Source organism: Tsukamurella paurometabola (assembly GCF_900631615.1).
In the GTDB taxonomy this organism is placed as follows: Bacteria; Actinomycetota; Actinomycetes; order Mycobacteriales; family Mycobacteriaceae; genus Tsukamurella; species Tsukamurella paurometabola_A.
The window spans coordinates 1,511,771-1,958,515 of sequence record NZ_LR131273.1 but is presented as its reverse complement, the minus strand read 5'-3'; the positions used below and the strand labels follow the sequence as shown (position 1 = coordinate 1,958,515).

At 70.4% G+C, this 446,745-nt stretch carries 452 protein-coding genes, 6 tRNA genes, 1 other RNA gene and 4 pseudogenes (2 of these 463 only partly in view); 211 read left to right on the top strand and 252 right to left on the bottom strand.

Annotation, left to right across the window (positions count from 1 at the left end; all coding sequences use genetic code 11):
• Positions 1-6,754 carry the 3' portion of a hypothetical protein gene (locus ELY19_RS09790; RefSeq protein ID WP_126196028.1) on the top strand. Its footprint begins 266 nt before the window's first position, so only the last 6,754 of its 7,020 coding nucleotides appear in the window; the start codon falls outside the window, past its left edge; its stop codon occupies positions 6,752-6,754.
• Positions 6,755-6,892: 138 nt separating this feature from the next.
• Here ELY19_RS09790 and ELY19_RS09785 read toward each other — a convergent pair whose 3' ends face one another.
• On the bottom strand, positions 6,893-8,212 hold the full coding sequence (locus ELY19_RS09785; RefSeq protein WP_126196027.1) for an MFS transporter: 1,320 nt from the start codon (positions 8,210-8,212) through the stop codon (positions 6,893-6,895).
• Between the two features lie 79 nt (positions 8,213-8,291).
• On the opposite strand from ELY19_RS09785, the gene nhaA reads away from it, so the two are divergent.
• From nhaA to ELY19_RS09770, 3 genes are all read left to right on the top strand, one after another.
• On the top strand, positions 8,292-9,506 hold the full coding sequence (nhaA, locus tag ELY19_RS09780; protein ID WP_126196026.1) for a Na+/H+ antiporter NhaA: 1,215 nt from the start codon (positions 8,292-8,294) through the stop codon (positions 9,504-9,506).
• A 97-nt stretch (positions 9,507-9,603) separates the two neighbouring features.
• Positions 9,604-10,113, top strand: coding sequence for a phage holin family protein (locus ELY19_RS09775; protein ID WP_126196025.1), 510 nt, complete (start codon positions 9,604-9,606; stop codon positions 10,111-10,113).
• A 24-nt stretch (positions 10,114-10,137) separates the two neighbouring features.
• On the top strand, positions 10,138-11,103 hold the full coding sequence (locus ELY19_RS09770; RefSeq protein WP_126196024.1) for an alpha/beta fold hydrolase: 966 nt from the start codon (positions 10,138-10,140) through the stop codon (positions 11,101-11,103).
• Positions 11,104-11,157: 54 nt separating this feature from the next.
• Here the strand turns inward: ELY19_RS09770 and ELY19_RS09765 are convergent, their stop codons facing one another.
• The 4 genes from ELY19_RS09765 to nth are packed head-to-tail and all read right to left on the bottom strand — an operon-like array spanning position 11,158 to position 14,523.
• Positions 11,158-12,357: a MarP family serine protease gene (locus tag ELY19_RS09765; RefSeq protein WP_126196023.1), complete on the bottom strand. Its 1,200-nt coding sequence runs from the start codon at positions 12,355-12,357 to the stop codon at positions 11,158-11,160.
• Positions 12,354-13,064: an NUDIX hydrolase gene (locus tag ELY19_RS09760; protein WP_126196022.1), complete on the bottom strand. Its 711-nt coding sequence runs from the start codon at positions 13,062-13,064 to the stop codon at positions 12,354-12,356. The genes ELY19_RS09765 and ELY19_RS09760 overlap by 4 nt, the downstream gene beginning before the upstream one ends.
• Entirely contained in the window at positions 13,061-13,756 is a 696-nt protein-coding gene (locus ELY19_RS09755) for a TlpA family protein disulfide reductase (RefSeq protein WP_126196021.1), read from the bottom strand. The genes ELY19_RS09760 and ELY19_RS09755 overlap by 4 nt, the downstream gene beginning before the upstream one ends.
• A complete protein-coding gene (nth, locus tag ELY19_RS09750) occupies positions 13,753-14,523 on the bottom strand; it encodes an endonuclease III (protein WP_126196020.1) in 771 nt (256 codons plus the stop codon). The genes ELY19_RS09755 and nth overlap by 4 nt, the downstream gene beginning before the upstream one ends.
• Before the next feature lie 75 nt (positions 14,524-14,598).
• Between nth and ELY19_RS09745 the strand changes: the two genes are divergently transcribed.
• The gene (locus ELY19_RS09745) at positions 14,599-14,814 is read left to right on the top strand and encodes a hypothetical protein (RefSeq protein ID WP_068626517.1); all 216 of its coding nucleotides are present in this window, start codon (positions 14,599-14,601) and stop codon (positions 14,812-14,814) included.
• Positions 14,815-15,001: 187 nt separating this feature from the next.
• Positions 15,002-15,676, top strand: coding sequence for a Crp/Fnr family transcriptional regulator (locus tag ELY19_RS09740; protein ID WP_126196019.1), 675 nt, complete (start codon positions 15,002-15,004; stop codon positions 15,674-15,676).
• Between the two features lie 102 nt (positions 15,677-15,778).
• On the opposite strand, the gene ELY19_RS09735 is transcribed toward ELY19_RS09740, so the two are convergent.
• The 4 genes from ELY19_RS09735 to sp36 are packed head-to-tail and all read right to left on the bottom strand — an operon-like array spanning position 15,779 to position 18,395.
• Positions 15,779-16,945 (bottom strand): PrpF domain-containing protein, encoded by a 1,167-nt coding sequence (locus ELY19_RS09735; protein ID WP_126196018.1) that lies wholly within the window; start codon positions 16,943-16,945, stop codon positions 15,779-15,781.
• Positions 16,946-16,954: 9 nt separating this feature from the next.
• Positions 16,955-17,773 carry an MBL fold metallo-hydrolase gene (locus ELY19_RS09730; RefSeq protein ID WP_126196017.1) on the bottom strand — a complete coding sequence of 273 codons (819 nt, stop codon included), beginning with the start codon at positions 17,771-17,773 and terminating at the stop codon, positions 16,955-16,957.
• Positions 17,770-18,234 (bottom strand): RidA family protein, encoded by a 465-nt coding sequence (locus tag ELY19_RS09725; protein ID WP_126196016.1) that lies wholly within the window; start codon positions 18,232-18,234, stop codon positions 17,770-17,772. The genes ELY19_RS09730 and ELY19_RS09725 overlap by 4 nt, the downstream gene beginning before the upstream one ends.
• The gene (gene sp36 / locus ELY19_RS09720) at positions 18,231-18,395 is read right to left on the bottom strand and encodes a Sp36 family protein (protein WP_126196015.1); all 165 of its coding nucleotides are present in this window, start codon (positions 18,393-18,395) and stop codon (positions 18,231-18,233) included. Before sp36 ends, ELY19_RS09725 begins: the two co-directional genes overlap by 4 nt.
• Before the next feature lie 139 nt (positions 18,396-18,534).
• Here sp36 and bagA point away from each other — a divergent pair, with 139 nt between their 5' ends.
• Together bagA and bagB are read left to right on the top strand one after the other, a co-directional pair.
• Positions 18,535-19,575, top strand: a complete 1,041-nt coding sequence (bagA, locus tag ELY19_RS09715) for an ATPase BagA (RefSeq protein ID WP_374101505.1) — start codon at positions 18,535-18,537, stop codon at positions 19,573-19,575.
• The gene (gene bagB / locus ELY19_RS09710) at positions 19,572-20,672 is read left to right on the top strand and encodes an ArsA family ATPase (RefSeq protein WP_126196014.1); all 1,101 of its coding nucleotides are present in this window, start codon (positions 19,572-19,574) and stop codon (positions 20,670-20,672) included. The genes bagA and bagB overlap by 4 nt, the downstream gene beginning before the upstream one ends.
• Positions 20,673-20,851: 179 nt before the next feature.
• On the opposite strand, the gene ELY19_RS09705 is transcribed toward bagB, so the two are convergent.
• Positions 20,852-21,166 (bottom strand): WhiB family transcriptional regulator, encoded by a 315-nt coding sequence (locus ELY19_RS09705; protein WP_126196013.1) that lies wholly within the window; start codon positions 21,164-21,166, stop codon positions 20,852-20,854.
• A 246-nt stretch (positions 21,167-21,412) separates the two neighbouring features.
• On the opposite strand from ELY19_RS09705, the gene ELY19_RS09700 reads away from it, so the two are divergent.
• Both ELY19_RS09700 and ELY19_RS09695 read left to right on the top strand, forming a co-directional pair.
• On the top strand, positions 21,413-23,938 hold the full coding sequence (locus tag ELY19_RS09700) for a penicillin-binding protein (RefSeq protein WP_126196012.1): 2,526 nt from the start codon (positions 21,413-21,415) through the stop codon (positions 23,936-23,938).
• 2 nt (positions 23,939-23,940) lie between these two features.
• Positions 23,941-24,741 (top strand): hypothetical protein, encoded by an 801-nt coding sequence (locus ELY19_RS09695; RefSeq protein ID WP_126196011.1) that lies wholly within the window; start codon positions 23,941-23,943, stop codon positions 24,739-24,741.
• Here ELY19_RS09695 and ELY19_RS09690 read toward each other — a convergent pair whose 3' ends face one another.
• Positions 24,742-26,391 carry an acyl-CoA dehydrogenase family protein gene (locus ELY19_RS09690; RefSeq protein ID WP_164711573.1) on the bottom strand — a complete coding sequence of 550 codons (1,650 nt, stop codon included), beginning with the start codon at positions 26,389-26,391 and terminating at the stop codon, positions 24,742-24,744.
• Between the two features lie 188 nt (positions 26,392-26,579).
• On the opposite strand from ELY19_RS09690, the gene ELY19_RS09685 reads away from it, so the two are divergent.
• Positions 26,580-27,299, top strand: coding sequence for a PaaX family transcriptional regulator (locus ELY19_RS09685; protein ID WP_126196010.1), 720 nt, complete (start codon positions 26,580-26,582; stop codon positions 27,297-27,299).
• On the opposite strand, the gene ELY19_RS09680 is transcribed toward ELY19_RS09685, so the two are convergent.
• The 3 genes from ELY19_RS09680 to ELY19_RS09670 all read right to left on the bottom strand — a co-directional run bounded on the left by ELY19_RS09680 (position 27,300) and on the right by ELY19_RS09670 (position 29,218).
• Positions 27,300-27,530, bottom strand: coding sequence for a hypothetical protein (locus tag ELY19_RS09680; protein WP_126196009.1), 231 nt, complete (start codon positions 27,528-27,530; stop codon positions 27,300-27,302).
• 132 nt (positions 27,531-27,662) lie between these two features.
• Entirely contained in the window at positions 27,663-28,430 is a 768-nt protein-coding gene (locus ELY19_RS09675; RefSeq protein ID WP_126196008.1) for a crotonase/enoyl-CoA hydratase family protein, read from the bottom strand.
• Positions 28,427-29,218 (bottom strand): acyl-CoA thioesterase domain-containing protein, encoded by a 792-nt coding sequence (locus tag ELY19_RS09670; RefSeq protein ID WP_126196007.1) that lies wholly within the window; start codon positions 29,216-29,218, stop codon positions 28,427-28,429. Before ELY19_RS09670 ends, ELY19_RS09675 begins: the two co-directional genes overlap by 4 nt.
• 90 nt (positions 29,219-29,308) lie before the next feature.
• On the opposite strand from ELY19_RS09670, the gene ELY19_RS09665 reads away from it, so the two are divergent.
• Positions 29,309-29,917 (top strand): class I SAM-dependent methyltransferase, encoded by a 609-nt coding sequence (locus ELY19_RS09665; RefSeq protein WP_126196006.1) that lies wholly within the window; start codon positions 29,309-29,311, stop codon positions 29,915-29,917.
• Positions 29,918-29,951: 34 nt separating this feature from the next.
• Here the strand turns inward: ELY19_RS09665 and ELY19_RS09660 are convergent, their stop codons facing one another.
• From ELY19_RS09660 to ELY19_RS09625, 8 genes are all read right to left on the bottom strand, one after another.
• Complete coding sequence (locus ELY19_RS09660; protein ID WP_126196005.1) at positions 29,952-31,319, bottom strand: MFS transporter; 1,368 nt, start codon at positions 31,317-31,319, stop codon at positions 29,952-29,954.
• Positions 31,320-31,346: 27 nt separating this feature from the next.
• A complete protein-coding gene (locus ELY19_RS09655; protein ID WP_126196004.1) occupies positions 31,347-32,210 on the bottom strand; it encodes a DUF8832 domain-containing protein in 864 nt (287 codons plus the stop codon).
• A gap of 153 nt (positions 32,211-32,363) precedes the next feature.
• Positions 32,364-32,594: a hypothetical protein gene (locus ELY19_RS09650; protein ID WP_126196003.1), complete on the bottom strand. Its 231-nt coding sequence runs from the start codon at positions 32,592-32,594 to the stop codon at positions 32,364-32,366.
• Between the two features lie 295 nt (positions 32,595-32,889).
• Entirely contained in the window at positions 32,890-33,276 is a 387-nt protein-coding gene (locus ELY19_RS09645) for a hypothetical protein (protein WP_126196002.1), read from the bottom strand.
• Positions 33,277-33,356: 80 nt separating this feature from the next.
• Entirely contained in the window at positions 33,357-33,953 is a 597-nt protein-coding gene (locus ELY19_RS09640) for a hypothetical protein (RefSeq protein ID WP_126196001.1), read from the bottom strand.
• Positions 33,954-33,974: 21 nt separating this feature from the next.
• Positions 33,975-34,565 carry a hypothetical protein gene (locus ELY19_RS09635; RefSeq protein WP_126196000.1) on the bottom strand — a complete coding sequence of 197 codons (591 nt, stop codon included), beginning with the start codon at positions 34,563-34,565 and terminating at the stop codon, positions 33,975-33,977.
• A 2-nt stretch (positions 34,566-34,567) separates the two neighbouring features.
• Positions 34,568-34,882 carry a hypothetical protein gene (locus ELY19_RS09630; protein ID WP_126195999.1) on the bottom strand — a complete coding sequence of 105 codons (315 nt, stop codon included), beginning with the start codon at positions 34,880-34,882 and terminating at the stop codon, positions 34,568-34,570.
• Positions 34,879-35,451 carry a recombinase family protein gene (locus ELY19_RS09625; RefSeq protein ID WP_126195998.1) on the bottom strand — a complete coding sequence of 191 codons (573 nt, stop codon included), beginning with the start codon at positions 35,449-35,451 and terminating at the stop codon, positions 34,879-34,881. Before ELY19_RS09625 ends, ELY19_RS09630 begins: the two co-directional genes overlap by 4 nt.
• 923 nt (positions 35,452-36,374) lie before the next feature.
• Here ELY19_RS09625 and ELY19_RS09620 point away from each other — a divergent pair.
• Both ELY19_RS09620 and ELY19_RS24120 read left to right on the top strand, forming a co-directional pair.
• Positions 36,375-37,286, top strand: coding sequence for a DNA-processing protein DprA (locus ELY19_RS09620; RefSeq protein WP_126195997.1), 912 nt, complete (start codon positions 36,375-36,377; stop codon positions 37,284-37,286).
• Positions 37,287-37,531: 245 nt separating this feature from the next.
• Positions 37,532-38,107, top strand: a complete 576-nt coding sequence (locus tag ELY19_RS24120; RefSeq protein WP_322745649.1) for a phosphoribosyltransferase — start codon at positions 37,532-37,534, stop codon at positions 38,105-38,107.
• A 33-nt stretch (positions 38,108-38,140) separates the two neighbouring features.
• On the opposite strand, the gene ELY19_RS09610 is transcribed toward ELY19_RS24120, so the two are convergent.
• The 15 genes from ELY19_RS09610 to ELY19_RS09545 all read right to left on the bottom strand — a co-directional run bounded on the left by ELY19_RS09610 (position 38,141) and on the right by ELY19_RS09545 (position 44,960).
• Positions 38,141-38,761, bottom strand: coding sequence for a 2OG-Fe(II) oxygenase (locus tag ELY19_RS09610; RefSeq protein WP_126195995.1), 621 nt, complete (start codon positions 38,759-38,761; stop codon positions 38,141-38,143).
• Positions 38,758-39,258 carry a hypothetical protein gene (locus tag ELY19_RS09605; RefSeq protein ID WP_126195994.1) on the bottom strand — a complete coding sequence of 167 codons (501 nt, stop codon included), beginning with the start codon at positions 39,256-39,258 and terminating at the stop codon, positions 38,758-38,760. Before ELY19_RS09605 ends, ELY19_RS09610 begins: the two co-directional genes overlap by 4 nt.
• Complete coding sequence (locus ELY19_RS09600) at positions 39,239-39,781, bottom strand: hypothetical protein (protein ID WP_126195993.1); 543 nt, start codon at positions 39,779-39,781, stop codon at positions 39,239-39,241. The genes ELY19_RS09605 and ELY19_RS09600 overlap by 20 nt, the downstream gene beginning before the upstream one ends.
• The gene (locus tag ELY19_RS09595) at positions 39,778-40,044 is read right to left on the bottom strand and encodes a hypothetical protein (protein WP_126195992.1); all 267 of its coding nucleotides are present in this window, start codon (positions 40,042-40,044) and stop codon (positions 39,778-39,780) included. Before ELY19_RS09595 ends, ELY19_RS09600 begins: the two co-directional genes overlap by 4 nt.
• Positions 40,041-41,918, bottom strand: a complete 1,878-nt coding sequence (locus tag ELY19_RS09590) for an AAA family ATPase (RefSeq protein WP_126195991.1) — start codon at positions 41,916-41,918, stop codon at positions 40,041-40,043. The genes ELY19_RS09595 and ELY19_RS09590 overlap by 4 nt, the downstream gene beginning before the upstream one ends.
• A complete protein-coding gene (locus ELY19_RS09585; RefSeq protein ID WP_126195990.1) occupies positions 41,915-42,253 on the bottom strand; it encodes a hypothetical protein in 339 nt (112 codons plus the stop codon). Before ELY19_RS09585 ends, ELY19_RS09590 begins: the two co-directional genes overlap by 4 nt.
• 260 nt (positions 42,254-42,513) lie before the next feature.
• Entirely contained in the window at positions 42,514-42,774 is a 261-nt protein-coding gene (locus ELY19_RS09580) for a hypothetical protein (RefSeq protein ID WP_126195989.1), read from the bottom strand.
• Positions 42,771-43,139, bottom strand: a complete 369-nt coding sequence (locus tag ELY19_RS09575; RefSeq protein ID WP_126195988.1) for a DUF6907 domain-containing protein — start codon at positions 43,137-43,139, stop codon at positions 42,771-42,773. The genes ELY19_RS09580 and ELY19_RS09575 overlap by 4 nt, the downstream gene beginning before the upstream one ends.
• The gene (locus ELY19_RS09570; RefSeq protein WP_126195987.1) at positions 43,136-43,396 is read right to left on the bottom strand and encodes a hypothetical protein; all 261 of its coding nucleotides are present in this window, start codon (positions 43,394-43,396) and stop codon (positions 43,136-43,138) included. Before ELY19_RS09570 ends, ELY19_RS09575 begins: the two co-directional genes overlap by 4 nt.
• Positions 43,396-43,674: a hypothetical protein gene (locus tag ELY19_RS09565; protein ID WP_126195986.1), complete on the bottom strand. Its 279-nt coding sequence runs from the start codon at positions 43,672-43,674 to the stop codon at positions 43,396-43,398. The genes ELY19_RS09570 and ELY19_RS09565 overlap by 1 nt, the downstream gene beginning before the upstream one ends.
• Complete coding sequence (locus ELY19_RS09560; RefSeq protein ID WP_126195985.1) at positions 43,671-43,862, bottom strand: hypothetical protein; 192 nt, start codon at positions 43,860-43,862, stop codon at positions 43,671-43,673. The genes ELY19_RS09565 and ELY19_RS09560 overlap by 4 nt, the downstream gene beginning before the upstream one ends.
• Before the next feature lie 198 nt (positions 43,863-44,060).
• Positions 44,061-44,423, bottom strand: coding sequence for a hypothetical protein (locus ELY19_RS09555; RefSeq protein ID WP_126195984.1), 363 nt, complete (start codon positions 44,421-44,423; stop codon positions 44,061-44,063).
• Complete coding sequence (locus ELY19_RS09550) at positions 44,420-44,620, bottom strand: hypothetical protein (protein WP_126195983.1); 201 nt, start codon at positions 44,618-44,620, stop codon at positions 44,420-44,422. Before ELY19_RS09550 ends, ELY19_RS09555 begins: the two co-directional genes overlap by 4 nt.
• Positions 44,617-44,769 carry a hypothetical protein gene (locus ELY19_RS23460; RefSeq protein ID WP_164711572.1) on the bottom strand — a complete coding sequence of 51 codons (153 nt, stop codon included), beginning with the start codon at positions 44,767-44,769 and terminating at the stop codon, positions 44,617-44,619. Before ELY19_RS23460 ends, ELY19_RS09550 begins: the two co-directional genes overlap by 4 nt.
• Positions 44,766-44,960 carry a helix-turn-helix transcriptional regulator gene (locus ELY19_RS09545; RefSeq protein ID WP_126195982.1) on the bottom strand — a complete coding sequence of 65 codons (195 nt, stop codon included), beginning with the start codon at positions 44,958-44,960 and terminating at the stop codon, positions 44,766-44,768. Before ELY19_RS09545 ends, ELY19_RS23460 begins: the two co-directional genes overlap by 4 nt.
• A gap of 136 nt (positions 44,961-45,096) precedes the next feature.
• On the opposite strand from ELY19_RS09545, the gene ELY19_RS09540 reads away from it, so the two are divergent.
• Both ELY19_RS09540 and ELY19_RS09535 read left to right on the top strand, forming a co-directional pair.
• Positions 45,097-45,723: a helix-turn-helix domain-containing protein gene (locus ELY19_RS09540; RefSeq protein ID WP_126195981.1), complete on the top strand. Its 627-nt coding sequence runs from the start codon at positions 45,097-45,099 to the stop codon at positions 45,721-45,723.
• On the top strand, positions 45,701-46,951 hold the full coding sequence (locus tag ELY19_RS09535) for a tyrosine-type recombinase/integrase (protein WP_126195980.1): 1,251 nt from the start codon (positions 45,701-45,703) through the stop codon (positions 46,949-46,951). Before ELY19_RS09540 ends, ELY19_RS09535 begins: the two co-directional genes overlap by 23 nt.
• Positions 46,952-47,008: 57 nt before the next feature.
• Here the strand turns inward: ELY19_RS09535 and ELY19_RS09530 are convergent.
• Positions 47,009-47,082: transfer RNA gene (locus ELY19_RS09530), tRNA-Pro, on the bottom strand.
• A gap of 58 nt (positions 47,083-47,140) precedes the next feature.
• Positions 47,141-48,091, bottom strand: a complete 951-nt coding sequence (locus ELY19_RS09525; protein WP_126195979.1) for a metallophosphoesterase — start codon at positions 48,089-48,091, stop codon at positions 47,141-47,143.
• 53 nt (positions 48,092-48,144) lie between these two features.
• Here ELY19_RS09525 and ELY19_RS09520 point away from each other — a divergent pair, with 53 nt between their 5' ends.
• Both ELY19_RS09520 and ELY19_RS09515 read left to right on the top strand, forming a co-directional pair.
• The gene (locus ELY19_RS09520; protein WP_126195978.1) at positions 48,145-48,609 is read left to right on the top strand and encodes a GatB/YqeY domain-containing protein; all 465 of its coding nucleotides are present in this window, start codon (positions 48,145-48,147) and stop codon (positions 48,607-48,609) included.
• Complete coding sequence (locus tag ELY19_RS09515) at positions 48,609-49,109, top strand: hypothetical protein (RefSeq protein ID WP_126195977.1); 501 nt, start codon at positions 48,609-48,611, stop codon at positions 49,107-49,109. Before ELY19_RS09520 ends, ELY19_RS09515 begins: the two co-directional genes overlap by 1 nt.
• 1 nt (position 49,110) lies before the next feature.
• On the opposite strand, the gene ELY19_RS09510 is transcribed toward ELY19_RS09515, so the two are convergent.
• The 9 genes from ELY19_RS09510 to ELY19_RS09470 form a co-directional block, all read right to left on the bottom strand.
• Entirely contained in the window at positions 49,111-49,464 is a 354-nt protein-coding gene (locus ELY19_RS09510) for a fluoride efflux transporter FluC (RefSeq protein WP_126195976.1), read from the bottom strand.
• Entirely contained in the window at positions 49,461-49,757 is a 297-nt protein-coding gene (locus tag ELY19_RS09505; RefSeq protein ID WP_232015607.1) for a fluoride efflux transporter FluC, read from the bottom strand. Before ELY19_RS09505 ends, ELY19_RS09510 begins: the two co-directional genes overlap by 4 nt.
• Before the next feature lie 85 nt (positions 49,758-49,842).
• Positions 49,843-50,268, bottom strand: a complete 426-nt coding sequence (locus ELY19_RS09500; protein WP_068525953.1) for an organic hydroperoxide resistance protein — start codon at positions 50,266-50,268, stop codon at positions 49,843-49,845.
• A 115-nt stretch (positions 50,269-50,383) separates the two neighbouring features.
• The gene (locus ELY19_RS09495; protein WP_126195974.1) at positions 50,384-50,803 is read right to left on the bottom strand and encodes a Fur family transcriptional regulator; all 420 of its coding nucleotides are present in this window, start codon (positions 50,801-50,803) and stop codon (positions 50,384-50,386) included.
• Between the two features lie 39 nt (positions 50,804-50,842).
• Positions 50,843-51,736: a poly(3-hydroxyalkanoate) depolymerase gene (gene phaZ, locus ELY19_RS09490; protein WP_126195973.1), complete on the bottom strand. Its 894-nt coding sequence runs from the start codon at positions 51,734-51,736 to the stop codon at positions 50,843-50,845.
• Complete coding sequence (locus ELY19_RS09485) at positions 51,733-52,185, bottom strand: MaoC family dehydratase (protein WP_126195972.1); 453 nt, start codon at positions 52,183-52,185, stop codon at positions 51,733-51,735. The genes phaZ and ELY19_RS09485 overlap by 4 nt, the downstream gene beginning before the upstream one ends.
• 7 nt (positions 52,186-52,192) lie before the next feature.
• Positions 52,193-53,896 carry a PHA/PHB synthase family protein gene (locus ELY19_RS09480; protein ID WP_126195971.1) on the bottom strand — a complete coding sequence of 568 codons (1,704 nt, stop codon included), beginning with the start codon at positions 53,894-53,896 and terminating at the stop codon, positions 52,193-52,195.
• A gap of 32 nt (positions 53,897-53,928) precedes the next feature.
• On the bottom strand, positions 53,929-55,431 hold the full coding sequence (locus tag ELY19_RS09475; RefSeq protein ID WP_126195970.1) for a long-chain-fatty-acid--CoA ligase: 1,503 nt from the start codon (positions 55,429-55,431) through the stop codon (positions 53,929-53,931).
• A 147-nt stretch (positions 55,432-55,578) separates the two neighbouring features.
• A complete protein-coding gene (locus tag ELY19_RS09470) occupies positions 55,579-56,778 on the bottom strand; it encodes a PucR family transcriptional regulator (RefSeq protein WP_227966697.1) in 1,200 nt (399 codons plus the stop codon).
• Positions 56,779-56,841: 63 nt separating this feature from the next.
• On the opposite strand from ELY19_RS09470, the gene ELY19_RS23610 reads away from it, so the two are divergent.
• The 10 genes from ELY19_RS23610 to ELY19_RS09420 all read left to right on the top strand — a co-directional run bounded on the left by ELY19_RS23610 (position 56,842) and on the right by ELY19_RS09420 (position 66,670).
• Positions 56,842-57,687, top strand: coding sequence for a LysR family transcriptional regulator (locus tag ELY19_RS23610; protein ID WP_126195969.1), 846 nt, complete (start codon positions 56,842-56,844; stop codon positions 57,685-57,687).
• Entirely contained in the window at positions 57,669-58,574 is a 906-nt protein-coding gene (locus ELY19_RS09460) for a serine hydrolase (RefSeq protein WP_227966689.1), read from the top strand. The genes ELY19_RS23610 and ELY19_RS09460 overlap by 19 nt, the downstream gene beginning before the upstream one ends.
• Positions 58,575-58,645: 71 nt before the next feature.
• Positions 58,646-60,448 carry a penicillin-binding transpeptidase domain-containing protein gene (locus ELY19_RS09455; RefSeq protein ID WP_126195968.1) on the top strand — a complete coding sequence of 601 codons (1,803 nt, stop codon included), beginning with the start codon at positions 58,646-58,648 and terminating at the stop codon, positions 60,446-60,448.
• Positions 60,449-60,513: 65 nt separating this feature from the next.
• Positions 60,514-60,804: a hypothetical protein gene (locus tag ELY19_RS09450; RefSeq protein ID WP_126195967.1), complete on the top strand. Its 291-nt coding sequence runs from the start codon at positions 60,514-60,516 to the stop codon at positions 60,802-60,804.
• A 14-nt stretch (positions 60,805-60,818) separates the two neighbouring features.
• Entirely contained in the window at positions 60,819-61,409 is a 591-nt protein-coding gene (locus ELY19_RS09445; RefSeq protein ID WP_126195966.1) for a phosphoribosylanthranilate isomerase, read from the top strand.
• 39 nt (positions 61,410-61,448) lie between these two features.
• Positions 61,449-62,138, top strand: a complete 690-nt coding sequence (locus ELY19_RS09440; protein WP_126195965.1) for a hypothetical protein — start codon at positions 61,449-61,451, stop codon at positions 62,136-62,138.
• 88 nt (positions 62,139-62,226) lie between these two features.
• Positions 62,227-63,687: a PepSY-associated TM helix domain-containing protein gene (locus ELY19_RS09435; protein WP_126195964.1), complete on the top strand. Its 1,461-nt coding sequence runs from the start codon at positions 62,227-62,229 to the stop codon at positions 63,685-63,687.
• A gap of 63 nt (positions 63,688-63,750) precedes the next feature.
• On the top strand, positions 63,751-64,254 hold the full coding sequence (locus tag ELY19_RS09430; RefSeq protein ID WP_126195963.1) for a ferritin: 504 nt from the start codon (positions 63,751-63,753) through the stop codon (positions 64,252-64,254).
• Positions 64,255-64,497: 243 nt separating this feature from the next.
• Positions 64,498-65,166 (top strand): TetR/AcrR family transcriptional regulator, encoded by a 669-nt coding sequence (locus ELY19_RS09425; protein ID WP_126195962.1) that lies wholly within the window; start codon positions 64,498-64,500, stop codon positions 65,164-65,166.
• On the top strand, positions 65,159-66,670 hold the full coding sequence (locus ELY19_RS09420; RefSeq protein ID WP_126195961.1) for an ArnT family glycosyltransferase: 1,512 nt from the start codon (positions 65,159-65,161) through the stop codon (positions 66,668-66,670). Before ELY19_RS09425 ends, ELY19_RS09420 begins: the two co-directional genes overlap by 8 nt.
• Positions 66,671-66,700: 30 nt before the next feature.
• Here ELY19_RS09420 and ELY19_RS09415 read toward each other — a convergent pair whose 3' ends face one another.
• Positions 66,701-67,210 (bottom strand): Lrp/AsnC family transcriptional regulator, encoded by a 510-nt coding sequence (locus ELY19_RS09415; protein WP_126195960.1) that lies wholly within the window; start codon positions 67,208-67,210, stop codon positions 66,701-66,703.
• Positions 67,211-67,365: 155 nt separating this feature from the next.
• On the opposite strand from ELY19_RS09415, the gene hppD reads away from it, so the two are divergent.
• Genes hppD through fahA form a run of 4 tightly spaced genes read left to right on the top strand, consistent with a single transcriptional unit; the run spans position 67,366 to position 71,869 of the window.
• A complete protein-coding gene (gene hppD, locus ELY19_RS09410) occupies positions 67,366-68,610 on the top strand; it encodes a 4-hydroxyphenylpyruvate dioxygenase (RefSeq protein ID WP_126195959.1) in 1,245 nt (414 codons plus the stop codon).
• 27 nt (positions 68,611-68,637) lie between these two features.
• On the top strand, positions 68,638-69,834 hold the full coding sequence (locus ELY19_RS09405) for a homogentisate 1,2-dioxygenase (protein WP_126195958.1): 1,197 nt from the start codon (positions 68,638-68,640) through the stop codon (positions 69,832-69,834).
• Positions 69,831-70,676 (top strand): hypothetical protein, encoded by an 846-nt coding sequence (locus ELY19_RS09400; RefSeq protein WP_164711571.1) that lies wholly within the window; start codon positions 69,831-69,833, stop codon positions 70,674-70,676. The genes ELY19_RS09405 and ELY19_RS09400 overlap by 4 nt, the downstream gene beginning before the upstream one ends.
• A complete protein-coding gene (gene fahA / locus ELY19_RS09395) occupies positions 70,673-71,869 on the top strand; it encodes a fumarylacetoacetase (protein ID WP_197716007.1) in 1,197 nt (398 codons plus the stop codon). The genes ELY19_RS09400 and fahA overlap by 4 nt, the downstream gene beginning before the upstream one ends.
• 75 nt (positions 71,870-71,944) lie before the next feature.
• Here fahA and ELY19_RS09390 read toward each other — a convergent pair whose 3' ends face one another.
• Both ELY19_RS09390 and ELY19_RS09385 read right to left on the bottom strand, forming a co-directional pair.
• On the bottom strand, positions 71,945-72,970 hold the full coding sequence (locus ELY19_RS09390) for an aspartate-semialdehyde dehydrogenase (RefSeq protein ID WP_126195955.1): 1,026 nt from the start codon (positions 72,968-72,970) through the stop codon (positions 71,945-71,947).
• A gap of 3 nt (positions 72,971-72,973) precedes the next feature.
• Entirely contained in the window at positions 72,974-74,239 is a 1,266-nt protein-coding gene (locus tag ELY19_RS09385) for an aspartate kinase (protein ID WP_126195954.1), read from the bottom strand.
• Between the two features lie 151 nt (positions 74,240-74,390).
• Here ELY19_RS09385 and ELY19_RS09380 point away from each other — a divergent pair, with 151 nt between their 5' ends.
• Positions 74,391-75,188 carry a hypothetical protein gene (locus ELY19_RS09380; RefSeq protein WP_126195953.1) on the top strand — a complete coding sequence of 266 codons (798 nt, stop codon included), beginning with the start codon at positions 74,391-74,393 and terminating at the stop codon, positions 75,186-75,188.
• Between the two features lie 47 nt (positions 75,189-75,235).
• Positions 75,236-76,456 carry a mannosyltransferase family protein gene (locus ELY19_RS09375; RefSeq protein WP_126195952.1) on the top strand — a complete coding sequence of 407 codons (1,221 nt, stop codon included), beginning with the start codon at positions 75,236-75,238 and terminating at the stop codon, positions 76,454-76,456.
• 63 nt (positions 76,457-76,519) lie between these two features.
• Here the strand turns inward: ELY19_RS09375 and ELY19_RS09370 are convergent, their stop codons facing one another.
• The 3 genes from ELY19_RS09370 to ELY19_RS09360 are packed head-to-tail and all read right to left on the bottom strand — an operon-like array spanning position 76,520 to position 88,867.
• A complete protein-coding gene (locus tag ELY19_RS09370; RefSeq protein ID WP_126195951.1) occupies positions 76,520-76,723 on the bottom strand; it encodes an MbtH family protein in 204 nt (67 codons plus the stop codon).
• Between the two features lie 49 nt (positions 76,724-76,772).
• The gene (locus ELY19_RS09365) at positions 76,773-77,612 is read right to left on the bottom strand and encodes an ABC transporter permease (protein WP_126195950.1); all 840 of its coding nucleotides are present in this window, start codon (positions 77,610-77,612) and stop codon (positions 76,773-76,775) included.
• Positions 77,609-88,867: a non-ribosomal peptide synthetase gene (locus ELY19_RS09360; RefSeq protein WP_164711570.1), complete on the bottom strand. Its 11,259-nt coding sequence runs from the start codon at positions 88,865-88,867 to the stop codon at positions 77,609-77,611. Before ELY19_RS09360 ends, ELY19_RS09365 begins: the two co-directional genes overlap by 4 nt.
• A 554-nt stretch (positions 88,868-89,421) precedes the next feature.
• Here ELY19_RS09360 and leuA point away from each other — a divergent pair.
• Positions 89,422-91,290, top strand: a complete 1,869-nt coding sequence (gene leuA / locus ELY19_RS09355) for a 2-isopropylmalate synthase (RefSeq protein WP_126195948.1) — start codon at positions 89,422-89,424, stop codon at positions 91,288-91,290.
• 47 nt (positions 91,291-91,337) lie between these two features.
• Positions 91,338-92,021: a polysaccharide deacetylase family protein gene (locus ELY19_RS09350; protein ID WP_232015606.1), complete on the top strand. Its 684-nt coding sequence runs from the start codon at positions 91,338-91,340 to the stop codon at positions 92,019-92,021.
• On the opposite strand, the gene ELY19_RS09345 is transcribed toward ELY19_RS09350, so the two are convergent.
• A complete protein-coding gene (locus ELY19_RS09345) occupies positions 91,979-92,914 on the bottom strand; it encodes a DMT family transporter (RefSeq protein WP_416222736.1) in 936 nt (311 codons plus the stop codon). The two genes, ELY19_RS09350 and ELY19_RS09345, sit on opposite strands and share 43 nt — an antisense overlap.
• 40 nt (positions 92,915-92,954) lie before the next feature.
• Between ELY19_RS09345 and ELY19_RS09340 the strand changes: the two genes are divergently transcribed.
• Positions 92,955-94,367, top strand: a complete 1,413-nt coding sequence (locus tag ELY19_RS09340; protein WP_126195945.1) for an aminotransferase-like domain-containing protein — start codon at positions 92,955-92,957, stop codon at positions 94,365-94,367.
• On the opposite strand, the gene ELY19_RS09335 is transcribed toward ELY19_RS09340, so the two are convergent.
• The 3 genes from ELY19_RS09335 to ELY19_RS09325 form a co-directional block, all read right to left on the bottom strand.
• Positions 94,351-95,517 carry a globin domain-containing protein gene (locus tag ELY19_RS09335; protein WP_126195944.1) on the bottom strand — a complete coding sequence of 389 codons (1,167 nt, stop codon included), beginning with the start codon at positions 95,515-95,517 and terminating at the stop codon, positions 94,351-94,353. The two genes, ELY19_RS09340 and ELY19_RS09335, sit on opposite strands and share 17 nt — an antisense overlap.
• A 97-nt stretch (positions 95,518-95,614) precedes the next feature.
• Positions 95,615-96,421 (bottom strand): SDR family oxidoreductase, encoded by an 807-nt coding sequence (locus ELY19_RS09330; RefSeq protein ID WP_126195943.1) that lies wholly within the window; start codon positions 96,419-96,421, stop codon positions 95,615-95,617.
• The gene (locus ELY19_RS09325) at positions 96,418-98,133 is read right to left on the bottom strand and encodes an FAD-binding dehydrogenase (protein ID WP_227966687.1); all 1,716 of its coding nucleotides are present in this window, start codon (positions 98,131-98,133) and stop codon (positions 96,418-96,420) included. The genes ELY19_RS09330 and ELY19_RS09325 overlap by 4 nt, the downstream gene beginning before the upstream one ends.
• Before the next feature lie 88 nt (positions 98,134-98,221).
• Here ELY19_RS09325 and ELY19_RS09320 point away from each other — a divergent pair, with 88 nt between their 5' ends.
• Entirely contained in the window at positions 98,222-98,803 is a 582-nt protein-coding gene (locus tag ELY19_RS09320; RefSeq protein WP_126195942.1) for a TetR/AcrR family transcriptional regulator, read from the top strand.
• Here ELY19_RS09320 and ELY19_RS09315 read toward each other — a convergent pair.
• Both ELY19_RS09315 and ELY19_RS09310 read right to left on the bottom strand, forming a co-directional pair.
• Positions 98,762-100,036, bottom strand: a complete 1,275-nt coding sequence (locus ELY19_RS09315) for an MFS transporter (RefSeq protein ID WP_164711569.1) — start codon at positions 100,034-100,036, stop codon at positions 98,762-98,764. The two genes, ELY19_RS09320 and ELY19_RS09315, sit on opposite strands and share 42 nt — an antisense overlap.
• A gap of 33 nt (positions 100,037-100,069) precedes the next feature.
• Entirely contained in the window at positions 100,070-100,960 is an 891-nt protein-coding gene (locus ELY19_RS09310) for a LysR family transcriptional regulator (protein WP_126195940.1), read from the bottom strand.
• 72 nt (positions 100,961-101,032) lie between these two features.
• Between ELY19_RS09310 and ELY19_RS09305 the strand changes: the two genes are divergently transcribed.
• Positions 101,033-102,028 (top strand): EamA family transporter, encoded by a 996-nt coding sequence (locus ELY19_RS09305; protein ID WP_126195939.1) that lies wholly within the window; start codon positions 101,033-101,035, stop codon positions 102,026-102,028.
• Here ELY19_RS09305 and ELY19_RS09300 read toward each other — a convergent pair.
• The gene (locus ELY19_RS09300; RefSeq protein ID WP_126195938.1) at positions 101,915-102,661 is read right to left on the bottom strand and encodes a class I SAM-dependent methyltransferase; all 747 of its coding nucleotides are present in this window, start codon (positions 102,659-102,661) and stop codon (positions 101,915-101,917) included. The two genes, ELY19_RS09305 and ELY19_RS09300, sit on opposite strands and share 114 nt — an antisense overlap.
• A 38-nt stretch (positions 102,662-102,699) precedes the next feature.
• Here ELY19_RS09300 and ELY19_RS09295 point away from each other — a divergent pair, with 38 nt between their 5' ends.
• From ELY19_RS09295 to ELY19_RS09280, 4 genes are all read left to right on the top strand, one after another.
• On the top strand, positions 102,700-103,947 hold the full coding sequence (locus tag ELY19_RS09295) for a Mur ligase family protein (RefSeq protein ID WP_126195937.1): 1,248 nt from the start codon (positions 102,700-102,702) through the stop codon (positions 103,945-103,947).
• A 26-nt stretch (positions 103,948-103,973) separates the two neighbouring features.
• Entirely contained in the window at positions 103,974-104,681 is a 708-nt protein-coding gene (locus tag ELY19_RS09290) for a type 1 glutamine amidotransferase (RefSeq protein WP_126198768.1), read from the top strand.
• 361 nt (positions 104,682-105,042) lie between these two features.
• Complete coding sequence (locus tag ELY19_RS09285) at positions 105,043-105,324, top strand: type II toxin-antitoxin system Phd/YefM family antitoxin (RefSeq protein WP_126195936.1); 282 nt, start codon at positions 105,043-105,045, stop codon at positions 105,322-105,324.
• Between the two features lie 5 nt (positions 105,325-105,329).
• Positions 105,330-105,728: a type II toxin-antitoxin system VapC family toxin gene (locus ELY19_RS09280; RefSeq protein ID WP_164711568.1), complete on the top strand. Its 399-nt coding sequence runs from the start codon at positions 105,330-105,332 to the stop codon at positions 105,726-105,728.
• On the opposite strand, the gene ELY19_RS09275 is transcribed toward ELY19_RS09280, so the two are convergent.
• The 6 genes from ELY19_RS09275 to ELY19_RS09250 are packed head-to-tail and all read right to left on the bottom strand — an operon-like array spanning position 105,729 to position 108,888.
• Positions 105,729-106,253: a methylated-DNA--[protein]-cysteine S-methyltransferase gene (locus tag ELY19_RS09275; RefSeq protein ID WP_126195934.1), complete on the bottom strand. Its 525-nt coding sequence runs from the start codon at positions 106,251-106,253 to the stop codon at positions 105,729-105,731.
• Between the two features lies 1 nt (position 106,254).
• Positions 106,255-106,743: an SRPBCC family protein gene (locus tag ELY19_RS09270; RefSeq protein WP_126195933.1), complete on the bottom strand. Its 489-nt coding sequence runs from the start codon at positions 106,741-106,743 to the stop codon at positions 106,255-106,257.
• Positions 106,744-106,752: 9 nt separating this feature from the next.
• Positions 106,753-107,349 carry a DinB family protein gene (locus ELY19_RS09265; protein WP_227966685.1) on the bottom strand — a complete coding sequence of 199 codons (597 nt, stop codon included), beginning with the start codon at positions 107,347-107,349 and terminating at the stop codon, positions 106,753-106,755.
• Between the two features lie 32 nt (positions 107,350-107,381).
• Positions 107,382-107,930: a uridine kinase family protein gene (locus ELY19_RS09260; RefSeq protein WP_126195932.1), complete on the bottom strand. Its 549-nt coding sequence runs from the start codon at positions 107,928-107,930 to the stop codon at positions 107,382-107,384.
• Between the two features lie 3 nt (positions 107,931-107,933).
• Positions 107,934-108,587 (bottom strand): recombination mediator RecR, encoded by a 654-nt coding sequence (gene recR, locus ELY19_RS09255; RefSeq protein ID WP_126195931.1) that lies wholly within the window; start codon positions 108,585-108,587, stop codon positions 107,934-107,936.
• A gap of 10 nt (positions 108,588-108,597) precedes the next feature.
• Positions 108,598-108,888, bottom strand: coding sequence for a YbaB/EbfC family nucleoid-associated protein (locus ELY19_RS09250; RefSeq protein ID WP_227967301.1), 291 nt, complete (start codon positions 108,886-108,888; stop codon positions 108,598-108,600).
• A gap of 111 nt (positions 108,889-108,999) precedes the next feature.
• Between ELY19_RS09250 and ELY19_RS09245 the strand changes: the two genes are divergently transcribed.
• On the top strand, positions 109,000-109,824 hold the full coding sequence (locus tag ELY19_RS09245) for an Rv3717 family N-acetylmuramoyl-L-alanine amidase (RefSeq protein ID WP_126195929.1): 825 nt from the start codon (positions 109,000-109,002) through the stop codon (positions 109,822-109,824).
• A 25-nt stretch (positions 109,825-109,849) separates the two neighbouring features.
• On the opposite strand, the gene ELY19_RS09240 is transcribed toward ELY19_RS09245, so the two are convergent.
• Positions 109,850-110,800, bottom strand: coding sequence for a pseudouridine synthase (locus ELY19_RS09240; protein WP_126195928.1), 951 nt, complete (start codon positions 110,798-110,800; stop codon positions 109,850-109,852).
• Between the two features lie 34 nt (positions 110,801-110,834).
• Positions 110,835-111,284 (bottom strand): SRPBCC family protein, encoded by a 450-nt coding sequence (locus ELY19_RS09235; RefSeq protein WP_126195927.1) that lies wholly within the window; start codon positions 111,282-111,284, stop codon positions 110,835-110,837.
• A gap of 135 nt (positions 111,285-111,419) precedes the next feature.
• On the opposite strand from ELY19_RS09235, the gene ELY19_RS09230 reads away from it, so the two are divergent.
• Complete coding sequence (locus tag ELY19_RS09230) at positions 111,420-112,871, top strand: FAD-binding oxidoreductase (protein WP_126195926.1); 1,452 nt, start codon at positions 111,420-111,422, stop codon at positions 112,869-112,871.
• 1 nt (position 112,872) lies between these two features.
• Entirely contained in the window at positions 112,873-114,174 is a 1,302-nt protein-coding gene (locus ELY19_RS09225; RefSeq protein WP_126195925.1) for a class I SAM-dependent methyltransferase, read from the top strand.
• A 5-nt stretch (positions 114,175-114,179) separates the two neighbouring features.
• On the opposite strand, the gene ELY19_RS09220 is transcribed toward ELY19_RS09225, so the two are convergent.
• Genes ELY19_RS09220 through ELY19_RS09210 form a run of 3 tightly spaced genes read right to left on the bottom strand, consistent with a single transcriptional unit; the run spans position 114,180 to position 118,034 of the window.
• Positions 114,180-114,626: a hypothetical protein gene (locus tag ELY19_RS09220; protein WP_126195924.1), complete on the bottom strand. Its 447-nt coding sequence runs from the start codon at positions 114,624-114,626 to the stop codon at positions 114,180-114,182.
• A 16-nt stretch (positions 114,627-114,642) separates the two neighbouring features.
• The gene (locus tag ELY19_RS09215) at positions 114,643-116,889 is read right to left on the bottom strand and encodes a DNA polymerase III subunit gamma and tau (RefSeq protein WP_126195923.1); all 2,247 of its coding nucleotides are present in this window, start codon (positions 116,887-116,889) and stop codon (positions 114,643-114,645) included.
• A gap of 38 nt (positions 116,890-116,927) precedes the next feature.
• On the bottom strand, positions 116,928-118,034 hold the full coding sequence (locus ELY19_RS09210; protein ID WP_164711567.1) for an ROK family transcriptional regulator: 1,107 nt from the start codon (positions 118,032-118,034) through the stop codon (positions 116,928-116,930).
• 266 nt (positions 118,035-118,300) lie between these two features.
• On the opposite strand from ELY19_RS09210, the gene ELY19_RS09205 reads away from it, so the two are divergent.
• The 3 genes from ELY19_RS09205 to ELY19_RS09195 are packed head-to-tail and all read left to right on the top strand — an operon-like array spanning position 118,301 to position 121,502.
• Complete coding sequence (locus tag ELY19_RS09205; RefSeq protein ID WP_126195921.1) at positions 118,301-119,416, top strand: sugar ABC transporter substrate-binding protein; 1,116 nt, start codon at positions 118,301-118,303, stop codon at positions 119,414-119,416.
• Positions 119,416-120,243, top strand: coding sequence for an ATP-binding cassette domain-containing protein (locus ELY19_RS09200; protein WP_126195920.1), 828 nt, complete (start codon positions 119,416-119,418; stop codon positions 120,241-120,243). The genes ELY19_RS09205 and ELY19_RS09200 overlap by 1 nt, the downstream gene beginning before the upstream one ends.
• On the top strand, positions 120,240-121,502 hold the full coding sequence (locus ELY19_RS09195; RefSeq protein WP_126195919.1) for a sugar ABC transporter permease: 1,263 nt from the start codon (positions 120,240-120,242) through the stop codon (positions 121,500-121,502). Before ELY19_RS09200 ends, ELY19_RS09195 begins: the two co-directional genes overlap by 4 nt.
• A gap of 10 nt (positions 121,503-121,512) precedes the next feature.
• Here the strand turns inward: ELY19_RS09195 and ELY19_RS09190 are convergent, their stop codons facing one another.
• The 6 genes from ELY19_RS09190 to ffs form a co-directional block, all read right to left on the bottom strand.
• Positions 121,513-122,139: a hypothetical protein gene (locus ELY19_RS09190; protein ID WP_126195918.1), complete on the bottom strand. Its 627-nt coding sequence runs from the start codon at positions 122,137-122,139 to the stop codon at positions 121,513-121,515.
• Positions 122,140-122,294: 155 nt separating this feature from the next.
• Positions 122,295-123,764, bottom strand: coding sequence for an alkaline phosphatase (gene phoA, locus ELY19_RS09185; protein ID WP_126195917.1), 1,470 nt, complete (start codon positions 123,762-123,764; stop codon positions 122,295-122,297).
• Between the two features lie 65 nt (positions 123,765-123,829).
• The gene (locus ELY19_RS09180; protein WP_227966683.1) at positions 123,830-125,053 is read right to left on the bottom strand and encodes a threonine/serine exporter family protein; all 1,224 of its coding nucleotides are present in this window, start codon (positions 125,051-125,053) and stop codon (positions 123,830-123,832) included.
• The gene (locus ELY19_RS09175; RefSeq protein WP_126195916.1) at positions 125,043-126,347 is read right to left on the bottom strand and encodes a glycosyltransferase 87 family protein; all 1,305 of its coding nucleotides are present in this window, start codon (positions 126,345-126,347) and stop codon (positions 125,043-125,045) included. The genes ELY19_RS09180 and ELY19_RS09175 overlap by 11 nt, the downstream gene beginning before the upstream one ends.
• 28 nt (positions 126,348-126,375) lie before the next feature.
• Complete coding sequence (locus tag ELY19_RS09170) at positions 126,376-127,662, bottom strand: aspartate aminotransferase type Ic (RefSeq protein ID WP_126195915.1); 1,287 nt, start codon at positions 127,660-127,662, stop codon at positions 126,376-126,378.
• A gap of 35 nt (positions 127,663-127,697) precedes the next feature.
• An RNA gene (ffs, locus tag ELY19_RS09165) (signal recognition particle sRNA small type) lies at positions 127,698-127,792 on the bottom strand.
• Positions 127,793-127,854: 62 nt separating this feature from the next.
• On the opposite strand from ffs, the gene ELY19_RS09160 reads away from it, so the two are divergent.
• From ELY19_RS09160 to ELY19_RS09145, 4 genes are all read left to right on the top strand, one after another.
• Positions 127,855-127,940, top strand: a tRNA-Ser gene (locus tag ELY19_RS09160).
• A 267-nt stretch (positions 127,941-128,207) separates the two neighbouring features.
• Entirely contained in the window at positions 128,208-128,678 is a 471-nt protein-coding gene (locus tag ELY19_RS09155; protein ID WP_126195914.1) for an ImmA/IrrE family metallo-endopeptidase, read from the top strand.
• 7 nt (positions 128,679-128,685) lie between these two features.
• Positions 128,686-129,840, top strand: a complete 1,155-nt coding sequence (locus tag ELY19_RS09150; RefSeq protein WP_126195913.1) for an MAB_1171c family putative transporter — start codon at positions 128,686-128,688, stop codon at positions 129,838-129,840.
• 138 nt (positions 129,841-129,978) lie between these two features.
• A complete protein-coding gene (locus ELY19_RS09145; RefSeq protein WP_164711565.1) occupies positions 129,979-130,821 on the top strand; it encodes an alpha/beta fold hydrolase in 843 nt (280 codons plus the stop codon).
• A 41-nt stretch (positions 130,822-130,862) separates the two neighbouring features.
• Here the strand turns inward: ELY19_RS09145 and ELY19_RS09140 are convergent, their stop codons facing one another.
• Positions 130,863-131,312 (bottom strand): helix-turn-helix domain-containing protein, encoded by a 450-nt coding sequence (locus tag ELY19_RS09140; protein WP_126195911.1) that lies wholly within the window; start codon positions 131,310-131,312, stop codon positions 130,863-130,865.
• 125 nt (positions 131,313-131,437) lie between these two features.
• The gene (locus ELY19_RS09135) at positions 131,438-132,295 is read right to left on the bottom strand and encodes a sulfite exporter TauE/SafE family protein (RefSeq protein ID WP_126195910.1); all 858 of its coding nucleotides are present in this window, start codon (positions 132,293-132,295) and stop codon (positions 131,438-131,440) included.
• 94 nt (positions 132,296-132,389) lie between these two features.
• Between ELY19_RS09135 and ELY19_RS09130 the strand changes: the two genes are divergently transcribed.
• Both ELY19_RS09130 and ELY19_RS09125 read left to right on the top strand, forming a co-directional pair.
• Positions 132,390-133,304, top strand: a complete 915-nt coding sequence (locus ELY19_RS09130) for a LysR family transcriptional regulator (protein WP_164711564.1) — start codon at positions 132,390-132,392, stop codon at positions 133,302-133,304.
• A 118-nt stretch (positions 133,305-133,422) separates the two neighbouring features.
• Positions 133,423-134,967 carry a PE-PPE domain-containing protein gene (locus tag ELY19_RS09125; protein WP_126195908.1) on the top strand — a complete coding sequence of 515 codons (1,545 nt, stop codon included), beginning with the start codon at positions 133,423-133,425 and terminating at the stop codon, positions 134,965-134,967.
• A 4-nt stretch (positions 134,968-134,971) separates the two neighbouring features.
• Here the strand turns inward: ELY19_RS09125 and ELY19_RS09120 are convergent, their stop codons facing one another.
• The 9 genes from ELY19_RS09120 to ELY19_RS09080 all read right to left on the bottom strand — a co-directional run bounded on the left by ELY19_RS09120 (position 134,972) and on the right by ELY19_RS09080 (position 142,935).
• Entirely contained in the window at positions 134,972-135,613 is a 642-nt protein-coding gene (locus ELY19_RS09120; RefSeq protein ID WP_126195907.1) for an SRPBCC family protein, read from the bottom strand.
• Positions 135,610-135,960, bottom strand: a complete 351-nt coding sequence (locus ELY19_RS09115) for an ArsR/SmtB family transcription factor (RefSeq protein WP_068526018.1) — start codon at positions 135,958-135,960, stop codon at positions 135,610-135,612. Before ELY19_RS09115 ends, ELY19_RS09120 begins: the two co-directional genes overlap by 4 nt.
• Positions 135,961-136,067: 107 nt before the next feature.
• Positions 136,068-137,591, bottom strand: coding sequence for an esterase-like activity of phytase family protein (locus ELY19_RS09110; protein ID WP_126195906.1), 1,524 nt, complete (start codon positions 137,589-137,591; stop codon positions 136,068-136,070).
• A 48-nt stretch (positions 137,592-137,639) separates the two neighbouring features.
• Positions 137,640-138,530: an oxygenase MpaB family protein gene (locus ELY19_RS09105; protein ID WP_227966681.1), complete on the bottom strand. Its 891-nt coding sequence runs from the start codon at positions 138,528-138,530 to the stop codon at positions 137,640-137,642.
• Positions 138,527-139,198, bottom strand: a complete 672-nt coding sequence (locus ELY19_RS09100) for a TetR/AcrR family transcriptional regulator (RefSeq protein ID WP_164711563.1) — start codon at positions 139,196-139,198, stop codon at positions 138,527-138,529. The genes ELY19_RS09105 and ELY19_RS09100 overlap by 4 nt, the downstream gene beginning before the upstream one ends.
• The gene (locus tag ELY19_RS09095) at positions 139,195-140,112 is read right to left on the bottom strand and encodes an oxygenase MpaB family protein (RefSeq protein WP_126195904.1); all 918 of its coding nucleotides are present in this window, start codon (positions 140,110-140,112) and stop codon (positions 139,195-139,197) included. Before ELY19_RS09095 ends, ELY19_RS09100 begins: the two co-directional genes overlap by 4 nt.
• A 92-nt stretch (positions 140,113-140,204) precedes the next feature.
• Complete coding sequence (locus ELY19_RS09090; protein WP_126195903.1) at positions 140,205-141,296, bottom strand: DNA polymerase domain-containing protein; 1,092 nt, start codon at positions 141,294-141,296, stop codon at positions 140,205-140,207.
• Complete coding sequence (locus ELY19_RS09085) at positions 141,296-142,324, bottom strand: ATP-dependent DNA ligase (RefSeq protein WP_126195902.1); 1,029 nt, start codon at positions 142,322-142,324, stop codon at positions 141,296-141,298. Before ELY19_RS09085 ends, ELY19_RS09090 begins: the two co-directional genes overlap by 1 nt.
• A gap of 80 nt (positions 142,325-142,404) precedes the next feature.
• Positions 142,405-142,935 carry a DinB family protein gene (locus tag ELY19_RS09080; protein ID WP_126195901.1) on the bottom strand — a complete coding sequence of 177 codons (531 nt, stop codon included), beginning with the start codon at positions 142,933-142,935 and terminating at the stop codon, positions 142,405-142,407.
• Positions 142,936-142,998: 63 nt separating this feature from the next.
• On the opposite strand from ELY19_RS09080, the gene ELY19_RS09075 reads away from it, so the two are divergent.
• Together ELY19_RS09075 and gluQRS are read left to right on the top strand one after the other, a co-directional pair.
• Entirely contained in the window at positions 142,999-143,949 is a 951-nt protein-coding gene (locus tag ELY19_RS09075; RefSeq protein ID WP_126195900.1) for a helix-turn-helix transcriptional regulator, read from the top strand.
• A 9-nt stretch (positions 143,950-143,958) separates the two neighbouring features.
• Complete coding sequence (gluQRS, locus tag ELY19_RS09070) at positions 143,959-144,855, top strand: tRNA glutamyl-Q(34) synthetase GluQRS (protein WP_126195899.1); 897 nt, start codon at positions 143,959-143,961, stop codon at positions 144,853-144,855.
• Here gluQRS and ELY19_RS09065 read toward each other — a convergent pair.
• From ELY19_RS09065 to ELY19_RS09050, 4 genes and pseudogenes are all read right to left on the bottom strand, one after another.
• The gene (locus tag ELY19_RS09065) at positions 144,844-145,050 is read right to left on the bottom strand and encodes a hypothetical protein (protein ID WP_126195898.1); all 207 of its coding nucleotides are present in this window, start codon (positions 145,048-145,050) and stop codon (positions 144,844-144,846) included. The two genes, gluQRS and ELY19_RS09065, sit on opposite strands and share 12 nt — an antisense overlap.
• A 57-nt stretch (positions 145,051-145,107) precedes the next feature.
• Entirely contained in the window at positions 145,108-146,097 is a 990-nt protein-coding gene (locus ELY19_RS09060) for a GlxA family transcriptional regulator (RefSeq protein WP_126195897.1), read from the bottom strand.
• Positions 146,098-146,131: 34 nt separating this feature from the next.
• Complete coding sequence (tgt, locus tag ELY19_RS09055) at positions 146,132-147,436, bottom strand: tRNA guanosine(34) transglycosylase Tgt (protein WP_126198764.1); 1,305 nt, start codon at positions 147,434-147,436, stop codon at positions 146,132-146,134.
• Positions 147,437-147,988: 552 nt separating this feature from the next.
• Positions 147,989-150,196 (bottom strand): annotated as a pseudogene (locus ELY19_RS09050) (MMPL family transporter); the annotation flags it as partial.
• A gap of 230 nt (positions 150,197-150,426) precedes the next feature.
• Between ELY19_RS09050 and ELY19_RS09045 the strand changes: the two are divergent.
• Entirely contained in the window at positions 150,427-150,822 is a 396-nt protein-coding gene (locus tag ELY19_RS09045) for a hypothetical protein (protein ID WP_126195896.1), read from the top strand.
• On the opposite strand, the gene ELY19_RS09040 is transcribed toward ELY19_RS09045, so the two are convergent.
• Positions 150,809-151,645, bottom strand: a complete 837-nt coding sequence (locus ELY19_RS09040) for an arylamine N-acetyltransferase family protein (RefSeq protein ID WP_126195895.1) — start codon at positions 151,643-151,645, stop codon at positions 150,809-150,811. The two genes, ELY19_RS09045 and ELY19_RS09040, sit on opposite strands and share 14 nt — an antisense overlap.
• Positions 151,646-151,755: 110 nt before the next feature.
• Here ELY19_RS09040 and ELY19_RS09035 point away from each other — a divergent pair, with 110 nt between their 5' ends.
• Complete coding sequence (locus ELY19_RS09035; RefSeq protein WP_126195894.1) at positions 151,756-152,439, top strand: DUF2306 domain-containing protein; 684 nt, start codon at positions 151,756-151,758, stop codon at positions 152,437-152,439.
• On the opposite strand, the gene ELY19_RS09030 is transcribed toward ELY19_RS09035, so the two are convergent.
• From ELY19_RS09030 to ELY19_RS09020, 3 genes are all read right to left on the bottom strand, one after another.
• Positions 152,421-152,508, bottom strand: a tRNA-Ser gene (locus ELY19_RS09030). The genes ELY19_RS09035 and ELY19_RS09030 overlap by 19 nt on opposite strands.
• Before the next feature lie 46 nt (positions 152,509-152,554).
• On the bottom strand, positions 152,555-152,989 hold the full coding sequence (locus ELY19_RS09025) for a nucleoside deaminase (RefSeq protein WP_126198763.1): 435 nt from the start codon (positions 152,987-152,989) through the stop codon (positions 152,555-152,557).
• Between the two features lie 29 nt (positions 152,990-153,018).
• Complete coding sequence (locus ELY19_RS09020; RefSeq protein ID WP_126195893.1) at positions 153,019-153,537, bottom strand: tRNA adenosine deaminase-associated protein; 519 nt, start codon at positions 153,535-153,537, stop codon at positions 153,019-153,021.
• 79 nt (positions 153,538-153,616) lie between these two features.
• Between ELY19_RS09020 and ELY19_RS09015 the strand changes: the two genes are divergently transcribed.
• Positions 153,617-154,576 (top strand): prephenate dehydrogenase, encoded by a 960-nt coding sequence (locus ELY19_RS09015; protein ID WP_126195892.1) that lies wholly within the window; start codon positions 153,617-153,619, stop codon positions 154,574-154,576.
• On the opposite strand, the gene ELY19_RS09010 is transcribed toward ELY19_RS09015, so the two are convergent.
• The 3 genes from ELY19_RS09010 to ELY19_RS09000 all read right to left on the bottom strand — a co-directional run bounded on the left by ELY19_RS09010 (position 154,577) and on the right by ELY19_RS09000 (position 156,137).
• A complete protein-coding gene (locus ELY19_RS09010; protein WP_227966679.1) occupies positions 154,577-155,191 on the bottom strand; it encodes a putative glycolipid-binding domain-containing protein in 615 nt (204 codons plus the stop codon).
• Between the two features lie 110 nt (positions 155,192-155,301).
• Positions 155,302-155,694, bottom strand: a complete 393-nt coding sequence (locus tag ELY19_RS09005; protein ID WP_126195891.1) for a RidA family protein — start codon at positions 155,692-155,694, stop codon at positions 155,302-155,304.
• Between the two features lie 2 nt (positions 155,695-155,696).
• Complete coding sequence (locus tag ELY19_RS09000) at positions 155,697-156,137, bottom strand: DUF6918 family protein (protein WP_126195890.1); 441 nt, start codon at positions 156,135-156,137, stop codon at positions 155,697-155,699.
• Between the two features lie 200 nt (positions 156,138-156,337).
• Here ELY19_RS09000 and ELY19_RS08995 point away from each other — a divergent pair, with 200 nt between their 5' ends.
• From ELY19_RS08995 to exaC, 3 genes are all read left to right on the top strand, one after another.
• On the top strand, positions 156,338-158,365 hold the full coding sequence (locus ELY19_RS08995; protein ID WP_126195889.1) for a CocE/NonD family hydrolase: 2,028 nt from the start codon (positions 156,338-156,340) through the stop codon (positions 158,363-158,365).
• Positions 158,366-158,396: 31 nt separating this feature from the next.
• The gene (locus tag ELY19_RS08990) at positions 158,397-159,632 is read left to right on the top strand and encodes a helix-turn-helix domain-containing protein (protein WP_126195888.1); all 1,236 of its coding nucleotides are present in this window, start codon (positions 158,397-158,399) and stop codon (positions 159,630-159,632) included.
• A 119-nt stretch (positions 159,633-159,751) separates the two neighbouring features.
• Positions 159,752-161,275, top strand: a complete 1,524-nt coding sequence (gene exaC, locus ELY19_RS08985) for an acetaldehyde dehydrogenase ExaC (protein WP_126195887.1) — start codon at positions 159,752-159,754, stop codon at positions 161,273-161,275.
• A 355-nt stretch (positions 161,276-161,630) separates the two neighbouring features.
• On the opposite strand, the gene ELY19_RS08980 is transcribed toward exaC, so the two are convergent.
• Complete coding sequence (locus tag ELY19_RS08980) at positions 161,631-162,038, bottom strand: PIN domain-containing protein (protein WP_126195886.1); 408 nt, start codon at positions 162,036-162,038, stop codon at positions 161,631-161,633.
• Complete coding sequence (locus tag ELY19_RS08975) at positions 162,035-162,280, bottom strand: AbrB/MazE/SpoVT family DNA-binding domain-containing protein (RefSeq protein ID WP_126195885.1); 246 nt, start codon at positions 162,278-162,280, stop codon at positions 162,035-162,037. The genes ELY19_RS08980 and ELY19_RS08975 overlap by 4 nt, the downstream gene beginning before the upstream one ends.
• Before the next feature lie 155 nt (positions 162,281-162,435).
• On the opposite strand from ELY19_RS08975, the gene ELY19_RS08970 reads away from it, so the two are divergent.
• Positions 162,436-162,900 carry an immunity protein CdiI family protein gene (locus ELY19_RS08970; protein ID WP_126195884.1) on the top strand — a complete coding sequence of 155 codons (465 nt, stop codon included), beginning with the start codon at positions 162,436-162,438 and terminating at the stop codon, positions 162,898-162,900.
• 1 nt (position 162,901) lies between these two features.
• Here the strand turns inward: ELY19_RS08970 and ELY19_RS08965 are convergent, their stop codons facing one another.
• From ELY19_RS08965 to ELY19_RS08935, 7 genes are all read right to left on the bottom strand, one after another.
• Positions 162,902-163,600: a hypothetical protein gene (locus tag ELY19_RS08965; protein WP_126195883.1), complete on the bottom strand. Its 699-nt coding sequence runs from the start codon at positions 163,598-163,600 to the stop codon at positions 162,902-162,904.
• Positions 163,601-163,714: 114 nt separating this feature from the next.
• The gene (locus tag ELY19_RS08960) at positions 163,715-164,125 is read right to left on the bottom strand and encodes a carboxymuconolactone decarboxylase family protein (protein WP_126195882.1); all 411 of its coding nucleotides are present in this window, start codon (positions 164,123-164,125) and stop codon (positions 163,715-163,717) included.
• Positions 164,126-164,202: 77 nt separating this feature from the next.
• Entirely contained in the window at positions 164,203-164,580 is a 378-nt protein-coding gene (locus ELY19_RS08955; RefSeq protein ID WP_126195881.1) for a DUF779 domain-containing protein, read from the bottom strand.
• An 86-nt stretch (positions 164,581-164,666) separates the two neighbouring features.
• Positions 164,667-164,739, bottom strand: a tRNA-Arg gene (locus tag ELY19_RS08950).
• A gap of 38 nt (positions 164,740-164,777) precedes the next feature.
• A tRNA-Ser gene (locus tag ELY19_RS08945) sits at positions 164,778-164,869 on the bottom strand.
• 132 nt (positions 164,870-165,001) lie between these two features.
• Positions 165,002-165,523: a hypothetical protein gene (locus ELY19_RS08940; RefSeq protein WP_126195880.1), complete on the bottom strand. Its 522-nt coding sequence runs from the start codon at positions 165,521-165,523 to the stop codon at positions 165,002-165,004.
• 71 nt (positions 165,524-165,594) lie between these two features.
• Entirely contained in the window at positions 165,595-166,155 is a 561-nt protein-coding gene (locus tag ELY19_RS08935; RefSeq protein WP_126195879.1) for an RNA polymerase sigma factor, read from the bottom strand.
• A gap of 116 nt (positions 166,156-166,271) precedes the next feature.
• Here ELY19_RS08935 and ELY19_RS08930 point away from each other — a divergent pair, with 116 nt between their 5' ends.
• The 9 genes from ELY19_RS08930 to ELY19_RS08890 all read left to right on the top strand — a co-directional run bounded on the left by ELY19_RS08930 (position 166,272) and on the right by ELY19_RS08890 (position 170,741).
• Positions 166,272-166,745: an Asp23/Gls24 family envelope stress response protein gene (locus tag ELY19_RS08930; protein WP_126195878.1), complete on the top strand. Its 474-nt coding sequence runs from the start codon at positions 166,272-166,274 to the stop codon at positions 166,743-166,745.
• Positions 166,742-167,068 carry a hypothetical protein gene (locus ELY19_RS08925; protein ID WP_126195877.1) on the top strand — a complete coding sequence of 109 codons (327 nt, stop codon included), beginning with the start codon at positions 166,742-166,744 and terminating at the stop codon, positions 167,066-167,068. The genes ELY19_RS08930 and ELY19_RS08925 overlap by 4 nt, the downstream gene beginning before the upstream one ends.
• A complete protein-coding gene (locus ELY19_RS08920) occupies positions 167,065-167,250 on the top strand; it encodes a DUF2273 domain-containing protein (RefSeq protein ID WP_126195876.1) in 186 nt (61 codons plus the stop codon). The genes ELY19_RS08925 and ELY19_RS08920 overlap by 4 nt, the downstream gene beginning before the upstream one ends.
• A gap of 2 nt (positions 167,251-167,252) precedes the next feature.
• Positions 167,253-168,032, top strand: coding sequence for a hypothetical protein (locus ELY19_RS08915; RefSeq protein WP_126195875.1), 780 nt, complete (start codon positions 167,253-167,255; stop codon positions 168,030-168,032).
• A complete protein-coding gene (locus tag ELY19_RS08910; protein ID WP_197716006.1) occupies positions 168,029-168,619 on the top strand; it encodes an alkaline shock response membrane anchor protein AmaP in 591 nt (196 codons plus the stop codon). Before ELY19_RS08915 ends, ELY19_RS08910 begins: the two co-directional genes overlap by 4 nt.
• A 2-nt stretch (positions 168,620-168,621) precedes the next feature.
• The gene (locus ELY19_RS08905; RefSeq protein WP_126195874.1) at positions 168,622-168,831 is read left to right on the top strand and encodes a CsbD family protein; all 210 of its coding nucleotides are present in this window, start codon (positions 168,622-168,624) and stop codon (positions 168,829-168,831) included.
• Positions 168,832-168,952: 121 nt separating this feature from the next.
• Positions 168,953-169,138 carry a CsbD family protein gene (locus ELY19_RS08900; protein WP_126195873.1) on the top strand — a complete coding sequence of 62 codons (186 nt, stop codon included), beginning with the start codon at positions 168,953-168,955 and terminating at the stop codon, positions 169,136-169,138.
• A 113-nt stretch (positions 169,139-169,251) separates the two neighbouring features.
• On the top strand, positions 169,252-170,310 hold the full coding sequence (gene hisC, locus ELY19_RS08895; protein ID WP_126198761.1) for a histidinol-phosphate transaminase: 1,059 nt from the start codon (positions 169,252-169,254) through the stop codon (positions 170,308-170,310).
• Between the two features lie 56 nt (positions 170,311-170,366).
• Entirely contained in the window at positions 170,367-170,741 is a 375-nt protein-coding gene (locus ELY19_RS08890) for an acyl-CoA thioesterase (protein ID WP_249337921.1), read from the top strand.
• Here ELY19_RS08890 and ELY19_RS08885 read toward each other — a convergent pair.
• From ELY19_RS08885 to ELY19_RS08875, 3 genes are all read right to left on the bottom strand, one after another.
• Positions 170,714-171,955, bottom strand: a complete 1,242-nt coding sequence (locus ELY19_RS08885; RefSeq protein WP_126195871.1) for a hypothetical protein — start codon at positions 171,953-171,955, stop codon at positions 170,714-170,716. The genes ELY19_RS08890 and ELY19_RS08885 overlap by 28 nt on opposite strands.
• Positions 171,936-173,078: an acyltransferase family protein gene (locus tag ELY19_RS08880; RefSeq protein ID WP_126195870.1), complete on the bottom strand. Its 1,143-nt coding sequence runs from the start codon at positions 173,076-173,078 to the stop codon at positions 171,936-171,938. The genes ELY19_RS08885 and ELY19_RS08880 overlap by 20 nt, the downstream gene beginning before the upstream one ends.
• 77 nt (positions 173,079-173,155) lie before the next feature.
• On the bottom strand, positions 173,156-174,121 hold the full coding sequence (locus tag ELY19_RS08875) for a GlxA family transcriptional regulator (protein WP_126195869.1): 966 nt from the start codon (positions 174,119-174,121) through the stop codon (positions 173,156-173,158).
• Positions 174,122-174,149: 28 nt separating this feature from the next.
• On the opposite strand from ELY19_RS08875, the gene ELY19_RS08870 reads away from it, so the two are divergent.
• A complete protein-coding gene (locus tag ELY19_RS08870; RefSeq protein WP_197716005.1) occupies positions 174,150-175,475 on the top strand; it encodes an MFS transporter in 1,326 nt (441 codons plus the stop codon).
• A 10-nt stretch (positions 175,476-175,485) separates the two neighbouring features.
• On the opposite strand, the gene ELY19_RS08865 is transcribed toward ELY19_RS08870, so the two are convergent.
• The 3 genes from ELY19_RS08865 to ELY19_RS08855 all read right to left on the bottom strand — a co-directional run bounded on the left by ELY19_RS08865 (position 175,486) and on the right by ELY19_RS08855 (position 177,860).
• Positions 175,486-176,043 (bottom strand): DUF6578 domain-containing protein, encoded by a 558-nt coding sequence (locus tag ELY19_RS08865; protein WP_164711561.1) that lies wholly within the window; start codon positions 176,041-176,043, stop codon positions 175,486-175,488.
• 187 nt (positions 176,044-176,230) lie between these two features.
• Complete coding sequence (locus ELY19_RS08860; protein WP_126195867.1) at positions 176,231-177,055, bottom strand: DUF6578 domain-containing protein; 825 nt, start codon at positions 177,053-177,055, stop codon at positions 176,231-176,233.
• Between the two features lie 97 nt (positions 177,056-177,152).
• The gene (locus ELY19_RS08855; protein WP_227966678.1) at positions 177,153-177,860 is read right to left on the bottom strand and encodes a hypothetical protein; all 708 of its coding nucleotides are present in this window, start codon (positions 177,858-177,860) and stop codon (positions 177,153-177,155) included.
• Positions 177,861-178,014: 154 nt separating this feature from the next.
• Here ELY19_RS08855 and ELY19_RS08850 point away from each other — a divergent pair, with 154 nt between their 5' ends.
• Complete coding sequence (locus ELY19_RS08850; RefSeq protein ID WP_126195866.1) at positions 178,015-178,575, top strand: MaoC family dehydratase N-terminal domain-containing protein; 561 nt, start codon at positions 178,015-178,017, stop codon at positions 178,573-178,575.
• A gap of 14 nt (positions 178,576-178,589) precedes the next feature.
• Here the strand turns inward: ELY19_RS08850 and ELY19_RS08845 are convergent, their stop codons facing one another.
• Positions 178,590-179,375, bottom strand: a complete 786-nt coding sequence (locus ELY19_RS08845) for a sulfite exporter TauE/SafE family protein (protein ID WP_126195865.1) — start codon at positions 179,373-179,375, stop codon at positions 178,590-178,592.
• 25 nt (positions 179,376-179,400) lie between these two features.
• On the opposite strand from ELY19_RS08845, the gene ELY19_RS08840 reads away from it, so the two are divergent.
• Complete coding sequence (locus ELY19_RS08840) at positions 179,401-179,910, top strand: CGNR zinc finger domain-containing protein (RefSeq protein ID WP_126195864.1); 510 nt, start codon at positions 179,401-179,403, stop codon at positions 179,908-179,910.
• Between the two features lie 72 nt (positions 179,911-179,982).
• Entirely contained in the window at positions 179,983-180,612 is a 630-nt protein-coding gene (locus ELY19_RS08835; protein ID WP_126195863.1) for an LppU/SCO3897 family protein, read from the top strand.
• Here the strand turns inward: ELY19_RS08835 and ELY19_RS08830 are convergent.
• Together ELY19_RS08830 and ELY19_RS08825 are read right to left on the bottom strand one after the other, a co-directional pair.
• On the bottom strand, positions 180,599-181,591 hold the full coding sequence (locus ELY19_RS08830; RefSeq protein ID WP_126195862.1) for a bile acid:sodium symporter family protein: 993 nt from the start codon (positions 181,589-181,591) through the stop codon (positions 180,599-180,601). The genes ELY19_RS08835 and ELY19_RS08830 overlap by 14 nt on opposite strands.
• 17 nt (positions 181,592-181,608) lie before the next feature.
• Positions 181,609-183,558, bottom strand: a complete 1,950-nt coding sequence (locus ELY19_RS08825; RefSeq protein ID WP_126195861.1) for a heavy metal translocating P-type ATPase — start codon at positions 183,556-183,558, stop codon at positions 181,609-181,611.
• A 101-nt stretch (positions 183,559-183,659) separates the two neighbouring features.
• Here ELY19_RS08825 and ELY19_RS08820 point away from each other — a divergent pair, with 101 nt between their 5' ends.
• The 3 genes from ELY19_RS08820 to ELY19_RS24115 all read left to right on the top strand — a co-directional run bounded on the left by ELY19_RS08820 (position 183,660) and on the right by ELY19_RS24115 (position 185,669).
• Positions 183,660-184,028: an ArsR/SmtB family transcription factor gene (locus tag ELY19_RS08820; RefSeq protein ID WP_126195860.1), complete on the top strand. Its 369-nt coding sequence runs from the start codon at positions 183,660-183,662 to the stop codon at positions 184,026-184,028.
• 186 nt (positions 184,029-184,214) lie between these two features.
• On the top strand, positions 184,215-185,225 hold the full coding sequence (locus ELY19_RS08815; protein WP_126195859.1) for an acyl-ACP desaturase: 1,011 nt from the start codon (positions 184,215-184,217) through the stop codon (positions 185,223-185,225).
• A gap of 129 nt (positions 185,226-185,354) precedes the next feature.
• Entirely contained in the window at positions 185,355-185,669 is a 315-nt protein-coding gene (locus ELY19_RS24115) for a DUF5994 family protein (protein ID WP_227967298.1), read from the top strand.
• A gap of 35 nt (positions 185,670-185,704) precedes the next feature.
• Here the strand turns inward: ELY19_RS24115 and ELY19_RS24110 are convergent.
• The 3 genes and pseudogenes from ELY19_RS24110 to ELY19_RS24175 all read right to left on the bottom strand — a co-directional run bounded on the left by ELY19_RS24110 (position 185,705) and on the right by ELY19_RS24175 (position 187,029).
• Positions 185,705-186,082: pseudogene (locus ELY19_RS24110) on the bottom strand (DUF6226 family protein).
• Positions 186,025-186,297: a DUF6226 family protein gene (locus tag ELY19_RS08810; RefSeq protein WP_126195858.1), complete on the bottom strand. Its 273-nt coding sequence runs from the start codon at positions 186,295-186,297 to the stop codon at positions 186,025-186,027. The pseudogene ELY19_RS24110 and the gene ELY19_RS08810 overlap by 58 nt, the downstream one beginning before the upstream one ends.
• Positions 186,298-186,519: 222 nt before the next feature.
• Positions 186,520-187,029: a DUF1272 domain-containing protein gene (locus ELY19_RS24175; protein WP_518166003.1), complete on the bottom strand. Its 510-nt coding sequence runs from the start codon at positions 187,027-187,029 to the stop codon at positions 186,520-186,522.
• 51 nt (positions 187,030-187,080) lie between these two features.
• Here ELY19_RS24175 and ELY19_RS08800 point away from each other — a divergent pair, with 51 nt between their 5' ends.
• Both ELY19_RS08800 and ELY19_RS08795 read left to right on the top strand, forming a co-directional pair.
• Positions 187,081-187,470 (top strand): hypothetical protein, encoded by a 390-nt coding sequence (locus ELY19_RS08800; protein WP_126195857.1) that lies wholly within the window; start codon positions 187,081-187,083, stop codon positions 187,468-187,470.
• A gap of 465 nt (positions 187,471-187,935) precedes the next feature.
• A complete protein-coding gene (locus ELY19_RS08795) occupies positions 187,936-188,133 on the top strand; it encodes a helix-turn-helix domain-containing protein (protein ID WP_126195856.1) in 198 nt (65 codons plus the stop codon).
• A 68-nt stretch (positions 188,134-188,201) separates the two neighbouring features.
• On the opposite strand, the gene ELY19_RS08790 is transcribed toward ELY19_RS08795, so the two are convergent.
• The 4 genes from ELY19_RS08790 to ELY19_RS08780 all read right to left on the bottom strand — a co-directional run bounded on the left by ELY19_RS08790 (position 188,202) and on the right by ELY19_RS08780 (position 189,786).
• Entirely contained in the window at positions 188,202-188,522 is a 321-nt protein-coding gene (locus ELY19_RS08790; protein WP_126195855.1) for a hypothetical protein, read from the bottom strand.
• The gene (locus tag ELY19_RS08785) at positions 188,519-188,938 is read right to left on the bottom strand and encodes a hypothetical protein (protein ID WP_126195854.1); all 420 of its coding nucleotides are present in this window, start codon (positions 188,936-188,938) and stop codon (positions 188,519-188,521) included. Before ELY19_RS08785 ends, ELY19_RS08790 begins: the two co-directional genes overlap by 4 nt.
• Complete coding sequence (locus tag ELY19_RS23990; RefSeq protein WP_265582783.1) at positions 188,935-189,066, bottom strand: hypothetical protein; 132 nt, start codon at positions 189,064-189,066, stop codon at positions 188,935-188,937. Before ELY19_RS23990 ends, ELY19_RS08785 begins: the two co-directional genes overlap by 4 nt.
• Before the next feature lie 156 nt (positions 189,067-189,222).
• The gene (locus ELY19_RS08780; RefSeq protein ID WP_126195853.1) at positions 189,223-189,786 is read right to left on the bottom strand and encodes a hypothetical protein; all 564 of its coding nucleotides are present in this window, start codon (positions 189,784-189,786) and stop codon (positions 189,223-189,225) included.
• A gap of 100 nt (positions 189,787-189,886) precedes the next feature.
• Here ELY19_RS08780 and ELY19_RS08775 point away from each other — a divergent pair, with 100 nt between their 5' ends.
• The 4 genes from ELY19_RS08775 to ELY19_RS08760 all read left to right on the top strand — a co-directional run bounded on the left by ELY19_RS08775 (position 189,887) and on the right by ELY19_RS08760 (position 191,740).
• Positions 189,887-190,174, top strand: a complete 288-nt coding sequence (locus ELY19_RS08775) for a hypothetical protein (protein ID WP_126195852.1) — start codon at positions 189,887-189,889, stop codon at positions 190,172-190,174.
• The gene (locus tag ELY19_RS08770; RefSeq protein ID WP_126195851.1) at positions 190,164-190,565 is read left to right on the top strand and encodes a VOC family protein; all 402 of its coding nucleotides are present in this window, start codon (positions 190,164-190,166) and stop codon (positions 190,563-190,565) included. The genes ELY19_RS08775 and ELY19_RS08770 overlap by 11 nt, the downstream gene beginning before the upstream one ends.
• Positions 190,558-191,031, top strand: coding sequence for a hypothetical protein (locus ELY19_RS08765; protein WP_126195850.1), 474 nt, complete (start codon positions 190,558-190,560; stop codon positions 191,029-191,031). Before ELY19_RS08770 ends, ELY19_RS08765 begins: the two co-directional genes overlap by 8 nt.
• Positions 191,032-191,230: 199 nt before the next feature.
• The gene (locus ELY19_RS08760; protein WP_126195849.1) at positions 191,231-191,740 is read left to right on the top strand and encodes a hypothetical protein; all 510 of its coding nucleotides are present in this window, start codon (positions 191,231-191,233) and stop codon (positions 191,738-191,740) included.
• Between the two features lie 33 nt (positions 191,741-191,773).
• On the opposite strand, the gene ELY19_RS08755 is transcribed toward ELY19_RS08760, so the two are convergent.
• Both ELY19_RS08755 and ELY19_RS08750 read right to left on the bottom strand, forming a co-directional pair.
• A complete protein-coding gene (locus ELY19_RS08755; RefSeq protein ID WP_126195848.1) occupies positions 191,774-192,466 on the bottom strand; it encodes a hypothetical protein in 693 nt (230 codons plus the stop codon).
• Complete coding sequence (locus tag ELY19_RS08750) at positions 192,463-192,654, bottom strand: hypothetical protein (RefSeq protein ID WP_126195847.1); 192 nt, start codon at positions 192,652-192,654, stop codon at positions 192,463-192,465. The genes ELY19_RS08755 and ELY19_RS08750 overlap by 4 nt, the downstream gene beginning before the upstream one ends.
• Before the next feature lie 275 nt (positions 192,655-192,929).
• On the opposite strand from ELY19_RS08750, the gene ELY19_RS08745 reads away from it, so the two are divergent.
• The 3 genes from ELY19_RS08745 (at position 192,930) to ELY19_RS08735 (ending at position 195,152) form a co-directional block, all read left to right on the top strand.
• A complete protein-coding gene (locus ELY19_RS08745) occupies positions 192,930-193,658 on the top strand; it encodes a S1 family peptidase (protein WP_126198758.1) in 729 nt (242 codons plus the stop codon).
• Positions 193,659-193,794: 136 nt separating this feature from the next.
• Positions 193,795-194,154 (top strand): hypothetical protein, encoded by a 360-nt coding sequence (locus ELY19_RS08740; protein WP_126195846.1) that lies wholly within the window; start codon positions 193,795-193,797, stop codon positions 194,152-194,154.
• A gap of 221 nt (positions 194,155-194,375) precedes the next feature.
• Entirely contained in the window at positions 194,376-195,152 is a 777-nt protein-coding gene (locus ELY19_RS08735; protein WP_126195845.1) for a DUF3592 domain-containing protein, read from the top strand.
• A gap of 66 nt (positions 195,153-195,218) precedes the next feature.
• Here ELY19_RS08735 and ELY19_RS23450 read toward each other — a convergent pair whose 3' ends face one another.
• A complete protein-coding gene (locus ELY19_RS23450) occupies positions 195,219-195,362 on the bottom strand; it encodes a hypothetical protein (RefSeq protein ID WP_164711560.1) in 144 nt (47 codons plus the stop codon).
• A 204-nt stretch (positions 195,363-195,566) separates the two neighbouring features.
• Here ELY19_RS23450 and ELY19_RS08730 point away from each other — a divergent pair, with 204 nt between their 5' ends.
• Entirely contained in the window at positions 195,567-195,932 is a 366-nt protein-coding gene (locus ELY19_RS08730; RefSeq protein WP_126195844.1) for an immunity protein CdiI family protein, read from the top strand.
• A gap of 74 nt (positions 195,933-196,006) precedes the next feature.
• On the top strand, positions 196,007-196,429 hold the full coding sequence (locus ELY19_RS08725) for a hypothetical protein (protein WP_227966677.1): 423 nt from the start codon (positions 196,007-196,009) through the stop codon (positions 196,427-196,429).
• A gap of 29 nt (positions 196,430-196,458) precedes the next feature.
• Here the strand turns inward: ELY19_RS08725 and ELY19_RS08720 are convergent, their stop codons facing one another.
• The 4 genes from ELY19_RS08720 to ELY19_RS08705 form a co-directional block, all read right to left on the bottom strand.
• Complete coding sequence (locus ELY19_RS08720; RefSeq protein WP_197716002.1) at positions 196,459-196,791, bottom strand: nuclear transport factor 2 family protein; 333 nt, start codon at positions 196,789-196,791, stop codon at positions 196,459-196,461.
• Between the two features lie 106 nt (positions 196,792-196,897).
• A complete protein-coding gene (locus tag ELY19_RS08715; protein WP_126195841.1) occupies positions 196,898-197,278 on the bottom strand; it encodes a hypothetical protein in 381 nt (126 codons plus the stop codon).
• 78 nt (positions 197,279-197,356) lie between these two features.
• A complete protein-coding gene (locus ELY19_RS08710) occupies positions 197,357-197,653 on the bottom strand; it encodes a hypothetical protein (RefSeq protein WP_197716001.1) in 297 nt (98 codons plus the stop codon).
• Positions 197,654-197,844: 191 nt separating this feature from the next.
• Positions 197,845-198,318 carry a hypothetical protein gene (locus ELY19_RS08705; RefSeq protein ID WP_126195840.1) on the bottom strand — a complete coding sequence of 158 codons (474 nt, stop codon included), beginning with the start codon at positions 198,316-198,318 and terminating at the stop codon, positions 197,845-197,847.
• A 552-nt stretch (positions 198,319-198,870) separates the two neighbouring features.
• On the opposite strand from ELY19_RS08705, the gene ELY19_RS08700 reads away from it, so the two are divergent.
• Complete coding sequence (locus tag ELY19_RS08700; protein ID WP_126195839.1) at positions 198,871-199,284, top strand: hypothetical protein; 414 nt, start codon at positions 198,871-198,873, stop codon at positions 199,282-199,284.
• Positions 199,285-199,320: 36 nt separating this feature from the next.
• On the opposite strand, the gene ELY19_RS24100 is transcribed toward ELY19_RS08700, so the two are convergent.
• Complete coding sequence (locus ELY19_RS24100; protein WP_416222735.1) at positions 199,321-199,593, bottom strand: AAC(3) family N-acetyltransferase; 273 nt, start codon at positions 199,591-199,593, stop codon at positions 199,321-199,323.
• 684 nt (positions 199,594-200,277) lie between these two features.
• On the opposite strand from ELY19_RS24100, the gene ELY19_RS08690 reads away from it, so the two are divergent.
• The gene (locus ELY19_RS08690; protein ID WP_126195838.1) at positions 200,278-200,700 is read left to right on the top strand and encodes a hypothetical protein; all 423 of its coding nucleotides are present in this window, start codon (positions 200,278-200,280) and stop codon (positions 200,698-200,700) included.
• On the opposite strand, the gene ELY19_RS08685 is transcribed toward ELY19_RS08690, so the two are convergent.
• Complete coding sequence (locus ELY19_RS08685) at positions 200,697-201,440, bottom strand: MspA family porin (RefSeq protein ID WP_164711559.1); 744 nt, start codon at positions 201,438-201,440, stop codon at positions 200,697-200,699. The genes ELY19_RS08690 and ELY19_RS08685 overlap by 4 nt on opposite strands.
• Positions 201,441-202,029: 589 nt before the next feature.
• Between ELY19_RS08685 and ELY19_RS08675 the strand changes: the two genes are divergently transcribed.
• The 4 genes from ELY19_RS08675 to ELY19_RS08660 all read left to right on the top strand — a co-directional run bounded on the left by ELY19_RS08675 (position 202,030) and on the right by ELY19_RS08660 (position 207,103).
• Positions 202,030-202,389 (top strand): hypothetical protein, encoded by a 360-nt coding sequence (locus tag ELY19_RS08675; RefSeq protein ID WP_126195835.1) that lies wholly within the window; start codon positions 202,030-202,032, stop codon positions 202,387-202,389.
• The gene (locus ELY19_RS08670) at positions 202,386-203,354 is read left to right on the top strand and encodes an nSTAND1 domain-containing NTPase (protein ID WP_126195834.1); all 969 of its coding nucleotides are present in this window, start codon (positions 202,386-202,388) and stop codon (positions 203,352-203,354) included. Before ELY19_RS08675 ends, ELY19_RS08670 begins: the two co-directional genes overlap by 4 nt.
• Positions 203,355-203,740: 386 nt before the next feature.
• Positions 203,741-206,275, top strand: a complete 2,535-nt coding sequence (locus tag ELY19_RS08665) for a hypothetical protein (protein ID WP_126195833.1) — start codon at positions 203,741-203,743, stop codon at positions 206,273-206,275.
• A 48-nt stretch (positions 206,276-206,323) separates the two neighbouring features.
• Positions 206,324-207,103 carry a hypothetical protein gene (locus ELY19_RS08660; RefSeq protein ID WP_126195832.1) on the top strand — a complete coding sequence of 260 codons (780 nt, stop codon included), beginning with the start codon at positions 206,324-206,326 and terminating at the stop codon, positions 207,101-207,103.
• Between the two features lie 112 nt (positions 207,104-207,215).
• Here ELY19_RS08660 and ELY19_RS08655 read toward each other — a convergent pair.
• Positions 207,216-207,801: pseudogene (locus ELY19_RS08655) on the bottom strand (recombinase family protein).
• 254 nt (positions 207,802-208,055) lie between these two features.
• Here ELY19_RS08655 and ELY19_RS08650 point away from each other — a divergent pair.
• The 6 genes from ELY19_RS08650 to ELY19_RS23445 all read left to right on the top strand — a co-directional run bounded on the left by ELY19_RS08650 (position 208,056) and on the right by ELY19_RS23445 (position 211,992).
• Positions 208,056-208,643: a recombinase family protein gene (locus ELY19_RS08650; protein WP_126195831.1), complete on the top strand. Its 588-nt coding sequence runs from the start codon at positions 208,056-208,058 to the stop codon at positions 208,641-208,643.
• Between the two features lie 123 nt (positions 208,644-208,766).
• Positions 208,767-209,708 (top strand): hypothetical protein, encoded by a 942-nt coding sequence (locus tag ELY19_RS08645; protein ID WP_126195830.1) that lies wholly within the window; start codon positions 208,767-208,769, stop codon positions 209,706-209,708.
• A gap of 135 nt (positions 209,709-209,843) precedes the next feature.
• Entirely contained in the window at positions 209,844-210,323 is a 480-nt protein-coding gene (locus tag ELY19_RS08640; protein ID WP_227966676.1) for a DUF4926 domain-containing protein, read from the top strand.
• Between the two features lie 37 nt (positions 210,324-210,360).
• Positions 210,361-210,813: a hypothetical protein gene (locus ELY19_RS08635; protein ID WP_126195829.1), complete on the top strand. Its 453-nt coding sequence runs from the start codon at positions 210,361-210,363 to the stop codon at positions 210,811-210,813.
• 43 nt (positions 210,814-210,856) lie between these two features.
• A complete protein-coding gene (locus ELY19_RS08630) occupies positions 210,857-211,183 on the top strand; it encodes a hypothetical protein (protein ID WP_126195828.1) in 327 nt (108 codons plus the stop codon).
• 221 nt (positions 211,184-211,404) lie between these two features.
• On the top strand, positions 211,405-211,992 hold the full coding sequence (locus ELY19_RS23445; RefSeq protein ID WP_164711558.1) for a hypothetical protein: 588 nt from the start codon (positions 211,405-211,407) through the stop codon (positions 211,990-211,992).
• 93 nt (positions 211,993-212,085) lie between these two features.
• Here the strand turns inward: ELY19_RS23445 and mihF are convergent, their stop codons facing one another.
• From mihF to ELY19_RS08585, 10 genes are all read right to left on the bottom strand, one after another.
• Positions 212,086-212,397 (bottom strand): integration host factor, actinobacterial type, encoded by a 312-nt coding sequence (mihF, locus tag ELY19_RS08625; protein ID WP_126195827.1) that lies wholly within the window; start codon positions 212,395-212,397, stop codon positions 212,086-212,088.
• Between the two features lie 90 nt (positions 212,398-212,487).
• The gene (locus tag ELY19_RS08620; protein ID WP_126195826.1) at positions 212,488-212,748 is read right to left on the bottom strand and encodes a hypothetical protein; all 261 of its coding nucleotides are present in this window, start codon (positions 212,746-212,748) and stop codon (positions 212,488-212,490) included.
• Positions 212,749-212,960: 212 nt separating this feature from the next.
• The gene (locus ELY19_RS08615) at positions 212,961-213,488 is read right to left on the bottom strand and encodes a DUF2637 domain-containing protein (protein WP_164711557.1); all 528 of its coding nucleotides are present in this window, start codon (positions 213,486-213,488) and stop codon (positions 212,961-212,963) included.
• On the bottom strand, positions 213,485-213,733 hold the full coding sequence (locus tag ELY19_RS23440; protein WP_164711556.1) for a hypothetical protein: 249 nt from the start codon (positions 213,731-213,733) through the stop codon (positions 213,485-213,487). The genes ELY19_RS08615 and ELY19_RS23440 overlap by 4 nt, the downstream gene beginning before the upstream one ends.
• Positions 213,733-214,251, bottom strand: a complete 519-nt coding sequence (locus tag ELY19_RS08610) for a hypothetical protein (protein ID WP_126195824.1) — start codon at positions 214,249-214,251, stop codon at positions 213,733-213,735. Before ELY19_RS08610 ends, ELY19_RS23440 begins: the two co-directional genes overlap by 1 nt.
• 101 nt (positions 214,252-214,352) lie before the next feature.
• Positions 214,353-214,736: a hypothetical protein gene (locus ELY19_RS08605; RefSeq protein WP_126195823.1), complete on the bottom strand. Its 384-nt coding sequence runs from the start codon at positions 214,734-214,736 to the stop codon at positions 214,353-214,355.
• A 97-nt stretch (positions 214,737-214,833) separates the two neighbouring features.
• Positions 214,834-215,154: a helix-turn-helix domain-containing protein gene (locus ELY19_RS08600; protein ID WP_197716000.1), complete on the bottom strand. Its 321-nt coding sequence runs from the start codon at positions 215,152-215,154 to the stop codon at positions 214,834-214,836.
• Between the two features lie 73 nt (positions 215,155-215,227).
• A complete protein-coding gene (locus tag ELY19_RS08595) occupies positions 215,228-216,469 on the bottom strand; it encodes a site-specific integrase (RefSeq protein WP_126195822.1) in 1,242 nt (413 codons plus the stop codon).
• 146 nt (positions 216,470-216,615) lie between these two features.
• Positions 216,616-216,700, bottom strand: a tRNA-Ser gene (locus tag ELY19_RS08590).
• Between the two features lie 40 nt (positions 216,701-216,740).
• Positions 216,741-217,916, bottom strand: a complete 1,176-nt coding sequence (locus tag ELY19_RS08585) for a thiolase family protein (protein WP_126195821.1) — start codon at positions 217,914-217,916, stop codon at positions 216,741-216,743.
• Between the two features lie 258 nt (positions 217,917-218,174).
• Between ELY19_RS08585 and ELY19_RS08580 the strand changes: the two genes are divergently transcribed.
• Complete coding sequence (locus tag ELY19_RS08580) at positions 218,175-219,140, top strand: NAD(P)H-quinone oxidoreductase (protein ID WP_126195820.1); 966 nt, start codon at positions 218,175-218,177, stop codon at positions 219,138-219,140.
• Positions 219,137-220,126, top strand: a complete 990-nt coding sequence (locus ELY19_RS08575) for a hypothetical protein (RefSeq protein WP_126195819.1) — start codon at positions 219,137-219,139, stop codon at positions 220,124-220,126. The genes ELY19_RS08580 and ELY19_RS08575 overlap by 4 nt, the downstream gene beginning before the upstream one ends.
• 5 nt (positions 220,127-220,131) lie before the next feature.
• On the opposite strand, the gene ELY19_RS08570 is transcribed toward ELY19_RS08575, so the two are convergent.
• Positions 220,132-220,773: a LysE family translocator gene (locus tag ELY19_RS08570; protein ID WP_126195818.1), complete on the bottom strand. Its 642-nt coding sequence runs from the start codon at positions 220,771-220,773 to the stop codon at positions 220,132-220,134.
• Positions 220,774-220,776: 3 nt separating this feature from the next.
• The gene (locus ELY19_RS08565) at positions 220,777-221,931 is read right to left on the bottom strand and encodes a cysteine desulfurase-like protein (protein ID WP_232015623.1); all 1,155 of its coding nucleotides are present in this window, start codon (positions 221,929-221,931) and stop codon (positions 220,777-220,779) included.
• Between the two features lie 172 nt (positions 221,932-222,103).
• On the opposite strand from ELY19_RS08565, the gene ELY19_RS08560 reads away from it, so the two are divergent.
• The 5 genes from ELY19_RS08560 (at position 222,104) to ELY19_RS08540 (ending at position 227,014) form a co-directional block, all read left to right on the top strand.
• A complete protein-coding gene (locus ELY19_RS08560; protein ID WP_126195816.1) occupies positions 222,104-222,613 on the top strand; it encodes a bacterial proteasome activator family protein in 510 nt (169 codons plus the stop codon).
• Between the two features lie 102 nt (positions 222,614-222,715).
• Positions 222,716-223,573 carry a galactan export ABC transporter permease subunit Wzm/RfbD gene (wzm, locus tag ELY19_RS08555; protein WP_126195815.1) on the top strand — a complete coding sequence of 286 codons (858 nt, stop codon included), beginning with the start codon at positions 222,716-222,718 and terminating at the stop codon, positions 223,571-223,573.
• 1 nt (position 223,574) lies between these two features.
• Complete coding sequence (gene wzt, locus ELY19_RS08550) at positions 223,575-224,369, top strand: galactan export ABC transporter ATP-binding subunit Wzt/RfbE (RefSeq protein ID WP_126195814.1); 795 nt, start codon at positions 223,575-223,577, stop codon at positions 224,367-224,369.
• Positions 224,362-225,309, top strand: a complete 948-nt coding sequence (gene glfT1, locus ELY19_RS08545; RefSeq protein ID WP_126195813.1) for a galactofuranosyltransferase GlfT1 — start codon at positions 224,362-224,364, stop codon at positions 225,307-225,309. The genes wzt and glfT1 overlap by 8 nt, the downstream gene beginning before the upstream one ends.
• A 70-nt stretch (positions 225,310-225,379) precedes the next feature.
• On the top strand, positions 225,380-227,014 hold the full coding sequence (locus ELY19_RS08540) for an acyl-CoA synthetase (protein WP_126195812.1): 1,635 nt from the start codon (positions 225,380-225,382) through the stop codon (positions 227,012-227,014).
• A 68-nt stretch (positions 227,015-227,082) separates the two neighbouring features.
• Here the strand turns inward: ELY19_RS08540 and ELY19_RS08535 are convergent, their stop codons facing one another.
• From ELY19_RS08535 to ELY19_RS08505, 7 genes are all read right to left on the bottom strand, one after another.
• Complete coding sequence (locus tag ELY19_RS08535) at positions 227,083-227,499, bottom strand: DoxX family membrane protein (RefSeq protein WP_126195811.1); 417 nt, start codon at positions 227,497-227,499, stop codon at positions 227,083-227,085.
• A gap of 98 nt (positions 227,500-227,597) precedes the next feature.
• Positions 227,598-228,767, bottom strand: coding sequence for an MFS transporter (locus ELY19_RS08530; protein WP_126195810.1), 1,170 nt, complete (start codon positions 228,765-228,767; stop codon positions 227,598-227,600).
• Between the two features lie 34 nt (positions 228,768-228,801).
• Entirely contained in the window at positions 228,802-230,310 is a 1,509-nt protein-coding gene (locus ELY19_RS08525) for an FAD/NAD(P)-binding protein (RefSeq protein ID WP_126195809.1), read from the bottom strand.
• Positions 230,311-230,457: 147 nt separating this feature from the next.
• Positions 230,458-232,152: a glycosyltransferase family 39 protein gene (locus ELY19_RS08520; protein WP_126195808.1), complete on the bottom strand. Its 1,695-nt coding sequence runs from the start codon at positions 232,150-232,152 to the stop codon at positions 230,458-230,460.
• Positions 232,152-232,589 (bottom strand): GtrA family protein, encoded by a 438-nt coding sequence (locus tag ELY19_RS08515; protein ID WP_126195807.1) that lies wholly within the window; start codon positions 232,587-232,589, stop codon positions 232,152-232,154. Before ELY19_RS08515 ends, ELY19_RS08520 begins: the two co-directional genes overlap by 1 nt.
• Positions 232,590-232,618: 29 nt before the next feature.
• Entirely contained in the window at positions 232,619-233,110 is a 492-nt protein-coding gene (locus tag ELY19_RS08510; RefSeq protein ID WP_126195806.1) for a hypothetical protein, read from the bottom strand.
• On the bottom strand, positions 233,100-233,318 hold the full coding sequence (locus tag ELY19_RS08505) for a helix-turn-helix transcriptional regulator (protein ID WP_227966674.1): 219 nt from the start codon (positions 233,316-233,318) through the stop codon (positions 233,100-233,102). The genes ELY19_RS08510 and ELY19_RS08505 overlap by 11 nt, the downstream gene beginning before the upstream one ends.
• Positions 233,319-233,467: 149 nt before the next feature.
• Here ELY19_RS08505 and ELY19_RS08500 point away from each other — a divergent pair, with 149 nt between their 5' ends.
• On the top strand, positions 233,468-233,728 hold the full coding sequence (locus ELY19_RS08500) for a hypothetical protein (RefSeq protein WP_227966671.1): 261 nt from the start codon (positions 233,468-233,470) through the stop codon (positions 233,726-233,728).
• Between the two features lie 13 nt (positions 233,729-233,741).
• The gene (glmS, locus tag ELY19_RS08495) at positions 233,742-235,562 is read left to right on the top strand and encodes a glutamine--fructose-6-phosphate transaminase (isomerizing) (RefSeq protein ID WP_126195804.1); all 1,821 of its coding nucleotides are present in this window, start codon (positions 233,742-233,744) and stop codon (positions 235,560-235,562) included.
• Here the strand turns inward: glmS and ELY19_RS08490 are convergent.
• From ELY19_RS08490 to doeB2, 6 genes are all read right to left on the bottom strand, one after another.
• On the bottom strand, positions 235,479-236,279 hold the full coding sequence (locus ELY19_RS08490; RefSeq protein ID WP_126195803.1) for a nitroreductase family protein: 801 nt from the start codon (positions 236,277-236,279) through the stop codon (positions 235,479-235,481). The two genes, glmS and ELY19_RS08490, sit on opposite strands and share 84 nt — an antisense overlap.
• Before the next feature lie 79 nt (positions 236,280-236,358).
• Positions 236,359-236,808 (bottom strand): winged helix-turn-helix transcriptional regulator, encoded by a 450-nt coding sequence (locus tag ELY19_RS08485; RefSeq protein WP_126195802.1) that lies wholly within the window; start codon positions 236,806-236,808, stop codon positions 236,359-236,361.
• A gap of 51 nt (positions 236,809-236,859) precedes the next feature.
• The gene (locus ELY19_RS08480; protein WP_126195801.1) at positions 236,860-238,239 is read right to left on the bottom strand and encodes an aldehyde dehydrogenase family protein; all 1,380 of its coding nucleotides are present in this window, start codon (positions 238,237-238,239) and stop codon (positions 236,860-236,862) included.
• Entirely contained in the window at positions 238,236-239,489 is a 1,254-nt protein-coding gene (gene doeA / locus ELY19_RS08475; RefSeq protein ID WP_126195800.1) for an ectoine hydrolase, read from the bottom strand. Before doeA ends, ELY19_RS08480 begins: the two co-directional genes overlap by 4 nt.
• On the bottom strand, positions 239,486-240,739 hold the full coding sequence (locus ELY19_RS08470; protein WP_126195799.1) for an aspartate aminotransferase family protein: 1,254 nt from the start codon (positions 240,737-240,739) through the stop codon (positions 239,486-239,488). The genes doeA and ELY19_RS08470 overlap by 4 nt, the downstream gene beginning before the upstream one ends.
• A gap of 35 nt (positions 240,740-240,774) precedes the next feature.
• On the bottom strand, positions 240,775-241,923 hold the full coding sequence (doeB2, locus tag ELY19_RS08465) for a N(2)-acetyl-L-2,4-diaminobutanoate deacetylase DoeB2 (RefSeq protein ID WP_126195798.1): 1,149 nt from the start codon (positions 241,921-241,923) through the stop codon (positions 240,775-240,777).
• A 124-nt stretch (positions 241,924-242,047) separates the two neighbouring features.
• Between doeB2 and ELY19_RS08460 the strand changes: the two genes are divergently transcribed.
• Positions 242,048-242,239, top strand: a complete 192-nt coding sequence (locus ELY19_RS08460) for a sigma factor-like helix-turn-helix DNA-binding protein (protein ID WP_126195797.1) — start codon at positions 242,048-242,050, stop codon at positions 242,237-242,239.
• Between the two features lie 32 nt (positions 242,240-242,271).
• On the opposite strand, the gene ELY19_RS08455 is transcribed toward ELY19_RS08460, so the two are convergent.
• Entirely contained in the window at positions 242,272-243,432 is a 1,161-nt protein-coding gene (locus ELY19_RS08455; protein WP_126195796.1) for an acyl-CoA dehydrogenase family protein, read from the bottom strand.
• 98 nt (positions 243,433-243,530) lie between these two features.
• On the opposite strand from ELY19_RS08455, the gene ELY19_RS08450 reads away from it, so the two are divergent.
• From ELY19_RS08450 to ELY19_RS08420, 7 genes are all read left to right on the top strand, one after another.
• Positions 243,531-244,157 (top strand): TetR/AcrR family transcriptional regulator, encoded by a 627-nt coding sequence (locus ELY19_RS08450; RefSeq protein ID WP_126195795.1) that lies wholly within the window; start codon positions 243,531-243,533, stop codon positions 244,155-244,157.
• Positions 244,158-244,225: 68 nt separating this feature from the next.
• Positions 244,226-245,656: a decaprenylphosphoryl-beta-D-ribose oxidase gene (dprE1, locus tag ELY19_RS08445; RefSeq protein ID WP_126195794.1), complete on the top strand. Its 1,431-nt coding sequence runs from the start codon at positions 244,226-244,228 to the stop codon at positions 245,654-245,656.
• Positions 245,657-245,677: 21 nt separating this feature from the next.
• On the top strand, positions 245,678-246,439 hold the full coding sequence (dprE2, locus tag ELY19_RS08440; protein WP_126195793.1) for a decaprenylphospho-beta-D-erythro-pentofuranosid-2-ulose 2-reductase: 762 nt from the start codon (positions 245,678-245,680) through the stop codon (positions 246,437-246,439).
• A 43-nt stretch (positions 246,440-246,482) separates the two neighbouring features.
• Positions 246,483-248,378, top strand: coding sequence for a galactan 5-O-arabinofuranosyltransferase (locus ELY19_RS08435; protein ID WP_126195792.1), 1,896 nt, complete (start codon positions 246,483-246,485; stop codon positions 248,376-248,378).
• 2 nt (positions 248,379-248,380) lie between these two features.
• Complete coding sequence (locus tag ELY19_RS08430; RefSeq protein WP_126195791.1) at positions 248,381-249,208, top strand: SDR family NAD(P)-dependent oxidoreductase; 828 nt, start codon at positions 248,381-248,383, stop codon at positions 249,206-249,208.
• A gap of 82 nt (positions 249,209-249,290) precedes the next feature.
• Positions 249,291-250,313: an ABC transporter substrate-binding protein gene (locus tag ELY19_RS08425; RefSeq protein WP_126198753.1), complete on the top strand. Its 1,023-nt coding sequence runs from the start codon at positions 249,291-249,293 to the stop codon at positions 250,311-250,313.
• A 197-nt stretch (positions 250,314-250,510) separates the two neighbouring features.
• Positions 250,511-252,175 carry a TIGR03767 family metallophosphoesterase gene (locus ELY19_RS08420; protein ID WP_126195790.1) on the top strand — a complete coding sequence of 555 codons (1,665 nt, stop codon included), beginning with the start codon at positions 250,511-250,513 and terminating at the stop codon, positions 252,173-252,175.
• 26 nt (positions 252,176-252,201) lie between these two features.
• On the opposite strand, the gene ELY19_RS08415 is transcribed toward ELY19_RS08420, so the two are convergent.
• Genes ELY19_RS08415 through ELY19_RS08405 form a run of 3 tightly spaced genes read right to left on the bottom strand, consistent with a single transcriptional unit; the run spans position 252,202 to position 254,023 of the window.
• On the bottom strand, positions 252,202-252,777 hold the full coding sequence (locus tag ELY19_RS08415; protein ID WP_126195789.1) for an energy-coupling factor transporter transmembrane component T family protein: 576 nt from the start codon (positions 252,775-252,777) through the stop codon (positions 252,202-252,204).
• Positions 252,777-253,460: an energy-coupling factor ABC transporter ATP-binding protein gene (locus ELY19_RS08410; protein ID WP_126195788.1), complete on the bottom strand. Its 684-nt coding sequence runs from the start codon at positions 253,458-253,460 to the stop codon at positions 252,777-252,779. The genes ELY19_RS08415 and ELY19_RS08410 overlap by 1 nt, the downstream gene beginning before the upstream one ends.
• Positions 253,457-254,023 carry a biotin transporter BioY gene (locus tag ELY19_RS08405; protein WP_197715999.1) on the bottom strand — a complete coding sequence of 189 codons (567 nt, stop codon included), beginning with the start codon at positions 254,021-254,023 and terminating at the stop codon, positions 253,457-253,459. The genes ELY19_RS08410 and ELY19_RS08405 overlap by 4 nt, the downstream gene beginning before the upstream one ends.
• A gap of 40 nt (positions 254,024-254,063) precedes the next feature.
• Here ELY19_RS08405 and ELY19_RS08400 point away from each other — a divergent pair, with 40 nt between their 5' ends.
• Positions 254,064-254,642, top strand: a complete 579-nt coding sequence (locus tag ELY19_RS08400; protein WP_164711555.1) for a TetR/AcrR family transcriptional regulator C-terminal domain-containing protein — start codon at positions 254,064-254,066, stop codon at positions 254,640-254,642.
• 4 nt (positions 254,643-254,646) lie between these two features.
• Here ELY19_RS08400 and aroQ read toward each other — a convergent pair whose 3' ends face one another.
• On the bottom strand, positions 254,647-255,087 hold the full coding sequence (gene aroQ / locus ELY19_RS08395) for a type II 3-dehydroquinate dehydratase (RefSeq protein WP_126195785.1): 441 nt from the start codon (positions 255,085-255,087) through the stop codon (positions 254,647-254,649).
• Positions 255,088-255,204: 117 nt separating this feature from the next.
• Here aroQ and ELY19_RS08390 point away from each other — a divergent pair, with 117 nt between their 5' ends.
• Positions 255,205-255,606 (top strand): transcriptional regulator, encoded by a 402-nt coding sequence (locus ELY19_RS08390; protein WP_126195784.1) that lies wholly within the window; start codon positions 255,205-255,207, stop codon positions 255,604-255,606.
• Between the two features lie 58 nt (positions 255,607-255,664).
• On the opposite strand, the gene ELY19_RS08385 is transcribed toward ELY19_RS08390, so the two are convergent.
• Both ELY19_RS08385 and ELY19_RS08380 read right to left on the bottom strand, forming a co-directional pair.
• Positions 255,665-256,717: a hypothetical protein gene (locus ELY19_RS08385; protein ID WP_126195783.1), complete on the bottom strand. Its 1,053-nt coding sequence runs from the start codon at positions 256,715-256,717 to the stop codon at positions 255,665-255,667.
• Entirely contained in the window at positions 256,714-257,139 is a 426-nt protein-coding gene (locus ELY19_RS08380; RefSeq protein ID WP_126195782.1) for an ImmA/IrrE family metallo-endopeptidase, read from the bottom strand. The genes ELY19_RS08385 and ELY19_RS08380 overlap by 4 nt, the downstream gene beginning before the upstream one ends.
• A gap of 101 nt (positions 257,140-257,240) precedes the next feature.
• Here ELY19_RS08380 and ELY19_RS08375 point away from each other — a divergent pair, with 101 nt between their 5' ends.
• The 4 genes from ELY19_RS08375 to ELY19_RS08360 all read left to right on the top strand — a co-directional run bounded on the left by ELY19_RS08375 (position 257,241) and on the right by ELY19_RS08360 (position 267,917).
• Positions 257,241-260,492, top strand: coding sequence for an arabinosyltransferase domain-containing protein (locus ELY19_RS08375; protein ID WP_126195781.1), 3,252 nt, complete (start codon positions 257,241-257,243; stop codon positions 260,490-260,492).
• A gap of 110 nt (positions 260,493-260,602) precedes the next feature.
• Positions 260,603-264,028, top strand: coding sequence for an arabinosyltransferase domain-containing protein (locus ELY19_RS08370; protein WP_227966668.1), 3,426 nt, complete (start codon positions 260,603-260,605; stop codon positions 264,026-264,028).
• Between the two features lie 9 nt (positions 264,029-264,037).
• A complete protein-coding gene (locus ELY19_RS08365; protein ID WP_164711554.1) occupies positions 264,038-267,274 on the top strand; it encodes an arabinosyltransferase domain-containing protein in 3,237 nt (1,078 codons plus the stop codon).
• A gap of 58 nt (positions 267,275-267,332) precedes the next feature.
• On the top strand, positions 267,333-267,917 hold the full coding sequence (locus ELY19_RS08360; RefSeq protein WP_227966667.1) for an N-acetyltransferase: 585 nt from the start codon (positions 267,333-267,335) through the stop codon (positions 267,915-267,917).
• A gap of 21 nt (positions 267,918-267,938) precedes the next feature.
• Here ELY19_RS08360 and ELY19_RS08355 read toward each other — a convergent pair whose 3' ends face one another.
• The 4 genes from ELY19_RS08355 to ELY19_RS08340 form a co-directional block, all read right to left on the bottom strand.
• Positions 267,939-269,432, bottom strand: a complete 1,494-nt coding sequence (locus ELY19_RS08355) for a carboxylesterase/lipase family protein (protein ID WP_126195779.1) — start codon at positions 269,430-269,432, stop codon at positions 267,939-267,941.
• Positions 269,433-269,442: 10 nt separating this feature from the next.
• Positions 269,443-271,209: a BCCT family transporter gene (locus ELY19_RS08350; RefSeq protein ID WP_126195778.1), complete on the bottom strand. Its 1,767-nt coding sequence runs from the start codon at positions 271,207-271,209 to the stop codon at positions 269,443-269,445.
• Positions 271,210-271,331: 122 nt separating this feature from the next.
• On the bottom strand, positions 271,332-272,012 hold the full coding sequence (locus ELY19_RS08345) for a TIGR00266 family protein (protein ID WP_126195777.1): 681 nt from the start codon (positions 272,010-272,012) through the stop codon (positions 271,332-271,334).
• A gap of 24 nt (positions 272,013-272,036) precedes the next feature.
• Positions 272,037-272,981, bottom strand: a complete 945-nt coding sequence (locus tag ELY19_RS08340; protein ID WP_126195776.1) for an acyl-ACP desaturase — start codon at positions 272,979-272,981, stop codon at positions 272,037-272,039.
• A 195-nt stretch (positions 272,982-273,176) separates the two neighbouring features.
• Between ELY19_RS08340 and ELY19_RS08335 the strand changes: the two genes are divergently transcribed.
• Complete coding sequence (locus ELY19_RS08335; protein ID WP_126195775.1) at positions 273,177-273,824, top strand: response regulator transcription factor; 648 nt, start codon at positions 273,177-273,179, stop codon at positions 273,822-273,824.
• 5 nt (positions 273,825-273,829) lie between these two features.
• On the opposite strand, the gene ELY19_RS08330 is transcribed toward ELY19_RS08335, so the two are convergent.
• Positions 273,830-274,078 (bottom strand): hypothetical protein, encoded by a 249-nt coding sequence (locus ELY19_RS08330; protein ID WP_126195774.1) that lies wholly within the window; start codon positions 274,076-274,078, stop codon positions 273,830-273,832.
• Positions 274,079-274,161: 83 nt separating this feature from the next.
• Between ELY19_RS08330 and ELY19_RS08325 the strand changes: the two genes are divergently transcribed.
• The gene (locus tag ELY19_RS08325) at positions 274,162-275,328 is read left to right on the top strand and encodes a GAF domain-containing sensor histidine kinase (protein ID WP_126195773.1); all 1,167 of its coding nucleotides are present in this window, start codon (positions 274,162-274,164) and stop codon (positions 275,326-275,328) included.
• Here the strand turns inward: ELY19_RS08325 and ELY19_RS23780 are convergent.
• The 6 genes and pseudogenes from ELY19_RS23780 to ELY19_RS08300 all read right to left on the bottom strand — a co-directional run bounded on the left by ELY19_RS23780 (position 275,325) and on the right by ELY19_RS08300 (position 279,883).
• The gene (locus tag ELY19_RS23780) at positions 275,325-275,603 is read right to left on the bottom strand and encodes a rhodanese-like domain-containing protein (protein WP_232015622.1); all 279 of its coding nucleotides are present in this window, start codon (positions 275,601-275,603) and stop codon (positions 275,325-275,327) included. The two genes, ELY19_RS08325 and ELY19_RS23780, sit on opposite strands and share 4 nt — an antisense overlap.
• 105 nt (positions 275,604-275,708) lie before the next feature.
• A pseudogene (locus ELY19_RS23775) lies at positions 275,709-276,206 on the bottom strand (cupin domain-containing protein); the annotation flags it as partial.
• Between the two features lie 83 nt (positions 276,207-276,289).
• Positions 276,290-277,279, bottom strand: coding sequence for a glycine betaine ABC transporter substrate-binding protein (locus ELY19_RS08315; protein ID WP_126195772.1), 990 nt, complete (start codon positions 277,277-277,279; stop codon positions 276,290-276,292).
• Positions 277,276-278,073, bottom strand: a complete 798-nt coding sequence (locus ELY19_RS08310) for an ABC transporter permease (protein WP_126195771.1) — start codon at positions 278,071-278,073, stop codon at positions 277,276-277,278. The genes ELY19_RS08315 and ELY19_RS08310 overlap by 4 nt, the downstream gene beginning before the upstream one ends.
• A complete protein-coding gene (locus ELY19_RS08305; protein ID WP_126195770.1) occupies positions 278,070-279,242 on the bottom strand; it encodes an ABC transporter ATP-binding protein in 1,173 nt (390 codons plus the stop codon). The genes ELY19_RS08310 and ELY19_RS08305 overlap by 4 nt, the downstream gene beginning before the upstream one ends.
• Positions 279,239-279,883 (bottom strand): ABC transporter permease, encoded by a 645-nt coding sequence (locus ELY19_RS08300; RefSeq protein ID WP_126195769.1) that lies wholly within the window; start codon positions 279,881-279,883, stop codon positions 279,239-279,241. The genes ELY19_RS08305 and ELY19_RS08300 overlap by 4 nt, the downstream gene beginning before the upstream one ends.
• Positions 279,884-280,091: 208 nt before the next feature.
• On the opposite strand from ELY19_RS08300, the gene helR reads away from it, so the two are divergent.
• Entirely contained in the window at positions 280,092-282,275 is a 2,184-nt protein-coding gene (helR, locus tag ELY19_RS08295; protein WP_126195768.1) for an RNA polymerase recycling motor ATPase HelR, read from the top strand.
• 15 nt (positions 282,276-282,290) lie between these two features.
• On the opposite strand, the gene ELY19_RS08290 is transcribed toward helR, so the two are convergent.
• Positions 282,291-282,905 (bottom strand): DUF1345 domain-containing protein, encoded by a 615-nt coding sequence (locus ELY19_RS08290; RefSeq protein WP_126195767.1) that lies wholly within the window; start codon positions 282,903-282,905, stop codon positions 282,291-282,293.
• Positions 282,906-282,953: 48 nt separating this feature from the next.
• Between ELY19_RS08290 and ELY19_RS08285 the strand changes: the two genes are divergently transcribed.
• The gene (locus ELY19_RS08285) at positions 282,954-283,523 is read left to right on the top strand and encodes a TetR/AcrR family transcriptional regulator (RefSeq protein ID WP_126195766.1); all 570 of its coding nucleotides are present in this window, start codon (positions 282,954-282,956) and stop codon (positions 283,521-283,523) included.
• A gap of 15 nt (positions 283,524-283,538) precedes the next feature.
• Here the strand turns inward: ELY19_RS08285 and ELY19_RS08280 are convergent, their stop codons facing one another.
• The gene (locus ELY19_RS08280; RefSeq protein WP_126195765.1) at positions 283,539-284,888 is read right to left on the bottom strand and encodes a purine-cytosine permease family protein; all 1,350 of its coding nucleotides are present in this window, start codon (positions 284,886-284,888) and stop codon (positions 283,539-283,541) included.
• Positions 284,888-285,283 carry a YybH family protein gene (locus ELY19_RS08275; protein WP_126195764.1) on the bottom strand — a complete coding sequence of 132 codons (396 nt, stop codon included), beginning with the start codon at positions 285,281-285,283 and terminating at the stop codon, positions 284,888-284,890. The genes ELY19_RS08280 and ELY19_RS08275 overlap by 1 nt, the downstream gene beginning before the upstream one ends.
• 222 nt (positions 285,284-285,505) lie before the next feature.
• Here ELY19_RS08275 and ELY19_RS08270 point away from each other — a divergent pair, with 222 nt between their 5' ends.
• Entirely contained in the window at positions 285,506-286,396 is an 891-nt protein-coding gene (locus tag ELY19_RS08270) for an Lrp/AsnC family transcriptional regulator (protein WP_126195763.1), read from the top strand.
• 27 nt (positions 286,397-286,423) lie between these two features.
• Here the strand turns inward: ELY19_RS08270 and ELY19_RS08265 are convergent, their stop codons facing one another.
• Together ELY19_RS08265 and ELY19_RS08260 are read right to left on the bottom strand one after the other, a co-directional pair.
• Positions 286,424-287,149 carry a DinB family protein gene (locus ELY19_RS08265; protein WP_126195762.1) on the bottom strand — a complete coding sequence of 242 codons (726 nt, stop codon included), beginning with the start codon at positions 287,147-287,149 and terminating at the stop codon, positions 286,424-286,426.
• Between the two features lie 198 nt (positions 287,150-287,347).
• Positions 287,348-288,838, bottom strand: coding sequence for an NlpC/P60 family protein (locus ELY19_RS08260; RefSeq protein ID WP_126195761.1), 1,491 nt, complete (start codon positions 288,836-288,838; stop codon positions 287,348-287,350).
• 319 nt (positions 288,839-289,157) lie between these two features.
• Here ELY19_RS08260 and ELY19_RS08255 point away from each other — a divergent pair, with 319 nt between their 5' ends.
• Both ELY19_RS08255 and ELY19_RS08250 read left to right on the top strand, forming a co-directional pair.
• The gene (locus ELY19_RS08255) at positions 289,158-289,487 is read left to right on the top strand and encodes a BlaI/MecI/CopY family transcriptional regulator (protein WP_019201639.1); all 330 of its coding nucleotides are present in this window, start codon (positions 289,158-289,160) and stop codon (positions 289,485-289,487) included.
• A gap of 57 nt (positions 289,488-289,544) precedes the next feature.
• Entirely contained in the window at positions 289,545-290,516 is a 972-nt protein-coding gene (locus ELY19_RS08250) for a M56 family metallopeptidase (protein ID WP_019201638.1), read from the top strand.
• A 195-nt stretch (positions 290,517-290,711) separates the two neighbouring features.
• Here ELY19_RS08250 and ELY19_RS08245 read toward each other — a convergent pair whose 3' ends face one another.
• Complete coding sequence (locus tag ELY19_RS08245; protein WP_019201637.1) at positions 290,712-291,248, bottom strand: hypothetical protein; 537 nt, start codon at positions 291,246-291,248, stop codon at positions 290,712-290,714.
• Between the two features lie 221 nt (positions 291,249-291,469).
• Between ELY19_RS08245 and ELY19_RS08240 the strand changes: the two genes are divergently transcribed.
• Positions 291,470-292,588: a prolipoprotein diacylglyceryl transferase family protein gene (locus ELY19_RS08240; protein ID WP_158635062.1), complete on the top strand. Its 1,119-nt coding sequence runs from the start codon at positions 291,470-291,472 to the stop codon at positions 292,586-292,588.
• 67 nt (positions 292,589-292,655) lie between these two features.
• Here ELY19_RS08240 and ELY19_RS08235 read toward each other — a convergent pair whose 3' ends face one another.
• Together ELY19_RS08235 and ELY19_RS23770 are read right to left on the bottom strand one after the other, a co-directional pair.
• Positions 292,656-293,912, bottom strand: a complete 1,257-nt coding sequence (locus ELY19_RS08235) for a L,D-transpeptidase (protein ID WP_019201635.1) — start codon at positions 293,910-293,912, stop codon at positions 292,656-292,658.
• 185 nt (positions 293,913-294,097) lie between these two features.
• On the bottom strand, positions 294,098-294,805 hold the full coding sequence (locus ELY19_RS23770) for a TlpA family protein disulfide reductase (protein WP_126195760.1): 708 nt from the start codon (positions 294,803-294,805) through the stop codon (positions 294,098-294,100).
• Between the two features lie 325 nt (positions 294,806-295,130).
• Between ELY19_RS23770 and ELY19_RS08225 the strand changes: the two genes are divergently transcribed.
• Positions 295,131-295,382, top strand: a complete 252-nt coding sequence (locus ELY19_RS08225) for a hypothetical protein (protein ID WP_126195759.1) — start codon at positions 295,131-295,133, stop codon at positions 295,380-295,382.
• On the opposite strand, the gene istB is transcribed toward ELY19_RS08225, so the two are convergent.
• The 8 genes from istB to ELY19_RS08185 all read right to left on the bottom strand — a co-directional run bounded on the left by istB (position 295,379) and on the right by ELY19_RS08185 (position 304,993).
• Positions 295,379-296,206 carry an IS21-like element helper ATPase IstB gene (istB, locus tag ELY19_RS08220; protein WP_068526535.1) on the bottom strand — a complete coding sequence of 276 codons (828 nt, stop codon included), beginning with the start codon at positions 296,204-296,206 and terminating at the stop codon, positions 295,379-295,381. The genes ELY19_RS08225 and istB overlap by 4 nt on opposite strands.
• Positions 296,203-297,960 (bottom strand): IS21 family transposase, encoded by a 1,758-nt coding sequence (gene istA, locus ELY19_RS08215; protein WP_227967292.1) that lies wholly within the window; start codon positions 297,958-297,960, stop codon positions 296,203-296,205. Before istA ends, istB begins: the two co-directional genes overlap by 4 nt.
• A gap of 140 nt (positions 297,961-298,100) precedes the next feature.
• Positions 298,101-299,390, bottom strand: coding sequence for an apolipoprotein N-acyltransferase (gene lnt / locus ELY19_RS08210; protein ID WP_126195758.1), 1,290 nt, complete (start codon positions 299,388-299,390; stop codon positions 298,101-298,103).
• A gap of 222 nt (positions 299,391-299,612) precedes the next feature.
• Positions 299,613-300,410, bottom strand: coding sequence for a cytochrome c biogenesis CcdA family protein (locus tag ELY19_RS08205; RefSeq protein WP_019201632.1), 798 nt, complete (start codon positions 300,408-300,410; stop codon positions 299,613-299,615).
• Positions 300,410-300,973 carry a TlpA disulfide reductase family protein gene (locus tag ELY19_RS08200; protein WP_019201631.1) on the bottom strand — a complete coding sequence of 188 codons (564 nt, stop codon included), beginning with the start codon at positions 300,971-300,973 and terminating at the stop codon, positions 300,410-300,412. The genes ELY19_RS08205 and ELY19_RS08200 overlap by 1 nt, the downstream gene beginning before the upstream one ends.
• A gap of 198 nt (positions 300,974-301,171) precedes the next feature.
• Complete coding sequence (locus tag ELY19_RS08195; protein ID WP_019201630.1) at positions 301,172-302,665, bottom strand: multicopper oxidase family protein; 1,494 nt, start codon at positions 302,663-302,665, stop codon at positions 301,172-301,174.
• 310 nt (positions 302,666-302,975) lie between these two features.
• A complete protein-coding gene (locus ELY19_RS08190; RefSeq protein WP_019201628.1) occupies positions 302,976-304,226 on the bottom strand; it encodes a sensor histidine kinase in 1,251 nt (416 codons plus the stop codon).
• Complete coding sequence (locus tag ELY19_RS08185; RefSeq protein ID WP_051158842.1) at positions 304,223-304,993, bottom strand: response regulator transcription factor; 771 nt, start codon at positions 304,991-304,993, stop codon at positions 304,223-304,225. The genes ELY19_RS08190 and ELY19_RS08185 overlap by 4 nt, the downstream gene beginning before the upstream one ends.
• Positions 304,994-305,341: 348 nt before the next feature.
• On the opposite strand from ELY19_RS08185, the gene ELY19_RS08180 reads away from it, so the two are divergent.
• Both ELY19_RS08180 and ELY19_RS08175 read left to right on the top strand, forming a co-directional pair.
• On the top strand, positions 305,342-306,421 hold the full coding sequence (locus ELY19_RS08180) for a PLP-dependent cysteine synthase family protein (RefSeq protein WP_051158972.1): 1,080 nt from the start codon (positions 305,342-305,344) through the stop codon (positions 306,419-306,421).
• Between the two features lie 8 nt (positions 306,422-306,429).
• Positions 306,430-307,722, top strand: coding sequence for an MFS transporter (locus tag ELY19_RS08175; RefSeq protein WP_175546284.1), 1,293 nt, complete (start codon positions 306,430-306,432; stop codon positions 307,720-307,722).
• A 90-nt stretch (positions 307,723-307,812) separates the two neighbouring features.
• Here the strand turns inward: ELY19_RS08175 and ELY19_RS08170 are convergent, their stop codons facing one another.
• The 3 genes from ELY19_RS08170 to ELY19_RS08165 all read right to left on the bottom strand — a co-directional run bounded on the left by ELY19_RS08170 (position 307,813) and on the right by ELY19_RS08165 (position 310,544).
• Complete coding sequence (locus ELY19_RS08170; RefSeq protein WP_019201624.1) at positions 307,813-310,026, bottom strand: heavy metal translocating P-type ATPase; 2,214 nt, start codon at positions 310,024-310,026, stop codon at positions 307,813-307,815.
• A gap of 117 nt (positions 310,027-310,143) precedes the next feature.
• Positions 310,144-310,326 carry a hypothetical protein gene (locus ELY19_RS23425; protein WP_139057781.1) on the bottom strand — a complete coding sequence of 61 codons (183 nt, stop codon included), beginning with the start codon at positions 310,324-310,326 and terminating at the stop codon, positions 310,144-310,146.
• Positions 310,327-310,331: 5 nt separating this feature from the next.
• Positions 310,332-310,544 (bottom strand): heavy-metal-associated domain-containing protein, encoded by a 213-nt coding sequence (locus ELY19_RS08165; protein WP_019201623.1) that lies wholly within the window; start codon positions 310,542-310,544, stop codon positions 310,332-310,334.
• A 271-nt stretch (positions 310,545-310,815) separates the two neighbouring features.
• On the opposite strand from ELY19_RS08165, the gene ELY19_RS08160 reads away from it, so the two are divergent.
• From ELY19_RS08160 to ELY19_RS08140, 5 genes are all read left to right on the top strand, one after another.
• Positions 310,816-311,091: a YHS domain-containing protein gene (locus ELY19_RS08160; RefSeq protein ID WP_019201622.1), complete on the top strand. Its 276-nt coding sequence runs from the start codon at positions 310,816-310,818 to the stop codon at positions 311,089-311,091.
• Positions 311,088-311,423, top strand: a complete 336-nt coding sequence (locus tag ELY19_RS08155; protein WP_019201621.1) for a metal-sensitive transcriptional regulator — start codon at positions 311,088-311,090, stop codon at positions 311,421-311,423. Before ELY19_RS08160 ends, ELY19_RS08155 begins: the two co-directional genes overlap by 4 nt.
• Before the next feature lie 52 nt (positions 311,424-311,475).
• On the top strand, positions 311,476-312,294 hold the full coding sequence (locus ELY19_RS08150) for a DUF8832 domain-containing protein (RefSeq protein ID WP_040765953.1): 819 nt from the start codon (positions 311,476-311,478) through the stop codon (positions 312,292-312,294).
• Positions 312,295-312,379: 85 nt separating this feature from the next.
• Positions 312,380-313,717, top strand: coding sequence for an MFS transporter (locus ELY19_RS08145; protein ID WP_223120329.1), 1,338 nt, complete (start codon positions 312,380-312,382; stop codon positions 313,715-313,717).
• Between the two features lie 342 nt (positions 313,718-314,059).
• Positions 314,060-314,341 (top strand): hypothetical protein, encoded by a 282-nt coding sequence (locus tag ELY19_RS08140; RefSeq protein ID WP_019201618.1) that lies wholly within the window; start codon positions 314,060-314,062, stop codon positions 314,339-314,341.
• Between the two features lie 19 nt (positions 314,342-314,360).
• On the opposite strand, the gene ELY19_RS08135 is transcribed toward ELY19_RS08140, so the two are convergent.
• On the bottom strand, positions 314,361-314,771 hold the full coding sequence (locus ELY19_RS08135) for a hypothetical protein (protein WP_019201617.1): 411 nt from the start codon (positions 314,769-314,771) through the stop codon (positions 314,361-314,363).
• An 87-nt stretch (positions 314,772-314,858) separates the two neighbouring features.
• Here ELY19_RS08135 and ELY19_RS08130 point away from each other — a divergent pair, with 87 nt between their 5' ends.
• Positions 314,859-315,149 carry a hypothetical protein gene (locus tag ELY19_RS08130; RefSeq protein WP_126195757.1) on the top strand — a complete coding sequence of 97 codons (291 nt, stop codon included), beginning with the start codon at positions 314,859-314,861 and terminating at the stop codon, positions 315,147-315,149.
• Positions 315,150-315,233: 84 nt separating this feature from the next.
• On the opposite strand, the gene ELY19_RS08125 is transcribed toward ELY19_RS08130, so the two are convergent.
• The 4 genes from ELY19_RS08125 to ELY19_RS08110 all read right to left on the bottom strand — a co-directional run bounded on the left by ELY19_RS08125 (position 315,234) and on the right by ELY19_RS08110 (position 317,770).
• Positions 315,234-315,620: a hypothetical protein gene (locus ELY19_RS08125; RefSeq protein WP_126195756.1), complete on the bottom strand. Its 387-nt coding sequence runs from the start codon at positions 315,618-315,620 to the stop codon at positions 315,234-315,236.
• Positions 315,621-315,777: 157 nt separating this feature from the next.
• A complete protein-coding gene (locus ELY19_RS08120) occupies positions 315,778-316,395 on the bottom strand; it encodes a cadmium resistance transporter (RefSeq protein ID WP_068526155.1) in 618 nt (205 codons plus the stop codon).
• Positions 316,392-317,174, bottom strand: coding sequence for an adenylate/guanylate cyclase domain-containing protein (locus ELY19_RS08115; RefSeq protein ID WP_068537260.1), 783 nt, complete (start codon positions 317,172-317,174; stop codon positions 316,392-316,394). The genes ELY19_RS08120 and ELY19_RS08115 overlap by 4 nt, the downstream gene beginning before the upstream one ends.
• Positions 317,171-317,770, bottom strand: coding sequence for a class I SAM-dependent methyltransferase (locus ELY19_RS08110; RefSeq protein WP_040765948.1), 600 nt, complete (start codon positions 317,768-317,770; stop codon positions 317,171-317,173). Before ELY19_RS08110 ends, ELY19_RS08115 begins: the two co-directional genes overlap by 4 nt.
• Before the next feature lie 95 nt (positions 317,771-317,865).
• On the opposite strand from ELY19_RS08110, the gene ELY19_RS08105 reads away from it, so the two are divergent.
• The 4 genes from ELY19_RS08105 to ELY19_RS08090 all read left to right on the top strand — a co-directional run bounded on the left by ELY19_RS08105 (position 317,866) and on the right by ELY19_RS08090 (position 321,914).
• Complete coding sequence (locus ELY19_RS08105; RefSeq protein ID WP_051158840.1) at positions 317,866-318,285, top strand: ArsR/SmtB family transcription factor; 420 nt, start codon at positions 317,866-317,868, stop codon at positions 318,283-318,285.
• The gene (locus ELY19_RS08100; protein WP_126195755.1) at positions 318,282-320,297 is read left to right on the top strand and encodes a heavy metal translocating P-type ATPase; all 2,016 of its coding nucleotides are present in this window, start codon (positions 318,282-318,284) and stop codon (positions 320,295-320,297) included. The genes ELY19_RS08105 and ELY19_RS08100 overlap by 4 nt, the downstream gene beginning before the upstream one ends.
• A gap of 393 nt (positions 320,298-320,690) precedes the next feature.
• Entirely contained in the window at positions 320,691-321,392 is a 702-nt protein-coding gene (locus ELY19_RS08095; RefSeq protein ID WP_019201609.1) for a hypothetical protein, read from the top strand.
• Between the two features lie 129 nt (positions 321,393-321,521).
• Complete coding sequence (locus tag ELY19_RS08090; protein WP_019201608.1) at positions 321,522-321,914, top strand: hypothetical protein; 393 nt, start codon at positions 321,522-321,524, stop codon at positions 321,912-321,914.
• 22 nt (positions 321,915-321,936) lie between these two features.
• Here the strand turns inward: ELY19_RS08090 and ELY19_RS08085 are convergent, their stop codons facing one another.
• From ELY19_RS08085 to ELY19_RS08055, 7 genes are all read right to left on the bottom strand, one after another.
• Complete coding sequence (locus ELY19_RS08085; protein WP_225536086.1) at positions 321,937-322,350, bottom strand: GNAT family N-acetyltransferase; 414 nt, start codon at positions 322,348-322,350, stop codon at positions 321,937-321,939.
• A 110-nt stretch (positions 322,351-322,460) separates the two neighbouring features.
• A complete protein-coding gene (locus tag ELY19_RS08080; protein ID WP_068526158.1) occupies positions 322,461-323,882 on the bottom strand; it encodes an FAD-dependent oxidoreductase in 1,422 nt (473 codons plus the stop codon).
• A 105-nt stretch (positions 323,883-323,987) separates the two neighbouring features.
• Positions 323,988-324,653, bottom strand: coding sequence for an arsenate reductase/protein-tyrosine-phosphatase family protein (locus ELY19_RS08075; RefSeq protein ID WP_068526159.1), 666 nt, complete (start codon positions 324,651-324,653; stop codon positions 323,988-323,990).
• 43 nt (positions 324,654-324,696) lie between these two features.
• Positions 324,697-325,140, bottom strand: coding sequence for an arsenate-mycothiol transferase ArsC (locus ELY19_RS08070; RefSeq protein WP_068526160.1), 444 nt, complete (start codon positions 325,138-325,140; stop codon positions 324,697-324,699).
• Positions 325,140-326,255, bottom strand: a complete 1,116-nt coding sequence (gene arsB / locus ELY19_RS08065) for an ACR3 family arsenite efflux transporter (protein ID WP_068526161.1) — start codon at positions 326,253-326,255, stop codon at positions 325,140-325,142. Before arsB ends, ELY19_RS08070 begins: the two co-directional genes overlap by 1 nt.
• On the bottom strand, positions 326,252-326,626 hold the full coding sequence (locus tag ELY19_RS08060; protein WP_068526162.1) for an ArsR/SmtB family transcription factor: 375 nt from the start codon (positions 326,624-326,626) through the stop codon (positions 326,252-326,254). The genes arsB and ELY19_RS08060 overlap by 4 nt, the downstream gene beginning before the upstream one ends.
• 46 nt (positions 326,627-326,672) lie before the next feature.
• Positions 326,673-327,062: a heavy metal-responsive transcriptional regulator gene (locus ELY19_RS08055; RefSeq protein ID WP_068526163.1), complete on the bottom strand. Its 390-nt coding sequence runs from the start codon at positions 327,060-327,062 to the stop codon at positions 326,673-326,675.
• A 65-nt stretch (positions 327,063-327,127) separates the two neighbouring features.
• Here ELY19_RS08055 and merA point away from each other — a divergent pair, with 65 nt between their 5' ends.
• From merA to ELY19_RS08040, 3 genes are read left to right on the top strand one after another with little or no spacing between them, the layout of a single operon-like run.
• On the top strand, positions 327,128-328,552 hold the full coding sequence (merA, locus tag ELY19_RS08050) for a mercury(II) reductase (RefSeq protein WP_068526164.1): 1,425 nt from the start codon (positions 327,128-327,130) through the stop codon (positions 328,550-328,552).
• Positions 328,553-328,590: 38 nt separating this feature from the next.
• Positions 328,591-329,253: an organomercurial lyase MerB gene (gene merB, locus ELY19_RS08045; protein ID WP_074850279.1), complete on the top strand. Its 663-nt coding sequence runs from the start codon at positions 328,591-328,593 to the stop codon at positions 329,251-329,253.
• Positions 329,250-329,705, top strand: a complete 456-nt coding sequence (locus ELY19_RS08040) for a hypothetical protein (protein WP_126195754.1) — start codon at positions 329,250-329,252, stop codon at positions 329,703-329,705. Before merB ends, ELY19_RS08040 begins: the two co-directional genes overlap by 4 nt.
• Before the next feature lie 168 nt (positions 329,706-329,873).
• Here ELY19_RS08040 and ELY19_RS08035 read toward each other — a convergent pair whose 3' ends face one another.
• Entirely contained in the window at positions 329,874-330,335 is a 462-nt protein-coding gene (locus tag ELY19_RS08035) for an ArsI/CadI family heavy metal resistance metalloenzyme (protein WP_068526166.1), read from the bottom strand.
• Between the two features lie 95 nt (positions 330,336-330,430).
• On the opposite strand from ELY19_RS08035, the gene ELY19_RS08030 reads away from it, so the two are divergent.
• From ELY19_RS08030 to ELY19_RS08020, 3 genes are all read left to right on the top strand, one after another.
• On the top strand, positions 330,431-330,784 hold the full coding sequence (locus ELY19_RS08030) for an Rv2640c family ArsR-like transcriptional regulator (protein WP_068526167.1): 354 nt from the start codon (positions 330,431-330,433) through the stop codon (positions 330,782-330,784).
• A 364-nt stretch (positions 330,785-331,148) separates the two neighbouring features.
• Positions 331,149-331,460, top strand: a complete 312-nt coding sequence (locus tag ELY19_RS08025) for an AbrB/MazE/SpoVT family DNA-binding domain-containing protein (RefSeq protein ID WP_126195753.1) — start codon at positions 331,149-331,151, stop codon at positions 331,458-331,460.
• Positions 331,457-332,080 (top strand): hypothetical protein, encoded by a 624-nt coding sequence (locus ELY19_RS08020; RefSeq protein WP_068526169.1) that lies wholly within the window; start codon positions 331,457-331,459, stop codon positions 332,078-332,080. Before ELY19_RS08025 ends, ELY19_RS08020 begins: the two co-directional genes overlap by 4 nt.
• On the opposite strand, the gene ELY19_RS08015 is transcribed toward ELY19_RS08020, so the two are convergent.
• From ELY19_RS08015 to dnaB, 6 genes are all read right to left on the bottom strand, one after another.
• Positions 332,055-333,212, bottom strand: coding sequence for a hypothetical protein (locus ELY19_RS08015; protein WP_126195752.1), 1,158 nt, complete (start codon positions 333,210-333,212; stop codon positions 332,055-332,057). The two genes, ELY19_RS08020 and ELY19_RS08015, sit on opposite strands and share 26 nt — an antisense overlap.
• Before the next feature lie 379 nt (positions 333,213-333,591).
• The gene (locus ELY19_RS08010; protein WP_158635063.1) at positions 333,592-336,147 is read right to left on the bottom strand and encodes a TniQ family protein; all 2,556 of its coding nucleotides are present in this window, start codon (positions 336,145-336,147) and stop codon (positions 333,592-333,594) included.
• Between the two features lie 35 nt (positions 336,148-336,182).
• A complete protein-coding gene (locus tag ELY19_RS08005) occupies positions 336,183-337,286 on the bottom strand; it encodes an AAA family ATPase (RefSeq protein WP_019201592.1) in 1,104 nt (367 codons plus the stop codon).
• Positions 337,283-339,391, bottom strand: a complete 2,109-nt coding sequence (locus ELY19_RS08000; RefSeq protein ID WP_068526171.1) for a TnsB C-terminal domain-containing protein — start codon at positions 339,389-339,391, stop codon at positions 337,283-337,285. The genes ELY19_RS08005 and ELY19_RS08000 overlap by 4 nt, the downstream gene beginning before the upstream one ends.
• A gap of 35 nt (positions 339,392-339,426) precedes the next feature.
• Complete coding sequence (locus ELY19_RS07995) at positions 339,427-340,161, bottom strand: TnsA-like heteromeric transposase endonuclease subunit (RefSeq protein ID WP_225536084.1); 735 nt, start codon at positions 340,159-340,161, stop codon at positions 339,427-339,429.
• Between the two features lie 137 nt (positions 340,162-340,298).
• Positions 340,299-341,705 (bottom strand): replicative DNA helicase, encoded by a 1,407-nt coding sequence (dnaB, locus tag ELY19_RS07990; protein ID WP_374101486.1) that lies wholly within the window; start codon positions 341,703-341,705, stop codon positions 340,299-340,301.
• Positions 341,706-342,247: 542 nt separating this feature from the next.
• On the opposite strand from dnaB, the gene ELY19_RS07985 reads away from it, so the two are divergent.
• The gene (locus tag ELY19_RS07985; RefSeq protein ID WP_126195751.1) at positions 342,248-342,742 is read left to right on the top strand and encodes a hypothetical protein; all 495 of its coding nucleotides are present in this window, start codon (positions 342,248-342,250) and stop codon (positions 342,740-342,742) included.
• Positions 342,743-342,808: 66 nt separating this feature from the next.
• On the opposite strand, the gene rplI is transcribed toward ELY19_RS07985, so the two are convergent.
• From rplI to rpsF, 4 genes are all read right to left on the bottom strand, one after another.
• The gene (gene rplI / locus ELY19_RS07980; protein ID WP_126195750.1) at positions 342,809-343,261 is read right to left on the bottom strand and encodes a 50S ribosomal protein L9; all 453 of its coding nucleotides are present in this window, start codon (positions 343,259-343,261) and stop codon (positions 342,809-342,811) included.
• A gap of 14 nt (positions 343,262-343,275) precedes the next feature.
• Entirely contained in the window at positions 343,276-343,533 is a 258-nt protein-coding gene (gene rpsR, locus ELY19_RS07975; RefSeq protein ID WP_068526176.1) for a 30S ribosomal protein S18, read from the bottom strand.
• Positions 343,534-343,610: 77 nt separating this feature from the next.
• A complete protein-coding gene (locus tag ELY19_RS07970; RefSeq protein ID WP_126195749.1) occupies positions 343,611-344,144 on the bottom strand; it encodes a single-stranded DNA-binding protein in 534 nt (177 codons plus the stop codon).
• 27 nt (positions 344,145-344,171) lie between these two features.
• Positions 344,172-344,456, bottom strand: coding sequence for a 30S ribosomal protein S6 (rpsF, locus tag ELY19_RS07965; RefSeq protein WP_068526178.1), 285 nt, complete (start codon positions 344,454-344,456; stop codon positions 344,172-344,174).
• A gap of 202 nt (positions 344,457-344,658) precedes the next feature.
• Between rpsF and ELY19_RS07960 the strand changes: the two genes are divergently transcribed.
• The 12 genes from ELY19_RS07960 to ELY19_RS07905 are packed head-to-tail and all read left to right on the top strand — an operon-like array spanning position 344,659 to position 354,959.
• Positions 344,659-345,513, top strand: coding sequence for an MlaE family ABC transporter permease (locus tag ELY19_RS07960; RefSeq protein ID WP_126195748.1), 855 nt, complete (start codon positions 344,659-344,661; stop codon positions 345,511-345,513).
• Between the two features lie 3 nt (positions 345,514-345,516).
• Complete coding sequence (locus ELY19_RS07955) at positions 345,517-346,374, top strand: ABC transporter permease (protein ID WP_227966664.1); 858 nt, start codon at positions 345,517-345,519, stop codon at positions 346,372-346,374.
• Between the two features lie 4 nt (positions 346,375-346,378).
• Positions 346,379-347,554 carry an MlaD family protein gene (locus tag ELY19_RS07950; protein WP_126195747.1) on the top strand — a complete coding sequence of 392 codons (1,176 nt, stop codon included), beginning with the start codon at positions 346,379-346,381 and terminating at the stop codon, positions 347,552-347,554.
• A gap of 1 nt (position 347,555) precedes the next feature.
• The gene (locus ELY19_RS07945; protein WP_126195746.1) at positions 347,556-348,575 is read left to right on the top strand and encodes an MlaD family protein; all 1,020 of its coding nucleotides are present in this window, start codon (positions 347,556-347,558) and stop codon (positions 348,573-348,575) included.
• Positions 348,563-349,627: an MlaD family protein gene (locus tag ELY19_RS07940; RefSeq protein ID WP_126195745.1), complete on the top strand. Its 1,065-nt coding sequence runs from the start codon at positions 348,563-348,565 to the stop codon at positions 349,625-349,627. The genes ELY19_RS07945 and ELY19_RS07940 overlap by 13 nt, the downstream gene beginning before the upstream one ends.
• A complete protein-coding gene (locus ELY19_RS07935) occupies positions 349,627-350,736 on the top strand; it encodes an MlaD family protein (RefSeq protein WP_126195744.1) in 1,110 nt (369 codons plus the stop codon). The genes ELY19_RS07940 and ELY19_RS07935 overlap by 1 nt, the downstream gene beginning before the upstream one ends.
• On the top strand, positions 350,733-351,776 hold the full coding sequence (locus ELY19_RS07930; protein WP_126195743.1) for an MlaD family protein: 1,044 nt from the start codon (positions 350,733-350,735) through the stop codon (positions 351,774-351,776). The genes ELY19_RS07935 and ELY19_RS07930 overlap by 4 nt, the downstream gene beginning before the upstream one ends.
• On the top strand, positions 351,773-352,732 hold the full coding sequence (locus ELY19_RS07925; protein ID WP_126195742.1) for an MlaD family protein: 960 nt from the start codon (positions 351,773-351,775) through the stop codon (positions 352,730-352,732). Before ELY19_RS07930 ends, ELY19_RS07925 begins: the two co-directional genes overlap by 4 nt.
• Before the next feature lie 19 nt (positions 352,733-352,751).
• Complete coding sequence (locus tag ELY19_RS07920; protein WP_126195741.1) at positions 352,752-353,603, top strand: hypothetical protein; 852 nt, start codon at positions 352,752-352,754, stop codon at positions 353,601-353,603.
• Positions 353,604-353,624: 21 nt separating this feature from the next.
• The gene (locus ELY19_RS07915) at positions 353,625-353,840 is read left to right on the top strand and encodes a hypothetical protein (RefSeq protein ID WP_126195740.1); all 216 of its coding nucleotides are present in this window, start codon (positions 353,625-353,627) and stop codon (positions 353,838-353,840) included.
• On the top strand, positions 353,840-354,034 hold the full coding sequence (locus ELY19_RS07910) for a hypothetical protein (protein WP_227966662.1): 195 nt from the start codon (positions 353,840-353,842) through the stop codon (positions 354,032-354,034). The genes ELY19_RS07915 and ELY19_RS07910 overlap by 1 nt, the downstream gene beginning before the upstream one ends.
• A gap of 10 nt (positions 354,035-354,044) precedes the next feature.
• Positions 354,045-354,959 carry an oxygenase MpaB family protein gene (locus ELY19_RS07905; RefSeq protein ID WP_126195738.1) on the top strand — a complete coding sequence of 305 codons (915 nt, stop codon included), beginning with the start codon at positions 354,045-354,047 and terminating at the stop codon, positions 354,957-354,959.
• A 55-nt stretch (positions 354,960-355,014) separates the two neighbouring features.
• Here the strand turns inward: ELY19_RS07905 and ELY19_RS07900 are convergent, their stop codons facing one another.
• The gene (locus ELY19_RS07900; RefSeq protein WP_126195737.1) at positions 355,015-356,199 is read right to left on the bottom strand and encodes a TetR/AcrR family transcriptional regulator; all 1,185 of its coding nucleotides are present in this window, start codon (positions 356,197-356,199) and stop codon (positions 355,015-355,017) included.
• Between the two features lie 128 nt (positions 356,200-356,327).
• Between ELY19_RS07900 and ELY19_RS07895 the strand changes: the two genes are divergently transcribed.
• Entirely contained in the window at positions 356,328-357,272 is a 945-nt protein-coding gene (locus tag ELY19_RS07895; protein ID WP_126195736.1) for an oxygenase MpaB family protein, read from the top strand.
• 38 nt (positions 357,273-357,310) lie between these two features.
• Here the strand turns inward: ELY19_RS07895 and ELY19_RS07890 are convergent, their stop codons facing one another.
• Positions 357,311-357,880, bottom strand: coding sequence for an SMI1/KNR4 family protein (locus tag ELY19_RS07890; protein WP_126195735.1), 570 nt, complete (start codon positions 357,878-357,880; stop codon positions 357,311-357,313).
• A 55-nt stretch (positions 357,881-357,935) separates the two neighbouring features.
• Complete coding sequence (locus tag ELY19_RS07885; RefSeq protein ID WP_126195734.1) at positions 357,936-359,519, bottom strand: long-chain-fatty-acid--CoA ligase; 1,584 nt, start codon at positions 359,517-359,519, stop codon at positions 357,936-357,938.
• A 110-nt stretch (positions 359,520-359,629) separates the two neighbouring features.
• On the opposite strand from ELY19_RS07885, the gene ELY19_RS07880 reads away from it, so the two are divergent.
• The gene (locus ELY19_RS07880; protein ID WP_126195733.1) at positions 359,630-360,841 is read left to right on the top strand and encodes an acetyl-CoA C-acetyltransferase; all 1,212 of its coding nucleotides are present in this window, start codon (positions 359,630-359,632) and stop codon (positions 360,839-360,841) included.
• Between the two features lie 33 nt (positions 360,842-360,874).
• Positions 360,875-363,046 carry a 3-hydroxyacyl-CoA dehydrogenase NAD-binding domain-containing protein gene (locus ELY19_RS07875; RefSeq protein WP_126195732.1) on the top strand — a complete coding sequence of 724 codons (2,172 nt, stop codon included), beginning with the start codon at positions 360,875-360,877 and terminating at the stop codon, positions 363,044-363,046.
• 109 nt (positions 363,047-363,155) lie between these two features.
• Here ELY19_RS07875 and ELY19_RS07870 read toward each other — a convergent pair whose 3' ends face one another.
• The 3 genes from ELY19_RS07870 to ELY19_RS07860 form a co-directional block, all read right to left on the bottom strand.
• Positions 363,156-363,620 carry a DUF805 domain-containing protein gene (locus ELY19_RS07870; protein WP_126195731.1) on the bottom strand — a complete coding sequence of 155 codons (465 nt, stop codon included), beginning with the start codon at positions 363,618-363,620 and terminating at the stop codon, positions 363,156-363,158.
• 108 nt (positions 363,621-363,728) lie between these two features.
• Positions 363,729-364,175 carry a hypothetical protein gene (locus ELY19_RS07865; RefSeq protein ID WP_126195730.1) on the bottom strand — a complete coding sequence of 149 codons (447 nt, stop codon included), beginning with the start codon at positions 364,173-364,175 and terminating at the stop codon, positions 363,729-363,731.
• Between the two features lie 41 nt (positions 364,176-364,216).
• The gene (locus ELY19_RS07860) at positions 364,217-365,800 is read right to left on the bottom strand and encodes an AF_0692 family protein (protein WP_126195729.1); all 1,584 of its coding nucleotides are present in this window, start codon (positions 365,798-365,800) and stop codon (positions 364,217-364,219) included.
• A gap of 198 nt (positions 365,801-365,998) precedes the next feature.
• On the opposite strand from ELY19_RS07860, the gene ELY19_RS07855 reads away from it, so the two are divergent.
• The gene (locus ELY19_RS07855; protein WP_164711551.1) at positions 365,999-367,087 is read left to right on the top strand and encodes a sensor histidine kinase; all 1,089 of its coding nucleotides are present in this window, start codon (positions 365,999-366,001) and stop codon (positions 367,085-367,087) included.
• Positions 367,084-367,752 carry a response regulator gene (locus tag ELY19_RS07850; protein ID WP_126195727.1) on the top strand — a complete coding sequence of 223 codons (669 nt, stop codon included), beginning with the start codon at positions 367,084-367,086 and terminating at the stop codon, positions 367,750-367,752. Before ELY19_RS07855 ends, ELY19_RS07850 begins: the two co-directional genes overlap by 4 nt.
• Here ELY19_RS07850 and ELY19_RS07845 read toward each other — a convergent pair.
• The 3 genes from ELY19_RS07845 to ELY19_RS07835 all read right to left on the bottom strand — a co-directional run bounded on the left by ELY19_RS07845 (position 367,716) and on the right by ELY19_RS07835 (position 370,111).
• Positions 367,716-368,210 carry a DUF3995 domain-containing protein gene (locus tag ELY19_RS07845; protein WP_126195726.1) on the bottom strand — a complete coding sequence of 165 codons (495 nt, stop codon included), beginning with the start codon at positions 368,208-368,210 and terminating at the stop codon, positions 367,716-367,718. The two genes, ELY19_RS07850 and ELY19_RS07845, sit on opposite strands and share 37 nt — an antisense overlap.
• A gap of 153 nt (positions 368,211-368,363) precedes the next feature.
• Positions 368,364-369,125: an enoyl-CoA hydratase-related protein gene (locus ELY19_RS07840; RefSeq protein WP_126195725.1), complete on the bottom strand. Its 762-nt coding sequence runs from the start codon at positions 369,123-369,125 to the stop codon at positions 368,364-368,366.
• The gene (locus ELY19_RS07835) at positions 369,122-370,111 is read right to left on the bottom strand and encodes an NAD(P)H-dependent flavin oxidoreductase (protein ID WP_126195724.1); all 990 of its coding nucleotides are present in this window, start codon (positions 370,109-370,111) and stop codon (positions 369,122-369,124) included. Before ELY19_RS07835 ends, ELY19_RS07840 begins: the two co-directional genes overlap by 4 nt.
• Positions 370,112-370,188: 77 nt before the next feature.
• Between ELY19_RS07835 and ELY19_RS07830 the strand changes: the two genes are divergently transcribed.
• The gene (locus ELY19_RS07830) at positions 370,189-371,679 is read left to right on the top strand and encodes an aldehyde dehydrogenase family protein (protein WP_126195723.1); all 1,491 of its coding nucleotides are present in this window, start codon (positions 370,189-370,191) and stop codon (positions 371,677-371,679) included.
• Positions 371,680-371,781: 102 nt separating this feature from the next.
• Positions 371,782-372,621, top strand: coding sequence for a CPBP family intramembrane glutamic endopeptidase (locus ELY19_RS07825; protein ID WP_126195722.1), 840 nt, complete (start codon positions 371,782-371,784; stop codon positions 372,619-372,621).
• Positions 372,622-373,904: 1,283 nt separating this feature from the next.
• On the opposite strand, the gene ELY19_RS07820 is transcribed toward ELY19_RS07825, so the two are convergent.
• From ELY19_RS07820 to ELY19_RS07810, 3 genes are all read right to left on the bottom strand, one after another.
• Positions 373,905-375,506 carry a glycosyltransferase family 87 protein gene (locus tag ELY19_RS07820; RefSeq protein ID WP_126198748.1) on the bottom strand — a complete coding sequence of 534 codons (1,602 nt, stop codon included), beginning with the start codon at positions 375,504-375,506 and terminating at the stop codon, positions 373,905-373,907.
• A gap of 89 nt (positions 375,507-375,595) precedes the next feature.
• Positions 375,596-378,328 carry a transglycosylase domain-containing protein gene (locus ELY19_RS07815; RefSeq protein WP_126195721.1) on the bottom strand — a complete coding sequence of 911 codons (2,733 nt, stop codon included), beginning with the start codon at positions 378,326-378,328 and terminating at the stop codon, positions 375,596-375,598.
• Positions 378,329-378,401: 73 nt separating this feature from the next.
• The gene (locus tag ELY19_RS07810; protein ID WP_126195720.1) at positions 378,402-378,800 is read right to left on the bottom strand and encodes a DUF5318 family protein; all 399 of its coding nucleotides are present in this window, start codon (positions 378,798-378,800) and stop codon (positions 378,402-378,404) included.
• A gap of 236 nt (positions 378,801-379,036) precedes the next feature.
• Between ELY19_RS07810 and ELY19_RS07805 the strand changes: the two genes are divergently transcribed.
• The 3 genes from ELY19_RS07805 (at position 379,037) to ELY19_RS07795 (ending at position 381,580) form a co-directional block, all read left to right on the top strand.
• Positions 379,037-379,591, top strand: coding sequence for a PadR family transcriptional regulator (locus tag ELY19_RS07805; RefSeq protein ID WP_126195719.1), 555 nt, complete (start codon positions 379,037-379,039; stop codon positions 379,589-379,591).
• Entirely contained in the window at positions 379,584-380,681 is a 1,098-nt protein-coding gene (locus tag ELY19_RS07800; protein ID WP_126195718.1) for an inositol-3-phosphate synthase, read from the top strand. The genes ELY19_RS07805 and ELY19_RS07800 overlap by 8 nt, the downstream gene beginning before the upstream one ends.
• Positions 380,682-380,833: 152 nt before the next feature.
• Positions 380,834-381,580, top strand: a complete 747-nt coding sequence (locus tag ELY19_RS07795) for a DUF1542 domain-containing protein (RefSeq protein ID WP_126195717.1) — start codon at positions 380,834-380,836, stop codon at positions 381,578-381,580.
• An 11-nt stretch (positions 381,581-381,591) separates the two neighbouring features.
• Here the strand turns inward: ELY19_RS07795 and ELY19_RS07790 are convergent, their stop codons facing one another.
• From ELY19_RS07790 to ELY19_RS07775, 4 genes are read right to left on the bottom strand one after another with little or no spacing between them, the layout of a single operon-like run.
• Complete coding sequence (locus tag ELY19_RS07790; protein WP_126195716.1) at positions 381,592-382,359, bottom strand: AIM24 family protein; 768 nt, start codon at positions 382,357-382,359, stop codon at positions 381,592-381,594.
• On the bottom strand, positions 382,356-383,048 hold the full coding sequence (locus tag ELY19_RS07785) for an AIM24 family protein (RefSeq protein WP_126195715.1): 693 nt from the start codon (positions 383,046-383,048) through the stop codon (positions 382,356-382,358). The genes ELY19_RS07790 and ELY19_RS07785 overlap by 4 nt, the downstream gene beginning before the upstream one ends.
• 5 nt (positions 383,049-383,053) lie before the next feature.
• Complete coding sequence (locus ELY19_RS07780) at positions 383,054-383,674, bottom strand: AIM24 family protein (protein ID WP_126195714.1); 621 nt, start codon at positions 383,672-383,674, stop codon at positions 383,054-383,056.
• A 38-nt stretch (positions 383,675-383,712) separates the two neighbouring features.
• Positions 383,713-384,990, bottom strand: a complete 1,278-nt coding sequence (locus tag ELY19_RS07775) for a TerD family protein (RefSeq protein ID WP_126195713.1) — start codon at positions 384,988-384,990, stop codon at positions 383,713-383,715.
• Positions 384,991-385,176: 186 nt separating this feature from the next.
• Here ELY19_RS07775 and ELY19_RS07770 point away from each other — a divergent pair, with 186 nt between their 5' ends.
• From ELY19_RS07770 to ELY19_RS07730, 9 genes are all read left to right on the top strand, one after another.
• Entirely contained in the window at positions 385,177-385,752 is a 576-nt protein-coding gene (locus ELY19_RS07770) for a TerD family protein (RefSeq protein WP_068526211.1), read from the top strand.
• 102 nt (positions 385,753-385,854) lie between these two features.
• The gene (locus ELY19_RS07765) at positions 385,855-386,430 is read left to right on the top strand and encodes a TerD family protein (RefSeq protein ID WP_126195712.1); all 576 of its coding nucleotides are present in this window, start codon (positions 385,855-385,857) and stop codon (positions 386,428-386,430) included.
• 93 nt (positions 386,431-386,523) lie between these two features.
• A complete protein-coding gene (locus tag ELY19_RS07760) occupies positions 386,524-387,672 on the top strand; it encodes a DUF475 domain-containing protein (protein ID WP_126195711.1) in 1,149 nt (382 codons plus the stop codon).
• 13 nt (positions 387,673-387,685) lie between these two features.
• The gene (locus ELY19_RS07755) at positions 387,686-388,885 is read left to right on the top strand and encodes a hypothetical protein (RefSeq protein ID WP_126195710.1); all 1,200 of its coding nucleotides are present in this window, start codon (positions 387,686-387,688) and stop codon (positions 388,883-388,885) included.
• Positions 388,886-388,893: 8 nt separating this feature from the next.
• Positions 388,894-390,048 (top strand): HpcH/HpaI aldolase/citrate lyase family protein, encoded by a 1,155-nt coding sequence (locus ELY19_RS07750; RefSeq protein WP_126198747.1) that lies wholly within the window; start codon positions 388,894-388,896, stop codon positions 390,046-390,048.
• The gene (locus ELY19_RS07745; protein ID WP_420031197.1) at positions 390,045-391,328 is read left to right on the top strand and encodes a phosphoribosyltransferase family protein; all 1,284 of its coding nucleotides are present in this window, start codon (positions 390,045-390,047) and stop codon (positions 391,326-391,328) included. Before ELY19_RS07750 ends, ELY19_RS07745 begins: the two co-directional genes overlap by 4 nt.
• Entirely contained in the window at positions 391,325-392,449 is a 1,125-nt protein-coding gene (locus ELY19_RS07740; protein ID WP_126195709.1) for a cysteine protease StiP family protein, read from the top strand. Before ELY19_RS07745 ends, ELY19_RS07740 begins: the two co-directional genes overlap by 4 nt.
• Positions 392,446-393,297, top strand: a complete 852-nt coding sequence (locus ELY19_RS07735; RefSeq protein WP_126195708.1) for an HAD family hydrolase — start codon at positions 392,446-392,448, stop codon at positions 393,295-393,297. The genes ELY19_RS07740 and ELY19_RS07735 overlap by 4 nt, the downstream gene beginning before the upstream one ends.
• Positions 393,294-394,673, top strand: a complete 1,380-nt coding sequence (locus ELY19_RS07730; protein ID WP_126195707.1) for a TerD family protein — start codon at positions 393,294-393,296, stop codon at positions 394,671-394,673. The genes ELY19_RS07735 and ELY19_RS07730 overlap by 4 nt, the downstream gene beginning before the upstream one ends.
• A gap of 63 nt (positions 394,674-394,736) precedes the next feature.
• Here the strand turns inward: ELY19_RS07730 and ELY19_RS07725 are convergent, their stop codons facing one another.
• Positions 394,737-396,719 carry an OPT family oligopeptide transporter gene (locus ELY19_RS07725; RefSeq protein ID WP_126195706.1) on the bottom strand — a complete coding sequence of 661 codons (1,983 nt, stop codon included), beginning with the start codon at positions 396,717-396,719 and terminating at the stop codon, positions 394,737-394,739.
• 127 nt (positions 396,720-396,846) lie between these two features.
• On the opposite strand from ELY19_RS07725, the gene ELY19_RS07720 reads away from it, so the two are divergent.
• The gene (locus ELY19_RS07720) at positions 396,847-397,722 is read left to right on the top strand and encodes an LLM class flavin-dependent oxidoreductase (RefSeq protein ID WP_126195705.1); all 876 of its coding nucleotides are present in this window, start codon (positions 396,847-396,849) and stop codon (positions 397,720-397,722) included.
• Between the two features lie 81 nt (positions 397,723-397,803).
• On the opposite strand, the gene ELY19_RS07715 is transcribed toward ELY19_RS07720, so the two are convergent.
• Both ELY19_RS07715 and ELY19_RS07710 read right to left on the bottom strand, forming a co-directional pair.
• Entirely contained in the window at positions 397,804-398,823 is a 1,020-nt protein-coding gene (locus ELY19_RS07715) for a hypothetical protein (protein WP_126195704.1), read from the bottom strand.
• A 634-nt stretch (positions 398,824-399,457) separates the two neighbouring features.
• Complete coding sequence (locus tag ELY19_RS07710) at positions 399,458-399,856, bottom strand: hypothetical protein (RefSeq protein ID WP_126195703.1); 399 nt, start codon at positions 399,854-399,856, stop codon at positions 399,458-399,460.
• A 197-nt stretch (positions 399,857-400,053) separates the two neighbouring features.
• Here ELY19_RS07710 and ELY19_RS07705 point away from each other — a divergent pair, with 197 nt between their 5' ends.
• The 8 genes from ELY19_RS07705 to ELY19_RS07670 are packed head-to-tail and all read left to right on the top strand — an operon-like array spanning position 400,054 to position 409,230.
• A complete protein-coding gene (locus ELY19_RS07705) occupies positions 400,054-400,593 on the top strand; it encodes a hypothetical protein (protein WP_126195702.1) in 540 nt (179 codons plus the stop codon).
• A 4-nt stretch (positions 400,594-400,597) separates the two neighbouring features.
• On the top strand, positions 400,598-401,539 hold the full coding sequence (locus ELY19_RS07700; RefSeq protein ID WP_164711550.1) for an LLM class flavin-dependent oxidoreductase: 942 nt from the start codon (positions 400,598-400,600) through the stop codon (positions 401,537-401,539).
• Entirely contained in the window at positions 401,536-404,361 is a 2,826-nt protein-coding gene (locus tag ELY19_RS07695) for a thiopeptide-type bacteriocin biosynthesis protein (protein ID WP_126195700.1), read from the top strand. Before ELY19_RS07700 ends, ELY19_RS07695 begins: the two co-directional genes overlap by 4 nt.
• On the top strand, positions 404,358-405,698 hold the full coding sequence (locus tag ELY19_RS07690) for a lanthionine synthetase C family protein (protein ID WP_164711549.1): 1,341 nt from the start codon (positions 404,358-404,360) through the stop codon (positions 405,696-405,698). Before ELY19_RS07695 ends, ELY19_RS07690 begins: the two co-directional genes overlap by 4 nt.
• Entirely contained in the window at positions 405,695-406,597 is a 903-nt protein-coding gene (locus tag ELY19_RS07685; protein WP_126195698.1) for an ABC transporter ATP-binding protein, read from the top strand. The genes ELY19_RS07690 and ELY19_RS07685 overlap by 4 nt, the downstream gene beginning before the upstream one ends.
• Positions 406,594-407,409: an ABC transporter permease gene (locus ELY19_RS07680; protein ID WP_126195697.1), complete on the top strand. Its 816-nt coding sequence runs from the start codon at positions 406,594-406,596 to the stop codon at positions 407,407-407,409. Before ELY19_RS07685 ends, ELY19_RS07680 begins: the two co-directional genes overlap by 4 nt.
• A gap of 34 nt (positions 407,410-407,443) precedes the next feature.
• The gene (locus ELY19_RS07675) at positions 407,444-408,589 is read left to right on the top strand and encodes a sensor histidine kinase (RefSeq protein ID WP_126195696.1); all 1,146 of its coding nucleotides are present in this window, start codon (positions 407,444-407,446) and stop codon (positions 408,587-408,589) included.
• Complete coding sequence (locus ELY19_RS07670; RefSeq protein ID WP_126195695.1) at positions 408,586-409,230, top strand: response regulator; 645 nt, start codon at positions 408,586-408,588, stop codon at positions 409,228-409,230. The genes ELY19_RS07675 and ELY19_RS07670 overlap by 4 nt, the downstream gene beginning before the upstream one ends.
• Here the strand turns inward: ELY19_RS07670 and ELY19_RS07665 are convergent.
• Together ELY19_RS07665 and ELY19_RS07660 are read right to left on the bottom strand one after the other, a co-directional pair.
• Positions 409,224-410,726, bottom strand: coding sequence for an ABC-2 family transporter permease (locus ELY19_RS07665; protein WP_126195694.1), 1,503 nt, complete (start codon positions 410,724-410,726; stop codon positions 409,224-409,226). The two genes, ELY19_RS07670 and ELY19_RS07665, sit on opposite strands and share 7 nt — an antisense overlap.
• Positions 410,723-411,442 (bottom strand): ATP-binding cassette domain-containing protein, encoded by a 720-nt coding sequence (locus tag ELY19_RS07660; RefSeq protein WP_126195693.1) that lies wholly within the window; start codon positions 411,440-411,442, stop codon positions 410,723-410,725. Before ELY19_RS07660 ends, ELY19_RS07665 begins: the two co-directional genes overlap by 4 nt.
• Before the next feature lie 185 nt (positions 411,443-411,627).
• Here ELY19_RS07660 and ELY19_RS07655 point away from each other — a divergent pair, with 185 nt between their 5' ends.
• On the top strand, positions 411,628-412,092 hold the full coding sequence (locus ELY19_RS07655; RefSeq protein ID WP_126195692.1) for a hypothetical protein: 465 nt from the start codon (positions 411,628-411,630) through the stop codon (positions 412,090-412,092).
• 66 nt (positions 412,093-412,158) lie between these two features.
• On the opposite strand, the gene ELY19_RS07650 is transcribed toward ELY19_RS07655, so the two are convergent.
• Positions 412,159-412,320 (bottom strand): gallidermin family lantibiotic, encoded by a 162-nt coding sequence (locus tag ELY19_RS07650; protein WP_126195691.1) that lies wholly within the window; start codon positions 412,318-412,320, stop codon positions 412,159-412,161.
• Positions 412,321-412,718: 398 nt separating this feature from the next.
• Between ELY19_RS07650 and ELY19_RS07645 the strand changes: the two genes are divergently transcribed.
• The 5 genes from ELY19_RS07645 (at position 412,719) to ELY19_RS07625 (ending at position 418,724) form a co-directional block, all read left to right on the top strand.
• Positions 412,719-413,891 (top strand): lanthionine synthetase LanC family protein, encoded by a 1,173-nt coding sequence (locus tag ELY19_RS07645; protein WP_126195690.1) that lies wholly within the window; start codon positions 412,719-412,721, stop codon positions 413,889-413,891.
• Between the two features lie 77 nt (positions 413,892-413,968).
• The gene (locus ELY19_RS07640; RefSeq protein ID WP_126195689.1) at positions 413,969-416,038 is read left to right on the top strand and encodes a PhoX family protein; all 2,070 of its coding nucleotides are present in this window, start codon (positions 413,969-413,971) and stop codon (positions 416,036-416,038) included.
• A gap of 83 nt (positions 416,039-416,121) precedes the next feature.
• Positions 416,122-416,607, top strand: coding sequence for a MarR family winged helix-turn-helix transcriptional regulator (locus ELY19_RS07635; RefSeq protein WP_126195688.1), 486 nt, complete (start codon positions 416,122-416,124; stop codon positions 416,605-416,607).
• Positions 416,608-416,679: 72 nt separating this feature from the next.
• Positions 416,680-417,951: an MFS transporter gene (locus ELY19_RS07630; RefSeq protein ID WP_126195687.1), complete on the top strand. Its 1,272-nt coding sequence runs from the start codon at positions 416,680-416,682 to the stop codon at positions 417,949-417,951.
• An 89-nt stretch (positions 417,952-418,040) separates the two neighbouring features.
• Positions 418,041-418,724 (top strand): SDR family oxidoreductase, encoded by a 684-nt coding sequence (locus ELY19_RS07625; RefSeq protein ID WP_126195686.1) that lies wholly within the window; start codon positions 418,041-418,043, stop codon positions 418,722-418,724.
• On the opposite strand, the gene ELY19_RS07620 is transcribed toward ELY19_RS07625, so the two are convergent.
• On the bottom strand, positions 418,725-419,171 hold the full coding sequence (locus tag ELY19_RS07620) for a hypothetical protein (RefSeq protein ID WP_126195685.1): 447 nt from the start codon (positions 419,169-419,171) through the stop codon (positions 418,725-418,727).
• 150 nt (positions 419,172-419,321) lie between these two features.
• Here ELY19_RS07620 and ELY19_RS07615 point away from each other — a divergent pair, with 150 nt between their 5' ends.
• The gene (locus ELY19_RS07615; RefSeq protein WP_126195684.1) at positions 419,322-419,960 is read left to right on the top strand and encodes an O-methyltransferase; all 639 of its coding nucleotides are present in this window, start codon (positions 419,322-419,324) and stop codon (positions 419,958-419,960) included.
• Here ELY19_RS07615 and ELY19_RS07610 read toward each other — a convergent pair whose 3' ends face one another.
• A complete protein-coding gene (locus ELY19_RS07610; protein ID WP_126195683.1) occupies positions 419,961-421,142 on the bottom strand; it encodes a winged helix DNA-binding domain-containing protein in 1,182 nt (393 codons plus the stop codon). It abuts the gene before it with no gap.
• Between the two features lie 123 nt (positions 421,143-421,265).
• Here ELY19_RS07610 and ELY19_RS07605 point away from each other — a divergent pair, with 123 nt between their 5' ends.
• Positions 421,266-422,906, top strand: coding sequence for an HNH endonuclease signature motif containing protein (locus ELY19_RS07605; RefSeq protein WP_227966660.1), 1,641 nt, complete (start codon positions 421,266-421,268; stop codon positions 422,904-422,906).
• Between the two features lie 51 nt (positions 422,907-422,957).
• On the opposite strand, the gene ELY19_RS07600 is transcribed toward ELY19_RS07605, so the two are convergent.
• The 4 genes from ELY19_RS07600 to ELY19_RS07585 all read right to left on the bottom strand — a co-directional run bounded on the left by ELY19_RS07600 (position 422,958) and on the right by ELY19_RS07585 (position 428,311).
• A complete protein-coding gene (locus tag ELY19_RS07600) occupies positions 422,958-423,596 on the bottom strand; it encodes a maleylpyruvate isomerase family mycothiol-dependent enzyme (protein WP_164711707.1) in 639 nt (212 codons plus the stop codon).
• A gap of 7 nt (positions 423,597-423,603) precedes the next feature.
• Positions 423,604-424,512 carry a hypothetical protein gene (locus ELY19_RS07595; protein ID WP_126195681.1) on the bottom strand — a complete coding sequence of 303 codons (909 nt, stop codon included), beginning with the start codon at positions 424,510-424,512 and terminating at the stop codon, positions 423,604-423,606.
• Between the two features lie 162 nt (positions 424,513-424,674).
• Positions 424,675-427,527, bottom strand: coding sequence for a leucine--tRNA ligase (gene leuS, locus ELY19_RS07590; RefSeq protein WP_126195680.1), 2,853 nt, complete (start codon positions 427,525-427,527; stop codon positions 424,675-424,677).
• 28 nt (positions 427,528-427,555) lie between these two features.
• The gene (locus ELY19_RS07585) at positions 427,556-428,311 is read right to left on the bottom strand and encodes a hypothetical protein (RefSeq protein WP_126195679.1); all 756 of its coding nucleotides are present in this window, start codon (positions 428,309-428,311) and stop codon (positions 427,556-427,558) included.
• Between the two features lie 86 nt (positions 428,312-428,397).
• On the opposite strand from ELY19_RS07585, the gene ELY19_RS07580 reads away from it, so the two are divergent.
• A complete protein-coding gene (locus tag ELY19_RS07580) occupies positions 428,398-428,871 on the top strand; it encodes an SdpI family protein (protein ID WP_227966656.1) in 474 nt (157 codons plus the stop codon).
• 3 nt (positions 428,872-428,874) lie between these two features.
• On the top strand, positions 428,875-429,858 hold the full coding sequence (locus ELY19_RS07575) for a bile acid:sodium symporter family protein (RefSeq protein ID WP_126195677.1): 984 nt from the start codon (positions 428,875-428,877) through the stop codon (positions 429,856-429,858).
• Between the two features lie 558 nt (positions 429,859-430,416).
• Here ELY19_RS07575 and ELY19_RS07570 read toward each other — a convergent pair.
• Positions 430,417-430,971, bottom strand: coding sequence for a YqgE/AlgH family protein (locus ELY19_RS07570; RefSeq protein ID WP_227967289.1), 555 nt, complete (start codon positions 430,969-430,971; stop codon positions 430,417-430,419).
• 148 nt (positions 430,972-431,119) lie between these two features.
• Between ELY19_RS07570 and ELY19_RS07565 the strand changes: the two genes are divergently transcribed.
• From ELY19_RS07565 to ELY19_RS07555, 3 genes are read left to right on the top strand one after another with little or no spacing between them, the layout of a single operon-like run.
• Positions 431,120-432,448 carry an MFS transporter gene (locus ELY19_RS07565; RefSeq protein WP_126195675.1) on the top strand — a complete coding sequence of 443 codons (1,329 nt, stop codon included), beginning with the start codon at positions 431,120-431,122 and terminating at the stop codon, positions 432,446-432,448.
• 1 nt (position 432,449) lies between these two features.
• Entirely contained in the window at positions 432,450-432,986 is a 537-nt protein-coding gene (locus tag ELY19_RS07560) for a hypothetical protein (protein ID WP_126195674.1), read from the top strand.
• Between the two features lie 45 nt (positions 432,987-433,031).
• Positions 433,032-433,538, top strand: a complete 507-nt coding sequence (locus ELY19_RS07555) for a hypothetical protein (protein WP_126195673.1) — start codon at positions 433,032-433,034, stop codon at positions 433,536-433,538.
• 1 nt (position 433,539) lies between these two features.
• On the opposite strand, the gene ELY19_RS07550 is transcribed toward ELY19_RS07555, so the two are convergent.
• Positions 433,540-435,009 carry a CCA tRNA nucleotidyltransferase gene (locus ELY19_RS07550; protein WP_126195672.1) on the bottom strand — a complete coding sequence of 490 codons (1,470 nt, stop codon included), beginning with the start codon at positions 435,007-435,009 and terminating at the stop codon, positions 433,540-433,542.
• Between the two features lie 75 nt (positions 435,010-435,084).
• Here ELY19_RS07550 and ELY19_RS23420 point away from each other — a divergent pair, with 75 nt between their 5' ends.
• Genes ELY19_RS23420 through murJ form a run of 3 tightly spaced genes read left to right on the top strand, consistent with a single transcriptional unit; the run spans position 435,085 to position 442,138 of the window.
• A complete protein-coding gene (locus tag ELY19_RS23420) occupies positions 435,085-435,993 on the top strand; it encodes an NUDIX hydrolase (RefSeq protein WP_197715998.1) in 909 nt (302 codons plus the stop codon).
• Complete coding sequence (locus tag ELY19_RS23765; protein WP_227966654.1) at positions 435,990-438,461, top strand: glycoprotein; 2,472 nt, start codon at positions 435,990-435,992, stop codon at positions 438,459-438,461. The genes ELY19_RS23420 and ELY19_RS23765 overlap by 4 nt, the downstream gene beginning before the upstream one ends.
• Positions 438,458-442,138 (top strand): murein biosynthesis integral membrane protein MurJ, encoded by a 3,681-nt coding sequence (gene murJ, locus ELY19_RS07540; protein ID WP_227966652.1) that lies wholly within the window; start codon positions 438,458-438,460, stop codon positions 442,136-442,138. Before ELY19_RS23765 ends, murJ begins: the two co-directional genes overlap by 4 nt.
• Here the strand turns inward: murJ and ELY19_RS23415 are convergent.
• A complete protein-coding gene (locus tag ELY19_RS23415) occupies positions 442,110-442,997 on the bottom strand; it encodes a hypothetical protein (RefSeq protein WP_164711548.1) in 888 nt (295 codons plus the stop codon). The two genes, murJ and ELY19_RS23415, sit on opposite strands and share 29 nt — an antisense overlap.
• A gap of 113 nt (positions 442,998-443,110) precedes the next feature.
• On the opposite strand from ELY19_RS23415, the gene ELY19_RS07530 reads away from it, so the two are divergent.
• Positions 443,111-443,713 carry a DNA-3-methyladenine glycosylase I gene (locus tag ELY19_RS07530; RefSeq protein WP_126195670.1) on the top strand — a complete coding sequence of 201 codons (603 nt, stop codon included), beginning with the start codon at positions 443,111-443,113 and terminating at the stop codon, positions 443,711-443,713.
• A gap of 6 nt (positions 443,714-443,719) precedes the next feature.
• On the opposite strand, the gene ELY19_RS07525 is transcribed toward ELY19_RS07530, so the two are convergent.
• A protein-coding gene (locus tag ELY19_RS07525) for a proline dehydrogenase family protein (RefSeq protein ID WP_126195669.1) crosses the window boundary here: on the bottom strand, positions 443,720-446,745 show its 3' portion. The gene runs 439 nt beyond the window's last position; the window shows 3,026 of its 3,465 coding nt (coding positions 440-3,465); its start codon lies beyond the right edge, outside the window; it ends in the stop codon at positions 443,720-443,722.

The following is a 446,745-nucleotide window of genomic DNA, read 5'->3' as shown; positions in this document are numbered from 1 at the left end:
GTACCCCTTCGGCGTCGGCACCGGCGTGAGCCTGGGGCTCGCCCCGGGCGTCGGGTTCGGCTTCGGTGCCGGCGCGGGCATCGGTGAGGGCCCCAACGGCAGCCTGCGGTTCACCGCCGGGATCGGCTTCGGGATCGGCCTCGGGCCGGGGATCGGCTTCGGTTTCGGGATCGGTGGCTACTTCGATCTGCAGTCCCCGCTGGGGATTCCCGGTATCGACTACGCGGCCCGGGCGCGGGCCAGCGCCCTGGGCGCGCGGATCGCCGCCGAGTGGGCCGCGGAGGAGGCGGCGCGCGCTCGGCGCGCGGTCGACGAGGCGCGCACCACGCAGGGCACGACCGCTGCGGAGGCGGTGAAGGCGGCTGAGCGGCTCGCCGCCGCCAACGCCGCCGCCGACCAGGCCGCCAAGGCCGCGGAGAAGGCAGCCGCCGACAAGGCCGCCGCCGACAAGACCGCAGCGGAGAACACCACCGCCGCCCAGGCCGCAGCCGACCGCCTCGCCGCAGCACAGCAGACCCAGAACCAGGCCACCGACGCCGCCGCCAAGGCCGCCGCCGACAAGGCCGCAGCGGACAAGACCGCCGCCGACGCCACCAAGGCCGCCGAACAGGCCGCCGCCGACAAGGCCGCAGCGGACAAGACCGCCGCCGACGCCACCAAGGCCGCCGAACAGGCCGCCGCGGAGAAGGCCGCAGCGGACGCCGCCGCCGCACAGCGCGAGGCCGAGCGCCGCGCCGCCACCGAACAGGCCGCCACCGACAAGACGGCAGCAGACAAGGCCGCCGCCGAACAGGCCGCCGCGACCGCCGCCGCCGACAAGGCCACCGCCGACGCCACCGCCGCCGCCGACAAGGCCACCGCCGCCGCCGAGAAGGCAGCCGCCGACAAGGCCACCGCCGCCGACTCCGCCGCAGCCCAGACCGCCGCCGAGAACGCCGCCGCCACCGCGACGACCACCGCGACCGCAGCCGCGGACAAGGCCAAGGCCGCCGCCGAGAAGGCAGCCGCCGACAAGGCCACCGCCGCCGACTCCGCCGCAGCCCAGACCGCCGCCGAGCAGGCCGCGGCCGACGCCGCCCAGACCGCGGCCGACAAGCAGGCCGCCCAGCAGGCCGCCGACAAGACCGCCGCCGACACCCGCGCCGCCGCCGAGAAGTCCGCCGCAGCCCAGACCGCCGCCGAACAGGCCGCCACCGACGCCGCCCGGACCGCCGCCGACAAGCAGGCCGCCCAGCAGGCCGCCGACAAGACCGCCGCCGACACCCGCGCCGCCGCCGACCGCGCAGCCGCCACCAAGGACGCCACCGCGCAGGCCCTCGACGCCGCCACCACCGACGCAGCGAACAAGAACACCGCAGCCCAGCAGGCCACCGACAAGGCCACCGCAGCCACCACCGCCGCCCAGCAGGCCGCCGACGCCAAGACCACAGCCGACCGGGCCGCAGCCGACGCCAAGACCGCAGCCGACCAGGCCGCCGCCGCAGCGACCACCGCCACCGAAACGGCCACCGCCACCGCAGCAGCCGCAGCCAAGGCCGCCGCCGACAAGACCACCGCCGACAACGCCAAGACCGCAGCCGACAAGGACCTCGCCGACAAGACCACCGCCGCCGAAACCGCCGCCGCCAACGCCACCGCAGCACAAGCCGCACACCAACAGGCCACCGCAGCCGCCGAACAAGCCACCCGAGACCAAGCCGCCGCCGACCAAGCCGCCGCCGACCAAGCCACCGCAGCACGCACCGCCACCGACAGCGCCGCCGCGGCGAAGGCGACAGCGGACAAGGCTTCCGAGGCGCAGCAGAGTGCGGTCCAGTCCGCCGTCGACGCCGAGAAGGCCGCGCAGGCGGCCGCCGCCGCGAAGCAGGCCGCGACCGAGAAGGCCGCCGCCGACCAGGCGACCGCCGATCGCTCGGCGGCCGATGCCGAGAGTGCACGCACGACGGCCGAGGGGGCCGCCCAGGCGGCGGCCGACCGGGCCGCCGCGGCGACGTCGGCGGCGGAGCGCACGGCCGCCGCGAACGCGGCGCTGCAGAAGTCGCGGGAGGCCCAGGCGGCCGCCGATGCCACCGCCGCACAGGCCGCCGCGACGAGCTCCGAGCGGGCCGCGGCGGCGGAGAAGGCCGCCGCGGAGGCGGCCGCGAAGACGGCCGAGTCCGACGCCGCGGCGGCCGCGAAGGCCGCTGCGGATGCCGCGGCGGCCGATGCGTCGCGCACCGCTGCGGACAGGTCTGCCGCCGCGGCCACCGCAGCCGACCGGGCCGCTGCGACCGCGTCCACCGCAGCCGAGTCCGAGCAGGCGCAGCAGGCCGCCGATCGCGACCGGGAGGCCGCGGACCGGGCCGCCGCCGACAAGGCGGCCGCCGACAAGGCCGCAGCGGAGCGCGCTGCCGCCGCGACCGCCGCGGCAGCGGCCGCCGGTGAGGCGAGGACGGCCGCCGAGGCGGCGCAGGCCGACGCCGAGAAGAACGCCGCGGACAAGGCGGCCGCCGCCAGGGCCGCTGCGGAGGCCGCCGCTGCCGCCGAGGAGGCCGCACGACGGTCGGCGGCCGCCGGCACCACCGCTCAGCAGGCCGCCGACGCTGCGGCGTCGACTCAGCGCGACGCGGACGCGGCGGCTGCCGCGGCGACGTCGACGGCGGACGCGGCCAAGGCCGCCGCAGACAAGGCCGCCGCCGATAAGGCCGCGGCCGATCGCGCCGCCGCCGAGACGACCGCCGCGCGTACCGCAGCCGACCAGGCCGCGAAGGCGGCCGCCGACAAGGCTGCGGCCGACAAGGTGGCGGCCGATCGGGCGGCGACCGAGAGCGCCCGGGCGCAGGCGACGTACACGGCCGCCGTCAAGGCCGAGGAGGACGCGGCGACCGCGACCCTCGCCGCCGCGGACAAGGCCGCCGCCAGCCGCGCTGCGGCGAACGCCGCGAAGACACAGGCCGACGCGCAGCGTGCGGCCCAGGCCAGCGCGGCCGCACTGCAGACCGCGAGGACTCAGGCTGCGGCGGCCGCCACCAGCACGCAGCAGGCGCAAGCGGCGGCGACCAAGGCCGCCGCCGACGTCACCGCCGCGGAGAGCGCGGTTGCCGCGGCGCAGCGGGAGTACGACGCCAACCGGGGGCTGATCGGCGGGCTGCTCGAGTGGTTGTTCCGCGACAAGGAGCGCGCGCTCAACGCCGCCAAGCAGGATCTCGCCGCGAAGCAGGCGACCAGCCGCACCGCGCAGGACGCGCTGCGCACCGCGCAGGCGACGCAGAACGCCGCCGACACCGCGGTCACCTCGGCCGCCACGCGGGACACGGCCGCGCAGACCGCGCTCGCGACGGCGAACACCTCCAAGCAGACCGCGGATGCCGCGCTGAAGACCGCGACCGATCGGGCGGCCACCACGCAGCAGACCGCCACCGCCTCGGCCAATGCCGTGGGCGTGCTGGACTACGACAACACCGCTGTCCTCGCCGCGAAGGACAAGGCGGCGGCGGCGAAGGCCGTTGCCGACAAGTCGGCAGCCGCAGCCGCCGCGAACCCGAACGACGCCACCGCCGCCGCCAAGGCCGCGGCCGACAAGGCGGCAGCCGACAAGGCCGCCGCCGATGCGGTCGCCCTGGAGCGGCAGACGGTGACCGCCGCCGCAGCCGCGCAGAAGGCCGCCGCCGAGAAGCAGGCCGCGGACGCCAAGGCCACCCAGGAGGCCTCGGCCGCGGCGAAGACCGCCGCCGACAAGGCAGCGGCTGACGCCGCGAAGGCGCAGCAGGACGCTGCCGCGGCCGCGGCGACCGCGGCCCAGGAGGCCGCGGCCGCGAAGGCCGTCGCCGACGCCGCGGGAGCAGCCAAGGCCGCAGCTGACAAGGCGGCCGCGGATGCCGCTACGGCTCGGGCGAACGCCGATGCCGCGGCGAAGACCGCCGCCGACCAGGCGGCCTCCGACCAGGCGGCTGCCGAGGCGGCCCGCCGGGCGGCCGACCAGGCGGCGGCCGATGCCGCTGCCGCGCAGCAGAAGGCCGATGACGCGGCTGCGAAGACCGCCGACGCGACCGCCGCCGACACGGCGGCCGCCGAGGCCGCCAAGGCCGCCACCGCTGAGGCCCAGCGCGCTGCCGCGGAGAGGACCGCGGCGGATCGGGTCGCCGCGGACACCGCTGCGATCGCGAAGGCTTCGGCCGACAAGGCGGCAGCGGACAGGACGGCCGCCGAGAACGCTGCGGCCGCGCTCGCCGCCGCGAACCAGGCCGCGGCCGACGCGGCGGCGGCGAAGACCGCAGCGGACGCCACGGCGCAGGACACCGCGACGAAGGCGGCCGACGCCCGGGCCGCGGCCGAGAAGGCGACCGCGGACAAGGACGCGGCGGATCGTGCCGCGACCGATGCGGCGGCCGCGCAGCGCGCCGCCGACGCCTCCGCGAAGGCCGCCGCCGACAAGGTGGCAGCGGACACCGCGGCCGCTGACCGCGCCGCCACGGAGCAGACCGCCGCGGAGAGCGCCGCCCGCGCGGCCTCCGATGCTGCCGACGACGCCGCCGAGGCCAGTGCGGCCGCGGCCGCGAAGGCCGCCGCCGACAGGGCCGCAGCCGACAAAGCCGCCACCGACAAAGCCACCGCCGACAAGACCGCCGCCGACACCGCAGCAGCGGCCAAGGCCGCCGTCGAGCAGGCAGCCGCAGCGACGACGGCCGCCGACGCCGCCAAGGCCGCAGCCGACAAGGCAGAGGCCGAGGCAGCCAAGGCCCGCCAGGACGCGGCCGACGCCGCCGGCAACGCCGACGCGGTAGCCGCCGCGCAGAAGGTCGCCGCCGAGAAGGCGGCCGCCGCCAAGACCGCAGCCGACCAGGCAGCCGCCGCCAAGACCGCAGCCGACCAGGCACGCTCGGACGCCGCCGCCGCGCAGCAGCAGGCCGGCGAAGCCGCGCAGGCCGCCGCCGACAAGGCCGCAGCCGACCAGGCGACAGCGGACAAGGCCGCCGCCGACAAGGCCGCAGCCGACAAGGCCGCCGCCGACGCGGCGCAGCGGGCGGCCGACCAGGCAGCCGCCGCCAAGACCGCAGCCGACCAGGCAGCCGCCGCCAAGGCCGCAGCCGACCAGGCCACCGCCGACCAGGCCGCGGCACAGCAGTCCGCCGCCGACGCCGCCAAGACCCTCAGCGACGCCACGGCAGCCGACCGGGCAGCCGCCGACGCCGCAAAGACCACCGCCGACCAGGCGGCAGCGGCCAAGGCAACAGCGGACAAGGCCGCCGCCGACCGCGCAGCAGCCGACAAGACCGCCGCCGACACCGCGGCCGCCGCCAAGACCGCAGCCGACCAGGCAGCCGCGGACAAGACCGCCGCCGACACCGCCAGGACCGCCGCCGACACCGCAGCGACCGAACGCGCCGACGCCGACAAGAAGGCCGCCGACACCGCAGCCGCCGCCACGGCAGCAGCCGCCCAGGCCGCCGCCGATCAGCAGCGCGCCAACGACTCCGCACAGGCCCAGGCCACCGCGGACAAGTCCGCAGCCGACGCCGCCGCCGCACAGCAGCAGGCCACCGACGCCGCCACCGCAGCAGCCGCCAAGGCCGCAGCCGACAAGTCCGCAGCCGAGGCATCCGCACAGGCCCAGGCCACCGCCGACAAGTCCGCAGCCGACGCCGCCGCCGCACAGCAGCAGGCCACCGACGCCGCCACCGCGGCCACCGACAAGGCCACCGCCGCACAACAGGCCGCCGACGCCTCCGCCGCAGCAGCCGAGAAGGCCACCGCAGCCAAGGAAACCGCCGACAAGACCGCAGCCGACAAGACCGCCGCGGCCGAGAAGGCCACCGCCGCCAAGGAAACCGCCGACGCCCGCCAGGCCACCGCCGCCGACAAGGCAGCCGCCGCCACCACCGCAGCCGACCAGGCCACCGCCGCCAAGGCCGCAGCCGACCAAGCCGCAGCCGCCACCGCAGCCGCAGCCAAGGCCGCCACCGACGCCACCACCGCAGCACAAGCCGCAGCCGACCAGGCCAACGCCGCCAAGGCCACCGCCGACAAGGCAGCAGCCGACAAGACCGCCATCGACAAAGCCATGACCGACCAAGCCGCAGCCGCCCAAGCCGCAGCCGACAAAGCCGCCACCGACAAAGCCACCGCCGACAAGACCGCCGCCGAGGCGGGTTCGCGCGACCTGAGCTCTGCCGAGGCGAAGGCCCGGGAGGCCGCGGCGCGCGCCGCGGAGGCGAAGGTCGCCGCCGACAAGGCCGCGGCCGAGGCCGCACGGAACCCGGTGGATCGCAGTGCTGCAGAGCGTGCGGCCGCCGATAAGGTCGCCGCCGAGCAGGCCGCCGCCGGCTCCAGCGGTGCGACCGCTGCCCCGGCACCGTCGGCCGGCACGTCGGCCGGCTCGGGCACGGCCGGCTCGGGCACGGCCGGCTCGGGCACGGCCGGCTCGGGCACGGCCGGCTCGGGCACGAGCTCGTCCGGGACGGGCGGCACGGCGTCGAGCGGCTCCGGTTCGAGCGGCTCCGGCTCGAGCGCCTCGGGCGACGCGGGTGCGAGCAGCGCCCCGTCGACGGGTTCCGCGTCGAACGGCTCGGGCGCGACGGGCTCCGGCTCGAGCAGCTCCGGCTCGAGCGCCTCGGGCTCGACCGGCTCCGGCAGCACCTCGGGTTCGACCGATTCGGGTTCGACCGGTTCGGGTTCGAGCACGTCGGGCGACGCGGGATCGAGCAGCGCCGGCGCCACCGGCTCCGACTCGAGCGGATCGTCGTCCGACTCCGGCTCGCTGGTCGGCGCGGGCTGATCCCCCACCGCCACGACGGTGCCGACCGATCCGGTCGGCACCGTCGTGCGTTCCGGCCCGAATCCGCCGAGAGGTCGCCGGATGGCCGTGCGAGCGAGGCGGATCGAGTGCTTCCGCCGGGCCCGCGAACGGTGCCGGTCAGACCTCGTCGAGCGCCACGTCGCGGGTCTCGTGCATCACGAGGAGCGCGACGAGGGTCGCGCCGCCGGCGAGCGCGAGGTAGACGCCCACCCAGCCGACGCCGTAGTCGCTCACCAGCCAGGTGGCGATGAACGGCGCGATGGCGGCGCCGAGGATCGACGCGAAGTTGTACGAGATGCCGCTGCCCGTGTAGCGGACGTTGGTGGCGAACAGCTCCGGCAGAACGGCACTCATCGGCCCGAAGGTCATGCCCATGAGCGTGAGGCCCGCGATGAGGACGGCGAGCATCGTGCCCTGCGTGGTCGTCGACGGGTCGAGGATCCAGTGGAACGACAGGCCGTAGGCGATGATCGCGAGCGTCACCACGATCAGCACCTTGCGGCGGCCGATGCGATCGGCGAAGTAGCCGGAGACCGCGACGAACGCGGCGAAGAACAGCACCGCGATGAGCTGCATCTGGAGGAAGTCGATGTACGAGATGCCGAGCTTGACGCCCGACTTGTCGACCACCTTGCCGGTGCCGTAGGACACGATCCACGTGGTCACGAGGTAGAACAGCGTGTACGTGGCGACCATGACGAAGGTGCCGATGATCAGCGGCCGCCACGCGGTGCGCAGCACCTCACCCAGCGGCGCCTTGACCTTCTTCCCCTCCTCGACGGCCTTCGCGAACACCGGGGTCTCGGTGAGCTTGAGACGGACGTACAGGCCGACGATCACCATGACCGCGGAGGCGAGGAAGGGGATGCGCCAGCCCCATGTCATGAACGCGTGGTTCGCGCCCGACGTCTTCGAGTCGAAGTCCATCAGCTGCATGATCACGAGGAAGGTGCCGTTGGCGAGGAAGAAGCCGAAGGGCGCGCCCAGCTGCGGCCACATGGCCGCCCAGGCGCGCTTGCCCGGCGCGGCGGTCTCGGTCGCCAGCAGGGCGGCGCCCGACCACTCGCCACCCAGGCCGAGCCCCTGCGCGAAGCGCATCACGGCGAGGAGCGCCGGCGCCCAGTACCCCACCTGGTCGAACGTGGGGAGCACGCCGATGAGGAAGGTCGCGATGCCCATCGTGAGCAGTGAGCCCACCAGCGTCGCCTTGCGCCCGACGCGGTCGCCGAAGTGGCCGAACAGGATCGACCCCAGGGGCCGCGCCGCGAAGGCCAGGCCGAAGGTCGCGAACGAGGCGAGCAGCGCCGCGGTGTCGTCGCCCTTCGGGAAGAACAGGGTGGGGAAGACCAGCACTGCCGCGGTCGCGTAGATGTAGAAGTCGAAGAACTCGATGGTGGTGCCCACCATGGAGGCGACGACGATTCGCCTGCGATTCATTGCGCAGAGATTACGCGGGGCACCGGCGACCACCTGCGGTGACCCGGGTCACCGTCGGCACGTGCGGTACCGTCGACGAATGAACGACGCACCGCCCCGCTTCCGGGCCTCACGGGCGTTGATCCGCTTCCTGCGCACCGAGACCGTCGGCGGCACAGCCCTTCTCATCGCGGCGGCGATCGCACTCCTGTGGGCCAATTCCCCATGGTCCGAGAGCTACGCCCACCTCGCCGAGATCACGGTGGGCAGCGACGACTGGACGATCTTCGGCCACTCCCTCCACCTGCGGCTCTCGCTCGCGGACTGGGCCAAGGACGGCCTGCTCGCGATCTTCTTCTTCGTCGCCGGCCTGGAGCTCAAGCGTGAGTTGGTGGTCGGCGAGCTGTCGACGGTGCGCGGCGCCGCCCTGCCGGTGCTGTGCGCGGTCGGCGGCGTCGTCGTGCCCGCCGTCATCGCCTTCGGCATCGCCCGCGACAACCCGTACATCGAGAGTGCGTGGGCCATCCCCATCGCCACCGACATCGCCTTCGCGCTGGGCATCCTCTCGCTCATCGGATCGCGGCTGCCGTCGGGCGCGCGGGTCTTCCTGCTCGGGCTCGCCGTGGTCGACGACCTCATCGCGATCGCCGTGATCGCAGTGCTCTTCGCCGGCGATCTCAAGATCGGCTGGCTGGCCGTCGCGGCCGCCGGCTGCGCGCTCTACTGGTTCGGCCAGCACCGTCGGATCACCACGCCCCTCTACTACGTACCGATCGCGATCGTGGTGTGGGTGGCCATGCTGCAGTCCGGCGTGCACGCGACGATCGCCGGCGTCATGCTGGGCCTGCTCACCCGGGTCAAGCCGGACCCGGGCGAGCAGGAGTCGCCCGCCGAGCGGCTCGAGCACCGGATCCAGCCGATCTCGGCCCTGGTGTGCGTGCCGATCTTCGCGTTCTTCGCCTCCGGCGTCGCCGTCAACGGCGAGGTCTTCCGGGAGCTGTTCACCGACGAGCTGGCCCTGGGCATCATGATCGGCCTGTTCTTCGGCAAGATCATCGGCATCTCCGGGGCCAGCGTGGTCGCGGTCAAGCTGCGGCTCGCCGAGCGTCCCGAGGGCCTCGACAACCGGGACATCCTGGCGCTCAGCGTGCTCGGCGCGATCGGCTTCACCGTCAGCCTGCTGGTGGCCGAGCTCGCGCTACCCGAGGGCGAGGCCGATCTCGCGAAGGCCGCGGTGCTGCTCACCTCGGTCGCGGCGTCCGTGATCGGCGCGCTGTTGCTGCTGCGGCGCGGGAGGGCGCACCAGGCCGCGTAACGGGCCCCGTGCGGCCGAAGAGGTCGACACGTCGTGGTCGCGCGGACACGCGGGGGTGACCTCTGGCACGATGACTACCAACTAGAGGAGGACCACAGTGAGCTTGGACAGCACACCCACCGGCGGGACCCCGCGGACGCTCTCGGCGATCCCGCTCACCGATCCCAACGTGACCGCCTCGGGCGATCCCACGATCGGCAGCCTGGTGCGGGACGCATCGGCGCAGGTCTCGTCGCTGGTCCGCGCCGAGGTCGAGCTGGCCAAGGCCGAGACCATGCGGGACGTCAAGAAGGCCGCCACGGGCTCCGCGTTCTTCGCCGTCGCGGGCGTCGTCGCCCTGTACTCGTCGTTCTTCTTCTTCTTCTTCCTCACCTGGCTGCTCAACGTGTGGCTGCCGATGTGGGCCGCGTCCCTCATCGTCTTCGTCCTCATGCTGCTCGTGGCCGGGATCGCGGCGTTCCTCGGCTACCTCAAGGTCAAGCGCATCAAGGGCCCGCAGAAGACCATCGCCTCGCTCAAGGAGTCGCAGTCGATGCTCAAGAGCGAGGCCGCCCCGGCCGCCCTCCGGAAGCCGTCGGACGCACCGTCGACCGTCGAGCGACGCTGACGGCACGACCCCGAGGCACCACCGGTGACCAGTCCCGATCCGTCGAGCGTCCGGTTCCCCGGCCCGTGGGAGCACCTCGACGTGCGCGCCAACGGCATCCGGCTGCACGCCGTCGAGTACCGGCCGGAGGGCAGCGATCCCGATCCGGACCGGCGGCTCGTGGTGCTGCTGCACGGCTTCGGCGGCTTCTGGTGGAGCTGGCGGCACCTCCTGCCGCAGCTGCACGACGCGGGCTACCGGGCCGTCGCATTCGATCTGCGCGGCTACGGCGACAGTGACAAGCCGCCGCGCGGCTACGACGGCTGGACCCTCTCCGGCGACGTCGCGGGACTCGTCCGCGCGCTCGGCCACACCTCGGCGGCCGTCGTCGGACACGGCGAGGGCGGGCTCGGCTGCTGGGCGGCGGCCACCCTGCACCCGCGGGTGGTCTCCGCGATCGCGGTCATCTCCTCCCCGCACCCGATCGCCCTCAAACGTTCTGCACTGCGCAACAAGGAGCAACGCTCGGCGATGCTGGGCCCCATCACTTTCGCGCAGCTCCCCCGCGTCGCCGAGGACCGCCTCACGCGCGACGACGGCGCCGAGATCGGGGCCGTGTACGCCGCGCGCAGCGGCGCTACGTGGCGGCGCACCGCGGACTACGCCGAGGCACTCCCCCGCTACCGCAGCGCCATCCAGATCCCCGGCACCGCGCACAGCGCCCTCGAGTACGCCCGCTGGGCCTGGCGCAGCCAGTTCCGCCCCGACGGCGCGCGATTCCTCAGCAGCATGAACCAGCGGCTGCACATCCCGGTACTCGCCTTCCGCGGCGACGTGGACCCCTACGTGCTGCCGCAGCCCGTCTACTCCAGCCACGACTGGGCCACCGACTACCGCGTCCGGGTCGTCGAGAACGCCGGACACTACGCGCACGAGGAGGCGCCCGGCACCGTCGGGCCGCAGCTCGTGGACTTCCTCGCGAGCCTGCCGGGCCCCCGGCTGCTGCCCTGAGTCGCCGGCGCCCGACGGTGCCGCGCGGACGGGCCGGCGGGGCGCGGTATCGGGTCAGCGGTTGACGCAGGCCCCCGTCGAGACGCCCGCCGTGGCGGTGGTCCCCGCCTGCAGCGCGGGCTCGACCTGCTTGGCGGTGAGCGCGAAGGCGGTGTCGGCGTCGTCGACGGCCACGCCGAAGATCACGCCGACCACGTTGCCGTCCCGGTCGAAGACGGGGCCGCCCGAGTTGCCGGGGCGGACCTGCCCGCGGAGCAGGTAGACGTCGCGCCGCACCTGCGCGTCCCGGTAGATGTTGCGGCCCTCGAGGGTCTGCTGGCTCCGCACCCGTGACGAGGAGAGGGTGAGCGGGCCACCGCCCGGGTAGCCGAGCACGAAGCCGGGGTCACCGGGCTTGGCGCCGTTGAAGACGATGCGGAGCGGCTTTGCCTGCAGGCCGGGCACGTTCAGCACGGCGACGTCGGTCTGCGCGTCGAAGTAGACGACCTGCGCGCTGTACTTCTTGGTGCCGTCGACGGTGACCTGCACGCTCCGGGTGCCGGCGACGACGTGCGCGTTGGTGACCACCCGGCCGGGCGTCGCGACGAAGCCGGAGCCCTCCAGCGCGCGGCTGCACGACGGGGCCTGGCCGTCGATGCGGACGACGGAGGAGCGGACGCGCTGCACCGCGGGGTCCGTGAAGTCGACGCGATCGGGGGTCTCGACGCTCACGACCGGGGTGTTGACGAACGGGCCCAGCGCCTGCGGCAGCCCGGAGTCGTCGATGATCGCGGAGAACTTCTGGGGCAGGCCGTCGGCGCCGACGACCTTCGCGAACTCGTTGACCGCTCCCAGCACAGCGGAGCCGTTGACGGACCGGGACACCTGCGGCGCCGCGGCCGACGTCAGCGGGATCGCGACCAGCCATGCGGCCACCAGCAGAGCCCCGACCTGCACCACGGCGCCCACACCGGAGTCGACGGTGCGCAGGCCGGTGCTGCGGATCGAGCTGCGCACCGCACGCCCGAGCACCATGCCGGAGAGCTCACCGATGATGACGAGCCCGGCCAGCAGGCCGACGCCGAGGAGCAGGCGGCCCTTCGCGTCGTCGACCGAACCGAGGACGTGCGGAGCCAGCAGGACGCCGGCGGCGGCGCCGAGCACGACGCCGATGAACGCGAGCACGGAGGCGGCCGCGCCCTGCCGGTAGCCGGAGATCGCGGCGAGGATCATCAGGACGACGACGATCACGTCGACCCAGGTCGAACCGGTCATCGAGCGCTCTCCTGCCAGGTCTGGGCGCGGGCGGCCGCGGCGCGCACCTCGTCGGTGAGGGGCCGCACGTCGTGGGTGTCCCAGGGCTGCTCCCAGCCCGCGGCGCCGATCAGGGCGTTCACCAGGCCGCCGGTGAAGCCCCACACGAGCATCGGTCCCGCGGCGAAGGCGGGGCCGCGGTAGAAGGACTTGCGCACCATGAACCGGTGCGCGGGGTCGATGAGCTCCGCCAGCGGCACGCGCCGGACCAACGCGGTCTCGGCGGGATCGACGGCGCGGACCTCGGACGGCCGGGCCGCGTAGCCGATCACCGGGACCACGCGGAAGCCCGAGACGGGGACCTCGATCGGATCCAGCTCGGCCACCACCTCGACGGATTCGGGGTCGAGCCCGGTCTCCTCCCAGGCCTCGCGGAGCGCGACGGCCACGTCGTCGGCGTCCTCGGGGTCGCGGGCGCCTCCGGGGAAGGCGACCTGGCCCGCGTGCTGCCGCATGGCCGAGGCGCGCTGCGTGAGCAGCACCGTGGCGTCGGCGGGAGGCGTCGGGCCCGTGGCTGCGGGATCACCGTCGAACAGGATGAGGACCGACGCCCGGCGCGGGTTGCGGACCCGCTGCAGCGCGGCGACCGCCCCGCCGCGCTGCTCGATCTCGCTCGCCACGTCGCCGAGGTTGCCGAGCAGCGGATCCAGCCACCGCGGCGCGCTCACAGGGTCACCCCGAGCTCGGACCGCAGCAGGGCGGCCACGTCGTCGACGGAGGTGAAGGGTTGCGCGTGCACACCGGCCACAGTGCCATCGGCACGCAACAGAACGGTCACGGGGTAGGCGCGCGGCGCGCCGAGGGCGGTGGCGACCACGCCCTGCGGGTCCTGCACGGTCGGGAGCGCGACCTTGAGCTCGGCCAGCAGGTCCAGCCCGGCGACGGCGTTGGGATCGGCGTGGACGCCGAGCACCGTGAGCCGGTCGCCGGCGCGGGCCGCGACGTCGGCGAGCACCGGCAACTCCACCCGGCACGGGCCGCACCACCAGGCCCAGATGTTGAGCAGGACGGGCCGGCTCCCCGCAGCGGCCAGGTCGACGGGGGCGCCGTCCCCGAGGCAGGTCAGGGCCGTGCCGGCGAGCGCCGACGCTCCGATCCCCGCGGGGCAGGGCGGCAGGGCGGCCTTCGCCCGCGACGCCGCCAGCTGGCCGGGACTCGCGCTGGTCGACGGCGCCGCCGCCGGCGTCGTGGGGGATGCGGGACCGTCGTTCCCGCGGGGCCAGATCGCCACGGCGAGCGCGACGGCGACGATCGCGCAGACGATGAGCCAGCGCACGCCGGCGGGCACGCGGCTGCGTTCGCCGGGCAACAGGGGTGCGGGCTCCCGTGCCGGATCGGGGGTGCGGTCGGGGTCGGTCACCGGGCGGCTCCGGGCCGGGTCCGGCGCCGCCGGGGCGGCGGCGGGGCGATCTCGAGCAGATGGTCGCGCTCGGGGCCCTTGACCAGGTCCGCGGCCTCGGCGGGGTCGACGGGGCCGGTACCGAACGCGGGGCAGTCCTTGGCGAGCACGCAGACGCCGCACGCGGGCTTGCGGGCGTGGCAGACGCGCCGGCCGTGGAAGATCACCCGGTGGCTGAGCAGGGTCCACTCCGTGCGCGGGATGAGCTCGCCGACGGCGTGCTCGATCTTCACCGGATCGCTCTCCTCGGTCCACTCCCAGCGGTGCACGAGCCGCGAGAAGTGCGTGTCGACGGTGATGCCGGGGACGTCGAAGGCGTTGCCGAGGATCACGTTGGCGGTCTTGCGGCCGAAGCCGGGCAGTGTCACCAGTTCCTTCATGGTGCGCGGCACCTCGCCGTCGAACCGGTCCACGAGTGCCTGGCCCAGCCCCATGATCGACGTGGCCTTGTTGCGGTAGAAGCCCGTCGACCGGATGTACTCCTCGAGCTCGGCGCGGTTCGCGCCGGCGTAGTCGGCGGCCGTACGGTACCGGGCGAACAACGCCGGTGTGACTTGATTCACGCGCACGTCGGTGCACTGCGCGGAGAGGATCGTGGCGACCGACAGTTCCAGCGGATCGGTGAAGTCGAGTTCGCAGTACACGTGGGGGAACGCGGTGGCGAGTGTCCGATTCATCCGCCGGGCACGGCGCACCAGTCCGAGGTGGGTCTCCGGCTCCGGGGGCATGGGAACCGATTCTAACGACGGTGCCGTGGCTGCTTCGTTGCCGTATCGAGACCTTGGATGTGTTTACTGTCCGGCATGCAAGGATTGCTCGGGTTGCTGTTCCCGGTGGTGCTGATGCTGTTCGCGTTGGCCATGGAACGTATCGAGACGCGCGTGACGGCCGAGCCCGTCGCGCCCCCCGCCACCGGCGACGACGAGGCGCCCGACGTCGAGACTCTGGCGCGGATCGGCCTCCCCAAGGCCGTCGACAGCCTCGACCTCGACGGGGGCGCCGAGCGCCGCGCGAGCTGACCCGTCACCTGCGCCGTACCGTCGCCAAGCGGAACGCCGCCGTGCCCTTCGCCATGTGAACGGGTAACCTTTCCAGTAGTCGTCTGTGCGATTTCCCACATCTGCACGGAACGCTGCATAAACTCACACTTCAGGTCGCGGCGATCTCCGCCTGCGACGGATCGTCGATCAAGGAACGAGGTACCCCGTGGACGAGGTCCTGGCGCGGGCCGGCATTTTTCAGGGTGTCGAGCCGGGCGCTGTCGATACGCTCACCAAGGATCTGCACGAGGTCGACTACCCCCGTGGGCACGTCATCTTCAACGAGGGCGAGCCCGGCGACCGGCTGTACATCATCCTGTCCGGCAAGGTGAAGCTCGGCCGCCGCTCCCCGGACGGCCGCGAGAACCTGCTGTCGGTGATGGGCCCGTCGGACATGTTCGGTGAGATGTCGATCTTCGACCCGGGCCCCCGCACGTCGAGCGCCACCTGCATCACCGAGGTCCGCGCGATGACGATGGACCGCGAGGCCCTGCGCGCGTGGATCCGCGACCGGCCCGAGATCGCGGAGCAGCTGCTGCGCGTGTTGGCGCGCCGCCTCCGGCGCACCAACAACAACCTGGCCGACCTCATCTTCACCGACGTCCCCGGCCGCGTCGCCAAGCAGCTGCTGCAGCTCGCGCAGCGCTTCGGCACGCACGAGAACGGCGCACTGCGGGTGACGCACGACCTCACGCAGGAGGAGATCGCGCAGCTCGTGGGCGCGTCCCGCGAGACCGTGAACAAGGCCCTGGCCGACTTCGCGCACCGCGGCTGGCTCCGCCTCGAGGGCAAGTCCGTCGTCATCACGGACAGCGAGCGCCTCGCGCGCCGCGCCCGCTGACACCACGCGGCACCGGCGACTGCAAGATCTCTCGCAGCGTTCTGCGGGATCGGCCGGCGGCGACATCGCAGAACGCTCCGCACGATGTGCGGCTGCCCGGCGTCAGAAGCGCGGAACAGCGACCTGACCGCGCATGAGCGGACGCGCCGTGCGCAGGAGTGACGCGCTCTCGGCGTGCGGTCCGCTCGGGGTCGCGGTCACGACGGCACGCGCGGTGACCACACCCGACGGGGTGCCGATCCGCAGATCCGCTCCGCCAGCGGGCCGCGGCCCATCCGGGCCGGGTGCGCCGGGACCGCCCACCGCATCCGCGACCAGCGAACCGGGCAGGCGCGCGGCGACGGCGACCGCGAGGGCGGCGGTGCCGGGGATCGCACGGTGCGTCTGCCCCATCGAGATCGTCCGGACGACCACGTCGACTTCCGCGGCGGGCACCTCCGCGCCGTCGATGGTGGACATCGCCCGCGGCGGCGCGACGATCGCGATCTTGGGCACGGCGAGCGCTGCCGCCTCGGGCCGCTCCGCGAGTCCCATCGCGACGGCCCCCGCGCGCCGCAGGCCGTCCAGCAGCGCCTGCAGACCGGTGTCCGCGTCGAGCTCACCGGGTGTCTCGGCGCCGGTCACGCGCAGGTCGGCCGCCGCGACGACGACCATCGGTATCGCGGCGTCGACAAGGGTCGCCGGGTACTCGCGTCCGTCGACGCGCAGAACCGAGCGGGCGGCACCGTCGGGCAGCAGCGTTCCGGTGCGCGCCCCTCCGGGCGCGAGGTACTCGAGTTCGATCGGAGCGCCGGTCCCGGCGACACCGGGGATCGCGAGTGGGCCCTCCGTGGCGGCGACGCCGCCGGTCACCGCCAGCCGCACCCGGATCTGCTTGCCGGTGTTGGTGTTGCTCACGACGACGGCGCGGTCGCCGTCGTCGAGGGCGAGCAACCCCGCGCCGAGGGCGAACGGCACCACGGCCGCCGACAGGTTCCCGCAGTTCCCCGAGTAGTCCATCACGGCGTCGCGGATCGCGGCCTGCCCGAACGTGTACTCCAGCCCGACCCCGGGCTCGCCGGATTCCCGCACGACGACGACCTTCGACAGCGAGGACAGCCCGCCGCCCATGCCGTCGAGCTGGCGCCCGAACGGGTCGGGCGAACCGAGCGCGCGGAGGAACAGCCGGTCACGCTCGGGTCCGGCCGGGGGCAGGTCGGTCTCCCGGAAGAACAGCCCCTTGCTGGTGCCGCCCCGCAGGAACGTCGCGTCGATCCATTGCAGCGGCACGGCCGGTCCTCAGCCGTGATCGGCGAGGTACTGCAACTGGACCTTCACGGACTGCCGCGCCGCGGGCCAGGCCTTCTTGTCCACGTCGCGGTAGACGTGCTTGACGATCTTCATGGGCTTGGCATCGGCGGCGCTCAGCCCGAGGTCGTCGAGCGCGTCGCGGACCTGCTGCAGCCGGTCCTGCCGGTGCGCGGTGTACGCCGCGACGACGGGGCCCGCGTCGGGCAGGTCGGGGCCGTGCCCGGGGAGGAGGACGCGGCCGGGGGCGACCGCCGCGAGCGCGTCCAGGGAACCGAGGTAGTCGGCGAGCGTACCGTCGCTGGCGTCGAGCACCGTGGTGCCGCGGCCGAGGATCGTGTCGCCCGAGACGAGCGCGCCGGGCTCGCCCTCGGCACCGTCGACCAGGAAGCTCAGTGAGTCGGCGGTGTGGCCCGGGGTGTGCAACACCTCGATCCGCAGTCCGGCGACCTCGATCACCTCGCCGCCGGCGAGCGGCGTCGCGGTGTTGAGGCAGTAGGTCGGGGAGAAGGCGCGGATGGGGCTGCGGGTGAGCTCCTCCCAGCGCTTGAGTCCGCCGGTGTGGTCGGCGTGCCGGTGCGTCACCAGGGTCAGCGCGACGGTGCCCGCGGCCTTCGCGACGCGCTTGAGGTGCTTCTTCTCCCCCTTGGGGCCGGGGTCGACCACGACGGCCTCCTCGCGCCCCGGGGCCCGCAGGATCCAGGTGTTGGTGCCCTCGAGCGTCATCACCGACGGGTTGTCGCAGAGCAGCACCGCCGCGTAGGGCGTGACCTGCCGCAGCTTCCCCGGCGCCGGGTGCGCGAGCGTCATACCTGGACCGTGAGCTCGACCTCGACGGGCGCGCCGAGCGGCAGCTCCGCGACGCCGACGGCGGACCGGACGTGCACGCCCGCGTCGCCGAACACCTCGCCGAGCAGCAGCGACGCGCCGTTGAGCACCTGCGCCTGGTTGGAGAATCCCGGCGCGGAGGCCACGTAGCCGGTGACCTTGACGATGCGCTTGACCGAGTCGATGCCGACGAGGGCGTGGATCGCCGCGAGTGCGTTCAGCGCGCACTGCCGGGCCGCGAACGTCGCGTCGTCGAGGTGGACGATGCCCTCGCGGTTCTCGCTCACCTTGCCCTGCGCCACCAGCTCGCCGTCGCGCATGGGCAGCTGGCCGGACGTGTAGACGAAGTCGCCGACCTGCGTGGCCGGGACGTACGCGGCCAGCGGCGGGACGACCTCGGGCAGCACGATGCCCAGCTCGGCGAGGCGCTCGGAGGCGGTCACGACGTCGCCCGCTTCATGTACGCGACGTGCTGCTCGCCCGTGGGGCCGGGGAGCACGGTGACGAGCTCCCAGCCGTCCGAGCCCCAGGTGTCGAGGATCTGCTTGGTGGCGTGCGTCAGCAGCGGGATGGTGGCGTACTCCCAGGTGGTCTTGTCGCTCATGGCATCACCCTATCCACCGCGGGCGCGCCGCGACAGGCGCGATCCCTACGCCGGCGCAGAACGTGTTCTCGGTCGCATTGCCGGGGAAGGTTCACGTTAACGGCCCGGCCGTGCACGGACGTATGGATATGCTCCGGACGTGGTGGTGAGTGAGGCGGACCCCGGCGGGGTCGCGCAGGACGCGGCGACGGCCTGGCCCGAGGGGCTCCGGGAGTCGCGACTGCACTTCGTATCGGGCAAGGGCGGCACCGGCAAGTCGACGGTGGCCGCGGCGCTCGCGCTGGCCCTCGCCTCCGGCGGCAAGAAGGTCCTGCTCATCGAGGTGGAGGGTCGTGGCGGCATCGCCCCGACCTTCGAGATCGACCGGCTGCCCCCGACGGAGACGAAGATCGCGACGGCCGACGGCGGCGGGGCGGTGCACGCGCTGCCGATGGACGTGGAGGCGACGTTCCTCGACTACCTCAAGACCAACTACGGCATGGGCCTGGCGGCGCGGGCGCTCAAGTCGATCGGCGCGATCGAATTCGCGACGACGCTGGCGCCCGGCCTCAAGGACATCCTGATCACCGGCAAGATCATGGAGTGCACCCAGCGTCGCGCGAGCGACGGTCGCTACGCCTACGACGCGATCGTGGTCGACGCCCCGCCGACGGGCCGCATCGGGAAGTTCCTCGACGTCACGCGGGCGATGAAGGAGATCGCGAAGGCCGGGCCGATCGCGGGCCAGGCCGACCGGGTGGTGCGCCTGCTGCACTCCCCCGACACCGTCGTGCACCTGGTGACGCTGCTCGAATCCCTCCCGCTCCAGGAGACGGCCGAGGCCGCGAAGGAGCTGCGTGCCCTCGACCTCAGGGTGGGCGCGGTGATCGTCAACCGGTCGCTGCCGCAGCTCCTGTCCGACGCGGAGCTGGACGCGGCCGCCGACGGGACGATCGACGGGCCCGCCGTCCGGGCGGCGCTCGACGGTGCCGGCCTCCCGCTGTCCGACGCGGATCTGGCGGGCCTGCTCACCGAGACCATCCAGTTCGCGCGCACGGTCCGCGGGCAGGACGAGGCCCGGGACGATCTGGAGGCGATCGACGCCCCGGGGCGGCTCGAGCTGCCGCTGCTCACGGGCGGCGTCGACCTGGGCGGCGTGTACGAGCTGTCCGGGGCACTGATCGAGGCGGGGGTCCGATGATCGACCTGAAGCTGGGCCCGCAGCTGCTGGACCCCGGCACCCGCGTGGTGGTGTGCTGCGGCAGCGGCGGCGTGGGCAAGACCACGACGGCCGCGGCGATGGCACTGTGGGCCGCGGAGCACGGGCGGCGCGTGGTGGTGTTGACGATCGACCCCGCGCGGCGGCTCGCGCAGGCGCTGGGCGTCGCGGACCTGACGAACGAGCCGCAGGAGGTCTCGGTCCCGGGCGGTGGCTCGCTGCACGCGATGATGCTCGACATGAAGCGGACGTTCGACGAGATGGTCACGTCCAACGCGGATCCCGCTCGTGCGCAGGAGATCCTGGCGAACCCCTTCTACCAGACGGTGGCCTCGTCGTTCTCCGGCACGCAGGAGTACATGGCGATGGAGAAGCTGGGCCAGCTCACGGCCGACGACCGCTGGGACCTCGTGGTGGTCGACACGCCGCCGTCGCGCAACGCCCTCGACTTCCTCGATGCGCCGAAGCGCTTCGGTTCCATGCTCGACTCGCGGCTGATGCGGCTCATCGCCGGCCCGACGCGCGGCTTCGGCCGCATGGTCTCGGGCGGGATGGGCCTGGCGCTCAAGCTGGTCTCCACCATCGTCGGCAGCCAGATGCTCTCCGACGCTTCGGGATTCGTGGCTCAGATGGACTCGCTGATCGGCGGGTTCCAGGAGCGGGCCAACCAGACCTACGCCCTGCTGGCGCGACCGAGCACGCGTTTCGTGGTGGTCGCCTCCCCCGAGGAGGACACCCTGCGCGAGGCCACGTACTTCGTGGAGCGGCTGGCCGGCGAGTCGATGCCGCTGGCCGGCCTCATCGTCAATCGCACCCACCCGGGACTCGCCGCGATCGGCGCGGAGCAGGCCCGGGAGGCCGCGGGCCGCCTGGGACCCGACGGTGCCGAGCGCACCGCGGAGGAACTGCTCCGGGTGCACGCGTGGCGCGCGGAGATCGCGGCGCGCGAGGTGCAGGTGCTCGGCACGTTCGTCGCCCGCTGCCCGACGGTGCCGGTGGTCGGCGTGCCCTCGCTCCCGTTCGAGGTGGCGAACCTCGAGGCGCTGCAGGCGGTCGCCGAGCAGATCGTCGGCTCCTAGCCCCACCGGGACCGAGTTCCGGTTCGGGCCGACCCCGGGTCGGGTCGAGCTCCGGGTCGGGGCGAGACCCGGGCGGGCCCAGAACGGCCCGCCCAAACATGTAGCTGGACAAACGAAAGGGCCTCGCACCGTCGGACGGTACGAGGCCCTGGGCACTCCCGGACGGGAGCCGGGGAACGTCAGCCCGCGGCGACGCGCTTGCGCTCGCGCTGGGCTTCGAAGAAGGCGCGCCAGCTGGTGACCTCGGGATGCTGGCGGAGGAGGGCGCGGCGCTGCCGCTCGGTCATGCCGCCCCACACGCCGAACTCGACGCGGCTGTCGAGCGCGTCGGCGCCGCACTCGAGCTGGACGGGGCAGTGGCGGCAGATGGTCGCGACCTTGCGCTGGGCGGCTCCGCGGACGAACAGCTCGTCGGGATCGACGTCACGACACTTGGCCTTGGAAACCCAAACCAGGCGATCCTCGTCGTCGACCAGAACGCGTGCACTTGTCATCTGACTCCCCTTTCGCGTGGTGCGGCCCGGCCCCGGTGGCAGCCCATCCCGGCGGGTGTGCGGGGGGCCGATCGAGGTGCTCGCCACATCGTCTGCAATAGTGTTACCTGAATCACACGGCGGAAACAAGTCGAGGGCCGAGGTAAGTCGAACAGTGGTCCAAGAAATCCAGCACGCCCGTACCGATCGCCTGGTCGGCGCGTCGGGAACCGGGTCCGGGACGGGTCGGCACGTATCCTGGTGACCGTGTCGAAACCCGGAGTGATCGCGAAGCTGGCCGGCTGCGTCCTGCTGGCCGGACTGCTGGTCGCCGGCGTCCTGTTCCCCTACGTCGGCGGGCTGGGCCTGATCTCCAACCGCGCCGCGGACACCGTCGACAACATCAGCTCCGAGCTGCTGGAGGGCCAGGTCCCGGAGGTCACGACGGTCACCGACACGACCGGCGCCCCCATGGCCTACCTCTACGACCAGCGCCGGGTGCAGGTCCCCTTCGACCAGATCTCGCCCAACATGGTGCGCGCGATCATCTCGATCGAGGACAAGCGCTTCATGGAGCACGACGGCGTGGACTACCAGGGCACCGTGCGCGCCTTCCTCAAGAACCAGTCCGCGGGCGAGGTGCAGCAGGGCGCGTCCACGCTGGATCAGCAGTACATCAAGAACTACCAGTTGCTCGTGCTCGCGAAGTCCGACGCCGACCGCCGGGCCGCGGTCGAGACCACCCCGGCCCGCAAGCTCCGCGAGGTCCGGATGGCGCTCACGCTCGAGCGCACTCTCACCGAGCGCGCGAAGGACGAGCACGGCGTGGACGACGCCCGCGCGAAGGTCATCGCCAAGGAGCAGATCCTGGCCCGCTACCTCAACCTGGTGCCCTTCGGCAACGGCGCCTACGGCATCGAGGTGGCCGCGCAGACCTACTTCGGCAAGCGCGCCTCGCAGCTGAACATCCAGGAGTCGGCGATGCTCGCCGGGATGGTGCAGTCCAGTTCGTCGCTCAATCCGTACGCCAATCCGCAGGGCGTGCTCGCCCGCCGCAACACGGTGCTGGACACGCTCGTGGCGAACTTCCCGGACAAGGCCGCGGAGTACGAGGCCGCGAAGCGGACCCCCCTCGGCGTGCTCCCGCGCCCCAACACGCTGCCCGGCGGCTGCATCTCGGCGGTCGCGAACCGCGGCTACTTCTGCGACTACGTCCTGCAGTACCTCTCCGAGGCGGGAATCCCCAAGGAGACCGTGATGCGCGGCGGGTACACGATCCGCACCACGCTGGATCCGCGGGTTCAGGACTCGGTGCAGGCCGCGCTCAACGGCACGGCCAGCCCCACCCTGTCGAACGTCGCGCAGGTCATGAACGTCATCAAGCCCGGCGAGAACTCGCACGACATCGTCGCGATGAACTCCTCGCGCGTGTACGGGCTGGACGTGGCGAAGCGGGAGACCGTCCAGCCCGAGCCCTTCGCCCAGGTCGGCGACGGCGCCGGATCCACCTTCAAGATCTTCACGGTCGCCGCGGCGATGGAGAAGGGCATGGGCCTCGACACCAACGTGACGGTCCCGTCGACGGTGCAGGTCAAGGGCATGGGCCACGGCGGATACGCGGGCTGTCCGTCGGACTCCTACTGCGTGAAGAACGCGGGCCCGTACCCGTACTCGATGTCGCTGACGCAGGCGCTCGCCACCTCGCCGAACACCCCGTTCGTCAAGCTCATCGAGCAGGTCGGCGTGACCCCCGTGGTCGACATGGCCGTGCGGCTCGGCCTGCGCTCCTACACCCAGCCCGGCAGTTCCGGCTTCGGCAACGACAGCCTCGCCGACATGTTCAAGAAGCAGAACCTCGCGTCGTTCACTCTGGGCCCGACCGCGGTGAGCGCGCTCGAGCTGACCAACGTGGCCGCGACGCTCGCCTCCGGCGGCGTGTGGTGCCCGGCGAACCCGATCCAGTCGATCACGCAGCCCAAGCGCAACAGTGACGGCATCCAGACGGTGGGCGCCGACGGCAAACCGGAGACCACGCCGGTGCCCTACAAGTCGGAGAAGTGCGAGCAGGTCATCGACAAGGGCCTCGCGAACACCCTCGCGAACGCGCTGAGCGCGGACGACCGCGGCGCGGGCACCTCGGCGGGCGCGGCCTCACGCGCGGGCTGGACGCTGCCGCTGTCGGGCAAGACGGGGACCACCGAGACCTTCCGCTCCTCGGCGTTCCTCGCGTACACCAACCAGTACGCGGGTGCCAGCTACGTCTACAACGACGGCAACTCCCCCGGTCCCATCTGCACCAGCCCCCTGCGACCGTGCGGCGACGGCAACGTGTACGGCGGCAACGAGCCGGCCACGGCGTGGTACACCGCGCTCAAGCCGGTGTCGACGATCTACGGTCCGGTGTCCCTGCCGCCCGTGGACCCGAAGTACAAGGACGGCTTCGGTCCCGGCAAGATCCCCAACGTCATCGGGCTCAACCAGTCCGCGGCCGAGTCCCGCGTCGAGGCGGCCGGGTTCAAGACCACGGTCGCCTGGGTGAACAACTCGGCGGCGAAGGGCACCGTCGTCTCGACGTCGCCCTCGGGCTTCACCCAGCCGGGGTCGACGATCACGCTGAACCTGTCGAACGGCATCGCCCCGGCACCGTCGAACCCGTCCACGCCGGGCGTGCAGACGGGGCCGGGCGGCACCACCATCACGATCCCGGGCTTCGGGCAGTTCACCATCCCCGGCGCGGGCGGCCAGGGCGGCGGCCCGGTGGAGACCCCGGCGCCGGAGCCCCCGGGGAACTGACCGTGCGCGGCCGCAGGTGCGCCGTCGCCGCCCTGATCGCGGGAACGACGGTGACCTCCGCGGCGTGCCGGGATCCGTCCCCGGCCCCCGCACCGTCGGCGAGCGCGACCGTCGCGTCCGCGGCGTCGTCGGTGGCGACACCGTCGTCCGCGGGTTCGGCACGGGACTACGGCCCCGTCGGCCCGACGGCAACGGCGGCCCACGGGTACGTCCCCGGGCTGGTCCGCAGTACCGGTTCCGACGGTGCTGCCGTCTACGACGTTCCGGTGCCGACGATCGCGGGCGGGTCGGCGGCGGTCGTCGAGCGTTTCACCGAGTCGATGCGCGCGTCGCTGGCGGACCGGATCGGCAGGCTCCGCACCGCCGACCGGAGCGTCACCGTCAGGTTCGGACAGCTCGCCGACGGCGAGGGCTCGCGCGTGAGCCGCATCGGCGCGGGGGCCGTGGCCGGGATCCTGCTCACGAACTTCTACCAACAAGGCGCCGCGCACCCGAACAACCAGATCGGCACCGTCGTGATCGATACCGCGACGGCGCAGCCGATCCTGCTCTCCCAGCTCCTGCCCGGCCCGGCGGCGGTCGAACGGGTGGAGGAGCTGATCCGGCAGCAGGGCACCGACTCGACGCCGAACCCGTTCCTCAACGGGTCGACGGCGCTGGCGAATTGGCTGCCGACGGCGACGGGGATCACGTTCTACGTCCCGGTCGCCCACGCGGCGGGCGACTTCTGGCCGTTCGCGCTGTCCTGGGCGGATCTGGAGGGCATCCTTCCCGCCGACGTCGCCGCGGCCCTGCGCCGCTGATCAGCCGAGCTTCGGGGTGACCCGATCCAGGATCGCGGCGGTGTCGACGCCGTGCGGGAGGGTGCCGAAGACGTCGCCGCGGTCGCCGGCGAGGCGGGTGCGGGTGTAGGCGTCCGCGACGGCGGGGTGGCCGTAGCGCACGAGCAGCGAGCCCTGCAGCGCGGCTGCCATGTCACCGACGAGCCGGCGGGCGCCGAACTGCATCGCGACCTGATCGGTGAGGTCGAGCGCACCGAACGCGCCCTTGAGTTTCGCGACCGCCTCGTCGTACACGGCGTCGGCACCGGCCGCGGCGTCGAGCTCGTCGAAGAAGGCCGCGACGGTCTGCGGTTCCCGGGCCATCGCGCGCAGCACGTCGAGGGCGGCCACGTTGCCGGACCCCTCCCACACCGAGAGCAGGGGCGCCTCGCGGTACAGGCGCGGTAGCCGCGAGTCCTCGATGTACCCGTTGCCGCCCAGGCACTCCAGCGCCTCGGCGGCGTGGATCGGGCCGCGCTTGCACACGTGGTACTTGGTGACGGCCAGCGCGATCCGGCGCAGCGCGGAGGCGTCCTCGTCGCCGGCGACGGACCGGTCGGTGAGGCTCGCGAGCCACAGGCCGGCGGTGGTGGCGCCCTCCGCCTCGACGGCGAGGTCGGCCAGCACGTTGCGCATGAGTGGCTGGTCGATGAGGTCGGCGCCGAAGGCCTTGCGGTGCGCGGCGTGGTGCGCGGCCTGCGCGAGGCCGGCCCGCATGCCGGTGGCGGTGCCGAGCACGCAGTCGAGACGGGTCATGTTGACCATCTCGACGATGGTGCGCACGCCGCGTCCCTCATCGCCCACGAGCCATCCGACGGTGCCGTCGTACTCGACCTCGCTGCTGGCGTTGGAGTGGTTGCCCAGCTTGTCCTTGAGGCGCTGCAGGGCGAAGACGTTGCGCGTCCCGTCGGGCAGCACGCGCGGGATGAAGAAGCACGAGACGCCCGATTCGGTCTGCGCGAGCGTGAGGAAGAGGTCCGACATGGGCGCGGAGGTGAACCACTTGTGGCCCGTGATGCGGTACGTCCCATCGGATTGCGGGATCGCTCGGGTGGTGTTGGCACGGACGTCGGAGCCGCCCTGCTTCTCCGTCATCGACATGCCGGCGATGAGGCCGCGCTTGCTCAGCGGGGCCCGCAGGCCGAAGTCGTACTGCTTCGCGGTGAGCAGCGGCTCGTACTGCGCCGCGAGCTCGGCGTTGGCGCGCAGCGCGGGCACCACCGCGTAGGTCATGGAGATCGGGCAGCCGTGCCCGGCGTCGACGTGGCCCCACACGCTGAACTTCGCGGCGCGCACCAGGTGGGCGTTGGGGTCGGTCTCGGCCCAGGGCGCCGCGTGCAGGCCGTGCTCGACGGAGACCTTCATGAGCTGGTGATAGGCGGGGTCGTAGACCACCTCGTCGATGCGGTGGCCGTATCGGTCGTGGGTCTTGAGGACGGGCGGGTGCGCCTCGGCGAGATCGCCCCATTCCAGAGCCTCGGCCGTGCCGCCGAGCGCGCCGAGCGTGTGGATCGCGTCCATGTGCGCGGCGTCGACGTGGGCGCGCCGCAGCGCGTCGTCGATCATCGGGGTCTCGGCCGTGTTGAAACCCAGCAGTGGCGGCACCTGGTTGGTCACTTCGTGGGTGGGCACGCCTGCTCCTTCGTTCGACGGTGCGCGGCCCGCTCGGGCCGTTCTCCTCAGTGTTGCATATCAGTGACAGTCGCACCAGATATGCAATGAACGTGTGCGCGTCGGGCCCGCACAGTTCCGCGGTGCCACCCTGTCCCGCCCCGCCGCTCACCCGGGCGATCACACCACCGCGGTGTAGCGTCGAGCCGATGTCCACGCCCCTCACCACGACGGTCTCCGCACGCTCGGCCGTGCTGAGCCTGCTACTGGGCGCGCACCCACCGGAGCTGGAGGGGCGCGAGATCGTGGCGGCGATGCGCCTGTTCGGCGTCTCCGAGTCCACGACGCGCGCGGCGATGTCGCGGATGGTGTCCGCGGGCGACCTGGTCCGCGACGGCGGACGCTACGCCCTGTCGGATCGCCTCGCGCGACGCCAGGCGCGCACGGACTCCCCCGCGACACTCCCCTGGGACGGGGCCTGGGAGACCGCGATCGTCACGACGAGCGGGCGCAGCGCGGGCGACCGCGCCGAGCTGCGCACCGAGATGACCCGGCTGCGCCTCGCGGAACTGCGCGAGGGCGTGTGGATGCGGCCCGCGAACCTCGACCGGGCGATCCCGCCGTCGGTCACGCGAGTGACCACGCGCTTCACCGCGCGGCCGGAGGACGACCCCGTCGAGCTGGCGCACACGCTGTGGGACCTGCCGGAGTGGTCCCGGCACGGGCACGCGCTGCTGGACGCCGTCGCGGCTGCCGGCGGGGACGGACGCGCCCGGTTCCTGACGATGGTCTCGGTCGTGCGGCACCTGTACCGGGATCCCCTGCTGCCGAATGAACTCCAGCCGCCGGGGTGGCCGGCTGACGACCTGACCGCGGCCTACGCGGACTTCCGGTCGTGGCTCGCCGCGATGCGGATCGGCCGGGGCTGATCAGGCGAGCGCGTCGACAACCCTGGTGATGCGCGCCTGCAGGCGGCGCAACTGGAGTCCCTGGTCGTCGAGGCGGCGGGCGATCGAGTTGACCGCATCGCACGAGCCGGTCTCGTGCAGGCTGCGAGCGTCGATCTGGAGGTCGTCGCCGGTGCGCCCGATGGACGCGGCGATGACCGTGAGCTGGGCGGTGAGATCGTCGAGTTCGTTCCGAACACTGGCGAGCCCCATGATTGTCCCTCTCTGCACGCCCCCGGGCGGGGCGTTCATCTGCACAGTAGGTGGCGGCTGTGGCCGGTGTGACGAATTGCAGGTGACCGTTGCGTGTCCGTTACCCGACGATTCGTCGTCATCGCAAACCGGTCATTCGTCCTGAAAGGCGCCGTGTCGCCCGGCACCGTCGGAGAACCGGGTGGCGCCGGCGACGGCACCGTCCGCGAGGGAGCCGAGCCCGTACCGGAACTCGATGCCGAGCGCCTCGGCCTCGGGTTCCGTCTCCGCGTCGAGCATCGAGAGCCGGTCGTTGCGCAGGCACGTCTGCGGGAATCCGGCGAGCTGCCGGCCCAGCTCCACGGCGGCGTCCAGCGCCGTTCCGGGTTCGACGACGCGGTTGACCAGGCCGATCCGCTCGGCCTCCGCGGCATCGACGGGCCGCCCGGTGAGGATCAGGTCCATCGCACGGCTCGCCCCGATGAGGCGGGGCAGCCGGACCGTGCCGCCGTCGATGAGCGGCACGCCCCAGCGGCGACAGAAGACGCCCAGGACCGCGTCGGCGGCGGCGACGCGCAGGTCCGCCCAGATCGCGAGTTCGAGGCCGCCGGCCACGGCGTGCCCCTCGATCGCGGCGATGACGGGCTTGCTCAGCCGCATGCGCGAGATTCCCATCGGCGCATCTCCGTCGGGCTCCACACGATTCGGAGTGCCGGCAGCGACCGCCTTGAGATCGGCTCCCGCACAGAAGGTCCCGCCCCTGCCGTGCAGGACGGCGACAGCCGCGTCCGGGTCGGCGTCGAACGCGCGGAAGGCGTCGGCGAGGGCCTCGGCGGTGGCACGGTCGACGGCGTTGCGCACGCCGGGCCGGTCGATCTCGATGACGGTGACCGGTCCCCGCCGGCTGACGACGACGGTCATGACGAGGTGGGTCCGTGGACGGCGGAGCCGGTGGCGACTCCCGTGACGGTGCAGACGCCGAACCGGCCGTCGCGGTCGAACATGCTCGCCGAGGCGATGCTGATGCCGTCGACGATGACGAACTGGTCGGCCTCCAGGCCGATCTCGTCGCCATGGGGCGCCCGGGCGATGGCCATGGAGACGTCGCCGTTGATGGTCTCGACGCCGCCGGTGCCCATGCCGGTCACCAGGTTGGTGCAGTCGGAGACCATCGCGGCGCGGGCGAAGGGCGTCGTCTCCTCCCCGTCGAGGACGCGCCAGCCGCGGGTCCAGACGCGCTTGCGCTCGGCGGTGGCCCACTGTTCCGGGGTGTCCGACGAGACGTAGTCGCCGCTGCCGCCGGCCATCGCCAAGCGCGGTGCCTCGGGCGGCGGAGGGGCGGGTACGTGCGGGTCGGACCAGACGACACCGTCGGGCTGCGGTGCCCGGTGGTAGAAGGTGACGGCGGCGCGGACGACGGTCTTGTCGTTCTGGATGATCTCCGCCTCGGCGACGCGGATGCGGCGGCCCGAGCGGACGAGGCGGGTCCGCACGTCGAGGTGGCCCGAGCGGACCATGCGGAACATGTCGCAGTGCCAGCGCGTCCCGACGAGGCCCTCGCCGAACTCGGTGTCGAGGACCTGCGCGAGCAGGCCCGCGATCGCGGGCCCCGACAGGGTGCCGGGCGCCCAGCGGCCCTCCGCGGCGGGCAGCGAATCGAACCCGCCGCCGCTGCGGGCGAACTGCGCGGGCACTTCCAGGGTGGTCATTGCATTGGGTTTACCAGGCCGCGCGGGGCGCCGCGCACCCGCATCCGCCGGAACGCCACCGCGGCGGCGGGCATGGGGTACTGATGGAGCATGGGCGATTCGTTGTTCGTGAAGATGTGGCCGCGGCTGGTGCGCAACGAGCCGCCGCTGGTCACCGAGCTGCGCCGGCGCAACCTGGCCGGCCTGTCGGGTCGCGTGCTGGAGGTGGGCGCGGGCACCGGAACGAACTTCGCGCTGTATCCGTCCGAGGTGACCTCGGTCGTCGCCCTGGAGCCGGAGGACGCCCTGCGCGCCGAGGCCTCGGCGGCGGCGGACGCGCGCATCGAGGTCCGCCCCGAGCGGCTCGACGAGTACGTCGCCGACGAGCTTTTCGATGCCGTGGTGTTCAGCCTGGTGCTGTGTTCGCTGCCCGATCCCGAGGGCGCGGTACGCCAGGTCCGCGGCTTCCTGCGGCCCGGCGGCGAGCTGCGCTTCCTCGAGCACGTCGCCGCGCGGGGCGGGATGCTGGAGGGGTTGCAGAAGGCGGCGGACGCCACCGTCTGGCCGCGGCTGTTCGGGAACTGCCACGCGCACCGTGACGCCGTCGGGCTGATCAGCGGGGCCGGCTTCGCCGTCACGACCGTCGAGGACCGGATGCTGGCGCCCGCGTGGGTGCCGATCCCGACGTCGCCGCTGGTCCTCGGTCGCGCGCACGCATGACGATCGAGCCGCCGCGCCGGACCTCGACACGCGGTCAGGCGGCCTGGCCGCAGGTGCACTGGCATTCGGTGAGCGTGCCGCCCGCGGCGGCGGTGTGCCGCCACGCGGCGCTGCCGGGCACCAGGGCCGGCTCGGGCTCGTGCGTACCGTCCGCCGTGCCCGACGGTGCCGTCACGGTCGCCTCCCCAATGGCGGGCGCCGGGAGCGCCGCCGGCGCGCGACGCCACAGGGCCGGCGCGAGGATCGCTCCGGCGGCGGCGATTCCGGCGAGGAGCGCCCAGGCGGGGACGAGACCGAAGCGGTTCGCACCCCAGCCCGCGATGGGGTAGGCGACGAGCCACGCGAGGTGCGAGAGGGAGAACTGCGCGGCGAAGACGGCGGCCACATCGCCGGGTGCCGCGGCGGCGCGGAGCACCTTCCCGGTGGGCGTGATCGCCATCGCCGAGCCGGCGCCGCTCGCGAACCAGACCACCGCGGTCAGCGCCCACGACGGGGTGTCGGCGGCGGCCATCGCGACGGCACCCGCGGCCGCAGCGGTGAGCAGCGCTGCGCCCGTGAGCATCACGGACCGCTCGGTGAACCGGTCCAGCAGACGCGGGACGGCCAGCGCCACGAGCAGGGTGCCGCCGCCGGACGCGGCGAGCATCCACGCGACCTGGGATTCACTGCCGGCCAGTCGGTCGCGGACGTAGTTGACGGTGTTGACCACCACGATCGAGCCGGCCGCGGCCACCGCGAAGTTCACGGCGAAGACGCCCCGCAGGCTCGGGGTGCGGGCGAAGAGCCTGACGCCCGAGAGGATGCGCTCGGCGGGCCCACCCGAGGACGCGCGGCGCGCGTCGGGCACCGTCGCCCGGAGGACGAGGACCGCGGAGATCACGAAACCGACTGCGGTGCCGACGAACAGGACGTCGAAGTCGATGAGGAGCAGCGCGAGTGCGGCGACGACCGGGCTGACGAGGCTCTCCATCGTGTACGCGACCTGCGACGCGGACAGCGCCGTGGTGTACTCGCGCTCGTCGGTGATGATGTCCGGGATGACGGCCTGGAAGGTGGGTGTGAAGGCCGCCGATGCCGCCTGCAGGGCGCCGATGAGCACGTAGATCTGCCAGACCTCGGTGACGAAGGGCAGCGCGAGGACGATGGCCGCTCGCACGACGTCGAGGGCCACCAGGAAGGCCCGCCGCGGGAGCCGGTCGACGTACGCCGCGGCCAGCGGGGCGATGACGACGTACAGCACCATCTTGATCGTCAGGGCAGTGCCGAGCACGACGGCGGCCGCGGAACCCGCGATCTGGTAGGCGAGCAGGCCCAGCGCGACCGTGGTCAGGCCGGTGCCGAGCAGGGCGACGATCTGCGCGCTGAACAGCAGCCGGAAGTCGCGGTGCGCGAAGGGACCCACGGTGTCTCCTAGGGCGTCGGCGGGCGGTCAGTGGTGGTGCGCGCCGTGGTGGGCGCTGTGCGGCCCGGCGTGCGCGGCGGGCTCGTCGCGCCCGGCCGCGTCGGCGGCGGCCGACGGGGCGGCGGAGACGGGGTCCGCGGCGGCGGGGGCGGCCTCACCGGCCACCAGAGTGAAGTCCGCGGTCCGCACGGTGCCGGCGTGCTGGAAGTCGAGGAACAGCCGGTACGTGCCCGCCGACGGGGCCACGGCGTGGAAGCGGATGTCCGGACCGGCGGGGGTGGCGGGGTCCGTCGGGTCGCCCTCGGGGTGGACGTGCAGGAAGGCGAGGTCGCCGGCGCGCAGCGCGACGAGGTGACCGTAGGCGGCGAGGTAGGGCTGCAGGTCCGTGACCGGGATGCCGCCGCGGGTGACGCGGGCGCGGAGCTCGCCGGCCCCGCCCGGCAGGAGCGCACCGTCGAGCGTGACGACGTAGTCGTCGACCGTCGAGACGGTGCGGCGTTCGAGCAGGTCGCGGGGGCGGTAATCGCCGGGGACGGCGACGTCCGCGCCGAGCACGATGCCGGTGCCGAGCGCGGACGGCACGATGTCGGCGAAGAAGCGCCAGACGCCCGGGGTGAGGTCCAGTTCGACCGACCAGGTGCCGTCCGCGTCCATGACGGGGTGCACGTGCTGGAAGCCGCTGGTGTCGCGTTGGACGGCGATGAAGTGCAGCTTCCGGTCGTGCTGCACGTCGAAGTCGGTGACGGGGGCGTCGTCGGGGCCGAGGATCGCGAACTCGACACGGGTGCGGCCGGCCTCGAGGATATTCAGCGACGGGGTGATGCGGTAGCCCTGCTCCGCGGTCTGCAGCCCCTGCGGGGACGGCGCGACTGCGTGTGCACTGTGGTCCATGACGTGCTCCTTCGGTGTGCGTGCGCGGCGGATCCACCGTCGTGCCGGTACCCCCTGAGGGTACTTGAATTTATACCCCCTAGGGGTATATGCGTCAACCGTCTTCACGAAAGTGACACCGATGGATTCGCCCACGACGCTGGGTTCGCAGCGTCAGTCGTCGGGCACCGCCGCAAGGCGCGGCTTGGAGTAGTAGAGCGTGAAGCTGAGCCAGCTCCTGTCCTCGGTGATCTCGTCGTGCATAACAAGGTCCTCCACCTCGATGGTGCCCAATGCCTCGACGGTGTCGGCGAACCTGCGCAACAGCGCCGGCAGATCGTCCTGCCCGGCGCCCCGCGGGTTCCCCTGCGAGATCGACCTCAGCTGTACCCGGTCATCAGCCATGCCGCGATGGTGTCACGGTCGTCGCGCCTGGTCGAGGAGGTTTCACAGTCAGATTCGACAAGGAAACAAGTAAGGCCCCTGGCCAGTGTTTCCACTGATCAGGGGCCCTGCTGTCGTCTCAACCAACGAGTCGGGGTGGCGGGATTCGAACCCACGACCTCTTCGTCCCGAACTCGGCGTCCTGGGCGTTTGCGGCGTTGGCGCTTCACGGCGCGTACGGAAATTACCACGTCAGCGCGTTGTGGTCGTTGGCGCCGGATGGGGCTCGCTCCGGCTACTGCGGACTGGCTGCGGACTAGCAGTACCAGCGCCCGATGCGAGCGGGCTCCTTGGTGTAGAAGTCCGCCACGGGCTCACCAGGAACCACCTTCAGTAGTCCCCCGGACACTTCCACTCGGTCGCCGGTGGCGCGGTCGGTTATCGCAACCGCTGTGCCGCCGATGGCCTCGATGTCAACGTCGGGATCCTGCAAGTCCAGGGTCCAGGTGCCACGGTTGGCGCGGCCGCGCAGGTAGGTGACCATGTCGTCGTGACTGGACGTGGCAAACCTGCACTTGTGCCCCGCGATGGCGCCCCGCGGTCGCGCCCAGTAGAGATCTCCTTCGATCGTCACCTGGTGGCCGATCGTCTTAGCGGCAGCGTCGAGGGCCTGACGATCTTGCTCGTTGACTGGTAGGTCCATGCGCGCAATTCCACCTCAGCCGCCCGCGTTGGGCGGCCGCTTCTGGGAAATCTGCCGGGTGCGCGCGAGCGCGGGGCTGGCTAGCGGATCCGCCCGATCGTGCCCACCTGCATAAGTCCGCGTGGGTTGATACGGATGACCCTCGCATCGCCCGCAATGTGGACCTCCGACGCGCCCCTGTCGCACTCGAGCGCAACGTACCGAGCCAGCGCGAGCAACTGCTGGTCAGTGCCCTCAAATCCGTCGTGGACGAGCTGTGGCGGGATCGGCACCTGCGGAACGATCCAGAATCCCTCAGTGACGTTGTCCCTGCGCTCGAACGAGTCACGTGAGGAGAACGACTGTCGCAGTGGGGAGTGACGATCCGCAGAGAACGAGTAGATGTACGCCGTCGAGTGGTGCCCCTCGGCCTCGACGGGTAGGTCCGCCGATCGCATCGCGAGGAAGGCGGGGGTCATCTCGGCGACGGCGTGCGGCTCGGATGCGGCGGGCATCGCGGCGACCTGGTCGAGCCACGGGCTGACAACGTCGGCCAGCCCTGTGCCGGCGACGATGAAGCGTCCGGAGTCGGGCGCCCAGCACTTGGTGTAGTGCCGGCCCGCTTCACCGCCCATCCCGAACGTGTCCATCACGACGGCGATCTCGTCTCTCGCCAGCATGGAAATGAGCAACGTCATGCATCGACCGTACGGTCAGGCTCAGGTGCGCGGGATGATCTTCGCGAGGTTCTCGTTGAGGCGGCTCACGGTGCGCTGGTAGATCGCGCTCGCGCCGGGGATCGTCGGGAAGTCGGCGTCGACGACGGCCCGCGCCGCGGCGGCGACCTCCGGAGTCAGGGCGACGTCGTTGAGCGCGAGGAAGTAGACCGCGCCTTCGACGGCGTCGAGGGTCTCGCCGGCATCGCGGTCGGTGGTGACCATGCCGATCTCGGTGGGGCTCAGGACGCCGGCACCCGCGGCGAGGAGCGCCTCGAGGAGGTCCTCGTCGGTCATGGCGCGAAGGCCGTTGACGGCGTCGCGCAAGGTTGCTCCGTCCTTCGCGTCGAGGTGGCCGCCGCGCTCGATCAACGACTCCGCGACCGCGACGACCTCGTCCGCGAGATCGGCAGGGACTCGGCGGCCCTCCTTGTCGACGGAGGCGAGGAGCCAGAACAGCGCGTCGGCGGGGTCGCCGACGTCGATGAGGCTCTCGTCCGTGACCAGCTCGACGACGCCGGTCGCGGCGAGGATCCGGTGGTACAGGTGGCGGATCGCCTCGTCGAGAGTGCCGCCCGGCTCGATAGGGCGCATCGTCACAGCTCCCGGAGGTTGTGCTGCTCGGCCTCGACGCGCGCGATCTCGGCGGTCAGGTCGCCGAGCGCGGTCGTGATCCGCTCCCGCTCGACTCTCGGTAGGCGCCGCCACTGCAGGTCCGTGACCGCGGCGGCCTGGTGCGCGGTCCAGCCGTAGCGGGCCTGGAGCTCGGCGACCGCGCCGTCGATATCGTCGGCCGCGAACATGATCTCGAGGACGTCGCGGTGGTGGTCCATCGCCTCGGCGATCGCCACGAGGATGTCCCGGCGGGCCCGCTGCTGCTCGAGGGTGATCCAGGGATCGCGACCGGTCATGCCGCGGCCCGGTAGTTGTAGACGCTGGCGCGGCTGATGCCGTAGTCGGCGGCCAGCTTCGACGGGCTCTCGCCCGCGGCGAGGCGGGCGCGCAGCTCGGCGGCCTGGTCGTCGGTCAGCTTGGCCTTGCGGCCGCGGTACTTCCCGGCAGCCTTGGCGATCGCGATGCCCTCACGCTGCCGCTCGAGGATCAACGACCGCTCGAACTCGGCGACCGCCCCGAGCATCGTCAGCAGCAGCTCGCTCATGGGCGAGTCGTCGCCGGTGAACGTCAGCGCCTCCTTGACGAACTCGACGCGCACGCCGGCCGCGGTGAGCTCGCGGACGATGCGGCGGAGATCCTCGACGTTGCGGGCGAGTCGGTCCATGGAGTGCACGACGAGGGTGTCGCCGTCGCGGACGAATCGCAGGGCCTCGGCCAGCGCGGGCCGGTCGGCGGTCTTGCCGCTCGCCTTGTCGGTGAACATGCGGTCCACAGGGATCCCGTCGAGCTGCCGGTCGGTGTTCTGGTCCACGGTGGAGACGCGGACGTATCCGATGCGCTGGCCGGTGGCGGTCGCGGTGGTCATGGTGGCCTCTCGGGCGGTGGTGCTTGGTGGTGTCTAGTTGGACTCTATGGTGTTCCTAGACGACTGTCAATCAATACCGTTCTGGACTCTATTTGTACGTGGCGACCGGGCAGGGGCGGTGTCCAGCATGGGTGCACTCCAACTGAACGGCACGAGGGCGTGTCGCGGAAAGTTGTGCCACGCTGGTGTCCATGTGCCAGTACGACCGACGGTGCGAAGTAGGAACACACAGGCCGGGGACAGTGTGCCGCTACACGCGGCGAAGCGGTCGCCCTGCGGCGTCACCCTTCATGCAGCAGCCCGTCAATCGCACGAGCGGGGCAAGTCGTCGCGCTGCACAGACGACACCGCGATCGCCTGCAGCACGGACGGCGCGAGCGACGAGTGGTGCAGCGGGCGGTGATCTGCTCGTCTGGCTTGTCCTCGCGGCGGCGGTCCAGGACCGCCTGTGGCTGTTCTGGCTCGGTGTCGTCGCCGTCGGGATCCCCGCTGCCCTCGCTCTTGGCTGGACGTACCAGTGCTCGGCTTGGACGAAAGACGGTGCTACGCGCTGCAGGAATGCGCGGCCCGGGTTGTTCCGGCGCTGCCATCACCACCAGAGCACACCGTTCACGGCGTATGACTGGGCTGCATCGTTCGCGGGCATGGTCGCGACTGTCAACGCGATCGTCATGTGGCGGGTGCTGGTCGGATAGCTACACCGCCCGGACGACGCGGATGGTGATCGTCTGTGTGGTGGGTTCGGTCTGGGCTTCGTATAGGCCGTGCGGACCCCGCGACGGCGTCCATGAGGGCATTGAACTCGTCGGTATGGTCGTGATCGCCGCCGCTGATGTCACCGGCGCGCCGTATGCTTAGGTCCGTCATCAGACAGGGGTGAAACCCGCATAGAGCCCGCCGTCCCCACACAGCGAACGGAGGAAATGGTGAAGTACTCGACCGCCGCGACTGTCGTGGCGCTGATGCGGGATCTCCCGGGCAACCTCACGCAGAGCACCCTTGGCGAGGAACTGCTCGACTGCGGTTCCGCTGACGCGGTGTGGGACGCTCACGTTGGCGCGACCTTGATGTCCGTTCCTGGCTCGGACCCGGACCGTGACGGCGCCCAGCACGACATCGACAGGTGGACCGATCTCGGCTGGAAGGTCCTCACGGTCCTCGACTCCGAGTACCCGGATCGGGTGCGGGCGGCTCGGCGTCCCCCGTCGCTACTGATGGCGGAGGGGACGCTCGCCGAGGACACTCCCGCAGTGGCGATCGTCGGGTCACGTAGGGCGTCTGCTGCGGCCCTGGAGTTTGCCGCCACGGTGGCGCGCGGCCTGGTCGAGCATGACGTGACGGTTGTGTCGGGCCTCGCGGAGGGCGTCGACACCGCGGCGATGACTGCGGCTCTGGAGTGGGGGGGCCGAGTGGTCGGAGTTATTGGCACGGGCATCGATGTCGCCTATCCGGCTCCCAACCGCCTGCTGCAGAGGGCCATCGCTGACCGCGGCCTGGTGCTCACCCAGTTCCTGCCGGGATTCCGGGGAGCGAAGTGGGCGTTCCCCGCACGAAATCGGACGATGAGTGCCTTCGCTCAGGTCACCGTGATCGCGGAGGCCAGTGAGAAGTCCGGCACCAAGCACCAAGCATCCGAGGCCGTTGCGCACGGTCGGCGGCTGGTGCTGCACCGCAGCGTTGCTACGGGCACAACGTGGGGCCTTGACTTGGCCGGCCGGCCGGACGTGTTCGTCGTCGATACGGCCCATGAGGCGATCGAGCAGCTGGAGCGGATCGCCGCTGCCGACCAGTCGTTGCGCGCACGGCTGTCGACCCTGTCGGGCAGTGGGTGGTGACAGATCCGAACGAGGAAGGCCGTGACGCGGTTCGGACCGGTCTAAGCCGGATCTCCTACTTCCACAACGTCGAACCTGCCGGACCAGGAATCTGCACCGTGTGCCGACAGCCCTCCCCTTCCCATACGTGCGGCACGTGCTCAAACACGGAGGCCGCGCTCGACGGGCTGACCTGCGATCACACGTACTTCCTCTCATATACCGACGGGTGGAGCCCATCCGGACGTTCGCAGAGCGCGCAGACGATGCGTCTGTACAAGAGCACCAACCCGCCGGAACGCAGCGTCGCTGACGTCCACATGCTGACGAACATCGTCACATGGATACACGACCGATGTATGAGGCAGGCGGAGGACGGCCTAGATTGGGCTGCCGCGACTTACGTGCCCTCACGAACCCTACGAGTCGGGCACCATCCGGTGGCCAGGGTGGCAACGACCGTAGCGCGGCTGGTGGGAGACGAGCCCGACAGCAACGGTGAGCGCCGCATCCCTCGGCGCCGTATCGGGGTGGGTTCGTACGATGCTCCGAGAGTTGCTAACGCTGACCGGTTCGCGGTGCCTGATCCGGTGCGTCGCATCATCGACGGGAAGAGGGTACTGCTGGTTGATGACATGTGGACCACCGGCACGTCGGTCCAGTCCGCTGCGGCTGCCCTGAAGCTCGCGGGTGCGGCCTCGGTCACTGGCCTCTGCATTTCGCGGTGGCTGGCATGGAATTGGGATCCTCATGTACCGCTGCTCAAAAAGGTCACCTCGCGCGCCTATGATCCCTTCTCGTGCATCGCATTCGATCGGTGCTGCGACATACCCCGTGGTTGATCGTGCGACACGCTGCCGGAAGGTGGCCCGGCCTCAGCTGGGGTGACGCGCGAGGTAGCGGCTCAGTCGCGGGGTCCACTCCCAGCGGAGGTACGTGGCTACCTGCACGAGTGCCTTGACGGCGATGCGGGTGCCGCTGGTGATGGGCCGGACTTCGTGCGGGACGTCGCCGCGGAGGACCACTACGTCACCGATCCCGGGCTGCAGCACCTTTCGGCCGATCACGAGTTCTCCGCCCTCGTAGTCGACCCCGGGCTCAGACAGGTACAGCTGGGTGGCGAACGGGACGCGTCCGACGGGTTCGTCCATGCCGGGCAGGATGATGCCCTCGTAGCTGTTGTCGGTATGCCGACGCATGAAGTCCCCTTCGTCGTAGGTCAGGGCTTTCAGCTCGGCGAGCTCGGTGACACCGGTGTGGAAGTGCCTCTCGTCGGCCCAGCGGACGAGTCGGGTCATCTCGCGGGCCAGGTCAGGCGCGGTCTGCGCGCTGAGTGAGGTGGCGCCCGGGCGGTCGAGCCGCGCAGCGATCCCGCGGGCCACCTCGGCGATCATGGCTGCCTTGATGTGGAGCACCTTCGGGCCGGGCAGCGCCGTCGTGGTGGCTGGCGGAGCGGGCAGCATGTTCGTGCTCGGGCGGCCCTCGTTCTCGATCACAGCTGCTCCTCACCGTGGCTTCGGCGGGTCTCGGCCGTCAAGGCGTCAGCCGCGGCGCGTGCCCCCTCGATGAACGCGCGGGTGTCGTCGCGCTGGGCGAGCGGCTGCAGACCGTCGAGGAGGCGGCGCACCGCGTGGTGGCTGTCGTCCACCGGATTGGGCTGAGGTGGCACTGCGGGTGCATCGGGCGGGCCCACCTCGAGCGTGACCGCGTACATGCGTCGCTGAGACTGCACCGCGAGCACGGCAGGGTGATCGGCGGCGAGGCGGCCGGCATCGACCTCAGCGTCGGCGAGATCCGCGGCCACGGCGACTGTTCCGGCCATGTCCACGACGGCGGGCCACCGCGCAGCGATCTCGCTGCGGGCGGCGGCCAACTTCGCGTCCGGGTCGGTCGCGACGCGCACAGGGGGAGTGTCGGCGACGTCGACGAGCCAGCTCAGCGTGAGGTTCGCGAGCCGGGCTACCTCGGCGAGGTCACGGGTGGTCAGTGTCATTGCATGCCTCCTCGGCTTCGACGTCGATGGTCTCGACGGTGGTGTCCTCGCCCGCGGTGAGCTGCTGCAGTCGCGCCCGGATCACAGCGACGTCGCGGTCGATTTGCTCGCGGCCCTGTACCGTCGGCGCGAGCTGCCCGGCGTCCGCGGCGAGACCGAGCAGCGCGACGATCCGGTCCTGCGCCTTGAGCGCGGTCGAGATCATCTGCGCGGACCCGACGAGCGCCCGAGAGTCGGCGGACTGGATCCGCCGCACAGCCTCGCCGTACAGCCACTCGTACCGGGCGAGGGCGATCTCCCGGTACTCGGCGGCCGACTCCACGGATTCGCGCCGCACGAGCCGAGTCACGGCCCTGTGTGCGCTGCCAGGGCTCGCGTAGCCGACCTGGTCGGCGATGTCCGCCCACTGGGCACCGTCGCGTCGCATCCGCGCGGCCTCGACGGCGCGGAGGTGGTCGTCCACCTGGTCTGGTCGCACGATCGTCACCTCCTCGTCTACACCGTCGCTGATTTCACCGGTCATGGCGTCCTCGGTTCGTCGTCGGGCGCGGGGTCGGTTCTAGAACCGACCGGGCTGGCGGCGTGTTCGCGTCGGGCCTGCCGGATCTGGTCGGCGACGACCTGGACGGTGACGCCGTACCGGGTCGCGATCTGCCGGTGCGTCCAGTGGTCGGGGCCGGTGAAGCTGACGAGGCGCAACATCTGGGCGCGCCGGCACCGGAACCACGGACCGGTGCGGGGCGGATGCTGAGCGAGCTCTTCGGCGACCGGGTCGTCGTCGATCACGCGGACCTCCGGGTGTCTGTGGCGAGGCGGTAGCGCGCGCCGACGCCGGTTCCGTCAGGCGCGATCACCGTGCCCTGGTCCAGAAGCGATTCGAGGGCATCACCCAGGAGCCGTGGAGCGCGGATCTTCTCGTCACCGTGGCCGGTCCCGTACTTGCTGCCCTTGAGCCTCTTGTCGAGCTCGGTCCGGTTCGCGGCGCCCTCCGTGAGCTGCCGGTGAAGGCGGCCGGTCACCAAGGTCACAGCGTGCCGATACGCGTCCTCGGTCATGCCGAGCTCCGTGGCCCTGCTGCTGGCGCCGACGGTGGAGCTGGCGGAGCGGGCGGGGATCTCGGGCACGCTGACGGAGTCCTGTTGGGCGGGGCCCGAGGGCAAGGGGTTCGTGGAGCGCAGCGGAGCGGTTCCCGCGGCGGCCTCGATACCGGGCTCGGCCAGCACCCGCTCGACGTGTTCGTGATCCTGCCCGTCGTCCTGCGGTCCGATGCTCTGCCGCACTCCAGAACAGGCTGCCGCGAGAACCTCTCCACCTTCGCCTTGCGGCTCAGGTTCCGAGGACCTCTTGCCCTCGATCAGAGACCTACCGGACTCCGGTGCCATGCCTGATTCCGTGGCAGCCTCGTCGAGGTAGTCGGAGTCGGCGGCAGCGTGACCTTCCTGTTCCCGAACCTGTCCCACCCCACCTGTTCCGGTACTACCCGGCCCACCTGTCCCCCTCTCTATAGAGAGAGGGGGACGGGGACAGGTGCCGTCCCCGACTGTCCCGGAGTCGCTGGGGACAGGTGCGACCTGCGGCGATTGCCCGCCCACGGGTGCGCTGTCCCCGGGACTGGGGGACAGCACCTGTCCCGGAGCCTCGGGGACAGGTCGCATCCCGCCCTCAGCGCGTTCACGGCGGCGCTTGATCGCGGCGGTCAACACCTCGTTGCGGACCCGAACGTCGTGCTCAGCGAGAGTCGCACGCGCACGATCCCGGCCGTGAGCGAGCGGCACGTCGAGGCGGTCGAGGTGCTCTTCAACCTCGCTGACCGGATCGACCTGCTGCGTGACTGACGGGGTGCCGGTGACCGCGAGCGTGCAACGCCGCTCGTCGTAGTCGGCCGTCGGCTCGTCGTGCCGGCGCGGCGAAACCGCCGTCTCGGGAAGCTGGTGCCGGACGAGCCGCACGTCGTGCTTGCAGCCGCTCGGGGCGTCCTTGTGCTTCTCGCACTCGATGCTGGCCGTGAACTCCTTCTTGCCCTTGGTGAGGACCAGGTGAGACCACACGCCCGATGGCCAGGCGTTGGTTCCTCGATCCGACCCTGTCTTGCCCGTGTGGTGGATGACGAGCGCGGTGGTCCCGGTCTTGTCGACGATGTCCTCGACGGCACGGATGAGCGGCCCTTGTGCCGTGGAGTCGTTCTCCTCGACGCCGATGGAGCACTTCGCGCGGGTGTCCACGATGAGGAGCGCAGGCCGGTCCTCGATGCAGTGCGCCTTGACCTGGTCCATGTCGACGGGGCTGCCGAGCTGGATCGCACCGTTGTGCACGCGCAGGTGCGCGCCCACGGTGGCGGCCTCGACGTCGTGGACGTCGCACCATGCGAGGATCCGCTTACGCAGCCCGGCGGCGCCCTCCGCGGCGACGAATACGACGTCCTCAGGTTCGGTGGTCGCGAGGCCCGATGCGACTGTGCATGCGGCGTCGATCGCGATGAACGACTTGAAGGTGCCGTAGCCGCCGGAGAGCTGCGCGAGGGTGCCGCGGTAGAGCAGTGGGCGGCCGTCGGCGGCGCGGTACAGGGGCGGCGGCTCGCGGAGGCGTCCGAGGTCGTCGAGGGACAGCAGCCGCTCGGCGAATCTGTTCCCGGGCGGTTCGCCGGACTGGTGGTCGGTCACAGGGCACCGTCCACCGTGAGGTCGTCGGCCTCGTCGTCGCGCGGATCCTCGGCAGCCTCGGGTGCACCGCCGGGGCCGTAGACGATCCTCGCGGCTTCGGCGTGGGTGAGGCCGAGCAGCTGGAGGATGTCCGCCGTCGGGGCGAGGAGCCTGTGCCCGGTGCGCACGACGGTGATCCGGCCGGCGGCCTCGAGGGTCTTGAGTGCACGGTGGGCGGCGGACGCGGAGCCGACGCCGACGGCGGTTCCGAAGTCCGGCCAGGGGCGGACGAGGTGCTTCTCGAGGAGCGGCGTCAGGGCCTTCTGCTGCAGCGTGAGGGTGGTGGGTGCGGGCATGTGGGGCTCCTGCTGTGGGAGGCCCGGCCCAGCGCCAGCGGCGAATTGTGTGCTGGCGGTTTGGACGTGGGAACCTCGGCGGGTGCTCGGTCCAAAGCCAGCAGCGTGTCCGTACAGGCTACCGCGTTCGGTCCGGGCGGGAATGTATTGACGTGGCGCGGCGTGGGTCGCTGCGCGTACCGTCGGCGGTGCGGGGGCGGTGCCTTACCCAGCTCGATCGCAGAGGGCCGCCTGAAAGGCGGGGCCCGCCCCCGTGCACATCACCCGCCGCCGGTGTCGACGGGCCGCCAGACCCGTGCTGGGTACCCCGGCCGTCGGGGCGAGTCGGCCCAGCCTGCGTGCTCGATCTGTCCGGCCTCAGCCAGGTGCACCACGACGCCGCCGAGGAACGTTCGGTGCACCTCGAGCCACGCCCGCGTGGTGCGGGGAACGCGCTCATGCACCTGGTCGGCGACGAACGGTTCGCCCTCGGCGACGAGGGCGGCCAGCACGCGTCGTACGCGTGCGGGGTGGTCGATCATGGTGTCGCTCCAACAGGTTCGGTGTGCTGGTGGTCGATCAGGTCCGCCGCCACGGTGAGGCCAACGGCGAGCTGGCGGGCCTCGGCGGCGGTCAGGCAGAGCTCGCGGTCGATCTCGCCGTGCCGCTCGTCGAGCACGTCGAGGTACAACGACACGACGGCGTACTCGTTGAACCGGCCGATCGCGCTCGTGGACACGTGGGGCGCGAACCAGGTCAGGCCGTCGCGTTGCGGCTCGGGCTCCTCGAGGTACAGCTCCACCGTCGTCGAGGTGCTGACGCACGTCTGGTCGCTGCGGCCGACGGCGCCGTTCTGGTGGCCGGTGCCGTCGACGCACCAGGGCTCGCAGACTCGCGGGGAGATCATGCTGACCTCCGGCGGCGGGCGGCGACGATGGCGGTGACCTCGGTGACGGCGGAGCGGATCCCGTCGGCGACGGTGAGAGCATCGGCGGCGCGGAGGCTGACGACGTGGTCGCTCGCATCGTGCGGGTCGGCCGAGCGGTCCGCCAGCGCGACGAACACCTCGCCCGCGGGATCGTCGACGAACGTCGAGACGACCAACAACCGCGAACGCTCGACGTGCGGGACGGCCGCGAAGCACAGGTCAGGCAGGTGGTCCATCACTCGGCCGCCTCGAGCGTCGTGAACGCGATCGCGAGCGCGTCGAGCAGGTGGCTCGCTTCGAGAGGTTCGCAGCCGAGGACCGCGGCGAGGTCCCGCGCGGCCGCGGTGTACTCGGCCGCGCACACGCCGAGCGCGTCGAGCGTGCCGGGGTCGTGCGGCACGTCGACGGTGCCGGGCTCCGCCGTGCGGATCGCCACGCCGGCGAACTCGCCGAGCACCCGCGCGAGGTGGCCACGCCGAGTGGCGCGTGGGAATTGCTGGTCTACGCTGGTCATTGATCGGTCTCCTGGTGGGTGATCTGGTCGGAGGTCCCGGTGGCGTGCTTGGCGGTTCGCACCGGGGCCTCGTTCGTTCGGTCGGACGGTCGGGTGAAGCGGCGGGCGCCTTCGAACTCGTCGGCGCCGAGGCCGCAGTCCGCGTGGTCCTCGAGCGATCGGTAGCGGTCAGGCAGCGCGTTCGCCACGGTGGTCTCCTCCTGGTCTGGTTGCACTCTGGTGTCTACGCGCGCCGTCCTGCGCCCGTCTAGATGACTGCTTCGGCGCGTCGCCCGCGTGCGGCCGCCGGCTCTCGGACCGCTGTCGGCGCCGGAGATCGCCGTCCGCGACCGCAGCCGCCGCAGCGAGGACACCGCAGAACCCGGCGAGCAGGAACAGGTGTGTGCTCACCACGGACCACCGCTCGTCTCGGCCTGGCCGATCACCTGGTCGACGTCGCCGACGACCGAGCCGCTGGATCCGGGAGCGGCTTCGGTGCGCTGGCCCATCGCCAGGCCGTTGCGCTTCGCGGCCTCGACGGCTTCGGGGCAGTTGTCCATCCAGTAGATGGCGACGCGGGCGGGCAGGCGCCGGATCTCGCGGTGTCGGTGGCGGGGCCGGTCCCGCATGTCGGCGGGCTCGGGGCAGGCCGCGCCCAGGCGGTCGCACCACACCAGGGCGACGTGCCCGGCGATGGTCCTGCGGCCGATGAGCAGGCCCGCGCGCTTCGCCGCGGCGGCGAGCTCGTCGGCGTAGGTCTGGTCGTTCATGCGTGGTGGTCCTCTCGTGGTGATCGGGCGGCGGCCGCTTCGGCCATGAGGTCGTGCTCGAGGTAGTCGACGAACTCGTCGTACTGCTCGGCCGCCTCTTGCTCGTGCTGGGCGAGGATGGCCGCTTCGTGCTCGGCGGCGTAGTGCGCGCGGATGCCGGCGCGCTTAGCGCTGTAGCCGGGCCGGCGGGCGGTCACCGCTCCTGGTCCTTCCGCGCCTGGCTGACGCAGCGGTGGCAGACCCAGCCGAGGCCGGGCCGGTAGCGGCGGACCTCGCCACCGCAGTAGTCGCAGCCTCCGCTGGGCGGCTGCATGTACCCCGCATCGCCGGGGCGCTGCCGGGTCACGCGGCACCTCCACCGGTCTCGGCGTTCTCGGCGCCGGCCTGCACCCAGGCCTCGACGACCGCCGCGTCGTACAGGACCTTCCGCTTCCCGAGGACGATCGCCGCCGGTCCGGTGCCGATCGACCGCCAGTAGCGCCAGGTGTTCGCGCTTATGCCGTACTTGGCCTCCAGCTGCTTCGTGGTGAGCAGCACCCTCGGGCGCTCGTGTTCGTGGTCATGGGGGCTCCGTTCTGGTTGGCACTCGGTATCAGTGTTGCCGAGCGACTGCGAATAGGTGTAACACTGATTTCATGATGGCGTCAACAGCGAAACGGATTACCGTTGGGGTGTGGCAGATGAGACAGGTAACCCGTGGGGCACCACCGACCCGGCTCCCACCGTCGTCGGCGGACGCGACGAGACAGAGGCGCGGATCGCTCAACGGGTCCGCGCGATCCGCGAGGCGGTCGGCATGAGCCAGGCGCAGGTCGCCGAAGCGATGACGAAACGCGGGTACTCGTGGCAGCAGGTCACGACCTACAAGGTTGAGAAAGGCGAGAGGAAGCTATATCTCGCCGAGGCTCGTTCTCTTGCAGGGATTCTCGGCGTCAGTATCGACGATCTCCTCAGCCCGTTTGAGCCCGTCGACAAGTTCCTGAGCGTGCGACTCCGCGCCTCGGCGGACCAAGTGGTCGACGCGATTGTGAGCCTCGGGCAGGACGCAATCCACTTCGCAGGCGTGATGCGAGAGGCTGGCCGCGACGACGCAACCGAGCGAATACAGTCGATCATGAGTGCGGCGATCTACGCCAAGGACTACGAACTGCCAGGCGTCACGATTCACGAGTTTGAAGTCGGTCTGCAGGTTGCAATCGACGGGATGAACGACCACACCAAGGGCCGGTTCGCGCGCGACGTCGCGGCCGCGATCGAGCGCCAGAGCGGGACCGGCGATGGTGCATCCGCAGCGCCGTAACCGTCGCGCCGGAGTCGAGGATCGGTGGACGCGCACCGTCCGTGACGAGCACGGAAACGAGCAGCGCGTGCCGTCCGCGCAGCACGGGAAGGGCCGCCGCTGGCGAGCCCGGTACGTCGACGCCGATGGCCGCGAGGTCGCTCGCGGGTTCACCCGGAAAACGGACGCGCAGGCGTGGCTGGACGAGGTGACGTCGACGATCGTGGCGGGGACGTACGTCGCGCCCGGCGCCGGCACCGTGACCGTCGGCGCGATGCACGAGCAGTGGCTCGGCACTCAAGGGCACGTGAAAGCGTCCACCCTGGCCGCCCGAGCCTCGGCGTGGTCGACGCACGTCCGCGACACTTGGGCGGGCAAGGCAGTCGCCGACGTGCAGACGTCTGCGGTGCGGGCGTGGGTCGCGGACCTAGCCGCGGGCGGGTCGCAGGCGGCGACGATCGAGAACGCGCTGGGCGTGCTCCGCATGGTCCTCGCGCTCGCGGTGGAGGATCGGCGGATTCCGCGGAATCCGTGCGAGGGGGTGAAGGCACCCCGCCGGAAGCACAGCGCGCGGGCGTACCTCACGCACGGCCAGGTCGCCGAGCTCGTCGAGGCGATGGACCGCGACGGCGACGTAATCCGGTTCCTCGCCTACACGGGCCTGCGGTACGGCGAGATGGCGGCGCTACGGGTGCAGGACTTCGACATGCTCCGGCGGCGGATGAACGTCACCCGCTCGGTCACGGAGGTGTCGGGGAAGCTCACGTGGTCGACGCCGAAGAACCACGAGCGGCGGTCCGTGCCGTTCCCCCGGTTCCTGGTCGCGGAGCTGGCCGGACGGATGGAGGGCAAGGGCCGCGAGGATCTGGTGTTCCAGGCGCCGGCCGGTGGCGTGCTGCGGATCGCGACGTTCCGCACGCGGGTGTTCAACAAGGCGGTTGAGAAGCTGCGCGGCATCGACGAGGACGGGGAGCCGACGACGGACTGGCCGCGGCCGACGCTGCACGATCTGCGGCACACCGCTGCGTCGTTGGCGATCTCCGCCGGGGCGAACGTGAAGGCGGTTCAGACGATGCTCGGGCACGCGTCGGCGGCGCTGACGCTGGACACGTACGCGGATCTGTTCCCGGACGATCTGGGTGCGGTTGCGGACGCTCTGGACGCCGCGGTGGAGGCTCTGGCCGGATCTACTGCGGACGCACTGCGGACGGAGCCGGATTCGGGCCTCGCGGTGTCGGGGAACAAGTAAGGCCCCTGGCCAGTGTTTCCACTGATCAGGGGCCCTGCTGTCGTCTCAACCAACGAGTCGGGGTGGCGGGATTCGAACCCACGACCTCTTCGTCCCGAACGAAGCGCGCTACCAAGCTGCGCCACACCCCGTGACTGTAACAACCTGCAATAGGTTACTACAGGCACCGTCGGGCAGGAAATCGGCAGGTCAGACCTGTACTGCCTCCGGCGCGACAACGGGCCCCAACTCGACCTCCCGGTCGCGCACCGGCGCTCCGACGAGGGTGAGCAGCGAGGCCTCCGGACGGCAGAAGGTGCGGAACGGCGCCCACGGCGACGTACCGAGGCCGGCGCTCACGTGCAGCTTCATGTGCGCGCCCCACGCGGAGGCGCCCTTCACCCGCGACCGGTCCAGGCCGCAGTTGGTGATGAGTGCGCCGTACACCGGCAGGCACAGCTGTCCGCCGTGCGTGTGGCCGGCGAGGGCGAGGTCGTAGCCGTCGGCGGCGAACCGGTCGAGCACGCGCGGCTCCGGCGAATGGGTCAGCGCGAGCCGCAGGTCGACGGACTCGTCGGCGCGTCCGGCGATCGTCTCGTACCGGTCCCGCTCGATGTGCGGATCGTCGACGCCCGCGACGGAGATGGTGACGCCGCCCGCCTCCAGGCGCCGCACCGCGTGCGTGGCGTCCAGCCAGCCGCGCTCGGAGAACGCGGCCCGCAGATCCTGCCAGGGCAGCGGCTCGCCGTGCTTGCGCTCGTGGTTCTTGTCGAAGTACTTGGCCGGATTCTTGGGCGTCGGCCCGAAGTAGTCGTTGGAACCGAAGACGAACAGACCGGGCCGGGCGAGCAGCGGATCGAGCGTCTGCACCACCGACGGGACGGCCCGCGGGTGCGACAGGTTGTCGCCCGTGTTCACCACGAGGTCGGGCTCGAGCGCGGCCAGCTCGTGCACCCAGGCCTGCTTGAGCCGCTGACCGGGCGTCATGTGCAGGTCCGAGATGTGCAGGATCCGCAGCGTCGGCGAGCCGGGCGGCAGGATCGGCAGCGTGTGCTCGCGCAGCGTGAAGGCGTTGCGCTCGAAGACGGTGGCGTAGGCGATGGACGCGACGCCCGCGCCCGCCAGGCCGGCTCCGGCACGGAGAAGAGGATGTACTGCCATTCCCCCAGGATACTCAGCTGCCGCGCCCTCGCACACCGCGTAACTTGGTGGACATGTCAGAAGTGAAGGCCGCTATCCGCGACGACCTCAAGACGGCGATGAAGGCCAAGGACACCCTGGTCACCGGCACGCTGCGCATGCTGCTCTCGGCGATCCAGAACGAGGAGACCTCCGGCACGGCGCACGCGCTGACCGATGAGGAGTTCCTCAAGGTGGTCGCGCGCGAGGTGAAGAAGCGCGGCGAGGCCGCCGAGATCTTCGAGTCCAACGGCCGCGACGAGCTGGCAGCCAAGGAGCGCGCCGAGGCCGAGGTCATGTCGCGCTACCTGCCGAAGCAGCTCAGCGACGACGAGCTGAACGACCTCGTCGACGCCGCGGTCGCCGAGGTCACCGCCGAGCTCGGCGAGGCCCCGACGGTGCGCCAGATGGGCCAGGTCATGAAGGTCGCCAACGCCAAGGCGGCCGGCGCCGCCGACGGCAAGCGCCTCTCGTCCGCCGTCAAGGCGAAGCTCGCGTAGTGAGTAAGCCGAGCCGGCCCGGCGCGATGTGGCTCTGGGTCCTCGTCTCGCTCGCCGCGGGCGCGGGGGCGATCGCCCTGTACGTGACCGCCATCATCCAGTGTTCGGCGCTGCTCGGCACAATCGGCTACCCGGGGAACTTTCCCGCGTCGCCGCTGGGCGTGCGCACCATCACGATCCTGATCATCGCGATCGCCGGGCTCGTGGCCGTCGCGGCGATGGCGTTCACGGGGCTGTTCGCCCTGTTCGGGCAGCGCTGGGCGACCGCGCTGTACGGCCTCGCGGCGTTCGTGAGCGTCCTGCTCGCCGCCGCGTCGGCGCTGCTCGGCAATGCCCGCGACTACACCGATCCGGTGAGCCGCTTCGGCGTCGACCACAACGGCGCGCCGCTGGCGGGCCTGCCCATGTGGGGCGCGGTGATCGTGATGTTCCTGATGCTGCTCTCGCTCGTCCTCACCCGCCCGGTGTACCGGTACGCGGTCGAGCGCAGCGGCGCGTGACTCAGAGCGCGCCGAGGGCGTAGCCGCCCCACACCGCGACGACACTCGCGCCGAGCGTCACCAGCCCGTAGACCGCGCCGTCCCGGTAGCGCTTGTCCCGCAGCAGCGTCAGGGTCTCGACGGTGGCGGTGCTGAAGGTCGTGTAGCCGCCGCACACGCCGGTGCCGAGCACCGCCAGCGCCGTCCCGCCGAGCGCGCCGCCGGCGACGGCCCCGGCGAGGAGGCCGAGCACGAACGAACCCGACACGTTGATCGCCGCGGTCGCCCAGAAGGAGAGGCGGGCGCGCAGCGCACCGTCGGCCAGGAAGCGCAGGACGGCCCCGAGGCCCCCGCCCAGCGCGGTCAGAAGAATCATCGGCGCACCACCGCCGCCCCGGCGAGCGCCGCGACGAGGCCGAGGAGCACCGTCGCACCCGCGTACAGCGCGCCGACGGCCGGGGCCGCGTCGTGGATGTCCAGCGCGAACGCGCTGTACGTGGTGAGGCCTCCGCAGAAGCCGGTGCCGAGCAGCAGGCGGATGCGGCGGTGCCGCTCGTCGTCGGGCCGCTGGGCGAGTGCCTCGGCGATGCCGCCGAGGAGGAACGCGCCGGCCATGTTCACCGCGAACGTGGCCCAGGCGAACGGCGTGTGCGGCAGCCAGTGCCCCACCCCGGCGCGGACGAGGGTGCCGGCCGCGCCGCCCAGGAAGACGAGCCCCAGGGCGGCGGGCCGCAGCAGCGTGCTCAGGGGTCGGTCAGACCGCGGTGGTCAGGTCGACGTCGATGTTGCCGCGCGTCGCGTTGGAGTAGGGGCAGAGCTGGTGCGCCTTGGCGACGAGGGCCTCCGCGTCGGCCTGGGCGAGGCCCGGGAGGGTGGCCTTGATCGCGGCGTTGATGCCGAAGCCCGACTCGGTCTTGCCGAAACCGACGGTCACGTCGACGGTGGTGTCGTCCGGGACGGCGACCTTCTCGTTGCGGCCCACGGCGCGGATCGCGCCCAGGAAGCACGCCGCGTAGCCGGCGGAGAACAACTCCTCCGGGTTGGTGCCCTCGCCGTTGCCGCCCATCTCCTTCGGGGGCCGGGTGTCCAGGTCGATGCGGCCGGTGGCCGACTTCACGTGCCCGTCGCGACCGCCACCGGTGGCGGTCGAGGAGATGGTGTAGACGACGTCCAAGCTCATATCCGGCGCTCCTTCGCGTAGGTGCCCGCCCGGTCCGGGCGGCGTTCCCCTACGACAGTAGTCCCGATCACAACCCGCCTCCGGGCGATGCTCCGATCCACCGCCGGGCAGCGGATCAGGGCGCGCAGTCGGGGCAGTAGCCCCAGAAGGTGACCTCGGCCTCGTCGATGACGAAGCCGTGGTCGTCGTCCGCGGTCAGGCAGGGCGCGGCGCCGACGGCGCAGTCGATGTCGACGATCTTCGCGCACGACCGGCACACCAGGTGGTGGTGATTGTCGGCGACGCGGGCCTCGTACCGGACCGCGGAGCCCGCGGGCTCGATGCGCCGGAGCAGGCCCTTCTCGGCGCACACGCGCAGCACGTCGTAGACGGTCTGCGTGGCGACGGTGCCGAGCCTGCCGCGCAGGTACTCGGCCACGTCGTCGGCCGTGGCGTGCGGGTGACCGTCGAGGTAGCCGAGCGCGGCGACCCGGGGCGCGGTGATCCGCAGCCCCACGCCCCGCAGTCGGTCCTCGGCGGTGTCCACCTCACTCATGCGAAATAGAGTACGCCCGACTTTGGAATGATTCCAGGGTCAGTCGCCGGGTGTGAGCAGACCGGCGACCCGCCCGCGCCACTGCCGCTTCCCCAGGTGGGGCGTCCCCAGGAACTCGTCGATCACGGGGGCCAGCTCGTCGGCCCGGGTCACGAGGTCGACGTGGCCCCCGTCGTGGCGGTACAGCGTCGCCCGGGGCAGCAGCGTCTCGAAGATCCTCCCGTTGATCATCGGGATGATCGGGTCGTCCTCGCCGAACACGAGCAGCGTCTTCTGCCGGATCACCGGCAGCGCGAAGATCGACGTCCACACCGAGCCGGCGAGCAGTTGGTGCAGGTAGCCCATCTTCGAGCCCGCGTGCATCTGGCGCGAGAAGGTCTCGGCGATGTCCTTGCCGTCCTGCCGCACCGTGCCGCCGTACAGCTCGCCGGCGACCTGCGCCGCGTACTCGGGGTCGCGGAACCGGCGCGGCGTGACCATCTTGCGCAGCACCCGCGGATCGCCGGGCACCATGATCGCGCCCGTGCCCGTGGACACGAGGATCAAGCGCCGGCACCGCATCGGGTTCTGGAAGGCGAACTGCTGCGCCAGCGCGCCGCCCCACGACAGCCCCAGGATGTCGACGACGCCGATGTCCAGCTCGTCCAGCACCCGGCCCAGCACCCACGCCAGGTACGGGAAGCCGTACGGCAGGATCGACGTGGGCGACTCGCCGGTACCGGGCACGTCGAAGCGCAGCACCGGGCGTTGCGGATCGAGCGCCGCCACGAACGGGTCCAGCACCTCCAGGCTCGCGCCGATCCCGTTGCACAGCACCAGGGGCACGCCCACACCGGGCCGGTAGCGCACCCGGATGCGCTGGCCGCCGGTCGCGATCAGCTCGTCGGGCGGTTCGACGTCCGTCGCCCCGTCGCTCGTCGTCTCGTCGCTCATCGGTACAGCACCACCGTCTCGGCGATGCAGGCCGGGCGTTCGGCGCCGTCGACCTCGTAGGTCAGGCGGATGACGGCCTCGATCCCCGCCGGCTTCTCCTGCGCCCCGGCCAGTTCCACGGCGGCCCGCACCCGGGATCCGACGGGGACGGGCGCCGGGAAGCGCACCTTGTTGAGGCCGTAGTTGACGGCCGCCTGCACCTTCTCGACGACGAGCGCCTCGGCGATGAACAGCGGCGCCAGCGAGAGCGTGAGGTAGCCGTGGGCGATCGTGCGCCCGTACGGTCCGGCGGCGGCCTTCTCCGGGTCGACGTGGATCCACTGGTGATCGCCCGTCGCATCGGCGAAGCGGTCGACCCGGTCCTGGTCGATGGTCATCCACTCGGTGGTGCCGAGCGGCCGCCCGACGAGGCCGAGCAGGTCCTGCGGGGTGGAGATCGTGGTGGTCATGCGTTCCTCACTTCTCGTGCACGAAGGTGCCGGGCGCCGGGGCGAGCGGCTCGTAACCGGGGGCGCCCAGCTGGGTGGGCGCGTCGACCTCGGCGCCGCTGCGTTCGCCCAGCCAGGCCAGGTGGTGCGGCCACCAGGAGCCCGCCTGCTTCTCGGCGGCCTCGAACCACTCCTCGGGCGTCTGGTCCTGCAGCACCGGACCGGTGCGGAACGACGACTTCGGATTGCCGGGCGGGTTCACCAGCGCGGCGATGTGGCCGGCGGTCGACAGCACGTAGGTGTTGTCCTTGCTGCCCAGCAGCGCGGCGCTGCGCTCGGTGGCCTGCCACGGACAGATGTGGTCCGAGATGCCGCCCAGCACGTAGGCGTCGCACTCGATCTTCGACAGGTCCACCGGGGTGCCCATCATCATCTGCTCCCCCGGCGTCACCAGGGTGTTGTGCAGGCCCATCATGACCATGTCCTTGTGCAGGCTCGCGGTCATCCGGGTGGTGTCGGCGTTCCAGAACAGCACGTCGAACGGCGCCGGCGACTTCCCCTGGATGTAGTTGTTCACCCAGTACCGCCACACCAGGTCCGTCGGGCGGAGCCACGCGAACATCTCCGCCATGGCGGCACCGTCGAGATAGCCCTTGCTCGCCGAGCTGCGGATGGCCGCCTCGGCGCCGCGCTCGCTGGCCAGCGCGGAGCCGAGGCCCGCGTGGCTCTGGTCGAGGACGGTGACACCGAGCGTGAGCCCGGCGATCCGGTCGCCGTGGCCGGTGGCGAACAGGTGCGAGATCATCATCGACGTGAGGATGCCGCCCGAGCAGGTGGCGAAGACGTTCGCCTTGTCGGCGCCCGTGATCACCTCGAGCGCGTCGAGCGCCTTGACGATGGACTCGCCGTACTCGTCGAAGCCCCAGTCCCGGTGCCGCGCCGACGGATTGCGCCACGAGATCGCGAAGACCTGCTGGCCGCCCTTGACGTAGTACTCGATCAGGCTGCGGCCCGGCGCGATGTCCATGATGTAGAACTTGTTGATCACCGGCGGGACCAGCAGCAGCGGCACCTCGCGCACCTGCTTGGTCTGCGGGGCGTAGTGGATCAGCTCGAACATCCGGGTGCGCAGGACGACGGTGCCCTTGGTGGTCGCCAGCGTCTCGCCCACGGTGTACGCGTCGGGGTCGATCATCGACGGGATGCGGGGCGTGCTGGACATGTCGCGGGCGAAGTTCTTCGCGCCGCGCAGCGCCGAGAGGCCGCCGGTGTCGATGAGCGCCTTCCATCCCAGCGGGTTGAGCAGGGGGCTGTTGGTCGGCGACAGTCCCTCGATGGCGTTGTCGAGGACGAACCGCATCTTCTCGGCGTCCTTCCAGTCCAGGTCCGCGTCCTCGTAGAGCTGGTCTGCGGTGTCCGAGGCGGCGAGGTAGGCCTGCTCGACGCGGCGCAGCAGCGGGTTCTCCTTCCAGGCCGGGTCGGAGAAGCGGAAGTCGCCCTTCTTCGGGGCGCGCTGGCTCTTGCCCGCGGCGATGAGCCCGAGCTCCTTGACCAGCCCCGCGCCGCGTTCGGCGACGGTGACGGGCTTGCCGGCGAGCGACTGCGCCATCCGCGCCCACGCGGCGTTCGGCATCATGCGGGAGGCGAAGGACTTCGTCGAGTTGACGAGGAGCATGTCGAGCGGGGCGCCGAACTCGTCCTCGGGGGTCTGATCGGTATCGGTGGTGGTCATGGCAGTGCCTCGACTCTCTGGAGGTTCGGGTTCTAGGCGGAGTACTCGGACGGGATGCTGATGTCGCGCTTCTGGACCTTGCCGGTGGCCCCCTTGGGCAGCTCGGCCAGCAGCCAGACGTGGCGGGGGTACTTGTACGAGGCGACGCGCTCCTTGACGAAGTCGCGGACCGCCTCGGCGGTCAGCGTGCTGCCGGCCTTGAGCGCGACGGCCGCCCCCACCTCCTCACCGAGGGAGGCGTGCGGGATGCCGACGACGGCGGCCTCGGCGATCTCGGGGTGGCTGTAGAGCACCTCTTCGAGCTCGCGCGGGTAGACGTTGAGCCCGCCGCGGATGATCATCTCCTTCTTGCGGTCGACGATCGAGAAGTAGCCGTCCTCGTCGACGATGCCGATGTCCCCGGTGGAGAACCAGCCGTCGGCGTCGATCGCGGCGGCGGTGGCCTCGGGCAGGTTCCAGTAGCCCTTCATGATGTTGTGGCCGCTGATCTGCACCTCGCCGCGCTCGCCCTGCGGGACCTCGTTGCCGGCGTCGTCGACCACCCGCATCGAGACGCCCTCGATGGGGGTGCCGATGGTGCCGGGCTTGCGGGGCTTGTCCGGGTGGTTGAAGCAGGCGACGGGCGAGGTCTCGGAGAGTCCGTAACCCTCCATGATGATCGCGTTGAAGGCCTTCTCGAAGTCGGCGATCACCTGCAACGGCAGGGCGGCGCCGCCCGAGCCGCAGGCCCGCAGCGAGGAGACGTCGTCGCCGGGCTGGAGGGCGGCGACCAGCGCGGCGTACATGGTGGGCACGCCGAGGAACACGGTCACGTGATCGCGACCGATCACCTCGATCGCCTTGCGCGGGTCGAACCGCGGGATGAGGGTGAGCGTCGCGGCGAAGCGGACCGCGGCGTTGAGGCCGCAGGTCAGGCCGAAGACGTGGAACAGCGGCAGGCAGCCCATCACCACGTCGTCGTTGCTCAGGTGCAGCAGGGTGCGGCCGGAGATCTCGCAGTTCATGCCGAGGCCCTGGTGCGTCAGTTCTGCGCCCTTGGGCTTGCCGGTGGTGCCGGAGGTGTGCAGGATGACCGCCGTGTCCGACGGTTCGCGGGGCTCGACCGCCGCGGTCGGCTCGTACTTCGCGAGGAGGGTCGCGAGGGCCGCGTCGTCGCCGAAGTGGCAGGACGCGCCCGCGGCCGTGGCGCCCGCCTCGGCGTCGTCGGCGAAGACCGGCGTCGCGAACAGCGCCTTGGCGGAGGTGTTCGCCAGGTAGTACTCCACCTCGGCCGCCTTGAGCAGGGGGTTCATCGGCACCGCGATGGCGCCGCGCCGCATGATGCCGTAGAAGACGATGGCGAAGGCCGGGGTGTTGGGGAGCATGATGCCCACCCGATCGCCGGGCGCGATGCCCTGCTCCGCGAGGTAGGTCGCGAACCGCGCGGCGGCGTCGTCGAACTCCGCGTAGGTGAACTGGAGATCGTCGCACTTCAGGGCGACGGTGTCCGCGTGCGAAGCTGCGGCGGCGGTGAGGTTCTCGGCGAGGTTCGTCATCGGAGGTCCTTCGTGGGCGGGTGTCGGATTCGTCCTCTACAGAGTGACCCGGAACACCCTGTGGCGTCGATGGTGACGCAAACACCTTTCCGCCCGCTGAGGTGTCACGAAACACAATCACCACAGCTTGGAATTGCAGTGTGATGACTAGCCGGCTTTGCCAGCGTCCACCTGCAGGCGGACTCGGGCGTCGACCTCGAAGGCGAGGCACAGCTCCGCCACCTCCCGCGGTGAGCCCACGGATCGGCCGGTCAGCTGTTCCACACGCCGTAGGCGGTGCCGCACGGTGTTGGGGTGCACGAACAGCTCGGCGGCGGCGTCCTTGACGTTCCCGTCGTGCGCGACCCACGCGCGGAACGTCGCGAACAGGGGATCGCGATCCTCGTCGGGCAGTTCGTAGAGCCCGTGCAGCACGCCCCGGGCCAGGTCGACGGTGGTCTCGGGCGCGGCGATCGCGGCGGTGCCGAGCACGGAACCGTCGAACACCGAGACGCCGGTGCCCGGCCCGACCAGCTCGCGGCGCGCGAAGGTGAGCCCCTGCGGGGTGTCGCGCAGGTCGCCGAAGGGCGCGCTCACGCCGACCCGGGCGACGGCCACGCGGCGCAGCAGGTCGATCACCGCGGCGCGCACCGCCGGCGTGGGGGCGTGGACGATGCCGATCTGCTGGTCCGGCAGGAGCCTCCACGCGGAGTAGGCGTCGATCGCACGCAGCCGGTCGGCGATGCCGGGCAGCGGCGACCGCCCCACCTCGGTGGTCGCGGCCGCCACCGCGAGGTACGGACCCGTCGTGGGGATCCGGAGCAGGGTCGCGATCTCCCACAGGCTCTGGTCGCTCGGAATACGGCCCTGCAGAAGATGTTCCGCCAGCGCGTCGCGTTCGGCGGCGTCGTCGAGCGCCTGCTCGGTGGTGCGGTCCCGGTGCGCGCCGGCCATCGCGTCGACGAACTGGTCCTGCGCCTCCCACATGTGCTGCGTCGCGAGGAGCAGCGCCTGCCGGCTCAGCTCGGGCCGCGCCTCCGCGATCGCGTGCACCTCCTGCCACACGCGGTGCACACCGATCCGGTAGGCGTGCATGATGGCCGCCAGCGGCACCCCGATCTCGGCGCGGGTGCGGCCGGTCTCCGCGGCCGGGGCGGTGTCGAAGGCGCTGTCGGTGAGCGCCCGCACCATGTAGCTGAGGTTGTCGCGCACCGCGGCCGTCACCATCTCCTCGGAGACCGCGCCCGCGTCGGCGTAGAACGGGATCTCGCGCCGGATCGACGCGACGACGGAGACCGTGATCTCGCCCATGCGCGCCGTCAGAGCGTCCCGGATCTGCGCGATCTCGGCGTCCACGGCATCACTCACAGCTGCCGATTGTCCTGGTTCCCGTGTCCGCGCGTGCCGGATTCGGCTGGCTAGACTCCGCGCATGGACCTCATCCGGCACCTGCGCTTCTTCGTCGCGGTCGCCGAGGAGCAGCACTTCGGCCGCGCCGCCGACCGGCTCGGCATCACGCAGCCGCCCGTCTCGGCGGGCCTGCGCCGGCTCGAGGAGGCCCTGGGGGTGACGCTCATCGACCGCAGCCGACGGGGCGCCGACCTCACCCCGGCGGGACGGGAGCTGCTCCCCCGGGCGCGGGTCATGGTCCGCGACGCGGACCGCTTCGTCGCCGAGGCGGCGCGCCTGGGCGCGGGCACCGGGGAGCGGCGGGTGGCTCTGTGCGACGCGCTCGGTTCGACGGTGGCCGCCGCGTGCGCCGCCGCGCTCACTCCCGGCGGCGACGGTGCGCCGCTCACCCTCTCGGCCGGGGCTTCACCCCAGCTGGCGCGGGCCGTCGCCGAGGACCTGCTGGACGTCGCCGTGGTGGAGCATCCCGTGCTGGGGGACGGCGCACCGTCGGGGCCCGTGATCGCGCTGCCGCGGGACTTCCTGGTGCCCGACGGTTTCCGGTCGACGCGCCTGCGCGACCTGTCGGCGCTGGCGGTGGCGCTGCCGCCGCGCGCTGCGAATCCGCCCGCGGCGGACCTTCTCCTGGACCGGCTCACGGCGCGGGGCATCACCTCCACCGTGCTCATCTCCGAGACCGAGGCCGCCGCGCACGCGGCCGTGGCGGCGGGCCTCGCGTTCACTCCGGTCCTCGCGGGGAGCGTCGTCCCCGACGGCACCGCACGCCGCCCCGCGACGGATTTCCCGTTGCGGGTCAAGGTCCTCGGCCGCCGCGACCATCCGGACGCCGCGCGACTCGAGTCGGTGCTGTGGCGGCTGGGCCGGTGACCGCCGCCGAGCGGATCGACGCCGTCTTCGCCGACGCCGGGTGCAACGGCTGGCTGCACGCTCGCGTCGTGGGGCACCCGGCCGCGCTGTCGGTGCGCGGCGCGCAGGCCGTCGTGCCCGCCTCCGTCTACAAGGTGGTCCTGCTGGTCGCCGCTGCGCGGGCCGTCGATGCCGGCCGACTCGATCCCCGCGCCCGGATCACCGTGGACCCCGCGGTGTCGACGCCGGGGCCGACGGGGATCGCCACGCTGTCGGATCCGGTCGAGATGAGCGTGCGCGACCTGCTGCGGTCGATGGTCGCGGTCTCGGACAACGCCGCGGCGGGGGTGCTGATGCGGCTCGTGGGCCTGGCCGCCGTGCAGGAGGCCGCCCGCGACCTGGGGCTGCGCGGCACGCGGATCGTGGGCGGCGACGCGGAGATCCACGCCGCGATGATGGCGGAGACGGATACGCACACCGTCGCCGAGGCCTTCGCGGCGCTCGCCGACGACGACCTCGCCCGGCCGGTGCGCGCCTACGACCCGACCTTCGGCAGCGCGACCACCGCCGCCGACATGACGGCCCTGCTCGCCGCGGTCTGGTCCGATACGGCGGCGTCGGCGGAGCAGTGCGCCTTCGCCCGGTCGGCGCTCGCGGGCCAGGTCTTCCGGCACCGCATCGCCTCGGGTTTCGGTTCGGCCCCGTCGATCGCGGGGAAGACCGGGACGCTGGGCGCGCTCCGCAACGAGGTAGCGGTCGTGACCTACCCCGGGGAGCACCCCGTGGCGGTGGCGGTGTTCACGCACGCGGCGCGCAACGATCCGAGCCTGCCGCGGGTGGACGCGGCCATCGGGACGGTGGCGGCCATCGCGGTCGACGCGCTTCGCGTACCGCTCGACCAGCATTGATAGCGAATCGCTATCGTCGACACTGGTTTCGCTCTTTGGCGGGTATCGCGGCGCGCGGGTTGACTGGTCGCATGCGCTCCGTCTCGATCAGGCCCGCCCGCCCCGCTGCCGGCGCCGCCCCGGCCCGAGCCGCCCGCGGCGGTGCGGCGATCCTCGTGGCCGCCGCCCTCGCCGGATCCCTCGTCGCGTGCTCGGAGGACGACGTGGTGACGAAGTTCGCGACCGCACTCTCGGGCCGCGATGCCGCCCACGCCGCCAACCTCACCTCCGATCCGGAGTCCGCCACGAAGGCGCTCCAGGCCACCTTCGACGGCATGGGCGATGCGAAGCCGACGGTGACCGCCGGCAAGGACGGCGAGGACCGGACGCTCACGTGGTCGTGGGCGCTGCCCCGTCACCACGGCGTCCGGTTCACCACCAAGGTCGCCGCGGGCGGCGGAAAGGTCACCTGGGAGCCGACCATCGTGCATCCGGACGCGACGTCCGAGGGCGCGCGCCTGCTCTACGCGGACGAGAAGCCCTACAGCACCCCCGTCCTGGACCGGAAGAACGCGCCGTTCATGACCTGGCAGACGGTCACCGTCGTGAACCTGGACCCCGCGAAGGCCGCGTCCGCCGCCGACGCCCTGGCCACCCGTCTCGCCGCCGCCGACCCGACGGTGACCGCGGCCGGGCTCCGGAAGACGGTGGAGGGCAAGGACTCGCCGACGGCCGTGATCTCGCTGCGGGCCGCCGACGCGAAGAAGGTGGGCCGGCTCACCGGGATCGACGGCGTGACGGTCCGCGAGGAGGGACGCCTCCTCACGGCCGCGCCGGTGCTGCGCTCACCCGTCGTCGCGGGCCTCGAGGAGCGGTGGCGCAGCACCGTCGACGCCGCGGCCGGCTCCTCCGTCACCGTCGTCGACCGCGAGGGCAGACCGCTGCGGCTCGTCGACTCCTTCCCGGCGGCGCCCGTGCAGCCGGTCCGGAGCACCCTCGACAGCGGGCTGCAGCGCGCCGCCACCGCGGCGGTCGCCGGGGAGAAGCGCCCGACGATGCTCGTCGCGATCCGCCCGTCCACCGGCGGGATCCTGGCGGTGGCGCAGAACGCGGCCGCGGACAAGCAGGGCCCCGTCGCGCTCACCGGGCTCTACGCGCCCGGGTCGACGTTCAAGACCATCACGACCGCCGCGGCGCTGGACGCGAAGGTCACCACGCCCGATGCGCAGCTCGCCTGCCCCGGTCGTGCGACGTTCGGCGACCGCTCGATTCCCAACGAGGACGAGTTCGCACTCGGCACGGTGCCCCTGCACACCGCCTTCGCGAGGTCGTGCAACACCACGATGGCGGGCCTGGGCACCCGGCTCGGCGACACCGCCCTCACGGACACGGCCAAGCGGTTCGGCCTGGGCGTCGACTTCACCATCCCGGGGGTCACGACGGTGACGGGCTCCGTCCCCGCCGCCCGCACGCCCGCCGAGCGGGTGGAGGAGTCCATCGGCCAGGGCCGGGTGACCGCGTCGCCGTTCGGCCTGGCCGTCGTGGAGGCGTCGCTCGCCGCCCGCACCATGGTCCGGCCCTCCCTGTTCGACGGCGAGCCGGCCCCCGCGAGTGCGCAGCCCCAGCCGATCGATCCGGGCGTGGCCGACGCACTGCGCACCGCGATGCGGGAGACCGTGACGTCCGGGACGGCGACGGCCCTGCGCGACATCGAGGGGCTCGGCGGCAAGACCGGGACCGCGGAGTTCGGCGACAACACCCACGCGCACGGCTGGTTCGCCGGCATCGTCGGCGACCTCGCCTTCGCGACGCTCGTGGTCTCCGGCGAGAGCTCCGCCCCCGCGGTCTCCGTCAGCGGGGCCTTCCTCCGCGCCGCGGGCGGCGACCTCCCCTGACCGGCTGTGCGATCGCAGCGCCCCTTGCTAGTCTGAAACTCAAATTCGCGAAGAAGGGGTTTCTCATGGCACACCGACGCTCCCTGCGCAGCCGGGCGCTGGCCACCGGCCTCGCCGCCTTCGGCGTGGTCTCGATGACGATCGTCTCGCCCATCGCGGTCGGGACCGCGAACGCGCTCGAGCCGTGCCCGCCGGGGCAGACGCCCTTCTGGAACGGCAAGAACTGCGTCATGCAGCTGTGCACGCCGCCCTACAACCCGACGTTCCCGCCGTGCACGATGCCGGCCCCGACGGCTCCCCCGGCCGCCGTGCCGACGGCGCCGGGCGCTCCCGGGGCCATCCCCGGGATGCCGTGACCTAATATCGGCCCGTGTTCGTCAAGGTGTGTGGGCTGCGGACGCCCGAGACCGTGGACGCCGCGGTCGAGGCCGGGGCCGACGCCGTGGGCTTCGTCTTCGCCCCGGGCAGCGTCCGGCTGATCACCCCCGACGAGGCCGCACCCCTGGTCGCGCGCGTGCCGGACGCGGTCGAGACCGTCGGCGTGTTCCGCGGCCAGCCGATCGACGAGGTGCTGCGGCTCGCCCGCGCGGCCGGGGTCGGCACGATCCAGCTGCACGGCGACGAGCCCGACGGCCACTTCGCGCGCGCCGCCGCGGCCGGCTTCCGCACCATCCGTGCGATCTCCGCCGCCCGGTTCACCGCTGCGGGCCACACGAGCGACGATCGCCTGCTCATCGATGCGACGGTGCCCGGCTCCGGCACGACGTTCTCCCCCGCGGACCTGCCGGTGCCGCCCACCGTCGACTGGCTGCTCGCCGGCGGCCTGCGCCCCGGCAACGTGGCCGACCTGATCGCGGCCTTCGGCCCATCGGGTGTGGACGTCTCCAGCGGTGTCGAGTCCGCACCCGGCGTGAAGGATTCCACGCTGATCCGCGCGTTCCTCACCGCGGCCCGTTCCTGACCTGCGGTTCCGTCCCCTACAGGGAGTAGTATTCCCGCTGTGTTCCGCCCCGCCAGCCCCGAAGCCACCGTCCGTGGCGCAGCGGTGGGCGCGGTCTCCTTCGCCGCGAGCCTGACGGCGCACGCGGTCGCCATGCGCGGCAGCGGTTCCGCGATGGCGGGCCACTCGATGCCGGGCGGTTCGATGCCGGGCCACTCGATGCCGGGCGGTTCGATGCCCGGGCACGACATGTCCTCCATGGCGGGGCACGGCATGGCGACGATGCCCGGGCACGCCGCGGGCGGGCACGCGATGCACACGATGCCGGCGACGGTCGTGCCCGACGTCGCCGCGGCACCGTCGATCCCGATGACGGCCGTCGCCCTGCTGGCCGTGGTGTGCACAGCGCTCGGCCTCCTCGCCGCACGGCCGCGCACGGCCGGCGCGCGGACCACCGCCGGACTGCTGCTCGTCGGGCAGGGTTCGGGCCACCTCGCGCTCGGCCTCACGATGGGCCATCTCGCCCTGAGCCCCGCCATGGCCGCGGCGCACCTCGTGGCCGCCGTGGTCGCCGGTGCCGTCATCGCCGGTGCCGAGCACGCGCTGCGCACCGCGCTGGCGACACTCACGCCCCTCACCCCGACGTGGCGGGAGCCGTCGCGCGCCGTCGTCGCGCCGATCTGGAGCTTCCGCGCGGTCCCCCTCCCGGTGCTCGCCCGGCACGGGGCGCTGCGCGCGCCGCCCGCCTGACACCTCACTCCTTCCGTCCTCCGCCCGGATCGGCCGTCGCCGCCCGGGCTTCCCGCGCGTACGCGCACAACCCTCGTGAGGTGTCCTCATGTCCATCACCGATTCGGCGGCCGAGAACGCGCCGCCGACCGATCCTTCGCCGTCCGCCTCTTCGCCGCGGTCCGGGTGGCGCGCCGCGATTCTGCGGCTGCACTTCTACGCGGGCCTGCTCGTGGGCCCGTTCCTGCTCATCGCCGCGATCAGCGGCGGTCTGTACGCCGCCGCTCCCACCGTCGAGAAGTTCGTCTACGCCGACCAGTTGGAGGCGCGGACGGACGGTCCGGCGCGGCCGCTCGCCGAGCAGGTCGCCGCGGCGCAGGCGTCGCGGCCCGACCTGACTGTGGCGGCGGTGCGCACCGGGGACGGCCCCGGAGTCACCACCCGCGTGCTGTTCGACGATCCGGCCCTGACCGCCGACGGGCGCCAACTCGCCGTCTACGTCGACCCGGCATCGGCGCAGGTCCAAGGCGCACTGCCGGTGTACGGCTCCGTCGAGGCCCTGCCGATCCGGTTCTGGATCGACCGGCTCCACGTCGACCTGCACCTCGGCGATGTCGGCCGCTTCTACAGCGAGCTCGCGGCGTCGTGGCTGTGGGTCGTCGCGCTCGGCGGCTTCTACCTGTGGTGGCGGCACCGCCGGGGGAACCCGCGCCGCATGCTGACCTACGACCGCAGGGCCAAGGGCCGGGGCGGCCGGATGGGCCGGCACGCCGCCGTGGGCACGTGGCTGCTCGTCGGGCTGCTGTTCTTCTCCGCGACGGGCCTGACCTGGTCCAAGTACGCGGGCGAGAACATCGGCCAGGTGCGCGCCGAGCTGGGCTGGACCAAACCCGCGCTGTCGACGTCGCTGACGCCGGGCGGCGGGCAGGGCGGGGGCGGCGAGCACGCCGACCACCAGATGCCCTCCGCCGCACCGACGGTGGCGCCGGAGGTGGCCGAGCAGACCCGGGCCCGGAACATCGCGGCCCTGGACCGGGCCGTCACCGAGGCCGCGGCGCGCGGCGTCGACGGCGCCGTCCAGGTGTCGATCCCGAAGGACCCGACCGTGGCGATCACGGTGGCGCAGACCCGGCAGCCGTGGCGGATGGGTATCGACTCCGCCACCGTCGATCCGTCCACGGGCCAGGTGATCACGGTGCTCACCTTCGCCTCGTGGCCGCTGCTGGCGAAGGCGACGGAGCTGCTCATCAACACCCACATGGGTTGGCAGTTCGGTCTGCTCAACCAGATCGCATTGGTTGCGTTCGCCGCGCTCCTCGTCACGGTGATCGTGCGCGGCTACCTGATGTGGTGGCAGCGGCGGCCCAAGCGCGGCGGACTCCCGAAGCCGCCCGCACGGGGCGCGATCCGGAAGGTCGAACCGTCGCACGCGATTCCGGCGATTCTGGGCATCGCGTTCCTGGGCTGGTTCCTGCCGGTGTTCGGCGTTTCGCTGCTCGCTTTCGTGGTCCTCGATCTTGCGATAGGCGTGGCTAAGAGGGGTAGGGCTAACCTAAGAAATAGCCCCTGACCTGCGCAAAGGGTCGCCTTGCCTGCGTTGCGGGAGAGTTGGAACGGTTCTAGAGTCGGCTACATGAAGCTCACGGATGCCCTCGAAGAGAAGTTCAACGACCAGATCACGCTCGAGTTCGAGGCCTCGCTGGTCTACCGCCAGCTGGCCATCGAGATGGAGATCCGTGATCTGCCCGGTATCGCGGCATGGCTGCGTCACCAGGCCGACGAGGAGATCGTCCACGCCAACAAGTGGATCGATCACCTCTCGGACCGCGACAACCACCCGCGGATCGGTGCCGTCGGTGCCCCGAAGGTGGACGTGTCGACCGTCCTCGACGTCTTCACCGTCGCCCTGGAGCACGAGCGGCGCGTGTCGGACTCGATCCGCGACCTGTACCGAGCGGCCGCGGACGACATCGACTCCAAGGCCCTCATCCAGTGGTTCGTCAACGAGCAGGTCGAGGAGGAGGCCACGGTCAGCGAGATCGTCGGTCGCCTCAAGCTGATCGACGGTGACGGCCCCGGCCTCCTGCGCCTCGACGAGGAGCTGGGTTCGCGGCCGACGCGCACCACCGAGGCCTGATAAGCCACCTGCTGCAGCCCGGGAAACGGGGCCCTCCACACGGAGGGCCCCGTTTTTCGTCTCACCGCCCGCCGACCCGCGCGGCCCCGCCCCGCACCGCCGCACCGCCCCTAGCGGGGCGGTCGCCTCCCCAGGTCCATGGACATGGGGAATGCACGACACGCGAAGGCGGAATACGGCCCGCTGGGGACGACCGGTGGCGAAACGGTCGACGGTTCTGGCCGCACGTGCTATTTTTTGACCATGCGGCCAGAAAACGAACCGGGCGGCCAGCGGTCGTTCATCGAGGAGGCGCGCCGCCGCCAGATCATCGCGGCGGCGGTCGAGGTGCTCGCCGATGAGGGGTACGGCCGCGCCACCCTGGCCCGCATCGCCCAGCAGGCCGGGATCTCGAAGGGCGTCATCTCGTACCACTTCGACGGCAAGGACGACCTGATGCGTCAGGTCGTGATCCAACTGTTCGTAGCCGGCGCGGAGTTCATGGGCCCCCGCCTCGCCGAGCAGCACTCCGCGACGGACGTCCTGCGCACCTACATCGCCAGCAACCTCGAGTACATCAAGGAGCAGCGCCGCTTCCTGGGCGCCATGGTCGAGGTGGTGCTCAACCTGCGGAACCCGGACGGTACCCCCGCCTTCAGCCCGAGCGACGGCGAGAAGGAGATGCTCGCGCCGCTCGCCGGGATCCTGCGCGACGGCCAGGAATCCGGCGAGTTCTCCACCGATTTCGACGCGACGATCATGGCGCGCCTGATCCGCGACGCGATCGACGGCGCCGCCGGCCGGGCGGCCCGTGACCCGGACCTGGACCTCGACGCCCACGCGGAACTGATGGTCCGCACCTTCCTCGCCGCGGTGCAGCCCTCGCCGCGCGACTCCGCACACCCCGCACCGTCGGAGGACACCGATGACTGAGACCACGTCCGCCCCCGCCCATCCCGTCGACGCCACCGATCCCGAGCCGGTCGCGTGGGTCGTCCTCGTACCGGTCCTCGCACTGAGCGCGATCGTCGCGGCGTTCGGCGCGAGCAGATACCACCTGTTCGGCGACGAGTTGTACTTCATCGCCGCCGGTCATCACCTCTCCGTGAGTTACGCGGACCAGGGCCCGATCCTGCCGTTACTGGCGCTCCTCGGCGATGCGCTGCCGGGCGATTCCCTGGTGCTGTTCCGCCTGCCGTCGATCCTCATCACCCTGGTGGGGATCCTGCTGTCGGCGTTGATCGCCCGCGAGTTCGGCGGCGGCCGCTTCGCGCAGGCCCTGACGGCGGGCGCGTACGCCACCTCGACCTTCCTGCTGCTGCAGTCCTCGCTGCTCGCGACCAATGCCATCGACACCCCGCTGTGGGTGGCGATCACCTGGCTCCTCGTGCGCTGGGTGCGCACCCGGCAGGACTGGCTGCTGTTCGCCGCGGGGGTGGTGACCGCGATCGACATGCAGGTCAAGTGGCTGATCCCGGTGTTCTGGGTGTGCGCGATCGCGGCATCGCTGATCTGGGGGCCGCGGGATCTGGTGCGCCGGCCCGCGCTGTGGCTCGGTGGCGCGTTCACGGTGGTCACCATGATCCCGGCCCTCATCTGGCAGGCGCAGCGCGGCTGGCCGTACCTCCAACTCACCGATCAGGTCGCCGCGGAGAGCCAGTACGCGGGCGGACGGATCGCCTTCGTCCCGATCATGCTGCTCACCGCCGGCGTGCTCGGCTGCCTGCTCCTGTTGTACGGCCTCTACGCCCTGCTGCGTTCAGATCGCTTCCGGCCGTACAGGTTCCTCGCTCCGGCCTTCGTCCTGCTGGTTATCGTCTTCATCATCACCGCGGGCCGGCCGTACTACCCCGGCGGCATGCTGCCGGTCATCATCGCGGCGGGTGCCGTCGCGTTCGAGGCGGTGCCGAAGCCACGACTCCGCGCCGCGATCACCGCGCCGCTGTCCGTCCTCGCGGTCGGTTCGATCATCGTGAGCCTGCCGCTCACGCCCGAATCGGAGATCGCGGAACCGAAGTCGGTGATGGAGGCGGGGATGCAGATCTCGGTGTACGGGCAGTTCGGGTGGCCCGAGCTGACCCGAGCGGTCGAGCAATCGATCGCGGAACTCCCGGAAGGTGAACGGCCACAGGCCATCGTCGCCAGTTCCTATTGGCAGGCGGCCGCACTGGACTACTACGGGACGGGCCTACCGCCGGTGTACAGCCCGAGCCGTGGGTACGGGTTCTTCGGGGAGCCCGCGGATTCCGCGACGACCGTTCTCCGCGTCATCAACTCCGACGCCGAGTTGCAGGACGACATGTGCGACCGGGCGCGCACGCTCCGGCGGTTCGACCACCGGATCGGATTCCCCACCGCGTCCACGGGCGTGGACATCCGTCTCTGCCATCCGCGGGCGCCCTGGTCGGCGCTGTGGCCGGAACTACGGCGCATCTGAGCATCGGCCGCGCCATGGGCCCCGCTCCGCTCAGTCGCGGTAGTGCGGGGCCCGCGGCACCGGTCGGCCACCGAGCGTCCGCAGCAGCGGCAGCGCCCGGAACGGCACGATCTCCGAGAGCACGACGATGCTGATCGACCGCGCGACGAGCGGCGACCGACCGATCCGCAGCAGGGTCTCCTGCAGCCCCTGGTGCGACGCGGCGGCCACCCGGCACAGCACGTCGCTCCCGCCGGTGGTGGCGAACGCCTCCAGGACGTTCGGGATCGCGGCGAGTTCCTCGGCGACGGCGCTCAGCTCACCCTGGGCCGTCTCGAGCTGGACGAAGCACTGCACCCCGAAGCCGGCCGCCGCGACGTCGAGGTGCGGCTGGTAGCCCGCGATGACACCGGCGGTCTCCAGCTTCTTCAGCCGCGCCTGCACGGTCGCGCGGGCGACCCCGATGCGGCGCGACGTCTCGAGCACCCCGATCTGCGGGTCGCGGTGCAGGGAGCCGAGGAGGGCGAAGTCGACGTCGTCCAACGCCACCGATTCCTGCATGCCGCCCTCCTTCTAGACAATGTGACCACATACTTCGCGGATCTGCCGGTCCTTTCCGGCATTGTGGGCAGACCGAGCTGTCGCTGTTGTCAGCATTCCCCCGCCTGATCGATGGTAGTGACGCACGTTACATCCGGCCCGGAAGGTGAGACGACATGACGACGAAGACCGCTCCCGTGCAGACCTCCCTCGAGCAGATCCTGACCGACGAGGAGAGGCTCGCCGGCCTCGGTGCCGAGCAACTGCACCAACTCGTCGGTCTCGTCTCCTACGACGCCACCCGCGACGTCTTCCCCGTCAACGGCTGGGACGCGATCGTCTTCGTCGTGGGCAACGCCACCCAGGCCGCGCACTACTACCAGTCCGTGTGGGGCATGGAGCTGGTCGCGTACCGCGGGCCGGAGCAGGGCGCGCGCGACCACAAGGCGTACGTGCTGCGCTCGGGGTCGATCCGATTCGTCGTCCAGGGCGCGGTGAGTCCCGAGAGCCCCCTCGTGCGGCACCACGCCCGGCACGGCGACGGCGTCGTCGACATCGCCCTCGAGGTGCCCGACGTCGACCGGTGCATCGCCCACGCCCGGGCCTCGGGCGCGACCGTGCTGGAGGAGCCGCACGACGTGACCGACGAGCACGGCACCGTGCGCATCGGAGCGATCGCCACGTACGGCGAGACCCGGCACACGCTGGTGCAGCGGACGGTCGACGGCGCGCGGTACGACGGGCCGTACCTCCCCGGCTACGTCCCCGCCACCAGCACCTTCCGCAAGCGCGACGGTGCCCCCCGGCGCATCTTCCAGGCCCTCGACCACATCGTCGGGAACGTCGAGCTCGGCCGGATGGACGAGTGGGTCGGCTTCTACAACCGCGTCATGGGCTTCACGAACATGGCGGAGTTCATCGGCGACGACATCGCCACCGACTACTCCGCCCTCATGTCCAAGGTGGTGGCGAACGGCAACCACCGGGTGAAGTTCCCGCTCAACGAGCCGGCGATCGCGGCGAAGAAGTCGCAGATCGACGAGTACCTCGAGTACTACGACGGCCCGGGTGCCCAGCACCTGGCCGTCGCCACCAACGACATCCTCGCCGCCGTCGACGCGCTGCGCGCCGAGGGCGTGGAGTTCCTCAGCACTCCCGACGCCTACTACGACGACCCCGAGCTCCGCGCCCGCATCGGACAGGTCCGGGTCCCGATCGAGGAGCTGCAGAAGCGCGGCATCCTGGTCGACCGCGACGAGGACGGCTACCTGCTGCAGATCTTCACCAAGCCGCTGGGCGACCGCCCCACGGTGTTCTTCGAGATCATCGAGCGCCACGGCTCGCTCGGCTTCGGCAAGGGGAACTTCAAGGCCCTGTTCGAGGCCATCGAGCGCGAACAGGATCGCCGCGGCAACCTCTGACGCGACCCCGGACCCAGGAGGACTCCCATGGCCTACTACCGCAGCGTCGGAACGATCCCGCCCAAGCGCCACACGCAGTTCCGGCGCCAGGACGGCGAGCTGTACTACGAGGAACTGGTCGGCGAGGAGGGCTTCTCCTCCGACTCCTCGCTGCTCTATCACCGCGGAGTCCCGTCGGCGATCACCGCGGCGGAGCCCTGGGAGCCGGGCGACCCGAGCCTGACCCCCAACGCTCCTCTCCTGCCCCGGCACCTGCGCCTGCACGACCTGTTCGACGATGCTTCGGCCCGCGCCGCGGACGTCGTGACCGGCCGGCGCCCCGTACTGGGCAACGCGGACGTGCGGATCTCCTACGCGGTGGCGGGCGCACCGTCGCCGCTGTACCGCAACGCGATCGGCGACGAGTGCGTGTTCGTCGAGGACGGTTCGGGCGTCGTCGAGACCGTCTTCGGCGCGCTCGACTTCCGCGCCGGCGACTACGTCCTCATCCCCCGCGCCACCACGCACCGCTGGGTGCCCTCCGCCGGGACGACGGTGCGCGCCTACGCGATCGAGGCGTGCGGCGGGGGCGGCGGGCACATCGCGCCGCCGAAGCGGTACCTGTCGCGGTACGGCCAGCTGCTCGAGCACGCCCCGTACTGCGAGCGGGACCTGCACGGCCCGTCGGAGCCCCTGCTGCGCGAGGGCACCGACGTGGAGCTGCTCGTCAAGCACCGCGGCCCCGCGGGTGCGACCGGCACGCGGTACGTGCTGCCGACGCACCCGTTCGACGTCGTCGGGTGGGACGGGTGCCTGTACCCCTACACCTTCAACGTCGCGGACTTCGAGCCGATCACGGGCCGGGTGCACCAGCCCCCGCCCGTGCACCAGGTCTTCGAGGGGTCGGGCTTCGTGATCTGTAACTTCGTGCCGCGCAAGGTCGACTACCACCCGCTGTCGATCCCCGTGCCGTACTACCACTCGAACGTCGACTCCGACGAGGTGATGTTCTACGTCGCCGGCGACTACGAGGCGCGCAAGGGCACCGGCATCGGCCCCGGCTCGGTCTCGCTGCATCCCGGCGGCCACGCGCACGGCCCGCAGCCGGGCGCGATGGAGGGCAGCATCGGCCTCGAACGGTTCGACGAGCTCGCCGTCATGGTCGACACCTTCGCCCCGCTGCAGTTGGGCGAAGGGGCCCGCGCCTCGGACGACGGCGTCTACTACCGCAGTTGGTCGCGGTGAGCCCGCTCCTCGCCGCGCTCGTCGACGATGCCGGCCTGTTCCCGCCGACCGCACTGCCGATGGACGAGGCGCTCGCCCGGCATCGGCGCGACCTCACCGAGGGCGGTCCGATCCTCACGCACCGGTTCCTCTGCCCCGCCGGCCGGGTGGACGAGTTGCGCTCCCACCTGGTCTCGGACGACCGGATCGCCGTGGGCCTCGTCGCCTCCGCGGACGTATCCGACGAGGCCGTCCGGGCGGCCGCGGCGACGGTCGCCGCCGATCCGCGCCTTCGGCTCACGCTGGTGGAGATCACCTGCACCCCCGCCGATTTGGATGCACGGCTCGCGGACGCGACCGCCTTCGGCGTACCCGTCTACGTCGAAGCGACCGACCGCGGGGAGACACCGCGCCTCGCGGCGGCACTCGCCGATCGGGCAGCGGGACTGAAGATCCGGTGCGGCGGCGCCCGCGCGGACCTGTTCCCCGAGCCCGGCGAGGTCGCCGCGGCGCTCGGGGCGGCGACCGCCGCGGGCGTCCCGGTCAAAGCGACGGCCGGTCTGCATCACGCGGTGCGGCACCGTGATCCGGCCACCGCGTTCCCGCACCACGGCTTCCTGAACCTGGTGCTCGCCGCCGCCCGCTCCGCCGCCGGGGCCGACTCCGCGGCGGTCGCCGCCGTGCTGGCGAGCACGGACGGCCCCGCGCTCGCCGCCGAAGCCCGCGGCCTCCCGGGCGAAGCCGTCGCAGCGGCCCGGCGGCTCCTCCACGCCTACGGATCCTGCAGTACCGCAACCCCGCCCACGGAGGCGGCCGCGCTCGGCCTCGCCCCCGCCGCCCCGACCGAAGGACCGCGATCGTGACCACCACCTGGGCGCCCGTGCCCGCCGGATCCGGCTTCGGGCTCGAGAACCTGCCCTACGGCGTCTTCCGCCCGGCCGACGGGCCGCCGCGCGTCGGCGTGCGCGTCGGCGACCACGTGCTCGACCTCGCGGCCGCGCTCGGCGACCCCGTCTTCGCGGCGCCGTCGCTCAACGGCTTCCTGGCCCGCGGCCGAGGGGAATGGCAGCGGGTCCGTGCCGAGATCGTCGGACTGCTCAGCGATCCCGCGCGCGCCGCGGCGGGCACGGCGGCGCTCCACCCGCTCGCCGATGTCGCCCTGCAGCTGCCGTTCGCGGTCGCCGACTACGTCGATTTCTACGCCAGCGAGCACCACGCGACCAACCTGGGACGCATGTTCCGACCGGATTCGGCTGCGCTGCTGCCGAACTGGAGACACCTGCCCGTCGGCTACCACGGCCGGGCGGGCACCGTCGTCGTCTCGGGCACGCCCGTCGTGCGACCGTCCGGACAGCGGAAGGCACCGTCGGACGAGGATCCCATGTTCGGTCCCTCGGTGCGGCTGGACATCGAGGCCGAGCTCGGCTTCGTCGTCGGCGCGGGTAGCGATCCCGGGAAGCCCGTGGGTACGAGCGATTTCGCCGATCACGTGTTCGGCGTGTGCCTCGTCAACGACTGGTCGGCGCGCGACATCCAGGCGTGGGAGTACGTGCCGCTCGGCCCCTTCCTCGGCAAGAGCTTCGCGACCTCGGTCTCGCCGTGGATCGTGCCGCTGGAGGCGCTCGAGGCCGCGCGGATCGCGACGCCCCCGCAGGAGCCGGAACCGCTCCCGCACCTGCGCGATGCCGAGGACTGGGGACTGGACATCGGCCTCACGGTGGACCTCAACGGCGAACCGGTCTCCCGCCCGCCGTACGCGCAGATGTACTGGTCACCCGCGCAGATGGTGGCGCACATGACGTCGAACGGCGCCCCGTTGCGCACCGGCGATCTCTTCGCCTCCGGCACGATCTCGGGACCCGGCCGCGACCAGCGCGGCTCGCTCATCGAACTCACCTGGAACGGCGCCGAGCCGCTGCGGCTGGCCGACGGCTCCGAACGCACCTTCCTCGCGGACGGTGACCTGGTCACCATCCGCGCCTCCGCGCCGGCGTCCGGCGGCGGCCGCATCGATCTCGGCGAGGTGACGGGGCGGATCGCCCCGGCGCCCGCCTGACCCCGGGGAACGACGAACGGCCCGCGGAGTCCCCTCCACGGGCCGTTCGTTCCGTTCGTCGGTGCAGCCGAGTGGCTAGACGAGCAGCTCCGCGATCTGCACGGTGTTCAGCGCCGCACCCTTGCGCAGGTTGTCGCCGCTGATGAACAGCGCGAGGCCGCGGCCCTCGGGCACGCCCGGATCCTGGCGGATCCGGCCCACCAGCGAGTCGTCGGCGCCGGCGGCGGCGAGCGGCGTCGGCACGTCGACCAGCTTCACGCCCGGAGCGCTCGCGAGCAGCTCCTGCGCCCGTGCGACCGACAGCGGCGACGCGAACTCGGCGTTGATCGACAGCGAGTGGCCGGTGAGCACGGGCACGCGCACACAGGTGCCGCTCACCAGCAGCTCCGGCAGGCCGAGGATCTTGCGGGACTCGTTGCGCAGCTTCTGATCCTCGTCGGTCTCACCCGAGCCGTCGTCGACGAGCGAACCGGCCAACGGCAGCACGTTGAAGGCGATCGGCGCGACGTACTTGTTCGGCGCGGGGAAGTCCACGGCCGAGCCGTCGTGCACGAGCTTCTCCGCCTCGGGCTCGACGGCGCGCACCTGGGAGACCAGCTCCTCGACGCCGGCCAGGCCCGAGCCGGAGACGGCCTGGTACGAGGAGACGATGAGCCGCTGCAGGCCCGCCTCGTCGTGCAGCACCTTGAGCACCGGCATCGCGGCCATCGTGGTGCAGTTCGGGTTGGCGATGATGCCCTTCTTCAGGTCGCGGACCTGCTCCGGGTTCACCTCCGAGACCACCAGCGGCACGTCCGGGTCCTTGCGGAAGGCGCTCGAGTTGTCGATCACGGTGACACCGGCGGCGGCGAACCGCGGTGCCTGGACCCGCGACATCGTCGCGCCCGCGCTGAACAGCGCGATGTCGAGCCCCGTCGGATCCGCGGTCTCGGCGTCCTCGACGACGATCTCGCGGTCACCGAAGGGCAGCTTCTTCCCGGCGGACCGCGAGGACGCGAAGAACCGCACCTCGTCGGCGGGGAAGTCGCGGTCCAGCAGCAGCTGCCGCATGACGGCGCCCACCTGCCCGGTGGCGCCGACGACTCCTACCTTGACACCCATGCGCTATCGCCCCGTTCCCGCGTAGACGGTGGCCTCTTCGTCCGAGCCGAGGTCGAAGGCGTCGTGCAACACCTTCACGGCCTCGTCGAGCTCGGTATCGCGGATGAGGACCGAGATGCGGATCTCCGACGTGGAGATGAGCTCGATGTTGATGCCGGCCTTCGACAGCGCCTCGCAGAACGTGGCGGTGACGCCGGGGTGGCTCTTCATGCCCGCGCCGACGAGGGAGACCTTGCCCACGTGATCGTCGTACACGACCGAGTCGAAGCCGATCTCCTTACGCAGCGCCTCGAGCTTCTCGACGCCCAGCGGGCCGAGCTCGCGCGGCAGCGTGAAGGTGATGTCGGTGCGGCCCGTGTCCACCTTGGACACGTTCTGCAGCACCATGTCGATGTTGATCTCGGCGTCGGCGATCGCGCGGAAGACGCGGGCCGCGTAGCCCGGCTTGTCCTCGAGGCCGACGACCGTGATCTTCGCCTCGCTGCGGTCGTGGGCGACGCCGGTGAGAATTGCCTCTTCCACGGGGATGTCCTCCATAGATCCGTTGACGATGGTGCCGGGCTTGGTCGAGTACGAGGAGCGCACGTGGACCGGGACGTTGTAGCGGCGCGCGTACTCCACGCACCGGAGCATGAGCACCTTGGCGCCGCACGCGGCCATCTCGAGCATCTCCTCGAAGGAGACGGTCTTCAGGTGCTTCGCGTTCGGCACGATGCGCGGGTCGGCGGTGTAGATGCCGTCGACGTCGGTGTAGATCTCGCAGACGTCGGCCTCGAGCGCCGCCGCGAGGGCGACGGCGGTCGTGTCGGAGCCGCCGCGGCCGAGCGTGGTGACGTCCTTGGTGTCCTGCGAGACGCCCTGGAAACCGGCGACGAGGACGATCTTGCCGTCGTCGATCGCGGCCTGGACGCGCCCGGGCGTGACGTCGATGATCTTCGCCGCGCCGTGCTTGCTCGTGGTGATGACGCCGGCCTGCGAGCCCGTGAAGGACTGCGCCTCGGCACCGAGCGAGTGGATGGCCATCGCGACGAGCGCGTTGGAGATCCGCTCGCCCGAGGTGAGCAGCATGTCCATCTCGCGGGCAGGGGGCGCGGGGCACACCTGATTGGCGAGATCGAGCAGCTCATCGGTGGTATCGCCCATCGCGGACACGACGACGACGACGTCGTTGCCCGCGCGCTTGGTCTCGACGATCCGTTCGGCCACGCGCCGGATGCGCTCGGCGGAGGAGACGGAGCTGCCTCCGTACTTCTGGACGACGAGTGCCACGTGGAACCTCTCCGTTGCGGTCTTCGATGTGCGCCTCGATCCTACCGACCTGGGTTCTTGGGTTCGGAGGGCACCGTTCCAAGCGGTGCGCAACCCACCGTTCAGCCACATCGCGGATAATCGATGCGAACGCGAACGTCAGGAGATCCCCATGAATCCCTACGGCGGCCAGTACCCCGGCGGGCAACCCTCCGGGCAGCAGGGCGGCCGGCCCGGTGGACAGCCCTCCGGACAGCCCGGCCCCTGGCAGGGCGGCCACCCCGGCGCTCCCCGACAGGGCGGCTACTCCGTACCACCGGGCGGGCAGCCGGTCGGGCCGCAGGGGACGCAGCGATTCGCGCCCCAGGGACAACCGCAGGGCGGCTTCCCGGCCGGTCCCCCGCCGTACGGGAACGGTCCGGCCGGCGGGAACGGCGGCCCCGGCAACGGGGGCGGCAACAAGGGCCTGATCATCGCCGTGGTCGCGATCGTGGCGGTGGTCGCCGTCGCCGGCGCGGTCGCCCTGGGCCTCAGCCTCCGCGGCGACGACAGCTCGACCGCCTCGCCCGTCACCTTCTCCGCGGGCGCCACCACGACCACGGCGGGCGCCCCGACGACGGGCGCCGTCTCCCCGCCCAGCGAGCCCGCCACCGAGTCCGACGGCTTCCTCACCACCGCCCCGAAGACCACGACGGGTTCGGGCACCGGCCAGACGGTGCGGCTCAAGCTGTCGGCGACCGGGAGCGGCGCGGGGGCGGTTCTCGTCGTCGGCGTCCAGGGCAGCACCATCCCCACGGCGTCGACCCTGCCCTGGGAGTGGCAGGGCACCGCGACGATCGGCGACCGGATGTCCCTGATCGTGACCGGAACGGGTCCCGTCACCTGCACCATCGTCGTGAACGAGCAGGAGTTCACGGAGTCCGGCACCAACTCGGTCAACTGCACGATCACGCGGGTCGCCGCGCCGTGACGGCGGTCGGCGCGCGGGGGGACGACGCGCCCCGCACCGTCGGTACGATGCAAGCCGTGCCGACCGCCCCCGACCTCGCCGACCCCGGTCCCGTGCGGGCACCGTCGTCGCTGCTCGACCGGACCCGCGACGTCTGGCTGCCGGTCGTCCTGTACCTCGCGATCCGCGGCATCGGGCTCGCGGTGCTCGCGCGGTTCGCGCAGCTCCGCAACCAGAACCTCGCCGACCTTCTGACGGCGTGGGACGGCAAGTGGATGATCGGCCTCGCCACGTACGGCTACGACGACATGCCGTGGCGGTTCGTGGACGCGCGCGGCGAGCACACCGCGGATACCGCGTACGCCTTCTTCCCCGGCTTCCCCATGCTCGTGCGCGCCGTCGCGCAGCTGCCCGGCTTCGACGCCTACCGCGCCGCGCTCACGGTCAACGTGATCCTGGGCTGCGTGGCGGCGGTCGCCGCCTACCGGCTGGGGCGGCTGTGCGTCGAGCACATGCCGCAGGTGCCCACCCACCTGGCCGAACGCGCCGGACTCCTCACGACGGTGCTGTTCGCCGCGGCCCCGATGTCGATCGTGCTCACCATGGCGTACACGGAGGCGCTGTACTGCGCTCTGGCCGGCTGGGCACTGGTGGGCGTGATGGAACGCAAGTGGATCCTCGCCGGGATCTGCACGGCCCTGGCCGGTTTCTGCAGGCCGACGTCCGTGGTCCTCATCGGGGTGGTCGCGCTCGCGGCACTCATCGCCGTCCTCTCGTCCGACGGTGCCGAGCGCGTCAGGGCCGCGATCTGCGTGCTGCTCACCCCGCTGGGCTGGGTGACCTACCTGCTGATCGTCGCACACCACACGGGCAGCCTGACGGGCTGGTTCCGGATCCAGACGGAGGGCTGGGGCACGACCTTCGACCTGGGCGTGCAGACGTGGCAGTTCGTGAACTACACGCTGATCAACGGCTCGGACGTGGCGGACCTGTCCGTCGTCGCGCTGCTCGCGGCGTCGATCGTCCTGATCGTGCTCGCGGTCCGCTCGAAGATGCCCTGGCCGATCACGCTGTACGGCGCGCTGGTCGTGATCTCGCTGCTCGGCTCGGGCGGGCTGATGATGTCCCGCCCGCGACTGCTGCTGCCCGCCTTCGTGCTGCTGATCCCCATCGCCATCGCGCTGGCCAGGGCGTCGAAGCCGGCGCGGGTCTGGACCTGCGTCGGCATCATCACGGTGACCTGCTGGTACGGCGCCCACATGGTGAGCGTGTACCCGCACGCCATGTAGGCGGGTGCACGCCGCGGGCCGGCAGGGCGTGGGCCCCACCGGCCGCGGTGGTGGAACGAAAGGTCAGGCGCGCAGGCTGAGGGGGCGGATGTCCGTCCAGGCCGACTCGATGTACTCGAGGCACTCCGCGCGGGAGCGTCCGCCCTCGCCGAACGCGACGGTCCAGCCCCGCGGGGCCTCACGGAACGTGGGCCACAGCGAATGCTGACCCTCGTCGTTCACCAGCACGAGGAACTCGCCGGCCTCGTTGTCGAAGGGGTTGTTCATTTCGGTTCTCCTTGTTCAAAGGGATACGGAGTCGGGTGGTCTCGGGCCGTCAGTGCTTCATGTACGCACGAGCGGCGAGTGGCACGATGATCACGATCATCGCGAGGGAGACGAGGGCGGAGTACGCGGTCGCGTGCTCGGCCGCCCAGTTGATGGGCTCGTCCACCACGGGCTTGGGGCTCAGCGGGTTACCGAAGGCCTCCCGCAAGGAGCGCGCCATGGAGGTCACGGGATTCCACGAGGCGATGGTGCGGAGCGGGCCGGGCAGGTCGCCGGAGGCGATGAACGCCGACGAGATGAAGGCCATCGGGAACATGACGATCATGCACAGCGCCTGCGCGGACTCGGGGGTCGAGACGGACAGGCCGATGAGGGCGCCGAGCCAGGACATCGCGAAACCGAACAGGAACAGCGTCGCCAGCGACAGGGCCGCGTCGACCCAGCTGCCGCGGAAGCGCCAGCCCACCGCGAGGCCGACGAGCAGCATCACGGCCACGCTGATCAAATTGACCACGAGGTCGGAGGTGGTGCGCCCCACCATGACCGCGAGGCGCGACATGGGCAGGGAGCTGAACCGGTCGATGATGCCGTTCTTCATGTCGGATGCGACGCCGATCGCGGTCGGCCCCGAGCTGAACGCCACCGTCTGCACGAGGATGCCCGCGAGCAGGAACTCCCGGTAGCGATCGCCGCCCACCTCGCCGCCGAGCGCGGAGCCGAAGACGTAGCTGAACAGCAGCACGAACATGATCGGCTGCACCGTCGCGCCCAGCAGTAGCTGCGGGATCCGCACCAGCGTGGTCAGGTTGCGGCGGGTCATCACCGCGCAGTCACTGAGGAATCCGCTCAGCGACGGCTCCCGCTCCCGCGGGAAGATGATCGCGGTCATGCGTTGTTCTCCTCGGTCTTGTTCGCGTCCTCGCCGGTGAGGGCGAAGAAGACGTCGTCCAGGGTGGCTTCGCGCAACATCGCCGACTCGACCTGGACGCCGGCCTCCCGCAGGTCGTGGAGGACGGCGACCAGCTTGCGCTGGCCGTCGGCCACGCGGATCGCGCTGAGCCCGGAGGCCTCTCGGATCGCGGTCCCGTCGATGGCGTGCCGGGCCAGGATCGGCCAGGCGGTCACCCGGTCGCGCTCGCGCAGCCCGATCTGGATCAGGTCCGCCGCGGCAGCGGATTTCAGCTCGGGCACGGTACCGGACCGGATGATGCGGCCCTGGTCGATGATCGTCACCAGATCGGCCAGGATCTCCGCCTCGTCCAGGTACTGCGTGGTGAGCAGCACCGAGATGCCGTCCTCCTTGCTCAGTCGCGCGATCACGTCCCAGACGTCCTTGCGGCTGCGCGGGTCGAGCCCCGTGGTCGGCTCGTCGAGCACCACCAGGCGCGGGCGGGCGATGATCGCCCCGGCGAGGTCGAGCCGGCGGCGCATACCGCCGGAGTACGTGCCCGACGCGCGGTCCGCGGCCGCGGTGAGGCGGAACTGCTTGAGCAGCTCGTTCGCACGGCCCTGCGCGGAGATCTTGTCGAAACCGTAGAGACGCGCGAACATCTCGAGGTTCTCGCGGCCCGTGAGGTTCTCGTCGACAGCCGAGTACTGACCCGAGAGGCCGATGATCGACCGGGCGCGCCGCGGGTCGGCCAGGGCGTCGACACCGTCGATGCTGACGGAGCCCTCGGACGGCTTCATGAGCGTCGAGATGATCTTCACCGTGGTCGTCTTACCGGCGCCGTTCGGGCCGAGCAGCGCGTGCACGCTGCCGGGTGCGATGTCGAGATCCACGCCGTTCAGGGCGAAGACCGCCTTCTTGCCGCGCCCGTACTTGCGGGTCAGGCCGCGCACGCTCACCAGCGGTTTCGAATCGTCGAGCGTCTTGCTCTTCGACTTCACCACCGCGGTGTAGTTGCCCGTGAGGAAGACGTTCATGGTGCGGGCGACCTCGTCGATCGCCGGCGACGCGCCGAGCTGGTTGTGCGTCGCCTCGATGTCGTGCACCTGCACGAGGCCGGTCACGTACGGCCGCCACAGCTGCGGCACGAGGCCGCCCGTGGTCTGCTCGGTCGCGCGGAAGACCAGCATGTCGCCGTCGTACTCGCGCGGCCGGTGCGAGTAGCCGAGCAGCGTGTTGTGCCGGTAGTTCGCCAGCAGGCGCTCCATCTGGCCGCGCGAGAGTTCGCGCGCCGGGCCGCCGGCGGTCGCCAGCAGGTCGAGGGCGTCGGCCGCGGTGAGCTCCGCGTCCTCGTCGACGTCGAGTCCGACGAACTCGCGCAGCAGCGCCGCGATCGACATCTCCTCGCGGGGCCCGCGGTAGTCGCCCAGCGGGTACGCGTCCATGAGGGCCAGGTTGACCTTCTCCCCCAGTTCCCGCAGTTCGACGGCCATCTCGTGCGCGATGAGGCCGCCGAGGGACCAGCCGAGCAGGTTGTACGGGCCGTGGGGACGGCTGGTGCGGATGTTGCGGACGTAGGTGCGCGCGAGCTCGCGGATCGAATCCGCGGGCGGCATCGGGTAGGAGATGCCGGGAGCCTGCAACCCGATGATGGGGATGCTCGGATCCAGCTCGCCGGACAGGCCGAGGTAGTTCCACGCGAGGCCCACCGCGGGGTGCACGCAGTACAGCGGCTCCACGCCCGGGTTGCCCGCGCGCAGCGGCAGGATCGGGTCGGTGATGGCCGTATCGGAATCCGCGGCCACGCCGGTGATCACCGCCGTGGTGGAGACGGGGGCAGGGGCACCGGCGATCCGGGCCGCGATCGTGCCGACCCGGGCGTCCTCGAAGAACCAGCGGATGCTGGCGTCCTCCGCGTTGAACCGCTCGCGCAGCCGGTCGACGGCGATCGCGGCCTGCAGCGAGGTGCCGCCGACGGCGAAGAAGTCGTCGTCCATGCCGAGCGAGGCCACGCCGAGCACGTCGGAGAGGATCTCGGCGACGGCGTTCTCCAGGCCGGCGGCCGTGTCCATCCGCTGCTTCGACGACGCGGGGCCCACGACGCCGGCGAGCGGCGAGACGACGACGTCGTCGGGGGCGACGGCGGCCTTGGCCGGCGCGCCGACGGGCGGCAGGGCCTTGAGGTCCGTCTTGCCGTGCGCGGTCACCGGCACGCTGTCGATCTCCTGGAAGACGGCGGGGACCATGTGCCGCGGCAGGCGGTCCGCGACCCACTCCCGGAGCGCGTCGACGGTGACCGCCCGCTCGGCCACGTAGTAGGCGACCAGTCGGGCCGCGGCCTGGGCCTCGAGCGAGCCGTCGCCGCGGTCGACGACCACGACGGCCTGCCGGACGTCGGGGTGGCTCTCGACGGCCGAGGCGACCTCGCCGGGCTCCACGCGGAAGCCGCGGACCTTGAGCTGGTCGTCGCTGCGGCCGACGAACTCGAGAACCGGCTCGCCCGAGTCGGAGGCGCGCCAGCGCACCAGGTCGCCCGTCCGGTACATGCGCTTGTAGCCCTGCGCGTCGTTGTACGGATTGGCGACGAACCGCGAGGCGGTGAGCTCCGGCCGGTCCAGGTAGCCGTGCGCCACACCGGGACCCGCGACGTAGAGCTCGCCGACGGTGCCGGGCGCCACCAGGTTCAGCCGCTCGTCGCAGATCATCAGCTGCGCGTCCGTGACCGCGCTGCCGATGCCCACGTTGTCGGGATCGACGGCGCCCATGGTGGCGGCGATCGTCACCTCGGTCGGGCCGTAGGCGTTGATCAGGATCCGTCCGTTGGACCAGCGGCGCGCCAGCTCCGTCTGCAGCACGTCGCCGCCCACGCTGAGCGCTTCGAGCAGCGGCAGGTCGCGGTCGGGGATGGTGGCGAGCGCCGCCGGGGTGATGAACGCGTGGGTCACCTCGTTCTCGGCCAGGAAGTCGCCGAGCGGCGCACCGCCGTACAGGGTCACGGGCGCGATCACGAGTTCGGCGCGGGACCAGGTCGCCAGCAGCAGCTCGAGGATCGAGGCGTCGAAGCTGGGCGAGGCGAAGTGCAGCACTCGCGCCCCCGCGCCGACGGCGTGCTGGCGCACCAGCGTGTCGGCCATCGCGGCGAGCCCCCGGTGCGGCACGACGACGCCCTTGGGCTTGCCCGTCGAACCCGAGGTGTAGATCACGTACGCGGGATCGTCGACACCCACGGGTGCGACCTCGGCGGGCGGGTGCTGAACACGCGAGGGCGCCAGGTCCACCGGCACCCAGTCGACGGTCTTCGGCAGGCCGTCGGCGGCGTCGCGGACCGTCAGGCCCAGCGCGGGGTCGGCGTCCTCGAGGATGTACTCGATCCGTTCGGCCGGGTAGTTCGGGTCGACCGGCAGGTACACGGCGCCGAGCCGCGCCACGGCCCAGAACGCGACGACCGAGGCCGCGGACCGCGGGACCGCCACGGCCACACGGGTTCCGGTGCCCACGCCCAGGCCCGCGAGGCGGTTGGCGAGCGCCGATACCGCCGAGTCCAGCTCGGAGTACGTGTAGTGGACGTCGCCGTCGCGCAGTGCGGGAGCGCCGGGGCGCTGCCGCACTGCGCGCGCCAGGATCTCGGCCATCGTGTGGGGCTCGATCGTGGTGGACGCCCGCTGGAACAGCGCCTGTTCCGCGGGCAGCAGGACCGGGAGGTCCGCCACCGGGGTGTCGGGCGAGGCCACGCCCGCCGTCACCAGGCGCGCGAGGCGGCCGACGATGCCCTCGGCCGTCGCCGGGCGGTACAGGTCGGTGCGGTAGCGGAAGTTGAACCGCAGGCCCTCCTCCACCTCGCGCACCTCGAAGGTCGCGTCGAAGGTCGTGGTGGCCGCCGCGAGCGGAAGCGGTTCCAGTTCGAACATGCCGCCGCCGTCGGAGGTGATGACGCTCAGCGGATCACCCAGGTTCTGGTGGCTCAGCACCACCTGGAAGACGGGGTGCCGATCCCGGCTGCGCGGCGGCTGCAGCGCCTCGATGACCCGCTCGAACGGCGCCGTCGCGTGGACCAGGTCGTCGAGGTCGCCGCTGCGGATCCGGTCGACGAGGGCGTTGAAGCTCTCGGCGCCGGTCACGGTGGTGCGCAGGGCCACGGTGTTGACGAACATGCCCACGACGTCGCGCAGGCGGCGATCGGTCCGCCCGATCACCGGCGTGCCGATGACCACGTCCTCGGCGCCGTTCACGCGATGCAGCAGCGCCGCGAGGCCGGCGTGCAGCACCATGAACATGGAGACGCCGCGCTTGCCGGCGAAGTCCGCGAGCGCATCCCGCTCGGCCTTCGGCAGCACGATGGCGACCTCGCCGGCGTCGGTCGAGCCGATCGTCGGCCGTGGGCCATCGGCCGGGAAGGAGCTCTCCTCGGGCACGCCCGCGAGACGTTCCGCGAAGTAGGCCACCGCACCGGCGTCCTTCTCCGCCTGGCCGCGCTGCCACACCGCGTAGTCCGCGTACTGCAGCGGGAGTTCGCTCCACTGCGGCGCGGCTCCGGTGCTGCGGGCGAGATAGGCGGCCATCAGGTCACGGGTCAGCGGCACCACGGAGGCACCGTCCGCCGCGATGTGGTGCACGGCGATGGCGAGGATCGAGCCCTTGCCGGTCGGCGCCGTCATCACGCGCAGCGGCACGTCCCGGTTGAGCGCGAAGGGCCGCGCCACGAACTCGGCGATCGCCGATTCCTGGCCGGCGACGTTGGACGTGGCGGTGCCGAACTCGGCCGCGAAGTCGCGGACCTCGGGCGCGTCGGCGGGCAGGATCTCCTGGTACGGCCCCTCCGCGGAGGACGGGTAGCGGGTCCGCAGGCTCTCGTGCCGCGCGAGCACGTCGCGCAGGGCGGCGTCGAGAACCGCCTTGTCGACGGGCCGGCTCGCGAGGAACGCCGCGCCGATGTTGTACGTCGGCCCCGGGTCGATCTTGTTCTGCAGCCACATCCGCTCCTGCGCGGACGACAGCGGCATCCGGTCGCCGCGCTGCACGCGCCGCAGGCCCTGGTCCTCGAGGGCGGACTCGTTGGAGATCCGGTCGGGATCGCCGGTCAGGGCGGTCGCGATCGCGGCCGGGGTGCGCAGGTCGAAGACGGTGCGCGCCTCGATCCCGTTGCCGAGCAGGCTCACCAGCTCGTTCGCGGACAGCGAGTTGCCGCCGAGGTCGAAGAAGTCGTCCTCGACGCCGATGGCCTCGCTGCCGAGAACCTTGCGGAAGGCCTCGACGACGCGGCTCTCGCCCGGCGTCGTGGGCTTGGCGGCGGCGTTTCCCGCGCCTCCGAAGTACGGCTCCGGGAGCGCCGCGTTGTCGAGCTTGCCGGTGTTGCCCATCGGCACCGCGGCGATGATCATCACCGCGGCGGGAACCATGAAGCCGGGCAGACGGGTCCGCACGTGCGCGCGGACCGACGCGGGGTCCACGTCGCCCTTGACGTAGGCGACCAGGGCCGGCGCACCGTCGGGGCCCGGGCGGACCTGAGTGGAGACGAAGTCCACGCCGGGCATCGTGTCGATGGTCGCGTCGATCTCACCGAGCTCGATGCGGATGCCGCGGATCTTGACCTGGAAGTCGTTGCGGCCCACGAAGTCGACGATGAGCTGCCCGCTGTCGCTGCGGGTCCAGCGGACGACGTCGCCCGTGCGGTACATCCGAGCACCGGGCCCGCCGTAGGGATTGGCGACGAAGCGCGAGGCGGTGAGCTGCGGGCGGCGGTGGTAGCCGCGCGCCAGCTGCGGACCGGCGACGTACAGCTCGCCCGGCATGCCGACGGGCACGGGCCGCAGCTCGTCGTCCAGCACCATCAGCTCCTGCCCGCGGACGGGCGGGCCGATCGGCACGCGGCCGTCACCGGACAGCGCGTCGGAGATCGCGGTCATGATCGTGGTCTCGGTCGGACCGTAGCCGTTGTGCAGCCGGCGGCCGACGCTCCACTTCTTCGCCAGGCCGGGGCCCAGCGCCTCGCCGCCCGCGAGGACGTGCGTCCACGACGGCACCGCGTCCGGGTCGATCGTGGCGAGCGTGGACGGGGTCAGGAAGCCGTGCGTCACAACGTGATCGGCCACGATCTTCTCCAGCTCACGGCCGCCGGTGGTCCCCGGGGGCACCACCACGAGGGGCGCGCCGACGCGGATCGCCATGAGGTGCTCGAGCACCGTCGCGTCGAACGCGGTGGAGGCGAACGCGAGGACCCGCGTATCGGCACCGGTCTGCAGGCGCACGTGCAGTTCCTCGGCGAAGTTGCCGAGGCCGCGGTGCGTCACCACCGTGCCCTTGGGCTGGCCGGTGGAGCCGGACGTGTAGATGACGTAGGCGGCGTCGTCCAGGTTGGGAACGATCTGCGGGTCGTAACCGTCGCCGTCCAGGTTGTCCATCGCGACCCAGTTGACGCCCTCGACGCCGCTGCCGGTGGCGGTCACGCCGACTCGGGCGCGCACATCGTTCGCGATGTAGTCGCGGCGGTCCTGCGGGTACTTCGGGTCCACCGGCGCCACCGCGGCGCCGGCCAGGGTGATTCCCCAGAAGGCGGTGATGGACTCCGCGGATCGCGGCAGGTCGGTGAGCACCGCCTCGCCGGGGCGCGAGCCGGCGGCGAGGACGGCCGCGGCGACCTTCCGGGCATCGGCGTAGAGCTCGCGGTAGGTCAGTACGCGCTGCCCGTCGATGACGGCCGGGCGGTTGGAGTAGGTCCGGGCGGCCTCGCGCATCAGTTGCCCCAGCGGGGTGTGGAAGTCGGCCTCCACGCCGCGCACCGGGGTGAGTTCGGCGAGCCGGTCCGCCGACATGATCGGCAGTTCGCCGACGGTGGTCTGCGGATCGCGGCCGACCGCGGTGAGCACGGCGACCAGGGCGTCGAGGATCGACTCCGCCTGCTCCGCGCGGTACAGCTCCGAGGCGTAGCGCAGCTCGATGGTCCCGTCGGCGCCGAGCGTGACCTCGATGTCGAACCGGGCGATCGGCACGTCGACGGGGACGACCTCGACGTCGACGCCCGCCATCGGGAAGTGCTGGGTGTCGAAGGGACGCTGGTTGAGCATCACCTGGAAGATCGGGTGACGGCCCGCGGCGCGGGGCGGGTCGACGAGTTCGAGCACCGATTCGAACGGCAGATCCGAATGGTCCAGGGCGTCGAGGTCACCGCGGCTCACGGCGGCGAGGTGCTGCGCGAACGTCTGATCGTTGCTGGTCCGGGTGCGCAGCGGGATCGAGTTCACGAACATGCCGACGAGGCCGTCGAGCTCGGCCTCGCCGCGCCCGGCGACGGCGGTGCCGATCACCAGGTCGCTCTGGCCGGACAGGCGCGAGATCGCCGCGGCGAGTGCCGCGTGCACCACGATGAAGGGCGTGGTGGTGTGGGCCCGGGCCAGGCCCGCCACGCCGGCCCACACCTCGGGCGCGACGCGGGTGCCGATCGACCGCGCCGCGGAGACGACGCCGCCCGAGCGCGGCACCGCGGCGGGCGGCACCGACTCGGCCGGCGGATCGGCGAGGACGTCGGCCCAGAACCGGTCGAGGGCCTGGCGGGGCGCCCCGGTCAGGCGGTGCTTGTAGGACCGCGCGTGCTCGGTGTAGGTGCGCGGGAGCGGCGGGAACTTCGGCGCCTTCCCGTGGGTGCGCGAGGCGTAGGCGGTGGCGAGGTCACCGGCCAGCGGCATCATCGACCACCCGTCGGCGGCGATGTGGTGGATCACGAGCACGAGCACCTGGTGCCGCTCGTCGATGCGGTACAGGCGGGCGCGGATCGGCACGTCGGCGGCGAGATCGAAGGGCTCGCCCGCGTAGTCGGAGGCGGCGGCCATCAGTTCGTCGAGTGCCACGGTGCGCTCGGTGAACGGCACGAGGTTCGGTCCGGCGGGCAGCACCTGGACCTCCGGTTCGCCGGCGGTCGGGCCGTTGCGGTAGACGGTGCGCAGCGGCGTGTGCCGGGCCACGACGTCGCCGAGCGCCACGCGCATGGCGGACACGTCGACGTCGCCGCGCAGGTGCAGCGCGACCGGGATGTGGTACGAGCCATCGGGACTCACGCGGTTGCGGACCCACATCTGGTGCTGGGCGGGAAGCAGCTCGGCCGCCTCCTCGGGGTCCGACGGTGCCGCGAACTCCGGCTCGGGCTCGGCGGCAACCACGGTCTCGGTGGCGGCGGCGATCGCCGCCGCCGGCACGGGTGCGCCGCCGATCGCGGCGGCGAGCCCCTCGACGGTGGGGTTGGCGAAGACCGTCGCCACGCTGACCCGGGTGCCGGTCGCGGATCCGAGCCGCGCCGCGATGCGGGTCGCCGAGAGCGAGTTGCCGCCGAGGTCGAAGAGCGTGGTCGTGACGTTGAGGTCGTCCTTGTTCACGCCGGGGATCACCTCGGCGAACGCCTCGGCGACCAGCCGCTCGGCGTCGGTCTGCGGGCCGCGGCCGGCGGACACGGCGACGGCCGCCCGCTCGGGCTGTGGCAGCTGCTTGTGGTCGACCTTGCCGTTGACGGTCAGCGGGAACTCGTCGAGCGCGATGATGTGTGCCGGAACCATGTAGGCCGGGAGTTCCGCGGCGATGCTCGCGGTGATCGCGTCGACGGCGGCGGTGCCGGTGACGTAGGTGACGAGTTCCGCGGTGGCGGTGTCGTCGCCGTGCACGACCGTGACGGCCCGCTCGGTGCCGGGCACCCGCATCACAGCGGCGTCGATCTCGCCGAGCTCGATACGGAATCCGCGCAGCTTCACCTGCGAGTCGATGCGGCCGAGGAACTCGAGCCTGCCGTCGGCGTCCCAGCGGACCAGGTCGCCCGACCGGTACATGCGGGCGCCGTCGTCCTCGAAGGGGTTGGCCACGAACCGTTCCGCGGTGAGGAGGGGGTTGCCGTGGTACCCGCGGGCGATGCCGGGGCCGGAGATGTACAGTTCGCCGGCGACGCCGACGGGCGCCGGCCGCAGGTAGGGGTCGAGTACGTAGAGCCGGGTACCGGGGATCGGCCCGCCCAGGCGGACCGGTTCGCCGCTCCGGAGTGCGCCGAGGGTGACGGCGATCGTGGTCTCGGTGGGCCCGTACACGTTGACCAGGTTGCGCCCCTTGCCGGCCCACCGGTCGACGAGAGCCTGCGGAACGGTGTCGCCACCGACGCCGAGCGCGGTGAGCGCGGGGAGTTTCGCGGGGTCGAGGGTGGCGACGGCCGCGGGGGTGATGAACCCGCCGTTGACCCCGCCCTGCGCCAGGACGTCCTCCAGTTCCTCGCCGCCGTAGACGTCGGGCGGGACCACGACCAGGGTCGAGGCGCTGTCGACGGCCATGAGGAGTTCGAGGACGGAAGCGTCGAAGCCCGGGGAGACGAAGTGCATCACGCGCGAGCCCTCGGCCAGGCCGTGCGAGCGGACCAGCTCGGCCGCGAGGCCGGACAGTCCGGCGTGGGTCACGCTGACGCCCTTGGGACGGCCGGTCGAACCGGAGGTGAAGATCAGGTAGGCCGGGTTGGCGAGCTCGATCGTCGGCCAATCCGCGTCGCTGGCACCGGCGTTCGCGCCGGGACCCCACACGCGCGCGAGGTCCGCGGGCGTCAGGGTGGCGACGGGCGCCGCGGCGGTGGCGATGTGCTCGGCGCGCTCGGCGGGGAGCTTGGGGTCGATCGGCACGAAGGCGGCGCCGGTCTTCGCGACGGCCCAGACGGCGATCACGGATTCGAGGGAGCGCGGGATGCGCAGCGCCACGCGCTGTTCGGGTGCGGCCCCGATGGTCATGAGGTACCGGGCGAGACGGTCGCTGTACTGGTCCAGGTCACCGTAGGTGATGCTGCGGTCGCCGTCGACCACGGCGACCCGGTCGGCGTGCGCCGCGGCGGTGCGGCGCAGCAGCTCGGGCATCGGTACCGCGGGGTCGCCCGCCGGGGCCGCGTCGATCCCGGCGAAACGGTTCCAGTCGGCGCGTTCGGCGTCGGTCGCGACGGCGAGTGCGGAGAGGGGGGTACCGCCGGGCGCGGCCGCGAAGCGCTCGAGGTACTGCATGAACCGCTCGAAGTGCGCATCCAGGTCGGCCACGGTGTACGACGCCGGATTGGCCTCCATGTCGATCCGCAGCGCGCCCTGCTCGGACTCGTAGACGGTGACCGCCACGTCCTCGGCCGGGCCCGACGTGAGCAGGTTGAGGGTGCCGGCGGCCTCGCCCAGCGTGATCGCCGAGGAGAACATCATGATGTTGATGGTGTCGCCGAAGGTGGAGCCGACGACGCCCTCGCGCATCGTCGGCGCCTCCATCCGCGCGGCCGGATAGAGCTGGTGCCGCAGGCCGTTGCGGAGATCGAGGCCGGTGCCGTCGATGATGTCCGAGACGGTGGCGCCCGCACCCGCGCGCACCGGCACGGGCAGCACGTTCGCGGTCATTCCGGTCGAGCCGCGGAGCGCCGCCGTGGTGCGGGCGGCGACGGGAACGGACACCGAGATCTCCTCGCGCCCCGCGACGGCGGCGACGTAGGCGCCGAAGGCCGCGATCACCAGCCCCGTGCGATTGGTGCCCAGGCGCTCGGCCGCCGCCTCCAGCCGGGCCCCGGCCTCGGCACTGGGAACGCCGTTGCGGCGCAGGTTCAGGCTCGACGGTGCCGCGACCACCCGGCTCAGGCCCGCGGCCTCGGGGAGGGTCGCGACGACGCCGGCCCAGTACTCGGCGTCACCGTCCGCGCGCGCGGACGCGAAGTACTTGTCCTCGGCGGTCACGAAGCCCTCGGGCGGGAGCGGCGCGGGCTTGAGCGGCGGGAGTTCGGCTCCGGTCGCCGCGGCGGTGTAGCGCTCCGCGACGCGGCGCTGCAGGATCGAGGCGCCGTAGCCGTCGAGGACGGCGTGGTGCGCGCGGGCGTACCAGAGCCAGCGATCGTCGGAGACCCGGATGAGGCGGTTGATGATGAGCTCGTCGGTCGCGAGGTCGATGGGGCGCGAGTACTCGGCGCGCATCCACGCGACGGCGGCGTCGATCCGCTGATCCTCCGGCAGGTCCGCGAGCCCGAGGTCGATCACCTGCGCGGCGGCATCGATGCTGCGGTCGACCCACTGGACCGGGGTGCCGGATTCGTCGACCTCGATGCGGACGTACGGAGAGAGGAACTCGTCGCTGGTCTCGCGCGTCGCGGCGCGCATGATCTCGACGTCGAACGGACCACTGATGTCGACGTACTGGGCGACGGTGTACGCGACGTCCGGGGACATCTGCTGGCCAAGCCACATTCCGTACTGGGCTCCGGTCAGGGAGTGCACCACGTGGTCCACCAAGCTCTCCTCTGCATCACGCTCGCAACGCACGACGGTTGCAATCGCAGAATTGTAGGGACGACGTGCTTGAAATTGCAACATCTTCAATCACGATTCCCGCGAGCGAACGTCACAGGAACCGCGCAGGTCGGAGGGGTTCTGTTCAAGAAGATTCACCGAGCGGTCGCCATCCTGCAGGTTTTCCGTGCACGGAAGCCGCGATACCCAGAATTGGATTCATGATCCGACATTCTTGACGGCGAGCGCCGCCCGGAAGTCAACAGAACGTGTTCCACGTCACACCCCGTTCGGGCGTGCGGCGCCCGGCCCGCCCGCCCGCGTCGGACCGCGATCCCCCGTCCCGCGCCCCGCCGTCCGGACATGCGCTACATTCGAGTCGTGCAGTGGCGCGCTCTTCTCCTCGGTTGCCGCGGCGGGGTCTGATCCAGACCGGCTCCCCGTCGCGGGTTGGAGCCGTGCGATCACGGCAGCGCCGGTCGAGTCCTCCCGGCCCGTGCCGGACCCACGTCCCTGCCCTTCGCGGGGGAAGACCGAGAAAGTAACCTCGACCCATGAGCCCTGCAGCCGATTCCTACACCTCCGGCGTTTCGAAGATCACCGCTCCCGCCGGCCCCCGTAACCCGGGTCAGCCCGCGTGGAACCAGCAGCGCGGAAGCGCCATGCCCGCCCATCGTTACCGCTCCTTCGGCGACGAGGTCGAGCACATCTCGCTCCCCGACCGCACCTGGCCCGACAAGGTGGCGACCACCGCGCCCCTGTGGTGTGCCGTGGACCTGCGCGACGGCAACCAGGCCCTCATCGACCCCATGAGCCCGGCCCGCAAGCGCCGCATGTTCGACCTGCTGGTCCGTATGGGCTACAAGGAGATCGAGGTCGGCTTCCCGTCCGCCAGCCAGACGGACTACGACTTCGTCCGCGAGATCATCGAGGACGGCGCCATCCCGGACGACGTCACGATCCAGGTGCTGGTGCAGTGCCGCGACGAGCTGATCGAGCGCACCTTCGAGGCCTGCCAGGGCGCGAAGAACGTGATCGTGCACTTCTACAACTCGACCTCGGTCCTGCAGCGCCGCGTGGTCTTCCGCGCGGACAAGGCGGCGATCAAGAAGATCGCCACCGACGCCGCGCACAAGGTACTCGAGGAGCAGCAGAAGTACCCGGACACGAACTGGCGCTACGAGTACTCGCCCGAGTCCTACACCGGCACCGAGCTCTCCTTCGCCAAGGAGGTCTGCGACGCGGTCACGGAGATCATCGCGCCGACGCCCGAGAACCCGATGATCCTGAACCTGCCCGCCACCGTCGAGATGGCGACGCCGAACGTGTACGCCGACTCGATCGAGTGGATGAGCCGCAACCTGGCTCGCCGCGACAGCGTCATCCTGTCGCTGCACCCGCACAACGACCGCGGCGAGGGCGTCGCGGCGGCCGAGCTGGGCTACCTCGCCGGCGCCGACCGCATCGAGGGCTGCCTGTTCGGCAACGGCGAGCGCACCGGCAACGTCTGCCTGGTGACGCTGGGGCTGAACCTGTACAGCCGCGGCATCGATCCGCAGATCAGCTTCTCGGACATCGACGAGATCCGGCGCACCGTCGAGTACTGCAACCAGCTGCCCGTCCCCGAGCGGCACCCCTACGGCGGCGACCTGGTGTACACCGCGTTCTCCGGCAGCCACCAGGACGCGATCAACAAGGGCCTGGATCAGATGAAGATCGACGCCGACGACGCCGACAAGGACGTCGACGACATCGTGTGGCAGGTGCCCTACCTGCCGATCGACCCCAAGGACGTGGGCCGCAACTACGAGGCCGTGATCCGCGTCAACAGCCAGTCCGGCAAGGGCGGCGTCGCGTACATCATGAAGGCCGATCACGGCCTGCAGCTGCCGCGTCGCCTGCAGATCGAGTTCAGCCAGTCGGTGCAGAAGATCACCGACGGCGAGGGTGGCGAGGTCACGCCCAAGGAGATGTGGGACGTCTTCGCCGGCGAGTACATCGACCCGATCCTGCCGCTGGAGCGCATGCGCCAGAAGGTGACCGCCTCCGAGGTCGACGGTGGCGTCGACCGCATCGATGCGGTGGTCAAGGTCGACGGCAAGGAGCAGGAGATCTCGGGCGAGGGCAACGGCCCGCTCGCCGCCTTCGTCGACGCGATCAGCACCGTCGGCTTCGAGGTCCGGGTGCTGGACTACAGCGAGCACGCCCTCTCCGCGGGTGACGACGCGCAGGCCGCGGCCTACGTCGAGGCCATCGTCCGCGTGGGCGACGAGGACCGCACGGTGTGGGGCGTCGGCATCGCCCCGTCGATCACCACGGCCTCGCTGCGCGCCGTGGTCTCCGCGGTCAACCGCGCCAACGGCAGCCGCCGCGCCGCGGAGGAGGCCGTCGGCGAGGCCTCGACGCGGACCTGGGCGCCGTAACCGTCCGGGTGCGGGTCGTCCGCAGACGCCTGATCATCACGGCGGCCGTGCTCCTGTGCACGGTCGCCGTGCTGTACGGCCTCCTGCAGGTGAGCAAGTCGCGTTCGTTCCAGCTCTTCGGCGACCTCGTGGACCGCGTGGACACCACGGAGCGCGTCGTGGCGCTCACCTTCGACGACGCTCCGACCAACGCCACCGGGGAGGTGCTGGACACGCTCCGGCTCCACGCCGTGAAGGGGACGTTCTACGCGCTCGGGTCCGAGCTCGAACGCTCGCCCGAGCTCGGACGGCGCATCGTCGCCGAAGGCCATGAACTGGGCAACCACACGTTCAGCCATCGGCGGATGGTCGGGACCAACGAGACGCCGGGCTTCGTCCGCACCGAACTCGACCGCACCGACGCGCTGATCCGGGCCACCGGGTACACCGGCCCGATCACCTTCCGCCCGCCCTACGGCAAGAAGCTCCTGGTCCTACCGTGGGAGCTCTCCCGTCGCGGCGTGACGACGGTGACCTGGGACGTCGAGCCCGATACCTTCCGTGCGGGCGACGCCGGCGGCATCGAACGGTACACCGTCGAGCGCACGCGACCCGGATCGATCGTGCTGCTGCACCCCTTCTGCGCGGACGAGTGCCGGGCCGACCGCGAGGCGTTGCCACGGATCATCGAGCGACTGCGTGCGGACGGCTACCGCTTCGTCACGGTCCAGGAGTTGCTGGCGCTCCGATGATCCCGTCGGGGTCGCGCCCGCGTGCGCACCGCGAGAGCCGCCGCCGCGATGACGGCGAAGCCGCCGAGCACCGTCGACCAGCCGATCGGCTCACCGAGCAGAATTGCCGCCCAGGCGATCCCGAACACCGGCTGCGCCAGCTGGACCTGGCTCACCGAGGCCATCGGGCCGATCGCGAGACCGCGGTACCAGGCGAAGAAGCCGAGGAACATGCTGACCACGCCGAGGTACGCGAAGGACCACCAGCCGGGAGCGGTGCCGCTCATGCCGTCGCGGGCCCCGAGCGCGGTCAGCGCGAGCATGATCGGCGCGGCCACGACGAGCGCCCAGGAGATCGTCTGCCACGCACCGAGTTCCCGCGAGAGCAATCCACCCTCCGCGTAGCCGATCGCGGCAGCGATCACGGCACCGAACAGCAGCAGGTCGGACGGACCGAGCGCGCCCACTCCTCCGCCCTGCAGCGCGGCGAAGGCCACGGCGCACGCGGCCCCCACGGCCGCCGCCGACCAGAAGGCCGACGGCGGCCGCTCCCCCGAACGCCACACGGCGGCGACCGCGGTCGCCGCCGGTAGCACGGCGATGACGACGGCGCCGTGGGACGCCGACGAGGTGGTGAGCGCGAACGACGTGAGGACGGGGAAGCCGATCACGACACCGAGCGCGACGACGGCGACCCTGAGCCACTGTCGGCCCCGCGGGGGCGCCTGTCGGGTCACGACGAGGGCGGTCGCTGCGAGCAGGGCGGCGATGACGGCACGGCCGGCGCCGACGAACAGGGGCGGGAGCCCGCCGTCGCCGACGGCGACGCGGGTGAGGGGCACCGTGAACGAGAAGGCGACGACCCCGAGCAGGCCCCAGAACAGGCCGGACCTCGCGAACGACGAGGGCGGTATCACCGCCGGGCGACGGAGAGTAGCGCTATCATTGTATTTCATGTCCAACGATAGCAGTAGCTCTCGGGTGGCGGCAGCCCTGCGAGGCTGGATCGCCGCGGCTCCCCCGGGTTCCAAGCTGCCGTCGACCCGTGCGCTGGTCGCCGAACACCGCGTCAGCCCGGTCACGGTCCAGCAGGCGCTGCGCAGCCTGACCGCTCTCGGAGAGATCGAAACGCGCCCCGGCATAGGCACCTTCACCCGAGCGGAGCGCTCAGCTCGCCCCGCCGACCTGGGCTGGCAGACGGCGGCGCTGGGCGCTTCCGGTCGCCGCACGACGGCCACGCCCACGGCCCTGTGCCCGTCGGACGGCGACGCCATCGGCCTGCACTCGGGCTATCCCGCGCGCGAGCTGCTACCGGAAAGACTGGTGCGCCAGGCGCTGGCCCGGGCCTCACGCGGAGAGGCGCTCCTGGGGCGCCCGCCCGTGGCGGGACTCCCGGAACTGCGGTCCTGGTTCGCCGGCGAACTGGCCACGCTCACCCCGGCGGATGTCGGCCCCGTGGGGGCGCGCGATGTGGTGGTGACGCCGGGCAGTCAGGGCGCGCTGCTCACCGCCTTCCGCGCGCTCGTCGGTGCGGGACGCCCGCTCGTGGTGGAGTCCCCCACCTACTGGGGCGCGATCCTCGCTGCGGAGCAGGCCGGGGTCCACCCGGTACCGGTCCCGAGCGGACCGTCGGGCCCCGATCCGGAGGTCGTGCGGCGCGTGCTCGAGGAGACCGGGGCCCGGGCCTTCTACGCCCAGCCGGCGTTCGCGAGCCCGACAGGGGCGCTCTGGGACGCCGACCGCGGCTCCGCGATCCTCGACGCGGTCCGTGAAGCCGGTGCCTTCCTCATCGAGGACGACTACGCGCACGACTTCGGCATCGACGCGACGCCGGTTCCCCTCGCCACGCGCGACGACGCCGGTCACGTGGTGTACGTCCGTTCCCTCAGCAAGAGCGTCGCACCCGCGGTCCGGGTGGCCGCGGTCATCGCGCGCGGCCCGGCGCGGGACCGGATCCTCGCCGACACCCAGGCGGACGCCATGTACGTCAGCGGCGCCCTGCAGTCGGTCGCCCTCGACGTGGTGACCGCGCCGGCATGGCGCACGCACGTGCGGCGGCTCGGCCGCCGGCTCGGCGACCGACGCGACCTGCTGGTCCGCTCGTTGCGCGAGCACGCGCCCGCGGTCGCCGTGGACGCGGTGCCGCGGGGCGGCCTCGCGCTGTGGGCGCGGCTCCCTGCCGAGGTGGACCTCGGCGCCGTCGTCGATCGGTGCCGGCGCGACGGGCTGATCGTGGGCCCCGGCGACGAGTGGTTCCCCGCGGAACCGACGGGCAACCATCTTCGGCTCGCCTACGCCGGCCCGCAGCCCGAACGGTTCCCCGAGGCCGCGGCGATCCTGCAGAACGCGATCACACGGACGGCGTGAACGCCTCGAACCACACTCGTTCGCGCGGGAGGCCCGCTCCTTCGAGCTGTTCGGCCGCGCCGGTCATGAACGGCAGCGGACCGCACAGGTAGGCGTGGGCGTCCGGCGGAATGGGGAGGCCCCTCAGGTCGATCCGTCCGCGGGACTCCCCCGCGCCCAGCGGGTACCCGTCCGGCACCTCGTCGTACCAGGTGTGCAGGGCGGCCCCCGGAATCCGACCGACGAGTTCGGTCAGCTCGGCCCGGTGCGCGTGGGTCGCGCGCGTGCGGTCGGCGTGAGCCACGATCACCCGCCGGGCACCGCCCTCCTCCGCGAGGTGGTGGAGCATGCCGAGGACGGGTGTGATCCCGATGCCGGCCGAGGCCAGCACCAGCGGGGTGTCGGGATCGCTGTCGAGCACGATGTCTCCGAAGGGCGGCGATACCTGCAGTTCCGCGCCCTCGAACGCGTACTCGTGCAGATGGGACGAGACCTCACCGTCGCGGCGCACGCCGATCCGCCACCGCCCCTCACCCCCGCCGGATAGGCTGTACTGCCGGATCTGGCGCGCACCGTCGGGCAGCCGGACCGCGACCGAGACGTACTGCCCGGGGAGGAATCCCGGCAGTGGGACACCGTGCGGATCGGCGAGTACGAAGGCCACGGTGTGCGGGGTCTCCTGCCGGCGCTCGGCCACGACGACGGTGCGCCAGACGGTGTCCGGGGTCACCGCTGCCGCGGAGTACAACCCCTTCTCCCGCGCGATCAGCTCGTCGGCGAGCTCCCAGTACAGCGCCGTCCACGCCTCCGCCACCGGGGGCGTGACGGCGTCGCCGAGCACCTGCGCGATCGCTGCGAACAGGTGCTCGTACACCACCGGGTACTGGTCCGGGGCCACCCCGAGCGAGGCGTGCTTGTTCGCGACCCGGTCGAGCATCGATCGCGCCGAGAACCGGTCGTCGACGACGGCGGTGGCGTACATCGCGATCGACGCCGCCAGCGATCTCTGCTGGGCACCGACGGCCTGATTGCCCCGGTTGAACAGGTCGCGTTCCAGGTCCGGATGCGCCTCGAACAGGCGGCGGTAGAAGATCGGCGTGATCTCGTCGATCGCTGCGCCCACGGCGGGCAGCGAGTCGCGGACGACGGCGAGGTGGGCGTCGGTGAGCATGGGGCATCAGTCCTCGGGCAGCGGGAGTGTTCAACTACGACGCTATGTAGTAGTTGGGCTTGCCGCCAGGGACGGATGTCCCGATCACCCGGGACGTCTACCGCTTGAGCCCGTGCTTCCGCGCGACGATGCCGGACACCACCTCGACCGGCACGAGGCGCTTGAGCAGGAAGACCAGCGGCGCATTGCTTCCCACCGCGTAGAACTCGCGCGGCCGGTCGGCTTCGATCGCCTTCACGATCACCTCCGCCACCTGCGCCGGCGTGATGCCCGACCGCTCGTTGGCGTCGAGGTTCTCGATCATCGTGTCGAAGTCGGCGCGGTACACGGAATCGTCGGCGACGTACTTCGTGCGGCGCTCGCCGATGCCGGTGGCGATGGAGCCCGGCTCCACGGTGGAGACCCACACGCCGAACGGCGAGAGCTCCTGGCGCGCCGCCGAGGCGAATCCCTTCAGCGCGGCCTTTGCCGCCACGTAGGACCCGCGGTAGGCGAGCGGGAAGCTGGCGAGCATCGATCCCACCATCACCACCCGGCCGTAGCGCCGCTCCCGCATCGCGGGCAACAGACGCTGCGTCAACTGCACCGCTCCGAAGACGTTGGTCTGGAACAGCCGGTCGACGGCGTCGGCGGGGAGTTCCTCGAGGGGCCCGGACTGGCTCTCGCCCGCGTTGTTCACCACGACCTCGACAGCGCCGGCGGCCGCTGCGCACGCGGCCACCGACTCGCGGTCCGCCAGATCCAGGGCCAGGTACTCGACGCCGGGGATCCGCTTGTCCGCGGCGACGGCGCCGGGATTGCGACTGGTGCCGAGCACGCGATAGCCCTTCTGCGCCAGCAGCTTCGCCGTCTCGTAGCCGATACCGGAGGTGGCTCCGGTCACCAATGCCGTACGTGCGCTCATGCCCGTGGACCTCCGTGTCGATCGCTCGTCGCCGCGGCCGCGGCGCGGCCCGCCGTCATCCCCGAGAAGATGCACCCGCCGAGGAAGGTGCCCTCCAGCGCGTTGTAGCCGTGCACCCCGCCACCGCCGAACCCCGCGACCTCGCCCGCGGCGTACAGGCCGGGGACCGGCGCACCGTCGGCCCCCAGGACCCGCGCCGAGAGGTCGGTCTCGAGCCCGCCGAGGGTCTTGCGGGACAGGATGTTCAGGCGCACCGCGATGAGCGGACCGTGCTCGGGGTCGAGGATGCGATGGGGCTTCGCGACGCGCACCACCTTGTCGCCGAGGTAGTTCCGCGCGTTGTGCATCGCCTGGAGCTGCGCGTCCTTACTGAACGCGTTAGCGGTCTCGCGGTCGCGCGCCTCGATCTGGGTGCGCAGGCGTTCGAGGTCGATGTGCCCACCGCGCCCTATCCGGTTCATCCCGGCGACCAGCTCCTCGAGGGTGTCGGCGACGACGAAGTCCTCGCCGTGCTGCTTGAAGGCCTCGACGGGACCGGGCGCGCCCTTCGATTTCACCCGCCCCAGAGCGAGTTTCAGGTCCTTCTCGGTGATGTCCGGGTTCTGCTCCGAGCCGGAGAGCGCGAACTCCTTCTCGATGATCGTCTCGGTGAGTACGAACCAGGAGTAGTCGTACCCGGTGTCGAGGATCGCCTTCATCGTCGAATTGGTATCGAAGCCGGGGAAGTTCGGGGCGGCGAAGCGGTTGCCGTCCGCGTCGAACCACAGCGACGACGGTCCGGGAATGATGCGGATGGCGTGATCGGGCCAGATCGGATCCCAATTGTGGATGCCCTCGGTGTAGGCCCATACCCGGTCGCGGTTCACGATGCTGGCACCGGCCGCCTCGGAGATCGCCAGCATGCGGCCGTCCACGTGCGCGGGAACACCGGCGATCATGTGCTTCGGGAAGGGACCGAGCCGTTCGGTGGGCCAGTACGTGCGCATGAGATCGAAGTTGTGGCCGATCCCGCCGGAGGTGACGAGCACCGTCGGGGCACGGAACTCGAACTCGCCCCGCACGTCGCGGGGGCTCGCCACGCCGCGGTCGAGGTCGGTGGGTTCGAGGACGGCTCCCCGGACTCCGGCGACGGCACCGCCCTCCTCGGTGATGAGCTCGTCGACACGGTGCCGGAACGCGAAGCGCACCAGGCCCCGCTTCTCCGCGCGTTCGACGGGCTCACGGAAGACCCGGACGACCTCGGGGCCCGTCCCCCAGGTCAGGTGGAAGCGGGGCACCGAGTTGCCGTGCGCGTCCGCCGCGCCGCCGCCGCGCTCGGCCCACCCGACCACGGGCGTGAACCCGAGGCCGAGCCGCCGCAGGTAGTCACGCTTGCGGTGGGTCGCGAACTCGACGTAGGCCCGGGCCCACCGCCGGGGCCAGTGATCCTGGTCCTCGCGGTCGAAGGCCGCCGAGCCCTGCCAGTCCTGCCACGCGAGCTCGAAGGAGTCCTTGATACCGAGACGGCGCTGTTCCGGCGAGTCCACGAGGAACAGGCCACCGAGACTCCAGAACGCCTGTCCGCCGAGGTTGTTGCGGTTCTCCTGGTCCAGGATCAGCACACGCCGCCCCGCGCGTGACAGTTCGTACGCGGCCACCAGGCCCGCGAGTCCCGCACCGACGACGATCGCGTCCGGCTCGAACTCCGCGATCGGCGATCGTTCCTCGGTCACGCCGCCTCCTCGATAAATAGACTGAGTGGTCTAGTTATCGCTATCCTTGCACGGGGCACCGGAACGGTCAACGGATTCGAGGTGGAACGTGGCGAAGGGCGAGCGCACCCGCGCGCGGACCGTCGAGAAGTTCCTCGACGCCGGGCTGGCGGTCTTCGCGGAGCGCGGCTTCCACGCCGCCTCGATGGACGAGATCTGCGCCCGCGCCGAGCTCTCCCGCGGCGCCTTCTACTCGAACTTCTCCGGCAAGGAAGCGCTGTTCCTCGCCCTGTTCGACCGGCACGCCGAGGACCGGATCGGCCGGATCACGGCCGTGATCGACGGGGCCGACTCGCTCGACGCGGCCATCGCCGGCGCTGCGCGCGCAGCAGCCCACGACGACCCCGACGAGCGCCGGTGGGCGCTGCTGTCCACGGAGTTCACCATCTATGCGGCGCGTGATCGCGACGCCGCTCGTCGCCTCACGGACCGGGATGTCGTCCTCCGCGAACGGCTCGCCGCCGCCCTCGCCCGCTTCGTCGGGCCGGCCGACGCCACCGCGCTCGCCCGGTACGCGATCGCGCTGTACGAGGGCGTCCAGCTGACCCACCTCGTCGACCGCGACTCCGACGCCGCGCGCGACCTGCTCCTACGGTTCCTGCCGGCCGGCCTGCACACCGTCGCGCACTGAGGGCGGCCGCGACACGGTGCGGTCGGCGCCCGCGACGAGCCCGCACAGCAGCAGGGGCACGAGCAGGACCAGGAGACTGACCAGCGGGAGGGTCCAGTCGCCCCGCACACCGTGCAGGACGCCCATGAGCATCGGGCCCCACGCGGCGAGCAGGTAACCGACGGTCTGCGACATCGCCGACAGCGAGACCGCCTCGGCGGTGGTGGCGGCACGCAGGTTCATCATCGTCACGGCGAACGAGATCATCGCGCCGAGCCCGAATCCGACGAAGGCGTTCGCGATCCACGCGCCGAGGCCGTCGCCGAAGGCGAGGACTCCGATCACCCCGACGGCCTGGAGCCCGACCGCGACCACCGCGACGATCCGCTGCTCGCGGCGTCGCGCGGCCCACTGCGGGAACGTCAGCGCGGTCACCACGCTGAGCAGCCCGCCGATCGCGAGCATCGCCCCACCCGTCTCGGCCGACAGCCCGCGGTCGCGGTAGATCGTGGGGATCCATCCGATGAGGGCGTAGGCCTGGAGGGACTGGAGCCCCATGAACCCGGTGACGGCCCAGGCGACGGGGCTGCGCAGCACCGAGCGGGCGGCGCCGCGGCCGGCGGCACCGTCGTCCGCGGCCGCGCCCCGGTGGAATCGGAGGTAGCGCACCGTGACCACGGCCAGCAGCGCGGTTGCGAGGAGGGCGGGGATCGCCCACAGGGCGAGCGAACCGCGCCAATTGCCGCCGAGCACCGTCGCGCCGGGCACCGTGAGCGCGGAGGCGAAGCCGGTGGAGAGGCAGACCATCGAGGTGAACAGGCCCGTCATCAGGCCGATCCGGTGCGGGAAGAAGATCCGCACGAGGACGGGGCCGAGCACGTTCCCGAGCGCGATCCCCGCGCCCGCGAGCATCGTGCCACCGAGCAGCACGGCCCAGCTCGGCGCGATCCGGACCGCGCTTCCGATCGCGATCATGGCGACGGCGACGGTGGCCACCACGACGGCGGTGTATCGGCGGGCGAGGCGCGGCGCAGCGGCCGAGAACAGGCCGAGGCAGAGCACCGGGCCGGTGGTGAGCAGGGCGACCTCGGCGCCACTCAGGCCGTAGGCGTCGCGGATCTCCTCGAGTACCGCCGAGGCGCTCCCGAAGATCAACCGCAGGCAGATGCCCATGGTCACCAGGGCGGCGGCGCAGGTCAGGGCGCCGACGGCTCGGAGCGGGGCGGGGACGGGGTCGTTCGGGCGCGACGTCATCACTGAAATCATGGGATGAATCGGCGCCGACCGTCAACTCACTGCGGCGACCTCCTCGTCGAGGGCGCGGAGCACCGCGGCGATCGCGGGCCGGCGGTCGGCCCCGGGCCGCGTCGCCACCTCGAGGATGCGGGCGGCGAGCACGCCGACGATCTCCAGGCTGCGCACGCCGGGATGCGTCACCGCGTGGCGCGCGACGAGCGCCACCCCGAGGCCGGCCGCGACCATCGCCTGGATCGTGTGGAAGTCGTTGATCCGCTGGACGACCCGCGGCTGCACACCGGTGATCGTCGCGAGAGAGCGGAGGACGTCGTCGACGGGGAAGCCGTCGCGGACGCTGATCCAGTCCAGGTCGGCAAGCTGCGATGCGGCGACCCGGCCGGCGTCGGCGAGCGGGTGGTCGACGGGCACCACCACGTCGATCGGCTCGCGCATGAGCACGCGGGAGGCGATGCGCGGGCCGCCCAGCGGCGCCGCGCGCTCGTCGCGGTGCGCGACCACGACGTCGGCGTCCGCGAGCATCGCCGGCAGCTCGGTGCCCGGCAGGTCGGCGTCGGCGGCGGCCACCTGGACACCCGCCGCCGCGGTGCGGCGCAGGACGCCGGGCAACAGCAGTTCGGCCGCCGAGGGGAACAGGGTCAGCCTGACCACGCCGATCGGCGTCGACCGGTAGCGGTCCATCTCCGCGCGGGCCCGGTCCAACTCGCCGAGGACGGATTCCGCGCGCACCACCAGCGCCAGCCCGGCGTCGGTGAGGCGCACCCGCCGCCCGTCGGGCTCGAGCAGGTCGACGCCCGCTTCCCGCGCGAGCACCTTGAGCTGCTGCGACACGGCCGACGGCGTCATGTCCATCGCCCGGGCGGTCGCCGCGACCGTCCCGCGGTCGGCGAGCTCGCGCAGGATCCGGAGACGGTGCACATCCATGTAGTCAAGCTACATGGACGGTCAAGAAGTATTCGATTGTCCTTCCGTTCATGGCACGGGAAAGTGGAGGACATGAGCCCCCGCCACCGCCTCGTCGCCCTCACCGTCGTCGTGCTCTGGGGACTGAACTTCCTCGCCATCCGCTACGGCCTCAACTACTTCCCGCCGCTCTTCCTGGGCGCACTCCGGTTCCTCGTGCTGGCGATCCCGGTGCTGCTCTTCGTGCGCCCGCCGAAGGGGCCGGCGAAGTGGCTGCTGCTCTACGGCATCGGCTCGGGCACCTTCCAGTTCGGCCTGCTGTTCACGGCTATGCACATCGGCATGCCCACCGGCCTGGCCTCGCTGGTCCTGCAGTCCTCGGCGCCCTTCACCGTGCTCCTCGGCGCCGTCCTCCTGCACGAGAAGCTCACGGTCCGGCAGGTCGCGGGGATCGGCATCGCCGTCGTCGGCATGGGGCTGATCATCGCCGACCGCGCGGACGCCGCTGCCGGGGTCGGTGTGCTCGGCGTGATCCTCACCCTGCTCGGCGGCCTCAGCTGGGCGTTCGGCAACATCGGGCAGCGGCTGGCGGCACCGTCGGAGCCCTTCCGCTTCACCCTGTGGATGTCCGTGATCCCGCCCCTGCCGATGCTGGCGCTCAGCGCCGCGTTCGAGGGGCCCACCACGGGCTGGAAGGCCCTGGCCCACAGCCTCGACGGTGCCGACGGCCGCCTCGCGCTCCTCGGCGTCGCGTACATCGCGATCCTCAGCACCGTCGTCGGATACGGGCTGTGGGGCGGGTTGATGGCCCGCTACCCCGCGTCGACGGTCGCACCCGCAACGCTGCTGGTGCCGGTCGTCGGGATCGCCGCGAGCGCGGTGGTGCTCGGCGAGCACCCGACGATGCTCGCGCTCGCGGGCGCGGCGATCGTGATCACCGGCTGCCTGCTGGGGATGCTGCGCAGGCCCACGCCGCTACCGCTCGGCGATGAGGGCGGTGGTGCCGGCCGCGAGCTCGACGTCGCCGTCGCCGATGACCTCGGCGAGCGCGGCGCGCAGCGCGACCCGGCGGTCGTCCGGCAGGGTTGAGTGGCCCGAGTAGGTGAAGACCAGGTCCAGCCACCGGTCCCGCTCCTGCGTCTCGGTCCAGGAGTCCTCCCGCTCGCTCACCGTGAATCCGGCCGCCTCGAATCGGCCCCGCAGCTCGGCCATCCGGTACATCTGGTCGTGCGCGGTGCCCGCGCCCGCAGCCTCGACGTTGACGTAGTCATCGCTCGCGGCCCGCAGGTCGTCGTTCGACGGCGTGGTCGGCCGCAGCTTGTTCCAGAGCAACACGACGCGGCCGCCGGGGTTGAGCAGGCCCGCGAGGCGTGGGACCGCCGTGTCGGCGTCGACCCAGTGCCACGACTGACCGAAGGTCACGAGGTCGAAGGTGCGGCCGCGCGCCTCCCACTCCTCGAAGGTGGCGACCTCGGCGGGGACGCCGGAGGCGCGCGCCACGGCGGCCATCGCACCGTCGGGCTCCACGGCGAGCACCTCCAGCCCGCGGTCCCGCAGCTGCCGGGCGAGGATGCCCGTCCCTGCACCGACGTCGAGGGCGGTGCCGCCGGCCGCGATCGCGTCGAGCGTGACATCGCTGTAGCGCGGCCGGAGCCGGTCGTAGTCGTGCGCGATCGCACCGAAGGAGAGAGCGCGGCGCCGATCTTCATGGAGTTCGGGCATGAATCCAGGGTAGGGCGTGGTGGCCTATCCTGGAGCGCATGCCCGGACTCCCCCTCCGCGCCCGCGCGGCGCTGCTCGCCGCCCGATCCGCAGCCTGGGCGTCGCAGCGCGCCGGGCGCGGCAAGGGCTCGATGATCGGCGGCCTCGTGGCCCTCAAGATCGAGCCGAACCTCATGTCCCGGCTCGCCGCGGGCAAGCGCACCGTGGTCGTGACCGGCACCAACGGCAAGTCCACCACGACCCGGATGACCGCCGCCGCCCTCGGCACGCTCGGCCGCGAGGTCGCCACGCAGGCCGACGGGGCCAACATGGACGCCGGCATCGTCGCCACGCTCACCGCGCACCTGAAAGCCCCGCTCGCGGCGCTCGAGGTCGACGAGCTGCACGTCCCCCACGTCCTGGACGCGACGGACGCCGAGGCCCTGGTACTGCTGAACCTGTCCCGGGACCAGCTGGACCGCGTCGGCGAGATCAACGCCATCGAGCGCCGCCTGCGCGCGGGCGTCGAGGCGCACCCAGAGCTCACCGTGGTCGCGAACTGCGACGACGTGCTCGTGACCTCGGTTGCCTACGACGCGAAGAACGTCGTCTGGGTCGCCGCCGGCGCGGGCTGGACCAGCGACTCCACATCGTGCCCGCGCTCGGGCGAGCCCATCGTCCGCGACGGCGCGCACTGGTATTCGACGGGGACCGACTTCTCCCGCCCGGAGCCGGACTGGTGGGTGGACGACGAGAACATCCACGGGCCCGACGGCTTCGTCGCGCCGCTCACCCTGCGCCTGCCGGGCCGGGCCAACCGCGGCAACGCCGCGCAGGCCGTGGCGGCGGCCGTCGCGATGGGCGCCGATCCGCACGCCGCGGTCGAGGCGGTCGGCACCGTCGGCGAGGTCGCCGGACGGTACGGAGTCGTCACCGTCGGCGAGCACACCGTGCGGATGCTGCTCGCGAAGAATCCGGCCGGCTGGCAGGAGGCCATGTCGATGATCGACGGCACTGCCGAGGGTCTGGTCATCGCCGTGAACGGGCAGGTCCCCGACGGCGAGGACCTCTCCTGGCTGTGGGACGTGCAGTTCGAGCGGTTCGAGAACGGCAAGGTCGTGGCGTCGGGCGAGCGCGGCGCCGACCTGGCGGTGCGCCTGACCTACGCCGGCGCCGAGCACTCCCTGGTGGCCGACCCGGTGGCCGCGATCGCCTCGTGCCCGCCCGGACGGGTGGAGGTGCTCGCGAACTACACCGCGTTCCGCGACCTCAACACGGCCCTGTCGAAGCGAGGTGCGGCGCAGTGATCGACTTCTCCGGATCCGAGGCCCGGATCACCGAATCGACCCTGGTCATCGGGCTCGTGCTGCCCGACGTGATGGGCACCTACGGCGACGGCGGCAACGCCCTCGTGCTGCGCCAGCGCGCGCGGCTCCGGGGCATCGACGCCGAGGTCCTGCCGATCACGCTGGCCGATCCGGTGCCCGCGACCTGCGACATCTACACCCTGGGCGGCGCGGAGGACTACGCGCAGCGCCTCGCGACCCGGCACCTCACCCAGTACCCGGGCATGCAGGAGGCCGCCGGTCGCGGCGCTCCCGTGCTGGCGATCTGCGCCGCGATCCAGGTGCTCGGCCACTGGTACGAGACCTCCGAGGGCGAGCGCGTGGACGGCATCTCGCTGTTCGACCTCACCACCACCCCTCAGGCGACCCGCTCGATCGGCGAGATCGAGGGCGTGCCGCTGATCGACGGGCTCACCCAGCCGCTCACCGGATTCGAGAACCACCGCGGCGGTTCGGCTCTCGGCCCGGACGCCGCGCCGCTGCAGCGCGTGGTCCGGGGCACCGGCAACGGCGCGGGTGCCGCGGTCGACGGTGTCGTCCAGGGCAGCGTGCTCGGCACGTACATGCACGGCCCCGCGCTCGCCCGGAACCCGGAGTTGGCCGACTACCTCCTCGCCCGCGCGACCGGGCGCTCGCTCGAGCCGCTGGACCTGCCGGACGTCGAGCTGTTGCGGCGCGAGCGCCTGCGGAAGTAGGACCGCCGGGGCTGTCCGGGTGCACGCGGTCGGCCCGGCCCGCGGAGCGGTGTCTCTCCGCGCGGAGCCATGCGTGCGACGCATGGCTTCGTTCGCCCAGTTCAGCGGGCACTTGCGGAACGCAGGCCATGCGCAGGCCATACGCAGGACGCATGCCTCCGTCACCCGCAGTAGGCACAGCAAACAACCGCGGGACGCGCGGAAGAAGCGGAATCGCGGAGCACCGACGCCACGGCGTAACCGCATCCCGGTCGAGCAGCCCGAAGTGCGTATCGAGGCAGCCAACCCGACTCCGGCGTCGGGCCCATCGCGATAAGAACGGCGCGGCATGAGTAGCACATCAAGTGCTACCGTCGATCGCATGGAGCAGATCGGGGTCCGGGAGCTGCGGCAACACGCGTCGAAGTACCTCGCCCGCGTGGAGGCGGGCGAGGAGATCGAGGTGACCAACCATGGAAGGCTCGTCGCCCGGCTGGTCCCGGTCAACGAGAAGGAACGTCAGTTCCGCGAGTTGGTCGCGGCGGGCAAGATCAAGCCCGCCAAGCACCCGTTCGATCTCGAGAAGCTCGTCGCGATGCGGAGGCCACTGAAGCCTGGTGAAAAGTCATTGACTCAGATCCTGCTGGAGATGCGGGAAGAATGATCTACATGGACACCTCGGCGTTGACCAAACTCATCATCGCCGAGCAGGAATCGGACGCGCTCACGGTCTGGGTTGCAGAGCAGGCCGAAGCGCACGAAACGTTGACGACCAGCGACGTCGGCCGCATCGAGCTGATGCGCACGGCTGCGCGCCGCGACGACGACGAGATTTTCGACCACGCCAGATATGTCGCGAACTGGATCAACGGCGCCTCAGTGACTGAGGAGATCGTTGCCGGAGCCGAACACATCGGACCACCGAGTCTGCGATCGCTCGACGCGATTCATCTGGCGTCGGCCGTGAGCATCCGCGAGCTGGTCAGTGCGTTCGTCAGCTACGACAAGCGACTGCTCGATGCCGCACGAGCGGAAGGGCTGCCGGTCGTGTCACCGGGCGCGGCGTAGTCACCAGAGCCCCAGAACCGCCTGCTCCGTCGCGAGGAGGCGCATCTTGGTCTCCACACCGCCGCCGGCGGAGAAGCCGCCGGTGCGGCCGTTCGCCGCGGTGACGCGGTGGCAGGGCACGACGGGAGGGAAGGGGTTCTCGCCCAACGCCCGACCGACGGCGCGGGCGGAGCCGGGAAGGCCCAACTCCGTGGCGATCTCGCCGTAGGTTCGAGTGGAGCCGGGCGGGATCCGGCGCGCGACGTCGTAGACGGCGCGCTGGAAGTCGGTGAGTCCCTGCATGTCCAGCGGCACCCAGGCGAGATCGTCGTCGAGGTTCGTTCCGTCGACCAGCGCCTGGATCGCGGCGACCACTCCTGCGACACCCGCCGGCGGCTCGGCGACCTGCGCACCGCCCGCCACGCGTTCGGCGGTCTCCGCATCGGTGGCCTCCGGCAGTTGGACCGCGGCGACGGCACCGTCGGCGCCCCAGGCGATCCCGCACCGCCCGACGGCGGTCTCGAACAGGGCGTACCCGACGGTCACGTCAGCCCGCCTCGCGGGCGATGAGGTCGAGGTTGGCCGCCATGTAATCGCGCCAGAGGCCGAGGCGGAAGTCGATGATCCGCGCCTCCTGTTCCGGGTGCTGCACGATGTACTCGCTGAGCGACGACGTTCCCGTTCCCGCGCGCGCCCACTGCCGGACCAGCGAGCCGCCCTCGGCGGGTTCGACCTCGAACCCCCAGGTGGCCAGAGGATCCTCGGCGGGGCCGACCCGCCAGACCCACCGCCGGCCGTCCTCGACCTCCGTGATCTCGGGCTCGGTGAACCACTCGCCGATCTCCGGATCCGCGTTGTGGCCGCGGAACCGCGCACCCACCGCAACGCCCGTCGCGCCGTCGAGCCATTCGACGCGCTGCAATTCCCCCGCCGCCCGCGTGGGGAGCGTGATGTCGGTGACGAGACGCCACGCCACCTCGGGCGGACAGGCGAGTCTCCGGGAGACCTCGATGGTCGGATGGTCGCGCAGGCGCATGGCTCGATCCTATTCCGCGGCGCGAGCGGCGGCCTCGACCTTCGCGCGGTGCGCGGTCCGATCGACGCCGTCGGGGAGGTTGCTGTTGCCGGCCTGCAACCCCGCGGCACCGTCGATCGCCTCGCGGAGGATGTCGGCCTGGCCTGCGTGCCGGTCGAGGTCGTAGAAGGTGTGCATCGCCAGCCGGTGCAGGGTGACCGACCTGCCACGCTCGCCCCACCACGGCACGGAGCCCGTCGCCGTGAGCGGGAGTCCGGCGAGGGTCGCCGTGGCGTGCGCGCGGGACCGGGTGAACAGGTCGACGATCGCTGCGGTCGGCTCGTCGGCGCGTACCCACAGGTCGTCGTCCGGGGCGTAGTCGGGCGCCTCCGGATCCGGGAGGTACGGATGGGTGAACGGCATGCCGAAGCAGCCACCGAGGTAGCCGGAGTCCACCATCGCGCAGTGTTTGACCAGACCGAGGAGGTTGGTGCCCGTGGGCGTGAGCGGGCGCCGCAGGTCGTACTCGCGGAGGCCCTCGAGTTTCCACAGCAGCGCGTCACGCGCCTGATCCAGGTAGTGCTGGAGGTCGGCCTTCATGCCGTCCTCGCCGGTCCGCGCGTCCATGCTCCGACGGTGCCACACGGCACCGACGGGTTCTAGGCGTCGACGCCCCGGGGTTCGACGACGGTGCAGCGCTCGCGCGTACCGTCGACCGCGAACCACCCGCGCTCGAACTCCTGCCACCGCACGAGCTCGGCCCGCGATTCCTCACCGTCGCGGGCGACGGCCCGCTCGAGCCGCTGCTCCGCGGTGCCACCGTCGAGCCAGAGCCCCAGGGATAGACGGTCGAAGAACGAGCGGCGTGCGCTGGAGACGCCCTCGATCACGATGAGCGAGGCCCGCGGGACGCGCAGCTCCTCCCCCGGGGTCGGCACGCCGTCGCGCCAGACCAGGGGGCGGTAGAAGGCGTCGCGCCCGCGTACCAGGGGATCGACCACCTCGGCGACGAGACGCGGCCACCACGAGACCGGATCGTCCCAGGTGGCGTAGTGGTCCGTGCGGACCAGGGCGACGCGAGCACCGTCGGCCCGGAGATCGCCGACGAGGTGTTGCGCGTACGTGGACTTGCCGGCCCCGGACGGCCCGTCGATAGCGACGATGCCTTCGGGCCCGCCCAGCCGGGCCAGCAGTTCGGGTGCCTCCATGCGTCACCCGCCCGCGGGCGGGAACTCCTCGAGCACCCGGGGCGGCTCGGCCAGCGAGCGACGGCCGCTCATCGCGCGGCCGAGAGTGAGCTCGTCGGCGAACTCGAGCTCGGCGCCCATCGGCAGGCCCGCGGCGGGGCGGGTCACCGTCAGGCCGGGGAAGTCCTTGAGCATCCGCACGAGGAACGCGGCGGTGGCCTCGCCCTCGGTGTTCGGATCGGTCGCGATGATCACCTCATCGACGTCGACCCCGTCGACCGATGTGCCGAGGCGGACGAGCAGCTCACGGATCCTCAGCTTGTCCGGGCCGACGGACTTGATGGGATTCAGTGCGCCCCCGAGGACGTGGTAGAGACCGCGGTACTCGCGCGTGCGCTCGACGGCCTGGACGTCCTTCGCCTCCTCGACCACGCAGATCTTGGAGGCGTCGCGCCGCGGATCGGAGCAGATCCGGCAGCGCGCCTCCGCGGAGACGTTGCCGCACACCTCGCAGTAGCGCACGTCGTTGCGCACGCGGGTGAGCGCGTTCGTGAGCCGATCGATGTCGGTGGGCTGCACCCCGAGGAGGTGGAAGGCGATGCGCTGGGCGCCGCGCGGCCCCACCCCCGGGAGCTTCGCCAACTCGTCGATCAGCTCCTGAACGGGTCCTTCGTACACGTGCCGACCGTCAGAAGGGCAGCCCGCCGGCCAGCGGACCCATCTTCTGCTGCGCGACGGCGGCGGTGTTCTCCGCGAGGTTCGCCAGGGCGCCCAGGACCAGGTCCTGCAGGGTCTCGACGTCCTCGGGGTCGACCACCTTGGGGTCGATGGTCACGGACTTCACCTGACCGTCGCCGGTGCCGGTGACCTTGACGAGGCCGCCGCCGGCCTCGCCGTCGACCGTCGTGACCGCGAGTTCCTGCTGGGCCGCCATGAGCTGCTGCTGCATCGCGCCGACCTGGGCCATCAGGTCTTCCATCGAGCCTCCGGGCTGCATGCTTCTCTCCCTACGCCGGTCCAAGGACCCGCTATGTCCGATTCGTGTTACTTGTGTTACCACTGTGCCGGTTGGGGCGGTACAGTGCGATTCGTGAAGAACCGCTGTTCCGCCCTCCTCGCCGCGGGCGTGCTCCCCGCACTGGTCGTCTCCGGCTGCACCATCGGTGACGCCGGACAGCAGCGGAACGCGGCCGCACCCTCCAGCCTATCGCCCGCCGGGCCCGCCCTCGTGAACAACGCGGCCCCGCTCGGCGCGGGCTCCCTCGCGGGCAAGAAGATCTTCGTCGATCCCGGCCACAACGGCGCGAACGACGCGTCGATCACCAAGCAGGTCCCGACGGGCCGCGGCGGCACCAAGCCGTGCCAGACCACCGGGACGACCAGCGTGAACGGCGTTCCCGAGCACACGTTCAACTACGCCGTGGCGTACAAGCTCTACCAGTCGCTGACCGCCGCGGGCGCGCAGGTGATGCTCTCGCGCAACGACGACACCTCGGTCGCGTCGTGCATCGACGCCCGCGCGGCCGCCGCGAATTCCTGGGGCGCCGACGCCGCGGTGAGCATCCACGCCGACGGTTCCGCCCCCGGTAACCGAGGGTTTCACGTGAATCTCTCCTCGCCGCCCCTCAACCCGGCGCAGCAGACCGCGAGCCCCGCGTACGCCGCGAAGGTGCGCGACGCGCTGGTCGCGGGCGGCTTCACGCCGGCCTCGTACATCGGCTCCGGCGGCCTCTACCCGCGCTCCGATCTCGCCGGGCTGAACCTCGCGACGGTGCCGTCGGTACTGGTCGAGGCGGGCAACCTCCGCGACGCGACCGAGGCGAGGGTGCTCGAATCCGCCGACGGCCAGCAGCGGCTCGCCGACGCGATCGCCGCCGGCATCAGCGCGTACCTGGGCTCGCCCACGACGCGGTAGCCGGAAGCACCCGGAGATTCCGCACTCAGTTGCCCTCCGAAGCCGAATCCGCCTTCGGAGGTTCGTGCTGCACTGCGAATTCCCCGGCGCTGAGTGCACGCGAGCTCACGAACTCCCGCTCGGTTCCGCCGATCGGGTCCGTGAAGGCCAACCGGCGCGCCAGCAGGCGCAGCGGGTCGGAGAAGTCGCCGTCCACGAACTCCCGCGGCTCCGGGTACAGCGGGTCGCCGAGGATCGGCACCCCCAGCCCGGACATGTGCAGCCGGAGCTGATGCGTCTTACCCGTCTCCGGGCGCAGTCGGTACCGCCCGACGATGCCGCCCCGACCGTCGGGCACCTCGGCCTCCAGCTCGACGCGGCTGCGCGCGTTGACCGGACCGGCCACCTCGTAGGCGCGCATGATGCCCGGCGTCTTCTCGATGCGCGACTCCACGACCGTCGGCAACTCCAGGCCAGGATCCACCGGCGCCAGCGCCGCGTACTCCTTGCGCGCCCCGCCGGTGGCGAACAACTGCTGATAGGCGCCGCGCACCGCCGGGTCGCGGGTGAACAGCAGCACGCCGGCGGTGAGCCGGTCGAGCCGGTGCGCGGGCGAGAGCTGCGGCTCGTCGAGTTCGCGACGCAGGCGCACCAGGGCGCTCTGCACGACCCGGGCCCCGCGCGGCATCGTCGCGAGGAAGTGCGGTTTGTCCACGACGACGATCCGCTCGTCCTCGTAGAGCACCGGCATCGCGAACGGCACGTCGATCTCGTCCGGCAGCTCGCGGTACATCCACACCGCCTGCCTGGCGGCGAGGACCGATCCGGGCCCGAGCGGCGCACCGTCGGAGCCGAGGACGCACCCGGCCGCGCTCTCCCGGGCCACGTACTCCGCGGTGCCGGGGAACCTGGCCTCGAGAACCTCACCGAGAGTGCGGCCGGCCTCCTCCTCGGCGATGACGAGCCGGGTCGGGTCGACCCCGTCACGCAGCGGCAGCGGCGCGACGGGCGCGCCGCGGTGCCGGCGCCGCCTAGCCGTTGGACTCCACCTGCACCTTGAGGTTGGTCAGCAGCTCGCGATAGATGCGGCCGAGGCCCTTGGGCGCGAAGGTCTTCTCGAAGAAGCCGCCGATGCCGCCGGCGCCCTGCCACGTGGTGGTGATGGTGACGGTGGTCGCGTCGCCGGCGCTGTCCGCGGCGACGGCGCGGTAGGTGGTGACCATCGAGCTGTTCGCGTCGGTCTCGGTCACGGTGGCGCCGTCGACGGTGACGGTGGCCCGCACGTTCCGCGAGCGCTTCTCCGTAGCCTGCAGGACCCACTCCGCGACGGTGCCGGAGCCCTGCCCGCCCTCCACGACGCGGTACTCGCGGTAGTTCGGAGGCAGAATCTCGGCGCGACGGGTGTAGTCGGCGATCGCGGCCAGGACCTTCTCGGGCGCGGCGGCGATGGCGATGGACTGAGTGGCGGTTACCTGGGCCAACGTACTTCGATCCTCTGAGTATCGGTGCCTCCGGCGAGGTCGGAGGCGTGGATGTCGGCACCGCCGACGGGTTCGATGCCAGCCTAACCAATCGGTAACGACCCGCGCGCGTCGCGCCCGAGGGGTATAGCGTCGATGATCGTGAGTGCTCGCAACGCAACGCCGGCGCGGACCCCGTCGCCGGTCCCGATCGCAGGCGAAGCCGCCTACCAGGAGGGCCTCGCGAGGCTGCGCGACAGCTACCGCGCCATCCCCCCGAACGCGCGGGTCCGCCTGGCCAAGAAGACCTCGAACCTGTTCCGCGCCCGTGCGGCCACCGACGCCCCGGGGCTCGACGTCTCGGGGCTCACCTCGGTCGTCTCCGTCGACCCCGAGACCCGCACGGCGGACGTGGGCGGCATGTGCACCTACGAGGACCTCGTGGCCGCGACGCTGCCGTTCGGTCTCGCCCCGACGGTCGTGCCGCAGCTGAAGACCATCACCCTCGGCGGCGCGGTGACCGGCATGGGCATCGAATCCAGCTCGTTCCGGGCCGGCCTGCCGCACGAGGCCGTGCTGTCGATGGACATCCTCACCGGCAGCGGCGAGGTGGTCACCGCCGCACCCGGCGGCCCGCACGCCGACCTCTTCTTCGGCTTCCCCAACTCGTACGGCACGCTGGGCTACTCGACCCGGCTCACCATCGAGCTGGAGCCGGTGGCGCGGTACGTCGAGCTGCGGCACATCCGCTTCCACACCCTCGACGAGCTGCAGGAGACGATGTCGCGCATCGTCGACACCCGCGACCACGACGGTGAGCCCGTCGACTACCTCGACGGGGTCGTGTTCTCCGCCACGGAGTCGTATCTCGTCCTCGGCCGCAAGACCGACGAGCCCGGACCGCTGAGCGACTACACCGGCCGGGAGATCTACTACCGCTCGATCCAGCACGCCGACGGTGTGCAGCGCGACAGACTCACCACGCACGACTACCTGTGGCGGTGGGACACGGACTGGTTCTGGTGCTCGCGCGCGTTCGGCGCACAGAACCCGAAGGTGCGACGCCTGTGGCCGAAGCAGCTGCTGCGCAGCAGCTTCTATTGGAAACTGGTGGCGCTCGACCGGCGATGGGACATCGGCGACAAGCTGGCCGCGCGCAAGGGCGAGCCGCCCGGCGAGCGCGTGGTGCAGGACATCGAGGTGCACATCGACGAGACCGTCGAATTCCTCGAATGGTTCCTGGACGAGATCCCCATCGAGCCGATCTGGCTGTGCCCGTTGCGGTTGCGCGATCCGCTGCCGCCCGGAGCCGATCCGGACCGCCCGTGGCCGCTGTATCCGCTGGAACCCCGCGAGACCTACGTGAACATCGGTTTCTGGTCCGCGGTCCCGAAGCAACCCGGCCAGATCGAGGGCCGGGCGAACCGCCTGATCGAGAAGAAGGTGTCGGAGCTGGGTGGACACAAGTCCCTGTACTCCGAGGCCTTCTACGAGCGCGCCGAGTTCGACGAGCTCTACGGCGGAATCCACTTGGAGAAGTACAAGTCCCGCTACGACCCGGAGGATCGTCTGCTGGGGCTGTACGACAAGACAGTCAGGAGGCAGTGAATTGACGCGGTCCACTGAGCATCTCCCCAAGCTCAGCCTCGCCGAGATCATCGAGAAGGTGGCGGGCGGCAAGCTCGCCATCCGGGTGAAGGCCTACGACGGATCGTCGGCCGGCCCGGACGACGCGCCGTACGGCCTCGACCTGCTCACCCCGCGCGGAACCACCTACCTCGCAACGGCACCCGGCGACATGGGGCTCGCCCGCGCCTACATCGCCGGCGACCTGGAGCTCACCGGCGCACCTCCGGGCGACCCCTACGAGGCGCTCCGGGCGCTGTCCGACGACCTGAAGTTCGCCAAGCCGGGCCCCAAGCTGATCGCGCAGATCGCACGATCGGTCGGGGCCGAGCACATGATCCCGATCGCGCCTCCACCCCAGGAGGCCGTGCCGCGCTGGCGGCGGATCGCCGAGGGCCTGCGCCACAGCCGCTCCCGCGACGCCGATGCGATCCACCACCACTACGACGTCTCCAACCGGTTCTACGAGCTCGTTCTCGGACCGTCGATGACGTACACCTGCGCCTGCTATCCCGATGCGGGCGCTTCGCTCGAGGAGGCGCAGGAGAACAAGTACCGCTTGGTCTTCGAGAAGCTGCGCCTCAAGCCGGGCGACCGACTGCTGGACGTGGGCTGCGGGTGGGGCGGCATGGTGCGGTACGCCGCCCGCCGCGGGGTGCACGCCATCGGCGCGACACTGTCCAAGGAACAGGCGGAATGGGCGCAAGCCGCGATCGAGGCGGAGGGCCTCGGCGAGTTCGCCGAGGTGCGCTACAGCGACTACCGCGACGTGCCCGAGGGCGACTTCGACGCGATCAGCTCAATCGGGCTCACCGAGCACATCGGCGTGCACAACTACCCCTCGTACTTCACGTCCTTGCGCGACAAGCTCAAGACCGGTGGGCTGCTGCTCAATCACACGATCACCCGGCACGACAACAAGCTGTCGGGCAAGGGCGGCCAGTTCATCGACCGGTACGTGTTCCCCGACGGCGAGCTCACCGGCTCGGGCCGCGTGATCGCCGCGATCCAGGACATCGGCGGGATGGAGGTGCGGCACGAGGAGAATCTCCGCGAGCACTACGCCCTCACGCTCGCCGCATGGTGCCGCAACCTGGTCGACAACTGGGACGAGGCCGTCGCCGAGGTCGGATTGGGCACCGCCCGCGTGTGGGGCCTCTACATGGCCGGCTCCCGACTGGGCTTCGAGCGCAACGTGGTTCAGCTGCACCAGGTGCTCGCGGTGAAGCTGGACGCCAAGGGCGGGGCGGGCGACCTACCGCTGCGCCCCTGGTGGGACGCCTAGCCGGATCAGCCCCGGAAGTACTTCACCACGAGCACGCCGCGCTCCGGCTGGAGGAACGCTCGCACGGTGCCGGGTTCGACCGCCACGAAGGCGTCGAGCCCGGCACTGGTCATTCCCGCCCCCGGGTCACCGAGCGCCGCGGCCACGGCGGGCCGCGCCTCGACGCCGGACGGTCCCAGAGCAGCCCGGAGCGCCGACACCGCGGCCGCGTCCCCGACGGTGACGACGGCGTCGATCCACGAGGCGTTCGGTCCCGGCACCCGCTCGTCGCCGAGGGCCCCACCCACCCAGCGGACGGTGAACCGGTCCCCGATGTTCGTGACCCGCTTCTGAATCGGCGCTGTGTCCTCCCTGACCGCGGGGACCGGCGGCGCAGTGCCCGCCGGTCCGCACCCGGCGAGGGCCGCAGCGATCACCATCGCGGCAACGACACGCCCCGGCCGCCTCCTCATGATCGGATCATCGCGGTCAGATGGGGCGGGCGCCGAGCTCGTTCTTGAGCAACTCCAGCGCGATCTCGTCGGGGTCCCGACGAGGAGCCGTGCTGCCGCCCGACGCCGCGTCCTCGCGGTGCGCCGCCTCGATCATCTCCTCCTCGGAGACCTCCTCGACCGGCGCCGGCTCGGGGTCCGGCTCGGGCGGGAGCGGAATGTCGTCGTGGTGCGACGGTGCGCGGTTCTCCCGGCCCGCCGGGCGCGGGTCGGGACGCTGATCACCGGCGCGGCTGCGCCGCTCGAACGTGGGGGGCGCCTTGCGCGGCTCGGCCGCCGGGCGCTGCTGCTGTGTCGGCGCCGGGGGCGCGCCCTGGGTTCGGGCGCCACTACCGTCGCCGACCTCGACGTCCCACTGCGTACCGAAGACCTCGCGGACCGCGTCGCGCAGGTTGCCCACGTGCTGCTGGTCGCTGAACCTGCTGAGCAGAGCGGGGATCGGCAGCGCGAGATGCAGCACACCGTCGGCGAGGCCGAGCACCTGCACGTTCGGCATCAGCGCGAACGTCACCGTGCTGCGGTCCTTGACCGCCCGCAGCACCTTGGGCCAGGCCGTCCGGACCTCCTCGACCGACGGGCCCGACGGTACGTGCGCCGCGGGGGCCTGCGCCGCCGGTGCCTGCGCGGGCGGGCGATCCGGCTCGGGCTCGGGCGCGCGTTCGGGCTCCGGAGCGGGGCGGTCGGCCTCCCGGGCGGGCGGAGCGGGCTCCGGCGCGGCGACCGGCGCGACCGGCTCCGGGTCGGGCTCCGGCCGGTGCAGCACCGGCTCCGATTCGGCGGGGCGCGCGGGCTCGGCAGGCGGCACGGGCTCCGCGGCGGGCGCCGGCGCGGCCTGCGCGGCGGGAGCGGGCTGGGCGGCGGCGGGCGGGGCGCTCTCCGGCGCGGCGGACCGCGGGGCCGGCCCGTGCGCCTCCGGGGCCTGCTGGTGCGCCTCCGGGGCCGCTGCGGCCTCCGCCTGCCGCTGGCTGGGCCGGACGAAACGGGACGGCGGACCGTCGGACTGCGGAGCCGTGGGGGCGCCCGCGGGCGCCGCAGTGGTGGGGGCGGCTGCGGCACCGTCGACGGGGGCGCCGGCGGGACGGCGCTCGAGCGCCTCGATGCGCTGGAGCAGCGCGGCCTGCGAGTCGTCGGCGGCGGGAAGCAGCATGCGCGCGCACATCACCTCGAGGAGCAGGCGCGGCGACGTGGCGCCGCGCATCTCCGCGAGCGAGGCGTGCGTGACCTCGGCGCACCGGGTGAGAGTCGCGAGACCCAGCTTCGCGGCCTCGCCGCGCATGGTCTCGAGCACGTCCTGCGGCACGTCCACGAGGCCGCGGTCCGCGGCGTCCGGGACCGTGTGCAGCAGGATGAGATCGCGCAGGCGCTCCAGCAGGTCGGTGGCGAAACGGCGGGGATCGTGCCCGGCCTCCATCACCCTCTCGACGGCGCCGAACAGTGCCCCGCCGTCCGCGGCGGCGAGCGCATCGACCGCGGCGTCGATGAGCGCGGTATCGGTCACGCCGAGTAGACCGAGGGCCCGCTGGTAGGTGACTCCCTCCGGCCCGGCACCGGCGAGCAACTGATCCATGATCGACAGCGAGTCACGCGGCGAGCCCCCGCCCGCACGGATGACGAGCGGGTACACCTGCGGCTCGACGGGCACGTTCTCCGCGGTGGTGATCTTCTCCAGCAGCGGCCGCATCACGTTCGGCGCGAGCAGCCGGAACGGATAGTGGTGCGTGCGGGAGCGGATGGTGGTGAGCACCTTCTCCGGCTCGGTGGTCGCGAAGATGAAGATGAGGTGCTCCGGCGGCTCCTCGACAATCTTCAGCAGTGCGTTGAAGCCCTGCGGCGTCACCATGTGCGCCTCGTCGACGATGAAGACGCGGTAGCGCGATTCGGCCGGCGCGTAGAAGGCGCGGTCGCGGAGCTCGCGGGCGTCGTCGACACCGCCGTGGCTGGCGGCGTCCATCTCCGTCACGTCGAGGTTGCCGGGGCCGCCGGGGGCGAGCGCCACGCACGAACTGCAGACGCCGCACGGCGTGCTCGTGGGGCCCTGCTCGCAGTTGAGCGAACGGGCCAGGATCCGCGCCGACGAGGTCTTGCCGCAGCCGCGCGGCCCGGAGAACAGGTAGGCGTGGTTCACCCGGCCCGAATCGAGCGCCGTGCTCAGCGGCTCGGTGACGTGCTCCTGCCCCACGACCTCGGCGAACGTCGCTGGACGGTACTTGCGGTAGAGAGCCACGGTGCCAGGTTACCGGCAGGGTCCGACACCGGTCCCGTTCAGGCGAGCGTCAGGTCGATCCGCTCGGCGGCGAGGAGGACGGCGCCGACCAGCGAGGCGCGTTCCCCGAGCGCGCTCACCGCCACCGGGGTCCGCGCGACGGCGCTGAGCGCGTTCCGGCGCAGGCCCATGCGGGTCGATTCCAGCAGCAGGTCCCCGGCCCGGGCCATGTCTCCGCCGAGCACGATGAGGTCCGGGTCCAGGAGGTTGGCGACTCCGGCGAGTCCCCACCCCAGGTGCAGTCCCGCGTCCTCGACGGCCCGCCGGGCCGCGGCGTCGCCCCCGCGAGCGAGTTCGAGCGCACCGTCGAAGTCGATGCCGGGGTGCCTGCCCGCCAGCATCGCGACCACCGCCGCCGTGGAGGCGTACGCCTCCAGGCAGCCGCGTCCGCCGCATCGGCACGGGGGGCCGTGCTCGTCGAGGGTGAGATGTCCCACCTCGCCCGCCGTCCCGTTGGTGCCCCGGTAGATCCGGTCGTCGAGCACGATCCCCGCGCCGACGCCGGAGGACGCCTTCACGAAGACGGAGCTGCGCCGCCCCTGTGCGATGCCGCGGCGATGCTCCGCCAGCGCGCCGAGCGTGGCGTCGTTCTCGACGTCGACACGGAGGTCGAAGGCCGCCTCCGCCGCGGCCACCGCATCGACGTCGTGCCATCCCGGCAGGATCCCCGGATCGTGGATCACCCCCTCGCTCACGGGCGCCGGGACGGCCATCCCGATGCGCAGCAGCGGCACCCCGTCGTTCTCCGGGTCCGCCCGCATCCGGGCCAGCGATGCGCGGAGCACGTCCCGCGCGAGCAGCAGCGACGTGTCGTGCGCGTGCTCCGGCGGGAGCGGACGGCGCTCCTCGATCAGGATCGCCCCGGTGACGTCGCCGACCGCCACGGCGAGGTGCGAGTGCCCGAAGTCGACCCCCGCGACGAGCCCGACGCTCCGGGAGAGCCGGACGCGCCCGCCGCGCCGGCCGGATCCCGCCTCCGCCTCGACGAGACCGGCGGTCACCAGGTCGCGAACGATGTTCGAGACGGTGGCGGGAGCGAGCCCCGTCGCCCGTGCCAGCTCCGCCTGGGTGTGCCGGGACGCGGGATCCGCGCGGAGGACGCCCACGATCCGTTGCTCATTGGCCACACGCAGGGCCGCGGTCGACCCGGAGGACGACCACGGCGATCCGGCGCCGGAACGTGGCATACCCCACTGTGCGGGCAGCGAGGAACAAACGTCAAGCGACGAACACAAGACTTCTTCATCAAACAGACATCCGAGGATTTGTGTTCAAGTCTTGACCGCAAACGTGTGACGTATAACACTGATCCCTGTTCCGCTGGGGAACGATCGGCGGCGCAGTCGGGCGCCCTGAACTCTGAGGAGACCTTGTGAACACGGTTCATTCACGTGCGCGCCGCGCGCTCGCCGGCGGCTTCGCCGCGGCGCTGGGCGTGGCCGCTCTGGCCGGCTGCAATGCCAACAGCTCCGATGACAAGGGGTCCGGCGGCTCCGGTGCGTCCGGCGCGGGCACCACCATCGCGCTCCTCCTACCCGAATCGAAGACCACCCGGTACGAGGCGTTCGACAAGCCGCTCTTCGAGAAGAAGGTCGCCGAGCTGTGCAGCAGCTGCAAGGTGTCGTACTACAACGCCGACCAGGACGAGGCGAAGCAGTCCCAGCAGGTCGACGCGGCGATCACCGCGGGCGCGAAGGTGCTCGTGCTCGATCCCGTCAACGGCGACGGCGCCGGCGGCATGGTCACGGCCGCGCGCAACGCCAAGATCCCGGTGATCGCGTACGACCGGTTCATCAAGGGCGCGGACTACTACATGTCGTTCGACAACGAGCAGGTCGGCAAGATCCAGGGCAAGGCGCTGGTGGACGCGCTGGGCGGTAAGGGCAACATCCTCATGCTCAACGGTTCGCCGACCGATCCCAACGCGGCGCAGTTCAAGGCCGGCGCCCACAGCGTCATCGACGGCAGCGGGATCAAGGTCCTCGCCGAATTCGACAACCCCGACTGGAGCCCCGACAAGGCGCAGCAGTTCGTGAACGATCAGCTCAGCCGCACGAAGCCGGCGGACATCCAGGGCGTGTACGCGGCGAACGACGGGCAGGCGGGCGGCGTGGTCGCCGCCCTGACCGGCGCGGGCGTTCCGGCGAACGGTCTCCCGCCGATCACCGGCCAGGACGCCGAACTCGCCGCCATCCAGCGCATCGTCGCCGGCCAGCAGTCCATGACGGTGTACAAGCCGATCGCGATCGAGGCGAACACGGCGGCGGAGGTGGCCGTCGCGGTGGCGGGCGGCAAGACCGCCCCCGAGACCGCGACCACGGGGATCAAGCAGACGAAGTACCAGGACGTCGCGTCGTACATCTTCACCCCCATCGCGGTGACGAAGGCGAACGTCGCGAGCACGGTGCTCGCCGACAAGTTCTACACGGCCGACCAGGTCTGCACCCCGCAGTACAAGGACGCGTGCGAGGGGGCGGGCATCAAGTAATGAGCGACTCCGCGCAGCCGGAGGACGCGGGGGCGGTGGCCGATTCGGCCGCCGTCCTCGCCCTGTCCGGCATCAACAAACGATTCGGCGCCGTGCAGGCGCTCACCGACGTCACGCTCGAGGTCCGGGCCGGCGAAGTCGTCGCCCTGGTCGGCGACAACGGCGCCGGCAAGTCGACGATCATCAAGATCATCTCCGGCGTCTACCAGCCCGACGAGGGCCGCATCACCCTCGAGGGCCGGACGGTGTCCGTCGCCGGGCCGTCCGCGGCGCAGTCGCTCGGCATCGCCACGGTCTTCCAGGACCTCGCGCTGTGCGACAACCTCGACGTCGTCGCGAACCTCTTCCTGGGCAACGAGAAGAACCACCTCGGCGTGATCGACGAGGTGGCGATGGAGACCGAGGCGTGGCGCCTGCTGCGCAGTCTGTCCGCGAAGATTCCGTCGGTCCGGATTCCTGTCGCCTCGCTGTCGGGCGGCCAGCGGCAGACCGTCGCGATCGCCCGCAGCCTGGTCGGCGACCCCAAGGTCGTGCTCCTCGACGAGCCGACCGCCGCGCTCGGCGTCGCCCAGACCGCCGAGGTGCTCAACCTGATCGAGCGACTGCGGGCGAACGGCCTCGGGGTCATCCTCATCAGCCACAACATGGCCGACGTCCAGGCCGTCGCCGACCGGATCTACGTTCTCCGCCTGGGCCGCAACGCGGCCGAGTTCCGCGTGGACGAGGCCACGACCGAACAGCTCGTCGCGGCGATCACCGGCGCGTCCGACAACGTCGTCGCCGCGCGGGCACAGCGCACCACTCGCACCGAGGAGGCGGCCGAATGACGAGCGGCACCGATACGACGACGACCACATCCCCCGTGGCCGCGGATCTCGCGGACGAGCGGCTGATCGCCGCCAAGGGCTTCGGCGGGCTCGTCCGGTCGCAAGCGGCCCGCATCAAGTCGGGCGACCTGGGCACCCTACCCGTGATCATCGGGCTGATCGTCATCTCGATCGTCTTCTACGCGGTGGAACCGAGCTTCCTCTCGTCCCGGAACCTGGTGTCCATCACCCAGTTCGCGGCGCCGACGGGCATCATCGCCCTCGGTATCGTGCTCGTGCTGCTGCTCGGGGAGATCGACCTGTCCGTCGGCTCGGTGAGCGGTGTCTCCGCCGCGGTGCTGGCCGTCCTCATGGTCAATCACGGTGTCTCCGAGCCGCTCGCGATCCTCGCGGCACTGGGCAGTGGCCTCGCGATCGGCCTGTTCTACGGGCTGCTCTTCACGCGGATCGGCGTCCCGTCCTTCGTCTTCTCGCTCGCCGGGCTCCTGGGGTTCCAGGGACTCCTGCTGTGGATCCTGGGCTCCACCGGAACGATCAACCTGCCGCAGGGTTCGTTCCTGCTCGACTTCGCACGGAACCAGTTCGTCACGGGCGCAGCCTCGTACGCCCTCGTCGCCCTGGCCTCGCTGGTGTTCCTCGGCAGCCAGCTGTGGGGTGCTCGGACGCGCTCCCGCGCGGGCCTGAGCACGCCGGCGCCCGCGCTCATCGCGGCCAAGACGGCGGCGTTGGCGATCGGCCTGGGCTACCTCACGTACTACGTGAACATCGACCGCGGCTTCTCGTACCTGTGGGTCTTCTTCGTGTTCCTGGTGATCGTCATGGACTTCGCGCTGCGCCGGACGACCTGGGGCCGGCACGTCTTCGCGGTCGGCGGCAACGTCGAAGCCGCCCGCCGCTCGGGTATCCGGGCCACGGGGATCTACATGTCCGTCTTCGCGCTGACGTCCACGCTCGCGGCGCTCGGCGGTCTCGCGGCGGCGGGCCTGTTGACCAGCGTCTCCCAGTCGACCGGTACGACGGACACCAACCTCACGGCCATCGCCGCCGCGGTCATCGGCGGCACGTCGCTGTTCGGCGGCCGCGGCTCCGCCTACTCGGCACTGCTCGGGATCCTGGTGCTGCAGGCGATCTCGAACGGGCTGAACATCATCGGCGTGGGTTCGTCGGTCCGGTTCATGGTGACGGGCGGCGTGCTGCTGCTCGCCGTGGCGATCGACTCGCTCAGCCGGCGGGCGCGGACCTCGTCCGGCAGAGCCTGAGCCCCCGCGCTCACTGCGCGGGGCCGGGCCCCTTGTCCATGGAGGGGCCCGGGAACCGGCCCGAGTCGTGCGGCGGGACGGCCGGGAACTGGCCCGTCTGGTACGGCGGGACCGCCGGGAACTGCCCCGTCGCGCACGGGGCGGGCGGCGGGAAGCCCGCGGGGACCGGACCGGGAGGCGGCGGCTGGCGACGGCCGCCGCCGAGCCGGTCGGCGAAGGCGAGCGCCAACAGCATGCAGAGCGAGACGAACAGCACCAGGACGTAGGCCGGGTGCACCGGCACGGCGATGAGTCCCAGCAGCATCAGCGCACCCCAGATGCAGCAGCTGGAGACCCGGGCCGGCAGGGAACCGCGTGCGACGAAGACGGCCAGGCCGATGAGCGGCACGAACATCAGGGCCACCTGGATCAGGGTGGGCGTGAGCATCAGGAACATCATCACGCCGAGACCGAAGTCGTCGTCGTAGTCCTCGCTCATCGACGGATACGTCGCCATCCACCAGATCACCAGCCCCACGAGGGTGAGCGCGGCGATGGTCGCCTGGATCAGCGCGAGCGCGCGGTAGATGCGTGGCACCGGCGGCGCGGCGTTCGGATACATGTGGACCTCCCCCTCGACGTTTGCGTCTGCACCCACGGTAGCGGGCGGACCGTCGGCGGAGAAGGGCGGAAAGCCGGAGCGGCGGCCCGGAACGAATCCGGGCCGCCGCTGACGGGGTGTCGGGGCGCCTTCTCGTCGCGGTCCAGGCCACGCACGTCGTGATGCCGAAGGGCCACCCGCCTCCTTCTTGTCTACTTCTTGTCGCGGTCCAGGCCGAGCACGTCCGTGATGTAGAAGAACGGGTCGGTCTGGTCGGTCAGTCCCACGACGTTGGCGGCGCCGGGGCCGTACGCGGCGATGCGGACCTGGCCGCCGGTGTGCTGCTCCTCGCCCGGATCGAGCGACGTGCCGTAGTTGACGGTGAGCACACCGCCGTCCTTCGTGTTGAGCGCACGGGTCAGGCCGGGGGTGACGGTGCCGGCCTCGATGATCTGGCTGGTGTGCGCGTGGTCGCCGGTCACGATGACGAGGGTGTCCTTGTCCTGCTTGGCGAATTCGAGCGCCGCGGTGACGGCCTCCGACAGCTGGACGGTCTCCCCGATCTGGCCGCAGGGGTCGGCGTCGTGGTTCGCCTTGTCGACGGAGCCGGACTCGACCTGCAGGAAGAACCCCTTGTCGCCCTTGAGGAGGTCGATGGCCTTCTTCGTCATCGACGCGAGCTTCGGGGTGGCGCCGAACGCGGGGTTGGGCGAGCACGTGACCGCGGGCTCCTTGCCGCCCTCCTTGGTGGCGGTGGCCTTGTCCCACAGGCGCGGCAGGTTCCCGTCGGCGAAGACGCCGAGCAGCGGCTGATCCTGGTTCGCCGAGGTGACGCCGTCGAGCTCCTCGCCCGAACGGACGATCCGGTAGCCGCGCTCCTTGGCCTGCACCTCGAGCGTCTTGCCGTTGTACTCACCGGCGGTCGCGGTCTCCTGGAAGGTCTTCCAGCCGCCGCCGAGGGTGACGTCGGCGCGCGCGGCGATCAGCTGCTCGGTGATGGACCCGAGGCCGCCGTTCTCGAGCGCGTCGGAGCTGCACTTCTCCTTGGTGGCGACGGGGCCGTAGCACTTGCGCTGGGCGACGTGCGCGACCTGCACGGCCGGGGTGGCGTCCTGCAGCTCGGTGGTGGTGACGTTGCCCGTCTTACGCCCGTCGGCCTTGGCGATCTCCAGGATCGAGCGCTGGGGCTTGCCGTTGACGTCGACGCCGACGGCACCGTTGTACGTCTTGGTGCCGGTGGCCCAGGCCGATCCGGACGCCGCGGAATCGGTCGTGTAGTCCGGCTTCTTGGTGTTCTTGTCGAGGGCGTAGGTGGTGTAGTCACCCGAGAGCGGCAGCTCGTCGATGCCGGGGATCTTGCCGCCCGCGCCCCACTCGTAGTTCCGGGCGAGCGTCAGCTCCTGGTTGGCGGTGCCGTCGCCGATCACGAGGATCACGTTCTTGGCCTTCGACCGCTGGATCGACTCGGCGATCGCCTGCGTCTGGTCGCCGTCGAGGCGCTTCGCCCCGCCGTGCGTCGTGATGTCGCCGGCGGCCCGGCGGTCGATCTGCACCTTGGACGCCGTGTCACCGGACGTGCCGGGACCGCTGTCGTTGCTCCCGCAGGCGCCGACCACGCCGAGGACCGCCACCGCACCGACGGCCAGCGCCGCCCGTGCCCTTCCCCTACCAAGATTCGTCATTGCTGCAGCGAAACATGCGCATGTGAACATGAATCGGTCGGAAGGTGAACTTCTCGTGGGCGCCGCTACCGCACCCGTTCGGCCCGCGCGACGATCGCCTGCGCCAGCGCCGAACCGAACAGGAGGCCGAGCGCGAGCGCGCAGATCACCGCCGCCACATCCACGACGGTGCGCGCGCCCTGTTCGGGGTCGATGCCCACCGACGTCACCGACAGCAGCCCCAGGCTGCCGGGGACGAGCACCCAGAACGCGGGGAGGAAGACCACCAGGCGGGGGAACTGCGGTCGCACGGCGGCCACCAATGCGGCGCCGAGACTGCCGGCGATCGCCCCGAGGAAGCCGCCCAGCACCGCCCCGGAGACGTGCTGCCCGGCGATCTGCGCGCCGAACGCGGCGGCCACGACGAGGCCGATCGCGGGAAGCAGCCGCATCGACGCGCCCTCGTTGAGGCACACCCCGACGCAGATCAGCGCCAGCCCGACGGGCGGCCCCCACCAGCCGAGTTGGTTCACCCGCTCGTTGACGAGCAGTTCCGGGCCGACGCCCAGTGCCGTGGTGGCGGCGAGGATGCCGAGCGAGAACAGCAGCAGCTGCACCGTGCCGAAGGTGAGGCGGGCGCTGCCCGCGACCATCGCGCCGGCGGCCAGCTCCGACATGCCGGTCACCATGAGCGCGCCCGGGAGGAGAACGGCGAGCGGCGCGAGGAGGGTGCGCAGCGGACCGTCGAGCCAGCCCGCCTGCGCGGCGGCGAAGACCCCCGTGCCCACCGTGAACGCGGCGATCGTGGGGAGCAGCGTAGCGGCGAGCCGTACCCGCCCCGCCAGCTTGACCAGCAGCATCACGACGACGCCGCCGACCGCGGCGGCGGCGATGTTCGGCCATCCCGGCTGCAGCAGCATGGCGATGCCGACGGCGATCACGGACCACGAGAGGTCCTGCACCCACTGCGGGTAGTGGTGCGGCAGGGAGCGGAGGGCGCCGAGGCGGGCGAACGCCTCGTCGACCGAGAGGGTGCGAGCGGCGAGGCCCCGCCGGACATCCGCGACGACGGCCGACTGGTCGAGCCGCAGCGGACCGTCGACCGACTCGAAGGTGGCGGCGGCGCCGGGCTCGAGGCCCAGCGTCAGCCCGGTGGGCGTGGCGCCGATCTGGGCGAGCGGGTGCCCCATGGCCGTGGCGACGCTCTTGAGCTCGTCCTCCACCTCGTGCACGGGCTGGCCGCCCGCGATCATGGCGGCGCCGAGGTAGGCGAGGAGGCGGCGGTCGTCGTCGACCCGGTCAGGCTGCACGGGCGGCGGGCTCCGCGCTCGCGGACACGGATCCGTCCGTGCTCCGCAGGTACCAGGCCGACCCGATGAGGGTGGCGACGAAGACCCACACGTAGACACCGCTCGCGAGGACCTTGAGCACCGGGTTGTCCATCGGCCGCAGGAAGATGCCGATCGCGTAGGTGTCGTGGACGTCCTCGACGCCGGTCGGCTGCAGGGTCGGGAAGTAGGTGACCCAGATGAACGTCGCGGCGACGAGCCCTGCCGCCGCGACCAGCGCGAGCGCCCGCCGGCGCGGATCGTCGGTCAGCATCGCCAGGGCGAGGAGGAGGACCAGTAGCGGCACGATCCACACCCAGTGGTGCCCCCAGGAGAACGGGGAGACGGCGCAGGCCGTGAGCCCCACGACGGTGACGGCGAGCAGGACCACGCCCCGGCGGTACGCCCACGCCGCGATGGCGAGGCCCGCCAGCGCAGCCGGGACGGCGACCGCCAGCCAGACGACCGTCGACGGCTTCTCCGCGTTGGTGAGGAAGGCGATGAGACCGTTGATCGACTGGTTGCCCACCTGGTTGGGCTCGCCGACGCGGTTCGCGTCGAGGAACGTGCCGGACCAGTACTGCCACGACTCCTTCGGAATCACCAGGAAGCCGATCACGACGGTGCCGGCCAGGGTCACCAGGGCCGTGCGGGCCTCGCGCCACTGCCGGGTGACCACGAGGTAGGCCAGGAAGAACAGCGGGGTCAGCTTGATCCCGGCCGCGATTCCGATACTGAAACCCTTGAACCGCGCGCCGGCCGGCCGGCCGAGGTCCCACAGCAGGAGGAGCATGAGGAAGACGTTGATCTGGCCGAACCAGAGGGTGGTGCGGACGGGCTCAAGCACCGTCGCGACCAGCGTCAGGCAGATCGCGGCGAACCACACCCGGCCGTCGCGCACGAAGCCGACGAGCCGCAGCGCGATGAGGATGCAGGCGAGCAGCGCGAGCATCACCGCGATCGACCACACCCAGCGCAGCACGTCCGTGGACATCCAGCTCAGGGGGACGAACAGCACGCCCGCGAACGGTGTGTAGGTGAAGGGCAGGATGCCGTTGAGCAGCGGACCGTCGTACAGGCCGTCGCCGCCGTGCGCGACGATCTCGCCGCCCTTGCGGTAGACCTCGGCGTCGATCTGATTGTGGAAGAGCCCGTACATGGGCGTGGAGAACGGGATCCGCACGAACTGCTGCCACACGGCCGCGCCCGCGGCCACCGCGAACAGGGCCAGCACCCACCACTGCCGGGGGAACCGCCGGCTGTTCTCGTCCGCCACCGGCGCGATCCTCCTGCTCAGGCGCGCCCTACTCGGGCTGCGACATCAGCTTTTCAGCAGAAGCCAAGAGTACACAGGTCGCCACGCCGTCCATCGCGGTCTCGAGCTCGGCGATGGACGGGAAGGTCGGCGCGAGCCGGATGTTGCGGTCGTGCGGGTCCTCCCCGAGCGGGAAGGTGGCGCCCGCGGCGGTGAGCGCGATGCCAGCCTCCTTGGCCAGCGCGACGGTGCGCTTGGCCGTGCCGTCGAGCACGTCCAGGCTGATGAAGTAGCCGCCCTTCGGCTCGCTCCACGACGCGACCTTCGACTCGCCGAGGCGCTCCTCCAGGATCTCCAGCACGCGGGCGAACTTGGGCGCGATGAGGTCGCGGTGCTTGCGCATGTGCGCGCGCACGCCCTCGGCGTCGCCGAAGAACCGCGCGTGCCGCAGCTGGTTGACCTTGTCGGGGCCGATCGAGGTCAGGCCGGTGTACCTGCCGTACCACTCGAGGTTCTCCGTGGACGCGCCGAAGAAGCTGACGCCCGCGCCGGCGAAGGTGATCTTCGAGGTGCTGGCCAGCACGTACGGCCGGTTCGGGTGCCCGGCCTCGGCGGCCAGGCCGAGGATGTCGGGGTCCGACGGCGCATCGCCCACGAGGGCGTGCACGGCGTAGGCGTTGTCCCAGAAGATCCGGAAGTCGGGCGCGGCGGTCGGCATCGAGGCCAGTTCACGGGTGATCTCCTCGGAGAACACCGAGCCGGTCGGGTTCGAGTACTTCGGGACCGCCCAGATGCCCTTGATCGCGGGGTCGTTCGCCACGAGGTCCTTGACGACCGCCATGTCGGGGCCGTCCGGGTTCAGCGGCACCACGATCATCTCGATGCCGAACTCCTGGGTGATGGCGAAGTGCCGGTCGTACCCGGGCGCGGGGCAGAGGAACTTGACCTTCTCCTCGACGCCCCACGGCCGCTCCCCGTCGACGGTGCCGTGGATCCACGCGAGCGTGATCAGACGGTGCATGATCTCGAGGCTGGAGTTGTTCTGCGCGTACAGGTTCGCGACGGGGATCCCCAGCAGCTCACCGAAGATGGCACGCAGCTCCGGCAGGCCGGCGAGGCCGCCGTAGTTGCGGGTGTCGGTTCCGTCGGCGGCGCGGTAGTCGCCCTCACCGGGCAGCGCGAGCAGCGCATTCGACAGGTCGAGCTGGTCGGGAGCCGGCTTGCCGCGCGTGAGGTCCAGCTTCAGCCCCTGGGCCTTCAGCGTCTCGAACAGCTCCGTCAGCTTCGCATGGACGTCGACGAGTTCGGACTGACTCAGGGACACGTAGGTGGACATCGGGTGCGCCTCCGGCGGAATTTCGGGCCCGGACATAAAGGGGACTCCGCGCACCCGCCAGAGCCCGTTGACCCTTGCTGCGTTCCCGCCCTGGGGGAGTTCACAGGATGGACGCCGCGCGGAGTCCGTGGACCACTATACGGGTACGGGCTGGTTTGGGTCGACGGGGGCGTCTCGTCTACGATGGTCGACGGAGGATTCGCCTAGTGGCCTATGGCGCTCGCCTGGAACGCGGGTTGGGTTAATAGCCCTCAGGGGTTCAAATCCCCTATCCTCCGCAGATCAGGGGCGGTTTCCGAGCACATCGGGAGCCGCCCCTGTGTCGTTCGCCGGACCGGAACGGATCCCCCGTCGGTGGGACCGGAGGAACCTTCCCCGCCGAGTGCAGTGGACACCGTGCCATTCGCGCGTGTCCGTCCAGGCCGGCGCGTGACCGCGCCGTCACGTGCAGTCCCTCACACAAGACCTTCTCGTGCTGCGCTCGAACCGAAGGCTCACTAAACTTAACTGGCATCCGCACCCGTGCCCCCGCCCCGGAGACAGTGATGCAGTGGACCGTGATCGACCTCGCCGACGCGATGAGGCTCGCGCGCGGCCTGGGCGATTCCTGGTCGAGCGCATCCGAGCTGGTGGAGATCGTCGCCGAGCGGCGTGACCGACCGATCGGCGTGACCGCCACCGACCTCACGGGCACCGGGATCACCGGAACGGTGCTCGCCGGGCTCGACCGGGACACCATCGTCCACGCGACCGGCCTGCCGCCCTTTTTCACCGAGCACGTGATCTTCCACGAGCTGGGGCACCTGCTCTGCGGACACCTCGACGAAGTCACGACCGGACCACAGGATCGGATGCAGTTCCGCAGCGCCCACTCCGATCCGGCACACGAACACGAGGCGGAGCTGCTCGCGACGGCGTTCGCGCAGGTCCGCTCGGAGCGAGGGCGCCGGCGCGGCCGCCTCGCCGATGACGGCGGGTTCATCGCCACCCTGGCCCCTCACCTGCTGTCGCGATGAGGCCGACGTGCCGCCCCCGCCCGCCGTCGTCGTCCTGAACGACGTCCTGTTCTCCGGAGCGGCGATAGCGTGCGCCGTCGTCGCCCTCCTGATCGCAGCCACCAGTCTCACCCCGGGGCGCGCGGCGCGAGTGCGCCGGTGGCTGGCGGCCTCGTTCGCGCTCAAGGGCCTGGGCTTCGCCAGCGCCGCCCCCTGGATCGTGCGCCGGGTGAACGCGGTTTTCGAGGACTCGGCATCCCTCCTGGTCACCTACGCCATCTCTCCGGTCTGGTGCGCGGCGATGATCCTCGTCGCCCGCGCTTGGCGGCACGGTTCCGTCACCCGGGCGTTCGGCTACAGCATCGGCGGTGCCGCGCTCGCCAGTACCCTCGCGATGATCGCGCTCTGGTGGCACACACCGCGCACGGACCTCGTCGGATCCGTCAGCGCGAAGTTCGCCGAGACCGCCACGGGGACGGCGCTCATCCTCACCTACGCGGGCACGATGTCGTTCGGGCTGGTGGTGCTGCTCGGCGCCTGCCGGTTCCATACCGACCGCCTGGGCGAGAGAGCGACGCCGGCGGTGCGCACCGCGGTCTCGATCATCTCGGTGGGCGTCGTCCTCGATCTCGCCTTCGCCGCCAACCAGGCCGCGAAGGCGCTCTCCAGCGCCAACGGAACGCCGATCGTCATGCTCGAGTACCTCACCGCGGCAACGGCGATCGTTGCGGCGACACTCCTGGGTCTCGGGTTCGCCTACCCAGAGGCTCGGCACCGCTGGATCGACGCCCGACGGTGGGCCCGGGCGCGGCGCACCTGCCGCGCGCTCACTCCGCTGTGGACCGACCTGAACTCCAGTCGGGGCGCGGCACCCGCGCCCTGGCTCCGCACGGCACACCCCGAGATCCGCGTCTACCGCATGATGGTGGACATCCACGACGGGCTGATCCACCTGGCCCCGTTCCTGCCCGGCTCCGGCGAGCGATCACACCCGCAGTCGAGCGCCGACTTCGCTCGGGAGATCCGCGGCGCCGTGTTACAACTCCATGAATCGGGCACATCACTCGAGGGGGAGTCCGGTTTCGGCGAGATCGCGCGTCGCCCCGATCTCCCCTTCGACCAGCAGATCTCCTGGGTGCGCTCGGTGTCGCGGGAGTACCGATCGTTAACGAACCGTAAATAAGCTCCCCAAGTGATTCGTGTCACTACCGAATTCTACTGTCAGTAGATACCGTGGATGGCAGACGTTCCGCCGACGCCGCCGGACGTTGCACTCCCGCTCTCCCGCGACAGGGACATCCACGACCACAAGGTGCTCGCCATGAACGAGAATTCCGTAGTCGATACCCGTACCGAGACCTATCGGCGTCCCGACGGCGCCCGGATCTCCTACCGCTTCACGCCGGCGGCCGCGCACACCGGCGACCAGACCCCCGTCTTCCTGCTGCACGGGACGTTCCAGTCGGCCCGGGTCTGGCACTCCGTCGGGGTCGTCGATGCGCTGCGCGGTGACCGCCCGCTCATCGAGGTCGACATGCTCGGCCACGGCGCCAGCGACAAGCCCGTCGACCCCCAGCAGTACCTGATCGAGACGATGGCCCACGACGTGCTCGGCATCGCCGATCAGCTGGGCGTCGACCGGTTCCACACGGTCGGCTTCTCACTCGGTGCCCGCACCTCGTTGCGGCTGCCCTTCCTCGCATCGGATCGCCTGGAATCGATGGTGTGCATTGGCGGTTCGCACCGCCCGCAGCCCTCGATGGCGGATCGAGTGTTCTTCCCCGGTGCCCGGGCCGCGCTCGACAGCGGCTCGATGGACACCTTCATGGACCACTGGGACGCCCAGCGCGAACGCCCCCTCAGCTCATCGGCCCGTGAGCGACTGCGCACCAACGAGCCGGGGGCACTGGCCGCATTCTTCGACTCGCAGGAGCTCGACGCCGGACGCGAGATCGATGACTACGCAGCAGTGTTCACGCCCGCGCTCTTCATCGCCGGCGAGCACGACACCGAGCGTCTGGCCGATTCCTGGCTGCTCGCCGGGACCATGCCGGCAGCTCGCTTCACCGTCCTCACCGGAGCGGGCCACGCGGCTTCGATCCGCGAAGCCGGGCCCGAGATCGTGCGGCACTTCGCCGCGCTGGAGCTCAGATCCGCCGCTTGATCGGTTGCACAGCAGAGCAATCCGCCGAGCCCGGCCGACGATCAGTCGGTCGGGTTCTGCGTCTGCTCCCCTGCGACCGGCAGGCCCTCCAGCTTCCGGGCGTTGTCGATGATCGCGGCGATGCTGGCCAGACTGGCCTCGCCGAGCCCCTCGGCGCGCAACGCCAGGGCGCGGATGCCGGCTTCACGCATGACCAGTTCCGCGGCGAGCGCGGCCTCGTCGTCGGTACCGGGCGCGGTGAAGTGGTCGACGGGGACCTCGAAATACGCGGCGAGTGCGCGGAGCAGTTCGATCGACGGATTGGCGCGACCGCCGTTGCGGAGCGCGGAGAGGTAGCCGCCGGAGACCCGCAGGCCGGGATTGCGCTCACGCAGCTGCTCGGCGACCGCGTTGTTGGTGCGCGGGCGCCCCGCCTTGGCCTCGCGCTCGAAGAGCGAGTTGAGGCGCTGGGCGAGCAGCAGTGGCGCCGCTTCCGCCTCCCCGCCTGTCATGGCGAGAATTCTACTACCAGTCGCTTTCTCATACGAATCATTGACGGAGGACATACCGGGCTCCTTTCGTGTCGTGCGCGCGAGCGGCCTCGGCCCGGAACGAGCCGAGAACACGAACCGGCAGGTCAGGCGATACGCTCGGCGCGCTCGGCCAGCACCGTGCGGCGCCAGCGCAGCACCTCGCGGACCGCGAGGAAGGCCATGAACGTCCCCAGCACCACCGCGAGTCCCCGCTCCGGCAGGGCGAGCGCGAGGCTCACGCCGACCAGCGACCCCGGTAGGGCGGCCAGTGCGAGCGGCCTGCCCACCCGCAGATCGGCGCTGCCGTGCCGGATGTGGGTGGCGGCGCCGACGACGGCGTTCGGCAACATGACGAGCAGCGACGTGCCGGCCGCGGTGTGCAGATCAGCGCCGAACAGCACCGCCATCACCGGCACCACGAGGAGACCGCCCCCGAGGCCCATGGCCGCCGAGTACGCCCCGACCACGAGGCCGGTCACCGTCGCGACCGCGATGATCAACGCCGTGCCCTCGAACAGCCCGGTCGACGAGCCCACCGCGATCCCGAAGCCCTGCAGGAGGAACTTCGTGGACGAGAGGACCAGTACGAGTACGAAGAGCGAGCGGAGCACCACCTCGGGGACCTTCGACACCCAGCGCGCGCCCAGGTAGGCGCCCAGCACGCCGCCGATCATGAGTCCGACTCCGGGGACGACGTCGACGTGACCGCCGCGCAGGGCGTAGACGATCGAGCCGACGACGGCCGCGGAGACGTTGGCGAGCGTGGAGGTGCCGTGAATGACGTGGCGTGAGAGCGTCGAGTGCCGGTCCAGGGCGGGGACGGTGACCACCCCGGTGCCGCCGCCGAGCAGGCCGCCCGAGATGCCGCCCAGGAAGCCGATCGACGCGGACCGTCGCGGGCCGGGGATCTGCGGCGTCGACACCGTTGATCCGGTCACCGTCGGAGCTTCTGCCTGAGTCATGCCACCCTCTTCTGTCGCTCGGCTAACTACCTTCCAGGGTATTCATGTCCAATCAGCAGGAAAACCACCTCTTTCGCCTCAGTATGATGCAAATATGCAGCAGTCGATGTCGCAACGGCAGCACGCGCTCGCGCCCGGCCTCACCGAGTTCCACACCGTCATCCGCACCGGGAGCTTCGCCGCCGCGGCCGCCGAACTACGCCTGACTCCCACCACCGTGAGCCGCTCGATCCACCGCCTCGAGCACCGCCTTCGGCTACGCCTGTTCGAGCCCCAGGGCCGTGGCATCACCCCCACTCCCGCTGCCGTCGAGTTGGCCCGCTACGCCGAGAGCGCCCTCGACAGCATCTCCCTCGGCCTGCACCGCGCAGATCTCGAAGCCTCGCCGGCCCCGTTGATCCGACTCGGATTCATCCGCACCCTGGGCGCCTCGTTCGTGCCGCGGTCGGTGGCCGGCTACCGCCGCGCGCATCCCGACGTCCAGTTCGTCTTCGAGTTGGGTGCGACCGACGACCTGCTCGACGCGGTGACGGGACACCGGATCGACGCGGCCCTCGTCTCGCCTCCCCCAGCGGCCGACGTCTTCACCGTGACCCCCCTGTTCGATCAGGCGCTCGTGCTGGTCCCGCCGCCGGACTCACCCTTCGCGGCGCGCTCGGAGGTATCACTGGCCGAACTGGCCGACGAGGCCTTCATCCTGGCGCGGGCCGGCCTCGGCACCCGGTCCGCGACCGACGCAGTGTTCCGGGGCGCGGGCTTCGAACCTCGCATCGTCCTGGAGACGGAGGACATGGCGATGGCGCGCGCGATGGCACAGCAGGGACTCGGCCTCGCCCTGGTGCCCGGCCCCGCGCCGGGAGACCCGCCGTTCCCCCACGGTCACGTGCGACTCACGGATCCCGCGGCGATGCGGTCGGTGGTCATCGTGACCGCCACCGACGTTCCCGACGGTGCGCCGGTGGTCGACTTCGCCCGGTTCCTCTCGACACCGTCGGGCCGCTCCGGGTGACGTGCGCGCGAGAGTCCGGTGAACTCTGTGCGATCCGGCCACGATCCGGGGTTGTGCAACTGCAGACTGTGCGAAGCTGAAGGCCGTAGCCGACTCCCCGCCGAAAGCTGAGCGAACCATGCCCGAGTTCGTATCGACGTCCCGACCTGTTCCCCGCCGCCTGGTCACAGCGCTCGTCGCCCTGCTGGGAGCGATCGCCCTCACCCTCGGAACGGCCTTCGCCGGGGCGGTCGCCTGGGCCGCCACGACGGTGCTGGTCGTGCCCGGCACCGGCACCAAGGATCCGTCGAAGGTGGCGGACTATCAGGAGAACGTCGTCGGCTACTACGTCGCGCCGACGGGTGCGTGCGGCGACGTCGCCTGCGTCGCGCAGCCGGTTCCGTACATCGCCGAGTTCTGGCCGATCCCGCTGTCCGGCTGGGGCGGCCTGCAGGGCGCGAAATGGGACGACTCGGTCGCGAGCGGCGTCACGAGCCTGAACGAGCAGTACGCCGCCGCCGACGCGGACTCCCCGATCGTGATCTTCGGGTACTCCCAGGGCGGCACCGTCGTCACGGCGGTGAAGAAGCAACTCGCCGAGAACGGCGGCGTGCCCGACACCGTCTCCTTCGTCCTCATCGGCAACGCGAGCCGCCCGAACGGCGGGCTCTTCACCCGGCCCTCGTTCCTGGGACACATCCCGATCCTCGACGTGACCTTCGGTCCCGGCACGCCGACGAACACCGGCGCCGCGACCCGTCCGGTCAACACCACCGACGTCGCGTTCCAGTACGACGGTGTCACCGACTTCCCCAAGTACCCGGTCAACCTGCTGGCGACCGCCAACGCCCTCGCCGGGTTCTGGTACGTGCACGGGAAGATGCTCGCGCCCAAGGGAACCGATGCCCCCTCGGCGACGCCGATCGGATACACGCCGGACGAGGTTCGTGCCGCCGTCGCGGCGGCCACCGCGAACTGCAGCGCCGGCACGTACTGCCAGGTGAGTGGCGACACCCGCTACGTGACCCTGCCGGCGAAGATCCTGCCGCTCATGCTGCCGCTGCTCGATCTCGGCAAGGCCACGGGCACCACCGGACTGGTGACGCCGTTCGTCGATCTGGTGTCGCCAGTGGCCCGGGTACTCATCGAGACCGGTTACGACCGGCGCGATTACGGCGCCGCCAGCCCATTCGGCCTGTTCCCCGCGATCGATCCGCTGCGCCTCGGCGTCGACCTGATCGGCGCCGCGGTGCAGGGTGTCGGGCAGGCCGCGACCGGCACGGGCGATGCGTCGAAGTACCTCGCGCCCAAGCCCACCGCGCCGGCGGCGACCGACGCCGCGGAGCCGACCTCGCCGAAGACCACCGAGCCCTCCGCCCCGCAGACGACGCGGGAGCAGGCGCCGGCGCTCCAGCTCGCGACGGCCTCCGAGCCGAAGACCACCGAGCCGCAGTCCGATCCCTCCTCTGCGGCCGCGCCGTCCGGCGCCGTCGGAACGAGCGGACCGGCGGATACGAGTCAGCCGGCCGAGCCCGGAACCTCGGCGGAGCGGACGACAGCGGAGACCGCCGCACCTGCCGCGACCGCGACGGAGAAGACCACCGCGCCGACGGCGACCGAGCAGAAGCCCGAGCCCGCGGAGCCCGCCGCGGACGAGCCGGTGGTGGCGGCCGCCGCAGCCTGAGCGGCTACTCGCCCGAGAAGAACGCGGCGGTGCGCTCGCCCTGCGCGGTGGCCCGATCCGCGGGCACACCGGCGGCGATCGCCGCCTCGGCCCACGCCTTGGCCGACGCCGCGACCAGGTTCTTGGCCGCCGGCGTCCCGAAGAACGCCTCGGCGTCCTCCGGGCGGTCCTGCCCGGTGGTGAGCAGCGCATTGAGGCCGAGGAAGGCGAGGTCCCAGCCGACGCCGGTGGCGCCGGGGCCGAACTGCTCGTAGAAGTCCCGCACGTTCTCGCCCGAGTGGGTGAGCGTGAGGCGGGCGCCGTCACCGTCGGGCTCGACGACGACCTCGACCTGCGAGGTGCCGCCCATGATCTCCCAGGAGACGAGGTAGCGATGCGGGGCGTCGCATTCGAGGACGGTGCCGGCGGCGTTGCCCTCCACCTGGAAGCGGCCGCCGAGGGCGAGTTCGCCGTGGACGGGCGCGAACCAGCGCGGCAGGCGTTCGGCACTGGTCACCGCGTCCCACAGGTCGGCGACGTCGGTGGGGTAGGTCTGGCTGAGCGAGCCGGAGACGTACACGTCCCCCTCGCCGCTGTCGCGCACCTCGGCGCGCCGGGTGACCGCCGCGGGCTGGGCCGCAGCGAGATCATCGATGTCGTACGTCATTGTTCGTCCTTCTCGGTAGCCGTTCGGCGCGCCTTCTTGCCGCGCGATATCTCCGTTCCCAGGGCCCACAGCTTGGGCTCCCAGAAGTGCCGGAAAGGGACCAGCCAGTCGTCGACCTCCCGCAGGGGTTCGGGCTGCACCGCGTACAGGCGGCGCGTCCCCTCCGGCCGGACGGTGACGAACCCGGCTTCCCGGAGCACCTTGAGATGCTGCGAGACCGCGGGCTGGCTGATGCCGAAACGCGCACGCACGTCATCACTCAACTCCCCCGCCGAGAGCTCACCCCGAGCCAGGAGCTCGATCAGGTGGCGGCGGACGGGATCACCGAGGATGTCGAAGGCGTGCACGGATCGAGTATTTCACTCTTCACTTATATAAGTCGAGACTGAATTTAGGGGGTTGACGCGATCACGATCGGACGAGAGCCCCGCGAGTCCACGGGCGCCCGCTCGCCCTATCCGACGGTGACGGTGATCGTCCGCTCCGAGGTCGGCTCGCCGAGCTTGGTGGTGTCGACCTTCAGCACCTCGAGGCTGTCCTGCAGACCGTTGGCGAGCGTCTTCGCCTTGAGCTGGAACGGCGTCTTCGGTCCGGCGATCCCCTCGAGGCCGAAGTCGCTGTCGTTCGCGATGAACAGGGTCTTGCCGCCGTCCGTCGTGGCGAGCCCCTCGACCTTGTCGTGACCGAAGAACTTCCCGGCGGGGTTGAGCTTGTCGACGAGCCCGCTGAGGTCGAGGGCGACGGTCTTGCGCACGGGCGTGATCCCGGCCCCCTTGAGCGCTGTCTCGGCCTCCGCGGTGGTGGTGACGCCGGCGATGGTCTCGGGGTTCTGCTCGCCGAGCGGAGTCGCGCCGTCGAGACTGATCCGGTAGATCGTCTTGTTCGCCTTGGGCGCCGTCTTCCCGTCGCGCTCGTCGACGAGGAACTCCGTGTCGGAGATCGCGGTGATCTCGGAGACGGCCTTCTTCGTATCCTTCGGGTTGTCCAGCAGGTAGGCGTACTGCTGGACGGCCTTGGTGGCGAGGTCGATCGCGACGATGCGAGTGACCGGCACCTCCTTGGCGTTGCCGCTCAGGCCGGGAACGTTCAAGGCGGACTGCATGATTCCCACCAGTCGCTTACCGTCGGGCGTCACGGTCAGGCCCTCCATGCCCTGGTTGGGCGTGCGGCTCTTGAGGATCTCGGGCAGCCCCCTGCCCGGGAGGAGACGCTCGAGCTCCTGGCCGTTGGCGTCGAAGTGGATCAGGAACGGGCCGTACTCGTCCGAGACCCAGAACGAGCCGTCGGGCAGGGCCACGAGCCCCTCGGAGTCGATGCCGTGGTCGGTGGGCGGGATCTCGGCGCCATCGAGGTCGAGCATCTTCTCCCCCGTCGGCGCGGCGGTGTCGTTCCGGCCGTTGAACGGGCGGCCGTCGCGCCCCTTGAGGACGATGACACTCTGCAGCACCGCGGCGCCGTCCTCGAGCTTGAACCGACCGATCTGCGGTGTGAAGTCGGGCGTCACCGCGACCTTCTCGTCCTTGTTCGGGCCGTCGACGTTGGGGCCGCGGTCGGTGAGGCCGTAGAACTCGCCGGGCGCGCCGGGGACCGGCGTCCATGCCGAGCCGTAGCCACTCCCGTCCACCGAGACGCCGCCGACGGTGGCCAGCGGCGGGATGTTCGACGCGTACAGCGAGACCGCGGGCGAGACGACGGCCTTGAGCTGGGTCGAACCGGTGAACCCCGCCTTGGGCTTGAAGACGAGGGCCCCGCCCTTCGCCGCCTCGACGGTGCCGTCCGCGGTGGGCTTGACGTCGACCACGGCGCCGCCCTGCGCGAGCCCCGCGAGCTGCGCCGCGGTGATCGTCAGCGGCGAATTCGTGCCCGTCTTGAGGTCGAGCTTCGCGGCGTCCTCGCCCCCGCCCGAGGAGCAGGCGGCGAGCGACCCGCCCGCGAGGACGGCGACCAGGGCAACGGCGAGGCGGCGGTTCGAGCGCATGCCCCTGTGCTTACCAGACCTCCGTGAACCGTGCGTGGATCGCGGGCGTCAGCGGGGATCAGCCCCTCCTCGCGGGACGTTCTGGTGCCCTTCGCCGCGCGACGCGAGCAGCGGGGTGCGCCCCGGTTCCATGTAGCGCAGACGCACCGGCAACAGCGGGTGCACGTTGCGGACGACCTCCTGGAACCGCTCGAAGCGCCGCGCATCCCGTTCAGTCCAGCTCAGGTCGAGGATCTCTCGACACCGAGGATCGAGCGCGCCCGTCGTGATCCAGAGCATGGCATCGATCGCGGGGCTCTGGACGATTCGCCACAGCAACTCCGGAACAGGACCGGGTGCCGGAATTCTGGTCTGCCGCACCGTCCTGGTGGCGAACGTGGTGGTCCGGTTGTGCCCGAGCTCGTTGTCGAGCATCGTGTTCCAGTAGTTCCGGAACGACGGGTAGTCGCGGATGACCGGTCGATCACTCAGGCCGTACGACGCCCACCAGATCGCCCCTTCTTGCACGATCTGGTCCTTCTGCTGATTCGTGAACGGGGTTCCGAACAGGTCCTGGGTCCGGATGATGCGTTCGACGAAGGTGGCGTGCGCCCACCAGAAGACGTCGGGGTTCAAAGCGTGGTACCGCCGGCCGTGCTGATCGATTCCGCTGATGTGATGGTGATAGTCGCGAATGCGATGAGCGAGCCGATCGTCGTCGGCGTAGATCGACCCGATGACCTGCGGCGTGGACCGCGCGAGGCGGCCGAACGGGTCCCGGAAGAACGCCGAGTGGTCCACCAGCGCGGTTCCGATCGCGGGAAGCATGTTCTGCAGGATCCCCGTGTAGCCGCGGAGCAACTGCATCCTGCTGTCGCATCCGTACTGCCAGAGCAGGGTGTCGGGCGAGAGCACCCCCGCACTGGTCACGGATGGGGCGGACGAACGGTGAGCGTTCACGACGGCTCCTCGATGTGAGTGGCGACCCCGGGATACTCCAGGCACCGGACGACGACCGACGTCACGTGCGCGACGAGGTCCGACGAATCGACGTCCAAGAACCCCACGGTCCACGCGGCGTAGAGCTGCGACATCGCACCGAAGATCGCCAGGGCGGTCACCTGGATCTCCGTCGTCGGGACGTCGACACTGGCGGGTCGATGGAAAAGAGGCGATTTCAAGGCCAGGGATATCGGCTCGATGAACTCCCGCGCGAGTTCGTTTCCGCGCAACGCCAGTGCGGGATGACTGCGGGTCTGCAGGAACATGAGCTTCGGGCGCCGACGATCCTCGTCGAGGTACTCGGTGAACGCGGTCACGAGGTGCTGCACGACTGCGGGAGCAGCGTCGGTGGGGGCGGACTCGAGCGCTTCGAGAATCACGGTGCGGGCACGCAGTACAACGGTGTCGAGGACCGCCAGGAGGAACTCGTCCTTGTTGCGGAAGCTCTCGTAGAAGTACCGCTGGGTCAATCCCGCCGTCGCACACACGCCGCTGATGGACACGGCAGCGGCGCCGCGGTCCGTGATGTCCGTGAGACCGGCGTCGATGAGCGTCTGGCGTCGGTGCGCGATGCGCTCGTCGGGCCCGACTCCACGCCACTCGCGGGACAACTTGGAGGGAGTCATCGACCGCCTCCCATCGCACCGTGTCCGCCGTCCGCGCATCGCGCGCGCCGATATCCGCGCCGGGCGATCCAGGACAGTCGCAGGCCCGGCGGCAGCACGGCGAACACCAACCGCACGACGCGGGCGAACCGATCGAACCGCCGCTGGTCCGCCGCGGTCCACGTCCACCCCAGCGCTTCGCGCGCCGGCTCCGGAAGCAGCGCGCGGCAGACCCACACCTGCAGGCGCGTGACGGGTGGTGCGATGAGCCGCCAGAGCCATCCGGGAACGGCGCCCACGGGTTTCGGTCCCGGCTCGCCGGCGTAGAAGCCGGCCGCGCGATCGACCAGCTCGGTCCTCGTCAGCACCGTCTCGATCGTGCGATCCCAGTAGCGCATGAAGTCATCGAAGGTCTCCGGCGCTATCCGCGTCGACATCCCGTACTGCGCGTACCACGTCTTGGACTCCTGATACAGCTGCTCCTTCTGGTCGGCTGTGAGCGGTTCCGCGAACACGCCGGCCGCGGCGACCTGCATCATGAAGAACGTGGCGTGCGCCCAGAAGAACGGTTCCGGATTCAGCGCGTGGTACTCCGTTCCGTCCGCCGTCGCGTCGCCGTGGGCCGAGTACCGACCACGGATGTTCGCGTGTTCGTCGCGGATCCACCTGCCGACCGCCGGCCCCTCGTAGACGGCCCGGGTGATCGGGACCGCGGACCGGAGCAGCCGCTTCATGGGGGTATCCAGGAAGTACGAGTGCTCGACGAGCGCCGCACTGATGACGGGGTGCATCACTTGCAGAGTGCCCGCCCAGCCGATCAGCAGGGACGTCCTCCAGTCTCCGAACCGCGTCCAGGTCAAGGATTCCGGCCCGAGGACGGATTCGGCATCGCCACCGGCTCGCCGGAGCACCCGAGAATCGTCGATAACTTTCATGGTGTCATCATGATGTTGACACGAGGTCTTGTCAAGATCTTGTACGCGCCGAAGCCACTGTCACCGCCACGCGCGGCGGGGGGCGATGGCACCTAGTCCGCGATGCGGTTGCCCTCGGCGTCCCAGTGCTCGGCGACCTTCTTGCTGGGCTGCACGCGCGGGGGCTCACCGGGCATCTTGGGGTAGTCGGGCGGGTAGTTCAGCTCGACGGGGTGCTGCTCCCACAGGTCCAGCAGCGGCGTGAGGTCGTGGGCGACCTCGTCCATGTCGGCCCACGGATTCCCGTCGGCGAGGCGGTCGGGCACGGTGAACAGGTTGAGCTCGTGCGGGTCCTTCAACTCGGCCAACGCGTCCCAGGTGAGCGGGGTGGAGACGGTGGCGCCCTGGACCGCCCGCAGCGACCAGGCGGAGGCGATGGTGCGGTCGCGGCTGTTCTGGTTGTAGTCCACGAAGATCCTTGTCCCCCGCTCCTCCTTCCACCACGCGGTGGTGACGCCCTCATCGCGCTTCTCCAGCTCGCGGCCGAAGGCGATCGCGGCGTGCCGCACGTCGACGAAGTCCCACCGCGGCGCGATGCGGATGAAGACGTGCACGCCCCGGTTGCCGGAGGTCTTGCAGTACGCCCGCAGGCCGAGGTCGTCGGCGAGCTCGCGGGCGATCCCGGCGACGCGCACGGCGTCGCGGAAGTCGGTGCCCGGCTGCGGATCGAGGTCGATCCGCAGCTCGTCGGGATGGTCCACATCGGCGCTGCGCACCGGCCAGGGATGGAAGGTGATGGTGCCCATCTGCGCGCACCACACTCCGATCGCGATCTCGGTGGGGCACAGCTCGTCCGCGGGGCGGCCGGACGGGAAGGCGATGCGCACCGTCTGCGCGTACTCGGGCGCGCCCTTCATCATCCGCTTCTGGTAGAAGCCGTCGGCGTCCTTGTCCTGCGGGCCCTGGGCGAGCCGGCCGCCGGGGTGGACCCCGCCGGGCCACCGCTCGAGCGCGGTGGGGCGATCGCCGATGGCCGCGAGCAGCGGCTCGCCGACGGCGGCGAAGTACTGCGCCACCTGGAGTTTGGAGACCTCGGGCGTGAGGTCGGTGGCGGGGTAGATGATCCGGTCCGGGCTCGAGACCCGGACGGGACGGTCACCGTCGGGCCCGGGGACGATCACCTCGGCTGCCGGGGCCTTGGCCATCACTCACCCTCCTGCAGGACGTCGTCGAGGTCGTAGGTGACGGGGACCTCGAGCTGCTCGTAGCCACAACTCGACGGGTCGCGGTCGGGGCGCCAGCGCTTGAACTTGGCGGTGTGCCGCAGGCGCATGCCCTCCATCTGGTCGTAGTCGAACTCGACGACCAGCTCGGGGCGCACGGGCACCCACTCCCCCGTCTTCTCCGGGGTGGCCCAGCGGTTCGGCTCACCCTGTACGGAGTCGGCGGTGCGCATGGGCTCGAGGAGCTGCAAGTACTCCTCGCGCTTGGCGGCGGTGAAGGCGCCGATGCCGCCGATCGGCAGGAGCTGCCCGTCCTGGTACAGCCCCAGCAGCACCGAGCCGACGGCATTGGGCTGTGACTTGTGCGGGCGGTAGCCGATGACCACCGCCTCGGCGGTGCGGGCGTGCTTGACCTTGATCATCTCGCGCTTGCCCGGCAGGTAGTGGCCGTCGACCCGCTTGGAGATCACCCCGTCGAGGCCCGCCCCCTCGAACCGCTCGAACCAGTCCCCGGCCGCGTCCGCGTCGGTGGTGACCCGGCTGATCTTGCAGGTCCCGGTGCCGGCGTACGCCGAGACGAGCACCTGGCGGCGGGCACTGAAGGGCCTGCCCGTGAGGTCGACGTCCGCCATCGCGATGGCGTCGAAGCCGATGAAGATCGCCGGGGTCTCCTCCGCGAGCTTGGCGATGCGTGACTCCGCGGGGTGGATCCGGGCCGACAGCGACTCCCAGTCGAGGCGTTTGCGGCCCTCCCGGTGCACGGCGACGGCGATCTCCCCGTCGAGCACGCAGCGCTCGGGGAGCTCGTCGCGCGCCGCGGCGACCACCTCGGGGAAGTAGCGGCCGAGATCCTTGCCGCTGCGGGAACCGATGAACACCTCGTCACCGTCGCGGAAGATCAGGGCGCGGAAGCCATCCCACTTCGGTTCGTGGGAGTAGCCCTCGCCGGGCACCGCCTTCGCGGCCTTGGCGAGCATCGGATCGAGCGGCGGGTTCACGGGGAGGTCCACGCCTCGATCCTAGGTCCGAGCACCGACGACGGGGCCGTAAGCGGGACCCCGCACCCGCGGGGCCCCGCCCGGGCGCACCCTCAGCCCATGCTCTTCTGGCCGTCGATGCTCTCCCGGATGATGTCGGCGTGGCCGGAGTGGTGCGCCGTCTCTCCGGCGATGTGCAGGAATACGCGGCGGACGGTCCAGAACACCCCCGGCGGCTGCCAGGGCGCCTCCGGCAGCTCGTACGCGACGTCGAGATCCAGAGTCCGGACCAACTCGTCGGTCGCGGCGGCGACCTTCTCGTGCTCGGCGAGCACACCCTCGAGAGTCTCGCCGTCCGTGAGCCGGAAGGTGTCCTGGAACGCGGCGATCTGTTCCGGGGTGGGGTTGTCGAAGTCGATGTCGGCCGTGGCGTGCGGCTTGCCGAGGGCGAAGTCCTGCCAGCCCTTCTCCACCTCGGTGACGTGCTTGATGAGGCCGCCGACCGTCAGCTCACTGACGGTGCTGCGGGTGTTGGCCTGCTCGTCCGTCAGACCCTGCGCGGTGAAACGCAGGAAATGGCGGCGCTCGGCGAGGAGGCTGAGGATGTCGTTGCGCTCGGCGGAGAGGGTCTGTGTCTCGGTCATGTCACAAAGGCTACGAGCGATTAGTGTCAGTTTCTGTCCTTAATGCAGAACACACTGGAAAACATGGCGAACACGAGCTCCCGAACCCTGCGGCTGCTGTCCCTCCTGCAGACCCACCGCTACTGGCCGGGCTCCGAGCTGGCGGACCGGCTCGAAGTGTCCGTGCGCACCCTGCGGCGCGACATCGAGCGCCTGCGCGACCTCGGCTACCCCGTCTCCGCGACGCGCGGCGTGGACGGCGGCTACCAGCTCGCCGCCGGCGCCGCCCTACCGCCGCTGGTCCTCGACGACGAGGAGGCGGTGGCGATCGCCGTCGGGCTGCAGACCGCGGCGCAGGGCGGGATCGCGGGCATCGCCGAGACCTCGGTGCGCGCGCTCGGCAAGGTCGCCGCCGTCATGCCTCCCCGACTGCGCAAGCGCGTCGAGGCCCTGGGCGCCGTGACCCAGCCCGCCGCGCTCACCGGCGGGCCCGCCGTCGACCCCCGCGTGCTCACCGGCCTCGCGGAGGCGTGCCGGGCTGAGGAGCGGATCGAGTTCGGGTACACCGCCGCCGACGGTGCGCGCACCGACCGGCTCGCCGAACCGATGCGCCTCGTGCCGCTCGGGCGCCGCTGGTACCTCGTCGCCTACGACCTCCACCGCCACGACTGGCGCAGCTTCCGGCTGGACCGGATCAGCGGACCGTCGCGCACCGGCGTCCGGTTCCGGCCGCGCGAGCTCCCCGCCGAGGACGCCGCCGCCTACGTCAGGGCGTCCGTCGGCCAGCGCACGCCCACGCACCGGATCGAGTTCCGCGTGGCCGCCCCGATCGAGCACGTTCGTTCGCTCATCGGTCGCTGGGCGCGGCTCGAGGAGGTGCCGGGCGGCACCGTCGTGCGGATGGAGGCCGACACGCTGGACTGGCCGGCGATGGCGATCGCCGTCCTGGACGCGGAGGTCACCGTCGTGGAACCGGCCGAGTTGACCGCGCACCTGGAGCGGTGGGCGGGGAACCTCGCGCGGGTGCGCTCGTAAGCTGGGACGGTGACAGCTGGACGGTACGCGCCGAGCCCCTCGGGCGACCTGCACGTCGGGAACCTGCGCACCGCGCTCCTCGCGTGGCTCTTCGCCCGCTCGACGGGGCGGGACTTCCTGCTCCGGATCGAGGACCTCGATACCGCCCGCACGGCCGACGGAGCCGAGGCCCGCCAGCTCGCCGACCTCGCCGCACTGGGCCTCGACTGGGACGGCGACGTGGTGCGGCAGTCCGAGCGCACCGACCGCTACGCGGCGGCGCTGGACCGGCTCGACGTCTACGAGTGCTACTGCACGCGGCGGGAGATCCTCGCGGCCCCGTCGGCGCCGCACGCCCCGGAGGGGGCGTACCCCGGCACCTGCCGCGACCTCACGGAGGCCGAGCGGGAGGTCCGGCGGCGGGAGCGGCCGGCGGCGGTGCGCCTGCGGTCGACGGTCTCGTCGTTCACCGTGACGGATCTGCTGCACGGCGAGTACACCGGCGCGGTGGACGATTTCGTGTTGCGCCGCGGCGACGGGACGTACGCCTACAACCTGGCCGTCGTGGTCGACGACGCCGCGCAGGGCGTCGACCAGGTGGTGCGCGGCGACGACCTGCTCTCCTCCGCGCCCCGCCAGGCGTACCTGAGCACACTGCTGTCCGCCACACCGCGCTCGGCCGTCGCGGGGCGGCTCGTCGGCGACCCGCCACCGTCGTACGCACATGTGCCGATGGTGCTGGGGCCCACCGGCGCCCGGCTCGCGAAGCGCGACGGTGCCGTCACCCTCGCGCAGCGCGGCGGGCCGGCGGTGGTACTACCCGAACTCGCTGCGAGCCTGGGGCTGCGCGGGCGCACGCCACGGGAGATGCTGGACGGCTTCGACCCCGCGCGGCTGCCCCGCGAGCCCTGGACGCTACCGCTCTGACGCGGGCCGCGCCGGCGCGAGACGGGGCCGCTCGCAGATCCGCGAGCCGTGCGAGCCGGGCACGCCCGCACCGTGGCGGACGAGGTTGCCCGCCGCGATGCCGGAGGCGAACTCCCGCATCCATCCCGGGCGCGCGTTCGTCGTCGGCGCTGCCCGGGTGCCGCCGAAGACCTTCCTCATCTGCTGAATCCGCATGGCCTGAACGCTATCCGCGCCGCGCGGCGCCGCCCAGGTGTGCGGTGCCGGAATTCCTCAAGATCCGGCCACGGGCCGGCCCGCGCTGCGGCCCACCTCGCTACCGCGGAACCGCTCGCGATAGGCCGTCGGGGCCAACCCGGTCTGCCGCTTGAAGTGGTATCGCAGCGTCTCCTCCGCGTCGAAGCCCGCGCGGCCGGTGATCGCCGTGACGGAGTCGTTGGTCGTCTCCAGCAGGCGCATCGCGCGGTAGACCCGTTGCCGCATCAGCCATTCCAGTGGCGCGACGCCGGTGTACTGCCGGAACCGGCGGTGCAGGGTCCGGCGCGAGACGCCCGCGCGGGCCGCCATGTCGTCGAGCCCCTTGACGCCGCCGATGCCGTGCGCGAGCCCCTGGAGGAAGTCGGCGAAGCGTTTGTCCATATCGGGCCGGAGCGTGTCGATGTTGACGAACTGCGACTGGTCGCCGTCGCGGTGCGGCGCGACCACGAGGCGGCGCGCCACCTCGTTCGCGGCGCCCGCGCCGTGGTCGCTGCGGATCAGATGCAGGCACAGGTCCAGGCCCGCCGCCGAACCCGCGCCGGTGAGCACCGGCCCGTCCTGGATGTACAGCTCCGAGGGCGTCACGTGCACCCGGGGGAAGCGGTACTGCAGCAGGCCCGCGTGCCGCCAGTGCGTGGTGGCGCGCCGACCGTCGAGGAGGCCCGCCCCGGCGAGCGCGAACGCGCCGGTGCAGATGGAGACGATCCGCGCGCCGTTCGCCGCGGCCGCGCGCAGCGGTTCGTGCCACTCCGGGTTCGAGTCGGTCCGCGGGTCCGTGACCGCAGTCATGATGACGGTATCGGCGCCCGCGATCTCGTCGAGGCCGTACGCCGGGTGCAGGACGGCGCCGCCGAGCGTCCGCACCCCGTCGACCGGGCCGCAGCCGCGCACGTCGTACCCGAGCGACGGCAGGTCGTTCCACGCGAAGCCCAGCGCTTCGACGACCGTGCCGTATTCGAGCATCGTCATCCCGTCGCAGACGGGCAGCGCGACGACGTGGGGCATGTCCGAATCCTACGGCCGGACCCGGGCCGCCGCGCTAGTCGGACGTGGCGAGGTGCTGCTGGGTGCCCTTGTAGTAGCGGCCCAGGAACTCCTCCTTGAACTCCCAGTACGTCCCGTCGAGCATCGACTGCCGGATCTTCGCGACCAGCGAGACGATGAACTGCTCGTTATGGATGGTGCACAGCGTGGCCGCCAGGCTCTCCTTCGCCTTGAACAGGTGATGGATGTACGCACGGGTGTACTGCGAGGTGTAGTTCTCCGTCTCCGGGTCCAGCGGCCGGAAGTCCGTCTTGAACCGCGAGTTGGTCACGTTGTACCGGCCGTCGAGCGAGTAGATCGCGCCGTTGCGGGCCACGCGCGACGGCGAGACGCAGTCGAAGGTGTCGATGCCCTGCTCCACCGCCGCGAAGATGTCGTCCGGCTCGGAGATGCCCAGCAGGTGCTTCGGCTTGTCCTCCTCGAGCTCCTGATTCACCCAGCGCACGATGGTCGACAGGTTCGCCTTCTCCAGCGCGCCGCCGATGCCGTAGCCGCCGAAGCCGAGGCCGCCGGCGAGCCGGTCCTCCTCGCTGAGCGCCCGCAGGTCGCGGGCCGCCTTGCGGCGCAGGTCCTCGTACTGCGCGCCCTGCACCACACCCCAGAGGGAGATCGCGTCGTGCCGCTGCGCGGTGAGCCAGTTGTGCTCCGACAGGCAGCGCCGGGCCCACAGGCGGGTCCGCTCCAGCGACTCCACCTGGTAGGCGCGCGTGTTGTGCAGCGTGGTCAGCTCGTCGAACGCGAAGATCACGTCGGCGCCCAGCTGATGCTGGATCTGCATCGAGCGCTCCGGCGTGAACCGGTGCTCCGTGCCGTCGAGGTGGCTGAGGAAGGTCACGCCGTCGTCATCGACCCGCGAGAGCCGGTCCTTGCCCTCGGCGATCGCGTCGTCGCCCTGCAACTCCTCACCGCCGCCGGTCATGTCGATGACCTTCTTGAAGCCGGAGCCGAGCGACATCACCTGGAAGCCACCGGAATCGGTGAACGTGGGGCCGTCCCAGTTCATGAACGCGCCCAGGCCGCCGGCCTGCTCCACGATCTCCGGCCCGGGCTGCAGGTACAGGTGGTACGCATTCGCCAGAACCGCCTGCGCACCCAGCTCCGAGACCGCCTCAGGCAGCACCGTCTTCACCGTCGCCTTGGTACCGACGGGGATGAATGCGGGGGTCAGCATCTCGCCGTGCGGCGTGAGCAGCCGGCCGGCGCGGCCGAGCGGACCGTCGGGCCCCTCGAGGCGACCCTCGATCTCGAACCGCGTGGGGTCGCTGATGTGCTCGCTCTGCAGCCGCGTGCGGCTGGCCATCGAGCGGTAGTCGGAGCGCAGCGCGCTGAGCTCCGCCGCGATCGCCCTGTTCTGCTCGCGCAGCTGCGCGATCTCGTCGCGCGTCCGGTCGCGTGCGCGGATCGGCCCGGTCACGGTCTGGTCCGGGTGCGGCGTCCCGGGCCGGGCGACGGGGTACTCGCCGGTGTCCGGCGCGGTCGTCGCCGGCGTCTCCGCCGCCGCGGCGACCTGCTCCGTGTCGGCGTACACGGGGGCCTGCGCCGTCACGTGCTCGTCGTCCTTGCCGAGCGGCACGAGCGGCACCGGTGCCGTCGGGGCGGTCGTGGGCCGGTCGACACCGTTGACGTGGCCGTTCACCGTTGCGGGCTCCACCCGGGCGGCGCCGCGCGCGTGGACGTCCGTCGGGCCGGCGGCGACGAGCGGCTCAGTGGGCACGGGGATCTCCGCCGTGATCGGCGCGGGGAACCCGGCGGTGTCCGCGTTCGCGTCGCCGCGTCCGAGCTGCGCCACGAGGGCCTCGCCCTCGATGTCGACGTTCGGCAGGATCTTGTCGAGCCACTTCGGCAGCCACCACGCCCACTTGCCGAGCAGCGTCATCACCGACGGGATGATCACCATCCGCACGACGAAGGCGTCCAGCAGGACGGCGGCGGCGAGGCCGAAGCCGATCTCCTTGATGAAGACCTGCTCGTTGAGGATGAACGAGGCGAAGACCGAGATCATGATGATCGCGGCCGCGGTCACCACGCGGGCGCCGTACTGCACACCCGTCACGACCGACTTCGTCGCGTCGCCGGTGTGCACGAACTCCTCACGCATGCGGGAGACGAGGAACACCTGGTAGTCCATCGCGAGGCCGAAGACGATGCCGATCAGGAAGATCGGCAGGAACGAGACCAGCGGCTGCGTGTTGTCGATGAGCCCGAGGGCACCGTCGGTGAAGATCGCGGAGGTCACGCCGAACGTGGCGACCACCGACAGCAGGAAGCCGAGGACCGCGGTCAGCGGCACCAGGATCGACCGGAACGCCAGGAGCAGCAGCAGGAACGCCAGCCCGATCACGATCCCGAGGTAGATCCACAACGCATCGCCGAGCTTCTCGGAGATGTCCATCTCGATGGCGGTGTTTCCCGCGACACCGAGATCCACGCCGAGCCGGGCCTTGGTCCCGGCGTCGCCGTTGACCATGTTCCGGAGCTTGGTCACCAGCGTCTTGGTGTCGTCGTCGTTGGGCCCGGACTTGGGCGTCACCATGATGGTGGCGGCCTTGTTGTCCGCGGCGAGCTGCGCGAGCTGCGCGTTCGCGATCAGCGGCGCGATCGCCGGGTTGCTGTTCAGCTGGTCGACGATCTGCTTGTAGGCGCCCAGGCGCTGATTCGGCTGGGCCCCCGCACCGTCGACCGCGACGAGGAGGGTGCCGTTGGCGCCCTTGCCCCAGGCGTCGGCGATGAGGTCGTAGGCCTGGCGCTCCGACGTGCTCTTCTCGCTCATGCCCGAGCCGGGCAGGGCGGTCTTCATGTCCTTCATCGGGATGGCGAGGATGCCGAGGATGGCGACGCCCGCGACGAGGGTGACGACGGGGACCTTCTTGACCAGGTTGGCCCAGCGCAGGCCGTTGGCGACGCGGCCCTCGCCCTGGTCGGTGTCCTGCGGGTGCAGGCCCTTGACCCGGCCGGCGAACACCTTGGATCCGAACAGGCCCAGCAGGGCCGGGAGCAGGGTCAGCGCCACGATGACGGCGATGAACACGCCCCACGCGGCGGCGACGCCCATCTGGCCGAGGAAGTCCATGCCGATGAAGGCGAGCGCGGCGAGGGCGATGATCACCGTCAGGCCGGCGAAGATCACGGCGGTGCCGGCGGTGCCCACGGCGATGCCCGCGGCCTCGGCCCGCTGCTCCTTCGTGGTGGCGCCGAGGCGCCGGAGTTCGTGCCGGTATCGCGAGACGATGAAGAGCGCGTAGTCGATGGTGACGGCCAGGCCGATCATGGACGTCAGGACCGTCGGGAAGGTGCCGAGCTCGATGAAGTGCGAGGCGATCATGACGCCGCCGATGGCCACCGGGACGGCGATGATCGCGTTCAGCAGCGGCAGCCCCCAGGCGACGAGCGAGGCGAACGTGATGATCAGGACGATCGCGGCGACGATCATGCCGATGATCTCGCTGGTCATGCCCATGTCCTCGGCGCCGCGGGCCGCGGAACCGTCGGCCTCGACCTGCAGCGTGCCGTTCGACGCGGCCTCGCCCGCCTCGCGGGCCTTCGTGATGTCCTCGGAGAGGGTGTCCGGCAGGTCCGTGACCTTGCCGATGAAGTTCACGGTGATCTTCGCGGTCTTGCCGTCCGGGCTCACCGACGAGGTGGCCGCCGCGTCCGCGTCCTTCTGCGCCTGCGTCTTGGTCGACGCGATGTCCTTGGCCTGCGCCGTGGCCGCCTCGAGCTTCGAGCGCTGCTCCGGGGTCAGCGCGTTCGGGTCCAGCTTGCCCGTCGGGTTGTGCAGCAGCTCCGGGTCCTGGACCACGGAGACCTTCTGGCCGTCCTGGTCCTTGGTGAGGTTCTTGATGTCGGCGATGGTCCGGTCGATGCCCGCCGCGGCCGCCGGATCGGTGAGCTTGCCGTCCTTGGCGTGGAAGACGATGGTCGCCGAGGCGGTGGTGAACGGGTCGCCGCCGCTGTCGCCGAAATTCTCGGACACGATGTCCGTCGCCTTCGCCGAGGGCAGGCCCGGCAGCGAGAAGTTGTCGACCGTGGCGCCCTTGAGCGCCGCGCCACCGGTGAGCATGCCGGCGAAGATCAGCAGCCACGCCACGATGACTTTGAAACGATTGAGGTAGGCGAACCTCCCCAGCCGGTACAGGAACAGTGCCATGCGAGTCACTCCGAGTCGTCGAGGCGCGACGGGCTGCGCGATGCGGGTCGTGTTCGAGTGTACCGATCGTTGCCGCCCGCAATAATGTCGCTGACCGGCACTTTTGTGAGGCTCATCACCGGACGACGGGTAGCCTGCAGGGCATGACCGCATTTCAGCACTTCGCAACGCCTGTCACAGCCGTCGCAACTGCAACAGTGTGCGGCCTGCTCCTCGCGGGCTGCGGCAGTTCGTCCGATCCCGCCGCGAGCCCCACCCCCTCGGGCGCACCGTCGGCCACCGCGACGGCGGCCGAGACCCGCGCCGAGATGTGCGGGCAGACCCGCGGCCCCGACGGAGCCCTGTACGTGCACGCGCTGGGCACCGTGAAGGTCGACTGCGCCGAGGCGATGCGCGTCGCCAACGCCTTCGGGCCGCAGATCGCGCAGGCCAAGCCCGTCACCGTCGACGGCTGGAACTGCACGTTCCCGCAGACGCCGGGGATGCTCGCGCGGTGCGACAGCGGCGACAAGGCGATCGGCTTCTTCAGCTCCCACTGACGGCCGCGAGCGCCGCCGCCTCGTCCTCGGGCAGGTCGATCGCGAAGCTCTCGGCGAGGATCGCCCGACGGTCCGCCGCGACGTACGGCACGGTCTCCCGGAACCCGTCGGGACGGGTGCTGATCACCGCGTCCCGCGTGAGCACGTGCCGCTCGCCGGGCCGGTTGACCACGGCCATGAGCCGGCCGCGGAACGGCGAGTGCGGCGAGGTCGCGACGTAGAAGTTCGTCATGCGCAGGTCCGACCACGTGCGGTCGGCGAGCGCGAACCGGTACTGCGGCCGCCACTGCCCCGAGCTCGGGTCGAGGAAGTCGAGCCGCCACTCCTCGCCGAAACCGACCGCCTCGGCGGTGAGCCGGTAGCGCCATCCGCCGGCGTCCTGCTCCAGGCCGCTCTCCAGCCGCAACGGTGCGAGCGGGACGGCGCCGAAGCCGACCTCCGCGAGGTGCGGCGCACCGTCGACCTCGACGATCAGCAGGGCGTGCGTGCTCGCGGACGGGCCACCGTCGACCAGCACCCGCCCGGACGCGGCGCCGAACCGGAAGCCCGTGCGCTGCAGGGCCGCGGCGAGCAGCGGGACGTGACCCGTGCAGCCGTAGCCGCGGCGCCCCTCGATCATGCGGCGCTGCAGGGCGTCGATCGTGAGCTCGCCCGGGATGCCGCGGACGGCGTCGAAGTTCTCCCACGGCAGGGTGAGCGCGTGCGCCCGCACCAGCGTGGACAGGCCCGCGAGGTCGGGCGCGGGCGGGGCCTGCAGGCCGATGCGGTGCAGGTAGCGCGGCAGGTCGAGGGCGGGGGCGCCCCAGGCAGCGTCGTCGTTCATGCGTTCCTCCTCGAAGGCCCCGCGGACATGGTGCCTCACCCGTGCGGACTACGCAGGTCCACCCGCGCGGGTGATCCGCCGCCGCTGGATCCGTCCCTAGCGTTCCCCGCATGAAGAAACTGCTGGTGGGCGCCCTGCTGGTGCTCGTCTTCCTCGCCTACTCCCTTCCTCCCTACCTCACCGGCGGCAGCCGCGTCCCGCTCGACGACCAGCCGAACTGGTACTACGGGCTGCTCGTCGGGCACATCCTGCTCGGGTCCGTCGCGATGCTCGCCGGGCTGGTGCAGTTGGGGCGCCGCTGGTTCGCGAAGTACCACTGGATCGCGGGCCGGATCTACGTCGCGTGCGCGCTGCCCGTCGGGCTCGCGGCCATCGCGATCGGCACGGTGACGCCGTTCGGGCCGGTCAACGCCGCGTCCAACGTGACGCTGGGCTCGCTGATGCTGCTGTTCACGGCGCTCGGCGTGCGCGCGATCGTCGGGCGCGACGTCGCCGCGCACCGCCGGTGGATGCTGCGCAGCGCGGCGCTGATGTACTCGGTCATCATCAACCGGATCCTGGGCCCGGTCGCGTTCCTCGTGCTCGACGCCGCCGGCGTGCCGGAGTCCTTCATGGACGCCTGGGGGCCGGCGATCGTCGCCTGGCCGAGCTGGCTCATCGCGATCGGCTTCTGCGAGTGGTGGCTGCGGCGCACCCCGCGGCGCCGCACGCCGGGCACGCAGCCCCGAAACGCGAAAGACCCCCTCCGACCGGGGTCGGAGAGGGTCTCTCTCAGCGGTGGCGGAGGGATTTGAACCCTCGGTACGGGGTTACCGCACACAGCATTTCGAGTGCTGCACCTTCGGCCGCTCGGACACGCCACCGTCGCGAAACTTTACCGGAAGACGACCCGAGCGTTAAATCGGCAGGTCAGGAGCGGTGCGGGGCGAAGAACTCCGTGAGCAGGGCGGCGCACTCGGCCTCCCGGACGCCGCCGCGCACCGTCACCCGGTGGGTCACGCGGGGGTCGCGGACCACGTCCCACACCGAGCCGACCGCGCCGGTCTTGGGCTCGAAGGCGCCGAAGACGAGGTGGCCGATGCGGGCCGCGACCAGGGCGCCGGCACACATGGCGCACGGTTCGAGGGTGACCGCGAGGGTGCAGCCGCCGAGCCGCCAGCCGTCGCCGAACCGCGTCACCGCCTCGCGGATCGCGAGGATCTCCGCGTGCGCGGTCGGGTCGCCGAGCTGCTCCCGACGGTTCCCGGCGAGCGCCAGCACGGCCCCGTCGGGGCCGAGGACCGCGGCACCGACGGGCACGTCCTCCGGCCCGGCGAGCCCCGCGGCCTCGAGCGCGAAACCCATCGCCGTGCGCTCGGCGTCGAGCAGCGCCACTAGCCGAGCGAATCGAGGATCGCACCCAACTCGGAGTCGAACCGGAGCCGCTCCGCGATCACCTGCAGTTGCTCGTCGGGGTAGAGGTCCGGGTCCGCGAGCAGCACGCTGAGCTCCTGCTCGCCCAGCCCGAGGTCGCCGAGGATGCCGAGATCCCCCTCGGGCCACGGGTCGGTGTCCTCGATCTCCTCGGGGTCGATGTCCGGCACCTCGACGTTGAGCCGCTCCAGCGCCTGCACGGCCAGTTCGTCGAAGACGGCGGCGGTCGCGTCGGACAGCAGGAGCCGCGTGCCCGACGGGCCGGGCCGGACGATCACGAAGTACTCGTCGTCGACGTTGAGCAGGCCGAACACCGCGCCCGTCGCGCGCAGCCCCTTGAGCTCCTGCTCGGCCTTGGCGATGCTGCCCAGCGCCCCCGGGTCGAGCAGGTGCACCGTCCAGGTGGTCTCCCCGCGGGTCACGGCCACGGCGTAGCCGTCGGTGTCGTCGTAGCGCTCCGGTGAGGTCTCTGCGGCCATGCCTGAAACCGTATCCGTAAACGCGCGTCCGCGACACGTCTCATCCGGCTTCTTCACGCTGTTGTGAAACGCTAGCGGAGTGTCCACTCCTCATTCCGACGTCCCGGTGTGCGTCCTCGGCCTCGGCCTGATCGGCGGCTCGATCCTCCGTGCGCTGGGCCGCGCGGGCCGCCCCGCCTACGGCTGGAACCGCTCGGTCGCCGCGGTCGACGACGCCGGTGCCGCCGGCTTCGACGCCTCCTCCGACCTCGCGGCGACCCTGCGTCGCGCCGACGCCGACGGTCACGTCATCGTCGTCGCGGTGCCCGTCCCCGCGCTCGACGGCGTGCTCGCCGCGGTCGCCGAGCACGCCCCGAACGCCTGGCTGACCGACGCGGTGAGCGTCAAGGGCGACGTCGCGCGTCGCGTCGCCGCCGCGGGCCTGACCGGCCGCTACGCGGGCGGGCATCCCATGGCCGGGACGGCCCACTCCGGCTGGGAGGCCACCGACGCCGCACTGTTCGACGGGGCGACCTGGGTGGTCACCGCCGACGACGAGACGCCCGCGCAGGCCTGGCGCCTGGCCGCGACCGTCGGGCTGGACTGCGGCGCGGTCATCGTCCCCGCCGGCTCCGCCGAACACGACGCGGCCGTCGCGCGGATCTCGCACTCGGTGCACGTGGTCGCGGAGGCCGTCGCGATCACCGCGGAACTCGACCCGGCCGCGAAACAGCTGGCCCTGTCGCTCGCGGCGAGCAGCTTCCGCGACGTCACCCGGGTCGCGGGCACGGCCCCGTCGCTGGTGAACGCGATGTGCGAGGCGAACGCCGCGGCCCTGCTCGACGCCCTCGACGACACCATCGCGGAACTGCAGGCCGCGCGGGCGGAACTCGCCGGGCACGGCACCGTCGGCGCGATCACCGAGCGCGGCTACGCCGCGCGCAAGCGGTACGAGAACGCCCGCCGCACCCCGTTCCTCCCCGTGCTCGACGGGGCGGGGTGGCAGCGGGCGCTGCGCGCGGCCGGTCACGCCGGGGGCGTGATCACGGCGCTCGGCTGACTACTCGACGCGGGACGACAGGCCCGGGTAGTCGATGATGAAGCCGTCGGCGTCCACGGACACCTTCGAGCTGCTGATCGGCGAGATCACCGTGATGCCATCGGCGGCACCGTCGTAGTTGATGACGGTCTCCTTGACCGCGAGGCTGGGCAGGTCGACGTACACGACCGGCACGTCGATCTCCTCCGGGTGACTCTGCAGGTCGAACCGGCGGATCGTGAGGGCGTTGAAGAAGGCGGACTTGAGCACGTCGACGCTGAGTGCGCCGGAGAAGAAGCCGCGCTCGGAGCCCTGCGCGCCCTGGACGAGCCAGTGGTTCTCGCCGTCGCGGGCGATGGTCACCTGCGCCTCGCCGGCCTCGGTGAGGGCGTGCACGGAGAGCCGCTTGGTGATGCCCTCGTCGTCGGTGACCAGGTCGTACGAGGCGTTGAAGGCGGGGCCGTCGGCCGACGGGGCCGCGATGATGCGGCCGTAGGCCTTGATCCGGTCGCCCGTGAGCTGCACGCGCACCGACTCGAGGAGGTTCCCGTCCTCGGACCGCCAGGTGAGGATCCTGGGCCAGCTCGCGCCGGTGATCACGGTGGCCACTGCGTCTGCGGATGAAGGGGTACTCACGCCGTCTACGGTAACCCCTCGGTTCCGGCGCGAACGAACCCCTGTGGCCGGTGGGCGCCCCGCGGAGCCGCTGTGCCGGCGCTCACACGGGGCCCACCCGTCGTCGTCCGCTACAGCGCGGCGACGGCCTCGAGTTCGACCACCTGATCGTCGTACCGCAGCCGGCTGACGCCGACGATCGACACGGGCGGCAGGTCGACGAAGACCTCGGCCAGGGTGTCGGCGGCGACCTGCAGATCCACCTGGAGGTGCTCGGCGACGAAGACGGTGAGCCGCGCGACGTCGGACAGCTCGGCGCCGCGCTCCCCCAGGATCACCCGCAGGTTGGCGACGGCGGCGCGGACCTGGCCCTGCACGTCGCCGGGCGCCAGGGTGGTGCCGCCCTGGTCGAGGGGTGCGACCCCGGCGACGTGCAGAGTGTCGCCCGCGGGCACCGTCGCGCTGTACGCGTGCGCGACCGCGGTGGTCAGCTGGTCCGAGCCGTGGAGCTGCGCCTTCCCCATGATCAGGCGGCGTTCTTCTGGACGGCCGCGCCGACGCGGGGCAGCGCCGCCACGACGTTCTCCTTGGCCTTGCCGCGCAGGCTCGAGTAGGCCTTGCGCAGCGCGGGCTGGCTGGTGGACTCGGCCTTCTTGTCGGTCACCGCGAGCAGGGCGTCGCCCACCTGGTCACCGCGCGCGGCGAGGAACTGTCCGAAGTCGCCGGGGCCCTGCGCCTGGAACTCGGTCCAGAAGGGGTCGAGCGCCGCGGCGAAGTCGGGGAGGAGCTTGGTCAGCGCCGACTCGATGACGTTCGGCGAGACCTTCTTGACCGCGGTGTACGCGGTCTTGATGACGGTGCCCGACAGTCCGCTCTTGTCGTTCACCTCGGCTTCGACGACCGACGCGAAGTCGGCGACGACGGCCGGCTGGCGCGCGGGATCGAGGAGCGTGGTGGTCAGCGACATGGAGTACCTCCGGGGCTTGCGCGGTCGATTGCGACAACGAGCTTATCGGGCCTCCCGACGGCGTGTGGAGTGCTGAATCCGCGCTGATCGGGACCCGCCGGGAATGCAACTGTTCTGCATCGGATCTGCAACAACGACACCTCTGGTTTGTGAGGTACGTCACCCGTGCTCTAAGTTGACGATTGAAGGAAGGGGTTGCAATGGTGACCAGCCGATCCGGTAGAGCGAACGCGCGACTGTCCGGCGTGCGCTTCCCGCGCTGGGATCGCAGCCCCGCGCTGCCCGCCCCGTCGGGCGGTGAGCACCACCCGCGCGTCGACCACACGCTCCCCCTCGGCGACCCCACCGGCGGCGCCGACGCCCTGGCCTGGCGCGAGGCGGTCGACGGCAGGCTCACGTACCCCCGGGTCCACATCGACCGCAACGTCGACATCCGCATGTCCGACGGGGTGGTCCTGCGGGCCACCGTCGTGCGGCCGGCGGAGCTCGACGGGGTGCCCGTCACGCGGCCCTATCCGGCGATCCTCAACCTCAACCCGTACAACCGCATGGTGGTCGACGCGATCGACGAGACCACCCACGCGGCGTTCGTCGGCCCGGCGCTGACCAACGCCTCGCGGACGCTCACGGGCGGGACCGTCGACTTCTCGGGCGGCTTGCTGCAGGGCTTCGGCATCAACCGGCGCCTGGTGCGCAGCGGCTACGTGCAGGTGATCGTCGACGTCCGGGGCACCGGTACCTCGCACGGGGTGTGGCAGATCCTCGGCGCGCGCGAGCAGCAGGACTCGATCGAGGTGCTGCGCTGGGCGCGCGCGCAGGACTGGTGCGACGGCACGCTCGGCATGGGCGGCTGGTCGTACTCCGCGATCAATTCGCTGCAGGCCGCGGGGCACGCGCCGGAGGGGCTGGGCGCGGTCTTCGCGATCGAGGGCAGCGAGGACATCGTCCGCGACATCTACATCACGGGCGGTCTCCCGTCGGTGTTCATCCCGTTGTGGCTGGGCGCGGTGAACGCCCTGAAGTGGCTGTACAACCCGCGCACCCTGCTCCGCGACACGGTCAACGGCAACGTCCTCCGCTGGCTGCACAGCCGCCTGACCTCCCCCGCGACGGAGATCTCGTCCGTGGTGACGGGCGTGCTGACCGGCCGCGACCCCCGCGTGAACGACAACCCGTACTTCACCGAGCGGAACGCGAAGATCGAGGCGATCACGGCCCCGACCTTCCTGTTCGGCGGCTGGCACGACCTCTTCGGCCGTAGCACGCCGCGCATGTACTCGCGCCTGAACCTCCCGGCGGGGCGCAAGCAGATGGTGATCACGGACGGTTTCCATTTCGACATGGGCGCCGGATTCGGCGGCACCCAGGCGCCGCCGCGCATCGACGTGCTCGAGCGGGCCTGGTACGACCGCTGGCTCAAGGGCATCGACAACGGCGTCGACCGGTACGGCCCCGTCACGCTGCAGCAGCAGGGCGGCGGCTGGAGCGCCGGCGAGGCCTTTCCCCGCGCCGGGGCCCGTACCCAGCGGCTCTACGCCACCCCGGCATCGTCGGGCACGGCCGGGCACGCGAAGTACGACGGCGGCCTCGCGACCTACCCCTCGCGCCGGCGCGCGTCCGCGTCCACGCGGATCGACCTGCGCGGCCTGGCCTCGCCCGAACTGACGCACGTGCTCGCCGGCCTCACGAAGGCCGTCCCGGCGCTGGAGAGCGCCGGGATGCAGGAGCGCGGCGCGATCTCCTTCACCTCGCCTCCCGCCGCGGTGCCGGTGCAGCTCAGCGGCTCGATCAACGTCCACCTGGTGACGCAGTGCGAGGGCGAGGAGGCGATCTGGACGGTCACCGTCAACGACGTGGCGCCCGACGGCACGTCGACGGTGCTCTCCGGCGGCGCCCTCATGGCCTCGAACCGGGCCGTCGATCCCGCGCGCAGCAGCTACGACCTCGACGGCGAGCTGCTCGGCGCCTTCCACCCGCTCACCTGGTCGGCGAAGCAGCGGGTGGTGCCGGGCGAGACGATCGAACTCGACATCGACGTGGTGCCCACCGATGCCCTGCTCGAGGAGGGCCACCGCCTGCGCGTGGACGTGTACGCGGGCAGCGTGCCCCGCTACCTCGCGACGGTCCCCGACCTGGTGAAGACCCGGTTCGGCAAGCAGACGGTGCTGCTCAGCCCCGAGCAGCCGTCGTACGTGAGCCTGCAGATCGTGGGCGATCCGGGCTGGTGACCGCCCGTTCCGGGCTATCGTCGACAGCACGATGGTGACCGGTTCCCCCGCCGTCGCGTCCGCTGGTGCGGCCGCGCGGCTGCACAGCATGTTCGTCGACGGTGCGGTCGACGAGGCCGCGCTGCGCGCGTCCCAGCTGCGGCACCTCATCGCCGAGAGTTGGCAGCGCAGCCGCGCCGTGGGCGTGAACCCGGACGGCGCGGCACCGTCGTCGGGCGACGGTGCGCTCGACGCGCTGCGGGCCCGGCACCCCCTCTCCGGTGTGATGCCGGTGATCCGCCGCCTGCTCGTGGACGATTCCGCCGGTGCGATGGTGGCCGTGGGCGACCGCGACGGCACGCTGCTGTGGGTGGAGGGCGACGGTGCCGCCGTGCGCCGGGCCGCGGCGATGAATTTCATTCCGGGGGCGAACTGGAGCGAGACGGCGGCCGGGACCAACGCGCCCGGCACGGCGCTCGCGTTGGACACCGAGGTGCAGATCGCGGGGTCGGAGCACTTCGCACGCCGCGCCCACCGGTGGAACTGCACCGCCGTGCCCGTGCACGACCCGGTGACCCGTACGCCGATCGGGGTGCTCGACGTGACGGGCGGCCCCGAGGTGGCGACGCCGCAGGCCCTGGCGCTGGTGCGCGCCGCCGCGCTGGCGGTCGAGGGTCAGCTGGCGATCCTCCGGCTGGCCCCGCCCGCCCCGGCCGCGGCGCCCCGGCTCCGCCTGCTGGGCGGTCGCCCGGTGCTGGAGAAGGACGGGCGCGAGGTGCCGCTCACCGGGCGGCACGCCGACATCCTCGCGCTGCTCGCGCGGCATCCCGAGGGCCTCACCGCCGACCACCTCGCGCTGCTCCTCGACGAGCGCGACCTCGACGTCGTCACGGTCCGTGCGGAGGTGTCGCGGCTGCGCAAGACGGTCGGCGCCGACCTGTTGGGGTCGCGCCCGTACCGGCTGCTGGGCCGGCTGGACTCGGACGCCGACGACGCGGCGCACGCGATCCGCGAGGGCCGGGTCGCGGACGCGCTCGCCGTCTACCGCGGGCCGCTGTTGCCCAATTCGGCGGCGCCGGGCGTCGCACGGCTCCGCACCGAGCTGGCGGGCAGCCTCCGCTCGGCGGTGCTGGCCAGCCGGGACCTGGGCCTGCTCCGACGGTGGCTCGACCTCCCCGACGCGCGCGACGACGAGCACGGCTGGCGGGTGCTGCGGGCGCACGGCGATGCGCGCGCCCGCGCCGAAGCGGACGGCCGTCTCGCGGCGATCGCGATCGACCTGGTCTGACCGGGCGCGGGGCATCTGACCTGGGCTGATCAGGGATGCAACCGGCTGCAACGTTGTTGCAACGGTCACTGCGTACGGTGGACTGTGACTGACATCACGCCACTCATCTGGAGGTCCTCATGACCGTTTACGCACGCCCCGGCGCCCCCGGCTCACTCATGAGCTACCAGTCGCGCTACGACAACCTGATCGGCGGCGAGTGGGTCGCGCCCGTCAAGGGCCAGTACTTCGAGAACCCGTCGCCCGTCACCGGCCAGACCTTCTGCGAGGTGGCCCGGTCGACCGCGGAGGACATCGAGCTGGCGCTCGACGCCGCGCACGCGGCCGCTCCCGCGTGGGGCAAGACCTCCCCGACGGTCCGCGCCACCATTCTCAACAAGATCGCCGACCGGATGGAGGCCAACCTCGAGGCCATCGCCGTGGCCGAGTCCTGGGAGAACGGCAAGCCGGTCCGCGAGACCCTCAACGCCGACATTCCCCTCGCGATCGATCACTTCCGCTACTTCGCCTCGTGCCTGCGCGCGCAGGAGGGCAGCCTGTCGGAGATCGACGAGAACACCGTCGCGTACCACTTCCACGAGCCGCTGGGCGTGGTCGGCCAGATCATCCCGTGGAACTTCCCGATCCTCATGGCCGTGTGGAAGCTGGCGCCCGCGCTGGCCGCCGGCAACGCGATCGTGCTCAAGCCGGCCGAGCAGACCCCGGTGTCGGTGCTGTACCTGTTCTCGCTCATCGGCGACCTGCTGCCCCCGGGCGTGGTGAACATCGTCAACGGCTTCGGCCTGGAGGCCGGCAAGCCGCTGGCGTCGAGCAAGCGGATCCGGAAGATCGCCTTCACCGGCGAGACCACCACGGGCAAGCTGATCGCCGGCTACGCCGCCGACAACCTCATCCCCGTCACCCTGGAGCTGGGCGGCAAGAGCCCGAACGTCTTCTTCAAGGACGTCATGGCCGCGAACGACGACTACCAGGACAAGGCCCTCGAGGGCTTCACGATGTTCGCGCTCAATCAGGGCGAGGTCTGCACCTGCCCGTCGCGTGCGCTCCTGGAGAAGCCGATCTTCGACGAATTCCTCGAGCTCGGCTCGATCCGTACCAAGTCGATCATCCAGGGCGACCCGCTGGACACCGACACGATGATCGGCGCGCAGGCGTCGAAGGAGCAGCTGGAGAAGATCCTCTCGTACGTCGACATCGGCAAGAACGAGGGCGCGACGCTGGTCACCGGCGGCGAGGCGGCCGATCTGGGCGGTGACCTGTCGGGCGGCTACTACATGCAGCCCACGATCTTCTCGGGCGACAACAGCATGCGGATCTTCCAGGAGGAGATCTTCGGCCCGGTGCTCGCGGTGACGTCGTTCGACGGCTACGACAACGCGATGGAGATCGCCAACGACACCCGCTACGGCCTCGGCGCCGGCGTGTGGTCGCGCAACGGCGACATCGCGTACCGCGCGGGCCGCGACATCCAGGCCGGCCGCGTGTGGACGAACACCTACCACCAGTACCCGGCGCACGCGGCCTTCGGCGGCTACAAGGACTCGGGCATCGGTCGTGAGAACCACAAGATGATGCTCGACCACTACCAGCAGACCAAGAACCTGCTGGTGTCGTACGCGCCGGGCGCACAGGGCTTCTTCTGATCCCTGCCCGGGCCTGCACACCCTGGTGAGGGTGTTCGCGGCGCCGTCCCCTCGGGGCGGCGCCGCTCGCACGTCCGGGTGCTCCTGCCCGACGGTGCGCGGTCGGCCGGCAGGGCAGCGGGCGTCCGGCGGCGTGTGGGGTCGTGTTGCTCACGCAAGCCATGCATCCCACGCATACCCCGCACCCGCCGCCGAATGATCCAAGCGGATGAGCCCTCGGACGCACGCGCGCCCATCTTCGGTGCAGCCCTGCGACGACTCGCCGTCGATTCTTCGCCGACACGCACCGAGGTTCGGGCGGAGCCGGTACGAGCGGGTACGGCGGTTCCACTGTTCTTGCCCGACGGTGCCGCCCTCACACCGTCCGGTACGTAGCCCCGACCGCCTCGTACGTCGGAATTGCACGACGATCACGGGTCAACAGCGGAACGTCAGCGTGGGCGGCAGTGGCACCGACGAATGCATCGTAGATCGCTCCACCGCGAACACCCTTCGCACCCAGTCGCGCAATGAACGTGCGCATGTCAGCGGTCGGAAAGCCGATCACCTGCAACCCGAAGTCCTCGATCGTCTCCGAAGCCTCCGCCGGAGAAATCCGGTGGGGTGCGGGTAGTCGCGTGAGCACGGAGAAGGCCTCAAGGAGCACGTGGGACGGCAGAACGCTCTCAACCAAACGGACCGAACCACGGAGCTCGTCGTGCGCCGGATGCCAATTCATCAGCATCGGAAGCAGCACACTCGAATCGAGGGCGTGGAAAGTCATCGTCGTGTGGCCTCGAGCGTCTCACGGATGATGTCGTCGGTCAACGGTGGCAGGTCCTCCTCCGCCCGGATGACCGGCAACATCCCCCCTTTGTCGATGTGCACCTTGGCCGGTGCGATCTCGATCTCGATGCGCCCGTCTGCGAACGTCACGTCCACTGCCCTCCCGGCATCCAGCCCCATCGCGTCCCGGATCGCCTTCGGCACCACGATCCGGCCCGCCCCGTCGATGGTAGTTCTCATACCATTTCTCTACCATCCGCCCTGCCAAATGTCGATGCTTTCGCACAATCAGCCGCGTAGCCTGGGCGGATGCCGGACTTCACACTCGTCCCGGACCGTATGCGGAGGAGTGGCACGCGATCCTCGACGCGCTGGTCACCGAGCTGCCTGGCTTCGTGATCAAGTTCAACCTCTGGCCGATCGCCGCGCGCGGCTACGCCGGGGGTTGGGCGACGGGATGGTCACCGTCGGGCGAGACGCCGCTCCCCGCCGGCACCGAGGTGCGGCAGTTCGACGTCGCGCCCGAACGCTGGATCCGGCTGATGAACGACTACTCCGGCCCGCCACTGTGGGCGACCTACGGCGGCGTCGGACCCGAGCACCTCGACCTCCCCGAGCCGCTCGGGCGCGAGCTCGACGCCTGGCAGGCCGAGTTCGACCGCGAGTTCCATTGGGACAACGGCTGGCGGACGAGCACCGTCGCAGCGGCGCACGCCGCCGAGGGGCGCAGGCTGCTCCCGCTGGTCGCGGCGCAGCTGCCGGGCCACGTGGTCGAACTGAAGACCGGCGACGAGCACGTCTACTCCGGCGCCTGGGTCGACGGCTGGCTGCCGACACTCCCGGACGTCGGGTACGAGTGACTCAGTCCACCGGGATCGTGGTGGTGCCCAGCAGATCGCCGAGCTGCCACGGGTCGAGGCCGTTGGCGGCGTTCATGTCGCACCGCACGCGGCCGTAGCCCTCGGGCAGCCCGCCGCCGTAGCCGCTGCCGTCGGTGTACTGGTGGATCGCGAAGCGTCGCCCCAGTTCCGGCGCCCGGGAGAAGTCGGGTAGCGCGCCGTAGGAGGGGACGACGAACGGCATCTCGGGCAGCGTCGGCCAGATGTCGATGTCGTTCGGGTTGAGGTAGCCGATGCAGCGGGTCGGCCGCGGGTCGGCGCCGCCACCGCGCCAGTCGGAGGCTCCCCAGGTGAATCGGTTGAAGGCGTTCGAGTGGTCGCCGACGATCTGGCCGCCCCACGATTCGGCGTCCGCCATGGTCACCACGTCGGGCCGATCCTCGCCCTGCATCTCCAGGTGCACGGCGAGGCTGTCCTCCCAGTTCGGGCGGACCACGGCGTAGACGATAGCGCCGACCAGCCGGCCGTCGTCGAGCATCCGCCGCACGGTGTCCCAGTTGGCCGCGAAGCGGCGGTCGCGGTACGTGCCGTCGTTGGAGCGGATCGCGACCCACCGGTAGGGGTACTTCTCGGGCAGCGGCGGCTGCCACTCGGAGACGTCCGCGTACAGAGTGTCGCGCTGCAGCCGCGCCGCGCGCGCCCGCCTCAGTCGCTTCCGCATGGCCTCACGCTACCCGCGTCACCCCGGGTCATGGGGTGCGCTTCACCCGGTCTTGCGTTGCGCGAACGGTTTTCGCGCGGCCAGCACGGACGGCAGGACCGCCGGCCGACACGGTCAGGCGTCGTCGCGCTCCGCGAACACGTCCCGGGCGACCAGCGTCGCGTTGATCGCGCGCGGGAAACCCGCGTACGGCACGGTGTGCAGGAGCGCCTCGACGACCTCGTCGCGGGTGATCCCGACATTGAGGGCGGCGTTGATGTGCACGCGCAGTTGTGGTTCCGTGCCGCCGAGCGCGGTGAGGGCGCCCAGCGTCACCAGTTGGCGGCTGCGCGGGTCGAGGCCCGGTCGGGCGTAGATGTCCCCGAAGCCCCACGCCGCCACGTGGTGCGCGAGGGCGGGACTGATCTCTCCGAGGGAGTCGATGACGGCCCGGCCGGCCTCGCCGTCGATGGCGGCGAGCACGGCGAGCCCCGCTTCCCGACGGGCGATCGATTCGGCGCTGTCGATGTCGTACTGCTCGGGCATGGCGCTCACCTTCCGGCGGCCCGTCGTTCGCGGACCTCACGGTCGAGGCTAGGACTTCGAGCGCGCTCGAACGCAAGTCAGGACTGCGGCACAGGGCAGGCGGCACCGTCGGCGCCCGTGATCCGCACCCGCGAGACGAACCGCTTGCCCGTGGCGCCCTCGAGCGAGAAGCCCGCGGCGCGGCCGGGCTCGAGGTCGAGGACGAGCACACTGTTCTCCCACACCCGCGCCTCGCCGTCGGACACCCAGACCGGGACGTCGCGCCCGTCCCCGAGCTCGACGGTGCCGAGCCGCACGTTGGCGTCGCCCACACGGAACTCGTCGACGGTGAAGATCATCGGCGCCGAACCGTCGCAGCAGCCGCCGCTCTGATGGATCAGCAGCGGGCCGTTGCCGTCCCACAGCTCGCCCAGCATCTCCCGCGCCGCCTGCGTCGATTCCACCCGCTCGTCCATGCCCGCTCCCGTCGTCGCCTTCGACGGTAACGCAGCCGGAACGCAGAAACGCCGGGTCAGATGAACTTGACCCGGCGCTTCTTCTGTGCGCCCGAAGGGATTCGAACCCCTGACCTTCTGATCCGTAGTCAGATGCTCTATCCACTGAGCTACGGGCGCGTACCCATATTCAATTCTCGTCGGACCGAAGCCCGACGTGGCGGAGGCGAGAGGATTTGAACCTCCGGTCCGGTGTTGGCCGGACAACTCATTAGCAGTGAGTCCCATTCGGCCGCTCTGGCACGCCTCCAAATCGGACGCGCTGCGCGAGCGATCCTTACGGGTCACGCGCAACCGCCGAGCAGCTACATTACACAACCTCTCCGCAACCCACAAAACCGCTGGTCATCTTCCGTTCACACGGGGGTCGCGCAGGGGGCGCCTAGATCGGCTCCGGCGTAAGGAGGTCCCCCCAGGTGAGGTCGATCCGGACGTCGTCGGCGCCGACCATCCGCCGGACGACGTCCGCCGTCAGCGCTCGGAGGTGCTCGCCGCCGTCGAGCAACGTGTGCGGTCGCTCGTCCGCGCCGACGGCGACGAGGTGGACGTGGACGGCGCTGAGACCGTCGTCCGCCAGGTCCAGCTCGACATCGGCGACCGCGGCGGACTCGGCGGCCGCGCGATCGGAGAGCGCCGCGGTGACGGCTTTCGACAACGCGAGCTCGGTGACGCTGACCCCGGGCCGCACCGTGGCGATCGGGCGGGAACGCCGGGGCAGTGCGGAGACCTGCTGGGCGACCGCCTCGCGCAGCCGGTCGATGGCGTCGGCACCCCAGCGCGGGTCAATCTCGGGCGCCTCGCCGTCGGGTGCGGCCAGCCCGGCGAGCCGACGCGTCGCGTCGGCTATCCAATCGGTGGCCTGCGCCGGTTCGGCGCCGCCACTCTCCACTCGCCTGAAACTCATCGCTCCCCCAGTGTGACCACGTCGTGTCGAATTGCACAACGTCCCCGCCTCCGCGGGCCGCGTCGGATCGCTCATGGCCAGTACTCCCCCAGCGCCTCGGCGAGGCGCTGGCGCGTCCGCTGGAGGTGGCCCCGCACCGACCCCTCGGTGGTCCGCAGCACACCTGCGATCTCGGCGACGGAGAGTCCGTCGACCTCGCGGAGCCACCACGCGGCGCGGGCCGGGTACGGCAGGCGCCCGAGTTCCCGCGCGAGGGCGTCGAGGAAGTCCCTGTCGGTGGCCTTCTCGACGGGTCCGGGCTCCCGCGCGACGGCGTCGTCGACGGCCTCCGAGTCGACGACGGGCGCGCGGCGACGCAGCACGTCAGCGGTCTTGCGGGCGGCGATCGAGAACAGCCAGGTACGCAGGGTCGACCGGAAGGCGAAGCTCGGGAGCGCCTTCCAGGCCGCGATGAGCGACTCCTGCACGATGTCGTCGCAGTCGCTCCGCTCGGGCATCGTCCGCGCGACGAAGCGGTGCAGGGCCGGCGCGTGCCGCTGCACGAGCACGTCGAACGCCGCGGCGTCGCCGCGCTGGGCGCGCCGGGTCAGGGTCTCGTCGGACAGCGACGGCAGCAGCTCCGAGTCGAACAACCACCCTCCTGATGTGAGATGGATCACAATCGCGTGCCGATCCTCGCGAGCCGGCGACTCACCAAGTGTGCCGGAACGGATCCCGGTACAGCAGACGACACAAGGGAGAGAACGAGATGACCTCGACCACCACCAAGCCCGCCGCGACCACCGACGAGTCGACGGCCACCAAGCCGGGCTCCGCTCTGTCCACTCAGGTCGGTCGCGGCAGCACCAGCATCGCCGACGTCGTCGTGTCGAAGATCGCCGGTATCGCGGCCCGCGAGGTCGACGGGGTGTACGACCTCGGCGGCCAGGCCGCCCGCGTGGTCGGCCGCATCCGCGAGACCCTTCCGGGCGCGCCGGACCTCACGCAGGGCGTCACCGTCGAGGTCGGCGAGCGGCAGGCCGCGGTCGACGTGGCGATCGTCGCCGAGTACGGCGTCGCGATCCACGACCTGGCCGCGGGCATTCGCAGCAACGTCATCGACGCCGTGGAGTCCATGACCGGCCTCGAGGTGACCGAGGTCAACGTGACGGTCCACGACGTCCACTTCGCCGACGACGACGATGTCACCGGCGAGTCCTCGTCGGAGTCGCGGGTCCAGTGAGCGGGGCGCGAGCGGCGCGGGTCGACGGGGTGGTCGCCGCCGTGACCGCCGTCGACGGGGTCGTCGGCGTGCACGCCGGTGGGCCGGGGTCCCCGGCCACCTACCTCCCGGGCCGCACTGTCCGCGGTGTCCGGCTCGATGACGACGGCGGGCAGGTCTCCGTGGTGCTCGAGTTCCGCCGCGACCTCGATCTCGTCGACCTCGCGGACCGGGTCCGCGCGGCCGCCTCCGACGCCGCGGGTGTGCCCGTCGACGTCGTCGTATCCGATATCGCGGTGGCCGAGGGGCCGGACACCGCATCAGCGAAGGAGTTCACCGCATGACGCCAGGAAACTTCACCGTGTGGGGAGGCGTGATCGGGCTGCTCGTGGCCATCGCCATCGTGGTCGGGGGCCTGGTCGGGTTCCTGCTCGCGATCGTCCTCGGGGCGGCCGGGATGGCCGTGGGCGCCCACTTCGACGGTCTCATCGACCTCACCGCCCTGCGGCGCCGCGACCGGAGCTGACCATGACCACCGAATCGATGACCCCGGACGTCCCGGCGACCCCTGCCGCCGGGCGGCCCGACGACGCCGCGGGCCGGGGCCGCACCGTCATCGACGATCGCGTGCGCCGCAAGCTCGTCGAGCACGCCGTGCTCTCGGTGCCCGGCACCGAGCGGACCCGCGGCCTCACGACCCGTCAGTTCCCGGCCGTACGGTTCGCCGACCGCGCCCGGAGCGAGGTCGACGTGCAGATCGCCGCGCAGTGGCCCCTCGACGCGGGCCGCCTGGTGCCTGCGGTGCGGTCCGCCGTGGACGACGAGCTGTCCCGCAGCCTGGGTGCCGCACCGGAGGAGGTGCACGTGCACATCACCCGCATCAACGACGAACGCACGGAGCCCCGCACGGCGCTCGCACACCGTGTCGTGGCCGAGACCGACTCACCGCCCCCGGACCGGGCACTGCGCCGCCACGCGCCGCGCCGCGCCGCGGGGGCGAGCATCGCGACGGTGCCACTGCTGCTGGCCGTGATCGCGCTCGGCGCGATCGCGGTCCGCGACGCCGCCGTCTCGATCGGCTGGGTCGCCGGGAGTCGCTGGATCGACGCGGTGCCGCGCATCGCCGACGACGTGCGGTGGTCCTGGTGGGCCTGGCCCGCCTCGGTCGGCGCCGTCGTGCTCGGGCTCGTGCTCGTCATCGCCGCGGTGAAGCCGCGGCGGCGCAGCCACGCCCCCGTGTCCGGCGAGCTGTGGTTCCACCGGCGGATCGATCCGGACCGCCGCAACGCCGAGGAGGTGGCCCGATGAAGGGCTCGACCCGCGTCATCGACCGGCTCGTCGCGGGCCTCGTCGGGCTGGTGCTGCTGGGCGGAGGACTCTGGGCGCTGGGCGATCGGCTCGGCCAGCGGATCGCCGCCGATGCCGCCGACCGCGTCTCGGTCCCGACCATCGTGCGCCTGCCCGACCAGCCGTGGTGGCCCGCGGTGACGGGCGTCGCCGGCGCGCTCCTGGTGCTGCTCGCGCTGTGGTTGCTCGTCCGGCACCTGCGCAGCGCCGGCTCGCGCACCGCGCAGACCCCGGGCGACGGCACCGTCGACCTCGGACGCGTCGCGGACGCCGTCGCGGCCGACCTGCGGCGCAGCACGCTCGTGCGCCGCGCCCGACCGTCGACCGTGGTCGAGAAGGGCACGCCGATCATTCGCGTGGCGGTGTCGGTCGCACCCGACGCGCCCGTCGACGAACTCGCCGCCCTGGCGGCCGCCGCCCGCCGCGAGGTGGCCGCCGCGACCGGCCCCGACGTGGGGTTCCAGGTCCTGGTGAACGACCGGCGCGGCGACAGAAGACTTGGGGACATCCCCCGAGATGAAGATCGAACGACCATCGAGAGGACGTAACCATGGGTATCGCAGACGACGCCAAGAACAAGGCCGAGGACCTCAAGGGACGTGCCAAGGAGGCCGCGGGCGCGGCCACCGGTAACGACGACCTCAAGGCCGAGGGCCAGGCCGACCAGGGGCTCGCGGCCGCGAAGGAGAAGATCTCCGAGGCCGCCGACAAGGTCAAGGAGGGCGTCGATGCCGTCAAGGACAAGCTCACCGGTCACTGAAAACCGCAGGTCCGTCGCGATCGCAATCGATAACCCAGCACAGTTGCGCGGCACGGCGCACAATCAAGACCTCGGGGATCCGCCTCGGGGGAACACATCGGGTGTATCGGAAGGATCACGCATGGGCATCGCAGACGACGCGAAGAGCAAGGCCGAGGAGCTCAAGGGCCGCGCCCAGGAGGCCGCCAGCGCCGCTGGCGAGAAGGTCGACCAGGCCACCGCCGCCGCGAAGGAGAAGGCGGGCGAGTTCGCCGACAAGGTCAAGGGCGACGCCGACTCCCTCAAGGACAAGCTCTCCGGCAACTGATCGCCCACGGCCACCGGGGCCGGTCCGCACGACCGGCCTCGGTGGCCCCGCGGGGCGCACCGTCGGTCTACCCTGACCGGGTGGCCATTGAGAACTCGACCGACCCCGCGCCGCTGAGCATCCGCTCCGACCTCGACGCCCTCCCCGCGTACGTCCCGGGGAAGTCCGCGCCCGGAGCGATCAAGCTCGCCTCCAACGAGATCGTCGACGGTCCGCTGCCGTCGGTCGCCGCGACTCTCGCGGAGGTCCTGCGCAACGCCAACCGCTACCCCGACAACGGCGCCGTCGCCCTCAAGGCCGAGCTGGCGAAGCTCACCGGCGCCACCGAGGAGCAGCTCCACGCGGGCTGCGGCTCCGTCGCCCTCTGCCAGGACCTGGTGCAGGTCACCTGCCGCCCGGGCGACGAGGTGATCTTCGCGTGGCGCAGCTTCGAGGCCTACCCGATCGTCACGCGCGTCGTCGGCGCGACCCCGGTCCAGGTGCCGCTCACCGCCGATCACGTGCATGATCTCGACGCCATGGCCGCGGCGATCACGGACCGCACGCGCCTGATCTTCGTCTGCAACCCGAACAACCCCACGGGCACGACGGTGTCCGAGGAGGCCCTCGAGGCGTTCCTGCAGAAGGTCCCCCCGCACGTGATCGTGGCCCTCGACGAGGCGTACTACGAGTACCACCGCGCCAATGAGGTGACCGGCGAGCGCATCGACGGCGCCGCCCTGATCGCCCGGCACCGCAACGTGATCGCGCTGCGCACCTTCTCCAAGGCCTACGGTCTCGCGGGCCTGCGGGTGGGGTACGCCATCGCCGACCCGGAGCTGATCGCCGCGCTCGCGAAGGTGCACCTGCCGTTCTCGGTGAGCGTGCCCGCGCAGGCTGCAGCGATCGCCTCACTGCACGCGAACGACGAGCTGCTCGCCCGCACCGAGACGGTCGTCGCCGAGCGGGCACGGGTCCGGGACACGTTGCTGGCGGCCGGATTCGACGTCCCGCACACCCAGGCGAACTTCGTCTGGCTCCCCCTCGGCTCCGACGCGCTGCGCTTCACCGCCGACGCCGCCGAGGCCGGCCTCCTGGTCCGCGGGTTCGACGGTGCGGGCGTCCGCGTGACCGTCACCGTGCCGGAGGAGAACGACGCCTTCCTCGCCTTCGCGACGGGGTGGCTGCGGTGAGCCTCGGCAAGCACGAGTTCGCCTTCACCGCACACGTTCCCGTCCGCTGGTCGGACATGGACGCCCTGGGCCACGTGAATCACGCGCGGATGGTCACGCTGCTGGAGGAGGCCCGCATCCAGTGGCTCCTGTCCGCGGGCGAGAAGTACGCGCCGCTGATCAAGAGCGCCTTCATCGCCGACGTCGCGATCAAGTACAAGGCCCAGCTGTACCACGAGGATTCGCCGGTCCAGGTGGGGATGTACATCGCGTCCAACCGCAGCGTCGACTTCACCATCGGCTACGAGGTCCGCGCGAAGGACGCGGCGCCCGAGTCGAAGGCGGCGATCCTGGCGACCACGCAGATGGCGGTGGTCGACATCGAGAAGCGCAGCCTGCGGCGCCTCACCGACGAGGAGAAGACCTACCTGGCGTCCTGGTCGCGCGGCTGAGCCGGCGCGGGCCTCCACGCCTTGGGCGCCTCGCCGGGGAGTGCCGAATCCGGCCGTGCCGATGACCTCGGCGCTCCGGCGGCGCCCACGTCGGCCGCACCGCCGGCCGGCGCCGCACCGGGAAGCGCGCGCCGCGCACCGTCGGACAGCTCCGGCGGGAGGTCGCCGCGCGCGCCCATGATCTGCCCGGCCACGCGCCGCGCACTCTGCGTGGAGATCTCGCGCTCGCCGGAGCGCTGCACCAGCTCGTGGATCTGCTGGTCGATGGATTCGATGGACAGGCGGCGCGGCCGCTTGGAGTCGGCGACGTCCACGAGGTCGCCCACGCGGGTGAGCGCGGTGACGCGATCGACGAGCTCGTCCCAGACCTTGTCGAGCTCGCCCGAGCGGGTGCCGTCGGCGAGGCCGGGCGCGTACCGCAGCTGCGTCCACACGGACTTGAGCTGCACGACGTCGGCGGAGATCTGCACCAGGTCCGTCGGCAGGTCCAGCTGGCCGAGTTGCTCGTCGAATTCGCCGGCGCTCACCGAGCGGGAGTAGCTGACCTTGTCGTAGACGAGGCCGGCGACGAACAGCAGCACGTCGTAGCGGTCCTCGAAGACGAGCAGCCCCTCGTCGGGGGCGCCGTGCCCGTCGACCCACCCCGCGAGCTGCGGGGCGAGCCGCAGAGCGGGCCCGGCCACCCGTGCGACGGTCCGCGCCGCCACCGCCGCGGCCGACGGGGTGAGCGGCAGCGGCGTCAGGCACAGTGCGTCGAACAGCGCGTCGCGCTCGTCGAGGTCGAGGTGCACGGCGTCCTTGCGGGCGCGCCGAACCGCGCGGACGCCCGCGGCGAAGGAGATGCGGTTCAGGGTGAAGGCGTGCCGGAAGCCGGCCAGTTTGCGCCGCGCGTCCGCCCCGCGGACCGCGTCGGCGGCCGCCTTGGCCTGCTGCAGCGGGTTGGGTGGCAGCCCGTCGGCCGACGGCGCGGGCGTCTCGTGCTCGGCGATGCGGCTGAGCCGGCGCAGCTTCGAGTAGCCGCCGATGTCGGGGAAGGCGCGCTCGGTGTCGAACCGGTTGAGCACCACCTCGCGGGCGGCGGGTTGCAGGTGCCCGGCGGCGATGAGCAGGGCGGCCTCGTCGGAGAGCTCGCGGCGCGGCATGGGGATGGCGCGCGCATCGCACCACCGGCGCACCGGCGCCTCGATGTGCACCTCAGGCTCCTGTGCGGACATCCGTCACCCCCTTCTGCTTCGCCGTGCGCCTCTCATCATCCCCGAAGGGGAGGGCCGCGCGCAGCGCCCACGCGAGGGGGACGGTGACGGCCGAGGTCGCGAGGAACGCGACGGCCACGCTCCCGGTGAACGGCCGCCACCCGAAGACGTCGAGGAGCAGCACGTCCATCACGATGAGGTGCACCAGGAAGTACTCGTACGAGATCCCGCCCAGCCACACCATCGGCCGGGTCCCGAGCAGCCGGTGGTACGGCGACCGGGACTCCGGCGCGAGCCCGAGCGGCGCGATCAGGGCGACCGCGACCAGCAGGTACAGGGCCGACTTCACCAGCGCCTCGACGGGACTCTTCGGCACCATCGTGGGCGGACCGCCGATCGCGGGGAGCGCGGAGACGACGAAGCCCCCCGCCGCCACCACGACGCAGGCGGCCGTGGTCCACCGCGGCCACCGTCGGACGAGCGGGGCGGCCGCCGTGAGGGCCATGCCCCCGACGAACCACCACAGGTAGGCGGGGGGCCACATGCGCGCCGTGAGCTCGATGTCGGGGGCGATCAGGATCCACACCGGGGTGATCGTCGCGACCGCCGCCAGCCCCGCCAGCAGCCGCGCGGGGTGCCACCGGTACCGGCACAGCACGGCGGTGAGCAGCCAGCCGATCAGCGGGAGCGCGAGGTAGAAGGCCATCTCCACGGCGAGGCTCCACGCCTGCGTGAGGCCGACGCGCAGGTGCCCGAATCCGTAGATCTGGGTGAAGGTGAGGTTCCGGATCAGTCCGTCGGCCCCGCCGCCGGACGGGTTCGGCTCGTGCCGGACGAGGCCGAGCGCGTAGACGGCGACCACGACGACCCAGTAGGCCGGGACCACCCGCCGGAACCGGTGCCAGGCGTAGCGCCGCAGGTCGGGCTGGTGTCCGGTGCCGTCCTGCAGCACCCGCACCCATGGCCGGAACAGCAGGAAGCCCGAGAGCGCGAAGAAGATGGGCACGCCGATCTCGAACCGCGCCCACAGGTGCCCGGCGAAGTCGTCGGTGTAGTGCCCGGTCGAGAAGGCGGCGTGCGTGAGGCACACCGCGGCCGCCGCGACGGCGCGCAGCCCGGTGAGCGGCGCTACCCGACTCTGCATCCGATCATTTTGCCCGGCGCCTCCCGGGGCGCGTCCAGCGCCCGGCCGGCAGCCGCCGGGCCCCGACGGTGCGCCGCTCAGGCGCCCGCGGGCTCCCGGAACACGCGGCGGTACCCGAGCGGCGTCATTCCGGTGTCGCGACGCAGGTGGGCACGCAGGCTGGCGCCGGTGCCGAGCCCGGAGTCCCGCGCGACGGCGTCGACGGACAACTCGGTGGTCTCCAGCAGTTCGCGGGCGCGGTCGAGCCGGCGGCGGAGGATCCACGCGCCGGGCGTCTGCCCGGTCTCCTCGCGGAACCGGCGGTTGAACGTGCGCACCGACATCCCGGCCCGGCGGGCCAGCGCTTCGACCGACAGGTTCTCGTGGAGGTTGCGCGTGGCCCAGTCCCGTGGTTCGACGGTGCTGCCGGCCCCGCTGACGGGCACGGGGACGTCGACGAACTGGGCCTGCGTGCCCTCGCGGGCGGGCGGGACGACGCAGTGCCGGGCGACCTTGTTCGCGACGGCGGCGCCGTGGTCGGTGCGGATCAGGTGCAGGCACAGGTCCACGCCGGCGGCGAGGCCGGCGGAGGTGAGCACATCGCCGTCGTCGGTGAACAGGACGTGATCGACGAGGCCGACGGCGGGGTAGAGCTTGCGCAGTTGGGCGCCGTACTTCCAGTGCGTCGTGACGTTCCGTCCGTCGAGCAGCCCGGCGGCGGCGAGGACGAAGGCGCCGGTGCAGATGGAGACAATGCGGGTGCCGGGGCGGATCGTGGCGAGGGCGGCGCGGATGTCGTCGGGGAGCGTCCCGTCGAACCGGGGCCCGGCGATCTTGGTGCCCGGCACGATCACCGTGTCGGCCAGGGCGAGGGCCTCGGGACCGGCCTCGGGTGTGATCGCGTAGCCGCCCGTCGCACGGACGGGGTTCCGGTCGATACCGCAGGTGATCACGCGGTACAGGGGTCGGTCGGCGTCGTCGGTGGCCTCGGAGAAGCACAGCGGCGGTATCGCGGCGTCGAAGCCGACGATGGGTTCCAGCAGCAGGACGGCCACGGTGTGCATGGCATGATTCTTTCATACCTTGTCATCGATGCCACTGGTTCTGCGTGCCGCCATCCGCGAACCTGGTCCGGTGACCACACCGCTGAGGCGCCTGCGCGCGCCGCACTACGCCTGGATCGTCGCGGGCGTCGCCTTCGTGACGATGCTGGGCGCGGCCGGTTTCCGGTCCGTGCCCGGCGTGATGATGGACCCGCTGCACATGGAGTTCGGCTGGTCGCACGCGACGATCGGCGCGGCGATGTCGGTCAACATGGCGCTGTTCGGTCTCACCTCGCCGTTCTCCGCGGCGCTCATGGACAAACTCGGCGTCCGGCCGGTGGTCATGGGCGCACTGTCCCTGGTCGCCGCCGGCACCGGCCTGGCGGTGTTCATGACCGACGCCTGGCAGCTCGTGCTGCTCTGGGGCGTGCTCGTGGGGCTGGGCACCGGCTCGCTGTCGACGGCCTTCGTCGCGACGATCGCCATGCGCTGGTTCGTCGCGCGGAGGGGCCTCGTCACCGGTGTGCTCACCGCCGCCAGTGCCACCGGGCAGTTGATCTTCCTGCCGGTGGTCGCAGCGCTGTCCGAGGCGCACGGCTGGCGGACCGCGACGCTCGTTGTGACCGCCGTGGCCGTCGCCGTGATCCCCGTGGCCGGCCTGTTTCTGCGGTCGTGGCCCGCGCAGCTGGGCCTGCCGCCGTTCGGTGCCGACGAGGTGGTGGCGCCGCCTCCGCCGACCCGGGGCGCGGTGCGCGCGGCTTTCGGCGGTCTGGCGATGGGCGCACGTCGCCCGGCGTTCTGGCTGCTCGCGGCGAGCTTCGCCATCTGCGGCGCGACGACCAACGGCCTGCTGCAGACGCACTTCATCCCCGCCGCCGGCGATCACGGGATGCCCGCGACCGCCGCCGCCTCGTTGCTCGCGGTCATCGGGGTGTTCGACGTGGTCGGCACCATCGCCTCGGGGTGGCTCACCGATCGTGTCGACTCGCGGATCCTGCTGGTGATCTACTACCTCGGCCGCGGCCTCGCGCTGGCGCTGCTGCCGGCCCTGCTCTCCCCCGGCATCGCGCCCGGGATCCTGGTTTTCGTCCTGTTCTACGGCCTCGACTGGGTGGCGACGGTGCCGCCCACGATGGCGTTGGCCCGCGAGCACTTCGGCGAATCGACGCCGGTGGTCTTCGGCTGGATCTTCGCCTCGCACCAGCTGGGCGCCGCGGTCGCGGCGTTCGGCGCCGGATACATCCGCGACGCCTCGGGCGGCTACGACCCGGCGTTCTACACCGCGGGCGTGCTCTGCGTGGCCGCGGCCGCGATGTGCTGGGCGATCCCGCGGGCACGGGCCCGGTCGGCCGAGGCCGAGCCGGTCGCCGCCTGATCCGCGCGGGTCACGCCGGGGTCTCGGTGAAGAGGCGCAGGCCCTCGGCCAGCACCTCCGCGCGGTCCGCGGCATCGCCGATCCCCGCGAGCCGGACCCCGGCCACCACCCCCGCGGCGGCGGGCCCGCCCACCTCACGCCGGTCCTCGGGCCACATCGTGGCCTCGCGCACCTCGCGGTAGTCGACGGTGCCCGGGTCGATGTCGAGTTCCCCTGTACGTTCGCGCACATAGGTCCCTGTCTCCTCGAGCAGCACCTCGACGGTGCCGAGCACCGTCGGCGCCGGTCCGGCATCGTGCCAGCCGAGACTCACGATGAGGTCGGTGCGGTAGGGGTCGGTCACGGAGAAGCCGAGCTGCGCGTACAGGTCGCCGACCCGGACCAGTCCCGAGCTCGGGTCCCAGTCGAGCACCGCCGGCGCGGGGTAGCCCGGTCGCCTGCTCGGGTGCAGCGTGAGCGATCCGCGCACCGCGCCGCCGACACGGGGCACCGCGCCGCAGCACTGGTACTCCCAGTTCGAGATGTGCACGTACAGCAGCGACACGTCCAGCGACAAAACAGAATTCACGACCCTGTACCGGGTGTTCGGCGATCCCGCAGGAGTGGTTCCGTGGGGTCCCGGCGTACCTCCGCGGCCATCGTAGCCACGCTCCGGCCGATGTGTTGCGATCGCACCGGCCGTGCCGCCCCGATGTGCGTCAGGACGGCACGAGCCCGGCTCGGGTCGCCGGGCTCGCGCCGCTCACGTTCACAACTCAGCGGAGCACCGGATTCTCCGGATCCTGGACCAGTTCGACCAGGTAATTGACCGTCTCCTCCACAGTGAGCGGCGTCAGGGCGAACCAGCCCGCACCCTCCGGGATTTCGGGAAGCGGCGTGACCTCCGCGATCTCGCCGTCCACCGTGGCGGACGAGTCGATGTGGTCACCCAACGCCCTCACGGCCGGGTCCGCAAGATCGAGTTGCAGGCGATCGCCGACCACCGGAGCGCGGCCGGCGAACAACGCCGCAGGCACGATCGCCCGCACCGTGCGGCGAACCCGATCCTCCCACAGAAGTCTCGCCTCGATCTCGTCGGCCGTCGGGACCCGCAGTTCCGTGACGCGCAGCCCGACCACGACCCCGATGGTCGCAGCCCCGCCGCCCTCGATCTGTTCCTCCGGCCAGCGGGTCGCCTCGTCGACGGAGTGGAACTCGCGGGAATCGGGGTCGACGCGCAGGCTCCGGTCGTCTCCGACGGGGAGGAAGCGTCCCGTCTCTTCGAAGACCGCCTCGACCGTGCCGGTCACACGCGGCTTCGCCTCGTTCTCGTGCCAACTGAGCACGAGGATCAGGCCGCCAACGGGCTCGGACAGACCAGAGCCGAGCTGCGCGCTGATCGCGCCGAAGCGGACCAGGCCGCTGCGCGGATCGAAGCCGGTGACCTGCGGGGCTCCATAGCGAGGGCTCGCGCTCTCGTACACGGTCAGCGTGCCGCTGAGCTCGACACCGAGGCGGGGAGTCGTGCCGCAGCACTGATACTCCCAATTGTCGATGTGGACGTACAGAAGGGAATCGGCGATTGCCGACGGAGTGTTCACAGACTTCACCGGACGTTAGACGAACCGCGGCGCGAAGGCCCCGGGGCCCGGTGTACCCGCGTTCAGTGTAGCGAAGGCCGCACGAGGAATACAGGATTCAGCAGAAGCCGCACTCGCCGTTGGCGGCGAGTTGGGTGAAGCAGTTCGGGCAGAGCTTCGCAGGACGGGGCTCGGGTTTCGCCGGCGCCGCCTTCGCCGGGCGGGCCGACGGCGCCTTCGCCGCACGCGGTGCGGCGGGGGTGCGGGCCTTGACGACGCGCCCGTTCGACGCGGCCTTCGCCGGCTTCACCTTGGCGGCGCGCGCCGCGGCGGCGCGGCGCGCCTCCTCGAGCTTGGGCGTCAGCTGCGGGGCCGCGCCGGCGGGCACCGTCGCCCCGAAGTGCAGGTAGCAGGCGAACCGAGCGGCAGCGGCGTGCTGGTCGAGGTTCTCGGGGACGGGCAGTCCGGCAGCGGCGACGGCGTAGGCGTAGCCCTCCCCGACGGTCTGGTCATGGGCGACCATGAGCGCGACCAGCGGCGGCTCCCCCGCGGCCTGGCAACGGTCGGTCACGCGGCGCTGCAGCGCGCTGATCCACAGGCGGACCGGCGCCCGGGTGGCGACGCCGGCGTCGGCCTGAGCGCGGGCCGCGAGTTCGGCGTAGCTGATGAAGGAGCCGTACCGGCCGGCGAGTTCGACGAGGGCCGCGTGGGCGGTGTCGGCCCACAGGTCGAGCGCCTCGGAGAAGGGCACGGACAGTTCGTTGGCGGTGCGCCAGGCTTCGAGGTCGATCGGGTCTTCGGGGGCAGCAGCACCGGCTTCGCTCACCTCCCTATTTTCGGCGATCCATGGGGTGCAACGCAAACCGCCCACCCGGACGTGAACTCGACCACACCCGGGCCGCCGCGCGACCAAGGCGGGGCAGGGGTTCTTGGAGGTTCGGACAAGTCCTGCGCGCGGCCGCGCCGATAGTTTGGTCGGCATGCCGAACGAATCCGCGCCCGCCGCTCCGCTGACCCCCGACGAGATCAGCGAGCGCACCGCACGTGCCGTCGGCCACCACTACGTGTACCGCCACACCTATCTCGTGGGCCGCGAGAAGATCCGCGAGTACGCGCTCGCGTCCCAGTTCTCCGCCCCGGTGCACTTCGACGTCGAGGCGGCGCGCGCCGCCGGCTACGCCGACCTCGTCGCGCCGCCGATGCTCGTGAGCGTCGCGGGCATCGTCTCCAACCGCCCGCTCTTCGACGACTCGGTGATCGGCTACGGCGCCAGCCAGTTGATGCAGGCCGACGAGAGCATGGTGTACCACCGGCCCGTGGTCGCGGGCCACGAGCTGACCATCCATGTGCACGTGGACAAGCACCGCCGCGTCGGCGGGTACGACATGGTCACGATCCGCAACGAGATGTACTCGCAGGACGACGAGCACCTGGTCACGCTCTCCACCACGCTCATCGGCGGCTCGCCCGACGGTGCCGACGCACCCGACTTCAGCGACGCCGCCGAGAAGATCGTGATGCACGGCGTCATCAACGCCTGAACCGTGCCGCGCGCTCAGCGCGCGAACTGCAGCACCACGTCGTAGCCGAGCTTGCAGATGAACGCCGAGACCACGACGAGGAAGACCACTTTGACGAAGCCGCTGCCCTTCACGACTGCGGTCCGCGCGCCGAGGTAGCCGCCCGCGACATTGGCGCAGGCCATCGCCACGCCGAGCTTCCAGTAGCCCGCGCCCTGCGGCAGGAAGACGACGAGCGAGGCCAGATTGGTCGCGAAGTTGGCGACCTTCGCCTTCGCCGACGCCTCCAGGAAGGCGTAGCCCATCAGGCCCACCATCGCGAAGACGAGGAACGAGCCGGTCCCGGGGCCGAGGGCACCGTCGTACATCCCGATCGCGAACCCGGCGAGCCCGGCCGCCGCGAGGTGCCGGTGCCCCTGGAACCGCAGCGCCGTCTCGTCCCCGAGTGCCGGCTGGCGCAGCGTGTAGACGAAGACCGCGATGAGCGCGGCCAGGATGATCGGGTTGAACGCCGACCGCGGGAGGTGGGAGGCGATGATCGAGCCCGCGACGGCGCCGGCGAAGGCCGGCACCGCGAGCGCGACGGCGGTCCGCCAGTCCGGCCGCACGCGCCGCCAGTAGGTGATGCTGCTCGTCGTGGTGCCCGCGATGGACGCCATCTTGTTGGTCGCGAGCAGGTGGATCGGCGCGGCCGTCGGGAAGGCGATGAGGAGTGCTGGCAACTGGATGAGGCCGCCGCCGCCCACCACGGAGTCCACCCAGCCCGCGGCCAGCGCGGCGAGCAGGAGGAGTAGCAGTGTCGTCGTGGTGATGTCGGGCACCGCACGATCGTGCTGTAATGGCCTTGTGCATATCAACCCTTACGGCGAGGGGCCGGTGCTGCTCGCGGTCGACCTGGCGAACGATCCGCCCGCCGACCTCGAGGACCTCGTCCGACGGTGCGATGCCCACGACATTCTCGTCGAGACGGTCCGCCCGGAGGACTTCGCGGGCTGCCGGGACCTGATCGCCGCGTGGCTCACTGTGGTGGACGCGGACGACGTCGCCGCTCGTGTCGCCCGCCTGAACGACCTCCTCGCGGAGCACGCCTCGCACCCCCGGGTGACCGACCACGCGGGCACGGGGTGGCACATCCACTACCGCGAGTCCGGCGCGACACTGACCGGCCTGCTCGCCGTGCTGATCCTCACCGGAACGGCGCTGCACCTGACCACGCGCGGGATGACCCGGCTGGGTCGGTGCGCCTCGTCGGACTGCCGAGCGGTGTTCGCCGACGTCTCGCGCAACGGCCGCCAGCGGTACTGCTCACCCCGCTGCGGCAGCCGAGAGGCGGTGCGGCGCCACCGCGCGAGTTGACCCGGCGACGAATCCTGTATCGGCCATCACACGATTTTGCATTACGGATGCCGGTTGTCGATACTTACCCGCATGACCACTCCGAACACCGGCTTGACCTGCCGGTTCTGCGGCGCCGCGCCGGCCATCGAGGCGACCGTGCGCGGCCACCAGGGCTTCCTGATCGCTATGCGCTTCCTCAAGCAGTCCGGCCCGTACTGCCGCACGTGCGGCATCGCGACGGTGCGCGACATGTCCGCGAAGAGCCTGTGGCAGGGCTGGCTCACCCTGGTCTCCGTCGTGGTGAACCCGCTCACTCTGCTGTGGAACCTGTCCGTCTGGGTGCGCCTGCGCCGCCTGCCCGAGCCGCAGCCCGAGTCCGCCCCGCACCTGGACCCGGGCAGGCCCCTGTATCAGCGCCTGGCGATGCTCGGACTGCTGATCCCGGTGGCCGCGGCCGGCGCGTTGGCCTACTTCGGGCAGCGCGACGTCGCCGGGGCGGTGGTCGGCGACTGCGTCACCATGTCGGGCACGGGGCGCAACGCCGAGTCGGACAAGGTCGACTGCTCCGACGGCAGTGCCCGGTACCGCATCGTCGGGAAGCTGTCGGGCACCGAGGACGACGCCGGCTGCGCGGAGTACCCGAGTGCCACGATGTCCTACACGATGAAGCGCAAGACCGGCTCGGTCGTCGTGTGCCTGGAGCCGCTCACGCCCGCGTGAGCCGTTCCTCGGGCAGCGGCCGGCGCGCCAGCCAGGCCGCGACGATCGCTCCGGAGACGTTGTGCCACAGCGAGAAGACCGCTGACGGCAGTGCCGCGAGCGGCGAGAAGTGGGCTGTGGCGAGCGTGGCGGCGAGGCCGGAGTTCTGCATGCCGACCTCGAAGGCGAGGGCGCGCCGCGCGCGGTCGTCGAGACGCCCGAGCCTGCCTGCGAGATAGCCCAATCCGAGTCCGAAGCCGTTGTGCAACACCACGGCGAGGAAGACGATGCCGCCGGCTGCTGCGAGCTTGCTCGCACTGCCCGCCACCACGATCGCGACGATGACCGCGATGACGATCGCGGACGCCCAGGGCAGGACGGGGAGCGCGCGCGCCACGAGACTCTTCGCGAACCGGCGCGCGAGCACGCCGAGAATCACGGGCAGCAGAACGGTTTTGACGATGTCCAGCACCATGCCACCGGCGTCGATCGGCAAGTAGGAGCCGGCCAGCAGGAGCACCAGCAGCGGCGTGACGATCGGGGCGATGAGCGTCGAGACGCTGGCGACCGCCACCGACAGCGCGACGTCGCCCTTCGCCAGGAAGGCCATGACGTTCGACGCGGTCCCGGACGGTGCGCAGCCGACCAGGATCACGCCCACCGCCAGCTCGGGTTCGAGCTGCAGTCCGTGGGCGATCACCCAGCCGGCGCCGGGCATGATCACGTAGTGCGCGACGATGCCGAGCACGACCGCCCAGCGCCGCTTCGCCACGGATGCCAGGTCCGGCGGGGTGAGCGTGAGCCCCATGCAGAACATGATCACGCCGAGCAGGTACGGCACCGACGGCGCCAGGGGCGTGAACGTGCTCGGAGTGACGTACCCGACGACGCCCGCCACCAGAACCAGGAGCGGGAAGACGGTGACCGCCGTCCGCGCGACCCTCGCCTCCGCAGCGAGGGCGGGGTTCGCGGGGACCTCGGGCGGCGGCGACGCAGACATTCGTCGATGGTCTCACTTCACGTGCGTGCGGGCCAGGCACCCCGGCGGAGCAGGCGGAGGCCGTTGAGCCCGACGATCACCGTCGAACCCTCGTGCCCGGCCACGCCGAGGGGCAGCGGAAGGTGCCCGACGAGGTCCCAGACGACCAGGACCGCGATGAACGTCGCCGCGATCGCGAGGTTCGCCACCACCACGCGGTGCGCCTTCCGGGCGAAGGCGAGGATTCCCGGCACCGCGTCGAGGTCGTCGCGGACGATCACGACGTCCGAGGCCCGCAGCGCCAGATCGGATCCCGCTCCGCCCAGCGCGATACCGGCGTCGGCGGACGCGAGCGCCGGGGCGTCGTTGACCCCGTCACCCACCATCGCGACGGCACCGCCGGCGACGCGCAGGTCCGCGACCGCAGCGGTCTTGCCGTCCGGCAGCAGGCCCGCGCGCACGTCGCCGATCCCGACCTCGGCTGCGACCCGCGCCGCGGCGTACGAATTGTCGCCGGTCACGAGGGCGGTTCCCAGCCCGTCGCGGTCGAGCGCGGCGACGGCTCCCGCGGCGTCGGGCCGTGCGGTGTCCGTGAGGGCGAGGACGCCGATGGGAGCACCGTCGCGCACGACGAGCACCGCGGTCTCGCCCCGGGATTCGAAGCGGGCGACCGCCGCCGCGGCCGGCGAGTGTTGCGGGATGCCCGCTGCCCGCGGGGCGACCACCGCCACCGGGAGGCCATCGACGACCCCCGTCACCCCGCTACCCGGGTGCGCGGCGAAGTCGGTGGCCAGGGGCACACGCAGTCCGCGTCGGGCCGCGGCACCGGCGACCGCGGCGGCGAGGGGGTGCTCGCTGAGGCGCTCCACCGCCGCGGCGAGGGCGAGCACCTCGTCGCCGGAGTGCCCGCCGCCCGGCAGCGCCTCGACGTCGGACAACATCGGCCGGCCGGAGGTGATCGTCCCGGTCTTGTCGAAGGCGACGGTGGCGATCGACGCCAGGTTCTCCATCACCACAGCGGATTTGATGAGCACACCGCGGCGACCGGCGTGGGCGATCGCGGCGAGCAGCGGCGGCATCGTGGCGAGCACGACGGCGCACGGCGAGGCGACGATCATGAAGGTCATGGCCCGCAACAGCGCCGAGCGCAGATCGGCACCGAGGGCGAGCGGGAGCGCGAACACCGCGAGGGTGCAGGCGACCATCCCGACCGAGTACCGCTGCTCGACCTTCTCGATGAACAGCTGAGCGCGCGCCTTGGTCCGCGACGCCTCCGCGACCATCGCCGCGATCCGGGCGACCACCGAGTCCGCGGCGGAGCGATCCACGCGGATCGTGAGAGAACCGGTGCCGTTGGCGGTGCCGGCGAAGACCTCGTCTCCCACGGCCTTCGCCACGGGGAGCGGCTCCCCGGTGATCGTCGCCTGGTCGACCTCGCCGGCACCGTCGATGACCGTGCCGTCCGCGGCGATCCGATCGCCGGGTCGCGCCCGGATCACGTCCCCCACCGCGAGATCCTCCGCCGCGACCGTCCGCTCGGAACCGTCGGCGGCCAGGAGCACGGCACGATCGGGTGCCAGGGTGAGCAGCCCGCGCACCGAATCCTCGGTGCGAGCGGTCGCCCACGCCTCGAGCGCGCCCGACGTGGCGAAGATGACGATGAGCAGTGCACCGTCGGTGACCTGGCCGATCGCGGCCGCCCCGAGCGCGGCGACCACCATGAGCAGGTCGACGTCGAGGGTCTTCGCGCGAAGGGCACGTAGTCCCTCCAGGGCGGGTTCCCAACCACCGGCGGCGTAGCAGGCGAGATGCAGCGCCCACCACGTCCACGTCGGGGCGCCGGCGAGTTGGGCGGCGACGGCGACCAGGAACAACGCCAGAGCGGCAGCAGCCCAGCGGATCTCGGACAATTCCCAGGGCCGCGTGCGGCCCGCCGACTCGAGCCGGGCGGACGTGTCGTCACTCCGGGCGACGGTCGTGGCGTCCATGCTGCGCTCCCTCGAATCCGGTCGCGCGGTCACTGCGCGAACGGATATCAGCATATCTGAACAGCTCTTCATATAATACTCGGGCGGTAGACTCCCAGGTCATGGGACATCGGATCACCGGGGACGGCGTCGCTCCGCTCGACGCAGCGACCGCCGAGCGGGTCGCGACCACGCTGCAGGCGCTCGCGACGCCGAGCCGGCTCCTGATCCTGTCGCAGTTGCGCGGGCAGGCGATGGCCGTGGGCGACCTTGCGACCGCGGTGGCGATGGAACCGTCGGCGGTCTCCCACCAGCTCCGGCTCCTCCGCAACCTCGGCCTGGTCACCGGCGTGCGCGAGGGACGCAGCATCGTCTACAGCCTCTACGACAACCACGTGGCGCAGCTACTCGACGAAGCCGTGTACCACAGCGAACACCTCCGCATGGGTCTCGCCGACCGGCCCGCAGTCACGGAACTCTCCGCCACGTGACGCCATGGACGCCTGCGGTCCCCCACGGCCGCGGCGCGACGGCTGTACAGTTGAGATAGCACACCGACGTCTCGTCGGTGTGAGCACCGGATCCAGACGACCGTCGACGGTGCCCGACATCTCGGTTGAGTTCCCACGCTGAGTTCCTAGAGTGCCGCCGCGGCACGACATCGATTGGAGCCAGCGATGGCACCGAGTCCCACACCGCACGGCTCCGGCGCGAGTCTCCTTCCCACCCGAGAGCTGACCCAGCTGGAGCTTCTGAAGGAGCTCTCCGGTGTCGCCGAGGACAACGTCAACCGCCATCTCTCGATGACGAAGGACTGGAACCCCCACGACTACATCCCCTGGTCGGACGGCAAGAACTACGCCGCACTCGGCGGGTCGGACTACGACCCCGAGGAGAGCCGGCTCGACGACGTGGCCAAGGCCGCCATGATCACCAACCTCCTCACCGAGGACAACCTCCCCACCTACCACCGGGAGATCGCCGCCAACTTCTCCATGGACGACGCCTGGGGCCACTGGGTCGGCCGCTGGACCGCCGAGGAGAACCGCCACGGCATCGCCATGCGCGACTACCTCGTCGTCACCCGCGGCGTCGACCCGGTCAAGCTCGAGCAGGCCCGCATGATCCACATGACCAACGGCTGGGACCCGCAGGGCAAGGTGGCGGCGCACACCGAAGAGAAGATGACGATGCTCCACTCGGTGGCGTACGTGACCTTCCAGGAGCTCGCCACCCGCGTGAGCCACCGCAACACCGGCAAGGTCTGCGCGGATCCGATCGCCGACAAGATGCTCCAGCGCATCGCCGCCGACGAGAACCTGCACATGATCTTCTACCGCAACATCTCCGCCGCCGGCCTCGACCTGGTCCCCGACCAGGCCATCCGCTCGATCACCGACACCATCAAGCACTTCGAGATGCCCGGCGCCGGCATGCCCGACTTCCGCCGCAACGGCGTCCTCATGGCCAAGCACGGCATCTACGACCTGCGCCAGCACAAGGACGAGGTCGTCATGCCCGTCCTGCGCAAGTGGAAGATCTTCGAGCGCACCGACTTCGGCCCCGAGGGCGAGAAGACCCGCGAGGAGCTCGCCACCTTCCTCGACGAACTCGAAGCCGCCGCCGTGAAGTTCGAGGAGATGCGCGACCGCTCCCTGGCCCGCGCCGCCGCGCGGCGTGCCGGCTAGGACCGGAAGCCGTTCTGCCGTGACGACGGCCGGCAACCTCTCGCCACGACGGTGCGCGCCCCGCCCGGGTCGCACCGGTACGGATCATCCGTGAGCGGGGACAGGGCGACGCCGGCCCAGTTGCGGGGCATGCTGCGCCGGCCACCGGTACCGATCGGCCGCCCCGTGCCGGGTCGCGTGCTGCTGCGCAGCCCGGCGTCCCTCCCCCACCACATCGCAGGGGTGTGGTGGCCGCGCAGCAGACGGCTCGCGCACGAGCTCCCCACCGTGATCCCCACCATCGGGCTTCGCCTGAATGCGCTCACCCGAGTCGGGTACAGCACCATCGACTGGACGCCGCTCGAGCCTCGGGTCGACGTCACGAAACGCTGTGGCTCCGTACGCAGCTCGGACAGCGGCCTGCTCTCGTCACCGTCCCACAGGTCGATGCGAAGCACTGCATAGACGCGATGTCGTGAACGCTTCTTCTTCGACTGCTCTCATCGCCGACTCCACGGCTGCCAACGGCGATCAGGACGGGCGTCGAGGAGCGCGGCGGTCGCACGCAGCTCATCAGTGACCTCGACGGAGTTTGCGCTGGCGTGGAACACGTCTCGGGCGGGGTCGTCAATCCGGTGGCCGACTCTTCCCTTGCGCCCCGCGATGTTCCAGCGCGGAGTCACGTTGACTTCCTCGTTGAACCCGCCCGCCGCCACCGCGAACACCAAATCTTCGATGTCCTCGGCGCAGCTCTCTCACGTCTCGTCGCAGGCATCGCACGAGCAGTCGGGGTACACGACGTACCGAGAGAGCCCCGCATTCACTTCCACCGACGGGTAGTCCGTGAAACGGAACAGCAGCGACGCCGCATTCTCCACGGCGGGCGTGAGACGGACGGCTTGAGCGTCGAGCAGTTCCTGTTCGTGTCGTCCATCTCAACGGGCGTGGCGGTGACCTCGTAGGTGCTCACCAGGTGGTCGATGAGCGCGTCCGCGACCAGGTGCAGCGGTTCGAACCTGTCCAGGTTGATGGTGCGCGAGTAGCTGTCATCAGGCGGTGAATCGATGCCCCAGCGGTCCCCGTACTCGATCACCGCGCCTTACTCATCGCGGTACACCCGCTCAGGCACCGACGGTCTCACGTACTCGTTCACGCTGGTAACCCTATGCTGCGGTGGACGGGCGGTCGCGATGGGAATTCGCCGCTGGTGCGCTTCACGGGATCAGCGCCGTGAGAACCTCTCCAACGAAGTCGACCACGACCTCGACAACCTTTTCCACCGTCCTGCGGAACCATCTCCTCCGCCGCGCCACGCTCACAGGTTGCGTTCCCAGTCCGCGCGATCACGGAAGATCGGACAGTAGTTGATCACGACGGTGTCGCCCCGTGAGTACCGCCAGTATTGCGCGACCTCGCAAGCAGCCCGCTCGCTGAGGAAAGCCCCGAGCTGATAGTCGTTCATGTCCGCCCCCCTCGTCGTAGACCACCACCACCTCGTACATCGTGCGCGGGTACAGCCCCAGCGCGGGCAAAGCACTCCTGAGCGCAGGTTCGACCGCCCTGTACCGCGCACGACGCACGGCGCGGACAGCCCTGCGCCAGCGGCTATCCGTGTAGGTCCGCTTCCGCGCCACGGGATGCGCCTCCAACGCCTCTCCGCGACACGCGGGGGGCGTTCCCTCAACTCGCCCTGACAGTGCCCACAGAACATCGCCAGTTCCGTCTCCGCGCAACGACGACGCCACGTGCACTCGAAAGCGCAGATGAACGCATCCTCCGACTCAGGCGGCAATTCGGTGCGGCAGCGTTCACGGGTACCGAGCATGTCCAGCATGACGCGAGTCTATGCACCACCCCATCAGGTATGTTCGCCAACATGAACACGCCGTACAGCCCGCTTCGAGTCGTCGCGATCGCTGCATCTGCGGTTATCCTCGCGGGATGCGGCGGAATCGGACCCGACACTATCGAGAATCCGACAGGCTCCGTGTCAACCGACGCGAGCGGGGCGAAGATCGTCACCCGAGCCGTCATCGAAGCTGAGACCGTCAACGAGTTCGACAAGGCGATCAACATGCGGTTCGACTCGATCCGCTGCCCGCACGATCTTCCCGCGCAGATCGGGGCTCGCATGGTCTGCGACGTGACGTACGGCAAGGACCGATACAGCGCGCGGATCGGCATCATCAGGCTCAACCCATCGACACCGACAGCACCCCAGACCGCGACATGGGCAGCAACCATCAACGACGGCGCTGGGCATTAGGGACCGAGTTTCAGGAGTTCGCGACCTGCACGGATCGGGGCGACGAAAACGGTCCCGCAAGCGGTCGGATGCGGGACGGGCTCGGGGTAGGCCGAGGGGACGGGCGAAGAAGTCACCCCTTGCCCCGAAGGTTGGTTCAGGTTCTACTGTCGAGTCATGACCCGAATCCGGTTCTGCTCGATCATCGCTGTCGAGTAGAACCCCTCCGAACTGCGGAAGCGGAGGGATTTGACCCCCCGGTGGTTTCACCCACGCTCGCTTTCAAGTCACCGCTAACTGGGTAAATGCGATCGTAGCTGATCGCCCTGAAGTGTCCTGGCGTGCATTCCGCGGGTGCTCCGACCGTTCCCGCAAGGCGGGATAGTGGCAGAACTGTGGCAGAGTCGACCGCCACGCACGCCACTGTTTCGGCGTGTCGTGACGTCTCAGTTGGTGGTGTCAGCGGTCCAAGCGATCATCTGCGGCATGAACGAGAACCTCGCGGCTGACACGCCGCAGAAGCTGTACACGATGGAAGAGACTGCGGACATCCTCCGCGTGAGCCGGGAGTACCTGTACCGGATGCGCCAGCGCGGCGAGCTGGTGGTCGTGAAGTTCGGGCGCAGAACCTTGGTTGAGGCCGACGAGATCGATCGGGTCATCGCGGCAGCGCGCGCCGCATGATCGGCCGTACACACACGCACGCAAGGGAGGCAGTCGAATCGACTGGCTCCCCTGCTGTGTATACAGACTCACCCGCCCCGACTCACCAGTACCGTGTGCGCCGGCGTCCACCCACGGCGGACGCCACCCGGGCAGAACCCGAGCACGGCGTGTTCGTACAGGGCAGCGGGCGCCAAGTCGATGACGCCGGCCTCCGTCTCCCAACCGACCGTGCCGCCATCGCAGATCGCCGCCTCCGGGATCATCTCCTCGGTCAGGTGCGCGAACACGCCCACCCCGCCGAGCAGGTACTCGAAGTCGTGGTCCGCCACCGTGCCGTCGGCGTGGAGCAGGCGCACCACGGTGCCGCCGCGGGACTCAACCGCCGTGATCGGCCACGGGACACTCACGACTCGCCCTCCTCGTTCATCCGCTCGAGTTCGTCCTCGTGCTCGCCCCGCTGGATCGCCGCTGCCGGTCCCAGCTCGATCGGTCCCACCACCGTGTACTCGCCGCGCTCGATACCGCGGCTCATGCCCTCCCAATGGCTGTCGTCCCGCTCCGCCACGGCGTGCTCCTCGCAGCGCGTCTTCACCCAGCCGCTCGGCAGCGTGACCTCGCGGCCGGGCTGGCCACACTCCTCGCAGGTCCCGCCGCTGCGCCGCTCCGCCGCGTCGAGAAGTTCCTGCGTGGCAGGGCTCCACGGCTCGACATCGGCTGCGAGCAATCCATACCGCTCGTAGACCACGCCGAGCTCCGCACCGACCGCGGCGAGGTCCCGCCGCAGCTCCTCCACGAGCGGCTGCCAGCCGCGACCGACACTCATCGCCCCTCCCTTGACAGCACCACCGCGGTGATCGGATTGCCGACGAGCTTCGGGGGCTCGCCGCCGACCATGTGCGTCCAGTCCGCGCCGCGGCTGTCGACCTCCTCGGCGGCGTCGGCCGGCGTCACGAACCGGCCGGGGTACGCCTGATCTGCGCCGCAGTCGAGCTCCTGGACCTCGGTAATGCCAGCGTGCCACTGTGGCGAAGCCGCCTTCGTGTCCGCTCACCAGCACCGGCACGTCTCCGGGCAGGCCGGCGAGCAGCGCGCGCAGCTCATCGACGGTCATCGCGGGCGTACCTCCATCCGGACTGTCGAATCCGTCCCGTTCGCATCGACGACGTAGCGCCCATCGTGCGAGACATCGAAACCCGCCTCGCTCAACCGCTCCGCAGCGCCCGCGTCCACGACGATCTCCATGTCCACGGTGGTGATCAGATGCGCGGCGACGGCTTCCACCAGCAGCAGTGCCGGTCCGACCGGCGACGTGATCCAGAGCTCACCAACGACCCGCTGCACCGCGGCATCGGGGTAGATCGCGCGCCAGAACCGCTCGCTGATGTCGAGCGAGTTCGTGACCAGGCGCAGTTCGGTGATGCCCTCCGCTGCGCCGCCGTGGGCCCGCGCGACCACCTCCGCGGCGTACTCGCTTCTGCCCTGCTGGTGTAGATCCGCGGTGGAGGACCACAACGCGCGGGAGGCCAGCTGGGAGATCGTGTCCTTCTCGCCGCCGGTGACGCGCCGCGCGGCGCCAGGCGGCAACGCAGCCAATAGCCGATGCAGCGCCGCCGCCTGCTGAGCGACGCGGTAGAGGCTGGCGCGAGTCTCGAGATCATCATCGGCATCCATGCCGCTGATCCTCTCTCCAGGGACCGACATCCGCACCCGAATAGCGTGAGCCTCAAGCCCGCCCGTGCAAATGTGGGCCGCTCAAGAGAAGATCCACTGCATGGACCCTGACGCACCGATCGACACCGAAGAGGGCCTGCGCGCCGCAGCGACGACCGCGCTCGCCCAGACCGAGCCTCATACCGCGGAGTGGATGTACCTGCGCCGCGCGATGATCGACCTGGACCTGATCCGGGCGACCGTCGACCTCGCCTCGGCGCAGCTGCGCACCCTGATCCCGCCGTCAACACGCGGTGCCAGCAACCACCACGCGGTGCGCCTCGGGATCCGGCGGCTCACCGCGGAGATCGAAGCCGAAATCGAACAGGCGGTCAGCCGTGAACTCTAAGAAGCACGAACGCTGGCGAGCACGACTCGACGATGCCGTGATCGAAGCACACGACTGGGCCCGGCGAGCACTGGCTGCGCGACACGCGCCGCAGGTACAGACGCTGGCGCTCTACGTGAACGACGTCGACGCATCAGCTGCGTGGTACCAGGATGCGCTGGGCGTGACCTGGACTCGCGAGAAGCACACTGCCGGCCCCGAGCATGTCTCGGCGCAGGTCGACGGACTGCTGATCGAGCTGTATCCGCGCGGCGACCGGCCGGCGAGCAGAGTCAGGATCGAACTGTCCGTCGGCGACCGCTTCGGTAACGCCGACCAGGCACCGGAGCCGATCCCGCGCCGCCTCACCGACCCCGACGGCAACACCGTGGTGGTGACGCTCCGTGACTGATAGTGAACGCTACCGCCGACGCCAACAGCTCCTTGAAGCGATCGACCAGGAGATGCTCGCGGTCCACCAGAAGGTGATGTCGCTGATGCGTAGCGGTGCACCTGAGGACCAGTTCAACGTGCGGATGCAGGTGAGCGGCAGCCTCGACCAGCTCGTAGAGGCGGTCGACACCGTCCTGGGCTACCACGAGCGGCCCCGTGCCGACGGCGACTGCGTCGTTCTCGTCGACCGCAGCCGAACAGAGCCGGTCGAATCGACCTATCCGATCGCCGACTGGAGGATCGCCGGGCCGCGCATCCTCGCCGCAGCACTCGACCGCTGGGCCGTCGAGGGCGGAAGAGTCCAGCTCAGCGGATCATGGAGCAGCGGCCGTGGTCACGTTGTCACAGACATCGGCGCGGGTCGGCAGGCCGGGTACGAAGCCTTCGCCTGGTACACACCAGAACCCGAGGAGCGCGACCGGTGACCGCCACAGCCGAGCGCACCGTCCTCCTCGCCGCCGCGGTCTCCGTAGTGCTGCTCCTGGTCGCGGGCCTCAGCGCGGCGTTCCTCAGCGCGGAGTAGCTGCACCTGTACCCGCCGGCCCTCGCACTCCCCGTGCTCGCGCATGGTCTCGCGACCGGACTGCGCTGGCGCGCCATTTATCCGATGACCGAGGAGAACCTGTGACCGGCACTCGCACCCTGACCGATCTCGTCCCCGGCGGCGGCACCGTCTCGTTGACCGTCACCGCGCGCACCTCGAACCTCGACATCGAGAGCACGATCCTCGCGGCGCAGCGCAAACAGGCGACCGTCGTGCACAAACGCCTGGCCGAGCAGGTCGCATCGTGGCGGCGGGAGCGGTACACGATGCGCGCCGACCTCGGCGGAGAACCCGCACCTGAGTCGCACACCAGCACTCTGCCGCCGGTTCCGATGCCCGGCGGCCGGATGCGCACCTGGGAGACCGCTGACGCGGTCTGGCTGCAGTGGATCCCGGTCGGGGAGCCGCTCGACCTTGACCACGCCGTCGCGCAAAGGGTTCCAGTCTCCGCGAACGACACCGCCGAGCAGCTCGTAGCGGCGGCCGAGCGGTGGCTGACCGGCTACGGTTGCCCGCCTGCAGGCACCGCCGAGTGGGTCATCCCTCAGCTACGTCGGCATCGGGATAGGTTGGCCGATGCCCAGCGCTGAAGTACCTCCGTGGCGCTGGGAGTGGGGCGCGCGCTACCTCACCGCGTCCTCCGTGATGACACGACATATGAGTGAGTCTGCTTCCTCGGCAAATGTTCCCACGCGGCGAACCCGATCATCTGGAAGGTGTGGGTCGATGAGGGTGAGGACGTCGTGTGGACCCGTTGAGCAGTAGACACTGTCCCACCAGTAGCTCGGCATCACGACCAGAAACGACTCGATGTCGCCGAAAGCAGCGTCGTCCCACCAGTCAGGAGCGCTGCCACCGCAACGTTCCCGGAAAGTCCAGCCCGCGCCGTCGGTACCGAGTGGACCAGCGCCCTCTCCGTCCCATAGGAATCCCGAGTGAACTTCGCGAGAGAACCGTAGAAGATCGGGCGGAAGTTCGCTGCTCACGGCCGGCGCCAGGTTGGGCGGACCGCCGATCCACAGTCGCGCGTAGTCCGCGTCGTACTCGGTCTCGGAGCAGGCGAGGTAACCCGTCACAGAACTGTCATTGTTGGTGTTGGCCAGGACTGCTGCATCCCAGGTGTGTTCGGCGAATAGTTCCGCTGAGCGTGGGAGTATCGGAGCCATTGTCTGGACCAAGCGGTCCCTGAGCGCGTGGTATTGCTGATCCTGCACCTGCGGGATATCACCCATGCCAGCAGCTATGACCTCTCGCGCTGTTGTCGCACGGCGGTAGGGGAGTCCGCTTTCGGTTAGGTACGTGTCGAGATAGGTCATCGGGGCGCAGCCTTGATCCACTGCCCCAGCAGCCGAAACAACGCTGTACCGACGATAAACACGCAGACGCAGGCGGTGATCAACGCCCAGACTCCGTGTCGAGTTGCCTCACTGCCTGCGAAGACCCCGACGACCATGGAGGCGATAAAGACGACCAGCGATACGTCGATGCGGGATACGCGGTTCATGACCGCAGGGTAATGGACCACGCCGTGTCTAGTGCGGTCGACGACCACCCCCACCACCTGCTGGATTTGGTTTCTTGAAGTGCTAGATTGCTGAGATTAGAACGGTCGTTGCGTCCTCGGCGCTTCGGCCCCCGTTATGACTGGAGAAGAGATGATGCGTTCCCTGACCCGCGCCGCTGTCCTCGCGGTGGCTGTTCCGTCTGCACTGGTCGGCCTTGCCGTGCCGGGGGCGGCGTCGGCGGCTCCCGCACCGTCTCCTGGCGGTGCGCGTGGCGATGCCGGTGGTGGGCCCGGGGTCGGAGATCGGCGTGGTGCAGGAGCGGCGTGCGGACGGGCGCGTTCGCACCCGTGAGTGCACAGTGGGCTTCGTGGCGGAGCGGCCTGATGGTCGCCGGGTTGCTGTGACTGCGGGGCATTGTGGCCGCCGGGGGCAGCTGGTGGGCGCTCCGACGCCGGGACGCGCGGGCGCGCTACGCCAGGTGGGCGTGGTGTCGCAGTCATCGAACCCGGCCGAGAAGGATTACACCTCGCCGGACTGGGCGGTGGTGGACTTGCTGCCGTCGGTTCCGACAGTGTCAACGCGCGGGCCTGTGCGACAGAGCGTGGTTGGCGATGCACGGGTGGGAGATCGGGTGTGCCAGCAAGGAATCAGCTCGGGATGGCGATGCGGCGTGGTACGCGCAGTGACACCGAACCGGATTCTGACCGACATCAAGTCCCGCCCCGGTGACAGTGGCGGCCCGCTGATGCGCCTCTCAGATGGAGCAGCAGTGGGAATCGCCACCGAGGGGACTAATGACGATGTGCCGGCCACCCGGCAGGCGACCTTGTATGTGAGCCTGCGGGACGTACTGGCCCGCGCCGGTGGCGGACTGCGGCTGGCGACCACCAACAAGGGCGGAGGGCGGGTCGATCCGCGGCGTGCGGTCGCCGCCGAGGAGATTGCCGTGTTCACGTCGGAGCCCGCAGTGATGCGCACCGCGCCGACCGCGGTCGTCAACTAACAGTCAGCACCGACCGGCCTGGCCACGGTCTGGATCGTGGTATTGCGCCGCGCGTTGAGTGGGAGTCAGGTGGGAGGCCGTAGTCCTGTGTTCATGATCATCAGTTATGAGGGATGTGCGAAGTCGCAGTCGGTGGGTGGCGCCCGCTCTTGTTGCGGGCTCACTTGCGGTATTCGCGCTGGTTCTGGGGCAGCTTCTGGTCGCGGGGATAGCACTGGTTGTCAGTGCCGGCTTCTGGGACCGGTCGGGCCGTCCGTCGAGGACACCTGCCTGGCGGGCGTTGTTTATCGGTGCGCCGGTTGCGGCCTTTGGGTTCGCGGGCTGGGAGCTGGCGTATGCGCGGTGGGCGACGGGATTCGTGCTGGCGGTGTTCGGGTTGGGGGCGGTGTCGCTGGCGGTGTTCGGCGACTGGCGCACACGGCAAGGGCAGTCGGCGCCCGCGCAGCGCGCGGAGGTTGAGCGCGACAAGGAGCCCCGGGATGCCGTACATACTTGAGCCCGAAGTGACCGGTGGCGTCTGCGAAGGTTCGGTGCTGGACACGCCAGCGCCCCCGGCCGCTACAGTCCCTGTTGGTGTACGAGATCATGGACTGGCGGGCGGATCACGTCTGACCTGCTGCTCGGTGTGTCGGATCGGGCGGGGGTTGTGATGTCGTCGTTCACCTTGTACTGGTGCGACGTCCGCAGCGCGCAGCTCGAGTTCGACGGAGGTGCCTGATGGAATCGCAGCCGCAGTCGCCTGGTCGTCGGGAGGCTGTCCGCCTTGCCCGTAAGTCGGGTGGCGGTGTGATGGCGTGGCTGTTCATCGTGGTGGGAATCGTGTGGTTGGTCGGATCTGCGGCGTTCAGCATTCAGGAGACGGTGTTCTGGGCATCCGCGCGGACGGTCGAGGGCCGCGTCGTCGATGTCGAGTCGCGTGTCGAGCACGCCCGAACAGACTCATCCACTACGGGGCGTGAAGTTACGAGGCATCAGCGCGTGATCGAGTATCAGGTCGACGGTCACGTGCACCGGTTCACCGAGCGCGGTTCTTCCACACAGGACCGCTCGGTAGGAGAGCAGGTGACAGTCAGGTATTCACCTGGGGATCCGTCGCGAGCCGCTCTCGACAACTGGGGTGAACGGTGGCTGCCGTATCTCCTGGTCGGCGGAGCATTGCTGTGGCTAGCGTTGTGGAGTGGTGTTCTCTTCTGGTCGCGCCGCGAACGGCAGCGGCGGGTACAGCTCGCGATGACAGGGCTGGAACTGACCGCGACGGCGGGCGAGCTGACGAAATCGAGATCCCGCAACGTCGACGGGGACCAGCAAACCTCCTGGGAAGTCGAATTCCGAGCGACACACCCAACGACACACGAACAGATGCGCTTCAACAAGACCTACGGCTGGTGGTTCAAACCGAGGAAGGTACCGCCGGTCGGCTCGACCATCACCGTCATCGTCGACGCCGATGAACATCACAAGTACATCCTCGTCGACAGGGCGACTGCGGGTTGAGCGCGGGTGAGCCGCATACACTGACCGCATGACGGTAAGCGCGATCAAGAACCACGTGCGGTCGCGTTAGGCGGCTGCCGTGATCACGTTCGCTTTGTGCGCGGCGCTCGGGTGGGCCGTCGGGCTCAGCTTCCCGAAGACGTCCATCCCGTGCGCGGGAGCTGCGCTCGCGGTGGCGGTCTTCGCGGCCAAGCCCAGCCTGGTGAACATCGACCAACCGCTGCGAAGTCGCGAGTTCGCTGGCATCGGAACGAGACGACGGCGGCGTGATGACGACCAGGCTTTAGCGCTACAGTCCTGGCGACGCTCGGTCTTGGCTTGTTGGTGTGCGGCGGCTTTACCAGAGGACGGAGAGTGTTCATGACCGGTGAGGTGCGCGACTACTGGTTCGCGAGGAGGCGCACGATCCGCCTCATGAGTGACTACAGCAGCTCACCGCTGTGGGGTGAGGCTGGCAACTTGGGCACCGACAGCCTCGGGCTCAGCGATGACCTGGTGGAGCGGCTCGATGAGTGGCAATCGATCTTCGACGGGAACTTCCACTACAAGACGGGCTGGAACAGTGAGGCGAACCACCAGCGGTACAACGCGCTCGGACGTGAACTGCTCCCACGCGTCTGCGCCGAGCTGCCCGGCTACATCGTGGAGCTGCACCTCTGGGCAGGCGGCGAGGAGATCGTCGAGCGCGCGGGTGAGTGGCTTCCGGGATGGACACCACCACCGCGCGACGAGGAGGGGACGTGGACTGCGTACCTCCCGTTGAGCGATCCGTTGGAATGAGGGCGATGAGAGCTGAGCGAACCGCAGCGGTGACAGGTCACGCCGCTTGGTGGGTGTTCGTCGTCGCTCGCTTGATGGCGGAGCTGGGGATGACCATTCCAGGTGGATCGAGTCGCTACTGGACGCTGGTCACCTCCGACCCGGGCTGGACGGCCTATTCGCCGCTCACGTTCGCAGATAGCGGATGGCGGGATCCATTCGCTGAGGTGAACGTCCTCACGACGTTCTGGCTCGCCGTCCTCGTGGTAACGCTGATCGCGGCCGTTGTGCAGGCTGTGCTCGTACGGCGTCTGTGGCGAGGTGTCGGGATGGTGCTCGCGACGATGACCGGTGGGCTGATCATCCTGTGGGCGCTCGCGCACAGGGACGGCTACCTCGGCGTCGGTGGACCGCAACTGCCAATCCTCGCGGTCTTCGTTCTGGTGCTCAGCGGAGTCGCGTTGCGCGAGCTGGGGATGCGAGTGGCCGTGTCGTCGCGGGCAGGCTCGGCGAGATGAGCGCTCGCGGACGGTAAGTGATGCCGTGTTCAGGGCACAACCGTTCCCTGGTGGAACCTCATCACAGGCGTCGGACCGGTTGTGTCCCAGAGCGACGAGTGCCGGCTGACCCGGCCGCCGTCGTCCGTGCGGTAGGTGACCAGGATTAGTTCGTCCGTGATGTCGGTGAAGTCCCACTCGTCCACCACGGGGCCGCGCTCGCGCGGTTGGGCCCGGAGCGATTCGATGATCGGATCTCGTGTCCACCGCCGGCCGGAGCGACCGATCTCCACGAACTCGGGATGCAGCAACTCCCGCAGTCTCGAGGCGTCCGCGCGTGTAGTTGGGGACATCAGTTCGAGTTCCTGGATGAGCGAACGCATGCCCTTCATTGTCAGGCTCGCCTGCAACAGTCGCTATCTGAATTCGGCGGCAGTGCACTGCGGCACCCCAGTTCCTCCTAGACCCCAGTAGGCACCCGCGGCAGGTCTACACGCCGCGGCGGTCGATCAGCGCGGCTTCGCTCACCGCGCTGATCCGCATCCAGCCCGCGACAACAGAAACTTCCTCCAGGGCGCCCTCTGCGGGCCACGTCGCCGCCGAGACCCCCACCCCGAGCACGCGTTCCAGCGCACTCGGAAGGTCCGACACCATCACCTCAAGCGTGGCCGGCAGGGCCCGGGGGCCGATCGCAACGTCGACGGTGGTCTCACCGATGCGCGACGTCGTCGCCTTCGCTTCGGTGCCGTCGCCGTGGGTGTACGGCAACCATCTGACAGTGGGGATGTCGGCGAACGCGGTGAGCACCACGACGATCTCAGCAGCGTCGTCGGCCTCAGCGACCAACAGGACGCGGGACAGGGCGTGCATGGGAACTCCTCGGTGACAACATCCGCCGCACCCGGATCGGGCACGGCTAGCGTTGTTCGAACCCGCTGCGCTGCACGGTCACAGCCTATCGCCGGCCGACTCGGAAATCGGGATTCCGTCCCGATCTACGGCGACCGCCCACCACTGCTCGTCGAGCACGATCACACGGTCGGCGTCGTTGACGGTGACCCGTCCCTGCTCCGGGGTGCCGGTAATCGCGATGGTGCCGCCCAAACTCTGCTGCCAGGTCTCGATCGCGCCGTTGATCACCGCGGCGTACTGGCCGAGCCACTCCGAGGCCGGGTAGGCGACGAGCTCGCCGCCGATCAGGTCGCGCACGAAGATGCGGAGCTGGGTGCCGAACATCTCGTCCATGGTCGGAGGGTAACGGCGGACACCGACACGTGCGCCGCAACTCGGTCGCGGCGCTGAGAAGGCGGGATCGTGGCTTCGAGCGCATCCGTATCGTGTCCGTTGTGCGCCCTCCTCGGTTCCCGTCCGCTCATCCGGTAGCCGTCGCGCCCGACAGCTGATTTCCGCCACACCAGGAGGAACACTCCTTGGCGTCACTTCAGATGCTTCACCGGGATTCCGACGAAGCGTGAGTCGCACCCGGTAACGGCCTTGATGTGGTCCTGTCGGTATTGGAATACTGCTGACTTCAACCCACTCAGGTCATCTGCGGAAATCTGTGCGGGGTTCGCAGTCTCGAAGACCAGTTGCTTGGCCCCCTCGGGCTGCCAGCACATAGCCGTGATGATCAGCGGTGCGTTGAGGTCAGTCGTGGCATCTTGCGCGATGATCTGGGGCTCCACCCCGGGGCCGAGGTCGGGGTAGCCGAGCATCTTCCGCGCCTGCTCCGGTGAAGCGCTCACGAGGTCAGTTTGCATCACGGTGCCGTACACGTAGGGATCCGGCGTCGTGTGGTCGACAACGACCCCACTCGACGGCAGGTCGCCGACCGAGACAGCCCGAGTTGCGTACCACTTGACCAGAAGCAATGTGGCAAAGACCGAGAGGACAATCGCCGCGGTCCGCATGCGCCGACTCTTCGTCACTTGTGCCTCGATCCCTTTGGAAGCTGCACCTGCGTGGAGGTTGCGCTTCCGGATTGGAGTTTAACCAAAGTGTACTTCTTGTGTCTGTTGCCATGGCCTACATGTGGTGTGGGTGGGCCGCTTGTAGTGGGAGGCGGTGTCGGGGAAGTAGAGGCGCCAGGCGGGGCATGGGGTCGGCGTTCCGTGTCCGGAATGCGGGCGTCGTGGTCCTCCGCTGGTGTGGCGGAGGGTTTCGGGGTGTGCGGTCCAGCAGTGTTGGAGTTTTCGTGAATGTCGACTTGGGGGCGCCGAGGCGGTTGGCAATGGCGGAGATCCCGGCGTGGCGGTGTGCGACCCAGGTGGTGGCGTCGTTCCAGGTTGTCCATCCGGCGGCGGTCAGGCGGTCTTGCCACTGCGGTCGATCGTGTAGTGTCGGCTACTTCAGCCTACTGCGCGATAGCGGAAGCGGTAAATGGAAGGTGTGTATACCGCATGGAAGGCAGGTACCGCATATTTGATGAGTCTTTTTGCGAAGAATGAATAGGGTAGGTAGCCATGCCCCTGCGGGAGAAGATCGCGAGAGTGTCAACCGCCTGCTCTGACGCCACCTCAAAGCACAAGCGGAAAATACCTCTCGCGATCTTTATCGCGGTGGCGTTGGCGATTCCCGTATTCATTACAGGCATACCGGAATTCGCCCAAGAGCAAGTTGATTCTGACGAACCTTCGAGGCGTTTTCTGGGTTACATTATACGCGGTGTCGTGGCCGCGTGGACGGTGTTATACGGAGTCTTCGCCCTTGCAATCAAGTTTATTGCGATCTCAGCAGCAGCAACGCTAGTGTGCATGACAACTTTGGCTATCATTATTGGCGCATATCGACTATTTCGATTCACCTTCAATCGCATGAGAGGCGGGAACGATGTTTCTAGCAGAAGCCGCGCCGAAACAGGTCAAGATGACGCCTAGAACACGAGGGCAATGAACAGGGGGTCTCTCCAGCACCTATTCTCCCGCGCGGACGAGGCTTTCGGCGGTGCGCTCAATCCGGCGTCCGAGCTCGGGAACATAGGTGTCGTTGTCATCGCCGACGGCGTGGCACTCAATCCAGCCGCGTTGCCCTGCAACCCCATAGGGGAAGCGGCGCACTTTCAGACGTCGGCGGGAATCGACAAGGATCGATTCTACGTAGTGGAGGAGGGAGCTTCGGTTGTGACCGACTGCAGGCAGCAAGACCTGTGCATCCAGGTGCAGGAGTCGATCGAAGGGTGGTCCTATGCCAAGCGCGAATGACAGCGGCTGGTCACGACAGATGTACTTGGCGTTGTTTTCCGATGGCAGCCACTGACGCTTGTGGGCGTGAGCGAAAGCTACTCCCCCAGCCTACGGACAGTGCCTGCGGTCATGGCTGCACGCCAAGTGCGCAGAAGATCGAGTAGCCGGGCTTCAGACGGGTCCGCATCCAGCAGATCGGCGCCCTCGACGACCGCGTTGAGCAGTTGTTCGGACCGGTACACGGCACCACGACGGGCTGCCAGCCGGCAGCTACCAGCGCTGATGGGCACGCAAGTTATCACGGCGACCTCTCGTTTCTGCTGTTCCCCGCTGAGGATCGCTTGATCAACAGTCAGCGTTACCAGTATGAACCACACATGAAGTAGAGCACGGCTAGCAGGCTCCCGGCCTGCGTTCGTTGTCGGGCACTGGGAGCACGGGCAGGCTGGTTTCTAAAACGCCCCTGTATGGGGCAGTGCTGCCCGCCTAGGGGGAGGCTTCATCTTGGAGGACTGATTGCGGCGGCCGGCCAGACTCCGATGCCCGATGTTGATGAAGTGCGTGCGTGGCTAAGGCAGCTCTGGGAAGTCTTGACGCTGGACGCCCTGCGCACCCCGCTGCGATGACAGCCTCGTCAGAGGCTGGCGGCCTCATTCGATGGTGCAGACGGCCCGCTAGTTTGGGGTCATGCATTCGTCGTTCTACGGTCCGGTGTCGTTCTGGAAGCGTGTTCTCGCGCTGGTGGTGGTGATGACGGTCTTCGCTGTCGGTGTCGCTGGTATTGGGTGGGCGGTCAGCATCTGGCGCGCGGATGTCACGTGTGAGGGAATGCTCATGCGGGAAGGTGACACCTGCGCGTACATCAAAACGAAAACTTATCTGGACGAGGTTTACACGCCTGCTGGGGTGCGTCCCGTACGGCGGCCGGCACAGCCGCCGGGCGCGCGAATGCACTCGATCCAGCAGGTGCACGTTCGCGACGCCGGAGGTATGCGGGCGGACAACCACAGGGACGCCTTTTGGATCGGATTGGTTTGCTCCGCCGCCACTCTCGCCTGCGGCTACATATCTTTTCAAGCGGCCCGACGGCAGTTGAAGGAAGTTCCTTAGCGGTTCTGCTCCGGGCGGGTCAGGAAGATCGGCTTGCCGAAGGTGGTGAGTGTGTCGTCGGTGGCGTCGGTGCTGATGGCGACGGTGGCGTAGGTGCGGACTTGGACGCCTCCGATGCAGTTGTCGACGGCGATGCGGATGTCGCGGGACATGACCTGGGCGTTGGGGCCGACGACGGCCTTCTTGGCGTAGGGGATGTCCTTGGTGGTGCCGGGCTTGAGAACTCCGGAGATGCTTCCGGTCTCGGTGACGGTGTCCGACAGGGTGCCCGACAATGAGCCTGTTCCGGTGCCGGAGACGCTGCCGCCGCCGGAGCCACCGTTGGAGCCGCCCTGCCCCTGTCCGGTGACGGTGCCGGACGCGGTCACCGTTGGGGTGATCGAGGCGGTGGTGGCGTTGGAGAGCGACCCACCGACGGTGAGGCTGTCGGCGGTCACGGCGCAGCCGATTTGTGTACCGGTGGTCAGCGTCGCGGACTTGATCTTGCTGCTGGGCTTGCGCTTCGGGTCGTTCGGGTAGGCGGCCTCGATCTTCGCCTCACCGCCTATGGAGCTGAAGCCTTCGAAACTCTGTGGTGATCGGTTCAGCGGCGGAACGGAATCGAGCTTCTCCCCGAACTTGGAGACGGTGACCTTCCAGCCATCGCGGGTGATCAGCTCGCGGCTGGTGTCGGCGAACTCACCCTCGCGGATCTGCCCGGGCACGGGGACCCGCATCCGCGGCGCCGGCGGCGGGGTCACCGCCGCCGGGGTAGCGGGCTTCGCAGCCGCCGCGGGGGCCGGCTTGGGCGCTGGTGCCGGTGCCGGTACCGCGCCTGCCGGTGCTGCCGTGATGGCGATGGTCGCGGCGGCGCACAGACCGATCAGCGTCCGCGGAAGCCGGGACGAGTGTGCGTGATCTGCAGGGTGCATGGTCAGGTTCCCCCAGGTGAAGTCAATCAGCAATGTCACATCTGTAACAGCAGCCCCAATAGCACCACAATGGACACACGATCTGCAATCCGGGTCGATAACAGATCGATAACGGTTGTGCGAACGCAGCTCACTCCCGGACATCGATACGACGGCCGCGCCGCGGGCCTCGCCCGCAGCAGCCGCGCGGAGCGTGACGGCACCTCTTAGGGCGAGCACTGCCTGCCAGTGCATTTGGTCCGGGCGCATCGGTGCGGAGAAGCCGATTCGCCTGGACTTCAGGCTCAGTGCGCGTGTGAGCGATATCGAATCCCTGATACGACTGGGCGATGACTATCCGCTACGGTCAGCTTCGGGCGGATGGCGACAATCCACCCGGATGTGCCGTGATGTCGTAAGCGTACCGAAAGGTTGGCCCATGTCCGCGGACGAGACCCGACAACTCCCTGTGCAGCGACCGGCGGCCGCACCTGAAGCGGCTGCGCCGGCTTCCTTGCCGGTACCGGCCTCAACGGCTGCTGGTGACGGGGAGCCGGATGGCGCGTCGGCCGACGAGGAGCTGCGTGCCCTCGCCCGGAAGGCCGTTGGGCTGGTGGTGGGGTTGGTGATGTTGATCGGCTGCGGGTTCGCCGTGTCCCACCTGAACGCCTGGGGTGAGCGGTTCACGATGCCGCTGGTGTTCGTGGTCTTCGTGCTGGTGATGATGCTCGCCAGCAACCTCGTCGTCGGCGGCGCGAGCGCGGTGTGGAATGCCGCCCGCACCGGCGCCCGCTCATGACCTCCTCTGCGCACCCCGAACAGGCCGGTGATGACGCCGCGGTCTTCGCTTCCGCGCTGCGCCGGCTGTTCACGCTCGCCGGTTCCCCGACGGTGCGAACCGTTGCGGACGCGGTCGGGGTCAGCGCGGCGACCGTGTCGAACTGGCGCACCGGACGACACTTGCCCGCCGAGTTCGAGACCATCGAACCGATGCTGGTGTGGCTGACCACCCGCACCGCCACCAACCCAGACGCAGTGCGGGACGACGTGGTGACGGTGCAGCAATGGCAGCACCTGTTCACCACCGCCACCGGCCGCGACCCCGCACTGCCCGTCCTCACCCAGATCGCGACCGCCGCAGAGGCTTGGGCAGTCGACACCAGCACCTCAGCCCCGGCGCGCCTCGAAGGCGCTCGACTCCTCCTCCTGAGCTGCGTCGCGGTCTCCTCGACCGGCAACCTCACCCTCCGCACTCCAGAGGTGCCCGCAGCAGCGGGGCGCATAGTGGCCGACCTAGTCGAAGTCGGCGTCCTGACTATGGCACCTGACCCGAGCAACGAGAACCAAGACCTCGTGCGACTGACTGACCTGCGCCTGATCGAAGCCTGGCCGCGCCTATCGAGCTGGGTGCACCAGGCCCGCCCCGTGCTGATCGCACGCAGCGCGCTCGAGCAGGACGCCCACCGCTGGGCCACCGCGAGCCGTCCTCGCGCCTGGCTCTACGACTACGTGCGCCTGACCCTGACCGGCGACGCTCTCATCTCCCTCGCACCCGCCCCGGACCCTGGTGATCCCGCGGCGCAAGGAGCGGCGTTCCGGTTCGGAGCGGCGACCACAGCACACATCCCACCCGGCCCCGTCACCGAGTTCTGGACCGCCTCCCAAGCCGCGTCCCTACACACGCTGCGGGTGCACCAGATGATCGCCGCCGTCTTCATCGCGCTCATCATCATGATCCTCGCCCTCGGCGCCGTCACCGCATGAGGTCAGCGATGAACTCCCGCCGAGACAGAGCCATCAGCCCCACTTCCGAGGTCGCCGCCCCAGCGACCGCCGCATCGCCGCGCGAGGATGGGCGATTTGTGGGCGATCTGCGATGTTTAGTGGCCCACTAAACACGCCCCGAACCGCGGTGCCGTGTTCAGTCACCCCACTAAACAAACCAACCCTGGCCAGCGGAAACACGTGTTTAGTCAGATTCGAAGCTTGACAAAGCCGGATCGTGTGGAACCTTGGCATCCATCACCCGGCACTTCGCCGAATCTCCGATCCACTTCCCTGCACTTTGGAGTGTTCTGATGCCCACCCCCAGCCCGCGGCAACCCCAGCCCGCGCCGCTGCCACCCGGTAGCCCACGCCACGCACGCTCCGTGACGCCGTCGCGGCCGGACGACAGCGGTGGCACATCCGGAACAGCTTCGAGTTCGAGGGCACCGGCCCAGACGCTGCTGCAGCAGCGTCTGCAGGGCGCGTTCCTCACCGTCATCGGTCTCGCCGGCCTCATCGGTGGGGTGTTGTTCTCCATCGAGGCACCAGGGTTCACGCCGGTGCCGGTGGTGTTCCTGACTTTCTGGCTCGTCATGGTCATCGTCGGCAAGATCCTCTTCGCCGGCCTCGACAAGCTCCGCGCCGCTGGCATCACCGCCGCGCCCGCACCGCATCAGCTGCGTGCAGCGGCCGCTGTTGCCGCGATCGTCGTCGCCGTCGGGACGATGGGCTTCGCCGCCACCACCGCCGGCACCGGTGTTGCTGCGGCGGCGCCGTGCCCCGGCGGAGGTCCCGCTACGTGTGGGCCGACCGGACCGGACCTGACCTTCGCCCCTCCGACAGGGCAAGCCACCGCTCCCGGGCAGCAGCCGGGTCAGCAGGGCGGCCAGGATCAGCAGGGCATCGCCACCTCGCCGTCGCAGGGCGGAGACAACGGCCCCGGCATCCAGGCCCAGACTCCGCAGTTCGGCACCCCTGGACAGCAGGCCCCGAACATCCCCAGCAACGAACAACCAGGCCAAGGCGGGCAGCAGCAGGGACAGCCGGCGCAGGGCAACGGGCAAGGCCAACAGAACCAGAACCCGGCCGTGCAGACCACCGTACCCGGCGGCCCCCAGCAAACCGGACAGCAGCAGCCCGGGCAGACCCAGCCGGGGCAGCCTTCACCCACCACGGTCACCGTCACCAAGACGCAAACCGAATGCCCCATGCCCGGCGCCCCCGGAGCCAATGGCGTCGCCCCCGGCGCGCCCCGTTCGGATGCCACCGACAACGGCGGTGCAAGCAATGACATCGAGACCAAGGATGGCCCGCCGTCCTGGGCGTACCTCGTCGGCGAAGCTACGGGTATCGCCGCAGGCGGAAGAACCCGACGGCGTATAACTCCGGGCCCGACTGCTTCGCGCCTATCGTCCGAATCTATCTCCGACACCACCACCGCCGCGACTAGGGCCGCCACCGAGTTCTACAGCTCCGAGCAGATCAACCCCACCCCACCCACCCCAGAACTTCACGCCCCGAACATCGCGGACACGCCACCAGCCCACCAGCCGCAGCAGCCCCCCTCGCAGGGAAGCGGTAGCGGACCAGGTAACGGGTCTTCTTCCTCGACCAGCCCCGGAACCTCGAGCGTCGGACAAGGCAGCACCCCCGGAACGTCGCCAGGACAAGGTACCGGCGACGGCGACTCTGGCGGCAGCGCACCGGCCCCTGGCGGGGCAAACACCGATACCGTACCGATCAACTTCGGCGGGCCTGACGGTGACACCCGCCCAGAACCAGGCGGTGTCCCCGGCATCTTCTCATTCCTCTGGCCGTTGGCCCAGGCCCTCGCCCGACTTCTGCAGGAGATCTTCGACCGGCTCATAAGGCCCTTCCTCGACTGGCTCGAGAATATCCTCAGTATGATCCCCGGCTACATCGGTCTCCTCCTCATCAAGGGGTACCTCGACATCAAGGGGTACCTCGAAGGGATAGCTGGACTCATTCGCGGACCCCAACGCGGGATGGCTCCACCCGCAACCGGAAACCCCAGCACAACCGCACCCACCACTCCGACGGCCCCCGGCGACGGAGGCGGAAACGGCGACGGCAAACCCCCACGCCAAACGCCCCCGATCATCCCGCCCGCACCAGGACAAAACCCCGGAACCGAACTCCCTACGGCCGGCGACCCAGGCACATCACTACCCGGACAACCCCGCCAACCCATCACACCCAAACCCACCACACCCTCCGACCCCGGCAAAATCCCCGCACCCGGCCGCATCGACCCCGACACCGGCCTACCCGTCATCCCCCAACAACCACGCCCCAGCACCACACCACAGCCCGGCACAGGCTCCACACCCAGCGCCAGCAATGGCGGCGGTCAGGCACCTAAGCCGAAGAAGCAACCCCCCGCTCCCACGAAGCCGCCTCCCAAGCCCGGCACCGGAGGCGGCCCCGGAAGATGGGAGTGGACCAACGAGTCCGGCGGTGCAAACGTCAAGCAGAACCGACCTTTCCAGGAGGCTGTGACCGGCGTCGACGGCGCGTGGTCCTACGTAGTCAACGGCGTCAAATTCGACGGCTTCGAAATCATCAAGGGGCTCGTGAAGGCGCTCGTCGACGCCAAGTATGGCAGCAGCGGCTACGGCGCACTGCTAAAGCCTGACGGCACTCTCGTTGACGTCTACTCTCCGAGTACTCCGCCGTTCATCAAGGGAATATATGATTCGCTAATCTCTGAGGTGCAACGTCAGGTCGCGGCGGTAAATGCGCTTCCGAACCCTCAGGAGTTTCCGATCTACTGGGTTGCCAATTCGCCCGCGACGGCAGCGGCCCTCAAAGCGGTGATAGAGCAAGTGCCTGAAGCGGCAGGTAGGATTACAGTGATCACGGCAGACGTTTGGAACGCTTTGAAGGGAATCGGGTGACGGCGTGACAGTTCTTGCTACCTTAGGAAGAGAAAAGGGAGTCGCCTCGTGAGCTACCAGCGATGGAGAATTCATTGGGAATCCCCGACTATCGGTTTCGATGTCAAGGATGGGCCTGATACACCTGAGCGACGAGCTGTTGAGCTGGCGACGTTTCTGTCCGCTGTGACAACAGGTTCTCAGTGGTTCGTAGGCGTAGGTTCCGAAACTGGATACCAAACCGCGGAGCTGCCTAACTCTCCCGAGGCCGCGGGAAAGGTGTTGCTCGACCACTTCCGAGCCCATCGCGATAGGGGCATAGTTCACCTGGAATGCCACGGCGACTATCAATGCGGCCTCGTATACAGCGACGGGAAGGCGACCGTGAACGATCTTTCTGCCATCGCCGACCCGAACGGGATCACCGCGGCGGTCACCCAATGGTATTCGATCGCACGGAAGGCGTGGGCTGTTACGGAATCCTTTGCCGTAAGTATCGAGCAAAGGGAAATACAGCACGCCAGGGAGCGAAGTCAGCTGGTCTCTGACATAGAGGTCGAGTCTCTTATTCGCGGCAAGGTCCCGCCTCCTCGTCCTCGCCTGAAAACGCTGTCCCCTGTATCCACCGTTGGATGGTTAAACACTGTGCGGAGGGCCGACTTGAAGTTCCCGGAGCGGTTGATTCATGGCATCCACTGGACGCCCATCGAAAGCTCTGAATACGGCTTCCTGCAATTAGGGGAAGCGCCTGAAGACTTCACGTTTGAGATGGCCGAGTCAGTCCACCAAGCTTGTGGAAATCCAACCCTCGAAGAGATGCGCAGTGCGTTGGCTGCACTGCGGGCGTAGCCAGTATGACGGCGTGGCCGCCTCGCCGCGCAGTTGCTTGGTTCGTCACCGCTGGCACGTAGTTGGGTCCCGCGCTCAACAAGTTCGGCGGGTGGACGTAAACGGACGCGTTTCAGGTCGACGCCACGCGCGAGGCTCCCCGCACGATCCGGTACGCCGAGGCGCGGCTGATCCCAAACGCCTCGGCCGCCATCGCCACCGGCTCTCCGGCCTGAACCAGGCGCACCAGCTGAGCGGCCTTCGCCTCGGTCAAGACCTTGGGGCGGCCGATGCTCTGGCCGCGCGCCTTACGAGCGGCGCGGCTCGCGGCTCTGCGTTCCTTGCCGTAGGCGAGTTCGATGCCGCCGACGGCGATGAGCAGGTTCAGCATCGCCTCGCCGACGGGTGTGGAGGAGTCGAGGCCTTCGCGGAGGGCGCGGACGGTGATCCCCCTTTCCCGGAGCTCACGGATGGTGTTGCTCATTTCAGGCACATCGCGGCCGAGGCGATCCGCAGCGGCGACCACGATCACGTCACCGGGGCGCGCGTGCTCAAGGAGCGTCGCGAGTTCCGGGCGGGGAGCCGGGCGACGCGGAGGCCTTCTCGGCGCGGATCCGGTCCGCCGGCACCCCTGCGACGAGGAGAGCGTCGCGCTGCGCGTCGAGGGACTGATGTTCCGTGGAAACTCGCGCATATCCGAGGACGTAGGGCTCACTCATGCGGAAGGTGTATCAGAAGCCGCAGACAACCAAATTCTGCGACGCATCTTCTGAGACAGCTTCTGAGACTGGCGTTCCTGCGGGTTCTCGACGGGGGTGGAGTCGCCAAGGACGTGTCGCGAAACTTTAGTTGAGACGCCGCCTCGCGCTGAGGTTCTCGGGTTCGCGAACCGCCAGGTCGGTCGTTCTCAGAAGCCGTCTCACAAATCGTGTCGCGGAAGTCGGTTGTCAACGACTTGTGATACACCGCGGGCATGACAAATTCTTACGTTCTCGGATACGCACGTGTCAGTACCGAACACCAGTCGCTCGACGCGCAGCGCGATGCTCTCCTCGCCGCTGGGGTGCCGGCCGAGCGGATCCGCGCCGAGAAGGCGTCCGCATCGCCTGGCTCCGCGCGACCGGAACTCGCGGCGCTCCTCGAGCACGCCCGCCCTGGGGACACCATCGTCGTCGCGGCGGTCGACCGACTGGGCCGCGACGTGCCGGAGATGTCGAGCACGATCCGCGACCTCCGCGAGCGCGAGATCGTCGTCCGCGCGCGGCGAGAAGGTCTCGACTCGTCAACCGCAGTCGGCGAGGCGATGATGAACCTCCTCATCGCCGTCGGCGGGATCGAGCTCGCCTACGGCAAGGAGCGACGGGCCGCTGCACGTGAAGCACGAGCTGCTCGCGGTCTCAGCAACGGCCGGCCGAAGGCGCTGCCAGATGCGAAGGCCGCGCAGCTCGTGCGCCTGGTTCAGGCTGGCGAGCCGGTCGCGGCTGCGGCAGAGGCGTTCGGGATCAGCCGTGCGACGGCGTACCGGATCGTACGGACCGCGTCTGTCGGCGATGCTGCGTGACGCGGCTGAGGTGGGCGAGGGCGTGAGCGGCAGTCTCACTGCGGAGGAAGACGGCCGTGTCTACCTCCGCTTCGTACGCGTTACTTCGTATTAGTTGCGCCCGGAGCAGATACCCTGCAACCCATGTTGCGGTTCTGGCGCACGTTCCGTTCTTACACCCATCGAGGACAGGTGAGTCTGGTCCTGATGATGATCCTCGGCGGCTGCGGCGTGGTCTGGGGCTGGCTGAGTCCGCCCAGCTGGCTGGATCCGCCGTTCCGCATGAACGTAGGTACCGCTGCCCTCGGCTTCTTGGTCGGTGTGCCTGTCGCGGCCGTCGTCATAGACACAGTCACTCGATCTGCGCTGGAACGGGCGGCGGAGGCGGATCTGCGCACGCGCCTCGCAACGGCAATCGTGAACATCAATGCGGAGGTCACCGAATTGCGAATGTCGCCTCTGATGAGGGGGCTTCGAGATGTGATCGACGCTTTTCAGGCGGACACCGAACTGCACCCTGCACTTGATCCAGTTGACGACGCAGCCGAGGACGAACGTCATCGTCGTGCAGTGCAGCAGTATCGAAATCGACTTAAGGGTGACCCTCCGTTCGAGCAGGACACGGCCCTGCGGGGTATCCGGCAGTTCACGGACGCGTTGCAGGGCTGTTCGCGCCGCTTGGGGTGGGAGCTTGACAACATGCGTGGCCCTCTCCCTCGGTTTGGTGGTGAAGACGCGCCGGACATCGATGCGGGGCGGAAACTTGAGCGCACTGTATTCGAGCTGTCTGTGAAACTTCGCGGCGTCAAGAGCACGCTCAGCTGCGAGATCCTCTATCCGGTTCCCTCAGACCCAGACCATTTTGAGTCACGCACCCTTCGGACCTTGGACTTGTTCGCTCGCGGCGGACCTGACCTGGAGGCCTGGCAGGGGACCAGTGACACACGTGAGTCGATCGAGAGTGCCATGCGTATTCTGCGCGATGCAGCGTCGGACGTCGACGTTCAGCTCCGCGAAGCTCAGGAGGACATCCGCGCGCTACGCGAGGATCCAGCGTGGGGCCGACTTCTGTCGGATGCTTTCTGAAAAGTTCGCCTAGTAACCCCTCGCCCCACGTCACCTCCCAGCTACCGTGACCTCATGCCCCACCTCCCTCAATGCCAACGCCCGCCCGCAGCCGCCCCGGCCGCGGGCGACGCGCGTTGAGCAGAGGAGAACCGCATGTTCGACGAGCTTGAGGTCGTTGAGCTGACCCGTGAGGTTGGTGGCATCGCGGCGGGGACGCTCGGCGCCATCGTGCACGTCTACCCGGAGGGCGGCGTGTTCGAGGTCGAGTTCATGGAGGGCGAGGCGACCCTGGCAGTCCTCACCGTCGAGGCGAAGGACCTGCGTCGGCGCCCGCCCCGCACCGCAGCCGAGTTGATCCGGGCCCTGCAGGAGTTGGACCCGCAGACCCTCGTCCTGGTGCAGGGCTACGAGGGTGGACCCTCGCCGATCGCCTCGATCAGCGACGCCTTTCCGGTGCAGGAACTCGCAGGCAGACCGTATTACTACGGCCGGTTCGAGCACCCTGACGAGGCGGCGCGGCTCGCCGCCGAGGACCCGCGCGGCTGGATCTCGATGGAAGGCGGGCCGCCCACGTTGGTGGGCGAACCGGTGCAGGCCGTGCTGCTGGCCCGGGAAGAGCGCCGCGATGACTGAGTACCCGGCTGACCTGAGCGACTGCGACGTGGTATCCGTGCAGGTCACCGGCCCGCACCGCGTCCGCGTCACGCACCGCGACGGGACCAGCGCCGTGCACGTGTTTCAGCCGGGCGCCTTCGGCGTCCACGATTTCGTTTCGCTCGATGACCCGGTGGTGTTCGCGAACGCGACGGTCATCGACGGCTGCTTGGCCTGGGACCTCGGCGGCGGACTAGTGTACGACGTTGCGCCGGACGGGTTGTGGGCACACGCGATGGCGTGGTGTCCTGACGAGTCACATGACCTGGCTGCGGAGGTTGAGGACGCGCGGGTCGAGCTCGCGGCTCCGCACATGTCGGAGTTGCTGCCTCGGATGAGGGAGCTGGAGGCTGCGGGCTGGCGGTTGAACTCGATGACCAAGCCGACCGCGGAGGGGCACGGGCAGTTAGTCACGGCGGTGTTCACGCGCGACGGGGTCAGCGACATTGAGCGGCGGCCCACACCGTGACGAGGGGCGTACCCGAAGTAGGCGGTAGGCGAGCAGCGACAGCGTGAACCAGGTAGCGTCTGCCACCGTGAAAAAGTTTGCGATCGCCGCCGGGATGTCCCTGCTCGTTGGTGCCGTCGCGGCGAGCCCCGTGAATGCGGAGCCGTTGCCGACCCCGACCACGGAGAAGATTCAACAGCTGCAGCCCAGCCTGACCTCTGTCCAGGCGGCGTCACTCGCGATAGATGCTCGCGATTCCTGCAACGCGGAGATGGCACAGCAGATCCTGGGCGGCAGCACGGACTGGAACGCGCACTTCCAGGAACGTGGGGCGAACGACGCGGTTGCGAAGTTCCTGACCGACTTCACGAAGAGCTGTCGGATCGCGTAGACCGTCAGCCGGAACGGAGCCCGTCACCCTCACGGCGACGCGGCTCCGTTTCTATCCTGACTGGCTGCTGCAGCTGTCCGTCAGCGCAGGTAGACGACCGCGCCGTTGCCACGTGCAGACGGAGCCGGCGTTCGTCATGACGTACGTGGTGTTCGTGACCCGGCTGTACACCTTGAACGGTCGGGCGCCGGAACCGCTGACTATCTCAAAGGAGAATGCTGATGAGACGGACACTTCAGGCGTTGCGTCGCGCTACCCATCGCACTGGCGGTCTACTCCTCGCCGCTGGTGTGCTGGCGGCGTGCGCCACCGCAGGTGGCCCGGATTCTGTGGCGTCGGGAACTCCGACACCAGGATTCACGGATCTGGTCGCGATCATCGACCCGACTTTCGCAGGCAGCCAAGCGCTCTCACAGGTTCCCGCCGAGGCGCTGACAGCCCTGGATACTGCCAAGAAGTCAGGCGGGTGCGCTAGCCAGGCCTCGCAAAGCTGGAGTTCACCGGAAGGTACGCTGCGGATCCTCTGCGACGCCAGCAGCACACCGTATTTGGTCGCCGGCACCACTGTCCCTGGCACTGACATCGCGGCTGTCACTGTCCACGACGGCGCGAACACGGTTGACGTCAAGCTCACGTCAGCTGGGATCGCTAGTCTCGACCGGTATTCGAACCAGTTCCCGGGCCGCCGACTCGGGGTCCTCAAGACCGGCAAAGTCTGCGCAGCCCCACTTCCCGCCGCCGCCACCGACAACGGCATCATGCACCTGCGAGGCGGACAGCCGCTCGCGGCATGTCTCCGCAACCCTTGAGCGCACTCGACCGCGTTGGATACTCACCGTATGAGCGCTGACGGAGCCCGTCACCTTCCTCGAGGTGACGGGCTCCGTTGCTGTTCCCGCGTCCTACGCCGCGAAGCGCTCCAGCAGTCCCGCCCGCTGCCGGTCACCGAGGCCGCTGACCCGCCGGTTCTCGGCGATCTCCAGCTCCTCCATGATCTCGGCGGCGCGGACCTTGCCGACCTTCGGCAGGGCCTCGAGCAGTGCGGAGACCTTGAGCTTGCCGACGGCCGGCTCGTCAGCGCGGCCGAGCACGGCGGCCAGGGTCGTCTTGCCGGCCTTCAGGTCGGCCTTGATCGCAGCCCGGGCGGCGCGGACCTCGGCGGCCTTCGCGAGGGCGTTGGCGCGCTGCTCGGGTGTGAGGGTGGGGAGAGCCATTGGGTGTTCCTCCTGGTGAGTGGGGTGTTGCTGTCGGGCGCGACCGTAGCGGGCGGGGCTGACATGCAGCGAGGACGGCGCGATCGACCGTCACACCGCCCGCACCGCCTGCTGCGACACCCACGTGGTGATCGGCACGGCGCCGTGGCCGGTCGGGATCGCGAGCTGGACCTCCGCGAGCCAGTCGCCGCTGGTCAGCCGGGCCCAGCGCAGCACGACGCCGTGTAGTTCCGGCTGCAGCTGCAGGCCGTGAGCCCGCAGCCACAGCGGCAGTTCGTTTCGCCCTCTGCGAGCTGCCCCTGCTCCGGGGAAAGCGCGGGAGGTGGAGACCAGGCACGGCGTCGGCGGCACGGGCGTCCGCCAGATCCTCGCCGCGTAATCCTCCCGGGGTAGACCGGCGCTCGCAGTTCCGCTCCGACCCGTTGTGCGGCCTCGCCCCACACCGCCATGCCCATCTCCTTCGGCGCGCCCGGGTTCTCCGCCAGGAACATTTCGCGCGCTGCGTCTGCGACTGCGGCGCCGCGTTCGCGGCTGACTTTTGCCATGGCACTGCTCCTTCTTCTCTACGCGGCCGAGACGGTCTCGGCTGCATCACTTGATTCGGTGGCCGCCGCTACGAGCTTCGAGATACCGGTGCGGTGGATGCCGGACTCACTGGCGGCCGCGCGTTGGCTCGCACCGCTGGCCAGGGCGGCCAGGGCGGTGGCCACATTGGCCGGATCCGCGCGGACTACGCCATCGCGGACCAGCTGCTGGGCCTGCGCCATGAACGCGGCGGCCGGGTCCTCGACCGGCTCGGCCGGGGTGGTGGCCGCGGTGGCCGAAGCGGTGTCCGGCCAGGTCAGAGGCAGTTCGAAGTCGACGGTCGCGTCGCCGAAGCTGTCGGCCTGGCCGGGGGTGGGCACGGGTTCGGCCGCTGCGGCCGGCGCGGTGGCCACATGGTCGGACTCGGTGGCAGAGGTGGCTGGTTCGACGACCAATGCGTACGCAGCGGCGGCCGCGAGAACGTCGACCGCGACCGGCAGCAGGTAGCCGATCCAGCCAGCGTGGCCGTGCCGTTGCGCGAGCCCGGCCAGGCTGGCGAAGCTCATGACGAAGCGGCGATTGCGGCGACAAGCACCGCGACGGTGACGGCCGCGCGGGCTCCGTGGCGAACGTGCGCGGCCTTGGGGATGAAGTGGACGCCGACTGGCAGGAGCAGCGGTGCGATCGCCGCGATGGCGATAGTTACCGGCGCACTGTCGGCCATCTCCACGGCGAATGCGACGTTCCCGGCGAGGCTTACGGCCGTGCATCCGCAGAGGAGCGCCATGAACGCGCGGCGGTCGTTGCGCATCAACGCACCTCCCGCACGTCGGCGAGCAGTGCGGGGTCGACGACGAGCTCGACCTCGCCGACCCGGTACGCGGAACCGTCGAACGTCATGAGCTGTGACTGCGCCGGTGCAGTCGCGGTCCACAGCTTCCCGGCGGGGAAGCGCCCGCCGAGACCGGAGGCGAAGAGCTCAGCGGTCGCGCGGTGGGGCGTCCAGCTCATGCGGCGTGCATCCCTGCCGCCCCGGTAGACGGTCACCGCCTGCGTCGGACGCGGTGCCGATGCGCCGTTGAGGAGGTACCCGGTCTGCTGCAGCCAGTCGATCCAGACCTCAGCAGGGAGGGCGTCGGTGGGGCTATCCGGCCCACACCAGGCGTCGGCGAGAGCAGCGGGGAACTCGCCCCACCTGCGCACGTCACCGGCGATCCGGAGGAGCAGGTCCGGCAGATCGTTACGGCCGAGGCGGCAGCTGGCATCGGCCCAGCTGTGCACGTCGCCGGCGTGGACTGCGGCGGCAGCGGCGTCGACGGTGAAGTACACGGTGGTCTCCGTTTCGTTGGCTGTTCAGGTTCAGGGTTCGGGCAGCTCCGGCCCCCGCGGCCTGGCACAGCGCGGGGCTGTGCCGGACTGTGCGGGTCGGGTCAGGCGCGTGTCGGGTTGAAGATTTCGACGCTGGTCCAGTCGCCGGGGAAGTAGGTCGTCGGCAGACCGTCGCCCTGTCCCTCGCCCGCGAGCTGCAGTCCGTCGGGTCCGACAGTCGTGACGCGCTGGCCGGGGTGCACGTGGGTACCGCCATCTGGCAGGTGCACGATCACGCCGAGGTAGCCGATCGCCTCGCCCCGAGCGGCGAGGGAGGCCCGGCGTTCCGCAAGCGCGGCGGTGATGGCAGGCGCGGCGGCCTCGAATGCGTCCCCGGTCGCCTCGGTGAGCGACTCGACGGCGACGCGCTCGTCGTCGCGGTCCAGCAAGTCGTCGAAGGTTCCGGTGGCGAGCAGTGCGGCGTAGTCGGCAGTGGGAGCGGACATGTTGTTCTCCTTCGTTGCGGGGGTGGGATCGCGGCTGGTCCGGCGCCGCGCGGCGCAGCACCCGCTGCCTGGGCGGATGCGGCACCGTGCGGGTCGGCTAAGCAGCGTCTCGGAGGTACCGGTCCCGCATCACGACCGCGTCTGCGGCCTCCGTCCCCGTCGGGGCGCCTGCGAGGAGCGCGTCGATCGCAGCGGCGGGAATCATCCGGCGCCTGCCGAGCTGCACGGCCGGCAGGCGTCCCTGCTGGATTTCGCGGTACACCCAGGCCTTGCTCATCCGGAGCAGCGCCTGGGCCTCCGGGACGGTGTACAGCGCCTTGCGCTGGGTCTGGTCGGGCTGCGGGGCCGGTGCCTGAGCGGCGGCGAGGAGTGTGGCGATCGCCTGGGCGATCTCGGGGTTCATCTGCTGGTTCGTCATGGGCGGACTTTCTACGTGGCTTCAGGGTTTCGTCCAAGGCGTCGATCACGACACGCCGTGTTCCTTAGATTTGCTATCCACCTTCTACGGCGTCTCCTCCGTCCTTGTTCGGCCCGATGTTGAGGAGCGCCGCCGCCGCCGCGAGAGAGTCCTTGCTGGTGTGCGCGTACGTGCGCATGGCCAGGACTCCGTCGGCGTGGCCGAGCCAGGCGGCCACGGTCGCGGTTGGCGCCCCGCGCAGGTGCAGCAGCGTCGCGGCGGTGTGCCGAGCGTCGTGCAGCCGGCGATGCGGCAGTCCAGCGTGCTTCAGAGAACGTGTCCACCAGGAGTTCAAGGTGCCGGGAGCTGCGGGGCGTCCGTCATCGAGCGCGACCACGTACCCGTCGTCCGGACCGTGCCACTGCTCCCCCAGCGCCAGGCGCATCTCCCGCTGCTCTTTCCGCACCCGCCGGAGGATCGGGAGCAGATGCGGAGGCAGGGTGAGCGTCCGCGCCGAGCTCATGGTCTTCGCATCGGCCTGCTCGACCACTCCCCCGCGCGTCTGCACCCGTGTGGCCGCAACGGTCAACGTGGGAGCGTCGGCGTCGAGGTCGATCGCGCTCCACCGCAAGCCAGAAACCTCCGCGCGGCGGAGCCCGAGAAGCGCCAGGTGCAGGAACAGTTCACGGTGCGCGGCATGTGTTAGTTCCGCGCGCTCGAGACGGGTCGCTCCCTCCGGCTCGGGCCGGGGTACGTGCGCGGCGACGAGCTGCTCGACCTCGGCCTCGGTGAGTACGCCGTCGAGCTGGAGCTCCAGCTGGCCGTGCGGCTTCCGCAACGGTTCGACGAGCGCCACGACGTTGCGCGGCAAGATGCCCTGCGCGTGCAGGTCTTTCCACACGCTGCGCCACCGCGCCAGCATGGGGTTGATCGAGGTGCGCTTCCAGGCGCCGCGCGGGCCTGTTCCAGCAGACAGCTCGGCGACCAGCGCCTCAACGTCAGCCTTCACGATCTTCTGCACCAGCTGGTCGCCGTACGTCTCGATGACGGGGGCCAGTGCGGCGGTGTACGCGTCGCGCGTCGTGGGCTTGATCCTCTTGCCCGCCAGCCACGTCTCGCACGCCACGCGAACAGTGAGATCAGAGGGAGCGATGTGCGTGCCTGCGGACACCTCGGCGGTGATCGAGCTGTGCCACTTCACAGCGTCTTCGACGGTCGTGAACCGACGCTTCTTCTGGAACCGGGAGCCGTCCGCGCGCTGCGCGTGGATACGCACCTCGTAGCGGACACCATCGCCGGTCTCAACGCGGCGGACGTAGTCAGGTCTTCTGGCCATGGCGCGGCACTTAACTCCGAAATCGAAGGTAGAGCCAGCCGATGGCCACGACACGCCGTGGGTCAATCCCAGACGTATGGGTCAATCTGGGTCATCGGGCGGTTCCCAGGAGCACTGTCATGCTCCTAGAAACCGCCTCTGACCTGCGGAAGCGGAGGGATTTGAACCCCCGGTCCGGTTAAGGACGCTCGCTTTCAAGGCGAGTGCATTCGGCCGCTCTGCCACGCTTCCCTAGCGCCGTACGATACCGGACTCACCAGGGGCTCACCGCTCAGAGACGCTCGATGACGGTGCCGTTCGCCATGCCGTTGCCCTCGCACATCGTCTGCAGGCCGTAGCGGCCGCCGGTCTGCTCGAGGTGGTTGACCAGCGTCGCCAGCAGTCGAGTGCCCGACGCGCCGAGCGGGTGGCCCAGCGCGATGGCGCCGCCGCGCGGGTTCAGGCGCGCGGGGTCGACGTCGAACTCGGCGGCCCAGGCCATCGGCACCGAGGCGAAGGCCTCGTTCACCTCGAAGGCGTCGATGTCGTCGGCGCGCAGGCCCGCGCGGGCGAGCACCTTGTGCGTCGCGGGGATCGGGCCGCTGAGCATCACCTCGGGGTCGGAGCCGACCACGGAGAAGGCGTGGAACCGGGCCCGCGGGGCCAGGCCCAGGGCCTCAGCCTTCTCGGCGCTCATGATGAGCGCGGCGGAGGCACCGTCGGTGAGCGGCGACGAGTTGCCCGGCGTGATCGACCAGTCGATCTCGGGGTACCGCTCCGCGAACCGAGGATCGGCGAAGGCGGGCTTGAGACCGCCCAGCCCCTCCGCGGTGGTCGAGCCGCGCACGGTCTCGTCGACGGCGTGCACTCCACCGTCGGGCAGCGCGACGGGCACGATCTCCCGGTCGAAGCCGCCGGCGGCCTGCGTCGCCGCGGCCCGGCGGTGCGATTCGGCGGCGAACGCGTCGAGTGCCTCGCGGTCGAACTTGCCTCGCGCGGCGAGCAACTCGGCGCCGATGCCCTGGTGCGGCAGGCTCGGGAAGCGGGCGGCGAGCGGCGCGAAGGGCGCGCCCCCGGTGGGGCTGGTGCCCATGGGCACGCGGCTCATGGACTCGACGCCGCCGGCGATCACCACGTCGTACGCGCCGGCGATCACGCCCTGCGCCGCGAAATGCGCTGCCTGCTGCGACGATCCGCACTGCCGATCGATCGTGGTGCCGGGCACCTCGATCGGGAGCCCGGCGGTGAGCGCGGCGACCCGCGCGATGTTGAGCGCCTGATCCCCCACCTGCTGGACACACCCGCCGATCACGTCCTCGACGAGGGCGGGATCGAGGTCGTTCCGCTCGACGAGGGCGGAGATGACGCCCGCGAACAGGTCGACGGGGTGGACGGGGTGCAGGGCGCCTCCGGGCTTGCCCTTGCCGGACGGGGTGCGGACGATGTCGACGATGACGGCGTCGGTCATAGCGGTCCTCTTTCGGTGTCAGGTCGTACGGACTAGCGCGGGGCCGTGCGGAAGGCGCGCTCGAGGCGAACGGTCTCGCCGTCGAGCACCGGATCACCCCGCTCCATCAGGGCCTCCTCCCGAACACGCCAACAGATCAAGTAACAGAATATTCACTCACTTCTAGCACAAGGAGCTCCTCGCTGCCGCATTCTCGCGAAGCCGGGACCGACACCACAGCCCGCGCGACGGCCGCGCCCGGTGTGCTACCCATGAACCATGAGGGCGATCGGCGTCGACGAAACCACGCAGGACCTGCGGCTCATCGACCTCCCGATTCCCGATCCCGGGCCCGGGGAGGTACGGATCGCGGTCGCCGCGACCGCGGTCAACCGCGCCGACCTCATGCAGCGCCGCGGCCTCTACCCGCCGCCGCCCGGGGCCAGCCCGATCCTCGGCCTCGAAGTCTCCGGCACCGTCGACGCCGTCGGACCGGAGGTCGAAGGCATCGCCGTGGGCGACGAGGTGTGCGCGCTCCTAGCCGGCGGCGGCTACGCCGAGTACGCGATCGCGCCCGCCACCCAGTGCCTGCCGGTCCCCGCCGCCGTCTCGCTCGTCGATGCGGCGGCGCTCCCCGAGGTCGCCTGCACCGTTCACTCCAACGTCGTCACCGAGGCCGGCCTGCGCGCCGGCGAGACGCTCCTGATCCACGGCGGCGGCAGCGGCATCGGCACTCACGCGATCCAGCTCGGCAAGGCCCTCGGCGCGACGGTGGCCGTCACCGTCGGATCGGAGTACAAGGCGCAGCGCTGCCGCGAGCTGGGCGCCGACATCGTGATCGACTACCACGACGAGGATTTCGCAGAGATCCTGCGGGACCGGGCCGACGTGATCCTCGACATCATGGGCGCGAAGTACCTGCCCCGCAACATCGATGCCCTCGCCCCGCACGGCCGGCTCGTGATCATCGGCATGCAGGGCGGCGTCGAAGGAATGCTGAACATCGGTGCGCTGCTGGCGAAGCGGGGCCGGGTCAGCGCCACGAACCTCCGGGGTCGCCCCGCGACCGGGCCGCACAGCAAGGCCGAGGTAGTGGCCGCGGTCCGCGCACAGGTCTGGCCCCTCCTCACCGACGGCGCCGTGCGCCCCGTCGTCTCCGCGCGGCTCCCCCTCACCGACGCGGCCGCCGCCCACGACCTCCTGAACTCCCCCGAGTCCGTCGGAAAGGTGCTCCTGACCCCATGATCGACGACCTCGCCACCCGCCTTCTCGAGGCACAGATCGCCTTCGCGCGCAAGCAACTCCGCGATACCGCCTACCACTCGTTGGTCATCGACGAGGTGGACCACGCGCTCGCCGTCGCCTCCGAGCTGACCCTGGCCGAGGCCGTCACGCCCGACATGATCAAGGCCGTCGCCGCGAAGTACGCCGTGCAGGTCCCGGTCGAGGGCGCGATTCCCGAGCTCGTCGGGGAGATCGCCGGCCGCCTGTACCGGCACACCGTCAACGACACCACCCGCCTCGACGAGGTGATCGACAGCCGCAGCTTCGAGAACCTGCTGACCACCGTGACGGAGATGGACCTCACCGGCCGGGTGCTGCAGGCCCTTTCGGAGAGTCCTGTCACCGAGGACGCAGTGGCCTCGGTCCTGCACGCCGCGGCGTCGTCCGCGGCGGACGACGCGAGCCGTGCGCTCGCCCGGAACGCGGTGACCCGCACCGTCGCCGGAGCCGCGGCCCGCGCCCTCCGCCCGGCGCTCCCGGCGCTCGGTCAGCGCGCCGATGCCGCCGCCCGTCACGGTGTGCGGTTCGCCCTGCGCCGGGTCGCCGCCGAGGGCGACGAGACCCTCGCCGATGCCGTCCGCGACTTCTGGCGCCAGCACCGCGAGAGCGCCGTCGCCGAGTACCGCGGGGTGCTCACCGACGGCGATGTCGAGGACGTGGTGGTGCTGATCTTCGAGTTCTGGCGCACCTTCCGCGACACCGACTACTTCCGCGCGCTCCTCGACGAGGGCATCGACCACGTCTTCGACAAGTACGGCGACACGTCGCTGTACGAACTGCTCGCCGAGCTGGGCGTTGGCCGCGAGGACATGATCGAGGAGGCGCTGCGCTTCGGTCCGCCCGTCATCGCGACGCTGGACGAACGCGGCGTCATCGAGGACCTGCTGCGGCGCCGCCTCACCCCGTTCTTCGAGTCCGAGGAGTACCGCACCGCGATCGGCGGCTGACCGGATCAGGCGAAGGCGGTCACCAGGATCACGACGGCGCACACCGCGACGATGACGCCGCCCACCGCGGTCACGATCCGCCGCATCCGCGCCGTCGACCGCGCCCGCAGCACCGCACCCAGGCCGATGAGCACGAGATTCCACCCGAGCGAGGCGAATCCGACGCCGATCGCGAACGCCGTCGCCACCGGCGGCCGGTGCAGCCCCTCCCCCAGTCCGACGGCGATGGCGCCGAAATACACCAGCGGGAACGGATTCACGGCGGTCAGCCCGAAGAACATCGCGAACCGTGCCCACCCCGCGCCGGAACCGGCGTGCCGCGCACCGTCGGACTCCTCCGCGACGGGCCGGAACGCCGTGCGCACCATGAGCGCGGCGACCACGAGCAGGAGGACGCCGCCGACGGCGGCCGGCCACCGCCCCCACTGCGCGACCAGCGGCGCCAGGACCGAGCCGGCAGCCAGGGCCAGCACGGCGAAGATCAGGTCCGCGGTGCCGACGCCCGCGGCAGCGGGGACGGCGCGCCGCCACCCGCGGGCGGCGCCCTCGTGCAACAGCATCACGCCGACGGCGCCCAGCGGGAGAACCGCACCGAGGCCCGCGAGGATGCCCGCGCCGAACGCGGCCGCCAGCGCCGCGGGGTCCACCGGCTAGCCCAGGGAGGCGAGGGCGCGGACCAACTGATCCACGTCGTACGGGGTCGAATAGGGAGCCAGGCCGACGGTGACCGCGCCCCCGTACTCGGGGACGCCCAGGCCGGCGAAGTAGCGGCTCGGCACGTTCGACAGGGCGCACACGCCGTTGTCGGCAAGGCGTTTGGCGGCCTTGGCCGCCGGCACACCCGGCATCGTGAAGGAGACGGTGGGCACCCGCCGTTCGGCACGACCGATGATCGCCACCTGCGGCGCGGAGGCCAGAGAGTTGAGCAAGTAGAACAGGAGCCGCTGCTGGTACTGGCGCAGCCCGAACATCGACTGCTCCAGCCGGTCCCGGCGCGTGCCGACCGACGACTCGTCGAGTCCCGCGAGGTGATCGATCGAGGCGATGAACCCCGCGAGCATGGCGTACTGGTGCTCGCCGAGCTCGAAACGCTCCGGCCCCGTCAGACTGCGGTCGGGATTCACGGCCCGGAGCCGGCCGAAGATCGACGGATCCCGGAAAGCCATCGCGGCCACCTGCGGGCCGCCCCAGCGGTTGGCGCTGACCAGCAGCACATCCGCGCCGAGCCGCTCGATGTCGAGCAGCTCGTACGGTGCGGCGCTCGTGGCATCCACCACCAGCAGGGCGCCCACGCGGTGCGCCGCCTGCGCGGCCGCGGCGACATCGATGACGGTGCCGATGGTCGACGAGGCGTACGGCACGGCGATCACGGACGTGCTCGGCCCGGCCAGCTCCTCGAACTGCCACGCCGGGACCTCGCCGGTCTCGATATCGGCCTCGACCCACCGGACCCGTCCCCCGCCGCGGTCGGCGACCCGCAACCACGGCGACTGGTTCGCGTCGTCGTCCAGACGGCACAGCACGATCTCCGAGCCGAGCCCCAGGCGCGCACTCAGCGACTCCGCGAGGGAGTTGATCAGCTGTTCGCGGCTCGGCCCGAGCACGACCCCCTCGGGCTTGCCGTTCACCAGGTCCGCGACGGCGACCCGCGCGGCCTGCACGATCGACCGCGTATGTGCAGCTGCAGCGTAAACGCCGTAGGGGTTGCTCACGAACCCGCGGAAGGCGTTCGCCACCGCTGAGGACACCGCACCGGGGATCTGCGCCCCGGCCTGCGGATCGAAGTGGATCCACCCGTCCCCCAGGGCAGGGTAGAGCCCCCGGACGCGGGCGACGTCGAATGCGGATACCGCAACCGCAGTCGATGCCCGGCCGGGTGCATCCTGGCCTTCGGAGAACGTGTTCACTGGGACGCAGATTACACCGCCGGGCTGACGACGCCGTGGCCCGCCCGCGGGGGACTGCCAGAATGGTGGTATGAGCGATCGCAACGAGGTGGAGATCATTCCCGCAGGGTCCGGTACCGGCGCCGCCGACGGGGCGGACGAACCCGACAACGCCGCGGAGGAGTTGCACGGCATGGTCGAACAGCCCGCGAAGGTGATGCGAATCGGCACGATGATCAAGCAGCTCCTGGAGGAGGTGCGGGCCGCGCCGCTCGATGAGGCGAGCCGCGCCCGGCTCAAGGAGATCCATCGGACGTCGATCAAGGAACTCGAGGACGGCCTCTCGCCCGATCTGCAGGCCGAGCTGGAGCGCCTCGCGTTGCCGTTCACCGACGATTCGACGCCGTCCGACGCGGAGCTGCGGATCGCGCAGGCCCAGCTGGTCGGCTGGCTGGAGGGCCTCTTCCACGGCATTCAGACGGCGCTGTTCGCGCAGCAGATGGCGGCCCGAGCCCAGCTCGAACAGATGCGGCAGGGCGCCCTCCCGCCGTCGATGTCGCCGGGACCGGAATCGCAGACCGGTCACGGGCAGTACCTGTGACGGTGCCGGCGGCCGGCTTCGCGCGCACCGCCGTGGGGCGCCCGGAGCGCACCCGCTCGACGTGCGCCGGGCGCACCGTCGGTGCGGGTACCCTGGCCTACCGTGCCCGTCGATAGCCCCAACGCCGCCCAACCGGCGCCCCTCGTCTCGGACTCGCGCACCTTCTCGCGCGCGGTCCGCGACCTGGTCGACGGCGCCACCGTGCACCGCGAGCTCTGGCTCGAGCTCGGCTGGCAGGACATCAAGCAGCGCTATCGCCGGTCGGTGATCGGCCCGTTCTGGATCACGATCGCCACCGGCGTGACCGCCAGCGCGCTCGCCCTGCTGTGGTCGACGCTGCTCGGGGCCGATGTGAAGACGCTCCTGCCGCAGCTCACCGTCGGCTTCGTGCTGTGGGCCTTCATCCAGAGCTCGATCATCGACGGTGCCGAGGTCTTCATCGCCAACGAGGGCTTGATCAAACAGTTGCCGGCGCCGCTGTCGGTGCACGTCTACCGCCTGGTGTGGCGGCACATGCTGTTCCTCGCCCACAACATGATCATCGTCGTGGTGGTGCTGGCGATCTTCCCGCCGCAACAGTGGTCGTGGACACAGCTGAGCCTGATCCCGGCGTTCGGCATGCTGGCCGTCACCGGCGTCTGGGTATCGATGTTCTTCGGCATCCTCGCCACCCGGTTCCGCGACATCGCACCGCTGCTCACCGCGTTGACGCAGCTGCTCTTCTACATCACGCCGGTGGTGTGGACCCTCGACACGGTTCCCGGCGGCAACAGCGAGCGCGCCCAGCTGGTCAAGCTGAACCCGCTCTACCACTACCTGGAGATGGTGCGCGGCCCGCTCACCGGCAAGCCCTTCGATCCCCAGCACTGGTACGTGGTGATCGGCTGCACGATCGTCGGCCTGGGGCTGACGCTGGTGCTGATGAAGCAGTACCGTTCCCGAGTCGCGTATTGGGTGTGAGATGAGCGTTTCCATTCGGACGCAGGACGCCTGCGTCGACTTCCCCGTGTTCGACGCCAAATCGCGCTCGATCAAGCGCGCCGTGATGGGTTCCGCCGGCGGCAAGGTGATGGCCGACGACAACGTGGTCGTCGTCGAGGCGCTGCGCAACATCACCATGAGCCTCAACGAGGGCGACCGCGTGGGCCTCGTCGGCCACAACGGTGCCGGCAAGTCCACGCTGCTGCGGCTGCTCGCCGGGATCTACGAGCCCACGCGCGGCTCGGCGCTGGTGAAGGGCCGGGTCGCGCCCGTCTTCGACCTCGGCGTGGGCATGGATCCCGAGATCTCGGGACTGGAGAACATCATCATCCGCGGCCTCTTCCTGGGACAGACGCGGAAGTCGATGCAGCGCAAGCTCGACGACATCGCCGAGTTCACCGAGCTCGGCGACTACCTGTCCATGCCGCTGCGCACCTACTCCACGGGCATGCGCGTGCGGATCGCACTCGGCGTGGTCACCTCGATCGATCCCGAGATCCTCCTCCTCGACGAGGGCATCGGCGCGGTCGACGCCGAGTTCATGAGGAAGGCCCGCAAGCGCCTGGCGGCCCTGGTCGAACGCTCCGGCATCCTCGTGTTCGCCTCGCACTCGAACGAGTTCCTCGCGCAGCTCTGTGACCGTGCCATGTGGATCGACCACGGCGAGATCCGCCAGGAGGGCGGAATCGAGGAGGTCGTGACCGCCTACGAGGGTCCCGACGCCGGCGCCCAGGTCCGCAAGGTCCTCGACATGCTCGAGGCCGAGGATGACTGACGGGACCGGGCCGACGGTGCCCGATCGTGCGCCCGACGGTGCCGGCACCGTCATCGCCGTCGTCGTCACCCACGACCGGGCGGGCCTGCTCGCGAAGTCCCTCGACGTGCTCAGCTCGCAGGAGCGCCCCGTCGACCACCTGATCGTGGTCGACAACGCGGCCCAGGACGAGGTGCGCCTGCTGGTCGAATCACAGCCCGTCGCCACGACCTACCTGCCCTCGCGGTTCAACCTGGGCGGCGCCGGCGGCTTCGCCCTCGGCATGCTGCACGCCCTCGCGCTGGGCGCCGACTGGATCTGGCTCGCCGACGACGACGGCCGGCCCGAGGGCCCTCAGGTCCTCGGCACACTGCTGGGCTGCGCGGAGCGGCACGGCCTCGCCGAGGTCTCGCCCGTGGTCGCGACCATCGACGATCCCGAGACGCTCGCCTTCCCGCTGCGCCGCGGCCTGGTCTGGCGGCGCAAGCGGTCGGAGCTCGTCGATCCCGCGGCACCGTCGGACGACGTGCTCCTCGGCATCGCCTCCCTCTTCAACGGCGCACTCTTCCGCAAGGACACGGTCGCGGCCGTCGGCGTGCCGGACCTGCGGCTGTTCATCCGCGGTGACGAGGTGGAGGTGCACCGCCGCCTGGTCCGCTCCGGACTGCCCTTCGGCACCTGCCTGACCACCGCGTACCTGCACCCGAACGGCGCCGACGAGTTCCGGCCCATCCTCGGCGGGCGCATGCACACCCAGTACCCGGACAACGAGACCAAGCGCTTCTTCACCTACCGCAACCGCGGCTACCTGCAGTCCCAGCCCGGGATGCGGAAGCTGATCCCCCAGGAGTGGGCGAGGTTCGGTTGGTTCTTCCTGGTGCAGCGGCGCGACGTGGCGGGTTTCCGCGAGTGGCTGCGACTGCGGAAGCTGGGCCGCGACGAGCGGTTCACCCGACCCTGAACCACTGCGACGACCACGCTTATTGAAGGGGGCTCAACAGAGCGCCCGGCGTGCCTCTATCATCGTCGTCATGGGAACGAGCCTGGTCTCCGATCTTCTTCCGCAGGGCCACGCCCTGCTGCGCATGCTCCAGCGCCGGGTCGTGGACCCGACACGCCCCGACGTGGCGCTGCGCGCGCTCGGCTACAACCGGCAGTACGGCCCGCAGGCCGCGCTGGTGATCAAGGGCGCCGCCGAGAACCCGGACCGCATCGCGATCGTCGACGAACGCGGCACCCTCACCTACGCGCAGTACGAGGCGCAGTCGAACGCCCTGGCCCGCGGCCTGCGCGCGTCGGGCCTCAAGTCCGGCGACGTCATCGCCGTCCTCGCCCGCGACCACCGCGGCCTGCTGCTCATCATCAGCGCCGCCGCCCGCGCCGGCATGCGCCTGGCCATGATGAACACCGGCTTCGCCAAGCCCCAGTTCGCCGAGGTCTGCGAGCGCGAGAAGGTGCAGGCCGTGTTCCACGACAGCGAGTTCACCTCGCTTCTCGACGCGCTGCCCGACGACATGCCGCAGTACCTGACCTGGGTCGACGATGCCGACGAGGTGCCCCAGGGCGCGAAGACCATCGACCAGCTCATCCTGGGGCGCGACGCCAAGCGCGTCCCGCCGCCGGAGAAGCAGGGCGGCTTCATCATCCTGACGTCGGGCACCACCGGGCTGCCGAAGGGCGCGACCCGCAGCAAGGTGCCCTCGCTCGCGACCGCGATGCTCGTCGATCGCATCCCCTTCCAGCGCCGCGGCACCGTGGTCATCGCCTCGCCGATCTTCCACTCCACCGGCTTCGCCATGTGGTCGGCCGGCATGTCCGTCGGCTGTACCACCGTGACGATGCGCCGGTTCGATCCGGAGAACACCCTCAAGCTGATCGCGGACAACCGCGCCGACATGCTGGTCGCGGTCCCCACGATGCTCACCCGCATGCTGAGCCTGCCTGCGGAGACCCTCGCGAAGTACGACACCAGCTGCCTGAAGTCCGTGGTCGTGGCCGGTTCCGCGGTCTCCCCCGAGCTGTCGGAGAAGTTCCAGGACGTGTTCGGCGACGTGCTCTACAACGTGTACGGCTCGACCGAGGTCGCGGTCGCCACCGTCGCGCAGCCGAAGGACCTCCGCACGGCGCCCGGCACGGTCGGGAAGCCGCCGGTGCTCACGACGGTCCGCCTGTACGACGAGAACGATCGGCTGGTCGAGGGCGTGGGCAAGCGGGGCCGCGTCTTCGTGCGCGCCGGCGCGCCCTTCGAGGGCTACAGCGACGGCCGCACCAAGCAGATCATCGACGGCCACCTCTCGTCGGGCGACATGGGCCACTGGGACGAGCACGGCCTGCTGCACATCGACGGTCGTGACGACGACATGATCGTCTCGGGCGGCGAGAACGTCTACCCGCTCGAGGTGGAGAACCTGCTGGTCACCCGCGACGACGTGGTGGAGGCCGCGGTGATCGGCGTGCCGGATCCCGAGTTCGGCCAGCGCCTGCGGGCCTTCGTCGTGATCGATGGCGGCGCCCCCTCCGACGAGGAGGCTCTCGTCAAGGAGCTCAAGGAGTTCGTGCGCGGCAACCTGGCCCGGTTCAAGGTCCCGCGCGACGTGGTCTTCCTCGACACGCTGCCCCGCAACCCCACGGGCAAGATCGTCCGCCGGGAGCTCCCGAAGGACTGACGTACGACGTGTTCGGCCCCGGATCCGCAGGAAGCGGGCCCGGGGCCGAACGCGTGTTCAGGAAGCGGTCACCAGGCCGGGAACAGCGGGCCGGTGAGGCCCAGCGGCACCGACTGGGTGACGTTGACGAAGTAGAACAGGATCAGCGCGCCGCCGATGAGGGCGAGGTTCTTGTTGAACGAGATCATCTCGGTCTGCTTGGCCTCGGGATCCACGGCCTTCCAGAAGTCGTGCATCATCAGCGTGACGGGCAGCAGGAACAGCACGAGCAGCAGCGCGCCCAGGTCGATCCACACGCCCAGGATCAGCGACAGGCCGCCGAGCAGCGCGACGACACCGCTGCCGACCACGGCCAGCTTGGCGGCGGGCACCTTCTTGGCGGCGGCGTACTGCGCCATCCCGTCGGCGGCGGTGAAGTGTCCGACGGCCGACATGACGAACAGGACCGCGAGCAGGATGCGGCCGATCAGGAAAACGACGTCCATGGTGAAGCTCCTCGTTCGAGGCGGCGCACCCTGCGCCGCGACACGGGAACTATAACCGGACCTCGGTCCGAATAATTCCGGCGGCGCTGTGGTGCGCGTCACGCCCTCGCGCGGGTGGTCCCCCAGACGACCGCCGCCAGCGCGAGCAACGGCAGCCCGATCGCCACCGACGTGCTCACGGCCGACCGCAGGTGCAGCGCCTCCACCACCACGGAGTACAGGGCGCCCGCCCCCATCTGGACGAAGAAGAACAACCCGGCGCCGACGCCCTGCGCCTTCAGGTCCAGCTCCAGCAACCCGGCCTGCGCGAACGGGATCGCCGCACCGACGCCGAGGAAGCCGACGGCGAGCGGGAGCACCACGGCGGCCGCCGTCGGGACCCCGGTCGCCGCCAGGAGGATCAGGGTGGCGGCGCCGATCGCCGAGCCGATCGTGCACAGCCGCACCGCGATCCGTGCGACGGCCGCCCGCCGGATCACGACGCTGCCGGCGATGTAGCCGAGTGCCGGAACGATGAGCAGCAGCCCGTACTGGATCTCGGTCGCCCCGTGCAGCCCCTGCAGGATGAACGCCGACTGCTCGATGAACAGGAAGTACCCCATCCACGCCAGTGAGATCACCACCGCGTGCCGATGGAATCCCCTGCGCGCGAACGCCTCCGCGATGCCGCGGCCGATGGCGCGCGGCGTCGGTGCGACGGGCGTCGACGGGGCGGCCGTCGGTACGAGACGCAGGAACGCGAGGGCCAGCACCAACCCGACCGCGGCGAGGCCGAGGAAGAGCGCACGCCAGGGCGCCACCTGCACGAGCGCCGACCCCAGGAAGGGCGAGAGGGCGGGCGTCGCGGCGATCACGATCGACAGCGAGGTGAGCAGGTGCATCCGCGCGTCGGTCGGATACCGGCGCTGGATCACCAAGCGGCACAGCACCGTCGCCGACGTTCCACCGACCGCCTGCACGAACCGCGCGACGCCGAGCACCGCCACCGTCGGCGCCCCCGCCGCGAGCACGCCGCCCAGCGCGAACAGCACGAGGCCCAGCGCCTGCAGGGCGCGGGCGTCGAACCGGTCCGCGAGCACGCCCGCGGCGAACATCGAGACCGCGTACCCCGCCATGTAGCAGGAGAGGGTGAGTTGCACGGCCGAGATGGAGGTGTGCAGGTCGAGCGCCATCTGCGGCGTCGACGGGTTGAGCAGGCTCAGCCCGAGCTGCGGCGCCGTGACCGCCACCAGCAGCATGATCGTGGTCCAGCGGCCCGGCGCGCTCACGACGGCTTCCTGTCGCTCCGCGACCGCACTCGCCTCAGCCACCGGACACCGCCACCTGCACCGGATCCGCTTGCGGCACCGCCGGATGCACCCGCTCGGCGATCGACCGCGCCACCGCGCGGGCGCGGCGGCGGATCTTCGCGATGCTGCTGATGTAGTAGAGATCGCCCGAGGCGATCTCGCCGAGTGCGTACAGCCCCGGCACCGATGCGCCGTCGCGGCCGACGATCGCGTTGTCGTCCACGTTGATCCGCAGTCCACCGTAGGGATTGCGCCGCGCGGTCCCCGCGTAGACGAGCGAGGAGACCAGGCTGGCGGCCGCGCCCGACGGCGCCCCGGCCGGCGTCCGGGTCGCGTTGACCACGTGCTGGACCGCCTCGTCGCCGTCGGCGCTGCTCACCACCAGCCCGGAGGCCGACGGCGCCACGTCGCGCACGCCGTGCCGGACGGTCAGCGCACCGTCGACCACCATGTCCCCGAGCACCTGCGCGCTCCGGGCGGGCAGGGGGTTGGCGAGCGCCTGGAAGGGCGCGTGCACCGTCGCGACCATGGCCGACCGCGCCGAGCGGGTCATCGCCGACCACAGGTCGTTGGCGTAGTACTGGGCCACGCAGATCACGAGCCGCTGCACCTCCGGCGCGATCGACGCCGGACGCCCGGAGAAGCCCGCCAGCCGGGGCCCGGCGGGCTCGGCGATCGCGCGGAACGCGGCCCGTACCTCGGACCGGCGCAGTCCCTCGCCCACGGCGAGGTAGTCGACGATGTTCACCACGTCCTCCCACTCGAGGCCGCCGTGCCGCAGGCGCACGCGCCGGATGAGCGCGCCCACATCGGGATCGAAGTCGAGCGGCTCGAGGTCGCTGCGCACGTCGGGCAGGATGCCCTGGCGCGAGGCCATCAGCAGGTGGCCGCCCCAGCCGCGGGAGCGCACGGCCAGCGCGACGTCGATCGCGCTGAGGCCGGTGCCGATCACGGCGGCGGAGTCGCCGGCGAGAACGGTCGGCAGCCACTCGTCGACCGGGTACGGGTCCTGCGTGTAGTGCTCGGTGCCCTCGAGCCGGTACGGATCCGCGGGCGGGCTCGAGCCCAGCGCGAGTACGACGACGTCGTGCCGGTAGGTCTCCGGGGCGAACCCGGGGCGGTGCACGACGAGCCGCCAGAGATCGCCCTCCCGCGCCGCGTCGGTGACGCGTCCGGTGATCCTGGTGAGCGAGTCGCCGAACTCGACCGCGCGGGCCTGCGTGCACTGCCGCAGGTAGCGGCCGTACGCCCAGCGCGGGACGAAGCTGTGTCCGCCGTCGACGAGGAGCTCCGGCTCGTTCGCCCGGCACCAGTCGACGAACTCGTCGGGCTGCTCCGCGGAGATCGACATCGCGAACGCCTGCCGGTTCAGCAGGGCCGAATCGGACTCCTCCGCGTACGCCCGGCCCGGGCCGATGACCCGGTCGGCGTAGACGGAGACGGACAGATCGTCGCTCACGGGCAGCTGCCGCAGCAGGCTCACGGCCGCGGCACCCCCTCCGACGATCCCGACTGACACCACGACGCTCTCCCCTCGATCGTTACCTGTGCGTAATGATCGTCTCGACGCCCGCGCCGCGGGGCAACCCCGGAAATGTCACACCGGACAAGGGTGGACACGACCGACAAAGTCGTATATGCGCCTAACGAAACGTCGCGCGGCCCCGGCTCACCAGTAGGTGTGCCGCGTCCGCGGGAGCGGCTGCGGGTCCGGCCCCTCCGCGGGCGGCGGCTGCACCAGGTGCACCACCTGGAGGATGTGGAACTGTTCCTGGTGCACCACCGCGAGGCCGCCGTAGTCGAGCGAGACCTGCATGTCGGTGCCCATGAACTGGAACGGCCGAAAGGTCCACCACAGGTTCCCGTTCTCCTGCCGGAAGTCGTCCTCGGCGCGATCGGCGTCGGTGAGCACCCAGGCGGCGGTGCACTCGTCGGCCGCCCACGACGCCCACTGATTGACGCCCTTCTCCTTGTCCCAGAGCTTGCCCTCCTCGCGACGGTCACCGTCGTTGCCCATGTCGTGCAGGCCGTCGAACATCCCGGGCAGGCCGTCGTGCGCGATCCGCAGTGAGGGCCACGCCCAGCTCGGCTGCACCTGGAAGAAGACGCAGTCCCCGGGGCGCGCGTTGTCGCGGATGTAGCGGGCGGCGTAGCTGAAATCGCTGCCGCCCGGCTTCGACAGCGGGCTGTGCTGCCACAGGTAGCCGGGAATCGCCGTCACCGCGAGCACCACGAGCAGCGCCGCGCCGGCGACCCGCGGGCGGGGCAGCAGCCGCGCCACCGTCGTGACCGCGGCGGCGAGGACGAGCACCACGCCGGGCACCGTGAAGCTCACGTACCGCCCGACGTAGGACGGGACCACCGGCGAGACCAGCAGGATCGCCGCGAGCGGCACCAGGGCGCCGGCCAGGCCGTAGCGGAGCACCGAGGCCAGGTCCGTGGGGGACATGCCCGACGGTGCCGCATCTGCCGGTCCACCGTCCCTCGCCCGCGCGGATCCGATGCCGCGCCGCCACCACAGCAGCGCGGCGACGGCGATCACGAGCCACGCCGCCACCGCGAACGCCGTCGAGTGGTCGAACCACTGATCGACCAGGACGTTCTGGAAGATCCGCCACCCCGGCCAACGCAGCCACGCCACCTGATCGCGCTGCGTGGCGGCGAGGATCACGACGGGGCTCGCGAGGACGACCGCGGCCGCGGAGGCGATCGCTGCCGGCCGCAGGACGGCCCGGGTGCGGGTGCGCTCGTCCGCGAGGAACACCACCGCGACCGCGAGCACGAGTGTCGCGGAGTAGAGGAAGAGCACCGTGGCCAGCAGCAGCGCCGCACCGTATGCGAGCCAGGCCCGGGTGAGCGGGTCGCCTCGACGTCCGCTCGCCGTGCCGGCCGCCACGGCCGACGATGCCGCCCGGTGCGCGGCGATCAGCACGAGTGCCGCGGACGCGATCACCCAGGAGTAGGAGCGCGCCTCGACGCCCGACCAGGTGAGTCGCGGCAGGACCAGCGTGATCACCCCGGCGACCAGGGCGAAGGTCTCGCCGCCGAGACGCCGCGCGAGGACGTAGCAGGCCGCGGTGGCCGCGCCGACGCCGAGCGCGGAGAACGCCCGCAGCGCGGTCTCGTCGACTCCGAAGGCGAGGGAGAAGGTACGAACGCCCCAGTAGTAGAGGCCGTGCACCGCGTCGATGTTCGTCAGCAGGTGCCAGAGTTCGCCGGGCGAGCGGTCGACGGCGGAGCCGGTGGCGAGCTCGTCGAACCAGACGGACGGCCGCCCGCCGTGCCACAGCGACAGGAGGACGCCGAGGAGCGCGAGGACCCCGGGGACGAGCAGTGTTCGCCGCGGCCGCAGTGCCGGGGCCATCACATCAGCTTGAAGATCACCGTGCGCTGGACGATGAAGTTGACGACGGTCGCGGTGCCCTGGGCGATCACGAAGGCGATCGAGCGGACGACGTACTCGGAGGCGCCGTCCCCCGAGGGCGGGAACATCGCGAGGATGCCCAGGTAGAGCCCCGTCTGCACCCCGTACATCGTCACGTACAGGGCCCACACCGCGACGAGGCGCTTGGTGCTCGGCTCGGCCTGGAACGTCCACCGCCGGTTGAGGACGTAGGCGGTCGTGGTGCCGCAGATGAAGCCCACCGTCTTCGCGACGAAGTCGCTCGTACCGAAGCCCATGGTGAGGATCAGGGTGATCCCCAGGTCGACGACCGCCGAGAACGCGCCGGTCAGCACGAACCGGATCAGCTGCGTCTTCAGATCGAGGTGTTCCCGATCAGCGGCTTCGGAGGTGGTCACGAGGTCACAGCGTACCGATGGATCCTTCGTTATTCGAATACGTCGTCGTCGGCGGCCGCCGCGGCCTCCCGGCGGCGCTCGGCTCGGGCCGCGCGGAGGACCGCGACACCCGCGATGCCCGCCCCGACCAGTCCGCCGACCGCGGCACCCGCGATGGTGCTCGGGTCGCGGTCCAGTTGGAGCGAGAGCCACACCGCGAGGTAGGGGATCACGATCGCCGCGGTCACCGCCTTGCGCTTCGGGGTGAGGAAGGCGCGCGAGATCGATGCCACCGGGACGTCGTGCCTGCTGCAGTAGCGGTACGCCGCCAACTGCGTCGCGAGCAGCAGGAGCAACACGGCCACCGCGGTGATCCGGGCGCCCTCCGCCGCCGCGATCAGGGACGCCACGAGCGCCGCCGGCGCCGCCCAGTAGTAGCCCACGGACATCGCCCGGTAGTACTCCTCGCGATTGCGCTCGTCGCCCCACGCGGGGTCCGACGGGGCGAGGATGAAGTCCTCGATGCGACTCTCAGCCGACATGATCGTCCTCCTTCAGGGGAAACAGATGCTCGACCGTGGTGTCGAGCGCCCGGGCGAGCTTCAGCGCCAGGTAGACGCTGGGGGCGTAGTCACCCTTCTCCACCGAGACCACGGTCTGCCGGCTCACGCCGACCGCGCCGGCCAGTTCAGCCTGGGTGATCCGCTGCGCGCGGCGCCGCGCCCGCACCGGGTTCTCGTCGTCATCCACACGCAGAGTCAAGCATTCTTGACATTGTGTGTCAAGCATTCTTGTCACACCGTCGTCCATACCGCCATGCATGGGCGGAATCGGTCTCAGTTCTGCCCGATTCCGGGCAGAAAATTGACATGGCACCGTCGCGCCCGGAAGATCGAGTCGTGCCGGACAGCGAGCTCGTGGATCACATCGCGCGGACCACGGGGCTCACGGCCACCGAGGCCGTGCGTGTCATCGACGACGTCACGGCCTACTACCGGGAACCCATCGAGGAGTTCGTCCGCCGCCGTCACCGCGACCTGCAGGGCCGCGGGGCCAAGAACGCGGAGATCTTCGCGACCCTCGCCGACGAGTTGAGCAGCCGGCTCGTCGCCGCACCCGATCTCACCGAGCGGCAGCTGCGCCGCCTCATCTACAGCTAGGAGCCGCCCCGAAATGTGCGGAATCGTCGGATACATCGGTGGCCAGACGGCCGTGGACATCCTCGTCGACGGGCTCACCCAGCTCGAGTACCGCGGGTACGACTCCGCGGGCATCGCGGTGCTCGGCCCGTCGGGCGCGAAGCGCGTCCGCAGCGTCGGCCGTGTGCGCGATCTGGAGGCCGCGCTGCCGAAGCGGCTCGCCGGGAAGACCGGCATCGGGCACACCCGGTGGGCGACGCACGGCGCGCCGTCCGAGGAGAACGCGCACCCCCACACGGATGCATCGGAGCGGATCTTCGTGGTGCACAACGGCATCATCGACAACGCCCGCGACCTGCGCATCGAGCTCGAGGCTGAGGGCGTCGAGCTGACCTCCGACACCGACACCGAGGCGGTCGCGCACCTCATCGCCCGCAGCGACGCCGAGACCCTCGAGGACGCGGTCCGCCAGACCCTGCACCGGCTCAGCGGCACCTACGCCCTGGCCGTGCTGGACACCGCGCACCCCGACCGGATCGTCGTGGCCCGCAACGGCTCTCCGCTCATCATCGGTGTCGGCGACAAGGAGATGTTCGTCGCCTCCGACATCTCCGCCGTCGTGCGGCACACCAGCCAGGTCGTGCACCTCGACGACGGCGAGTGCGCCACCGTGACCGCCTCCGGTTTCCGGATGTTCAGCGCCGACGACGCCCGCGCCGTCGCGAAGTCCGCGACCACCGTGGACATCTCGCCCGACGACCTGGAGCTGGGCAACCACAGCCACTTCATGCTCAAGGAGATCGCGGAGCAGCCGAGTTCGCTCGAGCGCATGCTCTCCGGACGGCTCGACGAGCGCTTCGCCACCGCACGCCTCGACGGCCTGAACCTGGACGCGCAGGCCATGCGCCGGTTCAAGCGCGTCAAGATCCTCGGCTGCGGCAGCGCCTACTACATGGGCCAGCTGGGCGCGTCCCTCATCGAGGAGCTCGCCCGCATCCCCGCGGATGCGGAGCCCGCGAGCGAGTTCCGCTACCGCAACCCGATCATCGAGCCCGACACCCTCTACGTCGCGGTGAGCCAGTCCGGCGAGACCGCGGACACCGCGTTCGCCGTGCAGGAGGTCAAGCGCAAGGGCGGCACCATCGTCGGCCTGGTCAACGTGGTCGGCTCGACCATCGCACGCGAGGTCTCCGGCGGCATCTACCTGCACGCCGGCCCCGAGGTCTCCGTGGCCTCCACCAAGGCCAACACCCATATGGCGGTCGGCTTCGCGTTGCTCGCCCTCGCCCTGGGCCGCGTGCGCGACCTGTCGATCACCGACGGTACGCGGATCGTCAAGGGCCTCAAGGCCCTGCCGGCACAGATCGAGGAGATCATCAGCTCCCCCGGCGACGTCGAGGACGCCGCGAAGCTGCTGGCCGAGGCGCCCAGCCTGTTCTACATCGGCCGCGTGCGCGGCTACCCGACCGCCCGCGAGGGCGCGCAGAAGTTCAAGGAGATCAGCTACCGCCACGCCGAGGCGTACCAGGCGTCCGAGCTCAAGCACGGCCCGCTCGCGCTGATCAGCCCGGAGATGCCGACCGTCGCCATCGTCCCGGACGACGAGCTGCTCGATCGCAACGTCGGTGCGCTGCACGAGATCGCGGCCCGCGGCGGCGACATCGTGGCGATCACCAACCCGGGCGTCGAGCTGCCCGAGGCCAAGGTGACGCTCACGGTGCCGAAGAACGAGCCCGAGCTCGACCCGATCCTGCTGATGATCCCGACCCAGCTACTGGCCTACTACGCGGCCCTGAGCCTGGGCCTCAACATCGACCGGCCCCGCAACCTCGCGAAGTCGGTCACCGTCGAGTAGCCCACCGTCCGCTGCCGCACCCTGCGGACTCTCGGAGACGAACACGACATTCTCGGTCACCGCAGCGCGGGACGTGCGGAAGTGATTGACCGGGTCCGAGAGGTCGGGGTATCCAAAGCCGATCGTCGCAATCACGCGGCGCGTCCGGTCTATTCCGAAGTGCCGGTGAAGAAACGGCGAGTACGCGGCCGGCGCCGCCTGAGGCGCCGCCGCGACGCCGCGGGCCTGCGCCGCGAGCAGGAAGGTCGAGAGGTAGAGCCCGCAGTCGAGAACCCCGTACGTCCCCAGCTCGACCGGGCTGGTCATCACGGCGACGTGCGGGGCGTCGAAGAACGAGAAGTTGCGAAGGAACTGCTGCGCGCGGCCGCCGTGATCGTTCCGGTCCACGCCGAGACTGGCGTACAACGCGTGACCGCACTCACGGCGGCGCTCGCCGTACAGTCCCGGGTAGCCGACCGGGAACTCGATGTCCGGTTCGACGTCCCCGCCGTCGGCCAGGTGTGCAGCCAGTTCTGCACGGAGCCTGCTCGTGGCCGCGGCGTTCGTCACCCACATCCCCCAGGGCTGCGTGTTCGACCACGACGGCGTCCGCTGCGCCGCCCTCAGGAGGGATTCGATGATCTCGAACGGGACTTCCTTGTCAGGAAGGAACTTCCTACACGTCCACCGCCCATCCAGGAGGTCGTCGAGCGGGTGGACTTCCACTGTGCGGGGCATCAAGCCCTCCGATCAGTTGGTCTCGTTTTGAGACCAAAAGCTAGCAGGGTTCACCACCGAAGGGAAGACCTCGCCGCCGTTACGCCGTCATGCCCGGTCCAGCCTCCGGGATCACGTCCCGTGCCGTCAGGGCCACCCCGCACTCACTGCAGGTCAAAAGGGCGTGTGCCTCGCCACCGCAGTCAGCGTGGCGGTAGTGCACCGGCGGGCCGTCCGGCGCCATGTACTCATCGCCCCAGTCCTTGATCGCCATGAGGATCGGGTAGAGAGCAACGCCCTTCGGCGTGAGCCGGTACTCGTCGTGAGCGCCGTGCGCGCTGGGTTGCTTCACAAGGATTCCGTGCTCGATGAGGCGCGTCAGGCGGTCCTGCAGTCGGCTCTTCGAGATCGACAGCGACTCCTCGAAGGCACTGAACCTGCGCACCCCCGCGAACGCCGTCTTGAGCACGAGCAGCGTCCACCTATCACCGAGCACGACGAGGGGCCGCGTGATCGAACACGGAAGATCGCCGAGCTCTTCGTACCTCACCGCCCCGATTCTACGACGTGAACCGCGGGCACCGCATGTGCCGAAGGGGCGTCAGTCCCGCTTCGGCCCCACCCAGACCTGCTGGGCGTTGACGAACTCATGAATGCCGGCGCGGCCCAGCTCGCGGCCGTAGCCGGAGCGCTTGATGCCGCCGCTCGGCAGGCGCGGGTCGGTCTTGACGATGCCGTTGACGCTGACCTGCCCGGCCTCCAGATCCCGTGCGAGGCCCTCGCCGCGCGCGGCGTCGGTCCAGACGCTCGCGGCGAGGCCGTACGGCGTGGCGTTCGCGAGGTCGACGGCGTGGTCGGCGTCGACTGCCGTCATCACCGCGGCGACGGGACCGAAGGTCTCCTCCGCGCACGCCGCCATCCCCGGGCGCACCCCGGTGAGCAGCGTGGGCGGGTAGTAGAACCCCGGGCCGTCGGGCAGCGTCCCGCCGAGGAGGCAGGTGGCGCCGGCCGCGACGGTCTCCGTGACCTGCCGGTGCAGGTTGTCCCGAAGGTCCGCCCGCGCGATCGGACCGACCTGCGTGTCATCCCGCCGGGGGTCGTCCATCCGCAGGGCGGCGAGCCGCGCGCGCAGCGCCTCCACGAGGTCGTCGTGCACGGACCGCTCGACGATGATCCGCTTGGCGGCGATGCACGACTGGCCGGCGTTGATGATCCGAGACAGGGCGAGCACCTCCGCGGCGGCCTCGATATCCGCATCCGCCAACACGATCGACGGGTCCGAGCCGCCCAGCTCCAGCACCGCGGGCTTGATCTCCGACGCCGCGACCGACGCCACCGCGGCACCGCCGCGATCGGAGCCGGTGAACGAGACCGCGCGGATCCGCCGGTCGCGGATCACTCCCGCCACGTCGGGCGTCGCCACCGGCAGGGAGGCGAAGACCCCGTCGGGCGCCCCGACCGCGCGGAACGCCCCGGCGATCGCAGCGGCGCAGCCGGGAACGTGGGGATCGTGCTTCATGACGGCGGTGTTGCCCGCCATCAGCGCCGGCGCACAGAACCGGAAGGCCAGCCAGAAGGGGGCGTTCCACGGCAGCACGCCGAGCACCGGCCCCAGGGGGAGGTACTGGACGTAGCTGGACGTGGCGTCGGATTCGACGTACTCGGTGGCCAGGTACTGCTCGCCGTGATCGGCGTAGTGCTCGGCCGCCCAGGCGGCCTTGACCACCTCTCCGCGCGCCTCGGTGATGGGCTTGCCCATCTCCTCGGTCATCACGTACGCGTAGTCCTCGATGCCGCGGCGCAACTCCGCCCCGACGGCACGCAGCAGCTTCGCGCGCTCATCGAAACCCGCGCGGCGCCACTCCCCGTAGGCGGACTCCGCGCGCTCGAGCACGGTCTCGATCTCCGCCGGGCCGGCGGCCGGTACCTCGCGGACGGTCTCCCCCGTCGAGGGGTCGATCGCGGTCAGCATCACGGTCATGGCAGTACCTCCGTCTCCGTCGTCTCCTGCTGCGGCGCATCGTCGAGCGCGGCGCCGTTCACCCCGGCCACGGCCGGGGTCCCGGCGCCGTCGTGCACGGTGAAGTCCTCCTCGAGTGTGAAGAACGACTCGCAGCCGTCGTCGGTGATCCGGATGGTGTCCGAGATGCCCACGGTCTTATCGCCGTCGACACCCCACATCCACGGGATCACGTGGAACGTCATCCCCGGCTCCAGCGCGGTGAAGTCGCCGGGGTTGAGGCTGAGGATGTACCCCTCGTCCCACGACGGCGGGAAGGCGATGCCGATGGAGTAGCCCGACCGGGTGACCAGACGCGCACCGACGGTGTTGTCGGAGATGATCCGCCGGACGAGGGAGTCGGCGTCGGAGACCGTCATCCCGGGACGCATGAGCGCCTTCAGCTCGGACAGAGCGAGTTTCATGCGCTCCTGCGCCTCGTACATGGTCGGCGAGAGCTCGCCGTTGACCGCCGTGCGCATGAGGGCGGCGTGGTAGCGGCGGTAGCACCCGCCCACCTCGAGGAAGACGTGCTCGCCGGGCTCGATCGTGCGCCCCTCCCACGTCGCGTGGCCGATCATCGACCGCGGCCCCGACGCGACGTACGGCATGACGGCGGGGAACTCGCCGCCGGCACGGAACATGGCGGCGCTGATCGCCGCCGCCACGTCGTTCTCCGTGTTGCCGGGAACCGCGGCCTCCAGCCCGGCCGCCATGCCGGCCTCCGCGGCGCGGGCGGCCCTGCGCATCACCGCGATCTCGGCGTCGGACTTGGTCGCGCGGCCCGCTTCCACGATGCCGAAGCAGTCCATGAGCACACCCTGCTGGAAGGACGTGTGCACGCGGTCCTGCTGGTAGGCCGGGAAGAAGTAGCTGTTGCGCTCGTAGCCCACGCGTTTCGTTCCGAGTCCGCCCTCCTTGAGGGTGAGCACCAGCTCCTGGATGGCGTCGCCGGTGTCGGGGTAGGGCCGAGTGCGTTCCACCCAGGTCCGCGCGATCACGTTGGACTCCTCCATCGCGCGGGTGATCATCACCGGCTCGTCGTCGAGGGGCACCACCAGCGCCTGGAAGAAGGAGTAGCCGGTGGTCTGGTAGTCGGTGAGGTACATCAGGTTCTCGGGATCGGTGATGACCACCGCATCCAGGCCGCGCTTGTCCATCCGCTCCCGCAGCTCGGTCAGCCGCCGCTCGTACTCCGCGGGCGGGAAGGTCATGTCGTCGCGCCGCCTCATCGCGCCACCTCCGTCACGGCCCGCTCGAGGATGTCCAGCCCGGCGACGAGATCCTCGTCGGGGATCGTCAGCGGCGGAATCAACTTCAGCACCCGGCCGCCGCTGCCACAGGGTCCGATGAGCAGGCCGGCGTCGAAACTGGCCGACTGCACGGCCTTGGCGAACGCCCCGTCGCCCGTGTCGAGCGCCTGCATCATGCCCTTCCCGCGGACCTCCCAGTCACGATCCGGGTGGGCCGCGGCGATCGCCGCGAGCCGCTCGCGCATCGTCTCCCCCTTGGCCGCGACGGCGGTCATCAACTCGTCGTCGGCGAAGTAGTCCAGGGCGACGGTGCCCGCGACCATCGACAGGCCCTGTCCGCGGAACGTGCCGGTGTGCGCGCCCGGCGACCAGTGCGCGTCGACCGCGGGTTTGTTGAGGTTCATGGCGATCGGCGTGCCGTAGCCGCCGAGCCCCTTGGCGAGGGTGATGACGTCGGGATCGAGGCCGTAACCGTCGAAGCTGAAATAGCTTCCGGTCCGCCCGCACCCGGCCTGGATGTCGTCGATGATGAACAGGGCGCCGGTCTCCCGGGCGAGATCCTGCACAGCGTGCAGCCACTCCGCACTCGCGACGTTGACGCCACCCTCGGCCTGCACCGCCTCCACGAGAAAGGCAGCGGGCGGAGTGTGCCCGCTGGACGGATCCGCCAGGGCGGCCGCGTAATCCGAGAGTGCGGTCTTGCCGCCGGGCGCCGTCTCGAAGGGGAGCCGCACCACGTCGCGCAACGGCACTCCCGCCCACTGCCGGAATGCCTGGTTGGCCGTGGCGGCGAGCGCCCCGAGCGTCATGCCGTGGAAGCCGTGGCTGAACGCCACCACCTCGCGGCGCCCGGTGGCGAGGCGGGCCAGTTTGAGCGCCGCCTCCACCGCATTGGTGCCGGTGGGGCCGGTGAACTGCATGCGGTGGTCCATGCCGCGGGGCGCGAGGATCACGTCGTGGAACCGGGTGAGGAAATCACGTTTGGTGGTGGTGTAGGTGTCCAGGCTGTGCGCCACGCCGTCGGCCTCGAGGAAGTCGATCATGGCGCGCTTCATGTTCGGGTTGTTGTGCCCGAAGTTGAGGACGCCCGCGCCCGCGAAGAAGTCGATGTAGCTCTTCCCCGCCTCGTCCACCTGGCGGGCGTTGGACGCGGACGCGAAGACCGTGGGGAAGTTCCGGCAGTAGCCGCGGACTTCCGATTCCCAGTTCTCGAAGGCGGCAGTATCCATGCGAATCCCTTTCGTTCCGTGCGACTCTCTTCTGGTCAGGGCGGCTCCGGCGCCCCCGCGAGACCCACCAGCAGGCGCGCGGCGGGATCGAGCAGGGCATCGTCGAAGTCGTATTCGGCGCTGTGCAGCGGCGCCGTCGTGCCGGAACCGAGGAGCGCGAACGCCCCCGGGATCCGCTGCAGGTAGTAGCTGAAGTCCTCCGAGGCCAGCACGGGGGTCGCGGCGCCCCGCTCGGCCCAGTCGGCGCCGAACACCGTCGTCAACCGTTCCCGCACTTCGGCCGCCGGGCCGGGGTGGTTGACGGTGGCCCCGTAGCGCACGGTGGTCCGGACCTCGGCGCGCACGCCGTGGGCAGTGGCGGTGGCGGTGGCGATCTCGTCGATGAGGGCGAAGACGTGCGCGCGCGCGTCGTCGTCCGCCGCCCGCACGCTCCCGGCGATCCGCGCCGCGTCCGGGGTGACCGTTGCGGCGCTGTCGGCGAGCAGCGACGTCACCGCCACGACGGCGGCCTGCTGCGGCGAGGTGCGGCGCGCGACGATCTGCTGCAGCGCGACCACGACGGCCGCCGCGGCGAGCACCGGGTCGCGGGTGGCCTCCGGCTGCGAGGCGTGACCGCCGCGGCCGATCAGCTCGACCTCGAAGGTACCGTTCGCGGACATCACCGGGCCGTCGGGACAGAGAGCGCGACCGAACGGTAGTCCGGGCCAGTTGTGCCAGCCGAAGACGGCGTCCACGCCGTCGAGCGCACCGTCGGCGATCATGCCGCGCGCGCCGTGCCCGCCCTCCTCGGCGGGCTGGAACAACAGCGACACCGGGCCCGGGAGGTCCGCCGCATGGGTGTGGAGCCACCGGGCCGCGGCGAGCAGGGCGGCCGTGTGGCCGTCGTGCCCGCAGGCGTGCATGACGCCCTCGGTCGCGGAGGCGTACGGCAGGCCGGTGGCCTCGGGGATCGGCATGGCGTCGAGGTCGGCACGCAGCGCCACATGCCGGCCGGGCGCGTCCGGCGCCAGGCGGACGACGGTGCCCGTCTCTGCGCAGGGCCGCCACGCGAGGCCGAACGCATCGAGTTCGGCGCGCACGGCCGTGGCGGTGTCGCGCTCCGCCCAGGCGAGTTCCGGGCGGCGATGGAGTTCACGTCGGAGTTCGGTGGCCCGGGCGACGGTCTCGGCCCAAGAAGCGTTCATCGGACCTCCTCGGATGGGTGTCCGTTTCGGTCTCTTTCAACGTACCGTGATCCGACGAAGGACGCGCGAGCATCAGCCGAATGGCGGATGTGCGGCGGGCCACGGCTGCCTACCGTGAATCCTCATGGGGCACGGGGCACACACGAAGGACGCGCGCCTGCGGGCGGCCCTGCCACCCGAGCTCTACCGCGTCCTGCACCTGCGGCTCGTCCAGCGGCGCACCGTCGAGGAAGCGGCGGCCCTGCTGCGGATCACACCGCAAGCGGTACGGCTGCGGCAGCACCGCGCGCTCGAGCGGATCCGCGCCGGACTCTGACGCTCCGCACGTGCTCCGGCCGCCGGCGGCCGTCAGAGCCCGCGGGCGATCAGCTCCTTCATGATCTCGTTGGTACCGCCGTAGATCTTCTGCACGCGGGCGCCCGCGTAGAGCTGGGCGATGGGGTACTCCATCATGTAGCCGTAGCCGCCGAAGAGCTGGAGCACGCTGTCGACGACGCGGCACTGCATGTCGGTGGCCCACAGCTTCGCCATCGACGCCGTCGCCGCATCGAGCGTGCCGTCGATCGCGCGGCCGATGCAGTGGTCGATGAGGGTGCGCCCCGCGAAGACCTCGGTCTTGGCCTCGGCGAGCACGAACCTGGTGTTCTGGAAATCCGCGATGGGGCGGCCGAAGGCTGTGCGCTCCTTGGTGTACGCGATCGCCTCGAGCACCGCCTTCTCGGCCGCGTCGACGCCGCCGATCGCGATGCTGAGGCGCTCGCGCGGCAACTGCCGCATCAGCTGGTAGAAGCCCTGCCCCTCGACCCCGCCGAGCAGGTTCTCCGCGGGAACGCGCATGTCCGTGAAGGACAGCTCCCGCGTGTCCTGGCCGTGCTGCCCGATCTTCTTGAGCACGCGGCCGCGCTCGAAGCCGGGGAGGTCCTTCGTCTCCGCGACGATGAGGGAGATGCCCTTGGCGCCCTGGCTCGGGTCGGTCTTCGCCACGATGATGAGCAGGTCGCAGTGGCTGCCGTTGGAGATGAAGGTCTTGCTGCCGTTGATCACGTACTCGTCGCCCTCGCGGACGGCGGTGGTGCGCACGGCCTGCAGGTCCGAGCCGGTGCCGGGCTCCGTCATCGCGATGGCCAGGACGGCCTCGCCGGAGGCGGCCTTCGGCAGCCAGCGCGCCTTCTGCTCCTCGGTGCCGCAGTCGTCGATGTAGTGCGCGCAGATGGTCGAGTGCACGCCGTAACCGAAGGCACCGTCGCCCGAGAGGACGAGCTCCTCCAGCACGACGGTGTCGTGCCCGAAGTCGCCGCCGGCACCGCCGAGGGCCTCGGGGAGTTCGGTGCACAGGAGCCCCGCAGCGCCCGCCTTGTTCCAGAACTCGCGGTCCACCTGGTGCTGCTCCGCCCAGCGCTCCTGGTTCGGGGTGGCCTCGCGGCGGAAGAACTCGGCGGCGTGCTTACGCAGCTCCGTGTGCTCGGGCGTCTCCCAGGCGGGGCGGTAGTCGGGGAACAGTGCGGTCATGGGCGGCCTCTTCTCGTAGACGGCGCGGCGAGCAATACATTTGTATAGTCCACGATGCGTGTGTACAGCGCAAGACCGGGCCCGCTAGGATCACGCAGGTGGAAGGGACCCCCGAGACCGACCTCCCCGCGACGAACGACGACCTGACCGCGAAGGCCCGGATCCGCAACGCGGCACTCGATCTGTTCGCCGCGCACGGGGTGAGCGCCGTCTCGCTGCGCGCCGTCGCGGCACGGGCCGGGGTCACGGTCGGCCTGGTGCAGCACCACTTCACGACGAAGGACGGCCTCCGGGGCGCCGTCGAGGGGCAGATCGTCGACTACCACGCGCAGGCCATCGCCCGTGTTCCCGACGAGGGGCCGCCCGCCGAGGTGGCGGCGGCGCGCGACGCCTCCGTCCGCGCGATGCTCGCCCGGCACCCCGCCGTCGTCGACTACCTGCGCCGGTCCTTCCTCGACCCGGCCGGGTCCGAGCTGCTCATCCGGCTCACCGACCTGGGCCGCAGCGAGGTCGTCCGGCTGCGCGCCGCGCACCTCGCCTCCACCGACCGGCCGGAGCCCGACCAGGTGATCGGCCTGATGGTGCGGCAGCTGGGCGCCCTGTTCCTCCAGCCCCTCGTCGACGCGATGTGGGAGCACGTGCGCGAACCGGGAGCACCGTCGGACGCCAAGCCCCGGCTCACGGTGGGCACCGAACCGGGGCGGCCCGACGCCCCGTCCGTGTGACGAAGACGAGGTCACAGCAGCCTCAAGCTCAGCATCGACTCAGGTTGGGCGCGGTAATCTGATGGGCGATGTCCGAGACAACTCTTCCCTATCTGCCCATCTCGACGCGCAAGCTGGTGGGCTGGTCGCGCACCACGCCGATCGAGGGCCACGTGCTGTCCACGCCCGACGTGGACCAGATCGCCAAGGCCGTCGCCGTCGTGGCCGACGCCGAGGCCGACAAGCCCGCCTACCTGCGCCGCGGCGTGATCGCGCGCGGCCTGGGCCGGTCCTACAACGAGTCCGCGCAGAACACCGGCGGCCTCACGATCGACATGACACCGCTGAACGCCATTCACGAGATCGACGCCGAGAGCGCCGTCGTGGACGTGGACGCCGGCGTCGACCTCGACACACTGATGCAGGCGGCGCTGCCGTACGGCCTGTGGGTGCCCGTCCTCCCCGGCACGCGCCAGGTGACGATCGGCGGCGCCATCGCGCACGACATCCACGGCAAGAACCACCACAGCCAGGGCTCGTTCGGCAACCACGTGCTCGAGATGTCGCTGCTGACCGCCGACGGCAAGGTCCTCACGCTCACCCCGCAGGGCTCCTCCGACGATCCCGACGGTGAGCTGTTCTGGGCGACCGTCGCCGGCGTCGGCATGACCGGCATCATCCTGCGCGCCAAGATCCAGATGAAGCGCACCGAGAGCGCCTACTTCATCGCCGACACCGAGCGCACCAACTCGCTGCAGGAGACCATCGACCTGCACCTGCAGGACGGCTTCGAGGACGGCTACGAGTACGCCTCCGGCTGGTTCGACGCGATCAGCGCGCCGCCGAAGCTCGGACGCGGCACCTTCTCCCGCGGCAACCTCGCGACGCTCGACGAGCTGCCGGAGAAGTACCGCAAGGACCCGCTGAGCTTCAACAACAAGCCGCTGATCAGCTTCCCCAACATCTTCCCCAACGGGCTGGCCAACAAGTTCGACTTCTCGCTCGTCGGCGAGGCCTACTGGCGCGCCGGGCCGCCCAGCCAGGGCAAGGTGAAGAACCTCGCCGGCTTCTACCACATGCTCGACGTGTTCGGCGGCTGGAACAACGCCTACGGCCGCACCGGCGGCTTCTGCCAGTACCAGTTCATCGTGCCCACCGGTAACGAGCCCGAGTTCATCAAGCTCATCGAGGACATCCAGGCCTCCGGGCACGTCAGCTTCCTCAACGTGATCAAGCTGTTCGGGGACGGCAACCAGGCCCCGCTGAGCTTCCCGTTCAAGGGCTGGAACGTGTGCCTCGACTTCCCCGTGAAGCGCGGCCTCGCCGAGTTCCTCAACGAGCTCGACGTGCGCATCATGGCCATGGGCGGCCGCCTGTACACCGCGAAGGACTCCCGCACCACCGCGGAGCGCTTCCACGCCATGTACCCGCAGATCGACGACTGGATCGCGACCCGCCGCCGGATCGACCCCACCGGAGTCTTCATCTCCGACCTCGGCCGCCGCCTCGAACTCGCCTAAGACCGTAAGGAAAGCAGTCTCATGATCAACGCCGTCGGCGTTCCCCAGTCCATCCTGCTGCTCGGCGGCACCTCCGAGATCGGCCTGTCGATCGTCGAGGAGTACCTCGCCAAGGGCACCCAGCGCGTCGTGCTCGCCGCGCTGCCGAACGACCCGCTGCGCGAACAGGCAGTCGCCCAGGTCGAGGCCGCCGGCGCGGCCTCGGTCGAGGTCATCGACTTCGACGCGACCGACTTCGACGGGCACGCCAAGACCATCGACGCCGCCTTCGCGAACGGCGACATCGACGTCGCGATCGTGGCCTTCGCCCTCGACTTCGACGCCGAGGAGCTGTGGCAGAACCAGCGCAAGGCCGTGCTCCTCGCGCAGGTCAACTACACCGGCGCCGTCTCGGTCGGCGTGCTCCTGGGCCAGAAGATCAAGGAGCAGGGCCACGGCCAGATCATCGCGATGAGCTCCGTGGCGGGCCTGCGCCCGCGCCGCAGCAACTTCGTCTACGGCTCCTCCAAGGCCGGCTTCGACGGCTTCTACCTCAACCTCGGCCAGGCCCTGGAGCCCTTCGGCGGCTCCGTCCTGGTGGTCCGGCCGGGCATGGTGCGCACCAAGTTCTCCGCGCACGTCAAGGAGGCGCCGCTGACCATCGACAAGGACGTCATCGGCAAGCTCGCCGTCGACGCCGCGATCAAGGGCAAGTCGCTGGTGTACGCCCCCGCGCCGTGGGGTTTCGTCAGCTTCGGCCTGAAGAACATCCCGCAGCCGATCTTCAAGCGGCTCCCCATCTAGGGGGCGCGTCCGATTCCCCGCACCACCCTCTACGCTGGCCCGTGTGACTGACACGCGCACCGTCGACGCCCCCGAGGCCCCGACTGCACCGTCGCGGGCCGGGGACCTCGCCCTCGACCTCGCCGCCGCCGCGATCCTCGCGGCGGCGGTCGGCGTCGTCGGCTGGTTCGCCATCAGCACGGTCGAGTGGCCGGCGTACAGCAGCTCCAACGTCACCCGCGCCTTCTCCACCGTCTTCCAGGTCGTCGCAATCGTCGTGCTCGCCGGGTGCGCCGTGCTCCTGTCGCGGACCGTCCCCGCCTGGCAGGCCCGCCTCGCGCGCCTGCTCTCCTTCGCGACCGTGGCCGGCTTCGTCACCGTGACCCTGGCGCTGCCGCTCGGCGGCACCTCGCTCTACCTCGGCGGCATCTCCGTCGACCAGCAGTTCCGCACCGAGTACCTGACCCGGTTCACCTCGTCGCCGCGGCTGGCCGATATGACCTACATCGACATGCCGCCCCTGTACTCCCCCGGCTGGTTCTGGCTGGGCGGGCGGTTCGCGAAACTCTTCGGCATGGAGGGGTGGGCCGCGTTCCAGCCCTGGTCGATCATCTCCCTGGCCGTCGCCGCCGCCGTCGCGCTGGCCCTGTGGCTCATCGTCGTCGGGCCCGCCCGCGCCATCGCGGCCACCCTCGCCACCACCGTCGCGATGCTCCTCTACGGCTCCGCCGAACCCTACGGCGCGGCCGTCGCGATCCTGCTGCCGCCCGCGCTCATCCTCGCCTGGACCGCGATCCTCCGCGGCCGGCGGGGCGCGCTCGTCCTCGTCGGGGTGTACCTCGGCGTCGCGGTCTGGTTCTACACCCTCTACCTGGGCGTCGCGGCGTTCACGATCGTGCTCATGGGCGTGGTCGCGCTGGCCGCCAGGTGGATCCGCGAGCGCCGCATCGAGTGGCGCTACCCCGCGCGCGTGGCGGCGATGGGCGTCATCGCCATCGCGATCGGCCTCCCCGCGTACGGCCCGTACCTGTGGCGGGCGTACCGCGACGGCACCGACTCCAAGGGCTCCGCCTTCCACTACCTGCCCGAACAGGGTTCGGTGCTCTCGTTCCCCATGCTGCACTTCACGCTGCTGGGCGCGCTGGGCATGATCGGCGTCGTCTGGATCCTGGTGAAGGCCCGCTCCTGCCCCTCCGCGCAGGCACTCGGCCTGGGCATCGCCGGCTCCTATCTCTGGGCCCTGCTCTCGATGGCCGTCTCCCCCATCGGCACCACGCTGCTCGGTTTCCGCACCGAGCCGGTCCTGCACATCCTGCTCGCCGCCGCGGGTGCGCTCGGCGCCGTCACGATGGTCGGCGCGCTCGGCGACGGCTACCCCCGCTACCGCGACGCGGGCGTCGTGCTCGGCGCGCTCGCCGCGATCGGTGTGGCGCAGACGATCCCCGCCCAGCTGGCCGGGGAGATCGCGGTCGCGTACTCCGACACCGACGGCCACGGCGAGCGCGGCGACCGCAGGCCCGCGGGCGCGGAATCGTCGTACAAGGACGTGGACGCCGCCATCCTCGCCGGCACCGGCAGGCCGCGGACCGACACGGTCGTGCTCACCGCCGACTACGGCTTCCTCGCCATCTACCCGTACTGGGGCTTCCAGAACCTCACGTCGAACTACGCGAACCCCCTGGCGCACTTCACCGCCCGGTCCGCGGCCATCGAATCGTGGGCGAAGCTGGAGACGCCCGATGAGCTGGTGAAGGCCCTCGGCGAGACGCCCTGGCGCGCCCCGGACGCCTTCGTCTTCCGACGGTCCGCCGACGGCCTCTCGCTGCGCCTCGCCGAGGACGTGTACCCGAACGACCCGAACGTGCGCCGGTACACCGTCGTGTTCCCCGAGAAACTGTTCGAGGACCCCCGATTCACCGTCACCGAGACGGGCCCGTTCGTCGTCGTCGTGAGGAAGTGACCATGTCCCTCTCCCGGTCCGTGCGCGACATCATGCAGCGCCGCAGCCTGCTGCCCGATCCGATCGACACCGCGCTCTCCGGCCGGGGCCGCACGCTGCGCGGCCTCCGCATCGTCGTGACCGGGGCGTCGGCGGGCATCGGCCGCGAGGCCGCGCTGCAGCTCGCCGAGCGCGGCGCGCACGTCATCGCGGTCGCGCGGCGCGAGCCCGAGCTCGAGGAGCTGTGCGCGGTGACCGGCGGCGAGTACCGCATCTGCGACCTCACGGACACCTCGTCGATCGACGGGCTGCTGTCGGACCTCGGCGAGGTGGACGTGCTGGTCAACAACGCAGGACACTCCATCCGGCGGACCATCGCCGATTCCACGGAGCGCTTCCACGACTATCAGCGCACGATGAACCTCAACTACTTCGCCGCCGTCCAGCTCTCGCTGGGCGTGCTGCCGGGGATGATCGAGCGCGGCCGCGGCCAGATCGTCAACGTGTGCACCTGGGGCCTGCTCGCCAACACCTTTCCGAAGTTCTCGGCGTACGCGGCGTCGAAGAGCGCGCTGGCGATCTTCGGGCGGAGCCTGAACGCCGAGCGCCCGCACCCCGGCGTGCGCGCGACGAACGTCTACTTCCCGCTGGTCCGCACCGAGATGATCGCCCCCACCGCCGAATACGCGGGCGCCTCGGCGCTCGAACCGGACGAGGCCGGCCGGTGGATCGTCCGGGCCGTGACGCACCAGCCCGTCGAGGTCTCGCCCGCCGCGCTGCGCGCGCTGCTTCCCGTCGTGGACCTGCTGTCGCCGTCGACCTCCGACCGCACGATCTCGTCGCTGACCTGAGCGGTTCCGTCGCGATCCCACCGTTTACCCGACGTAACTTTGATTTGCCTCACCTAATACAGGCGGTACGCTTCGGCGCGTGATGAAACGATCCTTCGCCCGCCGGCTCGCGCCCGCGGTCGTCCTGCTGGCCGCCACCGTCGGCATCAGCGCGTGCTCGAACTCGAACGACGACGCCAAGACCCCCGGGAACACCGAGGTCGCCACCGGCGGCGAGCGGTTCGGCACCGCCGACGCCGAGACGGCGAAGCTGGGCACCGACGCGGCGCCCGGCGTCTTCCCCCGCACCGTCAAGCACGCGCGCGGCGTCACCGAGATCCCGAAGAAGCCCGAGCGCGTCGTCGTGCTCGACAGCGGCGAGCTGGACTCCGTGCTCACCCTCGGCATCAAGCCGGTCGGCATGGTCGAGACCGACGGCGCCAGCCCCGTCCCGACCTACCTCGCCGACAAGGTCCAGGGCGTCGAGACCGTCGGCAAGAACACGAGCCTGAACCTCGAGGCCATTGCCAAGCTCAAGCCCGACCTCATCCTGGGCAGCGAGCTGCGCATCTCCAAGCAGTACGACAAGCTGGCCGCGATCGCGCCGACCGTCTTCTCCATCCGCCCCGGCTTCCCGTGGAAGGAGAACTTCCGGCTCATCGGCGCCGCGGTCGGCGAGGAGACGAAGGCCAAGGACGCCCTGAACTCGTACGCGGACAACGCGAAGGCGCTCAGCGCGAAGTTCACCGGCCAGAAGCCGACCATCTCCCTGGTCCGGTTCATGCCCGGCAAGCTGCGCCTGTACGGCAACAAGTCGCTCATCGGCGTGATCCTGCAGGACGCGGGCCTGCCGCGCGCCGGCAACCAGGGCATCGACGAGCTGGCCACCGAGATCTCGCTCGAGAACCTCTCGCAGGCCGACGGCGACTACATCTTCTACTCCAGCTACGGCAAGCCCGAGAACACCGGCGAGACCGCGGCCCTGGCGAACCCCGCGTGGTCCCAGCTCAGCGGCGTGCAGAAGGGCAAGGCCTTCCGCGTGGACGACGACGTCTGGTACCTGGGCCTCGGCCCGACCGGCGCCAACCTCATCGTCAAGCAGCTGGGCGAGTACCTGGCGAAGTAGGCGGCACACGCGCTGAAATGTGCGCCCCACCGGCACAGGGTCCGCATCACCGCAGGTCGTGAGACGGCCGCGCCGTCCCGACGCACATTTCAGCGCGCACCGCTCCGCGCCCCGGCACGCAGCCGCCGCCGAGCGGTTACCAGTGTTACGCGTGTTGTTCATGTGTCTCATGTGATTTGTGTCTAGGGTCTCTACCCATGACCACACGCCGGGGATTCCTGCGCGCGGGCGCCGTCGCCGCGCTCGCCACCGCCACCGCCGCCGCGACCGGCCGCATCGCCCACGCCCTGCCCGGCACCACGGTCGCCGGGAACATCACCGGCACCACCCTCGAGCGGGTGAGCGTGCCCGGCCAGCCCCGGGCCGGCGGCTACCGCCCCCTGGTCGACGGTGCCGGCTGGCCCCTGTACGTGCGCCAGGAACTGGCGACCGCCGGCGGCACCCGCGAGGCCACCCGCGCCCCGCTGGCCTCCTTCGTGCAGCTCACCGACATGCACATCGTCGATGCGCAGAGCCCCGCCCGGTTCGAGTTCGTCCACCCGTTCCAGGCACCGGCCTTCCGACCGCAGGAGACCCTGACCACGCAGGGCGCCGTCTCGCTCGTCGAGCGGATCAACGCGATCGGTGCCGGCCCGTTCACCGGTCGCGCCTTCGACTGCGTCATCACCACCGGGGACAACACCGACAACCGCGAGTTCGCCGAGCTCACCTGGTTCCAGACCGTGCTCTCCGGCGGCACCGTCATCCCCAACACCGGCGCCCCCGACCGCTTCGAGGGCCTCCAGGCGCACGGCGCCGCACTCTACTGGCAGCCCGAATCCCCGTACTGGGACATGTACAAGGACAAGGGCTTCCAGCAGATCCCCGGTTTCCTGCGCGCCGCCATCGGCGCCCACACCAGCCCCGGCCTGCGGATGCCCTGGTACGCCGTCGTCGGCAACCACGACGACAGCCTGCTCGGCACCCTGCCCAACGGCATCGCGGACTGGCTCTACCTCTCCCCCGTCAAGCTCGACATCCCGCACACCGACCCCGCGGCCCTCGCCATCGCGCGCGCCCTCACGACGGACCCCGCGCAGGTGGGGCCGATGCTCACCAAGCTCAAGCTCTCCGGGCCGGTGATCCCCGTGACCGTCGACGCCAAGCGCGCTCCGTTCAGCCCCCGCGACTTCGTGCGCCGGCACTTCGACCCCGCGGTCACCGGGCCCGGCCCCGTCGGCCACGGCTTCTCCAGCCCGGACGGCCCCACCTGGTACACCTTCCAACTCGCGCCGGGCGTGCTCGGGATCGCCCTCGACACCACCAACAACCTCGGCATCGCCGAGGGCACCATCGGGGAGAAGCAGCTGGCCTGGCTCGTCGCGCAGCTCAAGGCCCGCCCCGACCAGTTGGTCATCGTGTTCAGCCACCACACCTCACGGTCGATGACCGCCAAACTCCCCGACCCCGAGGAACCGGGCGAGAAGCAGTACGACGGCGGGGTCCTCGTGAAGACGCTCACCGACCACCCGAACGTCATCGCCTGGGTGAACGGCCACACCCACAAGAACGAGATGATCCCGCACGCCGGCCCCACGCCGAAGCAGAGCTTCTGGGAGATCAACACCGCCAGCCACGTCGACTTCCCGCAGCTGGCCCGGATCATCGAGGTCGCCGACAACCGCGACGGCACGCTCAGCCTGTTCACGCCGCTCATCGAGGCCGCGAGCCCGGCCACGGCGAACCCGTCGGACCTGAGCGCGAAGGGCCTCGCCAGCCTGTACCGCGAGCTCGCGTACAACGACATCCACCGCGACGACGAGCTCCTGGGCGCCGAGGCCGACCGCAACTGCGAGCTGCTCCTCCCCCACCCGCTGCGCTGAGCGTCGCCGGACGACGCCGCTCCGTCCTACAGCCCGCGGGCGGCGAGAGCCTCACCGAGCAGGTCAGCGTCGCGGATCAGGCGGACCAGCACCGTCGGGAGGACCCGGACCAGCGACGCGCGCTGCCCTCGCGCCCACGCGGCCTCGCGGGTCTGCCGGACGACGGCGATCACCGTCGGGATGGAGCGGATCGTCAGCGCGACCAGCAGCTCCACGCGCCAGCCGAGGACCCGCCCCGCGAGCGCCGCGAGGTCGCTCGCGCGGGTGGTGAACACCAGCAGGTTGCCCGCGAGCACGCCCACCACGAGCTGCCCGACGGGACCGACGGCCGCGCGGGCACCGTCGGAAAGCCCCTGACTGAGCAGGTAGAACGCGGTGAGCACCACCGCGAACACCAGCGCCGGGCGCAGCGCCCGCCACAGGTGCACGGGGCGCAGCCGAGCCACCGGGAAGAACGCGGCCACGACCAGCGCGGAAACGGCGAGCGGCACCGGGCGCGGCAGGATCGCCAGGAACGTCACCAGCGCGAGCATCGCCACCAGCTTCACCGCGGCCGGCGTGCGATGCAGCGGCGAGTCGCGCGGGACGTAGCGGCCGAGCATCAGCGGGCCGCCAGCTCGCGGTAGAAGGCGATCGACTCGGCCGGCGGGCCGTCGTGGACCAGGGCACCGTCGTCCATCACCAGCACCCGGTCGAAGTCGTCGAGCATGTCCAGGTGGTGGGTGAGCAGGATGACCTGCTGCTCCAGCGCGGCGAGCCGGTCCCGCACCTTGAGCACGTTGCGCAGGTCGAGCAGGGTCGTCGGCTCGTCGCAGACCAGGATCTCCGGGTCCGTGACCAGCACCGAGGCGAACGCGAGCATCTGCTTCTGCCCCGAACTCAACAGCTGCGCGGGCGCGTCGGCGTGATCGGCGAGCCCGAACTCGGCGAGCACCGCGGCCACCCGCTCGGCGTCGACGGGCTGCTTCCGGCCCCGGCCGGGCGGGCGCAGCGACAGCGCGACGTCCTCGGCCGGCGTGGGCATGACGATCTGCGCGGAGGCGTCGGCGAACATGAAGCCGACCCGGCGACGCACCTCGGACCGCTTCTTCCGCATGTCCAGGCCCAGGGTCTCGACGGTGCCGGAATCGGGTACGACGAGGCCGTTGAACGTCCGCGCGAGCGTCGACTTGCCGGAGCCGTTGGCGCCGATGATGCCGATCCGCCGCTCCGACAGCTCCGCGGTGATGCCGCGCAGGACGGGGCGGTCGTCGTAGGCGTGGTGGACGTCGTCCAGCCGGATCATGCCCGCTTCTTCGCGACGGCCGGATAGGCCCGCGCGACCGTCACCACGACGAGCGACGTGATGACGACCTTGATCAGGTCGCCGGGGACGAACTGGAATCCCAGCGTGAGCTTGGCGAACAGGCCCGAGCCGGTGCGCCAGCCCAGCCACGGCAGGCCGATGGCGTAGACGATGAGCACGAGCCCGATGATGTTGGCGAGTCCCACCGTGACCGGATTGGTGCGGCCCCAGGTGTCGACGAGCCAGCCGGTGACCAGCGCGCCGACGATGCCCCCGATCAGGAAGCCGCCGGTCGGGCCGGTGAGCACCGCCAGGCCGCCGCGCCCGCCCGCGCCGATGGGCAGCCCCACGACGATGAGCAGCACGTACAGCGCGACCGACGCCCCGCCCCACGGAAAGCCGAGCAGCGACGCGGCCAGCATGAACCCCAGGGTCTGCAGGGTGATGGGCGCGATGCCGCTGATCGTGATGGTGGGCATCGCCAGCACCGCCGTCAGGGCGGTGAAGACGGCGACGAGGGCGAGATCGCGCGGCGTCGCGCGATACGTGGCGGCGTTGAACACGGTTCAAGAAGTAACGGGGCGCTCGGCTAGAGTCAAGTCCGTGGCCATCAACCGCTCCGACGTGCTGACCTCCGCGATCGGCGTCCTCGACCGGTCGGGCCTGCCGGACCTGACGATGCGGCGCGTCGCCGCCGACCTGGGCGTCGCTCCGGGCGCCCTGTACTGGCACATTCCGAACAAGCAGTCGCTGCTCGCCGCGATCGCCGACACCATCCTCGCGGACCCGTCGCTCGCCGCGGCGGCGTCGAAGTCACGGATGCGCTGGGACCGGCAGCTGACCGGGTACGCGCACGCCCTGCGCGCCGTGCTGCGCAAGCACCGCGACGGCGCCGAGGTGGTCTCGGCGTCCCTCGCCTCGCAGCTGGGCACCAGCAACCTGCAGGCGCAGATCGCCGAGATCGCGGCCGCCGCCGGTGCCGGACCCGCGGACGCGAACGCCGTCGCGCTCACGCTGACGCACTTCGTCGTGGGCTTCACCTTCGAGGAGCAGACCCGCGAGGCGATGGCCCGGGCCGGCGCCGCGGCGGGCGAGATCGACCAGACCGCGACGGACCGCGCGTTCGCCGGCGGGGTCGACCTCATCGTCGACGGGTTGCGCGCCCGCACGACGCGCGCCTGAGCGATCAGGACAGGTCGACGGCGCGATCCACGGCGTAGCGGTATCCCGCGATACCGAATCCGGCGATCACCCCGGCGGCTACGGGGGACACGTACGAATGGTGCCGGAAGGCCTCGCGCGCGTGCACGTTGGAGATGTGCACCTCGATGACGGGCACCTCCGGAATGACCAGCGCATCCGCGATCGCGACTGAAGTATGGGTCCACGCTGCCGGATTGATCACGATCGCGGTGAAATTACGTTCGCGTGCGACATCGTGGATCCAGTCCAGCAACTCGGCCTCGTCATTGGTCTGCCGAACGTCCACCTCCGCGCCTCGCGCGGCCGCGGCCCGACGGCATTCGTCGACGACGTCGGCGTACGAATTATTGCCGTAGACCTGCGGCTGCCGAACGCCGAGCAGGTTCAGGTTCGGCCCGTTCAGCACGAGAATGCGGGGTCCCATGCGGTCACAATAGCCGCCTCCGGGACGGAGAAAATGGGATACATGTCCCACGCTGTACGCATCGGACCCGGCGATCATGTAATCTCCCAGTATTCGCAATCTGGAAGGGAGGGCCTCATGACTACGTTCGCGGCCAAGTTGAACCGGCTTTTCGAGGTCGTGCATCCCGCAGACCGGGGGCCCTACACCTCGTCGGAGTTCTGCAGGATGGTCGAGGAGAACGGCGGCAAGCTGTCCGTTCCCTATCTGTCGCAGCTCCGGTCGGGACGCAGCTCGCGTCCCGCGTACGACATGGTGGCGTCGATCGCCCAGACCTTCGGCGTCCGCGCCGAGTACTTCTCGGACCCGCTCTACGAGCGTGAGGTCCTGAGCGATCTGGAGCTGACCCGCGAGCTGCGCGAGTCGGGCATGCTCGAGATGGCACGCCGCTCGACCAAGCTGTCGGCGGACCGTCGGGCAGCGCTCGCCGGTCTCCTCGCCGAGCTCGAGGCCGAGGACGGCAAGGAGGGCTCGGCCTAGGCCGTGCTCCCCCTCCCGGGCCATCGGCCCGACGGGCCGGCAACGGCCCACCCGGGGCTCAGCGCACCCGATCCATCAGGGGCGACGGGGTGTGCTGGGCCCTTTTCGTGATCGCGGCCGTCCACCGCGACGTCCGCCAGCCCGCGGGGGGCTCCAGATCGGCGGCGCGCACGGATCCGTAGGGGGCCTCCCGATCCAGCCACCGGGCCACCGCAGCCGCCCGGTCGACGGGCGGGAGGTCGGACAGCCGCCCCTCCCCGGGGCTGGCGAGCATCGCCCACCCGTCCAGCACGACGACGGCGCGCGCCTCCGCCGTCTCGACCCAGCCGCCGCCCTGCCGGACGATGGCCTCGAGGTCCGGGAACAGCTCCCTCACCTGCTCGTACGCGGGCCGGAAATGAAGCCACTCGCGGGCGGAGATCAGGATCGACGTGAGCCAGGACGCCATCAGCACCAGCGTCCAGCTGGCGAACGCGGCGTCCAGCATGAACCGGTTCAGCCGCAGCACCCACACGCCCACCTGCAACTGCTGCAGAAGGACGCCGCCGGCGATGACGTTCGCGACCGCGACGATCGCGAGGAGCACGCCACCGAGGGCCAGGAGCCGCAGCTGCGCACGGTGCACCCGGCTGCGCCGGGAGACCCGCCACGTGGACACCGCGACGACGAGCGCCGTCACCCCGAGACACGTGTAGATCAGCGCCGTCTCCACGGCGAGCCCGAAGTCGCCGCCGAATCCCAGCCGCGTCGGATCACCCGCGCGGCCCAGTACCGCTCCTCCCACGATCACCAGGCCGACTCCGGCGAGCGGGAGCGCCCACGCCGTGAGGCGGGCGCGGGTCAGCCGGCCGTCGAGCGCGAAGGCGAAGACGAGGGCCCCGAAGCAGGCGACGAGGAGCAGCACCCGCTCGACGGTCACGACCTCGAGCTCGGTCATGCCGAGGCCCACGAGGGCATCGATCGCGACGGGCGTATCGATCGTCACCATCAGGGCCAGCGCGAACGCGGTGAGGAGCGCACCACCGGCGGGCGGGTTCCGGTTCGCCCGCCACCGGCTGAGCCTTTCCAGCGCACCGAGCCAGAGGATCGGTGCGACGAGCGACGCGATCATCCGAGCAGCTCGTCGACCACCGAGTCGACGCGCGTGATCGTGTGCCCCGCCTTGACGCGGCGCACCAGGAGGGTGGCGAAGGACTCCGCCTCGGCCTCGCACCGCGCGGCCCTGCCGCTGTCGGGGTCGGAGGAGCAGCCCTGCTCGTGGCCGAGCACCAGGTGGCCGAGTTCGTGGGCGAGCGTCTGCTCGAAGGTCGCGACGCCGCTCGAGACCACGAGGAGGTCCCGCTCGTCGGAGCGCAACCACATGCCGAAGACGCCGACCGGCAGCGTCATGCGCTGCACGTCGATGCGCCGCCCCAGGTGATCGGCGTACGCGGCGACCACTTCGGCGACGGTTCCGGGGCCCGATCCGGACTGGGGAGTCACGGCACGCACGACGGCGCGCACTGCGCGTGTCGGCCGGTCGGATCCCCTCATGCCCGAAACGATACGTCGGTTCGTCGGCTCGTTGTACACCAAGCCGCTCTTGGAACCGGTTCGCACGGATTCCGCCAGGTCGCGACGTCTAGACTCGCGGGGTGCCCGAACCGTCCGACGCTGCCCGCACCGTCCGTACCACGGCCCGGACCGCCGCACTCACCGGCGTGCTCGGGGTACTGTTCGCGCTGCTCACGCCCTTCATGCCGGTCCAGCAGTCCACCGCGGCGCTCGACTGGCCGCAGCGCGGCTCGCTCGAGGCGGTCACGGCGCCGCTGCTGTCGTACGTGCCGGATAGGATCGACGTCACAGTCCCCTGTTCCGCTATCAGCGGACTTCCCGGGGGCACCGGCACCCTCGTCGCGACGGGTCCGGTCGACTCGCCCGACACCGTCCGGCGCGGCATGACCATCGGCGTCACCACCCTGCCCGACCAGCGTCGCCTGCTGGAGGTCGTGGTCCGCAACACCCCGCTGCTCACGGTGGATGTCGCGGCGCTGGCCGCCCCCGGCTGCGGGGCCATCGTCTTCTCCGGCGACAGCAAGACGGTGAAAGCCCAGGTCACGGGGATCACCGCGCCCGACGGTAGGCCGCTTGCGGGCGGCAAGGACAACGGCTTCGATTACCGCCCGCAGGTCGTGGGGGTGTTCACGGATCTGCACGGCACAGTCACCGACAGCACGAGGATTCAGTTCCGTGCGAATATCGACACGAGGTACTCGACGGTTCCGGCCGCCGCGCGGTGGGTGGTCATCGTCCTCGCGATCGCGCTGATCCTCGCGAGCCTCGTCGCACTGCACCGGCTCGACGTCGCGGCCGACGGCCGGCGGCACCGCCGGATCCTGCCCGCGGGCTGGTGGCGCCCGACCAAGCTCGACAGCACCGTCATCGCCCTGCTGGTCACCTGGCACGTGATCGGGGCCAACACGTCCGACGACGGCTACATCCTCACGATGGCCCGCACCGCGGAGGCCGCGGGCTACACCGCGAACTACTACCGCTGGTACGGCGCGCCCGAGACGCCGTTCGGGTGGTACTACCAGGCGTTCGCGTGGCTCTCGCACCTCTCGACGGCCAGCCCGTGGGTCCGGCTCCCCGCCCTGATCTGCGGCATCGCGACCTGGCTCATCATCAGCCGGGAGGTGGTCCCGCGACTGGGCCGCGCGGCGCGCTCGCCGTTCGCGCTGTGGGCGGCGGCCGGGGTGTTCCTGGTGTACTGGTTCGCCTTCAACAACGGCCTGCGGCCGGAGCCCGTGATCGCGCTGGGCGCGCTGCTCACCTGGTGCTCGGTGGAACGCGCCATCGCGACCGGCCGGGTGCTGCCGTTCGCCGCCGCCGCGGTATTCGCGGGGTGGACGGTCGCCGCCGGGCCGACGGGCATCATGACGGTCGCCGCGCTCCTCGCCGGCGTGCGGCCGGTGGGCCGGCGGATCCTCACCCGCGCCCGCACGAGCGCGGCCGGTTTCCGGCTGACGCTCGCCGCATACGTGGCACCGGTGCTGGCCGCGGGCGTCCTGCTGGTGCCGATCATCTTCTCCAAGCTCACCGCGTCGGCGTTCGTCGACAAGACGCTCATGCAGTCCGACGTGGGCACCGTCGTGGACACCAAGAAGTGGTACAACGAGATCGACCGGTACTCGGCGCTCTTCACGTTCACGGCCGACGGCGGCGTGGCCCGACGGTTCGCGGTCATCGTCACCTTCGCCTGCCTGCTGCTCGCGGGTGCCGTGCTGCTGCGCAAGGGCCGGGTCCCGGGCGCGAGCCTCGGACCGAGCCGCCGGCTGGTGGCCGTCACCCTGGGCGGGCTGCTGCTGCTGATGTTCACGCCCACCAAGTGGACGCACCAGTTCGGCGCCTTCGCGGGCCTCGCCGGGGCACTCGCCGCGCTCGCGGCGATCGCCCTCGCGCCCGCCGCTCTGCGCAGCGCCCGCAACCGTGCGCTCAGCGCGGCGGTGCTGCTCCTGGTGCTCGGATTGTCCTTCAGCGGCCCCAACGGCTGGTGGTACGCGAGCAACTACGGCGTGCCGTGGGGCGAGTCCACGGTGCTCGCGCTGGGCACGGTCTTCTTCGCGGGGGCCGGCGTCGCGCTGCTGGTGGCGGGCTGGCTGCACTTCCACGAACCCGATCCCGCCCCGGTCTCCCCGCGGGCGAAGCGGGTGGTCGACTTCTTCGGCCGCCAGTCGTCGATCACGTGGGCCGCGTGGGTGGTGGTCGTACTGTGCATCGGCTCGATGGCGGCGACGACGGGCATCACCCAGTTCTCCTCCTTCTCCAACGGCAAGGCGAACCTCCGCGCGATCCGCGGCGACGGGTGCAACCTCGCGGATTACGTGCTCACCGAGCCGGACCCCACGTCGGGCCTGCTGCTGCCGCTGGACGGGAACGCGCGCGACGGTCTCGCCGGGCCGGGCACCACCGGCGTCTCGCCCGACGGAGTACCGACCATCATCAACGCCACCACGAGCTCGAACACCGACGACTCGAGCACGTCGCTGGACGCGATGGCCCGGCTGCCGCAGGACACGACCTCGGGCCGCACGTCGACGGCCGGGATCAACGGCTCGCACATGCGCCTGCCGTACGGCCTGGACCCGGCGCGCACGCCGGTGCTCGGCTCGTACTCCCAGGAGGCGCAGCTCAAGGCGCAGGTGGTCACGAAGTGGTACCCGCTGCCGAAGAACGAGGGGGACCGCTCGCTCATCACGCTCTCCGCCGCCGGCAAGTTCACCGACGACGAGCTCTACCTCGAGTACTCCACGGACGCCCCGCGCGCCGGCGCGGAGCCCGCGGTCGCCGGGAAGAAGTCCTTCATCGACATCGGGCCGAAGCCGGCCTGGCGGAACCTGCGCCTGCCGCGCACCGACCTGCCGGCGGACGCCACGGCGATCCGGGTGGTCGCGATCGACGACGACCTGGCGATCGACCACTGGCTGGCGGTGACGCCGCCGCGGGTGTCGAAGCTGGTCACGGCGCAGGAGCTGATCGGTTCCACCGAGCCCGTCCTGCTCGACTGGACGTCCGGCCTCGCGTTCCCGTGTCAGCGCCCGTTCAGCCACAGCAACGGCGTCGCGGAGGTGCCGCAGTGGCGGATCACCCCGGACCAGAACCTCTCGCCGGTCACCACGGAGTGGGAGGGCACGCTCGGCGGCGGCCCGCTCGGCTGGACGCAGATGCTGCTCCAGCAGGAGAAGATCCCCGGCTACCTCCGGGGCGATCTGGGCCAGGACTTCGGCGACGTGATGCGGCTCGTGCCGTACTCGCCGGCACGTGCGGCGGATCTCACACTCGGCACGCGCACCGTCTGGGGCACGCACGTCGAGGCGCCGATCCGCAAGGACCGGACCGATTCCTGACGGGGTTTCCTGACCTGCGGCATCGCACGGACTGAGAATCCGTTAAGCGATCCGGCCTTCCCCGGACGGCGAATCGGTTCTCGCAGCTCTCTCGCATACCATGAGCATCCGTGTCCGTGCCTACCTCCCGCTCCGAGTCGGAGCCCGACCCGCAGCGGCGAGCCGCTACCGCCGCTGGGCGGCGAGCCGCTTCCGCACCGCAGCGCGCAGGCGTGGCCCGCGTCGCGGCGATCGTCGCCGGCGCCGTCGGCCTCCTGCTCTGCCTGCTGACCCCGCTCCTGCCCGTCCAGCAGGCCACCGCCTCGCTCGACTGGCCGCACCTGCGGCCGGGAGCCGAGAGCGCGGAGGTCACGGCCTCCCTGGTCACGCAGTCGCCCGCCGACCTCACGGCGACGGTGCCGTGCGCGGCGATCGCCCGCGTCGCGGACTCCGGCGGCACGGTCCTGTCGACGTTGCCCGCGGGCACGAGCGCGGCCCGGGAACTGGGCCTGAACGTCACGGTCGGGGTGCCGGGACCGGGCCAGGCGGTCACCGTCTCGTCCCGTAACACCGTGATCGCCGCGGCGCCGGTGGACCGGCTGCGCGGCTGCTCCCAGCTGCGGCTGTGGTCCAACCCGGCCGAGGTGGGCGCGCGGTTCGAGGGCATCGACGTGGCGGGCTCGATCCCGACCGAGAACCGGCCCGTCATGGGCGGCGTCTTCACGACGCTGCAGGCGTCCGACGTCGCGGCCGCGGGCCCGGGCCTGCGCCTGCACGCGGACCTCGACACCCGCTTCGAGCTCTCCCCGTCGCCGCTCAAGGCTGCCGCGATCGGTCTGGGGCTGCTCTGCGTGCTCGCCTCGCTGATCGCGCTGTGGCTGCTGGACCGCAACTTCGGCCACCATCGCCGGGCGCCGCGCCGCAGCCTGGGGCAGCTACTGCGCCCCCGGCCCGTGGACGTGGCGGTGCTCGGCGGGTTCGCGCTGTGGACGGTGCTCGGCGCGGGCAGCTCGGACGACGGCTACATCCTGTCGATGGGCAAGGTCGCGCCCGAGGCCGGGTACACGGCCAACTACTACCGCTTCTTCGGCGCCCCCGAGGCCCCGTTCGACTGGTACTACACCTTCCTCTCGCACTGGGGCTCGGTCAGCGCGAACGCCATCTGGATGCGGCTGCCGATGCTGGCCGCGGGCGCCGTCACCTGGCTGCTGCTGAGCCGCGTGCTGCTGCCCCGGCTGGGGCCGGGTGTACGCCGCTATCCGCTGGCGGTGTGGGCCGCGGGAGCGATGCTCCTGGCGTTCTGGTTCCCGTTGGCCTCGGGTCTGCGCTCCGAGCCGATCATCGTGCTCGGCACCATCGTGACCTGGGCCGCCGTCGAGCGCTCCGTCGCGACGCATCGCGCGCTGCCCGCCGCGGTCGCCGCGATGGCGGCGGGCCTCACCCTGGGCCTCGCGCCGCAGGGCGTCGTCGCGGCGGCGCTGCTCCTGGCGTCGTCGGCGGCGGTTCTGCGGGTTCTGGTCGCGCGCCGCCGGGAGGCCGGCCTGGCCGCGCTGGTGCTGCCGGTGCTGGCCGCGGGCGCGGTGATCGTGCCGATCGCCTTCCGCGACCAGTCGCTGGCGTCGGTGGCCGAGGCCATCCGGATCCGCCTGGAGGTGGGCCCCGCCGCGCCGTGGACGCAGGAGTACCTGCGCTTCTTCTTCCTCACGGTCGAGACCACGGACGGCTCGCTGGTCCGCCGCGTGCCCGTCTACCTGTTCATCATGTGCCTGTTCGTGGCCCTGTTCGTGATGCTCCGCGGCAGGCGCATCGCCCGGATCGCGCCGGGCCCGGTGTGGCGCCTGGTGGGCGCGGTGTTCATCGCCGCGGCCCTGCTCTCGCTCACGCCCACCAAGTGGACGGTGCACTTCGGGGTGTACGCCGGGCTCGCCGCCGCACTGGCCGCCGTGACGACGGTGGCGGTGGTCGAGGCCGCGCGCACCTCGATAAGGAACTTCACGTTCTTCCTGTGCGGCATGCTCTTCGCTCTGGCCGCGGCGTTCGCCGGCTTCAACCTGTGGTCCTGGCCCTACCTGTGGGGCGTGCCGTGGTTCGACCGGCAGCCGGAGGTCGCGGGCGTCACGTTCAGCAAGGCCTTCCTGATCCTGGCCGGGTTGGCCGGCGCGCTCGCCGCGTGGCAGCACTTCCGGCTGGACTTCCGCGGCCGCGGCGAGGGCGGCCTGGTGGAGGACGGCACCGTCGACGAGACGGCCCTCGAGGACACCGAGCTCGCGACCCACACCCGGGCCGACCGGGAACAGGCCCTGCGCAGCCGGCGCCGGCTCCAGCTGGCCTCCATGCCGCTCGTCGTCGTGCTGGGCCTGCTGGTGCTGGGCGAGGGCGCGATCTTCGCGAAGGCCTACGCGTCCAACCCGGCGACGTACACGGTCGCCAAGGGCAACCTTGATGCGCTGCGCGGCAAGAGCTGCGGGATGGCGCGCTCCGTGCTCGTGGAGACCGATCCCAACGCGGACATGCTGACCTCCGCCGAGGGCCGCGGGGCCGCCCAGGCGCTGACGGGGCCCGGCACGCACGGTTTCACGCCCGACGGCATCGCGGGCGAGCTCAAGCCGCTGGCGATCAGCTCGGCGCCCGGCCAGATCAACATGGCCTCGCCGATCACCTCGCCGTTCACCTCCACGGCCGCCACGGCGGGCACCGGCGGCGGTACCGGACCGCGCACGATCAACGGCAGCACCGCGGCGCTGCCCTTCGGGCTCGACCCGGCGCGCACCCCGGTGGTCGGCTCCTACGGCCAGAACACGGTGCCCGCAGAGCTGTTCAGCGACTGGTACAGCCTTCCCCCGCGGTCCGCGGACCGCCCGCTGGTGGCGTTCGCCGCCTCGGGCGCGATCGCCTCGGTGGGCCCGACCGGCAAGAAGGAGTACGGCCAGCCCGTCACGCTCGAGTGGGCCGAGCGCCGCGCCGACGGCTCGATCGGGGCGCGCGGGGTCATCGACCCGATCGATCCCGGTCCGAACAAGCCGTGGCGCAACCTGCGCGTGCCGATGGAGGCGATCCCGCCCGCGGCCACCGTGGTCCGCATCCACGTGCGCGACCCGAACCTGGGCGATCAGCAGTGGGTGGGTGTGACACCGCCACGCGTGCCGCGCCTGCGGACCCTGCAGGACGTGGTGGGCGAGACGGATCCCGTACTGCTCGACCTGCTCGTGGGCCAGCAGTTCCCGTGCCAGCGCCCGCTGGCCATCCGCAACGGCACCTACGAGGTGCCGAAGTGGCGCATCCTGCCGACGCGCAAGGACGCGCTCTCCACGTCGTCGACGTGGCAGGCGCGCGAGGCCGGCGGCCTCCTGACGGTGCCGGACACGCTGCTGCGCACGACGACGCTGCCGACGTACATGACGGGGGACCTCACCCGGGACTGGGGCGAGCTGCAGCAGTACACGCCCCTCGCCGACGACGCCCCCGCGGCGGAACTGACGGTCGGCGTCCAGACGCGGTCGGGCTGGTGGCGCCAGGGCCCGATCCGCGCGCTGACCAATCAGACCGTGAAGAACTAGGAATCGATGATGAGCAGCGAGAACTCGACCGCGCCCGCGACGGTGCCGCCGGAGCAGCGCTACGGGAAGTGGCGGATCGTCGCCGCCGTGGCGGGCCTGCTGGGCTTCGTTCTGGCGATCCTCACGCCCTTCCTCCCCGTCAAGGAGACCACCACCGCGCTGCACTGGCCGCAGAACGGGCGGATCTCGAACGTCGAGGCGCCGCTGGTCTCGTACACGCCCGTGCGGCTCGACGTCTCGCTGCCGTGCTCCGTGGTCGACGGGCTGCCGGCGGCCGGGGGCACACTGCTGCGCACGCTGCCCGAGGACGGGCCGCGCCCGGGCCTGCAGGGCCTGGTGATCCGCGCCGACGCCCGGAACGTCATCATCGCCGACCGTGACGTGGCACTCGCGACCGCGAGCCGCGCCGACGTCGCGCGCGCCGGCACCGGCTGCGCCATCCGCTTCGTCTCCACCCCCGAGACGACGACGGCCGAGTTCACCGGCATGCCCGAGGGCTCACAGACCTCCAACCAGCTCTCGAACACCGTCGCCGATCCCAACCTGCGGCCGCAGATCGCCGGCTTCTACACCGACCTCCCCGCGTCGACGCCCGTGGCCGGGATCGACGTGAAGACGCAGGTCGACACCCGGTTCGTCACCACGCCGTCGACCATCAAGCTGATCGCGATCGTGGTGGGCATCGCCTCGATGCTCCTCTCGCTCGTGGCCCTCGGCTTCGTGGACATGCGCGACGGCCGCGGCCACATCCGCTTCATGCCGCAGGGCTGGCTGCGCCCGCGCCCCGTGGACTTCACCGTGATCGCCGTGCTCGGCGTCTGGTGGCTCATCGGTCCGAACACGTCCGACGACGGCTACCAGATCACGATGGCCACGCAGACGAAGTTCAGCGGCTACATGATCAACTACTTCCGCAGCTTCGGCGTGCCGGAGAACCCGGTCGGCTGGAACGACTACCTGTTCACCGCCATCTCGTACGTCACGACGGCGGCGCCCGCGATGCGCCTGCCCGGCTTGGTCCTCGGCCTGCTGACCTGGCTGGTGATCTCCCGCGAGATGATCCCGCGCCTCGGCCGCGCGGTGCGCAACAACCCCGCCGCGCTGTGGGCGGGCGCGGGTGGCTTCCTGCTGATCTGGCTCCCCCTCAACAACGGCCTGCGCCCCGAACCCGCGGTCGTGTTCTTCTCGCTGCTCACCTGGGTGTCGGTGGAGCGCGCGATCGCGACCGGCCGCATGCTGCCGGTCGCCATCGCGGTGCCGTGCGCCGCGCTGTGCGTGGGGGCCGCGCCCGGCGGCCTCATCGCGGTCGCCGCGCTGCTCGCGGCGTCGCGCCAGATCATCACGCGCATCGTCAAGCGCCGCGAGCGCGACGGGCTGCTGCCGATGATCGCTCCCATCCTGGCCTCGGGTATGGCGTACCTGTTCTACGCCTTCTTCACGCCGACCTTCTCCGCGCTCCGCGAGGCGATCTCGGTCAAGACCGTCACCGGTCCCACGCTGGACTGGTACGAGGAGGGGGTCCGGTACTACTACCTGATGCTCGAGACCGAGGACGGCTCAGCGGTGCGCCGCATCGGCGTTCTCACCGCGTTCCTCTGCCTGCTGACGGTGCTGACGTTCATGCTCCGGCGCAGGCGCCCGGCGGGCATCTCGGCGGGTCCGGTGTGGCGGCTCATGGCGGTCTTCTTCGCCACCGTGGTGCTGCTGGCCTTCACCCCGACCAAGTGGACGCACCACCTGGGCCTGTTCGCCGGTTACGCCGCGGGCATCGCTGCCGTCGCGGCGACGCTCACGATGGCGCCGATGATGCGCTCCAAACGCAACCGCGTCTTCTTCGCAGCGGCCGCGCTGTTCGTGGCGGCCATCTCGTTCGCGGCGCGCGTGGGCTACTACTGGGTGGGCACCTACGGCATCCCGTGGAACACCATGCCGCCGCAGCTCTTCGGGCTCGAGATCTCCTGGCTGCTGTTCTTCGCCTCGGTGCTCACCGCCCTGTACGGACTGTGGCTGCACTACCGGCGCGACTACGCCCCCGAGCCGACGAAGCCGCGCGGCCGCACCCTGCCGACCCTGGCGATCCTCACCATGCTCATGGTGCTGTTCGACATCGGGACCATGGCGAAGGGCGCGTACGCACAGCGGGGTAGCTTCTCCTGGACAGCGTCGAACGCCCGTGCGTTGCAGGGCAACACGTGCTCGATGGCGGACTACGTGCTGATGGAGACCGACCCGAACGCCGGGCAACTCAGGCCCGCGCCGCGGCCCGACGGTTCCGTGCCGAGCGCGGCGCAGGCGCTCGCCGGGAAGTCGACGGGCTTCTCCCCCACCGGGATTCCCGGCTGGCTCTCGCCGGTGAAGTCGAACCCCGGCCACAACACCGACGTCACCAACACCGACGTCCCCGAGACGGTGGGCGGCGTGCGGAACCCGGATCCGAAGAAGGACGGCGTCCCCCTTCCGTTCGGTCTGAACCCGGCGAGCACTCCCGTGCTGGGGTCCGCCGGTGCCACCGGGTTGGCGAACCTCACCACGGACTGGTACACGCTGGGCGCGATCGACGAGTCGACTCCACTGGTCACGCTGTCCGTGGCGGGGCCCGTGGCGGCGACCGGCATCAACGGCGTCAAGCGCGACGGCCGGACGCTGTTCCTCGAGGCCGGCCACCGGTCCGAGAACGGCGCGGTGCAGCCCCTGGGCCGCATGGTCCCGCTGGACGCGTGGACCAACAACAACTGGCGCAACCTCCGCTTCCCGACCGCCGACCTGCCGCGCGGCACGAACACGGTGCGCGTGGTGATCGACGACAAGGTCCCCTCGCCCGACCCCGTGGTGGTGACGCCGCCGCGGATGACGGAGATGAAGACGCTGCAGGAGTTCCTGGGCCGCGACACCGTCGTCGCCCTGGACTTCATGGTGGCCTTCGCCTTCCCCTGCCAGCACCAGGTGCGGGCCGTCAACGGCCTGTTCGAGCGGCCGGAGTACCGGATCTCGCCCGACTACATGGCGACCGTCCTCACCTCGAACACGTGGCAGGGGTGGAAGACCGGCGGCCCACTGGGCGTCACCGACGCGCTGTACCACGAGCAGATCGTGCCCACCTATCTCCGGAACAAGTGGGCGATGGACTGGGGCACGCTGACCAAGTTCACGCCGTGGACGGCCGCGGAGCCGGCGCAGTTGGAGCTCGGCACCGCGACCCGCACGGGCTGGTACACGCCGGGGCCGATGCGCTCCGCCCCATACTGATCCGGCGGTACGCCGGCGGCACCGCCCGCCGGGCACGCCGCCGGCGTACCGTCGAAGCATGGAACCGGTGACCGGACACCGCATCGAGAACGTCTCGCGACGCACGCTGTGGATGTCGTTCGGGGTGCTGGCGCGTGCGTTCGCCGATGATCCGGTGATCCGCTGGGTCCAGCCGTCGCCCCGGCTCGACCGGGTCACGTTCGCCGGCATCCACCTGGCCTCGCACGGCGCCCCGGGCGCGAGCCACCTGCTCCTCGATGGTGCCGAACCGGTCGCCGCCGCCTCCTGGGATCCGCCCGGTCACCAGCCGCACCCGCTGCGGCAGGTCGCCTCCCTGCCGCTGTTGGCCGCGGGGATCTCCACCGGGTTGGGGCGCGGCGCCGCCCTGGTGGCCGCCCTCGAGGAACGCCGGCCGACGGAACCGCACTGGTACCTCGCAACGCTGGGGGCGGCGCTTCCCGGCCGCGGGTTCGGCTCGGCGCTCCTGCGGCACGGTCTCGAGCGGGTGACCGGCCCGGCCTACCTCGAGTCGAGCAATCCCCGGAACGTGCCGCTGTACCGCCGGTTCGGGTTCGAGCCGCTGGCGCCGATCCACCTGCCCGGCGGACCCGAGCTCATCCCGATGTTCCGGCCCGCGCGCTAGCCGTGTCGCGCTGAGCCGGCGTCAGCGCACCCCGTCCCACAGCGCGCGCAGCTCCGGCGCCGGATCGACGACGGTGCCGCCCTCCCCACCGAACACCCGGACGGTGCGGGCGGGCAGGTACGGCGCCCAGCCCGGGTCCTCGCCGCGACTGAAACGCACCCAGGCGCGGTGGGTCTCGTCGGCGACGGCCTGCGAGGGCGACGGACCGGTCAGGTTGGTGACGCCGTCGGCCGCAAGGTTGTCGAAGGCGAAGGCGAGCTCGACGGCGTGGCAGGCGCCGAGGCGTCCGCCGAGCGCGGTCGACGGCTCGTCGAAGCGGTAGAAGTAGGTCGCGGCCGGTGCCGACGCGCGGGCCTCGGCGATCCGGACGGCGGGTATGCCGAAGAACCAGTCGGCCATGATGCGGCAGAACAGGTCCCCGGGCGAGGCGGCGGGCTCGGCGGCGCGGTACGCGGCGACCGCGGCCGCCGGATCGGGTAGGCCGTACTTCGCGGCGGTGGGGACGAGCGCCTCCTCGGGCAGGAGGTCGATCAGGCCGCCCGGGACGATGAAGAAGCGGGCCTCGTCGGCATTGGCGCCCACCAGGACCCGCACGCCGGCGCCGGAGCCGGCGCGGATCGCGTCGATGGGCAGCTGCGGCAGCACGTCGCCGTCGATCACCGGCTCGAAGATCATCACGTTCCGGGAGAGCTCGCCCCACGCGGCGGGGTCCGGGTTCGCCTGGATCTCGGCGTCGAGCGCCGTGGTGGCGTCGACGACGGCGCGCGGGGCGACCGTCGCGAAGCCCTCCCGGGTGGGGGCCACGCCGAGCCGGTCGGCGAGGGCGCGGGTCACCTTCTGCGCCGTCTCGCGGCTGATCGCGTGGTGGCCCGCGCCGCTCTGCAGCACGGCCTGCGCGAACAGGCCCTGCGCGAGCGGCGAGCCGAGGAGGGAGCCGACGCTCATGCCGCCCGCGGACTCCCCCGCGACGGTGACCCTGGCCGGGTCCCCGCCGAAGCCGGCGATGTTGTCACGCACCCATTCGAGGGCCATGATCTGGTCGCGCAGGCCGAGATTGGTGTGCTCGTCGCCCGTGTCGAGGAATCCGAGCGCGCCGAGGCGGTAGTTGATGGTCACGCACACGACGCCGTCGCGGGCGAAGGCGGCCCCGTCGTAGTAGCCGCTGCGGCCGCTGCCGTTCCGGAAGGCGCCGCCGTGGATCCACACGAACACCGGCAGGCCGTCGGCATCCTCGGGGGCCCATACGTTGAGATTGAGGCACTCGGCACCGGGGAAGTCCGGCTCGGCCGTGAGGATCTCCGCGACGGGCCCCTGGTAGCCCGGCTTGGGCACCGTCGCGCCGAACGCGGAGGCGTCGCGTTCGCCCTGCCACGGGGCGGGCGGAACGGCGGGCAGGAACCAGCCCGCACCGTCGAGCGGGGCGGCGTAGGGCAGGCCCAGGTAGCGGGCCACACCCCGCTCGACGGTGCCGCGGACGCGGCCGGAACGGGTCTCGGCGGTGACGGAGGAGGTCATGCCTCCTTGTCTACCGGGAGGCGTCGTCCTTGGGATCGATTTCGATCGGCCCGGAGTGATCGGCGTCGTAGACCTCGATCGTGACCAGCTCGCCGGTGTGCGGCGGGTGGTACAGGTCCTCCGGAACCTCGCCGTCGGAGTAGACGGGCACGTCCTCCGAGGGCAGCACGTCGGTGCTGTCGTCGGTCACCGCGAGGGTGTTGGCGTGCCAGCGCATGCGCTCGCCGAGCTCCTCGCGGTGCGCGCGCTCCGCCACGATCAGCGGGTCGTGCCACAGGTCCATCATCAGGGAGACGCACATGCCGATCATCACCACGAGGAACGGTGCGGCGGCGATGATGGCCATCTGTTTGATACCGGTCAGCGCGTCGTCGCCGCTCACCCAGAGCAGCAGCGCCGCAACGGTACCGGTGAGCACGCCCCAGAAGATGGTGATCAGCCGGTTCGGCTCCTCCGCGCCGCGCTGCGAGAGCGTGCCCATGACGATCGACGCGGAGTCCGCGCCGGAGACGAAGAAGATGCCCACCAGGAGCACCACCAGGAAGGCCGTGATCGTCGGCCACGGGAGGTTGCCGAGGACGTCGAAGAGCAGGACCTCCTCGTTCTCGGCCTTGCTGATGCCGAGGCCCGCCTGCTCCTGGTTGATGGCGGTGCCGCCGAAGATCGCGAACCACACCAGCGAGACCAGCGTGGGCACGGCCATGACGCCGATGACGAACTCGCGGATGGTGCGGCCGCGCGAGATCTTCGCGAGGAACAGGCCCACGAACGGGGTCCAGCTGACCCACCAGGCCCAGTAGAAGATCGTCCACGTGGCGAGCCACTTGCCGGCCTCGGGCTCGTTGGCCGCCGACCGGGCCGACATGTCCATGAAGTCCGCCGCGTACGCGCCCATCGACGTGGGCAGCAGGTTCAGGATGAAGACGGTCGGGCCGACCACGAAGACGAAGACCGCGAGCACCAGGGCCAGGACCATGTTGGTGTTGGAGAGCCACTGGATGCCCTTCGCGATACCGGAGACGGCGGAGGCCACGAAGGCCAGCGTCAGGATCGCGATCACCGCCACGAGCAGCAGCTTGCTGGAGCCGTCCTCGGCCCAGCCGAGGCGCTCGAGGCCCGCGCCCACCTGCGCGGCACCGAGGCCCAGCGAGGCGGTGGTGCCGAAGAGCGTGGCGAAGATGGCGAGGATGTCGATGATCCGGCCGCCCACGCCGTGCCCGCCGGTGCGGTTGAAGATCGGCGCGAACACCGAGCTGATGAGCTGGCTCCGCCCGCAGCGGTAGGTGCTGTAGGCGATGGCCAGGCCGACGACCGCGTAGATGGCCCACGGGTGGAAACCCCAGTGGAACATGGTGGTCGCCATCGCGACCGCCACGTCGTGCGCGTTCATGCCGGGGGGCGCGCCCACGAAGTGGTAGATCGGCTCGGCGGCGCCGTAGAACATCAGCCCGATGCCCATACCGGCGCTGAACATCATCGCGATCCACGAGACGGTCTTGAACTCGGGGCGTTCCCCGTCGCGTCCCAGCGGGATGCGACCGAAGCGGGAGAAGGCCAGGAAGACGGCGAAGAGCACGAAGAAGCTGGCGGAGATGAGGAACAGCCAGCCCAGATCGGTGATGATCCAGTTGAGGACATCGGAGGTCGTCGTCTTCAACCCGTCCGAATCCAGGAAACCCCAGAGGACGAACGCCAGGACCGCAGCGCCCGTCACACCGAAAACGACCCAGTCGGTCGTCCGGCGATGGTCTCCTGTCTTATTAGTTACAGTAGCCATGATCCCACTAGATCACAGTGGACATGGCACAGGTCAAATCTCCGGGGAACTCCTCCGCGCCGGATCGGCGCGAACTAGACTGCCCTACCTGCAGGTTCGTGCGCTGCAGAAATCCGCTCCGGTCAGCCCGACGGAACGACCGAACGCACCCAGCCCTCGAGGCCCCGCGGGTTGCGGGTCTGCAGCAGCACGCGGCCGGGGCCGGTGAATTCGAAGACCATTCCCTCGCCCGATTTCATGGACTGGATCCACTTCCCCTGCACGGCGCGGCGCATGGTGAACTGCATGTTGAGGTCGTAGGCCACGACGTGGCCGGTGTCGATCACCACCTGCTCACCGGGACGCAGGTCGAGGACGTCGATCGCGCCGTAGCAGGAGACCAGCACCTCGCCCTGGCCCGCCGCCTGCAGGCCGAACGCGCCCTCGCCGCCGAAGAAGGTCTTCGCGCCGCCGAACTGCGTGGTGGTCTGCACGCCGTGGGAGCTCGCGAGCCACCCGCCGCGGGTCACGTAGTACGGCCGGTCCGGCTGGATCTGCAGCACGGCGATGTCGCCGGGCAGGGTGCCCGCGACGTCCACCCAGCCGCCCTGCTGCGGCGCCGTGAAGGTGGAGACGAAGAAGGACTCTCCCGAGAGCAGGCTGCGCTTGAGGCCCTGCATGATGCCGCCCTGCGCCTGCGACTGCAGGTTCATCCCGGCGGAGTGCGCGACCATGGCGCCCGATTCCACGGTCATGGGCTCGTTGGGTGCCAGCTGGCAGCGGGCCATCGAGAACGACGGATTGTGACGGAGCTGTACCTGCATGCCGTCGAATCTAGCCGAATCCGGTCAGCCCGCGAGCCGCTCCCGGCGGCGGGCGTCGCGTTCGAGCGCGCGATCGCGGGCGGCCTCGAACTTCCGCGCGCGGACGTCCAGCTCGTCGACGAAGTCGCCGATCAGGTCGCGCATGCGCGCCGCCTCGCCGGTCAGGTCGGTGCGCTCGAGGAGCCGCCACTTGCGCAGCACCGGCACCACCACGGCGTCGCGGTGCTGGCGCAGGTCGTAGATGCCGCACTTGGCCATGAGGACGGCGTCGCGCCGGAAGTGCGGGAGCGCCGCACCGGGCATCTGGAAGTTGGTGAGCACGGCGTGGACGGCGGCCAGCGCCTGCGCCGGCGCGACCTCGATCGCGGCACCGAGGATGTTGCGGTAGAAGAGCATGTGCAGGTTCTCGTCAGCGGCGACGCGGGCCAGCATCCGGTCCGCGACGGGATCGTCGCAGACCGCGGCGGTGTTGCGGTGGCTGATCCGGGTCGCGAGCTCCTGGAAGGTCACGTAGCTCACCGACAGCAGCATCGAATTCATCCCGGGGGCGAAACCGTGCTGCATCTGCGTCATCCGCAGGTCCTCGAGTTCGACGGGGTCCACGCCACGGGTGACGGTCAGGTAGTCGCGGAGCACGATCGAGTGCCGCGCCTCCTCCGCGGTCCAGCGGTGCACCCAGAAGCCCCACGCCCCGTCGAGGGTGAAGTTCTCGGCGATCTCGCGGTGGTAGCTCGGGAGGTTGTCCTCGGTGAGCAGGTTCATCACCAGTGCCGCCCGGGCGACGGGCGACAACGACGAGTCGCTCTCCCGGAAGTCCTCGCCGCCGAGCGCGGCGAAGTCGCGGCCCCGGCTCCACGGCACGTAGTCGTGCGGGTGCCAGTCGACCGCCTGCCGCAGGTGCCGGTCGACCTCCCGCTCGGCGGTCTCCGAGAGCTCGTACAGCAGTTCCAGGTCGGTCAGATCACTCATGGTTCCCAGCGTGGTCCGGTGCGGTCGCCACGGTCAGTGGCGATGGTCCCCGATGCCGTCCCGGGCGGCACCGCGGTGGTCCGTCACCGCAGGTGGGGACGTGCGTACCGGCCCGCCCGGGACGTATGTCCCCTCCTGGTCCGCCGACGGTCCGCCGAGGAGGGCCCACACCGCCGCCGGGCCTACGCTGAGGGCATGTCCTCGGTATTCCTGGTCGACGACCACGAGATCGTCCGGCGCGGCCTGGCCGACCTCCTCGCCTCGGACGGCAGCCACATCGTGGTGGGCGAGGCGTCGACGGTCCGTGAGGCCCTCGCCCGCATCCCCGCCGTGCGCCCGGATGTGGCGGTCGTCGACGTGCGCCTGCCCGACGGGTCGGGCATCGACCTCGTCCGCAACCTGCGCGAGCAACTGCCCGACCTGCCCTGCCTCGTGCTCACCTCGTACTCGGACGACGAGGCCCTGCTCGATGCGATCACCGCGGGGGCGCAGGGCTACGTGCTCAAGCAGATCCGCGGCACCGAACTGGTCTCCGCGATCCGCACCGTCGCCGCCGGCGGCTCGCTGCTGGACTCCGCGAGCACCGCCCGGGTGCTGCAGCGCATCCGCAGGGACCAGGCCGCGCCGCCGGCCCCGTCGGGCTTGACCGGGCAGGAGGAGGCTGTGCTGGAGCTGCTCGCCGAGGGGCTCACGAACAAGCAGATCGCGGAACGGATGTTCCTGGCGGAGAAGACCGTCCGCAACCACGTCACCGGCATCCTGGCCAAGCTCGGCGTGGAGAACCGGGTGCAGGCGGCGCTGCGCGCGGCGCAGTGGCGCGAGGCCGGCGGGGCGCGCCGATGAGCGGCTCAGGCGAGCGCGGCGCGGGCCTGCCGCCACGCGTCGACGGCGGGCGTTCCGCGCTGCACGGCCCGTTCGGCGAGCAGGCGGCCGAGCAACCGGCACACCAGGTACTCCCAGTCCAGCTCATCGAGCGCAGCGGTCGTGCGCACCTCGTTCCAGCGGGCGAGCCGCCCGGTGTAGGCGGCCTCGGCGAGGTCCACGACGAGGGTGCGCACGTCGGACCGGTCCAGGGGGTCGATGTCGATTCCGTTCACGCCGCCCAGCGTGGTCGCCGGAAGGCCTCCGCGCCAGGGACGTTCGTCCCGACGGTGCTCCCGCGTCGGCGGGGAGCGGTCCGGTGACGGCGGGGCACGGCGACGGCGCGGCGCGGCCCGACGCCGACCTGCAGGACATCCTCAGTGCGGTGATGGTCGTGGCGCAGGGCCTGGACCTGCCCGCGACGGTGCGCCGCATCGTCACCTCCGCGATGGCACTGGTCGACGCGCGGTACGGCGCGGTGGGCGTGAGCAGCGACGACGGCTCGCTGCAGGAGTTCATCTACGTCGGCGTGGACGCGGAGACGGCGGCCCTGATCGGCGACCCGCCGTGCGGCCGTGGCCTGTTGGGGTATCTGCTCGAGGTGCAGCAGCCGGTCCGGATCGCGGAGCTCTCCGAGCACCCGTCCTCGGTCGGCTTCCCGCCGAACCATCCTCCGATGCACAGCTTCCTGGGCGCGCCGATCATGGTGGGAGGGAACCTGTTCGGATGCATCTACCTGGCGGAGAAGGCGGACGGTGTCGCGTTCACGGCCGGCGACGCGAAGGCCATCGAGATCTTCGCCGCCGCCACGGCGGTCGCCATCGACAACGCGCAGATGCACGCGGAGACCCTGCGCCAGCAGCAGCGCCTCGGCGAGCTGCAGGTGATCGAGGAGCGCGAACGGATCGGGCGGGACCTGCACGACCACGTGATCCAGCGGATCTTCGCCGCGGGCCTCGGGCTCCAGGTGGCGCGCTCCGCCGCGGCCGACGAGCCGGTGCGCGAGCGGCTCGACGCCGCGATCGGGGAGTTGGACCGCACGATCGCCGACATCCGCGCGACCATCTTCGAGCTGTCCACGGACGGGAGCGGGCTCCGCAGCCGTCTGGTGCGCGCGGTCCGGGCGGTCTCCCACGGCGGCGAGACGTCGGTCGATGTCGGCTTCTCCGGCCCGGTGGAGAGCGCGGTGGCCGACGACGGCCTCGCCCGCGACCTGGAGGCCGTCGTGACGGAGAGCGTGTCGAACGCGGTGCGCCATTCGGGCGGCACCACGGTCGCCGTCACGGTGATCGCGAGCGGCGACGCGGTGACGGTGGAGGTCGCCGACGACGGGACGGGTATCCCCGACGGCGGCCGGCGGAGCGGCCTGCGGAACCTCGCCACGCGCGCGGAGCTGCGGGGCGGCACCGTCGAGCTGCTGCCCGCGGATGCGGGCGCCGAGCGGCCGGGCACCGTCGTGCGGTGGTCCGTGCCGCGGCAGCCCTAACCCGACGTGGCGGCCGCCGCCGCCAGCGCCGTGTAGCCGCCCGCGAGGTCGGCGGCGCGGTGCAGCCCGATGTCGCGCAGGGCCGCGGCGGCGAGGGAACTCGAATAGCCCTCCTGGCACATCACGATCCACCGCACGTCCCAGCCGGTCGCCTCGGGGATCCGGGCGTCGGACGACGGGTCGAGCCGCCACTCGAGCACGTTCCGCTCGATGATCAGGGCGCCGTCGACCTCGCCCTCCGCGGCGCGCTGCGCCGCGGGCCGGGTGTCGACCAGGATCGCTCCGGCGTCCAGCTCGGCGCGCAGGTCCGCGGCCTCGACCCGGTCGATCCGGTCCCGCGCACTCGCCAGGAGCTCGTCGATGCCGCGCCCGCCGGTGGGGCCCTCGGGTTCGTCGGTCAGTTCGCTGCGCACCCTGCGGAGCCTACCGCCGGGGGTCACCTCGTAGTACGACATCGCGGTGAGCGGCGGGGAGTAGGCGTGCACGGAGAGCGTGGGCGTGGCCGCCTCCCCGGTCGCCGCGTCGTGCGCGTCGGGGTGCCGGGTGACGTCGTGCACCCAGCCGCGGTCGAAGGAGGCCTGCCCGCCCGCGTCGATCCGCCGCTCCCGCAGGGCCTCCCCGTCCCAGCTGCGCTCCGCCAGCGCGCCCGAGACCACGGTGAGCGCCCCCAGCGAGCCGGCGTGGTCGTGCAGTTCGGTCGAGCGCTCGGGAACCCAGCTGATGAGCCAGACGTCCACGTCGTCGTCGCCCCACAGGCGGGTGGACCACCGCTCGCCGACGGGCCAGTCGGTGGGGATGACCCGGTCGTATTCGCCGGCACGCACCTTCGCGGCCTCGGTCGCGGTGAGCGCCAGCAGGTCCGGTGTGTTCTCCGTCATGTGCTTCAGTGTCGGACGGTGCGCGCGCCGGGTGAACCCTTCCGCTCACGGCGACCGAAAGCGCGGAGCCGCGACCGCCGGCCTCAGCGGACGAGGCCGACCTTCTTCAGCCAGGTGGCGGCCACGTCGGCGGGATCGCGGCCCTCGATGTCGATCTGCCCGTTGAGCTCCTGCATCGTCTCGTTGGTCAGCAGGCGGCTGACCTTCCCGAGCACGTCCTTGATCGCGGGGTACTTCGCCAGCGCGTCCGTGCGGACCTCGGGCACACCGTCGTAGGGCAGGAAGAACTTCCGGTCGTCCTCCAGCAGCTGGAGTCCGAGCTTCCGGATCCGGCCGTCGGTCGCGTAGACGTCACCGGCGAGGCACGTGTTCCCGGAGATCGCGGAGTAGATGACACCCGCGTCCATCGTGGTGACGGTGCCCGGCGGGGTCCCGCTGCCGAGGGGCACCTCGTACTTCTCCAGCAGCCGGCCGAGTCCGTCGGGGCGCGACTGGAACTCGGGGTCCACGCACAGCGAGCGCTGCGCCGGCGGCAGCCGGAACAGCTCGCTCAGCGTGGTCAGCTTCAGCTGCGCCTTCTGGGCCGGTGTGACCGCGAAGGCGTAGGTGTTGTTGAACGGTGCCGGGGTGAGGACCTCGATCCCGTTGGCCCGCTCGGCGTCGCGCACCCGGTTCCACAGGGCGGTGGAGTCGCTGATGGTCTCGGTCTGGCCGAGGTAACTGACCCAGATGGTGCCGGTGTACTCCCAGGAGACGTCGGCGGCGCCGCTCACCATCGCCTGCCGCGAGGACATCGATCCCGGCGCGTTGGTGAGGTCGGTGATCTCGGCACCCGCGGCCTGCAGGATCGTGGTGCTGATCTTGCCGAGCAGGATGCCCTCGGAGAAGGACTTCGAGGTCACGGAGATCTTCGCGCCCGCGAGCGGGGTCCGGCCGTCCGCCGGCTCGGCGTGCACGAAGTGGCCCGACGAGCTCTCGAGCCCGCATCCGGCGAGGACGAGCGACAGGGCCGCCAGCACGGGCAGCAGCGCGCGCCGCACGCGTGTCGGCGCGGTCCTGCGCGCGGCCGTCATGCCGTCACCCCGCGCAGGCCGCGCGGCGCCAGCAGGTACTCGGCGAGCCGGGCCAGCCAGTCGATCGCGAGGGCGAGCAGGGCGACCAGCAGCGCGCCGGAGAACAGGAGCGCGGGCAGGTACAGCGTGACGCCGGTGGTGATGAGCACGCCCAGTCCGCCGGCGCCGATGAAGGTGCCGAGGGTGGCGGTGCCGACCAGGATGACGAGGGCCGTCCGGACGCCGTGCAGGATCACCGGCACCGACAGTGGCAGTTCCACCCGGATCAGCGTCTGGAAGGCCGAGAAGCCCTGGCCGCGGGCGGCTTCGATCACGCGGTCGTCCACCTGGCGCAGCCCCGTGACGGTGTTCTGCAGGATCGGCAGCACCGCGTAGACCACCAGTGCGGCGACCGCGGTGCGGAAGCCGGTGCCGAACCACATGGCGAACAGCACCACCATGCCGAGCACGGGTGCCGCCTGGCCGACGTTGGCGAGGGCCACGATGATCGGCGCCACGCGGGCGAACCGCTTGCGTGTCACGAGGACCCCCAGGGGGATGGCGATGAGCACCACGAGCACGGCGGAGACGACGGTGAGTTGGATGTGTTCCCACACCGAACTGCCGAGTTTCGACCACTGGAGCTGCACGGCCTCGGTCTCCGAGAACGTCTGTGTCGCGTGCCAGATCAGGTAGCCGGCGAAGCCGACCACGACGAGGAGCGGCTCGAGGATCAGGTCGATCGGCACGCCACCGGCGAACCGGGGCGTGGGCCCGACGCGCGCCGTCTTCGGCGCCTGGGACGCGGCGGTCACGACGGCGCCGCCCGGTAGGTGTCGGCGGCCTGTTCCGGATTCGCGAGGGCCTGCCGCTCCCGGATCCGCTCCGCCACCTGCTCGATCGTGAGCGCGCCGATCACCTTGCCGCGCTGCGTGACCAGCACGCCGCCCTGGCTGGAGGCCAGCATCACGTCGAGCGCGTCGGCGAGGGTCGCGGTGCGCTCGGCGACGGGCAGTCGCTGGTCGACGTAGGTCGAGACGACTGGCTTGCTCAGCACCTCGGACACCGAGGGCCAGGCGCGCGGCCGATCGTCCTCGTCGACGACCACGACCCAGCTGAGCCTCGCCTCCTTGGCGCGCGCGGCGACCTCCTCCGACGAGTCACCCGGACGGGCGAGCACGACGGGGGCGCTGGGGATCTCGCCGACGGAACTGAGCGAGAGGTGCTTGAGGGTGGCGCCGGAGCCGACGAACTCCTCGACGAAGGCGTTGGCCGGCGCCGTGAGGATCTCCTCGGGCGTGCCGAACTGCTCGATCTGGCCGCCCTCGGAGAGGATCAGCACCCGGTCGCCGAGCTTGATCGCCTCGTCGACGTCGTGCGTCACGATCACGATGGTCTTGTGCAGTTCCTCCTGGATCGCGAGGAGCTGGTCCTGCAGCCGCACGCGGGTGATCGGGTCGACCGCGCCGAAGGGCTCGTCCATGAGCAGGACCGGCGGGTCGGCCGCCAGCGCGCGCGCGACGCCGACGCGCTGCTGCTGCCCGCCGGACATCTCCTTGGGGAACCGGCTGCGGAAGACCTCCGGGTCCAGCCCGACCAGTTCCAGCAGCTCGGTGACCCGGGCCCGAGTGCGGGCCTTGTCCCAGCCGAGGAGGCCCGGCACCGCGCCGACGTTCTTCTCGACGGTCCAGTGCGGGAACAGGCCGCCGGCCTGCACGACGTAGCCGATGCCCTGTCGGAGTTCGTCGGCGTCGGCCTTGGTGACGTCGGTCCCACCGATGAGCACGCGCCCGGACGAGGGCTCGATCAGCCGGTTGATCATCTTCAGCGTGGTGGTCTTGCCGCAGCCCGAGGGCCCGACGATGGCGACCGTCTCCCCCGCCTCGATGGCGATCGACAGCTCCTTGACCGCCGGCTTCTCCTGCCCGCGGTAGCGCTTGACCACCTTCTCCAGCTCGATGGATACGCCTGTGGTTCGACTCATCGCAGTCCCTTCGAGACGGTGAAGCGGCCCAGGAGCACCAGCAGACCGTCGAGTACGAGCGCGACGGCCACCACGAGAACGGTGCCCACCAACGCGGATTCGAGTGCACCGGCGCCGCCGAGGCGGGCGAGGCCGGAGAAGATCAGGGAGCCCAGGCCCGGGCCGAGGACGTAGGCGACGACCGTCGCGACGCCGACCACGAGCTGCGTGCTCACCCGGATGCCGGTGAGGATCACGGGCCACGCGTTCGGCAGTTCGACGGTGGCGAGCACTCGCCAGCGGGGCATGCCCAGGCCGCGGGCTGCTTCGACCAGGGCCGGCGGCACGGCCTGCAGCCCGACGATCGCGCTGGTCAGGATGGGGAGCGTCGCGTAGAAGGCGAGCATCGTGACCGACGGGGTCACGCCCAGTCCGAACACGATGAGCAGCAGCGCGAGCAGCGCGAGGGACGGCACCGTCATACCGACGGACGCGACCGCGGTGGCGAACGCGGCCCCCGCGCGCGAGCGGTACACCAGGGCGGCGATGACCAGCGCGATCACCGCTCCCAGCAGCACGCACTGGATCACCAGCGACGCGTGTTGATAGGTGAGGAAGCCGAGCTGACCCCCACGACCGTCGAGGAATCTTCGGAGGTCCACTCGTCCGAACCTACAGACGAAGCGGGTTTCGCGCGCGGTTCGCGTCAGAGTGGGCGGAATCCGGGGCGAGCGACCACCCGGTGGGAGGCGCGCAGGAACGCGGAGCCTCTCTCCCACTTCAATGTATAACGCACCCCGGGCCTTGCCGCAAGGCCCCGTGGAGGGCGCATACTCGCTGGCCGGATCCGATTTCTTGCGAGGTGGGTGCATGTCTGAATACGAGAACGAGCTGGCATCGGAGCGCGACTACGTGGCGGGGTTGTACGCGCGGCTGGACGCCGAGCGGGACCGGGCGCGTCGCCGGTACGACGACGCGCTGCGCGACCACGAGGGCCGCGCGGTGGACCGGGAGGGCGACGTGATGACCTCCGCGCGGGAGGTGCGGCGGTTGAGCGTCGCCGAGGAGGGGCTGGCCTTCGGCCGGCTCGACGGGGAGCCGGACGGCACCGTCGGGACGCGGTACGTGGGGCGCCTGGGCCTGTTCGATGAGGAGGACGGGGACCGGGAACTCCTCCTGGACTGGCGGGCCCCGGCGTCGCGGCCCTTCTACACGGCGACGGGCGCGCACCCGGAGGGCGTGCACCGCCGGCGGCAGTTCCTCAGCGACGGCCGCACGCTGACCGCGTTCAGCGACGAGATGCTGGGTCGCCCGGGCGCCGACGCCCGCGGCGACGCGGCGCTGCTGGCCGCGGTGAACGCGCCGCGCGGGGAGGGGATGCGCGACATCGTCGCGACCATCCAGGCCGATCAGGACCGGATCATCCGGTCCGACAACCCGGGCGTCACGGTGATCGAGGGCGGGCCCGGCACGGGCAAGACCGTGGTGGCCCTGCACCGGGTGGCGTACCTGCTGTACACCCAGCGGGCGCGGTTCGAGCGGCACGGCGTGCTGGTGGTGGGGCCGAACACGTCCTTCCTGAAGCACATCGGCCGGGTACTGCCCTCGCTCGGCGAGTCCGACGTCGTCTTCGCGACCCCGGCGACGCTGTACCCCGGCGTCACGGCGCGCGCCGAGGACACGCCGGAGGTGGCTCGGATCAAGGGCTCGGCGGCGATGGCCGACGTGCTCGCCGCCGCGGTGACCGACCGCCGCACCCTGCCGGAGGGCCCGGTCTCCATCGGGCTCGGCGACGCGACGGTGCGGATCGAGGCCGACGTCGTCGGCTGGGCGCGCGACGAGGCGCGGGACAGCGGGCAGCCGCACAACCAGGCCCGGTTCGTGTTCCTGGACGTGCTGACCTGGGCGATCACCGAGCGGGCGCTGGGCCGGATCGGGAAGCAGTGGCTGCGGCGCGAGGACACGCGCGCCTGGGAGGAGATGCGCGGCAGCATGCTCGCGGACCTCGCGGTGGACGGGACGTTCCGGCGGACCGTCGATGCGCTGTGGCCCGTGCTGTCCCCCGAGGACCTGCTCGCGGACCTGCTGAGCTCGCCCGAGCGGTTGGCGGCGGCGGGCGCGGACCCTGCGCTGCTGCGGTCCGACGGTGCCGCCTGGACCGTCTCCGACGTGCCGCTGCTGGACGAGCTCGCGGAGCTGCTCGGGCCGCACGAGGCGAGCGACGACGCGGCCGCCGCCGAGGCCCGCAAGGAGCAGGCGGAGTTCGCGGAGGGCGTGCTGGATTCGCTGGTCTCCCGGCAGGATTCGATGGACGACGAGGACCACCTCTTCGCCACCGACCTGCTCTACGCCGACGATCTGGCCGGGCGGTTCGAGGAGCGGGACACCCGCGACCTGGTGGAGCGCGCCGCCGCGGACCGGACGTGGGTGTACCGGCACGTGGTGGTGGACGAGGCGCAGGAGCTGTCGGCGATGGACTGGCGGGTGCTGATGCGGCGCTGCCCGTCCCGCTCGTTCACGGTGGTCGGCGACCTCACGCAGCGCAGCGCCCCGGCGGGCGCCCGCTCGTGGGGCGAGATGCTGGATCCGTACGTCGCGGGCCGGTGGGCGTACACCGCGCTCACGGTGAACTACCGCACCCCGTCGGAGATCATGGCGGTGGCCGCGGACGTGCTGGCCGAGTTCGCCCCCGGCGCGGTGCCACCGGAGTCGGTGCGCGCGTCCGGAGTGCGGCCGTGGGCCCGGCGCGTGGCCGACGGCGATCTCACGGACGCGATCGCGGAGTTCGCCGAAGACGAGGCGGGCCGGGAGGGCACGTCCGTCGTCATCGGGCCCGAGGGGACGCCGGGCGCGGTCCCGCCGGCGGAGACCAAGGGGCTCGAGTTCGACGCGGTGCTGGTGGTGGATCCCGACGTGATCCTCGGCGACGGCGAGCGGGGCGCCGCGGAGCTCTACGTGGCGCTCACCCGCGCGACGCAGCGGCTCGGCGTGCTGCACCGTGCGCCGCTGCCGGCGTGTCTCGCCGGGCTCTCGACGCCGGTGCCCGCGCCCTGATCGGCCGCGGCGTGCTCAGCCTCCGCTCTTGATCCAGTCCAGCGCGATCGCCACGACGGCCGCGTTGAAGAAGAAGCTGAGCACGCTGTGCACGATCACCAGCCGGCGGGTGGAACGTCGGGTGACGGTGACGTCCGAGACCGCGAAGGACGTGCCGATGGTGATGGAGAAGTAGACGAATTCCGTCAGCTGCGGGCGCTCGCAGTCCGGGAACTGCAGGCCGCCCGCCGAGAAGTAGTCGCGGGCGTAGATCTGCGCGAACGCGGTGTGCAGGAGGAGCCAGGACAGGAGGACGGTGGCGGCGGCGACGGGCTGGAGGGCCGGGTCCGGCTCGTCGCCGCGGGTGGCGATCATGAGCAGGCCACCCACCAGACCCGAGCCGCTGACCACCGCGGCGAAGAGCGTGGTCTGCCAGCGCGGCGCCGCCACCAGATCCGGATCGTCCTCGCCGGCGGGGATCCGGCGGCGCAGCAGGAACCAGCCGGCCACCACGTAGGCCACGGCGGCCACGTTCCACACGATCAGCAGCGGCACGGCGGCACGGCCGAACAGCAGCACCGCGGCGAGCCAGACCAGGCCCAGGAGCGTGAGCACCGTTTCGAGGAGGGGGACCAGCACCGAACGTCGCATGCGGCCAGCTTTCCACGGTGCCGCTCGCGCGGCGGATACCATCGCCGCATGCCGCCCGCCCGCTCCAGCCCGTCGCGCTACGTCCAGCTGCGGTTCCTGGAGGCCGGGCTGGCGGTGCTGGCCGACCGGGGGCACGCGGCGCTCAAACTCGCGGCGGTGTGCGAGCAGGCCGGATCGTCGACCGGGAGCTTCTACCACGCCTATCCGAGCTGGCCCGAGTTCACGTCGGCGCTGATCGAGTACTGGCGGCAGACCAAGAGCGACCGGCTGATCGAGGCCGCCCGTCAGGTACCCGATGCGTACGACCGACTGATGTCGCTCATCGACGTGGGCATGACGCTGCCGCACGCCACCGAGGCGGCGATCCGCGTGTGGGCGGCGCACGACCCCGAGGTCGCGCGGCACCAGGCCGAGGTCGACCTCGAGCGGCGGGACGTGATCGCGGAGACCTACACCGAGGTGATCGGTGATCGCGAGCTCGCCGAGAAGTACGCGACCACCGCGCTGTACCTGCTGGTGGGCTACGAGAGCGGCACGTTGCAGTCGCTGGACACGCTCGCCTTCGCGTTCCGCACCTTCACCGACGGCGCCCTCGGCGGCCCGCCCGAGGGCGACTGATCCGCCCTCGTCCGCCTAGCGCGCGACGAGATCCGCCGTCGCGGACCGGCCCCGGACGGCGGCGCTCGCGGCCCAGTACAGGCCCGCGCTCACGAGGAAGGTCGGAACCGTGGCGCCGATCGGGCTCACCCACAGGTACGTGACGGCGGACGAGAAACCCACGCCCACGATCCACACCGCCACCGCCACCGGGTTCCACCCGCCGCGGTACCAGTAGTCGCGCGAACCGGCCTCTGCCGGCGACGCGGCGTACCGGCCGCGTCGCAGCACGTAGAAGTCCACGACGATGATCGCGAAGACGGGGATGAAGACGATCCCGATCGCCGTGAGGAACGACGTGAACTTGTCCAGCAGCGCCAGCCACGCCGATCCCGCGATGGAGATCACGCCGAGTCCCAGTGCGGCGGGTAGGAATCGGATGCGGCCGGGCTCGGCGTTCACCAGCGAGGTGACCATGCCGTACACCGCCATCGAGTTGGTCGCCATGACGGAGAAGAACACGACGCCGGCGAGGGGCACGCCGAACTCCGCCACGATCACCGTCGGATCGAAGGGCGGGGCGTCCTTGCCGTTCGCGAGCAGCCACGCGATCGCTGTGGCGCCCAGCGCCATTGCGGCCACCGTCGAAGCGACGTAGCCGAGCCCGGAGCCGATCACGCCACCGCGCTCGCTGCGCGCGAAGCGGTTGATATCGGCCGAGAGCACCGTCCACGAGATCGCGGTGGCGACGACGATGTCGAAGATGCCGAGGCCGCTGAGACCCTCGGGGTCGCGGGGCAGGGCGTTCAGGCGGGCGGAACCGTCGCCGAACATGTCGACGAACAGGTAGGCCATGATCGCCAGGATCACCACGGCCAGAATCGGTTCCACCTTGGCGATGCCGGTGTGGCCGAAGACGGCGAGCGCCACGACGACCACCTCGCACAGCACCGAGAACAGGGCCGGATTCGAGTACCCGGTCTGCTGCTCGACCACGTAGTCGACGGTGACGCCGGCGAGCATCGCCTGGACCCAGCTCCACCCCATGAGCACGGCGATGTTGGCGGCCACCGGAATCCGGCTGCCGCGCACCCCGAACGACGCGCGGGTGAGGGCCATCGTGGGGAGCCCCGTGCGGGTGCCCACGTTGCCGACGGCGACCAGGACGAGTGCCCCGACCACGGTGCCGGCCAGGATCAGGACCAGCGCGTTGCTCAGTGAGACCGACGGTACGAACAGCGTGCCGGTCAGCATGGTGGTCACCACGAGGTTGGCGGCGAGCCAGATCGCGAAGATCCGCCGGCCGCTGAGCTCCCCGCGCACGGGCGTGCCGTCGTCGGCGGCGGCGTGCAGGTGCGCGTCGAGGCGGCGGTAGTAGCGCAGCATCAGGCGGCCGAGAGATGCTCGTGGACGGCGACGAGAGCACCGTCGGGCGTCGCGGCGAAGACGATCGACTCCCGCTCGCGCGTCTCGGTGCGGGTGCCGTCGCCGTCCTGCGTCATGGTGCGCACCGCGTGGCTGAAGACGGCGGTGGCGCCGACTGCCGTCACGACGCGCTCGGTGCTCTCGCACGAGAGCACGCGCCAGCCGGAGTCGACCCAGCCCGCCCAGAGCCGCTCGTACTCGGCGCGGTCGGCGAGCGTCCGGGGCTCGGTGTGGAAGACGAAGGTCGCCGCCGGGTGGAAGCCCGCGAAGTAGCCCTCGGTGTTCGTCGCGGCGAAGGCCTCGATGATGCGATCTGCCGCCGCGAACACCTCGCCCTCGGGGATCGTGTGCTGCATTCCGTCTCCTGACCTGCGGTTCTCCCGCTCCGGGTCGGCCAACTGTAAGGCCGATCACAGCCGCTCGCAAGCAGTTCGGGACGCCGGAGAACCGGCGGGCGAACGAACTGCGCACTCCGCGAGGCCGATGCGCCCCGATCGGTGCATTCGGCGCGCCTGTACTGCATCATCGGTACAGCGATTCGTCCCGAACACGCGACGGACGAACTTCGGGAGGAATCCGTGGACGAGGTCGACCGGGCCCTGGTGGCACTGCTCGGCGAGGACGGCCGGATGAGCCACCGCGAGCTCGCCGCCGCCGCGGGCGTGACCCGCGCGACCGTCGCGGCACGCATGCGCCGGCTCCTCGATTCCGGGGCGTTCACCGTGCAGGGCGTCGTGCATCCGTCGGTCCTCGGGCGGGGCAGCGTCTGCTACGCCCGCATCGAGGTCGACGGTGCCGCCGCGCCCGTCGCGGAGGCGGTCGCCGCCCTCCCGGAGGTGGTCTACGTGTCGATCACCACCGGCCGGTTCGCCGTGGCCGCCGAGATCCGCACCGGGTCGGGCGATGCCGTGGACGCCGTCCTGGCCCGCCTCCGTGGCCTCCCCGCCGTGGCGCGGGCCGAGACCCTGGCGTACCGCGAGGTGCTCCGCGACGCCGTCGGCCCCGTCGGCGCGGCCTCGGTGCACCTCGACGCGACCGACGTCGCGCTCCTGCAGGTCCTCGAGCGCGACGGCCGGGCGTCGTACGTGCGGCTCGCCGCAGCGGCCGGGGTCTCGGCGGCCGCGGCGCGGCGCCGGGTCCTCCGCCTGGTCGAGGGCTCCGTGGTGCGGATCGGCCCGATCGTGAGCCGCGGCTCGGAGCATGCGATCGGCATGGGGATCCACGTCCGCGGGTCCGCCCGCGACGCCGCGCAGGACGTCGCGGCCATCGGCGGGGTGAGCTTCCTCGCCCGCACCGTCGGCTCCTTCGACCTCCTCGCGACGGTCCGCGGACCGTCGGCGTCGGCTCTCGCGGCGACGGTCGACGCGGTGCGGTCCCGGCCGGCGGTCGGCGGCGTGGAGACGTGGTCGCACCTGCGGTTCGTCAAGGAGTCGTACGCGTCGCTGGGCGACGGTGCGTCGCCGCGATGACGACGGGCCGCGGCCACCCGGCCGCGCTCAGCCCGGAGAGGACTCGATCGCGTCGAGGTCACGGGCGCAGTAACGGTGGTGCTCGAAGGTCTCGGTGAGCACGGTGCACAGGCACTGCCCCACCGAGCGGCCCCGCGCGTACGGCGGCCAGACGTCGTCGTCGGGCACGGGCGCCGGCGCCGCGAGCCCCTCCGGTACGGCCCGCTCGAGCCAGGACTCCAGCTCGGCGGCCTGCGCGGCGCGGACGTCGACGACCTCGTCGAGGGACGGATCGGCGGCGAGGTCCAGGCCGTGCGCCCCGCGATAGGGCGCGACGTCCGGGCCGAGCCCCAGTGGCGTGAAGGTCGCGACCGCGCCGAGGCAGCAGCGCCGGAACCAGGAGTCGTGGACGAAGACGAGGTGCCGCAGGGTCTGCACCGCGGACCATTCGCCGTTCACGGTGCGGCGCTCGACGCCCGGAGCGCGACGGATCCGCTCGATCGTCGCGGCCCAGTCCGCGTGGAGGGCGGCCGCCGCGCGGCGCAGCTCGGCGGGATCCGCCGAGCGGATCAGCGCGCGGACGGGATACCGCCGGTCGAGCTCGGCCTCCACGTACCCGGTCACGTCCACGCCGTTCACGACCAGACCGGAGACGAGGCCGTCGATCGTCGCATCCTGCATCACCGCCCCGACGAACCGCGCCCCGGACAGGTCGCACTCGCGGAACTCCGCCCCGCGCAGATCCTCGTCGACGTACCGGACCACACCTCGCATCGTAGGTGTAGGGTCCCGACCTACCTGGCGACTGTCAGCCTTCTCACCTGCACTGCATCACGCAGTCCCACGGAGTTGGCATCTCGCCAGTCCCAGCAACATGGCATTTCCACCACAGCATTCAGGCCGTCGCCGGACTCCCACTCCAGCAGCAGTACCGTTCCCACAGCCTTCGACAGGTCGTAACTAGAACTGGGTCTACGAATTGATCAGCCGGACCACGTAGGGCATCGCGCCGTCGGTGCGCAGCGGCGATACTTTGACCGTCGATCCGGACTCGGGTGCCTCAAGCATCTGGTTGTCACCCAGATAGAGCGCTTCGTGCTGGCTCGCATTCGGGCCGAAGAAGATCAGGTCACCCCGCTTGATCTCAGCGAGCGGAACCTTCTTGCCGATGTTGTACTGGTAGCCGCTGTAGTGCGGGAGCTTGATGCCGACGGCAGCAAATGCGAACAGCGTCAGGCCCGAGCAATCAAATCCCGGGTTCTCGAAGTCACGGAAGGTATCGGCAACGCCGCCGTCGCGGACCCCGACGGTGGGGCCGTTGATATCACCACCCCCCCAGGAATATCTGGTGCCGACCACCGACAGGCCCCGGGCAATGACCGTGTCAATCATTTGCTTGCCCGACATCGACGCGACTGACACAGGCGCTACTGGTGCCTGGATTGCAGGCACCTGGGCTGCCGCTTGAGCCGGGACCTGGGATGCGGTCTGCGGTTGCGGCGTGAACCCGAACAGGTTGCTCAGTTGCCCGAGCAACGACGACGCTGCGGTCGCGGCCGACGGTGGCCCCCCGGGCGCCGACACTGCCGGTGCCGCAGAAGGAGCCGCTACGGGTGTGCTTGCGTTCGGGGGTGCCGCCGGTGCAGGAGCCGGCTGCGAGGAAGGCACCGTCACTGTCTGCTGTTCGCTGACGACGTATTGGTCATAGATCCGCTGCTGACCTGCGGCATCCCCGGACTTCGCCTTCGCCTCGGCGAGCGCCCTTGCGGCCGTCTGCCGACGCAAATCCAACCGTCGGCGTTGATCGGTCGCCGAACGCAGCGCCTCCAGGGTCTGGGCCACCGACCCCTGCGCTCGGGTGCGGCGGTCGGCAGCCGCGCCAGCCGCTGCATCCGCGGAGATCTTCGCGATCCGCGCAGCATCGCGGCTCGATCGCGCCCGCCGCCGGGCGTCATTGAGGCCGGTGACAGTACCTGCCTGGGCGGCAGCAACGCGCCGAAGAACCGCAGTGCGGTCTACCGCCGTCTGCCCATCCGGGGCGGTCAGAGCATCCGCGACCCCGCCCGAGGTGTTCCCCTGCATGTAGGCGGCGCGGAGCATCTCATCGAGCCTGCGCTGAGCAGCATCCACTGCCTGGTCGGAAGCCACGGCCTCCCGATCCGCAACTACTACTGCATTCGTCGCGGCCCGCGCAGCGTCGGCGGCCAACGCCACGTCGATCACCGCCTTGTTCACCGACTGCCGCCGAATGTCAACGTCGTTCTGCAAAGCCGCGATCTGCTGATCAAAGTCCGCAAGGCGCACGATCAACGAAGGAACCACCGCGACCGAGTGACCTGCTCGAGGGTCGTCTCCCACGTGCCGCGCCCACGCAGGATCCGCTCCGCCGACCACGATCGCAGCCACGATCGTCACCGCCGCCGCCCGCTGCATTCCAGACGCCCATCGATGCTGATTCACCACGGAACATCTCCTTCAACGAGCCGACCGCCCCCCGCGGGGAGGTTGCGCCCACGCGAGGGGATCAGAAGCGGAATATTGTTGGTGCGCAATCTTTTTACGCAAAGTTTGACGCGCCGCACCGGCACCCCTTGAGTACCATCCGAACCGTACGTCACAGACGCCACAGAGGGAAGCGGTGATCGAGCAGATGCAGAGCCTTAACTGCCACCTATAATGGGGTTGGCCTGCGGTATTCAAGATTCAATCAAGATCCTGCTACTATCCACGATAGTACTAAGGAGGAGTGCGACCCTTGCCTGGTGAGTTGGAATCCGCGGTCATGCAAGTGCTCTGGGACAGTGAGCACGCCTTGAAGGTGCAGGAGGTGGTCGATGCCCTCGACACCGGGCGGGCACTGGCCTACACCACGGTGATGACGGTTCTAGACAACCTGCACCGCAAGCAGTGGGTCCAACGCGAGAAGGTCGGCAAGGCCTACTTCTACGAGCCGACACTCAGCCGCGCGGAGGCTGCGACCCAGGCGCTGCGTGACGTGCTGGATGCATCCGGCGATCCTGAGGCAGTGCTGCTGCACTTCACCGAGTCCGCGTCGGACGAGGAATCAAAGGTCATCCGGCGGGCACTACGCCGTCGGTCACGGCAGCAATAGACTAAGCCCGGTGCGCGAGATCCGAATCCGGACCCGGATGAAGGGAATGAGTACACGATGACGGTGTTCGCGGCATTGGTCGTCGCGGCGGCTGCGATCGCGGCTGCCGGACCTGTGCTGCTCACCCGCGCGGGGCGTACGCGGCTCGATCCAGTTGCCCTGCTCATCGGCTGGGTGGGAGCGCTGGCAATGCTTGGACTGCTGACGGCGTTAGCGATCGTGGCACTGTTGCTGCCGCTGCACGCAGACTACTCGGTAACCACTGCGTTCGGAGACTGCTGGTCCCTGGCGGTCCATGGCACCGTGCCGCAGGGACGCCGGGCGACCGGCGCCGCACTAGCCGCGCTCATTGCGGGCTCCGTCGTGATCTCCGGCGTGCGCTGCGTCTTCGTCCTCGCGCGCCGGCGGGCGGTCGCGACGTTGCATTGCGACCGAATAAGGCTGGTGGCCAGTCCAGCCGCCGGGGACGGCCGAGTGTGGTGCCTCGAGCACGACGCCCCCTTGGCATTCGCCATCGCCGCACCCAGGGGCGGGATGGTGGTGATCTCCCGCGGCCTACAGACCTTGTTGGCACCCTCCGAGCTGGCGGCAGTGCTGGCACACGAGCACGCACACCTCCGCGGTCGCCACCACCTGATCGTTGCCATCACTGAGGTCATCGGGCAGGTCCTGCGCCCGATCCCGCTGTGCCGGAACGCCCCGAGCGCCGTGCGGGAATTGGTCGAGGCGATCGCTGACGGAGCAGCAGCACGCCGTTGCGGGGCGGCCACGGTACACCGGGCCCTGCTGCAGATGGCCTCCGCACAATCGGTGCGGCAGCGATCAGGGACAGCCGGGCGGGGCCCTACTCTGGCGATGGCGACCACCGCGACCTCGGCGCGGGCCCGCCGCCTACAGCTCCCCGCAGCGAGCCGCAGTGCTCGCGTGCGCCACTGCGGCGCGGTCGCCGCGGCCACCGCCCTGGGATCAGCCGCTACGGTGGCGCTTGCAGCCCTCGTCGTGTCCGCTATTTCCTGCCCAGCGCTCTAGCCCGCTGCGCCCGTGGCGCAGCGTGACAGAGAGATTTGCCTGTTCCCCGGGGGGCCAACTGCGCAGCAACATCCGCTGCGACGCTTCATCGTGACTAGCGAGTGCGACCCACGAGTCGCATTTCAGCGACCGTACACCGAGTCCCGAGCGCCTACGTCCTTGAGCCACTACGCTCCGGTGCCGCTATTCGACGAGTCACGAATGCCGATGCCCGGCGGTCGTGTCCACAGCCACAGGCATCTTCGCCGAGGGGTCGCACACCCCGGCGGGGCATTCGCTCACCTGTAGCGGATGCTCAGGCTCGCCGCCCCGCCACGACCACCGTATCCCCCAGCGGGTGGCGACCGCGGCACCCATGGCGAGGGCCGAGACGACAGCAACCAGGGGCTGCAGCGGCGCCCACAGCGTCAACGCTCCCGACGCGCCCAACATCGCGACGACGACCTTGTTACACAACGGGCACCCCACCGCGAGCGTCGACAGGACCACACCGGAAGTGCCTCGCACAGCACCACGATTCCACCCGGCCACCACCGGAGCTGCCAGCCAGGCGGCCGCGAGAACGGTCACCACCACGAGGACGAGGTAGTCCCACCAGCGCACCGGCGTCATCCGGGTGAAGACAGGATTGGGAAGCACTCGGGAGGGGATCGCGATCACCAGTGCGATCAGCGCACCGCCAGCCGCTGCGTGCCACCACCGCACCCGTCCAATGACCGCCCTGCGGTTCATACCACTCACAGTGCACCCTCCTCACCTCGCGCTTGTCTTTCCTCGAACTCAGCATAACTACTAGATCACATAGTAGTTCTTGGTGGCGGGCCTGCCCGCCCCTCATCTACTATTCAACATAGTAGTTACCTACTAAGCGTGTTAGTAGCTCAATCTCGGGAGAGGCCTGATCGATGAAACATCTCTCTAGCGTGCCGGATCCAGACGTGGGCCTTCCAACGGTGACCGAATCCGTCGGCGCGCCGGTGCGGCATGACGCGGTGCAGGCGTCGGAGAGGATCTCGACGATCACCGGTCCGGTGGGCGGTTGCGACCCAGTGAACGAAGCGGAGCCACAAGGACTGTCCGCTACGTACGTGCTAGACGCGGTCAGCGCTCCCGGTGCGCTCCGGATGCAGTACGAGGGCCTACGGATCGGCGCCGAGGCCGACGATACGCAAGGGCGATTCACCTGCCAGCGCGATGTCAGTCTCGCGGCGGCCCGCGGGCGGCCGGTCGCTGTGACCGAGCGGCTATCGGGGATCCCGGCAGGCGAGTGGGATATTCGGGTGCGAGCAGCGTGGACACCGGCTGCGACGCAGGCGGGCGAGCTGGCGGGCGAGATGAAGCTTCCGGACCAGCAGATGCGGGTCCGGACGGTGTTCGCGCCTCTGGCACACGGGCCCGCGGTGGCAGCGTGGTGTTGGCCGCTGCTGGTGGGGCTCGGCGCTGTCGTCGCGGTCGCGCTCATGGCAGTGAACGTCTCCCTCGCTGGCGGCTCTGCATTCGCGGCGGTGGGGATCAGCGGTGTGGCCTGTGCTGTGGGGTTTCTCGGCGCGCGGTTGTGGTTCTTGGCAATCCATCGGATGCCGCTACGGAAGCTGCTGTCCTCCGGAGCCTGCATTCAGGGGTTCAACGCCGCTGCCGCGGTGGTCTTGGTGATGGGGGCGCCGGCGATCGGACTGTCATGGGGCGCGGTGCTCGATTCTGCTGCCCCGGCACTGCTCGCAGGGATGGCCGTCGGGAGGCCGGGGTGTTGGCTGACCGGCTGTTGCGCTGGAAAGGTCACCGTGTCGCGGTGGTCACTGTGGTCATCGGATCGGAGGGTGGCCGCTTCACGCTATCCGGTGCAGCTGTTTGAAGCTGCGGCGTGCGGGACGCTGGCGATAGGGGCCGAATTCCTGTTCCTGGGCGTCCGGCACTCGGGAGCGATCTTCGTGATCGGACTCGCTGCCTACGCGCTGGTCCGGCAGGTGCTGTTTCCGCTGCGCTCCGACCCGCACACTCGGTGGGGGCGTACCGCAGTCGCAGCAGGTGCTACGGCCGCGATCGCGGTGGCGATATGGGTGATGACGTTGTGACGAGTCGGCGGGGCTACCGGGATGTGCTCAGACAGATCCGGACTGCCTCGCCCATTCTCCGTCCTGGTCAGCGGCCTTCCGACGACGCCAGGGCGCTGGCTTTGGTCCACTGCTGCCAGGGCACACTCCAGTCACCGTTCTGCCATTGCTCGAGAGGTGCGCCGCCAGTGTTGCGGATTTCGACGATGTCGCCGGGGACCGAGAAGTCGAAGAACCATCGAGCGTTGTCACCGTTGAGGTTGAGGCACCCGTGGGAAGTGTTCGTGTTGCCCTGCGCCCACACAGAACTGTCGAGTTGGTGCAGGTAGATACCGTCTGTGCTGATCCGTGTCGCGTAGTTGATCGTCTGTTTGTACCCCAAGCGCGAGTTGATCGGTAGCCCGTAGGTGGACGAGTCCATCACCACCGGGTTCGCCTTGTCCATCACGGTGTAGATGCCCCGTTGGGTCCAGAAGCTGATGGTGTTGCCGTTGATGATCTCGCTGCCGCCCATGCCCATGGAGGTGGGCATCGTACGGACGAGATTACCGCCGTCGTAGACGGTGACCGTCTTGGTCGCGTCGTCGGCGATCGAGACATGCGAGGCGCCGATGGTCGCACTGGCACGCACGTCCTCGGCGCCGTAGAGGCGCTCGCCCAGGCGGACACCGTATAGCGCGGCGTCCACGGTGATCTGAGTGCCCGGCGTGTGGTATTTCTCAGGTCGCCAATGCGCTTCGGTATTCGAGACCCAGCACCACGCTCCCTCGACCGCGGGTGTACAGGTGACTTTCATACGACGTTCTGCCTCGGCGCGGTCTGCGATGTCGGTGTCGAACTTCGCCACCAGCACCAGCCCCACACCGTAGGTCCGCCCTTCGCCGACCGGGGTGCCCGCCGTCGTTGCCAGCTCCATCGTCGCCTGCGCCTGTGGCGCGAGAGTGGTGAACGTGCTCTGCCGTTCGGTCCGGCGTCCTGCCTCATCGACCGCGACCGCTCGCAAGCGGTAGGTGCGGCCGAATCCAAGGGGCTCACCGGCCGACCAGGATTTGCGCGGTGCGTCCAACGTGCCGGCAACGGCGCGTCCCGCCTCGTTGGTGAGCGTGACTTCGGCGAGGGCGCCGGTGCCCACGACACGCACAGTGACCGGTGTGCGGGGTGTGACCTCCGCGGCGCCGTCGGCCGGCGCCAGCTCGATCAGTGGCACGGCGCCCGACGGTTTCGGTGAGGACGAGGATCCGCTCAGCGGCACCGCGCCCCGCTCGGCACCGCAGGCGGACGTGATCGCGACGGCTCCGATTCCGGTTGCCGTCCGCGCCAGCAGAGTTCGCCGTTGCAGAACCATTCAGCCTCCCTCGACCCGCCTCATCACGCAACTACTAATTTGCATAGTACTTTATGGTGAGTGGTCGAGCCCGCCAGGTCCGCAGGCGAGGTACTCTCACCCGCTCCGCCGGTACAGGTACCAGGCGCGGCGAGTCGTCGAGCAGGTGCGGGTGGGTGTTCTGACCGTTCCATCGACTGAAGCGCTCACTTGCCCGGAAGCGAGGGTTGCGCCCTAGCAACAGCGTCCTCGATGTCCTGTACTGATCGGAAGACCAGCGGGTCCACGATCCGCTGCACGGAGCCGTCGGGGCGGACGAGAAAGGACAGCGGCAGCAGGGGCGGGATCTGCAGTGTCCTCGCGACCGCGCCGTCCGCGTCGATGATGCTCGGGTACGCGAGGGCGAGATCGGTGGCGAAGGTACGAGCGTAACTCTCGACGTCGCGGACGTTGATCCCGAGTACCTGGACTGCTTCGGGGCGTTGGGCATAGCGCGAGAGGATCGGCATTTCTTCGCGACACGTCCCGCACCAGGACGCCCAGAAGTTGAGCAAAGTGGTTCTGCCTGCGGTGAGTTGTCCGAGGTTGATCACATCGGGGGTAGTGAGGCAGGGCTCGGACAGATCTGCCAGGGGCCCAACGGATCGGGCTGATACCGATTTCGTTCCGCCGCACTGCGGTTTAGGTACACCGCGGGCTGAGCTGGCCTGGAGTGGGGCCTCGGTTCCAGTGCGGGTGCCGGTGGAGGCGGTATCGTGGTCTCCTGGTTTTTCCGTGTGCGAATGCGCGGTCGAGACGGCGATGAGCAGCAGCGCGGCAGCGATCGCAATAAGGGCCAGTGCGTACCGGTGCCGGCGATGCCACGGCGGGGTTGAGGCGCACTCGTCGGGTCCGGGGGGAAGGGCGACGCTCATGGTGTCTTCTGCTCGTCGATGGGCACGGGCGTCGTATCGGCGGGGACCGACTGTTTGAGACCGGTGGTGCGACGTGCGCGCCGTTTGATCACCGTTGCGGCGATCAGGGCCGCAGCGGCCAGGGCGGACGTGACCGCTTCGGGCAACGCGCCCCAGCGGGTGGCGAGTGTGAGCCGGTCGTCGAGGGGAACAGTCGCGATCAGAGTATCCGCGCTGAACAGTGCGGACTGGTCGGTGACTGGCTATGTCAAGTTGATCTGGCCCCGGTAGGGCGGTTTCATTCGGCCCCACCTGAGTGGGGCCCTGAGCCGCTAGAGTCCGGGGTGTGGATGGGCGGCCGCGGGTGCGCAGTGTGGTTGCGCCGACTGGTTGGGATCGCGAGTCGGTGCGTGCGTATGCCGAGTTCGTGATCGCGCGTGATGATCAGCTCGGTGATCAGGTATCGGTCCGGGTGAAGATTAAAGACGGGGAGCGACTGCCGAACCTGACGACCCGGTGGACCGTGGTTTATGTCACTCACCAGAACCGGGCCTTGCGCCGGCATCTGTCGGTAGTCAAGGACGAACGCCGCGCTTAGCCCGCGGTAGCTGCTGCTTCGGTGTGAGCCAGGCGGTAGCTGTGAGTGCCGGTTTCGATGATGGTGCCGCGGTAGGTGAGCCGGTCGACGATCGCGGCGCAGAGTCGTGGGTCGGTGAAGGTGTCAGTCCAGCCGGAGAAGGACTGGTTGGAAGCGATCGCGACGCTGTTCTTCTCTTCGCGTTCGGTGAGGACTTGGAAGAGCAGTTCGGCGCCGCGGCGATCGAGTTCCATGTAGCCGAGCTCGTCGATGATGAGCAGGTCAACGCGGCCGTAGCGGTTGATGGTCTTCGCGAGCTGCTTCTCGTCAGCGGCCTCGACCAGCTCGTTCACTAGTTTGGTGGCGAGGGTGTAGCGGACTCTAAAGCCTTGCTCGGCGGCAGCGGTTCCCAATCCGATCAGCAGATGGGATTTGCCGGTTCCGGAGTCGCCGATGAGGCAGAGCGGCAGTCCGTGGCGGATCCAGTCGCCGGTGGCGAGCTGGTGGATGGTGGCGGGTTCGATGTCGGGGTTGGCGTCGAAGTCGAAGTCCGCCAGCCACTTCTCCCGCGGGAACCCCGCGGCTTTGACGCGGCGAACAGTGGAGCGGCGGTCCCGGTCGTCGACTTCGGCGAGCAGGAGTTCGGCGAGGAACCCCTGGTAGGACAATTGCTGCTTGGCGGCGGCGGTGAGGTGCTGGTCGATCATCGACCGCACTGTCGGCAGGCGTAGGCGCCGGCAGGCCTGGTCAACGGCGGCGAGGGCGGCTTCTTCGGTGAGGCCGCCCCGGCGGCGCAACGACGGGGCCAGCGCATTCGTCTGGTTCTTATTGGCGGTTGCGGTCATAGCCGGGTGGGCCTTTCAATCGGTGGTGGGTCCAGCGACTCAATCGGTGGTGGGTCCAGCGACGCAGGTAGCGCGTCGGAGGCAGTGCGTCGCCGGTGCTGCGGGAGCAGGCGGTCGTAGGCCGTAACGCTGGGCAGCGGTCGCCGGTCGGGTGGCAGGCCGGCGATCACCGCCGCGGGGTCTGCGAGCCGTCGTTGGGTGAGGCTGACAACTCGTTGCTCGCGTCGTTCGGCATGGCGATCGAGATGACGGCCAGCGTTGGCCCCACCTGTCTGGTCGGCAGCGACCGAGGCGTGCGCGAGCAGGCGGGCTTCGGCGCGGCGAGCCTCAACGGCGACGACCTCGGCGCTCACCGCCCCGACCCGCAATGCAGCATCGATGCCGGCGATCACCGCCGCGGCGGGCAGGCTGCGGTGCAGCAGCAGGACGTCGATCAGCTCGCTGGTGCCGTCGGTGTCGCCGTTGACTCGTCGGGCGGCGGCCCAGAACGCATCATGGCTGGCGGTGAACACCCCGGCAGCGCGGGCCTGCGCCAACGCCGTTGATCCCGGCAGGGCACCGGGTTTGAACTTGAGCACCTCGAGGTAGTGGTCGAGGTCGATCTTCGCGGTGCCGCGGCCGGCGACCCGTGGATGCCGCGCGACCAGGGTCCGGCCGTCGTAGACCAGCAGCTGGGAGGCTTGTAGTGAGACGCGGACTCGGCGGCCGATCAGGTGCGCCGGCACCGAATACTTCACCATCCGAACGGTGATCATCGCCGACCGATCGACCCGTGGTGTGAGGATCAGGCCCGGGTCGAAATCCTCCACCGGCAGCGGCGCGAGCGCTGCTCGGTCGTGCTCGTAGTCCTGGCCGATGGTGCGCAGTCGTCCGTCGATCCGGCGGCCCTCGTCGCGGTCCTCCCAGGCTTTGATCTGCTCGTTGAGCTCATCGAGGGACTCGACCTGCGGCATTGGGGTCAGCCGGTTGCGGCGGAACCATCCGACCTCGCCTTCAACGCCGCCCTTCTCGTGCGCCCCGGCGATGCCGGGCTGGCAGTAGAACGGATCGAATCCGTAGTGCGAGTGAAACAACGTCCACCGCGGGTTCTCCTGTCGCCGCCGGTCTCCGCCCTGCAGGACCGCGACCACCGCCGAGGTGAGATTGTCGTAGCGGATATGCCGGGTCGGGACCCCGCCGAGCTCGCGGAACGCCTCGACGTGCCCTTCGAGGAACGCTTCCTGCCCGCCGGTCGGATAGACCCGGTGAATGGCCTTGCCCGAGTGCGAGAGCCGGTAGACGAACATGTGGCACTTGGTCTTCACCCCGCCCAGGATCACCCAGACCTCGCCGAAGTCGACCTCCGCCTCCGCCCCGGATGCGTGGTCCTGGGCGATGAACACCTCCCGGCGGCGGCCGGCCTCCACCTCGATCTGCGCCCGCCGGACCCGCACGTAGTCCCGCACCGTCGAATACGACAACTCGACCGCATCGTGCTCGATCGCCAGGCGTTCCCGGATCCGCGTCGCGGTGTGCCGCTGCTTACGCGGAGCATCCAGATCCGACCGCAACATCTCATCAATCGCCGCCTTGAACCGGTCCAACCGCGGCGACGACCGCTCCGGCGTCTTCCGCGGCGGCGGCTCCGCCGATGACAACGCCTGCCGCACCGTCCTCCGGTGCACGCCATGCTTGCGAGCCAACGCCCGGATACTCATGCCCTCGACCCGGGCGTCCCGCCGGATCTGCGCGAACAGCTCCACCTTCGATCCCATCATTGGCCACCACCTGCTTCGGCTCGGAAACGATGTTCACGAGCAACCATCAGGTGGGGCCAGATCAAACCGTCGCAACACCACCGGCGAGTCGCAAACGGGGCCAGGTCTAGCCGTCGAGCCGGGGCCTCTTCAAGCTGTCATAGCCAGGTGACCGTCCCGTCCGGGGTCACGACAGCGCTGACGCCACTCGTCGCGGCGATCAGGACGGTGCGGCGGTGCTCGATGGCCCGCAGTCGGGACATCGCCAGTTGTTGGTACGACATGGCCGTGCGGCCGAAGGTCGCGTTGTTAGTGGGCACGGTGATCAGCTGGGCTCCACCGCGTACAGATTCACGGACGAGGTCGTCGAAGGCCACTTCGTAGCAGATGGCAGCCGCGGTCGGTATGCCAGCGAGGGTGACAATGCCGTCACCATCGCCAGGCACGAACCGGCCGGCCTTGTCGGCGTATGCGGACAGGCGGGTCGCGAGCGGCCGCATCGGTAGGTACTCCCCGAAGGGCACCAGTCGCCGCTTGATGTGTTGCTGTCCAGGACCGGAGCCGGGGTTCCAGACGATGGAGACGTTGCGTGATGTGCCGTCGTCGGCGGAGAGCACTGCACCGACGAGGACAGGTACGCCGAGCCTGTTGACCGTCTCATCGATCCGCGCGCGCACCTGCCGATCGCGCAGCGGGTCGATATCCGAGGCGTTCTCGGGCCAGACGATCATGGCGGGCCGGGGCATCTGGCCAGATTCGATGGCACTGGCGAGGTCCTCGGTGCGTCGTAGGTGATTCTCGAGCACTGCGGCACGCTGAGCATTGAAGTCCAGTCCTAGGCGGGGAACGTTGCCTTGGATCACCGCAACGGTCACGCTCGCTCGCGGTTCGTACGCTGGTAGCGCGATTAGGAGTGCTGCGCCGGCGAACGGGAGGATGCCACCAAGCGACGCACGGACAGCAGCGCGCGGTGACCTCCGCAGTGCCGCGCGGACCACGGCGAAACCGGAGCACCCGATGAGGGCGACCGCGAACGAGACGGCCGGTGCGCTGGCGATCGCGGCCAACTGTACGAGAGGCCCATCGGTCTGCCCGAACGCCAACTTTCCCCAAGGGAACCCGCCGAATGGCAGGCGGCTGCGCAGTGCCTCCGTCGCTGTCCACGCGCAGGCGCACCACAGCGGGTAGCCGGGGAGAACCACCATCCGGCTGACCAAGGCGCCGAACACCGCTACCGCGACGGCTTCGACCGCGGCGAGCGCGATCCACGGCCCAGCCCCAACGTAGATGCCTACCCACGGAAGCAAGGGCAGGAAGAACGCCAGCCCCGCGGCGTAGCCGTACAGCAGGGCTTGGCCGATTCCGCAGCCCCACACGGCGGCGACCACGAGCGCGACACCGACCGGCGCCGCTCCCCACAGCGCGGTGGGTGGGAACGAGATGAACATCGCTCCGCCGCCGGCGGCAGCCAGAAGTAGCCTGACCGCTGTGTGCGTCCACGGCCAATGAGCCGGCCCCCACCGAGTGGATGTCGCGGATGGGAGCCTTCGTGCTGTCTGCGTGGTCACGAGTGAGATCTCCTCAATTCTGGACCGTGGTGGTGCTGCTCGTCGCGAGTCGTCTGGGCGATCGCGGGCGTACTGGTTGGTGCGTGTCGACGGCGATTCCTGTCAGATCGGCATGACGATGTTGGAGACGAAGAGCCGCCGGACCATGTCGACGAAGTCGGACCAGTAGCCGGTGACCAGGGCGAGTCCGACGGCGATCATGAGCACGCCGCCGGCGACCTGGATGCGTCGGCTGTTGCGGCGAAGCCATCCGACGGCCCGCACCGCGGCGGTCGATCCGACGGCGAGTGCGATGAACGGCAGGCCCAGGCCTACGCAGTAGGCCACCACCAGCGCGGCACCGCGTGCCGGCGCTGCGTTGGTGCCCACAATGATCGACATGATCCCCGCCAGGGTGGGACCGATACAGGGAGTCCAGCCGAGCGCGAACACCCCGCCCAGCAGCGGGGCACCGGCAAGCGTGGTCCAGGGTCGTGGCGCAAAACGCACCTCGCGGGCAAGTGCCGGGACCAATCCGATGAACGCCAAGCCCATGATGATGGTGATTCCCCCACCTATCCGCATCAGCGTCTCTGCATTGAGCCGAATCGTCGCCGCCAGACCAAACACCGACATCGTCATCAAGAGGAAGGCCGCTGTGAACCCGCCGACGAACAACGCGGCTGCGCCGAGCACTCTCCACCGACCGGACCGGTCTACCGCCTTTCCGCTGCCGCCGAGCTCTGCGATCGACGTCGCTGGAGCCTCGGCGCCGACCAGCCCCGCGAGGTACGACAAGTAGCCGGGAACAAGGGGCACGATGCACGGCGAGGCGAAGGACACCAACCCGGCGAGCAGGCATGCCCCGATCGCCAGGATCAGCGGACCTGACACGGCGGCGTCGGCAAAGGCTTGTCCCATCAGCCCTCCCCGGCGACGCGGTCCACGGCATCGGTGAGGGTCTTCTCGTCGATCGTCGTCAGGTATGCCGCGGCCACGCGATGCTGCCGATCAAGGACGAAGGTCATCGGCACTACTGTGGTCGGGTACTGCTCACCGAGCGCGAGCAGCGTCTTGCCAGGGGGATCGTAGATCGACGGATAGGTCAGCCCGTGGGAGCGGATGAAGTCCCGCGCCGCATCGTCGCCGGCGGTTTCACGAACGTCGATACCGAGAAACTGCACACCCTTGGACTTGCGCGCCGTGTACACCTTTTCCAGAGCAGGAGCCTCGAGACGACAGGGGGCGCACCAGGAGCCCCAGACGTTGATCACCACGACCTTTCCGGCGTAGTCCGACAGTCGCAGCGTGGCCCCGGGATCAGTGACACTACGTCCGGACAGCTCACCGACGACGCTGCGCCGCTCGGGCGGGTAGAAGTGCCTGGCCTTGCCATCCGGAGCGATGATCCCGCCATCGCGTGCCCGGTCGCTGAGCTGAACGCACCCGCCGAGCAGCATCGCGACCACAAGCACCGCGATCACACCGGCGCACCGGCGCAGACTCGAGCTGCCGCTCGGGGGACGGTCATCATCGCCCAGCGATGCCCGTGTGGACTGTCGTCGCATCCTCACCCCTTCTCGGCGGCTAACGAACCAGCCACCAACTACTAAGTAGCATAGTAGTTGGTGGCTGGTCGGTCGCACTCGCCATCGGGGGCAGCCGCGGAGACGTCGGTCGCGTCAGGTGTACTTGAGGGTGGTCATCATGCCCATCTCCATGTGATAGATGTTGTGGCAGTGCAGGGCCCAGGTTCCGGGGTTGTCCGCGTCGAGGTCGACCTCGACCGAGCCCATGGGCTTGATGAGCACCGTGTCCTTGCGCAGTCCGCCACTGCCGGGGAGGCCCCAGGTGTGGCCGTGGATATGCATGGGGTGGAGCATCATCGTTTCGTTGGTGATCTGCATCCGCAGTCGCTGGCCCTTGCTGACGCGCAGAGGCGTGTCTTCGCCGTGCTTCTTGCCGTTGATGCCCCAGGCGTACGGGTCCATCTGGCCGTTGAGAGTGACCTTGATCGTGGAGTCGGGCTGGGCGTCAGGAAGGCGCGCGGAGTCGGCGGCGGTGAGTTCGGTGGCGCCGAGCAGGACCGGGCCGTCCAGTTCCGCGGGGCGAATGTCGGCGGCGGGTGCGGCGCCGGAGCCTGTGCGCAGGACTGCCAGAGCCTGGCCCTTCTTACCTTCGGCGGCGGCGACTAGCGGAAACGCGCCGTCGCCTGCGGTGACGGTCACGTCGTAGCGTTCCCCCATAGCGACGAAGAGCGCGCGGGCCTGCATGTCGTTGACCCTGTGTCCGTCGGTGTGGGTGACGGTCATCGTGTGACCGCCAAGGGCGACCCGGAAGACGGTGTCGGAGCCGGCGTTGATGATCCGCAGGCGGATGCGTTGTCCGGGCTTGGCGCGGAACTCGGTCGGCGCCGTAGGGATTCGGCCGTTGATGAGGTAGTGCGGGTAGACCACGTCGCCAGCATCGCCCAGCGGAGAGCTTCCCATGCCAGGCATCGAGGAGTGGTCCATGCCACCCATCCCGCCCATTCCGGTCTGCAAAGGTCCGGTCTTGGCTTGGAAGTCGGCAAGGATCTGGTCAGGGTTCTTGCCGATGCCGTCGGTCCAGTCGTCGAGGACGACGATCCACTCGGCGTCGAAGGCGCCTGGTTCATTGGGGTCGTCGATGATGATCGGAGCGTAGAGGGCACGGTCGAGTTGGGCACCGACGTGGGGATGGAAGTAGTGGGTGCCGGCGTCCGGGGCGGTGAACTCGTAGACGAATCGCCCCCCGGGGCGCACAGCATCCTGGGTGACGCCGGGAACGCCGTCAGCTTCGTTACGCAGGCGGATGCCATGCCAGTGGATGGTGGTGTCGGCGGGAAGCTTGTTGTCGAGGGTGACGCGGAGGAAGTCTCCGGCGTTGGCGCGCAGGACCTTGCCGGGGAGGGCGTCGTCGTAGGCCCAGGTACGGGCGGTGATACCGCCGAGGTCTACGGTGGTCTCGCGCGCGGTGAGGGTCGTCTCAACGACCTTCTGTCCGGCCTGGGGTGTGGCCTGTAGTGGCGGTCCTTGCAGCGCACGAGAGGCACCACTCGGCGTGCTGGCGGTCTTGTCGCCACATGCGGCGAGCGCGCCGACGCTGAGCGCGGCGAGACCGCCGAAGAGGGCTGTTCGTCTGGTCACCGGTGTCATGAATTGGTTCCTTGGTTTGACGTCGAGGAAGTCGGGGGCGGCCCTGCTTAGGGGGCAGCGGGGCTGACTGTCGGGCTGCCGTCGCCCATCCCTGGCATACCCGACATACCCGGCATGCTTGTGTGAGGTGTCGGCGATGAAGTCGGGGAGCTGCTCATCGAGTGGCCTGCGGGCATCGACGGTTGGGTTGAGGTGGGGGTAGTGCTGGTGTCGTCGTTCATGTTCATCGTGGACATGTCGTCGCCGCAGGCGGTGACGGCGAGGGCAATAGTGGCGGTGACGGCGGCGGTGGTGATCAGTCGTTTCGGGTTCATCGGTTCGTCTTTCTGGCAGGGATTCTCTGTGGGGTTCGTTGAAGGGGCGGTCGGGGTAGTGGGCTCGAGGCTGTACCGGGTTCCGGTGGTGGGTGTTCTCGCTTGGTGTTGCGGCGTTTGTAGACCGGCAGGGTCAGGGTGAACTGGGCGCCTTGTCCGGGGCCGCGGCTGGTGGCGGTGAGGGATCCGTCGTGGGCCTCGGCGAGCGCGCGGGCGATAGTCAGGCCGATACCGCTGCCGCCGGCGTCGCGGCTGCGAGAGGTGTCGGTGCGGTAGAAGCGGTCGAAGATGTGTGGGAGGTGTTCGCTGGCGATGCCTTCGCCTGTGTCCTCGACGATGATGTCGATGAGGTTGTGGTCGCGGCGGCGGCTGCTGACCGTGACGCTGCCTCCCGGTGGGGTGTGTCGGCGTGCGTTGCTGAGCAGGTTCGCGAGGGTCTGGCCGATGCGGGCACGGTCGGCGTCGACGAGGTCGGTGGTGGTGGGTCCGAGGCCGAGGTGGATACCTACGGCGTCGTAGCCGGGTTGCGCTTCTCGGACCGCGGCGGTGGTGATGTCGTTGACCGCGGTCGGCTCTGCTTCGACGCGTAGTTGTCGTTCGCCGGCGCGGGAGACGGCGTCGATGTCGTCAGCGAGTCGCTTGAGGCGGCCGGTGGCGCTGCGGATGACGCCGTACATTTGCGCGCCCGGCGTGCGGATGCCGTCCTCGGCGGCTTCGATTTGGGCGGTGATGGTGGTGATCGGCGTCCGGAGTTCATGGGCGAGGTCGGAGAGCATCTGCTGGCGGATCTCTTCGGTGGTATCGATTTGCTCGGCGAGTCGGTTGACGCTGCGGGTCAGGTCGCTGAATTCGCGGCCCAGGCGGCTGGGCGGGACGCGAATGGCGTGGTTGCCGGCGGCGATGTTCGCCGTCGAGGTCACCACGGCGCCGATGGAGCGTCGGACGCGGCGGGTGATCAGCCAGCTGACGACCAGTGCGAGGACCACGGAGCTCAACAGGGCGACCGAGACGGATACCACCAGTGAGGAGGCGAACGCCTCCTCGACGTGTTTGGCTTGGGGTGAGGTGGTCGGCAGGCCGGCGTGGGCCATGTGGGTGTGGAACAGGTGCGGTGCGACAGTCCACGCCACCAGCGCGGAGGCCCCAGCGCCAGCGGCGATGACGATGGTCTGGGCGATGAACAGCCTGGTGGTGAACCCCGAACGTGGGCGACGGGTGCGCCGTGCGTCGGATCGGGGCGCGCTCATTGCTTCGACCGGCCGTCACCCATTCGGTAACCGATGCCGCGGATGGTGCGGATGTAACGCCGCTCGGTGGTGGTGTCGCCGAGCTTGCGACGCAGGCTGGCGATGTGGACGTCGACGACGTGTGCATCGCCGACCCAGGTCGGTCCCCAGAGTTCGGCGAGCAGTTGGTCGCGGCTGAACACCATGCCCGGGCGGCGGGAGAGGACGTCGAGAAGGTCGAACTCGGTGCGGGTGAGAGCCGCGGGTCTACCGGCGACGCTCACCTCCCGACCGTTCGGGTCGATTAGCAGATCCCCGATGCGGCGCTCCGCGCCCTGGGGCATGGCGGGCCCGTTGACGGTTCCGGCGCGGGGGCGGCGCAGCATTGCTTCGATTCGGGCGATCAGCTCCCGCGGGCTGAACGGTTTGGTCAGATAGTCGTCCGCCCCGACGGACAGGCCGACCAGAGTGTCGACTTCGTCGGCGCGGGCGGTGACCATGACAACGTAGGCGTCCGAGAAGGTGCGCAGTTGCCGGCACACTTCGACACCGTCGAGCGAGGGCAGCCCGAGGTCGAGGACGACGACATCCGGTGGAGTTCGGTGCGCGGCGGCGACTGCGGCCGCTCCATCGCCGGTGATCTCGACATCGAAACCACTGCGCTGAAGGTAGTCGGCGATGACCTCGGCGAGGTCCGGCTCGTCCTCGACAACCATCGCGCGCAGGCCCAGCTTCGGCCGCGGTTCGGTCACCGCCGTCGGCTTGGGCTCGGCAACAATCGCATCCATGCCTCCATCGTGGCCTGACCGTATGCCCAGGATCGACCCGAGGCGCGGTTCTTGAGCAAATCTTGATCTTGAGCACACGTAACGGCCTGGTTAGGGCACGCACAGTCGAGGGCGATCAGATACCCCTCACCGGACTGATCACCGGTGGCACGTCTTCACCCGGCGGGCCACGGGCACGCCATCTGCCGACTCACGCTGACCGTCCTGGTCCTGCAAGACCGTCGCGCCGGGTGGCGTGCCACACACCTGTGCCGCCCTTTTCCGCTTCCGAAAGGACCCCAGCACGTGAGCACCGAAGTGACCACGGTTCCTGATTCTCGCCCCCCACTGTCATTGCTGCACCCGCCGTTGCCCGCCCGGTCGCTCCTCGACATCGGACCTGTCTCGGAGCGCCCGGCGGCCCTGGTCGGCAACACTCCGGTGATGCGGATCGCCGAACCGTTCGCGCCGGCCGGGCACGGGTTCTGGGCCAAACTCGAGGGGTTCAATCCCGGCGGCATGAAGGACCGCCCTGCCCTGCACATGATCGAACGGGCCAAGGCACGGGGGGATCTCACGACGGGCGCACGGATCGTGGAGTCGACCAGCGGCACGCTCGGGCTCGGCCTGGCGCTCGCGGGCATCGTGCACGATCATCCGGTGACGCTGGTGACCGACCCGGGGCTGGAGCCGATCCTGACGCAGATGCTCGCCGCCTACGGCGCCGAGGTCGACCTGGTGACGGAACCTCATCCGGCGGGCGGATGGCAGCAAGCCCGACGCGACCGGGTCTGTGAGCACCTGGCTGCGGACCCGACCGCGTGGTGCCCGGACCAGTACACCAACCCGGACAACGTCAGCGCCTATCAGCCGCTGGCCCTCGAGCTGCTGACCCAGCTCGGGCACATCGATGTGCTCGTCTGCTCGGTCGGCACCGGCGGACACTCGGCCGGGGTCAGCCGCACCCTGCGGCAGTTCCTGCCGGACCTGCAACTCGTCGGAGTCGACACCATCGGATCGACGATCTTCGGCCAGCCCGCGCACAAGCGACTCATGCGTGGCCTTGGCTCGAGCATCTATCCGGAGAACGTCGACTACTCGGCGTTCTCGGAAGTGCACTGGGTCGCGCCCGAGGAGTCGGTGTGGGCGTGCCGGACCTTGGCATCGACGCACTACGCGACCGGCGGCTGGAGCGTCGGTGCGGTAGCCCAGGTCGCCGGGTGGATCGCCGGCACCCGCTCGCCGGACACGGTCGTTGCTGCGATCTTCCCCGACGGCCCCCAGCGCTACTACGGAACCGTCTACAGCGACGCCTACTGCCACGCCAACAACATCGACCCGACGCTCGCACCACCGTTGGCGCCGATCACCATCGCCGACCCAGCCAGGACCGTGGTCACCCGCTGGTCCCGCACCACCAACGTCCGCAACCCGCTGACCGTCGTATGAGGGGGCCCATCGCCACGTTCCGGACCTTCGACCGGCCCAGCCAGGTGTTGATGGTCAACCAATTCACCATCAACCTGGGCTTCTACATGCTCATGCCCTACCTAGCCGGATACCTCGCTGGCCCCGTCGGGCTCGCCGGCTGGGCGATCGGGTTGGTGCTGGGAATTCGGAACTTCTCCCAGCAAGGGATGTTCCTCATCGGCGGCACCCTCGCCGACCGACTCGGCTTCAAGCCGCTCATCGTCGCCGGGTGCCTACTGCGGACCATCGGGTTCGTACTGCTGGCGACGGTCGAATCGCTGCCTGCACTGCTAATCGCATCCGTAGCTACCGGATTCGCCGGGGCACTGTTCAACCCCGCGGTGCGCGCGTACCTGGCCGCTGACGCCGGAGACCGGCGCATCGAAGCCTTCGCGATCTTCAACATCTTCTACCAGGGCGGCATCCTGATCGGCCCGCTGGTCGGGGTAGCGTTGATGGCCTTCGACTTCCAGGTGACATCGGCGGTCGCCGCTGGGGTCTTCGGCGTGCTGACCGTCGCGCAGATCCTGGCTCTGCCACGCGATCGGCGCGACCGCAGAGCCACAGCCGAGCCGCGGCCGTCGGTGCTTGCCGACTGGCGGACCGTGGCCAGCAACCGGCGGTTCGTGCTGTTCTCGTGCGCGATGATCGGCTCCTACGTGCTCTCTTTCCAGGTCTATCTAGCGCTGCCACTGCACGCGGCGTCGATCACCAGCAGCGAGCAAGCGTCGACCTACCTTGTGGCGGCCGTATTCGTGGTAACCGGTGTGATCGCCGTGGCCGGGCAGCTGCGGATCACCGCTTGGTTCCGGAGCCGGTTCGGGCCCACCCGCAGCCTCAGCCTCGGGATGGCGCTCATGACGGTGGCGTTCGTGCCGCTACTAGCAGTGCCGACCGCAACGCTGACCGGGCAGGTCGCCGCCATCGCGGCGCTGTTGCTGGCGGCAGCGGGCCTGGCGATAGCCACGGCGACCGTCTTCCCATTCGAGATGGACACGGTCGTCAGCCTCTCCGGCAATCGACTCGTCGCTACCCACTACGGGCTCTACAACACGGTGGTCGGCGTGGGGATCCTGGCCGGCAACCTCGGCACCGGGGCGCTCATGTCATTGGGGGACCGGCTCGGGTTCCCGGCGCTGATCTGGCTGGTGCTCATCATCGTCGGTTCCGGCGCGGCACTCGCGTTGCGGGCGCTCCATCGAGCCGGCGCACTGAGTGTGCCCGATCCCGCGGCCCGCGAAGCGGACGTGGCCGCTGCGGCGGGAATGCATCGTCGGTGACCTGCTGTCAGGAGTCTGTGCTGCGGTGTTCCGATACGCAGGGCCCCGGTCCCTCCGCGGTGGAGGGCCGGGGCCGGGGCCGGGGCGACGTTAGTTGGCGACGCTGGTGAAGCCACGCAGCCGCAGGCTGTTGCCGACGACGAAGACGCTGGAGAAGGCCATCGCGGCCCCGGCCAGCATCGGGTTGAGCATGCCCGCCGCAGCGACCGGTATCGCAGCGGTGTTGTAGGCGAATGCCCAGAACAGGTTCGTCTTGATCGTGCTCAGCGTTTTGCGAGAGAGCCTGATCGCGTCAACGGCGCTGCGCAGGTCGCCGCGCACCAGCGTGATGTCAGAGGCTTCGATCGCGACGTCGGTGCCGGTTCCCATTGCCAGGCCCAGGTCGGCCTGGGCCAGCGCAGGTGCGTCGTTGACGCCGTCGCCGACCATGGCGACGACCTTGCCCTGATCCTGCAGGCGCTTGACCACCGACACCTTGTCCTGCGGCATCACCTCGGAGATGACCTCGTCGATGCCGACTTCAGCCGCGATTCGTTGTGCGACGGCGGCGTTGTCACCGGTGAGCAGCACCGGCTTCAGGCCCAGGGCCCGCAGTTCGCTGATGGCCTGGGCGCTGGTCGGCTTGACCGCGTCGGCGACAACGAGGATGCCCTTCGCCTGACCGTCCCAGCCAACCGCCACGACGGTCTTACCGTCCGATTCGGCGTCCCGTTTCGCGGCCGCCGTCCGAGGGGACAGTTCGAGTGCCCAGTCAGCCAGGAAACTCTCGCGGCCCACGATCACGGCATGCCCGTCGACCACGCCCTGCACCCCTTGTCCTTCGACGTTGGCGAAACCTTCCGGTGTGGGCAGTTCTCCGCCACTGTCGCGAGCCGCGGCGGCAATGGCCTGGGCGATCGGATGCTCGGAGGCGTTCTCCAATGCACCGGCTAGCCGTAGCAGTTCGTCAGAGTCGGTGCCGTCCTCTGCAATCACCTCGGCCAGCGTCATCTTGCCGGTCGTGACCGTTCCGGTCTTGTCGAGCACGATGGTGTCGACTTTGCGGGTGGACTCGAGCACTTCCGGGCCCTTGATCAGTACACCCATCTGGGCTCCACGACCCGTTCCCACGAGAAGCGCTGTCGGCGTGGCCAGTCCAAGTGCACACGGGCAGGCGATCACGAGCACGGCGACCGCGGCAGTGAACGCGGCCGCGACGGGGAAGCCAGCACCGAGCCACGCGCCGAGGGTGGCGAACGCGATCGCGATGACGATCGGCACGAACACACCCGAGATCCGGTCCGCGAGCCGTTGCACCTCGGCCTTCCCCGTCTGCGCGTCCTCGACGAGCTTGGCCATCTGCGCGAGCTGCGTATCCGCTCCGACCCGGGTGGCGCGCACCTCAAGCCGTCCTCCGGAATTGACCGTCGCTCCGGTCACCGTGTCCCCAACGGAGACCTCGACCGGGACGGACTCGCCGGTCAGCATCGACGCATCGATGGCCGAGGATCCGGACGTGACCACCCCGTCGGTGGCGACCTTCTCCCCCGGTCGGACCACGAAGGTGTCGCCGACGGCCAGCTCGGCGACCGGGATCCGAACCTCCGCGCCGTCACGCAGCACTGCCACGTCCTTGACGCCGAGCTCGAGGAGCGCGCGCAATGCTGCTCCGGCCTGCCGCTTGGACCTCTTCTCGAAGTAGCGGCCGGCGAGCACGAACACCGTGACCCCTGCGCCGACCTCGAGGTAGATGTTGCCTGCTCCGTCCGACGGAGCGATCGAGAACTCGAACCCGTGTGTCATCCCGGGGGTGCCGGCGGTGCCGAGGAACAACGCGTACAGCGACCACAGGAACGCTGTTAGGGTGCCCATCGAGATGAGGGTGTCCATGGTGGCGGTTCCGTGTTTGAGGTTCATCCACGCCGCCCGATGGAACGGATAGGCACCCCAGACGATCACTGGCGCAGCGAGCGTGAGCGATGCCCACTGCCAATAGGTGAACTGTAGGGCCGGTGCCATCGCCATCGCGACTACCGGCACCGCCAGCACAGCCGAGCCGATCAGCCGCTGCCTCAGGGACGTCAGCTCCGGGTCCATGTCCTCGCCGGCAACCCCAGCACCAGGTCCTCCAGCCCCCGGCGTCGAGGACCGCGGGAGAGTCGCCGAGTAGCCGGTCTTTGCCACCTCGTCGATCAGCGCCTGCGCATCGAAACCCTCGGGGACGTGCACCTTCGCCTTCTCCGTGGCGTAGTTCACCGTGGCCTCGACCCCATCGAGCCCGTTGAGTTTGCGCTCGATCCGGTTCGCGCACGAGGCGCACGTCATCCCGCCGATGTCCAGCTCGACACTACGGCCGCCCGACGGCGCTGACACACTCATCATTTTCCTCGATCCGTACTTGCGGTCTATCGCCAGGCCTGTGGCCCGCGCTGCTTCATTGCGTCACTGCTGGTGGCCGCCACCGTGCGGGGCGCCCGGTTCACTCGCCGGCACGGCGGGCGATCCACCGGGGGCACGGTGCTCCCACCGCGCGACCGCCGAGTCGGGTACTGCCACCCCACCGATCACATACGCGCTGGCGAAGACACCGGTCACCGCAACCACGTAGACGATCAGCCTGCGCATGGCACTCATGGATTGCGCACTGCCGAGTAGCCAGCCTCTTCCACCGCGGCGAGAACCCGCTCGTCGGTCACCTGCTGCGCTCCCGTGACACGCAGCCGACCCGTCTGCGCGCTGACCTCGATGGACTCGACACCGGGGATAAGGCTGACCTCCTCACGGATGGACATTTCGCAGTGGCCGCAGGTCATGCCTGTCACCTGGTATTCGCTGGTCGTCATCGCCTTCTCCTACCCAGTTCAGATACCCCCTGTGGGTATCTCCAAATCATGCTTAACATACCCCAGGCGGGTATGTCTAGGCCCTCCTGTCGCGGCGAGTGCGCCGGAGCGGTGGTCGCGCGGCCGATCCCGAGCAACCCTTGCGGTCAATACCCCGCCGGGGTATATATTCGGGGTACCCGGCTGGGGTACCCGGCTGGGGTACCCGGCTGGGGTACCCGTTCAGGTGAATGTGAGACGGTCGGGGGGCCTGAGATGAAGGAGTTCGACGATGACCGACAATGCACACCGACAGTCTTGCTGTGGGCACACCGGCCCCGGCGAGCAGTCGCTCGAGCTGACCCGCAGCGCCCGGCAGGCGGGCACAGGCGGTACCGACACGGCGGAGTGCCCCGTCATGACCGGCACGGTGGTGGACAAGTCTGCCGCTGTCAGCAAGGGCCTCTACCGCGACTTCGAGGGCACGCGGTACTACCTGTGCTGCGCCGGGTGCGGGCCTCGGTTCGACGCCGACCCACACAAGTACGTTACGGCGGCCTCGGCGTGAGCACCGATATCCCCGCGGTTGCGGTCGAGCGGGCCGAGTGCTGTGCGGCGCAGCACGGGTATTTGACCGATAAGTCGCGCTATCTGATGCGGGCGAAGCGGATCGAGGGACAGGTGCGTGGCATTGAGCGGATGATCGATGAGGACCAGTATTGCATCGACATCCTGACCCAGATCAGTGCCGCGACGAGCGCCCTGCAAGGGCTCGCCTTGGCGTTGCTGGATGACCACATGCGGCACTGCGTCGTCCAGGCCGCCCGCTCAGACCAGCAGGAACTCGACACCAAGCTGAACGAAGCGACTGCCGCGATCACCCGTCTCGTCCGATCATGAGTCCACCCGGGGTGTCGTCCCGGTGGCTGTCGTTTCCGCGAAGGAGCACGTTATGGAGCACGGTTCGCATACCGATCACACAGGACACGCCGGTCACGGCGTTGGGCCCGAAGTGCCACAGGGGCTGCAGGTCGCCGCTCGAGGCTATCGCTTCGAACCGGCGATCCAGATCGTCGACGCCGGGACCGTGGAACTTCGCTTTGTGATCCTCGGGCCCGACGGCGAGCCGCTAGTCACCTTCGAGGAACGTCACGACAAGCAGTTGCACTTGATCGTTGTGAGCCGCGACACCAGCGTCTTTCACCACGTCCATCCGTCGATGGACAGTGCCGGGTCCTGGACTGTGCAGCTGGCGCTCACGCCGGGAGTGTGGCGGGTCTTGGCCGATTTCGTGCCGCAGGGCGCGCCGGACGGGCTCACGCTCGGTGCCGACCTGTTCGTGCCTGGCGGGTTCCATCCTCGGCCCTTGCCTGAGTTGAGAAGGGCCTGGACCGGCGGCGACTACACCGTCACGCTCGAGGGCGATCTCGTTGCCGCCCAAGCCGGGGAGCTGCAGGCCGTCGTCACCTGGAATGGCGTCCCGGTGACCGATCTGCAGCCCTATCTTGCTGCGTACGGCCACCTGGTGGCGTTGCGGGCCGGTGACCTCGCTTACCTGCATATCCATCCCGAGGGGAGCCCGTCGGACCCGCAGACGCCTGCAGGTCCCCGGATCCGGTTCCACGCGGTCGCTCCCTCCGTGGGAACCTACCGGCTGTTCCTGGATTTCCGACATCAGGACACCGTCCGGACCGCGGACTTCACCCTCGTTGCCACCGGAGGCACCACCGGTGCAGTCACTGGCGGTGCGAGCGCGCACCACCATCAGTAGCGCTGATTCAGGCAGTACTAGGTTTTCCGGAGCCCGGGGTGGCGTGCGCTGCGGGCCCTGTTCGATCGACGTCGTCGCCAACTAGTTGGGAGCCATCGTGGGGCCTTTTTCTCATCGCGATTTCCGCCTGTTGTTCAGTGCGCAGATCGTTGCGCTGCTCGGCACCGGGCTAGCGACGGTCGCCCTCGGGCTGCTCGCCTACGACATCGCTGGCTCGTCCGCAGCGGTCGTCCTGGGAACGGCGCTGACGATCAAGATGGTTCTCTATGTCGTTATCGCACCGGTGGCGGCGGCGTACGTCGACCGGCTGCCGCGACGCGCGTTCCTGATTGCGCTGGACCTGTTCCGTGCGGCGATCGTGCTGGCGTTGCCGTTCGTCACTGAGGTCTGGCAGATCTACGTGCTCATCGGATCACTGCAGGCGGCGTCGGCCGCGTTCACGCCTACGTTCCAAGCCGTGATCCCCGACATCATCACCGATGAGCGCGAGTACACCACTGCGTTGTCGGCCTCGCAAGTTGCCTACACGATGGAGAGTCTGGTCAGCCCGGTCGTGGCGGCGCTGGCGTTGCTGGTGATCGAGTTCAATGTGCTCTTCGTCGGTACCGCGATCGGGTTCGTCCTGTCCGCGGTGCTGGTGCTGCAAGCCAAGGTACCCAACGCGAAACCGTCGGGCGCCACGCGGCCAACGGACCGGATCTTCGCCGGTCTGCGGATTTTCACAGGTACCGCCAGCCTGCGAGGAGTCATCGCGGTCAATTTCGCTGTCGCCGCGGCCGGTTCGATCGTGGTGGTGAACACCGTCAACTACGTCCGTGACCGACTGAGCGGGTCCGAGTCCGACGTCGCGTGGATGATGGCGGCGTCCGGCGGTGGGACCCTAGCTGTGGCACTAGCGGTACCACGCTTGCTCGACCGGGTGACCGCCCGCGCCGTGATGCTCACCGGAGCGGGCCTGCTCACCGCCGCGGCTACTGCGGCGGTTGCCATGGCTGCGGTGGACCGGCCGAGCTGGGCGGTGACCGCGGCGATCTGGCTGGCGAGCGGTGCCGGCTCAGCGCTGGCTATCACCCCGACCGGAAAGGTGCTGCGGTCTGCTGTGGCGCCGGCAAACGTTGCTTCCGTGTTCGCGGCGCAGTTCTCGCTCTCGCACCTCGCTTGGCTCATTGCCTACCCGATCGCGGGTTGGGGGGCCACACGATTCGGTCTCGTACCCGCGTGGGGTGTACTCGCGCTGATCGCCGCCGCCGGTGCGATCGCCGCGCCGCTGCTCTGGCGGCGCGGTGCCCTGCCCGCTGGCACGCAGGTACCGGCCCCCGCGGAGGAAGGCGGCGCGGTCCCACCCGATCAGGCATGGCGTCACGCTGCGGCCGCCGACGGGACCCTGACCGAGTGCCAGTGTACATGCACACAAGCCGCGTAACGCCCAGGCGACGAAATTCCAGCACCTGCGCCGTCCCATCGCGGCCGCCTCGTCTATGGCAGGCAACCAATCCTGATCCGTACAAGCTGGCCGCCCCGCTCACCACCGTCCGGTGGGTGGATACTGACGCTATGGCGACAAGCGACGAGGCTGCGCAGTTCGTTTCAGGCAATGCCGGCTGGCCCAGATCCTGTCCGATCCGGAGCGCCGGACGCGCGTAGACGCCATCACCACAGAGATGGCCTTGCTCGACCGTCAATACCGCGCGGCTGTACGGCTCCTCGACGGCGCGCTAGCCGCGAAGACCACCACTGGCGAGTCCCCCAAGGTTCGAACAAGGCAGTGCAGGCCAAAGAGCAGGACGACGCCGCAGGCGGCCGCCACAACCGCGTCATCCGCACCGCGCCCCACGCTCTCGGGCGGGTGGTCCTCCGGTGCCAATACCGGCGCCTATACGCGGAACTGCGGTGGACCGATGCGACGAAGCAGCACGCCGAGTACCTCGGCGAGATGACCTGGCAGAGCCGCGCCGACAACCTCGCCGCCGCCTGGAGCGCAGCACACGCCCGCGGTCTCACCGCGAAGGTCCTCGAGGAAGGGTCCGCCGAAACCGGTACCAGGTAACCGCTCCGGTGCCACGCCCCTACTGCAGCCAGCGGGCGCCGTCCTCGGATGCACGTGCCAGGACGGTGTCCAGGCGGCGGGGATCACGCGGGCCGCGGGTGAGGTAGGTGATCGCCGTCTGGTCATCGAGGTCCGCCGACGGCGCGCACATCCAGCACGCCGCCGTCCACGGCTCGGCGGCGCGCCGCAGGGCCTGCCAGACGGTCAGCAGCCGCTCATCCACCCAGCGACCGTCGGGGAACTGCCACGCAGGGAACACCGGTGTGCCGCCGGCCAGCGGCACCCAGATCACCTGCTCCGCGGCGACCATCCGCGCCAGGTCATCGCCATCTAGACCGAGGTACCCGGTGACACCATCGGCGTCGTAGAAGGGACCGACGAGCTCGTCGAGTATCGCTGCCGCAGCGGCGCCGGCGCTCGTCTCGTCCACGCAAGGTGATGATCCGCGCGGCCGGTGCACTTGTCCACCCGAAATGACCCGCACCCAGAGCTGGCCCAGAAGTGGATACTGACGACCATGACGGAAAGCGGCGACGAAGTGCGGTTCATCTCCGGCGATGAGCGACTGGCGCGGATTCTCGCCGACCCGCAGCGGCGGGCCCGGGTGGACGCCATCACCGCCGAGATGGACCTGATCGATCAGCGGTACCGCACGGCCGCCCAGCTGCTCGACGACGCGGTGCCACGACAGCCGCAGAGGTCGGCGCCCGCGCGACCGCCGCGGTCCTCACCGCACTCCAGCGTCACCTCACCGCCGCGGGCGTCCGCGAGGTCAGCATCACGCTCACATTCGGCGATCACGACGTGACGGTGCCGTGGATCCGGTTCGCCGGACATCGCCTGCCAGACACCGACGACTGATCACCGTGCACCCGGACCCACACCGACCCTTCTAGTCCGGTGCGGACTCGTCGAGGGTGAATCCGCTCGCCTCGGCGTCCGCGGCGCACAGGGTCCGGACCCAGCTCCCGCGGCGCGTGAGGCCACCGTCACCGCCGCACTGCTCGCACATACGCTCGGACCGCCGTTCCGCCGCCCGGATCAACTCGTCGAAACCCGGCCGGGGCCGGTCCGGTTCGAACTCGACGTAGTACCGCAGGCCGCCGAACTTCTCCTTGATCTGAATCAGCTGGTAGCCGGGGTCGATCGCCGCCAGCTCCCGGTCGAGATCGACGATCAACCGGTACCAGCCAGGCCCCACATCCAGGGACCCGTACCACCCCGGAAGGAACCGGGCACGGATCCCCGCCAGATCATCCTCACTCACTTCGTCGGCCATGCAGGCCAGCCTGCCAGGACGCCTGCACCGCGGAGTGACAGGCCCGGCACCACCCCCGACTCCACCGGTTCGGTGCGCAATCACCGCCGGGGAACTACCCACAACCCCGGGGAAGCGATGGATCCGTGCCGACGCACTGCGACCCCGACCACCCTGCCTACAGGCCGAATGCGCCGCCCGAGACGAGGATGATGACCCCGAGGGTGATCAGCACCAGGGGAAACAGCACGCTTTCCCCTCGTTCGAGGATCTCGGCGATGCGGCGGCGGGTGGCGACGTACCGGGCAATGGACACCAGTGCCCCCACCAAGATCACGAAGACCACGCAGTAGGCGGCGATCGCGGTGTGGTTGATGCTGGCGAAGACGGGCACGTACACGCCGATGTTGTCGCCGCCGTTGGCGAAGGTCACGCCCGCCACGCCCAGGACGCCGACCGCGTTGCCCGCCCCCTTCCCCGTCGCGCAGTCACCATCGCCGCTGCCGCTGCCGCGGTATTCGCGCCAGCTCGACCACGCTGCCCGCAGCCCCAGGATCAGGGGGACGAGCCCGAAGTACGGGATCGCCGCGACGGGGAGGAAGGCGCCGGCGCCGAGGGCGATCAGCACTGCGGCAGCGAGGATGCCGGCGAATCCGAGGTACTGCCCGGCGGTGATCTTGGCCGTCAGGTGCCGCTGGCCCGCGCCGCGGGCGAAGAACAGGGAGATCACGATGATGTCGTCGATGTTGGTGGCCACGAACAGGCCCACGGCTTGCAGCACGGTCGAGATCATCACCGGCCACCTGCCCGTGATGTGAGCGCTGACCCGGCGGGTGACGTGACGGAGGTCGTCGCAGCGGCAGTGGTGGTGGCCGGGGCGGTCGCGCGGTCGAATCGGCGGGCGCAGTCGGCTGAGCAGAACCACCATCGGCCGGTGTCGGTGTGCCGGTGTGCGGGGGCGGTCGCCGGGTCGATGCGGGCGCCGCAGATCGGGTCGTGCGGGTGCCGGGTGTCGGTGAAGGTGATGCTGTGCAGTTCGATTGGGGTGCTGATGTTGCGCAGGTTTCGCGGGCCGAGGGCGGTGGTGGGCACACCGGCGCGGGTGGCGGCGGGCAGGAGCGGGTCGGTGAGGACGGCGTGGCCGGCGCCGGCGAGGGCGGTGATGCGGGCGGCGATGTTGACCGCGTGCCCGTACAGGTCGCCGTCGCGTCGGAGGGCGGTGCCGTGGTGGATTCCGGCGCGGAGGGCGAGGAATCCGTCCTCGTCGGCGGCGTGCCCGGCGAGCGCGGTGATCGTGGCCAGCATCGCATCGGTGGTGTCGGCGGTGAGCATCACCGCATCGCCGATGGTCTTGACCAGCCGGGCCTGCGGGTGCAGGGCTCGACGGGCGTGCTCAGCCAACCGGAGCGCAAGCTCGGCGGCTTCGTGGTCGCCGCACATCTCGGTGAGCACGCTGTAGCCGGCGAGGTCGACGAATGCCACGGCGACCTCCACCTGTTCGAGGCCGTCCAGCTCGGGCCGCGCACCGTGGTGATGGCCGCGGCCGAGCCGGTGTTCGGGCCCTGGCGTGGTCATCGGCCTGCGGTGCGGGTCGCGCGGAAGCGGGTCAGTGCCGCGTTCTCCCGGACGGTGACCTCCCGCAGCGGCAGGCCTGCCAGGTGCGGGCGCAGCTGGCCGCGGTCGATGAACCGGTGCGGTGCGCCTTCGAGCCGGTGCAGGATCCGCGCCGGCGCGGTGCCGAGCAGGTCGTAGCCGACCAGGGTTCCGCCGGGGCGCAGCACCCGGACGGCTTCGCGGAGGGCCTGCTCCCAGTCGACGACGTGGTGCAACATGATGAACGAGACGACGGTGTCGAACTCGTCGTCGCCGAAGGGCAACGCGGCGGCGTCGGCCACCCTCGCCTGCGCTCGGTCACCGAAGCGCTGCAACCGATCCTGCGCGGCGGCGACCATCACCGGGTCGAAGTCGGTGACGGTGAGCTGCACCTGATCCGCAGGGGCGCTCGCCGCCAGCAGCTGCGCGGCCATCGCGCCGCCGCCGCCGCCGATCTCCAGCACCCTCCCCGTAGGGCGCACGCCCTGCAAGGCCCACGGCAACACCCACCGCCGTGTCGCTGCCTCCCACGGCGTGCTGCGGCAGAACAGGGACTCGATCGTCGACATCGATGGCATACCCAGCAGCTCCCAACACCGCTCACGGCCACCGATCGGCGGCCTGTTCCTCGCGAGAACTCGATTACACCACAGAATACCGCTATCATCGTCGTATGACGATGAATGAGTGTTCGGTGGCGACGGGCGCGCAGCTCGATCCCGCGGTCGCGTTGTTCCACAGCCTCTCCGACGGGACCCGGCTGGCGATCGCGACGCGGCTTGCCCACGGTGGCGAGGCCCGGGTGGCGGACCTGATGGCCGAGCTGGGCCTGGCGCAGTCGACGGTGTCGGCGCACGTGGCGTGCCTGCGGGACTGCGGTCTGGTGCAGGGCCGCCCGCAGGGGCGGCAGGTGTTCTACAGCCTCGCCCGCCCGGAGCTGATGGACCTGCTCGCGGCGGCGGAGACGCTGCTCGCGGCGACCGGCAACGCGGTCGCGTTGTGCCCGAACTACGGCACCGACAGCGCCACCTGCTGCAGCCCGGACGCTGTGACGACCGAGGAGGCTTCGGCGGCGAAGGTGGTGCGGCGATGAGTGACGCGTGCGGCTGCGGGCACGACGAGCCCGCCGGCGAGGACGAGCAGGCTCCCGGGCAGTGGTGGCAGGTGCGGGAATTGCAGGCCGCCGCGGCCGCGGCGGTGTTCCTACTCGCCGCATACATCGTCGGGTGGGCCGGCGGCCCGCAGCGCCTGTCACTGGTGCTGGAGTGGATCGCGCTGCTGATCGGGGCGTGGACTTTCGTGCCGTCCACGCTGCGGCGCCTGGCCCAGGGCAAGATCGGCGTCGGGACACTGATGACGATCGCCGCCGTCGGCGCGGTGATCCTCGGCGAGGTCGGCGAGGCGGCGATGCTCGCCGTGCTGTTCGCCATCAGCGAGGGCCTCGAGGAGTACGCCGTCTCACGGACCCGCCGCGGCCTGCGGGCGCTGCTCAACCTCGTCCCCGACACCGCGACCGTCCTGCGCGACGGCACCCCGGCCACCATCTCCCCGGCCGAGCTGGCGGTCGGAGACCGGATGCTGGTCAAGCCCGGCGAGCGGATCGCCACCGACGGCGTGATCCGCGACGGCCGCACCGCCCTGGACGTCTCGGCGATCACCGGCGAATCCGTGCCCGTCGAGGCCGGACCCGGCGACGAGGTGTTCGCCGGGACGATCAACGGCACCGGCGCCCTCACGGTCGAAGTCACCACCACCGCGGAGAACAACTCGCTGGCCAAGATCGTGCAGATCGTCGAGGCCGAACAGTCCCGCAAGGGCGACGCACAACGCCTCGCCGACACCATCGCCAAGCCCCTGGTCCCGGCGATCATGATCTTCGCCGCCGCGATCGCGATCCTCGGGTCCCTGCTCGGTGACCCCGCAACGTGGATCGAACGGGCCCTGGTCGTGCTGGTCGCCGCCTCCCCCTGCGCACTGGCGATCTCCGTCCCCGTCACCGTCGTCGCCGCGATCGGCGCCGCCAGCAAGATCGGCGTCCTGGTCAAGGGCGGCGCCGCCCTCGAGGCCCTCGGCCGGGTGCGGACGGTCGCCCTCGACAAGACCGGCACCCTGACCGCGAACCGCCCCGCCGTCGTCGACATCGCCACCATCACCGACCCGGCCACCGACCCGGCCGGCCCCTCCGTCGAGGCGAGCGACCTCGGCTCGGGCGTCCGGTCGCCGGAACAGGACCGGGTGCTCGCCGTCGCCGCGGCGCTCGAAGCCCACAGTGAACATCCCCTCGCCCGGGCGATCCTCACCGCCAATGGCGACCGCATACCGGCGGCGGTCGATGTGCAGGCCGTCCCCGGGGCCGGGCTGACCGGGCTCGTCGACGGGCGGCCCGCCCGGCTCGGCCGGCCCGGCTGGATCGACCCGGGCCCACTTGCAGCGCGGGTCGCGGCCATGCAAGCCGGCGGCGCCACCGCGGTCCTCGTCGAAGACGACGGGCAGGTCATCGGGGCGGTCGCCGTCCGCGACGAGCTGCGTCCTGAAGCCCGCGAGGTCATCGATCACCTGCACCGCGGCGGCGCCACCGTCGCGATGCTCACCGGCGACAACACCGCCACCGCCACCGCCCTGGCGAAGATCGCCGGGATCGACGACGTACACGCCGACCTGCGGCCCGAGGACAAGGCCCGGATCATCGGCGAGCTCCGCAAAGACCGGTTCACCGCGATGGTCGGCGACGGCGTCAACGACGCCCCCGCCCTCGCCACCGCGGACCTCGGCATCGCCATGGGCGCCATGGGCTCGGACGTCGCGATCGAAACTGCCGACATCGCGCTCATGGGTGAGGACCTACGGACCCTGCCGCAGGCCCTCGATCACGCCCGCCGGGCCCGGAACATCATGCTGCAGAACGTGGCCCTGTCCCTCGGGCTGATCGCGATCCTCATCCCGCTCGCACTGTTCGGCGTCCTCGGCCTCGCCGCCGTCGTCGCCGTCCACGAACTCGCCGAGATCGTCGTCATCGCCAACGGCGTCCGCGCCGGCCGCGTCACCGCGCTCCCGCCGGCTCCCCCAGCAACGAGCCGGCGGCCGACGATTCAGCAAGCGGTGTAGCGCCACGCCACGGGCCTCCGCGCGGGTACTGGGGCGGGATCAGTGCGGTCTGCGGGCGGTGCGGCTTGCGTTCGCGGACTCAGGTCCGGGCGGGTGAGCTGCTCGGTGTCCTTCGGGATTTCAGGGGACACCGAGGAAGGACAGTCGCTTGTGCTCGGTGCTCTGCTCGCCGTCACCGAAACATGCGCGGCTCGGTCCGTTCGTTTGGGTTCGAGGGATGTCCCTGGTATTTCGCGCGCGCATTTCGCACACCGCTCCTACCAAGCGGCGGGCCACCGTCGAGCAACCTCCGAATTGGTTACTGGCACGCTTGTACCAATGTCCCGGAGATCAGATCGCAACCGCACCCCTCGCCCGAAGCCCGCGCCCGCACCGCTGGATCACACACCGCTGATGACGGCATTGCGGCAGGTGGAGATCGCCGTCGCCGGGTTCAACCGCGAGGCCGCGCGGATCGAGAGCGAGTACGGCATCGCCATCTGTCCCGAGCGGGTCGTCAACACTCCCGAGACCACTGGCCTGGCACACTACATCGAGGTCGCGATCGGCATCGTCGCACGTAAGCTTCCCGTGGCGGTGTATGGGTCGGACGGCCGGCGCTGGACCGGCGCCCGGTCTCCGCGGCAGGTGTTCGCGCTGTACGAGGCGGCCGGCGACAACACCGCTGACTACCTGACGCAGATGGCTCTCAACGTCGAGCGGATCAAGGCCAAGAAGGACGACCTCGACCGCAGCCTCAAGAGGAAGTGCCTGCGGCCGAAGACGAACGGGAAACCGTGTCAGATGCGGCCGCTGTATCAGGCCGGAGTGGGCCACCAGGACGGGTTCGGTTGCTGGCGCCATGCCACCGACGACGAGAAGCTCGAGCTGGAGAAGTCGCGTATCGCCATCGAGACCAAGACCGGTTGTCCGGGGTGCAAGGCCGGGCCTGGCGAGGCGTGCTTGATCCCCACCGAGGACGGCCTCACTCCCGCCCAGGCCGGCCTGACGATGGTCGACGGCGAGTGGCCCCGTGTGCGGGTTCTCGGTGGAGCCGAGATCCACGTCCCGCGGATCGAACTGATCCATCCTCGCGTCCTCGAGCCCGCCGAGTAGATCCGCCAAGGACGGCACGCGAACCCCAGGCCCAAAATCATGGGCGCACCCGGCAGCGGCGCCCCAAATCAACTCCGCCTAGCGTTCGGGACAGTGAGCCTGACCCTATACCCCTATACGAGGAGTCCCATGACGGATGAACCGGATGTCCAGCAGCCGCCCGACGGCAACGATCCACCGTCGGAGACGGTGGATGAGCTCACGGACGGTATGCGCGGCCGGTGGGTGGTGGCCTCGCAGGGATCAACGCACCTGTGGGACCTGGATGCGTTGACGTACACGCGTCGTCCCGGCCCCGCCAGCCCGTCTGGGGCGTTCGACTACGACGGCATCGCGCACCGGATCACAAGGGTCACCCGCTGGCCGCGTGTCGGTGACCAGTCACTGGTCTGGTTCGACGATCCCGCGAGCCCCTTCGACACCGAGCAGTTCCGCCGCTCGTCGGTGATCGTGTCGATCACCCGCGCCCCAGAGCTGGCGGATGAAGAACCAGACGGTTCTGAAGTCGGTGACGCCGGCTGAGTCCGGTAGGTGTAGGCGGCAGTCAGCTGCGTCGTTCGATGAGGACGACGTCGCGCCAGCGGCCGTCGCGTTGGCCGATGCGTTCGCGGGTGCCGACGGTGCGGAATCCGGCGCGCCGGTGCAGGGCGAGGCTGGCGTGGTTCTCGGGGAAGATCCCGGTCTGGATGGTCCACACCCCGGCAGCGTCGGCGGACTGGATGAGGGCCTGCAACAGCGCGGCTCCGATGCCCTGCCCGGCGTGGCCGGAGTCGACGTAGACGCTGTGCTCGATGACGCCGGCGTAGACGCAGCGCCCCGAGACGGGCGCCGCTGCAACCCACCCGGCGACCTGCCCACCTGGGGCGAGGGCGACGACGCGGTGCTCAGGTAGGTGTCGTTGGTCGAAGTCCGTCCAGCCGGGTGCGGCGGTTTCGAAGGTGGCGTTGCCGGTGTCCATGCCGGCTTGGTAAATCGCGAGGACCTGTGGCCCATGCTCGGGCCGCATCGCAACGATCGCCGGGTCCGCCGCTCGTGCGGCGGACCCGGTTGAGTCGTGGGGGCTGGTGGTCACCTGTTCAGGCTAAGGACGCTGCGCTGATGGTGCAGCTGGTGCTCGCGGACCCAGTTCTGGGCGGCGACCTGCACGGCGTCCCACGGGGACCCGAGGGGCGGGGTGTAGGACAGGTCGAGCTCGGAGAGGGCGTCGACGCTCATGCCGTGGTGCAGGGCGGTGGCGTAGGTGTCGACGCGCTTGGAGATCTCGGCCGTGCGGTGCCCGATGAGCTGGGCACCGAGTAGTGCGCCGGTGTTCTGGTCGCCGGTGATCCGGATGCTGATGGGGGTGGCACCCGGGTAGTAGGCCTTGTGATCGTCCGGTGTGGAGGTCGTCGACACCGGCACCCAGCCGCGGTCGGCGGCAAGGGCTTCGGTCTCTTTGAGGCCGGTGCGGGCGGCGACGAGGTCGAAGATCTTCACGACCTGGGTGCCGAGGGAGCCGGTGTAGCGGGCGGTGCCGCCGAGGGCGTTCTCGCCGGCGACGCGGCCCTGCTTGTGCGCGGTGGTGCCGAGCGGGAGCCAGGTGATGCCGAGCTGGCGGTGGTGGGTGTGCACGGCGTCGCCGGCGGCGAAGACGTCGGACAGATTGGTGCGCATCTGCTCGTCGACGGCGATCGTGTTCTTGATGCCGAGCTGCGCGCCCGCTGCGGCAGCGAGGTCGGTGTCGGGGCGCACGCCCACGACGACGAGCACGAGATCGGCGGTGAGGTGATCGCTCTGGCCGTCACTGCTGGTGGTGACGGTCAGGGCGCCGGTGTCGGTGCGGTCGACCGCGGTGACCAGGGTGTGGGTGCGGACGTCGACCCGGTTGCGGACCAGTTCATCGTGGACGAGGGCGCCGAGTTCGGGTTCGACAGTGGGGAGCACCTCAGGGAGGGCTTCGATCTGGGTGACGGTGATGCCGCGGGCAGTGAGACCTTCGGCCATTTCCAGGCCGATGTAGCCGGCGCCGATGATGATCGCGGTCTTCGGGTCCTTCGTGGTGAGGGTGTTCATCACGGCGAAGGTGTCGCCCATCGAGTGCAGCAGGTGCACGCCGTCAGCGGGGCCGAGGTGGTCGAGGCCGGTGATCGGCGGCCGCACGGACACAGCGCCGGTGCCGATGACGAGGACGTCGTAGTCGAGGTCCCGGGCGGCGCCGTCCGGGCCGGTGACGGTCAGGCGGTGTCCGGCCGGATCGATCGCGGTAGCTCTGGTGTCGGTGTGCACGGTCATGCCGGTGGCGGCGAGGTCGGCGGCGGTGCGGTGGGCGAGGTTGCTCCAGTGGGTGACCTCGCCGGAGACGTAGTACGGGATGCCGCAGATGGAGAAGTTCGGGTAGGCGTCGGCGACGACCACGGTGACCTCGCTGGTGGGGTCGAGTTCGCGGGCCCGCAGGGCGGCGGAGATCCCGGCGTCCGATCCGCCGATGGCGATGATCTTGCGTGCAGACATGGGGTGTCGGTTCCCTTCCAAGAACAGGCAAATGAGGTGTGAGCAGGCACAGCGGCACTGACGGCGGTGAGCGGGGCCGTCGAGCACGTCGATCAAAGGGGTGGGTCAGGTGATCGTGGGATGGAGCTCGGCGAGGAGGTCTTTGACGCGGCGGTCGAGGTCGTCACGGATCAGGCGGACGGTCTCGATGGGGTGGTTGTCGGGGTCGGCGACCTGCCAGTCCAGGTACCGCTTGCCCGGGTAGACCGGGCAGGCGTCGCCGCAGCCCATGGAGATCACCACGTCCGCGGCCGCGACCACGTCGTCGGTGAGAGGCTTGGGAAACTCAGCGGCCAGGTCGAGCCCGACCTCGGTCATGGCCTGCTCGACGATCGGGTTGATCACCGCAGCAGGCAGCGACCCGGCGGAGCGTACGTGCACCGCCCCGGCCGCGTGGTGTGTCAGGAGCGCGGCAGCCATCTGCGAGCGGCCCGCGTTGTGGACGCAGATGAACAGCACCTCGGGCACGGTCTTGGTGCTCGCACCGGTCGACTGCGCCAGGGCGGCGAGACGCTCGGCGGCGAACCGGCCGGCGAGAGTCACCAGGTGAGTGTGGATGCGGGCGGTGCGCCGCAGCGCGGTGTAGGACTCGAAGACGACCCGTTCGACGGTCTGCTCGGAGACGATCCCGCGGTACTGGGCGGCGAGCCGCTCCGCGGTCCGCGCCAGCAGGGCCTGGGGCATCAGCAGTTCCGGTGTTCCGGCCGACTCGGTCGTGGCGTTGGCGTTCATCCGACTTTCTCCCGCTTCTCGGGCTTCCCGGCCTGCTCGGTCGCTACCGGGTGGTGAGTTCGGCTGCCAGCGCGGTGACGCGGGCGGCGATGTCGTCGCGCACGAGGCGCATCCGCTCGATCCCGTCGATGCCCCGCTCCGACGGCTCGTCGGTATCCCAGTTGACCAACGCGACACCGTCCGGGGTGTCGACGACGGCTTCCCGGCCGAGAGTGACCACCAGGTCCACCCGGGCGAGCAGCGCCGGGTCGATCGGTTTCGGGGTCTCGCCGGTGATGTCGACACCGACCTCAGCCAGCGACTCGGCGGACAGGCCGTTGACCACGGAGCCGGGCTTGGTGCCGGCCGAGTGCACCTCGACGGCATCGCCGACGGTCTTGCGCATCAGGCCGGCGGCCATCTGGGACTTGCCGCCGTTCTTCACGCACACGAACAACACGCTCGGCGTGGCCGATTCGGTGTCGGCGGTGATCGTATTGTCGGACATCAGTTCACACTCCTGGACGGATCCGCGGTCGCGGCGGTGGAGGACGGGGTCAGCGGGAAGCGCTTGCGCAGGGCCAGCGAGACATAGACCAGGCCGACCAGGACGGGGACCTCGATGAGCGGCCCGACGACGCCCGCGAGGGCTTGGCCGGAGGTGGCGCCGTAGGTGGCGATCGCGACGGCGATGGCGAGCTCGAAGTTGTTGCCGGCGGCGGTAAACGCGAGCGTGGTGGTGCGCTCGTAGCCGAGTCCCATGACGGCGCCGAGCAGGTACCCGCCGCCCCACATCACGGCGAAGTACACCAGCAGCGGCAGGGCGATACGGGCGACGTCCCACGGGCGGGAGGTGATCTGCTCGCCCTGCAGGGCGAACAGGATGACGATGGTGAACAGCAGCCCGTAGAGGGCACATGGTCCGATCCGGGGGAGGAACTTCGTTTCGTACCAGTCGCGGCCCTTGGTCTTCTCTCCGATTCGGCGGGAGAGGTAGCCGGCGAGGAGCGGGATGCCGAGGAAGATCAGCACGGATTTGGCGATCTGCCAGGGCGAGGTGCTGATGGTGGTCTGTTCGAGGCCGAGCCAGCCGGGCAGGATCGAGAGGTAGAACCAGCCGAGGACGGCGAACATGATCACCTGGAACACCGAGTTCAGCGCCACGAGGACGGCTGCGGCTTCGCGGTCGCCGCAGGCGAGGTCGTTCCAGATGATCACCATGGCGATGCACCGGGCGAGGCCGACGATGATTAGGCCGGTGCGGTACTCGGGCAGGTCGGGCAGGAAGATCCAGGCGAGTGCGAACATCAGCGCCGGGCCCAGGATCCAGTTCAGGAAGAGGGAGCCGAGCAGGAGCTTGCGGTCGCCGGTGACGGTGTCGAGGCGGTCGTAGCGGACCTTCGCCAGCACCGGGTACATCATGATCAACAGGCCCAGGGCGATCGGCAGCGAGACACCGTCGACCTGGATCTTCTCCAGCGCGGTGTTCAGCCCGGGGATCATCCGGCCGAGCAGCAGGCCGGCGACCATGGCGACACCGATCCACACCGGCAGGAACCGGTCGAGGGTGGAGAGCTTGCCGACGACCGGCTGATGCTCAGTCGTCGGGGCGGGGCTGGTCACGAAAGAACCTCCAACGAGATGGCGGGGTCACCGGACTGCAGGATCCCGGCGAGCGAGGACAGGACTTCGGGGATGACGCGGTAGTACACCCACGAGGCGCGGCGCTCGGACTCGAGCAGGCCTGCGGTCTTGAGGACCTTGAGGTGGTGCGAGATCGTCGGTTGCGAGACGTCCACCGCCGGCGAGATGTCACACACGCAAGCCTCGCCTCCCTCGTGGCTGGCGATCAGGCTGAACAGGCGCAGCCGGACCGGGTCGGCCAGGGCCTTGAACACCGCCGCGAGGTCGACGGACTGCCCCTCCGACAGAGGCTCACGGACCAGCGGTGAGCACCGCACGGTCACATCGGTCAACGGAATCGAATTCGACACACATCAATATTGACAGATATCGATGTTGGACACAAGCGTGTCTGGGTTATAGGTAGCGACAGATATCTTCGCTAGCGCACGACTTCGGATCGGTGTGTTCGGCAGCTTGGCGTAGGTGGGTGATGTTGTCGCGCAGTGCGATCAGTTCCGCGATCTGTTGATCGAGGTGGTGGATCGACCTGTCTAGCTGGTCGCGTACGTGATCACATGGGGCTTGGCCGGTGCCGCGTATGTCGATGATTCTTTTGACTTGCGCGAGAGTGAGTGCCGCCGCCTGCCCCCTCTTGATGAATTGCACGATGCCGATGGCGTCGGGGGTGTAGTTGCGGTATCCACCGGCGGTACGTCCCGGTTCAGGGAGGAGCCCCGCTTCCTCGTAGTACCGCAGCGTCGATGGCGTGGCGCCAGATTTGCGGGCGAGTTCTCCGATCCGCATCGGGTCCTCCCTGTCCGGATTCTGGGCTTGACCTTCAAGGGTACTGGAGGGTTGATGATGGTGACATGAGTGAAGAGTTTGATCTTGCGATCGTTGGTTCGGGTGCTGCAGCGATGGCGGCGGCGATCCGCGCAACAGCCATGGGCAAGTCCGTGGTGATGATCGAGCGAGGCACTTTCGGCGGCACCTGTGTGAATACCGGTTGCGTGCCGTCGAAGGCGTTGATCGCCGCGGCGCAGGCACAGCACACGGTCTCTGATGCTGGCCGGTTCCCGGGGGTCGGTGCGACCGCCGTGCCGGTAGATATGGCCGCCCTGGCGGCGGGGACACGGCGCTTGGCAGAGTCGATGCGGTCAGAGAAGTACGTTGCCGTTGCGGACTCGTACGGCTGGCGCCGCGTCCAGGGTGCGGCCGCGTTCGCGGGAACGCGGGCAGCGCCATCGCTGGTGGTCACAGCTCCCGATGGGACTACCGAGACGATAATTGCTCGACGGTACTTGGTGGCAACAGGGGCCCAACCGTCGATTCCGTCGATTCCCGGACTCAATCTGGTCGACTACCTGACGTCGACGACCGCGATGGAGTTGACCGCAGTCCCGGAATCACTCCTAGTGATCGGCGGCGGGTTCATCGCGCTCGAGCAGGCGCAACTCTTCGCGCGACTGGGGGCGAAGGTAACCGTTTTGGTGCGGTCCAGGATCGCTTCGGCCGAAGATGCTGACGTCGCAGATGCTCTCCTGGAAGCGCTCGCTGACGAGCACATCGAGGTAGTGCAGCTCGCGACCGCGACCTCGGTCGACACCGAGGCGGGTGAGGTCGTCGTGACCGCCTCCAGCCCTGGTGGACAAGGCGACTTCCGTGCGGCGAAGCTGCTCGTCGCGACGGGCAGAACCCCGAATACTAGAGGTTTGAATCTGGAGACGGTTGGAGTCGACACGAGCACCAGCGGCGCGATCCTCGTGTCGAATCAGCTCAGAACATCAAACCCGCGTGTGTGGGCAGCGGGCGATGTGACCGGCCATCCCGAGTTCGTCTATGTCGCAGCCGCGCAAGGCACAACGGTCGCCGACAACATGTTCGGACAGACCCCGCGGTCGTTGGACTACACGCACCTGCCGCGCGTGATGTTCACCAGTCCGGCAATCGGGAGCGTCGGTATGACCGAGACGCAGGCCCTCGCAAGCGGAATCCGGTACACGAGCTCGCTTCTTCCGCTCACTCACGTACCCCGGGCCCAAGTTGACCGAGATACCCGAGGCTTCATCAAGCTCATCGCAGACTCCGATAGTCATCGAGTCCTCGGAATTTCGGCGGTCGCGAATAGTGCCGGCGAGATCGCCGCCGCTGGGGTCTACATCCTCGAAGCAAGGATGACCGTCGAGCAGGTCGCCCGGACATGGGCGCCCTACCTGACCATGGCCGAGGGCATCAAAATCGCCGCACAATCCTTCAGCACCGACATCGCCCAGCTCTCCTGCTGCGCTTCCTAATTCCTGATTCCACCGATCCGCAAGCGAAGTCCCAGACAATGACCAATCCACTCGATCGACTCATCACCCCCGAGGGGTCCGGCCTCGATCCGGCAGTCCTGGTTCCCCTACTCAGGCTCCTCTCCAAGGGAAACCCCGTCAGCGTAGAGGACTTAGCAGCTGCGGCCGGACTGTCGGAACCCGATGTACGGGAACGACTCCAATCCGTTTCCGACACCGAATACGACGATCGCGACCAAATAGTCGGGCAAGGACTGACCCTCCGTCCGACCCCGCATCGGTTCACCGTCGCAGGTCACGAACTGTTCACGTGGTGCGCACTCGACACCCTGATCTTCCCCACACTCCTAAACCAGTCAGCCACCATCGAGTCGACCTCACCCGCGAGCGGTCAAACGATCAGAATCTCTGTCACGGCAGACACCGTGACCAGCATCGAACCCGACACCGCAGTGCTATCGCTCGTCGACCCCGATGACCTCAGCTCGCTTCGAACGTCGTTCTGCAACCAAGTGCACTTCTTCGCCTCCCCACACGATGCCCAAACGTGGACGCGCGAAAATCCCGGCAACCAACTCCTCGACATCACCCACGCGCACGCCCTCGGGAAAGCTCTCGCTGAACAAGCGCTCATCAGCCCGGACACAGCCCGACAGGCCGGATGCTGCTCGCCGGATCAGCACGAAGGAACCGCCCAATGACCAACACAGTGAAATCGCCCCTCGCACGCAGGACAAGAGAGATCGGCCGATGGGGCACCGCCGCCCGGACAGTGATCGGTGCCGCTTTCGTGGGAGCCGGGATCATCATCGGACCTTCCACAATCGACCTCATCATCGCGGTCGCACTGGTCCCTGCCGCGATCACCCTCGCGGTTGTACTTCGGGGTCGTGATTCGGCACCACTGCGGGTCACAGGCGCGTGGGCCATGGCCACTAACACGCTGGTCTTCTTCGCGTTCTTCGCGCTCACCCCGCCGGCGGCAGCAACGTTCTACGGGCTTTCCATGCTGCTCGCCGCTAGCCGCGGGCTCGCAGCCTGCGAAGTGATGGCGGCATCGAACGTGATCCTCAACCGAAACGACCAAGTCGGTTGCCCTGTCTTTACCCCGATCGACCGCATCGAGGGATTCCACCCACGCGACTGCGCCTAACCGCAGATGCCTCTCCTCCAGCGCAGCCTCCGCCCAGGGGGACGCCGACCGCGAGAACCAGCCGGTACAGCGCAGTGCGGCCCGCTACTGCGTTTCGCGCCAGCGCTCTCTGGTAACCGCGTCGATGGCCGCCACCCGAAGCGGTGACGGCCATCGATCGAGGGCGGACTAGCAGCAGTTCGCCGCCGCAGGGGTGCAGCACGCGGCCGGCGTCGCTTCGGAGTCCTCGGCTGTCGTCGCCGGAGTGTGTCCGCCGTCGAAGGTCTCGGCGTCAGCGAGGACGGTGTAGACCTCCCAACGCTCGGCGTCGGGGGCGGTGACCCAGACCTTGTCCTGGGTGGCGAAGCAACAGGTGGCGCCGATCTCCTCCTCGGTGAACAGCTGCTCCTCGGTGAGGCGGGCGATCTCAGCGTGCACCTTGTCGCTGGAGTCCACCTCGACGCCGAGATGGTTGATGCTGCCGCCCTGGCCGGGGTTCTCCAGCAGGACCAGCTTGAGCGCCGGGTCGGCGACGGCGAAGTTGGCGTAACCGGGCTTGACCTTCGCCGGGCCCGTGCCGAACAGCTTGGTGTAGAACGCGATCGACTGATCGAGGTCATCGACATTGAGGGCGAGCTGGACGCGGGACATGAGAACCTCCGAGGCTTCGACATACATCTAACTGTTGCTCGTTCAGTTCTAGACCACGCTTTGACATATGTCAACGAGTAGGTAGATTGAAGCGTATGCCCAAGACGCTCCCCGTCGTCGACATCAGCGCCCCGATCTGCTGTGCTCCGCTGGCCGCCGGCGTGATGGACGAGGCCGCGGCACTCGAGCTCGCCCTGCGCCTCAAGGCCCTCGCCGACCCGGCCCGGATCCAGCTGATCTCGATCCTCATGGCCGCACGTCCAGGCGAAATCAGCACCGGCGACCTCGCCGACACGGTGGGCCTGTCGTCGGCGACCGTCAGTCACCACCTGAGCCAGCTCAAGAAGGCCGGCCTCGTCAGCTCCGAGCGGCGCGGGATCAACGTCTTCTACCGGGCCGAACCTGACTCCCTTGAAGCGCTCCGGGCCGTCCTGGCCACGTGCTGCTAGCGCGAACGCGCCTCTCGCGCGCAGGTAGTGGCTGCACGACACCGTCGCGAGGCTCCCCGGCACAGCACCAGCACGATCGCCTGCGGCAGGATCGACACGCGTGGACCACATCGAGCAGCAGCTAGAGCAACAGCTCCGCGAACGCGGCATCCCCCTCACTGCGGCTGAGTTCCTCCGCGCCGTCCTCGAAGCCCTCGACGACGGCGCTTCCGTGCCTTAGCGGGACAGCGGTCGGCACGAGGAACATGCGCTGTAATCCGCAGTACCAGTGACTGTTCGGTCCTTGACTGCTAAAATCAGCAGTATGCTTCCCACGGGTCCCCGGACGATCGACAGCTTCCGCCGGATCACCATCCCAGCGAAGGTGGCGAAGGCGTCCGGAGTGCGGCAGCCTTCGTGGGTCCGGATCGGTGTCGTCGCCGACCAGAGGATCGTCGAGATCATTCCCACTCGCGGCCCGCGCGGGACGAAGCCGTCCGTACGAGGTAACCCGGATCGTCCGCGGCGGCTGCGGACGTCGCGACAGATCGCGCTGCCGGCGGCGGTCCTCGACTCGGTCGGTCTGGACATTGGGAGCGTCGTGGCGTTCCTGGCCCTGGAGGACCGCATTCATCTGTTCGCCGCGTCGCGGGTCATCGCGCCGGAGCCCGCGCCCGTGGGAGAGGAAGACCAGTGACGGCGCGGCGACGTACCCGGTCAATCCACGCAGAGGCGGGTCAGCTCCCCCTGTTCGACGTCCCTGCCGTCGCGCCGGCGGATCTGGTCGACGCGGCCGTGGTCGCGGCTGCGGAGCTCGTCCTCGATAGCTCGGTGTCGGTGTTGCCGCGGACCGAACTGTCGGGGCTTCGCGGGTATCCGGTGGTCCGATGGTCGTCGACCGTCGCCGAACGGATGTCGTCCGGGGCGGGACCGATGCTCGACGCGCAGGTCCTCGAGCTGTGGGAGATGTGCCCGGCGGAGGGCGCGGGGGCGCCGCCGGCGGCGCCGTTGAGCATCGTCGGGTTCGTCGCCACCGGGCAGTGGAAGAGGGCCCTGTATGTCGCCAGTGAGCTTCGCGGGTTCGGCGAGACCGTGGTGCTGACCGAGCGGCGGCCCACGGCGCTGAGCTTGACGGCGGCGGACCTCGCCGACGTGAGCGTGGTGCATACCTCTCACGCCGGCGAGGAACTACTGGTGCGGGGATCGAAGGTTGCCGATCCTCCGCGGATCGTCGCGGTGCGGTACTGGGAGGAGCGGCTATTCGCTCACGCCCTCGCGACAGGGGTGCCGATCACGCCGCAGCCGGCTCCGGCGTAGCGCCGATCCAGGCGGACAGGGCGCGTTTGCGCTTCCAGTCCCCGCCGGTGAGCTTCTCGATCTCGATGTTGCTCTCGTGGGCGGCCTCGCACATCGCCGTCCACGCCTGCGGGCCGTTGTGGGCGGCGATAGCGGTGGCCAAACCGCGACCGAGCATCGCGACCGCGGAGACCGAATGCGAGAACGCTGCTGCCTTCGGGATGTCAGCCGTGCGGATCCAGGTCAGGTCCCGTCCACCGCAGAGTGCGCAGTCGCAGCACCACGCGGCGTGGGACTTGTCCTTGAGGTAATGCCGCTCGAACGCGGTCAGCGACGTGTACGCGAGAAGCTCCGGGAGGATGAACGACACCGACCCGCTGGTGCCGCCCCCGCCGATGTCGGGGTAGATGTGCCGGTAGGTGGTCGATGACCCCATCGCCGCGCCTGCGGCGCCGTACGCCAGCGCCCCCAACCCCGCCGTGTCACTGCGCAGGAGCAGCACCGGGACATCTGCGGTGAGGACGTGCACCAGCCCGGTCACGACGTTGGTCCGGTCGAACGGGTCGTCGGTGTCTTCGACCATCAACGCCACGGGGATGCCGTGCGCGTTGATCTCAGACCGGAGCGAATCGGCGGCGTGCGAAAGCCACCAGCTCGCGATCGGCAGCGCCGCAATCACCTGTCCACCGAAGCGGGCCGCCGTCTTCAGGGTGGTCCGCAGCCCAGCGGTGTCGCCCTTGGCCACATAGCCGGAATCGGTCAATGCCCACGTCAGGCCCGCGCTACGTTGCACGGTGATCCAGTCGCGGGTCGGCTCCGCCGTCGCCACCTTCCGCTGCCGGCCGCTGTAGAGGTTCGCGTCGAGCAGCAACGCTGCTTCGGGGCACTTCTTGCGGGTCTGATCCGCCGCGGTCCTCGCCACCGCGGAGCGGTGGGTCCGGGACTGCCACGGCACGGAGTAGACCGCGCCGACACCTTCCGACGCGATCAGCGCGCGAGTCGGGTCGATCAAGGTCGTCGGGACCTGAACGAACAGGTCCGTCGACATGCCCTCGAGCCGGTGCTGCCCGACCTGGATGGGCCGGGCACCTCCAGCCCGTTCAGTGCTGGTGGTATCGGTTGTGCGATCAGAGTCGCGACTGTCGTTGGTCAACGGTGCCTCCTCAAGGCAGTGTGGATGAGCCACCACGCCAAGGTCCGCATCGCTCGCCCACACCAGCGTTCCGGTGTTTGGCGAACCCGCGCACACCGTCTACCATCGGAGGCGTCATCCAAAGACATTCGCAACGGTCACGGTATCGAGGGGCGAACCCTCGGAGTGGTGATTCGGTTGTTCAGCTGAGCCCGGTTCGTCGGCAAACGAGCCGGGCTTAGCTGTCTCTATTCTAGAGCCTCACCATGACAGGTTCCGGGACGTGGAATCGCGGTTCGCTCCTGACCCTACCGACGCGACGACGTGCGTGGAGGCTAGGGCATTCCGAACCACGTCTTCACCACCTGAGAGGCCAGGTTCAGGAACTTGGTGCACCGTTTTACCCACCGGGAGACTCGCTAGCAGTTCCGTCCAGCTTTCGAATGGCGTCGATCACCCTCCGTCCGTGGGCGGTCAGGGTCATAGGGCGATTGCGCTCGGCACGGTCGAACAGAGCTCCGCCGGTCTCGCGTTCGAGCCGGAGAAACTGGTTCGTGAGGGTTGCCTGGCTGGTTCCTAACGCGTGTGCAGCCTCGGTCAGCGTGGGGAATCGCGATGCTGCTTTCGCCCGTTCCAGTCGGTCGCGCCCGCCCTGGGCCGCAACAGCTGTGCGCAAGATCGGCGGCACCGTTTTCGCGGCGGCCGCGGCGTCGAGGGCCGCGGTGTGACTGGGTCCGCCGCGGGGTCTCATCGGAATCTCGTGTTTGTTCGCCCACCGAGCCAGGTTCGCCGTGCTCATGCCCAGTTCTCGGGCTATGTCAGGGAGGGCCCTGCTGTTGGTGACATATTGCTGGTAGAGCCAGTCGCGGTCGATGATGATCTTCGCGCGCTCGGTAGCGGGGATCGTCGGGATCTCGTATTCGGTGAGGAGTCGACGGATCACCTGACGACTGACTCCAATACGGTTAGCGATCTGTCGCAAGGTGAGGCGATCGTGATGATAGAGCTGGGTCAAAGCCTCCGGGGGGAGCTGCGTTCGAGCGCTGGCGTACTTCCGGCGGCCGGTATCGACTGGGAGGGGATTGACGATCAGCTCAAGGCGAACCGCCTCGCCAGTGGTGCCGAGGTCGCGGGCGGCGGCGCCGATGGGAAGGTCGCGTTCTCGGATGAGCTTTCGAAGGCGATCACGGTCGATCAGTCCTGGTCGCGGGCCAGGGAGGTCGAGACCAGCGAGGAGCTCAATTGGCGGCTCCCAGGCAATTGGTTCCTCATCGATGCCCGCGGCGTCCAAGAACACCCGTGCGTGGTTGATCAGCTCGTCCCGAAGGCCGGGTGTCAGATCGCGGGGAAACGCGGCGATCTTAGCGAGCAAGTCTGCGGACCCGTCAACCGTGGGGACGCCTGTGAGCTCCTCGCGAAGAAACGCCCGAACAACAGCCGCCCGGGCGGAGCCGCCCTGTGACGGCGTTCCGGTGCGGTGGCAGATCTGCCTCCACTCATCGTCCGGAAGCAAACCGGTGCAATCGAGTGCCCGTCGGCGCTGATAGTCGATCGGTACGCCGCGCTCGACAACGTAATCGGCAACGCGTGTCAGACCCGCGCACACATCGCTCCAGTGTTGATCGGACTCCAGAATCTGTAGGAATCGGGATAGGGCATGGCCAGCCAGGTGACCTCCGACCTGCTGACCAGCGGCCGTCAGATTCAACCGAGTGCCCACCAACTGTAAGGCCGCAGACAATGCCAGGCGCATCATTGTGCGCCTCGCCGCCGGGACCGTGAAGGGCAAACTGATTCCGGCCCAAAATTGCGTCGGCGTGTGACGCGCTAGTAGCTCTGCGCGCCCACTGGTCACCAAGGTGGGAAGGTCGGAGTGAGTGCGGTAGCGAAGTTGGTCGGACGGGTCGAGCATCGGGGATAGCGCGGCGAGCTGGACACCGGTCAGGATTGGTGAGATTCGCGTCCCCCAGCCGATGTTCGTCGGTTGAACACTGAGGCCTGTCTCCCGGGCCGAGGTCACTAACCATCGCAGGCGATCAGCTGCGGCTGCGAGGTCCGAGCAGTGCAGAACGTCGATCGCGGCACTGACGCCAATCGCAGCTGTGACGGCTCTCGCTGGCGCTTCGAGGGCCGGCTTCGTGCGGCTCTGTCGGACTTGTCCGGATCGTGCACCACCTTGTTCATCGACTGCCCGGTACTCAACCGCCAGTTCGGGTCCCACTCGCGCTAAGAGCTCTTCGTCGGTGGCGTAGGACAGTACTCGGCCGCCGATGGCGCGAATGTCGGCAAGCACAGAAGCCGCAGGCTGTGGAAGGCGCGCGTAGACCCCGAACCGCACGACTCCGTCGTCGATGATTCGATCGATGAGGGCCTGTGCCCGAAGAGCGGGGTGCGCACCAGGAAGGTCGAGGACCTCGGCAGCCGTGAGATCGGCGCCGCACCGTCGGGCCTCCCGTCCAATGCCTCCTTCCTGCGCCGGCGATGCACATCGGCCGGGGATCGGGGTGCAGTGGCCCGGGAGCGGGCGGCGGCGTGGAATTCTATGGCAGCGAGGGCATTCGTCGGACAGCAAACAACGATGGTCGGTGCAGGCAAACGCCCAGCCGAGTCGCCATTCGAGCTTCCATCGGCCGCCGTTGCTTCGGAGGCAGTGCGGGCAGAAGCGGGATCCGGTGCGGCGGGTCCATGCCACTTCGCGGCGCAAACTCCGCGACTGCGAGTCGATGCGCACCGCGGTCCCGTCGAACCGGGTGAGGGTCATCATCGAAAATTCGACGTCGCTGCCCGTGGCGGCACACAGGCTGGCTACTTCGGCCTCGCTGAGTGCGATCGTCCAGGGCGGGTACCCAAGACCTGCAGGCGCAGGTATGTCGACTGCGTCGAGAAGGTCTCCCCACGCTGAGTCGGCGCGGAAGGCGATCGCTTCGAGCCAGGAATCGATCGCTTCGCCCGGCACCGGGTCCACCCTGAAGGGAAGCGAACGTGGCACTGTCATCCGGCCCTGCCGATGCGAGTTCTCAGGCAGCCGTTGTCGAATGCCAGGCGCAGTTCTTCGCGAGCCTTCTCCGATGCCTCGTCGATCTTGACCCGATCGAGCAGTTCCTCGTCGAGGCGCTCATACCCAGTCCGGACCGCGCGCTGACATCCCCGGTTGATCAGGGTCATCAGTGAGCCGATCTGGCCGGTACACCGGGCATACAGGTAGTCAGAGAGATCGTCGGCGATCATGCCCGGATACTTTTCGGCCAGAACCACCCGCTGCTCGATCGCCTTGAGCGTCTGACGCCATGCCCGGCGCCCAGCATCATTGGTGACACCGAAAGGATCCATTGTCAGCCGCGTTGTACGCCGGCCGGTCTGCGCGAGAAGAGCATCTCGGTCACTACTGCCCTCGGAGAACAGTCCCCGCGCCTCCAAACCGACGCCAGCGAAGATCACCGTCAACGGGAACTCGTTGGCGATGTACTTGAAGTGGTTGCTGACCTCGACACCGGAGGTGGACTGCAGCCGCAGGAAGTGCAGATCATCGACGATGAGGATCTTCGTTTCGCATGCCAGCACGCAGTCCAGGGCTCGGTGGGCGAAGTCGGCGGCGTTGCCGCGGCGGCCGCCTGGGTGGGCGTAGAACGCGAGCATCGCCCGGTTGAACTCGCGTAGGCCAGTGTTGCCGGTCAGTCCCACCCGGCACACCGGCCACCGTTCATGACCTTCCTCGGTCGTAGTGCCGTTCTCGGCTACTTCGCGGCGGTGGAACGCGCGGGCGAAGCTCAATACCGCGGTGGTCTTCCCTAGTCCGGGTACTGCGTCGATCGCAACGGCGCCTTTCGGTTTGTCTCCGTCCTGGGCGTTGGAGTCGATGACATCCCAGAGGTTTTCGTGCACCTCGACCAGCTGTCTGGTCTTGAGGGGCCCGAGGTTCGCGTGCCACTCGCGGCGCTCACGGTCGTAGTCGGTGCGCTCCTTGTCGGTCAGTCTGTCGAGTTCATCGCGGTTCAACGCCTCCGGTGGAACACGTGCGGGGGTGTTGACGAACTTCTGCCACCCTTCCTTTCGGGCGAGGGTCAGATTGTCGAGTGTCGCGGCGGTTTCGGTCATACGTCCTCCAGCGCGTCGGAGTAGAAGTCATCGATGTTTTCCTGGTCGAATCGATCGTCGTCACCTTCCTCGCCGGCGTAGTCGAGACCGCGATCAATCGCGGTGTCCTCTGCTTGCACATCGCTTTCGTCCTGGTCGGGAGCGAGCACGCGGGCGACCGACGGCAGTCGATCCACACGCGCTTCGCCCTGCGGTCGCTGCGACAGTTCGGTCTCGCGTGACATTCTCAATGCAATGCGCCGTTCCACTCGGGTCGAGCCCAGGCCGATGTTCCACCGCTCCAACAAGTCAGCTACCGCAAGGCGGTCGTTGGGGAATCGGTACTTCGATGCTGCTAGCTTCCTTGCGTAGAGCAGTGCATCCTCGCTGAACGGCATATCGATCGACGGTGCGTGCTCCCACACCAATGTGTGCCAGGTCCGCTCATCTGGGCGCCGGAAGTACACCTTGGTGATGTCGTCGGGATCGCAGTGGATCGGCCATCGTCCCTTGGCCTCGCCGGTGAACCGGCTCGCGAGGTTACGGTAGCCGTTGAGCCCGTCTCCGTTGTAGCGGCGGCCTCCGATCTCGACACCGTAGTGAAGAATTTTCCGCCATACCGGCTTGAGGAACTCGAATGCCAGGTCCGGATCGCGAGGCGCCTCAATGTATCCGGCGCGAGAAACACCGTGCTCGAACATCGCGGCGGGCGACATACGTAAGCCCGGAACTCGCGGGTCGAGCAGGCTCGAATGCTGGCGGTGGTGGTAGACCTGCGCAACCCACTCGCGGATGATGCTTTCGAGCTCGTCGATGTAGAAGAACGCTCCGCCCTCAGGATCCTCGCCGCGCGAGTGGACATCAGGTCCCTTGTACCCCGGCAAGGCCTGGAGGAGATCTTCACGAATAGTACGAAAGAACCGCTCAACTGGCCCTTTGTCGCGGCCGGTTCGGAGCCGAGCTGGCTGCACCGAAATCCCGAAGCGCTGGCACACACTCATCACGTGGTTCGAGAGGTAGACCTTGCCATGGTCCACGACCAGTGTCTCAGGGACAATAGCTGGTCCAGCGGCCGCATCCGCTGGCCGCTCCGCGGTGACATCTACAAGTACCGACCGCGGTACTCCGTGAGCTGGCCACACCGCGTATTCCGGCCAGTCCGCGCCGGCCGGACGTGGGCTGAAAACCTCGTACATCACGGTCGCTACATCAACCGATTTCGTGGAAACCGGGGTCAATCGCAACCCGGTGATGCAGCGGGTGTACCAGTCCATCGCGACGGTCAGTTCGACCTGCACCCATCGCAGCGTCAGAGGATCGAGCCCGAAGACATCGAGCCTGGTTGTGTCCATCAGCATGTACTCGCCAGGCCGAGTTGGACGGAGCTTGCCGTACACGCCTTCTGGCCGCTCAGCGATGTCGCGATTTCGCTTGGCAGACAGTCGAAATGTGGGATAGCGCTGTTCCAGATACTCGAGAACGCGGAAAGCATTTGTCCGAGACGGGATGGCGACGACCCCTTCTCCGAATCGCGCCAAGACCCGTGCCTCCGCGCGTGCCATCACCATCGTGCGGGACGGTTTCGACTCGGTGGCGTGCTCAACCATGACTTCGACAGCTGTGTCTAACCACCGCCGATCGACAGACGGGAAGGGCTCCGCCTCTCTCGTACGTCGCGCGTCTACCAGGCCTGCGGGCCCTTCAGTGCGGAACTTGGACACCCACCGCTCCACAGATCGCAAGCCGACGCCCAGTTCGCGCGCCTTCGCTGCGTAGCGGTCAGTGAGCGGGCGGTCGCCGGAAAACTCCGGCCTGGGCTCCCCCTTGCTCGCAGTCTCCGCGCTGCCAGATCTGTACCCGGTAAGAATCTCGCGTACGTGCCCCGCGCGTTCCGTCACCTTCTGAAGCTCTGCCGCGGACAACTCACCGAAGATGACGCCTGCAGGCTCGGTTGCATCAGTGCTCGAAACGCCAGGGCCGGTCGGGAGGACCCGACCCCGGACCGAAGACAGCAACTCCGCGAGGCCAACTCGCATGTACTGCCCTGCAGCGCTTTTCCCCAGCACATCGACGACGCCCTTAGCCGTGGCGAGCTCCACGATCTCGAACGCCTCGCCGTCGTACATGTACCGTCCGCCAACCTCAACCCGCTCAACGCCACTCACAAGACCCTCGAAATCTGAGTGCGACTAGTGATTGCGGCGTCAATGTCGACGTGCAGCCGACGCCGCCATATCAAGTGCAGCACCGCCGCTCGCACGCTCGCGTCAGGACGATCTGGCATCCGATCGATGAGAGCACCAATCGTCAATCCCACCTGAGCGACCGCCTGAACCGCCTCGCAATGGTCAGGCACGATTGCACTCTCGCGCCGATAGCCAGCGAGGAATCTGACATTCGCGGCCCTCCGCGGCGGCGGCTCGGTGGCGACCTCGTATCGCCACCCCTTGGCCTCGACGACATCCCGAGTCAAGTTCAAAACCCTTGCAACATCATCATTATCAAGCCTTCGAGCAGGCTTTACGTCAACGACGACCGGGCCGGAATCAGTATCGAGTAGGAAGTCCGGAACGTGCCTCCGCAGGACACCATCGACCTCAGTCGCGAGAAGGAAAGGCTGGGCCACGATGCCCCGAACCCGATCGTCGAAGTCTGCGAGCATCAGGTTAGCGAGCTCCAGGCGGGACTCATAGATCACCAGATCGCGGGTAGTGCTCGACCAGTACCACCCCGAGTAGTGTTTCTGCCCTCGATACCAGCGAAATGTGCGCCACGGCGCTGCCTCGCGAAGGTCCTCCATTGCGGCCGACTTCCACTCCACGGTCCGCTCACAGAGGTCCTCACCGCGGCGGAACGATACTTCCACCGCGGTCCCCGCGGAGCTGCCGGGCGACATGGTCTTGACGGTGCCACTTCCGCCCTCAGATGCGGGGACGTGCCCCGGCGTGTCCCAAACAGTTGGCGGATCCGCCAACTGTCCGCCACGTAGCTTGGGATTCCGCCACGGAATCTGGGACCCTACAACGGGGAGGGTCAGCCCTTGGCCATGTCCACGAACCGGGAGTAGTGCAGCTGGTGGGCGACGGTGACGGTCGCGGTGGGGCCGGCGCGGTGCTTGCCGAGGATGAAGTCGGCCTCGCCGGCGCGGGGGTCGTCGCGCTCGTACGCGTCGGGGCGGTGCACCAGGACGACCATGTCGGCGTCCTGCTCGAGCGAGCCCGACTCACGGAGGTCGGCCACCTGGGGCTTCTTATCGGTGCGCTGCTCGGGACCACGGTTGAGCTGCGCGACGGCGATCAGGGGGACCTCGAGCTCCTTCGCGAGCAGCTTGAGCTGGCGGGAGAACTCCGAGACCTCCTGCTGGCGGGATTCGACCTTCTTGCCCGAGGTCATCAGCTGCAGGTAGTCGATGACGATGAGCTTGAGATCGTGCCGCTGCTTGAGCCGGCGCGCCTTCGCGCGGATCTCCATCATCGTGAGGTTCGGCGAGTCGTCGACGAAGAGCGGCGCCTCGGAGATCTCCGACATGCGGCGGGCCAGCCGCGTCCAGTCGTCGTCGGACATCTTGCCCGAACGCATGTCGGCCAGCTTGATCCGCGCCTCCGCCGACAGCAGGCGCATGACCACCTCGGTCTTGCTCATCTCGAGGCTGAACAGTGCGCCCGCCATGCCGTGCGCGATGGAGCAGGAGCGCAGGATGTCGAGCGCCACCGTGGACTTACCCGCACCGGGGCGGCCGGCGATGATGATCATCTGGCCGGCGTGCAGGCCGTTGGTCAGGGCGTCGAAGTCGGTGAAACCGGTGGGCACGCCCATGCTCACGCCGCCGCGCGAGGCGATCGCGTCGATCTCGTCCATCGTCGGCTGCAGCAGTTCCTCGAGGACCACGTAGTCCTCGGAGGCCTTGCGCTCGGTGACGTCGTAGACGGCGGCCTGCGCCCGGTCCACGACCTCGGCGACATCGGCACCGTCGGAACCCGAGTAGCCGTACTGGACGATCCTGGTCCCCGCCTCGACGAGGCGCCGGAGGATCGCCTTCTCGGCGACGATCTCCGCGTAGTAGCCCGCGTTGGCCGCGGTGGGCACGGTGGAGATGAGCGTGTGCAGGTAGGGGGCGCCGCCGACGCGCTTGAGCTCGCCCTTGCGGTCGAGGGTCGCGGAGACGGTCACGGCGTCCGCGGGCTCGCCCGCGCCGTACAGGTCGAGAATGGCGTCGTACACCGACTGGTGCGCGGGCCGGTAGAAGTCGCCGGGGCTGATCACCTCGAGGACGTCCGCGATGGCGTCCTTGGAGAGCATCATGGCGCCGAGCACGGACTGCTCGGCCGCGATGTCCTGCGGGGGCTGGCGCCCGAAGTCCTCGGCGGGCGGACCGTCGGGAGTGGGCTCCGGCCGGCCCACAGGACCCGGAGTGAACTCCTGCTCGTCCGTGACCGACACCGCGCACCCGCCTCTCTCGCGCCCACCGCCGACGAGCGGCGGGGACTTCACCAGTTCTCCGATCGGTCTACCGCGGACCCCTGACAGGTTTCCGGATCTCGAACTCCCGCACGGGCGCGCGACCGACGCACGTGAACGCTAGGCGCTCGGGTCGGGACCGCAAAGCGGAGCTGTGGATGAATCTGTGGGCGCGCTGTGGAGGGCGCGCGGTCAGGATGGGGACGACGGTGTGGACCGATGGGGAAAACCTGTGGAGAGTTTTGCGCATTTCGTGCGTCGCAGCAGGTCAGTGCGGGTGGGTGGCATACCCACCGCTGTGGATCGAGATTCCCCCGCGTGTCGCACCGACCTGACATTCGGGCGTGTCGTGAGTGAATCGGTCACTGTGGCGCAGCGAAAACCACCCTCCGTTGTTACCCGCCGGTCACCTGCTGGGCCCCCGACCAGCGCGAACGCGTCACCCAACGACGGTGCACCTTCTTCCGGCACCCGCCGCCGCGTATTCTGATCGGTGCATCATCGACTGCGGAAGGATCCACCCGATGAACACCTCCACGATCACGGCGCGCACAGCCGGCGTCGCGGTCGCGCTCGCGGCCACCGCCACGTGCGCCATCGGGCCCGCCGGGGCGGCCCCGAACCCCGCCCCCAAGCCGAAGCCCGCCACGGCCACCGCCACCTGCACGAGCGCCAACCCCATGTTCGTGGTCGGCGGCCAGATGCTGACCTGGAAGGTGACCGCCACCGTCGGCGGCAAGGGACAGATCCTGGTCGGCGCGACCGGCGACGCGAGCGCCCGCGACCTGGTCCTGAGCCAGTTCGCCTCGTCCGCGACGCTGTCGTGGAACAACACGACCACCGGCAAGTTCGGCAGCGCCAAGCTCAACGGTGTCGGCCAGCTGCCCGTCCTGAACAAGACGCCCGTCACCACCGGCAAGGGCGCCGTGACCTTCAACCTGGTCATCAAGACCGGCGCGGGCAGCGAGTGGATCGGAACCCAGACCAGCACGCCCTGCGTCGGCACGATCACGGTCTGAGCGACCCCACGACGCACAGAACCCCCACCGCCCGAGGGCGATGGGGGTTCTGGCGTTCGGAGAACGTTACTGCGCGGCGACGGTGAGCGCGAACTTGGCGCGCACGTCGGGGTGCAGCACCACGACCACGGGGAACGAACCCGTGGACTTGATGTGCCCCTGCGGCAGCTCGATGCTGCGCTTGTCGACCGACGGGCCGCCGGCGGCCTTCAGCGCGGCGGCGACATCGGCAGCGGTGACCGAGCCGAACAGCTTGCCCGAATCGGCGGTCTTCACGGTCAGCGAGACGGACTCCAGGCCCTCGATGGCCTGCTTCAGCTCGTTGGCGTGATCGAGGCCGCGGACGCGCTTGGCCTCCTGGCTGCGGCGGATGCCCTCGACCTGCTTCTCGGCGCCACGGGTGGCGACGATCGCGAGACCGCGGGGCAGCAGGTAGTTGCGGCCGTAGCCGTCCTTGACCTCGACGGTGTCGCCCGGGGCGCCCAGGTTGTCGACGTCGGCGGTGAGGATGAGCTTCATTTCTTCACCCCTCCTTAGCGGGTCGTCGACGTGAACGGCAGCAGTGCCACCTCACGCGCGTTCTTGACGGCGATCGCGATGTCGCGCTGGTGCTGGACGCAGTTGCCCGTCACGCGACGGCTGCGGATCTTGCCCCGCTCCGACAGGAACCGACGCAGCAGCGTGGTGTCCTTGTAGTCGATCTTGGTGTTCTTCTCCTTGCAGAACGTGCACGCCTTGGCCTTGACGGCCTTCTCGACGCGCACCTTCCGGCCATTGCCCTTACCGGCCATGGTGTTGGTACTCCTTGATGAGGTCTACTTCGGCGCCCGGCGGGCCGGGACGCCTTCACAGTGTTCGATCCCGGGGATCAGAACGGCGGATCGTCGTTGCCGCCGCCGAAGCTGCTCCCGGCCGCGGGGGCGCTGCCCCACGGATCGTCTGCGGGCTGGTTCTGGCGCGGGGCCTGCTGAGCGGGCTGGCTGTAACCGCCACCGCCGCCCTGACCGCCGCCACCGAAACCGCCGCCGCCACCGCCGCGCTGCGTGCGCGTCGGCTTCGCCGTCGCGTACCGGAGGGAGGGGCCGATCTCGTCGACCTCGAGTTCCACCACCGTGCGCCGCTGGCCCTCGCGGTCGTCGTACGACCGCTGCTTGAGCCGGCCGGAGACGATGACGCGCGTGCCCTTCGTCAGCGATTCGGCGACGTTCTCCGCCGCCTCACGCCAGATGTTGCAGCGCAGGAACAGCGCCTCGCCGTCCTTCCACTCGTTGGTGTTCCGGTCGAAGGTGCGGGGCGTGGAGGCGACGGTGAAGTTGGCCACCGCCGCACCCGACGGGGTGAAGCGCAGCTCCGGATCCGCCGTCAGATTGCCGATGACCGTGATGATCGTGTCGCCTGCCATGTGTCTCTCCCTGTCGTTAGTGCGCGACTAGTTCTGCCGCAGCACCTTAGTGCGCAGCACCGACTCGTTCAGCTTGAGCTGGCGATCCAGCTCGTTGACGGTCGCCGGCTCGGCGGTCAGATCGATCACCGCGTAGATGCCTTCGGCGTTCTTGGAGATCTCGTAAGCAAGACGGCGCTTGCCCCAGATGTCGACGTTCCCGACCGATCCGCCGTCCTTGCGGACCACGTTCAGGAAGGTCTCCAGCGAGGGCGCGACGGTGCGCTCATCCAGGCTCGGATCCAGGATCACCATCAGTTCGTAATTACGCATGGGCTTTTCGCCTCCTCCTATGGACTATGCGGCCGTGGACTCTCCACGGCAGGAGCGTTGCCCGACAGGCAACCGGACCAGGGTACCCCAACCCCTCGCCACCAGCGAAATCAGCGGACTGACGAGCGAATCTGAAAATTCACCGGAAAAACCCGCCCGGATAGAGAACATTCCCTAACATGTGCCAGGAAGGAGGTGAGCTATGACATCGCAATCGTCTCAGGAGTCGCCCGTCGCGCGGCCCGGCGCGATCGACACCCTCCGTACGAACCTCGACGCCAACGCCCTCGGACCCGTCCGCACGCTCGGCCGCACCGTCGAACTCGTGCTCCACTCCGTGGTCGCCATGCTGGCGGACCTCCTCCGCGGCCGCATCGCGGTTCGCGAGATCGTCGTCCAGGCGTGGTTCCTGGTCAGCGTCACCGCGGTCCCCGCGTTCCTCATGGCCATCCCGTTCGGCGTCATCGTGACCATCCAGATCGGCAGCATCGTCAACCAGATCGGTGCCGGCTCACTCATGGGTGCCGCGAGCGGCCTCACCGTGATCCAGCAGGCCGCGCCCATGGCCGCCGGGCTCCTCCTCGGCGGCGCCGGCGCCTCCGCGATCGCCGCCGACCTCGGCTCACGCACCATCCGCGAGGAGGTCGACGCCATGCGGGTCATGGGCATCGACCCCGTCCGCAGGCTCGTGGTCCCGCGGATCCTCGCCTCCGCCTTCGTCGCGCCGCTGCTCTGCGTCTTCATCACGGTCGTCGGCATCGGTGCCGCCTACTACCTCGCCGTCGCCGGACAGAACGTGACCCCGGGCAGCTACTGGCTCAGCTTCGGCGCCTACGCCACCACCCGCGACTTCGGCTTCGCGCTGGTCAAGGCCGCGATCTTCGGCATCATGATCGCCGTCCTCGGCTGCCAGCACGGCCTCGAGGCGAAGGGCGGCGCACGCGGCGTCGCCGACGCGGTGAACACCACGGTGGTGGTCTCCACCGTCGGCATCATCGTGCTCAACTTCGCGCTCACCCAGATCTACACGACCTATTTCCCGATGAGGGTGGGCTGACCCGTGACCATCGCCCCCTACCGCCCGAGAGGCTTCCGCACCGCCGGACGGGTGACGGATTCGCTCCGCGGCACCCTCGCGCGCCTCGGCCAGATGGTGTCCTTCGTCGTCACCTCCGTCGCGCAGATCCCGCACGCCCTGCGGAACTACCCCAAGCAGACGGTGCGCACCATCACGGACCTCACCTGGGGGCGCGGCGCCGTGATCGTGGGCGGCGGCACGTCGCTGATGATGGTGGTCCTCGGCCTCGCCGTGGGCGGCACCGTGGCCGTCCAGGCCTTCGCGGCGCTCGACCTGCTCGGCATGGGCCCGCTCACCGGCGTCATCGCGGCGCTCGCCAACACCCGCGAGTTCGCCCCGATCCTCGCCGCCGCCGGATTCGCCGTCCAGGCCGGGTGCCGGATGACCGCGGAGATCGGCGCGATGCGCATCACCGAGGAGATCGACGCGCTCGAGGCGCTCGGCCTGCGCTCCATCTCCTTCGTCGTGAGCACCCGCATGATCGCGGGCGTCGTCGCGATCGTCCCGATCTTCCTCATCGCCATCATCGTCAGCTTCTTCGCCTCGAGCACGATCGTCGTGCTGGCGCAGGGCGACGCGGCCGGAACCTACGAGCACTACTTCCAGCAGTTCCTCTCCCCCGCGGACCTCGTGGCCTCCATCGCGAAGGTCGTCGTCTTCATCTGCGCCGTCATCCTCATCCACTGCTACCAGGGCTTCTTCGCCGCCGGTGGGCCCGAGGGCGTCGGCGTCGCGTCGGGCCGCGCCGTCCGCGCCTCGATGGTCGCCATCGTCGTCCTCGACATGCTGATGACCCTCGGCATCTGGGGCGCGAGCAGCGAACTGGTGTTCCGGGGGTGACCGCATGACGACACGCTGGCCCTCCCCCGTCACCGGCATGATGACGCCGGCCCCGGTCCTGCTGCGCCGCGGCATCGCCACCATCCTCGCCGTCGTGCTCGCCGCCGGCACCTTCTGGGCCGTGCGCGCCCTCGTGAGCACCCCGCCGAAGACCCTCACCCTGGTGGTGCGCAGCGTCGCGCCCGGGGTCGGGCCCGGCACCGCCGTCGAGATGGACGGCCTGCGCGTCGGCGAGGTGACCGACATCGTCGACCGCGGTGCGGGACGGCTCGGCGTGGCGATGCGCTTCAACGGGGCCGCCGACGACCTCGTCACCGACACCGTCCGCGTCGCCTTCGCACCCGGCAACACCTTCGGGATCACCGTGGTCGCGCTCACCCCGGGTCCGGGCGGGCGGGTCCTCGCCTCCGGCGCCGCGTGGGAGCCGACCGCCACGCCCGACGACGGGACGATGGCCTCGCTGCTCCGATCGCTCAGCACGATGGAGCGGGAGAGCTTCCGCCCCCACATGGCGCAGCTCATCGCCCAGCTCGACACCACGACCCGGCAGTTCCTGCCCTTCCTCGGCGCCGTGGGCGCCATCGCCGAGGCGAACGCCGATACGCAGCGGATCCCGACCGCGGACACCCTGCCCACGATCGCCGCCACCCTGAGCGCCCTCGACGCCTCGACGAAACGGATGCTGCCCGGATTGCAGGCGCTGTGGTCCTGGACCGGCCCCGACACCCCCGGGTACCCGGAGCGGCAGAAGGCGACGATCGACGTCTTCGCGAACGACTTCTCGCCGGCGCTCGCCGCGCTCCTCAGCGGCCCCAACGTCAAGGCCCTCACCGAGGTCCTGGTGCCGGTGCGCGAGCTCGCGACCCGCACCGTCGCGAGCTTCCCCGACGCCGCCCGCAACGGCCGCCAACTCGAGGAGCTCATCGAGCGGGTCCGCCGGTCGATGCCGGACACCGGGTCCGGGCCCGTCCTCAACCTCGACGTCACCTTCCAGCGCTTCCCCGCGATCGCATCGCTCCTGCCGCCGCTGCCGGAGTTCTCGGTGACCCCGCCCGGCCGGACACCACCTCCGGGCACGGGCACGACGAGCGCGCCGCCGAAGCCCACCGCGGGCCGGGCCGCGCCCTCGACCCCCGCCGCATCCACCACCGCCGCACCGACCACGACGAGGGGCCGCTGACGTGCGCACCGCCCGCAATCCCGGAACGCTGCTGTTGATCTTCGTCGTCCTCATCGCGGTCGGCGCCGCCTTCACCGTGCGCGCGCTGACCCGGCCGGCGCAGGAGGCGCAGTCCGCGTACGCCGCCGTCTTCACCAACGCCTCCGGGCTCCGCCCGGGCGACGACGTGCGACTGCTGGGCGTGCAGATCGGCAAGGTCCGCGACGTCACCCTCGACCAGGACGACACCAGCCGCGGCTCGCGCGCCCGGGTCGCGTTCACCGTCAACCGCGACCAGCGGCTCACCACCGCGACCACCCTGTCCATCCGGTTCCAGAACCTCACGGGCCTGCGCTACCTCGACCTCGCGCCGGGCGACGCCGACGGCGAGCCGATCGCGCCGGAATCGACGATCGGAACGGACCGGACAGTGCCGTCGTTCGACGTCACCACCATCTTCAACGGATTGCAGCCCGTCCTGGCGGCGATGCAGCCGGACCAGATCAACCACCTCGCGCAGTCGATCGCCGCCGTGGTCGAGGGCGACGGTTCGGGGCTCGGGCCCCTGCTCGACGCCCTGCAGACCCTGAGCCGATTCACCAACGACCGCTCCGCGCTGCTGCAGACCCTGGTGCGCAACCTGAACACGATCAACGAGAGCCTCGGCGGTCGGTCCGGCTCGCTCCCGACCGTGATCGGCTACCTGCAGCGCATCGGCGAGGTGATGCGGAACGCAGCGCCGTCCACGAAGATCCTGTCCGACCAGGGCGCCGAGCTCATGACCGCCGCGGACGCCCTGCTGCGCGGCGCCGGCCTGCAACCGGCGGGCACCTCGCTCCTCGAGCTGGCCCGGCCGGAACTGCCCCGCCTGCAGAGCCTCGTCGACCTCGCCGCCCTCATGCCGGGCCTGTTCGCGAACCTGACCCAGCAGCAGGTCCCCTCCGCCGGGGGCGATACCGGTTGCAGCCGCGGCGAGGCGCAGCTCCCCGCCGGCGTGCTCGTGTTCCTCCGCGGGACGAAGGTGACGCTGTGCAAGCGCTGAGCCTCCCCGCCACCCTGATCCGCGACGGCCACCGGCTCGCACTGACCTTCGCGTCGGGCATCGAAGACGCCTGGTCGCAGCCGAGTTCGCGCAACCGCCAGCTCCTGTTCGGCGTCCTCGGCGTGACGCTCGGCATCGTGGTCATGATCGCGAGTTCCGTGCTCGCCGTCCGCCCCCTCGGCACCACCACCTACACCGCGAACTTCCCCGAGGCCGGCATGGTCCGGGTGGGCGACGACGTGCGCGTCGCCGGCGTCTCCGTCGGCTCCGTCGCGCGGGTGGCACTGGAGGGCGGCCACGTGAACGTCGGGCTGCGGGTCAAGAAGAAGGTGCACATCGGCGATCAGTCGCGGGTCGCCGTCAAGATGCTGACGGGCGTCGGCGGCTACTTCGTCGACATCGACTCCATCGGCACGCGCTCGCTCGGGACGACCGCGATTCCCCCTGCCCGAGTACGGATCCCGTACAGCCTGGTCCAGACCTTCCAGCAGGCCGACCCCAAGATCCGCGCGATCGACCCGACACCGCTGCGGGAATCGCTCGCCCAGATCCAGCGCGCGACGAGCGGCAGGCCCGGGCAGATGAAGGAGCTGGTGTCCACCCTCGACGGTGTGGTGCAGAGCATTTCGACGCAGAAGGACGAGATCGGCGGCTTCGTGCAGACGCTGGCGGACTACTCCGCCGCCCTCGACCGCAACGGCGACGTCCTCACCCAGGTGATGCGCGACATGAACATCTACTTCTCCACGGCGCGGCTCAACGTCGCCGGCTACAAGCGGTTCATGAGTGCCCTCGACTCCGTCCTCCAGCGGATCATCCCGGTGGCGGACTTCTACCAGGACAACCTCGCCTCGATGGAGGCGCAGATCAACCTCATGTCCGGCCAGATCAGCGGGCTCCTGACCAAGTACCAGAAGATGATCGACGACGCGATGGCCCTGCTCCGCCGGATCCAGTCCTCCGTGCGGCCGGACGGCACCATCGTTCTCGACGGGTCCGTCCCGACCATCTCCTCCCAGTACTGCATCCCGCTGGAAGGAGCACCCTGCTGATGCTCACCAAGATCCTGGGCTCGAAGTGGCTGGTCACCGCCATCGCGATCGGTGTGGTCGGCGCGATCATCGCGACCGCGCTGTACGTCGCCCGCACACCGGGCAAGCCCCAGGCCCGGTACTGCGCGCTCATGCCCGATGCGATCGGCCTGTACGTCGGCAACCCCGTGACCCGGCTCGGGGTGCCGATCGGCCGGGTGACCGCCGTCCGCCCCGAGAACGCGGCGGCGCGCGTGGAGTTCGACGTCGACGCGGACCAGGCGGTGAGCGCGGGCACCGGCGCCGTCACCGTCGCGGCGTCGCTGATCGCGTCGCGCCAGCTCGCGCTCATCGACGACCCCGCCAAGGGCCCCGCACTCCGCGCCGGCACGTGCCTCACGAGCACCAAGACACCGCAATCACTCAGCCGCAGCCTCAGCTCCATCGGCGACGCGGCCGCCAAGCTCACCACCGAGGGCGGCCCCGAGCAGGCCGCGCAGGTGCAGGACTCACTCACCTCCCTCGCCGCCGCCGTCGACGGCACCGGCCCGGACGTCAGCGGTGTCATCGGCAGCCTCGCCGCGCTCCTCGACGATCCCGGCCCCGGCATCGGCGACGTGGGCCGCAGCCTCGACTCGCTCTCCTCCCTGACGGGCGGGATGACCGCGAACTGGAACCCCCTCAAGCAATTGCTGCTGACGACGCCGAGCGGTCTCGCGGACATCATCGTCCCGACCGCGCGCACCACCGAGACGCTCGCCGAAGCGCTGATCCCCCTCGGAAAGATGCTGCGCGACCTGATCTCCCACTACGGTCACAACCTCTGGCCGATCCTCGACACCGTCATCCCCGCGTCGCGCCTGATCAGCGCGGGCATCAGGAACTGGGGCGACCTCCTCGGCTTCCTCCCGCCGCTGATCGACGCCTTCACCGTCTCCTTCGATCAGCGCACGCTGGGCCTGAAGATCGCCTTCACCCCGCCGTCGACCAAGATGGTGGCCCGCAATCCCGAACTGACCTGCGCGAACGTCAACCGCATCGCCCCCGGCCAGTGCCGGGTCGTCGATCCCGGGCACATCGACGTCGACCTGATCTCGGCCATCCTCCGCGGGACGGGAGCCGCCCGATGAACCGTCCCACCCTCCGCAGCCGGCTCACCCGCGGCGCACTCCTGCTCGTGGTCCTCGCCCTGGGTATCGTCGGCGTGCTCCGCGCGAGCCCGTCGACGCTGCCCGACCCGACGCGCTGGTCCTCGTCGGGATGGCCTCTGCGCGTGGAGTTCTCGAACGCCCTGAATCTGCCGGACCGGGCCCAGGTCCGGTTCAACGGCCGGTCCGTGGGCACGATGGACTCCGTCCGCCTCAACGGTGATCGTGCGGTCGCGACCCTCACCATCAGCGAGCCCGCCAGCATCCCCGCCGACACCACGGCGGAGCTGCGCCAGGACACCCTCCTCGGCGACGTGTACATCGCGCTGGTCTCGTCTCCCACCTCGGCCGCGCAGCCGATCCGCGCCGGGGGCCTGATCCCGCTCGCGCAGAGCCGTCCGCCGGACCACATCGAGGACCTCATGACCAGCATGTCCGGCTTCCTCGGCAGCGGCGGCGTCGCCCAGCTCGGCAACACCGTCCAGCGGATCGACGGCGCCTTCCCCGACGATCCCGCGCGCACTCGGAAGATCACCGAGAACCTGGCCACCACCGTGCGGGCGTGGGCCGCCGACACCGCGTCGCTCGACGAGGCGTTGCGCTCCGTCGTCGGAGTCACCGGGACCGTCGCGGCCGAGCACGGGATGCTGAGCCAGTACCTCACGCCCGAGGGGCTCCGGCGATGGGGCGTCATCTCGGAGACCGCGCGGGTCACCGAGGTCTACGCCTCCCTCGCGCCGCTGCTGCGGAACGCCGCGCCGCTGACGCCGGGCGTCCGGGACCTCGCGGCCCTGTTCACCCAGGTCGTCTCGCCGCTGCTACTGCTCGACCGTCCCGTCGGCGGTAATCGGCCGGACAACCTGATCAACCTGCGGAACCTGATCCGGGACACGATCATCCCGTGGGTCGAGCACGGCCCGAAGGTGAACGTGGTCAAGGTCGCCGACGGCCCGGCGGTACCCACCGAGGAGAAGGCGGAGCAGACGCTCCGCGCGATGCGCATGATCGGAGCGGTGCGATGAGGAAGGAGCTGGTGGCCAACGCCGTCACGTTCACGGTGGTGCTCGCTGTCGGGCTGTCCATCCTGCTGTTCGGCTACATGGGGCTGCGCCCGGGCGTGACCTACACGACGCTCTCCGTCAAGCTCGCGCACACCGGCCAACTGAGTGCGGGCTCCCCGATCCTCCTGCGCGGCGTGCGGATCGGCGACGTCACCGCCGTCGAGCCCTCCACCTCCGGGGTTCGGATCAGCCTCCGGTACCCGTCCGAGTACCGCATCCCCGTGGACTCCGCGCTCTCGATCGAGCAACTCAGTGCCCTCAGCGAGCCCTACGTGGAGTTCGCGCCGCGCTCCTCGGGCGGCCCCGTCTTCGCCACCGGCGCCGAGATCCCCACCACCGCGGTGACGCAGTCCCGCTCCGTCAGCGACGTCTTCGAGGCCCTCGCGGCCCTGAACCGCACCGCGGACACCGGTGCGCTCGGCCGCATCGTGAAGACGGCGTGGCAGGCCACTTCCGGGCGCGACGACGATCTCACCACGCTCAGCCGGGCCGGACAGTTGCTCAGCGCGACGGTGCTCAGCCGGATGCCCGCGATCCGCAGCATGTTCGCCGACACCCAGGTGTACTCCGCGGACCTCGACTGGACCGCCGGGGCCGTGCGCCGCCTGGGCGCCGAGTTCGAGAACACCGCGGCAGTGGTGCTCAGCGCCGTGCAGGAGGTGCAGCGGATGGTGATGACGCTCGATGCGCCGGAGCCGTTCGTGACCACCATCAACCCCTTCCTCCAACGACTGCGGCCGTACCTGGACGAGCTCCTGCCCGCACTCGCGACCACCGGCGGCCCGTTCATCTCGATCTTCTCCGCGCTCAATCGCACGGTGCCGCAGATCGACATGAGCGCACTGCTGTCGAACGCCCTGCAGATCGCGGGCACCGACGGTGCCGCCCGCGTCACCCTGACCCTTCCCCGCCCCTGACCCGCCCCGAGAGGAACACATGCCGCAGGACCACACCGGCGACGAGGCCGACGCACCCGAGGCCGCGAGCACCGCCGCACAGGCCGACGGGGACGCCGACGCCGACAGCTCGCCGGCGCCCACCGTCGAAGCCGCGGCGACGAAGGCCCGCAGGGACTCCGCGGAGGCCCCGCGCCGCACCGCGCGTGCGCGGACGGCGGACCGTGCACGGACGGCGGACGACGAACCCGCGCGGCGCGCACCGGCGAGCACGGTGCGCACGATCCTCGCCACGATCGTCGTCCTCGCGCTCGTCGCGGTGTCGGTCCTGCTGTACCTGCAGACCCGCACGCTGGCCGACGAGCGGCAGCAGCAGGCCGACCGGGCGCGGGCCGAGCAGATCGCCTCGGACTACGCCGTGCGGGCAGCGACGTTCGACTACCGGGACCTGACGCCGTGGGCCAACGGCATCAAGGAGGGCACGACCCCGGAGCTGGCGAAGAAGTACGACTCGATCATCGAGGTCGTGCGGGAGGTGGTCACTCCACTGCGGTTCACCGCCACGGGCCGGGCCGCCCTGGCCAAGACCACGTCCGAGGTGAACGGCATCTACCAGGTGCGGGTCGCCGTCAACGTCTCCACCACCAACATCCAGGATCCCGCGGGATCCACCGTCACCAACGTCTACTCGGTGGGCCTCGACCGCAACCGCGACTGGGTCATCACCGAGGCCGGCGATCCGGCGAACCCCGAATCCGTGCTCCGCAGCATCGGCGGCATCCCCTCGACCGCACCGTCGGCGAGCCCCTCGGCGAACCCACCGGCGGACCCCTCGGCCCCCGCCACCCCGACCATGCCCGAGCTGCCCGCACCGTCGGGCACCCCCAACTGACGCCCACGGAAGGGACGAACGATGGTGCAGCGCTTCCTCGACTACGAGATGCGGGTCTCGGAGTTCCTCGGCCTCCTGATCCTGATCGCCATCCCGTACGGGATCGTCGGGCTGATCTGGTCGCTGACCCACATGGACCACCTCGGCGATCTCAGCGGGATCGACCGGATCGTCTCCTTCCTCGGGGCCGTCGTCTGTTGGCCGGTGCTCCTCTTCGCGAACGTGACGATGCAGTGATGGCACTGGTGCGGATTATCGATGTCCTGGTCCAGTACGTGAAGATCCTCGGCGGCCGGCAGCAGGTGCCCGTGATCGTCCGGATCGCCGCCTGGCTGGGAGCGATCGTCCTCGCCGTCGCGGGCATCGGCGCCGCGGTGACCGGACTGGTCCTGCTGTACCAGTACCTCGAGACCCTTCCCCCGACGCAGTAAGGACAGCGCAGTGGCACGACCGACTCCCACCGAACCGGCACCGGGACAGGGTGATCCGGACCTGACACTCGACCGGGTGCGCATCCCGATCCCCGGCGTGCACCGCCGGTACACGACGCGCGACCTCGCGGTCACGGACGCGCTCGACTTCTGGGGCTTCGCCGGCGCGGCCGCGAACGTCGCCATGCAGATGATGCGCCCGGGCGTCGGGCACGGCGTCGTGGAGTCCACGGTGGAGAGCGGTGCGCTGATGAAACGCCCGTGGAAGCGGGCACGCACCACCACCCAGTACCTCGCGGTCGCGATCCTCGGCACCGACGGCGAGAAGGAGGCCTACCGGGAGGCGGTCAACGCCGCGCACCGACAGGTGAAGTCACAGCCGGGAGCGGCGGTGAAGTACAACGCCTTCGACCGCGACCTCCAGCTCTGGGTCGCGGCGTGCCTCTTCGTCGGATTCGAGGACACGTACCAGATGCTCAACGGCCGCCTCCCCGCGAATCACGCCGAGAGCTTCTACCAGTCGTGCGCAACGCTCGGCACCACGCTCCAGGTGCCGCGCGACATGTGGCCCGCCACGCGCGCCGACTTCGACGAGTACTGGGTGCGCGCGTGCGCCGAGACCCGCCTCGACGAGCCGGTCGCGGCGTACCTCGACGACCTGCTGCACCTGCGGATGATCAACCGGCCGATGCGTCTCGTCTTCGGCGGGCTGCTGAAGTTCCTCACCGCCGGGTTCCTCGCACCGTACTTCCGGGAGCAGATGCACGTGGCCTGGACGGCCGCCGACCAGCGCCGGTTCGACAACCTCTTCGCGTTCGTGGCGTTCGTCAACCGCTTCATCCCGCGGTTCCTCCGGTTCGGGCCGACCCGGTCGCTGATGGTGGACCTGCGGCTGCGGAGGCGTGCGGGCAAACCCCTCGTCTGATCCGGTTCGCCGCGGCCGGCGCACCGTCGGGCGATCGCCGCGCGAGGGCCGCGGATCAGGCCCCGAAGAGCACCGCGCAGACCAGCGCGTAGACCTCCGCCTGGAAGGCCGGGTCCGGGTCGAAGCGGCGGGTGCGGCCCACGTCGAAGACCACGGCGAAGGCGGCGTGCACGAGGAACGTGGCCTCCGCGGCGCTGAGCTCCGGGCGCACGGCGACGACCGCATCCGCGAAGGCGGCGATGTTGGTGCGTTGGACGCCGGCGAGGCGGCTGCGATCCGCATCGGGGACGTTGCCGATCTCTCGGAAGTAGACGGTCATCAGCTTCGACCGCAGGAAGGAGAGCTGGACGTAGGCCTGCGCGAGCGCCGCGAGGCGCGCGACGGGGTCCGGCACCGTCGTGGACACCTCGGCGATCGCCTCGGCCACGGCCTGCGCGGCCTGGTCGAGGGCGCTCACGAGGATGCCCGCCTTGCTCGGGAAGTAGCGGTACATGCCCGACGGCACGATCCCCGCCGCCCGCCCGATCTGCCCCATGCTCACGTTGTGGAAGCCGTGCTGGAAGATCTGCTCGATCGCCTCGACCAGCACCTGTTCCTGGCGGCCCGCGTCGGGGGTGGGTTCGGCCGGGGGTGCGACGGCGTACGGCACCGGCGGTGCGGGCAGCGCCAGTTCCCGTCGCGCCGCTGCCCCGAGCACGGCCTCGGCGCGCTTCTGCGCGAGGACGGTGCGGTGCGCGGTGACGCTGCCGGTCACGCTGATCAGGGCCACGCTGCGCAACTCGATCTCGGCCCGCGCCACGCCGGGGAGCGCGGGCTCGGCGGCATCGGCGACGGTGCCGATCATCTCCGTGAGCTGCCGGCGGATCCGCGCCCGATCCTCGCCCTCGAGAAGCCGCTGCTCCCAGCGGAACAGGCCGCCGGTGTTGCGGCGCTCGAACGAGACCCGCAGCGCGGCGTCGATGATCGCGTCCACCCGGGCCGCCGGCTCCTGCCCCGCCGTGGCCGCGGCCGCCTCGTCGACGGCGTTGCACAGCGCGTCGGAGGCCGACGTGATGGCGTGCTCGAGCAGCGCGTACTTGTTGGGGAAGTGCCGATAGACGGCCGGGCCGCTGATGTCGAGCGACGCGGCGATCTCCTCGATCCCCACCCCGTGGTAGCCGCGCCGGGAGAAATCCTCAGCGGCGACCCGCGCGATCTGCTCGCGCCGGTCCTTGGGCCGCTTCCGCCGCGCCTGGGTCACGTCTACTCCTCTTCCACCGTCCGCATCGAGAGTACTGCCTGACCGCAGCCCGTCCGCGGTGTACCGTCAACAGTATAAGTAAGTGAACATTCACACACCGATTCGGTGGAACAACTGGGAGGACGCGCATGACCACGAGCGCCGAGCCGAACGTCACGACCGCGGCCGCCGCGGCCGCGGCACCGTCGTCGCCCCCGGCCCGCACCGTCGACCCGGTCGCGGAGGGATACCGGATCACGGTCTCCACGCCCGCGCGGCCCGCGCACGTCCTCACCACCCTCGCCGACGCGATGGACATCGCCTCCCTCGCCGCGGGCGCCGCGAACGTCATCATGCAGCTGGTCAACAGGCCCGTCGCCTACGGGGTGATGGAGTCTCCCGTCGACTCCGGCTCGCTCTACAAGCACCCCGTCAAGCGCACCCGCACCACCATCAGCTACCTCGCGGTGGCCGTGCTCGGCACGCCGGAGGACAAGGCCCGCTACCGCGCGGCCGTCAACACCGCACACCGGCAGGTCCGCAGCACCGCGTCCAGCCCGGTGAAGTACAACGCCATGGACCGCGGCCTGCAGCTGTGGGTCGCGATGTGCCTGTACATCGGCTACGAGGACACGCACCAACTACTTCGCGGCCGCATGAATCGCGAACAGCGCGCGCTGTTCTACCGCGACGCCGCGCCGCTCGGCACCACACTGCAGGTGCCGGCCGAACTCTGGCCCGCGACACCGGAGGAGTTCGATGCCACATGGGTCGAGCTGTGCGCCAAGCGGATCGATCCCGACGATGAGTCCCGCAGCTACCTGCGGCAGCTGGTGGACCTCACGTTCGTCGGCCCCCTGCCGGGCCCGGTGAAGGCCGCCAACCGATTCCTCACGGCGGGCTTCCTCGCGCCGCGGTTCCGGGAGGCCATGGAGATCGAGTGGACCGCACGCGATCAACGCCGCTTCGACGCGTTCTGGCGGCTGATCGCGTTCGGCAACCGGTTCATCCCGCTCGCCCTGCGGCGCCTGCCGTTCCAGCTGCTCCTCGCCGACCTCCGCCTGCGCGCCCGGTTCGGCCGCCGGCTGGTCTGAGTCGCCGGCTCGTCCGAGTCGCCGGACAGCGCGCGGAGCTACCGCTCCACCCGCACGTAGGGCTCGTCCGGATGCAGCTCCATGACGTCGTGGAGCCAGTCCTCGTCGAACGCGGCGCTCGGGACCGTCCCGCCCAGCAGGCCGACGAGATAACTGATCATGCCGTCACCGTCGACGTCGATCCCTGCACCGTTCGTGGCGACGACCGGCCAACGGTCGGGATCGGCGGAGTTCGTGCGCCACAGCAGGCTCTGGCCGCAGCCGGAGACGCCGAAGACGAGATAGTCGTCGCACGCACGCCCGTAGATCTCGTCGGCCGAGCCGCGACCGGCCACGGCGACGTGGTCCGACCGCGCGTCCGCCTCGCCCCGCAGGAAGCCGATGGTTCCCTGCGCCGGCCGATCCCTGGCGGCGGCGATCCACTCCGGCGGCGCGATGCCGAGCTCGCCGCCCCAGAAGCGGCCCGCGCCGTAGACGTCGATGAACAGCTTGTAGTCGGCCGGCAGCGGGCCGAGCCGTCGTTCGATCGCCGGCCAGTCGCGATCCACCGCGGGTGACCCCGCGGGTGGCGGCACTATCCGGGCGAGATCCGTGAGCTGCGCCTTCACGGGCTCGAGGATAGGCGCGGGGGCCGCAGCGGCGCTGCGCACCGGGCGGCGACCGTCAGCCGAACTGCCGGCGCAGGACCGGCTTGGTGACCTTGCCCGTGGGATTGCGCGGCAGCGCATCGATGACGACGACGTGACGCGGATGCTTGTAGCGGGCGATGTGGTCGTTGAGGAACTCCGACAGCGACTCGACGGTGAGCTCGGCACCGTCGCGCAGCTGCACGACCGCGACGACGGCCTCGCCGAACCGCTCGTCCGGCCTGCCGATCACGGCGACCTCGGTGACGTCCGGATGCGCCGCGACGGCGTTCTCCACCTCGACCGAGTAGATGTTCTCGCCACCCGAGATGATCATGTCCTTGGCGCGGTCGATGACGTAGACGAAGCCCTCCTCGTCCATGCGCACCAGGTCGCCCGAGTGGAACCAGCCGCCGTGGAAGGCCTCCCTCGTCGCCTCGAGGTTGTTCCAGTAGCCCGACATCATGTTGGGCCCGCGGTAGACGATCTCGCCCACCTCGCCGCGCGGCACGTCGTTGCCCTCGGAGTCGATCACCCGGGCAGCGACGGTGCGCACCACCTTGCCGACGGAGCCGACCTTGCGCAGCGTGTCGGCACCGGAGAGCGCGCAGGTGACCGGCGACATCTCGGTCTGGCCGAAGACGGCGCAGATCTCGGCGTCGGGGAAGGTGTCCATGAGATCCCGGAGCAGGGTCTCGCTGGCCGGCGCGGCGCCCCACCACACGAACTTGAGCTTGAGGTTCCGCGGCCTGGCCTTCTGCTCGGCCACGGCCAGCTGCCACTGCATCGGCACCATGAACATGCTGGTGATGCCCTCGCGCTCCAGGGAGTCCAGCGTCTGCCCCGGGTCGAAGGCGCCGAGCGGGAAGATCACCGAGGTCAGGCCCTGCAGGAAGGCGGTGGCGAGCACGCCGAAGCCGGCGATGTGGAACAGGGGCACGGCGACCGCACCCACCGCGTCGGGGTCGACGACGCCCGGCGCGACCAGGTTGTTCCAGCCCTGCGCGGCCATATTCACGTGCGTGAGCACTGCGCCCTTCGGGCGGCCCGTCGTGCCCGAGGTGTACATGATGAGGGCCGGGGAATCCTCCGGGACGTCGACATGCGGATCGGGGTGGCCCTCCGCCACCAGGTCCTCGTACCCCAGTGCGCCGGCGGCCTCGTCGGCCCCGTCGAACCGGATGCGGAGCCCGAAGTCGGCCCCCGCGGCCGCGACGCCCGCGACCAGCGGGTCGAACGGCGCCTCGTAGATCACGGCGCTGCACATCGTGTCCTGCACCAGGTAGGCCACCTCGGGCGGCGCCATGCGGAAGTTCACGGGGACGGCGATGGCGCCGAGGGCCGTGACGCCCAGCGCGGCCTCGACGTACTCGATGCGGTTCAGTCCCAGGATCAGCACCCGGTCGCCGGCGGAGATGCCGCGCTCGCGCAGCGCGCCCGCGAACGCCCCGATCCGCTCGGCGAGCCCCGCCCACGTGACCTGCCGGTCCAGGTACCGCAGTGCCACCTTGTCGCCGCGCATCACCGCGTGGTTGCGCACGCTGTTGTTCCAGGTGTTGCGCTGGGAGCTGCGGGGTTCCTCGGTCCGCGGGAACCAGGCGATGTTCTCAAGAGACGTCATGTATGGGATTGTGTTCTAGAACATGTTCGACGGGAGCCGAATCGCGCAAAGTTAAAGAATAGTGATTCACTTGTGACATTCCCCGAGACAGCACACATGGAAGGAACACCGTGCCCGAAGCATTCATCTACGAGGCGATCCGCACGCCGCGCGGCAAGCAGCGCGGCGGCGCCCTGCACGCCACCAAGCCGCTGGACCTGGTGGTCGGCCTGATCGACGAGCTCAAGCACCGCTACCCCACGATGGATCCGGCCGCGATCGACGACATCGTGCTCGGTGTCGTCTCGCCCGTCGGCGAGCAGGGCGGCGACATCGCCCGCACCGCCGCGACCGTCGCGGGCCTGCCCGAGACCGTCGCCGGGGTGCAGATCAACCGGTTCTGCGCCTCGGGCCTCGAGGCCACCAACATGGCGGCGCAGAAGGTCGCCGCGGGCCTGGGCGACGACCTGGTGCTCGCCGGCGGCGTGGAGTCGATGTCGCGCGTGCCGCTCGGCTCCGACGGCGGCGCCATGCACCAGGACGTCACCACGAACTACGACACCTACTTCGTGCCGCAGGGCATCGGCGCCGACCTCATCGCGTCGATCGACGGCTACACCCGCGAGGACGTCGACCAGTACGCCGTGCAGTCGCAGGCCAACGCCGCGGCCGCGTGGGACAACGGCTGGTTCGCCAAGTCCGTCGTGCCGGTCAAGGACATCAACGGCCTGACCGTGCTCGACAACGACGAGCACCGCCGCCCCGGCACCACCCTCGAGGGCCTCGGCAAGCTCCGCCCCGCCTTCGACGGCATCGGCGAGATGGGCGGCTTCGACGCCGTCGCGCTGCAGAAGTACTACACCGTGCCGAAGATCAACCACGTCCACACGGGCGGCAACAGCTCGGGCATCGTCGACGGTGCCGCCCTGCTGCTGATCGGCAACGAGGCGGGCGGCGCGAAGGCGGGCCTGACCCCGCGCGGCCGCATCGTCGCCACCGCCGTCACCGGCTCGGAGCCCACCATCATGCTCACCGGCCCGACGCCGGCCACCGAGAAGGTGCTGGCCAAGGCCGGCCTGACCAAGGAGCAGATCGATCACTGGGAGCTCAACGAGGCGTTCGCGTCCGTCGTGCTGCGGTGGATGAAGGACATGAAGCTCGAGCGCGAGCAGGTCAACCCCCTCGGCGGTGCCATCGCGCTGGGCCACCCCCTGGGCGCGACCGGCGCGATGCTGGTCTCGACGGTGCTCGACAACCTCGAGCGCACCGGCGGCCGCTACGGCCTGATGACCCTGTGCGTCGGCGGCGGCATGGGTATCGCCACCATCATCGAGCGCCTCTGACCGGCCGGAAAGACTACGGAGACAACAACTGACATGGCTGAGAACATGATCCGCTGGGAGCAGGACGCCGACGGCATCGTCACCCTGACGATGGACGACCCGACCAGCTCCGCGAACACCATGAACGACCTGTACCGCGCGTCGATGGGGGCCACCATCGACCGCCTCGAGGCCGAGAAGGACTCGATCACGGGTGTCGTGCTGACCTCGGCGAAGAAGACCTTCTTCGCCGGCGGCAACCTGACCCTGATCCGCCAGGCCACCAAGGCCGACGCGCAGCAGGTCTTCGACAACGTCGAGTCGATGAAGGCGCAGCTGCGCCGCCTCGAGACCCTCGGCAAGCCGGTCGTCGCGGCGATCAACGGCGCCGCCCTGGGCGGCGGCCTCGAGATCGCCCTGGCCACCCACCATCGCATCGCCGCCGACGCGCGCGGCTCGCAGATCGGCCTCCCCGAGGTCACCCTCGGCCTGCTCCCCGGCGGCGGCGGCGTGACCCGCACCGTGCGGCTGCTCGGCCTGCAGGGCGCGCTCATGGGCGTGCTGCTCCAGGGCCCGCGGATGAAGCCCGCCAAGGCCAAGGAGGTGGGCCTGATCCACGAGGTCGTCGGCACCGTGGAGGAGCTGATCCCGGCCGCGAAGGCGTGGATCAAGGCCAATCCGGAGGGCGGCGTGCAGCCGTGGGACGTCAAGGGCTACAAGATCCCCGGTGGCTCCCCGAGCTCGCCGGCGATCGCCGCGAACCTGCCCGCGTTCCCCGCGAACCTCCGCAAGCAGCTCAAGGGCGCTCCCATGCCCGCGCCCCGCGCCATCATGGCCGCCGCGGTCGAGGGTGCGATGGTGGACTTCGACACCGCCAGCGTGATCGAGGGACGCTACTTCGTCTCGCTCGCCACCGGCCAGGTGTCGAAGAACATGATCAAGGCGTTCTTCTTCGACCTGCAGCACATCAACGGCGGCGGCTCGCGGCCCGAGGGCTACGAGAAGTACACCGCCAAGAAGGTCGGCGTCATCGGCGCCGGCATGATGGGCGCGGCCATCGCCTACGTCTCCGCCAAGGCCGGCATCGAGGTCGTGCTCAAGGACGTCTCGCTCGAGGCGGCACAGAAGGGCAAGGCGTACTCGGAGAAGCTCGAGGAGAAGGCTCTGGCCAAGGGCCGCACCACCGCTGAGAAGTCGGCGGAGCTGCTCGCCCGCATCACGCCCACGGTCGACGCCGCCGACTTCAAGGGTGTGGACCTCGTCATCGAGGCCGCGTTCGAGTCGGTCGAGGTCAAGCACAAGGTCTTCCAGGAGATCGAGGACATCGTCGAACCCGACGCCATCCTCGGCTCCAACACCTCCACCCTGCCGATCACCATCCTCGCGGAGGGCGTGAAGCGCTCCGAGGACTTCATCGGCATCCACTTCTTCTCGCCCGTCGACAAGATGCCGCTGGTGGAGATCATCCGCGGCGCCAAGACCTCGGATGCGGTGCTGGCCAAGGTCATCGACTACACGCTGCAGATCAAGAAGACCCCGATCGTGGTCAACGACTCGCGCGGCTTCTTCACCTCCCGCGTGATCGGCACCTTCGTCAACGAGGCCATCGCGGCCGTGGGCGAGGGCGTGAACCCCGTCCTGATCGAGCAGGCAGGCCAGCAGGCCGGTTACCCCGCCGCCCCGCTGCAGCTCATGGACGAGCTGACCCTGACCCTGCCGCAGAAGATCCGCAAGGAGACCCGCGCCGCCGCCGAGGCCGCCGGCAACCCGCTGCCCGCACACGGCAGCGACGCCGTGGTCGACGCGATGGTCGACGCGGGCCGCACCGGCCGCAAGGACGGCGCCGGCTTCTACGACTACGTCGACGGCAAGCGCACCGGCCTGTGGCCCGGCCTGAAGGATCTGTTCCCCAGCGGCAACGACATCCCGCTGCAGGACATGATCGACCGGATGCTGTTCGCCGAGTCGCTGGAGACCATCCGCTGCTTCGACGAGGGCGTCATGGACTCCGTCGCCGACGCCAACATCGGCTCGATCTTCGGCATCGGCTTCCCCGCGTGGACCGGCGGCGTGCTGCAGTTCATCAACGGCTACACCGCGCCGGACGGCACCGTCGGCCCCAAGGCCTTCGTCGCCCGCGCGCAGGAGCTGACCAAGTACGGCGAGCAGTTCACCCCGCCCGCCTCCCTGGTCGCCAAGGCCGAGGCCGGCGAGACCTACGAGTAGGAATCACTGAACCGCGGCACGACTGAGAGGTCCGGCACCACCCGAGGGCGGTGCCGGACCTCTCACTTCTCCGGTGCGTCGGGGCAGCCGGTCCGTCGGTCGACCGGGATCACGGCTGCACGTCGAAGCGGGCGCCGGCGGGGTCGCTCTTCAGCAGGCCGATCACGACCGCGCCCACGACGCTGACGATCCCGATCACCGGAATCAGATTCACGATAAACAGTGGCAGGTACCACCACCCCGACTGATTCGCGTCGTGCAGGCGCCGGATGGTCAGGGCGATCGTGCCGAAGCAGACGACGAGCAGGCCGAGCCCGAGAATGACCGCCAGCACGAGGATCACCACCGCACCAGCGCCGTCACCGACGGCCGACCCGGCCCCCGCCGTCGCCCCGACGACGAGCGCTACCAGCGCCACGAGGAGCACCGCCCACCAGTACTCACTCCTCGACGCGCGCCCGTCGGCGACGAAGTACAGGCGGAAGAAGCGCTGCACCGCCTCGCCGAAGGTCGCGCCGCGCAGCGGGACCGTCAGGTCCTCCGGATTCCGGTCCACCGCGAACTGCTCAGTCATCCCTACACCCCATTCGACATCATGAATTAATGATGGTGAATCTAGAGTGTTCCCTCTCCGGCCGGCAACTCCTCCGGCGCCGGCGAGCCGTAGATCACACCACGCTCATCAGGCCACCGTGAACCGCCCGTCGCACCGGCCGTTCGGCGTGATCGGAATCCCGATGGGGCCGGGCGTCTTCGTCCTGGACTCGGCGCGGCCGGTGATCCGCACCGGCCCGGATCCGGTGCGCGCGGTGAGCTCGACGACGTTGTTGGCGGAGCCGTCGAGGTGACCGTGGGCACCGGTACGGAGGTTCTCCCAGTCGACGGACACCGTCGTCGGCATCACGACCCCGACGTACAGGGGGCCGAGGTCCTGCCAGACCTTGATCGCGACGGTTCCCGCGGGCACGGTCCGGTTCCCCGCTGAGACCTCGATGTTCGGCGCCCTGCAGACGACCACGTCGTGGGAGTCGCCCGGGGTCGGCGGCGTCGCCGACGCCGGCGCGCCGACCGCCATGAGGGCCGCCGCGCCGCAGAGGATGCCGGTGATTCGGAGGGAGGTGGTATGCACTGTCGTCCTTTCTGTCGTGGTCGGGTCGGAACATTCGTGGGTCAGGTGTCCTCGGCTCGGGTCGCCGGGCGCTTCGATGTCGCGTACCAGGCGCGCATCGCGGGATGCATGGCGGCGGCGAAGATCCCGACCTCGCACACCGCCAGCACGACGTGCGCGAGTCGAAGCCACGAGGGACCCGCCGCGAGGGCCGCCGCCGCGAGCAGGACGATCGCGGCGGCCACGGCGACCCGCCGGCAGCGCCGGTAGACCGCGGTGCTTCCCCGCGCGAGACGCTGGAGGCAGAGCGGCCAGCTCACCGCGAGCAGGATCCCGAAGAGCAGTCGACTCCACAGCTGCGCCACCAGCGCGGCGTGCGGGGCCGCGGGGTCCTCGGCCCGCGCCTGCGCCAGGAGGTCGTCGTGCTGCAGCACGGACGCCGCGAAGACCACGACCACGACGGTCACGGTGGCGACGACCGGCGGGATCATCCAGCGCCACGCGCGCGGCGGCGGGGACGCGGCGGACCGTCGACCGCGCCCGCGGGCCTCCGCACCGCGGGGACCGGGCGGAGGCTCGGCCCGAGCGATCCGGCGGGCACCGCCGACGACGAGCGCCGCGGCCGCCAGTGCGCACACGGCGTTGCCGGCGAGGTCGACGACGGGGCCGCCACCGCCGACGGGCCGGTGCGGGAAGGCGATCCAGGTGTACGTGGCCAACGCGCCCGCGGCGGCGGCGAGGCGGTGGGAGTCACCCCACCCGCGACAACGCGACCAGTACCGGAGCCCGGTCGCCAGCGCCCCCGCGGCGAGGACCCAGGCCGCCACGCTGATCCACTGGGACCACCGCGTCGGCCAGAACATCACGAGCGTCAGCATCGCGCTGGTCAGCAGAAGCGTCGTGACTCCGACGAGCCAGGGCCGCGGCGCCCGCCGATCCACCGCCCGCAGCCCCGTCGGGACGACGAACGCGAGCACGATGAGACCGACGATGACCACGATCGACAGCGCGTGTTGCAGCGGCGTAGCGCGGAACGGGTCTTCGGCACGGGTACCGACGAAACCGATCGCGACGCCGGCACCGAAGAGCAGCGCGGCGCCGGACCACCCCGCGCGCGAGAGCCAGGGGACCGTCCGGCGATCCGGGAAGAACGACTCGACCAGCGCGATCGGGACGCAGATGCTCCAGATGACGTGGAGCGAGAGCACCGCCTGCACGATGGACACGTTCGTGCCCGGCACCGGGAGGTACGCGTCCCCCGCGAGTGCGTCATGACCTCCGCTGTATCCGGGGTTCCACAGGAGCTGGTCGACGGGCCCCTCCTCGATCAGCGCGTACGCCGCGGCCAGGAGGATCATGGACGGCCACCCGCGGTGGGTGCGGCGCACGGTCTCACGGATGAGCAGCGCCCCGCCGCCGTACAGCGGGGTGAACAGCAGGAGGATCAGGGCCTTGTCGACGGTGAGGTTGCCGAGGAAGAACTCCCCGACGATCGGGGCCAGGACGACGAGCACCATCGCGGGCGCCGCCGTGTGCAGACGCCGCCTCCGCGCGCCGGTCACCGGGACGGACGCGCTGTCGGGCCCCGCGCACGTCACCGCGCCCTCCCCGCGATCGCCGCGATGGTCCACGGGGACCGTCGGCATTGCTCCAGCATGCCCCCAGGATTCAACGTCGGCGTCACGGGCGCATCCTCCCGCGGGCCCGAGTCACCGTCGTCCGGAGCGGAATGTGCGACAGTCGGGTAGTCCGGAAGGAGGACCCGCGGATCGTTCGCAGGTCGGGTTCTCCGATCGCGACCCGGTTCTATGGTGGTTGAAGTGGGTACTCGTCGAGCATGGCTGGTGGACAGCACGGTGGCGGTGATCTGTTTCGCCTGGTGCACCGGCCCGGAGATCGCGCGTTCGCCCACGGAGTCCTCGGCCTGGGCGGCGGGCCTCGTCGGCGCCGCCGCGATCGCGCCCACTGTCTTGTGCAGGCGATTCCCCGTCCTCGCGCTCGGCTGCGTCTCGGCCGTCCTCATCCTCGCCGAGCTCGCGGACCTCCGGTTCACCTGGCTGGTGAGCAACGCGGGCCCGGCCTTCGGCATCGCCGTGGGGTGGGCCGCCTACCGGCTGCCCTGGCGTGCATCGCTCATCGTGTGCGCGGTGGCGGCGATCGGCGTCTCCGCGGTCGGGTTCGCGGTGTGGACCACCTACAGCGAGCACGACCAGGACGCCGTCCAGCTGATCATCGCGATCCCCGCGTGGCTCCTCGGCACGCTGCTCGGCCGGGAGGGCAGTCATCGCAGCCGTCACCTCGCCGAACAGCTCGAGATCGAGGCGCAGAAGGAGGCACGCATCCGGGCGGAGGAACGGCTCCGGGTGTCGCGGGAGATCCACGACGTCGTCTCCCACAGCCTCAGCATGATCGCCCTCCGCAGCGGCGTCGCGCGGATGGTGATCGACCACGATCCGGACGAGGCGCGCACGGCGCTCAGCACCATCGAGGAGTCGAGCCGCCGGTCGCTCGATGACGTGCGGCGCGTGCTCGGCACGATCCGCGACGCCTCTCCCCCGCTCTGCCCGCGGTTATCGGATCTGGAACCGCTGGTCGCCACGCACTGGCCCGGCGCTCTGCGGGTCTCCCTGGACGACCGTACCGATCACACGGAGGTCGATCCGCAGGTGCAGACGACCGTCTACCGGATCGTCCAGGAAGCGCTGACCAACGCGGTACGGCACTCCCGGGCCGCCAACGTGAACGTCGAGATCGCCGTGGTGCGTGGAGAACTCACCGTCCGGATCACCGACGACGGCGCCGGGACCGGGGACGGGACCGCGCCGGGGCTGGGGCTGACCGGCATGCGGGAGCGGGTCGCGACGCACGGCGGCGCCCTGACGGCGGGGAACATCGACGGCGGATACCGGATCGAGGCGGTGATCCCGTCGTGAGCGAGCCGATTCGCGTCCTGATCGCCGACGACGAGGCCCTCGTCCGGGCCGGTCTCCGCGCACTCATCCAGGCGTCGCCCGGCGTGGAGACGGTCGGCGAAGCGGCCACGGGAGACGAAGCCCTGCGCGTCGCCCAGCAGGCGGATCCGGACGTGGTGCTCATGGACGTGCAGATGCCGGTGATGAACGGGACGGAGGCCACCGCGCATCTCGTGGCGCGGGGGCTCCGGGCCAAGGTCCTGATCGTGACCACGTTCGACGACGACGAGGTCGTGTTCGCTGCGCTGCGCTCCGGCGCAGCCGGTTTCGTACTCAAGGACACCGCCCCCGAGCGCCTGATCGAGGCGATCCGGACCGTCGCCGCGGGCGACGCACTCCTGAGCCCGTCCGTGACCCGCCGGCTCATCGGCGAATTCGTCGCCCGCAGCCCCGAGGTGCGCGTGCCGCACGACCGCCTGGACGGCCTGACCCGGCGCGAGTGCGACGTGCTCCGCGCGATCGCCGCGGGTCAGAATAACGACGAGATAGGCGCCGCCCTGTTCATCAGTGTCACGACGGTGAAGACCCACATCTCACGACTTCTGGCCAAACTCGGCGTGCGCAGTCGCACGCAGCTGGCGATCGCCGCCTACGAGACCGGTCTGGTCGTACCCGGCTCTCGGTGACCGCCGCCGCGGGAGGCGCGCAGCCCGGCGCCGAGCGCCAGACCCCACGCCAGGAACAGCGGATCCCACACGAGCGCGTGACCGAGGGTCGCCGTGCGGTCGTACGTCTCCGGCGTGGGCAGGACTCCGACGGCGAGCAGCGCGGACGTCGCCGTGTTGACGCCGCCCCAGAGGACGAGAACCGCTGCGCCCGCCCACATCGCACCCCGCAGCGCCCCGGGAATCGGGCGGTACCACAGGAAGAGGACGAGGGGGACGAGGGCGGCGGCGCCCTTGGCGAACCCGATGAGCACGAGCAGCCAGCCGCGCCCCTCGAATCCGTCGGCGATGTCGCCGACGGTGGCGAGCAGCACCTCGCCGCCCAGCCCCCAGTACACGCTGAACAGGGCGTGGATCGCGCCCGCCACAGCTGCCACGATGAAGCCCGCGCGGGCGGTGTTCGGCCTCGACCCGCTCATCGGTTCCGCGATTCCCTCCGTCGACACCGGGTGACTGCTCTCGCACGCTCCGGAGACGACGGCTCGGAACCCGCGGATCCGGACGACGTGCCGATCCCCATGGTGCCGCACGCCGCGACCACGGCGCCGCAGCCCGCGGCGGGCGGTCCGGCCTCAGTCCGTGAAACGCGGGGGTCGCTTGTTCAGCATCGCATCGACGCCCTCGCGGTGGTCGTCGGTCTTGAGCAGGATGACCTGCGACTCGGTCTCCCGGCGCAGGGCGTCGTCGAGGCCGGCGAGGGTGGAGGCGTTCAGGGCGCGCTTGGTGGCGGCGATCGCCTCCCGCGGACCGGACGCCAGCTTCGCGGCCGCCGCGGCGACGGCCCCGTCGAGCTCGTCGACCGGGTGGACCGCGGTGACCATCCCCGCGCGCAGCGCCTCCGGGCCGTACAGGCGTTCGCCGAGGAGCGCCATGCCCATCGCGCGGGTCCGGCCGATGGCGGCGGGCACGAGCGCGGTGGTGCCCGCGTCGGGCACCAGGCCGATGCCGACGAAGGGCAGCAGGAAGTACGCGGTGTCTGCGACGAAGGTCAGGTCCGCGGCGAGCGCAAGGCCCACGGCCATCCCCGCGCACGGCCCGTTCACCCTGGCGATCACCGGAATCGACGCCCCCACGATGGCGCGGATGTAGGCGTTGACGGCCTCGAGCGCCTCCTGCGGCTCCGCGGCCTCGCCGGCCAGGTCGGCGCCCGTGGAGAAGGCGCGCCCCTCGCCGGTGACGACCACGACGCGGACGGCGGGATCGGCGTCGGCCTCCTCGATGATGCGCGCGAGCTCCCGGGCGGCGCGGATCCCGAAGGCGTTCATGCGCTGCGGGCGGTCGATGGTCACCGTCAGGACCCCACCCCCGACGGCGCGCCGGAAGTCCTCGCTCATGCCACGCCCTCCGCGACCCGCGCCAGCGGCGCGAGGCGGCGCTCGATGATCGACGCACCGTCGGCCACCATCCGCTCGATGAGCTGCGCGACGGTCGGCACGTCCCGAATGAGCCCCTGGCACAGGCCCACGCTCCAGATGCCGGCCTCGACGTCGCCGTCCTCGAAGACCCTGCGGCCCCGGGCTCCCGCGACGAGGTGCCGGATGTCCTCGAACTCGCAGCCCTGCGCCTCGGTCTCGACCACCTCGACGGAGACCGCGTTCTTCGCGACGCGCGCCGTGTTGCCGAGCGTGCGGAAGATGAGCGTCGTGTCCAGCTCGGAGTTGGCGACGATCTGCGCCTTCACCTCGGGCGCGATCGGCGACTCGACGGTGCACAGGAAGCGGCTGCCCATGTTGATGCCGTCGGCGCCGAGCGCGATCGCGGCGACCAGGCCGCGGGCGTCGGCGATGCCGCCGGAGGCCAGGATCGGGATCTCCAGCGCGTCGGCGGCGGCGGGGATCAGGACCAGGCCCGGGATGTCGTCCTCGCCGGGGTGGCCCGCGCACTCGAAGCCGTCGATGGAGACCGCATCGACACCGATGGCCTGCGCCTTGAGCGCGTGCCGGACGCTGGTGCACTTGTGGATCACCTTGACGCCGTTGTCCTTGAGGTACGGCAGGAACTTCGCCGGGTTCGAGCCGGCCGTCTCGATGATCTTCACCCCCGACTCGACCGCGGCGCGCAGGTACTCGTCGTAGGGCGGCGGGTCGATCGTCGGGAGCACGGTGAGGTTGACGCCGAACGGGCTCGCCGTGAGCTCGCGCGTGCGCGCGATCTCCTCGCGCAGGTCCTGCGGCGACGGCTGGGTCAACGCCGTGAGGATGCCGAGGCCGCCGGCCTCGGAGACCGCGGCGGCGAGGCGGGACCGGCCGACCCACATCATGCCGCCCTGGACGATCGGGTACCGGACACCGAACTGCTCGGTGAAGCGCGTGGAGAACATGCAGCGAAAGCTAGCACAGATGAGAGAACAGTCTCTAACATATCGGCCAGAAACCTGTTCCGATCCTGGAGGACGCAATGACCGCACCGTCGAAGCCCGCGACCGGTGACCTGATCTCGACCGACCCGCGCACCGGCGCGGAGGTCGCCCGCTTCCCCGTCGCGGATACGGCGGCCGTCATCGAGACCGTCGACCGGGCGCGCGAGGCCGCGCACTGGTGGGGCGACCTCGAGCCCAAGGCGCGCCGGAGCTGGCTGCTGCGCTTCCGCGCCGAGCTGTCGCGCCGGTCCGAGGACCTGGCCGGCGTGGTCGCCGCCGAGACCGGGAAGCCGCACGACGACGCGCTGCTCGAGGTCATGCTCGCGGTCGTCCACCTGGACTGGGCCGCGAAGAACGCGGAGAAGGTACTCGGGCGCCGCAAGGTCGGCACCGGGATGATGGGCGCCAATCTGACCGCCACCGTCGAGCACCGGCCGTTCGGCGTGATCGGCGTGATCGGGCCGTGGAACTACCCCGTCTACACACCGATGGGCTCGATCTCGTACGCCCTCGCCGCGGGCAACGCGATCGTCTTCAAGCCCAGCGAGCTGACGCCCGCCGTCGGCCAGTTCCTCGCCGACACCTGGGCCGCCGCATGCCCCGCGCAGCCCGTGCTCCAGGTGGTGCACGGCCGGGGCGACACCGGCGCCGCGCTGTGCCGGTCGGGCGTCGACAAACTGGCGTTCACCGGCTCGGCCCGCACCGCGCGCACCGTCATGGCCGCGTGCGCCGAGACGCTCACGCCCGTCACGATCGAGGGCGGCGGCAAGGACGCGATGATCGTGGACGCCGACGCGGACGTCGACGCCGCCGTGAAGGCCGCGGCGTTCGGCGCCTACGGCAATGGAGGGCAGACCTGCGCGGGGGTCGAGCGGGTGTACGTCGTCGCGGACCGGTACGACGAGTTCGTCGACAAGCTGGCCGCCGCATCCCGGGAGATCCACGGCGGCGAGACCGACGGCGCCGACTACGGCCCCGCGACCATGCCCGCGCAGCTGCAGATCATCGCCTCGCACATCGACGACGCGCTGAGCCGGGGCGGTCGCGCCCTCGTCGGCGGCCGGGAGTCGGTCGGCGAGCGCACCGTCCAGCCCGTGCTCCTCGTGGACGTGCCCGACGATTCGACCGCGCTCACCGAGGAGACCTTCGGCCCGACGGTCGTGGTCACCCGCGTCAAGGACGTCGACGAGGCGATCGACAAGGCCAACGACAGCACCTACGGTCTCTCCGCCGCGATCATGACGAAGAACATCGACCGCGGCCGGGAGCTGGCCCGCCGGCTGCGCACGGGCGCCGTGGCCGTGAACTCGTTCCTGTCGTTCGCCTCGGTGCCCGCACTCCCGTTCGGCGGCCTCGGAGATTCCGGCTTCGGCCGGATTCACGGCGCCGACGGGCTCCGCGAGTTCAGCCGCCCCCAGTCCGTGGCCGCGCAGAAGTTCGCGCTGCCGATGGACCTGCTCTCGTTCACGCGCAAGGAGCGCGACATGAAGTCCGTCCGGATGATGCTCAAGCACCTCTACGGCCGCTGATCCCGTTCCGGAACCGGGCTCCGGCGAGGCCACGGCGAAGTACTCCCGGCGTCGCGGCTCTGGAGGCCGGTTCCGGAACGGACGCCGCCGTACGGTGGGGGCGTGAGGACGTGGGCGGGGTGGACGGTCGCGACGCTCGGGACCGGCGCGATCGCCATCTCGTCGCTCGTCGCCGCGCTCTCCGGCCGCGGCCTGCGGTACACCGCGGACTCGATGGACACGATCCCGTGGTGGCAGCCGTGGGCGCCGGTGGTCGCGGGGCTGCTCGTCGCGCTCGCCGTGCCCGCCCGGAACGCGGCGGACGGGGCGGACCGAGCGGAGGCGCCGCCCGACCCGAGGCCCCAGGCCTGGATCCTGCTGGCCTGCGGCATCGCCTTCGCCGCCGGGCTGATCGTCCTCGGCCCGGAGGAGCCGACGTACACCGTGCTCAAGCTCGCGCTGCTGCTCGCGGTACCCGCGGCGGTGTTCGCCCTCGACCGCCGGTGGGGCCGCCGGTGGCCCGACCCGACCTCCCGCCCCGGGTGGAGGCCCGTGCCCGCCGTCATCGCCTACCTGGTGGTGTACCTGGCGCTCAGCGACCGGAGCGAGAACTTCCTCGCCGGGGTACCGCTCCTCGACGCGGTGCTCCTGCTGCTCGCCGGCTTCGCGATGAACGCGCTGCTCGAGGAGGTCTTCTACCGGCGCTGGCTGCTCACCCGCTGGCACGCGGTGCTCGGGCCGTGGGCGGCGGTCGCGCTCTCGGCGGTGGTCTGGGCGTCCTGGCACGTTTCGATCCAGGGCTCGGGCGACCTGCCGCTGGACACGATGAACGTGCTCGCCAACCAGGGCGTGAGCGGGCTGTTCCTCGGCGTCCTGTGGCTGCGGTACCGGGTGATGTGGCCGCTGCTGGTGATCCACGGCGTGTGGAACGCGAACCCGCTGCAGTTCGTCGGCGGGGCCTGACGGCACCGTCGACCGGTGTCACCGCCCGGGGCCGATAGGGTGGGGCGCATGTCCCGGCCCAGTTTCCGCCCTGATCGGGTGGCGTGGACCGTGCTCGGTCTCACCCTTCTCGCGCTCGTCATCGGCTACCAGATCAAGGCGCAGTGCACCGGCGCACCCTTCGACGAGCTCGGCCGGTCCGAGGGCTTCGCGTCGACGCCCGGCCGGATCTGCTACTCCGACATCCAGTTCCTGTGGACGGGCCGCGAGGTCAACAACCACGTCTTCCCGTACCTCACCGGCTGGATCGACGGCGACGGGAAGCTGCAGGGCGGCGCCATCGAGTACCCCGTGCTCAGCGGCCTGCTGTTCTGGGTCGGCGCGATCGGCGCGCACAACGACGCCGAGTTCCTGCTGCACATGGCGCTGCTGCTCGCGCCCTTCGGCATGCTCACCGGCTGGGTGCTCGCGAAGATCTCCGGCCGCACCGCAGCGCTGTGGGCGCTCGCGCCGCCGCTCGCGCTGTACGCCTTCCACAACATGGAGCTCCCCGTCGTCGCCGCCGCGACGGTCGGCTTCGGCATCATGGCCTGGGCCGACAGGACCGGCGGGTCGATCCGGATCCCGGCGATCGCCACCGCCGCGGTGCTGGCGGTGGGCTTCGACCTGAAGATCTATCCGGGCCTGTTCGTCGCGCCGCTCGTGCTGTACGTGCTCACCCACGGCCGGTCGGGCACCGTCGCGCTGCCCGACGGTCCCGGGCGGCGCGCCCGCGTCGACTGGCGCCTACTCGACTGGGTGGGCGCCGCCGCGACCGCGGCGACGGCCGTCGTGGTGGCCGTCGCGATCAACGTGCCCTTCATGGTCCTCGGCTTCGAGGGCTGGCGCGCATCGCTGAAGTTCCAGGAGCTGCGCACGGCCGACCTGTCGACGAACTCGATCTGGTACTGGGGCGTGCTCAAGGCCTTCGACGACCCGAAGGACTACGACGCCTTCGTCGCCTCGGTCTCACCGCTGCTCATCGTGATCTCGATCGCGGCGCTGCTGGTGTACGGCTGGCTGCACTACCGGCGCACCGGCGTGTACCCCTGGCTCGGCGTCAGCGGCGCCATCCTGGCGGCGTTCATGCTCTTCCACAAGGTGCACTCACCGCAGTACGTGCTGTGGCTGCTGCCCTTCTTCATCCTGCTCAAGGTCGACTGGCGGCTCGTCGCGGCGTATCTCGTGTTCGACCTCAGCCTCGAACTCACGGTGTGGAACTACTTCTCCGAGCACGCGGCGAACCTGCCGATCACGTGGTGGGTTCAGTGGGGCGTCTGGATCGGCGTCTGGGGCCGGGCCGCGCTGCTGGTCGTCCTCCTCTGGTACCTGCCGCGCTGCGCGCTGCGGCTGCGCAGCGAGGAGGAGTCCGGCGCACCGTCGAGCACGCCGCCCGCGGGATCGTCGAGCGGAGGCGAGTACGGGCCCGGGTACGTCGACCGGACCAGGTCCTCGTCGGGCCGGTAGATCTGCCGGACGACCAGCACGCACAGGCCGATCACGGCGAGATCGCGCAGCAGGACGGTGGCGGTGAAGGCCTGCTCCGGCAGGCCCCGGTTCTGCATGCCGAGGAAGTACATCATCCGCGGCACCCACACGAGGGCGTCGATCGTCATCCACGCGAGCAGGAGCCGGGTGTGCGGGATCGCGAGCACCGCCAGCGGCACCAACCAGAGCGAGTACTGCGGGCTCCACACCTTGTTGACCAGCAGGAAGCCCGCCACCAGGAGGAACGCGAGCTGCGCGACCCGCGGCCGCCGGGGCGCCTTCAGCGCGAGGTAGCCGACGCCGGCGATCACCGCGAGGAAGAGCACCAGCGTGATGCCGTTCGCCAGCGACGAGGCGCCGCCGCGCGGGCCCTCGCCACCGAACACCCAGCCGCCGGTGAACGAGCTGATGACGGCGTAGATCGAGTCCATGTCGACGGGACGGATCGAGTTCCGGTGGAAGAACTCCCACCAGCCCCGCGGGGCGGCGACGAGGATCGGCAGGTTCACCGCGATCCACGTCGCGAGCGCCACCGCCGTCGCCGTGAACCAGGGGCGCAGCCGGCCCACGCGCAGGCACAGGAAGAACAGCACGACCAGCAGGAACGCGGGGTAGAGCTTGGCGGCGGTCCCCAGCCCCAGGACGACGCCGGCCCACGCGTGCCGCTCCCGGGACCACAGCAGCATGCCCACGGCCATCGCCGCCACCGCGATGGCGTCGAAGTTCGTGAAGGCGTGCACGATGACCAGCGGCGACGCCGCCATGAGCATCGCGTCCCAGGGCCGCCGCGCGGCCGGACGCGACGGGGAGGCGGCACCGCCGGCCAATCGGGTCGTCGCCCAGACCGCGATCAGCCAGAACAGCGCGAGGCCGACGGCCGCGACGGTGAAGAACAGCACGACCTCGATCGCCGCGGGTACGCCCCACTTCTCGTGCAGGGCCGCCCACACCTTCGCGATCTTCATGGCGGCGTACTGATACATCCCGGTGAGCACCGGGTACTCCATGTAGCGCTCCTGGCGGGCGCCCGTGGGATCGGTGTCGAAGAACTGCGTCACGTAGGGCAGGAGGCCCTCGTTGAGGCGCTCCGCCCCGTACAGCGGCACCGTGTCCGAGTAGCACATCGCGGCGTACGGCCGGTTCCCCGACCAGTCCAGCACCAGTTGCCCGCCGTCGGACTTCTGCTGCAGGCAGCCGGCCTTGGTGGTCCAGCCCAGCGCCAGGAACAGCACCGCGACCAGGAGGACCAGCCGTAGCGGCGTGAAGAAGCGCTGGAAGCCGACCAGCGCGTGCGCGCCCACGGGACCGCCGAGCACCGTCGAGAAGTCCCGCGCCACCGCGTCCGTGCGGCTCGGCACGTCCCGGTCGGGCTCGATCACCGTCGCCGGTTCGAACCGGCCGGGGCTGACGTGGAGGCGATCGTCGTCCTCGTCGTCCCCCGCCGCCGGGGCCTCCGCGCGGGATTCCGTCACGGCACCGGGTTCGTCACCCGCGGCGGCACCGTCCGGCCGCCGTTGCCCGGGACCGTCCCGTTACCGCCCGGGCGGGGACGCGTGGTCTGCCCGGGGTAGGTGGTCGGATTGCCGCCGCCGGGCTGGGTGGTGGTCGGGTCCCACGGGAAGGTCGGCATCGGCACGCCGGGCAGGCCCGGCACCGTGCGCGTCGCCGAGCCGCTCTCCCCCGCCGACGCCGACGCTGAGGCCGAGCCCGTCGACGAGGGCCGCGTGCGCGTCTCCACCGGGACGCCGGCCTGGCCGCCGATCATGCCGGGTGTCGGGAAGGACTCGTAGTCGGTGTCCGACAGCGCGCCGTCCATCGTCTGCTTCCAGACCGTGGCCGGGACGCCGGAACCGTAGATCGGGCCGCCCCAGGAGTTCGTGATCGGTCCGCCCTTGTCGTTGCCGACCCACACCGCCGTGGAGATCGACGGGGTGTAGCCCACCATCCAGGCGTCCTTGTTCTGGCCGGTGTCCTGGTACTGCGCGGTGCCGGTCTTCGCCGCCGAGGCGCGACCGCCCGCGAGCCCGTTGCCGTTGGAGTACGAGGCGATGGGCTGCAGCGCCGCGGTCACGTTGTTCGCGACGTCCTTGCTCAACCGGCGCGTGCCCGGGTCGTTCTGCCGGTCCAGCAGCGTGCGGCCGTCGGCGGTGGTGACCTTGCTGATCAGATGCGGCGCGCGGTAGATGCCCTCGGCCGCGAGGGTCGCGTACGCGGAGGCCATGTCGATGGGGCGGCTCTGGTACTGGCCGAGGACGACGCCGCCCTCGACGCCGCTGCCGTCGGCCTGCTCGAGCGTCTTCTTGATGCCGCCGAAGCTCTCGGCCACGCCCGCCTTGTGCGCCGCGTCCGCGACCGCCTGCGCCTGGCCGTTGAGGTCCATCATCAGCCGGTAGAACACGGTGTTCAGCGACATCTTCATGGCGGTCGCGAGGTTGCAGCTGCCGCAGGACTCGCCCTCGGAGTTGGTCACCGTGACGCCCTGGGCCTTGAACGGCGCCGAGGAGTAGACGCGCGAGAGGCCGATGCCCTGCTCCAGGGCCGCGACCAGCGCGAAGACCTTGAACGACGAGCCGGTCTGCAGGCCGGCCTGGACGCGGTCGTAGCCGTTGCCGTCGCTGCCGCCGTAGTAGGCGAGCACACCGCCGGTCTTGGGGTCGACGGAGACGATCGCCGTGCGCAGGTCCTTCGGCTGGTTCTCGGCCATGTTCGCCGCGGCCTTCACCGCCGCGGACTGCGCCTGCGGGTCGATCGTCGTGGTGATCTTCAGGCCCTGCGTGCTCAGCGTCGACTCGTCGATGCCCGCGTCCTTGAGCTCGCGCAGCACCTGGGTCTTGATCAGGCCGTTCGGCCCGGCCGACAGGTCGTCGCCGCCGTTGCGGCCCGGCGCGATGGTCTTCGGGAACTGCAGGTTCGCGCGCTGCGCCGGGTCGAGGGTCTTCATGTCGACCATGCCGTCGAGCACGTAGTTCCACCGGCCGGTGGCGTCGGCGAGGTGGGTGGTGGGCTCGTACAGCGACGGTCCGCGGACGAGGCCCGCGAGCAGCGCGGCCTGCTCCACCTTGAGGTCCTTGGCGTTGACGTTGAAGTACGCCTTCGACGCCGCCTGGATGCCGTACGCGCCCCGGCCGAAGTAGATGGTGTTCAGGTACGCCGCCATGATGTCGTCCTTGGACCAGGAGTTGGACATCTTGGTGGAGATGATGAGCTCTTTCCACTTGCGCGTCAGCGACGATTCGTCGCCGACCAGCGCGTTCTTCACGTACTGCTGCGTGATCGTCGAGCCGCCGCCCGCGTCCTCGCCGTCGCCGGCGACGCCCGGGATGCGCTTCCACACGGCGCGCGCGAAGCCCTTGACCGAGAAGCCCGGGTTGGTGGCGAACTCGCGGTCCTCCGCGGCCATGATGGCGTTCTTCATGACGTCGGGGATGTCCTGTGCGGGCAGGATCTCGCGGTTGCCCTCCGGCGGCACGACGCGCGCGATGGGCGTGTTGCCGTCCTTCATGACGATGGTCGCGACCTGATTCGTCTGGATCTCGCCGGGCTGCGGCACATCGGTGCGCCAGTAGCCGACGAGGAAGGCGAGCAGGGCGATCACCATGATCAGCGCGACCGCGGCCACGCCGCCGGTCACGACACGTCGGAACAGTGAACCGCTCACAAGCGCTCGCAGGCCCTTCTTGTCGGAGTCGTCGTCATGGAAGCCGTCGTCCGGCTCGTCGGGGCCGTCACCGTCGCCGCCGCCGGGCCCGCCGGGGCCGCCGCCACCGGGCCCGTCACCCCCCGGCCCGTCACCGCCCGGGCCGTCACCGCCGGCGGCGGGCGCGGGCGCGGGCTTCCGGATCACGACGGGCTGCTCGGCCGGCGCCTGCGGGCGCGCCGGGGTGCCGCGGTCTGCCTCGGCGGCGAGCTCGGCGTCGTCGACGGGCCGGCCGGACAACGGCTGGTAGGCGGTGCGCGGCGCGCCCGGGTCCGACGGTGTCCGCCCCGCACCGGACGCGGCCCCCGTACCGGACGCGGCCGCCGCGCCGGGAGCGGCGGGCGGCTTCGGGTTCGGTTGCTCCGCGCCGCTCGGTGGCACCACCGGGAACTGGGTGGTGGGCGCGGCCTGCGGCGGAGCGGGGCGCGGCGGGGTGGGGCCTCCGGGCCGCGACGGCCCTCCGGCCGCCCCGTTCCGCTCGTCCTTGCCACCCGGGTTCGTCACCGCTGGTTCTCCGCTCGTCTCATCGTCGTCTCGTACGTTCCGTGCCGGTCCCGGCTCCCGCCGTCCGCGCCGCTCAGCCCGGGGCCGCGCGGCGCTTGCGTCGTGGTCGCGGCGGCAGTCCCGCCACGTACGACTGCACCAGATGATTCCAGTTGCACGACCTGCAGACTTCCACGACATGCACGGAGAACTCCACCCGCGTGGATTCGAGCTCGCTGAGCTCCGCGTCGGTACGGGCCGAGCCGGACGCCGGGCCGAGGGAGTCGCCGAACACCCAGGAGACCAGGGTCAGCTGCTCCTTCCGGCAGATGGGGCACAGCACCTCGGACGGACGGCCGTGGAACTTGGCCGCTCGCAGCAGGTACGGGTCGGCATCGCACACCGCCTTCACGGCGGTGCGCCCGGCGTTGACCGACGCGAGCAGCGATCGCCGCTGCAGCGCGTAGTCCACCGTTTGCCTCTGCGTCCGCACGGATCCAATGTACGTGGCCGGGCCGGGACACGCCGCGACAAGGGCATACCGCCCAGGACCGGTCGTGCCCGGTCCGGCCCGCCGGGCGGGCCGTCGCGCCGCCGGGCGTTCACCGCGGGTTCACCCCTGGGGTATCGTCCTATATATCGGCGCGATACAACTGCCGATCGATTGATGAGATAGATCCACTCGCGTCGGCCGCCCGGCTCGACGCCGCGCCCGGTGAGGAGGTGGCAGTGCTCGAACTCGCAGTTCTGGGGCTGCTGCACGACTCCCCGATGCACGGCTACGAGATCCGCAAGCGGTTGACGGAACTGCTGGGCCCGTTCCGCGCGTTCTCCTACGGTTCGCTGTACCCCGCCCTGCGCCGCGCGCAGGACGCCGGGTACATCGCCGAGGAGGACGGACCGGGCCCGTCGAAGCGCCGCGCGCGCCGTGTCTACGGTCTGACCCCGGCCGGCAGGGAGCGGTTCTCCGCCCTCGTCGCCGACACCGGCCCGCAGAACTACACGGACGACGGGTTCGGCGTGCATCTCGCCTTCTTCACCGCCACTCCCGCCCAGGCCCGGCTGCGCATCCTCGAGGGTCGCCGCCGGCAGGTCGAGGAGCGGCGCGAGGAACTCCGCCGGGCCCTCGCGGCCGGTGGGACCAGCGAGACGTACACGCGGCAGTTGCACGAGCTGGGACTGGAAACGACGGAGCGCGAGGTGCGGTGGCTCAACGAGTTGATCGCCGCCGAATCCCGCTCCGACGCGAGACCGACACCGACTGAAGGGAACAACGGTGACTGACAACTCCACCAAGGTGCGCGTCGCGATCGTCGGCGTGGGCAACTGCGCCTCGTCGCTCGTGCAGGGCGTGCACTACTACAAGGACGTGGCCGACGACGCGGAAGTGCCGGGCCTCATGCACGTGAAGTTCGGCCCGTACCACGTGCGCGACGTCGAGTTCGTCGCCGCGTTCGACGTGGACGGCAAGAAGGTCGGCTTCGACCTCTCCGACGCGATCAACGCCTCCGAGAACAACACCATCAAGATCGCCGACGTGCCGCCCACCGGCGTCACCGTGCAGCGCGGCCACACCCTCGACGGCCTGGGCAAGTACTACCGCCTGACCATCGAGGAGGCGCCGGGCGAGGGTGTCGACGTGGTGCAGGCGCTCAAGGACAACGAGGTCGACGTCCTCGTGTCCTACCTGCCCGTGGGCTCCGAGGAGGCCGACAAGTTCTACGCGCAGTGCGCCATCGACGCGGGCGTGGCCTTCGTCAACGCCCTGCCCGTGTTCATCGCCTCCGACCCGGTGTGGGCCGCCAAGTTCCGTGACGCGGGCGTCCCGATCGTCGGCGACGACATCAAGAGCCAGGTCGGCGCGACCATCACCCACCGCGTGATGGCGAAGCTGTTCGAGGACCGCGGCGTGGTGCTCGACCGCACCTACCAGCTCAACGTCGGCGGCAACATGGACTTCAAGAACATGCTCGAGCGCGAGCGCCTGGAGTCGAAGAAGGTCTCGAAGACCCAGGCCGTAACGTCGAACCTCAACGGCCCGCTGGCCGGTAAGGTGCAGGACCGCAACGTGCACATCGGCCCGTCGGACTACGTCGAGTGGCTCGACGACCGCAAGTGGGCGTACGTCCGCCTCGAGGGCCGCGCCTTCGGCGACGTGCCGCTGAACCTGGAGTACAAGCTCGAGGTCTGGGACTCCCCCAACTCGGCCGGCATCATCATCGACGCCGTGCGCGCCGCGAAGATCGCCAAGGACCGCGGCATCGGCGGCCCCGTGATCCCCGCGTCGGCGTACCTGATGAAGTCGCCGCCCGAGCAGATCGCCGACGACGTCGCGCGCCGGCAGCTCGAGGAGTTCATCATCGGCGCGGACTAGTCTCCGCCTCGCCGGGCGCGCCCGGCACCGTCGCAGGGCCCGTCACCATCGCGGTGACGGGCCCTCGTCGCTCCCGGCCCCCGTCCGGGAGGAATGTCCGAATCACAGCTTCTCGTCAGCCGCGCGGCGGCCGTCCTCGGTACCGTCGGGTCATGGACCCCGTGCTCATCCTCGTCGCCGTCGCCGTCGTCGCGCTCGTCGTGGTGATCGTGGTCCGGGGCAACCGGAACCGGACCACGGCCCTGTCGGACGCGCAGGCGGACGCCCGCGCCACCATCGACCGGCTGGCCGGCCAGGTCAACAACCTCGTCGGCTCCAACGACGCCGCGCGGCAGGCCCTCGCCGATGCGGGCGAGCGGTACACCGCCGCCGGTGCCCAGGTCGGCTCGGCGAACACGCCCGCGCAGGCCCGCCTCGCCAAGCAGACCGCCCTCGAGGGGCTCTACTACGCGCGCGCCGCGCGGGTCGCCATGGACATGGACCCCGGCCCGCCGATCCCCGAGCTCGACGGTCAGCGCACCGCGGGCTCCGTCACCGAGGACCGCACCGTCGACGTCGACGGCCGCGCGCTGACGGCCTCGCCGGCGCCGTCCGACCGCACCCCGAACTACTACCCCGGCGGCGTCGTCGCCGGCCGTCCGGTGCCCGCGGGCTGGTACAGCGAGCCCTGGTGGAAGCCCGCGCTCGTCGCGGGCGCCTGGGGCGTGGGCAGCTACCTGCTGTTCAGCTCGATGTTCGCCGGTATGGCCGGGGTCGGCCCCGCGGTCCTCGCCGATCCGGGGGCCGACGGTGCCGCCGACCTCGGCGGCGACGGGGGCTGGGACTCCGGCTCCGACGGCGGAGGATTCGGCGACTTCGGGGGCGGGGACTTCGGCGGGGGCGACTTCGGCGGCTTCTGACCGCCGCCGGCCTACTGCTGCTGGCCCAGCTGCTGCTGGATCGACGCGCTGATCTCGCGCAGACCGCCGGCCGAGAGGCCGGGGAGCTGCCCGGTGATGTTGCGGACCACGTGCCGGTCGTCGAGCACCTTCTCGCTCGACTGCACGAGCACGGTGCCCGTCCCCGTGAAGTCGAACTGCCGCTCCTCGCCGGAGCTCACGCCGATCGCCCGGCCCGCGGCGGCGACGAAGCTGCTCACCCACGCCTGGTCGTAGTGGTGGCTCGGCGAGGGGCAGTCGGCCCAGCCGACGAGCGCCTCCGGATCGACCCGCACGGGCGGCTCGACGAACATGACCTGCCCGTTCGACGAGGCCAGGAACCGGCCGGTGCCGATCAGCGTCACGAAGCCCGGCACGATCGACTGCTGCAGCGCGAGGTTCGGCTCGAAGGCCAGGAGGTTCGCGGCGCGGATCGTGAGGTTGCCGTTGTCCTCGAGGTCGTAGGCGTTGATGTCGTTGCCGCGGTCGCCGATGATCAGCTTGCCCTGCCCCTCGGCCACGACGTAGTCGCCGAGGTAGAGCGGCGCGGAGAACTGCTGCGCCACCATCTGCAGCAGCTGCCCGTGCAGGCCGTGCTGCAGGGACGTGAACCTCATCTGCCCGTAGTGCGCGATCATCGCGCCCTTGGACAGGAACCAGGGCTTGGTCAGGTCGATGCAGTACGAGTAGGGGTTGCCGGGCACGTTGTCGCCGCCGGCGGGCAGCGTGTGCGGGTTCCAGACGGTGTCGAGTTCGCTCACAGCCGGTGCTCCGATGCTTGGACGTAGACCACACCGTGGCCGGTGCAGTCGAGCTGGAAGGCCTCGCCACCGGTGCGGCCCATGTTTCGCAGACTCACCGTGGAGCGCAGGTTCGTCTGGACCGGGCCGAGCGCCGCGGCGAAGGCCTGGGGGTCGACGGTGACCGGGCGGTTCGGGTTCACCTCGAGCGTGATGAAGCCGCCGTGGCCGAGGATGACCGCGGCGCCGACGCCGCTGAGCTGCGTGGTGAACATGCCCTGCCCCGTCGCCACGCCGCTCGCCGCGGAGCGCAGCGCGCCCATGAGGCCGCCCCCGCCGCCCCCGCCCGATGCCGCGGTGGAGACGATCGAGGCCTGCAGGCCCTGCGTGTACGCGAGGAGCCGGGAGGCCTCGACGCGCAGCTCGCCGCCCTGCGGCATCTCGACGACCTCGACCTCGAGGCCGCGGAAGCCGTAGTGCACGGTGCCGTGGCCCTGCGCGACCATGGTCGCCTCGTGCTCGCCCTGCATCATCCGCCCGGCCATGCCGGCGAGGCCGCCGAGCGCTCCGCCGCCGCCCATGCCCGGGATCTGGTGCGGCTGGAAGAGGACGTTCCCGGTGTAGAAGAGCATCGCGCCGCGCCGGGCGATGACGGGGCCGGAGCGCGTGAGGTCGATGGAGACGACCTTGCCGTTGACCTTGGTGAACACCGCGCCTACCTCTCCGCCGGCTGGATCGAGACCACGCCGGAGCCGTCCCAGCGCAGGGAGAACGCCTCGCCGCCGCCCTGGCCCACGACGGACCGCCAGGACACGTCGGTCACGAAGGACTGCGACAGCTGGCCCCGGGCGCACACGAAGGCGTCGGGGTCGACGACCAGCGGGTACTGCGGCGAGACCTCGAGGTGGATCAGCGGCCCGCCGAGCGAGAGCAGTGCGACCTGTCCGTGTCCCGTCACCGTCGTCGTGAACAGGCCCTGCCCGGACACCCCGCCGCGCACGCCGGCGAAGGTCACGTTGGTCGACAGCTGCGGCGTGAGGGCGAGCAGCTGCTCGGACTCGACCTGCAGGGTCTCGCCGTTCAGGTCGACGACGGTGACGGTCGCCGCGTCCTGCGCGAGGTACACGACGCCGGTGCCGGTGCACTCCATGAGCGACAGGCCCTCGCCGGTGGCGCGGCGTTTGATCCCGGCGACGAGCCCGTCGCCTCCGCCGAAGCCGGCGGACTTGAAGCTCACCTGCCCCTCGTAGGCGATCATCGACCCGCTGATCGCGCGGATCGAGCTGTTGTTCAGGTGCGCCTCGACGACACGTTTGGTCTTCGACACGAGCTGCATGGGCTCCCCTCCCCCTCGTCGTACGCCACTCTAGGGCGTCATTTCCTCCCCGGCGTGAAGTTGAGTCCCCAGTTGTAGGCCTCGGCGACGGCGCGCTGGGAGCCGTGGATGTACTGCACCTCGCGGGTCACGGTGAGCTCGCCGTTCACGACGTGCAGCTGCGCGATGGCGCAGGAGATGGCGCGCCGGTCCGGGTTGTCCAGGTGCACCTCCACCTCGGGGCCGCCGGGCGGGAACAGCGTGACGACGCCGTTCGCGGACGCCCAGTTCGGGGTGCCCTCGTAGATGTAGGCGAAGATCAGGATCCGCACGAAGTCGTCGAGGTGCGCCAGGTTGATGTGCAGGTTCTCGCCGCCCTGCGAGCGGCCGGAGCGGTCGTCGGCGTCGAGTTGGATGAACGGCGGCCGGTCGATGCTGCCGAAGGCGTTGCCCAGGGCCTGCACGCCGCCGCGGTCGCCGTTGCGGAGCTCGTAGAAGCACGCCAGGTCGAGGTCCACGGCGTTCCCGCCGCCGAACAGCCCCTTCTTGCCCTGGGTCCAGTTGAGGTTCACCCGCATGGTGCCGGTCGGCCGCTCCGAGGACTTCGCGAGGGAGACCGTCGGCGCGGACTTGGTGAGCGTGATCTTCGAGAGGTTCACCCTCGGCGCCGCCGGGGCCGCGGGCGGTTGCTGGTGGGCGGGCTGCGCCGGGGGGTACGACGGTGCCGGCGGCTGCTGGTAGCCGGGCTGGGCCGGGGGCGGCTGGTACGCGGGCTGCGCCGGCGGATAGGACGGCGCCGGCGGCGCGGCCGGGGTCGGCGGCGCAGCGGGGGCCGGGGGCGCGGCGGGCGGCGGACCGTCGACGGTGACCCCGTGCTCGGTGAGCAGGGAGACGAGCCCGCGGTCCCACCCGGCGCTCACGTTGCGCACCTTCCACGCGCCGCCCCGCCGGTAGACCTCCGCGAGCACGGCGGCGCGCTCGGTGGTCAAGCCGGTCGCGGGGCAGTCGTCGGCGCCGATCCGGGCGCCGAGTCCGGGGATCGAGGCGAGCGAGCCGGGGACCGTGTCATCGAGGGCGACGGCCAGCCGGACGGTGCTGATCGCCGCCGGCACGGCGGCCAGGTCGAGTGCGAGCGCGTCCGGCCCGGTGAGCCGCACCGCGCCCTCCGGCGAGGTCGGACTGTTGAAGAACACCAGGTCCGCGTCGTTGCGGACCCGGCCGTCGTCGGTGACCTGGATGGCGAACAGGTCGACCGACCCGGGCGCGACACCGGAGATGGACACCGTGAGGGAGGTCTGGGACAGGGCCGCGTTCTGACCGCGCGCGAGTGACGTCACGGGTCGATTGTTGCAAGAATCCGGCGAATCGGCGCGGAACCCGCGCTTCCGGAGTGACACGTCGTTCGCCCCGGCGCAGTGCTCCGCGGACCCCGCGCCGGGTCACATCGATCGCGTACTGTGAATTTCGCGACCACGTCAACGGGCGGCGGTGGGCCGTCGCCCAATCTCGGGAGGAAAACACACATGGGAGTCAGCCTCAGCAAGGGTGGAAACGTCTCGCTCACCAAGGAGGCCCCCGGCCTGACGGCGGTCGCCGTCGGTCTCGGCTGGGACGCCCGCAGCACCACCGGCGTCGACTTCGACCTGGACGCGAGCGCCCTCGCGGTGGACACCGCGAAGCGCGTGCTCGACGATCAGCACTTCGTCTTCTACAACAACCTGCGTTCGCCCGACGGCTCGATCGAGCACACCGGTGACAACCTGACCGGTGAGGGCGACGGCGACGACGAGGTCATCAACGTCAACCTCGCCGGCGTGCCCCCGCAGATCGACGCGGTCGTCTTCCCGGTCTCGATCCACGAGGCCGACAATCGCGGCCAGTCCTTCGGCCAGGTCCGCAACGCCTACATCCGCGTGGTGAACCAGGCCAACGGCCAGGAGATCGCGCGCTACGACCTCTCGGAGGACGCCTCCACCGAGACCGCCATGGTCTTCGGCGAGCTGTACCGCCACGGCACCGAGTGGAAGTTCCGCGCGATCGGCCAGGGCTACGCCTCGGGCCTCGCGGGAATCGCTCGCGACTTCGGCGTGAACATCTGACCCTGCGCGTCCTTCGTCCGGATCCGGTATCCGAAACGTCGGTATAGTGCGAATCACACGCGGGGGCGGTCGGCGTCGTCGCGCTACCAGGAGGAACCAGGTATGGGTGTCAGTCTCGTCAAGGGCGGCAACGTCTCGCTCACCAAGGAGGCCCCCGGCCTCACCGCGGTCTCCGTCGGTCTCGGCTGGGACCTCCGCACCACGACGGGTACCGACTTCGACCTCGATGCCAGCGCCATCGGCATCGACGCGAACAAGAAGGTCGCCTCACCCGAGAACTTCGTCTTCTTCAACAACCTGCGGACGCCGGACGGCTCGATCGAGCATCTCGGTGACAACCTGACGGGTGAGGGCGACGGCGACGACGAGGTCATCAAGGTGAACCTCGCCGCGATCCCCCCGAACGTCGAGGGCGTGGTCTTCCCGGTCTCGATCTACGACGCCGACAACCGCGGCCAGTCCTTCGGCCAGGTCCGCAACGCCTTCATCCGCGTGGTGAACCAGGCCAACGGCCAGGAGATCGCGCGCTACGACCTGACGGAGGACGCCTCGACCGAGACCGCCATGGTCTTCGGCGAGCTGTACCGCAACGGCGCGGAGTGGAAGTTCCGGGCCGTCGGCCAGGGCTACGCCTCGGGCCTCGCGGGAATCGCTCGCGACTACGGCGTCAACGTCTAGTACCGCACCTCTCGAGCAGAGCGCGTAGACCCGGCGAGCGGACCCCGCACGCCGGGTCCTCGCGCTCCGCACCCCTTCTTCCGAAAGGCCGATGTGTTCCGCATCTTCGGACTCTCCTTCTTCGTCACGATCGCCGCCCTCGTGGCCGCGTTCTTCTACGGCGGCCCCGAGGCGCTGGTCCTCACGCTGATCCTCGGCATCCTCGAGGTCAGCCTCTCCTTCGACAACGCCGTCATCAACGCGACCGTGCTGCAGCGCATGAGCCAGTTCTGGGTGCGCATGTTCCTCACGGTGGGCATCCTGATCGCGGTCTTCGGCATGCGCCTGGTGTTCCCGCTCGCGATCGTGTGGATCACGGCCGGCCTGAACCCGGTGCAGGCGATGGACCTCGCCCTCAACCCGCCGGCCGACGGTGCCAAGTACTTCCCGGACGGCAGCGCGAGCTACGAGACCCTGATCACCGCGGCGCACCCGCAGATCGCGGCCTTCGGCGGCATGTTCCTGCTCATGCTCTTCCTGGACTTCGTCTTCGACCCCGAGCGGGAGATCACCTGGCTGAGCTGGATCGAGAAGCCGCTGCAGCGCATCGGCCAGCTCGACCGCTTCTCGATCATCGTGGCCCTGGTCGCGCTGCTCGCCACGGGCGTCTGGGCGACGCACACCGTCGACGAGTCGAAGACGGTCTTCATCGCGGGACTCCTGGGCCTCGTCACCTACATCGTGGTGAACGGCCTCGGCGAGTTCTTCCACGTCGAGGAGCTCGAGGAGGAGGCGGAGGCCGCGCGGTCCGGCCCGTCGGAGCTGGCGAAGGCCACCGGCAAGGCGGGCTTCTTCCTCTTCATCTACCTCGAGGTCCTCGACGCCTCGTTCTCCTTCGACGGGGTGATCGGCGCCTTCGCCATCACCGCGGACCCGATCATCATCGCCCTGGGCCTCGGCTTCATCGGCGCGATGTTCGTGCGCTCGCTCACGGTGTACCTCGTGGAGAAGGGCACGCTCGCCGAGTACGTCTACCTCGAGCACGGCGCGCACTGGGCGATCGGCGCGCTCGCGGGCATCCTGCTGTTCTCGATCTACACGCCGGTGCCCGAGATCGTCACGGGGCTCATCGGCGTGGTGCTGATCCTGGCGGCACTGGCCTCCAGCATCATCCGCAACCGGCGCGAGGGCGACGGGGACGGCGACGCTCCGCTGATCGCGGACGGCCCGACGGTGTCGACCTCGCAGGCGATCGAGTCCTGAGCCCCTCGCGACCGTGGCATCGAATCCGTTCCGCAGGCTGTTCGGCGGGGAACCCGCGGGTTCCCCGCCGAACGGGCCGGCGGGCGGCACCGACACCGGGCTGACCAGCGCCTTCCTGGAAGCCGACCGGCGCTTCAGCGCCCTCGATGAGGACGTGCGCACCCTCTCGGCGCAGAACCCCACCGCGCCTGCGGTGCAGCAGTGGCCCACCCTCCGGGACCGCTTCGGCGGCGCCACCGAGCGGTACCTCTGGGCCAGCGGCAGCCAGTCCGGCACCCGGCCGCCCACGCCGCAGGACCGCGCGGCCGCCGCCCGCGAGCTCGCCGACCTGGTCTCGGTGCTGGACCGGTTCCGCGCCGACCACGACCGCGCCCTCACCAACGCCCGGGGCGCGCGGGCGAGTTCGGCGGCGCAGGAACAGGCGGCCCGGGTGGCCGCCGAGCGCGCCACCGACCTCCTCGCGGCACCGTCGACCGCGCCCTACCTGACCCTGCGCCCGGTCGTCCGGGCGACCGACGCCCTCGTCGAGGCCGTCCGGCACCTGGACACCGCGCCGGACCTCGTGGCCCGGGACGCGGCGGCGCGAACGGTCCAGGAGAAGGCGGCCGAGCTCACGGCGGCGGTGGAGGCCGCGCCCCGGATCGGCGACGACGCCCAGCGCTCGCTCGCGGCCGCGGGGACCCGCCTGCAGGCCGTCCGGAACCGCGCCGACGACCTCGCCGACACCCGCTCGGCGCTGCTGCGCGAGTTCAACGCGGCCTGTTCCGCCGACCTCGTCGACAACGACAAGGTCGCGGAACGCGAGTCCGCCGCGGCGGAGGCAGCGCTCGCGACGGCGGCGACGCGGCTCCGCGAGGGCACGCCCGACCTCGCGCTCGAGGAGGTGGGCATCGCCCGCGACCACCTCGACACGGCCGACGCGGCGGTGAACGCCGTCGGTGAGCGGCTCCGCACGCTGCGCTCCGCCAAGGCCGATCCCGCCGCGGTGGCCGAGCGCACCCGCTTCGCGCTCCGGGACGCGCAGCACCTGGCGGTGCAGAAGCAGCAGGTGCACCGCTGGGGCTCCGTGCTCGACGCGCAGCACGCCCGGATCGAGCGGGCGATCGCGGACCTCGACCGTGTCCACCCCGACTACTGGCAGTACCTGCAGACCCTGGCCGACATCGATCGCATGATCACCGACGCCGTCGACCGGATGCGGGGCCGCGCGTGAGCGGCGCGCTGCACCATTTCGCCCAGTTGCCCGGCGAGGTGCGCGCCCGCCTGTTCCACCGCGCGCCGCGCGCCTTCGGCCGGGCCACGCCGCGCGAGCATCTCGCGCACGCCCTCGGCGCCACCCTGTACGTTCCCGCGACGCGCGCGGAGCTGGCCGCGACCATCCGCCGGCGCCGCGACGAGGGGGTGCTCTCGATGGTCATCGACCTCGAGGACGCCGTCGCCGACGATGCCGTCGACCGCGCCGTCGACGCCGCGACGGCCGCGTTGGTGGAGCTCGCCGCCGACCCGGATGCGCTGCCGCTGCTGTTCATCCGGCCGCGCACCACGGCGGACACCGCCGCGCTCCTGGACCGATTGGGCGAGGGTGCCCGCGCGCTCACGGGCGTCGTCCTGCCGAAGTTCACCGCCGCGACCGGTGGGGAGGCGCTCGCCGCGATCGCGGACCGCGCACCCTCGCAGGCCCTGTACGCGATGCCCGTCCTCGAGACGCCGGAGGTCGTCTACCGCGAGTCGCGCGACGCGGCGCTGTCCGCGATCGCCGAGGTGCTGCGCGCGCACCGGGACCGGGTGCTCGCGGTGCGGATCGGCGCGACGGACATGTCCGCGCTGTTCGGCATCCGGCGCGACCGTGACCTGACGATCTACGACGTGCACGTCGTGGCGGAGACCATCTCCGCGATCGTGGGCCGCCTCGGGCGGTCCGACGGGTCGGGTTTCGTGGTGACCGGCCCGGTGTGGGAGTACTTCGCCGACCACGAGCGCATGTTCCGGCCGCTGCTGCGTGCCACGCCGTTCGAGCGCAACCACGCCGCGCGGTTCCGCGAGCAGCTCGTCGGTCGCGATCTCGACGGGCTGCTCCGCGAGACCGCGCTGGACCGGGCGAACGGCCTGCACGGCAAGACGGTGATCCATCCCTCCCACGTGGCGGCCGTGCACGCGCTCTCGGCGGTGACCCACGAGGAGTACGAGGACGCCCTCGCGATCATCGACGGCGATACGGGCGGCGTGGAGGCATCCAGTTACCGGAACAAGATGAACGAGATGAAGCCGCACCGCAATTGGGCACGGCAGACACTGATCCGCGCGGACGTCTTCGGCGTCACCCGGCCGGAGGTCGGCTTCGTCGACCTGCTGACCGCGCTGGTGGAAGGACGATGATGGCGCCCACGACCGCAGGGACACGCGCGGGTGCGGCCGGGCCGCCGCAGACCGGGCTGTGCGCCGCTCTCGGTATGCGTGTGCACGGCGATGCCGAGCTCGCCGACCTGATCGTTCCCGGCCTGCGCCGCAATCCGCGGCGCGCGCACCTGTTGGTCTCGACGGTCCTGGGCAAACACATTCCCGCGGATCCGGCGCACGTCCGCTCCGCCGCGGATCGGCTGGCCGACCGGGTCGCCGCGGAGCTCGCCGGCGAGCCGTGCGTCGTCTTCGGGTTCGCCGAGACGGCGACGGGCCTGGGGCACTGCGTCGCGGCGCGGCTGCGCGCGGCGGTGTACCTCCAGTCCACGCGCCGCCCCGGGGCCCGGGTGTACGGCGAGTTCACGGAGGGGCACTCGCACGCCACATCCCACCTGCTGCAGCCCAGCTCGCCCGGCCTGCTCTCGGCGGCCGACACCCTGGTCCTCGTCGATGACGAGATCTCCACGGGCGCCACGGCCCTCGACTCCATCCGCGCGCTGCACGACCTCGCCCCGCACCGCCGGTACATCGTGGCCTCGCTCGTCGACATGCGCTCGCCGGCCCATGTCGCGGACACCGAGCGCACCGCCGCCGCGGCGGGGCTCGACATCTCCTTCGTCGCGCTCGCGCGCGGCACCGTCGACCTGCCCGACGGTCTTCCGGCCCGCGTGGCGGAGCTGCCGGCGACGCCGTCGAACCCGCGGGCGTCCCGTCCCGGGACGGCCCGGGAGTTCGCGGCGGCGTGGCCGCCGGACGTGCCCGACGGGGGCCGGCACGGCGTCCTCGCCGCCGATCAGCCGCGGCTCGAGGAGGCCGCCGGACGGCTCGCGGACGCCCTCGCCGCCGAGCTCGATGATCGGCCGGTGATCGTGGTGGGCCATGAGGAGCTGATGTACCTGCCGCTCTGCACGGCGGAGGCGCTGGCACGCCGTGGTTTCCGGGTGCGGTTCCAGACCACCACCCGGTCCCCGGCCCTGGTCCGGGACGAGGCCGGCTACCCGTTGCGGCGCGGTTTCGAGTTCCTCGCGCCCGAGCCGGACGCGGAGGCACCGCGCCGGTACCTCTACAACGCCGCGTGGCCCGGAGAGGATGCACGCATCGTCCTGGTCGCCGACGCGCCCGCCGACACCGGCCGGCTGCGCGCCCCCGGCGGTCTGCTCGACGTGCTCACCGTCGCGGGGCACGACGTGCTCACGGTGATCGTGCCGGCCTCGGACCAGGCCGTCCTCGCCGCGGCCCGTACCGGGGCCGCCCGATGACGGCGACGACGCCCCCGCTGCGCGGGCCGGCGTTCGGCTCGTACGCCCCCGACGAGGTGACGTGGCTGCTCAAGGACCTCTCGGCGGTGCCGCTGGAGGCCGACATCGCCGTGCGCGAGCGGCGGATCCAGTCGGGCGAGGCGCACTACGCCGAGTCGCTGCCCGTCGAGTACCAGCCGAGCGCCGAGTACCGGGCCCTGTTCGACGCGGCGCTCGCCGGCTCCGCGCCGCGGCTCGCCGAGGCCGTGGGCACCGTGACGGAACTGCTGCTCGCCGAGCGCGCACACGCGCCGGTACTGGTCTCGCTGGCCCGCGCAGGCACGCCCATCGGGATCCTGATGCGCCGCTGGGCCGATCGGTTCCACGGGGTCGCGCTGCCGCACTACGCCGTCTCCATCGTGCGCGGGCGCGGCATCGACCACGTCGCCCTCGATCACCTGGTGGCCCGGCACGATCCGGCGTCGATCGCGTTCGTCGACGGCTGGACGGGCAAGGGCGCCATCACCCGCGAGCTCGCGGCGGCCCTCGACGAGTACGCCGCCGCCACCGGCGTCCGGATGAACCCCGACCTCGCGGTGCTCGCGGATCCCGGCCACTGCGTGCGCACGTTCGGCACGCGCGACGACTTCCTCATCGCCTCCGCGTGCCTCAATTCGACGGTCTCCGGCCTGGTCTCGCGCACCGTGCTCAACGCGGACCTGATCGGGCCCGGGGACTTCCACGGCGCCAAGTTCTACGCCGAGCTCGCGCCGTACGACGTCTCGGGCCTGCTCCTCGACACCGTGACCGCCGCCTTCGACGGTGCCGCACCGGCGGCACGCGCCGAGGCCGCCCGCCTCGCCGACGATCCCGGCGCGCGCGAGCCGGACTGGTCCGGCTGGGCATCGGTGGAGCGGGTGCGTGCGGAGTACGGCGTCTCGACCGCGAACCTGGTGAAGCCGGGGATCGGCGAGACCACACGGGTGCTCCTGCGCCGCGTCCCCTGGCGCGTGCTGCTGCGCGACCCCGACGATCCCGATCACCTGCACATCCGCCGTCTCGCGGACGAGCGCGGCGTGCCGGTGGCGGTCGTGCCCGGCCTGGCCTACGCGTGCATCGGCCTCATCAAGGAGGACTCGTGACCGCGTTCGTCACCAGCGATCTCGACCGCACCCTCATCTACTCGGAGGCCGCCGCCGGCCCGGCCTTCGCGACCGCCGATCCGGTGTGCGTCGAGATCTACCGCGACGCACCGCTGTCCTACATGACGCCGGGGGCGCACGCCGGCCTCGCCGCCCTCGCCGCCGCGACGCCGGTGGTGCCCACCACGACCCGCACCCCCGAGCAGTACCTGCGCGTGCGGCTCCCGAGCGCGCCGTTCCGCTTCGCGATCTGCTCCAACGGCGGCGAGATCCTCGTCGACGGTGCGCCGGATGCGCAGTGGCGGGAGCACATCCGTGCATCGCTCGCGGCGCTGCCCGCGGACCTCGACCGGATCGCGGCGCAGCTGGAGGCCCGCCTCGCGCCGGAGTGGGGCGCCCGCCTGCGGCTGGTGCCGGGCCTGTTCGCATACGTGGTCTCCGAGGTGCGGATCCCCGCCGAGGTGGTCGAGGAGTGGCGCGCACACTGCGCCGCGCTGGGCTGGAGCATCTCGCAGCAGGGCCGCAAGCTCTACACGATCCCCGAGCCGGTGACCAAATCCCGTGCGGCCCGCGAGGTCCGGCGGCGCCTCGAAGCGTACGGTGTGCTGGATCCCGGCGCGCCCTGGCTCGCAGCGGGCGACGGCGCTCTCGACGCCGACCTGCTGGAGGCCGCCGATGCCGCGATCCGCCCCCGGCACGGCGAGCTCGAGGAGCTCGGTTTCGCGTTGCCGCACCTCACTCTCACCTCCGGGCGCGGCATCGACGCCGGCGCCGAGATCGTTGCGTGGCTCGCCGACCGCGCCGCCACCGCAGTTCCCGACCCCGATCCGATCAAGGAGATCCGATGACCGCACTGTCCAAGGGCCAGAACGGGCCGCTGCCCGCCGGGCCGGTCACCGTCACCGTCGAGCTGCCGGCGCCGGCCGACGTCTCCGCCCTGTTGGTGACCGAGGCGGGGAAGGTCCGCTCCGACGCCGATTTCGTCTTCTTCAACCAGCCGTCCGGTCCGGGCGTGACCCTCACGAACGGCGCGCTGCGCATCGACGGGGCCGGCGTGCCCGCCGACATCGCGCAGGTGCGCGTGGCGATCACGCTCGACGACGCGTCGGCGTCGTTCGGCCGGTTCGGTGCGCCCGTGGCCCGGGTCGCCGACGGTGCCGGCACCCCGCTGTACGAGTACCCGATCGAGGGCCTCAGCAGCGAGTCCGTGGTGATCGCGGTGGAGATCTACCGGCGCGGCGCCGATTGGAAGGTGCGCGCCGTCGGCCAGGGTTACGCGGGCGGCTTCGCCGACCTGGTGCGCGACCACGGCGTCAGCGTCGACGACGCCCCCGCCGCACCGCCCGCGGCGGCCACCCCGCCGCCCCCGGCACCCCCGCAGGCGCCGACCGCACCGTCGACCCCGGTCCCGCCCGCGCCCGCGCAGAACCAGCCGCCCGCGCCGTCGAGCCGTCCGATCGACTACTTCGCGAGCGGGACGGCACCGTCGGCCCCGGCGGGCAGCGCCCCGATCGACTACTTCAACACCTCCGCGCCGCAGCCGAACCCGCCCCAGCAGCCACCGGCGCAGCAGCCGTTCACGCCGACGGCGCAGCTCGCCGGCCAGCAGCCGGCACCGGGATCGGGCGAGATCAGCCTCACCAAGAACAAGCGCGTGGACCTGACCAAGGGCCAGAAGGTGGTGCTGCGCAAGGACGGCGGCGTCCAGCTCACGCGGATCGCCATGGGACTCGGCTGGGACCCGGTGCGCAAGCAGGGCCTGTTCGGCTCGAAGGCCAAGGACATCGACCTCGACGCGTCGGTGGTGCTGTTCGCGGGGCAGCAGCCGGTGGACGTGGTCTACTTCGGCCAGCTGCAGTCGAAGGACGGCTCGATCCAGCACCTGGGCGACAACCTCACGGGCGCGGGCGATGGCGACGACGAGGTGGTCAACGTGAACCTGCCGGCCGTGTCCGCGCAGGTGACCTCGCTCGTGTTCATCGTGAGCTCGTACCAGGGCCAGCGCTTCGACCAGGTGGACAACGCGTACTGCCGGCTCGTGGATTCGACCACGGGGGCGGAGCTGGCCCGCTTCGCGCTCGCCGGCGGCATGCCGTACACGGGCATCGTGATGTGCACGATCGCCCGCCAGGGCGGCGAGTGGAAGCTGCAGGCGATCGGCGAGTGCATCAACGCCAAGACGCCGCGCGACGCGATCCCGCAGCTCGCGCCGTTCGTGGGCTGAGCACGTGTGCCGGACGGTGCCCGCTGAGCGGGCACCATCCGGCACAGGTGGGAACCGCGGTGACTACGCGGGTTCCGCGGCGATCTTCTTGGTGCGCAGGTACAGCGCGGCGCAGACCACGGCGAACACGACGACGCCCAGCGCCTCGCCCCAGTGCAGCCAGCTCTCCTCGATGAACGGCAGCGCGAGCGGCTCGTCCTTGTCGGTGGCGACGACGATGCCCGCGTAGATCACGCCGAACAGCGACTCGCCCACGATGAGGCCGGTCGCCAGCAGCGTGCCGAGCCGCTTGCGCCCCTCGGCCACCTCTCCGGTGGCCGAGCCGTCCGCCCACCGGTTGTAGAAGAACCCGAGCACGGCGCCGACGGGGATCATCAGCGTCACGCTCATCGGCAGGTACATGCCCATACCCACGGCCAGCGGCGGCAGCCGGAACTTCGAGGTGCGGGAGAGCACCTCGTCGATGACGATGACGACGGCGCCGATGATCACACCGAGGCCGATGAGGCCCCAGTCGAGGTCACCGCCGAAGACGCCCTTGGACAGGCTCGCCAGCAGCGAGGCCTGGGGCGCCGAGAGGGCGTTGTCGCCCGCACCGGGCGCCCCGGCGAAGCCGAAGCCGCTCTGCAGCAGGTCGAGCACCGGCGGGATGATCGCGGAGCCGAAGGCGACACCGATCACGAGCGCCACCTGCTGCTTCCACGGCGTCGCCCCGACGAGCTGACCCGTCTTGAGGTCCTGCAGGTTGTCGTTGGAGATGGTGGCGATGCTGAAGATGATCGCGGCGGTGAACAGCGTGTAGGCCACGAGCGCGGTGGCGGTGTCGCCGGCCGACGGACCCCAGACCGCGCGGATCAGGAGCGCCGCGGACAGCACGACCAGGATGCCGACACCGGAGACGGGGCTGTTGGAGGCGCCGATCAGGCCGGCCATGTAGCCGCAGACGGACGCGACCACGAGGCCGAGGACCAGGATGTAGACGATGCTCAGCGTGATGATGCCGCCGGCCTGGCCCTCGAGCGCGGTGCCGCTGGTGAAGGACCACAGCAGCACGCCGATCGGCACGAGCGAGGCGACGACGATGCCCGCCACGTACGGGAAGGGCATGTCGCGCTCGGTGATGTCGACGAGCTCGCCCTCGCGGCGCTTGCGGGACGAGGCGATCGAGTCGGCGATACCGCGCAGCACCGGGCCGAGGATCTTGATCAGGGTCCACACCGCGGCCACGGCGATCGCGCCGGCGCCGATGAGTCGGACCTCGGTGCTGAACGCGGTCGAGATGACCTTGGTGATGCTCCCGGTCTCCGGCAGGTCGCCCGCGGTCCACATCGGCAGGAGCACGAAGTAGGAGATGACGAGACCGACGATCATCGCGAAGCCGACGGTGAGGCCCACGAGGTGGCCGACGCCGATGAGGGCGAAGGACAGGCCCGGGACGAACAGGGTGCCGCCGTTGCCGATCCGCAGCGTGGTCGACAGGCCCTCGGCAACGATCTTCATCTTGGCGAGCAGGGCGTAGCCGGCGGAGGCCAGCGAGCCCAGGATGATGAGGCGCAGGCCGCGCTTGTTCTCGCTGGCGCCCTCCGCGGTGTCGCCGACCTTGAGCACCTCGGCCGCGGCAACGCCCTCGGGGAACGGCAGGTCCGAGCCCGTGACGAGTGCGCGCCGGAGCGGAATCGAGTACATGACGCCGAGCACGCCGCCCACCAGGCAGACCAGGGTGGTCGTCCAGTACGGGAAGTCGGCCCACCAGCCGACCATCACGAGGCCGGGGAGGATGAAGACGATGGCCGAGAGGGTGCCCGCGGCCGAGGCGATCGTCTGGACGATGTTGTTCTCGACGATCGAATGGTTCGCGAAGTAGCGCAGCAGCGCCATCGAGATCACGGCCGCGGGGATCGAGGTGGCGAACGTCAGGCCGACCTTCAGGCCCAGGTACGCGTTGGCGGCGGTGAAGACGAGCGTGATGATGCCGCCGAGGACGACGGCGCGGGTGGTGAACTCGCGGACGCCGGATTTCGACGCAGCGGGTGCCGGTGTGGACATGGGTTGTATCCCTTCTCAAGGACGTGGCCGGTGAGGCCGAACGTGAAAACACTAGGTCCAAGTGCTCGATCACACGAGTCGAACGCGCGAGGTCGTGCGTCCCGGTCACGAGTCGTAGGGTGGGTTCGTGCGATTCGGAGTGGTGATCCTGCCCCAGTACCCGTGGCCCGAGGCGCGCCGGCGCTGGCGCACGGCGGAGGAGCTCGGCTTCGATCACGCGTGGACGTACGACCACCTGTCCTGGCGCACGCTCGCCGATCAGCCCTGGGGCGCGACGGTCCCGCTGCTCACGGCCGCCGCCACCGCCACCGAGCGGATCCGGCTCGGCACCTTCGTCACGTCGCCCAACTACCGGCATCCCGTGCCCTTCGCGAAGGACCTCGCGGGGGTCGACGAGATAGCGGGCGGCCGGCTGCTCCTGGGGATCGGCTCCGGCGGCACCGGCTTCGACGCCTTCGTCCTCGGACAGCCCGAGCTCACCCCCCGCGAGCGGCACGACCGGTTCGTCGAGTTCACCCGCGATCTCGATGTGCTGCTGCGCTTCGAGCAGGACGGGCCCATCTCGTTCGACGGTCCGCGGTACCGCGCCGTCGACGCGCGCATGGTCGGCGAGCCGGCGCAGGCGCCGCGCATGCCGTTCGTGCTCGCGGCCAACGGCCCGAAGGGGGTGCGCCTCGTCGCCGAACTCGGGCAGGGCTGGGCCACCACCGGACCCGACGGTGACGGCGGCGAGGCCTGGTGGTCCCGCGTCGCGGACCTGACGAAGCGGCTCGATGACGCGCTGGCGGAGGCGGGCCGGGACTACGACGCCGTCGACCGCTACCTCTCGATCGACTCGGGCGGCACGTACTCCCTGAGCTCCGCCGCCGCGGCCGACGATGCGGTGGGCCGCGCCGCGGAACTCGGCTTCACCGACGTGATCGTGCACTGGCCCCGCGACGGTGAGCCCTACGCGGGCACCGAGGACGCGCTGGTGGCCTTCGCCGAACGGCACCTGCCGTAGGCAGGACGAGAGGACCGCCTCTCACCGGCACCAACCACCCGCGCCGTGTTGCGGTCAGTATCCTCAGCACCCACTCCGACCTCATTGCCCGTTGAGCACGGCATCGCGCGATGCCGGCAGGCCTTGGACGTCGACCGCGTTCGCTGTGCCGTGCCGCTGAACGAAGCGGTGATACCCGCGAGCCAAGGAACACGGATCCGTGGCGTCGGATCCATGAAAATGGTGTGCGAGGACCCGCTGCCTAGTCGTCGCCTGATCGGGAGCGTCGCGGATGGCGATCAACTGGTCGTTGATCATGATGACGCGCTCGTGCAGTTGTCCCCACGCCGTGTGTTGCGCTCCGGGACGCGGAGGCAGCGACCCGATGGTCACCTCCAGCGCGAGTTTCTGCAGACGTCGGTGCCGCCTCCTGGCGACCACTGAGGCGAACAGGGGGAGCACTGCGACGAGGGTCCACCCCGCACCGACCAACACGAATCGCGCAGCAGAGGTCCAGAAGCCCACTTCCACCAACGCTGGGGTCGGGCTCCCGAGCCAGCGGGCACCACGTGCAATGATGGCGAGCAACTCCATGAAGCAACCCGCGCCGATCATGACCAGGCCGCACCGCACCACACTCCAGCGGGGCAGTTGAGCCACCCCTTCGATCACGAAGACCACCGAGACCGCGGATAGCACTCCGACGTAGATCGTCCAGGTCCCCGCGTACCACCACCATGTTCCTTGTGCGGGAGCGACGAAACGCTGGTTCGTCGGTGTCGCGAGGAAGGCCGTCGTCAGCATCAGGCCGACGAGGATCGGTAGGGACAGAAAGATCCGCTTCCGTGCGACGGGCTCGTTTCGCCCTATTCGAGCGGTGGATGCTGCGAACCATGCCGCTGCTGCCACATCGAATGATGCGGCCCAGGCGACCACGAGCTGTGCGACGTCTCCAGTTGGTACTCCGGTTCCGGGGGCCACATCGGCGGTCCAGTTCAACAACTGCAGTGAGCCCGCACCGACGACGAAGGGCAGGAGCACGAACCACGCTGCGTGGGAACGTGACTCTCGAGCTGCTAAAAGACGCAGGACCACTGCGCTGGTCGCCACGATGAGAATCACGACCCGCGCCGATTCGACAAGTGTCATCCGACGGTCACCTGCAGAAGAAGTCGTAGACTTCCGCCTCGGCCCGGGGTCGCGCCGCGGTGCGCTCGACCCATCGGAGAACCTCAGTGGCGAACACCTCGGCCAGTTCTTCGGCGGCTCCGGCCGGCGGAGACGAGGCCCTACCAGAGCAGCCGCGAACATCCTCTCCGTGGCCACAGAGCAGGTGGCAGAGCTCGTGCAGAATCACATGGTCCCGATGGACACCGAAAACATCGTCGCGGACCAGGATCGCTCCGCGACCACCGTGTCGGATCGCCATTCCGGTCGGGAAGGGCCTCTGCGAAACGGCTTCGATGTGGATATCGATGCCACACCGCTGCGCAGCCGTCGCACAGCAGCCCTCAACCGTCCACTGGGACGCGAGCGGCGCGCAATAGAGCTCGGCCAGGTACTGGGCTTCAAGGCGGGGGTGCGCAATCCCTGGAGGAGTGGATCGACCGAAAAGCTGCTTAGCCGAACTTTTCATATAGCGCAGAGAACCACGACACATCCGACATGTCAACCGTCGGCGGGCCGCCGGGCAACGAAGTTGCTCGCGAGGTGCCATCGAGAGGCGACCTGCCAGAACGGCAGCGGAGGACGTCGGCTATTCCAGCGGGCGACTGCGGAACTCGGGCCGCGAGGCCAGATCGCGCACGACCGAACGAATCACCGATTCAATGGCCTCCCTACCCAGCTCGTTCAGCTCGGAAACATCGACACCTCGAAACGAAACCTCGAGCGCGTCAGCGGTCGTCGAACGAGGGAGCGCACCGAACTCACGGAGATCGACGTCGAGGACGGCGGCGACACCCTCGATCGCTCGGAAGGTCGGATTCTTGATGCGGCCGACCCTGATGTGCGAGAGATTGCTCGCCGACATCCGATACCCGAGCTCAGTCGCCCTCTCCGCGATGTACTTGGTGCTATAGCGACGCCCGTCCCGCGCCTCGGCGAAGCTGATCAGCGCGTTCATCCGGTCACTCATCTGGTCGTCGTCCGTCATTCCATCCCTCCGATGCCGCCGAATCCGACTCTCGACTGTGGGTTCGCGGGCGTACCCGGCGAGGCTCACGTACGATCCCACTGGCGACGCTCAGATCATAGCGTTCGCTCGCTCGAGACCGGTGGCGACTACTCGGATCAGTACCAGTGCAGCTGTTGTCTGCGCAGCACCAGAGTACGGACAGGGGGATCCATAGGATGCACGACATTCACGCTTGCGCTCGGAACACGGGCCGATCCATCGAACTCCAGACCCTCGGCAAGCAGATCGTGAACGGCCGTCGAGTGACGGCCACTCGCCCGCTCGAATTCGTCACCGCCCTCGCGGCTGGGCGGGGGCGCGCCAGCCTCTCGTCGCTCGAGGAAGGCTTGTTCGGGGGACAGGCGGGAAAGTCGGCGGTCGCCAACCTGGCGTATCGCGCCCGGACCCTGGGGATTCGGATCGAGTTCGACCGCTACGCCGAGCACTACGTTCTCGGTAGCTCCGTCACGGTCGATGCCCTCGAAGCGATCCGCGCTCTACGCCGCGGCGATCCGATCGCCGCGGCGTGGCTGTACGACGGACCGTTCCTCCGCGCGAGTGCATCCCAGTTCTCGCACGAGATCCGTGGGGCGCTCGCCCACGAGGTGAACTCGCGCTTGGGCGACCTTGCCGGTATCGAAAGAGACTTCTATGTGCGGCGGTTCGGCGATCTGCTGTTCACCCGCGACTCCGCCCGTACCTCCGCGATCCTCTGACCGGATGAAGATCTCGCTCGTAGCCCCCGTCGTACCAGCGCACCCCGATCAGCTACTGGGCGCGGCATCCCTCGTCCAGGATCGACTGTACTCCCGCATGTGGCAGGGTCAATCCTACGGCATCGACGCGATTCCGACCTTCGCGTACCTCGCAGGGAAGGGATACCGAATCCCCTACGGCACAGCGGTCTCGGTCTCGGCTCTCACGGATCCACGAAGGGCGGCGATCGAGTCCCGGAGCGTGGCAGTACTGTCCGGCGAACCGTTCTACCTCGGGGTCGGGCCAGGGAGTGCCAGGATCCGTAGCCTCCTCGGCGAGACCGGTGGCCCCGTCGCTGCGACTGAGCACTACCTCGCGACCTTCAGGTCCGAACTGGAAACCGCCGGCGACCGAACGTCACTCGCCTATCCGATACCCAGCCCCGAAGTCCGCACCGCTATCGGCGTCCTGCGTCCCGCAATGGCGCGGCTCGCGGGGCGCGTTGCAGACGCTGCCATCTCGTGGATGTGCACACCCGAATACATCGCCGAGCACGTGATCACGCCGATGGCAGCCGAGGCCGCTGGCCATGATCGCGAGCGCCCTGGCGTGGTGGCCATGATGGCGGCAGGAGTCCTCGCGGACGATCGGGACCCCCTACTCCTGGCGCACGCCGGCGTCGGACGACACGCTCAGGAGCCGCACTATCGCGCGGTCCTCGAGCGCAGCGGTGTACCCGTCTCGTCGGACCTGCATCGATCGGCGTCGGCCCTACTCGACTCGGGCCTGTTCTGCTACGGGACGCCCGCCCACATCGCGAAGCAGGTCCACCGCTACCGAGACGCGGGAGTCACCGAAGTCGCGCTGTCGCTGACCTCCACCGCCGCCGTTCACGGCCTGTCCACCGCCGTGGACGATCTTCGGGCGATCTCAGTCGCCCTCGAATCCCTTCAGGAGTCGGAATGAGAACCAATCTCCATGTGGATCCCGACATCACCCTTCGGTGCGCGGTGCGCCCTGTAGACGCATACCCGGCGACCAAGAGCTCAGCGGATCGGAACGACGCACTCGCCCAGCTGTGCGAGCTATGGACCTGCTCCGACCTCCGCGCTGCGGTCGAGGTCTCCAGTGAGAGCCTGCTCGCCACCTGGGCATCGATAGTGGAAGGTCGGGAAACCCGCGAGCGACAGATCAGGAAGGTCTGGCGGAGTGTGCTGTCGTACGCGATTCGTAGCACCACGCGTGCGACACCCTTCGGCCTGTTCGGTGGAATCGCCGTCGTGCCGGTCGTCGACGGGGGTGAAGTGCTCCTCGACTCGGGGAAGCATCGGGCTGTGGTTCGCTCCTCGAGTTTCCACCGCAAAGCGGTCGCCGCGAACCGCGCCGAGGAATTGAACGGCATGGTCGCTACCAACCCGTCAGTGCACCTCAAAGGCGGTCGCTACGTGGTGCGGCTCCCGTCCTCGGGCGAACGGACCCAGGTGAGCATCAGGGCAACGCCTCCGGCGCGTTCCGCCGTGCACATGGCTCGCGAACCGATCTCCGCAGCGGCGATCGTTCAGCGCCTCAGCGCCGACCACCCCGATGTCGAATCCGAAGTCGTCTCTGCCATGGTCCGAGGGCTCATCGACAGCGACGTGCTCATCCCCATCCCCGGAATGTCCGTCGTGACGGCTCGTCCCGAGGAAGGCGAGGCGGAGTTCCTCTTCCCGCGAGAGGCCGTCGACCGCGTACGCAACCTGCGTTCTCGGGCCGCCAAGACACGCAACGCGGCGCTCGTCGACATCGAACTCGCCGCCGGGGGTGGATTCCCAGCAGAGCTGATCGCGAACGCCGCACCGGTTCTCGACATGCTGCTGCGAACGACTGTCATCCCGCACCGGTCCCAGCGGCTGCATGATTTCGCCACCCGGTTCGGAGAGCGCTTCGGCCATACGCTCGTGCCGCTGCGAGTCGCCGTGGATCCGGACGACGGCGTCGGAATGCCGGACTTCTCCGCCGACGACCCCGGCACCCGTGCGGCGGCCGACGGGAAAGCACGGCTGCGCGCCCGCCTCATCGAGCGCGCACGCACGTCGGGCTCCGGATCGATCGAGCTCCTTGACGCCGACCTGGAAGACCTCGATGTCGACGGCGATCTCGTCGACTCGTACGACCTGTTCCTCCACCTCGAGAGGCGCGGATCCCGTCCGGTGCTCACGCTGACGCCCGTGACCTCGAACTTCCCTGCCGGCCGCGGAATCGGGCGATTCACTCCGGGCTCCGAGGCAGCACACCGCTCCGCTTCGCGACAGTGCGAGCGCGAAGTGCTGCGTTCCCCCGAGACCGTGTTCGCGCAGCTCGACTACGTCTCCGCGCGGGACGGCGTCAACGACGTCAGCACCACGGCGCAGCTGTACCCCGCCGTCCTCGCTGCGAATACCTGGCCCCGCGATGCGGCACGCACCCTCCAATTGAGCGACGTCCACCTCGCGCTCGTCGGCGACCACGTTCGGCTCTTCCTCGGCGACGGGACACCGCTGGAACTGCGTCAACCGAACATGGTCTCCCCGGAATCACTCCCTGAAATACTCCGCCTCCTGGTCTTCCTCACGTGGGACGGTGCGGTTCGTCCGTACTGGTCCTGGGGCGGCGCGGAGCAGGCTCTCGCCCACCTGCCCGAGGTCGTCTTCCGGGACGTCGTCGTCAGCCGTCAGCGCTGGAGATACCTCGGCGCCGACAAGCCGACCGCGGCGCAGGTGCGCGACTGGACCTCTCGCTCCGGCGTCTCCCGCTACGTCTATCACGGTGAGTTCGACAACCGACTGCTGCTCGATCTCACCTGCGCGGGCCACCTCGAGCTGCTCGCCGCCGGTATCGCCCGCGGCTCGACGTGGGTGACTGAAGCACCGTCTCCGCAGGATCTCGGCACGACGGTCGACGACGCCGGGCGACTCCACAGCACGGAAGTGGTCGTCTCGATCGCGGCCGAACCGCTCCCGCGGACGGCCGTGGACTATCCCGTCTTCGACGAGACCCTGGACGGCCAGCGGCGTATCCGTCCCGGCGGAACCTGGGCATCGCTCGAGTTCCCGGTGGACCTCGACGATCAGAACCGCATACTAGGCGCGATCGGTACGGCCATCGGGCGCGACGCCGACTGGTACTACGTCAGATACAACGATCGTACCGGGCGGGACGTCCTCCGCCTGCGCTGCCGCTCACCGCTCGATGAACTGAGCATCCTCGATCTACTGGCCGACCTCCGCTCGGCAGGAGAGATCGGCGATCTCGTGATCACCAGTCACCACCTCGAGCTGGAAAGGTACGGCGGCATCGATCGATTCGCCAAGCACGAGAAGCGCTTCTGTGCCGAGTCTCGGATCATCGCCGAGCACATCGACCGACTTCCGGCACCGACGGAGGAGGATGACGAAGCCGGCCAGAGGGAGCGCATCCGCGGACTGGCTGCTCTCGTCGATGGGTGGTTGAGTGCCACCATCGGCGATGAACACCGCATCCACGGAGTCTCGCGAATCGCGCTCGCGGGATACGAGAGCGAGCTCGGTGATGAGGTGCATGCGATCCGCCGCCGTGTGCGGGGCCTGCAGATCGAACCGGAGACCGCTCAATGGCTGACCGATGAACTGTGCGATATGTCGAGCATCGACGACCCGATCGCACCACTGCAGAGTGCATTGCACCTGTTCTGCAATCGCCTGGGTATGACGCGAGCAGACGAGTACGCCGCGTTGTGGATCCGGCGCACTACCGCGCTCGGTGACGAGCGCCGAGAGGAATGCCGATGACCGACACCACCGTTCGCCCTGACCAGCAACCCGCCGAACAACCACACCGACTCGCCTGGGAGATCCTCGAGCGGATCCGGTACATCGACTCCACGCACCCACCTGTCTATCGCCACCCCACGAACAGCGCACTGGACATCGAATGGGAGCCACTGAGCTTCGCTTACGGCGACCTCGGGGCATGCCTGTCCCTTGCGGCGGCCGACGCGCTCCGGCCGGACGACGGTTGGGACGTTGTGGCGCATCGGCATCTGGTCCGCGCTGTCGAGCGGTACCGGCCGCTGACCGCACTGGGGCCCGGCATCTTCACCGGGGTCGGTGGGTTGGCTTTCTGTCTGCGCAGCCTCTCACGCGATGGCACGCGTTACGGTGAGGCCATCCGTTCCGTCGAGAACGAGGTCTTCTCCCGTGGCAGGGCTCTCATCGACCGTTGCACTGCCGGCAGCGGACTCGCGCCGAGCGACTACGACGTGATCTCCGGTCTTGCCGGAATGGTCGGCTACATCATGTCATCCACTGCACAGGAGCAGCCTCGGTTGTTCGGTCTCGCCGATTCGGCGATCGCAGCACTGGCCGACACCGCACTCGAGACGGCCGACATCGGCGGGTTCTGGACCCCAGGTGCACAGGTCAGTGAATTCGAGGCCGGCAATCTCCCCGGCCTGTGGGCGGGGTATCTCAATCTGGGCTTCGCGCACGGTATCGCCGGGGTCGTCTCGGTACTCGGTCAGGCACTGGACCGCGGGATGGGCGGATCCCGGGTGCGGCCCGCGGTCACGAAACTCGCCGATCTGCTCTTGGCCTCGGCGACGACTGCAGAGCCACGAGACGTCCCCTACCACCTCTCCTGGCACGAACACCACTCGCACGGCGTCGCGGAATCCGCTCGCAGCAACCCTGGTCTGAGCCGATTCGCCTGGTGTTACGGCAATCCGGGTACAGCACTCGCACTGTCGAACAGTGAGAGCACCCGTCGCGAGTACGCTGACGAGATCGGACCTCTGTTCGAGCCGGGCGCGCGGTCGGTCGACCAACTCGACATCGACAACCCGTCTCTGTGCCACGGCTACGCCGGTCTCATGCTGATCGACAAGTGGATCGGCGAGGCGATCCCGTCCGCCACCGACGGCACCGTCGGTGACTTCGCCCTGCAAGCGCTTCTCGGACTGATCGATCGGTCTCAGCCACTCCTGGTGCGCAATGCGCAACAGGGTCATCCGCAGATCGATAGCCCAGGATTCCTGGACGGCTCCGGGGGTGCAGCGGTCGCCCTCCTCGCGATCACAGGGGCGGACGAGCCCGTGGGCCTGAGGGCCTTGTCCGGGAGGTGGACATGACCGATCTGCCGGCGATCGAGATGAGCGATGCCGTCGCACGGTTCGGACCGACGACGGTGCTAGAACCGGTCAACCTGACGGTACCGCGGAGGGCGGCCGTTCCGGTGCTCGGCCCCAACGGCGCCGGGAAGACGACCCTGCTGCGGATGGTCTCCGGAACGGTCGTCCCCGCGAGTGGCACGGTGTCGGTGCTCGGACTCTGCACGCGCTCCGAGTGGCGAGCCGTATCCCGCGTGGTCGGCTCCTCGTTCTATCCGGAACGTGCGTTCTACTACCGGTTGACCGCAGTGCAGAACCTGCGATACTTCCAATCACTGGCGGGGTCGGTGGGTGTCCCGGCGCGCCATGTTCGCAAGGCGGTACTCGATCGAGTCGGGCTGGGACCGGTCGCCGACGTCCCCTTCATGGCGCTCTCCCTCGGGCAGCGGAAGCTTCTCGGGGTCGCGCGGGCCCTGCTGCTCGACCCGGATGTGATGGTCCTCGACGAGCCGTTCGCCAATCTCGACGACCTGGCTCGAGAGGTGGTGGCCACCGTCGTCACCGATCGACTTCGCGAGGGCAAGACCACTCTCTTCTCCACGCATCAGTTGGCGGACGTCCAGGACTTCGTGACTCATGCCATCACAGTCAGCGCCGGTGTCGCCACCTGCACAGAAGTGGGCGATTCGATGGCTGAGGAACCAGGTCCGGTACGCGTCGTACGGATCTGGGGACACCGTCGACCGGACGGCGACCTGAGCGCGATCTTCGCGACGTACGAGGCGGACATCGGTGAGGACTGCATCGCGCTGTCCGTCCCTACTTCAGTCACACTCGCGCGGGTGGTTGCGGAGCTCGAGGAGGCCGGCCTGACCGTCTCGAGTCTGGAGGACTCGGCCACGGTGGGAGTGAGCCGATGACAACCGTTCTCTGGCAGTACGGCTGCTACCTCCGACGAGAGTGGGAGGAGCAGCGGACGTACAAGACCGCTGTAGCACTCGGACTGGTATCGACCATCGTCGCACTCGCTCAGTTCGCTTTCCTTGGAATGTATTTGAAGACCGGTGGCGAACTACCCGGGATGGAACGCTACGGCGGCAGCATCATCGCCTACCTCATCTCCGGTACAGCGTTCACGGGATTCGTCGCAGTGGCGCTCCACGGATTCACGCAATCCATTCAGGCGGAACAGTCCGCCGGAACTCTGGAGGCAGTGGCGACATCGCCGGCGGGTCTGGTGCGGGTCATGCTGTTCTCAGCGTCGACCGCACTCCTCGGCACAACACTCGGATCCGCAGTGATGCTCGCATTGTTCTCGCTCGTCCTCGACTTTCCAGTCGATCTGGACCTTGCCTCGCTCCTGTACGCTGTAGCGATCACCATGATCTGCTTGGGCGGCTTCGGAATGGCGGGCTGCGGTGTCATTCTCGTGACGAAGAAGGGGGATCCCATCACCTGGATCATCGTCACGGCGATGACGCTGTTCTCCGGCGTCTTGTATCCGATCTCGATCCTGCCCACGTCGTTGCAGTACGTCTCCCATGCACTGCCGACCACGACGTCGTTGGAGCTCGTCCGCAGATCCCTGCTCGCTCAGGAAGGGCTGACCGCCACTGTCGTCGCCTCCTGGCCCGTGCTCCTATGGGCGGCGATCAGCGTGCCCGTCGGGTTCGGAGTCCTGCGATGGGGGCTCCGCGCGACCAGGGAGCGGGGGTCCCTTGCGCAGTTCTGAGCGGCTGATCAGGGGGGCACGCCGAGGCTGGCGAGTGACACGCACCGATCTGATCTACTTCGTCGCTCTGCTGCCGTGGGTACCTATCGCGTGGTACATCGTTCTCGCCCGCGGCAGCCCGCGGGACGGCGTCATCGCTGCAGTCTGCTACACCGTCGCCACTGCCGCGGTGCCGTTCCGGCGCCGCGCAGTCGCCGTCTCCGCGGCGGTGACCTTCGCCGCCTTCGCTGTCATGGTGGCGACCCGATCGACCACCAGCCTGGGGGTGTTCCCCCTGTTGATCTGCGCACCCCTCTCCATCGTCGCCGTCGTTCAATGGCACCCGCGTCGATGGCCCGGCATCGCGGCGACGGCCGTCGCTGCCGTTGGCTCCATCTGGAGTCCGGCGGTCGTCCCCGCCACACAGAAACAATGGGTGTACGCACTGCACATCGCGGTGCTGGCACTGTGCTACTCGTGGGCGAGCCGACGGCGGCTCGAACGCGAGAACACCCGTCGGGAACGCGAGGACGCGGTTCGAAGGGCCCACGACGCCGAGCGGGAGCGGATCGCGGAGGAACTGCACGACGGGCTCGGCCACGCATTGACGGCGATCCGAGCGAAGTCCGCGACCGCCGCCGCGGGCACCGCGGACCCGCAACGGATGAGCGAGGCGCTGCAGGTGATCGCCCGACTGTCCGCCGATTCCCTGGTGGACCTGCGCCGCACGTTGGGACTGCTGTCCCGGAACGACGGCGGCGATACGGACGGAACATCGGTGACGCTCCACCACTTCCTCGCTGATTTGCAGCGGTTGAACGCCGGCCTTACGGTGACCCCGGATCCGGCGACGATCGACCGGATCGACAGCGCACTCGCATCGCCGGCACGGGCGGTGGTGCGCCAGGTCGTCGAGGAGGCAGTGATCAACGTGATCCGACACAACGGCGCCGGATGCCCGGTGACGGTGCGATTGGATCTGATCCGCCGACCGGGGCACGCGGAGATGGTAAGCATCGACATCGTCAATCCCGTGCGACAGTCCGCCGGCCCGAGCGATACCCGAGGCTCGGGTCGCGGACTGACGATGCTGCGGCAGCGCGTCGCCGACGTCGGGGGCGTGGCAGCGGTGGACGCGGGGCGCGAGAGGTTCACCGTCAAGGCGATCATCCCCCTGGCTGAGGCGGTGAGGCACCGATGACCGAGGACCCCATCCGCGTCGTCATCGCCGACGACCAACAGGTGATCCGGGATTCGTTCCGCGAATACCTCGACGCGCTGCCCGACATCGAGGTGGCCGCGGTCGCCGAGAACGGTGCCGAGCTGGTGCGACTCGTCACTGAGATCACGGACATCGATGTGGTGGTCGTCGATGTTCGGATGCCGGTGCTGTCCGGCCTGGAGGCCGTGCGATCGCTGTCCGACTCGCACTCCCGTCCCGCCGTCATCGTCGTCACCACGTTCAACGTGGAGTCCTACGTCGAGATGGCCATCAGCTACGGCGCCAAGGGTTTCCTGCTCAAGGACTGTGCGCCGGAGGAACTGGCCGACGCGGTGCGCGAGGTCCACTCCGGGGGAGTCGTCCTCGCGGAGTCCGCGACCGCGCACGTGTTCTCGGCCATCCGGCCGAGGACGGGCACCGGCCCGGCGAGCACTCGGCTCTCCAAACGCGAGCGCGAAGTCCTCACCCTCATCGGAGCCGGACTCACCAACGGAGAGATCGCGGAGCACTTGTTCGTCGCGGAATCGACTGTGAAGACGCATGTTCGCGCGCTCCTGGTGAAGCTCCAGTGCCGGGATCGGGTCGCCCTGGTGCGGGTGGCCGTCCGAGGGGATCAGTGACGCCGCACCCGGTACACGGATCGTGCGGCGACGATGCTCAACGGGACACCGAGCAGCACCGTCAGAGCGAGTACCACCACCATCTCCGACGGCTCGGTCCGTGATCCCCACGCCGTGGGAAAGACCCAGCCGACCGTGTCCTCGAGGACCGTTCCGCCCACCAGCGCCCCGAAAACGGTTCCGATGATCGCCCAGGCGAGTCCGGCGACCTGGCCGGCCAGCTCGTTCACGACGGACGCGACAGCGATGAGCAGCCACCCCGCTGCGCACCACACGAGCACGTGCCTCAGCAGTGCGGCACCGTCCGCGTAGCCCGCAGCGGCGAGTCCGCTCCCGACGAGCGCACTCATCGCGACTACGACGGCGTCCATCACTACGATCAACCGCCATCCGAGTCGTTCCGGCAGGAGCGAACGCGTGGCCACCGCCCGAATGCCCGTACGGAGCTGCGCGATCCATAGGGTGGGTAGGACGGCGCAGCCGAGCGGGAGCGCCACGATCCCGAAGAATTCCGCAGCGTCCTCCGCCGGCCGCCACCGGGCGAGGAGAAGCGTGAGCGCGACCGTCGCAACGCACAGACCGGGCACGAGACCGCCGCGGAGGATCTGGACCAGCGCGCCGCCCGGGCCGTGGAAGCGGGCGGTGACGGCGTTCACCAGGCGCGATCCCTGCCCGCGGTGGGAACGCCCGAGAGTGACTGCGAGCGACCGGTACACCGCCGAGCCGGCGCCGGTGATGATCAGGGCGCCGAGAGCGAGCGAGGCGATCAGTGGCAGGACACCACTGGGCAGGGACGCCCCGTCGAGCCCGGTACCGTTCGCATGCGTGCCGATGGCGTCGAGCGGGCCTCGCAGTAACCATGCCGGGGGAAACGCCTGCCATCCCGGGGTTTCGACGAACTGCACTCCGATCACGATCATCGCGAGCGCCGTCAGTGCCGTGCCGGCCACCGGCGCGAACAGACTGATCAGCACCAGCAGCGCGACGTACCACGCGTAGACGATCACCGTCGTACCGCCGAACCCGAGCGCCCAGGTGAGGGCCCTGCCGAGGGAGAGCCCCTGCGTGGTCACCGCGGAGAGCGCGAGCCAGACGGTGATCGCCACGATGTGATTGATGCACGTCCACGTGAAGGCCACGGCGAATCTGCCGGAGAAGATCATGCGGCCCGGAACTCCGCGCTGCAGAATCCCGCCCGCGGACTGCCGCGACTCGATACCGCTCATCATGCCGACGGTCAGAGCGGCGAAGCTCGGACCACCCGCGACCACCCACAGATTGAGGTACGCCCGGGCGGAGTCCCAATCGGGGCTGCCGGCGGCGAGCTGAAGGCCACAGGTGACGACGGTGAAGACTGCCGCGCCCAATGCGACGTAGGCCAAGGGGGAACGCCACCAGATCCGGGCCTGCGCACGGAGGTACCCCGGCCAGCAGTAGGCGGTGGGACCGACGGACTCGTGCGGGCGCTGCCGTGTCGCGGGGATCGAGTGGCTCATCGCTCGACCGCCGGCGCGCTCGACATCGCGAAGTACGCGCGTTCGATGTCGCCATCGGGCGCGAAATCCGCGAGACGCCCCTCGAACCGTGTTCGCCCCGAGACGATGCACCCGATGTCGTCCGCCGTCTCCGCAACCTCGCCGAGCAGGTGACTGCTGAACAGCACCGCCCGTCCGCTCGCCGCGTACGACCGCATCAGCTCGCGCATGAAGCGGATCCCGGCGGGGTCGAGACCGTTCTGCGGCTCGTCGAGGATCAGCAGGTCGGGATCGCCGAGGAGCGCGATCGCAGTGGCGAGCCTGCTCTTCATCCCGGTCGAGTAGCCGCCCGCGCGACGATCCGCCGCGTCCGCGATGCCCACCCGGTGCAGTACGTCATCGACGTGGGGCGATCCCAGTCCGAGGAGATCGGCGTGGACACGGACGTTCTGCCGGCCCGAGAGGTGCGGGTAGAAGGCGGGCCCGTTGATCGACGCCCCGACTCTGCGCAGCGCGGTGCGTGTCCATGCCTCGCCGAACAGAGTCATCGTTCCCGCAGTGGGAGTGAGTAGTCCGGTGATCATCGACAACGTCGTCGACTTGCCCGCACCGTTCGGGCCCAGCAACCCGTACACGTGGCCCGGGCGCACGACCATCGACACGTCCAGGACTCCGGTGCCGTGGCCGAACGTCTTGCTGACGGAATCCAGGATCAGGCTGGGCGCAGAGGATCGCATACGGCCAGTCTCCCCAATCGTCGCCGCCCGGACATCCCCCTGTGGGGGGATTCGGCGGGGAGCCCACCGCACATTCGCACATCGCATCAATGGAATTCCCCCTCAGGGAGGATGTCTCACTCCGCCCTCGCACCGTTGACTACGAGACGAAGGCCGGATCCCCCGGCCGAAGACAGGAGGAAGTCATGAAGCCGAACGTGGTGGGGTGGGTCGCCGCCTGGGTCGCCGCCCTGGGATCACTGATCACTCCGACGCTGTGGCTGGTCGACAAGCTCACGCGCACCATTCCCCCGGGCGAGCTCGCCGACGCGAGGCGCAATGTCGGGCCCGAGCTGACGGCCGAGACACTGCGGTCGAATCAGGTCACTGTGTCCGTCGCGATCCTCGCGGGCTACATCGTCCTCGCCGGCGCGTTCCTGGTGGCGGGCTACTTCGCGGCGCGGGGAGGCGCGATCAGCGCCGTTGTGATGGTGATCTGCTGCGCCATCGGAGTCGTGATGTGGTCGGGGTCGGCGATCGACGGGACCGCGGGATGGGCGCTGCGCGGAGTCATCACCGTTGCCGGCATCCTGGCGACGGTCCTCCTGATCGCCGATGGGCGCCGTCGTCGTACCGAGTTCTACGAGCGCCGGGCGATGGCCGCTGCGTAGTGGGCGCCCCGGACAGCCGAGAAGCGGGGCGGGGAGTCATCCCCGCCCCGCTTCCGGGCATCCGCACTACTTGGTGATGGTGCAGCCGTTCGTCGGGTCGCAGTTCTGGGTGAAGCAGCCCAGCGCGCCGGTGGGGCAGCCGGGGGTGCAGAGGGACTTGCTGGTGATCTGCGGCTGGACCGAGCCAGCGGTGCGGACGGCGCGGGCGTCGAGATCGAAGTCAGACATGGATAACTCCCTTTCGTGACAGCTTCTGCGGATCTAGCGAATGCTCAGGTCGCGGGTCTACAACCTTCGCCGCCTCCGACTGTGGCAGCTGGCGATCATGTGCCGATCACACGCGGATCCCAACCTCTTCCGACCAAGTCACGCTCGTGCTCCTACGCGCCTGGCGTGAGTTAACTTCGTTGTGCCGCAGGTGTGCTGCGGCAATCGAGCGAAAGGACCCGTGATGGCAGAACTGACTGTGAACGATCGCTTTTTCGACCTCGATGTCCGCGAGACGATCCGGATGCCGTTCCACGAACCCCGCCTGGTGCAGCACGGGCGGACCATCCCCACCTTCTTCACGGAGTGCGGCCCCGCCGGCGGATGCATGACACGGGGCACCTGCCCCTAATTCCCCGGTGTCACAAGCGTTTCAGATCGCCCATCGCTCGGCACGCTCCCACCTCGACCGGGTAGGCCGTCTGTATGTGGACGGGGGGTGGGATGATCGACTGATCTCCACACCGTGGAGTTTGAATTCCGGTCATCCCGCCCTGCTCGTCATCGGGGCATCCGCCGCCGGATGGGACCGAAACACCGCCCTCTGGCGGGCTGTGATCCGTAAAGCATCGGCCGCCATCGTCGAGACCGCCGATCTCGGATCAGCCTCTGGGATCGGCGCTCTCGACGGGGCGGGGGCGGCGTTGTACGCGATCGAGTTCGCCACAACGACGACGAACACCGACCTGGTTCCCGGTGCCAGATCCACCCTCGCGCACATGATCGGCCGCGGAATCGACGTGGGGGTCGATGCCTGGCGGAATGCGGCCTCGTTCGCGGATCTTCCCGGGAGTTCGTGGGATTACACGACCGGCTTGATCGGTGCAGTCACGTGTGCGCGCACCCGGACCTCGTCACGGGCTGTCGCTTCCATCCAGGAACCCGCCGACCGCGCCGTCGCGGCGCTTGTCGATTCGATTCTCGCCGAGGATGATCCGGCACATGCACTCGTTGATACTTGTCGACGGCGTCGAGACACAGGGTTGGGCCTCGTGCACGGCGTCGCTGGACTGTTGAACCTCCTGGGACAAGAGGCTGATTCATCGGGGCTTCGCCGGGATGCGCTCGCCGCCCTGTCCCTCGCTACACAGCTGCGACGAGCCCTGGACGACGGGAACGAGAACGTCGGCTACTACGCCGGTGCGCAGGCCTGGTGTCGAGGAGACCTTGGCGTGCGGATCGCGTTGCAGAACTCCCGGCTGCTCCGGAGCCGGTTCGATGGCCTCCTGCGAACACTTTCGCCTGACCAGTCGCCACCGGAGACTCCATCACTAAACTCACTCTCGGTATGCCATGGCATGACGGGGGTGCTCGCCGTGGAATCGGCATTCGCAGCCAGGCGACAGATCAGGCAGCCCATCTCGCCCGAGTGGTGGGGACGACACGCGGACTCGTACGAGCTCCTGACCGGTCTGTCGGGCGCCGCACTCACTCTGCTTCGCGGTCCCGGCCGCGCACCCAACCCATTGGAATTCATGCGTTGCTCATACGACGTCGATCGATCCACCGTTCACCCGCGCTTTCCCTGCTGATCACGTTGCACTCCTACATTGGCGAGGATTCAGCCTCAGCCAGCACCATCAGCCCAGCTCAGCCCCAGGGAGACCTCATGCGCCTGCCCAACCTGCGCCTGCTCACCGATCACGACGGTAAGTCGGCCCGCTCGCACACGACCTGCAAGTACAAGTGCGGTAACCAGTGCTTCCGCGAGCACGACAACCAGTCGGACAACGAGTACTTCGGCGACATCACGCGGCGCACCGTGCTCCGCGGCGCCGGCGTGGCGGCGCTGGGCGCGGGCGCGGTCACCGTCCTCGCGGCCTGCGGCGACAACGGTTCCAGCGGCGCCGGGGCCTCGTCGAGCGCGGCGGCCGGGAACGGCCCGCCGGCGGAGAACGTGAACGCCCCCGGCCTCAACTTCACCGCCATCACCCCGAACAAGGCGGACGCCGTGACCGTGCCCGAGGGCTACGAGCAGGCCGTCGTGATCCGCTGGGGCGATCCGGTACTGCCGGGCGCGCCGCAGTTCGACTTCGACAACCAGACCCCCGAGGCGCAGGCGCAGCAGTTCGGCTTCAACAACGACTTCACGGATCTCATCCCCGTGGACGGGAAGCCGGACACCTTCCTCATGGTGTGCAACCAGGAGTACACGACCGGCACCGCGATGTTCAAGGGCTACAAGGAGGGTGATCCGACCGAGAACCAGGTGCGGGTCGAGATGGCCGCCCACGGCATCACCGTGGTCGAGGTCAAGGGCGAGCCGGGCTCGGGCAAGCTGACTCCCGTTCTGGGCGAGTACAACCGGCGCATCACCGCGTCGACGGAGTTCGAGCTGCGCGGGCCCGCCGCCGGCACCTTCTTCACGAAGACCACCGCGGACCCCACCGGCACCCGCGTCCTGGGGACCATCGCGAACTGCTCGGGCGGCATCACGCCGTGGGGCACCATGATCTCCGGCGAGGAGAACTACACCAATTACTTCTCGGGCGCCGAGACGCCGCCGCTGGACGGCCTCAAGGAGGGCTGGAAGCGCTACGGCGTCGGCAAGGACGAGGACGCCCACCACTGGATGAAGTTCGAGGACCGGTTCGATCTGTCCAAGGAGCCCAACGAGATCAACCGGTTCGGCTACCTCGTCGAGGTCAATCCGCACGACCCGAAGTCGACGCCGATCAAGCACTCGGCGCTGGGTCGCATGAAGCGCGAGGGCGGCAACATCTACGTCACGCCCGCGGGCGACGTGGTCACCTACTGCGGCGACGACTCGAAGTTCGAGTACATCTACAAGTTCGTCAGCTCGCGGAAGATCCAGCCCGGCAAGGGCGCCGCCGCGATGGAGTCGAACATGCGGATCCTCGACGAGGGCACGCTGTACGTCGCGAAGTTCGACGGCCAGAAGGTCGAGAACGGGAAGGTCCCCGAGGGCGGCTACAAGGGCACCGGGACCTGGATCCCCCTGCTCACCACGAAGGCCGACGGCAGCGCCGAGTCGCACGTCGAGGGCATGCCGGCCGAGAACGTCGCCCTGTGGACCCGCGTCGCGGGTGACAAGGTGGGCGCCACCAAGATGGACCGCCCCGAGGACATCGAGCCGAACCCGAGGACCGGCAAGATCTACTGCGCGCTGACCAACAACAGCGACCGCGGCGTCAAGGAGGGCCAGCCGGGCATCGACACGCCCAACCCGCGCGTGAAGAACAAGAGCGGCCAGCTGCTCGAGATCACCGACAACCACACGGGCACCGAATTCTCCTGGGACCTGCTGCTGGTGTGCGGCGATCCGGCCGCCGCCGATACCTACTACGGCGGCTTCGACAAGACCAAGGTCTCGCGGATCAGCTGCCCCGACAACGTCACCTTCGATTCGCACGGCAATCTGTGGATCTCCACGGACGGCACCAACAGCACCTTCGACAGCAACGACGGCCTGTTCGGCGTCGTCCTGGAGGGCAAGGACCGCGGCCTGACCAAGCAGTTCCTCACGGTGCCCTTCGGCGCCGAGACCTGCGGCCCCGTCGTGCGCGACAACCGCGTGCTCGTCGCCGTGCAGCACCCGGGCGAGACCGACGACGCCACCGCCGACAAGCCCACCTCGCACTGGCCCGACGGCGGCTCCAGCCAGCCCCGCCCCTCGGTGGTCGCGGTGTGGAAGAAGTCGGGGAACATCGGGTCGTAACCCCCCGTTCCTCCGGTCCGACGGTGCCGGGCTCGCCCGTGGGCGCGCCCGGCACCGTCGTTCCTACCCTTAGTATCGAGGCCATGACCCCCGCGTCCGAAGCATCCGACGCCCCGTCGGCCCCGGCACCCGACGCCGCGATCGACGACCTGGCCGCGCGCCTGCGCTCGCCCCTGCTGCAGCTGCACTTCCTGGTGCGGCGCAACACGCCGGGACCCGATCTCACGCCCGCGCAGCAGGCCGCGCTGCAGAGCCTGTTGCACCTGGGCCCCGTTCGCATGGGTGAGCTCGCCCGCTACCTGCGGATCCGCCTGCCCTCCGCGACCAGCGCGGTCGACGGGCTGGAACGGCTCGGGCTCGCCGAGCGCAGCCCCGATCCCGACGACGGCCGCGCCGTCGTCGTGCAGCTGTCCGAGCACGGCCGCCAACTGACCTCCGAGCTGGTGGCGGCGCGGAACGCGCTGCTGGCTCGTCACCTCGGCGAACTGACCGAGGAGGACCGCGTCAATCTCGACCGCGCGATTCCCGCGCTGCACAAGCTCATGGACCGGTACCGGGACGAGCTCTGAGGAATCAGTCACACGGGCTTGCCTTTCGCACGACGAAATAGTTAGGATTTCGTAGTATTGAAAGGAGCTGCGATGACGACCACCGCCGACCGAGCCACGAACGCTCACGCCCACCCCAGCCTGCGCGAGACCCTCTCCCATCAGCCCAAGGCGGTGTGGGTCACCGCGTTCGCCGCCGTGATCGCGTTCATGGGGATCGGCCTCGTCGACCCCATCCTGGTCTCGATCGCGGAGTCACTGCACGCGACGCCCAGCCAGACCACGCTGCTGTTCTCGTCGTACCTGGGCGTGCAGGTCATCGCGATGCTCTTCATCGGCTGGTTCACCTCGATGTTCGGTGCCAAGCGCACCGTCATCGCCGGTCTGCTGCTCATCGTCATCGCGGCCGCCGCCTGCGCCCTCGCGAACTCGATCGGCCTACTGGTCGCCTGGCGCGCGGTGTGGGGCCTCGGCAACGCGCTGTTCATCGCGACCGCGCTCGCCGTGATCGTCGCGGCCGCCACCGGCGGCCAGCAGGGCGCCATCCTGCTCTACGAGGCCGCGCTGGGCCTCGGCCTGGCCGTCGGCCCGCTGCTGGGTGCCGTCCTCGGCGGCGTCTCGTGGCGCGGCCCGTTCGCCGGCACCGCGATCCTCATGCTCATCGGCGCGATCCTGTGCGCCACCATGCTGCGCTCCGACGCCGCCGAGGCGAAGGAGAAGCGGCAGCGCGAGGGCACCGTCTCCCCGCTCGCTCCCCTGCGCGCCCTGCGCCAGCGCGGCCTGTTCCTCACCGGCCTGGGTTCCGCCTTCTACACCGCGGCCTTCTTCACCATCCTCGCGTGGTCGCCGTTCGTATTGCATCGCAGCGCGTACTTCGTGGGTGCCGTCTTCGTCGGCTGGGGTCTGCTGGTCGCGGTGAGCGGCGTGTGGCTGGCACCGAAGGTCGCCGCCGCGGTCGGCGAGCGGGCGGGCTGCATCGCCGCCGTCATCGTGTACGGCGCCCTCCTGGTGGTCGCCGCGATCGGCCACGAGAACGTCGCCGTGGTGGTGGCGGTCGTGGTGCTCTCCGGCATCCCGTCGGGCGTGCTGAACACCCTGTTCACCGGCACCGCGATGTCGATCGCCGACGCGCCGCGCCCCGTCGCCAGCGCCGGCTACAACTTCCTCCGCTGGGCCGGCGGCGCGCTGGCCGCGACCCTCGTCGCGCACTTCGCCACGTGGTTCGGCAGCCCCGCCGCCCCGTTCTACATCGGCGCGATCGCGTGCGTCGTCGCCGCGCTCATCCTGACGCAGGTGCGCGGCCGGGGCGCCGACGCCCACGAGGTGCCGGCCGAGGCCGCCCTCGTCGGCGACGCGGAGTTCTGAGCCTCTTCGATGTGCGAAAGCCCCGGCGGATCCCCAGGATTCGACCGGGGCTTCGCGCGTCGCCGCCCGTCCTTCGGTACCGTGGGCCCATGACCGTCGACGCCCGTCCCCTCGCCCTCGTCACCGGCGCCTCGCGCGGGCTCGGCGCTCACATCGCGCGGGGCCTCGCCGGCTCGCACCGCCTCCTGCTGGGCGGGCGCCCCTCCCCCGCACTCGACGCCCTGGTCTCCGAGTTCGACGGTGCCGCAGCCTTTCCGGCCGATGTCACCGATCACCCAGCGGTCCGGGAGCTGGCCGCGCCGATCGACCGGCTCGACGTGCTCGTGCACAACGCCGGCGTCGGCCGGATCGGCTCCATCGAGGACACGCCGGCGGCGGACTGGCGGGAGATGTTCGAGGTCAATCTCCTCGCCGTCGTCGAGCTGACCCGGGCGCTGCTGCCCGCGCTGCGCGCCGCGGGCGGCCACGTGGTGCTGCTCAACTCGGGCGCCGGCAAGCGCGCGAACCCCGGATGGTCGGCGTACGCGGCGAGCAAGTTCGGGCTCACCGCGTTCGCCGAGGCGCTGCGCGCCGAGGAGCCCGCGCTCCGCGTGACCAGCGTCTTCCCCGGGCGGATCGACACCGAGATGCAGCAGGGGATCTTCGCCGCCGAGGGGCGCGAGTACGCCACCGAGGGTCTGCTGCGCCCGGAGACGGTGGCGCGGGCCGTGGTCCAGGCGATCACGACCCCGGGGGACGCGCATCCCACCGAGATCGTGCTGCGGCCGCGCTGATCAGCGGACCAGGTACCGCCCCGTGCACACCCGGGTCCAGTTGTCGTGCCACGGGACCGGACCGGGACCGTCGGCGACGTGCACCAGCACGCGGAACTCGACGTCCCCGGGCCCCGTGGCCGCCCGGAAGAAGGCCGCGTTGACGCCCTCGCCCGCGACGTGCCCCGTCGCACCCGTCCGCAGATTCCGCCAGTCCAGGGTGCCGGTCGCCCGGAAGGTGATCCCGGCCCAGAGCGGGCCGAAGTCCGCCCTGCCCGTGACGCCGACGCGGCCCGGGCCGTCGGGCGTGATCGTGGAGATGAGCCCGGGAACCCCGCAGAGGTTGTCGGGCGTCGGCCCCGGACCGGGGGCGGCCCCGGCGACGCCGGCCCCGGTCGCCACGACTCCCGCGGCGAGGGCGGTCACCGCGGCACCTCGCGCGAGCGCCCTGACGGTGGTGTGGTGCATGAGAACTCCTCGGGTGTGTGATCGGATCGGTCCCCCACCCGTGGCTTCAGTGCGACCGCGCTGCCGTATCGCTGACGGTAGAACCGCACGCCCGCGAACGCAACGATCCGGGGTTGTCGATGCCGGGACGATCGGCATAGGGTCGAACGCGTGAGCAGCGAGTTGTGGGCCGGCGTCGACGACTACCTCGAGCGGACGGTGGCCGTCGATGCGGCCGAGTTCGAACCGATCCGCGCGGCCCAGGCCGAGGGCGGCCTGCCGGACATCGCCGTCTCCGCCACCCAGGGCAAGTTCCTCTACCTGCTGGCGTCGATCTCGGGCGCCCGGCGGATCCTGGAGATCGGCACCCTGGGTGGCTACAGCACCGCGTGGCTCGCGCGCGCGGCCGGCCCCGAGGGCTCCGTCGTGACGCTGGAGTTCTCGCCCGAGCACGCCGCGGTCGCCCGCGCCAGCCTGGACGCCGCCGGCCTCGGCGAGCGCGTCGAGATCAAGGTCGGGGCCGCACTCGACAGCCTGCCCTTCCTCGACGGCCCCTTCGGCCTCGTCTTCATCGACGCCGACAAGGCCAACAACCGCGCGTACCTGGATTGGGCGCTGCGTCTGAGTGCCCCGGGCACCGTCATCGTCCTGGACAACGTGGTGCGCCGCCTGCACGACGAGGGCCCCGACGCCGACGGCATCCGCGGCGCCCTGGAGCGCCTCGGCTCCGACCCGCGGCTGGACGCCACCGCGCTGCAGACCGTCGGCATCAAGGGCTGGGACGGCCTGGCGATCGCGGTCGTCCGCTGATCAGGTCCCGTACGCGGGCAACGTGATCGGCGACTTGTAGAGCGAGTTCACGCGCTCCCCCGCCAGCCACTTCTGCAGCCGTGCGGCCTCGGCGTCGAGGGCCTGCCGCGCCGCCCGGGGCGTCCCCTTCGGCAGCACCGGGACGACGGTGCCGTCCTCGTCCTGCGTGTACGCCCCGATGATGCGACCGTCCCACCAGGCCGTGGTCCCGGCGTTACCGGCGGCGTCGTAGATCGCCGACGCGAAGGCGGGGTCGAGGTAGAACGCGCGCTCCTTCCACCCCATCGGCGTGGGGTCGAGCGCGGGCAGGAGTGCCGCCCACGGCTCCACGGGCGCGACGGGATCCACGTCGTCCGGGAGCACCCAGCCGGTGCCGCCCCGCTCCAGTCGCACTTGGACGGCGGCGATCTCGGCGAGGGCCGCGCGGATGGCCGTTTTGGTGGCGCCGAACCACCAGACCACGTCGGTCTCCGTGACCGGCCCGAAGGCGCGCAGGTACTCGCGCACCAGTACCGCGTACGCCTCTCCCGGACCGGTGCGCTCGGCGGGCGCGCCGAGCCACTCGTCGGCGCGGGCCCACAGGTTGCGGTTCACCCGCCAGTGACTCTCGTTGTGGGCGCGCACCAGATCACCCCTCGCGCCGAGCCAGGTGAGAACCCTGGGCGCCAGGTGCATCTCACCGCCGTACTTCTTGCCCTCGGCCATCATCACCTTGCCGTCGAGCTCGGGGAGCCGCTCACGGAGCCGGACGGCACTGAGCTCGCAGCCGCGGAGCGCGTCGAGGACCGCCGATCGCGCCTGCGCGAGCCATGCCTCGCCGTCGTCGGCGACGCCGCCGCGGACGGCGTCCTTGGCGATCTTCGCATGCTCCTGGGCGGCAACACGTTCCGACGGTCCGCTCAACGCCGCACCGTGCAGTGCACGCGGGAAGACGAACATGGTGCGGCGCATGGCGAGCTGCTTGACGAGCGACCGCTGCTCCCACAGCTCGCGCTCGTACTCGTCGCGGGCGAAGGAGTGCATCCGTGCGTGCACCGACAGGTACGGGGTCGCCGGTTCCGTGGCGTGCAGCACGCCGACGGCTCGCACGGCGTCGAGCACGGAATCGGTGCGGTGCTCCGGCGCGAGGGCGTGGCGGCGCGCCATGCGGGCGCGACGTTCCGCATCGTCGATCAGGCGCATCCGGCGCTCCCCTCATCCGAGGACTCCAGGCTAAGGCATCGTCACCCCATCGGAAACATGTTCGAGACCGTTGCCATCTCTCGTACACGAGCGTAGGATTGCAGTAACGAAGGGAGGCGGCTCGTGATCGATTCCGGCACCGCGGCTGACTATCTCGATGCGCTCGCCTCCTTCGAACAGGCCGCCGACCGCTTGGCGTCGATGAACCCCGTCATGCTCTCCTCGCAAGAGGTCCTCGACGGCCTCCGGCGCCTCGAGCGCGCCGCGCGCACCGTCCCCAGCAGCCAGCACTGGCTCACCGAGGTGGCCATCGAGCAGGACCTGCCCGCCCAGCTCGGCTACACCGGCGCCAAGGAGCTCCTGATCGATCAGCTCCACCTCGCCGGGGTGGAGGCGCGCGATCGGATCCGTGGTGCCCGCTCCCGCGCGCCGCGGCAGGAGCGCGGGTACTCCCCCGACCCGCGCCTACCGCTCGTCACCGCCGCCCAGCGCGCGGGCACGCTGTCCGAGCGGCACGCCCTGGCGATCGAGAAGGCCTTCGACGCCTGCTCCCCCAAGCTCTCCCATCCCGACCTGCACGATCTGGAGGACATGCTGGTCGCCGCCGCGGAGGGCGGATGCACCCCGGAGGACATCGCGACGCTCGGCCGGCGCGCGTACGAGCTCCTCGATCCCGACGGTGCCGAACCCTCCGCCGAGAGCATCGCCCGCAAGCGCGACCTGACGGTCGGGAAACAATGCGACGACCTCATGTCCGCGCTCGGCGGGGTGCTCTCGCCGGAGGCCCGCGCGCTGCTCGACACGGTGCTGGAGAAGCTCGCCCGGCCCGGTGTGAACAACCCGGAGGACGCGAACGATCCCGTCGATGTGGATGACGCCGATGCCGTTGCGGCGGCGGCGAAGCGGGACAAACGCACGGCGGCGCAGCGCAACCACGACGCCTTGGTCTCGGCCCTGCGCGCAGCGATCGCCTCTGGCCTGCTCGGGCAGCATCGAGGTCTTCCCTGTGTTCCGATCATCACGCTCGGCATCGATCAGCTCGAGTCCGAGACCGGCATCGCGACCACCGCCACGGGCGGGCGACTCCCCGTCGAGGATGCGCTGCGCATGATGGGCGCCAACCCCAAGTACGTGCTCCTGCTGGATCTCGCGTCGCGCCCGCTGTTCCTGGGCCGGGAGAAGCGCCTCGCGTCCGCGGACCAGCGGATCGCGCTGTACGGCTCCGAGAAGGGCTGCAGCGCACCGCGCTGCGACGCCCCGGCCACGCGCTGCCAGGTGCATCACGTGACCGAGTGGCGGGACGGCGGCGCCACCGACGTCACCGTGCTGACCCTCGCCTGCGACGCGCACCACGGCAAGGTCGTCCCCAGCGGTGACGACGTGCGACGCGGCTTCGAGACGATCGTGCTGCCCGAGGGCGACGAGTACCCCGGCCGCACCGGGTGGCGCCGCACCGGGGACCCCGCCGGTGCGTACCGCGTGAACCACACGCACCATGCGCAGGAGCTGTACCGGCTGGCGCAGGAGCACCACCGGCAGCGGCACCAGCAGTACGCCGACGCCTGGCGCGCCCAGGACGAGCGCGCCCTCTACCGGGACTTCGTGGGCACCATCCACGACGACATCGCCGCGATGCTGGACGGGCCGCACGGTCCACCGCTGCTGGAGTCCTTACTCTCCGAACACGATGCCGACAACCATTGGCGCGAGGATCCGCCGTGGCCCGCGCACGAGGCGCTGGATCGGCTGCGCGCCGCAGCGTGACGCGGCGGACCATCCGTGCTCGGTCGCTCCTCGGGAGCCGACGACTACCGGCTATGGAGTCAGCCCGCCGAGATTGCGTGCCAGGCGCCCCCGGCCGGGGCCGGTCAGTTCGTCGAGCACGACGGTGCGCCCGCCCATCGCGAGCAGCAGGGCCTCCGCGGTGCCGCGGACCTCGGGGCCGCGGCCGAAGGACCAGTCGAGGTCGTCGGCGACGAGCCGCACTCCCCTGCCCCGGACGGCACCGCGCACCGGCGGCGCCCACAGCGCGAAGTTCAGCGCCGGCCGGATCCGCTCCGCGGGAATGGTGCGCAGCAGGCGCAGGGGCCGGCGGATGTCCTGCTGGTGGATCATGCCGTCCAGCAGCGAGATGCGGCAGCCGAAACCCGCGGTGAGCCCGGCGGGGCGAATGTGCTCGCGCAGGGCCTCGACCACGTCCGACGTGGTCATCCCCGACAGCTCTGCCAGTCGCGCATCGTTCGAGTCACTCCCCGGGCTCGCCCGGCCGGTCACCATGCGCTGCACCGTCTCCCGGCCCGTCAGCAGGTCGTAGCCGATGTGGTGCAGCACCACCTCCCGGACACTCCACCCGTCACACAGGCTGGGTGCACTCCACTGCTCCGCGGTGAACCCCTCCACCAGCTCCAGCAGGCTGCGCCGCTCCTCGGTCGCCAGGTCGGCCACGGATCCGATCACGGTTTCACTCCTCCTCGGCGTGCCACAGGTCGTCGTCCCGATCCTTGACGAAGATTCGGCCGCGCGGTTCCACTTCGACGACATCCGTGAGCCAGTAGGTGTCGCCCGGCGCCCAGCCCGCGATCACCGAGTGCACCCCCGGCTCCACCTCGATCGCCGTACCGCTGGCCGCGAGGTACGCACCCACCTGCAGATGCACCGCGTCGTACTCGCGCGAGACGGCTTCCCAGTCCGGCATCACCCACCGGGTGTCGGCGAGCCCGGTGGTGCGATACCAGTCGTGATGCCTCGAGGCGGTCACCTCCAGCGGGTGCTCACGGCAGAGGTCGGCCCACACTGCGGCCGAGTCGATCTCGAGGACCCGCCCCGACCCCATCACCCGATGAACGCTCGCGCGAGTCTCACCGAAGCCGTCCTCCACGAGATACAGGCCCGTGGGCACGCCGACCTGCTCAGAACACGTCTGTATCAGCTGGTATGGCGGACAGGACCACCAGATCGCACTGTAGTTCGCACGCGGATCACTCGGGCGCTCCACTACCGCGCGTTGTTCTTCGGATCTCGTGTTCTCGGCCCACGTCAGCAGGACCGACCGCGCCGGGGGCTGACCTCTATCGCGCCAACCTTCCATGCGTACCTGGAACTGTTCCGGCGCGATCGTGTCCGTCCACCACCCCGCGGCCGGCGAGACGGCGACGAGCTGTGCGAGACGGTCGATCTCCGGCGCGATCTCCGGCCGCGACGCGAGCACCTCTGTCCCTTCGGGCTCCTGCCAGTACCTCGCCATGTTCACCGCGTTCTCCAGCGCAAGGTGCACGAAGTGTTCGTCGACGGCCTCCACCGCCGCCAGGGCCGACCGCAACACGTCCACCGCGGCATCGACATGCAGCGGCGAGGCGTCGCCGTCGCCCACGTGGAGCCGCACCGTCGGCGCCGGATCGAACACGAACCGCAGATCGAACTCCGCGCGGATCACGTCCTGGTCGGTGAAGCTCACCGCGTCCAGGCACACCCGCCGCCCCCGAGGCCCGGTCATGAGCTGCTCAGCGAGGGAACTCATGACCGGACTGCCCTGCTACGGAACGATGTTGACGAGCTTGCCGGAGACGACGATGACCTTCCGCGGCGCACCGTCGAGCAGCTCGGCGATCTTCGGATCCGCCAGCGCGGCGGCTTCGAGGGCCTCGTCGGAGGCGTCGGCGCCCACGGTGATCCGCGACCGGACCTTGCCCTTCACCTGCACCGGGATCTCGACGGTGTCCTGCACCAGCCACTGCCCCTCGGCGACGGGGAACGGCCCGTGCGCGAGCGACTCGGTGTGGCCCAGCCTGTTCCACAGCTCCTCGGCGATGTGCGGCGCGACGGGCGCCAGCATCAGCACCAGCGGCTCGGCGAGCACGCGCGGCGCACCGCCGGGGTAGGCCTTGGTGAGGTGATTGGTCAGCTCGATCAGCTTGGCGATGGCGGTGTTGTCCCGCATCTCCGCGTAGTCCTCGCGGACGCCGGCGATCGTCTTGTGCAACACCCGCATCGACTCGTCGGACGGGGTCTCGTCGGTGACCCGCACGGCGCCGGTCTCCTCGTCGATCACGGCACGCCAGGCGCGTTGCAGGAAGCGCTGCGCACCGACGACGTCCTTCGTCGCCCACGCGCGGTCCTGATCCAATGGGCCCATGGACATCTCGTAGACGCGCAGGGTATCGGCGCCGTAGTCACGGGCGATGTCGTCGGGAGCCACGGAGTTCTTCAGCGACTTGCCCATCTTGCCGTACTCGCGGTTCACCTCCTGCTCGCCGAGGAAGAACCTCCCATCGCGCTCCACCACGTCCTCGGCGGGCACGTAGACGCCGCGGGAGTCGGTGTACGCGTAGGCCTGGATCATGCCCTGGTTGAACAGCTTCCGGTAGGGCTCGCGCGAGGTCACGTAGCCCAGGTCGAAGAGCACCTTGTGCCAGAAGCGCGCGTACAGCAGGTGCAGTACGGCGTGCTCGACGCCGCCCACGTACAGGTCCACGCCGCCGGGATCACCCGCGCCGTTGACCTCGGGCCGCGGGCCCATCCAGTACGCCTCGTTCTCCTTGGCGCAGAACGCCTCCGCATTGGTCGGGTCCACGTACCGCAGCTGGTACCAGGAGCTACCGGCCCACTGCGGCATGACGTTCGCGTCCCGCGTGTAGTCCTTGAGGCCGTCGCCCAGGTCCAGCTCGACGTGCAGCCAGTCGGTGGCCTTCGCCAGCGGGGGAGAGGGCTGCGAATCCGAGTCCTCCGGGTCGAAGGCGACGGGCGCGTAATCCTTGACCTCCGGGAGCAGCACGGCCAGCTCAGATTCCGGCAGGGCGTGCGGCGCACCGTCGGCGTCGAAGACGATGGGGAAGGGCTCGCCCCAGTAGCGCTGGCGCGCGAACAGCCAGTCGCGCAGCTTGTACTGCACCGTCCCCCGGCCCGCGCCCGTCTTCTCCAGGTAGGCGATGACGGCGGCCTTCGCCTCGGCCACCCCGAGGCCGTTGATGTCGAGCTCGGCGTTCGCGGAGTTCACCGCGGGGCCCTCACCGATGTAGGCCTCGTCGGCGACGCCGGCGTCGCTGCCGACCACCTCGACGATCGGCAGGCCGAACTTCGTGGCGAACTCGTGATCGCGGACGTCATGGCCGGGGACGGCCATGATGGCACCGGTGCCGTAGCCCATGAGGACGTAATCGCCGATGAACACGGGGATCTCGGTGCCACTCAGCGGATTCACCGCGACCGTCCCGAGGAAGACACCCGTCTTCTCCTTGCCCTCCTGGCGCTCCAGGTCGGACTTCGCGGCGATCGACGCCCGGTAGGCGGCGACCGCCTCGGCGGGCGTGGCCGCACCGCCGGTCCAGCGGTCGTCCGTGCCCGACGGCCAGGCGTCGGCCGTCAGTTCATCGACCAGCGGGTGCTCGGGGGAGAGCACCATGTACGTGGCGCCGAAGAGGGTGTCCGGGCGGGTGGTGAACACCTCGATCCGCTCGCCGGCGGCGGTGAAGGCCACCCGCGCGCCGCGACTGCGGCCGATCCAGTTGCGCTGCATCGACTTGACCTTCTCCGGCCAGTCGAGCACGTCCAGGTCGTCGATCAGGCGGTCCGAGTAGGCGGTGATCCGCATCATCCACTGCCGCAGCTGCTTGCGGTAGACGGGGAAGTTGCCGCGCTCGCTGCGGCCGTCGGCGGTGACCTCCTCGTTGGCGAGCACGGTGCCCAGGCCCGGGCACCAGTTCACCAACGAGTTGCTCTCGTAGACCAGTCGGTGCTCGTCGAGCACGGCGCCGCGCTCCGCGGCCGTCAGGTCCGCCCACTGCCGGCCGTCGTCCAGGGCGCGGGCGCCGGAGGCGAACTCGGCCTCCAGTTCCGCGATGGGCCGCGCGCGGTCCTGGGCGCTGTCGTACCAGGCGTTGTAGATCTGCAGGAAGATCCACTGCGTCCAGTGGTAGAACTCCGGGTCGGTGGTCGAGACGCGGCGTCGCTCGTCGTGGGCCAGACCCAGCGAACCGATCTGCTGCAGGTACCGCTCGATGTTCTTCTCGGTGGTGACCCGCGGGTGCGTACCGGTCTGCACGGCGTACTGCTCGGCGGGGAGCCCGAAGGCGTCGAAGCCCATCGTGTGCAGGACGTTGGCACCGTTCATCCGGTGGTACCGGCCGAAGACGTCCGTCGCGATGAAGCCGAGCGGATGACCGACGTGCAGGCCCGCACCCGACGGGTAGGGGAACATGTCCAGGATGAACAGCTTCTCCGCAGGCAGCTCACCCGCGGCCGCCGCGAGCGGCCCGACGGGGTTCGGGGCGTTGAAGACGCCGCCGGCGCGCCACTGATCGCGCCACCGCTGCTCGATGGCACCCGCGAGCTCGGCCGTGTACCGGTGGGCGGGGCCGGTCGAGGTGGACTGTTCAACGTTCTGCGTCACCCCACCAGCCTAAAACCCCGCAGGTGAGCTAGGCCCGGTCACCCCCGGCCGGCTCCGCCGGGAGCCGCAGCACGATCGAGTCCCCCTCGGCGACGCCCCGCTGCGGCGGGACGGTGAGCATGGCCCGGATCTCGCGCGGGGAGTACGTCCGCGTGTGCGCCGTGAGCGCATCCAGCGTCGACAGCACCGCGCTCGGGCTGATCATGTAACCGAAGGCCGTCATGTACTCGGGCTTCGGGCCCCCGATGATCCCGATCTGGACCGATGGTGCGCCGCGCGGAGGCTCGTACAGGCGGTACACCAGCAGGTCGTGGGGGATCGTGCGGCCGCGCGGCGTCACGACCCCGTCGGGCCCGAAGACGAACCCGCCACGCCTCAGCCACAACACGACCGCGTTCACGATCAGGCACACCCCGAGCAGCGGTCCGAGCACCAGCATCAGCGGCGCGCCCTCCGGGTCGGTCAGCACCGTCGCCACCATCCCGGCGACGACGAGGCCCAGTCCGACCAGCCCGTACGTCGCGATGTGTCGCCACCAGGCGGCCTGCCCCACCAGAACGGCACCGTCGACGACGCGGACCGTCTCCCCGCGCCGGTCCCCGATCTGCGGAACCAGCAGACCGACGCAGACGACGGCGATCCCCAGGAACGCCAGGCCGACGTCCGGCAGGCCCACTACGAGGGCAACCGCGCCGAACCCGCCGAACGCGACCACACCGATCACCGGGCCCGTGATCGCGCGCCACTCGTCCCGGTAGTTCGTCCACTCGAACGCGAAGTCCACCGTGCCGATCCTCCTCGCGCCGGATGCTACCGACAGCCGTCCCACCGCCGCCGGGGCGATTTGCGCGGGTCTCTAGACTGGAAGCCGTGTTCGTGCTGGTTGTGATCCTCGCCCTGGCCGCCGTAGCGGCCGTCGTCGTGGGCGGTGCCGGGCTCGCCGGCCGCCTCCCGGAGAACGGCATGGTGGGGGTCCGCACCGAACAGACCCTGTCCGATCCGCTGCTCTGGCGCACCGCGAACCGCGTGGCCGGTCCCGGCCTGGTGGCCGCCGGCGTCATCTTCGGGGGCGGCGCCCTCATCGGTCTCGCGATGGACGCACCCTGGTCGTACGCGGCCATCGGCGTCGCAGTACTCGCGGGCCTGTTCCTCGCCGGGTTCGGCGCCCTCCAGGGCTCGCGGGCCGCGTCGATCCAGGCGCGGCTGCAGCTGCCCGAGGCGACGTGCTGCAGCGCCGACGACGAGGCACCGTCGGACGACCCGGCAGCGGACTGCGGCGTGACCGGCGGCTGTGGCGCGTGCGCCCTCAAGGGCATGTGCGACCACGAGGCCCGGCCGGCCTGACGGATGCGCGCGCTCCTCGACAAACTCTCCATCGACGGCTTCATCCTCGCGATCTTCGCCGCCGTGGGCGTCGCTGCGCTCTTCCCCGCGGAGGGGCGCGCGGTGCCGGTGGTCGACGGTGCCGTCACCGTCGCGATCGCGATCCTGTTCTTCCTCTACGGTGCGCGGATCCACCCGATGGAGGCCCTCGCCGGCCTCAAGCACTGGCGCCTGCACGTGGTGATCCTGGGCTTCACCTTCGTGGTCTTCCCGATCATCGGTGTGTTGCTGCGGTTCGCGCCGGAGGTGCTGCTGCGGCCCGAACTGTACGCGGGCGTGCTGTTCCTGACGCTCCTGCCGTCCACGGTCCAGTCGTCGATCGCGTTCACGTCGATCGCGGGCGGCAACGTGCCCGGCGCGATCGTCAGCGCCTCGGTCTCCAACCTGCTCGGCGTCTTCGTCACGCCGCTCCTCGTGCTGGCGCTGATGGCCACCACGGGCGAGGTGCAGTTCCACAGCAGCTCGATCATCGACCTGTGCCTGCAGCTGCTGCTGCCCTTCCTGCTCGGCCAGGTGCTGCGGCCGTGGGTGGGGGAGTTCGTGGCGAAGCACGCCGCGGCGCTGAAGTACGTCGACCGCGGCTCCATCGTGCTGGTGGTCTACGCCGCGTTCTCGGCCGGCATGCGCGAGCACATCTGGAGCCAGGTCTCCTGGGTCGGCGTGGTGCAGCTGATCGTGCTGTCGGTCGTCCTCGTGCTGCTCATGCTGTGGCTGACCCGGGCCACCGCGGACCGGCTCGGCTTCGACCGCGCCGACATGATCGCCATCCAGTTCTGCGGCACGAAGAAGTCCATGGCCACCGGCCTACCGATGGCCGCCGTCCTGTTCGCCGGGCAACCCGTCGGACTGCTGGTGCTGCCGCTCATGATCTTCCACCAGATCCAGCTCATGATGTGCGCGTGGCTCGCCGCCAAGTACGGCCGCGAGCTCGAGCCCGTCCCGACCTGAGCCCCCCGGCGCCGCGCCCGCCCGCACAGGGAGCCGCGGCTCCGCGCCGGGTTCGGGCCTGCCGACCGCCCACAGGACGTACAACGCGACGGGCACGATGAGCAGATCGACGATCGGGTCGAGCGCCTCGATCGGATTGCCGTACACGGCGAACGATCGATAGTCGCCGAGCAGCTGGCCGATCGCCGGCAACAGCGCGGCGGCGAGGTACGCCCAGCGTTCGCCCAGCAGCACCATCGCGGCGATCACGGCGTACGCCGCGGCCGAGCCCGCGTGGGCGGCGGCGTCCGCGGCATCGGGGAAGCCCCGCAGACGGGCGAGATGGACGAATGCCGCGAACATCAGGAGCCCGCACAGGACACACCGGCTCGGCACGCACCCGCCCGGTAATCGCTCGCTCACGCCCATGTCGCCGCTCCTCGCCTGGTCGGGCCCGGTCCAACGATATGACAACTCGCGTTGTCCCGCTCGGTGAGCGCACGCGGGGGAGCCGGGGGCACGACAGGGGCACGCGGACGCACCACGAAGCGCCGCCGGCGCGAGGAGGGCGAGCGAGGGTCAGTTGACGGAGACGTCCACCGGATGCGTCGCCAGGAGCGCGGTGGGCAGCCCCTGCCGCCGCAGCACCTTGCCCCAGAGGTCCACCCGCGCGGGGACGAGGACGTCGGTGTGGAGGGACCGGCACGGGATCCAGTCGTCGCGCTCGAGCTCGTCGTCGAGCTGCCCCATGCCCCAGCCGCTGTATCCGGCGAAGACCCGCACCCCGTCGAGCAGCTCGTCCATCATCTCCACATCGGAGTCGAGGTCCACCAGCACCACCCGGCCCGCGACCGGCTGGAGGCCGCGGATGCCGCTCGCATCCACCCCCGCCTTGACCACGCCCAGGCACAGCGCCGCGGACTGGTTCACCGGGCCGCCGACGAAGACCGCCTTCGGCTTGGCCGCCAGCTCGTGCCACTGCGGGAGCACCCCGTGCACCGCGGACTCGCTGGGCCGGTTGAGAACGACGCCCAGGCTGCCCGACTCGTTGTGCTCGATCAGATAGACGACGGTGCGGGAGAACGTCGGCTCGACCAGGTCCGGGGAGGCCACCAGCAGCGTGCCCGAGGACAGCTCGAAGCCCGCATCACCGGACTCGCCGGAGGACGCGTCACCCTGCGTCGGCTCATTCGAACGATCGGGACCCACACCCCCATCATGGCATGTCGACGACCATCGAGGTCCGCCGACGCGGAAGCGCCCGCGCCGATACGCTGTAGCGGTGACGAGCAGCGGAACGGATGCCCCAGCCGCCGCTGCCACACCGGCGTGGCGAACCTTCCGCGACCTGCCGGACCTGCTGCGCCTGCTCGGCGTGCGACTGCTGAGCCAGTACGCGGAGGGTCTGTTCCAGGCCGGGCTCGGCACCGCGATCGTGTTCAACCCCGAGCGCAACGCCACGCCCGCCGCCATCGCCACCGGGCTGGCCGTGCTCCTGCTGCCCTACTCGGTGATCGGCCCCTTCGCCGGTGCACTGCTCGACCGCTGGGACCGGCGCCGCGTCTTCATCGTCGCGAACGTGATCCGCGCCCTGCTCATCGCGGCGTGCGCGGGTGTGCTCGCGTCCGGCGCGGGGGAGGCGGCGATCTTCGTCGTGGCGCTGGCCGTCGGCGGCGCCGGCCGCTTCGTGGCCTCCGGGCTGTCCGCCGCACTGCCCCATGTCGTGGACCGGCCGCAACTCGTCGCGGTCAACTCACTGACCACCACGCTGGGGGCCGGCGCCACCGCGGTCGGCGCCAGCACCGCGGTGGGGCTCCGGGCCGTCTTCGGCTCCGACGATGCGGGCGGCGCCGGCGTGCTCGCCGTCGCCGTCCTCGTCGCGGTGCTCGGCGCGCTGCTGTCGACGCGGTTCCCCGCGGGCGTGCTCGGTCCCGACCACGACGTCTCGGGCAAGCACGAGAAGCCCGCGACCGCGCTCAGCGACGTGGCCGCGGGTCTCGCCCACGGGGCGCTCGCGGCGTGGCGGGCCCCGTCGGTGACCGCGGCCTTGACCGGCATGGGGGCGCACCGCACCGTCTTCGGCTTCAACACGCTGATGCTGCTCCTGCTCACCCGGCACCACTTCACCGACGGCACCCTGGGCCTCGCCGGCTTCGGCTCGGTCGCGGGCGCGACCGCGGTCGGCATGCTCGTCGCCGCCGTGCTCACCCCCTTCGCCGTGGCGCGGTGGGGCAGGCGGAACACCGTCGTCGGCGCGCTGGTCGTGGCGTGCCTCACCCAGCTCACCGTCCTCACGCTGAACTTCGCGGTGCTGGTCGTCGCGGCCGCGGTGCTCGGCCTCGCCGGGCAAGTGGTGAAGCTGTCGGGCGACGCCGCGATGCAGCTGGACGTGCCCGACGAACGGCGCGGCCAGGTCTTCGCCTTCCAGGACGCCCTGTTCAACGTGACGTTCGTGGGCGCGGTCGCCTTCGCCGCGGCGGTGGTGCCCTTCGACGGCGTCTGCCGGCCCCTGGCCGGGTTCGGCGCACTGCTGTACGCGGCCGCCGTCGGTGTCGTCGTCCTGCTCTACCGCCGCACGGGAACCCCGGAGGGCCCTGGCGCGTCCAATTGATATGGGGGACGAACTGATCGAGTACTGGTTCGGCGACGGGGCGGGCCACGTCACCCGCTGGAGCTCGCCCGGCGTCCAGGGCACCGTGCTCCTCGACTTCGACGGGGACGGCCGGATCGACGACGCGATGGTCGACCTCGACGGGGACGGCCGGGTCGATGTCGCAACCCTCGATCTCGACGACGACGGGACCCGGGAGGCCGCGTTCCGCGACGACGGCTCGGGCCGCTGGGCGGAGCCCACGGCGGTGCCGGGCGCAGGGGCGGACCGTCAGCCCGACCGCGCTCCCGACGGGACACCCGGCACCGCGGCCGCGCCCGCGCGGGCGGCACCGTCGACCTGCCCCATCCCGGGCGTCACGGGTGGACGGACCCCCGAGCCCGACAGGCCGGTGCAGGTGAGCCCCGTCCCCGCGGAGCCGGGACAGCCGGCCCGGCAGGCCGTCGCGGACACCGATTCCGACGGTGCGCCCGACGTTCTTCTGTTCGACACCGACGGCGACGGGACCGCGGACGGCGCGACCGATCTGCGACAGTAGCGATCAACTCTTTCACTTCCTGCGTCGGACGGATACGCTGCTCTCATGCGGAACACGATCCTGACCGCCACGGCGATCACCCTCGTCGCCACGTCGCTGACGGTCGCTGCGGGCGCCGCCACAGCCGCTCCCACGCCCTCGCCCGCGCCGAAACCGGCGAACACGGTGGTGGTCGACGTGCGCACCCACGTCTTCCTCACCCGAGAGGCCCCGCCACGGACCACCGTCTACGCCGACGGGCGGATCATCACGAAGGCCGTCGGGTCCCAAGGAGGCCCGGTCGAGCTGCGTGGCAAGCCCGCCGACGTCGCGGACCTGCGCGCGATCACGGAGCAGGTGCTCCGCAATCAACCGCAGTACGACCGGAAGACGCAGATCTTCGACGGCTGGATCGTCTCGGCCAGTGTCCGCACCACGGACGGTGCACTGCTCAAGGCCACCGTCGACAATCCCGATGCGCGCGGCTGGACTGCACTGGGCCGCCTTCCGAGCCGGCTCGACACGCGCATCGCCGCGATCCCGGGGCCGCGGACGCCGTACACCGGCCGCTGAATCAGCCCTGGCGCTCGGCCCACCAGCGCTTCAGCTCGGCCTCGGCCTCGTCGCGGTCGAGGGGGCCGCGGTCCAGGCGCAGCTCCTTGAGGAACTTCCACGCCGCACCGACCTCCGGCCCGGGCTCCAGCCCGAGCAGTTCCATGATCGCGTTGCCGTCGAGATCCGGGCGGACGCGCGCGAGATCCTCCTTGGCGGCGAGGTCGGCGATCCGCCGCTCCAGCCCGTCGTAGGTCGCCTGCAGCCGTGCGGCCCGCCGCTTGTTGCGGGTCGTGCAGTCCGCGCGGACCAGCTTGTGCAGCCGGGGGAGCAGCGGTCCGGCGTCGGTGACGTAGCGGCGGACGGCGGAGTCCGTCCACTGGCCGTCGCCGTAACCGTGGAAGCGCAGGTGCAGGAAGACCAGCTGCGCGACGTCCTCGGTCACGGCCTTCGGGTAGGCCAGCGCCCGCATGCGCTTGCGCACCAGCTTCGCGCCCACGACCTCGTGGTGGTGGAAGGAGACGCCGCCGTTCGGCTCGTGCCGGCGGGTGGCGGGCTTGCCGATGTCGTGCAGCAACGCGGCCCACCGCAGCACGAGGTCGGGGTCGGACTCCTCGAGGTCGATGGCCTGCTGCAGCACGGTCATCGAGTGCCAGAAGACGTCCTTGTGCTGGTGGTGCTCGTCGATCGCGAGCTTCATGCCGGGGATCTCCGGGATCACCCGCTCGGCCAGCCCGGTGTCCACGAGCAGCACGATCCCGTCGACGGGATGCTCGCCCAGGATGAGCTTGTCCAGCTCCGCGCGGACCCGCTCGGCGGTGATCCGGTCGATCTCGGCCGCCATGTCCGTCATGGCCGCCGACACGCGCGGTGCCACGGAGAATCCCAGCTGGGAGACGAAGCGGGCGGCGCGCAGCATCCGCAGCGGGTCGTCGGAGAAGGACTCCTCCGGCGTCGCCGGCGTGTCGATCTCGCCGGCGAGCAGCGCGTCGAGCCCGTTCAGGGGGTCCTGGAAGTCCTCGGCGCCGTCGCGGCCGATCCGCACGGCCATCGCGTTGATGGTGAAGTCGCGGCGCACCAGGTCGTCGTGCAGGTTCTCGCCGAACTTCACGACGGGGTTGCGGGTGACGCGGTCGTACGCCTCCGCGCGGTACGTCGTGATCTCGATCTGCTGGTCGGCGAAGGCCGCGCTGACCGTGCCGAACTCGATGCCGGTGTCCCACATCGCGTCGGCCCAGCCGCGCAGCAGCGCCTGCACCTGCTCGGGCCGGGCGTCGGTGGTGAAGTCCAGGTCGCTCGTCAGGCGGCCGAGCAGCGCGTCGCGCACGGAGCCGCCCACGAGGTACAGCTCGTGACCCGCGTCGGCGAACCGGGCGCCCAGCGGGGCCAGGACGTCGGACAATCCGCGCAGCGAGATGTGCGCCGCCGCCAGCAGGCGGGTCCGGCGTTCGGCACGCGCGTCCGCCGGGCCGGCGGGAGAGCTTTCGGTCACGACCGACCAGTCTACTGCCGGGCGGAAAAAGCGACGGTGGCGTATCGGAGCGCAACCGGCCAGTAGCATCGGGGGGTGACCTCCGCCGAATCCGCCGACTCCCCGGGCCGCCCCCAGCGCCCCGGTCCCGTCGGCGACTCCGCGGGCGGCACCCCCTCCCGGCCGCGGCGCCGACGACGGCGCGGAGGCCGCGGCCGCGGCCGCGGCCAGCTCTCCGCGGTCACCGAGCAACAGCAGAAACCGGAGGGTGACGGCGCACCGTCGCAGCCCGCCCCGGGCGCGAAGCCGGCGCGCAAGCAGGGCACTCCGACCTCGAAAGCCAAGCGCCCCGTGCCCGGCCGGGTCCGGCCCGACCCCCGCATCCGCACCGTCCGCGAGACCTCCGCGGGCGGCCTCGTCGTCGCGGGGCTCGACGGTGCCGACGAGCTGCGGGCCGCCCTCATCGGGCGCGTCGACCGCCGTGGCCGCACCCTGTGGTCGCTGCCGAAGGGGCACATCGAGACGGGGGAGACCGCCGAGCTGACCGCCATCCGTGAGGTGGCGGAGGAGACGGGCCTCACCGGCTCCGTGCTGGCCCCGATCGGCAAGATCGATTACTGGTTCGCCGTCGAAGGTCGCCGCGTGCACAAGACGGTGCACCACTTCCTGCTGTCGTGGCAGAGCGGCGACCTCTCGACCGAGGACTACGAGGTCTCCGAGGTGGCGTGGGTTCCGCTGGCCGAGCTCGCGACCCGGCTGACCTACTCCGACGAGCGCAAACTGGTCGCGACCGCGCGCACCGTCATCGAGGACCTGACCGCCGACCCGGACGAGTTGGCGGCACGGCTGGCGGCGGAGCCGCGCACCGAGCCCACGGCGTACGAGCGCGCCGCGGCCGAGCGCAACGCCGTCCGCAACGATCCACCCAAGCCGCGCCGGCGGCGGGGTGGCCGGCGCTCGCGCGGTCGCCGCGGCGGTGGTGGCGGCGGGAGCGGTCAGACGTGACCCGGTCGGCCCGCCTGCTGTGCGTGCTGACGCTCCTGATCGCGATGACCGGCCTGCCCGCGCCCAGCGGGGCCGGCCTTCCGGACGCGCAGTTCGTGCGGATCAACGTCGACGAGGTCACCTCGCGGGTCACCGACACCTCCCCGAACGAGGTGGTGGTGCGCGGCACCGTCGAGAACTTCGGCGACCGCGACGTGAGCGATCTCGACCTGCGGATCCAGCGCGCGCCGGCGGTCTCGACGTCCGCGCAGCTGCGCTCCGACCTCGTCGCCGACAACAACGTCTACGACACGCTGGGCCGGTTCGAACCGGTCTCCAAGGTGCTCAAACCCGGGCAGCGGACCACGTTCGACGTGACCATCCCCGTCCGGCCCTCGCCCACCACGCGCGGGCCCACGCTCGGCATCGACCGGCCCGGCGTCTACCCGCTGCTGCTCAACCTCAACGGCAAGCCCGCGTACGGCGGCACGGCGCGCCTCGACGACTCGCGGACGCTGCTTCCCGTGTTCGCCCTGCCCGACGGGAGCGCCGACACCCCCGGCGCGGTGGACAAGGCCGTCACCACCTCGCCCGCGCAGGTCACCCTCCTGTGGCCGTTGGCCGACAACCCGAAGCTCGCGGGTGGTGTGCCCGGCGGCGGCGACACGCCGGTCCGGCTGGTCGACGACGCGCTGGCGCGGTCCCTCGGCGAGGGCGGCCGGCTCGACGGTCTGCTGTCGGCCTACGAGGACGCCACCCGCGGCCCGGACCCGCGCCGTTCCGCGCTGCGCGCCGGATCGTGCCTGGCCATCGATCCGGACCTGCTCGTCACGGTGCAGGCCATGACCGGGCCCTACCGCGTCTCCCGCAATCCCGGGGACGCGCGCGGCCCCAGCTCCGCGGGGACCGGCAGCGACGAGGCGAGCGCCTGGCTGGACAGGCTCCGGCGCGTGGCCGCCGACTCCTGCGTCGTGGCGCTGCCGTTCGGGCAGGTCGACCTCGAGGCCCTCGGCCGGTCGGCGGAGCCGTCGCTGCAGCGCGCCGCGCTCGACACCCCGTCGGATGTCATCGACTCCATCCTCGGCGTGCAGTCGGTGCGGGGCGTCGCGATCCCCGCGTCCGGCGTGCTGCTGTCCGACGGTGCCCGGCAGCTCCGGGCCTCCGACGTCGCGGCCACCGTCGTGGCCGCGACCGCGGTGAAGGCGCCCGAGCGCGGCGCCGGCACCCCGTCGGGCATCGTGCCCGTGGGGCAGGGCATCGGCGCGGCGGTGTTCGATCCGAGCGTCTCCGCGGCGCTCGCGGCGATGGGCGGGGTCACCGACGGCGCCGAGACCGGCGTCGCGCCGGGCCCGACCGGCAGCGTTCCCAGCTCGTCGACCTTCACGATGTCCGAGGAATCCGCGGTCATGCGCCGGCAGGCGGCCGTCGGCGCCGTGACCGCCGCCGCCCTCGACCCGACGCAGCGCTACGCACCGCCCGACGGCTGGGCCGCGAGTACCGCCGTGGACCCGGTCGCCCGCGTGACCGGCCGGTCCACGCTGATCGTGCCGCCGCAGGTCTGGGCCGCGGGCCCGGACGACGCCCGCGCGGTCCTCGACGCCGTCTCCGCCCAGTTCGGGGCCGGGATCGCCGGCCCGCGCACGTTCCGCGACGTGGTCGCCTCCGCCCAGTCGACGGGGCGCGACCCGGCCCGCAACGCCGCCCCCTGGACGCTGCGCCAGCCGGAGGACACGACCGCCTCGCGCGTCCCGGACCGGATCGTCTCGGCGGCGGCCGCCCACGTGCGGCAGGTGGACCAGCTCGGCGCCTCCCTGCTCCCGCTGCCGAAGACACCGCTCACGCCCCGCATGTACACCTCGCCGCTGCGGGAGGACGCGGTGCGGGCACTGCGCTGGTCACCCTCACGGCAGGCCGTCGACGGTGACGCCTCCATCCGGCTCTCGGCGACGCGGGCGTCGTTGACGGCGCAGCTCGCCTCGGTGCGTTTCGTCAGCCCCGGCGGTGCGTACACCCTGGCCTCGGACAAGTCGCCGCTGCTCATCGTCGCGCGGAACGATCTGCCCCTGCCGATCCGCACCGTGATCGACTGGTCCGCTCCCCAGGGCGTCACGATCGACGCCTCCGAGGTGCAGGAGCTCCCCGCCCGCGGCACGCGGCAGATCGAACTGCCGACCACGGTCGACTACTCGCGGCAGATCTCGGTGCAGCTCACGCTCCGGTCGAGCAGCAACATGCCGCTCGGCGATCCGATCTCCGTTTCCGTGCACTCCAATGCGTACGGCAAGTCGCTGTTCTGGATCACGTGCGCTGTGGGAATCCTGCTGGTCCTGCTCGCGGGGCGGCGCCTGTGGCGCCGGTTCCGCGGCCGGCCCGACCCCGCGGATGCGGACCGTCCCCCGGCGGACGAGCACGAGAAGCGGATCGCGAACAGTTACGCTGCACATCGACCGCCCTCCCCGCACGAGAACCCGGAACCGAAGGACACATGAGCCGCGCCGAGCCCCGGCACATCCCGCCGAGCAGCAGCCCCGCCGCCGGCGGCGGGAAGGACGGCGGCACCGCCGGCCTGCTCCGATCCACCGGCTCGGTCGCGGTGGCCACGCTCACCTCGCGCATCACGGGCTTCCTGCGCACCGTGCTCCTCGCGGCGATCCTCGGACCGGCGGTCGCCTCGGCCTTCAGCATCGCCAACCAGATGCCGCAGCAGGTCTCCGAACTGGTGCTCGGCCAAGTCCTCACCGCGCTGGTGATCCCCGTCCTCGTCCGGGCGGAGATGGAGGACAGAGATCGTGGGCAGGCGTTCTTCGAGCGCCTGTTCACGCTCTCGCTGACGATTCTGGGCGTCGCCCTCGTGGTGTCGCTCGCGCTGTCTCCGGTGCTGGTGGGGCTGCTGGTCGGCGGCTCCAAGGTCGACGAGGGCCTGACCCAGGCCCTCGTGATCATGTTCCTGCCGCAGCTCATGTTCTACGGTCTGTCCGCGCTGTTCACGGCCATGCTCAACACCCGCGACGAGTTCAAGCCCGGAGCGTGGGCACCCGTCGCCTGCAACACGGTGCAGATCGCCACCCTGGTGACCTTCTACCTCATGCCCGGCGAGCTCACGCTGAATCCGACCGAGATGGGGCAGCCGAAGCTGCTCGTCCTCGGCATCGGCAGCACGCTGGGCGTCGTGCTCCAGGCCCTGATCCAGCTGCCCGCGATGCGCCGCTCGGGGATCAAGCTGCGCCTGCGGTGGGGTGTCGACGACCGGCTCAAGCACTTCGGCAGCATGGGCATCGCGATCGTCACCTACGTCTTCATCTCCCAGGCCGGCTGGTACGCGGTCACCCCGATCCTGTCCCACGCCTCCGACGGCGGCCCTGCGATCTACCAGTACGCCTGGATGGTGCTACAGCTGCCGTACGGCGTGATCGGCGTGGCGCTGCTGACCGCGGTCATGCCGCGACTGTCGCGCAACGCCGCCGAGGGCAATCGGAACGCCGTGCTGGACGACCTCTCAGTGGCCACCCGGCTGACCATGGTCGCCCTGGTCCCGATCGTCGCGTTCATGACCGTCTTCGGCCCGTCCATCGGGCGCGCACTCTTCAATTTCGGCCAGTTCTCCCAGGACGACGCGAACTTCCTGGGCACCGCGATCTCCTTCTCCGCGTTCGTGCTGATCCCGTACGCGATGGTCCTGATCCACCTGCGCGTCTTCTACGCCCAGGAGCGGGCCTGGATCCCGACGGGGATCGTCATCGCGATCGTCGCCGTGCAGATCGCGTTGTCGTACCTGGTGCCGGTGTTCGTGGCCGACGACCACCGGATCGTCGAGTTCGTCGGCACCGCTCGCGGCCTGGCGTACACCGCCGGCGCGATCATGGGCTGGTTCCTACTCCGCCGGACCCTCGGCCCGCTGCACCTGACCAACGTCGCCCGCACGCTGGTCCAGACCTCAACGGTCTCCGTCCTCGTGACGGTGACCGTCTACCTCATCATGCAGATCGACGGCCTGCAACGGATGGACAAGAGCGGCTCCCTGGGCGCCCTGGTCTTCCTTGCAATCGCAGGCGTACTGTGCATGACGTTGATCTATGCGCTGCTCGCCCTGTGGCGGGTACCGGACGTGCTGGCGATCCTGGCACCGCTCAAGCGCATCGCGGCCCGGTTCGTCCCGGCCCTGCGGCCGAGCGCACCGTCGGAACCGGAGCGCGAGGCGTCCCGCGCCCCGGACACCCGGGAGCTGCGGCTCGACGAGCTGGAGGCGTACGCGAGCCTCCGCCGCGAGGAGATCACGGCCCAGCTGCCGCGGATCGCCGACGACATCGGCCTCCCGTATGCTGGTCAAAGCCATGTTCCCCGGCGTCCGCGGGCGAGCGCAGAACAACCGACCACGGGCCTTCGATACCGCAGAAGAGGAGCATTCGCAGTGACCGAGGACGACTCCGCACGCAAGTCCGGCCACGAGGCACCCAGCACCGGACAGATGCGACTGCCGTCCCAGCCGCAGGCGGGGCTCCCGGCCGCGGCCGACTCCGGCGACGCCGCCGCGTGGGACGACGACGCCCCGCGCGGTCCCGAGCTCATCCCCGGCGCCGTCGTCGCAGGCGGCCGGTACCGGCTCATCGAGCACTACGGCGGCATCCGCGGGCTCCAGTTCTGGCAGGCCCGCGACATCAACCTCGACCGCGATGTGGCGCTGACCTTCGTCGATTCGGAGCAGCGCGCGCCCGTCCCCGAGCGCGGCGCGCAGATCAGCCTGCGCGGCGAGGGCCCGCAGTCGATCCTCTCCCGCACGCTGCGCCTGGGACGCGTGCACTCGAACGGCCTGGCCCGGGTGCTCGACGTGGTGCGCGGCAGCTCGGGCGGCATCGTCGTGGCGGAGTGGATCCCCAGCAGCTCGCTGGCCGACGTCGCCGGCACGCACCCGTCCGCCATCGGCGCGGCGAAGGCCGTGCGCGCCCTGGCCGGCGCCGCGGAGGGCGCGCACCGCGCCGGCGCCGCGTTGTCGATCGACCACCCGGACCGGGTGCGCATCTCGCAGGACGGCCACGCCTTCCTCGCCTTCCCCGGCACCCTCGCCGACGCCTCGAAGGAATCGGACGTGCGCGGCCTGGGTGCCGTCCTGTACGCACTGCTCCTCGAGCGCTGGCCGCTCGACGACGCGACCGGCCGCGTGGTGACCACCGGGACCGGGACCGTGGCCGGGATCAAGCAGGCCGATGCGGATGCGAACGGCAACCCCGTTGAGCCGCGGGACGCCAAGCGCGACATCCCGTTCGAGATCTCCGCCGTCGCGACCCGCACGCTGGAGGGTGGGCAGGGCATCCGTACCGCGGCCACCGTGCAGCAGCTGCTGGACCAGGCGTCCGTCGTGGACGTGAAGACGGACCTGCTCTCGCCGGTGCGCGAGCAGGGGCCCCGGGAGGCACCGCGCCAGGCCGCCGCGTCCTCGGCCCGGCCCGCGCCGAGCCCCGTGCCGCTGGATCAGCAGCCCACGCCCGCCAAGCGGATCCAATCGAAGCAGTCGCTGCTGCAGCGCGTCTCGGGGGGCAAGAAGAACGTGCCGCTGCTGGTGATCGCGGCGTGCGCGGTGGCGCTGCTGGTGATCATCGGGCTCACGCTGTTGATCAGCAGCCTCACCGGCGGTAAGGACACCCAGTCGGGCGTCGGCTCGCTGTACACCTCCAGCTCGACGGCGGAGCAGAGCGCCGCGCCCGCCCCGGCTCCCGGGGTCGGGGTTCCGGTGAAGGCGACCGATGTGGCGCTGGTGGACTTCGCCTCCTCCAAGGACTCCGCCGCCAATCTGTCGAACGTGCTCACGGGCAAGAACCCGCCGTGGAAGACGGACACCTACAAGGCGGGACCCGCGTTCGGCAACCTCAAGAAGGGCGTCGGCTTCCTCGTCACCCTGGAGAAGGCCGTCTCGCTCACCCGCGGCACCATCACGTCGCCGAGCGCGGGCAGCACCGTGGAGGTGCGCACCTCCACGAAGGACTCCGTCAAGACGCTGGACGACACCTCGCTGGTGTGGTCCGGCTCGCTGCGCCCGGGCGCCAACGACTTCCACGTGAGCACCGTGGCACCGCGTGCCCGCTACGTGCTGGTGTGGATCACGGGCCTCACCAAGCAGTCCGGCAATGACTGGTACACCACGATCAATCAGGTCTCGTTCCAGGGCTCCTGACGGACACCGCGTCGGCGGCGGCGGGCTCGATCGCCGCCGGTCCCACGTCCGGTACCGAGATCACCAGTGGCCGAGCCGTTCCCGCGTCTCGGTAGTCGAGGAACCGGACGAGCCAACCGGTTCGCGTCCGCAAGGCCGCTTCCACCCGCACCTCCTCCGGGATCTGCAGGCCCCGTGCCCGTGCGTGTTCCGCGGCGGCGGCCCGCGCCTCCTCGGGTGTCGGGCCCGGGACTCCCTCGTATCTCGGCCCGTCGCCCGTCCACTGCGTCAACCCGGATTCGTTGAGCCGCGACCAGCTCTCGTCCAGCACACGCTCCGGGGCCAGGGTGCCGAAGGCGGCCCACCACGACGCCGCATCGAGCCACTCGTATTCGCACATCCGCACCAGATGGTGCAGCCCCGCGCCGTCCTTCAGGCGGCTGCCGAGGGCGCTCGCGACCTCCGCGGAGTCGCCGACCGGCGGGAGCGGCGCGCCCGGCAGCGGGTCCTGGGCCGCGGCGAAGGCCCCGTCGTCCCAGATGGCCGTCCATCCGTACCGCCCCGCGGCGAGCCGGTGGTCGAGCATCGCGACGTGCTCGAGCCACGACGGTCCGCCCTCGACGCGCTCCGCCGGACCCGCGGCGCCCGGCACGCGCCAGCCGAGGTCGCCGCACGAGAGGACGGCGCGCTCGGGTCCGAACCACACCAGGGTGGCGCCCGCCGTCGACGACGCGTCGTAGCGGGCGACGCCGCGTTCGCCGCCGTCGACGGTGACCCGGAAGGGCAGCGGCGCACCGGCGGCGGCTAGAACGGGTTGCGCCGCGGCGAGCAGGCACCACCGGGCGCGGATCAGGCGGAGCGGCTCGACACGGTCGGACATGCCCGGATCCTGCCCCCGACCGCTGAAGGGGCGCTTGTCGCGGACTTGTCGGTGCCGTGTTCTACGGTGCGGAGACGGCGCCCGCCGGGCGCTCTCGATCGAGGGGGAACGCGATGACGGAGCCGAACGACGGCGTGGTGATCGGGGAGGACGGACTGGCCCGCCCGGCCTGGGCGGCCGACGGGCTGCTCCGCGAGTACTACGACACCGAATGGGGCATGCCGATCCGCGACGAGCGCGGGCTGTTCGAGCGGATCGCGCTCGAGGGTTTCCAGGCGGGGCTGTCCTGGGCGACGGTGCTGCGCAAACGACCCGCGTTCCGCGCCGCCTTCGCGGACTTCGATCCCGACGCGGTGGCGGCGTTCGACGAGGGGGACGTCGAACGCCTCATGGCCGACGCGGGGATCATCCGGAACCGGCAGAAGATCGAGGCGACGATCGGCAACGCCCGGGCCGTCGTGGCGCTCCGCGAGGACGGCGGACTGGTCGACCTGGTGTGGTCGTTCCGGCCGGAGCACACGCCCGCGCCGCGCACGATGGCGGAGGTGGCCACCACGTCACCGGAGTCGGTGGCGCTGTCGAAGGAGCTGCGCCGCCGGGGCTTCCGGTTCGTGGGGCCGACCACCATGTACGCCCTCATGCAGGCCGTCGGCATCGTCGACGACCATCTCGTCGGCAGCCACCGGCGCGGCAGCTCGGGAATGTGGCCGGAGTGATCGGGCCTAGTCCGCGCCGCGGGCGGTGAGATGCCCGTAGCGGTGCCGGGTGGTGCTCACCGCCTGCTCCCGCAGCACGCTGAGCAGCTCCCGTCGGCCGGAGAGCAACACGGCTCCACGGAGCACGCTGTGGCCGTGCCGTGCGGCGGCGGCCGCCACGTCGGGTTCCGGCTCTCCCAGCACCCGGATCCGGACGGGCTCGGCCCGCCCGGCGAGACCGGCGGCGTAGTCCCGGGCCGTGTGCACCGGGGCCTCGAAGGGCATCGCCGGGGCATCGGGGCTCAGGGTCACGTCGAGGCGGGTGCCGGTGCGCGCGGCGGCCAGCTGCAGCCGCACCAGGTCGCGCGGACGCGCTCCGGCGCCGATGCGCACCTCGAGGTGGGGGAGGGGCCGGTACCGGAAGACGTTCGATTCGCTCGCCAGGCCGGTGGGGTCGTGTTCGACGCCGAACTCGGCGTTCCAGGCGCGTTCGTCGGACGCGGCGGCGGCGTGCAGCCAGCGCACGTCCTCGTCGGACAGGCCCGGCGCGGCGGCGATGATCCGCTCGCTGAAGACGGTCGGGGCGGCGGCGGGTGCCGGGGGCACGGCGATGTCGGCCCAGCACCCGAACTGGGCGACGTAGTTGGGTCCGCCGGCCTTGGCGCCCGGCCCGATCGATGATCGCTTCCAGCCGCCGAAGGACTGTCGCTGCACGATGGCGCCGGTCATGTGGCGGTTGATGTAGAGGTTGCCCGCCTCGACCTTCTCCCGCCAGTGGGTGATCTCGTCGGGGTCGAGGCTGTGCAGACCCGCTGTGAGGCCGTAGCCCGTGGAGTTCTGCAGGCGCAGCGCGTCGTCGAGCGTCGCGGCCCGCATGATGCCGAGGACGGGTCCGAAGAGCTCGGTGGTGTGGAACCAGCTGCCCTCGGCGACACCGTCGAGCACGCCGGGCGACCAGAGGCGGCCCGCCTCGTCGAGGCGGCGCGGTTCGACCAGCCAGCGCTCGCCGGGGGCGGGTTCGGTGAGGCCGCGCAGCAGCTTGCCCGAGGCGGGCTCGATGAGCGGACCCACGGTCGTGGCGAGGTCATGTCCCTCGCCCACGACGAGGGTGCGGACGGCGTCCTCCAGCTGCCCGAGGAAACGCCGTGAGGAGCCGACGCTGCCCACGAGGATCGCCAGCGACGCGGCGGAGCACTTCTGCCCGGCGTGGCCGAAGGCGCTGCGCACCAGGTCGTTCACCGCGAGATCGGGGTCGGCCGCGGGGGTGATGACCATCGCGTTCTTGCCGGAGGTCTCGGCGAGCAGTTCCAGCTCGGGGCGCCAACCGCGGAACAGTGCAGCGGTCTCGCTGGCACCCGTGAGCACCACCGCGTCCGCGTCCGGGTGCGTCACCAGGCGGCGCCCGGCGGCGCCCTCGTCGGCGTTGACGAGCTGCACGAGACCGGCGGGTACGCCCGCGGCGTGGAGCGCATCGATCGCCGCGGTGCCGCAGCGGATCACCTGCGGCGCCGGCTTGATGATCACGGCGGCACCGGCGGCGAGTGCCGCCAGGACGCCGCCGAGTGGGATCGCAACGGGGAAGTTCCACGGCGGGGTGACCACGACGAGGCGGTGCGGTGTGAAGGCGGCCTCGTCGTCGTGCAGGTCGAGCGCGCTCTGCGCGTAGTAGCGGGCGAAGTCGATGGCCTCCGAGATCTCCGGATCCGCCTCGGCCACGGTCTTTCCCGCCTCGTAGGACATCACGGTGAGAAGCTCGCCGCGCCGGCGCGCCAACTCGTCGGCCACGCGGTGCAGCCGCGCCGCCCGCTCGGGGGCCGGGAGCGCCGACCATGCCCGTTGGGCCGTCAGCGCGGTCGCCACGGCCTCGTCCACGGAGTCCGGGTCCGTCACGCGCGCAGGCGGTTCGACGGTGTCGGGCGAGGCGAGGGCGGCTCGGGCCCACGCCCGGTTGGCGGGCGTGGAGGGGTCCGTGTCGGGCTCGCCGGTGAACGGCCCGTCCTGCGCGGCGACCTCGTCCGCGGTGCGGTCCTGCACGCGATTGGGGCCGTCCTGCACGACGGCGCGTCGGGCGAAGGCGGTGCGGAACCGCTGCTCCTCCACGGCGATCGCGGCGGGATCGGGACTGAACATGGAGTACAGGAAGTTGTCGCTCGACGCGTTCTCCTCCAATCGGCGCACGAGGTAGCTCACGGCCACATCGAAGTCGCCCGCGTGCACGACCGGTGTGTAGAGGATGAGCGAACCCACGTCGGCGCGGACCGCGGCCGCCTCCATCGGCGCCATCCCCTGCAGCATCTCGATGTCCAACTGGCGCTGCACGTCCCGCTGCTGCGCGAGCTCGACGGCGTACGCCACGGAGAAGAGGTTCTGGGAGGCGACACCGATGCGCAGGGCGTCCGCGTTCTGCGGCTGCAGCGCGGTGTCCACCATGCGCAGGTAGTTCGCGTCGACGTCGGCCTTGCTGCCGTAGGTGGCGAGCGGCCAGTCGTGCACCTCGGCGTCCACGCGCTCCATCGCGAGGTTGGCGCCCTTGACCAGCCGCACCTTGATCGGGGCGCCGCCGTCCGCGACGCGGCGGCGGGCGAAGTCGGTGAGCCGGGTGAGCGCGCCCATCGCGTCGGGGAGGTACGCCTGCAGCACGATTCCGGCGGTGAGCGAGCGGAACTCGGGCTCGTCGAGGAGGGTGGTGAAGACCTCGATGGTGAGGTGGAGGTCCTTGTACTCCTCCATGTCGAGGTTGACGAACTTCCCGCCGTCGCGCGCGGTGCGGTAGAGGGGGCGGAGCCGTTCGACGATGCGGTCCCGGTTGCCCTCCAGGTCCCAGGGAACGAGCTGGGCGACCACGGAGGAGACCTTGATCGAGACGTAGTCCACGGACGGGTTCGCCAGCAGCTCGTGCGTGCGGGCGAGCCGGTTGTCCGCCTCCCCCTGACCGAGGACCGCCTCGCCGAGCAGGTTCAGATTGAGCCGCACCCCGGTCTCGCGGGCGCGCCGCAGACGGCGCTGCAGGTGATCGCCGTCGGCGTCGAAGACCAAGTGCCCGACCAGCTGCC

What these genes read in the sequence shown, in the direction of transcription:
- ELY19_RS09295 (WP_126195937.1), top strand. Translation starts at nt 102,700, where the DNA reads ATGCCCGGACTCCCCCTCCGCGCCCGCGCGGCGCTGCTCGCCGCCCGA.
- ELY19_RS08535 (WP_126195811.1), bottom strand. Translation starts at nt 227,499, where the DNA reads ATGGACGTCGTTTTCCTGATCGGCCGCATCCTGCTCGCGGTCCTGTTC.
- ELY19_RS23450 (WP_164711560.1), bottom strand. Translation starts at nt 195,362, where the DNA reads ATGTTCACCAGGCTGGGCTTGGCCGCGAAGACCGCCACCGCGAGCGCA.
- ELY19_RS08355 (WP_126195779.1), bottom strand. Translation starts at nt 269,432, where the DNA reads ATGACCTCCTCCGTCACCGCCGAGACCCGTTCCGGCCGCGTCCGCGGC.
- ELY19_RS08385 (WP_126195783.1), bottom strand. Translation starts at nt 256,717, where the DNA reads ATGATCGCGTCGCTCGTCGCACCGATCCTCTGGCTCGGTGCGCTGGAA.
- ELY19_RS08315 (WP_126195772.1), bottom strand. Translation starts at nt 277,279, where the DNA reads ATGACGGCCGCGCGCAGGACCGCGCCGACACGCGTGCGGCGCGCGCTG.
- phoA (WP_126195917.1), bottom strand. Translation starts at nt 123,764, where the DNA reads ATGACGAATCTTGGTAGGGGAAGGGCACGGGCGGCGCTGGCCGTCGGT.
- ELY19_RS07870 (WP_126195731.1), bottom strand. Translation starts at nt 363,620, where the DNA reads ATGACTGAGCAGTTCGCGGTGGACCGGAATCCGGAGGACCTGACGGTC.
- ELY19_RS08105 (WP_051158840.1), top strand. Translation starts at nt 317,866, where the DNA reads ATGACGATGAATGAGTGTTCGGTGGCGACGGGCGCGCAGCTCGATCCC.
- ELY19_RS07985 (WP_126195751.1), top strand. Translation starts at nt 342,248, where the DNA reads ATGAACACCTCCACGATCACGGCGCGCACAGCCGGCGTCGCGGTCGCG.
- ELY19_RS09025 (WP_126198763.1), bottom strand. Translation starts at nt 152,989, where the DNA reads ATGGGTTTCGCGCTCGAGGCCGCGGGGCTCGCCGGGCCGGAGGACGTG.
- ELY19_RS23610 (WP_126195969.1), top strand. Translation starts at nt 56,842, where the DNA reads ATGGACCTCATCCGGCACCTGCGCTTCTTCGTCGCGGTCGCCGAGGAG.
- ELY19_RS07765 (WP_126195712.1), top strand. Translation starts at nt 385,855, where the DNA reads ATGGGTGTCAGTCTCGTCAAGGGCGGCAACGTCTCGCTCACCAAGGAG.
- ELY19_RS07895 (WP_126195736.1), top strand. Translation starts at nt 356,328, where the DNA reads ATGACCACGAGCGCCGAGCCGAACGTCACGACCGCGGCCGCCGCGGCC.
- merB (WP_074850279.1), top strand. Translation starts at nt 328,591, where the DNA reads ATGACCAATCCACTCGATCGACTCATCACCCCCGAGGGGTCCGGCCTC.
- ELY19_RS09580 (WP_126195989.1), bottom strand. Translation starts at nt 42,774, where the DNA reads ATGATCGACCACCCCGCACGCGTACGACGCGTGCTGGCCGCCCTCGTC.
- ELY19_RS08615 (WP_164711557.1), bottom strand. Translation starts at nt 213,488, where the DNA reads ATGAGCTTCGCCAGCCTGGCCGGGCTCGCGCAACGGCACGGCCACGCT.
- ELY19_RS09125 (WP_126195908.1), top strand. Translation starts at nt 133,423, where the DNA reads ATGCCCGAGTTCGTATCGACGTCCCGACCTGTTCCCCGCCGCCTGGTC.
- phaZ (WP_126195973.1), bottom strand. Translation starts at nt 51,736, where the DNA reads ATGAGCGACGAGACGACGAGCGACGGGGCGACGGACGTCGAACCGCCC.
- ELY19_RS09570 (WP_126195987.1), bottom strand. Translation starts at nt 43,396, where the DNA reads ATGGACCACCTGCCTGACCTGTGCTTCGCGGCCGTCCCGCACGTCGAG.
- doeB2 (WP_126195798.1), bottom strand. Translation starts at nt 241,923, where the DNA reads ATGAACGCTTCTTGGGCCGAGACCGTCGCCCGGGCCACCGAACTCCGA.
- ELY19_RS08875 (WP_126195869.1), bottom strand. Translation starts at nt 174,121, where the DNA reads ATGCACACCGTGGCCGTCCTGCTGCTGGAACCCATCGTCGGCTTCGAC.
- ELY19_RS07665 (WP_126195694.1), bottom strand. Translation starts at nt 410,726, where the DNA reads ATGAGCCACTCGATCCCCGCGACACGGCAGCGCCCGCACGAGTCCGTC.
- ELY19_RS08820 (WP_126195860.1), top strand. Translation starts at nt 183,660, where the DNA reads ATGGGACATCGGATCACCGGGGACGGCGTCGCTCCGCTCGACGCAGCG.
- ELY19_RS08700 (WP_126195839.1), top strand. Translation starts at nt 198,871, where the DNA reads ATGCCCCTGCGGGAGAAGATCGCGAGAGTGTCAACCGCCTGCTCTGAC.
- ELY19_RS08905 (WP_126195874.1), top strand. Translation starts at nt 168,622, where the DNA reads ATGGGTATCGCAGACGACGCCAAGAACAAGGCCGAGGACCTCAAGGGA.
- ELY19_RS08090 (WP_019201608.1), top strand. Translation starts at nt 321,522, where the DNA reads ATGACGGATGAACCGGATGTCCAGCAGCCGCCCGACGGCAACGATCCA.
- ELY19_RS09280 (WP_164711568.1), top strand. Translation starts at nt 105,330, where the DNA reads ATGGACACCTCGGCGTTGACCAAACTCATCATCGCCGAGCAGGAATCG.
- ELY19_RS08480 (WP_126195801.1), bottom strand. Translation starts at nt 238,239, where the DNA reads ATGACCGTGATGCTGACCGCGATCGACCCCTCGACGGGGGAGACCGTC.
- ELY19_RS09495 (WP_126195974.1), bottom strand. Translation starts at nt 50,803, where the DNA reads ATGAGTGAGGTGGACACCGCCGAGGACCGACTGCGGGGCGTGGGGCTG.
- ELY19_RS07575 (WP_126195677.1), top strand. Translation starts at nt 428,875, where the DNA reads ATGCGCGCGCTCCTCGACAAACTCTCCATCGACGGCTTCATCCTCGCG.
- ELY19_RS07925 (WP_126195742.1), top strand. Translation starts at nt 351,773, where the DNA reads ATGAGGAAGGAGCTGGTGGCCAACGCCGTCACGTTCACGGTGGTGCTC.
- ELY19_RS07795 (WP_126195717.1), top strand. Translation starts at nt 380,834, where the DNA reads ATGGACCCCGTGCTCATCCTCGTCGCCGTCGCCGTCGTCGCGCTCGTC.
- ELY19_RS08830 (WP_126195862.1), bottom strand. Translation starts at nt 181,591, where the DNA reads ATGTCTGCGTCGCCGCCGCCCGAGGTCCCCGCGAACCCCGCCCTCGCT.
- ELY19_RS09300 (WP_126195938.1), bottom strand. Translation starts at nt 102,661, where the DNA reads ATGCCCGAACTCCATGAAGATCGGCGCCGCGCTCTCTCCTTCGGTGCG.
- ELY19_RS08285 (WP_126195766.1), top strand. Translation starts at nt 282,954, where the DNA reads ATGCCGCCCGCCCGCTCCAGCCCGTCGCGCTACGTCCAGCTGCGGTTC.
- hppD (WP_126195959.1), top strand. Translation starts at nt 67,366, where the DNA reads ATGACGACGAAGACCGCTCCCGTGCAGACCTCCCTCGAGCAGATCCTG.
- ELY19_RS08070 (WP_068526160.1), bottom strand. Translation starts at nt 325,140, where the DNA reads ATGTCCGACAATACGATCACCGCCGACACCGAATCGGCCACGCCGAGC.
- ELY19_RS09625 (WP_126195998.1), bottom strand. Translation starts at nt 35,451, where the DNA reads ATGACCACCGCGACCGCCACCGGCCAGCGCATCGGATACGTCCGCGTC.
- ELY19_RS08115 (WP_068537260.1), bottom strand. Translation starts at nt 317,174, where the DNA reads ATGACCACGCCAGGGCCCGAACACCGGCTCGGCCGCGGCCATCACCAC.
- ELY19_RS08075 (WP_068526159.1), bottom strand. Translation starts at nt 324,653, where the DNA reads ATGAACGCCAACGCCACGACCGAGTCGGCCGGAACACCGGAACTGCTG.
- ELY19_RS08170 (WP_019201624.1), bottom strand. Translation starts at nt 310,026, where the DNA reads ATGACGTGCGCCTCGTGCGCGAACCGGATCGAGCGCAAACTCAACGGG.
- ELY19_RS09370 (WP_126195951.1), bottom strand. Translation starts at nt 76,723, where the DNA reads ATGAACAACCCCTTCGACAACGAGGCCGGCGAGTTCCTCGTGCTGGTG.
- ELY19_RS08335 (WP_126195775.1), top strand. Translation starts at nt 273,177, where the DNA reads ATGTCCTCGGTATTCCTGGTCGACGACCACGAGATCGTCCGGCGCGGC.
- ELY19_RS08705 (WP_126195840.1), bottom strand. Translation starts at nt 198,318, where the DNA reads ATGCGGACCGCGGCGATTGTCCTCTCGGTCTTTGCCACATTGCTTCTG.
- ELY19_RS08150 (WP_040765953.1), top strand. Translation starts at nt 311,476, where the DNA reads ATGGAGCACGGTTCGCATACCGATCACACAGGACACGCCGGTCACGGC.
- ELY19_RS24120 (WP_322745649.1), top strand. Translation starts at nt 37,532, where the DNA reads ATGCGTCTGTACAAGAGCACCAACCCGCCGGAACGCAGCGTCGCTGAC.
- ELY19_RS08885 (WP_126195871.1), bottom strand. Translation starts at nt 171,955, where the DNA reads ATGTCCGCACAGGAGCCTGAGGTGCACATCGAGGCGCCGGTGCGCCGG.
- ELY19_RS09230 (WP_126195926.1), top strand. Translation starts at nt 111,420, where the DNA reads ATGATCGTGAGTGCTCGCAACGCAACGCCGGCGCGGACCCCGTCGCCG.
- ELY19_RS07840 (WP_126195725.1), bottom strand. Translation starts at nt 369,125, where the DNA reads ATGAGCGAGGACTTCCGGCGCGCCGTCGGGGGTGGGGTCCTGACGGTG.
- ELY19_RS07690 (WP_164711549.1), top strand. Translation starts at nt 404,358, where the DNA reads ATGACCGACACCACCGTTCGCCCTGACCAGCAACCCGCCGAACAACCA.
- ELY19_RS08250 (WP_019201638.1), top strand. Translation starts at nt 289,545, where the DNA reads ATGACGGTGTTCGCGGCATTGGTCGTCGCGGCGGCTGCGATCGCGGCT.
- ELY19_RS08645 (WP_126195830.1), top strand. Translation starts at nt 208,767, where the DNA reads ATGTTGCGGTTCTGGCGCACGTTCCGTTCTTACACCCATCGAGGACAG.
- ELY19_RS08100 (WP_126195755.1), top strand. Translation starts at nt 318,282, where the DNA reads ATGAGTGACGCGTGCGGCTGCGGGCACGACGAGCCCGCCGGCGAGGAC.
- ELY19_RS08460 (WP_126195797.1), top strand. Translation starts at nt 242,048, where the DNA reads ATGGGGCACGGGGCACACACGAAGGACGCGCGCCTGCGGGCGGCCCTG.
- ELY19_RS09510 (WP_126195976.1), bottom strand. Translation starts at nt 49,464, where the DNA reads ATGATTCTTCTGACCGCGCTGGGCGGGGGCCTCGGGGCCGTCCTGCGC.
- ELY19_RS07970 (WP_126195749.1), bottom strand. Translation starts at nt 344,144, where the DNA reads ATGGCAGGCGACACGATCATCACGGTCATCGGCAATCTGACGGCGGAT.
- ELY19_RS08080 (WP_068526158.1), bottom strand. Translation starts at nt 323,882, where the DNA reads ATGTCTGCACGCAAGATCATCGCCATCGGCGGATCGGACGCCGGGATC.
- ELY19_RS09330 (WP_126195943.1), bottom strand. Translation starts at nt 96,421, where the DNA reads ATGAGCGCACGTACGGCATTGGTGACCGGAGCCACCTCCGGTATCGGC.
- ELY19_RS09645 (WP_126196002.1), bottom strand. Translation starts at nt 33,276, where the DNA reads ATGGACCTACCAGTCAACGAGCAAGATCGTCAGGCCCTCGACGCTGCC.
- ELY19_RS08890 (WP_249337921.1), top strand. Translation starts at nt 170,367, where the DNA reads ATGGACGCCCTGGGCCACGTGAATCACGCGCGGATGGTCACGCTGCTG.
- nhaA (WP_126196026.1), top strand. Translation starts at nt 8,292, where the DNA reads ATGAACGACGCACCGCCCCGCTTCCGGGCCTCACGGGCGTTGATCCGC.
- ELY19_RS09650 (WP_126196003.1), bottom strand. Translation starts at nt 32,594, where the DNA reads ATGGCTGATGACCGGGTACAGCTGAGGTCGATCTCGCAGGGGAACCCG.
- ELY19_RS09635 (WP_126196000.1), bottom strand. Translation starts at nt 34,565, where the DNA reads ATGCGCCCTATCGAGCCGGGCGGCACTCTCGACGAGGCGATCCGCCAC.
- ELY19_RS09000 (WP_126195890.1), bottom strand. Translation starts at nt 156,137, where the DNA reads ATGTCGCTGACCACCACGCTCCTCGATCCCGCGCGCCAGCCGGCCGTC.
- ELY19_RS07555 (WP_126195673.1), top strand. Translation starts at nt 433,032, where the DNA reads ATGCGGAACACGATCCTGACCGCCACGGCGATCACCCTCGTCGCCACG.
- ELY19_RS07705 (WP_126195702.1), top strand. Translation starts at nt 400,054, where the DNA reads ATGCACGACATTCACGCTTGCGCTCGGAACACGGGCCGATCCATCGAA.
- rpsR (WP_068526176.1), bottom strand. Translation starts at nt 343,533, where the DNA reads ATGGCCGGTAAGGGCAATGGCCGGAAGGTGCGCGTCGAGAAGGCCGTC.
- ELY19_RS08595 (WP_126195822.1), bottom strand. Translation starts at nt 216,469, where the DNA reads ATGGCCAGAAGACCTGACTACGTCCGCCGCGTTGAGACCGGCGATGGT.
- istB (WP_068526535.1), bottom strand. Translation starts at nt 296,206, where the DNA reads ATGACCGCAACCGCCAATAAGAACCAGACGAATGCGCTGGCCCCGTCG.
- ELY19_RS09675 (WP_126196008.1), bottom strand. Translation starts at nt 28,430, where the DNA reads ATGACCGTCGTCGTCAGCCGGCGGGGACCGGTCACCGTCATCGAGATC.
- ELY19_RS09040 (WP_126195895.1), bottom strand. Translation starts at nt 151,645, where the DNA reads ATGAACGACGACGCTGCCTGGGGCGCCCCCGCCCTCGACCTGCCGCGC.
- ELY19_RS09130 (WP_164711564.1), top strand. Translation starts at nt 132,390, where the DNA reads ATGCAGCAGTCGATGTCGCAACGGCAGCACGCGCTCGCGCCCGGCCTC.
- ELY19_RS08360 (WP_227966667.1), top strand. Translation starts at nt 267,333, where the DNA reads ATGGAACCGGTGACCGGACACCGCATCGAGAACGTCTCGCGACGCACG.
- ELY19_RS09135 (WP_126195910.1), bottom strand. Translation starts at nt 132,295, where the DNA reads ATGACTCAGGCAGAAGCTCCGACGGTGACCGGATCAACGGTGTCGACG.
- ELY19_RS07875 (WP_126195732.1), top strand. Translation starts at nt 360,875, where the DNA reads ATGGCTGAGAACATGATCCGCTGGGAGCAGGACGCCGACGGCATCGTC.
- ELY19_RS09655 (WP_126196004.1), bottom strand. Translation starts at nt 32,210, where the DNA reads ATGGACCACAGTGCACACGCAGTCGCGCCGTCCCCGCAGGGGCTGCAG.
- ELY19_RS07740 (WP_126195709.1), top strand. Translation starts at nt 391,325, where the DNA reads ATGACGGCGACGACGCCCCCGCTGCGCGGGCCGGCGTTCGGCTCGTAC.
- ELY19_RS08585 (WP_126195821.1), bottom strand. Translation starts at nt 217,916, where the DNA reads ATGACCGACGCCGTCATCGTCGACATCGTCCGCACCCCGTCCGGCAAG.
- ELY19_RS09095 (WP_126195904.1), bottom strand. Translation starts at nt 140,112, where the DNA reads ATGAAAGTTATCGACGATTCTCGGGTGCTCCGGCGAGCCGGTGGCGAT.
- ELY19_RS08730 (WP_126195844.1), top strand. Translation starts at nt 195,567, where the DNA reads ATGAGTGACTACAGCAGCTCACCGCTGTGGGGTGAGGCTGGCAACTTG.
- ELY19_RS07695 (WP_126195700.1), top strand. Translation starts at nt 401,536, where the DNA reads ATGAGAACCAATCTCCATGTGGATCCCGACATCACCCTTCGGTGCGCG.
- ELY19_RS08725 (WP_227966677.1), top strand. Translation starts at nt 196,007, where the DNA reads ATGGCGGAGCTGGGGATGACCATTCCAGGTGGATCGAGTCGCTACTGG.
- ELY19_RS08640 (WP_227966676.1), top strand. Translation starts at nt 209,844, where the DNA reads ATGTTCGACGAGCTTGAGGTCGTTGAGCTGACCCGTGAGGTTGGTGGC.
- ELY19_RS08900 (WP_126195873.1), top strand. Translation starts at nt 168,953, where the DNA reads ATGGGCATCGCAGACGACGCGAAGAGCAAGGCCGAGGAGCTCAAGGGC.
- ELY19_RS07935 (WP_126195744.1), top strand. Translation starts at nt 349,627, where the DNA reads ATGCTCACCAAGATCCTGGGCTCGAAGTGGCTGGTCACCGCCATCGCG.
- ELY19_RS07830 (WP_126195723.1), top strand. Translation starts at nt 370,189, where the DNA reads ATGACCGCACCGTCGAAGCCCGCGACCGGTGACCTGATCTCGACCGAC.
- ELY19_RS07835 (WP_126195724.1), bottom strand. Translation starts at nt 370,111, where the DNA reads ATGTTCTCCACGCGCTTCACCGAGCAGTTCGGTGTCCGGTACCCGATC.
- ELY19_RS08040 (WP_126195754.1), top strand. Translation starts at nt 329,250, where the DNA reads ATGACCAACACAGTGAAATCGCCCCTCGCACGCAGGACAAGAGAGATC.
- ELY19_RS07640 (WP_126195689.1), top strand. Translation starts at nt 413,969, where the DNA reads ATGCGCCTGCCCAACCTGCGCCTGCTCACCGATCACGACGGTAAGTCG.
- ELY19_RS08835 (WP_126195863.1), top strand. Translation starts at nt 179,983, where the DNA reads ATGACCACTCCGAACACCGGCTTGACCTGCCGGTTCTGCGGCGCCGCG.
- ELY19_RS09080 (WP_126195901.1), bottom strand. Translation starts at nt 142,935, where the DNA reads ATGACCGAGACACAGACCCTCTCCGCCGAGCGCAACGACATCCTCAGC.
- ELY19_RS08275 (WP_126195764.1), bottom strand. Translation starts at nt 285,283, where the DNA reads ATGCAGCACACGATCCCCGAGGGCGAGGTGTTCGCGGCGGCAGATCGC.
- ELY19_RS07725 (WP_126195706.1), bottom strand. Translation starts at nt 396,719, where the DNA reads ATGTCCACACCGGCACCCGCTGCGTCGAAATCCGGCGTCCGCGAGTTC.
- ELY19_RS08165 (WP_019201623.1), bottom strand. Translation starts at nt 310,544, where the DNA reads ATGACGACCAGCGAATACCAGGTGACAGGCATGACCTGCGGCCACTGC.
- ELY19_RS07630 (WP_126195687.1), top strand. Translation starts at nt 416,680, where the DNA reads ATGACGACCACCGCCGACCGAGCCACGAACGCTCACGCCCACCCCAGC.
- ELY19_RS08510 (WP_126195806.1), bottom strand. Translation starts at nt 233,110, where the DNA reads ATGTCGGCTGAGAGTCGCATCGAGGACTTCATCCTCGCCCCGTCGGAC.
- ELY19_RS08785 (WP_126195854.1), bottom strand. Translation starts at nt 188,938, where the DNA reads ATGAGTGTCGGTCGCGGCTGGCAGCCGCTCGTGGAGGAGCTGCGGCGG.
- ELY19_RS08130 (WP_126195757.1), top strand. Translation starts at nt 314,859, where the DNA reads ATGACGGAAAGCGGCGACGAAGTGCGGTTCATCTCCGGCGATGAGCGA.
- ELY19_RS08380 (WP_126195782.1), bottom strand. Translation starts at nt 257,139, where the DNA reads ATGAGGGGATCCGACCGGCCGACACGCGCAGTGCGCGCCGTCGTGCGT.
- ELY19_RS09110 (WP_126195906.1), bottom strand. Translation starts at nt 137,591, where the DNA reads ATGCGCTCGAACCGCCGCCTCGCCGTTGCCCTGGTCGCCGTCCTCGCG.
- ELY19_RS09100 (WP_164711563.1), bottom strand. Translation starts at nt 139,198, where the DNA reads ATGACTCCCTCCAAGTTGTCCCGCGAGTGGCGTGGAGTCGGGCCCGAC.
- ELY19_RS08365 (WP_164711554.1), top strand. Translation starts at nt 264,038, where the DNA reads ATGAGCAGCGAGAACTCGACCGCGCCCGCGACGGTGCCGCCGGAGCAG.
- ELY19_RS08960 (WP_126195882.1), bottom strand. Translation starts at nt 164,125, where the DNA reads ATGCCCGAGCAGTACGACATCGACAGCGCCGAATCGATCGCCCGTCGG.
- ELY19_RS08430 (WP_126195791.1), top strand. Translation starts at nt 248,381, where the DNA reads ATGTCCCTCTCCCGGTCCGTGCGCGACATCATGCAGCGCCGCAGCCTG.
- ELY19_RS08005 (WP_019201592.1), bottom strand. Translation starts at nt 337,286, where the DNA reads ATGACCGAAACCGCCGCGACACTCGACAATCTGACCCTCGCCCGAAAG.
- ELY19_RS09685 (WP_126196010.1), top strand. Translation starts at nt 26,580, where the DNA reads ATGTCCACGCCCCTCACCACGACGGTCTCCGCACGCTCGGCCGTGCTG.
- ELY19_RS09375 (WP_126195952.1), top strand. Translation starts at nt 75,236, where the DNA reads ATGCAAGCCGTGCCGACCGCCCCCGACCTCGCCGACCCCGGTCCCGTG.
- ELY19_RS08390 (WP_126195784.1), top strand. Translation starts at nt 255,205, where the DNA reads ATGACTACGTTCGCGGCCAAGTTGAACCGGCTTTTCGAGGTCGTGCAT.
- istA (WP_227967292.1), bottom strand. Translation starts at nt 297,960, where the DNA reads ATGGGATCGAAGGTGGAGCTGTTCGCGCAGATCCGGCGGGACGCCCGG.
- ELY19_RS07960 (WP_126195748.1), top strand. Translation starts at nt 344,659, where the DNA reads ATGACATCGCAATCGTCTCAGGAGTCGCCCGTCGCGCGGCCCGGCGCG.
- ELY19_RS08055 (WP_068526163.1), bottom strand. Translation starts at nt 327,062, where the DNA reads ATGCGGATCGGAGAACTCGCCCGCAAATCTGGCGCCACGCCATCGACG.
- ELY19_RS08600 (WP_197716000.1), bottom strand. Translation starts at nt 215,154, where the DNA reads ATGACGAACCAGCAGATGAACCCCGAGATCGCCCAGGCGATCGCCACA.
- ELY19_RS09535 (WP_126195980.1), top strand. Translation starts at nt 45,701, where the DNA reads ATGGTGCATCCGCAGCGCCGTAACCGTCGCGCCGGAGTCGAGGATCGG.
- ELY19_RS08455 (WP_126195796.1), bottom strand. Translation starts at nt 243,432, where the DNA reads ATGACCGCACTGTTCCCCGACTACCGCCCCGCCTGGGAGACGCCCGAG.
- ELY19_RS08775 (WP_126195852.1), top strand. Translation starts at nt 189,887, where the DNA reads ATGGACCCTGACGCACCGATCGACACCGAAGAGGGCCTGCGCGCCGCA.
- ELY19_RS08410 (WP_126195788.1), bottom strand. Translation starts at nt 253,460, where the DNA reads ATGATCCGGCTGGACGACGTCCACCACGCCTACGACGACCGCCCCGTC.
- ELY19_RS08205 (WP_019201632.1), bottom strand. Translation starts at nt 300,410, where the DNA reads ATGGGACAAGCCTTTGCCGACGCCGCCGTGTCAGGTCCGCTGATCCTG.
- ELY19_RS08815 (WP_126195859.1), top strand. Translation starts at nt 184,215, where the DNA reads ATGGCACCGAGTCCCACACCGCACGGCTCCGGCGCGAGTCTCCTTCCC.
- glfT1 (WP_126195813.1), top strand. Translation starts at nt 224,362, where the DNA reads ATGACTGACGGGACCGGGCCGACGGTGCCCGATCGTGCGCCCGACGGT.
- ELY19_RS09670 (WP_126196007.1), bottom strand. Translation starts at nt 29,218, where the DNA reads ATGACCACCCTGGAAGTGCCCGCGCAGTTCGCCCGCAGCGGCGGCGGG.
- ELY19_RS08125 (WP_126195756.1), bottom strand. Translation starts at nt 315,620, where the DNA reads ATGGCCGACGAAGTGAGTGAGGATGATCTGGCGGGGATCCGTGCCCGG.
- merA (WP_068526164.1), top strand. Translation starts at nt 327,128, where the DNA reads ATGAGTGAAGAGTTTGATCTTGCGATCGTTGGTTCGGGTGCTGCAGCG.
- ELY19_RS09060 (WP_126195897.1), bottom strand. Translation starts at nt 146,097, where the DNA reads ATGCCCCACGTCGTCGCGCTGCCCGTCTGCGACGGGATGACGATGCTC.
- ELY19_RS08735 (WP_126195845.1), top strand. Translation starts at nt 194,376, where the DNA reads ATGGAATCGCAGCCGCAGTCGCCTGGTCGTCGGGAGGCTGTCCGCCTT.
- ELY19_RS08995 (WP_126195889.1), top strand. Translation starts at nt 156,338, where the DNA reads ATGGTGACCAGCCGATCCGGTAGAGCGAACGCGCGACTGTCCGGCGTG.
- nth (WP_126196020.1), bottom strand. Translation starts at nt 14,523, where the DNA reads ATGCCCCCGGAGCCGGAGACCCACCTCGGACTGGTGCGCCGTGCCCGG.
- ELY19_RS09305 (WP_126195939.1), top strand. Translation starts at nt 101,033, where the DNA reads ATGAGCCCCCGCCACCGCCTCGTCGCCCTCACCGTCGTCGTGCTCTGG.
- ELY19_RS09005 (WP_126195891.1), bottom strand. Translation starts at nt 155,694, where the DNA reads ATGGGGAAGGCGCAGCTCCACGGCTCGGACCAGCTGACCACCGCGGTC.
- ELY19_RS08520 (WP_126195808.1), bottom strand. Translation starts at nt 232,152, where the DNA reads ATGGCCCCGGCACTGCGGCCGCGGCGAACACTGCTCGTCCCCGGGGTC.
- ELY19_RS08690 (WP_126195838.1), top strand. Translation starts at nt 200,278, where the DNA reads ATGCATTCGTCGTTCTACGGTCCGGTGTCGTTCTGGAAGCGTGTTCTC.
- ELY19_RS07730 (WP_126195707.1), top strand. Translation starts at nt 393,294, where the DNA reads ATGACCGCACTGTCCAAGGGCCAGAACGGGCCGCTGCCCGCCGGGCCG.
- ELY19_RS07700 (WP_164711550.1), top strand. Translation starts at nt 400,598, where the DNA reads ATGAAGATCTCGCTCGTAGCCCCCGTCGTACCAGCGCACCCCGATCAG.
- ELY19_RS09680 (WP_126196009.1), bottom strand. Translation starts at nt 27,530, where the DNA reads ATGGGGCTCGCCAGTGTTCGGAACGAACTCGACGATCTCACCGCCCAG.
- ELY19_RS09520 (WP_126195978.1), top strand. Translation starts at nt 48,145, where the DNA reads ATGTCAGAAGTGAAGGCCGCTATCCGCGACGACCTCAAGACGGCGATG.
- ELY19_RS09730 (WP_126196017.1), bottom strand. Translation starts at nt 17,773, where the DNA reads ATGACGCTCGCGCACCCGGCGCCGGGGAAGCTGCGGCAGGTCACGCCC.
- ELY19_RS08965 (WP_126195883.1), bottom strand. Translation starts at nt 163,600, where the DNA reads ATGCGGAAGCGACTGAGGCGGGCGCGCGCGGCGCGGCTGCAGCGCGAC.
- ELY19_RS08755 (WP_126195848.1), bottom strand. Translation starts at nt 192,466, where the DNA reads ATGACCTATCTCGACACGTACCTAACCGAAAGCGGACTCCCCTACCGC.
- ELY19_RS08290 (WP_126195767.1), bottom strand. Translation starts at nt 282,905, where the DNA reads ATGCGACGTTCGGTGCTGGTCCCCCTCCTCGAAACGGTGCTCACGCTC.
- ELY19_RS07920 (WP_126195741.1), top strand. Translation starts at nt 352,752, where the DNA reads ATGCCGCAGGACCACACCGGCGACGAGGCCGACGCACCCGAGGCCGCG.
- ELY19_RS08420 (WP_126195790.1), top strand. Translation starts at nt 250,511, where the DNA reads ATGACCACACGCCGGGGATTCCTGCGCGCGGGCGCCGTCGCCGCGCTC.
- ELY19_RS09435 (WP_126195964.1), top strand. Translation starts at nt 62,227, where the DNA reads ATGTCCATCACCGATTCGGCGGCCGAGAACGCGCCGCCGACCGATCCT.
- ELY19_RS08415 (WP_126195789.1), bottom strand. Translation starts at nt 252,777, where the DNA reads ATGCTCGGCCGCTACGTCCCGCGCGACTCGCCGCTGCATCGCACGCCG.
- ELY19_RS08560 (WP_126195816.1), top strand. Translation starts at nt 222,104, where the DNA reads ATGAGCGATCGCAACGAGGTGGAGATCATTCCCGCAGGGTCCGGTACC.
- ELY19_RS08035 (WP_068526166.1), bottom strand. Translation starts at nt 330,335, where the DNA reads ATGTCCCGCGTCCAGCTCGCCCTCAATGTCGATGACCTCGATCAGTCG.
- ELY19_RS08750 (WP_126195847.1), bottom strand. Translation starts at nt 192,654, where the DNA reads ATGAACCGCGTATCCCGCATCGACGTATCGCTGGTCGTCTTTATCGCC.
- ELY19_RS07660 (WP_126195693.1), bottom strand. Translation starts at nt 411,442, where the DNA reads ATGCGATCCTCTGCGCCCAGCCTGATCCTGGATTCCGTCAGCAAGACG.
- ELY19_RS09605 (WP_126195994.1), bottom strand. Translation starts at nt 39,258, where the DNA reads ATGACACTGACCACCCGTGACCTCGCCGAGGTAGCCCGGCTCGCGAAC.
- exaC (WP_126195887.1), top strand. Translation starts at nt 159,752, where the DNA reads ATGACCGTTTACGCACGCCCCGGCGCCCCCGGCTCACTCATGAGCTAC.
- ELY19_RS08990 (WP_126195888.1), top strand. Translation starts at nt 158,397, where the DNA reads ATGGTGACCGGTTCCCCCGCCGTCGCGTCCGCTGGTGCGGCCGCGCGG.
- ELY19_RS08490 (WP_126195803.1), bottom strand. Translation starts at nt 236,279, where the DNA reads ATGCCCCGCACAGTGGAAGTCCACCCGCTCGACGACCTCCTGGATGGG.
- ELY19_RS09250 (WP_227967301.1), bottom strand. Translation starts at nt 108,888, where the DNA reads ATGGAAGACCTGATGGCCCAGGTCGGCGCGATGCAGCAGCAGCTCATG.
- ELY19_RS07915 (WP_126195740.1), top strand. Translation starts at nt 353,625, where the DNA reads ATGGTGCAGCGCTTCCTCGACTACGAGATGCGGGTCTCGGAGTTCCTC.
- ELY19_RS08580 (WP_126195820.1), top strand. Translation starts at nt 218,175, where the DNA reads ATGAGGGCGATCGGCGTCGACGAAACCACGCAGGACCTGCGGCTCATC.
- ELY19_RS07650 (WP_126195691.1), bottom strand. Translation starts at nt 412,320, where the DNA reads ATGTCTGACTTCGATCTCGACGCCCGCGCCGTCCGCACCGCTGGCTCG.
- ELY19_RS08710 (WP_197716001.1), bottom strand. Translation starts at nt 197,653, where the DNA reads ATGGACGAGATGTTCGGCACCCAGCTCCGCATCTTCGTGCGCGACCTG.
- ELY19_RS08975 (WP_126195885.1), bottom strand. Translation starts at nt 162,280, where the DNA reads ATGAGAACTACCATCGACGGGGCGGGCCGGATCGTGGTGCCGAAGGCG.
- ELY19_RS09265 (WP_227966685.1), bottom strand. Translation starts at nt 107,349, where the DNA reads ATGGACGCGCGGACCGGCGAGGACGGCATGAAGGCCGACCTCCAGCAC.
- ELY19_RS09450 (WP_126195967.1), top strand. Translation starts at nt 60,514, where the DNA reads ATGGCACACCGACGCTCCCTGCGCAGCCGGGCGCTGGCCACCGGCCTC.
- ELY19_RS07770 (WP_068526211.1), top strand. Translation starts at nt 385,177, where the DNA reads ATGGGAGTCAGCCTCAGCAAGGGTGGAAACGTCTCGCTCACCAAGGAG.
- dprE1 (WP_126195794.1), top strand. Translation starts at nt 244,226, where the DNA reads ATGTCCGAGACAACTCTTCCCTATCTGCCCATCTCGACGCGCAAGCTG.
- ELY19_RS07860 (WP_126195729.1), bottom strand. Translation starts at nt 365,800, where the DNA reads ATGCCGACGGTCCCCGTGGACCATCGCGGCGATCGCGGGGAGGGCGCG.
- ELY19_RS08160 (WP_019201622.1), top strand. Translation starts at nt 310,816, where the DNA reads ATGACCGACAATGCACACCGACAGTCTTGCTGTGGGCACACCGGCCCC.
- ELY19_RS07745 (WP_420031197.1), top strand. Translation starts at nt 390,045, where the DNA reads ATGATGGCGCCCACGACCGCAGGGACACGCGCGGGTGCGGCCGGGCCG.
- ELY19_RS23770 (WP_126195760.1), bottom strand. Translation starts at nt 294,805, where the DNA reads ATGAGCGTCGCCCTTCCCCCCGGACCCGACGAGTGCGCCTCAACCCCG.
- ELY19_RS07780 (WP_126195714.1), bottom strand. Translation starts at nt 383,674, where the DNA reads ATGCAGCTCGTGTCGAAGACCAAACGTGTCGTCGAGGCGCACCTGAAC.
- ELY19_RS09485 (WP_126195972.1), bottom strand. Translation starts at nt 52,185, where the DNA reads ATGACCACCACGATCTCCACCCCGCAGGACCTGCTCGGCCTCGTCGGG.
- glmS (WP_126195804.1), top strand. Translation starts at nt 233,742, where the DNA reads ATGTGCGGAATCGTCGGATACATCGGTGGCCAGACGGCCGTGGACATC.
- ELY19_RS09035 (WP_126195894.1), top strand. Translation starts at nt 151,756, where the DNA reads ATGAAGAAACTGCTGGTGGGCGCCCTGCTGGTGCTCGTCTTCCTCGCC.
- ELY19_RS09585 (WP_126195990.1), bottom strand. Translation starts at nt 42,253, where the DNA reads ATGCCCGCACCCACCACCCTCACGCTGCAGCAGAAGGCCCTGACGCCG.
- ELY19_RS09575 (WP_126195988.1), bottom strand. Translation starts at nt 43,139, where the DNA reads ATGATCTCCCCGCGAGTCTGCGAGCCCTGGTGCGTCGACGGCACCGGC.
- ELY19_RS08675 (WP_126195835.1), top strand. Translation starts at nt 202,030, where the DNA reads ATGTCCGCGGACGAGACCCGACAACTCCCTGTGCAGCGACCGGCGGCC.
- ELY19_RS08255 (WP_019201639.1), top strand. Translation starts at nt 289,158, where the DNA reads ATGCAAGTGCTCTGGGACAGTGAGCACGCCTTGAAGGTGCAGGAGGTG.
- ELY19_RS07655 (WP_126195692.1), top strand. Translation starts at nt 411,628, where the DNA reads ATGAAGCCGAACGTGGTGGGGTGGGTCGCCGCCTGGGTCGCCGCCCTG.
- ELY19_RS07635 (WP_126195688.1), top strand. Translation starts at nt 416,122, where the DNA reads ATGACCCCCGCGTCCGAAGCATCCGACGCCCCGTCGGCCCCGGCACCC.
- rplI (WP_126195750.1), bottom strand. Translation starts at nt 343,261, where the DNA reads ATGAAGCTCATCCTCACCGCCGACGTCGACAACCTGGGCGCCCCGGGC.
- ELY19_RS09630 (WP_126195999.1), bottom strand. Translation starts at nt 34,882, where the DNA reads ATGACCGGTCGCGATCCCTGGATCACCCTCGAGCAGCAGCGGGCCCGC.
- ELY19_RS07845 (WP_126195726.1), bottom strand. Translation starts at nt 368,210, where the DNA reads ATGAGCGGGTCGAGGCCGAACACCGCCCGCGCGGGCTTCATCGTGGCA.
- ELY19_RS07680 (WP_126195697.1), top strand. Translation starts at nt 406,594, where the DNA reads ATGACAACCGTTCTCTGGCAGTACGGCTGCTACCTCCGACGAGAGTGG.
- ELY19_RS08720 (WP_197716002.1), bottom strand. Translation starts at nt 196,791, where the DNA reads ATGCGTTCGCTCATCCAGGAACTCGAACTGATGTCCCCAACTACACGC.
- ELY19_RS09090 (WP_126195903.1), bottom strand. Translation starts at nt 141,296, where the DNA reads ATGGCCAAGGCCCCGGCAGCCGAGGTGATCGTCCCCGGGCCCGACGGT.
- ELY19_RS09065 (WP_126195898.1), bottom strand. Translation starts at nt 145,050, where the DNA reads ATGCGGATTCAGCAGATGAGGAAGGTCTTCGGCGGCACCCGGGCAGCG.
- ELY19_RS09170 (WP_126195915.1), bottom strand. Translation starts at nt 127,662, where the DNA reads ATGTCCACCTACGTGTCCCTGAGTCAGTCCGAACTCGTCGACGTCCAT.
- ELY19_RS09475 (WP_126195970.1), bottom strand. Translation starts at nt 55,431, where the DNA reads ATGACGAACCTCGCCGAGAACCTCACCGCCGCCGCAGCTTCGCACGCG.
- ELY19_RS08030 (WP_068526167.1), top strand. Translation starts at nt 330,431, where the DNA reads ATGCCCAAGACGCTCCCCGTCGTCGACATCAGCGCCCCGATCTGCTGT.
- tgt (WP_126198764.1), bottom strand. Translation starts at nt 147,436, where the DNA reads ATGGCCAGCCGCACGCGGCTGCAGAGCGAGCACATCAGCGACCCCACG.
- leuA (WP_126195948.1), top strand. Translation starts at nt 89,422, where the DNA reads ATGAGCCCTGCAGCCGATTCCTACACCTCCGGCGTTTCGAAGATCACC.
- ELY19_RS08780 (WP_126195853.1), bottom strand. Translation starts at nt 189,786, where the DNA reads ATGGATGCCGATGATGATCTCGAGACTCGCGCCAGCCTCTACCGCGTC.
- lnt (WP_126195758.1), bottom strand. Translation starts at nt 299,390, where the DNA reads ATGTTCATCTCGTTCCCACCCACCGCGCTGTGGGGAGCGGCGCCGGTC.
- ELY19_RS08540 (WP_126195812.1), top strand. Translation starts at nt 225,380, where the DNA reads ATGGGAACGAGCCTGGTCTCCGATCTTCTTCCGCAGGGCCACGCCCTG.
- ELY19_RS08190 (WP_019201628.1), bottom strand. Translation starts at nt 304,226, where the DNA reads ATGAGCGCGCCCCGATCCGACGCACGGCGCACCCGTCGCCCACGTTCG.
- dprE2 (WP_126195793.1), top strand. Translation starts at nt 245,678, where the DNA reads ATGATCAACGCCGTCGGCGTTCCCCAGTCCATCCTGCTGCTCGGCGGC.
- ELY19_RS08575 (WP_126195819.1), top strand. Translation starts at nt 219,137, where the DNA reads ATGATCGACGACCTCGCCACCCGCCTTCTCGAGGCACAGATCGCCTTC.
- sp36 (WP_126196015.1), bottom strand. Translation starts at nt 18,395, where the DNA reads ATGAGCGACAAGACCACCTGGGAGTACGCCACCATCCCGCTGCTGACG.
- ELY19_RS08245 (WP_019201637.1), bottom strand. Translation starts at nt 291,248, where the DNA reads ATGAACCGCAGGGCGGTCATTGGACGGGTGCGGTGGTGGCACGCAGCG.
- ELY19_RS08605 (WP_126195823.1), bottom strand. Translation starts at nt 214,736, where the DNA reads ATGTCCGCTCCCACTGCCGACTACGCCGCACTGCTCGCCACCGGAACC.
- ELY19_RS09310 (WP_126195940.1), bottom strand. Translation starts at nt 100,960, where the DNA reads ATGGATGTGCACCGTCTCCGGATCCTGCGCGAGCTCGCCGACCGCGGG.
- ELY19_RS08470 (WP_126195799.1), bottom strand. Translation starts at nt 240,739, where the DNA reads ATGGATACTGCCGCCTTCGAGAACTGGGAATCGGAAGTCCGCGGCTAC.
- ELY19_RS09705 (WP_126196013.1), bottom strand. Translation starts at nt 21,166, where the DNA reads ATGACAAGTGCACGCGTTCTGGTCGACGACGAGGATCGCCTGGTTTGG.
- ELY19_RS08980 (WP_126195886.1), bottom strand. Translation starts at nt 162,038, where the DNA reads ATGACTTTCCACGCCCTCGATTCGAGTGTGCTGCTTCCGATGCTGATG.
- ELY19_RS09640 (WP_126196001.1), bottom strand. Translation starts at nt 33,953, where the DNA reads ATGACGTTGCTCATTTCCATGCTGGCGAGAGACGAGATCGCCGTCGTG.
- ELY19_RS09155 (WP_126195914.1), top strand. Translation starts at nt 128,208, where the DNA reads ATGCAGTGGACCGTGATCGACCTCGCCGACGCGATGAGGCTCGCGCGC.
- ELY19_RS08825 (WP_126195861.1), bottom strand. Translation starts at nt 183,558, where the DNA reads ATGGACGCCACGACCGTCGCCCGGAGTGACGACACGTCCGCCCGGCTC.
- ELY19_RS09785 (WP_126196027.1), bottom strand. Translation starts at nt 8,212, where the DNA reads ATGAATCGCAGGCGAATCGTCGTCGCCTCCATGGTGGGCACCACCATC.
- ELY19_RS08000 (WP_068526171.1), bottom strand. Translation starts at nt 339,391, where the DNA reads ATGTACGACGGCGAGGCGTTCGAGATCGTGGAGCTCGCCACGGCTAAG.
- ELY19_RS09500 (WP_068525953.1), bottom strand. Translation starts at nt 50,268, where the DNA reads ATGAGCTTGGACGTCGTCTACACCATCTCCTCGACCGCCACCGGTGGC.
- doeA (WP_126195800.1), bottom strand. Translation starts at nt 239,489, where the DNA reads ATGAGGCGGCGCGACGACATGACCTTCCCGCCCGCGGAGTACGAGCGG.
- ELY19_RS07620 (WP_126195685.1), bottom strand. Translation starts at nt 419,171, where the DNA reads ATGCACCACACCACCGTCAGGGCGCTCGCGCGAGGTGCCGCGGTGACC.
- ELY19_RS08850 (WP_126195866.1), top strand. Translation starts at nt 178,015, where the DNA reads ATGCCGAACGAATCCGCGCCCGCCGCTCCGCTGACCCCCGACGAGATC.
- ELY19_RS08930 (WP_126195878.1), top strand. Translation starts at nt 166,272, where the DNA reads ATGACCTCGACCACCACCAAGCCCGCCGCGACCACCGACGAGTCGACG.
- ELY19_RS09020 (WP_126195893.1), bottom strand. Translation starts at nt 153,537, where the DNA reads ATGGCCGCAGAGACCTCACCGGAGCGCTACGACGACACCGACGGCTAC.
- ELY19_RS09455 (WP_126195968.1), top strand. Translation starts at nt 58,646, where the DNA reads ATGCGCTCCGTCTCGATCAGGCCCGCCCGCCCCGCTGCCGGCGCCGCC.
- ELY19_RS23415 (WP_164711548.1), bottom strand. Translation starts at nt 442,997, where the DNA reads ATGTCCGACCGTGTCGAGCCGCTCCGCCTGATCCGCGCCCGGTGGTGC.
- ELY19_RS08650 (WP_126195831.1), top strand. Translation starts at nt 208,056, where the DNA reads ATGACAAATTCTTACGTTCTCGGATACGCACGTGTCAGTACCGAACAC.
- ELY19_RS09765 (WP_126196023.1), bottom strand. Translation starts at nt 12,357, where the DNA reads ATGACCGGTTCGACCTGGGTCGACGTGATCGTCGTCGTCCTGATGATC.
- ELY19_RS08095 (WP_019201609.1), top strand. Translation starts at nt 320,691, where the DNA reads ATGACGGCATTGCGGCAGGTGGAGATCGCCGTCGCCGGGTTCAACCGC.
- ELY19_RS08185 (WP_051158842.1), bottom strand. Translation starts at nt 304,993, where the DNA reads ATGGATGCGATTGTTGCCGAGCCCAAGCCGACGGCGGTGACCGAACCG.
- ELY19_RS09380 (WP_126195953.1), top strand. Translation starts at nt 74,391, where the DNA reads ATGAATCCCTACGGCGGCCAGTACCCCGGCGGGCAACCCTCCGGGCAG.
- ELY19_RS08745 (WP_126198758.1), top strand. Translation starts at nt 192,930, where the DNA reads ATGCCGGTGGTGGGCCCGGGGTCGGAGATCGGCGTGGTGCAGGAGCGG.
- ELY19_RS09420 (WP_126195961.1), top strand. Translation starts at nt 65,159, where the DNA reads ATGACTGAGACCACGTCCGCCCCCGCCCATCCCGTCGACGCCACCGAT.
- ELY19_RS24115 (WP_227967298.1), top strand. Translation starts at nt 185,355, where the DNA reads ATGCTGCGCCGGCCACCGGTACCGATCGGCCGCCCCGTGCCGGGTCGC.
- ELY19_RS09600 (WP_126195993.1), bottom strand. Translation starts at nt 39,781, where the DNA reads ATGACCGGTGAAATCAGCGACGGTGTAGACGAGGAGGTGACGATCGTG.
- helR (WP_126195768.1), top strand. Translation starts at nt 280,092, where the DNA reads ATGTCTGAATACGAGAACGAGCTGGCATCGGAGCGCGACTACGTGGCG.
- ELY19_RS23440 (WP_164711556.1), bottom strand. Translation starts at nt 213,733, where the DNA reads ATGCGCAACGACCGCCGCGCGTTCATGGCGCTCCTCTGCGGATGCACG.
- ELY19_RS09415 (WP_126195960.1), bottom strand. Translation starts at nt 67,210, where the DNA reads ATGCAGGAATCGGTGGCGTTGGACGACGTCGACTTCGCCCTCCTCGGC.
- ELY19_RS09525 (WP_126195979.1), bottom strand. Translation starts at nt 48,091, where the DNA reads ATGGCAGTACATCCTCTTCTCCGTGCCGGAGCCGGCCTGGCGGGCGCG.
- ELY19_RS09045 (WP_126195896.1), top strand. Translation starts at nt 150,427, where the DNA reads ATGACCGCATTTCAGCACTTCGCAACGCCTGTCACAGCCGTCGCAACT.
- ELY19_RS08280 (WP_126195765.1), bottom strand. Translation starts at nt 284,888, where the DNA reads ATGCTGCGCTACTACCGCCGCCTCGACGCGCACCTGCACGCCGCCGCC.
- ELY19_RS08265 (WP_126195762.1), bottom strand. Translation starts at nt 287,149, where the DNA reads ATGCGAGGTGTGGTCCGGTACGTCGACGAGGATCTGCGCGGGGCGGAG.
- ELY19_RS08305 (WP_126195770.1), bottom strand. Translation starts at nt 279,242, where the DNA reads ATGAGTCGAACCACAGGCGTATCCATCGAGCTGGAGAAGGTGGTCAAG.
- ELY19_RS09365 (WP_126195950.1), bottom strand. Translation starts at nt 77,612, where the DNA reads ATGACCGCGATCATCTTCCCGCGGGAGCGGGAGCCGTCGCTGAGCGGA.
- rpsF (WP_068526178.1), bottom strand. Translation starts at nt 344,456, where the DNA reads ATGCGTAATTACGAACTGATGGTGATCCTGGATCCGAGCCTGGATGAG.
- bagB (WP_126196014.1), top strand. Translation starts at nt 19,572, where the DNA reads ATGATCGACCTGAAGCTGGGCCCGCAGCTGCTGGACCCCGGCACCCGC.
- ELY19_RS08110 (WP_040765948.1), bottom strand. Translation starts at nt 317,770, where the DNA reads ATGCCATCGATGTCGACGATCGAGTCCCTGTTCTGCCGCAGCACGCCG.
- mihF (WP_126195827.1), bottom strand. Translation starts at nt 212,397, where the DNA reads ATGGCTCTCCCCACCCTCACACCCGAGCAGCGCGCCAACGCCCTCGCG.
- ELY19_RS09120 (WP_126195907.1), bottom strand. Translation starts at nt 135,613, where the DNA reads ATGACGTACGACATCGATGATCTCGCTGCGGCCCAGCCCGCGGCGGTC.
- ELY19_RS08235 (WP_019201635.1), bottom strand. Translation starts at nt 293,912, where the DNA reads ATGGTTCTGCAACGGCGAACTCTGCTGGCGCGGACGGCAACCGGAATC.
- ELY19_RS09260 (WP_126195932.1), bottom strand. Translation starts at nt 107,930, where the DNA reads ATGGAGGCACCCGAACTGCTGGCCCGGCTGGGCGGGCCCGAAGGCATC.
- ELY19_RS08085 (WP_225536086.1), bottom strand. Translation starts at nt 322,350, where the DNA reads ATGGACACCGGCAACGCCACCTTCGAAACCGCCGCACCCGGCTGGACG.
- ELY19_RS08870 (WP_197716005.1), top strand. Translation starts at nt 174,150, where the DNA reads ATGCCACTGGTTCTGCGTGCCGCCATCCGCGAACCTGGTCCGGTGACC.
- ELY19_RS07950 (WP_126195747.1), top strand. Translation starts at nt 346,379, where the DNA reads ATGACGACACGCTGGCCCTCCCCCGTCACCGGCATGATGACGCCGGCC.
- ELY19_RS23425 (WP_139057781.1), bottom strand. Translation starts at nt 310,326, where the DNA reads ATGCGCAGGCTGATCGTCTACGTGGTTGCGGTGACCGGTGTCTTCGCC.
- ELY19_RS07910 (WP_227966662.1), top strand. Translation starts at nt 353,840, where the DNA reads ATGGCACTGGTGCGGATTATCGATGTCCTGGTCCAGTACGTGAAGATC.
- ELY19_RS07995 (WP_225536084.1), bottom strand. Translation starts at nt 340,161, where the DNA reads ATGTCGCCCGGCAGCTCCGCGGGGACCGCGGTGGAAGTATCGTTCCGC.
- ELY19_RS08910 (WP_197716006.1), top strand. Translation starts at nt 168,029, where the DNA reads ATGAAGGGCTCGACCCGCGTCATCGACCGGCTCGTCGCGGGCCTCGTC.
- wzt (WP_126195814.1), top strand. Translation starts at nt 223,575, where the DNA reads ATGAGCGTTTCCATTCGGACGCAGGACGCCTGCGTCGACTTCCCCGTG.
- ELY19_RS08195 (WP_019201630.1), bottom strand. Translation starts at nt 302,665, where the DNA reads ATGACACCGGTGACCAGACGAACAGCCCTCTTCGGCGGTCTCGCCGCG.
- ELY19_RS08920 (WP_126195876.1), top strand. Translation starts at nt 167,065, where the DNA reads ATGACGCCAGGAAACTTCACCGTGTGGGGAGGCGTGATCGGGCTGCTC.
- ELY19_RS09315 (WP_164711569.1), bottom strand. Translation starts at nt 100,036, where the DNA reads ATGACGTCGCGCCCGAACGACCCCGTCCCCGCCCCGCTCCGAGCCGTC.
- ELY19_RS09665 (WP_126196006.1), top strand. Translation starts at nt 29,309, where the DNA reads ATGGGCGATTCGTTGTTCGTGAAGATGTGGCCGCGGCTGGTGCGCAAC.
- ELY19_RS09340 (WP_126195945.1), top strand. Translation starts at nt 92,955, where the DNA reads ATGTCCAACGATAGCAGTAGCTCTCGGGTGGCGGCAGCCCTGCGAGGC.
- ELY19_RS07530 (WP_126195670.1), top strand. Translation starts at nt 443,111, where the DNA reads ATGACGGAGCCGAACGACGGCGTGGTGATCGGGGAGGACGGACTGGCC.
- ELY19_RS09200 (WP_126195920.1), top strand. Translation starts at nt 119,416, where the DNA reads ATGAGCGACTCCGCGCAGCCGGAGGACGCGGGGGCGGTGGCCGATTCG.
- ELY19_RS09425 (WP_126195962.1), top strand. Translation starts at nt 64,498, where the DNA reads ATGCGGCCAGAAAACGAACCGGGCGGCCAGCGGTCGTTCATCGAGGAG.
- ELY19_RS08345 (WP_126195777.1), bottom strand. Translation starts at nt 272,012, where the DNA reads ATGCAGGTACAGCTCCGTCACAATCCGTCGTTCTCGATGGCCCGCTGC.
- ELY19_RS09195 (WP_126195919.1), top strand. Translation starts at nt 120,240, where the DNA reads ATGACGAGCGGCACCGATACGACGACGACCACATCCCCCGTGGCCGCG.
- ELY19_RS07885 (WP_126195734.1), bottom strand. Translation starts at nt 359,519, where the DNA reads ATGACGTCTCTTGAGAACATCGCCTGGTTCCCGCGGACCGAGGAACCC.
- ELY19_RS09565 (WP_126195986.1), bottom strand. Translation starts at nt 43,674, where the DNA reads ATGACCAGCGTAGACCAGCAATTCCCACGCGCCACTCGGCGTGGCCAC.
- ELY19_RS08340 (WP_126195776.1), bottom strand. Translation starts at nt 272,981, where the DNA reads ATGAGTGATCTGACCGACCTGGAACTGCTGTACGAGCTCTCGGAGACC.
- ELY19_RS09745 (WP_068626517.1), top strand. Translation starts at nt 14,599, where the DNA reads ATGCAAGGATTGCTCGGGTTGCTGTTCCCGGTGGTGCTGATGCTGTTC.
- ELY19_RS09140 (WP_126195911.1), bottom strand. Translation starts at nt 131,312, where the DNA reads ATGACAGGCGGGGAGGCGGAAGCGGCGCCACTGCTGCTCGCCCAGCGC.
- ELY19_RS09220 (WP_126195924.1), bottom strand. Translation starts at nt 114,626, where the DNA reads ATGAGGAGGCGGCCGGGGCGTGTCGTTGCCGCGATGGTGATCGCTGCG.
- ELY19_RS08425 (WP_126198753.1), top strand. Translation starts at nt 249,291, where the DNA reads ATGAAACGATCCTTCGCCCGCCGGCTCGCGCCCGCGGTCGTCCTGCTG.
- ELY19_RS08715 (WP_126195841.1), bottom strand. Translation starts at nt 197,278, where the DNA reads ATGCACGCCCTGTCCCGCGTCCTGTTGGTCGCTGAGGCCGACGACGCT.
- ELY19_RS09620 (WP_126195997.1), top strand. Translation starts at nt 36,375, where the DNA reads ATGGTGAAGTACTCGACCGCCGCGACTGTCGTGGCGCTGATGCGGGAT.
- ELY19_RS07685 (WP_126195698.1), top strand. Translation starts at nt 405,695, where the DNA reads ATGACCGATCTGCCGGCGATCGAGATGAGCGATGCCGTCGCACGGTTC.
- ELY19_RS09480 (WP_126195971.1), bottom strand. Translation starts at nt 53,896, where the DNA reads ATGACCACCACCGATACCGATCAGACCCCCGAGGACGAGTTCGGCGCC.
- ELY19_RS09390 (WP_126195955.1), bottom strand. Translation starts at nt 72,970, where the DNA reads ATGGGTGTCAAGGTAGGAGTCGTCGGCGCCACCGGGCAGGTGGGCGCC.
- ELY19_RS23445 (WP_164711558.1), top strand. Translation starts at nt 211,405, where the DNA reads ATGAGACGGACACTTCAGGCGTTGCGTCGCGCTACCCATCGCACTGGC.
- ELY19_RS09285 (WP_126195936.1), top strand. Translation starts at nt 105,043, where the DNA reads ATGGAGCAGATCGGGGTCCGGGAGCTGCGGCAACACGCGTCGAAGTAC.
- ELY19_RS08880 (WP_126195870.1), bottom strand. Translation starts at nt 173,078, where the DNA reads ATGCAGAGTCGGGTAGCGCCGCTCACCGGGCTGCGCGCCGTCGCGGCG.
- ELY19_RS09270 (WP_126195933.1), bottom strand. Translation starts at nt 106,743, where the DNA reads ATGCGCCTGCGCGACCATCCGACCATCGAGGTCTCCCGGAGACTCGCC.
- ELY19_RS08670 (WP_126195834.1), top strand. Translation starts at nt 202,386, where the DNA reads ATGACCTCCTCTGCGCACCCCGAACAGGCCGGTGATGACGCCGCGGTC.
- ELY19_RS24175 (WP_518166003.1), bottom strand. Translation starts at nt 187,029, where the DNA reads ATGCTCGGTACCCGTGAACGCTGCCGCACCGAATTGCCGCCTGAGTCG.
- ELY19_RS08350 (WP_126195778.1), bottom strand. Translation starts at nt 271,209, where the DNA reads ATGGCTACTGTAACTAATAAGACAGGAGACCATCGCCGGACGACCGAC.
- ELY19_RS09555 (WP_126195984.1), bottom strand. Translation starts at nt 44,423, where the DNA reads ATGAACGACCAGACCTACGCCGACGAGCTCGCCGCCGCGGCGAAGCGC.
- ELY19_RS08915 (WP_126195875.1), top strand. Translation starts at nt 167,253, where the DNA reads ATGACCACCGAATCGATGACCCCGGACGTCCCGGCGACCCCTGCCGCC.
- ELY19_RS09335 (WP_126195944.1), bottom strand. Translation starts at nt 95,517, where the DNA reads ATGCTCACCGACGCCCACCTCGCCGTCGTCCGCGACTCGCTGCCCGCC.
- ELY19_RS07710 (WP_126195703.1), bottom strand. Translation starts at nt 399,856, where the DNA reads ATGACGGACGACGACCAGATGAGTGACCGGATGAACGCGCTGATCAGC.
- ELY19_RS09075 (WP_126195900.1), top strand. Translation starts at nt 142,999, where the DNA reads ATGGCGAACACGAGCTCCCGAACCCTGCGGCTGCTGTCCCTCCTGCAG.
- ELY19_RS07670 (WP_126195695.1), top strand. Translation starts at nt 408,586, where the DNA reads ATGACCGAGGACCCCATCCGCGTCGTCATCGCCGACGACCAACAGGTG.
- ELY19_RS09430 (WP_126195963.1), top strand. Translation starts at nt 63,751, where the DNA reads ATGAAGCTCACGGATGCCCTCGAAGAGAAGTTCAACGACCAGATCACG.
- ELY19_RS08940 (WP_126195880.1), bottom strand. Translation starts at nt 165,523, where the DNA reads ATGAGTTTCAGGCGAGTGGAGAGTGGCGGCGCCGAACCGGCGCAGGCC.
- ELY19_RS07930 (WP_126195743.1), top strand. Translation starts at nt 350,733, where the DNA reads ATGAACCGTCCCACCCTCCGCAGCCGGCTCACCCGCGGCGCACTCCTG.
- ELY19_RS08795 (WP_126195856.1), top strand. Translation starts at nt 187,936, where the DNA reads ATGAACGAGAACCTCGCGGCTGACACGCCGCAGAAGCTGTACACGATG.
- murJ (WP_227966652.1), top strand. Translation starts at nt 438,458, where the DNA reads ATGAGCCGCGCCGAGCCCCGGCACATCCCGCCGAGCAGCAGCCCCGCC.
- ELY19_RS07625 (WP_126195686.1), top strand. Translation starts at nt 418,041, where the DNA reads ATGACCGTCGACGCCCGTCCCCTCGCCCTCGTCACCGGCGCCTCGCGC.
- ELY19_RS07560 (WP_126195674.1), top strand. Translation starts at nt 432,450, where the DNA reads ATGGGGGACGAACTGATCGAGTACTGGTTCGGCGACGGGGCGGGCCAC.
- ELY19_RS09405 (WP_126195958.1), top strand. Translation starts at nt 68,638, where the DNA reads ATGGCCTACTACCGCAGCGTCGGAACGATCCCGCCCAAGCGCCACACG.
- ELY19_RS08800 (WP_126195857.1), top strand. Translation starts at nt 187,081, where the DNA reads ATGAACACGCCGTACAGCCCGCTTCGAGTCGTCGCGATCGCTGCATCT.
- ELY19_RS07610 (WP_126195683.1), bottom strand. Translation starts at nt 421,142, where the DNA reads ATGCGCCTGATCGACGATGCGGAACGTCGCGCCCGCATGGCGCGCCGC.
- ELY19_RS08955 (WP_126195881.1), bottom strand. Translation starts at nt 164,580, where the DNA reads ATGGACGAGCGGGTGGAATCGACGCAGGCGGCGCGGGAGATGCTGGGC.
- aroQ (WP_126195785.1), bottom strand. Translation starts at nt 255,087, where the DNA reads ATGGGACCCCGCATTCTCGTGCTGAACGGGCCGAACCTGAACCTGCTC.
- ELY19_RS09145 (WP_164711565.1), top strand. Translation starts at nt 129,979, where the DNA reads ATGAACGAGAATTCCGTAGTCGATACCCGTACCGAGACCTATCGGCGT.